At 42.1% G+C, this 461373-nt stretch carries 424 protein-coding genes and 3 tRNA genes (2 of these 427 only partly in view); 171 read left to right on the forward strand and 256 right to left on the reverse strand.

Annotated elements, in window-relative coordinates; translation table 11 throughout:
- Both dnaE and CRO16_RS02555 read right to left on the reverse strand, forming a co-directional pair.
- On the reverse strand, positions 1 to 1081 hold the 5' portion of the coding sequence (gene dnaE / locus CRO16_RS02550; RefSeq protein ID WP_097055751.1) for a DNA polymerase III subunit alpha. The gene continues 3302 nt to the left of window position 1, outside the view; the window shows 1081 of its 4383 coding nt (coding positions 1-1081); the start codon lies at positions 1079 to 1081; its stop codon lies off the left edge, out of view.
- Between the two features lie 202 nt (positions 1082 to 1283).
- Positions 1284 to 1733 carry a ferritin-like domain-containing protein gene (locus CRO16_RS02555; protein ID WP_097054770.1) on the reverse strand — a complete coding sequence of 150 codons (450 nt, stop codon included), beginning with the start codon at positions 1731 to 1733 and terminating at the stop codon, positions 1284 to 1286.
- A 252-nt stretch (positions 1734 to 1985) separates the two neighbouring features.
- Here CRO16_RS02555 and CRO16_RS02560 point away from each other — a divergent pair, with 252 nt between their 5' ends.
- The 7 genes from CRO16_RS02560 to CRO16_RS02590 all read left to right on the forward strand — a co-directional run bounded on the left by CRO16_RS02560 (position 1986) and on the right by CRO16_RS02590 (position 6762).
- Positions 1986 to 2555: a 30S ribosomal protein S16 gene (locus CRO16_RS02560; RefSeq protein ID WP_097054771.1), complete on the forward strand. Its 570-nt coding sequence runs from the start codon at positions 1986 to 1988 to the stop codon at positions 2553 to 2555.
- A 19-nt stretch (positions 2556 to 2574) separates the two neighbouring features.
- Positions 2575 to 3099, forward strand: a complete 525-nt coding sequence (rimM, locus tag CRO16_RS02565; protein ID WP_097054772.1) for a ribosome maturation factor RimM — start codon at positions 2575 to 2577, stop codon at positions 3097 to 3099.
- A 124-nt stretch (positions 3100 to 3223) separates the two neighbouring features.
- Positions 3224 to 3889 (forward strand): tRNA1(Val) (adenine(37)-N6)-methyltransferase, encoded by a 666-nt coding sequence (locus CRO16_RS02570; RefSeq protein WP_097054773.1) that lies wholly within the window; start codon positions 3224 to 3226, stop codon positions 3887 to 3889.
- Positions 3890 to 3980: 91 nt separating this feature from the next.
- Positions 3981 to 4226, forward strand: a complete 246-nt coding sequence (locus CRO16_RS02575) for a hypothetical protein (RefSeq protein WP_097054774.1) — start codon at positions 3981 to 3983, stop codon at positions 4224 to 4226.
- Entirely contained in the window at positions 4216 to 4485 is a 270-nt protein-coding gene (locus CRO16_RS02580; protein ID WP_179670473.1) for a type II toxin-antitoxin system RelE/ParE family toxin, read from the forward strand. The genes CRO16_RS02575 and CRO16_RS02580 overlap by 11 nt, the downstream gene beginning before the upstream one ends.
- Positions 4486 to 4654: 169 nt before the next feature.
- Positions 4655 to 5833: an acyl-CoA dehydrogenase family protein gene (locus tag CRO16_RS02585; RefSeq protein WP_097054776.1), complete on the forward strand. Its 1179-nt coding sequence runs from the start codon at positions 4655 to 4657 to the stop codon at positions 5831 to 5833.
- A gap of 23 nt (positions 5834 to 5856) precedes the next feature.
- A complete protein-coding gene (locus tag CRO16_RS02590) occupies positions 5857 to 6762 on the forward strand; it encodes a metallophosphoesterase family protein (RefSeq protein ID WP_097054777.1) in 906 nt (301 codons plus the stop codon).
- A 201-nt stretch (positions 6763 to 6963) separates the two neighbouring features.
- On the opposite strand, the gene CRO16_RS02595 is transcribed toward CRO16_RS02590, so the two are convergent.
- The 7 genes from CRO16_RS02595 to trmB form a co-directional block, all read right to left on the reverse strand.
- Positions 6964 to 7302 (reverse strand): 2Fe-2S iron-sulfur cluster-binding protein, encoded by a 339-nt coding sequence (locus CRO16_RS02595; protein ID WP_097054778.1) that lies wholly within the window; start codon positions 7300 to 7302, stop codon positions 6964 to 6966.
- Positions 7303 to 7361: 59 nt separating this feature from the next.
- Complete coding sequence (locus CRO16_RS02600; protein ID WP_097054779.1) at positions 7362 to 8423, reverse strand: NAD(P)/FAD-dependent oxidoreductase; 1062 nt, start codon at positions 8421 to 8423, stop codon at positions 7362 to 7364.
- 30 nt (positions 8424 to 8453) lie between these two features.
- Entirely contained in the window at positions 8454 to 8696 is a 243-nt protein-coding gene (locus CRO16_RS02605) for a NifU family protein (protein WP_097054780.1), read from the reverse strand.
- Between the two features lie 2 nt (positions 8697 to 8698).
- On the reverse strand, positions 8699 to 9826 hold the full coding sequence (locus CRO16_RS02610; protein WP_097054781.1) for an Mrp/NBP35 family ATP-binding protein: 1128 nt from the start codon (positions 9824 to 9826) through the stop codon (positions 8699 to 8701).
- 104 nt (positions 9827 to 9930) lie between these two features.
- A complete protein-coding gene (locus CRO16_RS02615; protein ID WP_097054782.1) occupies positions 9931 to 10266 on the reverse strand; it encodes an MGMT family protein in 336 nt (111 codons plus the stop codon).
- Positions 10259 to 10885: a LysE family translocator gene (locus tag CRO16_RS02620; RefSeq protein ID WP_097054783.1), complete on the reverse strand. Its 627-nt coding sequence runs from the start codon at positions 10883 to 10885 to the stop codon at positions 10259 to 10261. Before CRO16_RS02620 ends, CRO16_RS02615 begins: the two co-directional genes overlap by 8 nt.
- 6 nt (positions 10886 to 10891) lie before the next feature.
- The gene (gene trmB / locus CRO16_RS02625) at positions 10892 to 11566 is read right to left on the reverse strand and encodes a tRNA (guanosine(46)-N7)-methyltransferase TrmB (protein ID WP_097055752.1); all 675 of its coding nucleotides are present in this window, start codon (positions 11564 to 11566) and stop codon (positions 10892 to 10894) included.
- Positions 11567 to 11633: 67 nt separating this feature from the next.
- Here trmB and CRO16_RS02630 point away from each other — a divergent pair, with 67 nt between their 5' ends.
- On the forward strand, positions 11634 to 12692 hold the full coding sequence (locus tag CRO16_RS02630) for a glycosyltransferase (protein WP_097054784.1): 1059 nt from the start codon (positions 11634 to 11636) through the stop codon (positions 12690 to 12692).
- On the opposite strand, the gene CRO16_RS02635 is transcribed toward CRO16_RS02630, so the two are convergent.
- Together CRO16_RS02635 and CRO16_RS02640 are read right to left on the reverse strand one after the other, a co-directional pair.
- On the reverse strand, positions 12630 to 13706 hold the full coding sequence (locus tag CRO16_RS02635) for a sensor histidine kinase (protein ID WP_097054785.1): 1077 nt from the start codon (positions 13704 to 13706) through the stop codon (positions 12630 to 12632). The genes CRO16_RS02630 and CRO16_RS02635 overlap by 63 nt on opposite strands.
- Positions 13706 to 14392: a response regulator transcription factor gene (locus CRO16_RS02640; RefSeq protein ID WP_097054786.1), complete on the reverse strand. Its 687-nt coding sequence runs from the start codon at positions 14390 to 14392 to the stop codon at positions 13706 to 13708. The genes CRO16_RS02635 and CRO16_RS02640 overlap by 1 nt, the downstream gene beginning before the upstream one ends.
- A gap of 187 nt (positions 14393 to 14579) precedes the next feature.
- On the opposite strand from CRO16_RS02640, the gene CRO16_RS02645 reads away from it, so the two are divergent.
- From CRO16_RS02645 to CRO16_RS02660, 4 genes are all read left to right on the forward strand, one after another.
- On the forward strand, positions 14580 to 17369 hold the full coding sequence (locus CRO16_RS02645) for a TonB-dependent receptor (protein WP_097054787.1): 2790 nt from the start codon (positions 14580 to 14582) through the stop codon (positions 17367 to 17369).
- Between the two features lie 34 nt (positions 17370 to 17403).
- A complete protein-coding gene (locus CRO16_RS02650; RefSeq protein ID WP_097054788.1) occupies positions 17404 to 18450 on the forward strand; it encodes a hypothetical protein in 1047 nt (348 codons plus the stop codon).
- Positions 18451 to 18623: 173 nt separating this feature from the next.
- Complete coding sequence (locus CRO16_RS02655; RefSeq protein ID WP_097054789.1) at positions 18624 to 18962, forward strand: T9SS type A sorting domain-containing protein; 339 nt, start codon at positions 18624 to 18626, stop codon at positions 18960 to 18962.
- Positions 18963 to 19013: 51 nt separating this feature from the next.
- On the forward strand, positions 19014 to 19994 hold the full coding sequence (locus CRO16_RS02660) for a LuxE/PaaK family acyltransferase (protein ID WP_097054790.1): 981 nt from the start codon (positions 19014 to 19016) through the stop codon (positions 19992 to 19994).
- Between the two features lie 131 nt (positions 19995 to 20125).
- Here CRO16_RS02660 and tyrS read toward each other — a convergent pair whose 3' ends face one another.
- A complete protein-coding gene (tyrS, locus tag CRO16_RS02665; RefSeq protein ID WP_097054791.1) occupies positions 20126 to 21421 on the reverse strand; it encodes a tyrosine--tRNA ligase in 1296 nt (431 codons plus the stop codon).
- A gap of 82 nt (positions 21422 to 21503) precedes the next feature.
- Here tyrS and CRO16_RS02670 point away from each other — a divergent pair, with 82 nt between their 5' ends.
- Complete coding sequence (locus CRO16_RS02670; protein ID WP_097054792.1) at positions 21504 to 22523, forward strand: SDR family oxidoreductase; 1020 nt, start codon at positions 21504 to 21506, stop codon at positions 22521 to 22523.
- On the opposite strand, the gene CRO16_RS02675 is transcribed toward CRO16_RS02670, so the two are convergent.
- From CRO16_RS02675 to CRO16_RS02685, 3 genes are read right to left on the reverse strand one after another with little or no spacing between them, the layout of a single operon-like run.
- Positions 22516 to 23031 (reverse strand): DUF4296 domain-containing protein, encoded by a 516-nt coding sequence (locus CRO16_RS02675; RefSeq protein ID WP_097054793.1) that lies wholly within the window; start codon positions 23029 to 23031, stop codon positions 22516 to 22518. The genes CRO16_RS02670 and CRO16_RS02675 overlap by 8 nt on opposite strands.
- A gap of 1 nt (position 23032) precedes the next feature.
- The gene (locus CRO16_RS02680) at positions 23033 to 24373 is read right to left on the reverse strand and encodes a dihydroorotase (RefSeq protein WP_097054794.1); all 1341 of its coding nucleotides are present in this window, start codon (positions 24371 to 24373) and stop codon (positions 23033 to 23035) included.
- Complete coding sequence (locus tag CRO16_RS02685; RefSeq protein WP_097054795.1) at positions 24373 to 25104, reverse strand: polyprenol monophosphomannose synthase; 732 nt, start codon at positions 25102 to 25104, stop codon at positions 24373 to 24375. Before CRO16_RS02685 ends, CRO16_RS02680 begins: the two co-directional genes overlap by 1 nt.
- 101 nt (positions 25105 to 25205) lie before the next feature.
- On the opposite strand from CRO16_RS02685, the gene CRO16_RS02690 reads away from it, so the two are divergent.
- Positions 25206 to 25874, forward strand: coding sequence for a DUF4271 domain-containing protein (locus CRO16_RS02690; RefSeq protein WP_097054796.1), 669 nt, complete (start codon positions 25206 to 25208; stop codon positions 25872 to 25874).
- A 12-nt stretch (positions 25875 to 25886) separates the two neighbouring features.
- Entirely contained in the window at positions 25887 to 26639 is a 753-nt protein-coding gene (locus CRO16_RS02695) for a uroporphyrinogen-III synthase (RefSeq protein WP_097055753.1), read from the forward strand.
- A gap of 64 nt (positions 26640 to 26703) precedes the next feature.
- Here CRO16_RS02695 and pckA (CRO16_RS02700) read toward each other — a convergent pair whose 3' ends face one another.
- Positions 26704 to 28305 carry a phosphoenolpyruvate carboxykinase (ATP) gene (pckA, locus tag CRO16_RS02700; RefSeq protein WP_097054797.1) on the reverse strand — a complete coding sequence of 534 codons (1602 nt, stop codon included), beginning with the start codon at positions 28303 to 28305 and terminating at the stop codon, positions 26704 to 26706.
- Positions 28306 to 28385: 80 nt separating this feature from the next.
- On the reverse strand, positions 28386 to 28775 hold the full coding sequence (locus CRO16_RS02705) for a DUF423 domain-containing protein (RefSeq protein WP_097054798.1): 390 nt from the start codon (positions 28773 to 28775) through the stop codon (positions 28386 to 28388).
- Positions 28776 to 28853: 78 nt separating this feature from the next.
- Between CRO16_RS02705 and CRO16_RS02710 the strand changes: the two genes are divergently transcribed.
- The 3 genes from CRO16_RS02710 to CRO16_RS02720 all read left to right on the forward strand — a co-directional run bounded on the left by CRO16_RS02710 (position 28854) and on the right by CRO16_RS02720 (position 31241).
- Positions 28854 to 30227 carry a saccharopine dehydrogenase family protein gene (locus CRO16_RS02710; RefSeq protein ID WP_097054799.1) on the forward strand — a complete coding sequence of 458 codons (1374 nt, stop codon included), beginning with the start codon at positions 28854 to 28856 and terminating at the stop codon, positions 30225 to 30227.
- A gap of 99 nt (positions 30228 to 30326) precedes the next feature.
- Positions 30327 to 30638, forward strand: a complete 312-nt coding sequence (locus CRO16_RS02715) for a hypothetical protein (RefSeq protein ID WP_097054800.1) — start codon at positions 30327 to 30329, stop codon at positions 30636 to 30638.
- 87 nt (positions 30639 to 30725) lie between these two features.
- Positions 30726 to 31241, forward strand: coding sequence for a ferritin (locus tag CRO16_RS02720; protein WP_097054801.1), 516 nt, complete (start codon positions 30726 to 30728; stop codon positions 31239 to 31241).
- A gap of 66 nt (positions 31242 to 31307) precedes the next feature.
- On the opposite strand, the gene CRO16_RS02725 is transcribed toward CRO16_RS02720, so the two are convergent.
- The gene (locus CRO16_RS02725) at positions 31308 to 32000 is read right to left on the reverse strand and encodes a zinc metallopeptidase (protein ID WP_097054802.1); all 693 of its coding nucleotides are present in this window, start codon (positions 31998 to 32000) and stop codon (positions 31308 to 31310) included.
- A gap of 116 nt (positions 32001 to 32116) precedes the next feature.
- On the reverse strand, positions 32117 to 34933 hold the full coding sequence (leuS, locus tag CRO16_RS02730; protein ID WP_097054803.1) for a leucine--tRNA ligase: 2817 nt from the start codon (positions 34931 to 34933) through the stop codon (positions 32117 to 32119).
- Positions 34934 to 35084: 151 nt separating this feature from the next.
- On the opposite strand from leuS, the gene CRO16_RS02735 reads away from it, so the two are divergent.
- The 8 genes from CRO16_RS02735 (at position 35085) to CRO16_RS02770 (ending at position 40255) form a co-directional block, all read left to right on the forward strand.
- Complete coding sequence (locus CRO16_RS02735; RefSeq protein WP_097054804.1) at positions 35085 to 35963, forward strand: cell division protein FtsX; 879 nt, start codon at positions 35085 to 35087, stop codon at positions 35961 to 35963.
- Between the two features lie 41 nt (positions 35964 to 36004).
- Complete coding sequence (locus CRO16_RS02740) at positions 36005 to 36379, forward strand: GxxExxY protein (protein ID WP_097054805.1); 375 nt, start codon at positions 36005 to 36007, stop codon at positions 36377 to 36379.
- A gap of 100 nt (positions 36380 to 36479) precedes the next feature.
- Positions 36480 to 36734 (forward strand): DUF3098 domain-containing protein, encoded by a 255-nt coding sequence (locus CRO16_RS02745; RefSeq protein WP_097055754.1) that lies wholly within the window; start codon positions 36480 to 36482, stop codon positions 36732 to 36734.
- A gap of 3 nt (positions 36735 to 36737) precedes the next feature.
- Complete coding sequence (locus tag CRO16_RS02750; protein WP_097054806.1) at positions 36738 to 37535, forward strand: undecaprenyl-diphosphate phosphatase; 798 nt, start codon at positions 36738 to 36740, stop codon at positions 37533 to 37535.
- Between the two features lie 5 nt (positions 37536 to 37540).
- Positions 37541 to 38245: a tRNA pseudouridine(55) synthase TruB gene (gene truB / locus CRO16_RS02755; RefSeq protein ID WP_097054807.1), complete on the forward strand. Its 705-nt coding sequence runs from the start codon at positions 37541 to 37543 to the stop codon at positions 38243 to 38245.
- A 2-nt stretch (positions 38246 to 38247) separates the two neighbouring features.
- Positions 38248 to 38973 (forward strand): hypothetical protein, encoded by a 726-nt coding sequence (locus tag CRO16_RS02760; RefSeq protein ID WP_097054808.1) that lies wholly within the window; start codon positions 38248 to 38250, stop codon positions 38971 to 38973.
- Positions 38973 to 39554 carry a DNA-3-methyladenine glycosylase I gene (locus CRO16_RS02765; protein WP_097054809.1) on the forward strand — a complete coding sequence of 194 codons (582 nt, stop codon included), beginning with the start codon at positions 38973 to 38975 and terminating at the stop codon, positions 39552 to 39554. Before CRO16_RS02760 ends, CRO16_RS02765 begins: the two co-directional genes overlap by 1 nt.
- A gap of 11 nt (positions 39555 to 39565) precedes the next feature.
- Positions 39566 to 40255, forward strand: coding sequence for a DUF2490 domain-containing protein (locus CRO16_RS02770; protein ID WP_097054810.1), 690 nt, complete (start codon positions 39566 to 39568; stop codon positions 40253 to 40255).
- On the opposite strand, the gene aat is transcribed toward CRO16_RS02770, so the two are convergent.
- From aat to CRO16_RS02785, 3 genes are all read right to left on the reverse strand, one after another.
- A complete protein-coding gene (aat, locus tag CRO16_RS02775; RefSeq protein WP_097054811.1) occupies positions 40256 to 40894 on the reverse strand; it encodes a leucyl/phenylalanyl-tRNA--protein transferase in 639 nt (212 codons plus the stop codon).
- Between the two features lie 82 nt (positions 40895 to 40976).
- Positions 40977 to 41348 (reverse strand): DUF3127 domain-containing protein, encoded by a 372-nt coding sequence (locus tag CRO16_RS02780; RefSeq protein WP_097054812.1) that lies wholly within the window; start codon positions 41346 to 41348, stop codon positions 40977 to 40979.
- Between the two features lies 1 nt (position 41349).
- Positions 41350 to 42228 carry a flavin reductase family protein gene (locus CRO16_RS02785; protein ID WP_097054813.1) on the reverse strand — a complete coding sequence of 293 codons (879 nt, stop codon included), beginning with the start codon at positions 42226 to 42228 and terminating at the stop codon, positions 41350 to 41352.
- Between the two features lie 111 nt (positions 42229 to 42339).
- Between CRO16_RS02785 and CRO16_RS02790 the strand changes: the two genes are divergently transcribed.
- A complete protein-coding gene (locus CRO16_RS02790; protein ID WP_097054814.1) occupies positions 42340 to 43500 on the forward strand; it encodes a sensor histidine kinase in 1161 nt (386 codons plus the stop codon).
- Here the strand turns inward: CRO16_RS02790 and CRO16_RS02795 are convergent.
- The 3 genes from CRO16_RS02795 to greA form a co-directional block, all read right to left on the reverse strand.
- Positions 43484 to 43894, reverse strand: coding sequence for an acyl-CoA thioesterase (locus CRO16_RS02795; protein ID WP_097054815.1), 411 nt, complete (start codon positions 43892 to 43894; stop codon positions 43484 to 43486). The two genes, CRO16_RS02790 and CRO16_RS02795, sit on opposite strands and share 17 nt — an antisense overlap.
- Positions 43894 to 44283, reverse strand: a complete 390-nt coding sequence (locus tag CRO16_RS02800; RefSeq protein WP_097055755.1) for an HIT family protein — start codon at positions 44281 to 44283, stop codon at positions 43894 to 43896. Before CRO16_RS02800 ends, CRO16_RS02795 begins: the two co-directional genes overlap by 1 nt.
- Positions 44284 to 44385: 102 nt before the next feature.
- A complete protein-coding gene (gene greA, locus CRO16_RS02805; protein ID WP_097054816.1) occupies positions 44386 to 44862 on the reverse strand; it encodes a transcription elongation factor GreA in 477 nt (158 codons plus the stop codon).
- 114 nt (positions 44863 to 44976) lie between these two features.
- On the opposite strand from greA, the gene CRO16_RS02810 reads away from it, so the two are divergent.
- Positions 44977 to 45405 (forward strand): Rieske (2Fe-2S) protein, encoded by a 429-nt coding sequence (locus CRO16_RS02810; RefSeq protein ID WP_097054817.1) that lies wholly within the window; start codon positions 44977 to 44979, stop codon positions 45403 to 45405.
- 78 nt (positions 45406 to 45483) lie between these two features.
- Here the strand turns inward: CRO16_RS02810 and CRO16_RS02815 are convergent, their stop codons facing one another.
- Positions 45484 to 47841 (reverse strand): TonB-dependent receptor, encoded by a 2358-nt coding sequence (locus CRO16_RS02815; RefSeq protein WP_097054818.1) that lies wholly within the window; start codon positions 47839 to 47841, stop codon positions 45484 to 45486.
- Positions 47842 to 48137: 296 nt separating this feature from the next.
- Between CRO16_RS02815 and CRO16_RS02820 the strand changes: the two genes are divergently transcribed.
- Positions 48138 to 50552, forward strand: coding sequence for a response regulator (locus CRO16_RS02820; RefSeq protein WP_097054819.1), 2415 nt, complete (start codon positions 48138 to 48140; stop codon positions 50550 to 50552).
- Here CRO16_RS02820 and CRO16_RS02825 read toward each other — a convergent pair.
- From CRO16_RS02825 to CRO16_RS02870, 10 genes are all read right to left on the reverse strand, one after another.
- Entirely contained in the window at positions 50542 to 51885 is a 1344-nt protein-coding gene (locus tag CRO16_RS02825; RefSeq protein ID WP_097054820.1) for a sigma-54-dependent transcriptional regulator, read from the reverse strand. The two genes, CRO16_RS02820 and CRO16_RS02825, sit on opposite strands and share 11 nt — an antisense overlap.
- 275 nt (positions 51886 to 52160) lie before the next feature.
- A complete protein-coding gene (locus CRO16_RS02830) occupies positions 52161 to 52514 on the reverse strand; it encodes a hypothetical protein (RefSeq protein WP_097054821.1) in 354 nt (117 codons plus the stop codon).
- Between the two features lie 195 nt (positions 52515 to 52709).
- Positions 52710 to 53111, reverse strand: a complete 402-nt coding sequence (gene arfB / locus CRO16_RS02835; protein ID WP_097054822.1) for an alternative ribosome rescue aminoacyl-tRNA hydrolase ArfB — start codon at positions 53109 to 53111, stop codon at positions 52710 to 52712.
- A complete protein-coding gene (locus CRO16_RS02840; protein ID WP_097054823.1) occupies positions 53112 to 54662 on the reverse strand; it encodes a DUF4301 family protein in 1551 nt (516 codons plus the stop codon).
- Entirely contained in the window at positions 54652 to 55230 is a 579-nt protein-coding gene (locus CRO16_RS02845; protein WP_097054824.1) for an AAA family ATPase, read from the reverse strand. The genes CRO16_RS02840 and CRO16_RS02845 overlap by 11 nt, the downstream gene beginning before the upstream one ends.
- Entirely contained in the window at positions 55188 to 55823 is a 636-nt protein-coding gene (pnuC, locus tag CRO16_RS02850) for a nicotinamide riboside transporter PnuC (protein ID WP_097054825.1), read from the reverse strand. Before pnuC ends, CRO16_RS02845 begins: the two co-directional genes overlap by 43 nt.
- Positions 55807 to 56067, reverse strand: coding sequence for a YkoF family thiamine/hydroxymethylpyrimidine-binding protein (locus CRO16_RS02855; RefSeq protein ID WP_097054826.1), 261 nt, complete (start codon positions 56065 to 56067; stop codon positions 55807 to 55809). Before CRO16_RS02855 ends, pnuC begins: the two co-directional genes overlap by 17 nt.
- Before the next feature lie 155 nt (positions 56068 to 56222).
- Entirely contained in the window at positions 56223 to 56564 is a 342-nt protein-coding gene (locus CRO16_RS02860) for a hypothetical protein (protein WP_097054827.1), read from the reverse strand.
- Between the two features lie 177 nt (positions 56565 to 56741).
- Positions 56742 to 57446, reverse strand: a complete 705-nt coding sequence (locus tag CRO16_RS02865; protein ID WP_097054828.1) for a geranylgeranylglyceryl/heptaprenylglyceryl phosphate synthase — start codon at positions 57444 to 57446, stop codon at positions 56742 to 56744.
- A complete protein-coding gene (locus CRO16_RS02870) occupies positions 57446 to 58090 on the reverse strand; it encodes a 4'-phosphopantetheinyl transferase family protein (RefSeq protein WP_097054829.1) in 645 nt (214 codons plus the stop codon). The genes CRO16_RS02865 and CRO16_RS02870 overlap by 1 nt, the downstream gene beginning before the upstream one ends.
- Positions 58091 to 58152: 62 nt before the next feature.
- On the opposite strand from CRO16_RS02870, the gene ahcY reads away from it, so the two are divergent.
- The gene (ahcY, locus tag CRO16_RS02875) at positions 58153 to 59469 is read left to right on the forward strand and encodes an adenosylhomocysteinase (protein WP_097054830.1); all 1317 of its coding nucleotides are present in this window, start codon (positions 58153 to 58155) and stop codon (positions 59467 to 59469) included.
- Positions 59470 to 59578: 109 nt separating this feature from the next.
- On the opposite strand, the gene CRO16_RS02880 is transcribed toward ahcY, so the two are convergent.
- The 7 genes from CRO16_RS02880 to CRO16_RS02910 all read right to left on the reverse strand — a co-directional run bounded on the left by CRO16_RS02880 (position 59579) and on the right by CRO16_RS02910 (position 62690).
- Positions 59579 to 59794 (reverse strand): putative signal transducing protein, encoded by a 216-nt coding sequence (locus tag CRO16_RS02880; protein WP_097054831.1) that lies wholly within the window; start codon positions 59792 to 59794, stop codon positions 59579 to 59581.
- A gap of 112 nt (positions 59795 to 59906) precedes the next feature.
- Complete coding sequence (locus CRO16_RS02885; protein ID WP_097054832.1) at positions 59907 to 60485, reverse strand: DUF3332 domain-containing protein; 579 nt, start codon at positions 60483 to 60485, stop codon at positions 59907 to 59909.
- Between the two features lie 115 nt (positions 60486 to 60600).
- Positions 60601 to 60918: a putative signal transducing protein gene (locus tag CRO16_RS02890; RefSeq protein WP_097054833.1), complete on the reverse strand. Its 318-nt coding sequence runs from the start codon at positions 60916 to 60918 to the stop codon at positions 60601 to 60603.
- 28 nt (positions 60919 to 60946) lie between these two features.
- Positions 60947 to 61270 carry a putative signal transducing protein gene (locus CRO16_RS02895; protein WP_097054834.1) on the reverse strand — a complete coding sequence of 108 codons (324 nt, stop codon included), beginning with the start codon at positions 61268 to 61270 and terminating at the stop codon, positions 60947 to 60949.
- Positions 61271 to 61355: 85 nt separating this feature from the next.
- Positions 61356 to 61616: a 50S ribosomal protein L27 gene (gene rpmA, locus CRO16_RS02900; RefSeq protein WP_029033996.1), complete on the reverse strand. Its 261-nt coding sequence runs from the start codon at positions 61614 to 61616 to the stop codon at positions 61356 to 61358.
- Positions 61617 to 61643: 27 nt separating this feature from the next.
- Positions 61644 to 62132, reverse strand: a complete 489-nt coding sequence (gene rplU, locus CRO16_RS02905; protein WP_097054835.1) for a 50S ribosomal protein L21 — start codon at positions 62130 to 62132, stop codon at positions 61644 to 61646.
- A gap of 93 nt (positions 62133 to 62225) precedes the next feature.
- Complete coding sequence (locus tag CRO16_RS02910; RefSeq protein WP_097054836.1) at positions 62226 to 62690, reverse strand: DUF4199 domain-containing protein; 465 nt, start codon at positions 62688 to 62690, stop codon at positions 62226 to 62228.
- 171 nt (positions 62691 to 62861) lie between these two features.
- Here CRO16_RS02910 and CRO16_RS02915 point away from each other — a divergent pair, with 171 nt between their 5' ends.
- Positions 62862 to 64184, forward strand: coding sequence for a M16 family metallopeptidase (locus tag CRO16_RS02915; RefSeq protein ID WP_097054837.1), 1323 nt, complete (start codon positions 62862 to 62864; stop codon positions 64182 to 64184).
- Between the two features lie 13 nt (positions 64185 to 64197).
- On the forward strand, positions 64198 to 66264 hold the full coding sequence (locus CRO16_RS02920) for a M16 family metallopeptidase (protein ID WP_097054838.1): 2067 nt from the start codon (positions 64198 to 64200) through the stop codon (positions 66262 to 66264).
- A 124-nt stretch (positions 66265 to 66388) separates the two neighbouring features.
- On the opposite strand, the gene CRO16_RS16080 is transcribed toward CRO16_RS02920, so the two are convergent.
- The 6 genes from CRO16_RS16080 to mutY form a co-directional block, all read right to left on the reverse strand.
- Entirely contained in the window at positions 66389 to 66562 is a 174-nt protein-coding gene (locus CRO16_RS16080) for a hypothetical protein (protein ID WP_179670474.1), read from the reverse strand.
- 68 nt (positions 66563 to 66630) lie between these two features.
- Entirely contained in the window at positions 66631 to 67515 is an 885-nt protein-coding gene (locus CRO16_RS02925; protein ID WP_097054839.1) for a DMT family transporter, read from the reverse strand.
- Positions 67516 to 67555: 40 nt separating this feature from the next.
- Positions 67556 to 68122 carry a gliding motility lipoprotein GldD gene (gene gldD, locus CRO16_RS02930; RefSeq protein ID WP_097054840.1) on the reverse strand — a complete coding sequence of 189 codons (567 nt, stop codon included), beginning with the start codon at positions 68120 to 68122 and terminating at the stop codon, positions 67556 to 67558.
- Positions 68119 to 69438, reverse strand: coding sequence for a gliding motility-associated protein GldE (locus tag CRO16_RS02935; protein WP_097054841.1), 1320 nt, complete (start codon positions 69436 to 69438; stop codon positions 68119 to 68121). Before CRO16_RS02935 ends, gldD begins: the two co-directional genes overlap by 4 nt.
- Before the next feature lie 21 nt (positions 69439 to 69459).
- On the reverse strand, positions 69460 to 69951 hold the full coding sequence (locus CRO16_RS02940) for a single-stranded DNA-binding protein (RefSeq protein WP_097054842.1): 492 nt from the start codon (positions 69949 to 69951) through the stop codon (positions 69460 to 69462).
- A gap of 94 nt (positions 69952 to 70045) precedes the next feature.
- Entirely contained in the window at positions 70046 to 71086 is a 1041-nt protein-coding gene (gene mutY / locus CRO16_RS02945; protein WP_097054843.1) for an A/G-specific adenine glycosylase, read from the reverse strand.
- Between the two features lie 122 nt (positions 71087 to 71208).
- Between mutY and CRO16_RS02950 the strand changes: the two genes are divergently transcribed.
- From CRO16_RS02950 to CRO16_RS02960, 3 genes are all read left to right on the forward strand, one after another.
- A complete protein-coding gene (locus CRO16_RS02950; protein WP_262507439.1) occupies positions 71209 to 71514 on the forward strand; it encodes an HU family DNA-binding protein in 306 nt (101 codons plus the stop codon).
- Between the two features lie 294 nt (positions 71515 to 71808).
- Entirely contained in the window at positions 71809 to 73350 is a 1542-nt protein-coding gene (locus CRO16_RS02955; RefSeq protein WP_097054844.1) for an Rne/Rng family ribonuclease, read from the forward strand.
- Between the two features lie 155 nt (positions 73351 to 73505).
- Positions 73506 to 73985 carry a regulatory protein RecX gene (locus CRO16_RS02960; protein ID WP_245858857.1) on the forward strand — a complete coding sequence of 160 codons (480 nt, stop codon included), beginning with the start codon at positions 73506 to 73508 and terminating at the stop codon, positions 73983 to 73985.
- Here CRO16_RS02960 and CRO16_RS02965 read toward each other — a convergent pair.
- The 9 genes from CRO16_RS02965 to CRO16_RS03005 all read right to left on the reverse strand — a co-directional run bounded on the left by CRO16_RS02965 (position 73982) and on the right by CRO16_RS03005 (position 81898).
- Positions 73982 to 74407: an ester cyclase gene (locus tag CRO16_RS02965; protein WP_097055757.1), complete on the reverse strand. Its 426-nt coding sequence runs from the start codon at positions 74405 to 74407 to the stop codon at positions 73982 to 73984. The genes CRO16_RS02960 and CRO16_RS02965 overlap by 4 nt on opposite strands.
- Before the next feature lie 106 nt (positions 74408 to 74513).
- The gene (locus tag CRO16_RS02970) at positions 74514 to 75392 is read right to left on the reverse strand and encodes a cupin-like domain-containing protein (protein WP_097054845.1); all 879 of its coding nucleotides are present in this window, start codon (positions 75390 to 75392) and stop codon (positions 74514 to 74516) included.
- Between the two features lie 48 nt (positions 75393 to 75440).
- Positions 75441 to 76529, reverse strand: coding sequence for a biotin synthase BioB (gene bioB / locus CRO16_RS02975; RefSeq protein WP_097055758.1), 1089 nt, complete (start codon positions 76527 to 76529; stop codon positions 75441 to 75443).
- A gap of 61 nt (positions 76530 to 76590) precedes the next feature.
- Entirely contained in the window at positions 76591 to 77742 is a 1152-nt protein-coding gene (locus CRO16_RS02980) for a beta-ketoacyl synthase N-terminal-like domain-containing protein (RefSeq protein WP_097054846.1), read from the reverse strand.
- A gap of 57 nt (positions 77743 to 77799) precedes the next feature.
- Positions 77800 to 78387, reverse strand: a complete 588-nt coding sequence (locus tag CRO16_RS02985) for an SET domain-containing protein (protein WP_097054847.1) — start codon at positions 78385 to 78387, stop codon at positions 77800 to 77802.
- 66 nt (positions 78388 to 78453) lie between these two features.
- On the reverse strand, positions 78454 to 79734 hold the full coding sequence (bioA, locus tag CRO16_RS02990) for an adenosylmethionine--8-amino-7-oxononanoate transaminase (RefSeq protein ID WP_097054848.1): 1281 nt from the start codon (positions 79732 to 79734) through the stop codon (positions 78454 to 78456).
- Positions 79724 to 80353, reverse strand: coding sequence for a dethiobiotin synthase (bioD, locus tag CRO16_RS02995; RefSeq protein ID WP_097054849.1), 630 nt, complete (start codon positions 80351 to 80353; stop codon positions 79724 to 79726). The genes bioA and bioD overlap by 11 nt, the downstream gene beginning before the upstream one ends.
- Positions 80343 to 80762, reverse strand: coding sequence for a putative signal transducing protein (locus tag CRO16_RS03000; RefSeq protein WP_097054850.1), 420 nt, complete (start codon positions 80760 to 80762; stop codon positions 80343 to 80345). The genes bioD and CRO16_RS03000 overlap by 11 nt, the downstream gene beginning before the upstream one ends.
- The gene (locus CRO16_RS03005) at positions 80759 to 81898 is read right to left on the reverse strand and encodes an aminotransferase class I/II-fold pyridoxal phosphate-dependent enzyme (protein WP_097054851.1); all 1140 of its coding nucleotides are present in this window, start codon (positions 81896 to 81898) and stop codon (positions 80759 to 80761) included. Before CRO16_RS03005 ends, CRO16_RS03000 begins: the two co-directional genes overlap by 4 nt.
- 23 nt (positions 81899 to 81921) lie before the next feature.
- Between CRO16_RS03005 and CRO16_RS03010 the strand changes: the two genes are divergently transcribed.
- Positions 81922 to 82371: an MgtC/SapB family protein gene (locus CRO16_RS03010; RefSeq protein ID WP_097054852.1), complete on the forward strand. Its 450-nt coding sequence runs from the start codon at positions 81922 to 81924 to the stop codon at positions 82369 to 82371.
- Here the strand turns inward: CRO16_RS03010 and mnhG are convergent.
- From mnhG to CRO16_RS03045, 7 genes are read right to left on the reverse strand one after another with little or no spacing between them, the layout of a single operon-like run.
- Positions 82368 to 82754 carry a monovalent cation/H(+) antiporter subunit G gene (gene mnhG / locus CRO16_RS03015; protein WP_317042508.1) on the reverse strand — a complete coding sequence of 129 codons (387 nt, stop codon included), beginning with the start codon at positions 82752 to 82754 and terminating at the stop codon, positions 82368 to 82370. The genes CRO16_RS03010 and mnhG overlap by 4 nt on opposite strands.
- Complete coding sequence (locus CRO16_RS03020; protein WP_097054854.1) at positions 82751 to 83023, reverse strand: cation:proton antiporter; 273 nt, start codon at positions 83021 to 83023, stop codon at positions 82751 to 82753. Before CRO16_RS03020 ends, mnhG begins: the two co-directional genes overlap by 4 nt.
- Positions 83020 to 83496 (reverse strand): Na+/H+ antiporter subunit E, encoded by a 477-nt coding sequence (locus tag CRO16_RS03025; protein WP_097054855.1) that lies wholly within the window; start codon positions 83494 to 83496, stop codon positions 83020 to 83022. Before CRO16_RS03025 ends, CRO16_RS03020 begins: the two co-directional genes overlap by 4 nt.
- A gap of 6 nt (positions 83497 to 83502) precedes the next feature.
- Positions 83503 to 85011, reverse strand: a complete 1509-nt coding sequence (locus tag CRO16_RS03030) for a proton-conducting transporter transmembrane domain-containing protein (RefSeq protein ID WP_097054856.1) — start codon at positions 85009 to 85011, stop codon at positions 83503 to 83505.
- Positions 85008 to 85361, reverse strand: coding sequence for a Na+/H+ antiporter subunit C (locus CRO16_RS03035; protein WP_097054857.1), 354 nt, complete (start codon positions 85359 to 85361; stop codon positions 85008 to 85010). Before CRO16_RS03035 ends, CRO16_RS03030 begins: the two co-directional genes overlap by 4 nt.
- A 2-nt stretch (positions 85362 to 85363) precedes the next feature.
- The gene (locus CRO16_RS03040) at positions 85364 to 85777 is read right to left on the reverse strand and encodes a Na+/H+ antiporter subunit B (RefSeq protein WP_097054858.1); all 414 of its coding nucleotides are present in this window, start codon (positions 85775 to 85777) and stop codon (positions 85364 to 85366) included.
- 3 nt (positions 85778 to 85780) lie between these two features.
- The gene (locus tag CRO16_RS03045; protein ID WP_097054859.1) at positions 85781 to 88099 is read right to left on the reverse strand and encodes a putative monovalent cation/H+ antiporter subunit A; all 2319 of its coding nucleotides are present in this window, start codon (positions 88097 to 88099) and stop codon (positions 85781 to 85783) included.
- A 309-nt stretch (positions 88100 to 88408) separates the two neighbouring features.
- Between CRO16_RS03045 and CRO16_RS03050 the strand changes: the two genes are divergently transcribed.
- On the forward strand, positions 88409 to 90181 hold the full coding sequence (locus CRO16_RS03050) for a M61 family metallopeptidase (RefSeq protein WP_097054860.1): 1773 nt from the start codon (positions 88409 to 88411) through the stop codon (positions 90179 to 90181).
- A gap of 402 nt (positions 90182 to 90583) precedes the next feature.
- Here the strand turns inward: CRO16_RS03050 and CRO16_RS03055 are convergent, their stop codons facing one another.
- From CRO16_RS03055 to CRO16_RS03080, 5 genes are all read right to left on the reverse strand, one after another.
- A complete protein-coding gene (locus CRO16_RS03055) occupies positions 90584 to 90874 on the reverse strand; it encodes a FoF1 ATP synthase subunit delta/epsilon (RefSeq protein ID WP_097054861.1) in 291 nt (96 codons plus the stop codon).
- A gap of 85 nt (positions 90875 to 90959) precedes the next feature.
- Positions 90960 to 92471 (reverse strand): F0F1 ATP synthase subunit beta, encoded by a 1512-nt coding sequence (gene atpD / locus CRO16_RS03060; RefSeq protein WP_097054862.1) that lies wholly within the window; start codon positions 92469 to 92471, stop codon positions 90960 to 90962.
- A gap of 585 nt (positions 92472 to 93056) precedes the next feature.
- On the reverse strand, positions 93057 to 94904 hold the full coding sequence (glmS, locus tag CRO16_RS03070; protein ID WP_097054864.1) for a glutamine--fructose-6-phosphate transaminase (isomerizing): 1848 nt from the start codon (positions 94902 to 94904) through the stop codon (positions 93057 to 93059).
- A gap of 3 nt (positions 94905 to 94907) precedes the next feature.
- Positions 94908 to 96440, reverse strand: a complete 1533-nt coding sequence (locus tag CRO16_RS03075; protein WP_179670475.1) for a DUF4270 domain-containing protein — start codon at positions 96438 to 96440, stop codon at positions 94908 to 94910.
- A gap of 41 nt (positions 96441 to 96481) precedes the next feature.
- The gene (locus CRO16_RS03080; protein WP_097054866.1) at positions 96482 to 97291 is read right to left on the reverse strand and encodes a glycogen/starch synthase; all 810 of its coding nucleotides are present in this window, start codon (positions 97289 to 97291) and stop codon (positions 96482 to 96484) included.
- Positions 97292 to 97397: 106 nt separating this feature from the next.
- Between CRO16_RS03080 and panC the strand changes: the two genes are divergently transcribed.
- The 6 genes from panC to CRO16_RS03110 are packed head-to-tail and all read left to right on the forward strand — an operon-like array spanning position 97398 to position 102687.
- Positions 97398 to 98246 (forward strand): pantoate--beta-alanine ligase, encoded by an 849-nt coding sequence (panC, locus tag CRO16_RS03085; protein WP_097054867.1) that lies wholly within the window; start codon positions 97398 to 97400, stop codon positions 98244 to 98246.
- Positions 98247 to 98250: 4 nt separating this feature from the next.
- Positions 98251 to 98601 carry an aspartate 1-decarboxylase gene (gene panD, locus CRO16_RS03090; protein ID WP_097054868.1) on the forward strand — a complete coding sequence of 117 codons (351 nt, stop codon included), beginning with the start codon at positions 98251 to 98253 and terminating at the stop codon, positions 98599 to 98601.
- A gap of 3 nt (positions 98602 to 98604) precedes the next feature.
- Positions 98605 to 99570 carry a lysylphosphatidylglycerol synthase transmembrane domain-containing protein gene (locus CRO16_RS03095; RefSeq protein ID WP_097054869.1) on the forward strand — a complete coding sequence of 322 codons (966 nt, stop codon included), beginning with the start codon at positions 98605 to 98607 and terminating at the stop codon, positions 99568 to 99570.
- 34 nt (positions 99571 to 99604) lie between these two features.
- Positions 99605 to 100750 (forward strand): alpha/beta hydrolase, encoded by a 1146-nt coding sequence (locus CRO16_RS03100; protein ID WP_097054870.1) that lies wholly within the window; start codon positions 99605 to 99607, stop codon positions 100748 to 100750.
- 27 nt (positions 100751 to 100777) lie between these two features.
- Positions 100778 to 102142 carry a DNA repair protein RadA gene (gene radA / locus CRO16_RS03105; protein ID WP_097054871.1) on the forward strand — a complete coding sequence of 455 codons (1365 nt, stop codon included), beginning with the start codon at positions 100778 to 100780 and terminating at the stop codon, positions 102140 to 102142.
- A gap of 17 nt (positions 102143 to 102159) precedes the next feature.
- Positions 102160 to 102687 carry a GNAT family N-acetyltransferase gene (locus tag CRO16_RS03110; protein ID WP_097054872.1) on the forward strand — a complete coding sequence of 176 codons (528 nt, stop codon included), beginning with the start codon at positions 102160 to 102162 and terminating at the stop codon, positions 102685 to 102687.
- A gap of 99 nt (positions 102688 to 102786) precedes the next feature.
- On the opposite strand, the gene CRO16_RS03115 is transcribed toward CRO16_RS03110, so the two are convergent.
- Positions 102787 to 102990, reverse strand: coding sequence for a hypothetical protein (locus CRO16_RS03115; RefSeq protein WP_097054873.1), 204 nt, complete (start codon positions 102988 to 102990; stop codon positions 102787 to 102789).
- A 281-nt stretch (positions 102991 to 103271) separates the two neighbouring features.
- On the opposite strand from CRO16_RS03115, the gene CRO16_RS03120 reads away from it, so the two are divergent.
- Positions 103272 to 104336 carry a M23 family metallopeptidase gene (locus CRO16_RS03120; RefSeq protein WP_245858859.1) on the forward strand — a complete coding sequence of 355 codons (1065 nt, stop codon included), beginning with the start codon at positions 103272 to 103274 and terminating at the stop codon, positions 104334 to 104336.
- 10 nt (positions 104337 to 104346) lie between these two features.
- On the opposite strand, the gene CRO16_RS03125 is transcribed toward CRO16_RS03120, so the two are convergent.
- The 5 genes from CRO16_RS03125 to CRO16_RS03145 form a co-directional block, all read right to left on the reverse strand.
- Positions 104347 to 105312, reverse strand: coding sequence for an OmpA family protein (locus CRO16_RS03125; RefSeq protein WP_097054875.1), 966 nt, complete (start codon positions 105310 to 105312; stop codon positions 104347 to 104349).
- 27 nt (positions 105313 to 105339) lie between these two features.
- Positions 105340 to 106101: an exodeoxyribonuclease III gene (locus CRO16_RS03130; RefSeq protein ID WP_097054876.1), complete on the reverse strand. Its 762-nt coding sequence runs from the start codon at positions 106099 to 106101 to the stop codon at positions 105340 to 105342.
- Between the two features lie 79 nt (positions 106102 to 106180).
- On the reverse strand, positions 106181 to 109162 hold the full coding sequence (locus CRO16_RS03135; RefSeq protein ID WP_097054877.1) for a GEVED domain-containing protein: 2982 nt from the start codon (positions 109160 to 109162) through the stop codon (positions 106181 to 106183).
- 109 nt (positions 109163 to 109271) lie between these two features.
- The gene (locus CRO16_RS03140; RefSeq protein ID WP_097054878.1) at positions 109272 to 110810 is read right to left on the reverse strand and encodes a glycine--tRNA ligase; all 1539 of its coding nucleotides are present in this window, start codon (positions 110808 to 110810) and stop codon (positions 109272 to 109274) included.
- Positions 110811 to 110875: 65 nt separating this feature from the next.
- Positions 110876 to 111757: a hypothetical protein gene (locus tag CRO16_RS03145; RefSeq protein WP_097054879.1), complete on the reverse strand. Its 882-nt coding sequence runs from the start codon at positions 111755 to 111757 to the stop codon at positions 110876 to 110878.
- Positions 111758 to 111829: 72 nt separating this feature from the next.
- On the opposite strand from CRO16_RS03145, the gene CRO16_RS03150 reads away from it, so the two are divergent.
- A complete protein-coding gene (locus CRO16_RS03150; RefSeq protein ID WP_097054880.1) occupies positions 111830 to 112510 on the forward strand; it encodes a ComF family protein in 681 nt (226 codons plus the stop codon).
- Positions 112511 to 112562: 52 nt separating this feature from the next.
- Positions 112563 to 114197: an Ig-like domain-containing protein gene (locus CRO16_RS03155; protein WP_097054881.1), complete on the forward strand. Its 1635-nt coding sequence runs from the start codon at positions 112563 to 112565 to the stop codon at positions 114195 to 114197.
- Here CRO16_RS03155 and CRO16_RS03160 read toward each other — a convergent pair.
- On the reverse strand, positions 114178 to 114963 hold the full coding sequence (locus CRO16_RS03160; RefSeq protein ID WP_097055759.1) for an amidohydrolase: 786 nt from the start codon (positions 114961 to 114963) through the stop codon (positions 114178 to 114180). The two genes, CRO16_RS03155 and CRO16_RS03160, sit on opposite strands and share 20 nt — an antisense overlap.
- 101 nt (positions 114964 to 115064) lie before the next feature.
- On the opposite strand from CRO16_RS03160, the gene CRO16_RS03165 reads away from it, so the two are divergent.
- Positions 115065 to 115610: a DUF1440 domain-containing protein gene (locus CRO16_RS03165; RefSeq protein ID WP_097054882.1), complete on the forward strand. Its 546-nt coding sequence runs from the start codon at positions 115065 to 115067 to the stop codon at positions 115608 to 115610.
- Here CRO16_RS03165 and CRO16_RS03170 read toward each other — a convergent pair.
- The 4 genes from CRO16_RS03170 to CRO16_RS03185 form a co-directional block, all read right to left on the reverse strand.
- A complete protein-coding gene (locus tag CRO16_RS03170; RefSeq protein WP_097054883.1) occupies positions 115594 to 116751 on the reverse strand; it encodes a methionine aminotransferase in 1158 nt (385 codons plus the stop codon). The genes CRO16_RS03165 and CRO16_RS03170 overlap by 17 nt on opposite strands.
- Positions 116752 to 116828: 77 nt before the next feature.
- Positions 116829 to 117572, reverse strand: a complete 744-nt coding sequence (locus CRO16_RS03175; RefSeq protein ID WP_097054884.1) for a succinate dehydrogenase/fumarate reductase iron-sulfur subunit — start codon at positions 117570 to 117572, stop codon at positions 116829 to 116831.
- 76 nt (positions 117573 to 117648) lie between these two features.
- Entirely contained in the window at positions 117649 to 119652 is a 2004-nt protein-coding gene (locus CRO16_RS03180; RefSeq protein ID WP_097054885.1) for a fumarate reductase/succinate dehydrogenase flavoprotein subunit, read from the reverse strand.
- 12 nt (positions 119653 to 119664) lie between these two features.
- Entirely contained in the window at positions 119665 to 120327 is a 663-nt protein-coding gene (locus CRO16_RS03185) for a succinate dehydrogenase cytochrome b subunit (RefSeq protein WP_097054886.1), read from the reverse strand.
- Positions 120328 to 120577: 250 nt separating this feature from the next.
- Here CRO16_RS03185 and CRO16_RS03190 point away from each other — a divergent pair, with 250 nt between their 5' ends.
- From CRO16_RS03190 to CRO16_RS03200, 3 genes are all read left to right on the forward strand, one after another.
- Positions 120578 to 121870: an aminopeptidase P family protein gene (locus CRO16_RS03190; protein ID WP_097054887.1), complete on the forward strand. Its 1293-nt coding sequence runs from the start codon at positions 120578 to 120580 to the stop codon at positions 121868 to 121870.
- 80 nt (positions 121871 to 121950) lie between these two features.
- A complete protein-coding gene (locus CRO16_RS03195; RefSeq protein ID WP_097054888.1) occupies positions 121951 to 122724 on the forward strand; it encodes an alpha/beta fold hydrolase in 774 nt (257 codons plus the stop codon).
- 67 nt (positions 122725 to 122791) lie between these two features.
- Positions 122792 to 123061 carry a hypothetical protein gene (locus CRO16_RS03200; protein ID WP_097055760.1) on the forward strand — a complete coding sequence of 90 codons (270 nt, stop codon included), beginning with the start codon at positions 122792 to 122794 and terminating at the stop codon, positions 123059 to 123061.
- Positions 123062 to 123080: 19 nt separating this feature from the next.
- Here CRO16_RS03200 and thiL read toward each other — a convergent pair whose 3' ends face one another.
- A complete protein-coding gene (gene thiL, locus CRO16_RS03205; protein WP_097054889.1) occupies positions 123081 to 124142 on the reverse strand; it encodes a thiamine-phosphate kinase in 1062 nt (353 codons plus the stop codon).
- Positions 124143 to 124418: 276 nt separating this feature from the next.
- Between thiL and CRO16_RS03210 the strand changes: the two genes are divergently transcribed.
- The 16 genes from CRO16_RS03210 (at position 124419) to CRO16_RS03285 (ending at position 136715) form a co-directional block, all read left to right on the forward strand.
- Positions 124419 to 124748 carry a HesB/IscA family protein gene (locus CRO16_RS03210; protein ID WP_097054890.1) on the forward strand — a complete coding sequence of 110 codons (330 nt, stop codon included), beginning with the start codon at positions 124419 to 124421 and terminating at the stop codon, positions 124746 to 124748.
- 49 nt (positions 124749 to 124797) lie between these two features.
- Positions 124798 to 125187, forward strand: coding sequence for a four helix bundle protein (locus tag CRO16_RS03215; RefSeq protein WP_097054891.1), 390 nt, complete (start codon positions 124798 to 124800; stop codon positions 125185 to 125187).
- A gap of 37 nt (positions 125188 to 125224) precedes the next feature.
- Positions 125225 to 126670, forward strand: coding sequence for a Fe-S cluster assembly protein SufB (sufB, locus tag CRO16_RS03220; protein WP_097054892.1), 1446 nt, complete (start codon positions 125225 to 125227; stop codon positions 126668 to 126670).
- A gap of 5 nt (positions 126671 to 126675) precedes the next feature.
- Complete coding sequence (locus tag CRO16_RS03225) at positions 126676 to 127083, forward strand: hypothetical protein (protein ID WP_143544402.1); 408 nt, start codon at positions 126676 to 126678, stop codon at positions 127081 to 127083.
- Positions 127084 to 127105: 22 nt separating this feature from the next.
- On the forward strand, positions 127106 to 127858 hold the full coding sequence (gene sufC, locus CRO16_RS03230; RefSeq protein ID WP_097054894.1) for a Fe-S cluster assembly ATPase SufC: 753 nt from the start codon (positions 127106 to 127108) through the stop codon (positions 127856 to 127858).
- Positions 127859 to 127916: 58 nt separating this feature from the next.
- Positions 127917 to 129230 (forward strand): Fe-S cluster assembly protein SufD, encoded by a 1314-nt coding sequence (gene sufD, locus CRO16_RS03235; RefSeq protein ID WP_097054895.1) that lies wholly within the window; start codon positions 127917 to 127919, stop codon positions 129228 to 129230.
- A gap of 9 nt (positions 129231 to 129239) precedes the next feature.
- Positions 129240 to 130478 carry an aminotransferase class V-fold PLP-dependent enzyme gene (locus tag CRO16_RS03240; RefSeq protein WP_097054896.1) on the forward strand — a complete coding sequence of 413 codons (1239 nt, stop codon included), beginning with the start codon at positions 129240 to 129242 and terminating at the stop codon, positions 130476 to 130478.
- A gap of 2 nt (positions 130479 to 130480) precedes the next feature.
- Positions 130481 to 130885 carry an META domain-containing protein gene (locus CRO16_RS03245; protein WP_097054897.1) on the forward strand — a complete coding sequence of 135 codons (405 nt, stop codon included), beginning with the start codon at positions 130481 to 130483 and terminating at the stop codon, positions 130883 to 130885.
- Between the two features lie 49 nt (positions 130886 to 130934).
- A complete protein-coding gene (locus CRO16_RS03250; protein ID WP_097055761.1) occupies positions 130935 to 131312 on the forward strand; it encodes a SufE family protein in 378 nt (125 codons plus the stop codon).
- Between the two features lies 1 nt (position 131313).
- A complete protein-coding gene (locus CRO16_RS03255; RefSeq protein ID WP_097054898.1) occupies positions 131314 to 131637 on the forward strand; it encodes an SUF system Fe-S cluster assembly protein in 324 nt (107 codons plus the stop codon).
- Between the two features lie 27 nt (positions 131638 to 131664).
- Positions 131665 to 132168, forward strand: a complete 504-nt coding sequence (locus tag CRO16_RS03260) for a DUF2480 family protein (protein WP_097054899.1) — start codon at positions 131665 to 131667, stop codon at positions 132166 to 132168.
- A gap of 3 nt (positions 132169 to 132171) precedes the next feature.
- Positions 132172 to 133068 (forward strand): DUF3078 domain-containing protein, encoded by an 897-nt coding sequence (locus CRO16_RS03265; protein WP_097054900.1) that lies wholly within the window; start codon positions 132172 to 132174, stop codon positions 133066 to 133068.
- A gap of 124 nt (positions 133069 to 133192) precedes the next feature.
- Complete coding sequence (hflX, locus tag CRO16_RS03270; protein WP_097054901.1) at positions 133193 to 134419, forward strand: GTPase HflX; 1227 nt, start codon at positions 133193 to 133195, stop codon at positions 134417 to 134419.
- A 38-nt stretch (positions 134420 to 134457) separates the two neighbouring features.
- Positions 134458 to 135189 carry a hypothetical protein gene (locus CRO16_RS03275; RefSeq protein ID WP_097054902.1) on the forward strand — a complete coding sequence of 244 codons (732 nt, stop codon included), beginning with the start codon at positions 134458 to 134460 and terminating at the stop codon, positions 135187 to 135189.
- Positions 135190 to 135344: 155 nt separating this feature from the next.
- On the forward strand, positions 135345 to 135872 hold the full coding sequence (locus tag CRO16_RS03280) for a hypothetical protein (RefSeq protein WP_097054903.1): 528 nt from the start codon (positions 135345 to 135347) through the stop codon (positions 135870 to 135872).
- A gap of 315 nt (positions 135873 to 136187) precedes the next feature.
- Positions 136188 to 136715, forward strand: coding sequence for a hypothetical protein (locus tag CRO16_RS03285; RefSeq protein WP_143544404.1), 528 nt, complete (start codon positions 136188 to 136190; stop codon positions 136713 to 136715).
- Positions 136716 to 136746: 31 nt separating this feature from the next.
- On the opposite strand, the gene CRO16_RS03290 is transcribed toward CRO16_RS03285, so the two are convergent.
- Complete coding sequence (locus CRO16_RS03290; protein ID WP_097054905.1) at positions 136747 to 138300, reverse strand: NAD(P)/FAD-dependent oxidoreductase; 1554 nt, start codon at positions 138298 to 138300, stop codon at positions 136747 to 136749.
- A gap of 204 nt (positions 138301 to 138504) precedes the next feature.
- Here CRO16_RS03290 and CRO16_RS03295 point away from each other — a divergent pair, with 204 nt between their 5' ends.
- Positions 138505 to 140682 carry a S9 family peptidase gene (locus CRO16_RS03295; RefSeq protein ID WP_179670476.1) on the forward strand — a complete coding sequence of 726 codons (2178 nt, stop codon included), beginning with the start codon at positions 138505 to 138507 and terminating at the stop codon, positions 140680 to 140682.
- 23 nt (positions 140683 to 140705) lie between these two features.
- On the opposite strand, the gene CRO16_RS03300 is transcribed toward CRO16_RS03295, so the two are convergent.
- Positions 140706 to 142103, reverse strand: a complete 1398-nt coding sequence (locus CRO16_RS03300; RefSeq protein WP_097054907.1) for a DUF5689 domain-containing protein — start codon at positions 142101 to 142103, stop codon at positions 140706 to 140708.
- Positions 142104 to 142105: 2 nt separating this feature from the next.
- A complete protein-coding gene (locus tag CRO16_RS03305; protein WP_097054908.1) occupies positions 142106 to 144910 on the reverse strand; it encodes a carboxypeptidase-like regulatory domain-containing protein in 2805 nt (934 codons plus the stop codon).
- A 116-nt stretch (positions 144911 to 145026) separates the two neighbouring features.
- Between CRO16_RS03305 and CRO16_RS03310 the strand changes: the two genes are divergently transcribed.
- Positions 145027 to 146067 (forward strand): endonuclease/exonuclease/phosphatase family protein, encoded by a 1041-nt coding sequence (locus CRO16_RS03310; RefSeq protein WP_097055762.1) that lies wholly within the window; start codon positions 145027 to 145029, stop codon positions 146065 to 146067.
- On the opposite strand, the gene CRO16_RS03315 is transcribed toward CRO16_RS03310, so the two are convergent.
- From CRO16_RS03315 to uvrC, 11 genes are all read right to left on the reverse strand, one after another.
- A complete protein-coding gene (locus tag CRO16_RS03315; RefSeq protein ID WP_097054909.1) occupies positions 146064 to 146501 on the reverse strand; it encodes a hypothetical protein in 438 nt (145 codons plus the stop codon). The genes CRO16_RS03310 and CRO16_RS03315 overlap by 4 nt on opposite strands.
- A 91-nt stretch (positions 146502 to 146592) precedes the next feature.
- Positions 146593 to 147723, reverse strand: coding sequence for a hypothetical protein (locus tag CRO16_RS03320; RefSeq protein WP_143544406.1), 1131 nt, complete (start codon positions 147721 to 147723; stop codon positions 146593 to 146595).
- Positions 147724 to 147733: 10 nt separating this feature from the next.
- Positions 147734 to 150271, reverse strand: a complete 2538-nt coding sequence (locus CRO16_RS03325) for a TonB-dependent receptor (protein WP_097054911.1) — start codon at positions 150269 to 150271, stop codon at positions 147734 to 147736.
- Between the two features lie 185 nt (positions 150272 to 150456).
- A complete protein-coding gene (gene pgi, locus CRO16_RS03330) occupies positions 150457 to 152091 on the reverse strand; it encodes a glucose-6-phosphate isomerase (RefSeq protein ID WP_097054912.1) in 1635 nt (544 codons plus the stop codon).
- Positions 152092 to 152094: 3 nt separating this feature from the next.
- Positions 152095 to 153336 carry a M23 family metallopeptidase gene (locus tag CRO16_RS03335; protein ID WP_179670477.1) on the reverse strand — a complete coding sequence of 414 codons (1242 nt, stop codon included), beginning with the start codon at positions 153334 to 153336 and terminating at the stop codon, positions 152095 to 152097.
- Positions 153337 to 153348: 12 nt separating this feature from the next.
- Positions 153349 to 154305 carry a tryptophan 2,3-dioxygenase family protein gene (locus CRO16_RS03340; RefSeq protein WP_097054914.1) on the reverse strand — a complete coding sequence of 319 codons (957 nt, stop codon included), beginning with the start codon at positions 154303 to 154305 and terminating at the stop codon, positions 153349 to 153351.
- A 1-nt stretch (position 154306) separates the two neighbouring features.
- Positions 154307 to 155080, reverse strand: coding sequence for a DUF3108 domain-containing protein (locus tag CRO16_RS03345; RefSeq protein ID WP_097054915.1), 774 nt, complete (start codon positions 155078 to 155080; stop codon positions 154307 to 154309).
- 299 nt (positions 155081 to 155379) lie between these two features.
- Positions 155380 to 156516, reverse strand: a complete 1137-nt coding sequence (hppD, locus tag CRO16_RS03350; protein ID WP_097054916.1) for a 4-hydroxyphenylpyruvate dioxygenase — start codon at positions 156514 to 156516, stop codon at positions 155380 to 155382.
- An 84-nt stretch (positions 156517 to 156600) separates the two neighbouring features.
- Positions 156601 to 157761, reverse strand: a complete 1161-nt coding sequence (locus CRO16_RS03355) for a homogentisate 1,2-dioxygenase (RefSeq protein ID WP_097054917.1) — start codon at positions 157759 to 157761, stop codon at positions 156601 to 156603.
- Positions 157762 to 157860: 99 nt separating this feature from the next.
- Positions 157861 to 160086: a patatin-like phospholipase family protein gene (locus CRO16_RS03360; RefSeq protein WP_097054918.1), complete on the reverse strand. Its 2226-nt coding sequence runs from the start codon at positions 160084 to 160086 to the stop codon at positions 157861 to 157863.
- Complete coding sequence (gene uvrC, locus CRO16_RS03365) at positions 160079 to 161878, reverse strand: excinuclease ABC subunit UvrC (protein ID WP_097054919.1); 1800 nt, start codon at positions 161876 to 161878, stop codon at positions 160079 to 160081. The genes CRO16_RS03360 and uvrC overlap by 8 nt, the downstream gene beginning before the upstream one ends.
- A gap of 299 nt (positions 161879 to 162177) precedes the next feature.
- On the opposite strand from uvrC, the gene CRO16_RS03370 reads away from it, so the two are divergent.
- The 6 genes from CRO16_RS03370 to CRO16_RS03395 are packed head-to-tail and all read left to right on the forward strand — an operon-like array spanning position 162178 to position 166940.
- On the forward strand, positions 162178 to 162609 hold the full coding sequence (locus CRO16_RS03370) for an ATP-dependent zinc protease family protein (RefSeq protein WP_097054920.1): 432 nt from the start codon (positions 162178 to 162180) through the stop codon (positions 162607 to 162609).
- Positions 162599 to 163471, forward strand: a complete 873-nt coding sequence (rimK, locus tag CRO16_RS03375; protein ID WP_097054921.1) for a 30S ribosomal protein S6--L-glutamate ligase — start codon at positions 162599 to 162601, stop codon at positions 163469 to 163471. The genes CRO16_RS03370 and rimK overlap by 11 nt, the downstream gene beginning before the upstream one ends.
- 2 nt (positions 163472 to 163473) lie before the next feature.
- Positions 163474 to 164475, forward strand: coding sequence for a succinylglutamate desuccinylase/aspartoacylase family protein (locus tag CRO16_RS03380; RefSeq protein ID WP_097054922.1), 1002 nt, complete (start codon positions 163474 to 163476; stop codon positions 164473 to 164475).
- Complete coding sequence (locus tag CRO16_RS03385) at positions 164450 to 165022, forward strand: 5-formyltetrahydrofolate cyclo-ligase (protein ID WP_097054923.1); 573 nt, start codon at positions 164450 to 164452, stop codon at positions 165020 to 165022. The genes CRO16_RS03380 and CRO16_RS03385 overlap by 26 nt, the downstream gene beginning before the upstream one ends.
- A 47-nt stretch (positions 165023 to 165069) precedes the next feature.
- Positions 165070 to 166521, forward strand: coding sequence for a PAS domain-containing sensor histidine kinase (locus CRO16_RS03390; RefSeq protein WP_097054924.1), 1452 nt, complete (start codon positions 165070 to 165072; stop codon positions 166519 to 166521).
- Positions 166522 to 166526: 5 nt separating this feature from the next.
- A complete protein-coding gene (locus tag CRO16_RS03395) occupies positions 166527 to 166940 on the forward strand; it encodes a response regulator (protein ID WP_097054925.1) in 414 nt (137 codons plus the stop codon).
- Here the strand turns inward: CRO16_RS03395 and CRO16_RS03400 are convergent.
- The 7 genes from CRO16_RS03400 to gdhA form a co-directional block, all read right to left on the reverse strand.
- A complete protein-coding gene (locus CRO16_RS03400; RefSeq protein WP_097054926.1) occupies positions 166937 to 167572 on the reverse strand; it encodes a lipoprotein signal peptidase in 636 nt (211 codons plus the stop codon). The two genes, CRO16_RS03395 and CRO16_RS03400, sit on opposite strands and share 4 nt — an antisense overlap.
- Positions 167573 to 167606: 34 nt before the next feature.
- Positions 167607 to 168227 carry a hypothetical protein gene (locus CRO16_RS03405; protein WP_097054927.1) on the reverse strand — a complete coding sequence of 207 codons (621 nt, stop codon included), beginning with the start codon at positions 168225 to 168227 and terminating at the stop codon, positions 167607 to 167609.
- A 65-nt stretch (positions 168228 to 168292) separates the two neighbouring features.
- Positions 168293 to 168676, reverse strand: coding sequence for a TraR/DksA family transcriptional regulator (locus tag CRO16_RS03410; RefSeq protein ID WP_097054928.1), 384 nt, complete (start codon positions 168674 to 168676; stop codon positions 168293 to 168295).
- A gap of 5 nt (positions 168677 to 168681) precedes the next feature.
- Complete coding sequence (gene ileS, locus CRO16_RS03415; RefSeq protein ID WP_097055763.1) at positions 168682 to 172086, reverse strand: isoleucine--tRNA ligase; 3405 nt, start codon at positions 172084 to 172086, stop codon at positions 168682 to 168684.
- Positions 172087 to 172213: 127 nt separating this feature from the next.
- Positions 172214 to 174616, reverse strand: coding sequence for a TonB-dependent receptor (locus CRO16_RS03420; protein ID WP_097054929.1), 2403 nt, complete (start codon positions 174614 to 174616; stop codon positions 172214 to 172216).
- Positions 174616 to 175335: a DNA repair protein RecO gene (recO, locus tag CRO16_RS03425; RefSeq protein ID WP_097055764.1), complete on the reverse strand. Its 720-nt coding sequence runs from the start codon at positions 175333 to 175335 to the stop codon at positions 174616 to 174618. The genes CRO16_RS03420 and recO overlap by 1 nt, the downstream gene beginning before the upstream one ends.
- Positions 175336 to 175526: 191 nt before the next feature.
- On the reverse strand, positions 175527 to 176873 hold the full coding sequence (gene gdhA / locus CRO16_RS03430; RefSeq protein ID WP_097054930.1) for an NADP-specific glutamate dehydrogenase: 1347 nt from the start codon (positions 176871 to 176873) through the stop codon (positions 175527 to 175529).
- 184 nt (positions 176874 to 177057) lie between these two features.
- Here gdhA and CRO16_RS03435 point away from each other — a divergent pair, with 184 nt between their 5' ends.
- Positions 177058 to 177834 (forward strand): THC0290_0291 family protein, encoded by a 777-nt coding sequence (locus CRO16_RS03435; protein ID WP_097054931.1) that lies wholly within the window; start codon positions 177058 to 177060, stop codon positions 177832 to 177834.
- A gap of 88 nt (positions 177835 to 177922) precedes the next feature.
- Here the strand turns inward: CRO16_RS03435 and CRO16_RS03440 are convergent, their stop codons facing one another.
- Positions 177923 to 179065: a cystathionine gamma-synthase gene (locus CRO16_RS03440; protein WP_097054932.1), complete on the reverse strand. Its 1143-nt coding sequence runs from the start codon at positions 179063 to 179065 to the stop codon at positions 177923 to 177925.
- A gap of 95 nt (positions 179066 to 179160) precedes the next feature.
- Between CRO16_RS03440 and CRO16_RS03445 the strand changes: the two genes are divergently transcribed.
- The 3 genes from CRO16_RS03445 to CRO16_RS03455 are packed head-to-tail and all read left to right on the forward strand — an operon-like array spanning position 179161 to position 181177.
- Entirely contained in the window at positions 179161 to 179928 is a 768-nt protein-coding gene (locus CRO16_RS03445; RefSeq protein ID WP_097054933.1) for a DUF3298 and DUF4163 domain-containing protein, read from the forward strand.
- A 9-nt stretch (positions 179929 to 179937) separates the two neighbouring features.
- Positions 179938 to 180291, forward strand: coding sequence for an arsenate reductase family protein (locus CRO16_RS03450; RefSeq protein ID WP_097054934.1), 354 nt, complete (start codon positions 179938 to 179940; stop codon positions 180289 to 180291).
- The gene (locus tag CRO16_RS03455) at positions 180284 to 181177 is read left to right on the forward strand and encodes a DMT family transporter (protein ID WP_097054935.1); all 894 of its coding nucleotides are present in this window, start codon (positions 180284 to 180286) and stop codon (positions 181175 to 181177) included. The genes CRO16_RS03450 and CRO16_RS03455 overlap by 8 nt, the downstream gene beginning before the upstream one ends.
- Here CRO16_RS03455 and CRO16_RS03460 read toward each other — a convergent pair.
- Positions 181161 to 181655 (reverse strand): acyl-CoA thioesterase, encoded by a 495-nt coding sequence (locus CRO16_RS03460; protein WP_097054936.1) that lies wholly within the window; start codon positions 181653 to 181655, stop codon positions 181161 to 181163. The two genes, CRO16_RS03455 and CRO16_RS03460, sit on opposite strands and share 17 nt — an antisense overlap.
- Positions 181656 to 181741: 86 nt before the next feature.
- Here CRO16_RS03460 and CRO16_RS03465 point away from each other — a divergent pair, with 86 nt between their 5' ends.
- The 7 genes from CRO16_RS03465 to CRO16_RS03495 all read left to right on the forward strand — a co-directional run bounded on the left by CRO16_RS03465 (position 181742) and on the right by CRO16_RS03495 (position 187605).
- Positions 181742 to 182710, forward strand: a complete 969-nt coding sequence (locus CRO16_RS03465; protein ID WP_097054937.1) for a YheT family hydrolase — start codon at positions 181742 to 181744, stop codon at positions 182708 to 182710.
- A 78-nt stretch (positions 182711 to 182788) separates the two neighbouring features.
- Positions 182789 to 183616 carry a DUF1206 domain-containing protein gene (locus CRO16_RS03470; RefSeq protein ID WP_097054938.1) on the forward strand — a complete coding sequence of 276 codons (828 nt, stop codon included), beginning with the start codon at positions 182789 to 182791 and terminating at the stop codon, positions 183614 to 183616.
- Positions 183617 to 183724: 108 nt separating this feature from the next.
- A complete protein-coding gene (locus CRO16_RS03475; RefSeq protein ID WP_097054939.1) occupies positions 183725 to 184582 on the forward strand; it encodes a YicC/YloC family endoribonuclease in 858 nt (285 codons plus the stop codon).
- Positions 184582 to 185172 carry a guanylate kinase gene (gene gmk, locus CRO16_RS03480; RefSeq protein WP_097054940.1) on the forward strand — a complete coding sequence of 197 codons (591 nt, stop codon included), beginning with the start codon at positions 184582 to 184584 and terminating at the stop codon, positions 185170 to 185172. Before CRO16_RS03475 ends, gmk begins: the two co-directional genes overlap by 1 nt.
- Positions 185169 to 185753, forward strand: coding sequence for a nicotinate (nicotinamide) nucleotide adenylyltransferase (gene nadD / locus CRO16_RS03485; RefSeq protein ID WP_097054941.1), 585 nt, complete (start codon positions 185169 to 185171; stop codon positions 185751 to 185753). The genes gmk and nadD overlap by 4 nt, the downstream gene beginning before the upstream one ends.
- 251 nt (positions 185754 to 186004) lie before the next feature.
- Positions 186005 to 187000: an NAD(P)H-dependent glycerol-3-phosphate dehydrogenase gene (locus tag CRO16_RS03490; protein WP_097054942.1), complete on the forward strand. Its 996-nt coding sequence runs from the start codon at positions 186005 to 186007 to the stop codon at positions 186998 to 187000.
- 149 nt (positions 187001 to 187149) lie between these two features.
- The gene (locus tag CRO16_RS03495) at positions 187150 to 187605 is read left to right on the forward strand and encodes a DUF1801 domain-containing protein (RefSeq protein ID WP_097054943.1); all 456 of its coding nucleotides are present in this window, start codon (positions 187150 to 187152) and stop codon (positions 187603 to 187605) included.
- Between the two features lie 3 nt (positions 187606 to 187608).
- Here the strand turns inward: CRO16_RS03495 and CRO16_RS03500 are convergent, their stop codons facing one another.
- From CRO16_RS03500 to CRO16_RS03510, 4 genes are all read right to left on the reverse strand, one after another.
- Positions 187609 to 188004 (reverse strand): hypothetical protein, encoded by a 396-nt coding sequence (locus CRO16_RS03500; RefSeq protein WP_097054944.1) that lies wholly within the window; start codon positions 188002 to 188004, stop codon positions 187609 to 187611.
- Between the two features lie 2 nt (positions 188005 to 188006).
- Positions 188007 to 188171, reverse strand: a complete 165-nt coding sequence (locus CRO16_RS16085) for a hypothetical protein (protein ID WP_179670478.1) — start codon at positions 188169 to 188171, stop codon at positions 188007 to 188009.
- Positions 188168 to 189187, reverse strand: coding sequence for a phenylalanine--tRNA ligase subunit alpha (gene pheS, locus CRO16_RS03505; RefSeq protein WP_097054945.1), 1020 nt, complete (start codon positions 189185 to 189187; stop codon positions 188168 to 188170). Before pheS ends, CRO16_RS16085 begins: the two co-directional genes overlap by 4 nt.
- Positions 189188 to 189285: 98 nt before the next feature.
- On the reverse strand, positions 189286 to 189642 hold the full coding sequence (locus CRO16_RS03510; protein WP_097054946.1) for a hypothetical protein: 357 nt from the start codon (positions 189640 to 189642) through the stop codon (positions 189286 to 189288).
- Positions 189643 to 189689: 47 nt separating this feature from the next.
- Here CRO16_RS03510 and CRO16_RS03515 point away from each other — a divergent pair, with 47 nt between their 5' ends.
- Positions 189690 to 190235: a CvpA family protein gene (locus tag CRO16_RS03515; RefSeq protein ID WP_097054947.1), complete on the forward strand. Its 546-nt coding sequence runs from the start codon at positions 189690 to 189692 to the stop codon at positions 190233 to 190235.
- Here CRO16_RS03515 and can read toward each other — a convergent pair.
- From can to CRO16_RS03565, 10 genes are all read right to left on the reverse strand, one after another.
- Complete coding sequence (can, locus tag CRO16_RS03520) at positions 190232 to 190867, reverse strand: carbonate dehydratase (protein ID WP_097054948.1); 636 nt, start codon at positions 190865 to 190867, stop codon at positions 190232 to 190234. The genes CRO16_RS03515 and can overlap by 4 nt on opposite strands.
- A 24-nt stretch (positions 190868 to 190891) precedes the next feature.
- Entirely contained in the window at positions 190892 to 191641 is a 750-nt protein-coding gene (locus CRO16_RS03525) for an SH3 domain-containing protein (RefSeq protein ID WP_097054949.1), read from the reverse strand.
- Complete coding sequence (locus CRO16_RS03530; RefSeq protein WP_097054950.1) at positions 191638 to 193404, reverse strand: BatD family protein; 1767 nt, start codon at positions 193402 to 193404, stop codon at positions 191638 to 191640. The genes CRO16_RS03525 and CRO16_RS03530 overlap by 4 nt, the downstream gene beginning before the upstream one ends.
- Positions 193405 to 193410: 6 nt before the next feature.
- A complete protein-coding gene (locus CRO16_RS03535; RefSeq protein WP_245858861.1) occupies positions 193411 to 194295 on the reverse strand; it encodes a tetratricopeptide repeat protein in 885 nt (294 codons plus the stop codon).
- Entirely contained in the window at positions 194295 to 195335 is a 1041-nt protein-coding gene (locus tag CRO16_RS03540; protein ID WP_097054951.1) for a vWA domain-containing protein, read from the reverse strand. The genes CRO16_RS03535 and CRO16_RS03540 overlap by 1 nt, the downstream gene beginning before the upstream one ends.
- 12 nt (positions 195336 to 195347) lie before the next feature.
- On the reverse strand, positions 195348 to 196352 hold the full coding sequence (locus CRO16_RS03545) for a vWA domain-containing protein (RefSeq protein ID WP_097054952.1): 1005 nt from the start codon (positions 196350 to 196352) through the stop codon (positions 195348 to 195350).
- The gene (locus CRO16_RS03550; RefSeq protein WP_097054953.1) at positions 196352 to 197986 is read right to left on the reverse strand and encodes a BatD family protein; all 1635 of its coding nucleotides are present in this window, start codon (positions 197984 to 197986) and stop codon (positions 196352 to 196354) included. The genes CRO16_RS03545 and CRO16_RS03550 overlap by 1 nt, the downstream gene beginning before the upstream one ends.
- A gap of 10 nt (positions 197987 to 197996) precedes the next feature.
- Complete coding sequence (locus CRO16_RS03555; protein ID WP_097054954.1) at positions 197997 to 198860, reverse strand: DUF58 domain-containing protein; 864 nt, start codon at positions 198858 to 198860, stop codon at positions 197997 to 197999.
- Positions 198861 to 198949: 89 nt separating this feature from the next.
- The gene (locus tag CRO16_RS03560) at positions 198950 to 199954 is read right to left on the reverse strand and encodes an AAA family ATPase (RefSeq protein WP_097054955.1); all 1005 of its coding nucleotides are present in this window, start codon (positions 199952 to 199954) and stop codon (positions 198950 to 198952) included.
- 148 nt (positions 199955 to 200102) lie between these two features.
- On the reverse strand, positions 200103 to 200936 hold the full coding sequence (locus CRO16_RS03565) for a DUF4382 domain-containing protein (RefSeq protein WP_097054956.1): 834 nt from the start codon (positions 200934 to 200936) through the stop codon (positions 200103 to 200105).
- 149 nt (positions 200937 to 201085) lie between these two features.
- Here CRO16_RS03565 and CRO16_RS03570 point away from each other — a divergent pair, with 149 nt between their 5' ends.
- From CRO16_RS03570 to CRO16_RS03600, 7 genes are all read left to right on the forward strand, one after another.
- Entirely contained in the window at positions 201086 to 201853 is a 768-nt protein-coding gene (locus CRO16_RS03570; RefSeq protein WP_097054957.1) for an aldo-keto reductase family protein, read from the forward strand.
- A gap of 20 nt (positions 201854 to 201873) precedes the next feature.
- The gene (locus tag CRO16_RS03575) at positions 201874 to 202626 is read left to right on the forward strand and encodes an SDR family NAD(P)-dependent oxidoreductase (protein WP_097054958.1); all 753 of its coding nucleotides are present in this window, start codon (positions 201874 to 201876) and stop codon (positions 202624 to 202626) included.
- A 6-nt stretch (positions 202627 to 202632) separates the two neighbouring features.
- Complete coding sequence (locus CRO16_RS03580) at positions 202633 to 203769, forward strand: ATP-binding protein (protein ID WP_097054959.1); 1137 nt, start codon at positions 202633 to 202635, stop codon at positions 203767 to 203769.
- A 1-nt stretch (position 203770) separates the two neighbouring features.
- Entirely contained in the window at positions 203771 to 204499 is a 729-nt protein-coding gene (locus CRO16_RS03585; RefSeq protein WP_097054960.1) for a metallophosphoesterase family protein, read from the forward strand.
- 96 nt (positions 204500 to 204595) lie between these two features.
- Positions 204596 to 205600 (forward strand): acyl-ACP desaturase, encoded by a 1005-nt coding sequence (locus tag CRO16_RS03590; RefSeq protein ID WP_097054961.1) that lies wholly within the window; start codon positions 204596 to 204598, stop codon positions 205598 to 205600.
- 312 nt (positions 205601 to 205912) lie between these two features.
- On the forward strand, positions 205913 to 207031 hold the full coding sequence (locus tag CRO16_RS03595; RefSeq protein ID WP_097054962.1) for an alkene reductase: 1119 nt from the start codon (positions 205913 to 205915) through the stop codon (positions 207029 to 207031).
- Positions 207032 to 207179: 148 nt separating this feature from the next.
- A complete protein-coding gene (locus CRO16_RS03600) occupies positions 207180 to 208121 on the forward strand; it encodes an EamA family transporter (protein WP_097054963.1) in 942 nt (313 codons plus the stop codon).
- Between the two features lie 40 nt (positions 208122 to 208161).
- Here CRO16_RS03600 and CRO16_RS03605 read toward each other — a convergent pair whose 3' ends face one another.
- From CRO16_RS03605 to CRO16_RS03630, 6 genes are all read right to left on the reverse strand, one after another.
- The gene (locus tag CRO16_RS03605) at positions 208162 to 208506 is read right to left on the reverse strand and encodes a hypothetical protein (RefSeq protein WP_097054964.1); all 345 of its coding nucleotides are present in this window, start codon (positions 208504 to 208506) and stop codon (positions 208162 to 208164) included.
- A gap of 47 nt (positions 208507 to 208553) precedes the next feature.
- On the reverse strand, positions 208554 to 208625 hold the full coding sequence (locus CRO16_RS16440) for a hypothetical protein (protein ID WP_394341389.1): 72 nt from the start codon (positions 208623 to 208625) through the stop codon (positions 208554 to 208556).
- Positions 208626 to 208697: 72 nt separating this feature from the next.
- Positions 208698 to 209054 (reverse strand): T9SS type A sorting domain-containing protein, encoded by a 357-nt coding sequence (locus CRO16_RS03615; protein ID WP_143544408.1) that lies wholly within the window; start codon positions 209052 to 209054, stop codon positions 208698 to 208700.
- A gap of 151 nt (positions 209055 to 209205) precedes the next feature.
- Positions 209206 to 209781 carry a nuclear transport factor 2 family protein gene (locus CRO16_RS03620; protein ID WP_097054966.1) on the reverse strand — a complete coding sequence of 192 codons (576 nt, stop codon included), beginning with the start codon at positions 209779 to 209781 and terminating at the stop codon, positions 209206 to 209208.
- Positions 209782 to 210009: 228 nt separating this feature from the next.
- Positions 210010 to 211569, reverse strand: a complete 1560-nt coding sequence (gene amaB, locus CRO16_RS03625; protein ID WP_097055767.1) for an L-piperidine-6-carboxylate dehydrogenase — start codon at positions 211567 to 211569, stop codon at positions 210010 to 210012.
- Positions 211570 to 211646: 77 nt separating this feature from the next.
- Positions 211647 to 212168 carry a 3-hydroxyanthranilate 3,4-dioxygenase gene (locus CRO16_RS03630; RefSeq protein ID WP_097054967.1) on the reverse strand — a complete coding sequence of 174 codons (522 nt, stop codon included), beginning with the start codon at positions 212166 to 212168 and terminating at the stop codon, positions 211647 to 211649.
- 118 nt (positions 212169 to 212286) lie between these two features.
- On the opposite strand from CRO16_RS03630, the gene CRO16_RS03635 reads away from it, so the two are divergent.
- The 5 genes from CRO16_RS03635 (at position 212287) to CRO16_RS03655 (ending at position 219696) form a co-directional block, all read left to right on the forward strand.
- Positions 212287 to 213363, forward strand: coding sequence for an isoaspartyl peptidase/L-asparaginase family protein (locus CRO16_RS03635; protein WP_097054968.1), 1077 nt, complete (start codon positions 212287 to 212289; stop codon positions 213361 to 213363).
- A 141-nt stretch (positions 213364 to 213504) separates the two neighbouring features.
- The gene (locus tag CRO16_RS03640; RefSeq protein WP_097054969.1) at positions 213505 to 213999 is read left to right on the forward strand and encodes a GbsR/MarR family transcriptional regulator; all 495 of its coding nucleotides are present in this window, start codon (positions 213505 to 213507) and stop codon (positions 213997 to 213999) included.
- Between the two features lie 13 nt (positions 214000 to 214012).
- Entirely contained in the window at positions 214013 to 215131 is a 1119-nt protein-coding gene (locus tag CRO16_RS03645; RefSeq protein WP_097054970.1) for an efflux RND transporter periplasmic adaptor subunit, read from the forward strand.
- A 9-nt stretch (positions 215132 to 215140) separates the two neighbouring features.
- A complete protein-coding gene (locus CRO16_RS03650; RefSeq protein ID WP_097054971.1) occupies positions 215141 to 218284 on the forward strand; it encodes an efflux RND transporter permease subunit in 3144 nt (1047 codons plus the stop codon).
- An 11-nt stretch (positions 218285 to 218295) separates the two neighbouring features.
- Positions 218296 to 219696, forward strand: coding sequence for an efflux transporter outer membrane subunit (locus CRO16_RS03655; protein ID WP_097054972.1), 1401 nt, complete (start codon positions 218296 to 218298; stop codon positions 219694 to 219696).
- A gap of 58 nt (positions 219697 to 219754) precedes the next feature.
- On the opposite strand, the gene CRO16_RS03660 is transcribed toward CRO16_RS03655, so the two are convergent.
- The 3 genes from CRO16_RS03660 to CRO16_RS03670 are packed head-to-tail and all read right to left on the reverse strand — an operon-like array spanning position 219755 to position 221419.
- Positions 219755 to 220258 (reverse strand): YciI family protein, encoded by a 504-nt coding sequence (locus tag CRO16_RS03660; protein ID WP_097054973.1) that lies wholly within the window; start codon positions 220256 to 220258, stop codon positions 219755 to 219757.
- Complete coding sequence (locus tag CRO16_RS03665) at positions 220255 to 220740, reverse strand: CYTH domain-containing protein (protein ID WP_097054974.1); 486 nt, start codon at positions 220738 to 220740, stop codon at positions 220255 to 220257. Before CRO16_RS03665 ends, CRO16_RS03660 begins: the two co-directional genes overlap by 4 nt.
- Positions 220741 to 220756: 16 nt before the next feature.
- Entirely contained in the window at positions 220757 to 221419 is a 663-nt protein-coding gene (locus CRO16_RS03670) for an NAD(P)H-binding protein (protein ID WP_097054975.1), read from the reverse strand.
- A gap of 135 nt (positions 221420 to 221554) precedes the next feature.
- Between CRO16_RS03670 and dinB the strand changes: the two genes are divergently transcribed.
- Positions 221555 to 222652 (forward strand): DNA polymerase IV, encoded by a 1098-nt coding sequence (gene dinB, locus CRO16_RS03675; protein ID WP_097054976.1) that lies wholly within the window; start codon positions 221555 to 221557, stop codon positions 222650 to 222652.
- A gap of 175 nt (positions 222653 to 222827) precedes the next feature.
- On the opposite strand, the gene pyk is transcribed toward dinB, so the two are convergent.
- The 5 genes from pyk to CRO16_RS03700 all read right to left on the reverse strand — a co-directional run bounded on the left by pyk (position 222828) and on the right by CRO16_RS03700 (position 227108).
- Positions 222828 to 224258, reverse strand: a complete 1431-nt coding sequence (pyk, locus tag CRO16_RS03680) for a pyruvate kinase (protein ID WP_097054977.1) — start codon at positions 224256 to 224258, stop codon at positions 222828 to 222830.
- Entirely contained in the window at positions 224259 to 224747 is a 489-nt protein-coding gene (locus tag CRO16_RS03685; RefSeq protein ID WP_097054978.1) for an IPExxxVDY family protein, read from the reverse strand. It lies immediately after the preceding gene.
- A gap of 109 nt (positions 224748 to 224856) precedes the next feature.
- Positions 224857 to 225594: a ribonuclease III gene (gene rnc / locus CRO16_RS03690; protein WP_097054979.1), complete on the reverse strand. Its 738-nt coding sequence runs from the start codon at positions 225592 to 225594 to the stop codon at positions 224857 to 224859.
- 6 nt (positions 225595 to 225600) lie between these two features.
- Positions 225601 to 226854: a beta-ketoacyl-ACP synthase II gene (gene fabF / locus CRO16_RS03695; RefSeq protein WP_097054980.1), complete on the reverse strand. Its 1254-nt coding sequence runs from the start codon at positions 226852 to 226854 to the stop codon at positions 225601 to 225603.
- A 17-nt stretch (positions 226855 to 226871) separates the two neighbouring features.
- Positions 226872 to 227108, reverse strand: a complete 237-nt coding sequence (locus CRO16_RS03700; protein WP_013069791.1) for an acyl carrier protein — start codon at positions 227106 to 227108, stop codon at positions 226872 to 226874.
- Between the two features lie 147 nt (positions 227109 to 227255).
- Between CRO16_RS03700 and purN the strand changes: the two genes are divergently transcribed.
- The 4 genes from purN (at position 227256) to CRO16_RS03720 (ending at position 231276) form a co-directional block, all read left to right on the forward strand.
- Positions 227256 to 227858, forward strand: coding sequence for a phosphoribosylglycinamide formyltransferase (gene purN, locus CRO16_RS03705; protein ID WP_097054981.1), 603 nt, complete (start codon positions 227256 to 227258; stop codon positions 227856 to 227858).
- Positions 227851 to 228333, forward strand: coding sequence for a ribonuclease HI (gene rnhA, locus CRO16_RS03710; protein ID WP_097054982.1), 483 nt, complete (start codon positions 227851 to 227853; stop codon positions 228331 to 228333). The genes purN and rnhA overlap by 8 nt, the downstream gene beginning before the upstream one ends.
- A 57-nt stretch (positions 228334 to 228390) precedes the next feature.
- Positions 228391 to 229314, forward strand: a complete 924-nt coding sequence (locus tag CRO16_RS03715; protein ID WP_097054983.1) for a PfkB family carbohydrate kinase — start codon at positions 228391 to 228393, stop codon at positions 229312 to 229314.
- A gap of 63 nt (positions 229315 to 229377) precedes the next feature.
- The gene (locus tag CRO16_RS03720) at positions 229378 to 231276 is read left to right on the forward strand and encodes an amidophosphoribosyltransferase (RefSeq protein WP_097054984.1); all 1899 of its coding nucleotides are present in this window, start codon (positions 229378 to 229380) and stop codon (positions 231274 to 231276) included.
- A 293-nt stretch (positions 231277 to 231569) separates the two neighbouring features.
- Here the strand turns inward: CRO16_RS03720 and CRO16_RS03725 are convergent, their stop codons facing one another.
- From CRO16_RS03725 to CRO16_RS16090, 6 genes are all read right to left on the reverse strand, one after another.
- Positions 231570 to 232823 carry a sodium ion-translocating decarboxylase subunit beta gene (locus CRO16_RS03725; protein WP_097054985.1) on the reverse strand — a complete coding sequence of 418 codons (1254 nt, stop codon included), beginning with the start codon at positions 232821 to 232823 and terminating at the stop codon, positions 231570 to 231572.
- A gap of 29 nt (positions 232824 to 232852) precedes the next feature.
- Positions 232853 to 233281 carry a biotin/lipoyl-containing protein gene (locus CRO16_RS03730; protein WP_097054986.1) on the reverse strand — a complete coding sequence of 143 codons (429 nt, stop codon included), beginning with the start codon at positions 233279 to 233281 and terminating at the stop codon, positions 232853 to 232855.
- Positions 233282 to 233293: 12 nt separating this feature from the next.
- Positions 233294 to 233659 (reverse strand): OadG family transporter subunit, encoded by a 366-nt coding sequence (locus CRO16_RS03735; RefSeq protein WP_097054987.1) that lies wholly within the window; start codon positions 233657 to 233659, stop codon positions 233294 to 233296.
- Between the two features lie 9 nt (positions 233660 to 233668).
- The gene (locus CRO16_RS03740; RefSeq protein ID WP_097054988.1) at positions 233669 to 235228 is read right to left on the reverse strand and encodes an acyl-CoA carboxylase subunit beta; all 1560 of its coding nucleotides are present in this window, start codon (positions 235226 to 235228) and stop codon (positions 233669 to 233671) included.
- A 16-nt stretch (positions 235229 to 235244) separates the two neighbouring features.
- Entirely contained in the window at positions 235245 to 235655 is a 411-nt protein-coding gene (gene mce / locus CRO16_RS03745; RefSeq protein ID WP_097054989.1) for a methylmalonyl-CoA epimerase, read from the reverse strand.
- A gap of 61 nt (positions 235656 to 235716) precedes the next feature.
- The gene (locus tag CRO16_RS16090) at positions 235717 to 235884 is read right to left on the reverse strand and encodes a hypothetical protein (protein ID WP_179670479.1); all 168 of its coding nucleotides are present in this window, start codon (positions 235882 to 235884) and stop codon (positions 235717 to 235719) included.
- Positions 235885 to 236437: 553 nt separating this feature from the next.
- Between CRO16_RS16090 and CRO16_RS03750 the strand changes: the two genes are divergently transcribed.
- From CRO16_RS03750 to CRO16_RS03760, 3 genes are read left to right on the forward strand one after another with little or no spacing between them, the layout of a single operon-like run.
- On the forward strand, positions 236438 to 237823 hold the full coding sequence (locus CRO16_RS03750; RefSeq protein WP_097054990.1) for a methylmalonyl-CoA mutase subunit beta: 1386 nt from the start codon (positions 236438 to 236440) through the stop codon (positions 237821 to 237823).
- Positions 237824 to 237827: 4 nt separating this feature from the next.
- Positions 237828 to 239963 carry a methylmalonyl-CoA mutase gene (gene scpA, locus CRO16_RS03755; protein ID WP_097054991.1) on the forward strand — a complete coding sequence of 712 codons (2136 nt, stop codon included), beginning with the start codon at positions 237828 to 237830 and terminating at the stop codon, positions 239961 to 239963.
- 25 nt (positions 239964 to 239988) lie between these two features.
- Positions 239989 to 241266 carry an acetyl-CoA hydrolase/transferase family protein gene (locus tag CRO16_RS03760; RefSeq protein WP_097054992.1) on the forward strand — a complete coding sequence of 426 codons (1278 nt, stop codon included), beginning with the start codon at positions 239989 to 239991 and terminating at the stop codon, positions 241264 to 241266.
- A gap of 95 nt (positions 241267 to 241361) precedes the next feature.
- On the opposite strand, the gene pckA (CRO16_RS03765) is transcribed toward CRO16_RS03760, so the two are convergent.
- From pckA (CRO16_RS03765) to CRO16_RS03775, 3 genes are all read right to left on the reverse strand, one after another.
- Positions 241362 to 242996: a phosphoenolpyruvate carboxykinase (ATP) gene (pckA, locus tag CRO16_RS03765; RefSeq protein ID WP_097054993.1), complete on the reverse strand. Its 1635-nt coding sequence runs from the start codon at positions 242994 to 242996 to the stop codon at positions 241362 to 241364.
- A gap of 72 nt (positions 242997 to 243068) precedes the next feature.
- The gene (locus CRO16_RS03770; protein WP_097054994.1) at positions 243069 to 243848 is read right to left on the reverse strand and encodes a universal stress protein; all 780 of its coding nucleotides are present in this window, start codon (positions 243846 to 243848) and stop codon (positions 243069 to 243071) included.
- 287 nt (positions 243849 to 244135) lie between these two features.
- Entirely contained in the window at positions 244136 to 244888 is a 753-nt protein-coding gene (locus CRO16_RS03775; protein WP_097054995.1) for a UDP-2,3-diacylglucosamine diphosphatase, read from the reverse strand.
- A gap of 181 nt (positions 244889 to 245069) precedes the next feature.
- On the opposite strand from CRO16_RS03775, the gene CRO16_RS03780 reads away from it, so the two are divergent.
- Positions 245070 to 245711: an alpha/beta hydrolase gene (locus CRO16_RS03780; RefSeq protein ID WP_097055768.1), complete on the forward strand. Its 642-nt coding sequence runs from the start codon at positions 245070 to 245072 to the stop codon at positions 245709 to 245711.
- Between the two features lie 2 nt (positions 245712 to 245713).
- Here the strand turns inward: CRO16_RS03780 and CRO16_RS03785 are convergent, their stop codons facing one another.
- Entirely contained in the window at positions 245714 to 246166 is a 453-nt protein-coding gene (locus CRO16_RS03785) for a 6-pyruvoyl trahydropterin synthase family protein (protein WP_097055769.1), read from the reverse strand.
- A 141-nt stretch (positions 246167 to 246307) separates the two neighbouring features.
- Between CRO16_RS03785 and CRO16_RS03790 the strand changes: the two genes are divergently transcribed.
- A complete protein-coding gene (locus CRO16_RS03790; RefSeq protein WP_245858864.1) occupies positions 246308 to 246928 on the forward strand; it encodes a 2OG-Fe(II) oxygenase in 621 nt (206 codons plus the stop codon).
- Position 246929: 1 nt separating this feature from the next.
- Here CRO16_RS03790 and CRO16_RS16390 read toward each other — a convergent pair whose 3' ends face one another.
- The 6 genes from CRO16_RS16390 to CRO16_RS03810 are packed head-to-tail and all read right to left on the reverse strand — an operon-like array spanning position 246930 to position 250109.
- The gene (locus CRO16_RS16390; RefSeq protein WP_262507409.1) at positions 246930 to 247061 is read right to left on the reverse strand and encodes a hypothetical protein; all 132 of its coding nucleotides are present in this window, start codon (positions 247059 to 247061) and stop codon (positions 246930 to 246932) included.
- Complete coding sequence (locus CRO16_RS16095) at positions 247058 to 247234, reverse strand: hypothetical protein (RefSeq protein WP_179670480.1); 177 nt, start codon at positions 247232 to 247234, stop codon at positions 247058 to 247060. Before CRO16_RS16095 ends, CRO16_RS16390 begins: the two co-directional genes overlap by 4 nt.
- Before the next feature lie 35 nt (positions 247235 to 247269).
- Positions 247270 to 247455 carry a hypothetical protein gene (locus tag CRO16_RS03795; protein ID WP_143544410.1) on the reverse strand — a complete coding sequence of 62 codons (186 nt, stop codon included), beginning with the start codon at positions 247453 to 247455 and terminating at the stop codon, positions 247270 to 247272.
- 1 nt (position 247456) lies between these two features.
- Positions 247457 to 248227 carry an enoyl-CoA hydratase/isomerase family protein gene (locus CRO16_RS03800; protein WP_097054998.1) on the reverse strand — a complete coding sequence of 257 codons (771 nt, stop codon included), beginning with the start codon at positions 248225 to 248227 and terminating at the stop codon, positions 247457 to 247459.
- Between the two features lie 53 nt (positions 248228 to 248280).
- A complete protein-coding gene (locus tag CRO16_RS03805; RefSeq protein ID WP_097054999.1) occupies positions 248281 to 249606 on the reverse strand; it encodes an MATE family efflux transporter in 1326 nt (441 codons plus the stop codon).
- On the reverse strand, positions 249606 to 250109 hold the full coding sequence (locus CRO16_RS03810; protein ID WP_097055000.1) for a GNAT family N-acetyltransferase: 504 nt from the start codon (positions 250107 to 250109) through the stop codon (positions 249606 to 249608). Before CRO16_RS03810 ends, CRO16_RS03805 begins: the two co-directional genes overlap by 1 nt.
- Positions 250110 to 250216: 107 nt before the next feature.
- Here CRO16_RS03810 and CRO16_RS03815 point away from each other — a divergent pair.
- Positions 250217 to 250293: transfer RNA gene (locus CRO16_RS03815), tRNA-Ala, on the forward strand.
- Positions 250294 to 250958: 665 nt separating this feature from the next.
- Here CRO16_RS03815 and CRO16_RS03820 read toward each other — a convergent pair.
- The 5 genes from CRO16_RS03820 to CRO16_RS03840 all read right to left on the reverse strand — a co-directional run bounded on the left by CRO16_RS03820 (position 250959) and on the right by CRO16_RS03840 (position 260723).
- A complete protein-coding gene (locus CRO16_RS03820) occupies positions 250959 to 251810 on the reverse strand; it encodes an alpha/beta hydrolase family protein (protein ID WP_179670481.1) in 852 nt (283 codons plus the stop codon).
- On the reverse strand, positions 251804 to 254563 hold the full coding sequence (locus CRO16_RS03825; protein WP_097055001.1) for a PD-(D/E)XK nuclease family protein: 2760 nt from the start codon (positions 254561 to 254563) through the stop codon (positions 251804 to 251806). The genes CRO16_RS03820 and CRO16_RS03825 overlap by 7 nt, the downstream gene beginning before the upstream one ends.
- 64 nt (positions 254564 to 254627) lie before the next feature.
- The gene (locus tag CRO16_RS03830; RefSeq protein WP_097055002.1) at positions 254628 to 256046 is read right to left on the reverse strand and encodes an OmpA family protein; all 1419 of its coding nucleotides are present in this window, start codon (positions 256044 to 256046) and stop codon (positions 254628 to 254630) included.
- Positions 256047 to 256355: 309 nt separating this feature from the next.
- Positions 256356 to 257552: a glycine C-acetyltransferase gene (gene kbl / locus CRO16_RS03835; protein WP_097055003.1), complete on the reverse strand. Its 1197-nt coding sequence runs from the start codon at positions 257550 to 257552 to the stop codon at positions 256356 to 256358.
- A 30-nt stretch (positions 257553 to 257582) separates the two neighbouring features.
- The gene (locus CRO16_RS03840) at positions 257583 to 260723 is read right to left on the reverse strand and encodes a UvrD-helicase domain-containing protein (protein WP_097055004.1); all 3141 of its coding nucleotides are present in this window, start codon (positions 260721 to 260723) and stop codon (positions 257583 to 257585) included.
- A 230-nt stretch (positions 260724 to 260953) separates the two neighbouring features.
- On the opposite strand from CRO16_RS03840, the gene CRO16_RS03845 reads away from it, so the two are divergent.
- Positions 260954 to 261562 carry a superoxide dismutase gene (locus CRO16_RS03845; protein ID WP_097055005.1) on the forward strand — a complete coding sequence of 203 codons (609 nt, stop codon included), beginning with the start codon at positions 260954 to 260956 and terminating at the stop codon, positions 261560 to 261562.
- Between the two features lie 260 nt (positions 261563 to 261822).
- On the opposite strand, the gene recJ is transcribed toward CRO16_RS03845, so the two are convergent.
- From recJ to CRO16_RS03860, 3 genes are all read right to left on the reverse strand, one after another.
- Positions 261823 to 263526, reverse strand: coding sequence for a single-stranded-DNA-specific exonuclease RecJ (recJ, locus tag CRO16_RS03850; protein WP_097055006.1), 1704 nt, complete (start codon positions 263524 to 263526; stop codon positions 261823 to 261825).
- Between the two features lie 107 nt (positions 263527 to 263633).
- On the reverse strand, positions 263634 to 264308 hold the full coding sequence (gene rsmI, locus CRO16_RS03855; protein ID WP_097055007.1) for a 16S rRNA (cytidine(1402)-2'-O)-methyltransferase: 675 nt from the start codon (positions 264306 to 264308) through the stop codon (positions 263634 to 263636).
- Between the two features lie 8 nt (positions 264309 to 264316).
- A complete protein-coding gene (locus tag CRO16_RS03860) occupies positions 264317 to 265126 on the reverse strand; it encodes a hypothetical protein (protein ID WP_245858865.1) in 810 nt (269 codons plus the stop codon).
- Positions 265127 to 265216: 90 nt separating this feature from the next.
- Between CRO16_RS03860 and CRO16_RS03865 the strand changes: the two genes are divergently transcribed.
- From CRO16_RS03865 to CRO16_RS03895, 7 genes are all read left to right on the forward strand, one after another.
- Entirely contained in the window at positions 265217 to 265885 is a 669-nt protein-coding gene (locus CRO16_RS03865; RefSeq protein WP_097055008.1) for a thymidine kinase, read from the forward strand.
- Positions 265857 to 266966, forward strand: a complete 1110-nt coding sequence (gene alr, locus CRO16_RS03870; protein ID WP_097055009.1) for an alanine racemase — start codon at positions 265857 to 265859, stop codon at positions 266964 to 266966. Before CRO16_RS03865 ends, alr begins: the two co-directional genes overlap by 29 nt.
- A gap of 40 nt (positions 266967 to 267006) precedes the next feature.
- A complete protein-coding gene (mscL, locus tag CRO16_RS03875; RefSeq protein ID WP_097055010.1) occupies positions 267007 to 267444 on the forward strand; it encodes a large-conductance mechanosensitive channel protein MscL in 438 nt (145 codons plus the stop codon).
- Complete coding sequence (locus tag CRO16_RS03880) at positions 267445 to 267690, forward strand: hypothetical protein (protein WP_097055011.1); 246 nt, start codon at positions 267445 to 267447, stop codon at positions 267688 to 267690.
- A gap of 254 nt (positions 267691 to 267944) precedes the next feature.
- Positions 267945 to 268934 (forward strand): aspartate-semialdehyde dehydrogenase, encoded by a 990-nt coding sequence (locus tag CRO16_RS03885; protein WP_097055012.1) that lies wholly within the window; start codon positions 267945 to 267947, stop codon positions 268932 to 268934.
- 117 nt (positions 268935 to 269051) lie between these two features.
- A complete protein-coding gene (locus CRO16_RS03890) occupies positions 269052 to 271238 on the forward strand; it encodes a prolyl oligopeptidase family serine peptidase (RefSeq protein WP_097055772.1) in 2187 nt (728 codons plus the stop codon).
- A gap of 87 nt (positions 271239 to 271325) precedes the next feature.
- Entirely contained in the window at positions 271326 to 272294 is a 969-nt protein-coding gene (locus CRO16_RS03895; protein ID WP_097055013.1) for an ABC transporter ATP-binding protein, read from the forward strand.
- Here CRO16_RS03895 and CRO16_RS03900 read toward each other — a convergent pair whose 3' ends face one another.
- The 9 genes from CRO16_RS03900 to pdxA all read right to left on the reverse strand — a co-directional run bounded on the left by CRO16_RS03900 (position 272295) and on the right by pdxA (position 279684).
- Positions 272295 to 272750, reverse strand: coding sequence for a transcription elongation factor (locus tag CRO16_RS03900; RefSeq protein WP_097055014.1), 456 nt, complete (start codon positions 272748 to 272750; stop codon positions 272295 to 272297). It lies immediately after the preceding gene.
- Positions 272747 to 273418, reverse strand: a complete 672-nt coding sequence (gene mtgA, locus CRO16_RS03905) for a monofunctional biosynthetic peptidoglycan transglycosylase (protein WP_097055015.1) — start codon at positions 273416 to 273418, stop codon at positions 272747 to 272749. Before mtgA ends, CRO16_RS03900 begins: the two co-directional genes overlap by 4 nt.
- A complete protein-coding gene (locus tag CRO16_RS03910; RefSeq protein WP_097055773.1) occupies positions 273419 to 274537 on the reverse strand; it encodes an NAD(P)/FAD-dependent oxidoreductase in 1119 nt (372 codons plus the stop codon).
- Between the two features lie 177 nt (positions 274538 to 274714).
- Positions 274715 to 276061, reverse strand: coding sequence for an acetyl-CoA carboxylase biotin carboxylase subunit (gene accC, locus CRO16_RS03915; protein ID WP_097055016.1), 1347 nt, complete (start codon positions 276059 to 276061; stop codon positions 274715 to 274717).
- Positions 276062 to 276104: 43 nt separating this feature from the next.
- Entirely contained in the window at positions 276105 to 276611 is a 507-nt protein-coding gene (accB, locus tag CRO16_RS03920; protein WP_097055017.1) for an acetyl-CoA carboxylase biotin carboxyl carrier protein, read from the reverse strand.
- Between the two features lie 20 nt (positions 276612 to 276631).
- Entirely contained in the window at positions 276632 to 277627 is a 996-nt protein-coding gene (locus CRO16_RS03925; protein ID WP_097055018.1) for a beta-ketoacyl-ACP synthase III, read from the reverse strand.
- Positions 277628 to 277797: 170 nt separating this feature from the next.
- Complete coding sequence (gene rpmF, locus CRO16_RS03930) at positions 277798 to 277995, reverse strand: 50S ribosomal protein L32 (RefSeq protein WP_006988996.1); 198 nt, start codon at positions 277993 to 277995, stop codon at positions 277798 to 277800.
- A gap of 9 nt (positions 277996 to 278004) precedes the next feature.
- A complete protein-coding gene (locus CRO16_RS03935; RefSeq protein ID WP_097055019.1) occupies positions 278005 to 278541 on the reverse strand; it encodes a YceD family protein in 537 nt (178 codons plus the stop codon).
- A gap of 96 nt (positions 278542 to 278637) precedes the next feature.
- Complete coding sequence (pdxA, locus tag CRO16_RS03940) at positions 278638 to 279684, reverse strand: 4-hydroxythreonine-4-phosphate dehydrogenase PdxA (protein ID WP_097055020.1); 1047 nt, start codon at positions 279682 to 279684, stop codon at positions 278638 to 278640.
- A gap of 59 nt (positions 279685 to 279743) precedes the next feature.
- Here pdxA and CRO16_RS03945 point away from each other — a divergent pair, with 59 nt between their 5' ends.
- Positions 279744 to 280334 (forward strand): riboflavin synthase, encoded by a 591-nt coding sequence (locus tag CRO16_RS03945; RefSeq protein ID WP_097055021.1) that lies wholly within the window; start codon positions 279744 to 279746, stop codon positions 280332 to 280334.
- Positions 280335 to 280713: 379 nt separating this feature from the next.
- On the opposite strand, the gene CRO16_RS03955 is transcribed toward CRO16_RS03945, so the two are convergent.
- Positions 280714 to 281004, reverse strand: a complete 291-nt coding sequence (locus tag CRO16_RS03955) for a hypothetical protein (protein ID WP_097055023.1) — start codon at positions 281002 to 281004, stop codon at positions 280714 to 280716.
- Positions 281005 to 281290: 286 nt separating this feature from the next.
- Between CRO16_RS03955 and CRO16_RS03960 the strand changes: the two genes are divergently transcribed.
- A complete protein-coding gene (locus tag CRO16_RS03960) occupies positions 281291 to 284185 on the forward strand; it encodes a M16 family metallopeptidase (RefSeq protein WP_097055024.1) in 2895 nt (964 codons plus the stop codon).
- A 96-nt stretch (positions 284186 to 284281) separates the two neighbouring features.
- On the opposite strand, the gene CRO16_RS03965 is transcribed toward CRO16_RS03960, so the two are convergent.
- Entirely contained in the window at positions 284282 to 284683 is a 402-nt protein-coding gene (locus tag CRO16_RS03965; protein WP_097055025.1) for a ribosomal maturation YjgA family protein, read from the reverse strand.
- 112 nt (positions 284684 to 284795) lie between these two features.
- On the opposite strand from CRO16_RS03965, the gene CRO16_RS03970 reads away from it, so the two are divergent.
- Both CRO16_RS03970 and CRO16_RS03975 read left to right on the forward strand, forming a co-directional pair.
- The gene (locus CRO16_RS03970) at positions 284796 to 286181 is read left to right on the forward strand and encodes a sodium-dependent transporter (RefSeq protein WP_097055026.1); all 1386 of its coding nucleotides are present in this window, start codon (positions 284796 to 284798) and stop codon (positions 286179 to 286181) included.
- 279 nt (positions 286182 to 286460) lie between these two features.
- Positions 286461 to 287030 carry a DUF4256 domain-containing protein gene (locus CRO16_RS03975; protein ID WP_097055774.1) on the forward strand — a complete coding sequence of 190 codons (570 nt, stop codon included), beginning with the start codon at positions 286461 to 286463 and terminating at the stop codon, positions 287028 to 287030.
- Between the two features lie 131 nt (positions 287031 to 287161).
- Here the strand turns inward: CRO16_RS03975 and CRO16_RS03980 are convergent, their stop codons facing one another.
- On the reverse strand, positions 287162 to 288655 hold the full coding sequence (locus CRO16_RS03980; protein ID WP_097055027.1) for a hypothetical protein: 1494 nt from the start codon (positions 288653 to 288655) through the stop codon (positions 287162 to 287164).
- A gap of 681 nt (positions 288656 to 289336) precedes the next feature.
- Here CRO16_RS03980 and CRO16_RS03985 point away from each other — a divergent pair.
- From CRO16_RS03985 to CRO16_RS04000, 4 genes are all read left to right on the forward strand, one after another.
- On the forward strand, positions 289337 to 290317 hold the full coding sequence (locus tag CRO16_RS03985) for a rhodanese-like domain-containing protein (RefSeq protein WP_097055028.1): 981 nt from the start codon (positions 289337 to 289339) through the stop codon (positions 290315 to 290317).
- 19 nt (positions 290318 to 290336) lie between these two features.
- Positions 290337 to 291341, forward strand: a complete 1005-nt coding sequence (locus CRO16_RS03990) for a rhodanese-like domain-containing protein (protein WP_143544412.1) — start codon at positions 290337 to 290339, stop codon at positions 291339 to 291341.
- A 20-nt stretch (positions 291342 to 291361) separates the two neighbouring features.
- The gene (locus CRO16_RS03995) at positions 291362 to 292417 is read left to right on the forward strand and encodes a porin (protein WP_097055030.1); all 1056 of its coding nucleotides are present in this window, start codon (positions 291362 to 291364) and stop codon (positions 292415 to 292417) included.
- A gap of 82 nt (positions 292418 to 292499) precedes the next feature.
- Positions 292500 to 293165, forward strand: a complete 666-nt coding sequence (locus tag CRO16_RS04000) for a Crp/Fnr family transcriptional regulator (RefSeq protein ID WP_097055031.1) — start codon at positions 292500 to 292502, stop codon at positions 293163 to 293165.
- A gap of 886 nt (positions 293166 to 294051) precedes the next feature.
- Here CRO16_RS04000 and CRO16_RS04005 read toward each other — a convergent pair.
- Genes CRO16_RS04005 through CRO16_RS04035 form a run of 7 tightly spaced genes read right to left on the reverse strand, consistent with a single transcriptional unit; the run spans position 294052 to position 300267 of the window.
- Positions 294052 to 294666 carry a rhodanese-like domain-containing protein gene (locus CRO16_RS04005; protein WP_097055032.1) on the reverse strand — a complete coding sequence of 205 codons (615 nt, stop codon included), beginning with the start codon at positions 294664 to 294666 and terminating at the stop codon, positions 294052 to 294054.
- Between the two features lie 27 nt (positions 294667 to 294693).
- On the reverse strand, positions 294694 to 295359 hold the full coding sequence (locus CRO16_RS04010; RefSeq protein WP_097055033.1) for a rhodanese-like domain-containing protein: 666 nt from the start codon (positions 295357 to 295359) through the stop codon (positions 294694 to 294696).
- A 12-nt stretch (positions 295360 to 295371) separates the two neighbouring features.
- Positions 295372 to 295962 carry a YeeE/YedE thiosulfate transporter family protein gene (locus CRO16_RS04015; protein ID WP_097055775.1) on the reverse strand — a complete coding sequence of 197 codons (591 nt, stop codon included), beginning with the start codon at positions 295960 to 295962 and terminating at the stop codon, positions 295372 to 295374.
- Positions 295963 to 295978: 16 nt separating this feature from the next.
- Positions 295979 to 296509, reverse strand: coding sequence for a YeeE/YedE thiosulfate transporter family protein (locus CRO16_RS04020; RefSeq protein WP_097055034.1), 531 nt, complete (start codon positions 296507 to 296509; stop codon positions 295979 to 295981).
- Between the two features lie 12 nt (positions 296510 to 296521).
- Complete coding sequence (gene nrfD, locus CRO16_RS04025) at positions 296522 to 297481, reverse strand: NrfD/PsrC family molybdoenzyme membrane anchor subunit (protein WP_097055776.1); 960 nt, start codon at positions 297479 to 297481, stop codon at positions 296522 to 296524.
- A gap of 12 nt (positions 297482 to 297493) precedes the next feature.
- A complete protein-coding gene (locus CRO16_RS04030; protein WP_097055035.1) occupies positions 297494 to 298027 on the reverse strand; it encodes a 4Fe-4S dicluster domain-containing protein in 534 nt (177 codons plus the stop codon).
- Complete coding sequence (locus CRO16_RS04035) at positions 298024 to 300267, reverse strand: molybdopterin-containing oxidoreductase family protein (RefSeq protein WP_097055036.1); 2244 nt, start codon at positions 300265 to 300267, stop codon at positions 298024 to 298026. The genes CRO16_RS04030 and CRO16_RS04035 overlap by 4 nt, the downstream gene beginning before the upstream one ends.
- Positions 300268 to 300449: 182 nt before the next feature.
- Here CRO16_RS04035 and CRO16_RS04040 point away from each other — a divergent pair, with 182 nt between their 5' ends.
- Complete coding sequence (locus tag CRO16_RS04040) at positions 300450 to 302336, forward strand: hypothetical protein (RefSeq protein WP_097055037.1); 1887 nt, start codon at positions 300450 to 300452, stop codon at positions 302334 to 302336.
- Between the two features lies 1 nt (position 302337).
- Here CRO16_RS04040 and moaA read toward each other — a convergent pair whose 3' ends face one another.
- From moaA to CRO16_RS04130, 18 genes are all read right to left on the reverse strand, one after another.
- Positions 302338 to 303345, reverse strand: a complete 1008-nt coding sequence (moaA, locus tag CRO16_RS04045; protein ID WP_097055038.1) for a GTP 3',8-cyclase MoaA — start codon at positions 303343 to 303345, stop codon at positions 302338 to 302340.
- Positions 303346 to 304257, reverse strand: a complete 912-nt coding sequence (gene moaCB / locus CRO16_RS04050; RefSeq protein ID WP_097055039.1) for a bifunctional molybdenum cofactor biosynthesis protein MoaC/MoaB — start codon at positions 304255 to 304257, stop codon at positions 303346 to 303348. It lies immediately after the preceding gene.
- Positions 304258 to 304260: 3 nt separating this feature from the next.
- Positions 304261 to 304704: a molybdenum cofactor biosynthesis protein MoaE gene (locus tag CRO16_RS04055; RefSeq protein WP_179670482.1), complete on the reverse strand. Its 444-nt coding sequence runs from the start codon at positions 304702 to 304704 to the stop codon at positions 304261 to 304263.
- Entirely contained in the window at positions 304697 to 305791 is a 1095-nt protein-coding gene (moeB, locus tag CRO16_RS04060) for a HesA/MoeB/ThiF family protein (protein ID WP_097055040.1), read from the reverse strand. Before moeB ends, CRO16_RS04055 begins: the two co-directional genes overlap by 8 nt.
- A 6-nt stretch (positions 305792 to 305797) precedes the next feature.
- Positions 305798 to 306031 (reverse strand): MoaD/ThiS family protein, encoded by a 234-nt coding sequence (locus tag CRO16_RS04065; RefSeq protein WP_097055041.1) that lies wholly within the window; start codon positions 306029 to 306031, stop codon positions 305798 to 305800.
- Complete coding sequence (gene mobA, locus CRO16_RS04070; RefSeq protein ID WP_097055042.1) at positions 306015 to 306599, reverse strand: molybdenum cofactor guanylyltransferase; 585 nt, start codon at positions 306597 to 306599, stop codon at positions 306015 to 306017. Before mobA ends, CRO16_RS04065 begins: the two co-directional genes overlap by 17 nt.
- Before the next feature lies 1 nt (position 306600).
- Positions 306601 to 307344: a sulfite exporter TauE/SafE family protein gene (locus CRO16_RS04075; RefSeq protein ID WP_097055043.1), complete on the reverse strand. Its 744-nt coding sequence runs from the start codon at positions 307342 to 307344 to the stop codon at positions 306601 to 306603.
- Positions 307345 to 307683, reverse strand: a complete 339-nt coding sequence (locus CRO16_RS04080) for a winged helix-turn-helix domain-containing protein (RefSeq protein ID WP_097055044.1) — start codon at positions 307681 to 307683, stop codon at positions 307345 to 307347.
- A gap of 10 nt (positions 307684 to 307693) precedes the next feature.
- Positions 307694 to 308869 (reverse strand): molybdopterin molybdotransferase MoeA, encoded by a 1176-nt coding sequence (locus CRO16_RS04085; RefSeq protein ID WP_097055045.1) that lies wholly within the window; start codon positions 308867 to 308869, stop codon positions 307694 to 307696.
- A gap of 88 nt (positions 308870 to 308957) precedes the next feature.
- Positions 308958 to 310214, reverse strand: a complete 1257-nt coding sequence (locus tag CRO16_RS04090) for a tagaturonate epimerase family protein (protein ID WP_097055046.1) — start codon at positions 310212 to 310214, stop codon at positions 308958 to 308960.
- An 11-nt stretch (positions 310215 to 310225) separates the two neighbouring features.
- Positions 310226 to 311032, reverse strand: coding sequence for an SDR family oxidoreductase (locus tag CRO16_RS04095; protein WP_097055047.1), 807 nt, complete (start codon positions 311030 to 311032; stop codon positions 310226 to 310228).
- A gap of 12 nt (positions 311033 to 311044) precedes the next feature.
- Positions 311045 to 312235, reverse strand: coding sequence for a mannonate dehydratase (uxuA, locus tag CRO16_RS04100; RefSeq protein ID WP_097055048.1), 1191 nt, complete (start codon positions 312233 to 312235; stop codon positions 311045 to 311047).
- A gap of 102 nt (positions 312236 to 312337) precedes the next feature.
- The gene (locus tag CRO16_RS04105; protein ID WP_097055049.1) at positions 312338 to 313702 is read right to left on the reverse strand and encodes a glycoside hydrolase family 28 protein; all 1365 of its coding nucleotides are present in this window, start codon (positions 313700 to 313702) and stop codon (positions 312338 to 312340) included.
- A gap of 5 nt (positions 313703 to 313707) precedes the next feature.
- On the reverse strand, positions 313708 to 314046 hold the full coding sequence (locus tag CRO16_RS04110; protein WP_097055050.1) for a cupin domain-containing protein: 339 nt from the start codon (positions 314044 to 314046) through the stop codon (positions 313708 to 313710).
- Positions 314043 to 315857, reverse strand: a complete 1815-nt coding sequence (gene pelA / locus CRO16_RS16410; RefSeq protein ID WP_097055051.1) for a pectate lyase — start codon at positions 315855 to 315857, stop codon at positions 314043 to 314045. Before pelA ends, CRO16_RS04110 begins: the two co-directional genes overlap by 4 nt.
- Positions 315858 to 315910: 53 nt before the next feature.
- Positions 315911 to 317806: a pectinesterase family protein gene (locus CRO16_RS04120; RefSeq protein WP_097055052.1), complete on the reverse strand. Its 1896-nt coding sequence runs from the start codon at positions 317804 to 317806 to the stop codon at positions 315911 to 315913.
- Positions 317807 to 317845: 39 nt separating this feature from the next.
- On the reverse strand, positions 317846 to 318490 hold the full coding sequence (locus tag CRO16_RS04125) for a LamG-like jellyroll fold domain-containing protein (protein ID WP_097055053.1): 645 nt from the start codon (positions 318488 to 318490) through the stop codon (positions 317846 to 317848).
- A 20-nt stretch (positions 318491 to 318510) separates the two neighbouring features.
- Positions 318511 to 319953, reverse strand: coding sequence for a glycoside hydrolase family 28 protein (locus CRO16_RS04130; RefSeq protein WP_097055054.1), 1443 nt, complete (start codon positions 319951 to 319953; stop codon positions 318511 to 318513).
- A 252-nt stretch (positions 319954 to 320205) separates the two neighbouring features.
- Here CRO16_RS04130 and CRO16_RS04135 point away from each other — a divergent pair, with 252 nt between their 5' ends.
- The gene (locus CRO16_RS04135; protein WP_097055055.1) at positions 320206 to 321252 is read left to right on the forward strand and encodes a LacI family DNA-binding transcriptional regulator; all 1047 of its coding nucleotides are present in this window, start codon (positions 320206 to 320208) and stop codon (positions 321250 to 321252) included.
- Positions 321253 to 321275: 23 nt separating this feature from the next.
- Here CRO16_RS04135 and CRO16_RS04140 read toward each other — a convergent pair whose 3' ends face one another.
- The 22 genes from CRO16_RS04140 to CRO16_RS04240 form a co-directional block, all read right to left on the reverse strand.
- Positions 321276 to 322892 (reverse strand): UxaA family hydrolase, encoded by a 1617-nt coding sequence (locus tag CRO16_RS04140; RefSeq protein WP_097055056.1) that lies wholly within the window; start codon positions 322890 to 322892, stop codon positions 321276 to 321278.
- 5 nt (positions 322893 to 322897) lie between these two features.
- On the reverse strand, positions 322898 to 324355 hold the full coding sequence (locus tag CRO16_RS04145) for a tagaturonate reductase (protein ID WP_097055057.1): 1458 nt from the start codon (positions 324353 to 324355) through the stop codon (positions 322898 to 322900).
- Between the two features lie 24 nt (positions 324356 to 324379).
- A complete protein-coding gene (locus CRO16_RS04150) occupies positions 324380 to 325669 on the reverse strand; it encodes a TRAP transporter large permease (RefSeq protein ID WP_394341387.1) in 1290 nt (429 codons plus the stop codon).
- Positions 325666 to 326133, reverse strand: coding sequence for a TRAP transporter small permease (locus tag CRO16_RS04155; protein WP_097055059.1), 468 nt, complete (start codon positions 326131 to 326133; stop codon positions 325666 to 325668). The genes CRO16_RS04150 and CRO16_RS04155 overlap by 4 nt, the downstream gene beginning before the upstream one ends.
- A gap of 2 nt (positions 326134 to 326135) precedes the next feature.
- Positions 326136 to 327122 carry a TRAP transporter substrate-binding protein gene (locus CRO16_RS04160; RefSeq protein WP_097055060.1) on the reverse strand — a complete coding sequence of 329 codons (987 nt, stop codon included), beginning with the start codon at positions 327120 to 327122 and terminating at the stop codon, positions 326136 to 326138.
- 60 nt (positions 327123 to 327182) lie between these two features.
- The gene (locus tag CRO16_RS04165) at positions 327183 to 328235 is read right to left on the reverse strand and encodes a sugar kinase (protein WP_317042509.1); all 1053 of its coding nucleotides are present in this window, start codon (positions 328233 to 328235) and stop codon (positions 327183 to 327185) included.
- Positions 328236 to 328262: 27 nt separating this feature from the next.
- A complete protein-coding gene (locus CRO16_RS04170) occupies positions 328263 to 328931 on the reverse strand; it encodes a bifunctional 4-hydroxy-2-oxoglutarate aldolase/2-dehydro-3-deoxy-phosphogluconate aldolase (protein WP_097055062.1) in 669 nt (222 codons plus the stop codon).
- An 11-nt stretch (positions 328932 to 328942) separates the two neighbouring features.
- The gene (locus CRO16_RS04175) at positions 328943 to 329983 is read right to left on the reverse strand and encodes a sugar kinase (RefSeq protein WP_097055063.1); all 1041 of its coding nucleotides are present in this window, start codon (positions 329981 to 329983) and stop codon (positions 328943 to 328945) included.
- A 61-nt stretch (positions 329984 to 330044) separates the two neighbouring features.
- Positions 330045 to 331448 (reverse strand): glucuronate isomerase, encoded by a 1404-nt coding sequence (uxaC, locus tag CRO16_RS04180; protein WP_097055064.1) that lies wholly within the window; start codon positions 331446 to 331448, stop codon positions 330045 to 330047.
- Between the two features lie 29 nt (positions 331449 to 331477).
- Complete coding sequence (locus CRO16_RS04185; protein ID WP_097055065.1) at positions 331478 to 332239, reverse strand: SDR family NAD(P)-dependent oxidoreductase; 762 nt, start codon at positions 332237 to 332239, stop codon at positions 331478 to 331480.
- A 2-nt stretch (positions 332240 to 332241) separates the two neighbouring features.
- Entirely contained in the window at positions 332242 to 333078 is an 837-nt protein-coding gene (gene kduI / locus CRO16_RS04190; RefSeq protein ID WP_097055066.1) for a 5-dehydro-4-deoxy-D-glucuronate isomerase, read from the reverse strand.
- Between the two features lie 188 nt (positions 333079 to 333266).
- Positions 333267 to 334082, reverse strand: a complete 816-nt coding sequence (locus tag CRO16_RS04195) for a rhamnogalacturonan acetylesterase (protein ID WP_245858868.1) — start codon at positions 334080 to 334082, stop codon at positions 333267 to 333269.
- Between the two features lie 12 nt (positions 334083 to 334094).
- Positions 334095 to 335729 carry a glycoside hydrolase family 43 protein gene (locus CRO16_RS04200; RefSeq protein ID WP_097055068.1) on the reverse strand — a complete coding sequence of 545 codons (1635 nt, stop codon included), beginning with the start codon at positions 335727 to 335729 and terminating at the stop codon, positions 334095 to 334097.
- Between the two features lies 1 nt (position 335730).
- Complete coding sequence (locus CRO16_RS04205; protein ID WP_097055069.1) at positions 335731 to 336735, reverse strand: DUF4861 family protein; 1005 nt, start codon at positions 336733 to 336735, stop codon at positions 335731 to 335733.
- Between the two features lie 17 nt (positions 336736 to 336752).
- The gene (locus CRO16_RS04210; RefSeq protein ID WP_218839720.1) at positions 336753 to 337976 is read right to left on the reverse strand and encodes a glycoside hydrolase family 88/105 protein; all 1224 of its coding nucleotides are present in this window, start codon (positions 337974 to 337976) and stop codon (positions 336753 to 336755) included.
- 10 nt (positions 337977 to 337986) lie between these two features.
- On the reverse strand, positions 337987 to 340248 hold the full coding sequence (locus CRO16_RS04215) for a pectinesterase family protein (protein WP_097055070.1): 2262 nt from the start codon (positions 340246 to 340248) through the stop codon (positions 337987 to 337989).
- A 4-nt stretch (positions 340249 to 340252) separates the two neighbouring features.
- Complete coding sequence (locus CRO16_RS16100; protein WP_179670483.1) at positions 340253 to 340411, reverse strand: hypothetical protein; 159 nt, start codon at positions 340409 to 340411, stop codon at positions 340253 to 340255.
- A 152-nt stretch (positions 340412 to 340563) separates the two neighbouring features.
- The gene (locus CRO16_RS04220; protein WP_097055071.1) at positions 340564 to 342420 is read right to left on the reverse strand and encodes a right-handed parallel beta-helix repeat-containing protein; all 1857 of its coding nucleotides are present in this window, start codon (positions 342418 to 342420) and stop codon (positions 340564 to 340566) included.
- A complete protein-coding gene (locus CRO16_RS04225) occupies positions 342417 to 346625 on the reverse strand; it encodes a thrombospondin type 3 repeat-containing protein (RefSeq protein WP_143544414.1) in 4209 nt (1402 codons plus the stop codon). Before CRO16_RS04225 ends, CRO16_RS04220 begins: the two co-directional genes overlap by 4 nt.
- A 286-nt stretch (positions 346626 to 346911) precedes the next feature.
- Positions 346912 to 348468, reverse strand: coding sequence for a DUF5123 domain-containing protein (locus tag CRO16_RS04230; RefSeq protein WP_097055073.1), 1557 nt, complete (start codon positions 348466 to 348468; stop codon positions 346912 to 346914).
- A 27-nt stretch (positions 348469 to 348495) separates the two neighbouring features.
- The gene (locus CRO16_RS04235; RefSeq protein WP_097055779.1) at positions 348496 to 350274 is read right to left on the reverse strand and encodes a RagB/SusD family nutrient uptake outer membrane protein; all 1779 of its coding nucleotides are present in this window, start codon (positions 350272 to 350274) and stop codon (positions 348496 to 348498) included.
- 12 nt (positions 350275 to 350286) lie between these two features.
- Positions 350287 to 353508, reverse strand: a complete 3222-nt coding sequence (locus CRO16_RS04240; RefSeq protein WP_097055074.1) for a SusC/RagA family TonB-linked outer membrane protein — start codon at positions 353506 to 353508, stop codon at positions 350287 to 350289.
- An 892-nt stretch (positions 353509 to 354400) separates the two neighbouring features.
- Here CRO16_RS04240 and CRO16_RS04255 point away from each other — a divergent pair.
- On the forward strand, positions 354401 to 355693 hold the full coding sequence (locus CRO16_RS04255) for a site-specific integrase (protein ID WP_097055077.1): 1293 nt from the start codon (positions 354401 to 354403) through the stop codon (positions 355691 to 355693).
- Positions 355694 to 356126: 433 nt separating this feature from the next.
- On the opposite strand, the gene CRO16_RS04265 is transcribed toward CRO16_RS04255, so the two are convergent.
- From CRO16_RS04265 to CRO16_RS04285, 5 genes are all read right to left on the reverse strand, one after another.
- Positions 356127 to 356729: a TetR/AcrR family transcriptional regulator gene (locus tag CRO16_RS04265; protein ID WP_097055079.1), complete on the reverse strand. Its 603-nt coding sequence runs from the start codon at positions 356727 to 356729 to the stop codon at positions 356127 to 356129.
- Positions 356730 to 356817: 88 nt separating this feature from the next.
- Positions 356818 to 359979 (reverse strand): efflux RND transporter permease subunit, encoded by a 3162-nt coding sequence (locus CRO16_RS04270; RefSeq protein ID WP_097055080.1) that lies wholly within the window; start codon positions 359977 to 359979, stop codon positions 356818 to 356820.
- A gap of 6 nt (positions 359980 to 359985) precedes the next feature.
- Positions 359986 to 361041: an efflux RND transporter periplasmic adaptor subunit gene (locus CRO16_RS04275; RefSeq protein WP_097055081.1), complete on the reverse strand. Its 1056-nt coding sequence runs from the start codon at positions 361039 to 361041 to the stop codon at positions 359986 to 359988.
- 1 nt (position 361042) lies between these two features.
- Positions 361043 to 362383: a TolC family protein gene (locus CRO16_RS04280; protein ID WP_097055780.1), complete on the reverse strand. Its 1341-nt coding sequence runs from the start codon at positions 362381 to 362383 to the stop codon at positions 361043 to 361045.
- 823 nt (positions 362384 to 363206) lie between these two features.
- A complete protein-coding gene (locus tag CRO16_RS04285) occupies positions 363207 to 364031 on the reverse strand; it encodes a universal stress protein (RefSeq protein WP_097055082.1) in 825 nt (274 codons plus the stop codon).
- Between the two features lie 308 nt (positions 364032 to 364339).
- Between CRO16_RS04285 and CRO16_RS04290 the strand changes: the two genes are divergently transcribed.
- Positions 364340 to 365467, forward strand: a complete 1128-nt coding sequence (locus CRO16_RS04290; RefSeq protein WP_097055083.1) for an MBL fold metallo-hydrolase — start codon at positions 364340 to 364342, stop codon at positions 365465 to 365467.
- Positions 365468 to 365963: 496 nt separating this feature from the next.
- Here CRO16_RS04290 and CRO16_RS16445 read toward each other — a convergent pair whose 3' ends face one another.
- Entirely contained in the window at positions 365964 to 366140 is a 177-nt protein-coding gene (locus CRO16_RS16445) for a helix-turn-helix domain-containing protein (protein WP_097055084.1), read from the reverse strand.
- Positions 366107 to 366265: a hypothetical protein gene (locus CRO16_RS16105; RefSeq protein ID WP_179670484.1), complete on the reverse strand. Its 159-nt coding sequence runs from the start codon at positions 366263 to 366265 to the stop codon at positions 366107 to 366109. Before CRO16_RS16105 ends, CRO16_RS16445 begins: the two co-directional genes overlap by 34 nt.
- An 85-nt stretch (positions 366266 to 366350) precedes the next feature.
- Here CRO16_RS16105 and CRO16_RS04300 point away from each other — a divergent pair, with 85 nt between their 5' ends.
- The 16 genes from CRO16_RS04300 (at position 366351) to CRO16_RS04375 (ending at position 386395) form a co-directional block, all read left to right on the forward strand.
- Positions 366351 to 369614 carry a type ISP restriction/modification enzyme gene (locus CRO16_RS04300; protein WP_097055085.1) on the forward strand — a complete coding sequence of 1088 codons (3264 nt, stop codon included), beginning with the start codon at positions 366351 to 366353 and terminating at the stop codon, positions 369612 to 369614.
- 173 nt (positions 369615 to 369787) lie between these two features.
- A complete protein-coding gene (locus CRO16_RS04305) occupies positions 369788 to 370156 on the forward strand; it encodes an ArsR/SmtB family transcription factor (RefSeq protein WP_097055086.1) in 369 nt (122 codons plus the stop codon).
- A complete protein-coding gene (gene merTP / locus CRO16_RS04310) occupies positions 370153 to 370746 on the forward strand; it encodes a mercuric transport protein MerTP (protein ID WP_097055087.1) in 594 nt (197 codons plus the stop codon). Before CRO16_RS04305 ends, merTP begins: the two co-directional genes overlap by 4 nt.
- Positions 370746 to 372092 (forward strand): dihydrolipoyl dehydrogenase family protein, encoded by a 1347-nt coding sequence (locus CRO16_RS04315; RefSeq protein WP_097055781.1) that lies wholly within the window; start codon positions 370746 to 370748, stop codon positions 372090 to 372092. The genes merTP and CRO16_RS04315 overlap by 1 nt, the downstream gene beginning before the upstream one ends.
- Before the next feature lie 10 nt (positions 372093 to 372102).
- Positions 372103 to 372315, forward strand: a complete 213-nt coding sequence (locus CRO16_RS16295) for a GDCCVxC domain-containing (seleno)protein (RefSeq protein WP_097055088.1) — start codon at positions 372103 to 372105, stop codon at positions 372313 to 372315.
- A 61-nt stretch (positions 372316 to 372376) separates the two neighbouring features.
- Positions 372377 to 372697, forward strand: a complete 321-nt coding sequence (locus CRO16_RS04325) for a DUF6660 family protein (RefSeq protein ID WP_097055089.1) — start codon at positions 372377 to 372379, stop codon at positions 372695 to 372697.
- Positions 372698 to 372777: 80 nt separating this feature from the next.
- A complete protein-coding gene (locus CRO16_RS04330; protein ID WP_097055090.1) occupies positions 372778 to 377124 on the forward strand; it encodes a CusA/CzcA family heavy metal efflux RND transporter in 4347 nt (1448 codons plus the stop codon).
- Positions 377125 to 377128: 4 nt separating this feature from the next.
- Complete coding sequence (locus CRO16_RS04335; RefSeq protein WP_097055091.1) at positions 377129 to 378301, forward strand: efflux RND transporter periplasmic adaptor subunit; 1173 nt, start codon at positions 377129 to 377131, stop codon at positions 378299 to 378301.
- Between the two features lie 29 nt (positions 378302 to 378330).
- Entirely contained in the window at positions 378331 to 379218 is an 888-nt protein-coding gene (locus CRO16_RS04340) for a cation diffusion facilitator family transporter (protein ID WP_097055092.1), read from the forward strand.
- Between the two features lie 28 nt (positions 379219 to 379246).
- Positions 379247 to 380038, forward strand: a complete 792-nt coding sequence (locus tag CRO16_RS04345) for a cation transporter (RefSeq protein WP_097055093.1) — start codon at positions 379247 to 379249, stop codon at positions 380036 to 380038.
- Between the two features lie 101 nt (positions 380039 to 380139).
- Positions 380140 to 380877 carry a ZIP family metal transporter gene (locus CRO16_RS04350; protein WP_097055094.1) on the forward strand — a complete coding sequence of 246 codons (738 nt, stop codon included), beginning with the start codon at positions 380140 to 380142 and terminating at the stop codon, positions 380875 to 380877.
- A 12-nt stretch (positions 380878 to 380889) separates the two neighbouring features.
- Entirely contained in the window at positions 380890 to 381906 is a 1017-nt protein-coding gene (locus CRO16_RS04355; RefSeq protein ID WP_097055095.1) for a sodium:calcium antiporter, read from the forward strand.
- Positions 381907 to 382609: 703 nt separating this feature from the next.
- Positions 382610 to 383287: a hypothetical protein gene (locus tag CRO16_RS04360; RefSeq protein WP_143544416.1), complete on the forward strand. Its 678-nt coding sequence runs from the start codon at positions 382610 to 382612 to the stop codon at positions 383285 to 383287.
- A 97-nt stretch (positions 383288 to 383384) separates the two neighbouring features.
- Positions 383385 to 383666 carry a helix-turn-helix domain-containing protein gene (locus tag CRO16_RS04365; protein ID WP_097055097.1) on the forward strand — a complete coding sequence of 94 codons (282 nt, stop codon included), beginning with the start codon at positions 383385 to 383387 and terminating at the stop codon, positions 383664 to 383666.
- 4 nt (positions 383667 to 383670) lie between these two features.
- Positions 383671 to 385257 carry a DNA primase family protein gene (locus CRO16_RS04370; protein WP_218839722.1) on the forward strand — a complete coding sequence of 529 codons (1587 nt, stop codon included), beginning with the start codon at positions 383671 to 383673 and terminating at the stop codon, positions 385255 to 385257.
- Positions 385241 to 386395 carry a DUF6371 domain-containing protein gene (locus CRO16_RS04375; protein WP_143544418.1) on the forward strand — a complete coding sequence of 385 codons (1155 nt, stop codon included), beginning with the start codon at positions 385241 to 385243 and terminating at the stop codon, positions 386393 to 386395. The genes CRO16_RS04370 and CRO16_RS04375 overlap by 17 nt, the downstream gene beginning before the upstream one ends.
- Before the next feature lie 243 nt (positions 386396 to 386638).
- Here CRO16_RS04375 and CRO16_RS04380 read toward each other — a convergent pair whose 3' ends face one another.
- From CRO16_RS04380 to mce (CRO16_RS04390), 3 genes are all read right to left on the reverse strand, one after another.
- On the reverse strand, positions 386639 to 386968 hold the full coding sequence (locus CRO16_RS04380) for a YegP family protein (protein ID WP_097055099.1): 330 nt from the start codon (positions 386966 to 386968) through the stop codon (positions 386639 to 386641).
- Between the two features lie 298 nt (positions 386969 to 387266).
- Positions 387267 to 387340: transfer RNA gene (locus CRO16_RS04385), tRNA-Ile, on the reverse strand.
- Between the two features lie 127 nt (positions 387341 to 387467).
- Positions 387468 to 387917 (reverse strand): methylmalonyl-CoA epimerase, encoded by a 450-nt coding sequence (mce, locus tag CRO16_RS04390; RefSeq protein WP_097055100.1) that lies wholly within the window; start codon positions 387915 to 387917, stop codon positions 387468 to 387470.
- Between the two features lie 165 nt (positions 387918 to 388082).
- Here mce (CRO16_RS04390) and rbfA point away from each other — a divergent pair, with 165 nt between their 5' ends.
- The gene (gene rbfA, locus CRO16_RS04395) at positions 388083 to 388478 is read left to right on the forward strand and encodes a 30S ribosome-binding factor RbfA (RefSeq protein ID WP_097055101.1); all 396 of its coding nucleotides are present in this window, start codon (positions 388083 to 388085) and stop codon (positions 388476 to 388478) included.
- Between the two features lie 3 nt (positions 388479 to 388481).
- Positions 388482 to 389681: an ABC transporter permease gene (locus CRO16_RS04400; RefSeq protein ID WP_097055102.1), complete on the forward strand. Its 1200-nt coding sequence runs from the start codon at positions 388482 to 388484 to the stop codon at positions 389679 to 389681.
- A gap of 33 nt (positions 389682 to 389714) precedes the next feature.
- Here the strand turns inward: CRO16_RS04400 and CRO16_RS04405 are convergent, their stop codons facing one another.
- The 7 genes from CRO16_RS04405 to CRO16_RS04435 all read right to left on the reverse strand — a co-directional run bounded on the left by CRO16_RS04405 (position 389715) and on the right by CRO16_RS04435 (position 399821).
- Positions 389715 to 390287 (reverse strand): outer membrane beta-barrel protein, encoded by a 573-nt coding sequence (locus CRO16_RS04405; RefSeq protein WP_097055103.1) that lies wholly within the window; start codon positions 390285 to 390287, stop codon positions 389715 to 389717.
- Between the two features lie 201 nt (positions 390288 to 390488).
- The gene (gene dusB, locus CRO16_RS04410; protein WP_097055104.1) at positions 390489 to 391481 is read right to left on the reverse strand and encodes a tRNA dihydrouridine synthase DusB; all 993 of its coding nucleotides are present in this window, start codon (positions 391479 to 391481) and stop codon (positions 390489 to 390491) included.
- 522 nt (positions 391482 to 392003) lie between these two features.
- Positions 392004 to 394409 (reverse strand): outer membrane beta-barrel protein, encoded by a 2406-nt coding sequence (locus tag CRO16_RS04415; protein ID WP_097055105.1) that lies wholly within the window; start codon positions 394407 to 394409, stop codon positions 392004 to 392006.
- A 157-nt stretch (positions 394410 to 394566) separates the two neighbouring features.
- Entirely contained in the window at positions 394567 to 395256 is a 690-nt protein-coding gene (locus CRO16_RS04420; RefSeq protein ID WP_097055106.1) for an LrgB family protein, read from the reverse strand.
- Positions 395253 to 395630: a CidA/LrgA family protein gene (locus tag CRO16_RS04425; RefSeq protein WP_245858870.1), complete on the reverse strand. Its 378-nt coding sequence runs from the start codon at positions 395628 to 395630 to the stop codon at positions 395253 to 395255. Before CRO16_RS04425 ends, CRO16_RS04420 begins: the two co-directional genes overlap by 4 nt.
- Positions 395631 to 395669: 39 nt before the next feature.
- Positions 395670 to 398606, reverse strand: a complete 2937-nt coding sequence (locus CRO16_RS04430; RefSeq protein WP_097055107.1) for a glycoside hydrolase family 3 N-terminal domain-containing protein — start codon at positions 398604 to 398606, stop codon at positions 395670 to 395672.
- A gap of 42 nt (positions 398607 to 398648) precedes the next feature.
- Positions 398649 to 399821, reverse strand: a complete 1173-nt coding sequence (locus CRO16_RS04435; RefSeq protein WP_143544420.1) for an acyltransferase family protein — start codon at positions 399819 to 399821, stop codon at positions 398649 to 398651.
- Positions 399822 to 400017: 196 nt separating this feature from the next.
- Here CRO16_RS04435 and CRO16_RS04440 point away from each other — a divergent pair, with 196 nt between their 5' ends.
- From CRO16_RS04440 to CRO16_RS04465, 6 genes are read left to right on the forward strand one after another with little or no spacing between them, the layout of a single operon-like run.
- A complete protein-coding gene (locus CRO16_RS04440; RefSeq protein WP_097055109.1) occupies positions 400018 to 401274 on the forward strand; it encodes an ROK family protein in 1257 nt (418 codons plus the stop codon).
- 28 nt (positions 401275 to 401302) lie between these two features.
- The gene (nagB, locus tag CRO16_RS04445; protein ID WP_097055110.1) at positions 401303 to 403222 is read left to right on the forward strand and encodes a glucosamine-6-phosphate deaminase; all 1920 of its coding nucleotides are present in this window, start codon (positions 401303 to 401305) and stop codon (positions 403220 to 403222) included.
- A 4-nt stretch (positions 403223 to 403226) separates the two neighbouring features.
- On the forward strand, positions 403227 to 404147 hold the full coding sequence (locus CRO16_RS04450) for an N-acetylmuramoyl-L-alanine amidase (protein WP_097055111.1): 921 nt from the start codon (positions 403227 to 403229) through the stop codon (positions 404145 to 404147).
- 3 nt (positions 404148 to 404150) lie between these two features.
- The gene (locus CRO16_RS04455) at positions 404151 to 405938 is read left to right on the forward strand and encodes an exo-beta-N-acetylmuramidase NamZ domain-containing protein (RefSeq protein WP_097055112.1); all 1788 of its coding nucleotides are present in this window, start codon (positions 404151 to 404153) and stop codon (positions 405936 to 405938) included.
- A 20-nt stretch (positions 405939 to 405958) separates the two neighbouring features.
- Positions 405959 to 407797, forward strand: a complete 1839-nt coding sequence (locus CRO16_RS04460; protein WP_097055113.1) for an outer membrane protein assembly factor BamB family protein — start codon at positions 405959 to 405961, stop codon at positions 407795 to 407797.
- Positions 407797 to 408603 carry an endonuclease/exonuclease/phosphatase family protein gene (locus CRO16_RS04465; protein ID WP_245858872.1) on the forward strand — a complete coding sequence of 269 codons (807 nt, stop codon included), beginning with the start codon at positions 407797 to 407799 and terminating at the stop codon, positions 408601 to 408603. Before CRO16_RS04460 ends, CRO16_RS04465 begins: the two co-directional genes overlap by 1 nt.
- Positions 408604 to 408862: 259 nt before the next feature.
- Here CRO16_RS04465 and CRO16_RS04470 read toward each other — a convergent pair whose 3' ends face one another.
- From CRO16_RS04470 to CRO16_RS04535, 14 genes are all read right to left on the reverse strand, one after another.
- Positions 408863 to 409768 carry a serine hydrolase gene (locus tag CRO16_RS04470; protein WP_097055114.1) on the reverse strand — a complete coding sequence of 302 codons (906 nt, stop codon included), beginning with the start codon at positions 409766 to 409768 and terminating at the stop codon, positions 408863 to 408865.
- Positions 409769 to 409861: 93 nt separating this feature from the next.
- Positions 409862 to 411094, reverse strand: coding sequence for a C40 family peptidase (locus CRO16_RS04475; protein ID WP_097055115.1), 1233 nt, complete (start codon positions 411092 to 411094; stop codon positions 409862 to 409864).
- 53 nt (positions 411095 to 411147) lie between these two features.
- On the reverse strand, positions 411148 to 412128 hold the full coding sequence (locus CRO16_RS04480; RefSeq protein ID WP_097055116.1) for an aldo/keto reductase: 981 nt from the start codon (positions 412126 to 412128) through the stop codon (positions 411148 to 411150).
- Positions 412129 to 412131: 3 nt separating this feature from the next.
- Positions 412132 to 413157, reverse strand: coding sequence for a dipeptide epimerase (locus tag CRO16_RS04485; protein ID WP_097055117.1), 1026 nt, complete (start codon positions 413155 to 413157; stop codon positions 412132 to 412134).
- A gap of 3 nt (positions 413158 to 413160) precedes the next feature.
- Positions 413161 to 414969 (reverse strand): glycoside hydrolase family 9 protein, encoded by a 1809-nt coding sequence (locus CRO16_RS04490; protein ID WP_097055118.1) that lies wholly within the window; start codon positions 414967 to 414969, stop codon positions 413161 to 413163.
- 28 nt (positions 414970 to 414997) lie between these two features.
- Positions 414998 to 416437, reverse strand: coding sequence for a sodium:solute symporter (locus CRO16_RS04495; RefSeq protein ID WP_097055119.1), 1440 nt, complete (start codon positions 416435 to 416437; stop codon positions 414998 to 415000).
- Positions 416438 to 416454: 17 nt separating this feature from the next.
- The gene (locus CRO16_RS04500) at positions 416455 to 418104 is read right to left on the reverse strand and encodes a glycoside hydrolase family 10 protein (RefSeq protein ID WP_097055120.1); all 1650 of its coding nucleotides are present in this window, start codon (positions 418102 to 418104) and stop codon (positions 416455 to 416457) included.
- Between the two features lie 112 nt (positions 418105 to 418216).
- Positions 418217 to 419965 (reverse strand): RagB/SusD family nutrient uptake outer membrane protein, encoded by a 1749-nt coding sequence (locus tag CRO16_RS04505; protein ID WP_097055121.1) that lies wholly within the window; start codon positions 419963 to 419965, stop codon positions 418217 to 418219.
- Positions 419966 to 419984: 19 nt separating this feature from the next.
- Positions 419985 to 423206 carry a SusC/RagA family TonB-linked outer membrane protein gene (locus CRO16_RS04510; RefSeq protein WP_097055122.1) on the reverse strand — a complete coding sequence of 1074 codons (3222 nt, stop codon included), beginning with the start codon at positions 423204 to 423206 and terminating at the stop codon, positions 419985 to 419987.
- 165 nt (positions 423207 to 423371) lie between these two features.
- Complete coding sequence (gene murQ / locus CRO16_RS04515) at positions 423372 to 424190, reverse strand: N-acetylmuramic acid 6-phosphate etherase (protein WP_097055123.1); 819 nt, start codon at positions 424188 to 424190, stop codon at positions 423372 to 423374.
- Positions 424191 to 424201: 11 nt separating this feature from the next.
- The gene (locus CRO16_RS04520; RefSeq protein WP_097055124.1) at positions 424202 to 425803 is read right to left on the reverse strand and encodes a beta-N-acetylhexosaminidase; all 1602 of its coding nucleotides are present in this window, start codon (positions 425801 to 425803) and stop codon (positions 424202 to 424204) included.
- 40 nt (positions 425804 to 425843) lie between these two features.
- Complete coding sequence (locus CRO16_RS04525; RefSeq protein WP_097055125.1) at positions 425844 to 426608, reverse strand: creatininase family protein; 765 nt, start codon at positions 426606 to 426608, stop codon at positions 425844 to 425846.
- Positions 426605 to 427873, reverse strand: a complete 1269-nt coding sequence (locus CRO16_RS04530) for a sugar MFS transporter (RefSeq protein WP_097055126.1) — start codon at positions 427871 to 427873, stop codon at positions 426605 to 426607. Before CRO16_RS04530 ends, CRO16_RS04525 begins: the two co-directional genes overlap by 4 nt.
- 10 nt (positions 427874 to 427883) lie before the next feature.
- Entirely contained in the window at positions 427884 to 428744 is an 861-nt protein-coding gene (locus tag CRO16_RS04535) for an ROK family protein (protein ID WP_097055127.1), read from the reverse strand.
- A gap of 293 nt (positions 428745 to 429037) precedes the next feature.
- Between CRO16_RS04535 and lepA the strand changes: the two genes are divergently transcribed.
- Positions 429038 to 430834 carry a translation elongation factor 4 gene (gene lepA, locus CRO16_RS04540; RefSeq protein WP_097055128.1) on the forward strand — a complete coding sequence of 599 codons (1797 nt, stop codon included), beginning with the start codon at positions 429038 to 429040 and terminating at the stop codon, positions 430832 to 430834.
- 129 nt (positions 430835 to 430963) lie between these two features.
- Here lepA and CRO16_RS04545 read toward each other — a convergent pair whose 3' ends face one another.
- Positions 430964 to 432865: a cation:proton antiporter gene (locus CRO16_RS04545; protein WP_097055129.1), complete on the reverse strand. Its 1902-nt coding sequence runs from the start codon at positions 432863 to 432865 to the stop codon at positions 430964 to 430966.
- 110 nt (positions 432866 to 432975) lie between these two features.
- Positions 432976 to 435003 (reverse strand): cation:proton antiporter, encoded by a 2028-nt coding sequence (locus CRO16_RS04550; RefSeq protein WP_097055130.1) that lies wholly within the window; start codon positions 435001 to 435003, stop codon positions 432976 to 432978.
- A gap of 185 nt (positions 435004 to 435188) precedes the next feature.
- On the opposite strand from CRO16_RS04550, the gene CRO16_RS04555 reads away from it, so the two are divergent.
- The 6 genes from CRO16_RS04555 to CRO16_RS04580 all read left to right on the forward strand — a co-directional run bounded on the left by CRO16_RS04555 (position 435189) and on the right by CRO16_RS04580 (position 443575).
- Positions 435189 to 436973 (forward strand): cation:proton antiporter, encoded by a 1785-nt coding sequence (locus CRO16_RS04555; RefSeq protein WP_097055131.1) that lies wholly within the window; start codon positions 435189 to 435191, stop codon positions 436971 to 436973.
- 37 nt (positions 436974 to 437010) lie between these two features.
- Positions 437011 to 437871, forward strand: coding sequence for an MBL fold metallo-hydrolase (locus CRO16_RS04560; RefSeq protein ID WP_097055132.1), 861 nt, complete (start codon positions 437011 to 437013; stop codon positions 437869 to 437871).
- A 10-nt stretch (positions 437872 to 437881) separates the two neighbouring features.
- On the forward strand, positions 437882 to 439561 hold the full coding sequence (locus CRO16_RS04565; RefSeq protein ID WP_097055133.1) for a S8 family peptidase: 1680 nt from the start codon (positions 437882 to 437884) through the stop codon (positions 439559 to 439561).
- A gap of 1 nt (position 439562) precedes the next feature.
- Positions 439563 to 441395, forward strand: coding sequence for a M1 family metallopeptidase (locus CRO16_RS04570; RefSeq protein WP_097055134.1), 1833 nt, complete (start codon positions 439563 to 439565; stop codon positions 441393 to 441395).
- Positions 441396 to 441561: 166 nt separating this feature from the next.
- Complete coding sequence (locus CRO16_RS04575) at positions 441562 to 441960, forward strand: ribonuclease P protein component (RefSeq protein WP_097055135.1); 399 nt, start codon at positions 441562 to 441564, stop codon at positions 441958 to 441960.
- Complete coding sequence (locus CRO16_RS04580) at positions 441941 to 443575, forward strand: S41 family peptidase (RefSeq protein WP_097055136.1); 1635 nt, start codon at positions 441941 to 441943, stop codon at positions 443573 to 443575. The genes CRO16_RS04575 and CRO16_RS04580 overlap by 20 nt, the downstream gene beginning before the upstream one ends.
- On the opposite strand, the gene CRO16_RS04585 is transcribed toward CRO16_RS04580, so the two are convergent.
- The 3 genes from CRO16_RS04585 to CRO16_RS04595 all read right to left on the reverse strand — a co-directional run bounded on the left by CRO16_RS04585 (position 443572) and on the right by CRO16_RS04595 (position 445209).
- Positions 443572 to 444012, reverse strand: coding sequence for a GNAT family N-acetyltransferase (locus CRO16_RS04585; protein ID WP_097055137.1), 441 nt, complete (start codon positions 444010 to 444012; stop codon positions 443572 to 443574). The two genes, CRO16_RS04580 and CRO16_RS04585, sit on opposite strands and share 4 nt — an antisense overlap.
- Position 444013: 1 nt before the next feature.
- Positions 444014 to 444445: a ribose 5-phosphate isomerase B gene (gene rpiB, locus CRO16_RS04590; protein WP_097055138.1), complete on the reverse strand. Its 432-nt coding sequence runs from the start codon at positions 444443 to 444445 to the stop codon at positions 444014 to 444016.
- A 521-nt stretch (positions 444446 to 444966) separates the two neighbouring features.
- Positions 444967 to 445209, reverse strand: a complete 243-nt coding sequence (locus CRO16_RS04595; protein WP_097055139.1) for a putative signal transducing protein — start codon at positions 445207 to 445209, stop codon at positions 444967 to 444969.
- A 370-nt stretch (positions 445210 to 445579) separates the two neighbouring features.
- Between CRO16_RS04595 and rnr the strand changes: the two genes are divergently transcribed.
- Genes rnr through CRO16_RS04610 form a run of 3 tightly spaced genes read left to right on the forward strand, consistent with a single transcriptional unit; the run spans position 445580 to position 449202 of the window.
- On the forward strand, positions 445580 to 447781 hold the full coding sequence (rnr, locus tag CRO16_RS04600; RefSeq protein WP_097055140.1) for a ribonuclease R: 2202 nt from the start codon (positions 445580 to 445582) through the stop codon (positions 447779 to 447781).
- Positions 447765 to 448454, forward strand: a complete 690-nt coding sequence (locus CRO16_RS04605; RefSeq protein ID WP_097055141.1) for a head GIN domain-containing protein — start codon at positions 447765 to 447767, stop codon at positions 448452 to 448454. Before rnr ends, CRO16_RS04605 begins: the two co-directional genes overlap by 17 nt.
- Positions 448455 to 448494: 40 nt before the next feature.
- On the forward strand, positions 448495 to 449202 hold the full coding sequence (locus tag CRO16_RS04610; protein ID WP_097055142.1) for a LysE family translocator: 708 nt from the start codon (positions 448495 to 448497) through the stop codon (positions 449200 to 449202).
- A gap of 524 nt (positions 449203 to 449726) precedes the next feature.
- Here CRO16_RS04610 and CRO16_RS04620 read toward each other — a convergent pair.
- Together CRO16_RS04620 and folB are read right to left on the reverse strand one after the other, a co-directional pair.
- Positions 449727 to 449800 (reverse strand) — tRNA-Cys (locus CRO16_RS04620).
- Between the two features lie 82 nt (positions 449801 to 449882).
- Entirely contained in the window at positions 449883 to 450239 is a 357-nt protein-coding gene (folB, locus tag CRO16_RS04625) for a dihydroneopterin aldolase (RefSeq protein ID WP_097055144.1), read from the reverse strand.
- Between the two features lie 105 nt (positions 450240 to 450344).
- Between folB and CRO16_RS04630 the strand changes: the two genes are divergently transcribed.
- From CRO16_RS04630 to CRO16_RS04645, 4 genes are all read left to right on the forward strand, one after another.
- The gene (locus CRO16_RS04630; protein ID WP_097055145.1) at positions 450345 to 452021 is read left to right on the forward strand and encodes a glutamine--tRNA ligase/YqeY domain fusion protein; all 1677 of its coding nucleotides are present in this window, start codon (positions 450345 to 450347) and stop codon (positions 452019 to 452021) included.
- A 134-nt stretch (positions 452022 to 452155) separates the two neighbouring features.
- Positions 452156 to 452572, forward strand: coding sequence for a YtxH domain-containing protein (locus CRO16_RS04635; RefSeq protein WP_097055146.1), 417 nt, complete (start codon positions 452156 to 452158; stop codon positions 452570 to 452572).
- A gap of 7 nt (positions 452573 to 452579) precedes the next feature.
- Positions 452580 to 453059, forward strand: a complete 480-nt coding sequence (locus CRO16_RS04640; RefSeq protein WP_097055147.1) for a phage holin family protein — start codon at positions 452580 to 452582, stop codon at positions 453057 to 453059.
- Entirely contained in the window at positions 453046 to 453270 is a 225-nt protein-coding gene (locus CRO16_RS04645) for a DUF6327 family protein (RefSeq protein ID WP_097055148.1), read from the forward strand. Before CRO16_RS04640 ends, CRO16_RS04645 begins: the two co-directional genes overlap by 14 nt.
- On the opposite strand, the gene CRO16_RS04650 is transcribed toward CRO16_RS04645, so the two are convergent.
- Entirely contained in the window at positions 453271 to 454284 is a 1014-nt protein-coding gene (locus CRO16_RS04650) for an SPFH domain-containing protein (protein ID WP_097055149.1), read from the reverse strand.
- Positions 454285 to 454360: 76 nt separating this feature from the next.
- On the opposite strand from CRO16_RS04650, the gene CRO16_RS04655 reads away from it, so the two are divergent.
- Positions 454361 to 455041, forward strand: coding sequence for an outer membrane beta-barrel protein (locus CRO16_RS04655; protein WP_097055150.1), 681 nt, complete (start codon positions 454361 to 454363; stop codon positions 455039 to 455041).
- A 72-nt stretch (positions 455042 to 455113) separates the two neighbouring features.
- On the opposite strand, the gene gltX is transcribed toward CRO16_RS04655, so the two are convergent.
- Positions 455114 to 456637: a glutamate--tRNA ligase gene (gltX, locus tag CRO16_RS04660; RefSeq protein WP_097055785.1), complete on the reverse strand. Its 1524-nt coding sequence runs from the start codon at positions 456635 to 456637 to the stop codon at positions 455114 to 455116.
- Between the two features lie 127 nt (positions 456638 to 456764).
- Here gltX and CRO16_RS04665 point away from each other — a divergent pair, with 127 nt between their 5' ends.
- The 3 genes in view from CRO16_RS04665 to mnmG are tightly spaced (at most 10 nt apart) and all read left to right on the forward strand, a layout consistent with a single transcriptional unit that may run on beyond the window.
- Entirely contained in the window at positions 456765 to 460022 is a 3258-nt protein-coding gene (locus CRO16_RS04665) for a DUF4175 family protein (protein ID WP_097055787.1), read from the forward strand.
- On the forward strand, positions 460015 to 460434 hold the full coding sequence (gene ybeY / locus CRO16_RS04670; RefSeq protein ID WP_097055786.1) for an rRNA maturation RNase YbeY: 420 nt from the start codon (positions 460015 to 460017) through the stop codon (positions 460432 to 460434). The genes CRO16_RS04665 and ybeY overlap by 8 nt, the downstream gene beginning before the upstream one ends.
- Before the next feature lie 10 nt (positions 460435 to 460444).
- Positions 460445 to 461373 carry the 5' end (the start) of a tRNA uridine-5-carboxymethylaminomethyl(34) synthesis enzyme MnmG gene (gene mnmG, locus CRO16_RS04675; RefSeq protein WP_097055151.1) on the forward strand. 943 nt of this gene lie beyond the right edge of the window, so 929 of the gene's 1872 nt are visible here — the first part of the coding sequence; its start codon is at positions 460445 to 460447; its stop codon lies off the right edge, out of view.

The raw sequence follows: 461373 nt of genomic DNA on the forward strand, positions 1-461373 counted from the left end.
CGTTATCTTTTCTGGATTTATCTTTATGGTTTTCACACACAAAGAATTCACAGCCTATAATGGCTTTTAGCTCCCGCCCTTCAGCTTTTTCTCCGGCTGCGGCGGCTGCAGCGATCTTTGCCTTAATACCTTTATTATATGCCCCTACTTCTTTCACAAAATGGAAAGCTCCCATCATGTTCGCATGATCTGTAAGTGCAACCGCCGGCATATTTTGTTTTGCCGCCGCATTTACAAGGTCTTTGATACTTATGGTGGATTGCAATATAGAAAACTGGCTGTGGTTATGAAGGTGCGAAAAAGCTACTTCATCAAGTTTTTCCAGGTTCTCCTTAATTTCTGCGGAAGAAATTCCGGTATCTTCTTTCTTCTGAAGTCTCTTCCTTATTGCAGCCGAAGCCTCCTTAAGGTTAATGTGCTTAAGCCCGATCAACTTTACAGGCTGCGGATTTGCTTCTGAAAAATTTTCGAAATAACCGGGTTTTACGTCCAGCTCTTCCGAAGTGAAGACACGCTTCCTTATCAACTCCAGAAAACAACGGGTAGTCGCCTCCACATCTGCTGTTGCATTATGTGCTTCAGCAAAAGGTTCATGAAAAAGTATCTCGTGAAGTTCTGTAAGCGTAGGGAGTTTATATTTCCCGCCGCGACCCCCGGGAAGACAGCAAAGTTGTGCAGTGACTTCTGTACAGGTATCCAATACCGGAAGCCCCTGCAATTTATTTTCCATTTCGAGCCTGTGGAATTCAGCCCCCATGATATTTACATCAAAACCAACATTCTGGCCCACCACAAATTTTGAGCGGGAAAGGGCAATGTTGAACTTTTCAAGTACTTCCTGAAGAGTGATCCCTTCTTCCGAAGCCAGTTCCGTAGAAATCCCGTGGACCTTTTCGGCATCATAAGGAATATTAAAACCTTCGGGCCGCACCAGATAATCCTGATGCTCCACCAACCGACCCATATCATCATGCAACTGCCACGCGATCTGTATACATCGCGGCCAATTATCGCTATCTGTCAATGGTGCGTCCCAACGCTTGGGAAGTCCGGTGGTTTCAGTATCGAAGATCAGGTACATAAAATGTTGTTTTTCAGGGGTTTTTGAGCTGACCATAGCGCCAGCGCAAAGTTACAAAGCAATTCGAATGGGTAAAAATAAATATAAATTGAGGTTTGAGAGAGGAAAGTTTTAAGGAATTATCAACGAAAAAAAGGGTGCCAAAAATGATATTTCAGGCACCCTTTTATTTAAGAGTTCAGTATTCGGTTGTCAGTTATTCTTAGTCAAATGCTTCTTCAAGACCTTTGACCTCATTTAATGTACGTTCAATAGCATTGCGCTGTTTGATAAGAAGATTGGCTGTTGAAGGTGGCAGCTCGGCATTATTGATTACTTTATTATAATCCTCTACCGCAGCTTTTTCTCCTCTTATAGCTTCTTCCAGTACAGCCTCTTCCTTATCTGAAGTAAAGGCCGATTTAAGATCCATCCACGCCCGGTGAGCATCTCCCGTAAAACTGGAACCTTTGTCGGGAGTCTCTCCCAGGTTTTTGATCTCTGTTTTTAACTCATGGCCAAAATCGTAGCGCTGCTTCGCTTTTTGTTCAAAAAATGTCTTTAATCTTGGATTCTTTACATCTTCTGCGGCGTTTTTAAAACCTTTTTCGGAATCGTAATTTTTCTCCAGCAGTTCATTCAGTTTTTCTGCCATTTCCTTTGTCTTACTCATAACATTTGTTTTTTTGGTTACAATTTTTTTCTTTTTCAGATTAAATATAAGGTGGAAACGCTGATATAATTCAATGTTTAACAGGGTTTAGCACAGACTTAACGAAGTAAATAACCTTAAGAAGGAAAAGAATATCTGTTGGAAAATTGAGCCTGACAAAATTTTTATAACTACTTAATTTACAATAAAAAATAATAGTATCTTTGCCCCCTCATTAATAACCGGGGTCGGGAACCCCACAAATTAATTTTTATGCCTGTAAAGATCAGATTACAAAGACACGGTAAAAAAGGGAAGCCTTTTTTCTGGATCGTTGCTGCGGACTCCCGCGCAAAAAGAGATGGTAGATTCCTTGAAAAACTTGGAATTTACAATCCAACCACTAACCCTGCAACTATTGACATCAATGTTGACAAATCGGTTAAATGGTTACAAAATGGTGCACAGCCAACAGAAACTGCAAAGGCTATCCTGTCTTACAAAGGAGTACTTCTTAAGAATCACCTTGCAGGTGGTGTAAGAAAAGGCGCTTTGACTCAAGAACAAGCAGATGAGAAATTCAATGCATGGGTAGAGGAAAAAGAAGGAAGAGTTGACGCTAAAAAAGAGAATTTGAGCAAAGAGCAGGAGGCTGCTAAAGCTAAAGCTCTTGAGGCTGAAAAAGAAGTGAACGCAAAACGTGAGGCCGAAGCTGCTGCCGCTGCGCAACCTGAAGTTGAGGAAACTACCGAAGACCAGGAAGCTGCTGCTGCAAACGAAGTAGATGACGCTACGGCTGCTGAAGCAAACGCTGAAGAAAAACAAGATCAGTCAGGATCGTAAATTTTCATTCTAACGAGCAATGACAAAAGAAGAGTGTTTCTATCTTGGCAGGATCGTTAGTAAATTCAGTTTTAAGGGAGAGGTATTGATCAAACTCGATACCGATGAACCCGAAAGTTATTTAGAAATGGAATCAGTTTTTGTCGAATACGACAATAACCTGGTTCCATTTTTTATTGAAAGAAGCTCCCTTCAAAAAAGCAATTTGCTAAGAGTAAAGTTTGAAGAGGTAGATTCTGAAGAGGACGCCGAAGATCTAATGAAGTGCGACCTCTACCTTCCCCTAAACCTCCTACCCGAACTTAGTGAAGATCAATTCTATTTCCATGAGATCATTGGGTTTAAAGTAGAAGACGAACTCTACGGAACCGTAGGAACACTCACCGGTGTAAACGACACCACCACCCAGGCCCTTTTTGAAATAGAAAAAGACGGGAAACAGGTGCTTATCCCTATGAATGACCAGTTCCTTCTAAAAGTGGATAAAAAGAATAAGACCATTCACGTGAAGACACCTGAAGGATTGATCGATCTTTACCTTTAAGGATTCAAGGTTCAAAATTCAAGGTTCAAAATTCCTTTTTTAAGCCTTGCTCAATACTCACTACTAAATTCTCATTACTATTTTTCAGTTTAAACAATTCAACATTCAGCAGGACCGCACCGCCATGAAAGTAGGCACAGACGGAGTATTGCTTGGTGCCTGGACCTCACTTGAGCACCAGCCATTTTCTATTCTTGATATCGGAACAGGCACCGGCTTAATCGCTCTTATGCTGGCGCAACGAAGTCATGCTGAACTTATAGATGCTTTAGAGATCGATGAGGATGCTTATGAGCAGGCAGTGGAGAATTTCGAAAACAGCGCTTGGGGCGACAGACTGTTTTGCTATCATGCTGCCTTTGATGAATTTGTAGAGGAAATGCAGGATGAGGAGAAATACGAGCTTATTGTATCTAATCCGCCTTTCTATTCTGCCGACTATTCTTCGGGAGATGCGAAGCGTGATCAGGCACGGTTTGCAGAAGCACTTCCGTTTGAGGAACTTTTGGAAGGAGTGTCACTCCTGCTCTCAAAAAAGGGGAAATTCAGTGTTGTTATCCCGGCTTCAGAAGAAAAAAACTTCCTTGAACTGGCTGAAAGATTCAGTTTGTTTCCGCAGAGAATCACCCGTGTAAAAGGCACTCCGGAATCTCATGTAAAAAGAAGTCTGCTGGAATTGTCATTTTTGGAAGGGAAGCCAAAAATTGATGAGCTCGTGATCGAAACCGCCAGACATCAATACACTCCAGAATACATTGAGCTGGTGAAGGATTTTTATTTGAAGATGTAGATTATTTTAAAGAACTTTTTCAGGGAATGGAACCCTAAAAGGATTGTACAAATCCAAAAAAATCCTATATTTATATATATTATATATAACAATGGAGAAAGTCCGAAAATTGATTGACCTTGACAAAGAAACATTAGAAATTCTTAATGCCGAAGCGAAGAATCAGAATCGGTCATTAAAAAATCTACTGGAATCCACACTTCAAAATGAAGCTCAGAAATTAGCAACTCCCTCTCCAAAATATCAAAAAATGATGGACGAGATGCTGGAAAGAGTTTCAAAAGGAGATGTTGAGTTTACTCCTGTTTCTGAGATCAAAAAACAATATGGCTTATAAGGTCCTGATCTCAAAAGAAGCCGAAGTTGAATTAAGTGTAGCTGATTGCTACTTCCGCACCAAAGATCTGGAAAAGGCTTTTAGAGCCGATTTGCTAAAGCAATTAGAATTTCTTGAGGCAACGCCATTTTCCTTTCAAATGAGGTACAAAGAAGTACGAATAATTTTATTTAACCATTTCAATTATTCCATTCATTATATTATTAAAGATCAAACTGTATTGATCTTAAGAATCCTAAATCAAAGACAAAACTTTTAATTGTACTGTTCTCAAAATAGATTTTCCAATTTCTGAATTTGGGAGGCGTCTAAATTATTGGGACTCTTAATCCTTAAATTAAAGCCGTCTTTAATCTTCTTTTCCCGCTTGCCCCTAATTTCTGTTTGCTTAAATTTACTCTTCCAGACAAATACAAAAACACCAAATAATGAAAGCAGACCAATTTCAGGCTCCAGATTACTATAATCTTGATGATTTACTTAGTGACGAACACAAAATGGTACGTGAAGCTTCCCGGGAATGGGTGAAGCGTGAGGTATCTCCAATAATAGAAGAAGCGGCTCAAAAAGCTGAATTTCCGAAGCAATTGATCAACGGCCTTGCAGAAATTGGTGCCTTTGGTCCTTATATCCCTGAAGAATATGGTGGTGCCGGGCTCGACCAGATCTCCTATGGACTCATCATGCAGGAGATTGAAAGAGGCGACAGCGGAATCCGCTCCACAGCCTCAGTTCAGTCTTCCCTGGTCATGTATCCCATTTTCAAATACGGAACAGAGGAACAGAAGAAAAAATATCTTCCTAAGCTTGCCTCCGGTGAAATGATGGGTTGTTTTGGACTTACAGAACCCGATCATGGATCCAATCCCGGGGGCATGACTTCCAATTTTAAAGACAAAGGAGATCATTACCTGCTCAACGGGGCAAAATTGTGGATCTCTAATTCTCCATTTGCAGATATAGCAGTGGTGTGGGCAAAAAATGAAGAAGGAAGAATTCATGGCCTTATCGTGGAACGCGGAATGGAAGGTTTCTCAACACCCGAAACTCACAACAAATGGTCTCTACGTGCCAGCGCTACAGGAGAACTTGTCTTCAACAATATGAAAGTTCCAAAGGAAAACCTCCTGCCCGAAAAAAGCGGATTGGGAGCTCCTCTCGGATGTCTTGATTCTGCCCGCTACGGAATTGCCTGGGGAGCAATTGGTGCCGCTATGGATTGTTATGACACTGCGCTGCGTTATGCCAAAGAGAGGATTCAGTTTGGAAAACCTATTGCCGGCTTCCAGCTACAGCAAAAAAAGCTTGCCGAAATGATCACAGAGATCACTAAAGCTCAGCTGCTCGCATGGAGGTTGGGCGTTATGAGAAACGAAGGCACGGCAACTTCAGCCCAAATTTCTATGGCAAAGAGAAACAATGTAGCTATGGCTATCAATATCGCCAGGGAAGCAAGACAGATCCTGGGTGGAATGGGAATTACCGGCGAATATAGCATAATGCGCCACATGATGAATCTCGAAAGTGTAATCACGTATGAAGGAACTCACGATATTCACCTGTTGATCACGGGGGCAGACATTACGGGAATTCCTGCGTTTCAATAAGTCTCTAAAAAAGCAAGAATAGAATGGCATCCGGAAGCAGATTGACCAACGCATACCGAACTGCACTCCGGATTCCATTTGATGATGACTCAAAAATCATAATTTTTAGCGATTGCCACCGCGGCAATAATAGTTTTGCTGATGATTTTGCAAACAATCGCAACAGTTATTTTCATGCCCTCTCACATTATTACAGGAAAGGTTTTACCTACTGTGAACTGGGGGACGGAGATGAATTGTGGGAAAATCTAACTTTTGAATCCATTTTTGAAGCTCATAAAGATGTCTTCAAATTAATGCGCCTGTTCTTTACTGAAGGCCGACTCTATCGCATTGTGGGGAATCATGACATGGTTTACAGCAATCAGGATTATGTGGCAAAACACCTCTATAGCTATTGCGACACAGGCACCGAAAAGGAATTACCTCTTTTCCCGGGGATCACTTTCCCTGAAGCTCTAATTCTTGAGCATCAAAAAACCGGACAGGAAATTTTTATGGTTCACGGGCACCAGGCAGACTGGCTGCATTACTATATATGGAAGATCGACCGTTTCCTGGTGAGGGTTCTATGGAGGCAGTTACAGATATTCGGAATCGGCGATCCAACCAGCCCTGCAAAAAACAATATCGAGCTTAACAAGATCGAACGGAAAACGAAGAAATGGATCGTTGAGAACAATGACCAGTTCATGATCACCGGCCACACGCACAGGCCCAGATTTCCAAGGCCGGGGGAAATTCCTTATTTCAATGACGGCAGCTGTGTTCATCCCAGGTCCATCACAGGAATTGAAATCGAAGAAGGAGCTATCAGCCTTATAAAGTGGCAGGTAGCTATTAATGAAGAAGGTTTTCTAAAGGTAATAAGGATCGTACTTGAAGGACCTCAAAAACTTGAAGCTTACCAGAAGGCGAAAGCTACATAAGATCGAAACAGGGGCAACGTTTACATCGCTTTCCCTTCAAATACTTCTCACAGCACTCGCTTTTTAACTCCACAGGTTTTTTAGAGATAACCCCCTCAAACTTGAGGTAATCTTTAGATTTATTGGAGTAAAATACAATAACATTAAAGCTCATGCCTGTTGTTTTTCTTTCCTGCCAAAAAGGGCAAATATTAAGCCTTTTTAGTCAGCGTTATATGGAGATATCTTTACTTCCAGCCCCTCCAGTTCTTTTGTAATAGGGATTTGGCAACTCAAACGGCTGTTGTCCTGCACAAAGAATGCCTGGTCCAGCATATCTTCTTCCTCATAACCTTTTTCGGGCAGGAGGTGTTCCTTGTTCAGCATATAGCACTGGCAGGAAGCGCACATGGCCATTCCGCCGCAGATGCCAATAGTACCTTCGGGCGCCAGTTCATGAGAACGTATCACTTCCATGAGGTTCATGTTCATATCTGTAGGCGCATCTACTAAATGCGCTTCTCCCTCGCGGTCTATTATAGTGATCTTAATATCTGACATCTTTCAAAAATTAAACCTCACAGGTTTTCAAATCCTGTGAGGTTTGGATTAATTTGAAATTAATTTATACTTTTTACTACTTCTCTTTTCGCCTCTTTCTTGCTGCCGTCAAAACCGTTCACTCCACTTACGGTAGTATATTTCATGACGTACTTCTTATCGGGATAGATACGCTGGTATGCGCTTTGACACATGATAGCTGCTTCGTGAAATCCGCAAAGGATCAATTTTAATTTTCCCGGATAAGTGTTCACATCTCCAATTGCATAAATTCCGGGGATATTGGTCTGGTAATCATAACTGTTATCAACTTTGATCGCATTCTTCTCGATCTCCAGCCCCCAGTTTGCTATAGGTCCCAGCTTTGGCGATAATCCAAAAAGAGGAATAAAATGATCTGTTTCTTTGATCTCTTCTTCGGAAGCACTTCCGCCGTGGCGTATCACCACCGACTCCAATTTGTTGTCTCCCTTAAGGCCTACCACTTCAGCTTCGGTAATAAGGTTGATCTTTCCTATTTTAGAGAGTTCAGATACTTTTTCTACGGAATCCAAAGCTCCACGGAACTCATTTCTCCTGTGAACCAGGGAAACTTCCGAAGCAACTTCAGAAAGATAAATAGCCCAGTCTAAAGCCGAATCTCCTCCACCTGCTATTACCACCCGCTTATCCCTGAAGTCTTCAGGTTCGCGTATCATATAGGAAACTCCGTTATTTTCGTATTTTGCAATATTTGGAATAGGCGGCTTTCTTGGCTCAAAGCTACCAAGTCCGCCGGCGATTACCACCACCGGGGCCTGATGTTTTGTACCTTCACTGGTAGTCACTATAAAAGATCCGTCTTCCAGCTTCTCAATAGTTTCTGCGCGTTCCCCAAGGGTAAAACCGGGTTCAAACGGTTTGATCTGCTCCATAAGGTTATCTACCAGGTCCCCTGCCAGGATTTCCGGAAAAGCCGGAATATCATAAATAGGTTTTTTAGGGTAGATCTCTGAGCACTGGCCACCCGGCTGCGGTAAAGCATCGATAAGGTGGCATTTTAATTTTAATAATCCTGCTTCAAAAACGGCAAAAAGACCCGTAGGCCCAGCGCCGATAATCAACATATCTGTTTTAATCATTACGTCTTGTTTTGGAAAGTGCCGAAAAAGCTATTTTTCGATATTCAGCACCGTTTCGATTTGAGGCACATAACGCTTAATGGTCATCTCAACACCCGACTTTAACGTCATAGTGTTGACGCTGCATCCTACGCACGCCCCTTCGAGCTGCACCTTTACCAGCCGGTCATCTTCAATACTGATAAGGGAGATATCTCCCCCATCATTCCTCAAGAATGGCCTTATCTCTTCTAAGGCCCTCTCCACGTTAAACCTAACTTCTTCGCTTGTCATGACTATTTATTAACTGCACTACAGCCAGCCATAGTGGTGATTTTAATTGCTTCGGTAGGAGGCAGACTGGTGTTTCGTCTTACGGTCTCCTGTACCACATTCTGGGTAAGCACCTCAAAGGCTTCAGACAGTGGAGTTCCTTCCTGCAAGGCAGCAGGATGTCCTATATCTCCGGCCTCCCTGATACTTTGCACCAACGGAATTTGTCCAAGGAATGGCACCTGCAGGTCTTCAGCAAGTAACTTCGCGCCTTCCCTTCCAAAAATGTAATATTTATTATCGGGTAATTCTTCCGGCGTAAAGTAAGCCATATTCTCAATGATTCCCAGCACAGGAACATTAATGGTCTCCTGCTGGAACATTGCCACTCCCTTACGGGCATCGGCAAGAGCTACATTTTGAGGCGTACTCACCACAACAGCTCCCGTGATTGGCAGGGATTGCATAATTGATAAATGAATATCTCCAGTTCCCGGAGGAAGATCCACTAATAGGAAATCCAATTCTCCCCACGCGGCATCAAAGATCATTTGATTCAATGCCTTTGCTGCCATTGGCCCTCTCCAGATCACGGCCTGATTGGGTTGTGTAAAGAACCCAATTGAAAGGAGCTTTACCCCGTGATTTTCGACAGGCTTCATTTTCGATTTTCCGTCAACGTTGACAGAAAGCGGTTTTTCCGTGATCACATCAAACATCATGGGCATAGAAGGTCCGTAAATATCTGAATCCAGAAGACCCACCTTAAATCCCATTTTTGCGAGACTAACAGCAAGGTTCGCGGTAACGGTTGATTTACCAACCCCACCTTTTCCTGAAGCCACCGCGATAATATTTTTGATCCCCGGAATAGATTTTCCTTTGATCTCAGGTTTATCCGGCGCCTGCACTTTTATATTAACCTTGACCTTGGCTTTTTGATGCACGTGCTCATGAATGGCTTTCATTACATCCACTTCTGCCCTTTTTTTAATATGTAAGGCCGGGGTGGTAAGCAAAAGATCCACTACCACCTCATCTCCAAAGGTCATAATATTCTGGACCGCACCACTTTCAACCATATTTTTACCTTCTCCCGAAACTGAAATGGTCTCAAGAGCATTTAATATATCTTTCCGATTAAGTTTCATGCTGTAAAATTGAATTTAATGAACCTTATGTAGATTCATTCTAAATGCAAATATAAGTTGAAAAGCTAAGATAACGAAAGTATTACCCAATTTTGATTCGGACTTTATTCTTCGTGAAGTTCTGCGGAAGGATCCCAGAAATGCTGCTGAAAATTAATGATCTTATCTTCCTTTATTGCAATCCCTTCCTCCTCTAAAAGTTGTTCCATAAGTCGGGTTCCCGGAAAGTGATGCTTACCCGTAAGTAAACCGTTCCTGTTTACTACCCGATGTGCCGGAATATCTTCCATTTTTGAAGCATTGTTCATTGCCCAGCCCACCATTCTCGCACTGCCCGAAGCTCCCAGGAAATTGGCAATGGCCCCGTAGCTGGTCACCCTACCTTCAGGAATTTGTTTTACCACCTCATATACGCGGTCAAAAAATGAAATTTCAGCCATTGTTAAAGATCCTGATAAAGGTGATGATCACCAGCACCAACATGAGCCCGGCCATGAAGTAATTGGAGTATTTTGCAAAGAAATTACCTTCAGATTCGATCTTGGCAAAGAAAAGCGCATATAGATACAGCGTGGTAAAAGTTCCCAGGCCTGCTGCCAGTACAAAAACAGCATTATTAAGCAGGTGATATTGAACATTGCCATTCACATTTAAAGCTGCTCCTAAAGCCACAAAATAAGGGATAGGAAAGATATTGAGAGCCCCTATCATCATCCCTTTAAAGACACTGCGAATGCCCGAAGTTGGATGTACTTCGACTTCCTTGCGCTTATGTTGTGCCATCACCAGAAAATAAACCATCATGATCAAAAAGATCACAAAACCGGCTCTTAACAATATGCTGTTTACGTACTCATTATTGAAAATGTAGCGGGCAAGCTGAATAGCAATAGTAGCCTGGAGCAGCACGATGCCGGCAGCCCCTACAGCCATATACATCCCGTTCTGCTGTCCTCTTTGTAGAGAAGTTCTGGCAACGCTCATATTGACGAGCCCCGGAGGCACCACCCCCAGCAAAGCCGCGAAATAGGTAATAAGGAAAATTTTAGTTTCCTCCAAAAGGCATTATTTTATCCTAAACTGAATGTAAGTTATAGGTTTTCCCTGCTCAAGATACTGTTTTTCGTAAAAAGTCTGTATCCCGATAACCTCCTTAGGTGAATATTCATTTTTGTACACGTCGTGATTGGCCTGTATCACCTCATGACCTTCGCCATGCAACAGCCCTAGTGTATAACCGTGCATAAATTCACTATCGGTTTTTAGGTTCATGAGGCCCTGAGGTTTGAGTATTTTTTTATACTTCTGCAGGAATTCTGAATTGGTCATGCGGTGTTTGGTACGTTTATACTTGATCTGCGGATCGGGAAAAGTGATCCAGATCTCGTCAACCTCATTTTCAGCAAAAAGCAGGTCTACCAATTCTATCTGACTTCTCATAAACGCAACATTTTGCAAGCCTTCTTCCAAAGCAGTTTTAGCGCCTCTCCAAAACCGGGCACCTTTGATATCTATTCCAATGAAATTCTTTTCGGGATATGCCTGAGCAAGGCCAACGCTGTATTCTCCTTTTCCGCAACCTAATTCCAGAACGATAGGTTTATCATTTTTGAAGAAATCACTGCTCCAACTGCCTTTATACTGGAAATTTCCCTCCAGCACTTCTTCCCTGGTGGGCTGTATTACATTTGAAAATGTTTCGTTTTCTCTAAACCGTTTTAATTTATTCTTACTTCCCACCTGGATATTTAATATTTTGGTAAATTTAAATAAATTCCCCCACAGGCCTTTCAATTATATTTGTTTTATGCGAAGCAGAAGGATTCTTGTTGCGCCCATAAACTGGGGGTTGGGGCACGCCACCAGGTGCATCCCAATTATAAAAAAACTGGAAGAAAAAGGTTACACGCCTTTCCTCGCATCAGACGGGGCTGCGCTGGAATTGCTGAAAAAAGAATTTCCCCACCTGCGCAGTTTTGAATTACCTTCCTACAATATTACCTATACCAGCCGTGGAAGCCTGCTCAAGTGGAAACTCCTTCTGGACAGTCCGCACATCCTCAGGAACATTAAAAAAGAAAAACTGGCAACAAAGATCCTGGTGGAAAAGCTTAATCTCCACGGAATAATTTCCGACAGCAGGTTTGGAGTGATATATAAACATCTTCCGAATGTTTTTATTACCCATCAACTCAACGTACTTTCAGGAAATACTACATTTTTAAGCAGCAGACTGCATCAGCAATACATTAGAAAATATGACGAGTGCTGGGTACCCGATGCCCCCGGAAAACCAAACCTCAGCGGATTCCTCGGTCACTCAAGATCTACTTTAGAAGCTGTGAAATACATGGGAATCATTAGCAGGTTTAAAAAAAGGGAATTGCCCCAGATCTATGACTATATGGTGCTGCTCTCGGGGCCCGAACCTCAGCGCAGCCTGCTCGAAGATATCCTGTTCCGTGAGTTGAAACAAACAGAAAAGAGGGTCCTTTTTGTAAGAGGAAAAATAAGTGAGGAAGCCGCCGCATTTTCTTCTCCAAACATGACCATCAAAAATTACCTTTTTGGGAAGGATCTGGAGGAAGCTCTTAACAGCAGCAAGGTGATCATTTCCAGGTCTGGCTACACAACTTTGATGGATTTGGCGAAGCTTGGAAAAAAGGCTTTTTTCATCCCCACCCCCGGACAGTTTGAGCAGGAATATCTTGCAGAAAGAATGTCAAAACTTGGTTTTGCCCCTTCCTGTAAGCAGGAAGATTTTAATTTGGAAAAATTGAAGAAAGTAGAAACTTTTTCCGGGTTAAACGACCCCGGATTTGTCTGTGACTACAGCCGTCTTTTTAGCCTTTTTAAGCGTAAATGAAAATTCGCTGCCCATTCCAAAAGTGCTCGTTACAAAGATCCTTTCTTTATGTGCCTCCAGTAAATGTTTAACTATTGCTAAACCTAATCCCGACCCACCTTCTTTCCTGGAGCCGCTTTTATCCACACGATAGAACCTTTCAAACAGCCGTGGAATATGCTCTTTTTGGATCCCCTCTCCGTTATCGCTCACTTTGATAATAATTTTCTTTTTCGAATGTTCCTGTATGGAAACCTCTGTAGTCCCATCTTTCTTACCATATTTAATTGAATTTACCAGAAGATTGGTTACAACTTGCTGAATCCTCTCCTTATCGGCTTTAACCATCAAAGGGGCATATGGTGTTTCGAAAACCAGGCTTATATTCTTTTTGGCAGCTTTCATTTCTAAAAGATCGAATACATTCTGAATTAGTTCCACAATGTCAAAAGCTTCCTGTTTCAGGCGGAGATCTCCGGTTTCAAGTTTTGTGATCATATCCAGGTCACGCACGATGTACACCAGTCTCTCTACACCTTTTGCTGCTCTTTCCAGATATTGCTGTCGTACTTTTTTGTCATTCATCGCCCCGTCAAGGAGCGTCTCAATATAACCCTGCACTGTAAAAAGAGGAGTTTTTAGCTCGTGAGATATGTTTCCCATAAATTCCTTGCGGTAGCTGTCCCGTACTTTTAAAGCTTCTATTTCCAGTTTTTTACCTTCAGCAAATTTTTGAACCTCCTGGGAGAGGGTAGCCATATCTGTGGTTACATGATCTGGCTTGAGAGAAGAGGCATTAAGCATGCTAACATTTTCGTAGATCTTCTTGATCTTCTTATAGATAAAGAATTCCACTCTGTATTGGATCACCAGAAATGAAAAAAGGAAGCAGCAAATCGCGTAGATCAATAAGGCTGCTTCGGAATAGGTGTCGTTCACAATAAGAAAGACAGCTGAAATCAATGTCATAAAAATTGTGACATAGAGAGAGGTCTTAACTGCAAATTTGTATGATCGCCTGAAGCTTTTTCCCATTATTCTACGAATTTATAACCTACCCCCTTTATAGTTTGAATTTTGTCGTCTCCTATTTTCTCCCGTAGCTTTCGGATATGTACATCAATTGTTCTGCCTCCCACAACTACCTCGTTTCCCCAAACCCTTTCCAGGATCTCATCTCTCTGGAAAACCCTTCCGGGTTGTGAAGCCAAAAGATAAAGAAGTTCGAATTCTTTTCTTGGCAAGGGAATGATCTCTCCGGCTTTGGTGACCTTATATTCCTCCCTATTGATCTCCAGGTCTCCAAGGGTGATCAATTCTGCTTTTGTGGAGGAATCGGTATTAAGACGCCTTAGCAAAGCTTTCACCTTACTCACCAGCACCTTAGGTTTAATTGGTTTGGTAATATAGTCATCGGCCCCGGCATCAAAACCTGCCATGTGGGAGTAATCTTCTCCCCTGGCTGTCAAAAAAGTGATAATGGTATCTGCAAGCTCCGGCTCCTTTCTCATTTGGTAGCAGGTTTCAATACCGTCCATTTCGGGCATCATCACATCCAGGACTATTAAATGGGGCTTGTGCTTTTTAGCCTCTTTAAGGGCCTGTTTCCCATTTTCGGCTGTAATAACAGAGTAGCCTTCGGCAGCAAGATTGTACCTGATGATCTCGATGATATCGGGTTCATCATCAACCAATAAAATGCAGATATCGCTATTTTTCATAAGGTTTCATCTAATTCTTTGTAAAAGTAAAGATAAAAACTGTGCTCTGTTTCTCTGCATGTCATTGTTAACCTTGAGATAACCTTTGCTTCAAAAAGCCTTAACCTTAGGATAAACCAGCCTTAATAGCCGGGTAACTCTCCGGTTACATTGTGCCCCTTTCTTTGCGATATAATTAAAACACAAAATGAGAAGCATTTTAATATTTATTTTTTCTCTCCTTTTTCCCACTGTACTACTTGCTCAGGGACCTTCACCATCGGGAATGATTGCCGGAAAACTAACAGACAGGGAAATGAACGGCGAACCTTTACCTTTTGCCAATGTCATTATCAAAGGCAGCAGCTCAGGTGCCACTACAGACCTTAACGGACTTTTCAAAATAGAAGATGTGAAGCCGGGAGTGTACACACTAACCATAAGCTTTACTGGTTATGAAAGTCGGGAAATTAACAACGTGGAAGTCGCGGCAGGAAAAGTTACTGAAATCAATACAGAACTTGGTGCCAGCGCAGCCGCTTTAAATGAGGTCGTTATTACAACTGTATCCCGAAAGGATTCTAAAATTGCCTTGTTGCTGGAGCAAAAGTCGGCAGTAAATATTAAGGAAAGCATAGGAGCTCAGGAACTGGCAAAAATGGGAGTTTCGGATGTTGCCAAAGCTACCACCCGCATATCGGGAGTTTCGGGCAGTGAGGCCTCCGGTGATATTTTTGTAAGAGGCCTGGGAGACAGGTATCTCTACACCACCATGAATAATTTACCTATTCCTTCAGATGATGTGGAGCGCAAGAACATTGACCTGGGATTGTTCTCTACAGGCGTAATTCAGGATGTGGGGATCAGCAAAACATGGTCTTCTTTTAATTCCGCAGACCAGGCTTCGGGAACCATTGATATTTCTTCCCGCGCCCTTTCCGGAGCATCTGAGTTAGAGCTGGGAATAAAAGCAGGTATTAACACGAATGTGCTGGACCGGTATGAGAATTTTAAATTGAGTGCCAACCGCAGTGATGTCACCCTGGGATTCTATAACAGGGATATCCCGCTGCAAGATGCTCTGAATAACCAGGGTTGGGATCCTGTAAAAGATGAAATGCCCTTAAACAGAAGTTACTCCTTTACCGCAGGAAAAGGTTTTGGCGACCGGTTAAGATTGTTATTCACCGGATCACAATCAACCTCTTATGAGTATAATAAAGGACTTTTCAGAGAGTATGGATCGAATAATCTTTATGATTACTTCACTGATGCTGAAGAATTCAGCAGAACCGACAATACCACCGGATTACTGGATGCAAGTCTAAATCTGAATTCCAATCATCAGGTAAGATACGTAGGCTTATTCGTCAACAAACTGACAGATGAAGTTTATGAAAGCGGTCGTAATGCCGAAGGGGTGGTATTTGAGGAAACCAACACGGCTGAAGACCTGAATCAGTTCATCAGGGATCAGAACATTACCCAAACCCGTCTTTTTGTACACCAGTTTCATGGGAAACACAAGATCAACAGCAATAATCACCTTGAATGGGCAATGGGTTACAATACAGTAGATGCAGGGGAACCTAACCGCATTAGAAATGAACTCAACCTGGATGGGGAAGGATTTATACAATTGGGGCGTACGGGAGGTTTTCAGCAGAGAAAATCAACCCAGCAAATCGAAGATGCAGAGTTCAACGGCCTTATAAGGGACAAAATCACATTTTCTGATCCCGAAACTGCCAGGTTTCTTGAAGTAGGTGGAAATTTCAGAAACAAACAAAGAGATTTCTATTCCCGCTTTTTTGGTGTAACCGAAACTAGTTTGAACAGCGTGAATCCTCCCTCTCCGGATGATCTAAGCAGTATTTTTACTACCGCAAACTTTGAAAACGGAATTTTAAGGATCAACAGGCTTAATCCTGAGATCTATGAAGCCGAATTGCAATCTTACAGCGGTTTCGCAACCTTAAACTATGATATAGGCAAATGGAATTTCAACCTGGGGGCAAGGTATCAACGGGATGAACTGGACGTCGCCTGGGCAGTAAATAACTACCCATCTACTCTGCCTCAGTATGTAAACAAGAAGTACAACAATCTCTATCCCGCAGTCAATATAAAGTATTCCCCTTCTGAAAGGTCTAACCTCAGGTTTGCCGGAAGCCGCACTATTACTCTGCCGGAATTTAAGGAGGTGGCTCCCTTCGAATATGTTTCACAGACCGGGCAGGTCACCCGGGGTAATCCCGCTTTAGAAGCATCAAAGAACCTCAACCTGGATCTAAAATATGAGTTCTTCCCCAGCAACGGGCAATTAATTTCCTTTGCCGGATTCTATAAAAATATTCAGGATCCTATCAATAAAGTTCTGGATCGTGGGGCTGCGGGAAGGTTATCCTATTTCAATGCCGGAGATGAAGCTAATATATATGGCATCGAGCTGGAAACCCGTCTCAGCCTTATAGACAATGAAGACCCGGCAGATATTGATCTTGACCTGAGTCTTAATGCAACCAGGATGTGGCACAGCCAAACCCTTAAAGATGTTTATAACGAAAATGGAAGTTTTGTACGCACCTTTCGCTATAACAACAAAGAAGAAGTTGGCCTGCAGGGTGCATCAGATTGGATCTTTAACGGTTCCCTCAGCCTGTCTACAGCATCTGAAAGCCCATGGAATATAACCCTGGTGGGCAATTATGCATCTGATAAGATCTATGCTTTAGGCGCGCCTGAAATTCAAACTCAGCCCGATGTATTTTATAATGATGAGATCATTGAAAAAGGCTTTGTCACTTTAGATGCTGTCATTAGTAAAGGTTTCGGAGATCACTGGTCTTTTAAACTCAGCGGGGAAAATCTGCTAAACCCTGAAATTGAAAGGATACAGGCTATACGCCCCAGTTCGACAGGGATTGAAAAGGTGCAAAGCATTCGCTCCTATACCACCGGGGCAGTATTAAGTCTTGGAATAGGATATTCATTTTAAACATAAATCAAACTAAATCTAAAATTAAAACAACATGAAAAACGCAACTAAAACAATTTATGCAATGCTTTTCGCTCTATTGAGCTTAGGAGTGACCAGCTGTAGCGATGATGATTCAATGGATCCAATAGTACAACCCGGAGAGGAATCTATTGACCCTGCGAATTTTCAGGGAACCGTAAATAAAGATGTCCGCCTTAACCCTAATGAAACTTACAGGCTTAGCGGGATTCTTTCTGTGGAAGCCGGCACCACCCTTACCATTCCTGCAGGCACAAAGATAGTCGCCAATACAGATAGCGATGATAATCCCGCAACCGGAGTGTATATCGTAGTACAACAAGGAGCAAAAATAGATATCCAGGGAACAGCTGCTGCTCCGGTAGTGATGTCTTCTGCAAGTGGCGGGGCCGGAAGCTGGGGCGGACTGGTGATTGCCGGTAAAGCTAAATCTACAGCCGGGATCAATGCAATTGCCGAGGTAGGAAGCATCATCTACGGCGGCGATAATCCAGCCGATAATTCAGGTAAGATTAATTACCTGGTGATCAAAGATGCGGGTGCGCAAATTGATCCTGAATCTCAATACAACGGGCTTTCCCTGTACGGAGTGGGTTCAGGAACCAGCATCCAGAATGTGGCTATCATGAACGGAGCCGATGACGGAGTTGAATTCTTTGGAGGTTCGGTTGCTGTGACTAATCTTTATCTTGAAAATAACGAAGATGATGCTGTGGACTGGACCGAAGGATGGGATGGTACTGTTGAAAATGTTTATGTAAAACATTCCATTGAAAATTTTTCAACTGCAATTGAAGCCGATGGTGCGAATGCCAATCCTACGATCACCAACTTTACAGCTGTGTCCACTACAGGGGGTACTGCACTTCAATTCAAAAAACAATCGGGAGCTACAATTACGGGGCTTTACCTTTCAGGATATGACACAAATATAGATATCACTGAAGACGGAAGAACAGATCTGTCCGGAATACAGATAGAGGGAGAGGATGCAGACCTGCACGCTACTTACGATGCCGGTGTAATGGTAGATGTTGCTCAATTCAACTGGGCACAGTAAAAAAGTTTAATTAGCCACTAAACTGTAATGCTTTGATTCTGAATAAAAAGACTGCCCAACGGCAGTCTTTTTGTTTTTATTGTTTAAAATTATTAGTTTAACGTTTCGAAAAGTAATTTTTGGTGTGGTTTTTGAATTTTTTATTGTAATTTTGAATTGATACTTTGCTGAAAATGAAACAACTCTACTTGTACCCCCTCTTATTAATCGGCCTTTTGCTGTTTGCAAATCCTGCCGCTGCACAGGTATCTCAACCGGAACCTCCTGCAAAAGAAGTCCCTATTGAAGGTCTTTCTATCTTCCCAAATCCTGCTTCGGGACAAAAGGTTTATATCAACACCAAATCTGGCAAGGCTAAAAAAGTAGAGATCTACAATGTTTTAGGCAACAGCATTTTATCTGCCGAGTTGGTTGGAAATGAACTTAATATATCCTCGCTTGAGCCAGGGATTTACATTATGAAGATCCAGGAAGGCAAAAGCACTGCTACCAGAAAGCTTGTTGTAAGATAACATTCCATTCTTTTACTTTAATTAATCTGTACCTTTGTGCCACCACAAGTTATGCGCAAGCCAAAGGACATTTTTTCCATTTCAACTGCCGGGGAATTTGAAGAAAAATCTCTGCAGGTATTTGAATTTCAGTATTTCAACAATCCGGTTTACAAACATTTTTGTGATCTCCTGGGCCGTAGTCCGGCGCAGGTAGATAAGCTTGAAAAGATCCCTTTTCTTCCCATCGAATTCTTTAAATCCCATAGGATAACTTCTTCGGAAGATTCCGAAGAGATCATTTTTACCAGCAGCGGCACTACAGGACAGGTTAAAAGCAAGCATTTTGTTACTGATCTTGCAATTTATGAGGAAAGTTTCCGCAGGGCCTTCACAAATTTCTACGGAAGTGTGGAAAACTATGCGGTTCTTGCATTACTTCCCTCTTACTTGGAAAGGAAAGGCTCATCTCTCATTTACATGGTTGACGACCTCATCAAAAAAAGCAAAAATCCCGCCAGCGGATTCTATCTTCACGACCTTGAGGCCCTGGCCCAAAAACTTAATGAACTGGAGCAGAAGCAACAAAAAGTTTTACTCATAGGGGTTTCTTTTGCTTTACTGGACCTGGCAGAGAAGTTTTCCCTTAATCTAAAGCATACTGTTGTAATGGAAACCGGAGGCATGAAAGGCCGCAGAAAGGAGATGATAAGAGCAGAACTTCATGAGATCCTGAAGCAGGGATTGGGTGTGGAAAACATCCACAGTGAGTATGGAATGACCGAATTACTGTCCCAGGCATACGCTGTCAAAAATGGCATTTTTGAATGCCCTCCCTGGATGAAGCTTCTTATTCGGGATCCCGAAGATGCATTGACCCTGCTTCCCGATGGAAAATCGGGCGGAATAAATGTGATCGACCTGGCGAATTTTAATTCCTGTTCCTTTATTGCAACTCAGGATTTGGGTAAGAATTTGGGAGCCGGAAAAACCGAAATTTTAGGCCGTTTTGACAACAGCGACATCAGGGGATGCAACCTGATGGTTTTTTAACAAAAAAAATTTTATAAAGCTGTAAGGAATTGATTTTCTGTCGACTTACTGTACGGTTAGATTATGTTTTCATAATTGGTTGGTTAGTTAGATGCCCCCTTCGCCTCCAAAGCAAGGGGGTTATCTTTGTTTTACTCAACCCGTAAAATATAGGTGTTCCTTTTGCCTTTATTGATGATCACATATTTGTTATTTAAAAGGTCCTTTTTAGTGATCATATAGTCTTCAGAAACTTTCTCTTTATTTACAGAGATAGAATTTTCTTTCAGAGCTCTTCTGGCTTCCCCGTTGGAGTTAAGGAATTCAGTTTTTGCAGAAAGGGCTGCGATCATATCCAATCCATTCTCCACATCTTCCCTGTCGATCTTTGCCTGCGGAACCCCTTCGAATACATCCAAAAAGGTGTTTTCATTAAGATCCTTAAGATCTTGAGCAGTACTTTTTCCAAAAAGCACTTCAGAAGCTTTTACAGCATTATCATAATCTTCACGGGAGTGAACCATCACCGTGATCTCTTCGGCAAGCTTTCGCTGAAGCTGACGCAGATGCGGAGCTTCTTTATGAGTGCTAACAAGATCTTCAATTACATTTTTTGGGAGGAATGTAAAGATCTTGATAAACCTTTCGGCATCTTCATCGCTGGTGTTGAGCCAGTACTGGTAGAACTTGTATGGGGAAGTACGTTCAGGATCAAGCCAGATGTTTCCTGATTCTGTTTTTCCGAATTTTGTACCATCGGCTTTAGTGATCAATGGGCAGGTAAGTGCATAGCCTTTCCCGTCGCCAATCCTTCGGATGAGTTCTGTTCCCGTGGTAATGTTTCCCCACTGGTCGCTTCCACCCATTTGCAATGTGCAATCCAGCTCCCTGTACAAATGAAGAAAATCATATCCCTGCACAAGCTGATAAGTAAATTCTGTAAAGGACATCCCTTCCGAAGCATCTGAAGAAAGACGCTTTTTGACACTGTCTTTAGACATCATGTAATTCACAGTAATATGCTTACCAACATCCCGGATAAAATCGAGGAAACTGAATTCTTTCATCCAGTCATAGTTATTCACCATTAGTGCGGCATTCTCACCGTCACTTTCGAAGTCAAGAAACTTGGATAGTTGTTTTTTTAAAGCATGTTGATTTTGCAGCAACGTGGCCTCGTCCAGCAGGTTACGTTCGTTGGATTTTCCTGAAGGGTCTCCTATCATTCCTGTTGCTCCCCCAACAAGGGCCACAGGACGATGTCCCGCCTCCTGAAAATGTTTCAGCATCATCACCCCTACCAGGTGTCCAATATGTAAAGAATCGGCTGTGGGATCTATTCCAACATAAGCCGATCTAAGTCCTTCCATCAGATGCTCTTCAGTACCGGGCATTACGTCATGGATCATCCCTCTCCAGGTCAATTCTTCTACAAAATTCTTGTTCATGATTTATCTTTTGAAGTAAAAACAGCCGTAAAGATACCATAAACCAGCATTTTTCCTAAGTGGATTTGGCTATATTTACAGCATGATTCTAGTTACCGGAGGCACGGGTTTAGTGGGTTCTCATTTATTGCTTGACCTGGTAAAGAACGGGGAAAAGCCGCGGGCTATTTACCGCACCCAGGAAAGTCTTAAGGCTGTTAAAAATGTCTTTTCCTACACCAATTCTTCTCAAGAAACAGAACATCTGTTCAATCGCATTGAGTGGGTAAAAGCTGATATTACCGATATTCCTTCTCTCACAAAGGTTTTTGAGAATGTAGATTATGTATACCACTGCGCGGCATTAGTAAGCTTCGATACTTCTAAGGATGCAGAGCTAAGAAAGGTGAACATCGAGGGTACTGCTAATGTCGTCAACTTCTGCATCAAAAATGAGATCAATAAGCTCTGTTTCGTGAGTTCTATTGCCACATTTGATCTTAAACCGGGAGAAAAAGAAATTACAGAAGCTTCTTTCTGGAACAAGGAACTCAATCACAATATGTACGCAATTACTAAGTATGGGGCCGAGATGGAGGTGTGGCGGGCAAGCCAGGAGGGCGTCCCGGTGGTGATTGTGAATCCGGGTGTAATTATTGGCCCGGGATTCTGGAACAATGGCAGCGGCAAGATCTTCAAAAAAGTGGATTCGGGACTGGATCATTACTTCCCGAAGACCACGGGATTCGTGGGAGTGTGGGATGTTGTGAAGAGCATGCGGGAGCTAATGGCTTCTTCAGTAAAAAACGAACAGTATATCGTAATTTCAGAAAATCATTCTTTTAAAGAAATTTTTTCTTTGACTGCAAAAGCTCTCCAAAAACCTGCACCTGGAAAAAAACTGAAAAAATGGATGGTCCTAATGGGATGGGTTTGGCAGGAAGCTTCAGGAATATTTTCAGACAAGGAAAAGCAGCTGGACAGGAGGTCCCAAAAAAGCCTTTTTGAACATAGATTTTATTCCGCAGAAAAATTAAAAGCTGAACTTGATTTTCAGTTTGAACCTGTTTCTGAAGTTATTGAACGGACTGCAAAATCATACAGGAAAGACAAAACTACCTGATGCTCTTCTGCACTACAGAATCCTGAATTTTAAAAGAATTCAGCTTTCTGGAAATGGGTCCGGGAAGTCTTCGTTGTAAACTATCCTGTTGCAGGGAATCTATTGGAAGGTCCAGAGAATCTCTCTCCAGGGTCCTTAATGAATCCCTTTCCCTTTCCTCAATTTCCCTTAGAGAATCGTATTCCTTTAGCAGTAATTCAAGCCTTTGCTTTACCCTTTCATAAATATCGTTGTACTCCCGATAATTTTCGGCATAGTAATTATTGCTTTGCACCAATTGAGTACTATCGATCCCATATTTCTCCATGAGGTAAGGATAAGGCGCAATCCCTTTTTCTTGCAAAAGTTTCTTGTTATAGCTGCGGGCCCCGTGAAGCAGGGAAAGCTCTGTAAGCACCTCTACCATTTTATCCTGAGGAATGAGATCCTTTGGTCTCTCCATTCGCTCCACATCCTGACAAGAATTGAGGATCAAAGCAAGAAATATTGCCCAACTTAGCTTTTTCATTTTAACGGTCAAACTTAAGACGCTCTGCCTTTACAAATGGATTGAAATTAAAGTTTTTGTAAACCAGATTTCCATTTACAAAAGTGTGAGTAACGCGGGATTTGAAAGTTATGCCTTCAAAAGGGGACCATCCGCATTTATAGAGGGTATTACCCGGTTGCACCGCCCATGGTGCATTAAGATCAACAATAACCAAATCTGCTTTGTATCCTTCTCTTATAAAACCACGCTTTTCAATATCGAAGAGAATAGCCGGGTTATGGCACATCTTTTCCACGATCTTTTCTAAAGAGATCTTTCCCTGGTGATGCATTTGTAACATTGCAGGTAAAGCATGTTGTACTAAAGGACCTCCACTGGGGGCCTTGGTATATACATTTTTTTTCTCTTCCCTGGTATGCGGTGCATGATCTGTCGCGATCACATCAATCTTATCTTCTATAAGAGCTTTAAGCAGAGCATCCTGGTCTTCTTTGGTCTTAACGGCTGGATTCCATTTTATAAAGGTTCCCTTTTTCGCATAATCACTGTCATTAAACCAAAGGTGATGCACACAGACTTCTGCAGTGATCTTTTTATCCTTCAAAGGTTTCTTATTTTCAAAAAGCTTAAGCTCCTTTGCAGTTGATAAATGGAAGACATGCAGGCGTGCCCCCGTTTTTTTAGCTAAGGCTACAGCTTTTGAGGAGGATAAATAACAAGCCTCTTCACTCCTGATTTTTGGATGTAGTTCGATAGGAATATCATCTCCATATCTTTCCACACACTCCTGTAAATTCTTTTGAATTGTTTTCTCATCCTCACAATGTGCTGCGATAAGTACAGGAGATTCCTTAAATATCTTTTCGAGTACTTGCTCGTCGTCAACAAGCATGTTCCCTGTAGAAGAACCCAAAAAAAGCTTTAACGCCGGCACTTTTTTAGGATCAATCTTTTTGATCTCTTCAAGGTTATCATTGGTGCCTCCAAACATAAAGGCATAATTAGCATAGGAGGTATTGGCAGCGAGCTTATATTTCTCTTCCAGCAGGTCTATGGTAGTAGTTTGCGGCTGAGTATTTGGCATTTCAATGAAGGAAGTAATTCCCCCGGCAACTGCAGCTTTTGATCCCGTTGCTATAGTTTCTTTATGCGTGAGTCCCGGTTCTCTGAAATGGACCTGATCATCAATAACACCCGGCATCAGGTAATTCCCCTCGGCATCTATAATGCTAAGATTGGGAGATTTGGCACTTATACTCGATGCTATCTCTGTAATGATCCCCTCTTCAATAAAAACATCCCCTTCGAAGATTTCACCTTCATTGACAATTTTCGCATTCTTAATTAGCACCTTTTTCATTATATCGTCATCTTATTAAACAGACTGTTTATTTTCATTTTCACAACTCCAAAAACAGCTTCCCAAATTATAGATCCACTCATCTTAGAAGTACCCCGTGTTCTGTCAGTAAATATTACAGGGACCTCCACAATGTTGAATTTTGCCAAATAGGCTTTAAATTTCATTTCAATTTGAAAGGCGTAGCCAACAAATTTTATTTTATCCAGATGGATCCTTTCCAAAACTTCTCTTTTATAGCAAACGAACCCTGCTGTGGTATCTTCTACCGGCATAGCCGTGATTAACCTTACATATTTTGAGGCCATCCAGGAGAGCAGTACTCTGCTCATTGGCCAGTTCACCACATTTACCCCTGTTTTATACCGGGAACCTACAGCTACATCTGCCCCTCTCCTTTTGCACTCATTATAAAGACGGATGAGATCATTAGGATTGTGAGAAAAATCGGCATCCATCTGAAAGATGTATTTATACTCCCTATCGAGTACCCAATGAAAACCCTTTATATAAGCAGTTCCAAGACCCGACTTCCCTTTTCGTTTTATTAAAAAAAGCTGATCGTTAAAGGTTGGCTGCAGCGATTCTACAATTGCCGCCGTACCATCGGGAGAGTTATCATCCACCACCAAAATATGAAAATTGCGCTGAAGAGAAAACACGTTTCTTATTATCCGCTCAATATTTTCTTTTTCGTTATAGGTGGGTATTATAACAATCCCATCTGGCATAAAATTCTTTTGGACAAATGTAACTAATTTTAAAGTTTACAATTTAGTTTTAAGGCTTCTTTTCATCGCTTTAATTATACCTTTGTAGAAAATAATATTTATTGGAAGCTATAGAAAGATATGCAGTTTCTCAAGATTGGATCACCCTTCTACTGCTGCTGGTTTTAATTTTACTGGTAGTAGCAAAATATTCTTTTACACAGCGATTTGCTCATTTTGTAATGTTATTTGCCACCGATAAATATTTACTCTTAAAAGGAAAGAATGCTAATCTTTTTCATCCTTTCAACATTATTTTTTTCACCATAAATGCTATTTCGGCAGCATTGTTCATTTATTTGTTTTATCTCACTTTCAATGAAACCCCACCCGCCCGTCCGGGAGTGTTATTTCTTAGGATCATAACAGCCTATACTGCTTTCGTCCTTTTAAAATTCTCAATTGAAAAGATACTCGCCGATATTATTTCGGTTAACAAAAAGATCAACTATTACCTCTTTTACAAGCTAAGCTATAGAAATTTCATGGCCATGGTCATGCTCCCGGTAACGATATTGTTTATTTATGTGTGGGAACCAACTTCGCTGGCCCTCTATATCTTTCTGGGATTGATCCTACTAATGAATTTCATTACCCTTTTAAGTATTTTTGCCAAAAACCGGCAGTACATTTTGACCCATTCGTTTTATTTTATTTTGTATCTTTGCGCTCTTGAAATTGGGCCCTATTATATTTTATATAAGCTGGTTACCAAGTTGCAAGGTGTATAAAAGAAAATGTATATGAAAGTGAAAACAATTCTGGTTTCTCAGCCCGAACCTAAAGTTGAAAATTCCCCTTATTTTGACCTTGAAGAAAAGCAAAAAGTTAAAATTGATTTCATTCCTTTTATACATGTAGAGGGAGTTTCTTCCAAGGATGTTAGACAACAAAAGGTAGATTTATCACAATACACTGCAATTATTCTTACAAGTAGAAATTCTGTTGATCATTTCTTTAGGATTGCCGAAGAAATGAGATATAAGGTGCCCGATACCTTAAAGTATTTTTGCCAAAGCGAAGCTGTAGCCTATTACCTTCAAAAGTATGTGGTATACAGAAAACGGAAGATTTATGTAGGAAAAAGAACTTTTGCTGAATTATCTCCCCTTATCAAGAAATATAAAACCGAGAAATTCCTTCTTCCTTCTTCAGATATGCTGAAGCCGGACGTGCCCAAGACACTTAATAAATTGGGTGTAGATTGGAAGAAAGCTGTTTTTTACAAGACAGTAGTAAGTGATCTTTCTCACCTAAGAGAAGTTTTTTATGATATTCTGGTTTTCTTTAGCCCTAGCGGAATAAAATCCCTGTTTGAAAACTTTCCCGATTTTAAACAAAACGATACTAAAATTGCTGTTTTTGGAAATACTACGGTGAAAGCCGCAAAAGAACATGGGCTTGTAGTTAACATACAGGCGCCAACTCCTGAAACTCCGTCAATGACCATGGCGCTTGAAAAATATATTAAGGAACAAAATAAAAAGGCTCATTAAGCCTTTTCAATAGACGTAAAAAAACCGGCAGAAGCCGGTTTTTTTTATGTCTAAGCTGAAGCTTTTAAGAAGCCTTGGGAGCTCCCGATAAAATTTCGACGTTCGCCTGCTTCTCGAATTTTTCAAAGTTCTTTTGAAAAGAAGTTGCTAAAGTCTCAGCTTTTTTATCGTATGCTTCCTTATCCTTCCAGGTGTTTCTTGGGTTAAGAACTTCTGAAGGAACGTTTTCACATTCCACCGGCATCTTTAAACCAAAAATCGGATGTTCGGTAAATTCTACATTTTCAAGTTTGCCTTCTAAAGCCGAGGAGATCATCTCCCTTGTATACCGTAGTTTCATTCTTGATCCAACTCCATAAGGTCCGCCGGTCCATCCTGTGTTCACCAGCCATACATTTACATTGTTCTCCTTCATTTTTGCACTAAGCATTTCTGCATATTTAGTTGGATGCAGCGGCATGAATGGCGCTCCAAAGCAAGCAGAAAAACTTGGCACCGGCTCATCAACACCTGCTTCAGTTCCCGCAACCTTTGCGGTATAACCGCTTATAAAATGATAAGCAGCCTGGCCAGGAGTAAGTTTGCTAATAGGCGGCAATACTCCAAAAGCATCAGCCGTAAGGAAAAATATGTTCTTTGGGTTCTCGCCTATTGAAGGTTCCTGAATATTATCAATATGATAAATAGGATAACTCACCCGTGTGTTTTGCGTGATCGAAGTATCCTCAAAATCCACGTCCCCATCCTCTTCCAGAATCACATTTTCAAGAATTGCTCCGGGTTTAATTGCTCTGTAGATGTCGGGTTCGTTCTCTTCAGTAAGGTTGATCACCTTCGCATAACAACCTCCTTCAAAATTGAATACTCTGTTTTCTTTGGTCCAGCCGTGCTCATCATCTCCAATCAATTTTCTTTCGGGATCTGCAGATAAAGTTGTTTTGCCGGTACCTGACAATCCGAAGAAAATAGCAGTATCACCTTCCTCTCCCACATTGGCAGAACAGTGCATTGGTAATGTGTTTTTATCTACAGGGAGAATGAAATTAAGAGCAGAAAAAATTCCCTTTTTTATCTCTCCTGTGTATCCTGTCCCCCCAATTAGAGCAATTTTCCTCGTAAAGTTGAGAATTGCAAAGTTGTGTTGTCTTGTTCCATCAACTTCGGGATCTGCCATAAATCCGGGGGCGTTAACCACCAGCCAGTCCTCTTTAAAATCTTTAAGTTCGCTCTCTTCCGGGCGAAGGAACATGTTATAGGCAAAAAGATTTGACCATGGATATTCATTGATCACCCGAATATTTAACCTGTAATCATCATCTGCACACGCATAAGAATCCCGTGCAAAAATTTCTTTCCCGGAAAGATAGTCGGTTACTTTGTTGTAAAGAGCATCAAACTTTTCAGGATCAAAAGGGAGGTTGATATCCCCCCACCATACTTTGTCTTTAGTGATCTCATCCTTAACTATAAACCTGTCTTTTGGAGATCTTCCGGTAAATTCTCCGGTGTTCACAGCCAAAGCTCCAGAGGAAGCTTCTACTCCCTGTCCTTTTTCGATCGTGATCTCATGAAGTTCTTCCGGAGAAAGCTGGTAATGGATCTCTGCATTCTTAATACCATACTGTTCCAGCGCAATCGTTTTCGTAAATTGTTTTTTAGCCAACATAAAAAGTTTTGTCGTGTGATTGTTACTTAGGCGAACAAAAGTAGAAAATCTTAGAAAGATTCTGCGGCAGCGTTTTCCTTTTATTTCTTTTTTAACTTAAAAAAGTTGATCAATAGCATAATCCATGCAGCGATCATTAACGTTCCTCCTATTGGTGTAATGGGACCAAACAGCCTAAAATCAAATGATGTCATGGAATTGGTAGCTAAAAGATAAATTGATCCTGAAAAAAATATCACTCCGGTAATTGTTAAATAGAAGCATATCTTTTTAACTTTTTCTGAAGCAAGGGGCAATGACCCCAGGAGTAGCAGGAATAAAGCATGATACATTTGATATTTCACCCCGGTTTCAAATGTTTGCAGGCTTTCCACACTTAAATATGGTTTAAGTCCATGGGCGGCAAAAGCACCCAAAATAATCGCTATTACTCCTAGAAAACCTCCTGCAATTAATATACTTCTGCTCATACAATATTTTTAAAGCCGCTGCCAATTATTTACATTCGTTGTCCAAACAAATGACAAACATACTCAATTTTACTCCTTATGCGCAAAATACTCATTGTTGGTGCAGGTAAATCTACTTCTGTACTTATTGAATATCTACTTAAAAAATCTGATTCTGAAAACTTACAACTTCAAATAGCCGATCTGGTCCTGGAGAATGCCTCAAAACTGGCGGGAGACCATCCCCGGGCAAAAGCCATGGCTTTGGATATCTTTAAAAAAGAGGAAAGACAGGCCGCAGTTCAGGAGGCCGACCTGGTGATCTCTATGTTGCCCGCACGTTTTCATATAGAAGTGGCGAAAGACTGCCTTAACTACGGAAAGAATATGGTAACCGCTTCCTATGTGAGTGATGAAATGCAGGAGCTCGATGAGGAGGTGAAGAAAAAAGGCCTGGTCTTTATGAATGAAATTGGAGTGGATCCCGGGATCGACCACATGAGTGCCATGCAGGTGATCGACAGGATAAGGGCAAAAGGCGGAAAAATGCTGCTTTTTGAATCATTTACCGGCGGACTGGTAGCTCCCGAAAGTGATACAAACCTCTGGAACTATAAATTCACCTGGAACCCGAGAAATGTAGTAGTTGCAGGACAGGGAGGCGTAGCCAAATTTCTTCAGGAAGGAAAATTCAAATACATTCCGTATAACCGGCTTTTCAGAAGAACTGAATTTATCGAGGTGAAAGGCTATGGAAAATTTGAGGTTTACGCTAATCGAAACTCTCTTAAATACAAGAGCGTTTACGGATTGGATGATGTTCTCACCCTTTACCGCGGAACAATAAGACGTGTAGGATTTAGCCGGGCATGGAACATGTTTGTACAACTTGGAATGACCGATGACAGTTACATTATGGAGAATTCTGCGGATATGAGCTACCGGGATTTTACCAATTCTTTTCTTCCCTACTCTCCTACAGATTCAGTAGAGCTGAAATTCAGGCACAACCTTAAGATCGATCAGGATGACATCATGTGGGACAAACTCCTGGAGCTTGATATTTTTAATCCAAAGAAAAAGGTGGGTCTCAAAAATGTGACTCCGGCAGAGATCCTTCAGAAGATATTAATGGACAAATGGACGCTTTCAGAAGAGGATAAGGATATGATCGTTATGTATCATAAGTTTGGCTATGAACTGGATGGAGAAAAGAAGCAAATCGATGCTACTATGGTACATATCGGGCAGGATCAAATCCGCACCGCGATGGCTCGTACGGTAGGATTGCCTGTTGCCATTGCCGCTTTGAAGATCCTTAACGGAACCATTTCCACTCCGGGAGTGCAACTGCCTATTACAAAAGAGGTCTATGATCCTATTCTAAAAGAACTTGCCGGGAACGGGATTGTTTTTAAAGAAGAAGAGAAAGAATATTTAGGTTATAATCCCTTTGGAGAGGTAGGAAATTAAGCAATTCTAAATCCTGAAGATGATCCTCGTCATTCTTCAGGATTTTTTGCTGATTATTATTTGGAATAAGTCTCAATAAGAAATACTTTTGTCGGCAGCATGAACCTGCTTTACAAAACATATTATTATTCTTCTTACCAGTGCGACCAGGGCCGCTGTTTTTATGTGGATTTTGGACATAAACGGGTAAAACTGAGTTTTTGCCAGTTGCTCGCTTTGAGGCAAAAGGTGCACAACATAGATATCTCTTCTCACTTTGATAAGGATTTGAACTATAGCGGGATTGAGATTTTGACCCTATGCAACCGGGAGCACCTCTTTGTCTTTGATACTTTACAGATCATTGACCTCAAGCAGCTTCTTAAAGCCACTTTTGGCATCCTGGAATTAAATTCCCTGGTAGTTCCTTAAATCTCTTGGATTTAGATTAAGTATAAATTCCCTTACTTTCTGAGAAAGCAGCTTTCTTTTATGTAATTTTAGAAAAAGATTAAAATTATGAAAGATATAGTTCGGCAAAAAATAGGAATTAATGTAGATGTAATGGACCTTTTAAACGAGCAGATCGCTAAAGAGGCCCATTCCGCTGCAGCTTATCTCGCAATGGCTTCATGGTGCGACCATAACGGACTGGTTTATAGTGCAGATTTTTTCTATAAACAGTCAAATGAAGAACGCGAACACATGCTTAAGATCTTCAAGTTCATCAACGAGAACGGAGGTACTGCATATTCTCCTGAAGTAAGCAATATTAACCACGAGTTCAATTCTCTCCAGGAAATTTTTGAAACTGCATTAGACCAGGAGATTCAAATTTCAAAATCCATTCATAATATCGTCACCAAATGCCGTAAAGTGATGGACTATGGAACCGAAAATTTCCTACAATGGTTTATTCAGGAACAAATGGAGGAAGAAAATCAGTTTAGAAGGATCCTTGAAATGTTTGACCTTATGGGTACAGACGGGTTGGCTCTTAAACTGATTGACGAAAGGATAAAACACGGAGAATAAATAAAGACCTTATTTAATAAAAAAGGACGCCGGCGGCGTCCTTTTCTTGTTTTTAAAAGCCTTTTTTTAGTCTCTCCCCAGATAGATGCTAACAAAATATAGCAAAGTAGCCAGAGAACCTACAGCTGCCACTACATAAGTACGTGCTGCCCATTTTAGTGAATCCTCTGCGGCTTTATGTTCCTGGGTATTCAGCATATTTTCAGTCTCCAACCATACTAAAGCTCGCTTACTGGCATCGTATTCTACAGGAAGGGTGATAAAGCTGAACAGTGTACCCATTGCGTAAAGTATGATTCCCACCAATAGTACGGTTTGTCCCACGCCCACAGAAACCATAGTCATAAGGATCAAACCTCCAAAGATCGCCCACTGGGAAAATTGAGAAGCCACCTGCACCACCGGCACCAACTTGCTTCTCATCTGCAACCAGCTATAAGCTTTTGCATGCTGTATGGCGTGCCCACACTCATGAGCAGCAACAGCTGCTGCCGCAGCGTTCCTTTGAGTATAAACCGCCTCACTCAAGTTCACAGTTTTCTTGGAAGGGTTATAGTGGTCTGTCAATTGCCCGGGGGTAGAGATCACCTTTACATCATTGATCCCATTGTCACGCAACATTTTTTCTGCGATCTCACGGCCACTCATCCCGTTTTGCAGGTGCACCTTGGAATAGTGCTTGAATTTACTTTTAAGTTTATTACTAACATAAAGACTCACTATAAAAATGAGCCCGGCGATGATATAATATCCCATCATAGTTTCTAAAGTTGTTTTAGTTCAAGGTTCAATAACAAAAATCCAGCCAATTTACATTTTTACAGGGAACTGCAATTTTGTCTTATTCCACTGCTGCTGCGGCTTCACCGAAATTATTATCCTACGATATTTACAATTTTTCCCGGCACAATTATAACCTTTTTAGGGGTACGTCCCTGCAATTGTTGCTGTGTTTTTTCATGAGCCATCACCGTTTGTTCGATCTCCTGTGGCGTCATGTCCAGCGGCAGTTCCAGGGTGAATCTCATTTTTCCATTAAAGGAAATAGGATATTCCTTATTGCTTTCTACCAGATGTTTTTCTTCACAAACAGGGTAAACTGCCGTAGTGACTGAGGTGTCATGCCCCAGCTTCTGCCAAAGCTCTTCTGCAATATGAGGGGCATAAGGCGCGATAAGAACCACCAGAGGCTCTAATACCTCTCTAAAATTGCATTTTTGAGCAGAAAGTTCATTCACACAGATCATGAAGGTACTTACGGAGGTATTGAAGCTGAAATTCTCAATATCCTCTGTCACTTTTTTAATGGTCTTGTGCAGGGTTTTTAAAGATTCGGCTGATGCCTTTCCATCTTTAACTTCAAAGTTATTATGCTCGTCATGGTAGAGCTTCCATAGTTTTTTCAGGAAGTTATGAACTCCGGTAATCCCTGCAGTATTCCATGGTTTAGCCTGTTCAAGAGGACCGAGGAACATCTCATACATTCTCAAGGTATCGGCCCCATAATCCTCACAAATGTCATCGGGGTTAACCACGTTGTATTTGGATTTTGACATCTTCTCCACCTCTCTGCCCACGATGTATTTATTGGCTTCAGTTACAAATTCAGCATCGGCAAATTCCGGTCTCCATTTTTTAAATTCTTCAATATCCAGCTCATCTGAAGCATTTACCAATGAGACATCCGCATGAATGGGTTGTACACTTTGATCGCCGATAAGATGTTTTGAAACAAATTTATTTTCTCCCTCCAGCCTGTAAACAAATGCGCTAGTTCCCAGGATCATTCCCTGGTTGATCAACTTTTTAAAAGGTTCATCTACCGTAAGAAAGCCGCGGTCTTTCAAAAATTTTGTCCAGAATCTGGAGTATAAAAGATGTCCCGTAGCATGTTCGCTCCCCCCAATGTACAGGTCTACATTCTCCCAGTATTGCTGCGCGGCTTCAGAAACGAATTCCTCCTCATTGTGAGGATCCATGTACCGGAACAAATACCAGGAACTTCCTGCCCATCCGGGCATGGTGTTTAATTCCAGCGGAAACACAACATTATGGTCGATCAAATCTTTATGAACCACTTCATTTTTGGCAGTATTCCATGCCCATTCGATGGCATTTCCAAGGGGCGGTTCGCCGGTTTCTGTAGGAAGGTATTTTTCCACTTCGGGAAGTCTAAGCGGCAAATGCTCTTTTTCGATCATTTGAGGCAGGCCATTTACATAGTACACCGGAAATGGCTCCCCCCAGTATCTTTGCCTGCTAAAAACAGCGTCCCTCAACCTGTAATTTGTTTTTCCTTTTCCCTGCCCGATCTTTTCCAGTTCAGAAATGGCCTTTTTAAGCGCAGTCTTATATTCAAGGCCGTTAAGGAAGTCTGAGTTTGCTATTACGGTTCCTTCTTTCCCCGAAAAAGCCTCATCAGAAATATCGACATCTTTAAAAATGTTCTTAATTGGAATATCGAAATGTCCGGCAAAATCATAATCCCGTTGATCTCCGCACGGTACTGCCATTACAGCTCCCGTCCCGTAACCCGCTAAAACATAATCCCCAATCCAAATGGGAACCGGTTCTTTGGTAAATGGATGTTCTGCATAAGCCCCGGTGAAAACTCCGCTAATCGTCTTCACATCGGCCATGCGGTCGCGTTCACTTCTTTTAGCCGATGCTTCGACGTAAGCTTCAACTTGAGCTTTCTGCTCCGGCTTAGTGATCTTCTCCACCAAATCATGTTCGGGTGCCAGGGTCATAAAAGTCACTCCGAAAATGGTATCGGGTCTAGTGGTAAATACCGGAACCTTAAACCTTGAACCTTGAACTTTAAACTCCACAAGTGCCCCCACCGATTTTCCAATCCAGTTACGCTGACTCTCTTTTAAACTTTCGGTCCAGTCAATATCATTGAGCCCTTGCAGCAATCTTTCAGCGTAAGCTGAGATCCTCATACTCCATTGGGTCATTTTTTTTCTAACTACCGGATATCCTCCTCTTTCTGAAACTCCATTGACGATTTCGTCATTGGCCAGCACAGTTCCTAACTGAGGGCACCAGTTTACTTCAGTTTCAGCCAGGTAAGTAAGACGGTATTTTAGAAGAATTCTCTGTTTTTCTTCGGAAGAGAAATTATTCCAATCCGCAGCAGAAAAAGCTTCGGTATCCTCATCACAGGCAGCCTTTATATCCCGGTTTCCTTCCGAAGAAAATAAATCCTCTAATTCGGAGATTGGTCGGGCACGATCTGCGGAATAGTCATACCAGGATTTAAACAACAGAATAAATATCCACTGTGTCCATTTGTAGTACTGAGGATCACTGGTGCGCACTTCTCTGCTCCAGTCAAAGGAAAAACCAATCTGGTCCAGTTGCTCCCGGTACCTGTTGATGTTGGCTTCTGTAGTAAGTGCGGGATGTTGACCGGTTTGAATGGCATACTGCTCTGCAGGAAGACCAAAACTGTCATAACCCTGAGGATGGAGCACATTAAAACCTTTGTGCCTTTTAAATCGGGCATAGATATCACTGGCTATGTATCCCAGCGGGTGGCCTACGTGTAGTCCGGCGCCCGAGGGATACGGAAACATGTCAAGCACGTAATATTTTGGTTTATCAGAATTATCTTCGGCCTTGAAAGTCTGGTTTTTTGCCCAGTATTCCTGCCATTTTTTTTCAATTTGGTTGAAGTCGTACCTCATTTTACAGATTCAGCATCACGTTATTACAGCCCCTGAGATCTCAAGGGAAGCGCAAAAATACGTTTAATGTACGAAAGTGAAAAGTTTGGTCGTTTTAAAGAAAAGGATTCATTTACTTTATTACTTTTACACAAATTTACGCAGCCGCCCTATGAGTTCATCTTTTGAAAAGTATCAAAAAAGACGTCTTATTTCCTCTTATTTTTCGGTCGTTATCAGTATTGCGCTGGTGCTTTTTTTACTTGGATTGTTGGGCCTGCTGGTGCTCAACACTAAAAAGATCGCAGATCATTTTAAGGAACAGATCGCACTTACTATCTATCTAAAAGATACTGCCAAGGAAGTCGAGATCACACAGCTCAACAAAAGTCTGGCTTTAGCCGAATATACCAAATCCACCACCTATGTGACCAAAGAAGAGGCAGCCGAGGCACATAGTAAAGAAATTGGGGAGGATTTCATGGAGTTCCTGGGGTATAATCCGCTGCAGAATTCTATAGATGTCTATTTTAAAGCAGATTATATTACATCGGGAGAGATCGACCAGATCGCCGAAGAACTTACCGCCAAAAGTTTTGTAGATGAAGTGGTTTATGATAAGCCGCTGATCTCCCTTTTGAACGAGAACGTGACAAAAATAAGTTTTTGGATCCTGGTGATCAGCGCCATTTTCACTTTTATAGCAGTGTTGTTGATCAATAGCTCTATACGATTATCGGTTTATTCCAAGAGATTTACCATTAAGACCATGCAAATGGTGGGGGCTACAAAAAGGTTTATTAGAAGGCCTTTCGTGTGGCAAAGCGTTAAGCTGGGAATGATAGGAGCTGTACTGGCTTTATTTGGAATGGGTCTTGTGCTTCATTACATGAACAAAAGTTTCCCTGAACTGGAACTCCTCAATGATGTGACGCTTTTAGCCGCTCTTTTTATCGGAGTATTTTTAATGGGAATCATTATCACCTGGTTTAGCACATTTTTGGCCACTCAAAGATTCCTGAACCTTAAAACGGATGAGCTTTATTACTAGTAAGATCCTCAATCAATTTAGCCACAGATGCACTGATATTTATGGGAGAATTTCTTTATAAAGATCTAACCTATCAAATTATTGGTGTTCTTTTCGACGTTCACAATGAACTTGGAGGTGGTTTCCTTGAAGTAGTTTATTCTGATGCTGTAGAATATGAATTAAAAGCCAGAGAAATTCCTTATGAGAGAGAGAAAAAATACCAGGTTCATTATAAAGACTCCATTCTTCCTCATCATTTTTATGCAGATTTTGTAGTATTTGATAAAATAATTCTGGAATTGAAATCAGCTAGCCATCTTCATGATGCTCATATGGCGCAATGTCTGAATTATCTAAAAATCTCTAAATTGAAGCTTGCCATCCTGGCAAACTTTGAAGGAGATAAATTAATACACCACAGAATTATACTTTAATTATAAAATTGAGATCATTTGGAGGAAAAAAGTTTTATTGTCCCTAATTTTGGAGGCAAGATAAAAATACATCTGTGCATCTGTGGCTAAATCCTATTCTATGAACAAAAGCAAAAAACCTCTACACAAACAGGACCTCAATTTCGTTTTTGAGAAAAAGAATTATATAGTCATGGGTATTGGGCTGGCGGTGATTGCACTGGGTTTTATTCTAATGGCCGGCGGCGGTAGCGACGATCCGAATGTTTTTAATGAAGAGATCTACAATTTTAGAAGAATTAGACTGGCACCTGCGTTGGTATTAATTGGCTTTGCAATAGAAGTCTACGCCATTCTTCTTAACCCCCGAAAATAATAAATGGAAGTTATTGATGCTGTGTTCCTGGGGATCATCCAGGGACTAACCGAATTTTTACCTGTTTCGTCCAGTGGACACCTTGAAATTGGAAAAGCCCTTCTTGGGGACAACAGTATTCCCGAAGAATCCTTAATGGTCACTGTGGTGCTGCATTTCGCTACCGCATTAAGTACTATTGTTGTGTTTAGAAAAGATGTAGCCGAGATATTCCGGGGGCTGTTTTCCTTTAGATGGAATGAGGAAACTCAATTTTCTGTAAAGATTATCCTTTCTATGATCCCTGCGGTTATTATAGGGCTCATGTTTGAAGAAGAACTGGAAGCCTTATTTGGCGGAGATCTCACTTTTGTAGGTTTTATGCTGTTGATCACTTCCCTGTTGCTGTGGTTGGCCGATAAAGCAAAAAATACCGGAAAGCCCGTGAGTTACAAAGACAGTTTTGTTATAGGAGTGGCACAGGCCATAGCCATTCTCCCGGGGATTTCCCGTAGTGGAGCTACTATTTCTACTTCGGTTTTACTCGGAAATGACAAGGGAAAGGCTGCCCGTTTTTCATTTTTAATGGTTGTGCCTCTTATCTTCGGAAAGATCGCAAAAGACCTTCTTAGCGGGGAGATCACCAATAGCACCATAGAACCAATGCCGCTGATTGCCGGCTTTATAGCAGCCTTTGTTGCAGGGTTTGCTGCCTGTACCTGGATGATCACCCTTGTGAAAAAAAGCAAACTATCCTACTTCGCCATCTATTGTTTTATAGTAGGGGGGATTGCAATTGCCTATGAATATGCTTACGCTTAAAAGCTATGACTGAAGAAGATTTTAAAGCCGGACAAATTCTCCTATTCGACAAGCCGCCGGATTGGACCTCCTTCCAGCTGGTGAATAAGGTTAGATGGCTTATAAAAAGAAACTTCAGGATCAAAAAGATCAAGGTGGGCCATGCAGGCACTTTAGATCCGCTTGCTTCAGGTTTGCTCATCCTTTGTACCGGGAAGTCAACTAAACTTATTGAAAGCCTTCAGGGACAGGAAAAGGAGTACACCGGCACTTTCACACTTGGCGCCACAACCCCATCCTACGATATGGAAACCGAAGTTGACCGGGAATTCCCTGTAGATCATATCACTTCGGAAGATATTCATCACGCTACAAAGGCTTTTTCAGGAGATATTCAGCAGCAGCCACCTGTTTTTTCAGCATTAAAAAAAGACGGAAAAAGACTGTACGAATACGCCCGAAGCGGGGAAGAAGTGCACATCCCTACCCGAACGGTAAATATTTCAGAATTTGAGATCACCAAAGTAGAGCTTCCAAAAGTGCATTTTAGAGTGGTGTGCAGCAAAGGCACTTATATTCGCAGCCTGGCACATGACTTCGGAAAGGAATTAGGCAGCGGCGCATATCTATCGTCCCTGCGGCGCACCCGCATTGGAGAATACCGGATTGAAGATGCTTTAAGTATAGATTCTTTTGAAAATGAGTATCTTTCGCGGGAAGAAGAGACTTAAAAATGGACTTTTTTGACCGACATAAGGCGCTGATCATTACCGTTCTTATCTTTTCGATATTGATCCTGTCCATGTACAACATTAATATCTCTAACGAGTCAAAAAAGATTAGGGAAACGCTTATAGAACTCAACGACTTGCGTCCCGAACCTCTTCCGGAAGAGCAACCTCAACCAGAAGATCCCGAACCGCCGACCCCGCAACCTCCAAGGCCTGCTTTTGAAACCCACCAGGCTTACAACCAAAACCAACAGGAAAGTAAAAGCAATGTGGAATCGCGGTTGGAAGAGATCTTTGAAAAAAATGCTGCCCAACAGGAAGCTTCCGAAGAAGAGGCAAATAGAACCTCAGAAGGAAATGTGGTTGTAAACAGCAATAAAGAACAGCGTAAACAGAAAGCTTCCGAAGGAGATAACACAACTAAGGAAACATCGGTTAAAAAAGGCAGCATGCGGAATAGTTCCATTTCATTTTCTCTGACCGGCCGCACTGCTGTTGATATTCCCAATCCTATTTACACCTGTGACAGATCGGGAAAAGTAGTTATAAACATCACTGTGAATGCCTTGGGAAATGTTTTAAAAACATCTGTCAACAAAGCGGCATCAACTACCAGCAATGAATGTTTGACCGATATGGCACAGGAATATGCTATTAAAGCACGCTTTTCAAGGCAGCCCGGCAGAGATTCTCAACCCGGAACTATAACCTACAATTTTCAGAATTAATGGAGACAAAGATCCGATGTGGCTGGTGTGTGGGAGATAAGCTTTATGAAGCTTATCACGACCTGGAGTGGGGAGTACCTTTAAAAGATGATGCCGCTATTTTTGAATTTTTGACCCTGGAGACTTTTCAGGCGGGATTAAGCTGGATCACTGTGCTTCGGAAAAGGGAAAATTTCAGAAAGGCTTTTGACAATTTTGATTATCAAAAGATCGCTGAATATTCCGAAGAAAAAACAGAAGCCCTCATGCAGGACAGCGGGATTATAAGAAACCGGTTGAAGATCCTGGCTACCGTGTCCAATTCACAGGCATTTATGAAAGTGCAACAGGAATTTGGATCTTTTGCTCGGTACATTTGGGGTTTTGTGGATAACAATCCTTTGCAGAACAGTTGGAAGACCCTAAGTGAAGTACCGGCAACCACAGCAATTAGCGATGCTTTAAGCAAGGACCTCAAAAAAAGAGGATTTAAATTTGTTGGTTCTACGGTAATGTATGCACACATGCAGGCAACAGGAATGGTCAACGACCACGTTATCGGTTGCTTCAGGCATCTGGAAGTAAAACAAAAATCTCAATAAACTAAAATAAGATGGCCCAAAAATGGCTTTTTTCGACCTTCTTTTTAGCAGCTGCTTTTTTTGGCAGCGTGAATACCGCAACTGCACAATCCACCCCCAGATCCTTTTTATGGGAACCTGAATTTTCTGTAGATCTTCCTTCAGATAACAAATGGGGTTTTAGTTTTGGCATTGCTAACCGCTACCTTTTTGAGAGTCGGCTTGATGGCGAGCAGATCAATGAAAATGAGCAACAACATTTTGAAGTAAACCAATTTACTTCATATAAAACCGGTGAAAATTCTTCGGTAGCTCTTGGATTTCGGTACAGGTTTCGGGAGACATTTAATGACAGCCGGCATGATGAATTCAGGATGATTCAGCAATTTGGTTATAAACACAGAGGTACATTTTTAACCCCCGCACATCGGTTTAGATTTGAACAAAGATTCAGAGAGAATACCATTTTTAGGTTACGCTATCGAATTGGCATCTCACAACCACTGGGAGAAGACTTTGCAGCAGGCCTTTCCACCGAATTTCTTTATAGCATGATCAAAGACTTTAAACCTGAAGCCGATCAACGGTATACTATTAAATTTGAGAATTCTTCAATTAAGAATCTAGAGCTTAGTGCAGGAGTGGAATTGAGAAGAGAAGATTATGCCGGCGCTCCTACCAGTGAGATCTATATTCTCTCGGGTATAAATTTGCAGCTTTAATTATTTCAAAAATTTCAGGAATTCTGTCCGGGATATTTCTTCGGCACCAAGACTCTCCAGGTGCGGAGTATAGATCTGGCAGTCAATGATTCTAAGATCCTCCTCCTGCAGCTTTTGAACCAGGTGAATAAAACCATACTTAGAAGCATTGCTCACTTTGGCAAACATACTTTCGCCGCAAAAGATCTTCTTTTCCTTTAGATAAATTCCGTAGAGCCCTCCAACCAGCTCCTCTCCCTGCCATACTTCGACAGATCGTGCCACCCCCATTTCATGCAATTGCAGGTATGCCTGCTTCATTTCGTTGGTAATCCAGGTTCCGTTTTGCCCGTCTCTTTTAATGTTAGCACAATGATCAACCACTTCGGAAAAAGCTTTGTCAAAAGTGACCTTAAAAACCTCTTTTTTCAGAAGCTGTTTCATACTCCCGGAAATTTTCAGGTTTTCGGGGAACAGGACCATTCTGGGATCGGGGCTCCACCACAGCACAGGCTGGGAGCTGTCATACCAGGGAAAGATTCCGCGGGAATAGGCATCGAGCAAACGTTGAGGAGAAAGACCACCTCCAACGGCCAGCAAACCCTCTTCGGAAGCTTCTTCTATTGAAGGAAATGGATCATTGGGGCTTAAAAATTGCAAAACCTGATGCTTTGTTTGAAGTGTGAAAAATATAAAAAGCCCGACACTTTTAGCGACGGGCTTTCATTTTTAGTTTTGTTTTTTAGAATGGGAGATCGTCGTAATCTTCATCATTCAGGTCTTTTGCAGGCTCAAATTGATCTGCAGGAGGTACAGGTCCGCCACCCTGACTTTGAGCGGCAAGATTCTCGATTCTCCACCCTTGGATAGAGTTGAAATACTTTGTTTCTCCCTGTGGATTCACCCACTCTCTTCCGTGTAGATTCACCCCGATCTTCACCGGCTGCCCTACCGAAAAATTGTTCAAAAGATCACATTTGTCCTGAACAAATTCCACCATGATATGCTGAGGATATTGCTCCTCTGTGGTTACCACTACCTCTCTTTTTCTAAACCCATTGCTCCCAAAGGTCTGGGTATCTCCAATCATCTTAATCTTACCTTGTACTTCCATGCTATACGTTTTTTGCTAATAATATTTTCCAGGCAGTCCCCGGATCGTCGTTCTCTAAATATCTTTTTGCTTTCAGGTGGATCTTTTCTTCGTTATTCTCCCTGATCAAATCAGAAAGCTCTCCATTTCCATCTAAAAGTTTCTTTACTTCTTCTGCCGTTGGTAATTTTTCAACATTCCCAAGCCTGCCAAGGTCATTTCCCGTTAGGTACTTACTGTTCCTGATCTCTTCGGCAATAGAATCAATCCCAATTCCCAACGTCTGCAACGGTTTTGGCACCTCGAACATTCCTGGAGTAGCCCGGGTGTACCAGTTGCCTCCCATACGCGCTACGAGGTCGATTTTATGCTGATCAATATAACCATTTTCGTCTAAAATATCTTCGCGGATATGCATTTTTAGCACCTCACAAATCACTAAATTTCCGGCACCGCCTTCTTCCCCTAATTCCACTACTTCATTGATCCTGCATTCAAATTGTACCGGAGATTCTTTAACTCTGAAAGGCCTTACCACTTCAGACCGCAACATCGTAAAACCTGCTTTTTTGAATTCGTTCACTCCTTCGGCATATTCTGTACTGGAAAGCGAGACCTGCTGCACCATATCATAGTTCACCACGTTGATTACCACCTCCCCTGTTGCTTTCACATTGTTGTAGGTATGTTTCACGGTATTATCCCTTCCCCTTCTCGCAGGAGAAAAAATAAGAATAGGCGGATTCGCACTAAAAACATTAAAGAAACTAAATGGCGATAAATTTGGCCTGCCCTGCTCATCAAGAGTACTTGCAAAAGCAATAGGCCTTGGACCCACCGCACCTAAAAGGTACTGGTGCATCTGTGAAACAGGTATTTCTTTGGGATCTATGGTTAACATTCTGAAGATTTTGACAAAGGTAACGAAACAGGCAGGACATGAAAAATTCACTGCACAATAAAAATAGGACTAAAACGCTTATATTTATTCGCATTTAAAGCTTTGCCCCTAATGAGGTTTTCAGAAAAACGGAACTTTCGTCGTTGGTTTATCATAGTTTCCTCCCTCATCATTGTTTCCCTCATTATTTGGAATGCAATCGCTTTTTTTCAGCGGATCAAGGAGGAGGAAAGGATAAAGATGAACATCTGGGCCTCGGCACAGGTTTATCTTGACCAGGTCGATACAGACACCGGGCTTGATCTATATCTCGAGATCATCAACAGCAACTCCAGTATTCCTACCATTCTGGTCGATGAGAACGGAAATATTGTTGATGCCATGAATATTCCTGAAGAGATATTATCTGAAGAGCAAAAACTTCAGGAATACCTCAGCAGTCTTAAAAATACCAACGAACCCATAGAAATGGACCTGGGAGAAGGAAGGGTCAATAAGGTCTATTATGGAAATTCCCCCATGCTTACCAAACTAAAATATTACCCCCTTGCCCTCATCCTCATTATCATTCTTTTTATCGCGGTAGTTTATTTTTTCTATAAAACCACCCGCTCCAGCGAACAGAATAAATTATGGGCGGGAATGGCTAAAGAAACAGCCCATCAAATTGGAACTCCCCTTTCTTCATTAATTGGATGGACAGAAATTTTAAAAAGTGAAAATGTCAATCCTTCTTACATTCTGGAGATCCAGAAAGATGTTGACCGGCTAAAAACAATAACAGAACGATTTTCAAAAATAGGTTCTGCCCCTACTTTGGAGCCTGAAGATATCGTGGAAAAAACGCGGGAATCTTTTGATTACCTTAAAGCCAGGAGTTCCAAGCTGGTAAAATTTCACCTCGAATTGCCGGAGGATAAAATCCTTGTGAACATGAATGCGCAGTTGTACAGCTGGACCATTGAAAACCTGGTGAAGAACGCTATAGATGCCATGCGCGGTAAAGGAGAACTTAAGCTGAAATTGACCCAGGATGGCAAAAATATCCATCTTTTTGTCAGCGATACCGGAAAAGGAATTCCAAAAAGCAAGTATAAGCAGATCTTTGAACCGGGCTATACCACCAAAAAACGCGGGTGGGGCCTTGGTCTCTCCCTTGCCCGCAGGATCATAGAAAGATACCACAGCGGCAGGATCAGAGTGCTAAAAAGCGAGATCAACAAAGGAACTACCATCGAGATCCAGCTTCACAAGGCTAATACTGCTGCATAACCTCTTTAAGTTCCGGCGGAATAGGCAGGGCCTTATCTATACCGAAGTCGAAGAACACTGCAATATCCCTTCCTTCTGCACATACTTCTCCTTTTTCATTCAGAATAAGCTGATCCAGGCCAAAACTGCTGTTCTTAATGTAAGCCAGTTTGGTTTTTACGGTAGCTGTACCGGGATAAAAAAGCGATTTTTTGAAGTCGCAGTGGGTAGAAACTAAGATGGCGCCTTTATTAGATTCTGCGAACAATTTTGCCAGACCGGCGGCTTCCCAAAAGTTCACCCGTCCCGATTGTAGAAACCTGATAAAAGTGAGGTTGTTCACGTGACGGTACATATCCAGATCGCTAAAATCTATACGCAGGTCCAGTGAAAGCTTATATTCTGTAATATCCACTAAATATTTGCCTTTATGTCTTTGGCAATCTGTTCGAATTCTTCTTCAGAAAAAGGAACACTGTTCGCAAAGTTCATATCTCCCATATTATTCAGCGGAATAAGGTGAACATGCACGTGCGGCACTTCGAGCCCAACCACGGCCATTCCAACCCGCTTACAGGAAATCGCTTTTTCAAGACCTTTGGCCACTTTTCGGGAGAAGGCCATAAGACCGATATAAGTCTCTTCATCAAGGTCAAAGATCTTGTTTACCTCCTCCTTGGGAATACAAAGGGTGTGGCCTTTTGTGTTGGGGCGGATATCCAAAAAAGCTAAAAATCTATCGTCTTCAGCGACTTTATAGGCGGGAATCTCTCCGTTGATGATCTTTGTAAAAAGTGTTGGCATAGCATTGAATTTTTGAAGTAACAAGTTAAGATTTTCAGCTTAAAACCTAAGCAAAAAAAATCCCTTCCGAAGAAAGGATCTTTATAATGCATTTTTGAGTCTCTAGTCACGGGTGATCTCCAGGATCTCGAATTGAATGGTTCCTGAAGGCACCTGCACTTCAGCAATTTCCCCAACTTTCTTTCCTAAAAGGCCTTTGCCTATAGGACTATCTACAGATATTTTTCCCGATTTTAAATCGGCTTCACTTTGGGCAACAAGTTTGTATTTAACCTCAGCCTTATTAGTAAGGTTCTTGATCTTTACTGTTGAATGTACCAGTGCTTTTGATGTATCCAATTGAGTTTCATCAATAAGACGGGCATTAGCAAAAACTTCTTCCATTTTTGCAATTTTCATCTCAAGAAGGCCCTGCGCCTCTTTGGCTGCATCATATTCGGCATTCTCACTAAGGTCTCCTTTATCACGCGCTTCGGCAATAGCCTGGGAAGCTTTTGGCCGCTCCACGTCTCTCAGGTGGTTAAGTTCATCCCTGAGCTTTTTTAGACCATCGGCGGTATAATATGATACTTTACTCATAATTTAGTCGTTTATATAAATAGAAAAAATCCCATTCGTCGACGGGATTTACACAAATATAGTAAATTAAAATCTCCAGTACAATTATATCTCTTAGCTTTGAAAAAACCTTTTATGAAGCAATTTTTTGCCCTTTTTCTCCTGATTTTTACTTTTTTGGGATGTTCATCAGATGATGATCTTCGCCGCAACCCTTACCTGCCTCACCTCAACTTTTCAGTAAATTTTGATCTAAGCCTTCCTGAATATAATCAACTCAATTTCCCGGGAAATAAATTTGTTACCCGCAATTACGGCATCAATGGAATTGTGATCTTCAACCTCAACAATGACCAGTACATGGCTTTTGAACTCACAGACCCTAACCACGTTCCGCAGCCCTGCTCTACCCTTACTGTGGAAGGAACCGAAGCTGTTTGCTCCTGTGGGGATGGCAATAAGTACACTATTATTACAGGACAACAAATAGCCGGGGAAGGAGAATATTCTCTAAAACCTTACCGGGTGGAAAGGGTTGGCAATGTACTGCGGGTATCAAATTAAAGAGACAAGAATTTTACAGCATTAAAAAAGGCATTTTAGAGAGGTTTCTAAAATGCTTTTTTTAATGCTCTTATAATTTTAAAATTTAAGCGTCACACCCACCAGGAAATTGCGGGTTGCCTGCGGATAGTAGCCTGCACCTTCATAGGTTGTTCCATCCCAGTCATAGGTGTAGTAGTACCCGTTTGACACATATTCTTCACTAAAGATATTGTTGATCAATCCTGTGAAAACTACAGTTTCAAATAATGGTGCATTTCTCCAGGTGTATTGCACGTTAAGATCATGTACCCAGTAATCTTCGAGTAAAGCTGCTTCATTTTCAAGGTTGCTCATATACTGCTCCCCTACATATTTTGTAAGGAATTTAAGCTCCAGACCATCAACAGGTCTGTATTCCAGGATATTTCCGGCAACAATATCCGGCGAATAGGAAATATCGGTTTTTCCGAAGTTAATAAGCTCCCCGTCCCAAGGTGCAAACCACTCATCATTTTTGTTACGGCTGATGGCAATATTCGGTCGCCAGCTGAACTTGGGATGCAACATCACCACGGCATCCAGCTCCAACCCTAACCGGTAGCTGTTACCGCTGTTCCTCCTTATTGGAGATCCTACATCATTAAGTTCACCAGTGAGGACAAGTTGATTGCGGTAATCCATGTAATAAATATTGGAATTCAGCTGAAATTTTTCTGAAGCATATCTCCAGCCTAATTCATAGTCGTTCAATTCTTCGGGTTCGGGATTTCCAGCTTCGTAATCGGTTCTGTTCGGCTCCCGGTGTGCTCTGGCGAAGGAGAAGTAAAGGCGGCCGGCTTTAGAAAATCTATAAGTTAATCCGGCTTTTGGATTAAAAAAGGTGTGAGCATCATCAACAATAAAAGGCACATTTTCTTCCTCTACCCCATCCACTTCGTAGTGAATTCTTCTTAGTTGAAGATCTCCATAAAGGCTCAGTTTTTCGGAAACCTCCACGGTGGCTTTAGAAAAGACATTAAAATCGCTTTTTTGGGACTGGTTGTCATAGTAATGCTGCAGGGGCAAAGTGGGGGCAAAGCGCGCATGGATGATCTCCCCAAAATGATCTCCTTCATAATTATTCCAGGCACCTCCGGCTATTACTTCGAGACCCTCCTGTTGATATTGCACATTAAATGTTGTTCCATAAAAGTCGTTCACCAGCCATTTTTTGGTCACCAGGTCACTTTCTGTGATCTCTTCTCCATTTGCTGTAAAAGGTTCGATCCCGTACTCCAGGAGATCCTCTCCGGCACGATACGACTCATAGAAACCTCTGCCGTAAGTGTAATGAAGAGCAAGATTTGAAGACCATCCTTTGTCATACCGCTCATTCCACAGCAACTGGAAATGATCCTGCTTATAATCATCAACATGGTTATCGTAAAATGCTAAATTTCCATCCTCATCTTCATAAGCTCCCGCCGGATTGAACCTGCGATTCTCCTTTAATTGGTCTGCATCTATCCCATCCCAGGCCTGGTACGTGACTTCGCTCCCACCAAAGGTTAGCGCTTTGATGAGGCTGGTCTCCCCAACGTAGGACCCTTGAAAAAAATAGGATTTTAGATCGGTGGAGGCCCGGTCTATGTATCCGTCGCTTTTGATGACAGAAGCCCTTCCGGAAAACTCCCAGTGATCATCAAAGATCCCGGTACTGAATTTTACCGTATGCTTTCGGGTATTATAAGACCCAAAGCTGTTGGCAATCTCTGCGGAAGGTTCGTAACTATACCTGTCTGTAAGTATATTTAAACTGGCTCCAAAGGCACCGGCACCATTGGTTGAAGTACCTACTCCCCGCTGAAGCTGCAGATTCTCTACCGAAGATGCAAAATCTCCCAGGTTTACCCAAAAGGTACCCTGGCTTTCGGCGTCATTATAAGGCACCCCGTTGATCGTTACATTGATGCCCCGGGATTCGGTTCCCCGCACGCGAATGCTGCTGTAGCCAATACCGGCTCCGGCATCGCTGGTCATCACAACTCCGGGCAGGTATTGCATCAAAGCCGGAATATCCTGGCCAAGGTTACGATCTTCGATCTCCTCATTGCTCAGATTACTGAAGGTGATAGGAGAATCGGCAGTAACACGAACAGCCGAAAGGAATACCTCATTAAGCACCTCCTGCGCGTCACTCATGTCTACGTTTAAGATCATATCTTCAGAAAGATCAATGCTGATCCTTTTTTGATTTCCGAAGGAAAAGATTAGCTGGTACTCTCCTTCTTCAAGTTGAAGAGCGTATTTTCCCGCGGAATCTGTTTGGGTAAATTCTGAGCTTTTTTCTACCCTCACCAAAACTCCGGAAAGTGGCGAATTCCCATCTGTCACAATACCTGAAACCTGAAATTCCTGTGAAAAGCCGTTTAGGGCAAAAAAGAAAAAACTAAATAGTAAAAAGACATTTTTCATTCGTAATACATTGTTACGAATAAAAGGGGCGGTTATTCTGTAGTTTATAAAATAAAAAATCCTGAAAACCACAAGCGGTTAACAGGAGTACTATACTTAGTGGGTGCAAATTTTGCACCTTTCCCTTGGCAGCATTACCTGCCCAGGTTCCTTGGGTATGATCTCAGCTTTCTCCTGTTTTCACAGGCGTTAGCACCCCTTTGAGATGACGCAAAGTTAAATGCTTTTTTTCGATTTAACCTAAATTTTCACGGATTAGATTTTAAAGCATATATTTTTATAATTTCAATTCATCTATGGCTAAGAAAAGATCCTCCCTAACATTTACGGTTTTTGCCGGGTATCTGGTACTTGCGGCTTTAATGGGCTTAGCTGTTTGGTTCATTTATAACCAGGTGATCAATTACACCACCATGACCGAAAGGAATACCATGGGAAACCAAAAGCTATTGCTGGTGGGGGAAGCAGCAACAAAATTGTATGAGGCGGAAAGCCTGAGCCGGCAATTGATACAAACCGGAAATCTAGAAGGGCTTGAAGGCTATACGGCCAAAATTGATTCTATAAAAACCACTCTGGCTTCTTTACAGGATTACAGGACAGATAGTTCCCTTGACAGCGAGATTGACAGTATCAATGTCCTGTTATCCCAAAAATCCAGGAATCTAAAGGAACTCCTGGAGCTGCGGGCAAGAGGAGAAACAGATAGCTATTACGCGCGGGTTCTGGATGAATTAAAACGCGTAGACGAAAATTTTGAAACTCAGGATTACAACCGGCGTTTCCGGGATATGGCTCCGCACCAACGGCAGCTGCTAATCAAACTTTTAAATTACGCCAACGAACAAAATCCCGAACCGCCTGCTATCACTGTAGATTCGCTGGTGAATTCGGTAAAAACGGTTTTGGGCCAGCTGGAGACGCAGGAAAGAAGATATAGAATGGCATTAAAGGAACAGGAAGACCAGCTCCTGACCAATGAGATCCAGCTAAACAACAGACTGAGGGGGCTACTCTCAACCCTTGAAACCGAAGAAAGATTGAATTCAATTAATCAGGTGGAAGCCTGGCAGGATACTATTGAAGAAACATCAAAGATCATCATATTTCTTGGCGCAGCCAGCCTGCTGGTCATTCTCACCTTCGTTTTCCTGGTCACCCAGGATGTAATAAAAAGCCAGCGGTACAGATTAGAACTGGAGAGGGCAAAAAATTATGCCGAAAGTTTATTGAAGAGTCGCGAACAATTCATGAATACTGTTACTCATGATCTGCGATCTCCACTTAATTCTGTTATTGGTTACACGGGTCTGCTGGAAAAGAGCAATCTCAACAAATCCCAGAACCGCTACCTCGCCCAGTTAAAAAGATCTTCAGATTATCTCCTCCACCTGGTAAATGACCTCCTGGATCTGTCCCGTTTAGAGGCCGGAAAAATGACTGTAGAAGAACTGGCTTTTAATCCGAAGAATCTTATTGAAGAAACTGTTGAAAATGCAGTACCACCCGAAAAACCCAGAGAGGTAGAAGTGTTAGTCAATGTTTCTGACGACCTGGACACGAGGGTGATCACAGATCCATTTAGAATAAAACAAATCCTCACTAATCTGGTGAGCAACGCCTGTAAATTTACACCCAGGGGAAGTGTGGAAGTTAAAGCATGGCTAAGACAGGCAAAACACAACCCTGTACTCTGCATCGAGGTAAAAGATACCGGAATTGGAATATCTGAAGCCCAGAAGGAAAAAGTTTTTGAAGAATTTTCCCAGGAAGACAGCAGCATCGAAAAACGATATGGCGGAACAGGACTGGGGCTGGCAATCAGTAAAAAAATCACCGATTTACTCCAGGGGAGGATAAGCCTGGAAAGTGAGGTAGGACATGGCAGTACTTTTCTTCTGGAGATTCCTGTGGCTTACGCAGAAAATAACCATGCGCCGGCAGTAGAGCCCCGCCTTCAGTTAAAAGATGCCGCAGGTAAGAAGGTACTTATAGTTGATGATGAACCTGCACAATTAGGGCTGCTTAAGGAACTCATTAAAAGTACCGGAATGAACTACCAAACTGCTCACAATGGAAAAGCAGCTTTAAAAATAATTAAAAATCAACGCCCCGATCTCATTCTTACAGATATCCAGATGCCAAAAATGGATGGTTTTGAACTCCTGAGGACCATTAGAGAGGATCTAAAGCTAAAGGATCTACCTGTTATTGCCCTTTCTGGCCAGCCAGATGTTAGTGCTTCAGATTATCTTCAATCAGGTTTTAGCGGAAGCCTTCTAAAGCCGTATTCTTCTCAAAAACTATTACAGATCATTAGTGATTTGCTCCACTTGCAATTACAAAAAGAACCTGCATCCCAACCTGCAGCAATGGATCTTAACAAAGGCTATTCTTTAAGCGAGATCAAAAATTTTGCGGGTGAAGATCCAGAGGCCATGAATGCTATTTTAACAGCCTTTATTACCAGCACCCGAAGCAATTTAGAGGCTTTGGAACTCGCGAGTAAAAAAGGTGCAAAAAAGAAGGTTTCTGCCGTTGCTCACAAAATGCTTCCTATGTTCAGACAATTAAAGGTGCCCCATCTCATCCAAAAACTGGTGACCCTTGAAAATGCCAACGGAAAAGAAAAAGGAAAGGTGGATGTACAGGTCTTTGTTGCCGAAGTTGATGAACTTCTTAGAAAATTGGAACAGGAAATTACAGATTAATACCGTACTGTTTTAACTTGTTGTAAAGTGTCTTACGATCAATGGACAGCAATCTTGCAGCCTTACTTTTATTCCCATGAGTTTTTTCCAAAGCATCAAGAATCAACTCCTGTTCATTTTTGTTCTTAAAAAGGCTGTAATTTTCTTCAGGTTTTGATTCATGCCTTGCCGAAAGCACTTCTGAAGGCAGACAGGCTGAGGATATATATTCTCCTTCAGAAAGAAGTACTGCGCGCTTTACCACATTCTTTAGCTCCCGTAAGTTCCCTGGCCAATGGTAGGCTTTAAATGCCGCAATTGTTTTTTCTGAAAACCCCGAAAGGTCTTTTTCAAGCTCCTTATTCGCGCTATCCAGAAAATAATTGGCAAAGATCATTAAATCCTCCTCCCGGTCCTTTAGTGCAGGAACTTTAATGGAAAATTCATTTAACCGGTGATATAGATCTTCCCGGAATTCTCCTTTTTTGACAGCTTCAAAGAGGTCTTCATTTGTAGCGGCGATCACCCGAATGTTTACATGTATCTCCTCATTGCTGCCCACAGGTTTGATCTTGCGTTCCTGTAAAGCCCGAAGTAACTGAACCTGCAGTTCATAATTAAGATTCCCTATTTCATCCAAAAATAGAGTTCCTCCATTGGCAGCTTCAAAATGTCCGGTTTTATTGTTTACAGCTCCTGTAAAAGATCCTTTTACGTGCCCAAAAAATTCGCTGGAAGCCAGCTCCCTGGGAATTGCGCCGCAATCCACAGCGACAAACGGGGCTGCACTACGTTTGCTCTTATCGTGAATGCTTTTTGCTATCTGCTCCTTTCCGGTTCCGCTTTCACCCATAATAAGCACAGACATATTGGTAGGGGCGACAAGATCAATGTAATTATTGAGCTTGGCAGAAGCTTCACTGGCACCTTTGATATAGGTATCAGCAGTAGTTTTTTCAGCTTTTTTGGAAATCAAAGGTTTGGAAGGACTTTGTTCCTTTTTAAGGGCCTCATTTATTGCCTTCATGATCACTTCAGGATGGAAAGGCTTGGCGATATAATCCAAAGCGCCTTCTTTTATTGCATTTACAGCCATACTGATTTCCGCATAGCTGGTCATCATGATCACCCCCGTTCTCTCACCTTTCTTATTGACAGCCTGCAGGATCTCTAAACCTTCCTTATCGGGTAATCGAACATCAGAAATAACCACGTCATACCTGTTTTTCCCGACGAGGCTAAGAGCTTCTGTTGCAGTATAGACGGCATCCACTTCACACTCCTTTTTAAGGAGGAAAGTTTTAAGCATGGTGCAAAAAGCAACGTCATCTTCAACTAAAAGAATTTTAGCCATAGGTATTTCTTAAGTATTGACAAAATTAGAACTTTAAACAGCTTTACAAACAAAAAATAAGCATAAAAAAAGGGAGCTATAAATATTAGCTCCCTCTTTCAATTCACCATTACGGTGTAATTAAATTCCGTTTTTTCAGATCTCCTGGATTGCTCCCTGCTTTGAACCTTGTTAGGACTGGTTAAGCTTAGGAAAATACTACTCTCTAATAACACATGTTCCTATGAAGAGGTCTGCCACCGGGAGTCGGTATCTCCCATTAACGGTGGAAAGGATTACTGGTTTACTTCATCCTTTTTTTCTTTATCGATCCAGTTTCCCTGTGCATCTGCATGAAGCTCTTTTTCCTCTCCTTCGGCAGTTGTAACCTTAAGTTTGAATTCCTGCTCTCCTTCTGTTTCTTTTACATAAGCTTCAGCAATTGTAGCTCCCGCAAAATCCCGTTCAACGGCCTGTTGAACTTCTGCAGGTAATTCCTGAATTTCAATTTGAAGATAATCATCCTGCGCTCTTTGCTCAACAGTTTCTTCAACTTCTACCTGTGCCTGCGCAACTTCCTGGGCAGATAAAGTTTGGGCAGAAAATAACATCGCTGATGCGGCTACTACGGTAAGGCAAATCTTTTTCATAATTTAATTTTTAAGTGACTTGGTTTATTTTTTATTTGGTTCTATGTCTACTATAGAAAAAAATGCGCCAGACTGAACCAAAAAAAGAAAGGCCTTATTTTCAGGGCCTTTAAAGAAGTAGCAGAATTTTATTTTGTGGGATTTATGTAGTATTCCCCAATTTTTCTGTAGAATTTTTCCTCACAAAATGATATCCTATTTGAGCGGATCTTTCCTCGCAGCCTTTTTTTCGGAAAGCTGTTTCTTTTCCCTAAGCCTTTTAAATTTTGCGGCTTTGGGAGTTTTGGTTTTTTTTCGGGGTTTAGGTTTTACCAGGGAAGTTTTAATAAGATCTACAAACCGTTGAGTTACGAGCTCTTTATTTTTATGCTGACTGCGGGATTCATCGCACTGAAGGATCAATTCTCCTGAATTTGTAAGGCGGGAGCTGAGTTTCTTCAACGCCCGCTGCTTTTCCTCTTCGTTCAAGGCTTGAGATTCCTGAAGCTTAAAATGAAGTTCCACCTTTGAAGATACCTTGTTCACATTTTGTCCCCCGGCACCCGAACTTCTTACCGCTTTATATTCGGCTTCCTGTATGAGTTGTTTTTCATCCACCTATTTAACCTGGTGTGAAGGTTTGAGAAGATCTGCAACGGTTTTTACAGGATTAAAGGTTTCAACCGGAACTTCCACAAAAATGGTATTCCACCTGGCCATACCTCCGTTCCATAATCCGGGGAGCTCCAGGGCCTTTAGTTCCTTCCCGTCCCTGGTTTTGTTCGCAATGAAACTTGTCTCCTCATCCACATACTCGTGCAGATCGAATTTATTTCCGCGGAAGTCTTTAAACGAACAAACCACATCAACCGGATTAAAATGTGTTGCTTCCTGGGCGATCTTACTCTGCTGATAATTATCGTGATCAATTTGGGAGCTTTCTACGATCTGCAGGGAAACTTCACCATTCTTGTGAGTAACCCAAAAAGGTCCGCCTCCCGGTTCGCCTTCATTTTTTACCATTCCGCAGACGCGTAAAGGCCTGTTCAGTAATTTCTGTAGAGCCTCAATTTTCTCTTCTTTTTTAAGCTCTTCAAAATTGATATTTGATCCTGCGTTGAGATCTTTCTGAAGAAACTGTTCCATTTCCTGAAGTTCATCACTTCCCGCACCTTCTTCAAGTTTCTCTAAATAATTAAAGGTCTTCTCCTGCAACTGCAGTAGTTTGCCTCCCAACATCTTTTTATAGGTGGCGAGCAACTCCCTGTTTCGGGGAATGACAACATTATCTATATTCTTTATAAAAATTAAATCGGCTTCCTGTTTGTTCAAATTTTGGATTAGTGCTCCATGTCCTCCCGGCCTAAAAAAGATCTCTCCATTTTCATCTCTAAAGGGTTCATCCTCTAAAGTAACGGCAACAGTATCTGTTTTTGGATCCTGATAGGAATAACTGACTTCAAAAATGTTTTCCGTCTCCTTTTCCAGCCGGGGAATAACCTTTTCGGCTTCCTCTTCAAATTTTTCCCGGTGTTCTTCAGCAACTGTAAAATGCACCCTGACTTCTCCATTAACAGAAGCATAATCTACAGCTTCTACAAGATGTTCTTCAAAAGCAGTAGCAAGGTGATCTTCATATCTATGAAAAGGCACCAGCCCTTTTGGCTGATTTCCCAGATCCAGCCCATCCTCCTCCAGCATATATTTTACGAACAGGTAATCTTTCCTGTCCTGGGGTAGTTCATCAAATCCAGATGTGGCTTCTGTGGCTCTTTGCATTACTTCCTTATAGAACGGAAGATCTTTAAGCCGGCCAAAGAATCTTTCCAGGCTCTGGTCATTCTTTCGATCGATATAGTCTTCCAGAGATTCATTTTCGGGATCGAATTCATCCAGCAATTGATAAAAAGCTTTAAACATCCTTGTTGCAGCCCCCGAAGCCGGAACGAACTTTAGGATATCCACCTCATCCTGCCGGGCCTCAAAAAATTTGAGGAGTTCCTCCCTTTCCTCTTCAGAAATCGAAAGAATGCCGTTTCTTACTGTGGCTGCCTCTCTAATATTTACAAAGACGTTACCTTTTTTAAAGATCCCTATTTGCTGTTCTACTTTTTCGGGAGTAATTCCCTTATTCCGGATCTGAATGATATCCTTTTCGCTAAAGCTCAATTTTCTGAATTTTTAGTTCTTCGATAATTTTTACGGCCGTTTCAAAGCGTTGCTGCAAATTTCCCTGCAACAACCGGTACGGCAAATCATTTTTTTCAAGGGTAGATTTGAATCTGTCAAACATTTGATCCCTTTGCAGGGGCCGGTCACGCAGATCATCTTCCACCCAGGGAACGTCAATATACGTTAAAAAATAAAGATCATATTGTGCCTTTAACGCAGGTTTAAGAAGGCTGGGGTCAACAATTTCGTCATAGTAGGCACGGGAATAAACCACCAGTTCAAGAAGATTGGTGTCACAAAAAAGAAGTTCATCAGCCTTAGCAGCCATCTTGTTTTCGAGAGCCATTTGTCCTACTGCAATAGGTAAAAGATCATGAGGTTCACAGCTTTTTTGCTCTTTATCCCACTTTACCTGGAGATATTCGCGCATGTATTCGGGAACCCACCTTGTATTAAAGTGTTCCGCAAGCATTTGTGCCAGGGTGGTCTTGCCGGTAGATTCCGGTCCAAAAAGTACAATTTTCAGGAGGTTACGTGACCTCCGCTGCTCAAGCTTCGCTTCCATGTTTTATATCCGTAAACGGCTATTATTGTAAATAGCAGGTATTGCAGACTTGTAAAAGTAAGACCTTTATAAAAATAAAGTGGAACTGAGATCACATCCCCTATGATCCAATAGATCCAGTTCTCAAGTTTCTTCCGGGCCATGAGCCACATTCCTACGAAGAAAATTGCAGTGGTCACCGTATCAACATAAGCGGTCCAGCTATTCCATTTATCGAAATAATCATAGACACCAAATGTAAAAGCCATGGTAGCTATAAAAATTATGAAGCTCCAAAAATGCCCTTTCTGAGTGGTCTTTGTAATAGGGATAAAGTGCACGGCATCTACTTTTCTGGTCCAAACATACCAGCCGTAGATACTCATGGTAGAATAGTAAAAATTGATCATCATGTCTCCCAGTAATTCCCACTGCCAAAGTAAATAGACAAAAATGACAGTACTAATGATGCCCGTGGGATATACCAGGATATTTTCCTGTTTGGAATACCAAACGGAAAGGAATCCAAAGATCACCGCAATGATCTCGAGTATAATGTAAAGAGTAGGATAATCTGAATACTGCTGAAAAAAGAAATCAAAAATCGGCTGCATAGTCGCTTCGGTTTCCTTTCACCAGTTTTATGGTTAAGATCACATGATCTGTTGCCTGAAATGCCTCCTTTACCTCTTCGGTGAGAAACTCCATGATCTTGTCATAATCTCCATAGATCTGGGTACTCAAAGGATTTTCCATTACGGTTAATCCCGAACTTCTCAACTTTTTAATAAAAGCTTTAACAGGAGCTTCAAAATCATCCTGCAAGGGGGTAAGTGCAAGTTCTGCTGAAATCTGCATAAATTGTTTTTTTCAAAGGTAAAAGAATCAGCCGGAAACTTGCAGAAATATTAAAAACCGGAATTTTAAGCAAGAAAAAAGGCCTTCCAGTTTCCTGGAAGACCTTTCTAAACCCCTAAACCGGAAAACCCATCTTTAGAAGTTTGTTTAATTTGTTATTCCAGATCACTGTCAACTTTCTGTACCCAGTTCCCCTGAGCATCTGCAAAAAGGTCCTTCTCTTCTCCTTCCGGCGTACTTAGTACAAGTTTATAAGTTACTACCCCATCTTTTTCGGAAGAATAAACTTCAGAAAGTGTGGCCCCCTCGTAATCTTTTTTTAAGGCCTGACGCACTTCCTGTGGCAGATCCTGCTCTTTGATCTGAGTATATACTGTTTGTTGTTCTTCAACAAATGGAGTTTCACTTTCTGAATTTTCGTAGACCTGGGCGTTGGCAGTTCCTACTGTGCAAAACATCACTCCAGCAATTGCTGCGGTAAAAAATATTCTTTTCATGATCAATTATTTTAGTAATGGTTATAACAGAATAATTGAAATAATTGGACCGGATTGGATGAGAAAGCTTAAAAGCCTCACCACGTAAGGATTTAATTCAGAAACAACTGAAATTTTTTAAGGGTAAAAAATGAGATTTTCCCCAACTTCTGTGGAAACTTACCACAAAAAAGCCTGTTACAAAGTCAGACCTTGTTCAAACGCAGTCCCAATCACCACCAGATCTGCACCCGCGTTCCAGGCTGCCTCTAATTGTTGGGCATTTCTGATGCCGCCACCCACGATAAGCGAAATCTGTGTTGCCTCCTTTACTACTGAAATTATTTTGGGATCTACAGGATGAATAGCTCCGCTGCCGGCTTCGAGGTAAATGAGTTGCTTTCCTGAATACTTTCCTGCCAGGGCTGTATCCACGATATATTCGGGGTCTTGTTGACATAAAGGTGCAGTTGCACTCACCCGTTGCACCGCACATTCCCTTCCGCCATCGATGAGCAAATAACCGGTGGGAATGATTTCAAGACCGCTATTTTTCAGTAAAGCCACAGACCTCACCTGCTGACCAATGAGATATTCAGGATTTCTGCCCGAGAGCAGGCTGAGAAATAGTAGCGCATCTGCAGAATTGGATATCTGCTGATGATCTCCCGGAAACAGAACCAGAGGCAGGGAAGTTTCAGCTTTTATGGCTTTAACACAGCTCTCCATTTCGTTGGAAGTCACTGTGCTTCCTCCAATAAAAATATGTGTGGTAAAAGATGGTAGCTCCTGCAGAAAATCTTTAGCCGTCTCAGGATCAAATTTTTCAGGATCTATCAGTACAGCCAGTTGTTTTTTTCCGGCTTTTTCGGCTTCAAGTAGATTCCGCAGCACGTGCCTCATCAAGCAGGGGTTTCTACTTTTCTAAGGGTATAAACACAGGTGAAGCCTTCAAATTCCAGAAATTCAAACTCATACCAACTCGTGTGGCCGTTGAAAGTGATCTTACCTGTTGTTCTGTGATCGTCAAAATCAAAATCGGTGATATTAATGTGTTGCAAAAAGCTCACTTTTGGCTGGGCGTATAATTTGTAAACTGCTTCTTTGGCGCCCCAAACTATGGTTAGTTTTCTTATCAGGGCATCGTTATTAGCCAATGTCCTGTATTCTTCTATTGGAGTGAATTTATGAGCTATCAACAGGATCTTTTCGCGCTGCATTTCAATATCGATCCCAACCTCCCGATCACTGACGATAATGCCCGAAAAGCTAAAGGAATGCGTTATGGAAATATATTTTCCATCTCTAAGATGTGGTTTACCCAGATCATCGTAATAAAGATCACGGTCTGTATATCCCTCTTGTGCAAGCAGATGCCGCACACTCAGGAATCCCCTCCTGTGGATATCACTTTTCATCCCTACAACTCTTTCCCGGCAAACATCGGTAAGCTCTATCCCCTCATTAAGTTCGTCAAAAGACTCTTCTATCTTCCAAATGAGGACATTAGTCGCGGGATTTATTGTTATTCTTTTGTAAAGGGGCATATATAACTCTTAGATATTCTGTATTTTTGCATTCTTGAAAATGCAAAATCAAAGATAATAATATGTCAACGAAAACGGTACCCTATACAAAGTATAAAGTAAAAGATATTTCCCTTGCAGAATGGGGAAGAAAAGAAATAGAACTGGCCGAGGCCGAAATGCCCGGGCTAATGGCTTTACGTGAGGAATATGGAGCAGAACAGCCTTTAAAAGGCGCCCGCATAGCAGGATGTCTTCACATGACCATCCAAACTGCAGTACTTATTGAAACTCTGGTTGCTCTTGGCGCAGAAGTTACATGGAGCTCCTGTAATATTTTCTCTACTCAGGACCAGGCCGCTGCGGCGATCGCTGCTGCAGGTATTCCGGTTTATGCGTGGAAAGGAATGAATGCAGAAGAATTTGACTGGTGTATCGAGCAAACGCTTTTCTTTGGAGAAGATCGTAAGCCGCTTAATATGATCCTTGACGATGGAGGAGATCTTACCAATATGGTGCTGGACAAATATCCTGAACTTGCCGAAGGTATAAAAGGTCTTTCGGAAGAAACCACTACAGGTGTTCACAGGCTTTATGAGCGAATGAAAAACGGAACACTTCCAATGCCTGCCATTAACGTAAACGACTCTGTTACCAAATCTAAATTCGACAACAAGTACGGGTGTAGAGAAAGTGCTGTAGATGCGATTCGTCGTGCGACAGATGTGATGCTGGCCGGCAAAAGAGTTGTGGTTTGTGGATACGGAGACGTTGGTAAAGGTACCGCTGCATCCTTTAGAGGTGCGGGATCTATTGTAACCGTTACCGAGATCGATCCAATTTGTGCACTACAGGCTGCCATGGACGGATTTGAAGTGAAGAAACTTGAAACTGTGCTTCCAAAGGCAGACATCGTGATCACCACTACCGGAAATAAAGATATCGTACGCGGGGAGCACTTTAAAGCAATGAAGGATAAGACCATTGTTGCCAATATTGGTCACTTCGATAACGAGATCCAGGTTGCGTGGTTAAATGAGAACTACGGAAATACCAAGAATGAGATCAAACCTCAGGTAGATAAATATACCATCGACGGAAAAGACATCATCCTTCTTGCTGAAGGTAGATTAGTTAATCTTGGATGTGCTACAGGTCACCCAAGTTTTGTAATGAGTAACTCCTTTACAAACCAAACCTTAGCGCAGATAGAGCTTTGGAAGAATACAGATCAATACGAGAATAAGGTTTATATGCTACCAAAACATCTTGATGAAAAAGTAGCTGCCCTTCACCTTGAGAAAATTGGGGTAGAGCTTACAGAGCTTTCACAGGAACAAGCCAAATATATTGGCGTAACTGTTGAAGGCCCGTTTAAACCTGAATATTATAGATACTAGATGTGAGATATGAGATTTGAGATGTGAAATTCTCATTGATCCTTATCCATTAAATACTATACCATTAAAATTCCTCTTCGAAAATGACATTTTTGGAGGGGAATTTTTATTAGAATCCGTGGGCTTTGAGTACAGCGAGAGCCTGCTCCTGTTGATCTTCGGGAACCTGAATGCGCATGCCGGTAATGCCGAGTCCAGCCAGACCAGCGGCACTATCTGTCGCCATATCCGGTGCCATATATTGGATATCATGCTCTTCCAGGAGATTACGGATTATTGCAATCTCTGAAGAATGAGTAGTATTAAAAATGGTAACGAATTTCATTTTCAGGAGTTTTAACGGATTTGCTTTTCAAGTTATAAAATCTTTGTAAGCATTCGACATAAAAAAACCTCCGGAAATTCCGAAGGTTTTGAAAACAGGTATTCCTTTTGATTTATTTAGTACTGGCAAGCATACATTCTTCGTAAAGAGCAATTTTTCCATTAAGCACTGCCAAACCTTCTTCCTTGGAAACATCACTGTTGATCCTTACTTCTTCTCCATCGGGTAAGTAAACAATGTAGAAGCCTTCTTCATAAGAAGATAATTTGATCTTCTCCCCGTCTTTTACTGCATTCCAGGAGCTATCTGAAGGATCAAAGACCATTTTTAGCTCATTGCCTTCTCTCTCGCCCGATAAAACTTTAATTTTAATTTCATTCTTAGTGGCGATCATTTCATACTTCACTCCATCCTTTTCAATAAGTTGTTTTTCAACCTCTCCTTCGTTCATTGCAATAGGATTGGATCCGGACCAAAATTCAACGAGGTTGAAGATAAGAACATCTCCTGCATAAAACAGAGGATAGATAGGGATGATATTAAGACCCCAAAAAATGGCATTATTGACAAACTTATTGTCAGAAGCATTTTCGTTCCAATCTCTAAGCCCATTCCACGCATTGAACGATCCCAGACAGCTGGTGCTTAAAAATGCCAGAGACATAACAGAACATAAAAGTAATTTTCTCATATTTTTTAGTTTTAGGTTAGACCAATCAAGGTAATAAAAAAAGAAAAGCAGAATTTGAGATTCCCGTTAAAATAGAGACCCATAAGTCCTGTTTGCATTTAAACCCGGAAAGAGGTCATGGCTTCAAGAAAAAATTAATGAAAAAGGATGCTGTTATGATTGCTAGAAGCGCAATTACCAGCCATAGCCAAAATTTGGCCAGGGAAACAGAACTTTGAGAGTCTTCAGAATTAGAAAGAAATCCGTTTTCCTTAAGTAAAGCCAGCGCTACTGATTCGTCACTATTCTTTACCTGCACTTTCACTTCCGGAGGGAAGTCGGCCGGATTGGATTCCTCCAGAATTCGATAATTAAGGTTGTTCTGCTCAAGTATCCCTTTAATGAGAATGATCTGGTTTTGCCTGGAAGTGCGGTAAATAGTTGAATAGCTCATCTATTATCTAAATTAGTATTGAAGAAGGTTATTCTACATTCATGAACCAGGTAATTACTATTGCCACTATGACTAAAATGAGCAAAGCCAAAAAGATTAGAATTAATTTTTTAGATTTTAAGCGCCTGGTACGGGAGTGATGTGGAACGGCAAGAAATCCGGTTTGATCAAGCAAATCACGGGCTTTTTCTCTATTATCTTCTGCCACAAGGATCCTCTTTTGCAAGGGTTTGCCGGGATCACCCGCAGGCACAGTATGTACTTCATATTTCAATCCTTCCCTGCGAAAAAGATCTTCAAGGATGGAGATTTCATTATCATCTTGAGTGGAATAAATGCTAATGAACTCCATGGTATTGAATTTTAGGTTACTATAAAAATAAAAAAACCCTTCCGAATAAAATTCGAAAGGGTCAAATATCTAATAGAAAAATTTCTTAAGCCTGGAACGGTTCGATAGAAACGTAAGACTTGTTGTCCTTCTTTTTAGTGAATTTTACAATACCGTCTACTCTGGCATGTAAAGTATGGTCTTTTCCTGCATACACATTCTCACCTGGATTGTGAGCAGTACCTCTTTGTCTAACGATGATGTTCCCTGCAATGGCAGCCTGTCCTCCAAAGATCTTCACACCTAAGCGTTTTGATTCAGATTCTCTACCGTTCTTGGAACTACCAACTCCTTTTTTGTGAGCCATTTTGTTTTATTTTTAGCAGTTAAACTTCTAGCTTAAAGCAGCTATTAATTCGGCTTTTTTCATTGAAGAGTATCCTTCAAGACCTCTTTCTTTAGCCATTTCTCTTAGTTCAGCAACTGTGTTGTTGTTAAGATCATTGTTTGCAGCCTCTTCTTTCTTGTCAGATTTTGGCTCCTCTTTCTTAGCAGAAGTTGCTTTTTTACCGTTAACCGAAATTCCTTCAATAGAAATCTCTGTTAGTGCCTGGCGATGACCATTCTTAACACGGTAACCTTTTCTTCTCTTCTTTTTGAAAACAATTACTTTGTCTCCTTTAAGGTGCCTGGTGATCTTTGCGTCAACCAAAGCTCCTTCTATAGCGGGGGCGCCAAGAGTAATGTTGTCACCGTCACCTGTAAGAAGAACTTTATCGAAAGAAACACTGTCTCCTTCTTCTCCTGCAAGCCTGTGAACAAACACCTTCTGGTCTTTTGCAACTTTAAATTGCTGCCCTGCTATCTCTACAATTGCGTACATAGCGTCTTTAATTAAGGTTTTACGTTCTCGCCCCGAGTTTTTTCAAGGCGGGTGCAAATATACTCCTAATTAATTAATTTGCAAAGGCTTTATTTAATATGTGTGTTTTCTTCCTTCAGAGGTATTCCATGAAGGTTTATAGAGCTGCATGATGGTAAGAGTTACTACCAGGGAAGTGGCAAAACCCATAAGAGCTACAGTGAAAACGAGCATACCCATATTTACAAACCAATCGGTTTCCCACATGGTGATCACTTCTTCTTCAAAGCCGGGGTTGAGGACACTCGCATAAATAGCAAAAAAAGCCGTAAAAATAATAGTAGCTATAAAACCGGTAGTTAATCCCGCGATAAAACCTTTTTGATATTTGAATTTAGACTGCTTTTTATCCCTGTAAGCTTTAATGGCCATAAAGATTCCAATCCCTGTAATTACTAAATTGAAGACACTATAAACCGGATTTTTATGCAGGTCGAAAAGCGACAGCAGTAAAAAATACGCTATTAACGCAACGGCAATAAATATCCCATACATTAAGGGCACTGAGGATCTTTTCATGGAGTTGGTTTTAGTAATTTGTATAAATTTCCAAAAATTATGAGGAAATTACCCTTAATAGCTTGTTAATTTAGACTTAGAGGCCCTTCTATAAATATTTCCGGTGAAAATAGTGTAACGAAACCTGCCATTCCCACACTAATATTCTGTATTAAATAAAAACCTTTTAAAATGATCAACAAACTTAAATTAGCTGCCTTTGCTTTATTCCTTGGGGTTACCGGGACGGCACAGGAAGTTGAATTTGTCCAGTACACCCTGGATAACGGGCTAGATGTTATCCTGCACCAGGATAATACGGCACCCGTTGTAACTACATCTGTAATGTACCACGTAGGGGCAAAAGATGAAAATCCTGAAAGAACAGGATTTGCGCATTTTTTCGAACATCTTCTTTTTGAAGGAACTGAAAACATCGGAAAAGGAGAATGGTTTAAAATAGTTTCTTCCAATGGAGGATCAAATAATGCCAACACTTCTGATGACCGCACTTACTATTACGAAATTTTCCCTTCTAACCAATTGGAGCTGGGTCTTTGGATGGAATCTGAAAGAATGCTTCACCCCGTGATCGACCAACAGGGAGTTGACACTCAAAACGAAGTTGTAAAAGAGGAAAAAAGACTTCGTATTGATAACGCACCTTATGGAAACATTCTTACCGCAGTAAAGCAGAACCTTTTCACGAAGCACCCTTACAGATGGTCTCCTATTGGGTCTATGGAACATCTTGATGCAGCTACACTGGAAGAATTCCGTGCTTTTAATGAAAAATTCTATGTTCCTAATAATGCTACCCTTGTAGTTGCAGGAGACATTGAGATCGAAAAGACCAAAGAACTGATCGAAGCATATTTTAGCGATATTCCAAAAGGAGCTCCTGTTGAAAAAGAGAAATTTGTTGAGGAGCCAATTACTGAAACTCTTCATGCAACTTATCACGATCCAAACATCCAGATCCCGGCTATCGCCCTTGCCTGGAGAACACCTTCTATGAAAGAACGTGATGCTTATGTTTTAGATATGGTTTCCTCTGTACTTTCTGACGGAAAATCATCACGACTTTACAAGAAACTGGTTGACGACCAGAAGCAGGCTCTTCAAATTGGTGCTTTTAACCTGGCACAGGAAGATTATGGCCAGTACGTGATCTTTGGTTTGCCTTTAGGAGAAACCTCTCTTGATACTTTGGTTGCAGAAGTTGATGAAGAGATCACAAAACTTCAGACTGAATTAATCAGCCAGAGAGAATTTGAGAAGCTTCAGAATAAATTTGAGAACAGGTATGTGAATTCCAACAGCAGTGTTGCAGGAATTGCAAGTTCTCTTGCTACTTACCAGCAACTTTATGGCAATACAGATCTTATCAACGAAGAGATCGACATCTACAGATCTATTACCAGGGAAGAAATTCGTGACGTTGCAAAAAAATACCTGAATCCAAATCAGCGCCTGGAACTGGAATATCTTCCAAAGCAGGAAACTGAACAATAAAATTTAAATTAAGATGAAGAACAAAATAGTAGCCTTAGCAGTTTTATTCCTTGCAACTACAGGAATTCATGCTCAGCAAATAGACAGGAGCCAGCAGCCGGAAGCAGGCCCGGCTCCCGAGATCAACCTTGGAAAACCGGAAACCTTCACCCTAAAAAACGGTCTAAAGGTTCTGGTGGTTGAAAACCATAAATTACCAAGAGTGTCCATGACGCTTACCATGGACAATCCTCCTCATTTTGAAGGAGAAAAAGCAGGAGTATCCTCTTTAATGGGTTCAATGCTTGGAGAGGGAACAAAGGATATTCCTAAAGAAAAGTTCAACGAAGAGATCGATTATTTAGGAGCCAGCGTGAATTTCTTTTCCCGCGGAGCTTCAGCAAACACCCTCTCAAAGTACTTCCCAAGAGTTCTTGAATTGATGGCAAAAGGAACTTTGAACCCTGATTTTAATCAGGAGCAATTTGCTACAGAAAAGGAGCGTAGTCTTGAAAACCTTAAAAGTGGTGAAAAAGACGTGGCTTCAAATGCGCGTAGGATAAGCAGTGCATTGAGCTATGGAAAAAACCATCCTTATGGCGAATTCACTACTAAAGAAAGTGTAGAGAAATTATCTCTTGGAGATGTGCAGCAGTACTACCAGAATTTTTTCGTGCCTCAAAATGCATACTTAGTAGTTGTTGGAGATGTAAAGACACCCGAAGTTAAGAAACTTGTTGAGAAACATTTTAGCTCCTGGAAGAAAAGAGAGCTTCCAAAAACCAACCTTCCGGAAGTAAAAAATCCCGATCAAACCGTTGTTAACTTTGTTGATTTCCCGAATGCTGTCCAAAGTGAGGTACAGGTTACCAATACTATTCAGCTTACAAAAGGAGATCCGGATTATTTTCCTGTACTTATGGCCAACAAGATCCTTGGTGGAGGTGGAGAAGCCAGATTGTTCCTTAACCTTCGCGAAGACAAAGGATATACTTACGGAGCATACTCCAGCACAGGGGACGACAAATATGTTGCCCGCTTTGTAGCAAGCGCCAGCGTTCGTAACGCTGTGACTGATTCTGCTGTGGTTGCCTTCCTTGACGAATTACACAGGATTAGAAATGAGAAAGTTTCCCAGGAAGAATTGGCCAACGCCAAAGCTAAATACACGGGAGATTTCGTACTGGCTTTAGAGCGTCCTTCTACCATAGCTCAATATGCCTTAAATATCGAAACTGACGATCTTCCTGAAAATTTCTATCAAACCTATCTTCAAAAGATCAATGAGGTAACTGCCGAGGACATACAGAGAGTTGCTAAAAAATATTATTTGGCAGATAATGCCCGTATTGTGGTAGTAGGTAAAGGAAGTGAAGTAGCTCCTGCATTGGAAAAACTTAGCTACAACGGCAAGAAAATCCCTGTAAAGTACTTTGACAAAAATGCCAATCCTATTGATAAGCCAGACTACAATAAGTCTGTTGATCCAAACGTAACGGCATCAAAGGTATTCGAGGACTACATCAAAGCAATTGGTGGCAAGGAAGCTGTAGAAAAAGTAAATTCAGTTTATATGATCGCACAGGCCGATTTCCAGGGACAAAAAATGGATCTTGAGTCTAAAGTGACCACGTCAGGAAAATCTTCTACGGAAGTTGGAATGGGTGGAAATGTAATGCAAAGACAGATCTTTAATGGAGCCACTGGTTTTGTAGCTGCTCAGGGACAAAAGATCCCTTACACCGAAGAGCAAATTGTTGCGGCTAAAGCTGAAGCACATCCTTTTCCTGAAATGATTACAGAAAATGCTACTGTAACAGGAGTTGAAGATGTAGATGGTGAGGCTGCATATGCCGTAAAGATCAGTGACAACACTACCAACTACTATAGCAAAGAAACCGGCTTAAAAGTAAAGCAGGTAAAAACTATTCAGCAGGGACCACAAACCATGACGGTTCCTACTACTTTTAGTGATTACCGTGAAGTGAATGGCGTAAAATTCCCATTCAGCATCAACCAGAGCATGGGACCTATGGTAATTAATTTTGAAGTTTCAGAAATTAAAGTCAACGAAGGAGTTGCAGATGCAGATTTCGAATGACAGTTAGTTTTAGTAATAAAAAGACCGGCTTAGGCCGGTTTTTTTATTACTAAAAGAATAACAGCCAATTCAAAAAAGGCTGTTAATTTTAGAATTTTCTTAAGGAAGAGGAAATAACTTTTGTTCAGATGAACAAATTCTGCTCAGCACCTGCATCTGCTACTTCAACGTTATGCTTCTTAAGAGAAGGATTTACATTTTTCTGAAGATCAGCAAGTTCTGCTGCCGCAAATTGCCAGGCTACCATTAAAGCAAGTCCGACAAAAAAGGCAAAGCCAAAAAATAGTCTCTTTTTCATTGAAGTAGGGTTTTCAGATTAAAAAGTAGAGTGAAGTTAATATAAAGTTAAAAGTATACCAAATGGTTTTACTTAATTTTTTTTCTGCTATTCACTATTAACACTCCAACGATAATAATTACCCCCGACAATATTTGTATGAAAGTAAACTTCTCCCCATCAAGAAATCCCCAACTCAGGGCGACTATCGGCACCAGGTAAGTAACTGAAGTCGAAAAAACAGGATCAGAGATCTGTATCAATTTGTTGAAAACTATTAAGGCGGCCCCGGTTCCAATAACTCCTAAAATTGCGATATAAAATAGACTTAGGGGAACTTCGGGAGCTACCAAAACTTCAGTTGAAAAGAATCCGGTGGTGGCAAGTACAACTAGTGCAGGAATAGCAATAACCATAAAATTGCCGGTGGTAATGGCCAGTGCAGGTAAAGATTGCAGGTGCTTCTTGATCACATTTGCATTGAACCCATAAAAAAGGGAAGCCAGGATCACCAACAGGGAATACCAGTAATTTTGATCGGGATTTACAGAGGCTCCACTCCAAATAAGGGCAGTGGTTCCTGCTAATCCCACCATAACTCCAATAAACTTTTTCCTGACAAAGGCAGCCTCAAAAAGGGCAATTCCTACAAGCATGGATAGCAATGGAGTTGTTGAATTTAGGATAGAAACTATTGCGCTATCGATCTCGGTTTCTGCAAAGGAGAAAAGATAAGCCGGAAAGAAAGTCCCGAAGAAGCCGGAAAAGGCTATCCATTTCCACTGCTTGCCTTTGATATGTTTTAAAGATCTAAACCCTATCACAAGGAGAAAAAGTGCTGCAAAAACAGTTCGAAGGGATCCTACCTGTAAGGCGGTAAGACCAACGAGGCCTTTCTTTATTAAGATAAAGGAACTGCCCCATACGAGAGCAAGAAGACATAAGTAGATCCACTTAAGGTGTTGTTTGGGCATGGCAGCAAAATTAGGTCGCAAAAGTATAAAACCCCGCGCACTATTGCTGCTCCCTCCATTTTACTGTTTCCATAAGGTGCCGGATGTCCTTTTTTAGATAAGCTGCAGCCGGTAAAATGGAATCAAAATTGGGTTGAGTCTCAAAATAAACCGAGCCCGTTAGGAAATGATCCGTACTGTCGGTAAGGTAGAATTGTGCCTGGGAAGCGGCATCTCCCGTAACTTCATAAAACATTCCATAGGTGCGGTTTAGATCATTGGTATAACGGGAACCTTCAATGGCATCTGCCTTGATCGTATGCCGTAACGGAAGCTTCTGAGCATCGGCCAGCAGGGAGTCCAGGTTATTCTTCACCGGTTGGTAGGTGATAAAAATAGTGCCCTTTAGATCCTCATAATCAAGATTGATCCAACAGTTATTTCCACCTCTAAGGTTTTTTGCTACTGCATATTTATTTTTTTCAAAGCTGTAACCACAATCCCTGCTGAAGGATTCATATTCGGTTTCCGGATATTCAAGGGCGAGATAGGCATCAGGTTTTGGCTGCACCTCTTCTCCACAGGAAATGAGCGTAAAAAAAAGTGCAAAAAATATTAAATTTTTCATACTTCGTTGATGCTCACTTTTATTTGTTTGATCCGCTTTTTATCCACAGCTTCAATAGTGAAACTAAAAGCATCAAAAAGGATCACTTCATTCTTCCGCGGAAAACTTCCTGAGATCTCCAGAAGGAATCCTGCCAGAGTTTCGGCCTCTCCCCTGTTCTCTTCGAACAATACCGGATTTTCAAGTTTTAGAACCCTGTAAAAATCCTTTAAAGGCGTCTTCCCTTCAAAAACGTAATTATTGTCATCCAATTTTGAAAAAATAAGATCCTCATCGTCGAACTCATCGCTAATGTCACCTACAATTTCTTCAATAATATCTTCTAAAGAGATCAAACCGCTGGTCCCTCCATATTCATCCACTACTATCGCCAGGTGATTTTTCTTGTTTTTAAAATCATTGAGCAGGTCATCAAGTTTTTTGTTTTCGGGTACAAAGTAAGGTTCTCTTAATAGAGAGGTCCATTCATAATCTTCCTCTTCTAAAAATGGCAAAAGATCCTTCACATACAGGATCCCTGTCACATTATCTATGTTCTCCTTATAAACCGGGATTCGGGAATATCCATTCTCGATTATTTCCGGAATGATCTCGCTGTAGGGCTGATTCTCATTAAGAGCAAATATATCCATCCGCGGCTTCATCACCTGTTTAGTATCGGTATTCCCAAAGGAAACGATTCCCTTGAGAATCTTGTGTTCTTCTTTAGTGGTATCTGTCTGGCTGGTCAACTCAAGCGCCTGCGACAGCTGGTCAACACTTAAGCCGGCTTTTTGATTCCCTAATCTTTCGTGAATACTAATTGTAACCGCCCGCATCGGGATACTTAAAGGAGAAAATACCTTATCCAAAACGTTGAGAGGATAGGCCATAAAGTGAGAAAATTCCACCCTGTTACGACTTGCATATACCTTTGGCAGGATCTCGCCAAAAAGCAGGATAAGAAAAGTCACGACCACTACTTCCAGAAGGAATTGCAGGTCCACTCCCATTACAACAGTGTCTATACTTTCAAAGGCCTTATCTGTGAGATTGTCAAACAACAGGATGATGGCAATATTGATCATATTGTTGGCTACAAGAATGGTTGCCAACAGCTTCTTAGGCCTGTCGAGGAGGCTTATAACGATTTGTTCTTTTACTGTCCTTTTAGATTCTTCAGCTTCAAAATCGGCCGGAGTCAGTGAGAATAATGCCACTTCGGCACCGGAAACCATTGCAGAAGAAAAAAGCAATAATAGAGCCGCGACTATTCCAAAGAGTTGCGGGAGATTATCAGCAAAAAGGGAAATAAAACTGGCAGGATCAGGATCCAAATGTTGTGGTTTTAATTAAACTTAGAACGGCAGGTCATCATCATCCTCCTGCGTAAAGCTTTGGGATTGGTTTGACGCCGAATTTTGACGGGACTGGCCCGTAGCCTGGGGCTTGCTTTGAGATTGTTGCTGTTGCCCGTAACCGGAGCCGGAATTATCTCCTGCTCCCGATGCATCTTTAGGTGTCAAAAATGTGAAATCTGTGCAGTGAATTTCTGTAGAATATCTTTCTACACCTTTATCATCCTGCCATTTCCGGGTTTTGATCCTTCCCTCAATATAAACCTTATCACCTTTTTTGAGGTATTTCTCACAAATTTCCGCAGCTTTATTTCTTACCACCACGTTGTGCCATTCGGTGTTAGTTACGCGTTCCCCGCTGGTTTTATTGGTGTAGACTTCATTGGTGGCCAAAGGAAAACGTCCAATAGATCCTCCTCCTTCAAAATAGTGCATTTTCACATCATCTCCTGTATGGCCAATCAGCATTACTTTATTGAGAGTTCCGGTCATCTTTTGCAGTTTTAATTATCATTCTAAAATAGGAAAAATTTGTTCTCGAAATTCCTTCTGAAAAATTCAATTTTTGGCGAGCTTCCCCAAAAAGCTAAAAATCAAAGGTATCAATAAAATTTTCGATGAGAACCGGCACGGGAAATTTATTTGCTTCCTCAAAAGATATTCCCTTTTGGGGCAGTTCCCGGCAACTATAGATCCAGAATTTCGTAAAGATGTGCTGGTGAGTCAATTTATGGACTATGGGCGTGTCATTATATAATGAGAGACCATCTATTGTTTCTAAAGAATAATTTTGAAATTCTTCCTCCTGTACAAGATTTTCTACGGAAGCTTCAGCAGTTGTTTCTACTAAAGGGAATTGATACAGACCTTCCCAGATCCCTTTTCCCCTTCGCTGCTCCAGTACTGTTTCACCTTTTTCAGAAAGAAACACCAGGTAATTAAAATGCCTTTTTTGGACCTTTAGCTTCTTAAGCTTCACCGGAAGCTGTGAAATTCTGTTCTGGTTAAATGCAACACATTCCGAAGCAAAAGTACAGGTAGAACACAAAGGATTGCGTGGCTTGCATTGTTCGGACCCAAATTCAATAAGCGCCTGATTAAAGTTGGCGGGATCGTCCCGAGAAATAAGATTCTGCGCCAAATTCCGGAATTCTTTTATTCCTGCGGAAGAATTTGTGGGAGTTTCAATTCCATAAATACGAGCCAAAACCCTAAATACATTCCCGTCTACCGCAGCCTGGGCCTCATCAAAACATACTGAAGCAATGGCACTGGCAGTATAATCACCAACCCCTTTTAATTTGATCAGCTCCTTATGAGTTTGAGGAAACTCCCCTCCCAATTCAAAAGCTATATATTTTGCGGTGAAAAGGAGATTACGGGCACGGGAATAGTAGCCCAGGCCCTGCCATAGTTTTAGCACCTCCTCCTCGGAAGCATTTGCAAGCGAAAAAATATCGGGAAAGGCGTTAAGAAATTTAAAATAGTACGGTTTTCCCTGTTCTACACGGGTTTGTTGAAGAATAATTTCACTAAGCCAAATTTGATATGGGTCTTTTGTTGCTCTCCAGGGTAAATCTCGTTTGTTCTCTAAATACCAAAGGATCAATCTTTTAGCAAAAATCATTAAAGCATTTTCTTTGATGCAATAATAATTCTTTATTCTCTTACTATTTAATGGATTAGGATTAAATAATTGCCGATTTAATTCATATATTTGCCCCTCGAAAATTTACAAACCCCAATTTAATAAATTATACGAAAATGACGAAAGCAGATATCGTGGCAAAAATCTCCGAGAAATTAGGAATGGAAAAAGGAGATGTTCAGGCTACTGTGGAAACCTTTATGGAAGAGGTAAAAACTTCATTAGAGGCAGGTGATAATGTTTACCTAAGAGGATTTGGAAGCTTTATCATCAAAACAAGAGCTGAAAAGACAGGAAGGAATATTTCGAAGAATACGACTATTAAGATCCCCGCACATAACATCCCGGCTTTCAAACCGGCCAAAGTATTTGTTGAAGGTGTAAAATCCAACGTCGAGGTTAAATAGAACTACTGCCCGTGGGCAGATCCAATAAATTAATTAATTAAAAAGTCACACTATGCCAAGTGGTAAAAAGAGAAAAAGACATAAGGTAGCTACGCACAAGCGTAAAAAAAGAAGAAGAGCTAACCGTCACAAGAAAAAGTAGTTTTCATACTACTTTTTTTATTTAAATCGTTCTTTGAAATCGAGGTTTAAGTTCAGGTTTTTTTGAATTTAAATTTCTTCAGGATTATTAAAAACCCTGTGAATTTTATTGTTTAATCCATCCCGAAATCTCGGGATTAAAATCAATTTAGAGTGAACAAAGAGTTAATTATTAGAACCGGTTCCTCTGCTGTAGATTTTGCCTTATTAAAAGATGGAAAACTAATAGAACTCAACAAGGAAGAAGACGACAGTAATTTCGCCGTTGGGGATATTTTCCTCGCAAAAGTGCGAAAAACTGTTCCCGGCTTAAATGCCGGCTTTGTAAATGTAGGCTATACCAAAGATGCTTTTTTGCATTACCATGACCTTGGCCCGCAGGTGCTTTCCTTGCTTAAGTTCATAAAACGTGTAAGCACAGGTAAATTAAAGGATTACTCCCTCAAGGATTTTCCTTTAGAAAAAGATATTGATAAGGACGGAAGCATTGCCGATGTCCTTAAATCAAATCAATCGCTACTGGTACAGGTAGTAAAAGAGCCAATTTCCACCAAAGGCCCCCGAATAAGTTCAGAACTTTCCCTCCCGGGCCGTTATATCGTATTGGTACCTTTTTCCAACAGAGTTTCTGTTTCTCAAAAAATAGAAAGCAAAGAAGAAAAGGACCGCCTTAAACGACTGGTAAAAAGCATTAAACCCAAAGGCTTTGGAATTATCGTACGTACCGTAGCAGAAGGCAGAAAAGTAGCAGAACTGGACAACGACCTTCAGAATTTAATGAGCCGTTGGACAGGAATGTGTAAAAAGTTGTATAAAGCACCTCATCCCTCAAAAGTACTGGGAGAATTGAACCGTGCATCCTCTATTCTTAGAGATGTATTCAATGATTCCTTTACTTCTATTTGTGTAGACGATGAGACCTTATACACACAAATTAAAGATTATGTGAGCGAAATTGCTCCAAAGAAAGAATCCATTGTAAAATTGTACGACTCAAACATCCCCATCTTTGAAAAATTTGGGATCGAAAGACAAATTAAAACTACTTTTGGCCGCACCGTCTCCATGAATAAAGGAGCATACCTGGTTATAGAGCACACCGAAGCTATGCACGTTATTGACGTGAACAGCGGGAATCGCTCGAACAAATCCAAGAACCAGGAGGATACCGCACTTGAGGTTAACCTCATTAGTGCGACTGAAATTGCCCGACAACTGCGCCTTCGCGATATGGGAGGTATTATTGTAGTTGATTTCATAGACATGAACAAAGCCGAAAATAGAAAAGCTTTGTATGACCATCTTAAAGAAGAGATGAGTGACGACCGTGCAAAACATAAGATTTTGCCGCCAAGTAAGTTTGGTCTTGTACAAATTACGAGACAGCGAGTAAGGCCAGAGATGAATATCAAAACAAGGGAAGAAAATCCCAACAAGACGGGAGAAGAAATTGAAGCTCCTATTGTTTTGGTAAACAGGATCAACCAGGATCTGGAAAAACTCCTAAAAAAAGACTATAAAAAGATCACCCTGAGTGCACATCCTTTTATAGCAGCCTTTTTAACCAAAGGTTTTCCATCACCCCGCTCTAAATGGTTCTTTGACCATAAGCGCTGGGTAAAAATAGTACCTAGAGATGCTTACACGTATCTTGAATACCACTTTCACGACAACGACGGGGAAGAAATTCAATAACATTAAGAGACGCCTTTCATTAATTTGGGAGGCGTTTTTTTATTTATAGATTTGAGATTTCAGATATGAGATATGAGATATGAGAATTCAGTATTGAGATCTCCCTACCAAAAATCTAATTTTACATACTATTTTTGAACCTTGAATCCTGAATTTTGAATAAAGAATCCGGTAAATCATACACCGTTAAAGAAGCCACTTTAAAGCTAATGCAATACTGCGCCTACCGTGACAGGTCGCAAAAGGAGGTGGAAGATAAGCTGCTTGAAATGCGCATGATCCCTGAAGCCAGGGAACAGATTATTATTCAACTTATGCAGGAGGATTTTCTGAATGAAGAGCGTTTCGCTCGGAGCTTTGTAAGGGGGAAGTTCAGGATCAAAAAATGGGGACGCCAAAAGATAAAGCAGGAGTTAAAGTCAAAGGAGATCTCCTCCCCTATTATTAGGCTCGCAATGACAGAGATACCGGAAAGCGACTATAGAAGCACCTTGTATTTGTTGGCTGAAAAGAAGCTCACCCTCCTTTCTGAACCGGATAAATTCAAACTCAGAAAAAAATTGAGTGATTACCTGCTCAGAAAAGGGTATGAGGCTACTCTTGTTCATGGAATATCTGACGAATTGGTTTCCTAATGTTTCTTTATCTCAAAATCTGTTCCTAACTGTTTTAGGATTCCCAGCTCATCACTACTACCCCATCGTTCTACCATCTTGCCATCTTTAAAACGGCTTATTTGCATTCCCCTCACCTTAATTGGTGTGTTCGTTGCTTTTAATCCCATAAATTCTCCCTTGTGTGTACCTGTTAGGGTATAGGCAAAAGCCACATTGTCCTCATCTGCAACCATTTTCTCCACTTCTATATGCATATCGGGAAAAGCTTCTCTCATCATGCTGAAAAAATCTATATAACCTTGTGGACCGGGTCCCTGATTGGGTGCCGGGTCATGTTCCTTTACATCCTGAGCTACGAGATCATGGAGTTTTTCAAGATTTCCATTGTTTACTGCTTCACCAAATTTCTCCTGTACTTTTTTGTTCTCTTCTTTATTCATTTTCAATTTTTTTGATTCTCCTTAATATCACGATTATCAAAGCAACAAAAAACTAATTTTTGCCAATTAGGATAAGTTTAGATGAACTTCACAAAGGTTGGAGAGGTCAGGAGATATGATTTTTCCTGTTTGTTCTCTTAACAGCCTGCCTGTTTTTATAATCTATCCAGTCCTGGCCTTTCCATTTTCTCATAGCGTTATCAAAATGGCGCATAAAAAAAAGGTTGTAGAGTGCTTTACTCAGGTTGGGCAAGTGTCGAGGTGCTGCCCTAAGGCTCATCGAGAAGCCGGGAGTGAGGTAAGTCATTTGATGCCAGTAACCTTCTGGCATATAGAGTGTCTCCCCATGATTAAGTTCGGCAACATAGCCACTGGCATTCTTAAGGGCCGGGAATTTTTCATAGTCCGGATGTGAAAAGTCTATATCCTCCCGGGAAATAAGAGCGTGCGGCACCTTGTACAGATACTTCGTTTCTGAAGGCGGAAAAATGATACAGCGCTTTTTTCCGTGGAAATGAAAATGAAGGATATTGGCAAAATCGATATCATAGTGCATAAACACTTTTGATCCCTCACCTCCAAAGAACAGCATTGGGATCTGTTTCAGCAGGCGCAGACCTATATCGGGATAACTGAAGTCCTTTTGCAATGCAGGTACTTCTTTTAAAAGATGGTAAAGAAAAATGCGGTAAGAAGTTGGCCCTTTCTTTATAAGATCAATATAATTCCGCATCTTCATGTACTTATGCGGCTCATTGAATTTGTACTTCGAGGAGATCTTTTCATTGCTGTCAAACAACGGCACCGTCTTTTCTCCCGCTTTTTCCTGAATATATTCAAGTGACCATTTCTCATATGCCGGCCAGTCTTCTATGAGATGGTCAATGACCACCGGCTTTTGCGGCTTTACATACTGCTCAAAAAAATCCTCTTTTGAGATCCTCTCAATCCTGGGAACATCAGTTAATTGAAATCCTGCATTCATCACTCATCTGCTTTTAATCAATTTCCGGTGCTACTTTTGCCGATTTGCTCAGCTTTTTGCCCGGGCTTTCTGCGCCTCCAGGTTTCTTTCGATCACATGTCCCGGGCGTGACCATTTAGGCTTCTCTCCTAAATTCTGAAATTTAGAATCTTCTGCGGCCACGGTTTCAGGTTGTGACTTTTTCACGAATGGCTTCTGCGGATTTAATCCCAAAGCCCTGAACATCTCCATATCTTCATTTACATCGGGATTTGGAGTGGTTAGGAGTTTATCTCCTGCAAAAATGGAGTTAGCTCCAGCAAAGAAACACATCGCCTGTCCTTCCCTGCTCATTTGCGTTCTCCCTGCAGAAAGTCTTACCTGGGTCTCGGGCATAACAATTCGGGTAGTAGCTACCATTCTCACCATTTCCCAGATCGATACCTGCTCCTGATCTGCCAGTGGAGTGCCTTCTACCGGCACCAATGCATTAATGGGCACAGATTCCGGCTGTGGGTTTAATCTTGACAGCGCCACTAACATTCCCGCGCGGTCTTCTATGGTCTCTCCCATTCCAATGATTCCACCGCTGCAAACGGTAACATTGGTTTTTCGAACGTTGTCAATGGTCTTCAGGCGGTCTTCAAAACCACGGGTGGAGATCACTTCTTTGTAGTATTCTTCCGAAGAATCAAGGTTGTGATTATAAGCATATAATCCGGCTTCGGCTAAGCGCTGAGCCTGATTTTCAGTAAGCATTCCAAGGGTGCAGCATACTTCCATCTCCAATTTGTTGATCGTACGAACCATTTCCAGCACCTCATCGAATTCCTGTCCGTCCTTCACATTTCTCCAGGCAGCACCCATACACACTCTGGAGCTGCCTGCTTCTTTAGCGCGTAAAGCCTGGGCTTTCACCTGATTCACGCTCATCAGATCATTACCTTCCAGGTTGGTGTGGTATCGGGCAGCTTGAGGGCAGTACCCACAATCTTCGGGACAACCCCCGGTTTTAATGGACAATAAGGTCGAAACCTGAACAGTATTTGGGTCGTGATTTTCCCTGTGAACAGTCGCCGCTTCATAAAGCAGTTCCATAAAAGGTTTGTTGTAGATCTCCAGGATCTCTTCTTTCGTCCAGTCGTGTCTTATTGCCATTGAAAAATGTTTAGATTCAAAAATAATAAAATGTAGGTGTTTATTAGCCTCAATTAGGTTTTTATAAAGAACGCTCAATTAAAATACTCACTGCATTACCTCCAAACCCCACAGCATTGATCAGGATCTTCTCCAGTTTCTGCGGAAGTTTCTCTTCGGAAAGAAAAGGGACAGGAATAAATATTTGCTGCTGAAGCATTAATACTGCCAGTTCAAGACTTAAGGTGCCCGAAGCTCCAAAAGTGTGACCTACCTTCCATTTGTTGGTAGTTAGCGCCGGAAGTTCCTCTCCAAAAATGGCTTTTACAGCTGCCATTTCTGAAAGGTCTCCCTTTACAGTTCCGGGAGCATGCATCACCACCACATCAACTTCTTCCGGAGAAATATTACCCAATGCCATTCTCATTGCCTGCTGAAAGGCATTTCCGGAAGCCGAAATAGATGCAGGATGATCCAGCTCCTCAGTCGCATAACCAATCCCGATGATTTGCGCCAGCGCATCCCTTCTTTCTCCTGCCTCCAAACATACAACCGCAGCTCCCTCCCCTAAAACCATCGAATTTTGCCTTTTTTGAAGATCAAGTGCCCTGCAGGGATACGGTCTTTCCTTTGAAGCAATTACTTTCATAGCTGCCATCTGTGCCATTGTAAAAGGCGTGAGAGCCGCCTCGCTACCACCCGATATAAATTTCTTAGCCATGCCGGCAGAGAGCCAGGCAATCCCGTTTATTACCGCATGCAACGCCGTAGAACAGGTAACCGAATGTGAAATTTCTGGACCCCTGCTCTTGAGATCCTGCGCCACCCAGGAGGAAATATTTCCAAGAGTAGTATTGGGAGATGATAAGGTTTGTGCTTTTCCGGTTTTGAGATACTCGGTGAAATGCTCCTCAAACAAAGTAGTCGCACCCCTTGAACTTCCTATGTTGATGCCTATATCCTCTCCTCTTTCCCATCCTGCTCTCTCCATTGCCAATCTGGTAGCATATATCGCGTACAATACCGAATCATCTACTTTCCTGAATTGAGATCTCAGGTTATTGATCTCAGTTTTTATTTCCTGCGGAAGAAATCCTGCCCAGGCAGAAACCTTCCCAAAATCGCTTTTTTGAAGCAGGTGTGAGTTCTGCAAATATCTGCTCCATATCTCAGAATGATTTGAGCCCAATGCAGAAACTGAGCCTATGGAAATAATAGAAACCGAAGTTTTCAAAAGTGGAAGTTTGCGGCAAAAATAAGGGCTGGAACTTAAATACGAACAGGGTTTCTGTTATTTTTCGTGATAGTACAGATTAAGAATGGAATCCAGAGGTTCGTTTTTCTCCAGCTGCCCGGTGATCTTACTTATGATTTCTTTGGGCACCAGTTTGATAAGAGGTTGTTCTACCTTCTGAAAATCCTTAAAAGCATCATTTAACTGCCGGTCCCATTTTTCATGATATTTCAGCAGGTCATCGGGGTAAACAGTATCTCTTCCGGTGCCTTCATCTATAGCTTTAAAGGGTTCTGAAATGTTGAGATAGCCGTAATCGTCTGTAAGTTGTTCCCCGGGTTGAATATCCCTTACCGCCAGTTCAAAATCATGAGCTGAGGAAAGGCAATTCGCATTGAAACTGTGATTCACATATTTTGCCTGGTCCCAACATAGCACTAGATGCCCCTTATTGTTCCTGAAACAATATTTGTCTACCTGTTCCTGAACCTTTGGGTGCATTTTCTCCACCTCCTCTGCATGGATCACTCTGTCAAGCGCATCCTGCACCCAGGTAATGGTGCCTTTAGGGATAAATTTTTTTGCAACTACTCCGTAGCCTACCACTTCATTAATAAATTGAACCTCTGTATCGGGATGCATCATATCTTAGAGAATTTCTTCTAAAATAGGTAAATGACGCTCTCCTTTTTTGCAAAAAAAAGTTAAGGCTTAAAATTTTTCCAAAGCCTTCTCAATACTGGTGTATATCTTCTGAAGCTGATCATCACTGGTAATATAGGGAGCTGAAATGTAGATGGTATTCCCCAAAGGCCTCAAAAATACGCCCTCCTTCATAAAATGGGCAAAGAGCCTGTTCCGCAGATTGCCGTAACGCTCCATTTCCACATCCAGCTCAAAGGCGAGGATCACTCCCAGCTGCCGCATATTTTTCACTTTAGGATGCCGTTTTAGTTGCCCGGCAAAAATTTGATGAGAGGCAATGTTTCTTTCAATATGCCCTTGCATTTCTGCCGATGTCAGCAGTTCAATCCCCGCAAGAGCTGCAGTACAGGCAAGCGGATTAGCGGTATAGGTATGGCCGTGAAAAAGGCCTTTTGAGAGCTCTTCGGAATAAAAAGCATCATAGATCTTCCTGCTACAGGAAGTGACCGCCATTGGCAGGAGTCCGGCGGTGAGGGCTTTGGACATACAGATGATATCAGGCTGCACCTCAAGAAATTCTGAAGCGAAATTCTTTCCGGTTTTGCCGAAGCCGGTCATCACCTCATCGGCGATAGTGATGATGTGATTTTCCCTGCACAGCTTCAGGAGATCATTAAGACCTTCGGCATTATACATTTTCATTCCTGCGGCGCCCTGCACCATAGGTTCAAAAATGAAACCGGCAATTTGGTGTTCAGCAATAAGATTCCGGAGCTTCAGTAGAACATCAGCATTATTTTCTCCGGCAGGAATGGGCAGGCGCAGCACCTTCAAAAAATGATCTTCAAAAGCCCCGTTATAAACAGATAATCCTGAAACTGACATAGCACCAAAAGTGTCTCCATGAAAACCTTCTTCAAAAGCCAGCAGGACCTTACGGTCATTCCCCAAATTGTGATGGTACTGTAGGGCCATTTTTATTCCGACTTCGGTCGCGGTGGAGCCGTTATCACTAAAAAAAAGTTTTTCCTGGTTAGAAGGCAGGATCTGTATCAATGCTTCTGAAAGTGCAATTGCAGGTTCATGTGTAAATCCGCTGAATACCACCTGGTCCAGCTGTTGCATTTGGGCTGCAACTTTCGAGGTAATGAATTCGTTACAATGTCCATAAACCGCAGTATACCAACTGGATATTCCATCAACGTATTCTTTCCCGGACTCATCGTATAACAAAGCACCTTTTGCTCTAACTATCGCCAACATGTCTCCTGCAAGTTTGTGCTGGGTCAAAGGATGCCACAGGTGTTTTCTATCCCTCTGCGAAAGGGTCTGGGTCTCAGTCTTCATTTTCGGTTAATTTATTTCTGAATTTTTCAGCGTATTCTAAAATGACATTTCTGTCAAAATAAGGTTCCTGATCAATCCTTCCGAGTATTTCTACCCCTGACATTTCAGCAATGATCTTTTCTGAGGAAGGATGCTCCTCTCCGCTAAAAATGATTCCGAAGCAATTGAGATCTCTGGCTCTTAGCGCTTCAATAGTCAGGAGCGTATGATTGATGCTGCCCAGGTAATGCCTTGACACCAGGATCACCCGGTGATCACGTTGAATAAGATCGGCAATGGTTTCTACTTCGTTCAAAGGGACCAGCAATCCGCCGGCGCCTTCGATGACAAGATGATTTTTGGTTCCAGGTTCCTCAATTTCTGAAACCCTGATCTTTACATTGTCGATCACAGCCGCAGCATGAGGGCTCATAGGCGTTTTTAGCGCATAGGCATTTTCGTGAAAGACTGTCTTTTTATTCGAAATAAGGCTTTTGATCTTGTGAGTATCGGATTTTTCCAGGTCGCCCGCCTGTATTGGTTTCCAGTAATCTGCTTCTAGAGCTTCGGTCACAATAGCAGCGGCAATGGTTTTACCAACTTCGGTCCCTATGCCGGTGATAAAGTATTTAAGGTTCATCGTGTTTAAATTTATTGTTACAATTCGCGCATTGGTATTCCCGGTTTACAACAATAGGCAACGCATTCACTAAAAAAGAGATCCCAAAAAAGAATAAAGAGCCGGGGCTTTTGACATTGGTAAAAAGTTCGACTTTATCGCTGTTACATTCGGGACAGATGATCTGTTCTCCTTCATCGTTCACAGAATATTTACTTATTGCATCCAATACCTGCCTCGCCTTTTCTTCATCTTCCTTTTTCACTTTCAGCTTCACTCCGCCGATAGCATTACTCACCAAAGGATCTGTATCTATGGTGTGATTGTCAACCAAAAAGGAGTTTATCCCTTCAGATTCCAGTCGGCCTTTAATAATCTGTGCTTCTGCCGAGTATTGAAATACGGCAACCGTGGAAAAAATTTGTTTCATATTAGCATTTTTAAAGCCTTAAATAAATCCTCAATTTCTGTTTTGGAGTTGAAACTATGAAGGCAAATGCGCAACCTTTCCCTTCCTGCAGGTACGGTGGGAGAAAGAATAGGCCGCACATCAAACCCTGCAGCTGCCAAAGACTGTGAAGCTGCTTTTACCTCTTTATTCCCCGGAATTATAAAGCAATGTATTGCCGAGTCACTTTCCAAAAACTGCTCCCGGAATTCCTTTTTTGACACCTCAGCTTTGAAAAACCTGATATTTTCCCGGAGTTTTTCTATTTCAGAAATTCCTTCCCCCTTAAGGTTCTCGTATGCTGCGATGACAGCAGCCACCGAATGGGGGGCAAGGGCAGTGCTGTAGATGAAGCTTCGGGAAAAATTGATAAGATAGTCCCTTAAGTCCTTAGAACCTAACACAGCAGCCCCGTGTGTTCCCAATGCCTTGCCAAAAGTGACAATTCTGGCGAAGATCTTTTCCTGCAGTCCTTGTTCAGCAATTATTCCGGCTCTATAAATCCCTACAGCATGAGCTTCGTCAATGACCAGGTGAAAATTATTCTCTTCAGCATAAGTAGCAAGCAGCGTAAGGTTTGGTGAATCACCATCCATGGAAAAGATAGATTCGGTGACAATATAAACCTCTCCGGAAATGCCATTTTTGAGCCTCCTTATCTTTTCCTGAAGATCTCCCACGTCATTATGCCTGAACTTTATAGCTTTAGCCGCACTAAGGCCAATGCCGTCACGAATGGACGCATGAATTAGTTCATCGTAAAAAATGTAATCCCCCCGGCCGGGTACTGCCGAAAAAAAGCCCACATTGGCATCATAACCCGAATTGAAGATAAGTGCAGCTTCAGCTTTGTGATATGCTGCAATAAGATCTTCGCCCGGGGCAAACAATTGATGATTCCCTGTCAACAACCTGGAGCCTCCGGAGCCGTTCTTCAGCAGCGAATTTTGTTTAAGAATTTGATCGCTGCGTTCGAATATCCACTGATCTCCCGCGAAACCGAGATAGTCATTTGAAGAGAAATCCAACAAGCCTTCAGAAGATTTTAATACTCTAAAGGCCCCACCGGCTTTTCTGTTCTCAAGGCTTTTACCTATTTTTATTGGTAACTTTGACATCGAAGGCTAAATTAAGAATATAAATGGAGCTACTGGAATTCGGGTTTAGAATTGGCGCGGCCTTACTTGCCGGACTTTTTATTGGTATGGAGCGTGAAATCCATAATAAAAATGCAGGTCTTAAGACCAATGCCCTGGTTTCCCTGGGGGCCGCTGTATTCGTTCTTACTTCCCTGGCATTTGAAGGAGAAAAATATGTAGACACTACCAGGGTGATTGGACAGGTGGTAACCGGAATTGGATTTCTTGGCGCAGGAGTTATTCTTCATAAAGGCACCATTGTAAGAGGTCTTACTACAGCAGCTACCGTATGGTGTAGTGCCGGCGCCGGCTGTCTTGCGGCAATAGGCCAATACAAAGAACTTTTTCTTTTAGTAGCGATAATTGTATTCGTAAATGTGGTTTTTAACCCGGTGGACCGGTTTATAGCCAGACTTTTTGGCCACGATAAAGAAGATAAGATCGATGATTAAAGCTCGTCCCGGTGATGATCCATATTGCGGGGAGAACTAATATTTTTTCCCGTTTTTCTGTACTTTCCTTCCAGGTCATCCATTAAAGTCTTTTCCCACATCTTAACTCCGGTAATATAGGAAGCCTTCCCAATAAGATGAGCTCCTACAGGGGCAGTTAGCAGGATAAAGATTATTACTGCCAAAACCCTGGTGGTGGTGGAAAGATCGTTAAAATATACCGCCGCTGCGACCAGGATCAACCCTATTCCCAAAGTAGCTGCTTTTGTGGTCACTGCCATTCTAAGATAGGTATCGGGCATACGCAGAATACCCACTCCGGCAAGCAGCACAAACAGGGTACCGAGGGTGGCTATTATACCTATAATTGTATCTGTCATCATCTGTTCTTTCTTTTCTGAATATAATATGAGTAAGCCACCGTTGCCAAAAAGCCGATCAGCGCCAGAATTAAAGCAATATCAAGAAAGGTGGGTTGATGGGTAAGGATGCTGTAAATGGCAATAATTCCTATTCCTATCGTCACCAGCAAATCAACTGCAATCACCCGGTCTGAGATGGACGGACCTCTAAAAAACCTAAGGAATACCAACAGTATTGACAGCGATAGCACCGGCAGAATGATATAATATAAATAGTTATCTAAGGTCATGAAGATATCTCTAAAATGCGTTTTTCGAATCCGTTCTTTATATCCCTTATAAAATCTTCTTTGTTGGTGATGTACATGGAGTAAACGTACAGCACTTTTTTATCTTCAGAAACATCTAAACTCAGGGTTCCCGGAGTTAGCGTGATCATGTTGGCCAACATGGTGATCTGCCCGTCTGAGGTCACATCTAAAGGCACTCCAACAATTCCGGGCGTCATGTGATATTTTGGAGTTCCCACCTCCCATGCTACCTGCACATTGGCTTTTATCAATTGGTACAGAAAATAGAAAAAGAAGGAGATCAACTTGGGGACCAGTTTAAAATATCTTGCTTTGGAAGCTCCCCTGGTGATCACGAACAGCAGGAAGTAACTCAGGATAAATCCAAAGAGGATATTGGCAAAGGTGAAGCCTCCTGTAAGGGCGACCCAGATAAAGGTAAGCAGTAAATTTGCCAAAAATCTGTTTTTCATCTCCTTTTATTTTCGAAGCACTGCGTTAATATATTCCTGATTATCCATAAGCTCAAAAGCAATTCTTTCTGAAAGCGCCTGGATATTCTCTGCTCCAAATCCTAAGTAAAGACTCACGATGGACAAAAATATGATTGGAGCCATCATCTGAGTTTTCTTCATCTTTGTAAGCTTCTTAAAATACGGAAAATTCCGGGTTTCGGGTAATTTTTCACCTGTCTTCCAGAACACTTCCCCCCATAGTTTAACGATCACAAATAAGGTAACAAAGCTGGCGAAAATAATTCCGCCAATGACCATATAATTTTCTGTGGTCCATCCTGCACTAATCAGAGATAGCTTTGGCCAAAATCCCGAGAGTGGCGGAATTCCCACCAGTGAGAATAACGGAATGGCAAATAATAAGCTCATTTTTGGATAATCTGCATAGAAATCTCCCAGTTTTTTGATGTTATGGTTCGCCTTTATTTTATAAATCACCCCGCTCATCATAAACAGGTTTGTTTTTACTGTGATATCGTGAATCAAATAGAATACCGCCCCGGCTATTGCAATTTCGGTCATCATTCCCAATCCGGCGATCATGTATCCAATATGGCAGATCACCAGGTAGGAAAATATTTTTCGGATATTCTTCTGAACTATAGCCCCCACAGCCCCACTAAATAATGTTAGCACCGCCACAGCGAGCAGAACGTTCTCCAGGAAGGGATCAACATCGAAGATCAGGGTAAAAACCCTCATTAGCGCGTATACTCCCACCTTGGTAAGAAGTCCTCCAAAAATTGCCGATACTGCGGAAGGAGGTGTGTGATAAGAGGCCGGCAACCAGAAGTACAACGGAAACACTGCAGATTTAATTCCGAAGCCCACCAGGAATAACAGAGCATTCACCTGCACAAGCGTTCGGTTTTCGACAGCAGCCACTTTTGCTGCCAGGTCGGCCATATTCAGGCTTCCGGTTAGACCGTATAAAACTGCTATTGCAGTAAGGAAAATGATCGAAGCAAGAATATTTAGCGTAAAATATTTCACTGCCCCCTCCAGCTGTGCCTTTTCACCACCAATGGTTAATAGTACGAAAGAGGTGATAATAATGATCTCAAACCAAACATAGAGGTTAAAGATATCCCCTGTTAAAAAAGCTCCATTTAGTCCCAGCAGGAGAAAATGAAAAATGGGGAAAAATCCGAATTTCAGACGGGCAGGAATAACCGATCCTGCTGAAAAGCTGGAAACTGCAACCCCGGCAATAGCGGTTAGCAGGACCATGGTAGCTGCAAAGGTATCGGCGACAAAAGTAATTCCAAAAGGAGGTTGCCAATTTCCTGCCTGTACAGTATGTGATCCATGTTGCCATACAGAAGAGAAAAGCCATACAGCAATTCCCAGGTTTAAAATGCTCCCTACTATGCTAATGGTCCTTTGCCAGCTAATTTTGCTCCATACAAACATGAGCACAATGGCCAGAAGCATTTGAACAATAAGGGGATAAATGACTAGCTGTGGCATCATGAGTATTCGTCTGTTGCGTTCATTTCATCGAGATCGTCTGTCTTTACAACCTTATGTGCCCTTTTCACAAGCACTATTGCAAAAGATTGTAGACCAAAACTTATCACGATGGCGGTTAATATAAGTGCCTGCGGAAGCGGATCTGAATAAGCGTCCAAAAAGACTTTGGAATCTTCGGGAATTATCGGGGGCGCTCCTTTGGCGATGCGACCCAATAAAAATATGAGCAGGTTAGCACCATTACCAAGCAGGATGATCCCAATGATCAATTTTACAAGGCTACGCCGCAGGATCATGTAGATGCCCGATGCATATAAAGTACCTATGATTATGGCTAATAATATCTCCATTTTTAAGTGGATTCAGAAATGGTGAAAATAATAGTCAGGGTCACCCCCTGTACTACCAGATAAACTCCGATGTCAAAAAATAAGGCCGAGCCAAGGTTTCCCACTATGGGTAGATGCTCCGGATACCACAGTCCCGTCATGAAAGGCTCCCCGGTAAAAATTAGCGGTGAAACCCCGCTAAGAAAAGAGAGCGCCAGGCCAGTCGGCATCAAAAATCCCGGGTGAAAATGCAATAATTTTCGGGTGTCACCAAGGCCATTGGCAAAAGCATGCAATACGAATGCTATGGAAGCTATTAAACCACCCACAAATCCTCCTCCCGGTAAATAATGTCCGCGCAAAAGAATGAACACCGAAAATATCAATAGCAACGGCAACATATAATTAGAAGCGGTACGTAGTATTATTGTTTTCATCCTTTAATCTTTTAATTCCCTGTCATCTCTTCTTAACCTCAATTTCAGCAAGCTGAAAACCCCAATTGCGGCAATGGTCAATACCGAAATTTCCATTAAGGTATCAACCCCCCTGAAGTCTACCAGGATCACATTAACTACGTTCTTCCCTTTTGCCAGGACATAGGCATTTTCTGCATAGAAATCACTCACCTCTTTGTTTACAGGTTCTCCAAGAACTTCAAGAGCGATAAAAGTGATCAATACTCCAAATGAAATTGAAAGTATTCCATCTACAGCTTTCATCCTGTAATCTGAAATTGATAAATATTTCGGCAGACTTGATAACACCAGTACAAAAAGGATCACAGTAAGTGTATCAATTGAAAATTGGGTCATAGCAAGGTCGGGCGCACTATAGATCACGAACATTAAACAAATTGCATAACCCACTACTCCCATGGCAACAACCGCAGTCAATCTCGATCTCGCACCAACAACGAAAAGAATAGCCAGGAACATGATTCCCATAATGATCATTTCATAGTAGGTCATCCTCGAAAAGGAGGACAGGTCAATAGGAATTTCATTCTGGTCGGCAAAAAGGGAATACCCAACCAGGACCACAAGGAATAATATAATAGTGGATACATAATTGCGTAAAAAGCCATTTTGAAAGATCCTTGTCCACCAATTAGAAAAAGCTTTAAAGCCATGACCAAAGTTGGTAATAAGAGTAAGAGGCGCAATAAAATCCAGTCTGGCTATACCCCTTTCTTTCTTTGCTGAAGGCTTAAAGACTGCATATAACAGGATCCCTGTGGCAAGAGTGATGGCACTAAGGCCCAGGACAAGGTTAAATCCATGCCACAACTTGAGATGCACTGCACTGCCCTCCATCCCTACGGCATTTACAACCGGGGCAATAATACTGTCATTGATGATCCCGGGAAATATTCCCACTATGATTCCCAGCAAAGCCAGGATCACAGGCGGTATCCACATAAGTATACCGGGAAGATGTACTTTTTTGAAATCATTGGGAAGGGGGCCGGTGAAAGGTTTTATTCCAGCCACAAATCCCGCATAGAGCACCAAAATATTTGTTGCAATGGCGAGTACGGTTAAGAAAACAGCCCAATTTCCCATCTCAAGGGTAGATTCGTATACCAGGTCTTTTCCTATAAAGCCAACAAAGGGAGGCATTCCGGCGCTGGAAAGAGCAGCTAAAAGTCCGGCAACTGCTACCGGCATCATCACCTTGCGAAGACCGGAGAGCCGGGTGACATCTCTTGTACCTGTTTCATGATCTATAATCCCGGTGATAAGGAATAAAGTCGCCTTATAAAGCGCATGGACCACAATATAGACCGCAGCAGCCGTTAAGGCATATTGGGTTCCTAAACCTATTAGGAAGACGAGCAATCCCAGGACCGAAATTGTTGAGTACGCAAGTACTCCCTTAAGGTCTGTTCGAAACAAAGTGTGAACCGCTGCATAGAACATGGTGATCCCCCCCACCGTAATCAAAGTTGTATTCCAGATATCTTCTCCCCCCAGCACAGGTGTAAACCTTAAAAGCAGGTAAATACCTGCCTTGACCATTGTGGCAGAATGTAGGTAAGTAGACACCGGCGTGGGTGCTTTCATCGCACCCGGAAGCCAGAAGTGGAAAGGAAATTGTGCCGATTTTGTGAACGCAGCTCCAAAAAGGAGGATAACGATCCAGATGTAATAATCACTCGAAATAATATTAGAACTAAGCCCTACCATTTCGCTTATGTCATACGATCCTGCAACATTACCTAAAAGCAGTGCCCCGGCAAGCAAAAGGAATCCACCCGACCCGGTAATGGCAAGTGCCAAAACAGCAGATTTTCGCGAGGCCTCACTGGTATTATTGAAACCAATAAGAAAGAAGGAACTTATACTGGTAAGTTCCCAAAAAATGAACATGGAGAGCAAATTATCGCTCAGCACAAGGCCCAGCATAGCCCCCATGAACATCCCCAGATATCCGTAGAACCTGTCAAGGTAGTCGTGATTTTTAAGATATTCGGCCGTATAGGCGAAGACTAAAAACCCTATACCTGTGATTAATAAGGAAAACAGCAAAGACAGCCCGTCAAGTGAGAAATTGAGGTCCAGGCCGAGAGAAGGCACCCAGGCAATTTCCTGCCTTATCACTTCTCCTGCTGCTACCTGTGGAAGAAAAGAGAGGAAATAAACAAATAGGGCTAAAGGAACCAGAGCAGAAAGTACCGCAAGTTTTCCCTTTAAAAATTTCCCGGCAAAAACCAGGAAAATAGAAAAGACAAAACCTGAAAGTATGGCTGTTAGCATAGGGAACGTTCAAATTACTGGAAAAACAAATATAGCAGGAAAAAGTGAGCTTGTAAAGATGTTCAATCCTTTTTACCCATCAGAAATTCTGATCCCGAAATAAATTTTATAATTAAAGAATGAGCAAAATTTAACTGTTTGGGAAAAGGGAAAAACGTAAGCTACTGAAGCAGCAGAATTTATTATCTCATTTTCAGCAGGTTTAATGAAGAACAATTTCTCACACCGCTCCTACTACTCATCACAAATAGCAGCAATGGCAGGAGCGATTGTGAGATTTTTACTTATTTTACTTCAAAAAATATATCTATGCGTTTTTTGATTTTTTTACTGTTCTTCACTTCATTAGGCTTTGCCCAAACAAATTCCTATAATATTTCCTTCTCTAACGCCGAACATCATGAGGCAAAAATCATAGTCAATTTTCCTGAAATTGAACAGGACAGCCTAATTGTTCGTATGAGCCGAACTTCCCCCGGCAGGTATGCATTGCACGAATTCGCTAAAAATGTCTATGGAGTAAAAGCGACAAATTCTAAAGGTGAAGCCCTGGGGATTACCCGCCCCGATCCTTACTCATGGCTGATTAAGGGCCACGACGGCACAGTCAATCTGGAGTACACTCTCTTCGGAAATCGTGCCGATGGGACCTATTCACAGATCGATCAAAGCCACGCTCATTTGAATATTCCAGCCACTTTTATCTATGCCGAAGGTCATGAAGAGCGACCCGTAGAAGTCACTTTTGAAACTGAAGCCTTCCCGGACTGGAAAATTGCTACTCAGCTTAAGCACGAGAAAAATAACACCTACTCTGCACCAGGTCTTTATTATTTCATGGACAGCCCTACGGAATTGAGTGATCATGCCGTAAGGGAATTTGAACTCGATGGTCAAACAATCAAATTCGCCTTGCACGGTCCGGCCACGGAAGCTGAATTCAATCAATATTTTGAGCAGGTAAAAAAAATAGTGGAGCAGCAAAAAAGGGTTTTTGGGGAACTTCCAAAATTTGATTTTGGTGAGTATGTATTTATCGCCTGTTACCTGCCGCATGCCTCAGGAGATGGAATGGAACATCGTAACAGCACCATTCTTACCAGCACCCGGATTCTAGGCGAAGGCGGAATTAAGAGAAATATTGGTACCGTGGCTCATGAATTCTTTCATGCCTGGAATGTCGAGAGAATACGACCACAGGACCTGGAACCATTTGACTTTAGGGAAGCCGATATGAGCGGACTCCTTTGGTTTGCTGAAGGCTTTACCAGCTACTACACCCCCCTAACCCTCGTGCGTAGCGGAATTATCACTCCTGAAGAATACGCAGAGGGCCTAAACGGCTCTTTTAATTATGTCTGGAATTCCCCTGCCCGTGAATATTTTAATCCCGTAGAAATGAGCTATCAGGCGCCTTTTGTAGATGCTGCAACCTCTGTTGATCCCGTGAACCGGGAGAATACTTTTATCTCTTACTATTCCTACGGAAGCATGTTGGGACTGGCCCTGGATCTACAGCTGCGCCAAAAAGGGCAAAATCTTGATGAATTTATGGAGATCCTATGGGAGAAATATGGCAAACCTGGAAATCCTTACACCCTTCAAGATCTGGAAACCACACTGGCAGATTACGCCGGAAAGGATCTTGCTTCAGAATTTTTCAGCAAATACATCTACAACAGCAAAATGCCCGATTACGAAAATCTGTTCAAAACGGTGGGATTAAAAATAGAAAAGGCTTCTGAAAAGGCCTTTTTTGGAACCTCAATCCAAGCTGATAAAGATACCATTTACATAAGCGAAAATCCCCGCAAGAATACTCCCGCCTTCAAAGCAGGGCTTAACCTGGGGGATAGGATCATTTCTTTAAATGGAACAGAAATAAAATCCGAAGAAGCCTGGGAGGAAATGATTGAAAATTCCGAAGTGGGGGACAACTGGAACCTGGAGATAGAGCGGTTTGGCAATACAATACTGAAATCGGTTAAGCTGGAGCAGGATCCTACATATCAGATCTCAATTGATAAAAAGGCTTCCTCAAAAGCTGTGAAGGCGAGAGAAGACTGGTTGTCGGGGAAATAATTAATTAAGATTGAGCTTATCTTTTCACCTTTAGCAGGCAGGATTGGGCTAAAGCCCTTTTTCATATTTTATCTTGACCACGGGCTAAAGCCCGTGGCAATTTATAGGTAACCTTATCGAGAAATTCATTATGCCGCTCCTCCGGAGCTTTACTTTAATACAAGGCCTTTTATCTATAAATATATCGCCTCTCTGAAGCTCATTTTTTAAACAGGCTAAATCCATTAATTGCCCAGGGCTTTAGCCCAACATTTCAGGATAGCTCCAAAGGAGCGAAATGTTTATAGGTCATAACATTTCTCAGACCATAGAGCTCTGGAGGAGCGGCATAGACTCCCGCCTTTACAAAAACAAAAAACCCGTTGCTTTCGCAACGGGTTTTCAAAATATTTTGTCTTCAGCTTAATCTGCCAGAACTATAACTTTATTGTCTTTCATTTCCACTACTCCGCCTGCAACAGGAAGGATAAGGATCTTGCTGTCTCCTGCGTCCCTTGTGAAATTTTTAGAAAGATCTTCTGAACTCACAGGGTGTGAATGCGTAAAAACTTTGATCTCTCCTTTTGTAAGCACCGAAACTATGGGAGCGTGATTGTTCAACATCTGGAACTGCCCCTCCACACCCGGAACACTCAGAGAATCAACTTCTGCGCTTAGCAAAACGGCTTCAGGAGTAACTATTTCTAAGTACATATTTTTCTTTAGTATTGAGAATTGAGTATTGAGTAGTTAGAGATGAGACTTTATCTCAATACTAACTACTCATTACTCAATACTATTAAGCTTCAGCTAACATTTTCTCACCGGCTTCGATAGCTTCTTCAATGGTTCCTTTAAGGTTGAAGGCAGCTTCAGGCAGGTGATCCAGTTCTCCATCCATGATCATGTTGAAACCTTTGATGGTTTCTTTAATATCTACAAGTACTCCTTTAAGTCCTGTAAACTGCTCGGCTACGTGGAACGGCTGAGAAAGGAAACGCTGAACACGTCTTGCACGTGATACAGCAAGTTTATCTTCTTCAGAAAGTTCTTCCATACCAAGGATGGCGATGATATCCTGAAGTTCTTTATATCGCTGTAGTAATTCTTTTACTCTTTGAGCACAGTTATAGTGGTCTGCACCAAGAATTTCAGCAGTAAGAATTCTTGAAGTAGAATCCAAAGGATCTACCGCCGGGTAAATACCTAGCTCGGCAATCTTACGTGAAAGTACTGTGGTAGCATCCAGGTGGGCAAATGTTGTTGCCGGTGCCGGGTCAGTCAAGTCATCTGCAGGTACGTAAACCGCCTGAACAGATGTAATAGATCCATTTTTAGTAGAAGTAATACGCTCCTGCATCGCACCCATCTCTGTTGCAAGTGTAGGCTGGTAACCTACTGCAGAAGGCATACGTCCAAGAAGTGCAGACACCTCAGAACCTGCCTGTGTAAAACGGAAGATGTTATCTACGAAGAAAAGTACGTCTTTCCCCTGTCCTTCTCCTGCTCCATCACGGAAGTATTCAGCAATGGTAAGACCGGAAAGTGCAACACGTGCACGTGCTCCAGGTGGCTCGTTCATCTGTCCAAAAACGAAAGTTGCTTTTGAATCAAGTAAAGCTGTTTTATCAACTTTTTCAAGATCCCATCCGCCTTCTTCCATAGAATGCATAAAATCGTCTCCGTATTTAATAATTCCGGATTCAAGCATCTCTCTTAAAAGGTCATTTCCTTCACGAGTTCTTTCTCCTACTCCTGCGAATACGGAAAGACCCCCGTGACCTTTTGCAATGTTGTTGATCAATTCCTGGATCAATACAGTCTTACCAACCCCTGCACCTCCAAAAAGGCCAATTTTACCTCCTTTTGCATAAGGCTCAATAAGGTCAATAACTTTGATCCCTGTAAACAGAACTTCTGTAGAAACAGATAGGTCTTCAAATTTTGGAGCCTCTCTGTGAATTGGAAGTCCGCTTTCATTTGCCTTAGGCAGGTTTCCAAGACCATCAATAGCATCGCCAATCACATTGAACAAACGACCAAAAACCTCTTTTCCTATAGGCATCTGGATAGGAGCACCAGTTGCAACCACTTCTACACCACGGCTCAAACCATCGGTAGAGTCCATAGAAACTGTTCTTACTGTGTCTTCACCAATGTGAGATTGAACCTCAAGAACCAATATTGATCCATCTTTCCTGGTAATCTCAAGAGAATCAAAGATCCTTGGCAATTCAGCATTCTCTGCGTCAAACTTTACGTCAACAACAGGGCCGATAACTTGTGCAACTTTACCTGTAACTTTAGACATTATCTATTCCTTTATATTGTGTTTTTATAAATAACTAAAAAAGAACCTGTCAGCTTTTAAAAATGAATAAAAGCCAATCACTTTTTCAGGCTGCAAAGATAGTTTTTTTGTATAAAAGTCTATAAGAGAAATAATAACTTTTTTAGGAAAGTCTTCTTAGAAATGGTTCCTTCGGAAAAATGCCCTTTCAAAATATCATTTTTGGCACTTTTATAAGATTTTTAATTGGCTAATTGATTATTTTTAGAACCTGATACGGGATATTTAATCCGAAGATCCTCAGAAATGACAAAAACTGCAGAAACATATTTTTTTAAAGCGGTTCTGTTCCTCATAATATTCCTGAATATTTATGGGGCATTAGATTTTTTCGTACCCGGGATGAAAAAGAGTATTGCTTTTCTAATCTCTCTGCCAATATCTCAAATATTAGCTCCGAGCCTCAAATATATTCGATCGAGTGGTGTGAATAGTATCCAGCTCAAATGGATGTTCCTTAGAAAACCACTCATCTTTAATTGCTAAAAAAAATAAAAAAGCCGCTTTTAAAAAAGCGGCTTTTTTTAAAGGTTCTATATTTTAAAACTACTCGACAGTCACAGACTTTGCCAAATTCCTTGGTTGGTCCACATTTTTACCAAGCATTACTGCAATGTGGTATGAAAGCAACTGTAATGGAATGGTAGTTAACAGCGGAGTAAGAGATTCTATAGTGTCAGGAATTTCGATAACGTGATCTGCAAGGTCACGAACGCTGGTATCCCCTTCTGTTACAATTCCTATAATTTTCCCCTGTCTTGATTTAATCTCCTGAATGTTGCTCACCACCTTCTCATAGTGACCTTTTCGTGTAGCGATGACCACCACCGGCATCTCTTCATCAATTAGAGCAATAGGTCCGTGTTTCATTTCGGCTGCAGGATAACCTTCAGCATGAATATAAGATATCTCCTTCAGTTTAAGCGCTCCTTCCAATGCAACAGGGAAGTTAAATCCACGCCCAAGATATAAACAATTGCGGGCATCTTTATATTTGAAAGCCACTTCCTTTATGTGAGCATTTGATTCCAAAGCCACCTCTATCTTCTGCGGGATTGTTTCCAGTTCCTGTAGATGCATATGGAAATCTGTATTGGAGATACTTCCTTTTGCCTTGGCTAATTTTAAAGCAATAAGTGTAAGTACGGTGATCTGAGTGGTAAAGGCTTTTGTTGAAGCCACCCCAATTTCCGGGCCGGCGTGAGTATAGGCTCCTGCGTGAGTTTCTCTTGATATAGAAGAACCTACAACATTACACACTCCAAAAACAAAGGCTCCTTTTTCTTTAGCCAGCTTAATCGCCGCCATAGTATCGGCTGTTTCTCCACTTTGAGAAATAGCGATCACCACGTCATCAGAGTTTATGATTGGATTTCTGTAACGAAATTCCGATGCATACTCTACCTCTACAGGGATACGGGCCAGGTCTTCAAATATATATTCGGCGACCAAACCTGCATGCCACGAAGTCCCGCAGGCAACGATAAGTATCCTTTTAGCGTTAAGGAAACGCTCCAGGTTATCGTCTACTCCTGCCATTCTAATAATACCTTCATCGGCAAGTAATCTTCCGCGGTAGGTATCTGTGATAGCACTTGGCTGCTCATAGATCTCCTTCAGCATAAAATGATCGAAATTATTTTTTTCAATCTGCTCAAGGTTTAATTGGAGCTCCTGGATGTAAGGATCAACCAAAGAGTCATCTTTGATCTTTCTTACTTTCACACCCTTATCTCTTCTTACCACTGCCATCTCTCCGTCTTCCAGGTAGATAGCATTATTGGTGAATTCAATGAAAGGAGAAGCATCTGAAGCGATGAAAAACTCATCTTTTCCAACTCCAATCGCGAGCGGACTTCCCAGTCTCGCCACAACGATCTCATTAGGTTTCTTCTTGTCAAATACCGCAATAGCATAAGCTCCCACGGTTTGGGTAAGTGCAATTTGAACTGCCTTTCCAAGTTTTACTTTTTCTTTCTTGATTACGTCTTCAATCAGGTTTACCAAAACCTCAGTATCGGTATCTGAATGGAAAACGTAACCCCTTGCGGTTAATTCCTTTTTTAGGGTCTCATAATTCTCAATGATCCCGTTATGAATGATCACCAGGTTACCCGAGTTGGAAACATGCGGATGAGAATTCACATCATTAGGCACACCATGTGTAGCCCAACGGGTGTGGCCCATTCCCAGGGTGCCGGAAGTATCCACTTCCTGCTCCATTTTTGCCTTAAGATCGGCAACCTTACCTTTGGTTTTACTTACCTTTAATTCCTTATCATCATACAAGGCGATTCCTGCACTGTCATATCCTCTGTACTCCAGCCTTTGAAGGCCCTTTAAAACTATGGGGTATGCGTCTCTATACCCAATATATCCTACAATTCCGCACATAAATTAATTCTTAGGTTCTGTGTAATAAATATTCAATTTTAGCCTCTTTTCCACATCTTCGGCATTTGGCCCATATAAAACTGTAGCTTCAGGGGTAATTACAGATGCTGCAGGCACTCTTTTCACAACCTCATCTTGCTGCAACAAAGCTGAACTTGTTGTTAAACTTACGTTTTGAGAAACTGCCAATCCTAATCTCACATTGGCGGAATCTTTATTAACGATATTATTGATATGGTTTGTCAACCTTACTTTATAGCTAAGACCGTTCCCATTTTCATCTTGGGTCAATGGAGGCAGGTGCACCGAAATAGGTTTCACAGGATTAGATTCTTGCATAGCGTTGAGCTGATAATCATATAAAACCCTGTTGTTATCAAGATCATAGATGTAAACCCTTTCCGGTTCATCCAGGTCTTCTGCAAGATCTCTGTTCACATGAAAAATCAAATTGGCTTCGTTGATCAACCAATCCATCTCTCTTAGCGCCTCCAGTTGATCTGAAACTCCGTTTCCATCTGCATCGGGGCCGGAGAAAAGTTCAATGACAGCCATAGAGCCCTCTCCTCCCTTGAGGTAAAGGTCATCCTCCCCAGTAAAATCGGGCATTTCCTGCTGGAATGTATTGACTTTTGGCGTTCCGAAGTTCAATTTATAAGATCTTCTGGCCTCCACAAGCTCTTCCTCATCGCCATCATCATCGGTATCTCTTACATCGGGAAGGTTGGTGGTATAATAGAGCACAATCCCGGCATTTTCATGCAGCAAATTAAGCAGCATCATGGTTCCTTCGTTGTTTACCTGATCTGCATTGATATAGATCCCTCTAAAATAATCTTTAAAATTATTTTGATTAAGTAATTCTGAAGACCCGCCTTTATCAAGGATCTTAGTCTGGAAAAACTGTTTATTAAGATGCAGACGTATTGCAGGACCAAGGGACAAAGTGTCGGCCTCTCCCGCAGAATCCACAGAGTATTCAACAATAGGCTCATTAGAAGGGCTAAAGCTGCCAACTTCTAAAAGCACATTAGAAGTAAGATTACTTAAAATGCGTGGCTCCATGTTGGAATAATACTTCTGGGACTTTTCAAAATTGGTTTCCGGATCGAAATTATTCAGATAAAAATTTGATTCGGTTATGGTAAGTTTTATTGGTCCTTCCCCATAGATGGAATCCAATTTAAATTCTGTACTATCACCAACCGAAACTTCTCTGGAAAAAAATGGAATTGACAGCACCACGCTATCCAATACCGGCTCGTTTCCGAAGGAAGGATTGGAATTGGTGAGCATTAAACTGGTAAGCACACTGGCTTCCTGAGTTCCGAAAACAGGATCCTGATACACTCCTAGCAGGTTCAACTGTGTATTGTTGGTTTGAACAGGACCATACTTAAAGGTACTGGCAGTAATCTCTGCTTCATCATAAAGTTCGGCATTGAACCCTGGCTCGCCAATAACATCGCTGCCAATGGTTTCAAAATCGTCTTCACAAGCTATAAAAGAAAAAACAACAGCTGCTACTGTTGTCATTTTCAACATTCTATTCTTTAAATTCATTCAGTTATTTCTAATTATGACAGCACCTCTTTTGTGTAGAATTCCTGGTAAGCTGAGGCAAATTCCTCACGGTTCTTATATTCCAACACCGGCTTGGCAAGTTTACTTAAATATTTCTTTAGTTCATCAGGAATATTATCTCCTGCAATTATAGCAGCATCAGAATTATCCACTGCTGTTTTCATAAGATTAACGTAGTTTGGCTTTTTTAAGTGTTTTACCTGTTCACTTTCCAACCCGTCAAATAAAACCTTCTTGTACATGTTGCTATCTAACGTACCATCGAAGTCCTGATTGTACACAGAGGTAACAATTTTAGCTTTATTGAATAAAGGTTCATTCCCGTAATAATTCCTAAGATACAGAGGCAGCATGGAAGAAAGCCAGCCGTTCACGTGAATAATATTAGGAGACCAGTTTAGTTTTTTTACAGTTTCTATCACACCTTTAGCAAAGAAAATAGCTCTTTCATCGTTGTCAGGAAAAAGATTTCCTTCTTCATCTGTTAGAGTGGCTTTCCTTTTAAAATAATCCTCGTTATCAATGAAATACACCTGCATTCTTTCTTTTGGGATCGAGGCCACTTTTATGATAAGCGGCATATCGAGATCATTGATAACAAGATTCATTCCCGAAAGCCTTATCACTTCGTGCAATTGATGCCTACGCTCATTTATATTTCCAAAACGGGGCATAAAAATACGTATTTGACCTCCATGGTTGTTCACCATTCTGGGAGCTTCAAAAGACATAGATGAAATTTCGGTTTCGGGTAAATATGGAATAACTTCAGATGATACGTACAATATCCTCTTATCTTTCATAGGATCACTTTAATGCTGTTGTGAAATAAAAACACGCAAAAATACAAAATTTTATGCAGATTGCCAGTATTATATTAAGTTTGCACGCCGTAAATTTTAGAATAAGATGCAGATTTTAAAGGAGAAGGACGCGCTAAAAAAGCAGATTGCAGCTTTTAAAAAAGACAATCTGAGCATAGGTTTTGTTCCTACCATGGGAGCCCTTCATGCAGGTCATCTTTCTCTTATAAAACAAGCCCTTGCCACCTGTGATAAAGTGGTAGTGAGCATCTTTGTAAATCCTACCCAATTTGATAATCCTGACGATCTGGAGAAATATCCCCGGACTCTTGCACAGGACGTGGAACGAATATCCCAGTTAAGCGGAGAGGTGATCATTTTTTCTCCCCCGGCTTCAGAAATGTATGGAAATACGGTTTCTTCAGAAAAATTTTCCTTTGATGGACTAGAGCATCAGATGGAAGGAAAGTTTCGTACAGGTCATTTTGACGGTGTAGGCACCATTGTAAAAAAGCTGTTCGAGATGGTGGAACCTGACAAAGCTTTCTTTGGGGAAAAAGACTTTCAGCAGTTACAGATCGTAAAGAAAATGGTACAAAAGGAACAACTTAATGTTGAGGTAATTGGCTGCCCGATTGACAGGGAGATCAACGGACTCGCCCGCAGCTCCCGCAATGAAAGGTTAAGCCCCGAAGCACGACAAAATGCAGCCTTTATCTACCAGGTCCTTCAAAAGGTTAAGCAGGAATTTGGCACAAAAAGTGCATTAGAGATAAATAGCTGGGTTTCAGAAGAATTCAAAAAAAACAATGCACTGGAACTGGAATATTTTGAGATCGCCGATGAGGAGACTCTCATGACCATGCAAGAGAAAGAAGATAATCAGAAATACAGGGCATTTATCGCCGCTTATTCCGGCGACATCAGGTTAATAGATAATATAGCTTTAAATTAGCATTATGCAGATCCACGTTGTAAAGTCAAAAATCCATCGCGTCAAAGTCACCGGAGCCGATCTTAATTATATTGGCAGCATTACCATAGATGAAGATCTTATGGAGGCAGCAAATATAATTGAAGGAGAAAAGGTGCAGATCGTGAACAACAATAATGGAGAGCGTCTGGAAACCTATGCTATTCCCGGACCCCGCAACAGTGGCGAGATCACTCTTAATGGTGCCGCTGCCCGTAAGGTCGCAAAGGGAGATATTTTGATCCTCATCACCTATGCCATCATGGATATAGAAGAGGCAAAAAATTTTAAACCCGCATTGGTTTTCCCTAATGAAGAAACCAACCTCCTCAATTAGATCTTGAAGAAAAAGCTATTCAGGTTCACCAAAACTTTCCTTCCCCTTTTGCTGGGAGTTTTTTTGATCTGGTATTCCTTGAGCAGTGCCACTCCTCAAGAAAGGGAAGAACTTTGGAATAACATTAAACTGGCGGAACTTGAGTGGGTAATGCTCAGTGTTTTTTTCGGGATTCTTTCCCATCTTTCCCGGGCCTATCGCTGGAAATACCTTTTGGAACCCCTGGGTTTCCGCCCGCAGTTCGCCAACAGTTTTATGGCAGTGATGGGAGGCTATCTTGCCAATCTTGGCGTTCCCAGATCGGGGGAAGTTCTTAGGGCGGCAACAGTTTCTACCTATGAAGACATTCCGTTCGATAAAGCTTTCGGGACCATAGTTTCTGAAAGAATTGCAGACGTTATTATGCTGCTGCTTATTACCTTATTCGGATTCCTTATCCAAACCGAAAGACTTATTCTTTACTTCAGCGAAAACGAGATCAATCCTTTTATTTCTCTTGGGTTACTCCTGCTCCTTCTTGGCTTCGGAATTGCTTTCCTTAACCTAATTAGAAGATCGAACCATCCGTTTATGGTAAAAATCAGAGATTTTGCCATAGGTCTTTTGGAAGGCATGAGAAGTATCCTGAAGATGAAGCACAAAAAAGGTTTTTTAATACATACTTTTTTCATCTGGATTATGTACCTGCTCATGTTCTATGTGATCAAATATGCTTTGCCCGAAACTGAATCTCTAACAATTGCGGGATTCATGGCGGCCTTTATTGTTGGTTCATTTGCCATTTCTACTACCAATGGAGGTATCGGCGTCTATCCCATTGCCATGGGCGCAGTGCTGTTACTTTTTGGGATCAATCAACAGGCCGGGGAAGCTTTTGGCTGGATCATGTGGGGGTCTCAAACTTTGATGGTGATTATTCTGGGAGGTCTTTCGCTATTATTTTTGCCTCTTTACAATCAAAAGAAATAATTTTTATATTGCTCTAGGAAAAAACCTACTGCATATGAGGAAATTATACTTTCTAACTCTTATTCTTTTTACCTCACCCCTACTTTCTGCACAAACCATTTACAAGACCATAAAATCTTCCAGGATTGGTACAGAAAGGGAATTAAAGATACAGCTCCCGCGGAATTATGAGCAGAATACCGAAAAAACCTATCCGCTTATCATTGTATTGGACGGCGATTACCTGTTCGAACCCATGGCCGGTAATGTTGATTACTATTCCTACTGGGATGAGATCCCCGAAGCCATCGTAGTAGGTGTTAATCAAATCGACAGCCGTGATGAGGACAGTATGTACGATTCGCAGCGTTTCCTTCCGGAAAAAAGAGGCGCCTTATTTTTCGAATTTTTGGGAATGGAACTTTTGAAGTTCATGGACGAAAACTATCGCACCTCGAAATTTGTAGCTATTGCAGGTCATGATATCACTGCTAATTTCCTCAATTATTACCTCTTTAAGGATGATCCGCTCTTTCACGCTTATATCAACTTCAGCCCGGACCTGGCTCCGGAAATGGCTACGAGGCTAACCGAAAAATTTGCGGTTATCGAAAAACCCATATGGTATTACCTGGCTGTTGGCAGCAATGATATCCCAACCCTTCGAAAAGGCATAAACGATCTTGACACGCAACTGGCTTCGGTTACAAGTGATCATCTGAAATATAAATTTGAAGAAATTGATGCTGCCACTCATTACACCATAATAGGCCGGGCGCTACCAAGGGCGCTGGAGCACATTTTTGCGTCTTACAAACCTATCGGTCTCAAGGAATATGATGAGATCGTGATGATGGAAGGCTCGCCCTATGACTACCTTATCGATAAATATGACGTGATCAACAATAACTTCGGAATAAATAAAAAAGTCCGCATCAATGATTATCTGGCTGTAGGCAAAGCCATGGAATTCCTTCAAAAATGGGAAGAGCTGGAGAAGCTGGGGGAACTGGCCAGAAAGGAATATCCTACTTCGGCCCTGGGCACCTATTATCTCGCACGCGCTTATGAGGCAACCGGCCGATCGAAAAAAGCCATGCGCACCTACCAGAGTGCTTACGGGCAGGAAGAAGTTGCTTTTGTCACCGTAGATTTTATGCTTCAAAAAGCCGAATTAATTAAAGAAGATTTCGGTTATTAGCTGTTCATTTCTGAAGCTTTTATCTGAATGGCTAAATTAAAAACAACTTTTTATTGTCAGAACTGTGGCGCCCAGCACAGCAAATGGCAGGGGCAATGCAATTCATGCAAGGAATGGAACACCCTCGCTGAAGAAGTTCTCGAAAAAGCGGAAAAAACCACCTGGAAATCTCCGGCCTCTGCTGCTGTCAAAAAGGTTGCTAAGCCATTGCGCATTTCAGAGATCGAAGTGTCTAAAGAAGAGCGTCTTAATACAAATAATGCTGAACTGGACCGGGTCCTTGGCGGTGGAATTGTGCCCGGCTCTTTGACCCTGCTTGGCGGGGAACCCGGGATTGGAAAAAGCACCCTACTCCTGCAGATCTCTCTTAACCTGAAGTTTAAAACCCTTTATGTTTCCGGAGAGGAAAGTCAGCAGCAAATCAAGATGCGGGCACAAAGGATCAACCCCGACTCCAACAACTGTTATATCCTCACCGAAACCAAGACCCAGAACATCTTTAGCCAGATCGAAAAACTGGAGCCGGAAATTGTCATTATTGATTCTATCCAAACGCTGCACAGCGACTACATAGAAAGCGGCCCCGGAAGCATTTCACAAATAAGGGAATGTACTGCCGAACTTATAAAATACGCCAAAGAAACCGCCACTCCTGTGATCCTCATTGGTCATATTACAAAAGAAGGAAGTATTGCCGGGCCTAAGGTGCTCGAACATATGGTTGATACTGTGCTGCAGTTTGAGGGAGACCGCAACCACGTGTACCGTATCCTTAGAGCTCACAAGAACAGGTTTGGATCTACCAATGAACTCGGAATTTACGAGATGCTTGGCAATGGCCTGAGGGAAGTAAGCAACCCTTCTGAAATTCTTATTTCCAAGAATGAGGAAGACCTCAGCGGAACTGCTATTGCGGCTACCCTGGAAGGAATGCGCCCGCTAATGATCGAGATTCAGGCGCTGGTGAGTTCAGCAGTTTATGGTACGCCTCAGCGATCGGCTACAGGTTATAATGCAAAGCGACTGAATATGCTGCTGGCTGTCCTTGAAAAACGTGCCGGCTTCAGGCTTGGTGCGAAAGATGTCTTCCTGAATATCACCGGCGGAATTTCGGTCGATGATCCTGCTTTGGACCTTGCGGTAGTTGCGGCTATCTTGTCTTCGAATGAAGACATTGCGGTTCCAAAGGATATTTGTTTCGCTGCAGAAGTTGGTTTGGCAGGGGAAGTGCGCCCGGTAACACGCATAGAGCAACGGATCCAGGAAGCCGAGAAATTAGGATTCAGCAGCATCCTGGTTTCTGCACAAAGCAAGATCCCCAAGAACAACTTTGTCATTAAGATTCAAAAAGTTGCCAAGGTCGAGGATGTGGTGAGCTACCTGTTTGGATGAAATAAATTTGAAAAAAAATGTCTTCTCAAAATGTAATTTTCACAAAACTTTCTCCAGGCGATTTACAGGAGTTGACTGAAATTAGCAGAAGAACTTTTAATGAATCTTTTGGAGCAGACAATAATCCAAAGGATCTCGCGCTCTACCTGGATTCTGTGATGGGAGAAGAAAACTTACAAAGAGAACTTTCAAATCCTTTGTCAGAATTCTATTTTACAAAACTGGAAGGAAAAACAGTTGGTTACTTCAAGATCAATTTAGGAGATGCACAGACCGATTTGAGGGAAGAAGATGCCATGGAACTCGAGAGGCTTTATGTTTCTCCAAATTTTCAAAATAGAAAGATTGGCCAAAAAATGCTTGATACCGTTATAGAAATGGCCATACAACGCAAGATGCGATATTTATGGCTGGGGGTTTGGGAAAAGAATATCCGGGCTATGGAGTTTTATAAAAGAAATCATTTCGAATTTAGCGGCACCCATCCTTACATGGTGGGAAATGACCTGCAAACGGATATAATCATGAAACTTTTCCTGCAGTAGAAATCACCGTTCCTGTAGACCTCCGTTCCAGTTTAATTTCCCGGGGTACTTAAAAACGAAAAAGCCGCTCCTTTTTGAAGCGGCTTTTAGTGCATTTAATTACTGCCTGTGTTCTGCAGCAACTTCATCTGTATCTTTTCGATATTTAAGCATGGAGATTCCGGCGATAAAAAATACAAAGCCGAGAATGGCTAATGCCCATGGGCTAAACATTAAGGCAACACTGCCAAAAATGCCAAGCACACCCATAATTAGTGCAATTGCGCCTCCAATTAACATGATAACTGCTAACATCTTGATCATAACTTCAAGTTTTGGTTATTGAATAAAATTATTAATAAGCCAGTAGCAGCAATTATTTTTAACATTATTTAAAGTGAATTTTCAGTAAAAGGAGTGAAATTTTATCATTTCAAAATCTGATCCCCCTTATTTCTTTTAAAAAACTCCTTTTGCTGCAAAAGCTCTTGAAGGTTTGTTGGCACAGTTTCTGCCCATAATCAGGGGTGAACAAGAAAAAACCAATTTTCCACCTTTTTATTTTCATCCTTCTGGCTCTCATTTTTGCAACTTCCTGCTCTAAAATGACCAAAGTAAAAGATGTTTTTACTAATCCAACAGCCCGCGAAAAATACGTACGGGACCTTAAGCAGGACCCCATAGCCCTGGCGCAATGGAAAGAAGCATTTGACAATGCCCTTTTTGACAGTATAGCTATTGCTTTACCATATGCCGAGGCAGGTAAATTCTCTCCGGCCTACCGGGAGGTCTATTCCTATAACTTCTCACTAAACCCGGGAGAGCGGCTTCAGGTGGAAGTAGATGCCGATTCTCTAAATACTCTTGTTTTCCTGGATCTTTTCCGGCAGGAAGTAGATTCTGCAACTACTTATAAACATTTAACGGCGGCTGAATTTAACTCCAAACATCTGCGGCAGGAAATAGATGAACCTGGCATATATAAACTGCTTATTCAGCCTGAAATCTCTGCCAATTCCCCTTTCAGAATTAATATTTACAAAGAAGCAGTATATATGTTTCCTGTTGCGGGACGAGGAAATTCAGCAGTACAAAGTTTGTGGGGTGCGACCCGTGATGGCGGCAGGAGAAGTCATGAAGGAATTGACATTTTTGCCCCCAAAGGGACTCCCGTTATTGCTGCGACCAGTGGCCGCGTATCCAGAACCGGAAATCGTGGCCTGGGAGGAAAACAGGTGTGGTTGCGGGATGGCAAACGTGGAACCTCACTTTATTACGCCCATCTTGACAGCATTATTGCATCTCCGGGACAGCGGGTTTCACCCGGCGACACCCTGGGACTGGTAGGAAATACCGGAAACGCCCGCACCACTCCGCCACACCTTCACTTCGGAATTTATAAAGGATATCGCGGAGCCCAAAATCCGTTGCCTTACGTATACAGAACTCCTTCTCCTGAAGGGATAGCTCCTCCGGAAACTGCCTCAGATTATCTTTTGACAACCGGCACAGCCAATCTTAGAAAAGGTCCTTCCACAAAGGCTGAAATTGCTTCCCGAATTGAGGCGCAGGATACCTTGAACTATCTTGGAGAAACTACAGATTGGTACCACACCCGGCTCGGGAACGAAAACTTCTTCATTCACAAGAGCCTGGCGCGGCCTTTATAAAAATCTTCTTTTATTCTATTTCCTGAAGCAGTTTATTGATCTCATCCAGTTTTGGAGTAAGGATAACCTCGATCCTACGGTTTTTCGCCTTTCCCTCTGCTGTTTCGTTAGAAGCAACCGGTGCATGTTCTCCCCGGCCGGCAGCAGTAAGGTTCTGCGGATCAATATTAGCACTTGCCTGAAGCAACTGTACTATCGCAGTAGCTCTTTTCGTAGAAAGATCCCAGTTGTCGTTAAGCTGTCCGCTGCCGTTGTATGGCACATTATCTGTATGACCTTCAATAAGCACGGCGATATCAGGATTTTGAGCTAAGACCGTAGCCAGTTGCTGCACAGCCTTTTTACCTTCAGCTCCAACAGCCCAGCTTCCGGAGCTGAATAACAGTTTATTTTCCATGGAGACATAGACTTTGCCATCCCTTTGCTCCACGGTTAAACCTTTACCTTCAAAATTTACTAGAGCCTTAGAAATGGCATTTTTGAGAGCATTCATTTTTGCATCTTTTGCAGCGATCACACTTTCGAGCTCATCTACTCTTTTTGAACGGGCAGCCAGATCCTTTTCCAGTTTCTCAAGACGGGCTTTTTCAGCAGCAAGAGCTTTTTCTTTAGCATCGAGTTCTGCTAATAGTTCCCTATTCCTTTTTGAATTTTCAGCAAGGGCCGAAGAACTGTTAGCTTCGAGAGCATCATAGGATGACTTTAGCTTCTCATAGCTTTGGCTTGTAGCGTTATATTCCTGCTGAAGACGATCTCTTTCAGCCTTTGTTTTTTCGTATTCGGTTTGAAGGGCCGCAAGATCGGCTTCATTCTGTTGGTTTTTGGCTTGCAGGTCTCCGTAATTAGCCGATAACTCCCGGTTCTCCTCCTGAAGTTGTGCATGACGATCTTCCAGATCCTTATAGACCTTAGCGCTAACGCAGGAAGAAAGAAATACAGAACTCCCGATGACGGCCAAAATAAAATGCTTTTTCATAAATGAAAGGATGTTTATAATGTGGAACTATTCAATTTCTATAAAAACGGGGCAATGGTCACTATGTTGTGCATCGGGCAAGATCACGGCCCGTTTCACCCTCTCTCGTAAAGGTTCACTCACCAGGTGATAATCGATCCTCCAGCCTTTATTATTTCCGCGGGCACCGGCACGATAGCTCCACCAGGAATAATGTCCGGGATCAGTATTAAATTCCCGGAAGGAATCCACGAATCCGCTTTTCATGAAATTGCCGAGCCATTCCCGCTCTACCGGGAGGAATCCTGAAGTATTCTTAAGCCTTACAGGATCATGAATATCTATCTCCTCATGGCATATATTATAATCCCCGCAAATAATAAGATTTGGAAGCTCCTGTTTAAGCTCATCAACGTAAGTCTGAAAATCGGCCATGTACTGCAGCTTATGATCGAGTCTCTTGATGTTGGTTCCCGACGGCAGATACATGCTCATCACTGAAAAATCTTCGAAATCTGCACGAATGTTTCGGCCCTCAAAATCCATATAATCTATACCGGTTCCAAAGATCACATTTTTAGGCTCAATCTTACTAAGAATGGCGACGCCGCTATATCCTTTTTTTACTGCCGGAAACCAGGAATTGAATTTATACCCCAAATTCTCAAAAGGTTCCTGGTCAAATTGTTCGGGAGTTGCTTTGATCTCCTGCAGGCAAACAACATCGGCATTTGTGCTGTCAAGCCATTCGATAAATCCTTTTTTAATTGCTGCTCTTATTCCGTTGACGTTGTAAGAGATGATCTTCATTCCTTCTAATTTTAATGCTGCCCAAAAATAGCATTTTTGGTCCTGCTTTTAGAAGGAATGAAATAGGATTTATCCCGGATTAATGAACAATAATTCGTGCTACCCTACCTTCATCGCGGGTTCCGATTCGCACCAGGTAAACTCCGGTAGCAACATGAGACATATCCAGGGTATAGGTATAGCTGTTAAAATTTTTCCTGATTAGATTCTCCACCAGCTTTTGCCCCAGCATATCATGTACGGTTAGCCAAAGCGGACTCTGAAAAGCAGTTTCGAAAGTGATCTCGTAAATATCTTCTTCTGAAGAAGTGATGATCAATTCCCCCTGTTGAAGTTCAGACTCCTCCACACCATCAACAATGATGACTGTATAATCGTTGGTAGTTCCATATTCCATCACATCACAGGGATCATTAAGATCGCCGGCATAACTTACATCGCCTGCCCGGGCACGCAGTAAATGTTCACCAAGAGGCGCATCTTCCGGAATTTCAAATTCAAAGGCCGTTGTGACACTGGAGGAACTAAATGTTCCAGAGGTCACAAGCCTTTCTGAATCTTCGAAAACTGCGTTATCGTTGAAATCTATCCACATAGAAAATTCATTGCTGGTAGGCGCCTGCACTCCAACTCTATGGCTTTCAAGTTGCCTGTCAAGCCGGGTGGAAAATCCAATGAAGTTTAAATATCCATTAGTACAGTAGATATTCTCATTCACGATCTCCTCAAGGTAAAAGCTATTGATTCCGTCGTTAAAGGCACAGGATGAACCTTCAGGAATGCAATCAAGGTGTGCAATGAAGGTTTCGGTTTCATCATTCTCGGGATTTGAATCATCCTCAAGAAAAGTAGCTGCTGTGATCTGGTAACCTTGCTGCGTAGAAAAATCGGTCGTCCTGGAAAAAGTAAAGGCTTCAATTTCATCTACCTCCAGAGTACCCGAAAAAACCTCTCTCACCCATTCTTCCTGATTAAGCATATACCCTACCTCAAAGCCTGACTGCGGCTCCCCACCAAAATTTTCAAGGGCAACCACAATATTTTCCTGCCCCAGGGAGGTTGAGGACATTGGGTGAAGTATTTCTGTCACCCCAATGTCCCGAGGCGGCAGGTTGGTCACTTCTACGGAATGCAGATCATTTGAAGGTTCTAAATCTCCCTCCAGATCTGTTGCCGCAGAAATTTCATAAGTCTCTCCTTCCTGAGAAAGATCAACAGTTTCAGAAAAAGTAAATTCCACCTGAGCTGTAGACGGGATAGAGCCTGTAAAGACCTCAGTAACTCTGGGACCATTGCCGACCTGATACCATACTTCAAAATTGGATTGAGATTCACTTCCAAAATTTCGGACAGCAACAGTGATCTCTTCTTCCTCTCCTAACGTAGATGATTTAGGACTTACTATCGCTGCCACTCCCACATCTATAGAGAACTTAGGTGCTATTTTGAAAACTCCTACCCTGTTGAGACGGGAACCAGGACGAAAATACTCTCCGTTGAACCAGAAGGTTTCGTTGTCTACGGGGTCAATACTTGTATGGCTATAGTCTCCATACCTTGAACTATTGTCGGGAACTGTGCTTTCAACGATAGTCTCCTCCTCAAAAGTCATAATTCCCAAAGGGTCATTTGCATAACGTCCTGTATACCTCAAAGTAGGCAGGAGCAGGTCTTCAAAATTGTCATTCATGACTGTAAAACCTAATCCAATATTCCCGTGTTTGTCGATGCCAATACTTCCACACCATCTGTGATCTGTATCGGGTGCATAAGTTCCTTCCTGGTAAACACTCCAGGGACCTCCTGCAGGTGCCTGTCGCAACTCATACCAGCGAATTCCAGCGTGTTCTACTTGTGAAGGATCTACATCAACCACAAAGTTGAATACAACAGAATTATGTGTTTCAAACCTTCTGTAAGAGGTGGGCCACATTACTGCTCCCTGTAAGGCATCAACATCTGGTGCACTTCCTACCTGCGAAAGATTCATTACGCTTCCGCCGTCAAAAGTGCTATGAAAAGGGGTGACTCCCTGTGATGGATCCAGCTCCTGGGATTCGGTGATCACCGAATTCTGAGGATTATTCCAGTCAACATTCAGCAGCCATATTTTAAGATGATCCACATTTATTCCTGCCCAGGCATCATCCTGAAAATAAATTATTGGCATATTCCCCGGGGGCGGCATTTGATCTCCCACAGCATTTAGTGCCGCCGGACTATAAAAACCATTTATCCTTATCCCCGGAAGCGGAAATCCCAGATGCCTGGCCTCGGCTCCCTGTAACATCTTGTCTCGTTCCAACACGAAGACGACTTCTTCTACAGCGTCATCTTCGGGATCCTGATTTGTTGTCACATAGTATCCGTCGCTCCACACAAAGAATTTAGGATAATCGGGAAAAGTTCCGGTAGGAAATCTATAAGTATACCAGCCGTCATTAACAGGGTCCGGACCTTTAGAAATAGCCACCAGCAAGGCGTTAGTGGGATCAATTTTACTGGGACAACCACGGCCGGGTTCATAAGGGCAACCGGCAAATTGCGTAATTAAAAACCTGTCGGCGAATTGATCATAAATAACAATAGGATCTCCCCTTCTTTCTCCCACAAATTCTCCTCCCAGGGATTCGAGATCTGTATGCGGCAGTAAAAGATTTCCCTGTTTATCATGAACGGCAAAGCCCGCATTCCAGGCATTCACATAATGGTTAGGCCCCACAGCCCCGGTAGGATCTGTAGGTACGCGTGAGACATTTGTCACATCAAAGGATAGTTCCAGCGCCTTGCCCGGTATTTCTCCCATTTTCTGCTGCCATGCAGCATCCATGGTCTTTGGATATCCTTTCCCCGGCACCACTTTATTGGAAGTCCGCATTTTAGGATTTACTTCCTTGGGAGAAGTAGTCGCGGGAATTAAATCTTTTGAAGATAATGGTGCAGTTTGTATAGGTTTCGCTACTCCCTGTAAGATGGGACCGGCCTTTTCAGGATCGGTCTGACCATAAAGTCCTATGCTGAAGATCAACAAAAAAACAGGGAGCAAGTAATATTTTACCATGTAGGGAAAATTTAATCTATAAATTTAAGGATTTACAAAGAGTGGAAACAAAAAAAAGAACAATTCAAATAGAATTGCTCTTTTTTAACTCAATTTAAACAGAAAAAAGCTACTTCTTCATCCAGTGCTTAAAATCTGTTTCTTCAGAAATAACTTTAGAAAGTTCAGAAACCGGAACACGTTTTTGTTCCATGGTGTCGCGATATCTTACTGTAACCGTACGGTCTTCCAAAGAGTCATGATCTACGGTAATACACAAGGGTGTTCCCGCTGCATCCTGTCGACGATACCTGCGGCCAATGGCATCCTTTTCATCATACTGTACATTGAAATCCCATTTAAGCTCTTCAATAATCTCCTGAGCAAGCTCCGGAAGTCCATCCTTCTTCACTAACGGTAGCACAGCTGCCTTATAAGGAGCAAGAATAGCAGGTAATTTTAATACAGTTCTGCTGCTTCCATCCTCCAGCTCTTCTTCTTTTAAAGAGGCCGAAAGTACTGCAAGGAACATCCTGTCCAGTCCTATTGAAGTTTCTATTACGTAAGGCACGTAATTTTCCTGCAGTTCTGGATCATAGAACCTCAGCTTCCTTCCTGAATGTTCTTCATGGGCTTTTAGATCAAAATCTGTCCTGGAGTGAATACCTTCCAGTTCTTTAAATCCGAAAGGAAAATTGAACTCGATATCGGTCGCAGCATTTGCATAATGTGCGAGTTTTTCGTGATCATGGAAACGGTAATTCTCTTCACCCAATCCCAGCGAAAAATGCCATTTTTGACGCACCTCTTTCCAGTGCTCATACCACTTCAACTCTTCCCCGGGACGAACAAAATATTGCATTTCCATTTGCTCAAATTCCCGCATCCTGAAAATGAATTGTCGCGCCACAATTTCATTCCTGAAGGCTTTTCCTGTCTGCGCAATCCCAAAAGGAATTTTCATCCTTCCGGTTTTTTGCACGTTTGAAAAATTGACAAAGATCCCCTGTGCTGTTTCGGGCCTTAAATAGAGATTGGAGGCTGTTTCTGAAGACGCTCCCAATTTAGTCCCGAACATGAGGTTGAACTGGCGGACATCGGTCCAGTTTTTTGAACCGGTTTCAGGATCGGCGATCCCTAATTCCTCGATCAGGGCTTTTACATCCTTAAGATCTTCATTGGTAAGCGAGCGACCCAGCCGCTCAAGGATCTCTTTTCTTTCAGAAAGATAACGTTGTACCCGGTCATTGGTATTGACGAACTGCTCCTCGTCAAAAGCTTCTCCAAAACGCTTACGCGCTTTTTCGATCTCCTTTTGCGCTTTTTGCAGGATCTTTTCAGCATGATCTTCTACCAGAACATCTGCCCGATAACGCTTTTTTGAGTCCTTATTATCGATAAGGGGGTCATTAAAGGCATCTACGTGCCCTGAAGCTTTCCAGGTTGTTGGATGCATGAGGATCGCAGCGTCAATACCTACGATTTCCTGGTGCAGCTGCACCATGCTCTTCCACCAGTATTCCCTTATGTTTTTTTTGAGTTCTGCCCCGTTTTGCCCGTAGTCATAAACAGCACTTAAGCCGTCATAGATCTCGGAGGAAGCAAAGATGTACCCATACTCTTTGGCATGGGAAATAACATTTTTAAAAAGATCTTCTTGTTTTGCCATAGCGCAAAAATAAAAAAACCGCCCCGATTCAAGCCAGGGCGGTTGTAATAATTCAGAATTTAAATTTATCTAAGGCTAAAGCTGGTAGCACCAATCAAATTAGTACCCTCATATACCATCACTTTATAATTTCCTTCTATAAGTTTTTCGGAATTTGTGTTCGCCAGGATACACACATCCAGCTCTTCATTTTCGTAAAAAACCTGAGTGGAAGCACTATATACCATCACCCCACCGTCGTGCTGTACTGCTATTTGGTCCCCTACAAGTTCATTGTTAGGATTATACACCTGAACATAAAGATCTTTATCCCCGGCTTCGGCAAGCGCGTTTGGTGTTAATGAGAAGCAGGTTCTAATCTTGTCTACCCGTCGGGTACGATCATTTTCTACCAGTCGGCCACTGTTTCTTTCAATGACGCCTTCTCCCCTAAGGTTGCTGACTTTCAACTGAGCAGCGCGGTCGATCTTTGCGCCCATAGTTCGGGTTTGGGATTGCAGAGAATCAGAGATCCTGGTTCTTTCAAGAAGCACGTTGTTAGTACTGTCAATCTCTGTAATCAATCTTTGATTTTGATTGCTCAGACTGTCTACCACTCTGAATAATTGCTCTTTTTCGGCTTTTAGATTGTTCACCTCTTTCCTGTAACGGGCAATTACAGCCAGATTGGCTTCCATGTCCTGCACAGAATCCCGAAGCACTACGATTCTTTCGCGGGCAGCTACCAGGTCACGGTCCAGGCCTTCATTTTCGGCAATGGCCTCATCATATTTGACAATGAGGTCATTTAACTCTCCTTCTATTACAGCTTTTTCCTGCTGTAGCAGTTCTTTATTTTCCTTTTCCTCGTTATAAAATTTAATAGTATAAATACCTAATGCAACCAAAGCTACTGCCAGAACCCCGGTAAGGATCTTTAAGGCATTGTTACTTTTCTGGTCTGTCATAATAAAGGGTTTTTAACGGTTTACTTTGTAAATTTAGGAGTTTTAATCAGCCCACAACTAATTTGTTAACAAATGTTTCACGATTTCCTCGACTTGTTGTATCCAAGAATGTGTTACGGCTGCGAAAAGGCATTGACCAGCAACGAAAAAATCCTTTGCACCAATTGTTTACACGGATTGCCACTTGCAGATCATCATCTACAGACGGACAATCCTGTGGAAAAGATCTTCTACGGAAGAATTCCTGTTGAAAATGCCACTTCCCTCCTGCTTTTTGAGAAAAAAGGGGTGACACAAAAGCTCATCCATAACCTGAAATATCGCGGACACCAGGAAATAGGGAATTTCCTTGGCACCTGGCTGGGAGCTGAATTAAAAGAGTTGCCGGCATGGAAAGAGATCACAATGGTCATCCCTGTTCCCCTTCACAAGCAGAAACTTAAAAAAAGAGGATTCAACCAGGTGGCGCAATTTGGAATGGAAATAGCTAAAGCTCTGGAGATTCCTTATCGGGATGACGTGCTGCTAAAAATTTCGGCTTCACAAACGCAAACCCTAAAAAAAAGATTTGCCCGCTGGGGAACTTTTGAAGAAACCTTTATCCTGCAAAATGAAAAAGCCTTAAAGGACGCTCATGTGCTTTTGGTTGATGATCTCGTCACTACAGGTGCCACCCTGGAAGCCTGTGCACATAAAATTTTGACAGTGCCGGGAATAAAAATCAGCGTTGCCACAATGGCTGTAACCCATTAGCAGCTTCGGGATTAAAAGAATAAATTGTTTCTTTGCAGTAAATCTCGTTTTCATGAAAAGTACCGGGTTAAAAATCCTCTTTTTCCTGACTCTCATACTGGCTGTCTCCAGCTGCGCAAAAAGGGGAACCCCCGATGGCGGACCGCTGGACGAAATTCCGCCGGAATATATCAGGGCCAGACCCGAAAATTTTACCACCAATTTCGACTCAAGGGAAATCAGGATCTACTTTAATGAATACATAAAGCTTAATGACCCTCAACGTCAAATCATTATTTCCCCGCCCATGGATCCCCGCCCTGAGATCACACCTTTGGGAACTGCGAGTAAATCTATTCGTATAAGGATCAATGATACCCTGCAGCCCCGAACCACCTACACCATTAACTTTGGGAGCAGTATTACAGATAACAACGAAGGAAATCCTCTCAGCTTTTTCACCTATGCTTTCTCGACAGGACCTTATATAGACTCCCTTTCTATAAGAGGTAGGGTGCAGGATGCTCTTCTTGGGGCACCAGATCCTTATATAACCATTGCGCTTTATGAAGTGGATTCCACTTATAACGATTCCCTGATCTATAAGGAAGTGCCAAGGTATGTTACCAGCACTCTTGACAGCACAACGTTTCAGCTTAACAACCTCAAACAGGGAACTTACCAACTGGTGGGTTTACGCGACGTCAACAACAATTACACCTACGAACCCGAGACAGACAAGATCGCTTTTGCAGATGAGTATATCACCATTCCTACAGATGAAGAATTCGACCTTTCTATTTTCCAGGAATTACTTGCAGGTTCATTTGAAAGACCTTCTCAAAAAGCACAGCAACATCTCATTTTTGGCTACCGCGGACTCATAATCTCCGACAGTATTTCCATTGAACCACGAAATGTACCCGAAGAGTTTGAAGCCATGATCACTAAAGATCCTGCGAAGGACACTTTGCATTACTGGTACAAGCCGAACCTGGAAAGGGACACCTTTGGGTTTATTGCCCGCACTCCAAACCGGCAGGATACTTTGATGACGCGCTTAAAAACAATGAAAATGGATTCTTTGCAATTCACTTTTGAACCGGCTTCGAATCTTGGTTTTCACCAGGACATCAAAATTCTTCCAAACGTTCCGCTCGTTGCAATAAATGATTCTCTCGTAAAGATCACCGATAATGATACTTTACCGGTAAACTTCACTGCGGCCTATAATAACTGGACAAATGAGTATCAGATCTCTTTTAAGAAAGATGAGCGTCAAAATTACCGCCTCACTGCACTACCGGGGGCTTTTACAGATTTCTTCGGAAGAGAAAATGACACGATAAGATCATCCTTTAGAACGCCCGCTCTTTCCGATCTTGGAAATCTTATTGTCAACCTGCAGGGAGTGCAGAATTTCCCGGTGATCGTTCAATTAACCACTGAAAAAGGTGAAATAACGGCAGAACAGTACAGCACCGGCAACACAACTATTAACTTCCAAAACATTAAACCAGGAAAGTACAGGCTTAGGCTAATTTACGATAGAAATGGAAACAGGATCTGGGATACCGGTAGTTTCCTTGGCAGAAGACAACCTGAAACGGTCTTATATTTCCCGGGCATCCTTGATGTACGGGCTAACTGGGATGTTTCTGAAACTTTTGATGTCAATCTTTCGGCACCTAATCAATCTGTACCGTAAACTTGTCGCGATCCTGGAGAAATTTCAGCTGGGAACGTGTATCCTTTAAATACTGCTTGTCCAGTTCTACAACTTCAGTAAATTCAACGGGATCATGAGCTTCAGAAATCATTTTTCCGAGGCAGTCATAGGCGGCAGAATGTCCCACATATTCCAGATTATTTCCGTCTTTGCCCACCCGGTTCACGCCAATGCAGTAGCTCATATTTTCAATAGCCCTCGCCTTTAAAAGCGTATCCCAGGCAGCAACTCTTGCAGCAGGCCAGTTTGCGACATAAATCAACAGGTCATAATCCTCTGTATTTCGGGCCCAAACAGGGAATCGCAGATCATAACATACCAAAGGACAAATCCTCCAGCCTTTGTACTCAACAATTAGCCGCTGCTTGCCCGAGGCATATGTTTCATTTTCCCTGGCCAGGGTAAAAGTGTGGCGTTTATCGTATTTCTTGAAGGTACCATCGGGATAAACGAAATATAAACGATTATAAAAACTACCGTTTTCAGCAACAATTATACTTCCGGTCACAGCAGCATTTCTTTCTGCAGCTGTTTTTCGCATCCATTCAAAAGTTTGTCCCTTGACAGGTTCAGCAAGATTTTTAGCGTTCATTGAAAATCCGGTAGAAAACATTTCCGGAAGAATAATGAGATCCACCTCCTGCGGGAGCTCTTTTATTTTCTTCTCAAAAAGTTCAATATTTCTCTGAATATCCTCCCAGAAAAGGTCAACCTGAAGGAGGGCTGTTCTTAATTTTTGTGCCATATGTAAAGTTATGAAAAATCCTATTTCCCCTGCTAAATGCATGTTAAATGGTTGCATTGACGGGAGAAGTTAGATAGCTTTAATCGATAAAAAATAAAACTATGAGCTTAAATTCCTTTTTTGAAAAAGATTCATTTCCCTCGAATACATCCCGCGGAATTATATCCGGATTTATTGGCGGCCTCGCAGGAAGTGCCGTAAAATCTGTCGTTGAGAGATTTCTTGAAGTTAGAAAAATAGATAACCGCTCTGCACAGATCAAAGTGATGGACCAGTTTTCCACCAAACTTACCGGAACTCCTATTAAACTGGAGAATGAAGCCATTGTGGAGCAGCTGGTAAATATCCCTTTAGGTGCGACCGTAGGTGCAATCTATGGATATGGAAAAAGAGATAAAGGCGAAGTAAATTTGATTGATGGAGGAATTTTAGGAGCAACTACCTGGGCCTCTACTCATGAGACCAGTTTGCCTTTACTCGGTCTTGATAAAAGCCCTGCAAAAGTACCGGTGAAAACACAAATCCATGAACTGATAGCCCACGTGGTCTTTGGAGTGACTACAGAATTAGTGCGTGGCTACGTCAATGACAAGCTGAAGAAAAGAGACGAAGAAGCTGAAGAAACACAATTTACTTCACTTTCTTAAGGATCTCTGCCGCTTTTTCAAGAGTATCATCGGTCTTTGCAAAGCAGAACCTCAACTGCCGGTGATCCAGATTATCCTTATTAAATGCTGAAACAGGAATACTCGCTATTCCATATTCTTTAATGAGCCTGCGGGAAAATTCCACGTCGGGCTCATTTGTTATTTCAGAATAATCCAGCAACTGAAAATAAGTTCCTTTTGCCGGCTTAAATTTAAAAGCGGTGTTTTTTATAAGATCAAGAAACTTATCTCTCTTTTTCTGATAGAATTTACCAAGTTCCAGGTAATGCTTCGGAGTTCTAAGATATTCCGCAAAAGCCCGTTGAGTGGGATGATGCACACAAAAAACATTTACTTCCATCACTTTCCATATTTCCTTCATCAAAGCTTCGGGAGCTACACAATATCCCATTTTCCACCCGGTGTTGTGAAAAGTCTTTCCAAAAGAGGCACACACAATTGCCCTTTTTGAAAGCTCAGGAAATGCGGAGGCACTATAATGTTTCGCATCATCAAAAACAATATGTTCATACACCTCATCGCTAAGAAGGATTACATCTGTCCCTTCCAAAAGCTGCTCCAGTTGCTGCATTTCGGCTTTACTGAAGACATTTCCCCCGGGATTATGCGGCGTGTTGATAATGATCATCCTGGTCTTTGCATTGATCTTTTGTTTTATCTCCTCAAAATCCAGCTTATAATTTTTCCCCTTTAACTGTAACGCCACCGGCACTCCCCCATTCAATTCTATAGCCGGTTCATAGGAGTCGTAGGCAGGCTTTAGAACAATTACCTCATCTCCGGGATTCACAAAAGCTGTAATGGCAAGGAACAGCGCCTGCGTTGCACCGTCGGTTACTGTGATCTCTGCGTCCTTATCATATTTCTTCCCGTGCAGGCTTTCGATCTTGTTGACAATTTGCTCCCGTAAAGGAGCGATGCCCGCAAGAGGAGCGTATTGGTTATAGCCTTCATTCATAGCTTGCGTCACCAGATCCTTGAGCCGCTGATCTGTCTCAAAATTGGGGTAACCCTGAGAAAGGTTTACAGCATCGTGTTCAAATGCCATTTTTGACATCACAGAAAAGATGCTGGTTTTATGCTTCGGAAGTTTGGAAAAGATATGATTGACTGTCGCCATTGCTTTTTTTATTAAGGTGCAAAAAAGATCCCGGACTGCAAAGTCCGGGATCTTCAGAAATATAGGTGTCTAAAATGTTATTTAGTACTTGCTCTCAGATATTCCCTGTTCATCCTGGCGATGTTCTCCAGCGAAATACCTTTGGGACATTCGATCTCACAGGCTCCTGTATTGGTACAGTTTCCAAAACCTTCTTTGTCCATTTGTTCAACCATTGCAAGAACACGTCGGTCTGCCTCGACCTCTCCCTGCGGAAGCAAAGCCAGCTGACTCACTTTTGCAGAGGTGAACAACATTGCGCTTGCATTCTTACAGGCCGCTACACAAGCCCCACAACCAATGCAGGTTGCAGCATCAAAAGCAGTATCAGCTTTATCCTTAGGTACCAGAATAGCATTGGCATCCTGGGTGTTTCCTGAAGTATTTACAGAAACATAACCCCCTGCCTGCTGAATTCTTTCAAAAGAGGAACGGTCGACGATCAAATCCTTTATTACAGGGAAAGCTTTAGCTCTGAACGGCTCAATAACAATGGTATCGCCGTCCTTGAACATTCTCATGTGCAATTGACAGGTAGTGATAAGACGATCGGGACCATGAGGTTCTCCATTGATCTGAAGGCTACAGGTACCACAAATACCCTCCCGGCAATCATGATCAAAAACAACAGGTTCTTCTCCTTTGTCTATCAGATCCTGATTAAGAACATCCAGCATCTCCAGAAAAGACATATCGGGTTCCACGCCTCCTAACTGGTAAGTGACAATTCCTCCTTTGGCGTTGGCATCTTTTTGACGCCATATTTTAAGTGTAAGATTCATTTTGTTATAGTATTGAGTATTGAGTATGGAGTATTGAGAGGTGAAATTCTAATTTCTCAATACAAACTTCTCAATTCTATTTATAGCTACGCGTTTTAACTTCGATATACTCGTAATCCAGATTTTCCTTATGAAGAATGGCATCTGCAGGTTCTCCTGTGTATTCCCAGGCGGCCACATACATAAAGTTCTCGTCGTCCCTTAGTGCTTCTCCTTCTTCGGTTTGGTATTCTTCTCTAAAGTGACCTCCACAGGATTCTTCCCTGTGCAATGCATCCTTGGCGAACAACTCTCCTAATTCAAGGAAATCGGCCACCCTACCTGCTTTTTCAAGCTCGGTATTCATCCCATTCATCTCTCCGGGTATACGTACATCTTTCCAGAATTCTTCCCTTAATTGCTTGATCTCTCCAATTGCTTCTTTAAGATGAACGGCATTTCTGGACATTCCTACCTTATTCCACATGATCTTACCTAATCTCTTGTGAAAATGGTCGACAGATTTGGTGCCGTTAGTATTCATAAGTTTTTCAAGTTGCTCCCGCACCTTGTTTTCAGCTTCATCAAATTCAGGAGAATTTGTTGGAATAGCCCCGGTTCTAATATCCGCAGCCAGATAATCTCCCATGGTATATGGAAGCACAAAATAACCATCGGCAAGTCCCTGCATTAAGGCAGAAGCTCCAAGACGGTTGGCACCGTGATCGGAGAAGTTAGCCTCTCCTGCGGCGTAAAGGCCGGGAACGGTAGTTTGCAGGTTATAATCAACCCAAAGTCCTCCCATGGTATAGTGTACGGCCGGATAGATCTTCATTGGAGTTTCATATGGATTCTCATCGACGATCTTCTCATACATCTGGAAGAGGTTTCCATATTTTGCTTCTACAACTTTTTGCCCCAGTTCTTTTATCTGAGCTTCAGTCGCGTTTTCAATTTTTTGAGTGGCAACTGCCTCTTTTCCGTAGCGCATAAAAGCACTTCCGAAGTCAAGATATACAGCTTCTCCTGTTTTGTTCACTCCGTAACCGGCATCACATCGTTCTTTTGCAGCTCTGGAAGCCACATCCCGTGGTACCAGGTTACCAAAGGCAGGATATCTTCTTTCCAAATAATAATCCCTGTCTTCTTCAGCCAATTCTGTAGGTTTCAATCTGCCTTCGCGGATAGCTTTGGCATCTTCCAGTTTCTTCGGAACCCAGATGCGTCCGTCATTCCGAAGAGATTCAGACATCAAAGTAAGTTTAGACTGGTGCTCTCCCGAAACAGGAATACAGGTAGGATGAATTTGCGTAAAACATGGGTTGGCGAAAAATGCTCCTTTTTTGTGGACTTTCCACGCAGCGGTCGCATTACTTCCCATTGCGTTTGTAGAAAGGTAGAACACGTTCCCGTATCCACCTGAAGCGATTACCACGGCATGCGCACTGTGTCTTTCAATCTGTCCGGTCACAAGATCTCTTGCGATGATCCCGCGGGCTTTACCACCCACGATCACCACATCAAGCATTTCATGACGGGTATAGGACTGGATCTTCCCGCGGTTGATCTGCCTGTTCATAGCAGAATAAGCTCCTAAAAGCAATTGCTGACCTGTTTGTCCTTTTGCATAAAAAGTACGGGAAACCAACACACCTCCAAAGGAACGGTTATCAAGTTGTCCTCCATATTCACGTGCGAATGGAACTCCCTGGGCTACACATTGGTCGATAATATTGCCTGAAACTTCGGCCAAACGATAAACGTTGGCTTCACGGGCACGATAGTCACCTCCTTTTACGGTATCGTAAAAAAGCCGGTAATCTGAGTCTCCGTCACCCTGGTAATTCTTTGAAGCATTGATACCTCCCTGCGCGGCAATCGAGTGTGCACGACGCGGAGAATCCTGGTAACAAAAAGTTTTGACATTGTAACCAAGTTCGGCAAGAGTGGCCGCGGCACTACCGCCTGCCAAACCTGTACCCACAACAATAATATCGATGTTACGCTTATTGGCCGGGTTAACAAGGTTGATGGTGTTTTTGTAGTTGTTCCACTTATGTTCCAGTGGCCCTTCTGGTATTTTTGAATCTAAAACTGACATAATCCTTCCCTTTTAAACTTGGTTAAAGTAATGATAAACGGCAATAAAAATAAACCCTAACGGAATTAGAATTGAAAAGGCTACTGTTGCCCCTCTCATGCCTTTGTAAAATTTCTCGTGCCAACCCACAGACTGGAATGAAGACGAAAAACCGTGTAACAGGTGAAGACTCAGGAAGATGAAAGAAATAACATATAACAAAGTTCTCACCGGATCGGTAAATTTCGCTACTGTTTCTCCATAGTACCTGGTTGGATCTTCAGGATGCACCTGGATGTACTTGTGTATGATCTCCGGAAACCAGAAATCATAAAAATGCAGTACCAGGAAAGCGAGAACTACCAGCCCGGTCCAGATCATATTTCTGGACATCCAGGTTGAATTGGCGCTACCGTTAAAACGAACATATTTTTTTACCCTCGCTTTTCTGTTGTTGTACTCCAGCACAAAACCGAGAACAAAATGTATAATCACTCCCAGGATCAGGATGGGCTGTAACAGGAATTGAACAAAGAAATTGCTTCCCATAAAATGCGAGACCTCATTGAAGGTGGTCGCGCTGAAAACAGAAGTGAAATTGATTAGAAAATGCTGGAGTAAAAACAGGACCAAAAATAGTCCTGACAATGCCATAACAACTTTTCTTGCTATGGATGATTTGAGGATTCCACTCATTTGATAAGAATGTTTTTAATGAAGATTTAACACAAAAATACGCGCTTTCCAGTCATTACCAAAGATTAATACTTTTAATGCCTGTTATTTAGAATGGATTTAAAGAGTGTTTTTTCAACTGAAATGGATCACTCCTGACAGCTTAAAATATAACACCCGAATCCCTTTTGCTATGTGGAGAATTTAGGGAGTTTTTGAGAGCTCCTGCCCTTTAATTTTTTAAATTTGTGGCACACGCAAAAATTCATACATGAAATACCATCCTATAGACCAAAATCTTTTTATCAAAAACCGTAAAAATTTTGCTCAAAAAATGGAGCCGAAAAGCCTTGCGGTATTTAATTCCAACGATATCTATCCTATTGGTGCAGACAGCACCATGCCTTTTCAACAGGCAAGGGATCTCTTCTACCTTAGCGGAGTAGATCAGGATAAAAGTATCCTGGTGATTTTCCCCGATGCTCCTTCAGAAAAGCACAGAGAAATGCTTTTTCTAACCGAAACCAATGATCATATCGCCGTTTGGGAAGGAGAAAAGCTCACCAAAGAAAAAGCCTTTGAAACTTCAGGTATTAAAAATGTGTTTTGGCTAAAGGATTTTGAAAAGGTATTTTTTGAAGTCATGACCCAGTGCGGGACAGTATATTTCAACACAAATGAACACTACCGCGCCAATGTGGAAACCGAAACCCGCGAAGACCGTTTTATCAAATGGTGTAAAGAAAAATTTCCGGCACATAGAGTAGCCAAGAGCAACCCGATCCTTCAGCGGTTGCGTTCTGTTAAGGACCCCATCGAACTGGATTTGATGCAAACCGCATGTGATATCACAGAAAAAGCCTTCCGCAGGGTTCTAAAATTCGTTAAGCCCGGAGTTTGGGAATACGAGATTGAGGCCGAATATTACCACGAAATGATAAGGAACCGCTCAAAAGGTTTTGCCTACACCCCAATTATTGCCAGCGGAAGCAATGCCAACGTGCTCCACTACATTGAGAATAATCAGCAATGTAAAGAAGGAGAGCTTATCTTGCTTGACACCGGTGCAGAATATGCCAATTATGCCAGTGATCTTTCCCGTACCATTCCTGTTTCCGGAAGATACACTAAACGCCAAAAAGAGGTCTACAACGCTGTAAACAGGGTCAAAAATGATGCTACAAAGATGCTTGTACCCGGCGCAGATTGGGCTGAATATCATAAGGAAGTGGGGAAATTAATGACCTCGGAATTACTTGGTCTCGGACTTCTGGATAAAGCCGATGTTCAAAATGAAGATCCTGAATGGCCGGCATACAAGAAATATTTTATGCACGGTACCTCCCACAACATCGGGCTGGATACTCATGACTATGGACTGCTGTATGAGCCCATGCAGGCAAACATGGTTTTCACAGTAGAACCCGGAATTTATCTTCCTGCTGAAGGCTTCGGAATTAGGCTGGAAGACGATGTGGTAATTCAGGAAAAAGGCGAACCTTTTAACCTGATGCGTAATATCCCTATTGAGGCTGATGAAATTGAAGAAATAATGAATAGCTGATTTAGCTAATCGGAAATGGTTAATGGTTGTTGGTAAATTTCGCGAACACTAACAACCATTCACTTTAAACTGCAAATTCTATGACAATAAATTCTAGGGGTGCAGAGATATACTATTCTGTAGTCGGCGAAGGAGAGGCAACTTTGCTGTTGCACGGCTTCCTGGAATCGGCAAAGATCTGGGAAGAGTTCCTGCCGGAATTTTCGAGATACGGAAAAATTATTACTATGGATCTTCCGGGACATGGAAGGTCTGAAGTTATTTCTGAAGTGCACAGCATGGAATTAATGGCCGAAGCTGTACATGAAGTTCTCATGGCTACAGGTGTCAAAAAAGCGAATTTTATAGGCCATTCCATGGGCGGTTATGTGGGACTGGCTTTTTTGGAAAAGTATCCGCATTTGGTAAATGACTTCATGCTGCTCAATTCAACTCCGCAGGCAGATTCAGAAGAAAAGAAAGAGAATAGGGACAGATCTGCAGAGTTGGTGAAGAAGAACAAGCAGGCCTATGTAAGTATGGCCATTAAAAACCTGCTTTCCCCGGCAAATTCTGAAAGGTTCTCAAGTGAAGTGCAGGAGTTGATCGAAGAAGCTTCCCACTTTCCAACGAATGGAATTACGGCCGCTCTAAATGGAATGAAAATTCGTACAGACAGAACAGAGGTATTAAAAGGCTATAAAGGCAATAAATTTTTAATCGCCGGGAAAGAAGATCCATTAGTTAATCTCACTGATCTTAAAGATATTGCATCCCGGACTAACACTGCATTCATCAGCTTTTCAGGAGGCCATCTTTCCTACATTGAAAACAAATCTCAATTTATAAAATTGTGTATTTCGTCGAATAAATAATGATTTTTATCGATAATTGGCTAAGTTTTAATACTTTTCGCTTTGTAACCTACAAAATTCTTCTATGATGAAAAACAAAAAGCCCCTTTTGTTTTCTCCGGGAGCCTGGATCTGCGGGATTCTGGATCACCGGTTTGAAGTTTCGCAGAACATTACCGAACACATTAAAGAATACAAATGCACCCGCTGCGGAGTGGAGATGACCGATACCGCACAGGGATTTATGGCGAGACTGACGCCTAAATTTAAAGAAACCAATGAATTCCTGGCAAACTTCTACAGGCGCAGGTGTTCCAGGTTAAAATATGAGAAAGAAGCACTGTCAAAAGCTTCTTAATTCCCTCTTTTTGGAAGGTCTACTTCTTATCTTCCTTTTTATCCATGGCATTCCAGCCACGGGCGATCAATGGGATCTTTTGGTTCGCACGGGTCACTAAATGCATACCTTCAGCCTCTTCGGTCATGTGGCCAATCACTGTAAAATTGGGGTTACCTTTTATCTTATCATAATCTCCCTGATCTATAGTGAACAGCAACTCATAATCTTCCCCTCCGCTTAATGCGATGGTGGTGCTATCCAGCTGAAATTCCTCGCAAACCGAAATTACTGCAGGATCTAAAGGGATCTTTTCTTCAAAAAGATTTACTCCGGTTTTAGAATTTTTACACAGATGAATTACTTCCGAAGAAAGGCCGTCACTTATATCGATCATCGAGGTTGGTTTCACCTCAAGGGCTTTAAACAAAGGTGGAATATCCTTCCTGGCCTCCGGCTTAAGCTGGCGTTCTATAAGATAAGTATATGGATCCAGATCCGGTTGGTTCTTTGGATTCACCTTGAACACCTGCTTTTCCCGCTCCAAAACCTGCAGTCCCATATAGGCGGCTCCAAGATCTCCGGTAACCACCAGCAAGTCATTGGTTTTTGCACCACTTCTATAAACGACCTCCTCTTCTTTCGCCCCACCCAGGGCTGTAACACTTATGATCAATCCTGAAGTTGAAGATGAGGTATCTCCTCCCACAACATCTACTTTGTAGAGTTTTGAAGCAAGTTTAATTCCTGCATATAACTCCTCCAGGGCTTCAACGGGAAATCGGTTAGAAACTGCAATAGAAACAGTGATCTGACGGGGAGTAGCGTTCATGGCGTAAACATCAGAAAGATTTACCATGACAGCTTTGTAGCCCAGATGCTTCAGGGGCATATAAGAAAGGTCAAAATGCACTCCTTCGACCAAAAGGTCTGTAGTCACGATAACCTTTTCCTCTTTAAAATCGAGTACTGCGGCATCATCCCCAATTCCCTTCAGGGTAAATTCAGGAGTGATATTAAAACTTTTAGTGAGGTGATCTATTAATCCAAACTCTCCCAATTCTGAAAGATCTGTTTTGCTTTGGTCACTGTTTTCAAACATAATATGCAGCATAAATTTTTGCAAAATTAAGGCTTATAAGTTCATTTAGGGAAAGATGACTCGAAAATACCATTTTTGAGAGTTAAAGAATGTTGACAACTTTCGGCTAATTTCTGAAAACCAATTCTTTAGCCTCAAAAACCAGTGGCTATTAAAGGCTTGGAGCAGATAGCAGATCCTAATACTTGAATTCTTTTTTCTAATAGGATTTCCTATGCTAAACCTATTGTTTGTATTATATTTGCAGACACAATTTAGAATAAATCTTTATAAGGTATGATAAAGGTAAGTGAAAGCGCCAAAAAAAGAATTGCCGCCCTTATGCAGGAGGACGGTTACGATGCCATGCGCGACTTTGTACGGGTAGGGGTGAAGAGCGGCGGGTGCTCGGGCCTTTCGTACGAACTAAAGTTCGACCAATCCAGAACAGAAGGCGATAAGCTTTTTGAGGATAACGACGTGAAGATCGTGGTGGATAAAAAGAGCGTGCTTTATTTGGCAGGAACTATCCTTGAATATTCCGGAGGACTCAATGGCAAAGGATTTGTATTCAATAATCCAAACGCGCAAAGAACTTGTGGATGCGGGGAGTCTTTTTCGCTCTAACGAGCGAAAATGAATTCAGGATTCAAAATTCAGAATTCAAGATTAGTAAATGAGTAGTATTACAAAATTTGAAGATTTAGAAATTTGGAAACTGGCCAGAGAAATCTGTCAGGAGCTTTATCTTATAAGAGAAAAGAGTGGATTAAAAACTGATTACAGATTGTATGATCAAATCAATGGTTCTTCGGGCTCGATCATGGACAATATAGCTGAAGGCTTTGAAAGAAATGGAAATAAGGAATTTGCTCAGTTCTTATCCATTGCCAAAGCTTCTTGTGGGGAAACAAGATCACAATTATATCGTGTTTTGTACAGGAAGTATATTTCAAAAGAAGAATTTGACTTACAGTATGATAAACTTCAAATGCTGAGCAAACAAATTGGAGGCTTTAGAACCTACCTTCAACAAAGTGATTTTAAAGGGAGTAAATTCAAATAATTTTGAGTTTTGAACCTTAAATTTTGAATTAAGAAAGATGGCATATACAGAAGATGATTTAAAGAAAGAGCTGGACAGCAAGGAGTATAAGTATGGGTTTTATACCGATATTCAATCCGATACTTTTCCAGTTGGGCTTAATGAAGATATTGTTAGGGCAATTTCAAAAAAGAAGAATGAACCGGAGTGGATGACAAATTGGCGTCTTGAAGCTTTTAGAGCCTGGCTTGAAATGAAAGAGCCGGATTGGGCGAATGTTCATTATGAAAAACCAAATTTTCAGAACATTTCCTACTATTCTGCCCCTTCAAAAAAGCCAAAATACGATAGCCTTGATGAAGTAGATCCCGAATTGCTGGATACTTTTAAAAGACTTGGGATCTCTCTTGACGAACAGAAAAAACTTGCGGGAGTGGCCGTTGATGTGGTGATGGATTCAGTTTCTGTGACCACCACTTTTAAAAAGACACTGGCAGAAAAAGGCATTATCTTTTGCTCTATCAGCGAAGCGATACAGGAACACCCCGAGCTGGTTAAAAAATATCTGGGAACAGTAGTACCCCAAAAAGATAATTTTTACGCTGCTTTAAATTCGGCAGTATTTAGTGATGGTTCCTTCTGTTACATTCCGAAGGGAGTTCGTTGTCCAATGGAGCTTTCGACCTATTTTAGAATAAATCAGGCAGGAACCGGGCAGTTTGAGAGAACGCTTGTAGTGGCCGATGAAAGCAGCTATGTAAGTTATCTTGAAGGTTGTACTGCGCCATCCCGTGATGAGAATCAGTTACATGCCGCGGTGGTAGAGCTGATAGCACTTGACGGAGCAGAGATCAAATACTCTACTGTTCAAAACTGGTATCCGGGAGATAAGGAAGGAAAAGGAGGAGTTTATAACTTCGTAACAAAACGTGGAATTTGCGAGAAAAACGCAAAAATAAGCTGGACACAGGTAGAAACAGGATCGGCAGTGACGTGGAAATATCCAAGTTGTATCCTGAAAGGGGATAACTCGGTAGGGGAATTCTATTCTATTGCTGTGACGAATGATTACCAGCAGGCGGACACCGGAACCAAAATGATCCACATTGGAAAAAACACCAAAAGTACTATCATCTCTAAAGGTATTTCTGCCGGAAGAAGTCAGAACAGCTATAGGGGTCTTGTACAGATCAATGCTAAAGCAGAGAACGCGAGGAATTTCTCTCAGTGTGACTCCCTGTTAATGGGCAATAAATGTGGAGCACATACTTTCCCTTATATAGAAGCTAAAAACAAAACAGCCAGGGTAGAACACGAGGCAACTACCAGTAAGATCGGGGAAGACCAGATCTTCTACTGTAACCAGCGAGGGATCGATACAGAAAAAGCGATCGCCTTGATCGTGAATGGTTTTAGCAAGGAAGTACTAAATAAATTACCAATGGAATTTGCAGTAGAAGCACAAAAACTGCTGGAGATTTCGCTTGAAGGATCGGTAGGATAATGAGAATGAAAAAACAGTTATTTGCTGTATTGACAGGTCTGCTTTTATTGAGCGCCTGTGATGATAATAATTCTTCTGAAGAGGTGACAGCAACCCCTGTTGCTGTAAAAGACAGCCTCACCACCATTGAAGGAGAATTCATTTACCTGGCAGATGCTGCAGTGCTTAAGGGCCGAAATTTTATCTACGGAGTTGAGCTGGATTCGGTAAGCCTGAGGTTGGCCGACAGTATTGCTCCTTTAAAGAGAGATGAATTTCACATGATCCCGGTCAAAATAAGAGGAAAAGTTCTTCGGAATCCCGGAGGCAAAGGCTGGGAAGAGGTGGTGAAAATAAGTGAAATTTTGGAAATCACTGCAGATCCGGCTACTGAAGCCGCTCCTCAAGTTAATAAAGACTTAGACAAACCCTGAGAATTCAGGAAATATTGAAACTATGCTTAAAATAAAGAATTTACACGCCAAAGTAGAAGGCCTTAAAATATTAAAAGGCATCAATCTGGAAATAAATGCCGGGGAAGTGCATGCTATTATGGGACCTAACGGTTCCGGAAAAAGTACGCTTTCTTCGGTAATTGCAGGAAAGGAAGAATATGAAGTGACCCGCGGAGAGATCATTTTTGAAGGGGAAGAACTTACAGAATTTGATGCAGAAGAAAGAGCTCACAAAGGGGTTTTCCTCTCATTCCAGTACCCGGTAGAAATTCCCGGGGTAACCGTTACCAACTTTATGAGAACGGTGATCAATGCAAATCGTAAGGCCAAAGGTCTTGAAGATATGCCCGCTAACGAAATGCTGAAGAAAATCCGTGAAAAATCTGAACTTTTGGAGATCGACCGTAAATTCCTTTCGCGTTCCCTTAACGAAGGATTTTCGGGAGGAGAAAAGAAGAGAAATGAGATCTTCCAGATGGCCATGCTGGAGCCAAAACTTTCCATTCTTGACGAGACAGATTCTGGTTTGGATATCGATGCCCTGCGTATTGTTGCCAATGGTGTAAATAAACTTAAGCGCCCCGATAATGCTACTTTAGTGATCACTCACTATCAGCGATTACTGGATTATATTATCCCAGACTTTGTACATGTGATGCTTGACGGTAAGATCGTGAAGTCCGGAGGAAAAGAACTGGCTTACGAGCTGGAAGAAAAAGGTTACGACTGGATCAAAGAAGAAGTAGGCGCATAATTCCTGTTTTGGAGATGCCTGTGAAATTCCCCTTTTTGGGGAGCAAGAAAAAAGAACAATGGAATTAAAAGATAAATTATTATCCTCTTTTCTGGCTTTTGAAGAGAACGTGGACATGAATTCAGACATCCACGAGATTAGAAGCCAGGCAATAAAGGACTTTGAGGAAATGGGTTTCCCTACCAAAAAGCAGGAAGCCTGGAAATACACTTCCTTAAATAAAGTGTTGAAGCACGATTATACAGTATTCCCTAAAAAGGAAGACACTATAGAATACCGGGATGTAGAGAAATATTTCATCGATGATATCGACACTTACAAGATCGTTTTTATCGACGGGATCTATTCCTCACACCTTTCTGCCACAACCCATGAAAAGATCGATGCCTGTTTGATGTCTTCAGCTTTGAACAGTTCGAAGTATAAGCCTATCATCGATAATTATTTCAATACCGTTGCTCCAAAAGAAAGCCTTACCTCATTAAATACAGCTTTTTCAAGGGAAGGTGCCTTTATCAATATCCCAAAGAACACGATGGCAGATAAGCCGATACAGGTGATCAATTTTTCTACGGGAAATGAATCGGCATTGATGGTACAGCCAAGGAATCTGGTAGTCGTGGGAGAGAATTCCCATGTACAGATCATTGAAAGACATCAAAGCCTTACAGATCACCCGGTGTTGACTAATTCGGTAACTGAAATCTATGCAGATAAAAGAGCCATTGTGGATTACTACAAGATCCAAAATGACAACCATTCTGCTTCGTTGATCGATAATACTTTTATTGAGCAGCACAGGGAAAGTTTTTGCTCAGTACATACATTTTCTTTCGGCGGAAATCTCACCAGGAATAACCTTAATTTCTATCAAAAAGGAGAACGTATAGATTCTACTTTAAAAGGTATTACTGTTATCGGCGGAAAGCAGCATGTAGATCACAATACTTTGGTTCACCATATTGAACCTAATTGCGAGAGCCACCAGGATTATAAAGGAGTTTTTGCTGAAGCTTCTACAGGGGTCTTTAACGGAAAGATCATTGTAAATAAGGAAGCACAAAAGACCAATGCATTCCAGTCGAATAACAACATTTTACTGGATGATAAGGCTACTATTAACTCCAAACCACAGCTGGAGATCTTTGCAGATGATGTGAAATGTAGCCACGGGTGTACAATAGGGCAGCTGGACGATGATGCACTTTTCTATCTACGCTCCCGCGGAATTCCTTTAAAGGAGGCCAGAGCTTTATTGATGTATGCCTTTGCCAATAACGTTTTGGAAAGTGTGAAAATTCCTGAATTAAAAGCGAGGATCACTAAAATTATTGCTCAGAAACTGGGCGTAAATGTAGGCTACAGCCTGTAAATTTATCTCATGAAAGTTGCCTCCACAGAAACCGGATTTGATGTAGAAACCGTCAGGAAAGATTTCCCGATCCTTTCCCGAAAGGTTAATGGCTATCCCCTGGTATACTTTGATAACGCAGCTACCTCGCAGACTCCGCAGCAAGTGATTGACACCATTGTAGATTACTACAGCCGGTACAATGCCAATATTCACAGAGGAGTTCATAGCCTTTCCCAGGAAGCCACAGATGCTTATGAACAGGCAAGGCTGAAGATCCGGAAACATTTCAATGCGGCAAAGTCGCATGAGATCATTTTTACAGCCGGCACCACTCATGCGATCAATCTTGTAGCCAGCGGATTTTCGGCATTAATAAAAGAAGGAGAAGAAGTAATAGTTTCGGCTTTAGAACATCATTCCAACATCGTGCCCTGGCAAATGCTTTGCGAAAAGACAGGAGCGGTTCTAAAGGTCATTCCTATGAATGACAACGGAACACTTAATATGAATGAATTTCAAAACCTGCTTTCAGAAAAAACCAAACTGGTTTTCGTAAATCATGTTTCCAACGCTTTAGGTACTGTGAATCCAGTAAAGGAGATCATTGAAAAAGCACACGGGGTAGGTGCAGCTGTTCTTTTAGATGGCGCACAGGCAGCACCGCATATTAAAGCCGATGTTCAGGAGTTGGATGTGGATTTTTATACGGTTTCTGCTCACAAGATGTGCGGCCCGACAGGGGTTGGAGTACTATACGGAAAGGAAGAATGGTTAAAAAAACTTCCGCCTTACCAGGGAGGAGGAGAAATGATCTCCACCGTTACCTTTGAAAAAACCACCTATGCAGATCTTCCGCATAAATTTGAGGCAGGCACACCAAATATTTGTGGCGGAATTGCCTTTGGAGCTGCTTTAGACTACATGAACGGGATAGGTTTTGAGAAGATCGCAGCTTACGAACATGAGCTTCTCGATTATGCTACTGTAAAACTTCTGGAAATTGAAGGCTTAAGAATTTATGGAACTTCTGAAGAGAAGACCGCGGTAATTTCTTTCAATATTGGTGATCTTCATCCGTATGACATCGGGACCATAATCGATAAATTGGGAGTTGCCGTTCGCACGGGGCACCACTGCGCTCAACCTGTTATGGATTACTATAAAATTCCCGGTACAGTAAGAGCTTCTTTCGCATTTTACAATACGAAGGAGGAGATAGATATTTTTATTGAAGCAGTCAAAAGAGCCAAAAACATGTTATCCTGATTATGAGATCCCTTTTGATGGTCATAGCGGTGTGCTTTCTAATTTCCTGTGCAAATACAGTAGATGCTTATTCATATGATCCCCTCCAGGGGGAATATAAAATTATAGGCCTGCTGGGAAAAAGAATAACCGGCAATGAAATGATCTTTAACTTTGATCCTGTAGGCAACCGTGTTTCAGGAATTACCGGCTGCAACAATTTTTCTGCAAATTACCACCAGGAAGGACTTCAGCTTGATTTTTCTGTTCCTATGAACACCAGAAAATACTGCGAAGGGAAAATGGAGGCCGAGAAGCAAATACTTTCTTCCCTGGAAAATGCCTCCCGGGTCCAGTACAATGGAAGTGAAGTTTTGATCCTTGCAGATGGAGAAGAACCTCTTATCACTTTAACTAAAATGAAATAGTGTGAGTAACATTAAAGAAATACAGAATGAGATCGTAGATGAGTTTGAAATGTTTGACGACTGGATGCAGCGATATGAACATATGATCGAACTTGGAAAATCACTACCCCTCATCGAGGACAAATATAAGATCGAAGACAACCTCATCAAAGGCTGCCAAAGCAAAGTTTGGGTGCACGCCGAACTTCAGGGTGATAGACTTATTTTTACAGCAGACAGTGATGCGATAATTACAAAGGGAATCATCGCGATCCTCATCCGTGCCTACTCCAATCAGCACCCAAAAGATATCATTGATGCCGATACAGCTTTCATTGATGAAATTGGATTAAAGGAACATTTATCCCCTACCCGTGCCAATGGCCTGGTAAGCATGATAAAACAGCTAAAAATGTATGCAGTGGCATATCAAACACAACTGAATTAAAATGGAACACGCACAGAATTCTGAACATTTGGGAGAAAAGATTGTAACGGTCCTAAAGACCATTTATGATCCCGAAATTCCCGTTGATATATATGAATTAGGATTGATATATGACGTAATGGTCAATGAAGATAACGAGATAAGGATCCTAATGACGCTTACTACTCCAAACTGTCCCGTAGCAGAGTCACTGCCAATGGAGGTAGAGGAAAAAGTGAAATCTATGGATGAGGTGAAGGATTGCGAAGTAGAGATCACTTTTGACCCGCCATGGACCCAGGACCTAATGAGCGAAGAAGCCAAACTGGAGCTGGGAATGCTCTAATCTTAAAAAGGTACATCCAAGAAATCTATGGCCGAAGAGATCATCAACCGCGTAGCGAACAGCAAACTTGTCACCTTTAATCTGGAGGATCATTATCCACAGGGAGAGCGTGCGCTATTTGATATCAAAGACTGGTTGCTCGAAGGATTTGTGCTAAGGGAAAAGGATTTTAGAGAATCTGCTAAAAAACATGACTGGTCTCAATATGAGGGTAAATATATGGCTCTTACCTGCTCCAGTGATGCAGTTATTCCGGGGTGGGCCTATATGCTATTGAGTACCTACCTCGCTCCTGTTGCTAAAAAAGTAGTCGTGGGAGATCTGGAGATGCTGGAGACAATCCTTTATACTGAAATCTTACAGAATCTTGATGTTTCTCAATATGAAGGTCTACCGGTGATCATTAAAGGTTGCTCCCGCAGGCCGGTTCCTCAGAATGCCTATCTTCAGCTTATCAATAAATTACAACCCGTAGCTAAAAGCATCATGTACGGAGAGGCATGTTCCTCTGTACCTTTATTCAAAAAATAATTCATGAAGAAACTATTACTCTCAGCATTTTTATTATTTGGATTTATAGTTAACGCCCAGGAAGAACCGGCACAAACTCCTCCACCTGACGGTTGGAATTCTGAAGGTAAATTTCAGCTCCTTTTCAATCAATCTGCTTTCAACAAAGAATGGACCGGGGGTGGAACTTCCAGTATGGCTGCAAATTTAATCCTGGATTATAATCTTAACTACCGTAAAGGGAATTTCACCTGGGACAACAAATTCCTGGCTAATTACGGCCTCACAAAACTTAAGGGGGATGAATTTACCCGAAAGACCAGTGACCGTTTGGAAATCAATTCTATTGCCGGGAAGCAGTTAGAAAATTCAAATTGGTATTACTCGTTCTTTGCAAATTTCAGGACGCAATTCAGCAAAGGATATGTGTATTCTAAAGATGCTGTAACCGGTCTTGAGGTGCGTGAGGAAACCAGTCATTTTATTTCCCCCGCATATCTTCAATTCGGGCCCGGGATGATGTGGAAAAAAAGTGAAGATTTCTGGTTCAATCTCGCACCGGCAACTGCACGGTTTATCTTTGTGGATCCCGATTTCACTTCAGTACCCGGTTATGTGGACGGCGACTATTATGGTGTAGATCTCAATGAGAGTACAAGATTTGAACTTGGAGCATCTGTAAGTGCTTTTTTGAAATACGAGGTGATGACCAATGTTACAATGGAGCACAATCTAAGCCTGTATTCCAATTATCTGGACAAGCCCGGAAATGTAGATATCGATTACCTGCTCAACCTTGATATGGCGGTGAATAAATATCTTTCAGCTAATTTTATATTCCAGGCCATTTACGATGATAATACTGTAGGAGCTTTCCAGATACGGGAAGTGTTTGGAGCAGGATTGACCTATACTTTCTAAAAGGGTTTTTTCAGAAGAAATTTTTCCGTAGCCTTAAATTTAGGGAATGTTTAAGAGGCAGTTTTTTGACCTGCCCCTGCATGTCCTGCTTATTTATGTAACTTTGTTAGTATAGCCCACTTATATGTTAGAAAAAAACGATATTGAATACGAAAAAGCTGTGTTGATTGGAATCGTCACCCGGGAACAGAGCGAAGAGAAATTAGAGGAATACCTTGACGAACTTGAATTTTTGACCTACACTGCCGGCGGAGAGGTCATGAAAAGATTTACCCAGAAAATGGACGCCCCCAATCCCAAAACTTTTATTGGAACGGGGAAAATGGAAGATGTACGTGCGTTTGTTGAAGAACATGAAATTGGTGCGGCAATCTTTGATGATGAACTTTCACCTGCCCAGCAAAAGAATATTGAACGGATCCTGCATTGTAAAGTCCTTGACCGAACAGGGCTTATTCTTGACATTTTTGCCCAGCGTGCCACCACCAGCTATGCCCGCACCCAGGTAGAACTTGCCCAGTATGAATATTTGCTGCCACGCCTTGCAGGGATGTGGACTCACCTTGAGCGGCAGCGTGGAGGAATTGGAATGAGGGGACCGGGTGAAACCGAAATTGAGACAGACCGTAGGATCGTGCGGGACAAGATCGCACTTCTAAAAAAGAAGCTGGAGACCATTGACAGGCAAATGGAAGTGCAGCGTGGGAATCGCGGTCAATTAGTGAGAGTTGCGCTGGTAGGTTATACTAACGTGGGTAAATCTACTCTGATGAACGTGATTAGCAAAAGCGAAGTTTTTGCTGAAAATAAACTTTTTGCCACCCTTGATACAACGGTGAGAAAAGTGGTGATAAGAAACCTTCCATTTCTGCTTACAGATACTGTTGGATTTATTCGAAAGTTACCTACTCAACTTGTGGAATCTTTTAAATCCACCCTTGATGAAGTAAGGGAGGCCGATCTTTTGCTGCATGTGGTTGATATTTCTCACCCCCAGTTTGAAGATCACATTGCTTCGGTAAACCAGATCCTTGCTGAAATCAAAAGTGCCGAAAAACCAACTCTTATGGTATTCAACAAGATCGATGCCTATAAAGCTGAAAAAATTGAGGAAGATGACCTGATGACCGAAAAAACCAGCTCTCACAATACCCTGGCCGAATGGAAAAACACCTGGATGAACCGTTTGGGAGAGGATGTGCTTTTTATTTCTGCCCTTAACAAGGAGAATATGGAGGAATTTAAGAAGAAGGTATATGAAGCCGTGAGGCAGATCCACATCACAAGGTTTCCTTACAATAACTTTTTGTACCCGGAGTATGACACCTATACAGATGAAGAAGAAGAATAATCAAATTTCCTATTTTTAAAAGATCTAAATTCCTGACTATGAAAAAGCTGCTCCTTTTACCTCTGTTGTTCTTCTTCGGAATCCTGTCTGCGCAGGAACTGGATGGCTCCTGGAAACTAATCAAAGTTAATGGAGAACCTGTGACAAATGAGGAAACTATCCGCATCTATGAAGACGGTTACTTCGCCTACGGAAAGAAAGAAACAGGAACAAACAAATTTTTGGAAGCCGGGGGTGGAGAATATATTCTGCAAAACGGATACGTTGAGATCTATGATTTTAATACTTCCGATACGTCCATGGTAGGAAAAGAGGTCCAATACGCCATTTCTGAAGGAGAAGATATGTTTACCATTAAAACGAAAGATGGAAAATCCCAGACATGGGAAAGGGTTTCTTCAAGTACCAATGAGCTTTCCGGCAACTGGGTGATCACTGGAAGAAAACGCAACGATGAAATGAACAGGATGACACCGGGCGATCGGAGAACTATAAAGATCCTTGGTGGCGATCGTTTCCAATGGGTCGCATTTAATTCAGAAACCAAAGAATTCTCCGGCACAGGAGGCGGCACTTATTCTGCTGAAAATGGAAAGTATACAGAAAATATTGAATTCTTCTCCCGGGATGACAGCCGTGTAGGAGCCAGTCTGGATTTTGGCTATGAAGTTAAGGACGGCGAGTGGCACCATAGCGGAAAAAGCTCTAAAGGAGATCCCATTTATGAGATCTGGTCTCCCTATGCTGAAGCTTATAAGAAAGAAAAATAAAATTTATTTTTTCATAATTATTAAATACCTCCCGGACGATCGGGAGGTATTTTTTTATTCCCCTGTTGCGGTTTTTATATAATTTACTTATATTGAACCAGTTACCCTACACAAACTATCCCCCTTCATTTATAAACCTTTTAAAATACCTTATCATGAAGGCAAATTACTATTTTGTGTTGGCGGTAATTATTCTCGCAGTTTCTTGTCAGAAAGAAGAAGAAGTTAAAGAGGAACTTGAGGTTGAAGATGCTATCGTTTATGAAGAATTCTTTAAAGGCGAATTAGCAGGGAAAAAATTTGAAATTGAAAATCCGGAATATAAGGAAGCAAATCGCAGTGTAGGATTTGAATCCGGAATTCCTGCACTTTCCGTATGGGGATACGAAGAAGGTTGGGGAGAAATGGGAATCTATTTTTGTTTTTATGAAGGGAAAGGCAGCTACACTACCGGAAATAAGAAAGACGTAGGCTATTCTTATTTTTGGGACGCTGAGGACAATTACTGGGAAGATCTCCCTCAAATGAATAATCCCAGTGAAATTGAAATCACTTATGCAGATGAAAATATTGTAGAAGGAACCTTTAATGTTGTCGCCTATAACATAGATGACACAACAGATGTTATAGAATTTAAAGGCTCTTTTGGAGTTCTTATCGAAAAAGAGGGGGATGAAAATTAGTTTTAGGAATTGTATAAACTACTAGAATTCCTAGTTATAATAGCAGTAACGGAAGTTTTCTTCATCCTTTTGACTGCTGTAAAAGTTTAAAAGAAGATTTTATTTATAAAATCGTGTATCCCTTTTCTGAAGCATATTATAAAGAAAATTAGAATTCTTTTTTCATCATTATCAGGCACATCGCGGGTGACTTTTATATCCGGGAGGCTATTTTTCGTTTACCCATTGCTGCTTTGAGATAGTTTGCTTATATTGAACCAGTTACCCTACACAAACTATCCCCCTTCATTTATAAACCTTTTAAAATACCTTATCATGAAGGCAAATTTCTATTTTGTGTTGGCGGTAATTATTCTCGCCGTTTCTTGTCAAAAAGAAGAAGAAGTTAAAGAGGAACTTGAAGTTGAAGATGCTGTTGTTTATGAAGAATTTTTCATAGCTGATGTACAAGGCAAAGATTTTGAAGTTCTGGACCCTGAAGCAATGAGTGCCGGCAGAAGTGTGGGACGTGAGTCAGGAATTCCCGCTCTCGGTGTCTATGGATATGAGAAAGATTATGGATATATATTCATTTACTTTTGCTTTTATGAAGGGGAAGGAACATATACCACAGCCAATAAAAAGGATGTTGGCTATTCATATCTTTGGAAAGACAATGGTGAATTTTGGGAAGACATATCAAAAATGGACACTCCCAGTGAAATAATTATCACCTATGCCGATGAAAATGTAGTGGAAGGAACTTTCGAAATCATAGCTTATAATAATGATGACCTTTCCCAAAAAATAGAAATTACCGGCTCTTTTGGGTTACTCCTTGAGGAAGAGGATACGGAAAAATAAAATTTTTGGCAAATAAGTACATCCAACTAAATCATCCCATCGCCAAAACGGCTTTTTCAGCACATTTCTCACCGTCTATAGCTGCGGAAACTATTCCGCCGGCATAACCTGCACCTTCGCCACATGGATAAAGGCCTTTGATCTGTACGTGTTCAAGCGTAGCAGGATTCCTCGGAATTCTCACAGGAGATGAAGTTCTGGATTCGGTGGCATGCACTACAGCTTCATTGGTAAAATAGCCTTTCATGCTTTTACCAAATTCCCTGAAACCATTCTGTAGACTTTTATACACAAAGCCGGGCAACACTTCTGCCAACTCAACTGAAGCAATTCCGGGTTTATAGGAAGTTACCGGCAAAGTTGCGGAAACTTTCCCATTGCTGAAGTCTACCAGCCGCTGGGCCGGAGCTGTTTGGGTTTTTCCCCCTGCTCGCCAGGCTTTTTGTTCCACCTCCTGTTGAAACCGCAAGGCTGCCAACGGCGAGTCTCCAAAAATGGCAAAATCTGATGGTCTTATTTCCACCACAATTCCCGAATTCGCGGTAGCCTGGTCCCTCTTACTCGGAGACCAGCCGTTTGTTACAATCTCACCGGGCGAAGTAGCACAGGGCGCTATAATTCCGCCGGGGCACATACAAAAAGAATAGACCCCCCTGCCCTGGACCTGTTTTACAATACTGTAAGAAGAAGGAGGTAAAAATTCGCCGCGGTTTGGCGTGCAATATTGAATTTCGTCAATTAATTCCTGTGGATGCTCCACCCTTACCCCCAGCGCAAAAGCTTTGGCTTCTATATGGATGTTTTTAGAATACAGCAATTCAAAAATGTCCCGGGCCGAATGACCGGTGGCTAAAACGACTTTTTTGGCTCCTATTTTTCTACCGTCCAGTAGTGTCACCCCCCGAATTTCTTCATCTTTAACTGTAAAATCTGTTACCCGCGAATTGAACAAAACCTCCCCTCCATGCTCAATAATAGTTCTGGTCATTTCCTGAATAATGGCCGGTAATTTATTGGTCCCAATATGAGGATGTGCCTCCACCATAATCTGTTTTGTGGCACCAAAAGCAACAAACAATTCCAGGATACGCTGTACATCACCCCGTTTTTTGCTTCGGGTGTAGAGTTTCCCATCAGAATATGTTCCGGCACCGCCTTCTCCGAAACAATAATTTGAATCCTCATTGACAACGTGCTCAATGTTCAGCTTTTTGAGATCCCTGCGGCGGGCGCGAACATCCTTTCCTCTTTCTAGCACTATGGGTTTCTTCCCCAGCTCAATGCACCGCAGTGCAGCGAAAAGTCCGGCGGGACCGGCACCCACAATGATAATTTCTTCGGCATTGGAGACATTTTGATATTCCGGAGGAGTTATCTTTTCTTCTTTAAAATCTTCTTTCAGGAACACCTGTACCTTCAGGTTAACCTTGATATTCCGCTGCCGGGCATCAATGCTTCTTTTAAGGATCTCCACATGATTGATATCCTTAAATGGCAGGTCATATTGGCGGGACAGAAACTGCTTTAAAGCTTCAGCATTTGCGGCAGTTTCAGGTGGCACCTGGAAAGAAAATTCTTTTTGCATATTCTTCAGAATTACGGCAAAGATAATATTTTGAAAGCGTAAAATTCCGCAGTAAAGCTTACCCTTAATAGTACTATTAGAAGACGGGAAAGATTCAGTTTAAAACCCTTACAAACTGCAGGTCACAACCTAAACGTGTAGGAAATTGGAAAAAAATTTGCAAATTAGCAGTAGTAACCTCTCCTTATTCCAAATTCATTAAATATGAAAAGAATTCATTTATTATTTCTGAGTCTTTTTTTTGCCTTTCAGAGCATTAATGCCCAGGATGTTGTTCAAAGTGAAGTTTCGGCTTCCAATTATCCCCAACCTCCTGATGTCCTTCAAAAAGATTCGGTACTGGTTGCCCATGGCCACACCAGGAAAGATCCTTACTTCTGGATGCGACTAACGGATGAGCAAAAGCTGGAGACACCACCGGACGAACAAACCCAAAGAGTGCTGGATTATCTTAATGCTGAAAATGAATATACTCAAACAGTAATGGCAGACACAGAAGACCTGCAGGAAAAACTCTATAAGGAGATCGTTGGCCGCATCAAACAAACAGATGAATCTGTTCCCTATTTTAAAAATGGCTACTGGTACTACACCCGCTATGAGGAGGGCAAGGAATATCCCATATATGCCAGAAAAAAAGGGACCATGGATGCAAAGGAGGAGATCCTTATCAACGCCAATGAAAGAGCTGCAGGTCACGACTACTACAATGTTACGGGTCTGGAAGTAAGTCCCGATAACAAAATCCTCGCTTTTGGAGAGGATACTTTAAGCCGAAGAGTCTATCACATCCAGTTCCTTAACCTCGAAACAGGAGAACTTTTGGATGATAAGCTGGAGAATACTACCGGCGGCGGTGCATGGGCAAATGACAATAAAACATTTTTCTACACCACAAAGAACAAAGTTTCCCTTCTTTCAGAAAAGATCTACCGCCATACTCTTGGAGAAGATCATGCAGAAGATGAGCTGGTTTACCACGAAAAAGACCCATCGTTTTATATAGGCGTGGGAAAAAGTAAGTCTGATGAATACATCATGATTTTTACCGGGAGTACCCTTACCAGCGATTATCACATCTTAAAAGCCGATGATCCTAATGGTGATTTTAAACAATTTACTCCCCGGGAAGAAGGACTTGAATATAGCATCGATCATTACGAGGATAAATTTTATGTGGTCACTAACCTGGATGCCAAGAACTTCAGGTTAATGGAAACCCCGGAAGGCGCTACAGCAAAACAGAACTGGAAAGAGGTGATTCCCCATCGGGAAAATGTCTTGCTGCAGGGCATTGAAGTATTTGACAACTACCTGGTTGTGAATGAGCGAGGAAACGCACTCACCCATTTGCGCATCATTGACCAAAAAACGGGAGAGGAGCATTATCTTGAATTCGAAGAACCGGCATATGTAGCTTTCTTGTCTGTAAATCCGGAATTCAATACCAACAAACTTCGTTATATGTATTCTTCCTTTACCACGCCTATTTCCACCATAGAATACAATATGGAAACAGGTGAAAAAGATATATTAAAGGTGCAGGAAGTAGTTGGAGGCCATGATCCTTCAGATTACGTGACTGAACGCTTTTTCGCAGAAGCCAGGGATGGTGTAAAGGTTCCCGTGACGGTAGTTTATAAAAAGACGACAGAGAAAAGTGCAGATACACCATTGCTGTTATATGCTTACGGTTCTTATGGTTCTTCTACAGACCCCTATTTCAATTCGGCCAGGCTTAGTCTGCTTGACCGCGGATTTATCTTTGCCACGGCTCATGTGCGGGGTGGACAGGAAATGGGAAGAGAATGGTATGAAGAAGGGAAAATGTTCAAAAAGAAAAACACCTTTAATGACTTTATAGATGTTGCAGACCATCTTATAAAAAACAATTACACTTCTGCAGATCATCTTTATGCACAGGGAGGCAGCGCCGGAGGCTTACTCATGGGTGCAGTTGCCAACATGGCTCCTGAAAAATTTAACGGAATTATTGCCGGTGTACCTTTCGTAGATGTGATTTCAACCATGATGGACGAAACAATTCCGCTTACCACCAATGAATTTGATGAATGGGGCAATCCAAAGAACAAGGCCAGCTATGATTATATGCTGTCTTATTCCCCTTACGATAACGTCACCGAAAAGGAATATCCTCATATGCTGGTGACTACCGGCCTTTTCGATTCTCAGGTCCAGTATTGGGAACCGGCAAAATGGGTAGCAAAATTGAGAGACAAAAAAACGGGTGACAGCCTATTGCTTCTTGACACCAACATGGAAGCCGGCCATGGCGGAGCTTCCGGAAGGTTCGAAAGATTTAAAGAAGTAGCCCTTGAATATGCTTTCCTTCTAAAGCTGGAAGGCATGGTTGAAAACTAATTTTAGAGTGGTTTCTGCGGAAATTATTCTGCAGAAACCACTACATCATCCAGTTCATAAACCCCGTTGTAGTACGCCATATCACTTCCGGTGTACCTGAAGGCGATATATCCTTTGCCTTCAACGCAGGAAAGATCTATAAGGCCTGAAGAGATCCAGTCTCCAAAAAAGTCATTATTCTGCGCTATGTAGGCTGCGGAAAGGATTTGCCATTTTGCCTTTAGCAGGTTTTCTTCAGCACCATCCCAATCTGTGGAGATGAGAACTTCCATAAAACTTCCGTTAGCGAAACTGGTGGAGGACTTGAAGTTTAAAACTTCACCTGAATTTGTGTCGAAATTGAGTTTTGGCGTGATCAACCAGCTAATGCTTCTAACATCTCCAGATCCTCCCGGTCTCATTCTTACAGATTTCCCTAAGGAGGCATTTGCTCCTGTTGCCGAAAAGGCTTCCCAGGGTTTGGAACCTTCCTGCACTATATTTTTCCACCCGTTGCCGTCTACAGGTTTGTTGTTCTTTTGAGAAGAAAAATCGTCTTCAAAAAGAATTTTACTTCCGGTATCAACAGCCTTTCCGCAATTTACTTCTTCAGGATCACAGCGGTTACTATTGTCGAATTGCACGTCTTTGGGCGAATTGAGATAAATGGTATAAAAATCATCATAGTAATCCCGGGTGAGAATTCCCTGCAAACTGCCAGAGCCCTGTGGCAGTTTCAACATATTAAAATCTGCATAGGTGCTGGTGCTAAGAATGAATGGAAAATCTCCTGTACAACTCTCCACCAGCCTTTCCCCATCGAATTCATCATTGTCCTGGGAAGCATAGGTAAAAGGATTTGCGGGGTTAGTCAGCATTTTATTGAACTGTACATTCTTTATCCTTACATAAAGGTTCTCCAATTGGTCAGAAAAGTCGGCCGCCTGAATCAGCTTCGGCGTGATGTGAGCAACTTCGGAAGTTCTTGTAATGTGGTAAGATATTCTTGACTGCGGAATATTCTCGATATTTTTGCCATTAACCACTCCCAGTGCCGGAACTCCATGTGAAATCCCAAGGCTAAGTCCTTTCAGGTTGATATGCACTTTTCTTCCGAAGTTATAGAACTGGTAATAAGAGGTCATATTCAGTTTGATGGTGATTCCCGCCAGGGGCTCCTCTTTTTTATCCTGTACCACCAGCTCCTTATAAAAGTTTCCTGCCTCGTCGCTGGAAACAACATAAGCTTCCAGAATTAAGTCTTTTTCGAAGGTGATGGTCTCATCAGGGTTTTGATAGTAAAGCCCAAGAACAGCATTGAGATCTGTGTTAATCAAAGAGGAAAGATCATTTCCGGGATCTGATTGAGGGACCGCAAATTCTTCTTCGGGAGAACAGGCTGCAAGAAACAGCAGGCTCAAAAATGGTAAAATCTTCTTCATCTTCAGAATCTATAATAAATGTGAGCATAGTATGTAGTGCCGGGGCCAAACCAGTACTTGGGAGCAAAAAGAGTTTTCTCCCGTTCAAAATCTGTTTTTAACAGGGTGTAATTCACATTACGCGACTGTTCATAACCTCCGGTCTTATATTCGGAATTGAGGACATTGTTGAGGCTGGCAAAAACACCCACAAACCTGTTTTTAAGTCTCCAGGATTTTCCGCCAACCATGTTCACCAGCATATAGCTATCAAACTCTTCCTGCTGAAGCAGTTTTGCAGCAGTTGCTTCATCATACGCAAGCAGCGGAAATCCGTCCCTGTCTGTATAAAAATTCCTGGTGCGGGTGAGGGGAGCTATGTCTACAAAAGCTTTGGAAAAGAAATTAGCCGTTGCCGAAATCCACCAGTAAGCCGGATCCCTATATTCAAATCCAATCTGTGCCGCCTGCTGCGGACCACCCGGAAGTCTGTAGTCAATAATATTTGCAAGTCCCATCTCCCGCACTTCAGTAAAATCATCTGAAGTTAAATAAAGCCTGGGATTGGAACTGTAAATATATTCCCCCAAAGAGCCTGCTGATTTAAAGTTCAAAGTAGAAGTTATTGGCACCTCCAGGCCAAATTCCACTCCCATATGCCTCTTATCGATGCCGGTGAGCACTTCCTGAACAAAAGCAGTAGTTGCTTCCCTACCTGCGCCTGAAAGCCCGTCAGCATAGTAAAAGGAGATCTCGGTAACGTCTTCAAAAATGCCATAAAAACCGGTAATTCTTCCCCTTGCAAACGGCGTACGGATAACATAACCTGCATCTACTGTAAGAACCTGCTCATTGTTTAAATTCCTTACCACATCATTGTTCTGACGGGTATTCGAAAAAGAATTCCGCAGGCTGGGCGGCTTTGTAAGATGAGCCGCATTAAAGTTAAGTAAATGTCTCCCATTGATCTTATAGGTGAATCCTGATTTTATGCCGTAGTTCCCGAAAGTCAATTCCTTGCTTTCCCCCAAAGAATTTTCAGGAAAGTTTCCGTTTTGAAATAGTCCGTTTCTTTGATAAGAAGTTCCGGAAGCCTCGCCAGCAATATAACCATCCAATCGTTTGCTGCTGAATTCTGCCTGCAGGAATCCGCCGCCATTCGTAGCGAAAAGTTCATAATGGTATTTAAAAATGTCATTTTCGGCAACTAATCTGTTGGGCTGCCGCAGGTCATTCTGAGCGGAAGAACCGGTAGAAAAAGCATCTACATCCAGGAAATAAGGCGCACCAAAAAGGTCTAAAACCGAAGCGAAATTTTCACTTTTTAAATGTCTTAGGTGAACCGCACCATTGAGAGAGACCCGGCTGTTCCAATGGTACCTGAAAATTGTATTTCCTGAAATTTGTTGATCATCTGTCCGGTCTTCATAAAGAGCATAGATTGCATTCCCACCCGCGGCTTCAGATGTTTGGTTGGCAAGATAAAGATTCTCCCAGTCCAACTGCCCGTCCCGGATAAAATCCTGTTCTGCCAGATAGGCCGACTGATAATCGGGATTATCCTCAAACCTTAAAAAATAAGAAGGAAGTTTTTGGTAGTAAGCAGGATCCGGATTGCTACCCCCGCCAATAAATATTGTTTCCCCGTTGTTGTCTGTAAAAATTCTGCTTCCGCCATAATCGATCCTACTGTTCCCTGTCTTTCCAAATTGATAAGCCAGATTTGTATTAAGCTTTAATTTTTCGCTAATACGCCAGTAATGATTCAGCATTAAAACCGGCTCCTCCACTTCCCTCACTCTGGAATTTCTTATCTCCCCCTCCTGAAATCCCCAATAGGAATTGTAACTGTTACCACGCAATTCGTAGATCTCTTGTGTATTGGGAGAATTCTTGCCACGACGATTGGGAGCGTAAAATCCGGTGAAGTTGAGGCTATGGCTATCGCTGAATTTCCTTTCTACGGAAGCAAAAAAGGAATTTGCGTCATATAATGTTCCTTCGATAAAGCTTTCTTCGGCAAATCTTCTTGCAACCGAAACAGAATAAGCCCAGCCGGAAGGGAGGAGCCCGCTATGATAGCTGCCCATAGCCTTGCCTGTATAAGATCGGTTAGCAACGGCATAGGAAAATTTTCCGCCGTGAGGGTACTGTGAAGCTCTCATGATGATATTTGTTGTGCCGGCGGGGCCACCAAAGGAAACTTCTGAAGGAGTAGTGCCCATTGTAAAGACCTGGTTTCTCTGAACATCGTTAAGTCCGCCCCAATTGCTCCACAAGGGTCTGCCATTAAAGAATTTATTCATTTCAACCCCGTTGATGAGCACTTTGCTCCACTCACTGTCATAACCACGTGGCCGGAAAAAGGTGGAACTAAAATCGAAAGCGGCCGCATTAAGAAACACATCCTTTGACGCCTGCAGCAATCCGGCAACATTTGCAAAACTTCCGTCTTCCTCGTCCAGCTCATGATCTTCAAGGCTGATGATATTATTTTGCTGTTGCATTTCAGGCAGGTCTGGCTTTAGAAAGATCAAGCCGAGATCTATAGCTTCAGAAGCAAACCTTACAGGAAAATGTTTTTCAAAATAGGCATTTTTGGAAAGGGTAATTACGGCCTCGCCCTGAGGAAGTGCTTCAGAAATATGAAAAACACCTTCAGCGTCTGACAATCCCCGGGTGGTGGTTCCTGAAATAAGCACAACGACCCCCGGAACCGGTTTTCCTGAAAGCTCATCGACGACCTTTCCTGATACCGACTGCCCGAAAGCAGTGGCTGAGAAAAATAAAAAAACAGGAAATTTCCTCCCGAAAGAAATTATGCTCATAACAGTCTAGCGGGGAGGCATTTAAGCCGGCAATAATATAAAAATTATTCTATATTTAGGATGTGCAGCAGCATATTTAACTAAATAATATTCAGGTGATTATAAAAAGATATTTTTTGCTCCTTTCAGCCTTAATTCTCTGGAACTCTCCTTCGGTTTCATGTCAGGAAAAGCGGGAATATGAGGTGGTGAGCATTGCATTCTACAATCTGGAGAACCTTTTTGATACCTATGATGATCCTAATATTTTCGATGATGATCGCACTCCTGCCGGAAAGGATAAATGGACAGAAGAGCTGTATAGAAAAAAGCTGGAAAATATGGCTTTAGCAATCCACGAGATTGGCAGGGAACAAACCAATGCTCCTCCCGCTTTACTGGGAGTTTCTGAAGTCGAAAACAGGAAGGTTCTTGAAGACCTGATAGAAACACCACTTTTAGCACCCTACAATTATGGAATCATTCACTTCGATTCGCCCGATGAAAGAGGTATAGATGTCGGCTTACTCTATCAAAAGGCATTTTTCATCCCCTTACATTGGTCCAGTCACGAACTTGTACTGTATGAGCCGAAAACTCCTTCTAAAAGAGATTTTACAAGGGATCAGTTAATAGTCACCGGACTACTAAAAGGAGAAGAAATACATGTAATGGTAAACCATTGGCCTTCGCGAAGCGGGGGAGAAAAATTAAGCAGCCATAAGCGAGAAAATGCAGCCAGGTTGACCCGGAGGATTTCAGATTCACTTTTTAGGATCAATCCTTATTCCAGGATCATTGTTATGGGTGATTTTAATGACGATCCCATTAGTAAAAGTTTGTCCAAAGTTCTGGGGGCAAAATCCAAAAGGGATGATCTGGGATTGGACGAATTTTACAATCCTTATCATTCAATCTTCAGGAGCGGAGCAGGAAGTTCGGCATATCGGGATACATGGAACCTCTTTGACCAGATCCTCGTCTCAAAAACCCTCACACAAAAAAACCCTGAAAAATTCTCATTTTTCAGGGCCTATATTTTTGACGAGCCTTTTTTGATCACCCGGGAAGGGCAGTATAAAGGATATCCATTCCGCAGTTTTGGCAGCACCGGCTTTACCGGTGGCTACAGCGACCATTTTCCGGTATTTATTCTTCTAATCAAAGAAAAATTTTAAAACCAGGCACTCCAGGGGATTCTTGATAAAACGAAGATCAATGCCAGGCTGTAAAAAATCGAAAGGGTTTTAAATTTAGGGTGTGAGGTAAGCTTTTTCTTGTGTTTGGAATAACCTACAGTGATAAGGATCACCGAAATGATCATGATTAACGGGTGTTCAACAAGATAAAGACGTAGAGTAGAATCTTTCATAACGCCACCCATGCCTACTTCTCCCAGGGCCTGAAAATAAGGAGAAACAAAATACAAGACAATTCCTATGAGGAGCTGGATATGGCTTGTTATAAGAGTAAAAAGCGCTAATCTAAACTCTGTTGCCCCGTAATCCTTTTTACTGAAAAGTCCGACAAGAGAGAGGACAACGGTTATAAGTAACACCAGGAGGACCAGATATGCCCACCAGGAATGAATGAATTGAACTGTTTCGTACATGGTTATTGGTTTTAGGGTAAAGATATGTTTTTTGCATAAAAAAACCGCCCCGGTTCTCTGGGGCGGTTTCTAAATTTGTTAGAAGAAGGATTTAGTTAGCAACCCATTCTCCACCTTGCTTAATTACACTTACAGATCGGGTAGAATAAGAACCTGAATAAGTAGTAACATTAACAACATATTTTTGACCTTCCGGTGCATTTGGATCAATTCTGTCAAGAATAATACCTACCGCTTCCACAAACATTTCATCTGTCCAGGCTGTAGTATATCCTGTACGGACCTCGAAGCTGGAATAACGCTTCACGTTAGCTGCAGGCTCAGGATACACACTTAGAAGTGCATCACCAACCACAGCGTAATCACCAGGTGCAAAGTTGTATATGATCGTATTATCTGGCTCCCAGGTTGTACCGTTGTGTCCAAACTGGAGAGTTTGCTCTACAAGTGCTCCAGGGGCTGTCCATTTTGTTCCGTCAAAGGTGAAAGTCTCAAGATTTTTCACAGTCTTTCCACCACCAATGTGACGAGCATACATTACGGTTTTTGTATCACCTTCCTGTGCATAGGGAAACCTCAAACGAAGGAAATTAGAAAGATCTGCGATAGCATCTTCTCTGTTAGAAAAGTTTGGAAATCTCTCTCCCATTTCAGTGTAGTCTTCTTTTGTCAAAGTAACTACTTCCATCCAGGTCTCACCATTATATACATGAGTAGTTGTTCTTGTAGAGGTACTACCTGCATAGTATTCATAGGTAAGTTCTACAGCATCACCTTCGGCAGCATCAGGATATTTATAGTCAAGGAACTTAACCATATCATCTGCGCTGTCAAAGTTGCCGTATTTAAATCCAAGTTCTTTATATTCTTCTGAGGTAACTTCATATTCTGTGAAATTAGTAACCTCAAAGTTAGGATTTTCAATAACGACAGTGACATTAGCAATAGATCCCTCACCCAATACAGGAAAACGTTCATTTAAAAAAGCTGGAATAGCAGCATTAGCAGCATCTAAAGAGGCGAAAAATTCATCCTCCAATCCTAAACCGCCCTTTTCAACAGAAGTGGTGTAATCATCCTCTGTAAGGACATATTCAACCGTTCCAAAATTTGGTTCAGCATCAATGGCAGCATTCACTTCTTCCTGAATGTCTTCCATAGGTTCACAGCCGGACAATAGTACCGCTGCAATCGTCATTAAAAAATAAACTGACTTTTTCATTTTAATTTTTTTAGAAGTTAAGTTTTAGTCCAACAGTGAAACTTCTTCCCCATCCATAATACACTCTGGATTTTTGGTAAGTCCCTGTTCCTCCATCTCTTGCAAAAGATACATATTCAGTATCAAATACGTTGTTAAGGTTTGCAATTAATAGTGCATCAAAACCTGCAAGATCAAATCCATGGGTAGCTCCAAAATCTACAAGACCATAAGCAGGAATTTCCCAGGCAGGTACTATTACTTCGGAAGTTTTTGAGTTTGGATCAAAATCTGCATAAAGATTGTCATTGTAAGTCCAATCTACTCTAAGACCGGTATTTTCAAATACATCCCAGTCTGCTCCAAGAGCAAAAGTAGTTTGTGCAGAACCTCCAACTTTAAGGTCTTCGATATAAACATCAATGGTTCTTACAACTTCTTGTTGCTCATCTATAATGTCAACTCCTGTTACGTTGTTCATCCATCTCCAGTCACCAAAAGAAGCCATACCTGTCAAGGTTAGGTTCTCAAAAGGACGAAAATCAACATCCATTTCAACTCCCTGGTGAAGTGCATTAATTCCAAGAATGTTAACAAATCCTACAGTCCCATCAGGTTGCTCGAAGCTAATTGGAAGAGTTCTGTCATTCCACTGGGTACGGTAAGCATTAAGGTTAACTCTCAGGTTAGTGGATCTAAATCCATATCCAAGTTCCGCACTAAAGATCTTTTGGTTTTCTGCATCAGCATTGATATCATTCCTGAAGTTTAGGAATACAGCATCAAAATCTGGCGCCTTTTCAAAATAACCAATGTTAGCAAATACGTTGTGATTTCCGGTAAGGTTATAGTTAGCACCCCCTTTAGCACTGTATCCAAAGAAGTTTTGATAATCTGTCTCTCTTTCAGGATCTGAATCAAGGTAGCTGAAGTAATCAAGTCTCTTATAACCGGTGTTTGAAGCAGCCACAGAGATAAAGGCAGAAAGGTCGTTTCTTGAATATTCAGCCTGAGCAAAAAGACCCGCCCAGTTTACAAAACCTTCATCATAATAACTGATCTTGTCTCCAACTTCAGCCATATTTAATGGATTGTTTTCGTTACTCCTGTCTATGGCAAAACGTCCTCCAAGAAGGTCGGTAAGCTCAGTATAATGTTCCCCTACATAATAACGAAGATCGGCTCCTCCAGTAAAGGTGATATCTTCTGAAAGTTCTGTAGTTAAAGTAGAAAGCGCACCATACCATTGGTGATTATTTCTTGAGGCTCTTAAATAGGTTTCTGAACCAAGAGCTCCGCGTGCTTCATTCTCATCTACAATTCTGTCAAGATCAATAGGTCCAAGTTCCCCGATTCTGTAGTCAGAATCAAGTCCGAACTTGTTTACTCCTGCCCATCCGCCACCGCCTCCGGTACCAAATGAAGCATAAAGTGCAGTAGAAAGTGTTGTAGCATCACTAATGTTCCAGTAGTGGTTTAAGCTCATCTGTGGTTTGTGGTAGAAGTTATCTTCAATGTGCTTAACCTCTCCATTAAGATAGCCCCAGTCTCCATTGAATCTGTCTCCTCTTTCGCTTCTTTCATAAACTGAAATCTCATGGGCATTTTGACGTTGCCCGTGATATTGTGGAGCACCAAATACTGTAAATGATAGTTGGTGATCTTCATTAAATTGTTTTGCGATGTTAAGGAAATAAGAATAAGCTTCAAATTCTGTAGCATCTACGTAACCGTCACCTGTGGTTTTAGAAGCAGAAATTGTAGCTGCCCATCCATTATCCAGTAAACCTGTAGAGACTGTTGCTCCGATTTTCTGACGGTTATAGGTTCCCATTTCATAAAAAAGATTTCCACCTTCTTCTGAATCGGTACTTTTTGTAACGATGTTAATTGTACCCCCAATAGAAGGCACAGCAACCTTAGAAGCTCCAAGACCACGCTGAACCTGCATAGAACGGGTAACATCTGAAAGACCTGCCCAGTTTGACCAGTAAACACGTCCATTTTCCATGTCGTTTACTGGGATACCATTGATCATCACCGCAATATTCTCAGAGTTAAATCCTCTCAAACGGATTTCAGAATCTCCAAAACCACCACCACCTTTGTGAGCATAAACCCCCGGGGTAGATTTTAGAATTTCAGGAAACTCCTGGCTTCCAAGCTGAGTCTCAATCTCTTCGGCCCTAATTGTAGAAACTGCAACCGGAGTTTTACGATCAATAGCTAAAGAGTAAGCAGTGATCACAATCTCGTCAAGAGCATCTGCATCAGGAGTAAATTGAATTCTTCCAAGATCAACAGTCTGACCGTTGGCTACTTTAAATTCTACTCTTTTAGTTTCAAAACCTACGTAGCTAATTTCAATAGTGCCGCTTGCCTTCTCCACTTCAAGACTAAAAACCCCACCAAAATCGGTGATCGTTCCATTGTTGGTTCCCACTACCCTTACGTTAGCACCGGGTAAAGGGGCTTCCATGTCAGCATCTATCACCGTACCGGTTACGACGCCTTGTGCAAAAATTGTAGCCGACGTTAAAAAAAACGCTAATGCTAAAAATTTCCTCATTGTGTAATTTGTTAGTTTGTGTTTAAAAAGTTGGTGCAAAAGAACAACTTTCTTTAAAAATATCCTTTAACTTAAGGTTAAGAATTTTTCACAAAAAGGAAGACGTTTTCAACAGTCTGCAAAATGAAACAACCCCCTGTTCTTCAGGAGGTTGCTCGAAATCTTAATAAAAAGCTAACTTGCTGTTATTGTTGAAGATAAAACTTTAACAGTTGTGAAGTAGAAGAATCATGCTCTGCAACCTTCTTTTCCTCTATTTCTTTCAAAATATTTGTAGCCAATTGCTTACCCAATTCCACGCCCCATTGATCATAACTGTATATGTTCCAGATAATACCCTGCACGAAGATCTGATGCTCGTATAGTGCTATTAACTTTCCAAGGCTTTCCGGAGTTAATTGATCGATGAGAATAGTGGTGGTGGGATGATTGCCCTTGAAGACCTTAAAAGGTAAAAGTTTTTCCACTTCAGAAGCCGGTGTTTTTTTAGATTCCAGTTCCTTTCTTACCTCCGGGGAACTCTTCCCCTGCAACAGCGCTTCTGTCTGTGCAAAGAAATTGGCCATCAACTTATTGTGGTGATCCTGTTCATTATGCAAAGATCTCCTGAAGCCAATAAAATCTGCGGGGATCAACTTTGTCCCCTGGTGGATCAACTGGAAGAAGGCATGCTGGGAATTGGTCCCGGGCTCCCCCCAAACTATGTTTCCGGTTTGATAGGTTACCTCATCCCCATTGCGATCCACTCCCTTACCGTTGCTTTCCATAATTGCCTGTTGTAAATAGGCAGGAAACCTGTGAAGATATTGGGTATAAGGAATGATTGCCTGTGTTTCAGCTTTAAAGAAGTTGTTGTACCACACCGTAAGCAATGCCAGTTGCACAGGAAGATTATCTTTAAAATCAGTTTCTTTAAAATGCCTGTCCATTTTACGGGCACCTTCAAGCAAAGCTTCAAAATTATTATAACCTACCGCGAGAGCTATAGATAATCCTACCGCACTCCAAAGCGAAAAGCGACCGCCAACCCAATCCCACATGGGGAAAATATTTTCGGTTTCGATTCCAAAATCCTCCACAGCCTTTACATTGCTGGACACGGCAATAAAGTGCTTCGCAACTGCCTCTGTAGGAGCTTTTCTGGTAAACCACTTTCTAATAGTATTGGAATTAGTAAGGGTTTCCTGGGTGGAAAAAGATTTGGAAACTATTACAAAAAGAGTGGTTTCAGGATTGAGATCCTTGATCACTTCCTGCACGTGATCTCCATCAACATTAGAAACAAAATGTATTTTAAGATGATTCCTGTAATGTTCTAAAGCTTCGGCCACCATCACAGGTCCAAGATCTGAACCTCCGATTCCAATGTTAACAATATCGGTAAAAGCTTTTCCTGTATAGCCTTTTTTAGCACCGGTTATGACAGAATAGCAAAAATTTTTGATCTTCTCCTTTACCTCAAAAACTTCAGGTATTACATTTTCACCATCAACCTTAATTAATGCGTCCTGCTCATCCCTAAGAGCGGTATGAAGTACAGCACGACCTTCGGTCTTATTAATGGTCTCTCCTTCAAAAAGAGCATTTATAGCTTCTTTTAAACCTGCTTCTTCAGCAAGCTGCAACAGCAGATCTTTGGTTTCGGCAGTGATAAGATTTTTGCTGTAATCTACATATAGATCCTCCCAGTTAAGGGTAAAAGCTTCGGCCCGTGCAGGATCATTTTTAAACTCCTGCTTTAGATCAAGATCTTTTATTCGATTATAATGCTCCTGTAATTTTTTCCAGCTTTCAGTTTGGGTAGGGTTGGTATTGGTCATTTTTTATATGGATTCTTTAAATTCTATCTGCCCTAACTCATCCTTCAACGGTTCAATAGTAGCAAAATAGGAAGGGATGTATTTATCTTCAATAGGCTCCGCCGAAGGGAGGTTCTGCCGGAAAGGATCAACCTGTACCCCATTCTTCCAGAAGCGATAGCATACGTGTGGTCCTGTTGCCAGCCCGGTACTTCCCACGTACCCTATTACTTCCCCCTGCTTTACCCTTTCCCCCTGCCTAACTGCGCGTTTAGACATGTGAAGGTATTGGGTAGTATAGGTATCATTATGCTTGATCTTCACATAATTTCCATTACCTGCGGTGTAGGAAGACGCAATAACTACCCCGTTTGCGGTACTTTTTATAGGAGTCCCATGAGCTGCGGCATAATCGGTTCCTTTGTGAGCTTTCCAGCGTTTTTGCACCGGATGGAACCTGTTTGGACTAAAGCGGGAAGATATTCTGAAGAAATCTAAAGGAGCCTTCAAAAAGAAACTTTGTAAAGGTCGTGCTTTTTCATCATAGTAATCTCTGCTACCCGCTACAGAATCCACCATGAAATTAAAAGCATAATAAGGTTTGTCCTCATGATAAAAGACTGCTGCTTCTATATTTTCGATACCGGCATAGATAGTATCATTAATGTACTTCTCATTATAAACCAGCTTAAACCGGTCTCCTTTTTGAAGCCTGAAGAAATCTATACTCCATTGATAAATATTGCTCATTTCATGAGCCAAGAGATAATTAAGACCAGCATCCTCCATAGCTTCAGAAAGACTGGAGTTGATCATTCCCGCAACAGTTTTCTTGGTAATAGTTACAGGTTTTTTGGCGGTATAGGCATTAATACTGTCTCTGAGATCAACCACGGTATAATTCACCAGGTCATTTTCATAGATAAAGGCTTTTGGCGTTTGTGCAGAATCCCTTTCCTTTAAAATGACATAAGGTTTCCCCACTACAATTCTTCGCGGATTCAAAGTGTCACGTACTTTATTCACAATTTCGAAGATCTTATTTGGATCCACCCCATGAGTGCCAAGGATCACCCCAAAACTGTCGCCATTGCGTATGGTATCTCTTACCACTTCATAGTCATTCAGAATAAACCCGTACTCATTGATTATGGCAGGTTCAGGTTTTTCCGTTTTAATGTTATCGGCTATTTCGTCATTTTTCGGCTGGTCATTGCAGGCCGTTAAGGCCATCATCAACATTAGCAGGTAACTAAATTTCTTCACTCTTTATGTTTTTTAATGTGTTATCAATTCTTCAACCCATTGCTTTCCCCAATCCTTCATTTCTTGGGTACTCCAAAGTTCAGGAAAAAATGTAATTTTTTGAAAACCAGGAGGTAAAAAATCCTTCCAGTTAGTTCCACCGGTTGCTTTTACAGCACCTTTCTTTAGCATTAAATATCTTTGCGCCGCACCTATATGCACAAGCAACCAATTCACATTCACTGCTACATCCAGGTTACGCAACGCCTCAATTAAGTCTTTATTGTTTTTTTCTCCCTCAGGAAGAGAATTATACAGTTCCAGCAAGGTTTTCCCTTCTAATTTTTTTGCGAGCCGTAGGAAAATTTCATCATATTTTTCCTCGAACTGTCTTAAAGTGAGTGTTTTTTCTCCGGTATCTGTACTAATACCGCCTCTCTTCCAATAAATATTTTGATAAACTTCTTCTAAATTCTTATTGCTACGGAAGTTTTCTCTATCGCCATGATGTACCAGGTTGTGCAGGGGGGTTGAATAGATCTCGATCATTCTGAATTGCCCTGACTGGAATCCGCTCGCCGGAAGCAGGGCCATTCTAAACTTCAGAAACTGGTCCTTTTCCATGCCGCGGATCATCACATCAAAAGAATTGGTTTGAATGCGAAAGTACCTTATGATCCTGTTGAGTTTTTGTATAAAAAAATCGGCTGTAAGGGATTTTTCTTCTACCAGCTGCTTTTGCTCGTGGAGAATGAGCTTAAAATAAAGTTCGGTGATCTGGTGGTACCCTATAAAGATCTCTTCGTCGGGAAAATGGGTTTTGGTGTTCTGAAGACTTAACAATGTATCCAGACTGATGTAATCCCAATAAGTCAAATACTTGTCATACAGAAGGCCGTCGAGATAAGACCCCAGATCCTGACCGGAATTTCTAAATTTTTCTTCCAGCTGCCGGACCTTTTCGGCTATCTCGGGATGTATTCCTTCCATGTTAATCCATTATTATATTTAAGGGATGTTTTAAACCTTTAAAAGCATCAATATCTGCATCCAGAGATCCAACTGCTAAATTGGCTTTAATTTTTATTGGCATACGATTTTTGTCATCGCTTACCCACATAGTTAATCCCTCTTTCTTTTCAAATACCCGTCCTGCAAGAACATAAGGCTGAAATTTTAGTGCCGCAATATTACCTAATTTTGTTTTTACTACCTCCCTTCCAAGGAATTTTAACTGGAAATCATGAATTTCATCGTCTAAAAACATTTTTATGCTGTGCATTTCTCCTGCCTCCAGTTCCTTTACATCAAGATTATTCCTTAAATGATAAAAGGAAGAGATCATATCCTGAACATTAGCCGGAATTTTATAAGTATTGCGTTCATTATGCTTACGATTAAAAACATGTGCGGCACCATTTTCATGGTCAAAATCCACTAAAAGATCTCTGGTATGACCTCCTTCATCAATTTGCCTAATAAACCTGAGAGGCATTCCTGTTTCCTTGTGCATAAAAGATTCATAATTATCATCTACTTTAAAGAAAACATGCACCATCCCAGTAGAATTACCTTTTCCTACCACGTGATAAACCGGTTGGTTTTTAAAGGTAGTTTCTTTTACTTCAAGAGTTGCAAAACCCGCATTGACCATTCCATAGTGGACTCTGAATCTAAACCATTCCCCATCCTGGAAAGCCTGGTGAGATTGTGCAGAGACATTAAGGGCTATAAGAGAAATTATAACTGCGAATATTTTTTTCATGTTTAAGTAGGTTTAACTCTTTATAGGCTTACAATTACAATTTCTATTCCAAAGGTATTAAAACGAAAAAACCCCGTCAATACAATGACGGGGTTTTTAATCTTATTAACCAACTAAAACTTAAATTATGAAAAAAAAGTAATTTTTTTTCCAACTTTGGTAACCACTCCAAAATTGCGGTGCAAAAGTCTTATATAAATCCTGTTATAACAACAGAAAAATTAACTTTAACTAAACACAATTGGGAATAATTTATTTTTAAGTTTCAGTTTACGATTTTATTAATAAAATAATTAAAATTACAAGGTTCCCCGCAACGTTTGCTCTCTTTCAATTGCTTCAAAAAGAGCTTTAAAATTTCCTTTCCCAAAGGATTGTGCTCCTTTTCGCTGAATGATCTCAAAGAACATGGTTGGACGATCTAAAACAGGTTTGGTAAATATCTGTAAAAGATAACCCTCATCATCGCGGTCTATTAACACTCCCAATTCCTTAAGCGGCTCCAGTTCTTCATCGATCTCTCCCACCCTGTCAAGAACATCGTCATAATAAGCCTCGGGCACATAAAGAAATTCCACGCCGCGGTCGCGTAAAGCAGTCACAGTCTCTATAATATTATCTGTCGCTACTGCGATATGTTGAACGCCTGCCCCGTTGTAGAAATCAATATATTCTTCTATCTGAGATTTCTTCTTTCCTTCAGCAGGCTCATTAATAGGAAATTTGATCCTTCCGTTTCCATTGCTCATCACTTTACTCATCAGAGCTGTATAGTCTGTAGAAATGTCTTTATCATCAAAAGACACCAATTGAGCAAAGCCCATTACTTTAGCATAGAACTCACACCATTTGTTCATTTCGTTCCATCCAACGTTACCAACCATATGGTCGATATACTTCAATCCCACATCTTTAACTTTGAAATTGGGCTTGTATTCTTTATAACCGGGAAGAAAAGGACCAGAGTAATTCTTTCTTTCCACAAAAATATGCACTGTCTCACCATAGGTATGGATTCCGGATAGAACCACATGACCGTGCTCGTCGCTCAACTCTCTTGGCTCAAAATAAGATTTTGCTCCTCTCTTGGTAGTTTCTTCATAGCTCTTACGGGCATCGTCAACCCATAGGGCAACAACTTTTACCCCGTCACCATGTTTGTCGATATGTTCATTGACCTCTCCTCCGGGTTGTAAAGGACTGGTAAGGACCAATCGAATTTTTCCCTGTTGTAAAACATATGAAACCCTATCTTTACTTCCAGACTCCAGACCGGAATAAGCTACCGGCTGGAATCCCCAGGCTTGTTGGTAATAAAAAGCAGCTTGCTTTGCATTGCCAACATATAATTCAACGTAATCTGTTCCCAGAAGCGGAAGAAAATCTTCGGCCTGGGGTACAGTTTTCTTTATTTGTGTGGTGTTTTCTGTAGACATAATTTTATTTTTTAAAGTCGCACTGCGATCTGTTTCTATTTCAATTAAACGGAATCCAAAGTTAATCTTTTTGGAAAGTTTGGATTAATGCTCCAGCCAGGATTGGTAATAAGTGTCATCGGCAATATCCATGGCATCTTTGGTCACCATAAGCGGCTTAAAAGTATCGACCATAACGGCAAGCTCGTCTGTTTTGGTTTTTCCGATACTCCTTTCTGCTGCCCCGGGATGTGGACCGTGAGGAATACCCGCAGGGTGAAGGGAAATATGTCCTTCTTCAATATCATTACGGCTCATAAAATCACCATCCACATAATACAGGACCTCATCGCTGTCAATGTTGCTGTGATTATATGGTGCAGGAATACTTTCAGGATGGTAATCATACAACCTGGGCACAAAGGAACACACTACAAAAGCATCTGTTTCAAAAGTTTGATGCACCGGTGGCGGCTGATGAATACGCCCCGTAATAGGTTCAAAATCGTGAATCGAAAAAGCATAAGGGTAATTGTACCCGTCATAACCCACTACATCAAAAGGATGTGAAGCATAGACCATATCAAAGATCTTTCCCTGCTTTTTGATCTTAATTAGAAATTCGCCATTTTCGTTATTCGTCTCTAACTCATAAGGCCGCCGGATATCCCGCTCACAAAAAGGGGAATGTTCCAACAGCTGCCCAAAATAGTTACGATATCTTTTTGGAGTATAAATTGGTCGGCGGGACTCTACTATAAATAAGCGGTTATTCTCATCATTAAAATCGAGTTTATAGATGGTCCCTCGGGGGATCATCAGATAATCTCCATATTTAAAATCCAGATTTCCCAGATGGGTTCGCAGTTTTCCGCTTCCCTTATGGATGAACAAAAGTTCATCTGAATCTGCATTTTTGTAAAAATAATCTTCCGTGGATTTCTGAGGGGCCGCCAGGGTGATATCGACATCAGAATTTGTCAAAACCACTTTTCTGCTCTTCAGGTAATCGGCTTCAGGTTTGATCTGAAAGCCTTTAAGCCGATAGGACTGAATATTTTTTTCAGTAGCTATTTTAGGCCTTACATCATAGCTGTCTTTAATCTCTTTGACCTGCGTAGGCCGCTGTTCGTGGTATATGTTAGAATACATTCCGTCGAAACCAATGGTTCCAAAAAGCTGCTCATAATAGAGGCTTCCATCAGGTTTCCTGAAGATGGTGTGTCTTTTATGCGGAATTTTTCCGAGGGTGTGGTAAAAAGGCATCTTTTTATCTTTTAATGAAAACGTTTTCGTAATTCGCCCTTTTAAAAGGACTAAACACAAATATCACTATTTTTTACGGGAAAACCAGTTAAGAGAGCCCTAAAACCAGAAACCCAAACTAAAATACCACTGACTTTCCTTCAGTTCCGGAGAAATGGAATATTTTATTTCCACCGGGCCCAGAAAGGTTTCCAGCCCATAACCTATTGCATAACCGGAATAATCTGGCCAGGTAAACCAGTCTCCTGTGCTGTAAAGGTCATTTTCGACATTGGCAAAATTTGCGCTTAGCACAAGGTGATTCTTCCGAAGAAAACGATAATCCAGCTCCACCAGACCCTTGATAAAACTGTCTCCCGATAATGAGATGTAAGGATACCCATAGAAAGAGGTGAAATTATTTATAAAATCATTTCCATACCCACCAAGGAAGAAGTCGAAGATATTATTCTGCCGGCTGCCAATTCTAAAACCCGCTTCAGAAGATATTTTCATAGTTAGCTTTTGAACAGGTGAAAAATTATAACCCAACTCTCCTTTGGCTACAGAAAAAGGTTCAAAAACCCCATTAAAGTCCGATGACAACAGGTACCAGTGAAAATCTCCGTTAAAGTAGACTCCTTTGGTGGGAAAATATTTATAATCCCGGTTGTCCAGAGTGAGATTTCCGAAGCTGCCGTAATAAGAACTTTTATCAAACACTCCGGTTGCTGGCTGCTCTGGCGTTGGGGTGCCGATGGTTTCTGAAGTGATGTCAAGATACTTATGTTCCAGGCCTATTCCAAAGGAAAAAACCTGTTTAAAAAGGGTTTCAACGTATAACTGATTGGTAAAATCCTCATAATCTATTTCAAGCTGATTTATTCCTCCAATGTCAATTCCTGCATTTTCCCTGGCAAAATCGAATGCTACACCCTGACTGAAACTATTGAACCTGGACCTTATTCCAAAACTCCAGTAGAATCCTTTATCTATGTAGTAATTGAAGTTATACCTGAAGTTATCTCCCAGGGCAACATCAAGAGAGGTAACATCATTGGCGAATAATAATCTTTTATGGGTAAGGTTGACCAAAGCCGCACTTTGGTAAACATTATCGTAGTGAAGTCCTAACCTCAACAAGGTCTTGTTTGGATTTTCCTCCAGTTGTAACGCCAGTACATAACCTTCATTAAGAGGCACCAGCCTGTAATTTATTCTGTTAAAATTCTTAGTCGCCGAAAGGTTATTGATCCCAAGGCTAAGATCTTTGTAAGTAACTGTGGCAGGAAATTGCAGTTTTAATTTCCCCAACACGTAAGCCCGGGGATAAGAGTTATTACCCTCAATTCGCAAATTGGTAATGTACAGTGAGTCCACTCCGGGTTCCAGTCTCACCTGCCTGGAGCTTTTGGATTGCTTTGCAGCAATTTCCTTCAAGACTTCCATATGTGAACGCGCTGCCTGCTCCCCACTTTGAATAATTTCTGCACCTTTTTCAAAAGACATTACCGAAAAATCTGTAATGTCCGGTTTAATAAAGACATCTGTTTTTTCAATCTTTTCGGTCATATCTGCAATGGTACGAAAGTTACTCACCTGGGTAAGGATCTCAAAGACCGATCTTAGTTCTTCCCTTGCCATTAGCGTATCCTGCACATCAACTCCTATGATCAACTCTGCTCCCCGTTTGCGCAGTTCTTCTACAGGATAATTATTTACAACCCCACCATCTGTAAGAAGCCTGCCATCTATCAATACAGGATTAAACAAACTGGGGATAGCTGAACTGGCCGATATCGCCTGCGGGAGATGACCGCTGTCAAGAATTACCTCTTCTCCGGTTTCAACATCGGTTGCTACAGCAAAAAACGGAATAGGCATTTCACTGAAATCCTGTTGATCTTTAAGGTGCAGGGTCAATTTAGACATCAAATTATACACGTTTTGTCCACGTGAAAGCGCAGACGGAAACGAGACGTCAAAATTGTCAAAAGGCAAGGTGATGGCATATCTCTCAGAATCTCTTTTTTCATAGAAGGTCTTTGCTGCCCGGGGCAATTCATCCTGGATAAGAATATTGAAATTGGTCCTCTGGAATATGCTGTCGAGCTGGTGTGCGCTATATCCTGCGGAATAAAGGGAACCAATAATGGCGCCCATACTGGTCCCGCCTATATAGTCTATCCTTACCCCTGCTTCTTCCAGAACTTTAAGCACCCCTATATGAGCTAAACCCTTGGCGCCACCGCCACTTAGAACCAATCCCACCTTAGGATCCTCCTCCTGTGAAAGTCCCGGCAGGGTAATCAATAAGAGGAGAATAAGGAAGGTTTTTTTAAGCATTTTCGGGATGATAATAATTATAGATAATGGAAGCCTTTGATTTTCCTATGACCGAAGATAAGCTTTCCAGAGAAGCTTCTTTCACCCTTTTTAAAGACCTGAAATTTGTTAGCAGTTCCACCACCGTCTTTTCCCCTATTCCCGGAATTTCTTCCAACTCAGTATTCAAAGCAACACTACTTCGTTTTTGCCGGTGAAAGGTGATCCCAAACCGATGGGCTTCATTTCTTAGATGCTGTATGATCTTTAAAGTTTCAGATTTTTTGTCTAAATACAGCGGAATAGAATCCCCGGGATAAAATATCTCCTCCAGACGTTTAGCAATTCCGATTATAGCAATTTTCCCGCGAAGGCCCAGAGTTTCCAGCGCCTTCACTCCGGAAGATAACTGGCCTTTACCTCCATCCACTATGATCAACTGCGGCAAGGACTCCCCTTCCTCCAATAATCTTCGGTATCTTCTAAAGACCACTTCCTCCATAGAAGCAAAATCGTTTGGACCTTCCACAGTTTTAATATTGAACTTGCGGTAATCTTTTTTGCTGGGTTTTCCATCTTTAAAAACCACGCAAGCCGCCACAGGATTAGTGCCCTGTATATTCGAGTTGTCAAAACATTCTATATGCCGCGGTTCCTCGGGCAGCCGAAGATCCTGCTTCATTTGAGCCATTACCCTGTTCACATGCCTGTCCGGATCCACGATCTTCATCTGTTTAAACCGTTCCTGTCTAAAATATTTTGCGTTACGGGTGGAGAGGTCTACAATTTGCTTTTTGTCCCCCAACTTGGGCACCGTTACTTTAAGATCCTCCCCCACCTCAACTTTAAACGGAACATAGATCTCCCGGGTAATTGAATTAAAACGTTGCCTTATTTCGGTAATTCCCAGCTCCAGCAACTCCTTGTCACTTTCTCCCAACTTCTTCTTCATTTCAATAGTATGAGACCTTATGATCGCTCCGTGCGACAGCTGTAAAAAATTGACATAGCCGTAACCTTCATCGCTCACAATGGAAAAAACATCCACGTTATTGATCTTTGGGTTTACCACGGTCGACTTCGCCTGATAGTTCTCCAAAATGTCAATTTTTGTCTTGATCTTCTGGGCTTCTTCGAATTCCATTCTTTCCGCATGTTCCCTCATCTGCTGCCGAAACTGCTGTAAGGACTCTTTAAAATTACCTTTTACGATCTGTCTTATGGCTTCGATCTTTTTCTGATAGTCAGCTTCAGATTCATAAGCTTCACAAGGCCCCAGGCAATTGCCCAGATGGTATTCAAGACAGACCTTATATTTCCCATTCCTGATCTTTTCTTCAGAAAGGTCATAATTACAGGTACGTAAAGGATAAAGACCTTTAATAAGATCCATCAAAGTATGAATGGTCTTAAAACTGGTATAGGGGCCATAGTATTCACTACCGTCCTTTACCAGCTTTCGGGTAGGGAACACCCGGGGAAAACGTTCATTTTTGATACAGATCCAGGGATAGGTCTTATCATCTTTCAGCATCACATTAAAGCGGGGCTGATGCTTTTTGATGAGGTTGTTCTCCAGTAAAAGCGCATCGGTTTCCGAAGAAACCACGATATGTCTTATCTCCTGGATCTTTTTTACCATCACCCTTATGCGATGGCTGTCATTGTTCTTGTTGAAGTACGAAGCAACCCTTTTTTTCAGGTTTTTGGCCTTGCCCACGTAAAGGATCCTTCCGTTTTTATCAAAATATTGATAGACTCCCGGGTTCTCCGGAAGCGTTTTGATCTGCAGCTCCAGTTTGCTTTCCTCCATTGTTCCAAAGGTAAAATATAAAAAGCTGAAGGCAGAAACCTACATCTTCAAAAATGTTAAATTTTCACTAATTTCCGGAAGGGAAAAGTCAGAAAAAAATGATTTTAGGCTTTCAGAAAAATTCGGAATTCCTACAGAAAAAATGAAAGCACCTGCTCCTGAAGAGCACAGAAATTTTTCTAAAAGGCAAATCTGTGGGGAGATGAAAGGTGGTTTATGGAATAACCTCCTGATGTTGAGGAAATATATTTTCAGAAATACTTAAGATTTTAAAAATCTGCTTTTAGTACCTTGCAAATATGGAAAAAATTACCATTGGCCGTTTTGACAAGGCAGATTTCCCCGATCTGCACCTCGAAGACATTGCGGTTAAAGTCGATACCGGCGCCTACACTTCCTCCATCCACTGCGATCATATTGTTGAAGAAAAAGGAGTGCTAAAATGCACTTTTTTGGATGATGAACACCCGCTGTACAACGGGAGGACGTTCAAATTCACAGATTATGATATTGTTTTTGTCAAGAGCAGCAATGGGATTGTTCAAAAAAGATATCAGATCCAAACGACCATTACTATGTTTGGAAAAACAAGAAAAATTTCTCTCTCATTATCTGCGCGGCAGGAAATGAGATTTCCTGTACTTTTGGGCCGCAGGTTTATCACCCGCAAGTTCGTAGTTGATACCGAATATTACGATCTTTCTTATAAGAAAAAGAAGAATGAACATTAAGATCTTATCCAGGAATAGTAGCCTCTATTCCACCCAACGTCTCATTGAGGCAGCAAAAAAAAGGCATCATGAGGTAGAAGTCATTGATCCACTCAAATGTGACCTCATTATAGAAAAAAAACATCCCAGCATTTATTATAAGGGCCGGCATATTGAAGATGCCGATGCCGTGATCCCAAGGATTGGTGCTTCTGTCACCTTCTACGGAACTGCGGTAGTACGCCAGTTTGAAATGATGGGCGTTTTCTCCACAACCGAATCTCAATCGCTGGTGAGAAGCCGGGACAAATTAAGAAGTCTACAGGTGTTGTCAAGGGCAAGACTGGGTCTTCCAAAAACCGTTTTTACCAATTATTCGAAAGATGTAGGTGAAGTTATTGACCATGTTGGCGGGGCTCCTTTGATCATTAAACTTTTAGAAGGCACCCAGGGGCTTGGGGTTGTCCTTGCCGAAACCAAAAACGCTGCCGAATCTGTAATCGAAGCCTTTAACGGGTTGCAGGCGCGGGTGATCGTTCAGGAATTTATCAAAGAAGCCGGCGGAGCAGATATTCGGGCATTTATTGTTGACGGCCACGTCGTGGGCGCCATGAAAAGACAGGGAAAAGAAGGGGAATTCCGTTCCAATCTGCACAGAGGAGGATCGGCTTCGATCATCCAGCTTACAGATGAGGAAGAAAATGCCGCCATCAAAGCTGCCAAGGCCATGGGTCTTGGAGTAGCCGGGGTGGATATGTTACAAAGTTCCCGCGGACCCCTGATCCTGGAAGTAAATTCTTCCCCGGGACTTGAAGGCATTGAACATGCCACGGGAAAAGATATTGCTAAATCTATAATTCGTTATATTGAACGAAACGTTTAAGCATGGCATTTATAGATGAACACAATGTTCTCGAACTATTAGGCAAAAGGATACCTCCCGGAAAAAGCGCCACCCTCAATTTTAATATGGCAAAACTTTACACTACCACTCATGTGGAGGTGCCAATTATTATTGAACGTTCCAAAAAACCAGGACCTGTAGTTCTTATCACAGCAGGCATTCATGGAGATGAGATTAACGGGGTAGAGGTAGTAAGGCAGTTAATTGTAAAGGAGATCAATAAACCTTCCAAAGGTACTGTGATCTGCATTCCTATAATTAATGTTTTTGGCTTCCTCAATATGACCAGGGAATTTCCTGATGGCCGCGACCTGAACCGGGTCTTCCCGGGTTCCAAAAATGGATCTTTGGCGAGTCGTTTTGCATACCAGTTCGTACAGAAGATTCTTCCGGTAGCCGATTTTTGTATAGACTTTCACACCGGAGGTTCCAGTAGATTTAATGCCCCCCAAATAAGGATCAAAAAAGGGGAAGAAATGGCAATGCACTATGCCCGGATATTTAATGCTCCTTTCACAATAGTTTCCAGGACCATTTCGAAATCCTACAGAGAAACCTGTGCAAAACAGGGAAAACCGGTACTGCTTTTTGAAGGTGGAAAATCCAGGGATAGCAATAAGAGTATAGCTAAACACGGCGTGGAAGGAGTGATGAGGATCCTGGCACATTTTGAAATGCTCAAACCTAAATTCGAGATCCCTGATCCTATAGGGGAAACTATACTTATAGAGTACAGCAGTTGGATGCGCGCCAAATACAGCGGACTATTGCATGTAAAAATCCCTTGCGGCAAACATGTTGAAAAAGGAGAATATATCGCGACTATTACCGATCCCTACGGGAAACTGCGGCATAAGGTAAAAGCACCCAACACCGGCTATATCATCAATGTGAACGAATCTCCAATAGTATACCAGGGAGATGCAATCTTTCATCTTTCAGTTTCAAAGGAAACCTATGAACAAGAAGCAGCTGAGGATTAGATATAAGAAATTCAGGGAAGAACTTTCTCCTGAAGATGTGGAAGAAGGCAGTATGAAAATTGCCAATAATCTTATTGGCTTACCTATCTGGAGACATTCCTATTACCATATTTTTTTAAGTATTTCAGAAAAGCGAGAGGTAGATACACAGGCGATCCTGCACATACTTCAGGGAAAGGATAAGAACGTTGTGCTTTCAAAAGCCGACTTTAAAAGCGGAACGTTATCACACTTTTTACTTACAGATTCCACTGTGATCAAAGTAAATGATTGGGGAATTCCCGAACCTGTTGAAGGCATAGAAATTCCTGCAGAAAAAATTGATGTTGTTTTCGTTCCACTCCTCGTTTTTGATGAAAAAGGAAACCGAATAGGCTACGGAAAAGGCTTTTATGATCGTTTTCTATCCCAATGTGCCCCTAATGTTTTGAAGATAGGACTTTCCTTTTTTGAAGCCGAAAAAGAGATAGAGGATGTAAGTCCTCTTGATGTCCCCCTGGATTACTGTGTAACTCCGGAAAGAATATATGATTTTAAAAATTTGTAAACCATCAGGTTTTCAATTACTTTTAGTGCAATTAACGGAACCCTTTAATGCTAAACGACCTCCAGTTAAACAGTATTTTAGAAGATTTTGATGTTGCTTACTGGAAGATCAACCTCCTCACCAAAGAGATCTCCTGGTCTCAGCATTTTAACTACCTCATAGGAAATCCCGATCCCGGTCCCAATAAATTTGAGTTTTTCCTTGAAAATATTTTGCACAGGGACTATCGATATGACTTTAGAGAGCATTTTGAAGGCCTCACCACCCGTTTTAAACCTTTTACTGCCGAAGTACGCCTTAAACTGGAAAACGGCAAATATCGCTGGTTTGAGTGCCGCAACTTAAAAAGCAAGGACAAAGGATTTTCTGATGCTGCCGTACTTCTGTTTGTAAACATTCACCAGGCGAAAAGGGATCAATATACCATTGAAGAGAATTTCTTTTACTACCGGGAAACAGCAGAGATGACCTCAACCGGCGGCTGGTACCTTGATGTGAACACAAATGCCGTTTATTGGGACAATGTCACTAAAAAGATCCTGGATTGCCCAATGGATTATGAACCGAACCCAGAAGATAAAATGCGATTCTATGCAGCAGAGCATCATGGGAAGGTGGAGAACATGTTTAAGAAGTGTTCCAAATTCGGGATCCCTTTTAAGGTGGAGATCAAGATGCGAACCCTGCACAACAGGGAGTTTTGGGTAAGAGCAACGGGAAAACCGGTTTATAATAATGAGCAGGAGATCATTGGGATAAGGGGAGTTTACCAGGATATTGATGAACAAAAGACCAACGAACTCAATCTTCAGAATTCCCTGGACATTATTGCCTCCCAAAATTCAAGGCTTTTCAATTTTGCACATATTGTGTCACACCAGCTTCGGTCACACAGCAGTAACCTTAGCCTTATATCACAGTTACTGAGAGAAGCTAAAACTTCCGAAGATAAACTGGACCTGCTCATCAATGTAAATGACATTTCAGAAAATCTTGAAGAAGCAATAAAAGATCTCAATGAGGTGGTGACCCGGCAAAACAACCTAACAAAAGAAAAACAGCTCGTAAAATTCAAAGATGCTCTGGATGTGGTAATTGCGTCTACTTCTTCATTAATTAAACGGGAAAATGCGGAGATCATCGCCGAATTTGATGCCTTGAACGAAATAAACTACATTTCGGAGTATCTGGAGAGTATTTTATTAAATTTGATTACAAATGCCATAAAATATAAGTTCAAAGGCAGGAGACCCGTTATTTATATCCAAAGCTATAAGGAGCATGGAGAGAATTTCCTGGAGGTAAGTGACAATGGAATGGGGATCGACCTGGATGAGCATGGAGATAAAATGTTCGGAATGTATAAGACTTTTCACCGTCATCCCGAAGCCAATGGAATTGGTCTTTTTATCACAAAAAATCAGGTAGAGGCAATGGGTGGAAACATTTCTGTCACCAGCACGGTAAATATTGGCACGACCTTTAAAATCAAATTCTAAATATTATGGATCATCCAATAGAGCTTGCCTGCATCATTGATGATGACAAGATCTACGTCAACCTGGTTAAAAAGATCATCGAGATCAAGAAACTTTCCCAGAACCTTATCATCTTCAAAAATGGAAAAGAAGCCCTGGATTATTTTAAGGCAATTCTGGAAAATGTAAGTGAAGAGCGCCTGCCCGATATCATCTTTTTGGATCTTAATATGCCAGTAATGGACGGTTGGGAATTCCTGAGTGAATTTGTTAAAATCAAGAATAGCTTCAATAAGAAAATTACGCTCTATGTGGTGAGTTCGTCTATTGATCCCCGTGACCTGGAAAGGGCAAAATCCTTCAACATGGTCACAGATTACCTTATTAAACCTATTGAACTAAAACGGTTCGAGAAGATCTTTGAAAGAGATGTAGCTTAACTTTCCACTTTTGCGGAATGCTTCTTTTCCTTTTCCTCATGAGGAAATACCTTCTTGTTAAAGATGATCAATAGGAAGAAACCAACAGTTATAGCGGAATCTGCAATATTAAAGACAGGTTCAAAAAAGGTAAAATATTCTCCTCCCCAAAAAGGGATCCACTCCGGAAGATATCCGGACCACAGCGGGAAATACAACATATCCACAACATGCCCATATAACAAAGGGGCATAACCTCCACCTTCGGGCATAAATTCTGCCACCTGATTGTAACTGTGATCGAAGATCACACCGTAGAATACGGAATCTATGATATTACCCACGGCTCCTGCAAATATCAAAGCAATTGCAGTTATGAGAATTTTGGAACCATTCTTCCTGATGGAATCCCACAACCAGTAACCTATAAAAGGTACGGCAATAAGCCTGAAAGTTGTGAGCAGTAATTTTCCATATTCCCCGGGAATTTGTGCTCCCCACGCCATGCCCTTATTTTCAACAAACAAGATCCTGAACCATTCAAAAACCCTTATCTCATCCCCCAACATAAAATTGGTCTTGATATAGAATTTTGAGACCTGATCTATGATCAGGATAACAACAATAATGGCAGAGGCTTGTTTTAAGGACATTTAGAATTTTTTGAACGGGGCAAAAATACTAATATTATTTAGTTTCAGTAAGCTTTATATCCCCGTTGATGCTGGTTAATACCATTTTATGAATTCCATGGGAATTTTGGGGCACTTCAACCTGCCCATGACGGGAATTTGCTTCAGAAGTAAAATTACGGGCGCTGCCAAGAATATTTCCTTCGTAGGTGTTCACTACAGCCGCTCCTTCAAAATCTTCAAAGTAACAGGAGCCTGTTTTCAACTGGATCAACACACTTTCATAAGAGCCTGTAAGAAAAACAGAAGCCACATTGGAATTTACCTCCACCACAAGATTTTCGGGGATCTCCAGTTCAACTTCCATGGAAAACACTTTATGTGCGCTCAGCTTATCATAGCCGCTTTGCAGGATCTCCCTAAACCTGGATTTCAAAAACAGGGTTTGATTCCGCCTTTCCACATCAAGGTTAATATCATTATAGTATTCGCCTTCTGTATCTGTGACAATCCTTATCTCTGTACCCGGATGCGTGCTGATCTTGATACTATAGATCTCATCACTGGAGAGCACGATCTTATCAAGATCTCCTGCCTCGATCACATGAGTGGTATGCTTCTGAGCTGCAGCAGTAAAGCCCAGCAGTAGAATTAGTAGAGAAAAAAAGAATTTCATGTTTCTGTCAAAACAAAAAACGCTCCAAACCGATGGCAGGAGCGTTTTATAAGTATGTAGACTTGTTATCGCTGCATATTTTTTGCTTCAATGCTCAACGTAGCATGCGGTACCAGTTTAAGCCTTTCTTTGGCAATTAATTTCCCTGTTACCCTACAAATCCCATAAGTTTTGCTTTCAATACGCACAAGCGCATTTTTAAGATCACGAATAAATTTCTCCTGCCGAATAGCCAATTGAGAATTCGCCTCTTTACTCATCGTCTCGCTGCCTTCTTCAAAGGCCTTGAACGTAGGTGAGGTATCATCTGTACCATTGTTTCCGTCATTCATGTAGGCGCTCTTGTAAAGTTCCAGCTGTTCCTTCGCCTTTTCGATTTTGGCAAGGATCAATGTCCTGAATTCCGCCAGCTCTGCGTCGCTGTAGCGTTCTTTTACTTCTGTTGACATAGTTCTTAATGTTTTTTAATTAACAACCTTGTGGTCACTTCATCAAAAGAAACTTCCAGTCCGTTGTTCACTTCTTCTGCTAAGTCGAGATTTGCAGTGAGGGTTTCGGTTTTAATATATTCTATATTTTGTTCGACGGCCTCCTCGACAGTACCATCCTTTTGTAGGGTCACATCTATCTTATCGGTTACTTCAAATCCCGAATCCTTTCTAAAATTCTGAATTCTGTTCACCAATTCTCTTGCAATTCCTTCTCTCTTTAATTCTTCTGAAATAGTGATATCAAGAGCTACCGTAATATTTCCTGAATTCGCTACCAGCCATCCTTCAATATCCTGCGAAGTGATCTCCACATCGCCTGATTCTAATGTAAGCAATTTCCCATTAACGTCAACTTCAATTTTCCCTTCCCTCTCAATTATTTGAATGTCTGCGGAAGTGAAACTGTTGATCTTCGCAGCAATAAGCTTCATATCCTTTCCAAAGCGGGGTCCAAGGACTTTGAAGTTAGGTTTTATCTGTTTAACCAGGATGCCTGAAGCATCATCTATTAGCTCCAGCTCCTTGACATTTACTTCAGATTTTATAAGATCGGCTACGGCCTTTATCTCCTTTTTTTGCTGCTCATCGAGCACGGGGATCATAATTCTCTGCAAAGGTTGTCTTACCTTGATCATCTCCTTTTTCCTTAGGGAAAGTACCAGGGAGGAAATAGTTTGTGCCTTCTGCATTTGCCGCTCCAGTTCCTTGTCAACAAACTTAGAGTCCGGTTTAGGGAAATAGGCTAAATGCACCGATTCAAATTCCTCTTTTTGAGTGGCAACATTAAGATCTTTATACAACCTGTCCATAAAGAAAGGTGCAACCGGAGCTCCTAATTTGGCTACTGTCTCCAGACAGGTATAAAGGGTTTGATAAGCCGAGATCTTGTCTGGGCCATATTCTCCCTTCCAGAATCTTCTTCGGCACAATCTCACATACCAGTTGCTCAAATTCTCCTGAACGAATTCTGAAATTGCCCGCGTTGCCTTAGTGGGCTCATAATCTGCATAGAATTTATCAACATTTTCTATGAGCGTATGTAATTCAGACAGGATCCACCTGTCAATTTCAGGCCTTTCCTCAAGCGGCACATCGGCTTCAGCATAGCTAAAGTTGTCAATGTTTGCATATAACGAAAAGAATGAATAAGTGTTGTAAAGTGTTCCGAAGAATTTACGGCGCACTTCTGAAATACCTTCAATATCGAATTTCAAATTGTCCCAGGGGTTGGCATTGGAGATCATGTACCAGCGGGTAGCATCGGGACCGAATGCCGCCAGGGTTTCAAAGGGATCTACGGCATTGCCAAGGCGTTTGGACATTTTCTGTCCGTTCTTGTCGAGTACAAGTCCGTTAGAAACTACGTTTTTGTATGCTACATCGTCAAAGGTCATGGTAGCTATGGCGTGAAGCGTATAGAACCATCCTCTGGTCTGGTCAACGCCCTCGGCTATGAAATCGGCTTTACGCCAGGTTTTTTCTACCTTTTCGGCATTTTCGAAAGGATAATGCCACTGCGAATAAGGCATAGATCCCGAATCAAACCATACATCGATAAGATCGGCCTCACGCTTCATGGATTTTCCTGAAGCTGAAACCAAAACAATCTCATCAACCACATTTTTGTGCAGGTCTACCTTATCATAGTTCTCATCGCTGAAGTTCCCCGGCTGGAATTCTTCAAAAAGATCGGCTTTCATAAATCCTGCTTCCACAGATTTTTTCATTTCCTGCTTTAGTTCTTCAATGGAACCAATGATCTTTTCTTCTTTGCCGTCCTCACTTCTCCATATTGGCAGCGGAATTCCCCAATACCTGGATCTCGAAAGGTTCCAGTCATTTGCATTGGCCAGCCAGTTGCCAAATCTTCCTTCTCCTGTAGATTTAGGTTTCCAGTTGATCTGCTGGTTGAGCTCATACATACGATCTTTAACCTCGGTGATCTTGATGAACCAGGAATCCAGTGGATAATATAAAATAGGCTTATCTGTTCTCCAGCAGTTAGGATAACTGTGAACATACTTTTCAACTTTAAAAGCCCTGTTCTCTTCTTTTAATTTGATGGCGAGTTCAACATCCACCGACTTTTCAGGGGCTTTACCATCATCATAATATTCATTCTTGACATATTTACCCCCGAACTCTCCCAGCTCAGGCCTGAATTTTCCCTGCAGGTCTACCAGCGGAACAAGATTGTCATTTTCATCTTTCACCAATAGCGGTGGAACTTCAGGAGTAGCCTGCCTGGCTACCATGGCATCATCTGCACCAAAAGTAGGCGCCGTATGAACAATTCCGGTACCGTCTTCGGTGGTAACAAAATCCCCAAGAATAACTCTAAAGGCATTTTCGGGATGTTCATAAGGAAGAGCATAAGGCAGCAGCTGCTCGTATTTTACATTCTCCAGTTCCCTTCCGCGGAAAGACTTACCTATCAAAAATGGGATTTTTTTATCCCCTTCTTTGTAAGCTTGTAAAGCCTCTTCGGAATCCACTTTTTGGAACTTCTTATCGAATTGCTTTTCAGCAAGATCTTTGGCTACCACCACAGTGATAGGCTGGAAGGTATATTGATTATAGGTCTGTACAGTAACATACTCGATCTTTGGCCCTACGGTCAAGGCAGTATTTGAAGGCAAGGTCCATGGAGTTGTTGTCCACGCAATAAAAAAGATCTCTCCTTCTATTGCTGAAAGAAAATCGGGAAGTGTTTCTTTCTTAGCCTTAAACATTGCCGTTACCGTAGTATCGGTCACGTCCTGATAAGTCCCCGGTTGATTCAGCTCGTGCGAACTTAATCCGGTTCCTGCTTTTGGAGAATAAGGCTGAATGGTATAACCTTTATAAATAAGACCTTTTTTATAGATCTGGGAAAGCAGCCACCATACAGTTTCCATGTATTTAGACTTATAGGTGATGTAGGGATCATCCATATCCACCCAGTAACCCATTTTTTCGGTAAGGTCATTCCACACATCTGTGTAACGCATTACCGCATTTTTACAGGCCTCGTTATATTCCTCTACACTAATTTTCTTACCGATGTCCTCCTTGGTAATTCCAAGTTCCTTTTCAACACCCAGTTCAATTGGCAATCCATGGGTGTCCCAGCCAGCCTTTCGTTTGACCTGGAATCCCTTTTGAGTTTGATAGCGGCAAAAAATATCCTTAATGGCACGTGCCATTACGTGATGAATTCCCGGAAGTCCGTTTGCGGATGGCGGACCTTCAAAAAAGATGAATGGCTCCTTACCTTCCCGCGAACTAACGCTTTTTTCAAAAACATCATTTTCCTTCCAATACTGCAGAATTTCTTCTGCCACTTTTGGCAGGTCAAGTCCTTTATATTCAGGGAACTTTGCGCTCATCATTCGGGTCTTTCAAATAGTTGCGCGAAAATAACGAATTTTAATAAATTGAAAGGTTTAAAAAGGGAAAACCTGAAATCACCCTGATTTTTATCATTTCTAACCGGGTTATTTTCTGAAGCTTAGCCTAAAAGGAGTACTGCACCGCCAGGATAAGGTTACGGCCTGCAGCAGCAATCCCCGAAGAATAGGTGCGATAGCGTTGATCGGTAATATTTTCTAAAGTGGCAGTGAGCAACACCATTTTTGCCAACTGGTATTGTGAGCTAAAGTTAAGTGTATACCACTCGGGAGCATAGGGATCGCCATTTTCATTGATTGCGTACAGGTAGTCTTTATCTCTTTCTGAAGGCGCCAGTTCTTCTGCACTGATCTCCCCATTATACTCTGCAAAAAGATCAAATCTCAAATCCTTACTTTCCCATACCAGGTGGGCGTTCCCAAAGAAAGGCGCGGCATGCCGCAAGGCTGCAGTTGTACCGTCATCCTGCTCCTCTTTGCCTTCTGTAAGACTCACCTGCGAAGTCAGTTTTAACCTGTTTGAAAATCTGATTTTTGCCCCGGCTTCAAATCCATAGACGTATGCTTTTGCTGAGTTCTGAATCGCCTGCACCCGGCTTGGCTCCCCGTGATAATCTATCGTTGTTTCTCCATTTAGGTTGAAATCCCTACGCACGAGGGCATCCTGAAGCAGCGTGTAATAACCGGCAAGATCAAACTGCACCACACGATCAAAATTTAGTTTTAAACCAAGCTCGGCGTTGTATGCCTTTTCCGGTTCCAGATTTGGATTGGGAACAACCACCAGGCCGGGGGCTGAGTCAAAGATCTTCCCCACATCATCGATATTCGGTGCCCTAAATGCTGTGGAAAGGTTGAGCTGCCATCCTAAAATGTCATTTTGGAGCCAGGTTAATCCCGCGCTTCCGGTGAGAGCTCCCGTTTTTAAATCGGCGTCCAAAAATGGGAAATCATAGATGCTTTCGTCAAAAGAAGCCTTCAGCAGAATAAAATTATATCTCGCCCCGGTTTGCAGCGTCAGCTCCGGATTTAGTTCCCATTGTAGATTTCCATAGGCAGCAAGTGATTGCCATGTGGCATCATCGGGATACCTTGAGGTGCCGGGAAAGACATTTCCGGTTAGGATATTGGTCTCCTTACCCATAGAATTTACCCGGTTAAAAACATATTCTCCCCCATAATATAATTTGGTGCGGATAAAATCCTTTTCGAAGTCCAGATTAACTGAATAGGCGTCCACCTGTTCTTTGGTGTGATAAAGAATCTCATCCCCAAAATTCCGATCATTGCGGCTTTCCTCAAAAAACTGATAAGCCGCGGTAAGTTTGGATTCATTATAGAATTTTCCATTCCCCACCTTGTTGAGCTGAAAATTGGTTTGTAGCCATTCCTGTGGCCCGTAATACCATTCTGCAGCTCTTAGATTGCCATTTTTTTTCCTGTAAAGCCTGTCATATCTTGGAAAATCTGAAGTAGTTGAATAGATGATCCCAAGCGAAAAATCATATTCCTCAGTAGGCTTAAAGCGAATCTTTTGAAGTAGGTTGAGTTGTTCGTACCCCGTTGGTTTCTGCACTTTAGGATCTTCATTTTCCACTATGAGATCCTGCCCGTCCCTTCTCACCGCATATTCCGGTCGCAAATATTCAGAAGGGCCATGACTGCCCATTTGCATATCTCCAAAATCTGAGAATGTCACCCCGGAGAGAAATGCCCATTTTTTATTGCCGTAAGTCAGGCTCAAGTGTCCGGTCTTTTCTTCGTTGGCTGTGGCGTAGCGGGTATAGGCCTTTCCTGAAAAATTTCCGCCTTTGGCTACAGAAAACGCCGGAGTAAGGGTGTAAAAGTTCATCACCCCACCTATGGCATCACTTCCAAAAGTAATAGCACCCGGCCCTAATACCACTTCGGTTCTTTCTATTGTAAGGGGATCAATTGAAATAACATTTTGGAGATTCCCACCCCGAAAAATTGCCGTATTCATTCGCACCCCATCCACAGTGATCAACAGCCGGTTCGTAGAGAAACCCCGAATCATGGGACTGCCGCCACCCATCTGACTCTTCTGAACAAATACCTGCCCGGTGCTTTCCAACAGGTCCGCAGCAGTTTGAGGGCTGGATGCCAGGATCTCTTTTTGATTGATGCTTACCACCTTTTGGGGAACTTTTCTCCTGTTCTGTTCAAAACGGGAGACTGAAAGCACTACTTCCGTGAGTTCATTCCTGGAAGGCTCTAGGAATACTTTGTTTTGCTGTTGCAGGATCAGCCTTTTGGTGGCATGAAATTCTGTGTGGGAAACATGCCTGAAAAAGATGATCTCCCCGGCAGAAAACTGCGAGAGATCGGCTTCCCCGTCAAATCCGGTGAATAGATGTTTAGATTTATCTTTATTAAAAACAGCCACATTAAAAATGGGCTGTTTGGTCTCTTTATCAAGCACAACGATCTTCTGGGCAGAGGAATAAGAAAAGACAAGGAGCAAGGCTAGGCTTGTAAAAAGTCGCATTAACTGTAAATTTCATTTAGGACCGTTAAAGACTTTGGCTTATGAAAGCCCTGCAAATGGATCTCGTAATATCTCAACAGCATCAACAAAAAGCCAGAACGGCCGGCCTGGTTTAATTTTAATGCAGAAAGTTCATCAAAGTCTGTGCCCAACAGGCGCTGCAAAAGGCTTACATTCTCATCATTAATACAGTCGGGATTCGTTTCTACTTCCTGGAATGTACCCTCCACTAAATTAAAAACCGGTACATCTTTCTGGTAATCATCAGGATAAAATCCTAAATAGCGGGTGAGCTTTACCAAAAACAACAAATGAAAATTAACAGTTTTCTCATGCGAATCGAACCAGTCCAGGCTTTCTTCAAGAAAATCATACAAGGCGATATTTGCTTCTTCTTCCCTGACAGAATTCCGAAGCACCTCGGCAAGGAACATCACCACCGTAGATTTGATCACATTAGTGTGAAGGCTTTGGTAAGGGCTATGGATCTTTGCTTCTTTAATGTATTCCAGGGTGCCTTTGTCTTTATGACTCGCCACCAGTTCCAGTTGGGTTAAAGGCTGAAACAGGGATGCCTTCAGCTTTCCTTTTTTGGATTTGAGCACTCCCCGAAGCAGATAGGTCTTTAAGCCCGCTCTTTCAGTAAAGCATTTCACGATCAAATCGGCTTCTGCGTATTTGAGGGCGCTAAAAACAATTCCTTTGGTGGTGATCAACATGAATACCGGTGTAATTTTAGCTTCAGAAGCATTAGGATTTAATAACAAGGATCTTCAGCAGTAAAAACTTAAGAAACAATACCTCTCAAAAATGGCATTTTTAGCAGGTATTATTCCGAAGCAATAAATGTAAGTCAAAAAAAGAAAAAGCCGCAAAACTGCGGCTTCTTCAAAATTATATTCAGGAATAGTTAAACTACTCCCTGGGCTAACATGGCATCGGCAACCTTTACGAAACCGGCAATATTTGCTCCTCTTACGTAATCCACGTAATCACTTCCATCTTCAGTTCCATACTTCACACACTGCTCATGGATATCATTCATGATCTGCTTAAGCTTCGTATCCACTTCTTCGGCAGTCCAGTTGTATCTCATAGAGTTCTGAGACATTTCAAGACCTGAAGTCGCTACCCCACCTGCGTTTGAGGCTTTCCCAGGTGAGAATAGGATCTTATTCTCCTGGAATACTGCAATAGCTTCGGGAGTACAGGGCATGTTTGCACCTTCCCCAACAAGCTTACAACCATTTTTAACAAGAGCTCTTGCATCTTCCTCATGTAATTCATTTTGAGTAGCACAAGGAAGCGCGATATCACACTTCACATTCCATGGAGTTTCACCATCGAAATATTTAGCATCGGGATATTGATCTAAATAATCTTTGATCCTGCCACGCTTCACATTTTTGATCTCCATGATATGATCCAGTTTACCTGCATCAATTCCGGTTTCATCATAGATATATCCGGAAGAGTCACTCATGGTAACCACTTTTCCTCCAAGCTGGGTTGCTTTTTCAACAGCATATTGGGCTACGTTCCCTGATCCTGAAACCACAATAGTTTTACCTTTAATGGTATCACCTTTGGTTTTCAGCATGTTTTCTGCGAAATAGACATTCCCGTAGCCTGTAGCTTCTGGCCGAATAAGGGATCCGCCGTAAGCAAGACCTTTTCCGGTTAGGATTCCGGTGAATTCATTCTGAAGTCTTTTGTACTGACCAAACATAAATCCAACCTCTCTTGCTCCAACTCCAATGTCTCCCGCAGGAACATCTGTATTGGCACCGATATGACGGAAAAGTTCTGTCATAAAGCTCTGGCAGAATTTCATCACCTCGTTGTCTGACTTTCCTTTAGGATCAAAGTCAGATCCTCCTTTACCACCGCCCATAGGCAGGGTTGTAAGACTGTTCTTAAATACCTGCTCAAAAGCAAGGAATTTAAGGATGCTTAAGTTTACTGAAGGGTGAAAACGCAATCCCCCTTTGTACGGTCCAATTGCAGAATTCATCTGGATCCTGAAGCCGCGGTTCACCTGCACCTCGCCCTGATCATCGATCCATGGCACACGGAACATGATTACGCGCTCTGGCTCTACCATACGCTCCAGTAACTTTTTATTCTGGTATTTTTTATTTTTTTCAATGAATGGGATAACAGTTTCGGCTACCTCATGAACGGCTTGAAGAAATTCCGGTTCATTTGAGTTTCTTTTGGAAACGGTATCTAAGAAATCTTGAACATTTTTTTCCATGGTTTTGGCTAAAATTATATTAACGAAAACGTTTTTTACGATTCGCTGCAAATATACATTATCTTCAAAAATTAGCCTTAATTTATTTGTTATTCCTTTTATAATTAATCATTTTATGAAAGGCCCGTAATTCCCCTAATCTTTAGGATGTTTTTATATATTTGCTTAGACGCGAGTTTCTAATATGGCCCACATTTTCAAATTATTGCTGCCCCTTTGCCTGCTGTTTTTCATGGGGAAGGGCACCGCATTTTCACAAGTGGGAATGGTTGGCCAGGAGATAGGCATAGTGGCAGGTCCAGTAGCTTATTTCACGGATTACGGATTACGTTGGAATGCCGAAACCAACTCTTCAAATGTTGGTACAGGTGTCGGACTTGTCTACTACCTCAACTTTGCCTATAAGGCAGATTGTAATTGCTATGCCCGCTACACCTATTTTAACGATCATTTTAGAATTAGAGCAGAAATTGATTATCACGAGGGAGATCTGAATCATTTTGGGGAAATAGCCAAACGAAATTCTGAGGGCGGGAGGCAGTTAAGGGGTATGATTGGAGAAGTCAATGTCTTTGAAATTGGAGCTCACCTCGAATATTATCCTTTAAGCATTCGCGACTATACCGCCTTTGCCTATCCTATTTCTCCCTATATAAGCCTTGGTTTCACCTATGTGGGTTACGATCCTAACACCTATTCCACCCTGGGTCCTTTAGAGGATAATATTTTCCCCACCTTTAAAGGATACGTCCAACAGGAATCGGGTTCAACCTGGGGAGTGGTCGCAGGTGCAGGGATGCGGTATAAATTATCTGCTTCCAGTGATCTGGTGACGAACCTGCAGTGGAGATACTACAACACCGACTGGATTGACGGATTGGATCATGATAACCCCCAGAACAAATTTGATGATATGATGTTCTGGCTGAATTTTGGATATATCTATTATCTGAATTTCTAGTAAAATCAATAGCCTTAGTCGGTAGCGAAAATGACAAAAGCTTCAGAATTCCTTCCGAAGCCTCTCTAAAAATAGCATTTTAGACAATCTATTCCAAAGCCTGCTTAAGATCATTAATGAGATCTTCTTCATCTTCTATACCTACACTTAACCTGATCAATGAATCTACAATTCCTGTTTTTGCTCTTTCCTCCTTCGGAATTGAGGCATGAGTCATAGTGGCAGGATGTCCTGCAAGAGATTCAACACCCCCAAGAGATTCAGCAAGAGTGAAAATTTTCAGGTTCTCCAGGAAATTATGTGCACTTTCCAAAGTTCCTTCAGCAGTTGTAAAAGAGACCATTCCGCCGAAGCCCTTCATTTGCTTTTTGGCAATGGCGTGATTAGGATGATCTTCAAATCCCGGCCAGTAAACTTTGTCTACCCCGGGATGATCTTTTAAAAATCTCGCGACTGCTTCCCCATTCTCGCAATGTCTTTGCATACGCAGGTGTAGGGTTTTGATGCCTCTTAACACAAGAAAGCTGTCCTGTGGACCGCAAATGGCTCCACTTGCATTCTGGTTAAAATATAATTTCTCGGCCAGTTCCATATCGTTCACCACCAAACCTCCCAGCACCACATCACTGTGACCTCCCAAATATTTGGTTGCACTATGCATCACAATGTCTGCCCCTAGTTCAAGTGGCTGTTGCAGGTATGGCGTTGCAAAAGTGTTATCAACTGCCAGCAACAACTGATGTTCTTTGGCAATGCGTGCCATGGCTGCAATGTCAATAATATTCATCATGGGATTAGTTGGCGTCTCTACCCAGATCATCTTCGTATTTTCATTGATGTATTGTTCAATACCATCTGCATTTTCCATGCTCACAAAATGGAACCTGATGCCCATTTTTTCAAAGATCCTGGTAAACAGCCGGTATGAACCACCATACAGGTCATTTGTGGAAATGATCTCATCCCCGGACTTCAGCAGTTTTATTACAGCGTCAATTGCAGCAAGGCCGGAGCCAAAGGCAAGCCCGTATTTTCCATTTTCAATACTGGCCAAAGATCTTTCCAGGGCGGCGCGGGTAGGATTTCCGGTACGTGAATATTGAAAACCTTTATGTCCCCCGGGAGTGGATTGTTTATAGGTGCTGGTTTGATATATGGGAGGCATTACAGCCCCAAAAGTCGGATCTGTATCCTGCTGCCCCCCGTGAATGGTCCTGGTATTGAATTTCATAATTTTAAATATTATTTAAGATTCAAAGGTAGCATTTGCTTTGGGCTTTCTCAAAATAGCCCGTACCTTTCAGATCAGTTTAACAATAACCATTTATGCTCCGCAAATTTTTTCGTCTCCTGCTGCTTGTGCTGATATTTTCAGGCTGCAAAAGGGACAAAGAAGAGAAACAACCTATTCCGTTACGATTTGAAAAAGAAAGCCTGGTGAAAAAAGCCGGGGAAAATTGTGATACTGCCGATTATGATTGCTCCATCATTACATTAGACGTGGTAAGGGCAAAAGGAGCTTCAGAAATATCACAAAGGATCAACCGCAATCTCGATACTCATGTAATCCAGCTGATCTCTTCGGAAGAAGAAGCCGCTATTTCAAGCCTGGAAGAGCTTTCAGAAAAATTTTTAAGCGATTATCGTGACGCAGCCGAAAACTTTTCCGAAGAACCGCCATGGGAGGCCTACGTCAATGAAAATATCTACCTGCGCACAGATACCATTGTTTCTGTAGGAATAAGCATGGAGATCTTTAGCGGTGGTGCCCACGGTTATAAAAATCTCACCTTCCTGAACTTTGATCCCAGAACCGGAGAAAAACTTGCCTATAATGACATTTTTGAACCGGAATTTTCAGCCTTTGTTGAAGAGCGTTTCCGAAGAGAACAGAATATTCCGGAAGCTGATAATATCAACAGCACAGGTTTCTGGTTTGAGGATAATAATTTCCACCTGCCCGAAAATATAGGTTTTTCTGAAGATAAGGTGATCCTGGTATATAATGCCTACGAAATTGCAGCTTATGCAGCGGGAGAGATCCTCATGGAAATTCCCATTGAAGAGGTGCGGCCTTTCCTGAAGAATGAATAATTTTGCAGCATGAAAAAGATCTATCACCTTTCTACCTGTGATACCTGTAAAAAGATACTGAAGGAGCTGGATCCACCCTCTTCTTATGAGCTGCAGGACATCAAGGAATATCCGTTAACGGAAGAACAGCTTAAGGAGCTTAAACATCTTTCGGGAACTTATGAAGCCCTTTTCAGCAAAAGAGCCAGGCTTTACAAAGAGAGGGATCTTAAAAACAAACAGCTTTCTGAAGAAGACTATAAAATTCTCCTTTTAGAGCACTATACTTTCTTAAAGCGGCCGGTAATCGTGAACGGGCAAAAGATCTTTATTGGCAATTCCAAAAAGGAAGTGGCTGCAGCAAAAGCTTCTTTAAGTGAATAAGAGGCTGCTGGCCATACTTGCAGCCATTGGTGCGGGAACTATCTACGGAATTAATCACACCGTGGCCAAAGGATTAATGCCGGTCTACATTCAGCCTTTCGGGTTTATTTTATTAAGAGTAACAGGAGCTGCTATTTTGTTCTGGCTTATAAGCTTTTGGGGGCCTAAAGAAAAGATCGCCACCAGTGACTGGCCGCGGCTCTTTGGGTGCGCCGTTTTGGGAATGTGCATCAATATGCTACTTTTCTTTAAAGGCCTAAGCTGGACCACGCCAATTAACAGTTCGGTTATTACCACTATAACTCCGGTGCTGGTATTGATTCTTGCTGCGATCCTGATCAAAGAACGGGTAACCTTGAAAAAAGCTGCAGGAGTGATCATAGGTTTATCCGGAGCTTTGATGCTGGTATTTTTCAGTGCTCGCGGAGTAATCAATGCACCAAACATCCCGATGGGGAATTTATTGGTTCTGGGAAATGCAATTTCTTATGGGCTTTACCTCATCCTGGTCAAACCCCTTACTTCCAAGTACCATTCCTTCACCATTATGAAATGGCTTTTCCTGATGGCAGTAGTCATCAATTTTCCCATTACCATCAAAGAATTTTTAGAAGTTGAATGGACGATTCTGCCTAAGGATGCGATCCTGGGAATGGCATTCGTGATCTTTGGCACTACCTTTCTCACCTACCTGCTGAATGTTTTTGCGCTTAAAGAATTGAGTGCGGCAACCATAAGTGCTTTTGTTTATCTGCAACCCTTGATCGCTATTGCTTATGCAGTCTCTACAGGAGCCGATTCGCTAAGCCTGCTTAAAATTGTTGCCGCGTTACTGGTGTTTACAGGAGTTTACCTGGTAACCAGGAAACCTAAGCCTTCAACTTAGCAGGATCTATATCTTTTGGTGCTTTCCCAAACCTGCGGGTATCTTCTTTTGTAAGGACCTTGAAATCCTCGGTATGGTCCAGGTTATTGAGTTTATCGAACAGCTCTTTTGGAAGCCCGGTGAGTTTACGTTCCTTTAGATCGATCCATCCACCCATCATTTCACAGCTGGCAAAATTCCGCCCTTTATGATCATAAAAATCATGTACAAATTCGAAGTACATTCCATCTTCAGAAAGGCCGCTTAGTTTTAAAGTTACTGTTACAGGCTCTCCTGCAAAGACCTCTTTAAAATAATAAACGTGCTCATAAAATACCACAGGACCCAGGTTGTGCTGCGCCATTTCTTTCTGGCCAAAGCCGTTCTCCATTAAAAACCCCATTCTGGTATGGCTCATAAAATTGATATAAGCTGTATTGGCTAAATGTCGGTTGGCATCAATGTCACTCCATCTTATCTCAAACTTCTTCTTGTACATTTTCAAAATTTTGAGATAAAATTACAAATTAATATTATGCACGCATAGCGATTTTTAATTCCTTTACAAATCTTAAATGAGATGAAATGCCTCTTGTAAAAAGCACATATGATCCGCCGTTTATCTTCAGGAACTACCACGTTTCTACGGTATATTCGGCTACCCTTCGCAAAGCGCCGGTACCCCAGCAGCGGGAAAGGGTGACTTTGCAGGATGGAGATTTCATCGATCTTGACTGGAGCTTTTCAGAAAAAGAAACTGATAAGGTCCTGGTAGTGATTCACGGCCTTGAAGGGAGTGCAAGCCGCCCTTATGTCACCGGGCTGGCTAAATACTTTATTAAAAATGGCTGGGACGTTGCAGCCATGAACCTTCGCGGTTGCAGCGGAGAATTGAACAGGCGCTTCCGGTCCTATCATGCAGGTGCAACAGATGACCTGCAGGAGGTGATAGAATACATTTTGGATAAAGATAAATATAAGCACATCGCATTCAACGGCTTTAGCCTGGGTGGGAATCTCATGCTAAAATACCTGGGTGAAAAAAGGGAAATTCCTAAGCAAATAAAGGCAGCGGTCATGGTCTCTGTTCCCTGCGACCTTCATGGCTCCTTAAAACAACTTCAGAAGAAAGAGAATTATCTTTACTCAAAGCGTTTTTATTATAAACTCAGGGACCACCTGTTACTGCGGGCAGAACAGTTTCCGGAACAGTTAACCAAGGAAGAGATCGAGGCCTGCGATTCCCTGCTGGACATTGATGAACTCTACACCAGCCGTGCCCATGATTTTGCAAATGCTGTGGATTATTATGAGAAGAACAGCTCCCTGCAATTCCTGGAAAATATCACAGTTCCTACCCTGCTCATAAATGCCAAAAATGACGGCTTTCTTTCTGAAGCCTGTTACCCGATTAAAATTGCAGGAAAAAGTGAATTTCTTTTTCTGGAGATGCCTGAGTATGGGGGTCATGTGGGATTCATTCAGAAAAAACCTCAAACCTATACCGAAGAACGCGCACTCGAATTTTTTCAGGTTCATTTATCACCTCCATAAAGCTAAAGGAGGGTTAAAAAATAATTACAGCTGCTGCCAAAGAAGCTTTTTGATCTATATTAGTTTAAAAGGAAAAATATGACTAAAAATCCTGATGAGGGACATGTGGCAAAAGTGCGTTCTGCAGGCTTTTTTACCAAGGGTGTCGTTTATGTGATCATTGGCAGTCTCACCTTTTTGGCAGCTTTTGATCAGGGTGGAGATATAAGCAGTACAGATGGTGCGGTGCAGTTTCTAATCAGTTTACCCCTGGGGAATATCCTTGGTGCCTTGGTAGCTTTAGGACTTTTTGCCTACACCTTTTGGCGTATTTACCAGGCTTTCTTCCTTCCCGGAAATAATGGAAATAGTAAAGATCTTAAAAGTGGGTTTAAAAGATTCAGATATTTTTATTCTGCTGTTTTTTACGGAATCATCGCCTACTCCTTTGCCAAACCTTTTTTTAAGGATATTTCAGATTCTAATGAAAGCTCTGAAGGAGGGATGGAAGAAAAAGCCGCTCTTTGGGAGTTACTGTCCACAGATTGGGGTAAGATCCTGATCTGGATCCTCGCAATCGTAGTTGCAGGACAGGCTTTATGGCAATTCAGGATCGGCAGGAGTGGTAAATACATGAAGAAGATAGATAATTATCCCGATATTAAGCATGAATATGATTTTATTAGAAAGGCAGGGAAATTTGGATACTATGCCCGGGGGGTGGTTTTTGGAATTATTTCCTATTTCCTTTTTAAGGTGATCCTACAGCACAATGCCAGTATTTATAAAGGGACAGAAGGTGCGCTTCAATACTTGCTTTCCTTCTCCTATGGACCATTCCTGCTTGGTGCAACAGCCGTTGGACTTATCGGCTACGGGATTTTTAACATGATGGTGGCAAGACATGCCAATCTTACTACGCTTTAGAAAAAGGTGAATTATCTAAGGCTGATCTTTCTTGCCCTTATATAATCCCACCCCCTGCTTTGCACTGCTACATAAATCATTATCTTTGTGCATCTTTAAAATTACCCTATGATTCAGTCTATGACCGGCTTTGGTAAGAGCATTATACAGCTTCCATCCAAAAAGATCACCGTAGAGATCAAATCCCTTAACAGCAAAAGTCTCGATTTAAATGCACGCATTCCTTCTCAATACCGGGAAAAAGAACTGCAGTTGCGCAATAAGATCGCGCGGGAACTCAACCGCGGAAAAGTGGATTTTTCGGTCTTTGTGGAAGTGACGGGAGAAGAAACTACGGCGGCTGTAAATCCTGCAGTGGTCAAAAAATACATGAAGCAGCTTAGAGAGATCTCAGCTGGGGATGAAACTGAATTGCTGAAAATGGCAGTACGCATGCCCGATGCTCTGAAAACTGAAAGGGAGGAGATCGATGAAAACGAATTTCGCGCTATAGAAGAGGCTGTAGATGAAGCTTTACGTGAGATCAACGACTTTCGTTCTGCTGAAGGTAAGGCGCTGGAAGATGAACTGGAACAAAGAGCCGGAAACATTCTGGTCCTCCTGAAGCAGGTGATGGCTATGGATCCCGAACGCATTGCAGGTGTACGCGAGCGACTACAGAAAGGGGTTGCCGATCTAAAAGAGAATGTAGATCAAAACAGGTTTGAGCAGGAGCTCATCTTCTACATTGAAAAATTCGATATTACTGAAGAAAAGGTACGGTTGGAAAACCATATGGACTATTTTATAAAAACCCTGAATTCTGCCGACTCTAACGGAAAAAAGCTGGGTTTCATTTCCCAGGAGATGGGACGGGAGATCAATACTATTGGGAGCAAATCCAATTATGCACCTATGCAGCAACTCGTGGTGCAAATGAAGGATGAGCTGGAAAAGATCAAGGAACAACTATTAAACGTACTGTAATGGCAGACGGAAAATTGATCGTCTTTTCGGCTCCCTCAGGATCGGGAAAAACGACCATCGTAAAATACCTTTTAGCCCAGGAAGAACTCAACCTGGAATTCTCAATTTCAGCCACTTCCAGAGAACCAAGAGGAAGCGAAATCCACGGAAAGGATTATTACTTTCTAAGCTTAAAGGAGTTTAAGAGTAAAATCAAAAATGATGAATTCCTGGAATGGGAAGAAGTTTACCGCGACAACTTCTACGGAACCTTGAAAAGTGAAGTAGAACGCATCTGGTCCCATGGCAAAAATGTTATTTTTGACATCGATGTGGTTGGAGGCCTTGACATCAAGAACATCTATCCAGAAAAAACCCTTGCTGTTTTTGTTAAACCTCCAAGCATAGAGGAACTAAAGATTCGCCTTAAGAAGCGGGAGACAGAATCTATGGACAAGATCAATATGAGAGTGGCAAAAGCTTCTATTGAACTGGCCACTGCACCCCAGTTTGATTATATCATTGTAAACAACGATCTAAATACAGCTTTGGAAGAGGCATATACCCTGGTTTCCGATTTTGTGGGAGCCAATAAAGATCTCAAAAAGTGAAAAAAAGAGTAGGATTATTTTTTGGCACTTTTAATCCTGTACACATAGGTCACCTCATCCTTGCAAATCACCTGCTACAGTACTCAGACCTTACCGAGATCTGGATGGTGGTAACACCCCACAATCCGTTTAAAAAGAAGAGCAGCTTACTCAACAACCAATACCGCTATGATATGGTGTGGCAGTTGTGTGAGGAATATCCCGGAATAAGGCCAAGTGATATCGAATTTAACCTGCCGCAGCCTAACTATACAGTGACGACGCTTGCGCACCTGGAAGATAAATATCCGCAGTATGATTTTTCCCTCATTATGGGAGAAGATAACCTAAAGAGCTTTCCCAAATGGAAAAATTATGAGGTGATCCTGGAGCGGCATCATATTATTGTGTATCCCCGGCATTCTGAAGGGGAAACCCATCCAGATCTGCTCGACCACCCAAAGGTATCTCTGGTCGATGCGCCAAGAGTGGAGATCTCCTCCACGTTCATTAGAAAAGCCATTAAAGCAGGTAAGGATGTAAGACCGTTATTACCGCCCATGGTATGGAAATACATCGATGAGATGAATTTTTACCGCTAAAAAAAATTGCCTCAGGACTCTATACCGGAGGCAATTTCTTCACTAACTAACCAACCAAAAAAGATTAAACTCTTCGAAATTATAATCTTTCTTGTATTATAACGCAGCTTTATTTTCAATAGTACACAGAATATAAACTTCTAAATGTTAAAGTTTTAGACCTTCTTATACAGTTTTAAAATTTTCTTTGCTGAGGCTATTCTGTACAACCCTTTTATTTTCCTTATTTTTGGAGACAGAACTAACTAACTATGGAGAGATCACCTAAGTTCGCCGTAATAGGCGGAGGTAGCTGGGCTACAGCTAATGTGAAAATGCTATGTGAGAACCTTGATGAGGTCACCTGGTATATGCGCAGTGTTTATGCTATTGAGCATATCAAAAAGCAGGAGCATAACCCTAATTACCTTAGCTCTGTAGAGTTTGATATTACCCAATTATATCTCACCAATGACATTAATGAAGCAGTTAGAAGAGCAGATGTACTCATCTTCGCTATTCCTTCAGCTTTTTTAAAGCGGGAGCTGGACAACCTAACAGAATCCCTCGATGGCAAGATCATTTTTTCGGCTATTAAAGGTATAGTGCCCGAAACCAGTCTTATTGTAGGAGAACATTTCCACCAAACCTACAATATTCCCTATGAGAACATAGGGGTGATCACGGGGCCATGTCATGCAGAAGAGGTTGCACTGGAAAGGTTATCCTATCTCACCATCGCATGTTCAGATGAAGAAAAAGCAAAGCTGGTAGCAAAAAATCTGAGCAGTGACTATATCACCTGTAAGACCAGTGATGATATCGTAGGAACCGAATATGCCGCAATGCTTAAGAATATCTATGCCATTGCCGCCGGAATCGCCCACGGACTCGGCTACGGAGATAATTTCCAGAGCGTATTGATGAGCAACGCGATTAGAGAAATGAAGAAGTTCATCAAGAAGGTCCACAAGATGAAACGCAATATCAATGATTCTGCCTACCTCGGAGACCTTCTGGTTACCGGTTATTCCATCTTTAGCCGAAACAGGATGTTTGGAAACATGATTGGGAAAGGCTATACCGTAAAAAGTGCCCAGATGGAAATGAGCATGGTGGCCGAAGGATATTATGCCACCGAGAGTGCCTACAAAATAGTTCAGGAAACAGGGGCAAAAACTCCAATCATTAATGCCGTTTACGGTATACTTTACCAGGGAAAAGAGCCAAAAAAGGTCTTCAAGAAATTGGCTGAGAAACTGGATTAATACTGAGACCTGTGAGGTTTCCAAAACCTTCTAGGTCTTTTTAACCTGATTAGACCTACAAGGTCAGAAAAAAGACCTTGCAGGTCTTCCCAAAGTATTTGCCGATCTTCTCCTCTCCTTTGGAGAGGTTTTTTTATTAATTTAGATTTATGTCCAAACCTGCAAACACTCCTGAAGAATATATTGCCTCTCTTCCTGAAGAAAGGCAAGCACCTGTTTCAAAACTGCATAAGATCATATTAAAAAACCTTCCGGAGGGATTTGAAACCGGAATGACCTATGGCATGATTGGTTATTTTGTCCCGCATTCCATCTATCCGCAAGGATATCATGTTGATGCTAAGCAGCCGTTACCGTTCATCAACCTTGCTTCCCAAAAGAATTTTATCGCGTTGTATCACATGGGGATCTATGCGAACCCGAAGCTACTGGAATGGTTTCAGGAGGAATATCCAAAATATTCTTCAACTAAACTGGATATGGGGAAAAGCTGCATCAGGTTTAAAAATATTAAAAAGATACCCTTTGAGCTTATTGCACAGCTGGTGACAAAAATGACTGTTCAGGAATGGATCACTACCTATGAAGAGGTGGTAAAGAAATAATAATTACTTCAGCAGAACTCCCTTTTTCTGCATCACCGGCACTTCCCGCAGAGCCTTCTCATTGATGCTGTTCTTTTTAAAAACGAACTTTTTATGGAACATTTTACCTTCAGCAAAAAAGGAAACTGAGAATTCATTGTTCAGTTGTAGTACATCGTCCTGTAGGAATTCAACTTTAGCAAAAGATTGCGGCGGCAATTTTGCAATGCTGTGCCGCATCACTGAAGTTTCCCTTGTTCCATCATATCCCCTGGAAACGATTAATACACTTTCAAGAGTTTCAGCAAGATCATTTATAAGATAGGCGTTCCAGTCAAGGCTGCCGTATTCTTCATGCTCTTCGCGCACGGCTGCCACATAGACATCGGTAACTTCAGGAATGTCAATGTCTTTCTTCACCCTTAGTCGAACTTGCTTTTCACTTTACGCCACAACCACCAGATGATTCCAAGAGCGACCAGCAACAGAACTGCACCAACGGCAAGTTCAATGATCTCCACAACAATAAGCACAATGACGACAGCGACAATGATAAGACCAATAACTCCTACTCCTAATGTTTTCATATAGATGATTTAAACTGTTCCAAAAATCTCATGTCATTCTCATAGAACATCCGAATATCCCCAATTTGGTAAAGCAACATGGCAATTCTTTCGATTCCCATTCCAAAAGCAAAACCAGAATATTCTGCAGGATCTATGTTACAATTGCGAAGAACGTTAGGATCCACCATTCCGCAGCCCATGATCTCCAGCCATCCGGTACCTTTGGTAATACGGTAATCGGTTTCGGTTTCAAGGCCCCAGTAGATATCAACTTCTGCACTTGGCTCGGTAAACGGAAAATAAGATGGGCGTAACCTGATCTTGCTTTTCCCAAACAACTGCTTAGTAAAATACAATAAAGTTTGCTTCAAATCGGCGAAGGAAACATTTTTATCCACATACAGCCCTTCGACCTGATGAAAGATACAATGTGACCTTGCCGAAATCGCTTCATTTCTGAAAACTCTTCCCGGGGAGATCGTCCTTATTGGAGGTTTGTTGTTTTCCATATACCGCACCTGTACCGAAGAAGTATGGGTACGCAGCAGCACATCAGGATTCGTCTGAATAAAGAACGTATCCTGCATATCCCTTGCCGGGTGATATTCCGGAAGGTTTAAGGCAGTGAAGTTATGCCAGTCATCTTCCATTTCGGGACCTTCAGAAACATTGAATCCAATGCTTGAAAAGATCTCGATGATCTGGTTCTTTACGATAGAAATAGGGTGACGCGCGCCAATTTCGACAGGCTCTCCCGGGCGGGTAAGATCGCCGTAGATACCTTTCTCCTCCTCTTTGCCTTCCAGTTCTTCCTTTAACTGCTGCACTTTATTTGTAGCAGCATCCTTTAATTGGTTCACCGCCTGGCCAAAAGCTTTCTTCTCTTCATTGGGCACCGCCTTGAAATCGGCAAAATACTTGTTTAAAATACCTTTTTTGCCAAGGTATTTTATCCTGAAGTTCTCTACTTCTTCTTTGGTTTGGGCCGTGAAGGCTTCAATTTGAGAAATGTGTTCCTTTATGGTTTCTGTCATGGTCCCTTTTCTTTAGGAAGCGCAAATTTATGAAAATAAACCGGCACTTCTTCCGAAGTTGCCTGCCGGATAAAGCTAAATATCAGCTCTTAAAAATGTTATTTTATGTAATCTTTTTCCAGAAAGTATTGCACTATCGCTTCTTTCATAAGCACAGACTGTTCCCCTGCCTTTAAAGTGGGGAGTTGCTCAAGTACCTTGTAATGCGGCCAGCCTTCATCATCAAAATATTCGAATTCATAGTACCCGTAAGGTTCAAGCAAGCGGCAAATGGCAATATGCATAAGATCCAGCTTGTGATCTTTTTTAAATTTCCGGTGTAATTGCCCCAGTTCCTGAAGCCCTATGATATATATGATCGCATCAAGTTCCAGCTTTTCACCATCTGCAAATTGCCGGGAAAGCTTCTGCTCCACCTCGATCCAACGTTGTTTTAATTGTTCATCTCTAGACATGCCGCAAAGATAATTACTAAGAACGGGAAATTACTATCTTTGAAAGCATGAATGTTCTGGATCTGCTCCTAAGTGTTTTCCTCCTCATAGGTCTTGTAAGAGGGCTTTTTAAAGGCTTTTTTTCAGAACTTGCAGGATTGCTTTCTTTAATTGGCGGAATTTATGCCGCCATTCACTTTTCAGGCGCCACCTATACTTTTTTAAGAAGCTTCATTGACTGGGAACCACAGTATCTGGCTATCCTTTCCTTTGCAGTCACCTTTTTTATTGTCGCACTGGTCATCTCTCTTGCCGGAAATATTCTTACCAAAATGGTGCATATGGTTGCCCTGGGGTTTATCAACAGGCTTTTCGGCGGAATATTTGGGGTGCTGAAAATGGCATTTTTGGCAAGCATCATCATGATGTTCTTCGCAAACTTCGATGTTTTTAATACTGAAGAATCCACCAAAGAGGAATCAATCCTTTACGAACCCATTCGCGCCCTTGCTCCCGCCATTCTACCCGGGATTATTAAAGAAGTAAAGGAAGGAGATCTTTTTGACACTCCCGAAGCAGAAACTGAAGAATCAACCGAAGTAGAAGAAATCTAGAAGTTAAGCTGATAAACCTCATCCAGCTGAGATTCATTACTCACATTCACATTAAGATCCTTAACTATTCCTGAACCCACTCCATAGGCCCATCCATGCAGATGAAGCTTTTGGTCATTTTTCCAGGCTGCCTGTACTATCGAAGTTTTAGCAAGATCAAATACCTGCTCCACTACGTTAAGCTCCACGAACCTGTCAAACCTTTTATCTTCGTCTTCAATGGCATCCAACTCTTTTTTGTGCAGCCTGTAGATGTTTTTAATATGTCTTATCCAGTTATCGATAAGCCCGATGGAATTATTGGTCATTGCAGCCTTGATCCCTCCGCAGCCGTAATGGCCGCAAACGATGACATGCTCCACTTTAAGTACATTGACGGCATAATCCAGCACGCTTAGCATATTCATATCGCTATGGATCACCATGTTTGCTATATTCCTGTGTACAAATACCTCTCCCGGTTGTGCGCCGATGATCTGGTTCGCCGGAACGCGGCTGTCTGCACAACCAATCCAAAGTAAAGGAGGCTGTTGCCCTTCTGCCAGTCTGTTAAAATAATCAGGGTCCTCCTGAAGCATACCTTCGACCCATTTCTTGTTGTTCTCTAGAATCTTTTTATAAAAATCTGGCATAATTTTACTTTTTGAGAAGCTAATTTACAATCTTTTCAGATCATTTTCCTGCATCCAGCCCTGACTTCCGTTAGGCAATTCGATCTCTACCCATTCCTGGAAGTTTTCAGTGATCTTCACTTTTGCCCCTTCATGCAATAAAAAAGCCTCCCCGGCCCTTACTGAAGGTTCGCTTTTCACCTCTACCTCTTCAGAAAAAATTATCGCAAAATTACTTTCCTGCTGCAGGTCCTGTTTTAAGAAACCTATGATCACCGAAGAAATCGCGAGAACCAGAAAAAACATGCTGCCTATAAACGTCATTCTTTTGATCATGCTTCTTCTGCTGAAGTAGTACACCAAAAAGAATACAATGAAGACCATCATACAAATTATTGCTACCCAGGCCCATCCCCCAGCCGAAAATGCTGAAGTTGACCTGTCAAAAATGCCCCAAAATCCTTCCGACTCTTCTGTTCCCAAAGCATCAATTGCCATGGTCCTCGCAAAGGTGAGGTTATTTCGTGCATCTTCATTTCCGGGATCTAATTGCAGCGCCTTTTCAAAATGATAGATGCTGGGTGCGATCCGGCTGAGCTTATAATAAGAATTTCCCAGGTTGTAATGCAGTTCTGCCGAAGTTTCGCCGTTCTCCAGGATCTGCTCGTATTTAGCCACTGCCTCCTCATAATTTCCCTCTGCATATGCATTGTTGGCATCCTCAAAAAGTTGAGAATTTTGAGCAATTCCCGAAAGGCTAAAAAGTATCGCGAATAAAAAAATCAGCTTTTTCATACCTGCTTATCGATTTCAGAAATTACACCTACGGCCTTGTCATAATCCTGCTGCATGGCCACACTGGAAGCCGGTGTATACCGGGCAAATTCACAACTTTTAAGCAACTCATTGAATTGTATTACTGTAGTTGCATCCACTCCTTTGCTGGTTAACAATTCCTGGATACGCTCTTTGCTCATCTCACTGGTTTGGATATGCAATTTTGCTTTAAGATAATTATGCAGCGCCCGTTCCAAAGACTCATAGAATTTGGTCTGGTATCCCAGGTTTCGTTTGGCTTCTGAAAGATATTTTCGCGCCAGGCGATCGGCTTTTCTTATCCTGTTGCCACGTACATCTCCGGCAATGGCTTCCCGTCTTTTTCCGAAGAGGATGGCCAGCGGGATCAGTAACACGGGTCCCAGCAATAAGCTCCAGAACAAAACTGACCCCATAAATGGTGCTTCGCCAATAGCTTTTAGAGAAGTATTGAGCTTGATATATCTAAATTGATTTGCGGCCGAAGGAGTTTGTTGCTGTGCTGCAATAGGACCCGTACTTCCAGAGGGGCTCCTGGCTCCTGCGGGAGCTGCACCAACCTCGATCATAATTTCTTCGGAAGTGAGGGTTCTATAAGATCTTGTATTGAGATCAAAATAGCTGAAACTCATAGGCGGAATAGGATATTTACCCTGCGCCTGCGGGACCAGGGTGTAAGAGTTGGCAATGCTACCCTGCATTCCGTTCATATTGGTATTTACTCTTTCTGAATATTCAGGCTCGTACTGCTCCATAGAAGCGGGCACGGTCAATGGCGGCAGGTCAAAAAGCTTAAGGTTCCCCTGGCCGGACACCTCAACAGTGGCCTGTAGGGACTCGGTCGCGCGGAGTTCTTTTTTGCTGGTGTTTACTTCAAATTTCAGGTTCTTTCCAACTGCCCCTGTAAAATCTGCCGGTCTGCCTTCCTGCGGCAGGGGTTTTACATCTATAGTACGGTTCCCTGCGGCCACAACCTTGTCGACTGTTTCATAGAACCTGTTTCCGAAGATATCCCTTCGGTTTCCGGGAACTTCTACGGAAATATTCAGCGTTAAGGGTTCAATATTCAGCTTTCCGGTCTTTTGCGGATATAATACGGTTTTTCGAAGCACTACAAACCGGTAAGGTTCGCCGTTATAGGTGCCATTCTCCACCTCCAGCTGCCGAATGTCAATATTCTGACTCCAGAAATCGCTAAACTTAGGATTATCGATCTGTCTCCAGTCGCTCACATTGATCCGCGGACTCACATACAGTTTATAAACCACCGTAATGGCTTCATTCAAAAATGGGTTGGAATTAGAGACCTCGGCTACTAAATGAATACTTTCAGAAGCAATATATTCAGAATTCTCTCCATCTGTAGGTTGATCTACGGCAGCGGTCACTTCCACCTGCACAGGTGAAGTTTTATAAACAGTGCCTTCGATGGTGATCTCTGCCTGCCCGATAGTGAGATTTCCCCGTTTTTTAGGCGCAAGAAAATAGCTGTAGGTTTTTGAGAAGCTTCTTTTACCATTTAACCAACTTTGGCTTACCGACTGGTTTGGGCCTCCCACTACTGTAAAATCTGAAAATTGTGGCGGGTTAAAATTATCACCGTCTTCATTCATAACAAAATCCACCCGCAGCCGCTCATTCACCCCAAGCTTGTTCTTGCTCACATTCGCGGTGAACTGAACCTGCCCAATGGCAAGGCCGGACATCATTAGCATTATGAAAACTACCAGTTTCTGCTTCATTTTTTATTACCAGTCTTTATCGGTTTGAACAGGCATGCCTTTGGCTTTTTTAGCATTGATCTTCTCCTGTACTTTCTTTTCCTCGTTCCCCATTGCCTCCAGCAAGTTTTTTATCTGCTGGGGAGAAAGTTGCCCCGGCCGTTGTTGCGGCTGTTTTGGCTCTTCTCCTTCTTTTGGCTGCTCATTCTTTTGCTGCTCTTTATCATCGGGCTGGCCGGCATTGTCCTTTTTCTTTTCTCCTTCTTTATTCTCGTCCTCTTTCTGGTCACCACCTTCTTTATCTTCGGGCTTACCATCTTCACTCTGCTCCTTATCGCCTTCGCCGTCCTGCTGCTCCTTCTGGTCCTGCTTTTGCTTATCCTGCTCCTGTTTATCCTTTTCGTTCTTGTCACCGCCGCCGCCTTGTTTTTGCTCTTCTTCGAGCATTTTCTTGGCTAAAGCAAGATTATAACGGGTTTCATCATCATTTGGATTGTTCCGGAGAGACTGTTTATAAGCTTCCACGGCCTCACTGTACTTCTTTTGCTTCATATAAGCGTTCCCCTGATTATGAAAAGCATCATGTTTTAACGGTTTTTCTTCGGCAGTGGTAGCGGCAGCGCGATGTCTCTCCAGCGCCTGGCCGGTGATTTCCTTATTATAATAAAGGTTTCCGAGGTTGTACTTAGCTTCGGCATTTGCAGGATCTTTAGCAATAGCTTTGCGGTAGTAAGCTTCGGCAGTAGCCATGTCATTATCGGCTAAAGCGTCTTCTGCTTCCTGCATGTATTTTTTAGCTGTTTTGGCTGCAACTTTAGGATCTTCCTGGGCAAGTGCAACAAAAGGAATATAAAAGAAGAGTCCCAAAAACAGCATTTTTGGCAAGTAATGTCTCATTATCCTTTTCATCATCAGCTTCTTTTCTCGTTAAACAAATTTAATCTTTTTAACCAGGACGTTTGTCGTTCAAGCAGTAAGATATCCAGCAGAAGGAATAAAAGGCCTAATCCTAAGAACCATTGGAACTGGCTTTTGTAATCTGCGATCTGCTGCGATTCGAATTCCTTTTTATCCATATTCTGAAGGATCTCTGTCACTTCTTCCACTACTTCGGAAGTTACACGGCCATCGATATATCTTCCGTTTGCTTCCGAAGCAATTTCCTTAAGCGTTGCTTCATCAAGCCTTGTGATCACGGTCTCCCCGCTCCTGTCTTTCTTATAACTCTGAATGACGCCGTTCCTTTTCTCGGGAATTGGTCCCCCTGCAGCCGTCCCTACACCAATTGTGACGATCCTGATGCCTTCTTTTGCAGCTTCTGCAGCTATTTCTTCTATATTCCCTTCATGATCTTCCCCGTCACTGATAAGGAACAGGATCCTGTTGGTCTGTTCGTCATCATTGAAGTAGGTCTTTGCCATTTCAAGGGCCTCGCTTATGGCAGTTCCCTGTGAAGAAAGCATGTCTGTATTCATGTTTTGCAGGAACATCTTTGCCGCAGCATAATCTGTAGTGATTGGCAACTGCGGAAAAGCGCTGCCGGCATAGGCAATGATCCCCACCCTGTCACTTGCCAGGTTATTGATGATCTGGGTGACCAGCTGCTTCGATTTCTCCAGCCTGTTGGGAGCAATATCTTCGGCCAGCATACTTTTAGATACATCGACTGCGAAGACCACGTCAACACCTTCTCTTTTGACCGTTTCCAATTTTGTGCCAAACTGCGGATTCACTAACGCAATAACAAAACTGCTGATGGCAAGGCACAGCAGGATGATCTTCATGACCTGTTTCCCTGTAGACCGATTAGGACTTAGCTTGTCCAACAATTCTTTATCTGCGAATTTTCGCTGGGTACGTTTTTGCCAAAAGACCACCATGGCATACAGCAGCACAATGACCGGAATGCCTACCAGTAACCATAAATATGTCTTATCTTCTAACAGAAACATCTTCTAATATTTTTATACAAAACTCCTGAACACGGTGAACCTTAACAGCACTTCGAACAGCAGTAAAAAGCCTGCCAGTAGTACCAGCGGCCTGAACTTTTCTTCGTAATTATAAAACCGGAATTCTTCAATTTCAGTCTTTTCTAAAGTATCGATCTCCTGGTAAATTTCTTCCAGAGACCTGTTGTCTGTTGCACGGAAATATTTTCCGCCGGTAGCATCTGCAATATCTTTTAGCAAGGCCTCATCGATCTCCACCGGCACCCTTCCATACTGGAAATTTCCATTTGGTAAGATGCTAATAGGCGACAGGGCAGTACCATTACTCCCCACCCCTATGGTGTACGTCTTGATACCAAATTCGACAGCCAATTCACTAGCAATTTTTGGGTCGATAAATCCTGCATTATTCATTCCGTCGGTAAGCAAAATGATCACCTTACTTTCGGCCTGGCTGTCCTTTAATCTGTTTACGGCGGTTGCGAGCCCCATACCTATAGCAGTACCGTTCTCCAGGGCATTATTATATTCAATATTTTCCAGTGCTCCTAAAACAATGCTTTTGTCACTGGTGATTGGGGTTTGCGTAAAACTTTCCCCTGCATAGACCACCAGGCCTATCCTATCTCCGGGACGATTCTTTACAAAATCTGCAGCAACCTCTTTTGTCGCTTCCAACCGGTTGGGATCCAGGTCCCGCGCCAGCATACTGGCCGAAACATCTATAGCCATAACGATATCGATCCCAAAGTTGCTGCTGGTTCGGGAAGAGACATCTACACTACGCGGGCGGGCGAGGGCAGTGATCACCAAAGCCAGCACCATAAGCCGCAGCACAAAAAGTACCGGCCTGAATTTTCCCAACAATCCCGGTTTGGCTTCAAATCCTTTAATGCTCGAGATCCTTAACTTGGCCGTTTGCCGGTTCCGCTTCCAGACGTACCATGCCAGTGCCAGCGGCAAAAGCAGCAAGAGCCAGAAAAAATGCGGATCCTCAAAAATCAGGTTTTCGAACATTAATTTTCCATTTTTATTAGTTCAACAGAGGTGCTTACGCGCTGCGCGATCTCTTCGGCATATTTGTCTCCTTCGTTATAGATCATCACGATTTGCTGATAGCCTTCTCCCATTCCAAAATTGAGAATAGCATACTCCTTTTGAATGGGCTTGGATTTTTCGCTTTTTTGAAAGCTCATGGTCCCGAAGATCTTCATGCCTTTGGCTCCATTCAAAGTTTCAAACTCCTCCTGTTTGGTAATGATATTTTTTGCACCATTTGCTTCCAGATAGGAATATACTTCCTCTACTGCCCCTTCAAGGTTAAAATCTTCCCCGGCAGGACGGGTATTTACACTTAAAAATACAGAACTTTCCAGGCTGCCAAAGTTAAATGTCTCTTTCCCTGAAGCCACTGCGGTGGAATCTTTCAATTCCCTCACCAACACATCGGGCGAGGCGATGCTCACCGGCGGAGTCCCGTATTCACTTTCTATCCATTCTCCCTCAAGCATCTCTTTGCTGGTGTTGCCTAAATAAGTATCGGCAAAATAATCAAGGCCTTTTGTGGAAATGATGTAAGCAGTTGCTGCACTTATGAGAATTACCACTGCAAGGATGCCAAAAATGATCTTTTTGACCTTTCTTTTTCTTTCCAGCCGCTCCCGATATTCCTGGTCTGCCAGTAATTCCTCTTCTGTGGGTTGCGGAATAGAAGCCTTAGTATCTTTAATTACATTTTCAACGCTCGCGCGGTCTTCCTTAGCGGTCAAAACATCGGGTTTTGAATTAGCAAATTTTGCCAGGTCGGCACGCTCAAGAATGATCTTTAGTTTACTGATGGTGGTGTTCTCCAGTTTGAGCTTTCCTCTGTCCCTTTCAGCCTCCAGGTAAGCGATCAGCTCATTGGTGGTGCTTTCGAGGGCATGATCATAAACTTCTCCGTCCAGGTATCTTCTTACGGCTGCGGAAAGCTGAGAGTAATATTCCTTGATCTCACGTTGTTCCAAAAGATGAGAATTGTCAAGCTGCTTTAGTTCATAAAGCGCCTGCTCATACGGCGGAAGCTGTTTCGCTGCCTCTTTTCTTTTTTGCCTGCTTTTGTACAGCAAATATCCAACGATCCCTAGCAAAATGAGCCCTAACAGCCACCACAACCACTGCGGAATTCCAAATGCAGGAGGCACCTCCACGGCAGGTTTTATGGGATACATTTTTTGTTTGGTAGTGTCAACTACCACATCATTCACCACTACCGAAAAAGAATCGGTGCGGAATTCCCGATCATTGATCAATACCCTTTGCTGCGGAATTGTATATTGTCCGGAATCAAATTGAGTAAGTGCGTATTCCCGGATCAATCTTTGGCGATCTCCTATTTCACTGGTATCAATTGCATAAGCCTCGATCATTTCGAGTGGAGAGAAAGTCTGCCCCTCGGGAAAGACCACAGGAGATCCCCCGTCGCTTTCGACCGAAAGCCTGTAAGTGATCTGCTCCCCGATCTTTATGTTAGTGGTATCTACAGAAGCTGAAACTTCCTGCGCCAAAGCACTTACAGAAACAGCAGCAAGAAAAAATGTGAGCAGGCAGGAAACCAAAACTGCTTTCCATAAGGAGTCAAAAATGTGATTCTGCCGCAATCTTTTTTCCATCGATAATCTTTTATCTGGCTTTAAAATAACCCAGTAATTTTTTTACATAACTTTCATCCACCCGGGTGCTAAGACTGCCTGCACCGCTTTTTCTAAAGCTTTCTGAAAAGTAATCCACCCGTTCCCGGTAATATTTTGTGTAATTGTTCCTAACCGCTTTCGAGGAAGTATCCACCATGATCCTTTTTCCCGATTCTTCATCCTGCATGGCGACCATTCCAAGATTGGGGATGGTTTCCTCCCTCTCATCATAGACGCGAATGCCGGTAACATCGTGCCGGCCGCTGGTGATCTTAAGTGTACGTTGATAATCTTCGGCAATAAAATCTGAAAGCACAAAAACAATGGCTTTTTTCTTCATCACCTGAGAAAGAAATTTCAAGGCATTTTCAAGATTTGTTTTCCTGCTTTTGGGTTCGAATTCCAGTAACTCCCTGATGATCCTGAGAACATGGGAACGTCCTTTCTTCGGCGGAATGTACAGCTCAATAACATCTGAAAACAGTATCAACCCGATCTTATCGTTATTTTGGGTAGCCGAAAATGCCAGAGTGGCGGCAATTTCTGTAATGATATCCTGTTTAAAGCCATTGCGGGTTCCAAATAATCCTGAACCGGACACGTCTACCACAAGCATCATAGTAAGCTCCCGTTCTTCCTCAAAAACCTTTACAAAAGGTTCAGAATAACGGGCAGTAACATTCCAGTCAATATTTCTTACATCATCTCCAAACTGATATTGTCGCACCTCGCTAAAGGTCATCCCGCGACCTTTAAAAGTAGAATGATATTCCCCGCCAAAAATGTGATCACTCAGCCGGCGGGTCTTGATCTCTATTTTTCGTACTTTTTTGAGTAGCTCCTTAGTATCCATTTTTTCAATTAGCAATGAACAATTAACAATGATCAGTGTTGTGAATTATCAGATTCCTCTGATAATTGGTTATTGATAATTGGTAATTGTTACGGGACTTCGATCTCGTTTACGATCTTGTTGATGATATCTTCGGAAGTTACATTTTCGGCTTCGGCTTCATAGGTGATGCCTACCCTATGGCGCAATACATCATGTACTACAGCGCGAACATCTTCGGGCACTACATAACCGCGGCGTTTGATGAAGGCATAACATTTGGCAGCGGTGGCAAGATTGATACTTCCTCTTGGAGAAGCACCAAAACTTATAAGGGGCTTCAGGTTTTCCAACCTGTATTTTTCCGGAAAACGGGTAGCAAAAACTATATCCAGAATATATTTTTCGATCTTTTCATCCATGTAGACTTCCCGTACAGCCTGCTGTGCGCGGGCGATCTGTTCAAGGCTCACCACCGGATTCACTTTTTCAAAGCTGCCTTTTAGATTAGCACGAATGATCATTTGCTCATCGGCCATTTCGGGGTAATTGATCACCGTTTTCAGCATAAAACGGTCAACCTGGGCTTCAGGAAGCGGATAAGTCCCTTCCTGTTCCACCGGATTCTGGGTTGCCATTACCAGAAACGGCCTGTCAAGGATAAAAGTCTCTTCTCCAATCGTCACCTGCTTTTCCTGCATAGCTTCCAATAAAGCCGACTGCACTTTTGCAGGAGCACGGTTGATCTCATCTGCCAGTACAAAATTGGCGAAAATGGGACCTTTCTTTATGCTGAAGTCATTCAGTTTGATGTTGTAGATCATGGTGCCCACGACATCTGCCGGAAGCAAGTCTGGCGTAAATTGGATCCTGCTAAAGGTTCCATGTACTGCCTGGGAAAGGGTATTAATAGCCAGTGTTTTTGCAAGACCGGGAACTCCTTCAAGAAGGATGTGGCCCTGGCCTAACAATCCGATCAACAAGCGTTCAACCATATGTTTCTGGCCTACAATGACCTTTTTCATTTCTGAACTAAGAATATCAACAAAAGCGCTTTCGCGCTCGATCTTTTCGTTGATGCTCGCTATGTCTATCGAGGTGTTACTATCTAGCATGTATACAAAATTTTAATAATGTGAAGATACTTATCTAAGGTCAACGGCGCAACCTCAGCAAATATTCAACCAAAGTAACTTAAAATTTTGTTAAAAATAAAAGGCAGCGGGGTTACCGCTGCCTTAATTTACTTTAATCCTGAAGTATTTATTCTACTTCGGCGCTGCCGTCAAGAAAGATTCCTCCCTCAAGAGTTGTAACTTCTCCCTTGGTTACCGTCACATTATTTACTATAGTAACATTCAAGCCTAATCCTGCAGCAGGAGTAGCAGTGACTCTAAAGGTCCCCGCAGGCAATCCATGGATCTGGAAGTTTCCATTGGCATCTGTATAAGCAGATGCGTTCATCGTTCCACTCTCTGCCTTGATCAATACCTGCTCTGTAGTTGGATGTACGCTACCAACAATAGAACCTGTGTTTTCTTCAACTGCCATTCTTATTACCGGCTTTAGATTATAGGTTCCATTTCCAGTAACAACAACAGATTTGTCTACATCAAAATCAAGAATAAAGGTGTAGTCTTCATCTGCTTCCAATTCCTGCCCCACCATTACTTTTAATCCGGACTGTTCTGCACTTGGAGTTTTCAAAGCATATTCCTTGATTGTGCCATTCTCGTCCACTTTAATTGTGTTGTTGTCTCCCAATACCAGGCGAATCTGGTGCAGATAACCGGCTTCAAGTTCGGCATCCACAAGAAGTTCTGTAACCCCGCCGGTAAGGCTTAACAAATCGATCACGCCGGTATTCACCCCTTCCAGGCTTACCCAACCTTCTTCTTCGCTACCTTCGGCAGTAGTTTTGATCATCACATCTTCAACTTCTACCAAAACTTCCTCGTAATCTCCGGGAGCATCGGTCAATTTAATGGCAACTCTTGCTTTTCCATCATCAGATCCTGCAGAGTCATCATCTGAACTACAACTAACAAACCCTGCTGTAAGGGCAAAAAGGAAAAAAAATAAATGATACTTTTTCATAAATGTTTGTTTTTGATTTAGGTCTAATAACGGCCGATAAAAGGTTTTAATTTATCGATGAAGGAAGTTTAACTCTTTTTAACGCAAGTGTGGATTCCTTTAACAGCAGTGGTTTCGGGTAAATTCTCCAGTTTCATTACTTTTAAAAAATGAAGCAAAGAAATTCGTATTCCCGCATCGTTCAGGATCTTGAAGAGTGGAGTGAACTATCAAAAGGATCTAAAATCAGGCTTTTTCAGCACTGCATAGAAAAGGGTATTTCCAGTTTTCTAATTAACTTTTCAAAATCCCACAATTATGATCATGGCCTGGGCACTGCTTTTAGTGAAAGTGGTTTAAGCAGGGATGAAGTGCAGCTTATTGCCATACTTGATAAAGGAATTGCAAAAACAGAGGAGCTTATTGAGCAAGTGGAGAAAATTCTGAATCTTATGGACACAGATTACCTCGACCTCCTCATCCTTGACTTTGCGGGACCGCATGAAGAAATCATCGCGGCAATCGAACAGCTTAGGGCCCAGGAAAAGTTAGTGGAGATCGGGGTACTGGAAGAAAAACCGGGCGACAAAAGCGAATTTTTGAAGGAGTTCCCGGCAAGTGCAACACTTTCAGCTTTTAAGTTTACCCCGGCTGCAGTGAAAAGTCTTACTTTAGCTGAAGCAGCTTCCGAAGAAACCACACAAATGATCATTCCGGTGAGCGGAGACTGGGAGAATGAGAACGAATCGCTGAAAAAAACAGCAGAAAAGTACAACCTGCGGCCTAAAGAGCTGCTGTTTTCATGGTTACTGCATCACAGGGCTCATTTTCACCCGGTGATCAAAGGAGATTCTGAAGCTGTAATCGATTCGGCGGTAAATGCTTTTCATGCTACTATTATTGATGAGGACCTTGAGAAGCTTCCTGAAAGACTTTAAAAAATACATTTTTGACACCTATGAATAAAACAGCTTTAGTGACCGGCGCCAGCAGCGGGATTGGAAAAGCCACGGCCATTGCCCTGGCCGGTGCAGGATATAACCTTGTCATTTGCGGCCGAAGAAAAGAAGCGCTGCAGGATTTACAAAAACAACTTCAGGCAAACACAGCAGTTCACGTGCTTCAGTTCGATGTGCGCGACAAAAAGGAGGTGCATTCAGCAATTGTGAGCCTTCCGCAGGAATTCAGCCAGATCGATGTGCTGGTGAATAATGCGGGCAATGCTCACGGGCTGGATCCTATTCAGAAAGGCAACCTAGAAGACTGGGACGCAATGATAGACATTAACGTTAAAGGACTTCTTTATGTAAGCCGGGCGATCATTCCGCAGATGCTGGAACGAAGATCCGGATATATTGTAAACATCGGCTCCCTTGCCGGGAAGGAAGTTTATCCAAACGGCAATGTTTATAGCGCCAGTAAACATGCAGTTGACGCGATCAATAAGGGTATGCGCATCGATCTCAATGGCTCCGGAATTAGAGTAGGCGCCATCAATCCCGGACTCGTGGAAACAAATTTTAGTGATGTGCGGTTTAAAGGAGATTCAGAAAGGGCAAGATCTGTCTATGAAGGTTATGAGCCTTTAAAACCTGAAGATATTGCCGATCTTATTGTTTTCATGGTCACCCGACCACCTCATGTCAATATTGCCGACCTGCTGGTACTGCCCACAGCTCAAGCCAACTCTACCATAGTTCACAAGGAGTAAGCAGAAATGATCAATAAACGCCTTCTTATTAAGAACCTGCTCGCGCATAATAGTGAAAACAGTTTTTATGACAAAAAGCGGCAGATCAACCTTTCTGAAAAAGAAGGTAAGGCCAAATTCCTCAAACACATTTGTGCCCTGGCAAATTCAAATCCTGTGAACAATTCCTATATGGTCATTGGGGTGGAAGATGCAGATAATGAGATCAAAGGGGTGGATTTCTTTGATGACAGTAAAATACAGAACCTGGTGAACGCTTACCTGGAAAATCCGCCGCTTGTTGCTTATGAGAATATTCCTTTTCCGCATTTGCCAGATGATCTCGTAGTAGGGCTGGTGACCATTCAGCCCAACAAAGGTCGCACCTGTTCCCTCAAAAAAGGTATCTGGAAGTATCCTGCAGGCAGTATTTTTTTTAGGGAAGGCAGCATTAGTATAGCTTCAGAATATGGCCGGGCTGTACAGGGAGAGAATCATGAAGCAGTAGCTTCGATCGAAGCACATTCTCAAAACAACATAGGTTTGACGCTGGACGGAGTATTCGATTTCATGAAGAAACATGAAAATCTTAATCCAACCTACAAAGTGTTCAAGGAATATTTTGTGGTGTGCTGGAGCGGCAAAAAGAAAGAGACCAAAGAAAATGCCTTTTTTTCGAGGGTAGATATTGAGTTGATCAACGAACAGGTAAAGCTTTTTTATTCTGAACTTGATGAAGTGAGCATAGAAATTTCCGAAGATCTTTTTAGTATCCTGGAATATGTAAGACTGGGTGTGAATGACAGGTTCAGGTATTATCCATTGGAGGAAGTGAAGATCTTTTTTAAAGACAACGCTACTTATGAGATCAAGACCAATGTGCTTTTCGAGCCTCCTCAGTATGAGAAAAAGACGCTCTTCCACATCTATAATACCAATGAGGCACTCATAAACAAGCTAAAGAACGGACTGAAACTAACTCCCAGCGAAGAAAAAGATCTGTTCAATTTGCCGGCTACTTATCTCTTATGTTATTTCAATGGTTTTACTGAAGCTTTGGAAAAACTGGAGGAAGCTAAAGAGGAATTAAAAAAATATAATTCCAAAATTTACCAGCAGTACAAAGACAGTTTACGAATTTTGCGGAAAGTGAAATATAATTAAAATGGGAAGGAAGCTTGTTATAGGAGATATACATGGAGGGCTCAAAGCGCTGGTACAACTGCTGGAACGGGCTAAGGTAACGCCCGAAGATGAACTCATTTTCCTGGGAGATTACGTGGATGGATGGAGTGATTCGGCAAATGTGGTTTCCTATCTAATAGAATTCTCCAAACAGAATACTTGCATTTTTTTACGTGGAAACCACGACGATCTCACTCATCGCTGGTTAAAAGATGGCGAATTGAATGACCAGTGGCTACAGCATGGCGGGCAATCCAGTATTGATGCCTACCGCCAGTTTTCTGAAGAAGAAAAGCAGGCGCATATTAAATTTTTTGAACAGATGGTGAATTATTATATCGATAAGGAGAACCGCCTCTTTGTCCACGCCGGATTCACCAATCAACGGGGTCCTGAAAATGAATATACTCCCACTCCTTTCTATTGGGACCGTACACTATGGGAGATGGCAATGTCCCTGGACCCAAACCTAAAGCCGGGGGACACCAATTATCCCAAACGCCTGGAACTATTCAAAATGATATTTATAGGACACACTCCTGTTACCCGAATAGGAAAAGATAAACCCGTTAATTTTGCTAACGTCTATAACGTGGATACCGGTGCAGCTTTTATGGGGAAATTATCATTGATGGATGTTGATTCCCTTGAAATTATCCAGAGTGATCCTGTTCATGAACTATATCCAGAAGAATCGGGAAGAAATTAAGATTATTTTTAAATCCCACCGTAATTAACTTCTTATCTTTGTAGATTACCAAAGTCATAATGGTGCGGTAATTGCCCTTACAATTAAAATTAAGATATGGCCCTAGAGAATATTCGATTAGAAGTAATGAAGACGGTAGAGAAATCTATTGATGATTTCGTTGAGAAATACCTGATTCCTGTAGAAGACATTTGGCAGCCTACAGACCTTTTGCCTCATTCCCAGAATGAAAATTTCTTTGAAGAGGTCAGACAAATACGAGAGGAAGCCACAGAGCTGGGATATGATTTTTGGGTAGTTCTTGTTGCCGATATGGTTACCGAAGAAGCTTTACCTACCTATGAATCCTGGTTGATGGATATGGAAGGAGTTGAACAACACGGCGCTTCAAAAGGAAATCAAAACGGGTGGGCAAAATGGATACGTCACTGGACCGGGGAGGAAAACCGCCACGGGGACACCCTGAATAAATATCTTTATCTCTCTGGAAGGGTCAACATGAGGGAAATTGAAAAAACCACCCAGTATCTCATTAATGACGGTTTTGACATAGGTACCGGAAGAGATCCTTACCGTAATTTCGTCTATACCAGTTTCCAGGAACTGGCTACCAATATTTCTCATAAGAGAGTGGGGCAGCTTGCCCGTCAAAAAGGGAATAAAATGCTTGCAAAGATGTGTAACATTATTGCCGGAGATGAAATGCGTCACCACCTTGCTTACCGCGAATTTGTGAAAACCATTTTTGAATATGACCCAAGTGAGATGATGTTGGCTTTCGAGGACATGATGAAGAAGAAGATCGTCATGCCGGCTCAGTTCATCAGGGAATCAGGTCAGGGAATTGGTGAAGCTTTTGAAAACTTTTCAAATGCAGCTCAAAGGCTGGGAGTGTATACCACTCAGGATTACATAGATATTCTGCAAAAACTAAATGAATACTGGGAGATCGATAAGATGACCTCACTTACAGATAAAGCTGAAAAAGCAAGAGATTACCTTATGAAGCTTCCGGACAGAATGACCAGGATCGCTGAAAGAATTAAAGTGCCACAGGACCAGTACCAGTTCGCCTGGGTCAGCCCAAACGGAACTCTTTAAAATATTCATCCCCGCAATAGCGGGGATTTTTTTTACCGCCCTTGACGAAACTCAAAAATTTCATTTCTCCAATATATCCTTTCCTAAAACAAATAAAGGTCTGTAGAGTTATGACGGTCTTTTTTGACTCCTAAACAGAATCCCCGGATCCCACTTAACAACTTCTTAACGAGTTTATATAACATACATCAACTAACGCTCCAACCCCGATGGTGTAAATTTGTCATTCAATTCACAGATGATAATTAACATTCTTCGGGACCTTTTTGACGTATTTAAAAGACCTCCAAAGGAAAAATAAAAATAAATTTTATGAGCAAGAAACAAGCTTTACTACAAGCCTACAATATGAATGGCCTTGAATTGCCTAACAGGGTGGTTATGGCTCCCATGACCAGAAGCAGGGCCGATAATGCCGGTAACAAACCCACAGCAGATCTTCACGGAGAGTACTATAAGCAACGTGCAAGTGCGGGATTGATTATTGCTGAAGGTTCACAGATTTCAGAAAAAGCTGTAGGCTATATAAATACTCCTGGAATTTACACGGAAGAGCAAGTAAAAGGCTGGAAAGAAGTGACCCGCAAGGTACATGAAGCTAATGGCCGGATTTTTCTTCAGCTGTGGCATGTGGGCAGAATGTCTCATCCCGATTTCCATGACGGAGAACTGCCTTTGGCTCCCTCGGCCATTAATCCAAACGATAAATCCTTTACTCCCGAAGGTTTCAAAGAAACTGTTACTCCAAAAGAGATGAGTATAGGAGAGATCAAAGAAACTATTGAAGATTTTAAAAAAGCCGCAGAAAATGCAATGAAGGCAGGATTTGATGGGGTTGAGATCCATGCGTCCAACGGCTATTTGCTTCACCAGTTCTTTAATGGCACTTCCAATACCCGAAGTGATGAATATGGAGGCAGTATAGAAAAAAGAACCAGGATCCTCTTTGATGTTTTAGATGCCATAAAAGAGGTAGTGCCAGAGAATAAAATAGGAATTCGCCTTAACCCCTCTTTACATGACAGTTTTGGAATGACCCTTGACGAAGAAACCATCCCGGGCTTTGATCACATAGTTCAAAAATTAAATGACTACAATCTGGCATATTTACACCTTTCGGAACCTTTTACAGATGTATCTGAAGTACCTTATGCCGAAACTCAGATTGCCAAACGATATAGCCCAATGTATAACGGTACAATCATTATAAATGGCGGCTTTGACCGGGAAAGCGGAAATAAAGTAATAGAAGAAGGCAATGCTCATCTTGTTGCTTACGGAAGGCCATATATTTCCAATCCCGATCTTGTAGAGCGTTTTGAACAAAATGTTCCGTTAAGCGAATTCGACCAGGAAACCTTTTACTCTCCCGGTAAAGAAGGTTATCTAACTTATGAAGCAAAAACAACCAGGACGGAAGTGCTTCAATAAAATATGCCCCCTTATTTTGAGACCCGCCTCCCCCCAGGCGGGTTTTTTTATTAAAATAGTTTATGAGAGCTTTTGATTATTATTTTAAAATCGGGGGATTGGCAACAGCAGCCGGTTTTTGCCTAAGTTTGCACTGCAAATCTTCAGCATGAGTCAGCCTAAAAATCCGGTTTTTATTATTCTTGCCTTTTTCGCTATTTATGTGATCTGGGGATCTACATACCTGCTTAACAAGATCGCTGTTTCTGAACTTTCACCTTTTATGCTGGCTGCTATACGATTTACCATTGCTGGCCTGCTCATTTTTAGTATCAGCAAATCCATGGGTAGAAGTTTACGGCTTACCCGGGCCCAGTTTTTCAATACTATAATTGCAGGATTTCTTTTTCTGGCCTTCGGAAACGGAGTTGTGGTTTGGGCTTTAAGATTTGTAGACAGCGGCTTTGCAGCTTTAGTGATCTCTGCCCAGCCTCTGGTAGTGCTTTTGTTCATGCGGATATTTGAAGGCAAGAAGATCCTGCCCATGTCTATGGTGGGAGTTGGCCTGGGATTGATAGGAATTTATCTTCTGGTAAGCCAGAAGGAAGTTACCTCCCAGGAAAATTCCATCCTGGGGATCATAATGATCTTTGCCTGTCTTCTAAGCTGGTCTTACGGAAGCCTTTTCGTGGGGAAGGCGAATTTGCCCACTAATCATTTCGTCAACACCGGCTACCAAATGTTCACCGCCGGTATCATTTTAGGCGTGGCCAGTCTTGCCTTTGACGAACCCTGGCTTTATCCCACCGACTGGAGCACCCCCGTGCTGTGGTCTATGCTGCTATTGATCATTTTTGGAAGTATAGTAGCCTTTACTGCTTTTAATTATCTGCTGAAGATCGTTTCACCCGAAAAAGTGGCGACCTCTACTTATGTGAATCCCGTGATCGCCATGATCCTGGGATGGTATTTCCTGGAGGAACAGATCACTACTCAGTCCGCCATTGCAGCTGCAGTACTTTTAACGGGTGTTTACTTTATCAATACCAAAAAGAAACTGGTAGTGCTTTCCAGATTTACAAGCAGGGCGGCAGAGAAAGTTGAAGATTAGCTCCAGGTTTTAGGTTTTGTTTATCCCCCCGGAATTTTTCTCAGTTTAACCTTAAAAACTGCCACTTTAATTCCAGTAAAGGTTCTAATTCCAACGAGCCTTCAACTGACTTTTTCTCTTCAATGAATTTAAATAATCGGGTATTTTTTTCTGTGAATGATAGATTATAGGACTTGACGAAATTAAAGTTAATTAAGGATTTCGAAAAATTTCGATCGTCTACAAGGATGGTTTCCATATTTCTTTCTGAATCGGCAGAAATTCTTAAAAGAGGATGATTCTGAAGTTCGGTTTCAGATTGAAAGGTGTTTTTGGTTAAAGATCTTTCCTGACCAAAAGCTAAAACCGGCAGGAAGATTATCACAAAAAAGAATTTTTTTTTCATACCTATATAGGTTTTAGCATTCAGGTAGAAGTTACCGATTTCACTTTTTAGGATCTCCCCATCAACAAGTAAACTATGGAACCCATGATATTGAAAAATATCACCGGCACCCAGATCAATTTAATATTCCCGGGAAAATTCTAAAATACGAATTACCTGCCTCTTTGTAATATTTTTTTTTAAATGAGAGTTTAATCTACCACTGAAAAATTCTTCGAAAACTTATTTTTTCCTTTCACTATGGTAAAGGTGTAATCCCCCCGAACAAATCTCCTATCCAATGAAATGCTCAATTGCTCCCTTCCTTTCACCGGGATCATGAGGTACTTTTTTCCGCTCATATCGTGGATAATAAGCACTGCATCTGTTAAGGATTGATCCAAAAATTCCACATTCAACTCGGTTGTTGCAGGGTTGGGACTGAGAAAAAAGTTTTCATTGTTAACAGGTGAGCCTGCAGAATCGAGTTTAGAGGATTTCATTAGAGATTCTGAAGGATTGAAACCCCACGCGATAGTGACTAGCACCATCAAAAGAATAGTTTTCATATCATTCCTTTTAATTAAGGAGGTATGAAGTGCCGGGGGAAGTAGGTTTAGGGCAGGGGATTGAAATCTGCAATTAAATTCCGAAAGATGCTGAATATAAGCGATAGGGGAATTCCCTTAATTTATATTCGGAATCTATGTTTTATTTAAATTATTTTTTCGCTACGATCTCAAGCACGTTGGCATTTACGGTATTGAGGATAGGTGTTCTATCGTAGTATGTGTAATAGCGATCAATAAGGCTGTCCTCATTGAAGTGAGTTGCAAAATGCATTCGAACACTCACCGGTTGCCCGTTATAAACCATTTCATTGGAAAAGTAAGCCAGTACAAGTACTCCGGTCAAACCTGAATAATTGAGCTTTTTATTTGCTTTCACAGGAATCTGAACGGGATTGGTAAAGGTCATTTTCTCTATTCCCGATTCATTTTTCCAATTCTTCCACCAGTTCAAAACTTCCTCCTTACCAACCAGGATAGTTCGGGTATTTGCATCTCCATCAGGGAAAAAATACTGTACATCATCAGCCAGCATTTCTCCCCAGGCTTCATAATCCAGGGCCGCCATTTTATCCATCGCCTCCATATTGATTTCTGAAAACTTTTCAGAAGCCACTTCATAATTGGACAGGTCATCTGTAACAGGAACCTGTTTTGGTTCTTCTTGTCTGTCATTACAGGAAAAGATCAATAACATTCCTGCAATTAATGCGATTATCTTTTTCATGGTCAAAATATTTATTTTCCCGGCAGTGCCTTAAGTCCTATAAAGATAGTACAAATTACCCATAGTTAATGCTTCATTTCGCTGAAAATGAATGCATTGTGGATATCATTTTACAAAAATCCATGCTCTGTTCAGATAATTTTTTTGTTGCATTATTCATTCTGAAGCATAAAAAACCCGCTTCTCTCGAAGCGGGTTTTCTCAATTCTCCTTACTTACCACCTAAACCTACAGGTCAAATTTGATTCCCTGTGCCAGAGGCAATTCAGTAGTATAGTTGATAGTATTGGTTTGTCGGCGCATATAGATCTTCCAGGCATCTGATCCTGATTCTCTACCGCCACCGGTCTCTTTTTCACCTCCAAAGGCGCCACCAATTTCAGCTCCCGAAGTTCCAATGTTTACGTTTGCAATTCCGCAGTCTGATCCTTCCACAGAAAGGAATCTTTCGGCCTCTCGTAGATTATTAGTCATGATCGCAGAAGACAACCCTTGTTTCACCCCGTTTTGCAGAGCCAGAGCATTTTCAATATCACCACTGTATTTCATAAGGTAAAGCACCGGTGCAAAAGTTTCGTGTTGTACGATCTCATATTCATTCTGTGCTTCGGCAATCGCAGGTTTAACATAGCAGCCACTTTCATAGCCTTCACCTTCCAGCACTCCGCCTTCCACGATAACTTTTCCTCCTTCTTCTACAACTTTGTCTAAGGCAGCCTGATAGTTTTTCACGGCATCCTTATCGATTAGCGGACCAACATGATTGTTCTCATCCAACGGATTTCCAATTCGCAGTTGCTTATAAGCCGCTACAATAGCATCCTTCACCTTGTCATAAACATCTTCATGTACAATTAGTCTTCGCGTGGAAGTACAGCGTTGTCCGCAGGTTCCTACCGCTCCAAAAACGGCACCTATAACAGTATTTTTAATATTGGCATCGGGAGTCACAATAATTGCGTTGTTACCACCTAATTCAAGAAGGGATTTTCCAAGTCTTGCAGCTACTGCCTGTGCAACTATTTTTCCCATTCTTATGGAACCTGTAGCTGAAATCAATGGTACCCGCTCGTCCTTACTCAGCATTTCTCCCACTCTATAATCTCCGGTGATCAAACAAGAAATTCCTTCAGGTAGACCGGCATCGTTAAACACGCGGGCAGCAATATTCTGACAGGCAACAGAAGTTAATGGGGTCTTTTCTGAACCTTTCCATACACACACATCTCCGCACACCCAGGCCAGGGCTGTATTCCAGGACCATACGGCTACGGGAAAATTAAAGGCCGAGATAATTCCAACTATTCCAAGGGGATGGTATTGTTCGTACATCCTATGTCCCGGACGTTCAGAATGCATGGTAAGTCCATGCAGCTGCCGGCTCAATCCAACTGCAAAATCACAGATATCGATCATCTCCTGCACCTCGCCCAAACCTTCCTGGTAAGATTTTCCCATCTCATAGGAAACCAGTTTTCCCAGCGGTTCCTTTAACCTCCTAAGCTCTTCATTGAACTTGCGCACAATCTCACCTCTTTGTGGAGAAGGCATGGTTCTCCAGGTCTTGAAGGCTTTTGATGCGGTTTCTATCACCCGGTCGTAATCTTCTCTGGTGGTGGATTTCACTTTTCCAATTAAGGCTCCATCCACCGGCGAATATGATTCGATCACCTCTCCATTAGAAAACCATTCCTGGCCTGTAGAAGTTCCGTTATTTACCTGGTCAACATTGAGACCCAAATCTTGCAAAGCTTGATTTATTCCGAATTTTTCAGCTATTGAACTCATTCTTGTTGTTGTTTTATTTGTATTTGTTTGGATTCCTGCGAATATAAAAAAATTAAAACGGATAGGCTTCCGCAGACCTATTCCGGTTTTTCCATCACGGTGCCGCAATTGTTACAGGTGCGCAATTCTTCACTACTATAGAAATGATTAAAATGCTTGTGAAAATCATTTTCAATGTTGTTCAGCGGGAAATAAACTTCATAAAGTTTATTGTTGCAGTTTTCACAGAACCACAACAGGCCGTCTTTAGCATTAAGATCTGCCCTTTTTCGCTCCACAACAAGGCCTATTGAACCTGCAGTCCTTTCCGGAGAATGCGGCACTTTACCGGGATGCAGGTACATATCCCCGGGACCTAGCTCAAAAGTCCTTTTTTTGCCGTCTTCCTGGATGTGGACCTTGATATTTCCCTCCAATTGATAAAACAATTCTTCAGTTTCATTATAGTGATAGTCCTTTCTCGAATTCGGTCCGCCTACCACCATAACTATATAATCCTGGCCTTCAGGATAAATACTTTTATTGCTAACGGGCGGTTTTAGGCTCTCCCGGTTTTGAGCGATCCACTGGTTGAGATTAAAAGGTTTTGCTATTGACATTTTTGAAGTTTTAGAAGCTTAAAATTACGGATTCTTTTTCTGAAGGCAGTCGCTTCGGAAGCTACTTGCTGCTGAATGAAGGTTTTTCCTTAACTTTCCTGCTGAAAATTTACAACCCATGAAAAAAATCCTTCTCCTTTTAGCCTTTTTTGGCACCCTTGCTTGTAATAATGCTTCCGAAGAAAAGTCTGTAGATCCCGAAGCTCCTGAAACAACTTCAGAAGAAAAAGATACCGTTCCAAATTTCGGAATAGTGATCCACGGTGGCGCGGGGACTATTCTGAAAGAGAATATGAGCGACAGCCTTGAAAAAGAATACAGAGCAAAATTGGAGGAAGCTATTCGTACAGGGCACCAAATACTTGCCAATGGCGGTACTGCCCTTGAAGCTGTTCAACGAACCATTAATGTTATGGAAGATTCGCCACTTTTCAATGCAGGTAAAGGTGCGGTCTTTACCAATGAAGGGACGAATGAACTTGATGCTTCCATCATGGACGGCTCTAATCTTAATGCCGGGGCCGTAGCCGGTGTAACCACCATAAAAAACCCGATTAACCTTGCCTATGAGGTAATGGTAAATTCTGAACATGTGATGTTGGGTGGTAAAGGCGCCGAACAATTTGCAAAGGAACAGGGAATTGAGATCGTAGATCCTCAATATTTCTACACCGAAAACAGGTACCAGAGTTTACAGCGCATCAGAGAAAAGGAAAAGACCGAGTTAGATCACGATAGCCAAAAAACGGCTTTTGTTGATCCATTTATTAAAGATTCAAAATTTGGTACCGTAGGCTGTGCCGCTCTTGACAAGCATGGGAATCTTGCTGCGGGAACTTCGACCGGGGGCATGACCAACAAGAGATACAACAGGATTGGAGATGCTCCAATAATTGGAGCGGGTACATACGCAAATAATAGAACTGCTGCTATTTCCAGCACAGGCTGGGGAGAGTTCTTTATTCGCGGAATGGTAGCTTATGATATTTCGGCACTAATAGAATATAAAGGCCTTAGTCTTGAAGAAGCAGCAAAAGAAGTGATCCAGAAAAAAATTCCGGCACTGGGAGGTGACGGAGGTATTATCGCTATAGACCATAAAGGTAATGTTGCCATGGAATTCAACACTGCAGGAATGTACCGGGCAAAAATGAACAGAGAGGGAGAGCTGGAAATAGGAATCTATGGAGAATAATTCCTCAGAAAGATTTTTCAAAAACCGCCCTAAAAGGCGGTTTTTTTTATTCCCGCTATTAACAAAAATTTAAGGTTCTATTGGTTCGGAAAAATCAGAACTAAATGTATTTTTGCAGCTTCGTATTTCAGAAAAAAGAGAATGGATCTAGGGATTGAACGCAAGAATTTAATAGAAGAGCTGGGAGTGCACCTGGAGGGAGATCATTTAGCCCCTCTTGCTGCACGCATTTTAGCCACGTTGATCCTTTCAGGAAAAAAAGGGGTGACCTTTGAGGAACTGGTGAATGAATTAAATGCGGGTAAAAGTACAGTGTCTACTCATCTTGACCATCTTCAAAACACTAATCGGGTCACTTATTTCACCAAACCCGGGGAGCGAAAGAGATATTTTATAATTGATCCCAATCTCATTCTTAATGTGATGGAGGAAATGCTCAACAAATGGGAGAAGGAAAGAAAACTGCACATAAAGATAAGGAATTATAAAGAAGAATCTAACCTGCAGGCTGCAAAGACAGGTGATTTTCAGTTCGACCTGGAATTTCAGGAAGATTACCTCACTTTTTTAAATGAAACCTCTACTGCGGTCCAAAAATTAAAAACCAGGCTTCTGGCCAGATATAACGAAAATTAGATACTTGAACATAATGAAGAAAATAAGCTTTTCAGCAATTATATTAAGCAGCCTGTTATGGGTTTCCTGCCAGGATAATGAAGCGGGACAGGCACAGGCCGGAGGTGCTGCACCCTTTCCGGTGATCGAGATTCCCGAAAGAACGGTGACAGGCTTTACCTCCTATCCTGTGAGTATTGAAGGAACGGTATCAAGTGGAGTCAGGGCTAAAGTGTCCGGGTATATCACCGGGGTTTTAGTAGATGAAGGAGAAAAAGTGCGAAAAGGTCAGACCCTCTTTAGATTAGAGACTCAAACTTTAAACCAGGAGGCAGGCGCTGCAAAAGCCAATGTCAATGCTGCACAGGTGGAGGTTGACAAATTAAAACCCCTGGTGGAAAAAGGTATCATAAGCCCGGTGCAGCTGGAAACTGCAAAAGCCAGGTTGGAACAGGCCAAAGCCGGCTATAGTAGTATCGCTGCAAGTATAGATTATGCCAATATCAAAAGCCCGGTTGATGGATACGTGGGGGCAATAAATTTTAGGGAAGGTTCTTTGGTAAGCCCGGGAGATCCTACTCCGCTTACCACAGTTTCAGATATTGATGAGGTGTATGCTTTCTTTTCAATGAACGAAAGGGATTATCTCAATTTTATTCAAAATGCTGAAGGGGAGGATATTTCTCAAAAAATAGAAAATTTCCCTGCGGTACAGCTTGAGTTGGTGAATGGAGAGATCTATTCTGAAGAAGGAGAGATCCAGACCGTCACAGGCCAAATCGATCCTACCACAGGAACAGTAGGGTTTAGAGCTGTTTTCTCTAATCCTAACCGGATCCTGGCCAGCGGTAACAGCGGAAGGATCAGGATTCCCAGGACCTATGAGGATGTGCCGGTTATTCCTGAATCGGCTTCCTTTGAACAACAGGGGATCGTGTATGTTTATGGCGTGCAGGGGGATTCTATGGCGGTTTCAGTACCTATAAAAGTTCTTGACCGGGTTCAAAATCTGATTGTAGTGCGTGAGGGAGTGAAAAAAGGTGATAAGATCGTTGCGCAGGGCGTGGGGAAATTAAGGAACAATACCCCAATTACACCTCAACCCATACCATTCGATAGTATTGCAAGGTCAATAACCCCAATTTTTAAATAGTCAATAAAAATGCTTAAGACCTTTATAGAGAGACCTGTATTATCTACAGTAGTTTCCATTGTAATAGTTATCCTGGGAATTTTAGCCATCACCACCCTGCCGGTAACTCAATATCCTGATATCGCGCCACCAACGGTGCAGGTATCTGCAAATTATCCCGGTGCCAATGCTGCTACGGTTTTGGAAAGTGTGATCATTCCCATTGAAGAACAGATCAACGGGGTTGAAGGAATGGATTATATTACATCTACCGCCAGCAATAACGGAAGTGCAGGCATTCAGGTGTTTTTCAAACAGGGAGTAGATCCCGATATTGCCTCGGTGAACGTGCAGAATCGTGTTGCCCGTGCCACTCCATTGTTACCAAGGGAGGTAACTCAAAGTGGGGTAACTACTCAGAAACAGCAAACCAGTGCCCTAATGTTTTTCACTGTTGTTTCTGAAAATGAGGCCTATGATGCGACCTTCATTCAGAATTACCTCAACATTAATGTAATTCCTGAACTCAAAAGGGTAAATGGTGTGGGGGATGTAAACGTTTTTGGGGCCAAGACCTATGCTATGCGGGTGTGGTTACAACCCGAAAAAATGGCTGCATATAATCTTATTCCGGCAGATGTTATTGGAGCTATTAACGAACAAAGCCAGGAGGCTGCAGCAGGATCTCTCGGTCAAAACAATGCTGAAGCTTTTGAATATGTAATTCGGTATAGCGGTCGTTACAGTACAGAAGAAGAGTATAACAATATTGTCATCAAGGCCCTCGATAACGGAAGATTCTTAAGGCTGCAGGATGTTGCCCAGGTTGAACTCGATGCCCAGGGCTATAATGTAATTTCTTTCACCGATGGTAACCCGGGAGTAAGTATGGGGGTTTATCAGACTCCAGGCTCGAATGCACAGGAGATCATCGAGAATATCCATGAAAAACTGGACGAGCTGGAACAGAATTTCCCTACCGGACTCGAGGTGAAGGTGAATTTTGACTCTAATGAATTCCTGAATGCTTCGATTAATAAGGTGGTACTTACCATTTTAGAAGCTTTCCTGCTGGTATTCCTTGTAGTGTTCATCTTTCTCCAGGATTTCAAGTCTACTTTGATTCCGGCAATAGCAGTTCCTGTTTCTATTATCGGAACTTTCTTTTTCCTGAATCTGTTCGGTTACTCCATCAACCTGTTAACACTATTTGCGCTGGTGCTTGCCATTGGGATCGTTGTTGATGATGCCATTGTAGTGGTAGAAGCTGTTCACGCCAAGTTGGAAGAGGGTGCCGAAAATGCGAAACAGGCTACCCATACTGCCATGGAGGAAATTGCGGGGGCTATTGTTTCTATTACTTTGGTAATGGGGGCGGTGTTTATTCCGGTGACCTTTATTACAGGGCCAACAGGAGTTTTTTATGAGCAATTTGGAGTTACTCTCATGGTTGCCATCGCTATTTCTGCCATTAATGCTCTAACTTTAAGTCCGGCTCTTTGTGCACTGTTCCTGAAACCTCACCACGAGAAAGAAGGTAAAAGAAAAGGTTTTTTAAAAAGGTTCTTCTCTGCCTTTAATGTGGCTTTTGAAGCTACTACCAATAAATATATTAGATCGGTTTCTTTCCTGTACCGGCAAAAATGGATTACGGCAGTTATTATTCTTGCAGCCATTGGTGCGATTTTCTGGGCCTCTTCCACTACTCCAACGGGATTTGTCCCCGATGAAGACCGGGGAATGATCTTCGCCAATATTGAACTTCCTCCGGGAGCTTCCCTGGACAGGACAGCAGAAGTAACTGCGGAATTGAACAGACGTATTCAAGAGATTCCGGGAGTAGATGTGGTATCCCTGGTAAACGGGTTCAGCTTTTTGGGAGGTGCCGGAAGTAACTACGGGATAGGGTTTATACGCCTTGATGACTGGGATGAACGTACCGAAGAAGGGATGTCGGCAGAAGCCATAATCGGAAAGTTCTTTGGAGCTGCGGCCGGAATAAGCGATGCTAATATTCTCTTTTTTCAGCCCCCTAGTGTACCCGGATTTGGAGCCTCTTCGGGATTTGAGATGAAGGTGCTTGACCGCACAGGTGGCAGCTTTGAAGATCTTGACAGTGCTACCAAAAATTATCTGGCAGATCTTTCGGCTAGGCCGGAGATCCTTTATGCCCAAAGTTCTTTTAATACCAATTATCCTCAATACGAGATCGACCTTAATGTGCCTAAAGCGAAGGAAGCAGGAGTAGAAATAAGCACCATTTTCTCTACTCTTCAGTCTTACATAGGTTCTGTATATGCAGCAGATTTTGCCCGATTCGGAAAACAGTACCGGGTGTTCGTGCAGGCTTTGCCAGAAGACAGGGCTACAGTAGATGACCTGAATTCTATTTTTGTAAGAAATTCGAGAGGAGAAATGGCGCCAATTACTCAATTTGTCACTTTGAGCAGGGTTTACGGACCCCAATCTGTGACCAGGTTCAACCTTTTTAATTCAGCGAGTGTCAATGGGGCCGCGGCACCGGGATATTCTTCGGGAGATGCCATTGCTGCCGTGCAGGAAGTGGGAACCGGTTCCCTGCCTGAAGGCTTTGATATAGGATTTTCAGGATTAACAAGAGAGGAGATCTCTGCAGGAGATCAAACCACGTTCATCTTCCTGTTGAGTATTCTTTTTGTGTTCTTCATCCTCGCAGCACAATACGAAAGTTATTTGCTGCCGCTGGCGGTACTGCTTTCTTTACCTGTGGGAGTAATGGGGGCCTATGTTACCACTGCCCTTACAGGCCTGGAGAATAACATCTATTTCCAGATCGCGCTGATCATCCTGTTGGGATTACTTGCGAAAAATGCCATTTTGATCGTGGAATTTGCCATACAACGACGTAATGCAGGGAACTCCATAGTGGATTCGGCAATGGGAGCTGCAAGAGCCAGGTTACGACCAATCCTTATGACCTCCTTTGCCTTTATTGTAGGACTTCTTCCCCTGGTTTTTGCTTCGGGTACAGGGGCTGCAGGAAACCGTTCTATAGGTACCGGTGCCGTAGGTGGATTGCTAATTGGAACTATCCTTGGAATTTTTATTATTCCTATCCTGTTCATCCTGTTCCAGTGGCTTCAGGAGAAAGTAAGTGGAAAGCCTGAAGTTGTTTCTGGAGAACCGATCAATTAGAAAATTAGAAGATGAAAAGATTAAAAGTTTATAAATTCATCCTTGTTCCGGCAGTTCTACTTTCTTTGCAGTCCTGTTTTGTTGCCAAAGACTACCAAAGGCCACAGGTTATCGAAGATGAATTTTATCGTACAGACCGCCTTCCGCAGGACAGTTCCAATGTTAATGAGATCTCCTGGAGAGGAATGTTTACTGATCCCGTGCTTACTCAATACATTGAGGAAGGGCTGGAAAACAATATCGATATCCGCGTTGCCATTCAACAGATCGAAGCTGCACAGGCTTATGTGAAGCAGGGAAAAGCAGCATATTTCCCGACTCTTGGAGCGGGCGCAAATGTGACACACCAGGAACTCTCCGGCAACAGTCAGTTTGCGGCTCTTGGTAATACTTCAATCGACCAGTTTGACCTGACTGCAAACCTTTCCTGGGAAGCAGATATCTGGGGCAGAATAAGGAGTAACGACCTTGCAATGCAGGCGGCATACCTACAATCTGTAGCCGGGCATCAGGCTGTGAAGACAGAGCTTATCGCCAATATCGCATCGATATACTTCCGGTTGCTGGCTCTTGATGAGCAGCTTAGAATAACGGAGGAAACTATTGAGAACCGCGAAAGCAGCCTGGAAACTACGAGAGCTTTAAAAGAAGCCGGGGTCCTAACCGAAGTTGGGGTTCAGCAAACACAGGCGCAGCTTTACCGTGCACAGGCTGTACGGGTTGATTTGGTGAATAACATCAGGTTACTGGAAAATACCATGTCTATTCTTTTGGGAGATGCCCCACATGACATTCAAAGGACCAGCCTGGCAGAACAACAGATCACCACCGATCTAAAGATCGGGGTTCCAGCAGAACTGCTAAGGAACCGCCCCGATGTTATTGCCGCCGAGTATAATCTTGTCAATGCTTTTCAATACGTGAATGTCGCCCGCAGTAATTTTTATCCGTCCTTAAGATTGACTGCACAAGGAGGTTTTCAAAGTCTGGACCTTGCTGAGTTGCTTAATACAAATTCACTTTTTGCCAATATTGCCGGCTCTCTAACGCAGCCAATTTTTAACCAAAGACAAATTAGGACACAGTATGAGGTGGCGCAGGCACAGCAGGAGATCGCATTTCTTAACTTTAGAAGAGCTCTGATAACGGCTTCAAGAGAAGTCTCTGACGCGCTTTACAATTTCGAAGCTGCCGAAGAAACAATCCAACTTAAAACCCTGGAATTCGATTCTTACGATCTTGCTACCGATTATTCTGAAGAATTGCTTAACAATGGAATGGCAAATTACCTTGAAGTGTTGACTGCAAGAGAAAATGCTCTGAATGCAAGGCTTGAATTGATCAACGCAGAATTAAACCGACTTAACGCAATAGTCGATCTTTACCAGGCGCTTGGAGGCGGCCGGGAATAATTTCATGATTGGATTTTTAATTGTTGGACCGGCCCTGCCTTTTGGCGGGGCTGTTTTTTTATTCCAGTTTTCCCCCTTTTGCCGCCCACCATGGGTGGATCTCAACTTCCAACCTGCCGGCTTTAACCATCGGATCCATTTTCGCAAGGCTGTCGGCCACTTCTAAAGTTGGAGTATTATAAACGGCAATACCTCTAATCTCTCCGTCATTCCCCATAGGCCCGGCAAGGCTCATATAACCCTCGCTTGCCATACGGTTAAGATGCGCCATGTGTTGTTTCTGAAGTTCTGCCGCAGTAGCAGAATCCTGGCTCCTGTTTTTTCCGCTTTTTAGGAGAACAAGAAAATATTGTTGCATAAGGTGCTTTTCCCCGTCATCTTCATACACAAAAGTTTGATACCCCCGGTCCTTGAGATCTTCTGCCCTTTCCTCTATACTTGGAGGAACTGTATCGGGTTGCCGCACCTGCACTTCTTCAGGTGATTGTATCCCTCTAACGTCAGGATCTCCTTTGCAGGAAACAAGGACTGCTACAGCTGAAATGAGAATAATGCTTTTCATTTTATTCGATTTTGCCATTCTTTGAATGGAAATTTACTTAGGTATGAATTATAATATTTTTGGTTTCCGGTGACTTCGAGACCCACCCATTGGGGTTTCTCAAACATTTCATCTTCTTCAGAAAGTTCAACTTCAGCCAGTAAGAGCCCCTGGTTCTCTCCCAGAAATTCATCGGCTTCAAAAATGTGTTTTCCCACTCTTATTTCGTACCTGATCTTTTCAATAATCCCCGGCTCACACAACTTCAGTAAAGCTTCAGCCTCCTTCAATGCGATCTCCTTCTCCCATTCAAACCTGCTGAGCCCGTCGCTGCTGCTTTTGCCTTTAATGGTCAAAAACCCCTGTTCTCCCCTTATTCTTACCCTCACAGTACGCTCTGCTGCGGAATTTAAATAACCCTGGACGATCCTGGTTTTTCTGAAAGCATCCTTTCGAAAATCATAGTTCTCTAAAATGAGAAATTTTCTTTCTATTTCCTGCATCTTCAAAAATAGGATTTTACCTGAAGCTTTCTGCTATTTCCCGGATTTCCCCCGATTCAATTCGCACAGCAGCATATTTATGGTTTGCAACATAGATCATAGCATCGGCAATGGCAGCTGGATGAATGCTGCGATACTTTTTTAGCGGCCCTACAAGCAAATGGTTTCCAACCGACATTACCTTTTTCCATGCGGCTTCAAAAGGTCTTTTTTCTTCTCTTTTTCCGCCAATAAGCGATGGTTGCAAAATATAAGTATGTGGCACTTTTTGAGCAAGCACATCCCTTTCCATTTCTCCTTTAGTGCGATTGTAGAAGAATTTACTCTCAACATCGGCTCCCAGGGCAGAAATGACTATAAATGTCGGAATGTTATTCTTTTTAGCCAGTTTTGCAGCATTTACAGGAATTCCATAGTCGATTTTGTGATAAGTCTCCTCATTCGGCGTTTTTGCCTGAGTAGTCCCGATACAGCAAAAAACTTCATCGGCGATAAATTCTGCTTCATACTTTTCCAGTTCGAAAAGATCGATTAAATGTTCTTCAATTTTATCATTTTTGATACCTATAGGAGAACGGGAAAAGAGCTTGATCTTTGAATAGCGGCTATCTTCCAGCAGCTTTTCAAGAAGGATGCTTCCGGTAAGACCTGTAGCGCCAAGAATAATAGCTGTTTTCATAGAATAATTTTACCTGAAGGTACTGGATTTCAGCAGCAATTCAAAGAAAAAATATTTCTCCATAAAACTTCAGAAAAGCTTAATTCAGAAACATTCCCGGGGAAAAATAAGTCTGAAGTTCAGTATTTTTGCGAGGTGGAGAAGCTCAAACAGCGAAAGATCATACATGTAGACATGGACGCCTTTTATGCCTCGGTAGAACAGCTGGATAATCCCGAGTTGAGAGGCAAACCTATTGCTGTTGGAGGCAGTTCCCAACGTGGAGTTGTCGCAGCTGCCAGCTATGAAGCCCGTAAATTTGGGGTGAAGAGTGCCATGAGCAGCGTACTTGCCAAACGTAACTGCCCCGATCTCATTTTTGTCAAGCCAAGATTTGAGAGATACCGGGAAATTTCAAACCGTATTAGGGGGATCTTTTTTGAGTATACAGACCTGGTGGAGCCGCTTTCTTTGGATGAAGCTTACCTTGATGTAACCGAAAACAAAAAAGGAAATCCCAGTGCCACTCTAATTGCCCGGGAGATACGGGAGAAAATCAAGGAAAAGACAGGGCTAAATGCTTCCGCAGGGATATCTGTAAATAAATTCATCGCCAAAGTTGCCAGCGATATCAACAAACCTAACGGACAAAAGACCGTTAATCCTGAAGAAGTCGAAGTATTTTTAGAAAAGTTGGAGATAAGGAAATTCTACGGCGTGGGCAAAGTTACTGCCGATAAGATGTACCGCCTGGGCATTTTTACAGGGTATGACCTGAAGCAAAGGTCACTGGATTTTCTTAATGAACATTTTGGAAAGAGCGGCGAATACTATTACTGGGTGGTGCGCGGGATCCATAACAGCGAAGTAAAATCCTCCCGCATCAGGAAATCTTTAGGCGCAGAACACACTTTTGAAGAGAATATCTCTTCAGAGATCTTTATGCTGGAGCGGTTGGAAAATATTTCAGAAGAAATAGAAAGACGCCTGGCAAAGAGCAAAGTGGCGGGAAAGACCATAACTTTAAAGATAAAATACAGCGACTTTACCTTACAAACCCGCAGCAAAACCCTTTCATATTTTATCTCCTCAAAAGAACTCATTTTGGACACCACAAAAGAGCTGCTATACCAGGAAAAGATGAAGGAATCTGTAAGACTTCTTGGCATTTCCCTTTCAAATTTAAATACCGATAAAGAAGAGGAAAAGGAAGAAAAAAAGGAGATCGCGGTGCAGTTGAAGTTTGAGTTTTAATTTATTTGGACCTCTGCCCTACTAGAGTCAAGAATCAAGAATCAAGACTTAAAGTTGCGCGGTTCGGGTTGCAGTTCAAAATGTTGCAGGTTGCAAATTCAGAAATAGAAAAGCCACAAAGATCTTGTATCTGTGGCTTTATTCTATCTAAGATCTCAAGTCTAAGATCTAAAATCTATTCAATTTCCGAAATTCTCAGGGTATTCACCATTCCTTTGTTACTAATTGGCATGGCTGCAAGGTTGATAGCGAAATCTCCTTTTTCGACAAACCCATTTTCTCTGGCGATCCTGTTGATATCGTCAATAGTCTCATCTGTTGTTACCATCTTATCGTAATGAAAAGCGCGCACTCCCCAAAGCAGACTCAGCTGATTAAGGATTCTTTTATTGGAGGTAAAAACAAGGATATTGGATTCAGGTCTCCAGGCAGAGATCTGAAATGCAGTATATCCACTATTTGTAAGGGTACAGATAGCCTGAGCTTTGATCTCATTGGCCATATGCGCCGCATGATAACAAATTGATTTGGTAATATATCTTTTTGTACGTACATGTGGCGGCTCATGAGGCACTTTAATAAGCGGTGAATTCTCAACGCTCATAATGATCTGGCTCATTTTTTCGATCACCTGCACGGGATAATTCCCCACAGAAGTCTCTCCACTCAACATCACAGCATCTGCCCCATCCATTACAGAGTTAGCAACGTCATTAACCTCTGCACGTGTAGGCGTAAGGCTGGTGATCATAGTTTCCATCATTTGGGTAGCAATGATCACAGGAATTCGAGCCTTTTTAGCCTTTAACACCAGTTGCTTCTGAATAAGCGGAACTTCCTGCGCCGGAATTTCAACTCCCAGATCCCCTCGTGCTACCATGAGTCCGTCGCAATAGGCAACGATCTTGTCGATATTATCCACACCTTCAGGCTTTTCGATCTTCGCAATTATAGGGATCTTATGATCTGTATGTTCTTTAATTAAATTCTGAAGCTCCAGAAGGTCATCACTGTTCCTGACGAAAGAAAGGGCGATCCAGTCTACTTTCATTTTCACGGCGAAAATGGCATCTTCGATATCTTTTTCAGTAAGGGCAGGAAGCGAGATCTTGGTATTGGGAAGGTTTACACCTTTTTTGGATCTTAAAGGTCCTCCCTGCACTACTCTTGCTAAAACCTCATCCTTTTTGTTGGTTCTTACCACCTCAAAAATCAGTTTTCCGTCATCCAGCAGAATACGCTCCCCTGTCTGCACATCTTCGGGAAACTGGTCATAATTCATATAAACCCGGCTGGAGGTGCCTTCAAACTCTTCTCCTGTAGCGAAAGTGATCTCGTCGCCTTTGGAAACCACCACTTCCTCTTTCATTTTACCTACCCGTAGCTTTGGACCCTGCAGGTCGGCAAGAATAGCAGTAGTATATCCATGTTCCTCATTAAGCTCACGTATCATATCTATACGTTGCTTTACATCATCATAATTGGCATGAGAAAAATTGACCCTAAACACGTTTACACCTGCCTGCATCATCTCTCTCAGCACCTCTTTAGAACTTGTGGCGGGTCCAAGAGTGGCCACTATTTTTGTCTTTTTCGTATTCGGCATTTAGTCAAAAATTAAATTTTCTTTCGTTTTTATACGATCAAAATCAATTGCATAGGCAGTAGAAACCTGCTGAATTTCGAGAATTCGGGATATCACCAGTTTTTCTGACACAGCATCCAATTCATCCTCGATCTTCACCAAAAAATCTACCTGCTTAAACTCCGGTAATAAATAGGATTTTTTGACAGCCAAATGTTCTCCAAAAAGCAGAGAATCCTCACCCGAACCAGACATCGTTTCTCTCCTGGTAATATTGGATACCAGGTGATAACTGCAATATTTTTGTTGAACTTCATAAAAAAAATGAGCAAAAAGCACATGGTCATTCTCCATATGTAGATCAATGTCTTTTGGCGATCTGGCCAGCCTAAGGTTTAAATGCTTGTTTAACAGGTAAGCCAGCTTATAATCTTCTACCGAAGAATGTATAGCAATGAGCTTGTAGGGCTGTTCAAAAACTTCATCAAGAACCAGTTTATGCGCCGGCATATTGTATTTTCATCGAAGGTTAAAGATAAAGATTGTAAGGCAGATATGTAAATTTTAGAAACTAATTTTCCGAATTTATTACGAAATCGTTGTAGTTTCTGCTATTCTTTTAAGAAGGTGTAATTTTTGCCTGGAAAGCATAGTAAGCTCTTTTTGATGCCTTTTCTTCAGCTTTCTTTTTAGAAGTTGCACGGGCCTTGGCCACCACACGACCTTCAATTCGAAGTTTTACAGCAAAATGTTTTAATTCATCCTTTCCTGTATCTTCATAGATCTCAAAATTGAAATCCTTTTTCTCTTTTTGACACCATTCGATCAAAAGCCCTTTATAACTTATTACAGTTCCTTCAAGTTGTTCTATATCTACATAAGGCTCGATCACCCGCTCAAAAATGAATTTTTTGACGTAGCGATATCCGCGGTCGAGATAAATTGCCCCGATTAAAGCCTCAAAAAGGTTACCGTGAATATTTGTTCCAAATTGTTCGGTAGAAATATTGGTCTGGATGTGTTTAATCAGATCAAGATCTTTACCGAGTTCATTCAAATGTTTGCGGCTAACAATCTTTGAGCGCATTTTGGTAAGATAACCTTCATTTCCGCCGGGAACTTCATTAAAGAGATGGGAAGCTATTACTGCACTTAGCATGGCATCTCCCAGGAACTCCATACGTTCAAAATTTATAGCATTCCCTTCGGCGTCCTTCTGGTTGAGGGAACGATGTGTAAAAGCCTTTTTATAATAGGAAATATTGCGGGGTTTAAAACCCATGATCCGGGTTAATTCCACAAAAAAATTCCCGCCTCTGGAAGAGCGGGAATTTAATATGTTTCTTATAACACTCATGTAATCCTATTCATCAAGCTTCCTAAAAAGCACGCATGCATTATGCCCTCCAAAACCAAAGGTATTGCTCATCGCTACTTTCACCTCTCTCTTTTGTGCCTTATTCAGGGTAAGATTTAGTTCGGGATCGATATTCTCATCGGGAACCTCGTGGTTTATGGTTGGCGGCACCACTCCGTGTTGCATTGCTAAAATAGAGGCAATCGCTTCAACAGCTCCTGCAGCACCTAACAGGTGACCTGTCATGGACTTGGTGGAGTTGATATTGATGTTCTTTGCGTGCTCGCCGAAAACCTTTTTTATTGCCTTTAGTTCGGCCACATCCCCAAGCGGTGTAGATGTACCGTGGGTGTTGATATGGTCTACATCTTCAGGATTAAGTTCGGCATTTTTAAGACAGTTCTCCATCACAGCAACCACTCCTATTCCTTCAGGATGTGGGGCAGTCATGTGATAGGCATCAGATGATAATCCGCCTCCAACAACTTCAGCATAGATCTTTGCGCCTCTTGCTTTAGCATGCTCGTATTCTTCAAGAATCAGAGCGCCGGCACCTTCTCCTAACACGAAGCCATCCCGGGTCGCATCAAACGGTCTTGAGGCTGTTTCGGGGCTTTCATTCCTTGTAGACAGAGCATGCATGGCGTTAAAACCACCCATCCCTGCAGGAGCCACCGCAGCTTCACTCCCCCCGGTAACTATGACATCGCTATAGCCAAGTCTAATGGTATTCAAGGCATCGATAAGCGCATTGGCTGCCGAAGCACAGGCCGAAACTGTTGTATAGTTAGGCCCCATAAATCCATGTTTAATGGAAATATTTCCGGGTGCGATATCGGCGATCATCTTAGGAATAAAAAAAGGGTTGAAACGCGGAGTTCCATCGCCCTTTCCAAAAGCCAGTACTTCATCCTGAAATGTTTCCAGCCCACCAATCCCGGCTCCCCAGATCACTCCAACGCGGAGTTTATCAACGGTTTCGAGATCTAGACCCGAATCTTTAATAGCCTCATCTGAGGCTACTAAAGCATACTGGGCAAACTTATCAAGCTTTCTGGCTTCCTTGCGATCAAAATAATCTTCAACTTTGAAGTTCTTGATCTCACAAGCGAATTTAGTCTTGAATTTTTCGGTGTCAAAATAGGTAATTGGGGCAGACCCGCTTTTACCATTGACTAAACCTTCCCAGTACTCTTCAATATTATTTCCAATTGGGGTAAGGGCACCTAATCCAGTTACTACAACTCGCTTTAACTCCATAAGGATATGTTACTTTTTTATTTTTTTGCGTCTTCAATATAAGAGATGGCCTGACCAACAGTAGCGATATTCTCTGCCTGATCGTCTGGGATCTGGATATCAAATTCTTTTTCGAATTCCATGATCAACTCTACTGTGTCTAATGAATCAGCGCCCAAGTCGTTGGTGAAGCTAGCTTCGTTTACAACTTCATTTTCGTCAACGCCTAATTTGTCAACGATAATCGCTTTTACTCTTGATGCAATGTCTGACATAACTTGTGTTTTTAATTTTAATTAAGTGGCAAAAATAAAAAACTTTATTTTAAAACCTGTTTTTACTTTAAAAATGTGAATGTAAATTACATAATTTCCGCATAAAGCAATTATTTTTACCTGCTAATAATTGTTAAGACACCTCAATTGCCTACCGCTCAAAATCCTCCACAAAAGAAAATAGTGATCTTCGCCTCGGGCAATGGATCTAATGCAGAGAATATCATTAAATATTTCCATTCCAAAGGTACGGCCAGGGTGGTAGCGGTATTCTCGAATAACCGAACTGCAAAAGTTTTGCGACGGGCGCATGATCATGAGGTAAAGGCACTGCATTTTGACAGGGAGGCACTTTATGAAACCGATGAGGTACTGAATCTCCTGAAGGACATGAATCCCGATCTTATTGTGCTGGCGGGATTTTTGTGGATCTTTCCAACAAAGATACTTAAGCGTTTTCCTAACAAGGTGATCAATATTCACCCCGCCCTGCTTCCTAAATACGGCGGAAAAGGGATGTATGGCATGAATGTGCATAAGGCAATTCATGAACAGAAGGAAGTAGAGACCGGAATAAGCATCCATTACGTCAATGATAAGTACGACGAGGGAAAAATGATATTTCAGGCCACCACCTCCATAAAACCTCAGGATACTGTGGAAGATATTGCCGAAAAGATCCATCAGCTGGAGCAGGATCATTTTCCGGAGGTAATTGAAAAACTTTTATTCCCTTCAGAAAATGCATAATGCGCAGGTGCATATCTATACCGATGGGGCAGCAAGGGGAAATCCCGGCCCCGGCGGCTACGGAATTGTGATGGAATGGGTGGGAAAACCTTATCGCAAAGAATTCTCCAAGGGCTTTAAACATACCACCAATAATCGCATGGAACTGCTTGCGGTGATCGAAGCCCTAAAAAAACTGAAGAATACTGATACTACAGTTGTGGTCTTTACCGACTCCAAATATGTCGCCGATGCCGTAGAAAAAGGCTGGGTCTTCAACTGGGAGAAAAAAGGTTTTAAGGACCGGAAAAATGTAGACCTGTGGATAGATTTTTTGAAGGAGTACCGAAAGCACAAGGTTAAGTTCAAATGGATCAAAGGGCATAATGAACACCCACAAAATGAACGTTGTGACCAGCTGGCAGTTGAAGCTTCCAAAGGAAACAGGCTTACCATTGACACAGGATTTGAAGATGGTTCAAAAAGCCTTTTTTGAGTACTAAGGCTTGAAAAACAAAACCGTATATTTGCAGCCTAATTCTAAAAAACTATAATGAATAAGTTATTAATAGTGGGTACGGTCGCCTTTGATGCTATCGAAACCCCTTTTGGTAAAACAGATAAGATTCTTGGTGGAGCCGCCACTTATATAGGACTTTCGGCTGCACAATTCGATATAGAAAGCGCAATTGTTTCGGTTGTGGGAGATGATTTTCCGCAGGACTACCTTGACCTTTTGAAGAATAGAAATATTGACATCACAGGTACCGAAATCGTAAAAGGCGGAAAGACCTTTTTCTGGAGTGGGAAGTATCATAATGACCTTAACTCCCGTGACACCCTTGATACTCAGCTTAATGTACTGGCTGATTTTCAACCTGTAGTTCCCGAAGATTTTAAAACTCCGGATATTGTAATGTTGGGCAACCTGCATCCCCTGGTTCAGCTGAGTGTGCTCGAGCAGCTTAAGAGACCAAAGCTGGTCGTGCTGGACACCATGAATTTCTGGATGGATAATACGTGGGATGACCTCATGAAGGTAATTGAAAAGGTTGATGTGCTTACCATCAATGATGAGGAAGCCCGCCAGTTAACAGAAGAATATTCCCTTGTAAAAGCGGCAAGAAAGATTGCCAAAATGGGACCGAAATATGTGGTGATCAAAAAAGGAGAACATGGAGCTCTGTTGTTCCATAACAATCAGATCTTCTTTGCACCCGCCCTGCCTCTGGAAGAAGTTTTTGATCCAACCGGTGCGGGAGATACTTTTGCGGGAGGATTTACCGGATATCTTGCCCACACCGGCGATATATCTTTTAAAAATATGAAGAATGCAGTGATCTATGGATCTACTCTAGCCTCTTTTTGTGTGGAGAAATTCGGAACAGAAAGAATGCAGGACCTTAAAAAAGAGGAGGTGCATGAGCGTCTGGAAGATTTTAAATCTTTAACCCAGTTCCAGATCAAACTTACTTAATATCTACGCCCTGTAATTTCAGGGCTTTTTTTGTGACTAACGCAAAGTCTATAATACAAGTCTATGAGTGATGCTTTAAAACACGAATGCGGAATTGCCCAGTTACGGCTGTTAAAACCTCTTGAATACTACAAAGAGAAATACGGCACGGCCTTTTACGGGGTGAACAAGATGTACCTGATGATGGAAAAGCAGCATAACCGCGGGCAGGATGGCGCCGGGTTAGCAAGTATAAAACTTAACACGCAACCGGGAGACAGGTATATAAGCCGTATTAGGTCAAATGCCGCACAACCCATTCAGGATATTTTTGCACAGATCAATGAACGAATCAATGAAGAGATCAAACTACATCCCGAATATGCCGAAGATGTAGCGCTGCAAAAAAAGCATATCCCATACCTTGGGGAGTTATTTTTGGGTCACGTGCGATATGGCACCTTTGGAAAGAACAGTGTGGAGAGTGTTCACCCTTTTCTTAGGCAGAACAACTGGATGCACAGAAATCTTATCGTTGCCGGAAACTTTAACATGACCAATGTTCACCAGTTATTCAATAACCTGGTGGAGCTGGGGCAGCATCCAAAAGAAAAGGCAGATACAGTGACTGTGATGGAAAAGATCGGGCATTTTCTGGACGATGAAGTAAGAAAACTATATAAAAAATTAAAAAACGAAGGCTATACTAAGGTGGAAGCCTCCCCACTAATTGCTGAACAACTCAAAATTGCAAAGATCCTTAGAAAATCAGCCAAGAACTGGGATGGAGGATATGCTATGGCCGGACTTTTAGGTCATGGAGATTCTTTTGTCCTCAGGGATCCTGCAGGAATTCGTCCGGCTTATTATTACAAAGACGACGAGGTGGTGGTCGTGGCTTCAGAAAGACCTGTGATCCAGACCGTGTTCAATGTGGAGTTTGACAAGGTGGAGGAATTACCTCCGGGACATGCTATTATCACCAAGAAGAACGGGGAAGTAAGGATCAAGCAAATCCTTGAACCTTTAGAGAGAAAGGCTTGCTCCTTCGAACGTATCTATTTCTCCCGCGGAAGTGACGCCGAGATCTACCGCGAACGGAAAATGCTCGGAAAGCTCCTGATGCCCGAAGTTCTAAAGGCTATTAACCACGATACGATCAATACCGTGTTCTCCTTCATTCCCAATACCGCCGAAACCTCATTCTACGGAATGGTGGAAGCTGCACAGGATGAACTCAATAAGCAAAAGAACGATACTATTCTTGCTGAAAAAGAAACTCTTACCGATGCCCGTTTGCAGGAGATCCTAGCCCACAGGTTAAGGACCGAAAAGATTGCCATTAAAGATGCCAAGCTGCGGACTTTCATAACCGAAGACAGCAGCAGGGATGATCTCGTAGCTCACGTTTATGATGTAACATACGGGGTGGTAAAGCCCGAAGATAACCTGGTGATCATTGATGACAGTATTGTGAGGGGTACTACGCTAAAGAAAAGTATCCTGAAGATGATGGATCGCACCAATCCAAAAAAGATCATCGTAGTGTCTTCTGCCCCACAAATACGTTATCCCGATTGTTACGGAATTGACATGGCAAGGCTGGAAAATCTTGTGGCATTCCAGGCGACACTGGAATTGCTTAAGGAAAACGATCTCTATCACAAGGTGGAAGAGGTGTATCAAAAATGTAAGCAGCAGGTAGAACTGGAGGATAGTGAAGTACAGAATTTTGTAAAGGAGATCTATGAACCTTTTACAGATGAACAAATTTCTGATAAAATCGCCGAGCTGCTTAGCCATGAGAGCATTAAAGCTGAGGTAAAGATCATCTTTCAAAAAGTTGAAAATTTGCATAAAGCCTGTCCAAAGAACCTGGGAGACTGGTATTTTACGGGGGATTACCCCACCTTTGGAGGAAACAGAGTGGTGAACAGAGCTTTTATTAATTTTTATGAAGGCAGCACAGAAAGGGCCTATTAAAAATAATATTTCCTACAGGTGTTTCAGCTATTGTGTAGTTCATCTAATAAGTGAGTCGTTTATCTAAAAACATATTATTGAGAAATAATAATATCTACTTTTACAGAGCCATAACATAAGTAGGTTAAGTTCATGGTAGATTTGGGGCAAAAAAGGTGGAGCTTTCCACCTTTTTTATTTGGTAAAAACTCATCTTTTATTTCCGGACCGTTCTCCTTCCGCAATACCCCCCGGTTCAATATTTTCTGCTTCAGGTAAAAATTATTTTTTTACGATTCTGTCCCTCCGGGATTCTACATTAAGAAGCTTATCATAATACCTGCGGCTACAGCCGAACCAATTACTCCGCTTACATTGGGGGCCATAGCATGCATAAGCAAATGATTGGAGGGATCACTTTTTATCCCTTCCTGCTGCACTACCCTGGCGCTATCCGGTACTGCAGAAACTCCGGCGGCACCAATTAAAGGATTGATCTTGTTCTTTTGACTGAGGAACAAATTCATCACTTTGGCAAAAATGAGCCCTCCGGCAGTGGCGATAATAAAAGAAACTGCACCCAATGCAAAGATCTTAATGGAATTCGCAGTAAGAAAGACACTTGCCTGAGTAGAAGCTCCCACGGTTACCCCCAGTAAAATAGTAACTATGTCGATCATTTTTGTGCGGGCGGTATCGGCCAAACGATCTGTCACGCCACTTTCTTTTAAAATGTTTCCGAAGAAAAGCATCCCGAGCAGAGGAATTGCAGAAGGAGAAATAAAAGTGGTGAGCAGCAAACCTACAATGGGAAAAAGTATCTTTTCCGTCCTTGAGACGGCACGTGGCGGTTTCATTCTTATGAGGCGTTCCTTTTTAGATACCAGGAGCTTCATTATTGGAGGTTGTATTACCGGCACCAGAGCCATATAGGAATAAGCAGCAATTGCAATACTCCCGATGAGATGAGGCGCAAGTTTTGCCGATGCAAAGATAGCAGTGGGCCCATCTGCCCCTCCAATGATGGAAATAGCTCCTGCTTCGTGGATCTCAAAACCTAAAGCTACAGCACCAATAAAGGTCCCAAAAACCCCCACCTGGGCAGCAGCTCCTAATAACATCAACCGCGGATTGGAAATAAGGGAAGAAAAATCGGTCATTGCGCCTATTCCCAGAAAGATCAATGGAGGATAGATACCCTGTGTCACCCCAAAATACAGGTAATTAAGCACTGAGCCCGATTCGTAGATACCCACGCCGGCACCTGCCGGGAACGGAATATTCCCCAGGAGAATTCCGGTCCCTATTGGGATAAGCAACAAAGGCTCATAGTGAAACCTTATGGCAAGGTAAATGAAAAACAAGCCCACGGCGATCATTATAAAGTTACCAAGGCTGGCATTTGCAAATCCGGTATATTCCCAAAATTGCCTTAGTCCTTCTGTAAGACTTCCCGATTCTTCAGAAATTTTTAGGGTAAGGCTTTGGGCCATTAGTTCCTGCCCCATTAGTAAGGGAATAAGGTAAAGTATACCCAGAATTACAATAACAGTAAGTAATTTTTTCACGATAAGAGTTTTAAGTATGGAAACCTTTACTAGCCTATTACCAGGAGCAGGTCATTTTGCAGCACTGCATCTCCCTCTTTTACTTTTATTTCCTTGATCACTCCCGCCTGGTCTGCCAGAACATCATTTTCCATCTTCATGGCTTCAAGGATGAGCAGAGAATCTCCTTTTACGACAGTATCTCCTACCTTGACCTTAAGCTTAAAAATACTGCCGGGTAAAGGTGCCTCCACCGGGAAGCCACCCGTAGAGGCTTTCTTTGTGATATTGCCTTCTCCAGGTTGCCGCACTACGCTCTCCCGAACCAATTTGGGCGTCTTGGCAGGCTTTTTCTTCTCCTGATGGATCTCAACCAGATATTCTGTACCATTTACCTGAATAGTTGCCTGTTCATCTTCAAACTCTTTAATATCGACGGAATATTTATTGCCATTTATGGTGAATTCAAACTTCTTCATGTCTCTACTGTTTTACCGCGGGTTATTATTGACTCCGTAGATCTTGGAGCTCCAGGGAGAATATGTGCGGGCAACTCTTTTTATGGTGATCACGCCGCTTTCTTCATCGTGCTGTTCCTTGAAATAAAGGGTGAGCGCCATCCCAATGGCTGCGCTTATTTCGCCCGATAAGTACTGATCTTCCTCATTTCCATTATCGGCCTTCATCTTCTTTATCAACACCTTCACCTTTTTCCCTGTGACCACGTCAAGAATTAAAGGCATTTTATTAAACAGGAACATGAGCAGGAGAAGAGCCAGGAACACCACGGTATATCCCACTCCTGTGATGATCCATATTTGCGCCCAGTCAGTGGCCGTTGTTGCAGTTTCTTGCATAACAATTAATTATAAAGGTATGTTACAGTGCTTTTTTGGCGGATTAGTAAGCTTTTTTGTCTGAAGCGTCTGCAAACCTCTTATCACTCTAAACCTTGTATTTCTCGGTTCGATCACGTCATCAATATAACCGTAAGCTGCAGCCTCATATGGATTGGCGAATTTTTCCTTGTATTCTTTCTCTTTTTCGGCCTTGAACTTTTCCCTTTCTTCAGGATCTTCTATTGCGTTCATAGCTCTTCCTTCAAGTACTTCAATCGCTCCCGAAGCTCCCATCACAGCAATTTCCGCGGAAGGCCAGGCATAATTAAGATCTCCCCGAAGCTGTTTACAGCTCATCACGTCATGTGCTCCCCCATATGATTTTCTAAGAGTGATTGTGATCTTGGGAACTGTAGCCTCTCCATATGCAAACATTAGTTTTGCACCGTGAATGATGATCCCGGCATATTCCTGTCCGCTTCCGGGTAAAAATCCCGGCACATCCACCAGGGTAAGGACGGGAATATTAAAGGCATCGCAGAAACGCACAAATCGGGCAGCTTTTCGGGAGGCATCACTATCCAGAACTCCGGCCAAAAAGTTTGGTTGATTAGCCACGATCCCTATAGATTGGCCATCCATTCTTCCAAAGCCAACAATAATATTCTTGGCGTAATTTCTATGGACTTCCAAAAATTCTCCTTCATCGATAATACTGTAGATCACCTCCTGCATGTCATATGGCTGGTTGGGATTATCGGGAATAATATTATTTAGAAAGTCATCCCTCCTATCAATAGGATCGTTATTGCTGACAAGAGGAGCCTCTTCCAGGTTGTTCTGCGGAAGGTAGGACAGCAACTTTCTTATGAGCAACAAACCGTTCTCTTCACTGGAAACCTTAAAGTGGGATACTCCCGATTTGGAAGCATGAACATTTGCCCCACCCAGGTTGTTGACCGAAATCTCCTCTCCTGTGACGGTTTTGACCACTTTAGGGCCGGTGACGAACATATAGCTGTTCTCTTCGGTCATCATCACGAAATCGGTTAGGGCGGGAGAATAGACCGCACCCCCTGCACAGGGTCCAAAAATGGCAGAAATTTGGGGTATTACTCCCGATGCTAAAATATTGCGCTCAAAGATCTCTGCATAACCTGCAAGAGACGTCACCCCTTCCTGAATACGGGCACCTCCGCTATCGTTGATCCCAATAACCGGTGCTCCCGCTTTCATAGCCATATCCATGATCTTACAGATCTTTTGGGCAAAGGTTTCAGATAGAGAACCCCCAAAGACCGTGAAATCCTGTGAGAAAACATAAACCACACGACCATCTATGGTACCATGACCTGTAACCACTCCGTCACCCAGCACCTTATTCTTTTCCATGTCGAAATTAGTACACCTGTGAGTGACAAACATGTCGAATTCCTCGAAGCTGCCTTCATCCAGAAGAATATCTATCCTTTCACGTGCCGTTAATTTTCCTTTTTCATGCTGGGCGTCTATACGTTTTTGGCCGCCTCCCAAACGGGCTATTTCCCGTTTCTTGATCAATTCGTTAACCTTATCCTGACCTGACATCTATTCGGGGATTTAATTATTGTTTCGGTTGTTCGCAGAGTTCTGTCAACACCCCAAAGGTGGATTTGGGGTGTAAAAAGGCGATATTAAGCCCTTCTGCTCCTTTTCGTGGGGTGGTGTCTATAAGTTTTACATCTTTTTGATCTAATTCGTTCAGACGTTCCTGTAGACCTTCTACGGCAAAAGCAATATGATGTAAGCCCTGACCCTTTTTTTCAAGGAACTTTCCAATAGGTCCTTCGGGATCTGTTGACTCCAGCAGTTCAATTTTAGTTTGTCCCACTTTAAAAAAGGCGGTTCTCACTTTTTGATCCTTTACCTCTTCTATAGAATAACACTTTAGTCCAAAGGCTGTCTCATAAAAAGGAATGGCCTGTTCAAGGCTTTCCACTGCAATACCTATATGTTCTATATGCGTTGGTACCATGTTGTTTCGATTTTTTATTTGAATTAAGAGCAAAAAAAATCGCCAATAAGGCGATTTTCGTTTATTCTAAAGTTGCTAAACAGTTTTCTTCAATTTCTTCTTCAGCATCGGCAGGACCATTGATGAACAACCCGAAGGTGATCAACAAAATGTACAGTGAATTTTTTACTTTTTGAAGGATAAAAAACAACTGGAAACGAGTCAAAATTTGCCTCTCCAACAGGTTCATTTTAGTGTTAATTTTTCTATAATAAAGATAGTGAAGATTCGATTAAAAAGACTTTAAAATTTGTTGAATTTTTTAGAGAAATAACGCAATCGTTGTAGTAATAGCAAGGCCTACCAAAGGGTCCGAATTAAAACTTATGCGGGTAAATATCAACAAAAATTCCTTCTTAAAGAATGATAAAAATCATCCTTATTTTGAACCTTTTTAAAACCCATATGGTTAAATTTACAGGAGAGTTTTTTATGGGATTTTTTCTGAAGAAAATCAGGAGAAAAAAACGGATTTCTTGCCCGGGCTTTTCCTGAATTTTTCCGGAAAATCAATTTAAAGCCTCTCCTAAATTCAGATGGTGAACTTCGTTTTACAACATTCAAAAAAGCTGAAGCCCGCTACCCCCCGTTGCAGCCAAACATGCTTTTTGTCTCAGATCTTGCAAGCAACCCAAATAACATCTTCAAAACTCCACCTTTTAAAGGATCATGTAAGCTATCCCTGTTTCAGCATGCAGGGAACTGGTCCATAATTAATCATGCAGTAATGCAACTTTAGAATCATGAAGGAATTATTATTTCAAAAATTTCCGCAGGTGACAGCAAACCAATGGAAACAGCAGATCGAAGCCGACCTTAAAGGTGCCGATTATGATGAGAAATTAATTTTTAACTCCCTGGACGGGATTTCAGTAAAACCCTTCTATACTTCCGAAGATCTTACCGGAAGAATTCAACTCCCGCCACCAAAGCCCTGGAATATCTGTGAAAAGATCGCAGTTGAAGATGCAGGGCAGGGCAATAAAAAAGCCAGACAGGTATTGGAAAAAGGTGCAGAAAGCCTGTGGTTCCTTATTCCTTCTGAAACTATTGATCTGGAGTTACTTTTTGATGGACTTGACCTCTCTACGATTCCCATATACCTGGAACTGCAGTTTCTGTCTTCGGAATACGTCCAAAAACTTGGTAAATTTTTGGCAGAAAAGAATGCCGAAGTGTATTTGCAGACTGATATCCTGGGGCATCTATCCCGCACAGGAAATTGGTTTTTTGACCGGGAAAAAGATTTTCAAATTTTAAAGTCGATAGCTGCCGCTTCTAACTTTAGCTCTGTTTTTGCTATTGATCTTTCGCACTTTCAGAATGCCGGCGCCAATATTCCGCAGCAACTGGGATTGGCAATGGCGATCCTAAAGGAGTACCTGAATATAATCTTTCAAAAAAGGAATTTATCGAAAGGTTTCTCCCCGCAGTTCCTTGTCGCAGTTGGCAGCAATTACTTCTTCGAAATAGCCAAGATTCGAGCCCTTCGCAGACTTTATAGACTCATGGCTAAGGAAAACGACCTACCGGAAAAATGCGTAATTCTCGCACAACCCTCTTTTCGGGATAAAACCTTATACGATAACAATGTCAATCTCCTTCGTACTACAACTCAAAGTATGAGTGCAATCCTGGGAGGAGCAGATGCAGTCTATAATACCCCGTATGACGCCATTTTTAGGAGAAACGGGGAATTCGGAGAGCGAATTGCCCGCAACCAATTGCTCATCATGAAGCATGAGGCTTATTTTAAAAGAGTCGCCAATCCCGCAGATGGTGCCTACTATATTGAAAGTCTCACCTCTCAGTTTACTGAAGCTGCTTTGAAAGTTTATCATGATATCGAAAGGGAAGGTGGATTTTTAAAGCTTTTACTGAACGAAAAAATTCAGACGCAGGTGGCGGAAAGTGCAGCAAAGGAGCAGGAACTTTTTGACAAGGGAGAATTGATCCTCGTAGGTACCAACAAATTTTCAAATCCGCAGGATCTCATGCAAAAAGAACTGGAACTGAACCCTTTTAGGCAGGAAGCTTCAGGAGAAACCATTATCAGGCCTATACTTCCGAAGAGACTGAGTGAAAAACAGGAGCAGGAAAGGCTTCAAAAAGAACAACTTGATAGCTAAGATCATGAAAAATAAATTTCAGCAAAATATGTCATTTTTGGATCCTGAAAAAGCAGGAGATACTGCCGTGGCTCAAGATACCACCGGAGAAAAAGGAGCGGGAGGAGACGCTAAAATATACTCCGGGAAGGATCTGCAAGACCTGGAACATCTTGGGTTTGCCGCAGGAATTCCTCCCTATTTACGAGGTCCCTACAGCACCATGTATGTCATTAGGCCATGGACCATACGCCAGTACGCAGGATTCTCTACTGCCGAAGAAAGCAACGCCTTTTACCGCCGCAACCTTGCAGCAGGTCAAAAAGGACTTTCCGTAGCCTTTGATCTGCCCACCCACCGCGGGTACGACAGTGACCATGAAAGAGTCGTAGGCGACGTGGGAAAAGCCGGGGTGGCCATCGATTCTGTGGAAGATATGAAGATCCTTTTCGACCAGATCCCGCTGGACCAAATGTCGGTTTCCATGACCATGAACGGTGCAGTATTACCTATTCTCGCATTTTACATTGTGGCAGCCGAAGAGCAGGGAGTAAACCCCGAACTGCTTTCGGGAACCATTCAAAATGACATTCTAAAGGAGTTTATGGTGAGGAACACCTATATCTATCCTCCCACACCTTCTATGAAGATCATTTCAGACATTTTTGAGTACACCTCCCGCCATATGCCCAGATTCAACAGCATAAGTATTTCCGGATACCATATGCAGGAGGCAGGTGCAACCAGTGAGATCGAACTCGCCTACACCCTGGCAGATGGTTTAGAATATATTCGCAAAGGCCTCGGGGCAGGAATGGATATTGACAGTTTTGCCCCACGTTTATCCTTCTTTTGGGCAATTGGACTCGATCATTTTACTGAGATCGCAAAAATGCGTGCCGCAAGGATGCTTTGGGCAAAGCTGGTAAAACAGTTCAATCCAAAAAATGAAAAATCCCTGGTCTTAAGGACCCACAGCCAAACCAGCGGCTGGAGTTTGACAGAGCAGGATCCATTCAACAACGTTGCCCGAACCTGTATAGAGGCAGCAGCAGCGGCATTTGGCGGCACTCAAAGTTTGCATACCAATGCTTTGGATGAAGCCATTGCTCTACCCACAGATTTCTCTGCCAGGATAGCCAGGAATACGCAGCTGCACCTGCAGTACGAAACGCAGATCACCCGAACCGTTGACCCCTGGGCAGGTAGTTACTATGTGGAAAGCCTTACCAAAGAGATAGCTGAAAAAGCCTGGGCACTCATCCGGGAAGTTGAGGAACTCGGCGGAATGACAAAAGCTATCGAAGCAGGAATTCCGAAGATGCGAATAGAGGAAGCTGCTGCAAAAAAGCAGGCGAGAATAGATAGTGCGCAAGACATTATCGTGGGCGTGAATAAATTCCGAAGAGAAACTGAAGATCCCATAGTCACTCTCGAAGTTGACAACCAAACGGTAAGAAAACAGCAGATCGAGCGTCTTGAAAAAATTAAAGCTGAAAGAAATTCTGAAAAAGTAAAAGCTGCCCTGCAAAACCTTACTGAAGCTGCACGTACCAATGATAAGAATCTGCTGGCGCTGGCTATAGAAGCCGCCCGCGATAGGGCAACATTAGGTGAAATAAGCGATGCTTTGGAATCCGTTTTTGGAAGATATAAGGCACAAATCCAATCTTTTAGCGGTGTGTATTCAAAAGAGATGAAACAGGATCCTACTTTTATAAAAGCGCGTGAAATGGCAAATCTTTTTGCTGAACAGGAAGGTCGCAGGCCACGCATCATGATCGCAAAAATGGGACAGGACGGCCATGACAGAGGCGCCAAGGTTGTTGCCACAGGATACGCTGATGTTGGTTTTGACGTGGATATTGGGCCTCTGTTCCAAACTCCTGCCGAAGCTGCCAGGCAAGCGATGGAAAACGACGTTCACATTCTTGGAGTATCTTCTCTTGCCGCCGGGCATAAAACCCTGGTGCCACAGGTGATAGAAGAACTTAAGAAACACGGCCGGGAAGTTATCATGGTAATCGTAGGAGGGGTAATTCCCTCTCAGGACTATCAATTTCTTTTTGATGCCGGTGCAGTTGCTGTTTTTGGCCCGGGCACCAGAATAAGTGAAACTGCAATTCAGCTTCTGGAGATCCTAATCGACGAAGAAAAATAAAGGTTTAATTATTAAAAACTCAACCATGAAAAATGCTTTAAACATAGTAACTCCCCATGAAGCTGTTTCTCACGTAAAATCGGGCGATCGTGTTTTTCTGCACGGGGCGGCGATGACTCCCAATATTTTAATCAATGCGCTTACAGAACGTTACCGGGAACTAAGAGAAGTAGAGTTGATCCATATCCATACCGAAGGCCCGGCTCCCTATACGGCTCCTCCCTATAACGAATCCTTCATGACCAACAGCTGTTTTGTTGCCGGAAATGTAAGACAGGCAGTGAACTCCAGGATTGGAGCTTATATCCCCATCTTCCTGAGTGAGATCCACCTGCTTTTCCGAAGAAATTTTCTTCCTATTGATGTGGCTTTGATCCAGGTTTCTCCCCCGGACGAACACGGCTATTGCTCCCTGGGAGTTTCGGTTGACATCACTCTTCCCGCAGTGCAAACTGCTAAAAAAGTAATCGCACAGGTGAATCCGCAGGTCCCCAGGACTCATGGGGACGGGATCATACATGTAAGTCGAATTCATGCAGCTATAGAAGTTGACGTACCAATACACTCTCCTAAAATTTCTATCCCTTCAGAAACAGAACAGAAAATAGGAGAATATGTCGCCGGCCTTGTGGAAGACGGAGCCACTCTACAAATGGGCATTGGAGGAATTCCTAACGTGGTCCTTTCAAAACTTATGAACCACAAAAGGCTTGGGATCCATACCGAACTATTCTCAGATGGGGTCCTGCCTCTCATTGAAAATGGGGTCATAACAGGAGAAGAAAAGAAGATCAAGACCGGCAAGATCGTCACCTGTTTTGCAGCGGGCACTCCGCAGCTTTACGATTTCATCAATGACAATCCTGTAGTGCATTTTAAGGAGGCCGCTTACACTAATGACTCGGCCATAATCCGGCAGAATCCAAAGGTGACCGCTATAAATTCGGCCATTGAGATCGATCTTACGGGGCAGGTTTGTGCAGACACCATCGGGAAATACCACTACTCCGGCGTGGGCGGACAAATGGATTTCATTCGTGGCGCCTCTCTTTCTGAAGGCGGAAAAGCCATTTTCGCAATGCCTTCTGTTACTGCTAAAGGAGTTTCGAAGATAGTACCTTTCCTCAAAGAAGGTGCGGGTGTTACAACCACCAGGGCACATGTGCATTATGTAGCTACGGAATTCGGAGTGGTAAATCTCTTCGGAAAAAACCTGAAACAAAGAGCCAAAGCGATGATCTCCATTGCACACCCCGAACACCGGGAAGCTTTGGAAGAAGCTTACTTTGAAATGGCCTACTAAAATTCATTGGTTTTACCGGTCGAGGAATCCGAAAGCTTTTAAATCAAAACCGCCCCGGGCAATCCCGGGGCGGTTTTTTGGTTAGCTGATCAGGGTTAGAATTCTGCTTCCATGTGATGATGTTCATCGATGAGCGGTCCTCCTGCAATGATCTGCCTGGACGCTTCTGCAGAGAATTTCTCGAAATTGAGGTGGAAGGAATGCGCCAGCTGAATTGACTTCTGGATATATGCTCCTTTTTGCAACCAGGTATTCATCGGGTTTAGGATCTCAGTCGGGATTCCCGGACAATATTTGGGCATGAACAATCCGAAGATAGGATGCATTTCTAATTCCACATTTTCAAGCTCTCCTTTGAGTATGGAAGTGATCATGGACCGTGTATATTTCAATTTGATCCTGGAACCTACGCCGTAAGGGCCTCCACTCCATCCGGTATTTAATAACCACACATTTACATTGTTCTCTTTCATTTTTGCGCTCAGCATTTCAGCATACACAGTTGGGTGAAGCGGCATAAAAGGGGCTCCAAAACATGCTGAAAAAGATGGAACCGGTTCATTAATTCCTGCCTCGGTACCGGCTACTTTTGCAGTATATCCGGAAATAAAATGGTAAGCAGCCTGTCCCGGAGTGAGTTTGGATACCGGAGGCAGCACTCCAAAGGCATCACAGGTGAGGAAGAAAATGTTTTTAGGATTTCCTGCGTAAGAAGGCACCTGAATATTATCAATATGCTCAATAGGATAACTTACCCTGGTGTTTTGAGTAATGGAAGCATCTTCAAAATCCACCTCTTTTGTTCCCGGCTTAATCACCACGTTTTCCAGAAGAGCTCCCGGTTTTATAGCTCTGAATATATCCGGTTCGGTTTCTTCTGTTAATCCAATCACTTTGGCGTAACAACCCCCTTCAAAATTGAAAACTATATTCTCCCGGGTCCAGCCATGTTCATCGTCGCCGATCAATTTTCTTTGAGGATCTGCAGAAAGAGTGGTTTTTCCGGTGCCTGAAAGTCCGAAGAAAATAGCAGTATCCCCCTCTTCCCCCACATTAGCAGAACAGTGCATTGGCAGCACATCTTTTTCGACCGGAAGGATGAGGTTTAGTGCAGAGAAAATGCCTTTTTTCATCTCTCCTGTGTAAGCAGAGCCTCCCACTAAAGCTACTTTCCTGGTGAAATCGAGAATGCTGAAGTTCCCCTGACGCAAACCTACTTTTTCGGGTTCCTTTTCTTCATATCCGGGTGCGCAGAGTACCAGCCACTCTTCTTCGAATCCCTGAAGCTCTTCCTCGTTCAACCGAAGAAACATGTTCTTCACGAAGAAATTTGACCAGGGATATTCGGTTATAGTACGCACGTTCATGCGGTATTCGGGCTGAGCACAGACATATCCATCATGTACGTAAACTTCTTTTTCAGAAAGGTATTGGACCATTCGATCGTACAGGATCCCGAAGTTTTCAGAAGAAACCGGTTTATTGATGTTCCCCCACCAAACTTTATCTTTTGTGTAGTCATCTTTAACCAGGAATCGGTCCTGGGGAGATCTTCCGGTAAATTTTCCGGTATTTACTGCCAGGGTTCCATTTTTGGTCTCTGTACCCATTCCTTTACGCACAGTGATCTCCTGGAGTTCTTCCCCCGACAGATTCCAGTAGGTCTTACAATTTTTCAAACCGTATTTTGACAGGTCGCCGGTTGCGGGTTTTTCTAAAACATTTTTCATAATCTTAGTTGTTGGTGATATTTCCCCCGGCCTTTTAAAGGTTCCGGGGGGATTTGGTTAAGGGTTTCAGGATTAATCAAGTACCAGTAAAGGCACGTTGGAGTGCAGGGTAAGTAATCGGGTAAGACGACCTTCAGATGCCTCACTACCGGGAAGATGTGTACGCGGCATAATGGCCAGCATGTCCATATCGTGTTTTTCAATGTAATTGAGAATTCCTTTTTCTATGTCCTCATTTTCTTCAAAGCTGTGATGAGAATAGAACATTTCAAGGAAGTAATTAAGTGTAGCTTCATTGCTTTCATCATCTTCGGTATAACCCATCGCCATTTCATGGTGCTGAATGGTCAACACGTGCACCTGGGCTTTATGTTTTCGGGATACATCCAGGAGGGTGTAAAGTGGAGTTCTGTCTGTGATCTTTTCATTGCCAAGAGAGAGAATAATAGTGCTTAACCTGAATTTCCTGTAGGTACCGGGAATGACGAGAACGGGAAGATCTGCCTCCTGTACCAGGCGGGAGGTTGTGGTGGCAATATTTTCTTCTCCTGTTTGTGCGCCACGGGTTCCCATAATGATCAGGTCAATTTTAAGCTCTTTTTGAAGCTGAATAATCGATGGTGCAAATTCTCCTTCGCGCACCAGAGTATGAATCTCAGGAAATTGTGGCTTTTGGTATTTTTTAATGATTTTCTTGAAATCTTCTTCAATTTTTCCGGTTTTACAATTTCCGTCGGTAATGTTCAGCAGAAAAAGAGTGATCGCCGGATCATGATCTGCAAATCTTACGGCATATTCCAAAGCATTTTTTGATACTTCAGAAAAATCGAAAGGGATTAGGATATTTTTCATTGCTTAAAGGATTACGGAAATTGCTGCACATATTTCCTGATTATTATCACCTTAAAGATACCTCCGTAAAAGGCCGGGATTCATGACAAATATCATTTGCAGATCGAAAGAAATCAACAATTTAGCCCCGAAAACGTTTGCATTTTTTAAGCAGGTGGAGCAGCAGAATAATATCTATTAAAAAAGACATTTTTTAAAAAGTTCCCTGCCTTTTAAGAAGGAGGAATCAGGAAAGAAAATTTTGATTAAGTCCCGCCGGCTGTCTCTTAAATCTTGTATTTAAAAAATCACCATTCTTTAAGCTGAAGCTCTTTCCCGTCAAAGACCCCGTAAGTGTAGAAGTTGATCCAGTCTCCCAGGTTCAGGTATTTTGAATTCTCCTGCAGTTGAATATCCAGCGGCAGGTGCCGGTGGCCAAAGATAAAGTAGTCGTAATGCTGGGTTTTAAGCTTATGGCGGCAGTATTGAATTAGCCATTCTTTATCCTCCCCCATGAATTTCACATCCTCCTCTCCCGAAATAGCTTTGTTTTTAACCGAAAAATATTGAGCCAATGGCATCCCAATATCGGGGTGCAGCCAACGATAAAGCCATTTAGCCAAGGGATTGGTAAAGACCTTTTTCATCCTCTTAAAGCCTTTGTCGCCGGGCCCTAGTCCATCGCCGTGGCCAATGAGGAATTTTTTGTCGTTGAAGTTGAATTCCTTTGGCTTATGAAAAACAGGAATATCCAGTTCTTTTTCAAAATAATCATTCATCCAAAGGTCATGGTTGCCTACAAAGAAGTAGATAGGGATTCCGCGGTCTCTTAGCTGAGCCAGTTTTCCCAGAACCCGCACAAAACCCTTGGGCACAACATGTTTATATTCAAACCAAAAGTCAAAAAGATCCCCTAACAGGAAGATAGCTGCGGCATCCCCGCTTACTTCATCGAGCCATGCAACAAACTTCTCCTCTCGCGGGCGGCTTTCTTCAGCCGTAGGAGCTCCCAGGTGATTATCGCTGGAGAAGTAGATCTTTTTACCCTCGGGTATCTGCATGCTTAGGATTTGTGGGTAAATATAGTTTTTAAATTTCCGAAGTTAAAATCTTCAGAAAAAATCACTCCTCCCGCTTCCTGCCTTGGGCAATTCTTGAAATAAGGTTATCTTTAAAAGCACCCCAAAAATGGCAGTTTTGGAACCTGAGAAAGCGTCAGAATTAATCTGCAAAAATTTAGAGATGTTACATCAAAAAGATTTTAAATACAACGGAACTCCAATAGAAAAAGCCAAAAAAGCTTTGATCATGGTACACGGACGCGGTGGTTTTGCTGAAGACATTTTATCTGTAGCCGATCATCTTAAAGTGGAGGATTTCGCCCTGGTGGCTCCACAGGCATACAACAACAGCTGGTATCCACTTTCTTTTATGGCTCCCGTAGAACAGAACCAACCCTGGCTGGATTCGGCTATCGAGGTGCTGCAGCTACTGGAAAAAGAGCTTAATGAAAAGGGGATAGCTTCAAAGGATATCTATTTCTTTGGATTTTCGCAAGGTGCCTGCCTTACACTCGAATATGTAACCCGGAATGCCAAAAAATATGGAGGGGTGGTCGCCATCATTGGCGGACTTATTGGAAAGCAGATCAACACCGGAAATTATATTACAGATTTTGAAGGAACAAAGATCTATATAGGCACGAGTGATCCCGATGCCCATGTGCCGGTTGAGCGTGTGGAACAAACTGCTGCGATACTTAAAAATAAAAATGCACAGGTGGAATTACAGATCCACAAGGATGGCGGCCATGCGATCCTTCCCGCAGAACTTGGAAAGGCTAATCATTTTATTTTCGGTTATTCGGGAGAGATCGATGAGTAGCCTTAGGAGTTGTCTGAGGCGTACCATTCGGCGTAAGAAGTTTCAGTTTCCTGAAGCCTCAGAGAATATAATTCTATATGCTGCGGAAGGCGGCTTTTGATCCTTTCAGCAAAATCCTGGATCATATTTTCACTGGTAGGCTGATAATCTACAAGAATTACGTTATGTCCTCTGGTCTGAAGTTCTTCGGCCAGTTCAACGTGCGGAGTATTTTTATTGAAGACCGTGGCATGATCAAACTTATCAACGATCTCCTGTTTCACTATTTTTTTAAGATCCCCAAAATCTATGACCATTCCCAATTTTACATGGTCTTCATCGCTGATAGGTTCCCCAATTACTGTCACCGCCAGCTTATAGCTATGACCATGTACATTCTTGCATTTGCCGTCATACCCGAATAAAGCGTGGCCGGTCTCAAAAGAAAATTGTTTGGTGATTCGAATTAATGCCATGGGAACAAATTTTGTGCAAAGATAAAGGTTTTTAACTCCCTGCATTTTAACTTCGTTACAGGAAATTTTATAATTCCCGGCTTTTTATTCTTTTAGAAAATTGCCATTTTCAAGATACATTTACAACCTAAAACGAAGCTTTTGGAGATTATTGAAAATCAGGTTTATGAGAAGATCATTTCAGATCTTTTAGAGCAACAGTATTCTGTTGTTGAAGATTTCTTCAGCCTTGAACAGGTAGAAGAGCTACGGAATTCCCTGCTGACCAAATATGAAGAAGATAATTTTAAAAAAGCAGCCATAGGGAACCGCACAAATGAAGTGATTGCCAAATCCATTCGGGGAGATTTTATCCTTTGGCTCAATGAAGCTGAAGCTGCTCCTGCAGAAAAAGCATTCTTCAGCAAGATCAATGATTTTGTAAATTACCTCAACCGCACCTGTTTTATGGGAATTCTTCACAAGGAGTTCCATTATGCATTATATCCTGAAGGGACTTTTTACAGGAGACACCTGGATACCTTTCAAAATGACGACCGCAGGAAACTATCTATGGTGTGTTATCTCAACGAGCAGGACTGGCAACCGGAATATGGAGGAGAACTGGTGATTTACAGGAATGAAAATGGAAAAGAGGTACCTAAAAGTATATATCCCTTTCCGGGACGTATGGTCATTTTTGAAAGCCAGATCCTGGAACATGAGGTAAAACCCGTAAAGACCGAAAGGCTGAGTATTACCGGATGGTTAAAAACCCGTTGATCTATTTCCTGAATTTTTTAAATGCTACTACCACGATCAACAGGATCGCGATAAGCAACCAAAATCCATAACCGCTTAAGAAACGCATGATGTCAAAGGCATCTTCGCTTACCGGAACTTCGTCTTGCATCATCTTTTATTTCTTTTATCCCAGGCGTGGCGTGCATAAAAGAACAATGCTACCAAAACAATGATAGCCAGGATATAGATCCACTGGTCTTCCAGGAAATCCATCAGGGAAAATCCATATTCCTGCCGCTCTGTGGCCGGCCTGTCTTTTGGTAAATGTTCCTGCTGAAAACTCATAATGGCTGATTACAGGGCTGTCAAAAATGACATTTTTAGCCCCAGTTATTTTTCCTCTTTCTTCTAAAGAAAGCAAAATAAAGTATTGCGGCGAGAAGTACTACCGCAACGGTAATAATAGTCCAAAGATTTGATCCTACAAAATAGCCAAGGTGGTACGCCATTTTTCCGATCTTATTCTCTTCGGCTTCCTGGGCGGCAAGGATAAAAAGTGAATGCATATTAACTATTTTTAATTTTGGATAAAGCATTTCTGGTAAAATCTGAAAGCACCAATTCTCCCGAGATTGCCGCACGTTCCTGCAAAAGGCTTCCCCACTTCTCGGTTCCTTCCCAAAGCACCTTCTTCATTTCATAAAGAGCCGCAGGATTATAGGAAGCCAGTTTTTCTGAAAAGAACTGAAGTTCCTTGTCCATTTCGCCTATAGATTCAAAAACCCGGGCGTAAAGCCCCTTTTCTTTGGCCCAGTAGGCGTTCTTCCAGTCTTGTGCTGCCAAAGTAAGTTCTGCAAGTGCCGCAACTCCCATTTTACGCTCTATAGCAGGAGCAATAACAAAAGGCCCTATACCTATGCTGAGTTCAGAAAGTTTGATGGCAGCTTGTTCAGTTGCAAAGCAGTAGTCACAAGCTGCTGCCAGGCCTACTCCGCCGCCAACGGTTTTCCCCTGAATGCGGCCAATGATCAGTTTTTTGCAGCTGCGCATTGCGTTGATCACATTGGCAAATCCTGAAAAAAAGACCTTTCCCTGCTGCATATTTTCCACCGCCAGCAGCTCATCAAAAGAGGCCCCGGCACAAAAGGCACGATCTCCTTCAGATCTTAAAATAATAACCTTTACTTCTTCGTCTTCAGAAAGTTTTTCCAACTCCTTTTCCAGACGCTCCAGCAATACTGCGGGAAAGGAATTGCTGGCAGGGTGGCCAAACTCCAGGGTGGCAATTCCGTTGATAACTTTGGTATAGAGACTTCCGTTTTCTCTGGTGGTGGTCATATCTAGATTGGCTTTCCTGTAAAGTTACATTTTATTTTCACTTTTTCTGAAGGTCAGGCTTCGCGGTGTAAATATTTCCTCCGGAATTTTATCACCAGGGCACTACTCCTTATCAGCATCCAAACAAAGAAGGCAATCCAGATGGCGTAAAGATCCCATCCTAAATAGTCCCCTATTAAAAGTACGGGAGTAAAGCCCAGAAAGGTCGCTGCCAGCAGCACATTCCGAAGGAATTTCGCTTCCCCCAGGCCTTTAAAGATCCCGTCAAACATAAAAGCAATGGCATTGACCGGCTGCATGAACAGCACCATCCAGAAAACCGAAGAAAACAGCAGCAGGACCGGAGCTTCCTTGCTAAATATCATCCCAATTTCATTATAGAAGAGGCTGCAGAGGCCAATCAGAATTATTGCAATCATCACTGAATATTTGCTGATCTTCTTGCTGAGCAACCAAAGACCTTTATAATCTTTAGCGCCTAAAAGTCGGCCGCCCATTGCATTCCCCGCGTTTGCATACCCGTCAATAAAGAAACTGAAGAACAGCCAGATGTTCATAAGGATACTTTGGGCAGCGATATAATTTTTCCCATAGTCCGTAGCATAAGCGTTGGCGAGATAGATAGCAAAATTCAAAGCCGCGGTACGCACGAAGAGATTTCCGCTCATCAACAGCAGGTAACGCATCTGCGGATTTATCCTGCGGCTTAATCCCAGGTGGAATGGTGTTTTTTTAAAGAAAAAATATAGGGCCATTATCAGCATTACTGTTTGCGCGATCACACTCGCCCAGGCGGCTCCTTCCAGATGCATTGCAGGGATCCAGCCTTCGATGCCGTAGACCAGAAGAAAATCCAGCCCCACATTAAGAAAAGCTCCCGTAAGGCTGCATTTCATGGCCCATAAAGTGTTCTGCAGCCCTCTGAAGACTCCAAAAAGGGCAAAAGTCACCAGGGTGAGCGGGTATCCAATAGCACGGATCTGGTAATAATTAGCTGCATAACTGAGCACTTTGCCTTCGGCATTATAGGCACTAAAAATTGCCGAAGCAAAATAGGCGGTAATGGCATAAATGACCAGACTGAGTAGAAAATTGAAAAATATCGCCTGGGGAACCAATGTTTTAACGGCATGAATCCGGTTGGCACCCAAATGTTGGGAGACCAGTGCCGAAATTGCTGTTTTGGTCTGGGCTACAATCCAGATGATCGCAGAAAGAAAGGATCCTACAATTCCTGCTGCCGCAAGAGCTTCGACAGGATCCTGTTCCACATTTCCTATAATGGCAATATCTGTAAGGGAGATGAGTGGTTCGGCAATACCGGCAAAAATAGCCGGAATCGCAAGTTTGTTGATATTTTTAAAATTGACTACTGCCATTACTGCAGCACTTTTTCATAGCAGTAGAATGGATGCTCGCTTTGCTTCGGAAAATAGATATTCCCAAGTCTTTTATAGCCCCGGGTCTCATAAAACCTTTGATTTCGCTCGTTCTTGCTGAAGGTATCCAGCCTCACTGAAACATAGCCCTGTTCTTTAGCAAAGGCTTCGGCGAAATCCATGAGTTTCCTGCCATTGCCGCTGCCCCACTCCTGCGGATTAGTGGCGAGGCGATGTACATATAAATTACTGCTACTTTGGGTGAGCCATTCGACGGGAATATACTCTTTATCCATGCAAGGAGTAAGTACCACGATGCCTTCGATGACATTGTTTTCCTCAAGTACGAAAAGCTCCTCCTTTGTAATATCCTCCTGCAGTCTTTCCAAAGAAGGATAAAGTTCATTCCACTGAAAAATGCCTTTTTCCTGCATGCCTTTTGCACATGCTTCGGTGAGTTCTTTGATGGCTGTTAAGTCTGACGCGGTGGCTTTCCTGATCATAAAGAGGATGTTCGATCACAAAAATAAATTTAATAGAAAGAAATAAAGGCTTTACACATTGAATTATATTTTATAAATTTGCCACGTTGAAATTGTTTCAGCCTATTGGGGGATTAGCTCAGCTGGCTAGAGCGTTTGGCTGGCAGCCAAAAGGTCATCGGTTCGACTCCGATATTCTCCACCAAAAACCACTGCGAAAGCGGTGGTTTTTTTGTTTCCTTTAGATTTTTCAGAAGGTCATTGGTTCCCCCGAAGCATCGGGGCGATATTCTCCACCAAAAACCACTGCGAAAGCGGTGGTTTTTTTGTTTCCTTTAGATTTATCAGAAGGTCATTGGTTCCCCCGAAGCATCGGGGCGATATTCTCCACCAAAAACCACTGCGAAAGCGGTGGTTTTTTTGTTTCCTTTAAATTTTTGAGAAGGTCATCGGTTCCCCCGAAGCATCGGGGCGATATTCTCCACCAAAAACCACTGCGAAAGCGGTGGTTTTTTTGTTTCCTTTAAATTTTTGAGAAGGTCATCGGTTCCCCCGAAGCATCGGGGCGATATTCTCCACCAAAAACCACTGCGGAAGCGGTGGTTTTTTTGTTTCCTTTAAATTTTTGAGAAGGTCATTGGTTCCCCCGAAGCATCGGGGCGATATTCTCCACCAAAAACCACTGCGGAAGCGGTGGTTTTTTTGTTTCATTTAAATTTTTCAGACGGTCATCGGTTCCCCCGAAGCATCGGGGCGATATTCTCCACCAAAAACCACTGCGGAAGCGGTGGTTTTTTTGTTTATAGCCCAAGGCTTTACCGATACTGTTTTTGAACCCCTGACAGGGTTGTACAACATTGAATGATTGATTTATTTCCTTATAAATTCTGTAGTTTTTTCAATGATGTTTTTCATCGCCGGGGTAAGATCTTTACTTTCCCAGGGATGAGAAACTTCAAATACGTGATCACTGTTCTTAAGCAGGAAGAGTTCAGAATTCTTAATCCATTCATGCAGGTCATGTGCATTATCGACCGAAACCGTTTCATCACCGGTCCCATGAATGATGAGGGCAGGAATTTTTAATTTTTCTGCCGATCTGGAAATGGTGAGCCTTTCCTCATTGTTTTTAAAGTCCTCATAGAAATCAAAAAGATGAGGCATTTGTTGTTTTGTGCGGGTGTTTTCTATATAAGCGATACCTTTTTGTCGCCATGCTTCCAATTCTTCTCCTTTGGGAAACCGGTCTCCAAAGTCACTAACAGCGGCAAGGGTGATTAATTTTTGCACCCGTTCATCTTCAGCAGCTTTTACGACTACAATTCCGCCGCCACGGGAGTGCCCCATTAAGCTAAAGCGGGAAAGATCCACCATATCGGTATACGGAAAATCTTCACTAAAAATCCAGTTGATTAGCACGTGCAGGTCATCGAGTTCCTTGGTATAGGTGTTCTCCCCAAAAGCATCAAGATCGGGAAAATCGATGGGTTCTTCCAGGGTGCCCCCATTAAAGGCGAAATTGAACTTTATGAACAAAAAGCCATTTTTTGCATACTCCCGGGCCATCAAATTCCAGGCACCCCAATCCTTAAATCCCTTATAGCCGTGGCAAAACAACACAACCGGTTTTTTTTCTTCAACTTCAGAATAAAAAACATCGGTAGGTATGGGCCGGCCATGCAGCCCGGATAGACTTAAATTCTTCTTTTGATTAATTACCATGCGTTTTGTTTTATTTCCTTTTCCACAAAAGGAGTTTCAGGATCACAGATCTCTAAAATAAGATTTTTCAATTGTTCTTTAAAGGCCTCCAGAGTTTCTGAAGTAATATCATTTTCTTTTTTAGCACCGTAGCCCTTTTTATCCTTTTTACAGAACTTCAGAAAACCTCCCTGCAGATTTTTAAAAGAAATGATCCCGGCCTCAAATTCAGGAGGCAGGGGATCTGCAACATCCATCATTAGGGCATAGGTGAGGATCTGAAAAGGTTTGCTGTACTTATCATAATCAGAATTGATCTCCTCCCATTCCACCACTTCAACTTTAGATTGCTCTACCTTCCCGGTTTTGTAATCTATAATCCTTATTTTGCCGTTAAATTCATCAACCCTGTCTACGGTTCCTTTCAGAAAAACAGGAAAATCAAGTTCCTCCACCGGAAACTGCGCGTGCAGCTTTTCTTCCACCTTCAGGATCTTTAGGTCATTTCCCTCCTCCAGATTTTTTATCTCCCATTTCAGGAAATTTACCACATACCGTCGTGCAACTTCATAGATGAGTAGATTTTTCCCGCTGTCTAAAGGCGCCTGGGTATAATGATTCCTGAATTGTTTTTGTATTTCATCATTTGTCCTTTCCATGGCCCGCTCCAGCATTTGGATCGTCACATCACTTTGCAGCCATGGCTCATAAAAAGTCTCCAGGGTGTCGTGCACCACATTTCCCAGCGTATTATAGGCCACGGTTTCCTCTACCTCTTCCCTTTCCTTGAGGTCCAGCACGTATTGCTTGTAAAAATCCAGCGGATTCCTGATATAAGTGGTCAAGGCCGAAGGTGAAAATCCTGCTGCCGCCCTCGCTTTGATCTTCTCAAGGATTTCCGGAGTCTTCTCGATGGTCTTTAAATGTACAGGCACCGGAGGTACTACAGGAGTTACTTTAAAGTTTTTTATTTGATGCTGTGACTGTGCTTCCATCTCAAGCTGCAGCAAAAAACGGCTTTTTTCACCTGCATTAAGTCCATCACTCTCTGTATTGTAAAGCAAATGTACCTGCTCTGCACGTTGCAGGAGGTGATAAAAGTGATAGGTATAAACCGCATCCTTTTCTTTATAAGTGGGTAAATTATATTTACACTTTAAGTCAAAAGGAATAAAAGAATTGCTGCTCTTTCCAGCCGGAAGCACCCCTTCGTTTACCGAAGTAAGAATTACATTTTTAAAATCCAACACCCGCGACTCCAGCATTCCCATCAATTGCAAGCCCGAAAAAGGTTTTCCGCGGAAATCGACAGTTCTTGATGCAAGTAAGTCCTTAAAAAGAGAGAACAGGATCTTTAAGGAATTGATATAGGGATACTTTTGATACAGGTTGGTTAGCTGGTTAACCACCAAATGCAACTGATATAAAAATTCCAGGGTTAGCCTGTCCTGATCTGTATCCAGTCTATTCTTAAAAATCATGAGCAGTTCCTGAAGCGCCTGTAAAGCATAACCGGGATCATTCTTCCAATCCAAAAAGCAAATTTCAAAAAGCTTTTGAACGTTCCCGGGCACACCTTCCATGATCTCGTCGCGGGTAACATATACCAGGTTCTCCTTTCTTAATTTCTCCATTAATTTTTGAGAATGGCCGCCGGTAACCTTCTGAAAAAGCGGATGACTTAAGATCAACATGAGATCTTTGTAGTACCGGGTATCGTTACCGGGAGTGGAATGCATTTTCAACAAATGTTCAAAAAGAGAACTCACGGGTGCGTTCTTAAGAGCAAATCCCATGGTTATATTCACCTCCCCCACGTTTGGCGGCAGGGAATTCAGCACCGGCAATAAAAGGCTTTCATCTCCCAACACTACTGCAGTTTGCTGTAAATCTTCCGGAGAAAGTTTGGAGAGCAGTTCCCCCACATACTTTGCCTGCCCAATATTCTTGGGTACCCCAATCATGTTGATATTTTTTGAACTGCTGTAAGAGTTTGAAACGATATTTAACCGGTTCTCCTGGTAGTACGGCCATGATTTAAGGTACTGTCTTAAGAATAAGGAAACATCATGTTGATCATCCTTCAGGAAAATCTCATCTATATCCCAAAAGACTTCAGCTTTACCTGCAGCTAAAAGAGTTTGGAGGATATTCTGTTCAGCATTGTTAAGTGCGTTAAATCCAATAAAGACAAATGAAACTGAAGCAGCTTCAGCAAATTGCCTAATATTTTCTGAAGCGCGGCGGTAAACCATCCCCTGGTATGCCTGGTTACGTTTTTCCAGCTGTTTCTGAAGCTCTTCGTAATATTCCGGCAGCTTATTCCAAAACAACAGATAATTCTCCATTAGCGGCGTCTTCTCCTCCTGAAGATACCAATGGTTCATTTCCTGAATATTTCCCAGATAACCAAAAAAGGACTTATAATCAATGAGGTAACGGTCAATTTCGTTAAAATCGTGAAGCAGGGTTTGAGCCCAGGTGGCAAAAGTGTCAAAATCTTCAGCTTTTTCTTTAGGCGTACAGGTGAGGTATGCAGCATAAAATTCAAAAAGAGCGGTAATGTTATCCACAGAACTCAATCCGGCCACTTCTTCGGCAAAATCTTCTATACTTAGCACCCGGGGTGCAAAAATGGGATTTTTGGTATGCTTTGATAGTTTGTTGATGAGAAAAGATCCTGCACGTTTGCTGGGTAAGATGAAAGTAGTAGCAGAAATATTAACTTTCCTGGAGAGCAATTCCAGAAGCACTTGTTCTATAAATGATGTCATGCCTTAAAAATAAAAAACGCCCCGGTTATACCGGGGCGTTTTTAAATTTATATTCTAAAGAGGATTACATTCCACCCTGATTGGTAGTATCCTGCTCCTGAGTAGCATTTTCTTTCATTTCTCTTTCTTTATCAAGAGAGATTTCTACCCTTCTGTTTTCCTGTCTTCCTTTCGCTGTATTATTAGAAGCGATTGGTTGAGATTCTCCGTAACCTTCAGAAGTCAATCTGTTTTCAGGAATTCCTGCATTTACAAGGAATTCTCTTACAGAAGCTGCTCTTTCTCTGGATAGCTTCTCATTATAAGATTCGCTACCTGTGCTGTCTGTATGACCTTCAATGTGGAAGATCGTGTTAGAGTATTCCTTCATGATATCTGCAATAGCCTGAAGAGTTTCTTCAGATTCAGAACGGATTGTTGCTTTATCAAGGTCGAAAAGGATAGTTCTTGAATATTCATTCAATTCTTCGATAACCTCAACGGTAGGCTCAGGACATCCGTTGTTTGCGGCAGTACCGGCTACTTCGGGACATTCGTCGTCTTTGTCAAGAACACCGTCATTGTCCTGGTCTTCCCATGGACATCCGTTGTTTTCTTTCGGACCTGCCTCGTTAGGACATTCATCATCGCTATCTTTAATTCCGTCGCCATCTGCATCAGGACATCCGTTCATCTCAGCAAGACCGGCTACAGTTGGACATTCGTCCTTATTGTCTGGAACTCCGTCACCGTCGGTATCAGGACATCCGTTATACTGCGCTAAACCTGCTTCGTTAGGACATTCATCCTGTCTGTCTTCAATTCCGTCACCATCAGAGTCAGGACAACCATTGAATTGTTCAAGACCGGCTACTTCAGGACACTCGTCATCTTTATCATAGATTCCATCCCCGTCTGTATCTTTTCCACCCATAGCGAATTTAATTCCTGCTACGTGCTGGAAATGAGAGTCAAAATCATCGTCAAATGCGTGCTTATAAATAGTTTGCACAGTAAGTGCAAAATGATCTGTGAACCAGAAGTTGATTCCCACGGTACCGTCTACAGTACCAAAGCCATTTTCGTCGATCCAGGTATAACCCCCACCGGCACCAATTACAGGATCAAACCATCCTGCATTCGCATCATTGCGGAAGCTATAGTTAAAGGTACCATCCAGACCATAGTAAGAAAGATTATCCCATCCTTCATCTCCATACTTATCAATTTGATTAACAGAACCTGCTGCTTCAAAATAGAAACCGGCTCCAATATTACGGGCTAATGAAATTCTGGAAACTCCGGGAAGAATATTCCAGTGATCTCCCGTATTAAAAAATTCGTCAAAATAACCACCCAAAGGTGCGTCTTCTCCGGTAGGAAAAAAGTCTACCGCATTAATTCCTAAACCTAATGCCCAGGGATTATCATCATCCTGCGCCTGCATAGTGCTAAAGCTCAGAATGCATAGGGAAGCCAATAAAAATTTGTTTAGATGTTTCATATTGAAGAGTTTAATTTTATTAGTTAGCAGAAACAAAAGTAGACTGATATTCCCTACAAACAAAGCTTAATATAATAAAGTTTTCTTAATAAACGCCTGTTCATAGGGGGTTTCAGGGGGTTTTCAAGGGTATTTTTTTGAGGAAAACATAATATTTTAATAAAACAAAGGCTTCGAAAATACATCCGTTTGAGCTGTAAAATAAGGATTTACAGGATTGAAAAGTCCTCTTTAGAATAAGATGTTAAAAAAGGTAAAATAGAAAGCCTTTCCCACAAAAGGGAAAGGCTTTGATATAGGAAGATGTAATTATTTAATGACGTTCAATTCTTTTCCTACCTTAATAAAGGCAGCAATCGCCCGGTCCAGATGTTCCCTGGTGTGAGCGGCAGAAAGTTGCACTCTAATCCTGGCTTTTCCTTTTGGAACAACAGGATAAAAGAACCCAATGACATAGATGCCTTCTTCCAGTAACCTGTCTGCCATTTCCTGGGAAAGTTTGGCATCATAAAGCATTACCGGAACAATGGCTGCCTCGCCATCTATAATTTCAAAGCCCGCTTCTTTAATACCTTTTTTAAAGTATTTGGTGTTCTCCTTTACTTTATTTCTAAGAGTATCATCTTTAGCAAGCATGTCAAAAACCTTAATGGAAGCACCAACTATGGCAGGAGCAAGAGAATTCGAGAAGAGATATGGTCTTGATCTCTGGCGAAGGAGTTCTATAATTTCTTTTTTGGCAACAGTGTAACCACCCATTGCCCCTCCCAGTGCTTTTCCAAGAGTTCCTGTAATAATATCAATTCGGCCGAGAACACCTTTTTCTTCAAGGGTTCCAATCCCGTTTTGCCCAATAAATCCTGTGGCATGACATTCGTCGACCATTACCATAGCGTCATACTTATCGGCCAGATCACAGATTTCATCTAAGGGTGCGACCAAACCGTCCATAGAAAATACACCATCGGTAACTATGATCTTAAAACGAGCCCCTTTCTCATTTGCAGCTTGAAGTTGCTCCTCCAGGTCTTCCATATTTCCGTTCTCATAGCGGTACCGGGCAGACTTACAAAGTCTCACCCCGTCTATGATCGATGCATGGTTGAGCGAATCTGAAATGATCGCATCTTCCGCAGAAAGCAAGGGTTCAAAAACTCCACCATTTGCATCAAAAGCAGCTGCATAAAGAATGGTATCTTCCATTCCGTAGAAGTCGGCGATCTTACGTTCCAACTCTTTATGAATATCCTGTGTTCCGCATATAAAACGCACGCTTGACATTCCGAAGCCGTGTGAATCAAGAGTATCTTTTGCCGCCTGTATTACTTCGGGATGTGAAGAAAGCCCCAGGTAATTGTTTGCGCAAAAGTTCAACACTTTTTTACCGCCTTCCAGGGTGATCTCTGCTCCCTGGGGCGAGGTGATGATACGTTCTTTCTTATATAAACCTTCTTCTTTTATTTGTTCTATTTCGTTCTTTAAATATTCTTTAATTGATCCGTACATAATGATGGTTTTTTACAAAATTACATTTCTTTACACAATTCTTACCGTGATGTTTTCATTTATATAGACCAGCAATTTCCTTTCAATGCTAAAGTTCATTCCCCCGAGCACATCTGCATAAGCCTGGATCTGCTCCCGGTGTTTAGGGTTTTCGGCTCCGGTTTTGTAATCTATTATGCTTACGGTGTTTCCTGAAAAGTTTAGCCGGTCGGGGCGAAGGAGGAGTCCCTCTTCGGAAATCATATCGCGTTCATTTAGATTTTTGGCCCCTTCAGAATAATAGATTTTTAATTCCGGATGATCGATGACCTCAAAAATGCTTTTTTGAAGGTTATCTTTTTCTTCGGAAGCAAATAGCCCCTCGTTTATGGCATTTTCCAATACCGGGTTCACATCATCTCTTGTATTGATCTGTGCAAAAAGATCGTGAATGAGCTGCCCTTTTTCAATAGCCTCTTTTTGCCTGGAGTTCCACATCAATCCCGAGCGGGTAATGATAGATACATTTTTTTGAGTTGCCGAAGAATAGAATTTTTCCTGCTGAAGGGAATTTGTGGAAGATGATTCCTCTTCAGGTATTTCATCAGGATTCCCGAAATGATATTCATAGCCGCCATTCCACCTTCCTATGCTTCTTAGGTATGAAATCAATAAACCGGAAAACCTGTTGGTGTTTTCGTTCCCCTTTTTGTCCAGGTCCATTTTTGAGATCACAAAAAGCTGTTGTTCGGGCCGGGTCATGGCCACATATAAGACATTGAGCGCATCAAGCTGGCTGTTACAGGTAAGTTCATGATAGAGTTGGGGGGCTTCTCCTTCCCAGTCTTTCATTTTTTCGGCAGCTCTCAAATATGCCACCTCAACATTCGCACTAAGTGCTTCGGGTAAATTGATCCAAAAGTTTTCTCTTGAGGTATCACTTACCTGTCCATTTACAAAAGGATAAATGACAACGGGAAATTCCAGGCCTTTTGCTTTATGGATAGTCATGATCTGTACCGCGTTTTCCCCTTGCGGCACTACGATACTGAGTTCCTCTTTTTTTCGATCCCACTGCTCCAGAAACCCATAGATCCCTGCACCTTCAGAATTGGAATTCTCATAAACAAAATCCAGATAAAACTGAAGATAAGCATCTGATGTTGCCTCCATTCTAAAACTTCTGATGATGTATTCCACTGCCTCGTAAATGGAGACTGACGTTGCTGTTTCCAGCGAGAATTCAAATCCAAAAGCCCTTAGTTCCTCAAAAAATTGCTGCCCCTCCGGTTGTAGGTGATCATGAAGGAACCGGAATTCATTTTCAACATCCAGTTCATGGTTGAGGAGGTAATCAAGAATCTCAAACTTTAGCCCTTTATCTGCCGCATCAATACAATATTGTAAAACAGCATTAATAAACGTCACTTTTGGCGACCGACTCACCAGCAGGCTTTCCGCAGAGATCACCGGAATTCCGTTTTCGCTAAGGAAATTGGCTACGGCCATACTTTCTTTCCTGGTTCGGGTAAGGATACAAATATTGAATAGGGAACAGCCTTTTGCCTTTTGTGCTTCAATGATCTCCAGCACCCTAACCGGGTAGGCTTCCATTTCTTCGGAAGCATTTTCGGCTTCGATAAAAGAAATATTCACATAGCCCTCCTTTTTACTCACAGCACCTTGCCCGCTGTTAAGGAACAAGTTGCGATGTGTTTCATTCAAAAAACAATCGGCCGCAAACCTGAAAAAATCATTATTAAAATCCACAATGGTTTTGGCACTTCGAAAGTTATTTGGGAGCACCACCAGTTGAGGTTCTTCAATGCTAAAAGGATGCTTTTTTTGGCATAGCTGCATGAATTGCTCTGCTTTTCCCCCACGCCACCTGTAGATGGATTGTTTTGCATCTCCTACCAGGGTGAGGCTTCCATGTTCCCCCTGCGGATGTTCGATAGAGAGCGTATTGTCCACCAACGGAATCAGGTTTTCCCATTGCAGCTGTGAGGTATCCTGGAATTCGTCAATGAAATAATGCCTGTACCGATCCCCAAGTCTTTCATAAATGAAAGGAGCCGGCTGATCCTTTACTGCTTTGCCAATCGTAGCATTAAATTCGGATATGAGGACCATCGAATTCTCCTTTTTGATCTCCTCGATCTGATCCTGAATGGCGCTCAACAGCGATAAAGGCACCAGGTTCTTCTCTATAGCCTCTAAGAACTGTAAGGTGGTGATCCTGCGTTTAGCCTCAGAATAATAATCGACAATTTGCTGCTGTAACCTGTCTAAAACAGCTTTTTTATCGGCTGCTATTTTTGAGGGGTATAAAGCTTTTTCGGCAAGGTTGAGCTGCCAGCCTGCAGAAAACCCTACGTTAAAATCCCCTTTTTGAAGCTTCAGGAAAAACTTGGGGCAATAACCACCGCTAAAGCAATCGGTGTCAACTCCGTTTTCTTTCAGCAGCTCAAAAAAATTATCGGCATGTTCTTTAATGCTCTCTTCCAAGTCCTTTTGTTGTTTCTGCACTTCTTTCCGAAGCACCTGGAAATCCTTAAGACTTTTGTTTTTTAGCAGATCTAAAAAGGCCCGGTTGGTTTCCTGGGTTAGCAACCTGGCGATAGCAAAAAGATCGCGGGCGATATCCCAGCTTTTATCCTCATCGGTCTTTGAAAGTACAAAATTGACCAGGACGCCGGTAATCGCTTTGTCTTTTCCTGCTTTGCTAATAAGGCGATCCACTGCTTCATTAAGCACATCATCTGTACGTAATTCCACTTCAAAATTGAGAGGCAATCCAAGATCTTTAGCAAAGGTGCGCAGTACCCGGTGTGTAAAGCCATCGATAGTAGAGACTTCAAAAGCAGCATAATTATGGATTATATGCTTGAGGATATCACGGCTTCTCTTCTGAATTTCTCCTGTTGAAATTCCTGAAGATTCTGAGATGTCCGTTAGAAAATTTTGATCCCCGGCAGAAGGTTTTGTTTCGGCCAGCGCATGAAGCCCCTGAATGATGCGGGATTTCATTTCGGCTACAGCCTTATTGGTGAAAGTAATTGCGAGGATATTTTTATAGCTGTCAGTTCTCGGGGAGGAAAGTAACAGAATTAGATAATCTTTAACAAGAGTATAGGTTTTTCCGGAGCCTGCAGACGCATCGTAGATTTTAAAGGTATTGGGGTGCCTCAAAGTATTTTTTTACTAATGTAGCAAATGCATTTTAAAGTCCCGGCTCATCTGAATTTTTGATCAAAATTTTGAGCAATTATCATCGAGTTTAATAATACCTGTATTATATTTCAAAATTTCTTCCAAATCTACTGTAGGTTTAAGAATTTTATAACATTTTATAATTTTGATTAGAAGGCTTTATCCTTAAATTTGAGGTTGACACATTTATTAACGTAAACTATAAAAATATGGCTTTCGAGTTACCACCATTAAAATATGCATCAGATGCACTTGAACCTCACATTGACGCAAGAACAATGGAGATTCACCACGATAAACACCACGCAGGTTATACCAGCAAATTAAACGATGCCATTGAAGGCACCGATATGGAAGGGAAGAATATTGAAAACATCCTGACCAACCTTGATATGGAGAATAAGGCCGTTCGTAATAACGGCGGCGGATATTTCAATCACAACCTTTACTGGGAGATCATGGGTCCTAACGGTGGCGGAAAACCTGAAGGAGAACTGGCTACTGCAATAGACAAACATTTTGGTTCTTTTGAAGCATTTAAAGATGAGTTTTCTAAAGCGGGAGCTACTCAATTTGGATCAGGATGGGCATGGCTTTGTGTGCAGGAAGGCGGAAAACTGGAAGTATGTTCTTCTCCTAACCAGGATAATCCATTAATGCCCGGCGTAGGATGTGGCGGATATCCAATTCTGGGGATGGATGTATGGGAGCATGCATATTATTTAAAATACCAAAATCAACGTCCTGCCTATATCGAAGCTTTCTTCAATGTGATCAACTGGGAAGAAGTTGCAAAAAGATACGCTCAACACAAATAATAACCAACGCATAGGTTTTTGATTTGTTTAGCTGCCGGGAATTTTTCCGGCAGTTTTTTTTGCTGAAAATGTAGCGCATAAAAAAAGGTGGAAAGCTCCACCTTTTTTTGCCCCAAATCTACCATGAACTTAACCTACTTATGTTATGGCTCTGCTAATGTATGTAAACATCTGACTATCAGAAAGTTTTTTAGATGAAGTGCCGGGAAAATTGTTGAATGGTTTCCTTAAGAATCTTTGTGTAAGAAATGGCCAACAGATCAAAAAGAATCAACCTCTACATCCTTTAGTTTAAGCTGCAAACTAACATTTCCCTGAAACTCATTCTCTTCTATACAGTAAACCGCTTTTACTTTTTTGCCATCTGCCAGTAGATCGCATTTTTTTCCGAGATCGAAACCTATAGCATCTATACTCCTGCCATTAAGTTTTTGAAACAGGCGAGCTTTGAGGTGCTTATCTTCACCCCCCACACAACGGGCGTAGCCGGTATCCTTTAAATGACGACTCATAAAAACAGGAGACATATTACCTGGACCAAAGGGTGCAAATTGTTTGATGATGCGATGAAACTTTTCTGTGATCTCCCCGAGGTCGATTTCGGCATCGATCTGGATTTCGGGAATCAACAGTTTGCGGTCTATGCTTGCAGAAACCACTTCTTCGAATTTTCTTTTAAAATTCTCATACTGTTCAGTCTGCAAAGTTAGTCCCGCGGCATACTTATGACCCCCGAATTGTTCAATGTATTCGCTGCAGCCCTCCAGGGCATCATAGACATCAAATCCATGCACAGACCGGGCAGAAGCCGCAAGTTTTTCTCCACTGCGGGTAAAGACGAGGGTAGGACGATAATAGGTCTCGGTTAAGCGGGAAGCTACAATCCCAATTACCCCTTTATGCCAGCTATCTCTATACACTACCGTGGTCAATCTTTCCTGCTCCTTGAGCTCCACGATCTGCGCGAGAGCTTCCTCGGTTATGGTTTTATCCTTGTCCCGGCGATCTTTATTGTACTCTTCAATTTCGGCAGCAAATATCATTGCTTGCTGAGGGTCTTCTTCAATTAAAAGATTAACCGCGTGTAACCCGTGTTTCATTCTTCCGGCAGCATTAATACGCGGTGCAATGATAAAAACAACATCGGTAAGAGTAAGATGATCTTTCTTCACCTGCTTTAGAATAGCACTAAAGCCCGCACGTGGCGCAGCATTGATCATTTGCAGGCCGTGATAAGCCAGGATTCTATTCTCCCCGGTCACGGGAACAATATCTGCCCCAATGGCAGTAGCCACCAGGTCAAGGTAGGGAATAAGCAACTCGAATGATTCCCCTCGTTTTTCATTAAGGGCCTGAAGAAGTTTAAAACCCACCCCGCAACCGCACAACTCTTTATAAGGATAGTCACAATCCAATCTTTTAGGATCCAGTACGGCAACGGCGTCCGGAATTCCTGCCCCGGGACGATGATGGTCACAAATAATAAATTCCACTCCTTTTTGGGTGGCATAAGCCACCTTTTCAATGGCTTTTATACCACAATCCAATGCAATGATTAAACTGATCTCATTATCGGCAGCGAAATCTATTCCTTTATAAGAAACACCGTAACCTTCATCATACCTGTCGGGAATGTAGGTGGCAACGTTTGGATAAATTTTCTTAAGATAAGAAGACACCAGGGCTACACTGGTAGTGCCGTCAACATCATAGTCTCCATAGACCATGATGTTTTCCCCATTTTGAAAAGCCAGTTCGATTCGTGCCACGGCCTTATCCATGTCTTTCATCAGGAAAGGATCGTGAAGATCGGACAGGCTGGGCCTGAAGAATTTTTTAGCCTCCTCAAAGCTGCTTATTCCTCTTTGAGCAAGGAGAGATGCAATGGACCTATCCACTCCGAGTACTTCACAGAGATGTTCAACGGTTTGAGGATCGGGCTTAGGTTTCAGGGTCCAGCGCATGAATAATTTTTTTCAAAAATAGGAAATAATTGCGGCTATCCCTTACCACTTACATGAGCTGAAATGGTAAGAACTGAAGAAATTTCTTATTTCTGAATGTAGAGGTCTTAGTCTTTTTTACCGGCAACAATAAGCACGATCTCCCCTTTAGGAGGTTTTGCTTCGTAATGAGCCAATACTTCAGCCGCAGTTCCCCTCACGGTTTCTTCATGAAGTTTGGAAATTTCCCGGGAAACCGATACCTGCCGGTCTTCCCCCATGAATTCTTTGATCTGGGCGAGTGTCTTTAGCAGTTTATGAGGAGATTCATAAAGGATCATGGTACGCGATTCGAGGGCAAGAAATTCAAGCCGGGTCTGTCGACCTTTTTTCACCGGAAGAAAGCCTTCGAAGACAAATTTATCATTGGGTAATCCGCTGTTTACCAGTGCGGGAACAAATGCAGTTGCACCGGGCAGACAATCCACCTCAACTCCCGCTTCCACACAGGCACGCGTTAGTAAAAACCCCGGATCACTGATAGCAGGAGTGCCGGCATCGCTTATTAAAGCCACTGTTTTACCATTCTGGATTTGTCTCACCACGTTCTCCACCGTTTTATGCTCGTTGTGCATATGATGGCTCTGCATGGGAGTATTAATCTCAAAATGCTTCAGGAGTTTTCCACTGTTGCGGGTATCCTCGGCCAGGATAAGATCAGCTTCCTTCAGGACTTTAATCGCCCTCAAAGTAATGTCTTCCAGATTGCCAATAGGAGTAGGAACTAAAAAGAGTTTTGACATGGATCCTCCTACTCGAATTTCTTTTCAATAATAGACAGAAACCTGCTTTCATAGTCTTCTTTGCCTTCCCAGTTGTTATAGTCGGGTTTAACCATATTGGCCACGAAGTTGAAGGCTTCCTCCTTATTCTTGATGGTATTTAGTTGGGAGAGGACCCTGTTGTAATCTGAAGTGCTTCCGTCAAAAAGATGCTTCACAAAAGCCAGCCTGTCATTAAGACCAATGTTTATTCCCTTTTTTAGCCGGTCATTGAGGGACCTGGGCCTGTCTGTAGCACCTTCACCCCGTATTACAGGTTCGAATTGAGGCAGGTGGTCATAATGTACTCCCCCAATATCCTCCATATCATTCTTTTGGTATTTTGAGGACTCTACATGTGCAAAGAGGTCATCCACCTGCTGAGTTTCGGGTGGAAAATTGGCAACAATATCCTTGATTTTTTCTGTATTGGGTTCGGTGATATCTTCAGAATTATATTCCAGTCCGCTCGGACTATGCTCATCATAATCGGTCGCAATGCTTTCCTGATTTACCGGTGCAGGCTCTTTGGCGGCAACTTTTGATTCCTCTTTCTTTACTTCAGCTTTAGCCGCAGGAGCTTCTACTTTTTGTGCTGTTTTCACCACTTCCTGTTTTCTTATTTCAGCAGCAGTGTATAGGTGAGATTCGGTGAAATTATAGACTGTAAGTTTTTCGTACAACCTTTTGGCCAGCTCTTTTAACTCCCCTGTCGACACCTGTTCCTGGTCCTTTAAAAGGGTAATCTTTTCGGCTAAAGCTACTAATTCCTCTTTCAATTGCTTTTTCATAACTTTCATGCTTGCAAATTAAATGCGGTTGTATTTTTAATAAATTTGTGTCACCTTTATCAAAAGCGACATTCGCTTTTTGGTCTTGAAAAATACAAAATGTTTCTCGAAAATACAGTTAATCATAAGGAGCAATTTGGGTGGATTGAAGTTATATGCGGTTCGATGTTCTCGGGAAAGACCGAAGAGCTTATACGCCGGCTTAAACGCGCTCAGTTTGCAAAGCAAAAGGTCGAGATCTTCAAACCTGCTATAGATACCCGTTACAACGAAGAAATGGTGGTATCCCATGACTCCAATGAAATAAGATCTACCCCTGTACCGGCTGCAGCCAACATTAGATTGCTGGCAGACGATTGTGATGTGGTGGGCATAGATGAGGCCCAGTTTTTTGATCAGGAGATCGTATCGGTCTGCAATGACCTTGCAAACAGAGGCGTAAGAGTGATAGTGGCAGGATTGGATATGGATTTCAAAGGCAATCCTTTTGGTCCCATGCCTAATCTTATGGCTACTGCCGAATATGTTACCAAGGTGCATGCTGTTTGTACCCGCACAGGAAATCTCGCCCAATACAGCTACAGAAAAACTTCCAATGAAGACCTGGTGATGCTTGGCGAGACAGAGGAATACGAACCTCTTAGCCGGGGAGCCTACTACAAAGCCCGCCTGCGCGAAAAACTAAAAAATTTCGAGGTAAAAGATCCTGAAGAATTAAAAGACACCAAAAGAAGCGAACATGCCGAAAGCCAGGGAGACCGTACTTGAAATTGATCTTGATGCGTTAGCACACAATTATAATTATTTAAGATCGAAGCTGCATGAGGATGTGATGTTTATGGCCGTGGTCAAAGCTAATGGCTACGGAAGTGAAGTAGTAGATATCGCCAGGAAGCTTGTGGATCTCGGAGCCGATTATTTCGCGGTAGCCTATGCTTCTGAAGGCATTGCTCTCCGAAAAGCCGGAATTGAAACTCCAATTCTTGTACTGCACCCACAGTCGGTGAATTTTGAAGCCATTATAGAGAATTGCCTGGAACCCAGTCTTTACAGCAAATTCGTAGTGGAGGAATTTATTAAAATTGCTGAAGGGCTGAAGCAGAAAAATTACCCGGTCCACCTGAAGTTCAATACCGGACTCAACAGGTTGGGATTTTCAGAAAAAGAGACTGCTTTGGTACGGGACCTCCTTCAAGGCACAGAGGCAGTTAAAGCAAAGTCTTTCTTTTCACACCTGGCGGCAAGTGAAGATTGGAGAGAGCGGGAATTTACGTTGATGCAGATCCACACTTTAAGGAAGCTCGCGATTAAACTATATGATGAGCTGGGCTACCGGCCACTGCTGCATATTTGCAATACCTCCGGAATTAATAACTATCCTAAAGCCCATTTTGATATGGTGAGATCGGGTATTGGGCTTTATGGCTTCGGAAATGATAAAACTGAAGATCAAAAGCTGAAGCCTATTGGCACCTTAAAAACAATAATTTCCCAGATCCATCATTTGGAAAAAGGTCAGTCCCTCGGATATAATCGTGCCTTTATTGCTGAGAAGCCTACAAAGACAGCCACTTTGCCCATTGGCCATGCAGATGGGATCAACAGGCAGTATGGAAATGGTCATGCCGGAGTTATTGTGAACGGAAAGTATGCTCCTATAATTGGAAATGTATGCATGGATATGATCATGATAAACATTACAGGCATTGAGTGCGAAGAAGGGGATGAAGTGATCATCTTTGGAGGACCACAACATGCGACAGAGTTTGCATCAAAAGGAAAGACCATCTCCTATGAATTGATCACCGGCATTGCACCCCGGGTAAAAAGGGAGATCATCAACAATTAATTATTTATTTTTACTTTCTAACCAATAAACCTCCACAATTATGGCTTTTTTTAAGGATTTCAAGACCTTTTTAATGAAAGGCGATATTATTGCTCTTGCCACTGCAGTAGTAGTAGGTGCAGCATTTAATAAGATAGTATCTTCTGTAGTGGAGGATATTATCATGCCTCTTATAGGGGTCATTACGGGCGGCGTAGATTTCTCCAACCAGTTTATTTCGCTTGATGGCACAGAATATGAAACCCTGGATGCCGCCAGAGAAGCTGAGGCGGCTGTAATCACTTATGGAAATGTTATTCAGGCTATTATCTATTTTATTATTGTTGCCTTTTTCATTTTTCTTGTTTTGAGAGCATATGAACGCACCAAAACCAAAAAAGAAGCCCCTGCTGTAACAGCCCCTAAAGGCCCAAGCCAGGAAGAATTACTTACCGAGATCAGAGATGAATTGAAAAGACAAAACACTGGAAGAGCTTAAATGAAAAACATTTTTGCCTATTACTTAAGCTTACTTGTTCCTTTGTTTCTCCTTATCTACTTTTGGGAGCATTTGCAGCCGGGACTGGCGCTGATATTGCTGGGAGTTTATATTTTTCTCTATCGTACCTGGCTGGATGGAAACAGGCTCTGCCAAAAAGGTCTTATTGAAAAAAAGGAGATCTGGAAGGTGTCATTTAACGGCTCCCGCATAAATTATTTTAAAGCTTTATATTTGCAGAAATAACTTTGAACGCACGTAGTAACCGCTACGCTACATATCCTAACTCAAACCCCCGTAAACGACGGGGGTCTTTTTTTACTACTCTCGAAATATAACAATTTGTTTAAAGTGGTTATAAAATTTGATATCCAGAGGAATTTCGTTCTTTGGGTTCTTTTAATTACTTCCCGTACAATACCTTTGCAGCGTTAGAAAAGTAAAATGGAAGACCTCAAAAGTCTCGAAATCTTTAAGGTCTAAATAAATATAAATCATTTATGAAAATAGCAGTAGTTGGCGCCACCGGAATGGTGGGACAGGTGATGTTGAAAGTACTTGCAGAAAGAAAATTCCCGGTGACAGAATTATTACCGGTAGCTTCAGAAAGATCTGTGGGAAGCAAGATCAGCTTCAACGATAGAGAATATGAAGTTATAGGTTTGGAAGAGGCTGTAAAGCAAAAGCCGGACATTGCTCTTTTTTCAGCAGGCGGGGAAACTTCTTTAGAATGGGCCCCTAAATTTGCCGCAGTCGGAACAACAGTTATTGACAATTCCTCTGCCTGGAGAATGCAGCCCGACAAGAAACTTGTCGTGCCCGAGATCAATGCATCAGATCTTTCTGCTGAAGACAAAATTATTGCCAATCCCAATTGTTCTACTATCCAGATGGTAATGGCTTTAGCACCCCTTCATAAAAAATACGGAATTTCGAGGGTTGTGGTATCCACCTATCAGTCAATAACCGGAACCGGAGTAAAAGCTGTGCAACAGCTGGAGAATGAATATAAAGGTGAAAAAGGAGAAATGGCTTATCCATATCCTATTCACCGCAACGCAATTCCGCAGTGCGATGTCTTCGAGGAAAACGGTTACACAAAGGAAGAGATGAAACTTACCAATGAAACTAAAAAGATCCTGAAAGATGACAGCGTACATGTAACTGCGACCGCCATTAGAATTCCCGTAGTGGGAGGCCACAGTGAATCGGTCAATATTACCTTTAAGAATGATTTTGAGCTCGGCGAAATTCGCAGGATCTTAAAGGAGTTTCCGGGGATTACCCTGCAGGACAATACCGATGTTAACACCTATCCCATGCCCATTTATGCTGAAGGCAAGGATGATGTCTTTATTGGACGTATTAGAAGGGATCTGTCTCAGCCAAATTCTTTAAATATGTGGATCGTGGCCGATAACCTAAGAAAAGGTGCTGCTACCAATGCGGTACAAATCGCCGAATATCTGGTGGACAATAAACTCGTTTAACATCTTTCCCAAAGAGTATTCTTGAAATATGATTAAAGGCTGTCCATAGTGGCAGCCTTTGTGCATAAATTAGAGGGAATTTCTTTACTTTTAGAAACTTTCTTTAAAATTCAGAAAATGAAAAAACCTATAATTACTGTACTGGCTGCCGCAGCCCTGGTTTCCTGCGGAAGCTCCCAACAGCAACCTCAATCACAGGAACAACCGGTACAAACAACTCAAACCCCTTCTATTATTTTGGAATACCCTCAAACCAGAAAAGGAAACACTGTTGATACTTATTTTGGAAATAACGTAGAAGACCCGTACAGATGGCTGGAAGATGACCGGAGTGCCGAGACCGAAGCCTGGGTAAAAGTCCAGAATGAAGTCACTTTTGACTACCTGGAGCAGATCCCTTTTAGAGAAGAACTCAAAAAGCGACTTACAGAACTCTGGAATTATGAAAAGATCTCGGCGCCTTCCAAGGAAGGGGATTGGATTTATTTCAGCAAAAATGACGGGCTGCAGAACCAGAGTGTGATCTACCGCAAAAAGTCCGAAGATGCACCGGCAGAAGTTTTCCTGGATCCTAACAAATTTAGTGAAGACGGCACTACCTCACTTGGCGGATTGAGTTTTTCTGAAGACGGAAAGACCCTTGCCTATAGCATTTCTGAAGGTGGAAGCGATTGGAGAAAGATCATTATCATGGATGCTGAAACGCGCGAGATCAAAGAAGATACTTTGATCGATGTAAAATTCGGTGGAATCTCCTGGAGGGGAAATGAAGGACTTTATTATTCAAGCTATGATAAGCCCGAAGGAAGTGAACTTTCTGCAAAGACAGATCAGCATAAGTTATATTACCATAAGCTGGGAACTCCACAAAGCCAGGACCAACTGATTTTTGGTGGAACTCCCGAACAAAAGCACAGGTATGTGGGCGGCAGTGTTTCTGATGACAATCGTTACCTGTTCATTTCGGCCAACACCTCAACTTCAGGAGGCAAACTGTTCATGATGGATCTCTCTAAAGCAAATCCAACTATTGATACCATAGTGGGACATGAAAAAAATGAAAGCTATGTTCTCGATAACCGCGGAAGCAAACTTTTCATTGTAACAGATCTTAATGCGCCAAACAGAAGAATAGTTACTGTAGACGCTGCCAATCCCTCTCCCGAAAACTGGAAAGACCTTATTCCTGAAACCGAAAATGTGCTTAGCCCTGCAACAGGAGGAGAGTACATTTTTGCAGAGTACATGGAAGACGCTGTTTCCAAAGTAAAACAGTATGATTATGAAGGAAAGCTGATAAGAGAAGTAGAACTTCCCGGCATTGGAACCGTTGGAGGATTAGGTGGTGAAAAAGAAGAAAAAGAACTTTACTATGTCTTCACAAATTATGTCACTCCCGGCAGCATCTATAAGTATAATGTTGAATCAGGAGTTTCAGAATTATACAATACCCCTCAGGTGGATTTCAATCCCGGTGATTTTACCAGCGAGCAGGTGTTCTACACTTCAAAAGACGGGACTAAAGTACCTATGATCATCACCTATAAAAAAGGGATCGAGAGGAACGGAAAGAACCCAACCATCCTTTATGGTTACGGCGGATTCAACATTAGCCTTACTCCTTCCTTCAGTATTGCAAATGCGGTTTGGATGGAACAGGGTGGTATCTACGCAGTGCCCAACCTTCGTGGTGGAGGAGAATATGGCAAAGACTGGCATGATGCTGGTACAAAATTGCAAAAACAGAATGTTTTTGATGATTTTATCGCAGCTGCAGAATACCTGATCGAAAATGACTACACCTCATCGGATTATCTTGCTATAAGAGGGGGTTCCAACGGCGGACTTTTAGTCGGTGCAACCATGACCCAGCGGCCGGACCTTATGCAGGTTGCCTTACCGGCTGTTGGTGTTCTTGATATGTTGCGTTACCACACTTTTACCGCCGGTGCAGGATGGGCTTATGATTATGGCACTGCTGAGGAAAGTGAAGCCATGTTCAATTATTTAAAAGGCTATTCTCCTGTTCATAACGTAAAAGCAGGAGTTGAATATCCGGCCACTTTGATCACCACAGGAGATCATGATGACAGGGTGGTACCGGCACATTCCTTTAAGTTTGCTGCAGAGCTGCAGGACAAACAGGCAGGAGATGCTCCCGTATTGATCCGAATCGAGACCAATGCAGGTCACGGTGCCGGTACCCCGGTGAGCAAGACGATTGAGCAGTATGCCGATATCTTTGGATTTACGCTATACAATATGGGATTTGAAAGCCTGCCGAACAAAAACGGGCAGCAGTAAATATTTTCTTTCAATACCTCTTCAAAAGGCCTTCTTCGGAAGGCTTTTTGCTTTTAAAGCCGTAATTTTACTATAAAAATTACTGCCATGCTCAGGGTTAAAAATCTCACTTTTGGATATGGAGACAGGCCGGTTTTAAAGAACCTTAGCTTTACCATTGAAAAAGGGGAAAATGTTTCTATTATTGGTGCCAGTGGCTGCGGAAAAAGTACGCTGCTACAATCCATCTATGGACTACATCATGTAGACGGAAAGATCTTTTGGGGGCAGGAGCAGCTATTAGGTCCAAATTTCAACATCGTTCCGGGGGAATCCTTCATGAAATATCTTACCCAGGACTTTGACCTCATGCCGCCCCTTAGTGTGGCCGAAAATGTAGGGAAATATCTTTCTAATGCCTATCCGCGGAAAAAGCAGCAGCGGGTAAATGAGCTGTTGGAACTGGTGGAGATGCGGGAGCTGGCAAGGGTAAAAGCCAAATTTCTAAGCGGAGGCCAGCAGCAGCGGGTGGCATTGGCAAGAGTGCTGGCAAAACCGCCTGAAGTTTTACTGCTGGATGAGCCCTTTAGCCATATTGACCACTTTCGAAAGAACAAGCTTCGCAGAAATCTTTTTTCCCACCTCAAAAAAGCAGGAGTCACTGTTTTGGTTGCCACTCATGACAGTACCGATGCCCTTTCCTATGCCGATAAGACAATTGCAATGAAAGCCGGGAGGATTATTGAAACTGGAGCTCCGCGGGAGCTGTATAACAATCCAAAAAATGCTTATATAGCTTCTCTTTTTGGAGAGGTAAACGAATTGCCCGCTTCGCTGTTTTTTAAAAAACAGCCCCCCCGAAAAAAGGTGATCCTTTATCCACATGAGATCCATCTCACTGATGGAGGAAGCTATAAAGCGGTAGTTAAAAATTCCTTTTTCAAGGGCAGTAATTTTTTAACGCAGGCAGAAATTGAGGGGGAAGAAATATTTTTTGAAGTCCCTGCCGAACTCCAAAAAGGAAAAATCATTCATCTTTCCATTAAGGGAGAACTTCTTGAAAAACGCATAAGATGATCAGATCACTTCTTTTATAAGAATTTCCCTGCCGTTGAATTCCAGTTTTTCCCCGGCAGCCTTACCGGACAATGCTTGTGCGATAGGAGAAGAAGCACCTACAGCGTAGAATTTCTCATCCCCTGCTTTTACTTCTCCCGCCGGGATCGCAATAAAATAATTAGCTACTGAAGTTTTTACTGCACTTCCAAAAGTTATTTGTTCGTCTTTTCTTCCCACGGGAATGATCCTGATCGTTTTTCGCAGCTTCCGGAATTCTTCATGCTGTCCTGCCAGCTTCTCGAACTCGAGGTGCAGCATGGCACGTCCGGTTTCATATTTGTCACCCATAGAGCATTTGGTCTCCAGTTTCAATGCTGCCTCCAGGTCGTCAATTGCCCGCTGCACCGTGTTTAGTTTTCTTTCCACATAGGCAGCACAGGCTTCTACTAATTGTTCTTTGGTTATGGAATTCATTTTTCAAGCTGAATTGCCCCCAGATTCCTCATTTGCCTTACGATCCACGCCTGCCTCCCTGCAATATAATTGCTGGCAGGTTGAGCTCTGTATTCCCTGGGATTTGGTAAAATTGCAGCTATTGCCGCCGCCTCATAGGCGGTAAGGTTAGCGGCCGATTTTCCAAACCAGGCCTGGGCTGCAGCCTCGGCGCCATAGATCCCTTTTCCCATTTCTATGCTGTTAAGATAAACTTCCAGGATCCTCTCCTTGCTCCAAAACAGTTCTATCAAAAAGGTAAAATAGACTTCCAGGCCTTTTCTAAACCAGCTGCGTTGTGGCCACAAAAAGACATTTTTGGCAGTTTGTTGCGAGATCGTACTGGCGCCTCTTACCCGCTTGCCTTTCTTGTTATCTTCCATGGCTTTTTGAATAGCCTCGTAATCAAAGCCGTTATGGTTTGGGAAATTTTGATCTTCGCTGGCGATTACTGCCAACTTTAGATTGTTTGAAATCTCTTCGGAAGGAACCCAATTATGGCGGATATCTTCTTCCGGATTTTCAAAATACCTAATGAGCATCAGATTTGTAAATGGCACCGGGACCCACTTGTAAACTACTACAAGGAGGATACTGAAAAGGAACAACCCTAACAGCAACTTAAAAATAAACCTGAAAAATCTTTTCATCTATTCTTCGATTAAGTCCGCCAGTTCTTTTCCTATCAGGCTGCCAATTGCGATTCCCATTCCTCCAAGCCTCACGCCGCAAAACACATTTTTTGATACCTGTTTGACCACCGGTTTCTTTTGTTCCCCCATTCCCATAATTCCGCTCCAGCGTCTTTCGATCCTGAAGGGAGTCTCTGGTAAAATAACATTTTTAAGCAAGACTTCCAGCTTTTGCTGAATAAGAGCGGTAAGGGCAAGTTCTGTGGTCTCTTCTCCTTTGAGATTAAGATTTCTTCCCCCGCCAAACAGGATCCTGTTATTGATGTTTCTGAAGTAGTAGAACCCCTCCTCAATATGAAAAGTGCCTTTGATGTGCAGGTTTGGAATTGGGGCGGTGATCAACACCTGCGCCCGGGCAGGTTTTACCTCCGGAATACCTAATTGCGAAGCAAAACCGTTGGTAGCAATCAATACTTTCCTGGTGTAAAAACTAAAATGTTCTGTCTCCACCTCTACGGAATCATTTGCTTCCGCAAAACCATTGACGGTTACAGAATTGAGGATCTTTACCCCCGCTGCCTGTACCTTTTGCAGCAAAGCACTCATCATTTTCCCTGTATCGAGTTGTCCCTCGAATTTGTTGAAGATCACTTCTTCCCGGATCCTTCCGAAGTTGAATTTATTGGTCGTGATACTAAAAACATCCTCTCCAAAAATGGGTTTTAAGAGGCTGTTTATTTTTCCCATTTTTGATACACAGGTTTCATACAGCTTCCGGTCATTGGCAGTGAAGATTTCATACCCACCATTTACCTGCAGGTCAATATTCTTATCTCCTAGATTCTTCCGAAGCAATTGCAGGCCTTTCACGCGCTTTTCTACAAGCTGCAACACTTCGTCTTCAGAATGCTTGTTTAAATCATCAATAATCTCGCTAAGACTTCCAAAACAAGCAAATCCGGCATTCTTGGTGCTGGCTCCATTGGGAAGGAGTCCGCGCTCGAGCACCAGGACTTTAGCTTCCGGAAAACGGGTTTTTAACTGCAGGGCACAATTTAAGCCTGTGATCCCGCTGCCTATAACAGTATAATCAATATTTGAAAACCAGGAATCATGTTCCCAGAAGGATAAACTCATAAATATCTTTTTTGAGATCCACGGAAGCTGTGGCTTCCGAAGCATCTAAAGGTATAAAAAAAGACCGCTGCGCTCCAAGAACCAGAAATCAAGACGCGCTGAAAAAAAGGACCCCACCGATTTTGAAATCCAGTGGGGTCTGAAAATATTATAATAAAAGTTCTCCAGATAGGAGTCTTACTCTATAGGTTTCATTTTGAAGGTCTCCATGAACTTTGTGGTATAATTCCCGGCTACATAATCGGGTTCATCCATCAATTGTCTATGGAAAGGAATGGTTGTTTTGACCCCTTCGATCACAAATTCGTCTAAGGCACGTCTCATTTTGCTGATCGCTTCTTCCCTGGTTTGTGCAGTTGTGATCAACTTGGCGATCATAGAATCGTAGTTTGGCGGAATCACATAACCACTGTATACGTGAGTATCTATCCTCACCCCATGACCTCCCGGGGCGTGCAGATTGGTGATCTTACCTGGTGACGGCCTAAAGTCGTTATAAGGATCTTCGGCATTGATTCGGCACTCAATAGAGTGTAGCTGTGGCGTGTAATTCTTTCCGGAAATAGGCACTCCCGCAGCAACAAGAATTTGCTCCCTTATGAGGTCGTAATCGATCACCTGTTCGGTAATAGGGTGTTCAACCTGGATACGGGTATTCATTTCCATGAAGTAGAAATTTCTGTGTTTGTCAACAAGGAATTCTACGGTACCTGCACCTTCGTATTTAATATATTCAGCTGCTTTTACAGCAGCATCTCCCATTTGCTTCCTAAGTTTATCGGTCATAAAGGGAGAAGGGGTTTCTTCAGTTAATTTCTGGTGACGACGTTGTACAGAACAATCTCTTTCAGAAAGATGACAGGCTTTACCGGAGCTGTCTCCCACCACCTGGATCTCAATGTGACGGGGCTCTTCGATAAGCTTTTCCATATACATCCCGTCGTTACCAAAGGCTGCACCGGCTTCTTGTCGGGCAGAATCCCAGGCTTTGCGCAGGTCTTCTTTCTTCCATACCGCACGCATTCCTTTTCCACCACCGCCGGCAGTAGCTTTAAGCATTACGGGGAACCCCATGCCCTCGGCTATTTTTTCGGCCTCTTCATAAGATTCCAGAATTCCTTCAGAACCGGGAACACAAGGCACTCCGGCTGCTCTCATGGTAGCTTTGGCCGTAGCCTTGTCTCCCATTTTGTCGATCATTTCGGGGCTGGCACCAATGAACTTAATATCATGTTCTGCACAGATCTTGGAAAATTTGGCATTTTCTGCAAGAAATCCGTAACCGGGATGAATAGCATCTGCATTTGTGATCTCGGCAGCTGCTATAATATTAGAAATTTTTAAGTAGGAAAGCTGGCTGGGAGGAGGGCCAATACACACGGCTTCATCGGCAAACCTAACATGCAGACTCTCGGCATCGGCCGTAGAATAGACTGCAACGGTCTTAATGCCCATCTCCTTACAGGTGCGAATAACGCGTAATGCGATCTCTCCCCTGTTGGCAATCAATATTTTTTTAAACATACCTGTTTAGTTTTGGCTGTAGGGTAAAATTTTCGAACACCTGTTATGATGGATCGACAAGGAAAAGTGGCTGATCAAATTCTACGGGAGATGAATCATCTACCAATACTTTTACGATTTTTCCTGACACTTCACTTTCTATCTCGTTGAATAACTTCATGGCTTCAATCACACAAAGCACGTCTCCCTCCTTAATGGAATCGCCAACTTCTACAAAAGCATCTTTATCTGGCGATGGTTTCCTGTAGAATGTACCAATAATAGGGGATTTGATGGTGATATAACCTTTATCCTGTGAGGCCGCGGCTTCGCCTCCTCCTTTGGATTGGCTCTCCTGTTGCTGAGGTGCCTGTGATGTTTGCTGCTGTTGCACCGGTTGGTGCATTTGTGGGGCTGCCTGCATGGGAACCTGTTGCAGGATGGTAGTCTCCCTGTTCTCATCAGATCCCGTTTTGATGGTGATCTTCACATCATCCATTTCCAGCTTCACTTCACTGGCTCCGGATTTAGCCACAAATTTGATCAGATTCTGAATTTCTTTTAAATCCATAATATTTAGTGTTGGGTGTTTTAAGAATTATAAGCCCATTTTAGATAGACAGAGCCCCAGGTGAACCCTCCTCCAAATGAAGCAAATATAAGATTATCTCCTTTTTTAAATTGTTTTTCAAAGTCATTCAATAGCAGCGGCAAGGTAGCGGAAGTAGTGTTCCCGTAACGCTGAATGTTCATAAGTACTTTGGAATCTTCCAGACCCATTCGGCTGGAAGTAGCATCAATGATGCGGCGGTTAGCCTGGTGAGGCACCAGCCAATCGACATCTTCATTGGTTAAATTGTTGCGTTCCATGATCTTAGCACTCACATCGGCCATATTGGTAACGGCAAACTTAAAGACGGTCTTCCCGTCCTGGAAAACATAATGCTGTTTGTTAGCTACTGTTTCGGCTGTAGGCGGAAATAAAGAACCACCGGCCGTAATCTTTAAAAATTCTCTTCCCGTACCATCGCTTCTAAGAATTTCATCCTGCAATCCCAAACCTTCTTCATTAGGCTCAAATAAAGCCGCACCGGCACCATCTCCAAAAATGATACAGGTAGTCCTGTCTGTATAATCAATGATTGATGACATTTTATCGGCTCCAATGACCAGGACTTTCTTGTATCTACCAGACTCTATATAGGCTGCTGCAGTAGACATTCCGTAAAGAAAACTGGAGCAGGCTGCCTGCAGGTCATAGGCGAAAGCATTAACTGCACCTATTTGTGTAGCTACATAAACTCCTGTAGCCGCAACGGGAAGATCCGGTGTGGCCGTAGCCATGATCAAAAGGTCAATTTCTGCGGGATCTATTCCGGATTTTTTGATAAGATCTTCGGCAGCCTTAATGGCCAGGTAGGAAGTTCCTTTATCAGCATCTTTGAGGATACGGCGCTCTTTGATCCCTGTTCTGGAAGTGATCCATTCATCATTAGTATCCACCATGGTTTCGAGGATCTTGTTGGACAATACAAATTCGGGTACATATGCGCCTACAGCTGTAATCGCTGCTGTTGTTTTATTCATAAATATGCAATTTATGCCTCTGTATAAAGGATAGCGTGCTGAAAAACAGTAAATTACTAAATCTTCAAAATACAGCGGTGCAAATTAAGGTGTTTTTAGCACTTTATCAACTTAAAACAAAAAACTCTCACAATGTGAGAGTTTTGTATGGTAGTCAAAGCTCTTTATGATTAAGCTTCTACTTCTTCGGTGTTATCGATCAATACCTGGCCACGGTAGTAAAGTTTACCTTCATGCCAGTGAGCCCTGTGGTACAAATGTGCTTCTCCTGTTGTAGGATCTGTAGCTATTTGCGGAACAGAAGCTTTGTAATGCGTTCTTCTTTTATCTCTCCTCGTTTTTGAGGTCTTTCTCTTTGGATGTGCCATGGCTGCGTATTAATTATCGTTTAATAAATTTTTTAACTTCTCCCAGCGGGGATCTATATCCTCCTCTGCTTTGATCTCTTTTTCCCGCGGACTTAACTCGTCCAGCTTTTCAAGTACTTCAGACTTTAGGGTGCCGTCAAGCACTCCCGGATGAACTCTTTTTGACGGAACTGCCAATACTATAAGCTCGTAAATGTACTGTTGAATGTTAACTTCATATTCCCCGTGCGGAAGAATAAGGAGATCTTCATTCTCATCATTGTACTCCTGTCCAAATTTAACCACCAAAAACAACTCGCTGTCAATGGGTTGATCATATGGTTCATTGGTTAGGTCGCAATAAACATTTACCGTTCCCGATGCTCTAAAAGCAAGTTCCAACATAGTAGGTTTTTTCTCCAATTCGAGATCCACCTTTACATTGGCGCTATTAAAATCATCATATTCAAAATGCTCAAAGAACTTATTGTCTATCTCGTACTCGAACTGGTGTTTTCCTTGTTTCAGACCCACAAAAGGGATCGTGAACTCCTTTAGTTTCCTCATTTCATCATCAGTTTCAAGTGCCTATCCCTTAGGATAAGGCGGGTGCAAAGATATAAAAATTAATGAATTGCCTATTCTTTATAAACAAATTTTTGTTTATATCTTTTTGCTCTGCTTTTTCAGAACATTTGAAGTCAATTCGGTGTACTCCTGCCGGTTTCTAAAAATATCAATGGCTTTAAAAACCGCTTCTTTGAAGGAGTGGTGATCGGCTTTATTTTTTCCGGCAATCTCGTATGCAGTACCGTGATCTGGAGATGTTCTAACTTTACTCAACCCGGCTGTGAAATTGACTCCGCTTCCGAAGGAAAGCGTCTTAAAAGGAATTAATCCCTGGTCATGATAGGCAGCTACAACTGCATCAAAATTTTTGTAGTTGCCACTTCCGAAGAAACTGTCAGCAGAATAGGGGCCAAAAACAAGCTTTCCGGAACTTCTTATTTTTTCCAGTGTTGGTTTGGTTACTTCATCATCTTCATTCCCTATCACCCCATTATCCCCGCTATGCGGATTTATCCCCAGCACCGCCACCTTCGGCTTCTGAATTTTAAAATCCTGCTGCAGGGACTTGTAAATAATCCTGATCTTTTTCTCAATAAGTTCGGGAGTAATGGCCGAAGCCACATCTTTAACAGCAACATGATCTGTTAACAATCCTACTCTTAACGTATCAGTGATCATGAACATCAAACTCTCCCCTTCCAATTCTTTGGCAAGATAATCTGTGTGTCCCGGAAATTTAAAGTCTTCGCTTTGGATGTTGTGTTTATTAATTGGAGCCGTGACCAGCACATCTATCTCCTCTTTTTTTAAGGCCTCGGTAGCTGCTCTTAGCGATTCAAAAGCATACTTACCACCTTCGGCAGTTTCTTCCCCAAAGTTGATATTGACATTTTCCTTCCATACGTTCACTACGTTGAATTTATTATCAATAGCCTGGGAAGCATCTTCTATTCCCTGAAAAGTGATGTCGTAATCCAGCTTTTTCTTTATAAAAGTTATTGTTTTGGCAGAAGCAAAAACTACAGGAGTACACAGTTCCAGCATGCGGGCATCTTCAAAAGTCTTCAGCACGATCTCACTCCCTATCCCGTTGAGATCCCCAATACTTATTCCCACTTTTATTTTGTCGGCTGATTTCATAAAGGTTCCCTGTATTTATTCTAATTTTATAGGCGCAAAGGTAAATAATAAATAAGGAAATGTTTACAGGGATAATTGAAGAACTGGGAGTGGTTACTGCCCTGGAGAAAAATGGCGGAAATCTAAATATTACGGTAAAAGCAGGGATGACGAAGGAGCTGAAAATTGATCAAAGCGTGGCCCACAATGGAATATGTCTTACTGTTGTAGATATTAAAGATGATGAATATACCGTCACAGCTATTGATGAAACCCTCAATAAGACCAATCTGGGAAATTTAAAAGTGGGAGACAGTGTTAACCTGGAAAGAGGAATGAAGGTGGGAGCAAGATTAGACGGCCATATCGTCCAGGGACATGTAGATCAAACCGCTACCTGCACCAGGATTGACAACAAGGAAGGCAGTAGGGAATTTACCTTTGAATACGATCCTGAATTTCAAAATGTGACTATTGAAAAAGGCTCAATAACAATTAATGGGGTGAGCCTTACCGTGGTCAACTCCCAAAAAAGCCATTTTAGCGTGGCTATTATTCCCTATACTCTCGCACACACCACTTTTGGTTCTTTACAAAAAGGTGACAGGGTTAATCTTGAGTTTGACGTGATTGGAAAATATGTGCAGCGCCTTATGAATTCCAACTCTTAGTCCTCTCCTTAAAATAATAGAGGCTAAAGACTCCTAATCCTATTCCTGAAATAAACAGAGGAAAAATATAATCATTTATAGGCAGGCAAAGACCCACAGGAGGAGAAATACCTCCGGGATTGCCTCCATCGCCCTGTCCACATGGACCGCTTGTAGTATCCTGCGCAGCCATTATTGGCTCGGGTGGATATTGAGCGGAGATTTGCCCGTAGGTTAAAGCTGAAATTGCAAAAAATATTGCTAGCAGAACTGTAATTCGCCACTTTTTCTTCACTGCGGAAAAGTAAAGCGATATATTTTAATTTCAATGTTAAAAATGCACTTTGTCGATTTTTTAACACCTTTTATCGATTATCAGGATTTTGAGAAAGGAACTTGACTAAGATTTCTCCATTCTCCAGATCATAATACTGCCTAATAAAATTCCGCTAAGCAACAGTGGCAAAAGGTAATCATTTATAGGAAGACAAAGTCCTACCGGGGGCGGAATGCCGGGACCATTGCCACGATCGGGAAGATCCGGAAGTTTACCACACGGGCCTCTTCCATTTCCCTGGCTGGCCGCAGTAGTCGGTTGTGGAGGACCCTGTGCGGGGCTCTGGCTATAGGCCGCAAGAGTAAAGCCTGCAATTGCAAACGCTAAAATCCACAATTTGAAACTTTTACCCATGACTAACAACAGCCTATTTATTTAAAGTATTCATATTTTAAAAAAGGTGTAGCTGACATTGGAACCCTACTTCCCTAACACTCAAAAATATGAAATTAAATGAGGTTTTCTAAAAAAGGAGCTATAATTTAAGAAATTACCTACAAAATAAATGGCGGTTTTTAGATGGATGAACTGCAGAACCGGAAGAAGAGGGCCAAATATTCTGCAAAAGCTAAAAACAACACTAACAGTCTATTGCAAATTATTTCTATATTGAGCAGTATTTTAACTCAAACTTTGATATATGAAAAGCATAAGATTAATTCTTCTTCTGGTATTTATTTCGCTCTCCTCCACTTCTTTTGTGGCCGCTGAGCAGCTAAGGGGAAATGAAACTGTACCGAAAAAGGATCAGGACCAGGAACAGGGACTGTCCATAGAATTTGAAAAATATGAGCTGGAGAATGGACTTAATGTGGTCCTGCATCAGGATGAATCCGATCCAATTGTTTCCGTAGCTATTCAATATGGAGTAGGCTCAAACAGGGAGAAGAAAGGCCGCACAGGTTTTGCCCACCTGTTTGAGCACATGTTGTTCCAGGAATCTGAAAATGTGGAACAAGACCAGTTTTTCAAGAAAATTCAGGACGTCGGCGGAACCCTTAACGGAGGTACCTGGGTTGACGGCACTATCTACTACGAGGTGGTCCCTAAAAATGCTCTTGAAATGGTCATGTGGCTGGAGTCCGACCGAATGGGATATTTTATCAATACTGTAACCGAATCTGCCTTTGCGAATCAGCAGGAAGTGGTACAGAACGAAAAACGCCAGCGGGTGGACAACAATCCTTATGGCCACACCAACTGGGTGATCGACAAAAATCTTTTTCCAGACGGACATCCTTACAGCTGGCAGGTGATTGGTGAACTGGAGGACCTTAAAAGCGCAACTGTTGAAGATGTAAAGGAATTCTATGATAGATTTTACGGGCCAAACAATGCCACCCTTGTGATCGCAGGAGATTTTAACAAAGAAGAAACCAAAAAGCTGGTTGAAAAATACTTTGGAGAGATCAAAAGACGTAAAGAAGTTGCCCCGCTTGAAGTACAGAACGTAAAACTGAAGGAGACAAAAAGACTTTATCATGAGGATAATTTTGCCACAGCTCCCCAGTTAAATATGGTATGGCCGGCAGTGGAACAGTATACAGAAGATGCGTATGCACTTGATTTCCTTGCCCAAATCCTTTCCGACGGAAAAGAAGCACCTCTCTACGAAGTGCTGGTAAAAGAGAAAGAACTTACCTCTCAACCGAGAGCGTTCAATGGCGCTGATCAAATTGCGGGTAAATTCCGGATTATGGTTACAGCTAATGCAGGAGTAGACCTTGATAAAGTGGAAGCAGGAATCAATGAAGCCTTTGATCGGTTTGAAAAAGAAGGGGTAACTCAAAAGGATATCGAACGCATCAAAGCCGGCCTGGAAACAGATTTTTATAACGGCATAAGCAGCGTGCTTGGAAAATCCTTTCAGCTCGCACAGTATGATGTATTCACCGGAGATCCCGGATATATCGAGCAGGATATTGAGAATATCAAGGCGGTGACCAAAGAAGATGTGATGAGGGTTTACGAGAAATATATCAAGGAAAAGCCTTACGTTTTGACCAGCTTTGTTCCGAAAGGTCAGCTTGAGCTAATTGCAGAAAATTCTGAAAAAGCTAAAGTTGTAGAGGAAGAAATTACTGAAAATGTTGAAACCACAGTAGCTGAAGCCTCCGAAGAAAAGGAGATCGAAAAAACTCCTTCTAAGATCAACCGTTCCACTCCTCCTGCAGTTGGACAAACACCCTCTCTAAATGTTCCTGAATCCTGGAATGTAGAACTGGAAAACCAGCTTGAAGTGTATGGTATTGAGCAAACTGAACTGCCTTTGGTGAACTTTAGCCTTGTGATCGAAGGTGGCCATATGCTTGACGATCTCACCAAAAAGAATGGGGTAGCCAATCTGATGACCGATATCCTGATGGAAGGTACTGCCAATAAAACCCCGGCAGAACTTGAAGAAGCCATTGATATGTTGGGTGCAAACATCAATATGTATACAACCAACGAATCTATTGTAATTCGGGGAAATACCCTAAAACGAAATTTTGAAGAAACTATGGAGCTGGTAGAGGAAATTCTACTGGAACCAAGATGGGATGAGGAAGAGTTTGGCCGGATAAAGACCAGCACGATCAACAGCATCAAGAGGAATCAGGCTAATCCAAACTATATCGCCAATCAGGTTTATAACGAACTGCTGTATGGAGCAAACCATCCTTTTGCCCATCCTACTTCAGGGACTGTAGCGTCTGTAGAGGCCATTACTATGCAGGACCTCAAGGATTTCTATAACAATTATTTTTCTCCTTCAGTAAGTCGGTTCCACGTGGTCGGGGACATTTCCCGGACCGAGGCACTTGACGCCATTGAAGACCTTGAGGAAGAATGGGAAGCCAAAGAAGTAAATATTCCGGAATATGAGGTAGTGACCAACAGGGATAAGGCATCCCTATATTTCGTTGATGTCCCCGGCGCAAAACAATCTGTGATCAATATTGGATACATCGCGCTGCCACGCACCAGTAAGGATTTCTTTCCTGCAGAAGTGATGAATTATAAACTCGGAGGTTCTTTCTCCGGAAACGTGAACCTGATCTTAAGAGAAGAAAAAGGCTACACCTACGGTGCCCGCTCAGGTTTTAGCGGATCCAAGATCCCCGGGACCTTTACTGCCTCTTCCAGCGTCCGTACCAATGCCACAGGGGAATCTGTTGGAATTTTCAGGGATGAGATAGCGAAATACAGAGAAGGCATTAAGCCCGAAGATCTTGAGTTCACCAAAAATGCCCTCATTAAATCTAATGCGCTGCGGTTTGAAACCCAGGGTTCTTTGTTAGGTATGCTTCAGGAAATGAGTGCATACGATTTGCCTGCAAACTATATTGAGCAGGAGGAGAACATCATCAGAAATATGACTTTGGAGCAGCATAAGGAACTGGCTCAAAAATATCTTGATGAATCTAAAATGGCATATTTAGTTGTAGGTGATGCCGAAACTCAATTTGAACAGTTCAAAGATATGGGGTTTGATGAAGTAAAACTGCTGAACAAAGAAGGGGAAGAAGTAAAACTTGAGGAATTAAAACAATAAACCTCTTTAATTTGTAATTAAAACCCTCGCTGAAAAGTGAGGGTTTTGTTTTTCTATAACCGGGATTCCAATCTTTTTTCAGGAGTTTTAATTGTTTTAGGTCCCTGAACCCTCTCCTGTTCTTAAATTTCTCATTCTACCCAGCTCCATCACGTACACCAGTAAAGCTCCTAAAGCGTAAAACAGAATGTCAAGCCATTCAAAATAGCTGCCCAAAATTATTGTCGCAATATTATTTCCCTCCAGTCCCAGCAGGTTCACAATTCTCAGATACTGTAGCGCCTCAATAGCAATGGCAAAAAGGAACACTCCAAAAATGGCATTTTTGACAGGTATTCTAAAAAAGCTCTTCAGCAGGCAATAGAGAAAGACCACCACCAGCAGATCACCGCCATAAGGCCTGATAACCGAGTCTCTCACAAAAACTGCGATAAAGACCAGCAGCAGGAAAAGAAAAATAGCAGCGAAAAAATATTTTTTATGGAAGTGGATCATCATTTAAAAGTAATGAAATACAACAAAAATATGTTTCAGAATTTTTCCGGGCATTTACTTTTCCAAAACAGCTTTTTCCTGATCCTAATTCTGCGGAAAGATATATTTTTGCCGGATGGCAGCAAGAGGCGGTTTTTCGAGCAGAATTGGTTTTATAGCAGCCGCGGCAGGATCGGCGGTTGGATTGGGAAACATATGGCAATTCCCATATGTGGCGGGACAAAATGGTGGTGCCGCCTTTTTATTGATCTACGTCTTCTGGATCTTTCTCATTGGTTTTCCCATCATGTTGGGAGAGATCACCCTTGGAAGAAGCGCACAGGCAAACCCTTATGGTGCCTATAAAAAATACGGCGGAAAAGTTTGGGGACTGGTGGGACTCTTCGGAATATTATCGGGAGTAATGATCCTTTCTTTTTATAACGTAGTCTCTGGATGGGCCTTTGGATATTTTCTTGAGACTGCCTTTGGAAATTTACTGGAGGAGGAGAATTTTTCTACATTTTTTGGAGACTACGTAGCCGACTTTTCAGATAATCTGTGGTTTAGCTTTGGCTTTATGGCGATCACCGCAGTAATTGTACTGCAGGGGGTAAAAAAAGGGATTGAAGGCTCTGCTAAAATCCTTATGCCCGCACTTTTTGTCATTTTAATAGGGATTATCATTTACGGCCTCATGCTTCCCGGGGCAATGGAAGGTGTAAAATTCTATCTCCTGCCCGACTTCAGCCTTATCAATGGCGCTACCATCTATTCGGCTTTGGGTCAGGCGTTCTTTTCCTTAAGTCTTGGGATGGGTGGCTTGATCACCTATGGTTCGTACCTCAGCAAAAAAGAAAATATTGTTAGCTCTGCCACTCTGGTGGCAATTGCAGATACTCTAGTGGCATTTTTGGCAGGACTGATGATCTTTCCGCTGGTATTTTCGCAGGGACAATCCCCTTCTGAAGGTCCGGGGTTAGTTTTTGTCGCTTTACCGGGAATCTTCCAGGCCATGGGCCCAATTCTTGGAAAAGTAATAGGCAGCAGTTTTTTCCTGTTATTATGTTTCGCCGCACTTACCTCAACAATTTCACTGCTTGAGGTTGCGGTAGCCTACTTTATTGATGAACGTAAATGGCCCCGAAGAAAGGCTGTTTTGGTAATGGCTTTTCTCATTTTCCTGATTGGAATTCCAAGTATGTTGGGTTATGGCGCGGTGCAAAGTTTGACAAGTTTCACTTTTTACGAAGGCACTCCAAAAAGTTTTATGGACCTTATCCAGGATTTATTCTCGGTGGTTGCGTTACCTCTTGGTGGCTTCCTGCTGAGCCTTTTTATTGCCACGCGCTGGACCACCGCAAAATTTTCTGAAGAAATTAGCCATGGAACCACAAATTACAAAGGTTCATTTTTGGAAGGTTTCCTTAACATTATGATCAAATTTGTTTGCCCGGTGGTATTGGGGTTCATGTTTGTGCTTACGGTGCTTCAGAAGTTCTTAAATGTGGAACTGTTTTAATATTGCTTCGGAAGCAAAACAAAATTCAATTTACTTCCGAAGCCTATAAAATCTGAGGTTCTCAAAATGTCATTTTTGAGAGGATTATTTTCCTGAAGCTTTTTTAGCCTCCTCCAATTATCCGCTTGCTCAGCCATAGACATTAAATCTATCTTAGGATGTTCTATGTCAGGAAAATCTATTCCTGAGGCAGTTATATTTTTTCTAAATTTATTTAAACGAAAATCACACCTCTCCCTAAGGCAATTAAATAGTGAGCAGGATAGAAAAAAGGAAGAGATGTCAGCAAAAAGATCTAAAGGACTAAAGTCAAAAGAGCAGGAAGAAATTTTGAGGATTCTCAAAAAAAGGTTTGAAAAACATACCTTCAGGCATGAAGACCTGGACTGGGAAAATATTAAAATCAAACTGGAAGCTAATCCTGAAAAGCTTTGGTCCCTGCGGCAAATGGAAGAAACCGGCGGCGAACCGGATGTGGTAGGAAAGGATAAAAACTCAGGAGAGTTAATTTTCTTTGACTGTGCTGCGGAAAGCCCTAAAGAAAGAAGAAGTTTATGCTACGATCGTGAAGCTCTGGAAGCAAGAAAACAGAACAAACCGAAAAACAACGCTCTTGATATGGCGGCCGAAATGGGAGTTGAGCTTCTAAACGAAGAACAATACAGGGAGTTGCAAAAGCTGGGGGAATTCGATCTAAAAACTTCCAGCTGGATCAAAACTCCGGAGAGCATAAGAAAAGCCGGAGGAGCTCTTTTTTGTGACCGCCGCTACGGTCATGTCTTTGTCTATCATAATGGTGCACAATCCTATTATGCCGCCAGAGGTTTTAGAGGAATGTTAAGGGTATAGAGAAAAGTCCATTCCGGATTATAAAATAAAAAGGTGGAGCTGTATCAGCACCACCTTTTTTTATAGACTACCTGAAAACAAAAACCGCCCCGGTTTCCCGGAGCGGTTTTTTTTAAATGTATTCAGATTATTTAATCTTCATCTGTTCCACAAACTTCTGCATGTACTACGATGTAAAGAGGTCCATCACCAACAGTAAAGGTATCTGTTCCAAGATCAAACTGTCCCGGTGCACGATCCTCCGGCCAGTCTGTACCTACATAGATATGAGATTCGTTTATGGTTACTCCCTCATAAAGATCAAACTCTACTTCAAGGGTGTTTCCGGTTTTAGTGATCACTATGAAACCAGCTTCCCAACCTTTAGAGGTATCATTTTGTCCGGCTCCAGCATGGAATGGTACTCTCCATACTCCTTCACCTACTTTATACTGGTCATCAAATGAATCTTCGTCAAGAACAAGACCCCAGCCCCAGCTATTACCATTATAGATACCCAACTCATTTAGCTCGTTGTCTCCAACCATATAAGCTGTATCACAACCTGCAGCTACACCGTTGTCATCTCCGTCACCGTTGTCATCACCATCAGTATCACCGTTATCGTCACCATCACCGGTTCCGTTATCGTCTCCGTCACCGTTGTCAGCACCATTATCGTCACCATCTGTATTCCCATTGTCATCGCCACCAGTGTTGTCTCCTTCACATCCAAATCTTAGGTGCTCATAATTTACATTATTGTCACCATCAAAGTTGGCCATAATCTCATTTCTGCTAAGGCTTCCTGTGATCACCATATTTTCAGGAGCGTCATAAACGCCATCCCAGTCAAGTAGGGTAACAGTATAATCAATGTACTCTTCACCATCTGCATAAGCTGCAAGATCTGGAAGTGCAAAACAAATAGGATCTGCATAATTGTCTCCGGCGTTGTTCACACCTACATTGTTAATGTTTTCTCCTGCTTCGTAGATCACTGTACCATCGATAGAAAATTCTACTGAATATCTTGCAGGGAAATGTCTTCCTTCTGGAGTACAGTAGTTTGAGAAGAAACAAAATTCAAAAGCTTTTGTAGTATTAAATTCGAAGAATTGGTATCCATATTCATTTACGTCTCTGTCGTCATAACATAACACAGACACGTCAACATATTTTTTTACCCCGGCACCTAAATCAATAGATAAAGGAAGGGATACATCTACAAATTCTTCAAGAACTCCGCCTTTAGGTGCGATCCAGGTAAGATTCCCGGCGGCATCATACACAGCGAAATGCTCAAGAGTATATTGTCCAGGTTCAAGTTCCAGAGAAGCATCTTCTTCAGTGAAAACCTGACCTGCCGCAAGATCGACTCTATAAGGAGCGTCTGCACCGATAACGTACCCATCTCCCTGCATTAAAACGATTTCAACATAGGAAGGAGCGGCATCTGAACATTGTGGCAAATCGCTAACAGAGGACTGTTTGTTAGTTGAATTGGCCAGGTCTGCAACAATAGCTCCAAAAGATAGGGTAGCTTTTTCTGTGGTGGCATCCACCCCGGATTCATCCTTACTGCAGGATGTAAAGATCATTGCGAAAACCGCAAGGAATGTAAAGTAATTTTTGATGTTTTTCATAAGGTAAGAATTTGATTAAATATTTAGAATGGTTAAGTAAATGTTGTGCCCTGCGTTTGGCAGATACACCCGATTTACAATGGTAAAGATAAGGGCGCTTGTCTATAAGGAATCCTAATTTTCTGTCATATTTATCTGACTTTTAAAAAGTTAACTACCAATAATTCCTACATTTTTGGCTCATATTAACATAAAAAAGGGTGCATTCACCTCATTTGAGGAAATTTTTGACAGAAAAAGTTTATGATTTGAAGTAGTGTTTATGCTTAAAATACGTGGTAGTGGCAAATGCGGTAAATTGAAGGGTAAAAACGTTAGAAAGGATAATAAAATGAACATTAGCCCAAACAACTCTTACTAATGTTTCAAGCTCTCCCTAATACTAACCACTGGTTTTATTGAAGTATACCACAGACTCATCTTTTCTATATACCAGCCACTCTTCCCAGCAAATCAAATTAAAAAAGAACAAGACATTTTTCCTCCTCCACCCTAAGCTGAGCAGATCAAAAATCGGGCTTCAGTTACAAAATAAATCTGTTAATGAAATGTAACAATTGTTACACAATTAACTGATTATGTATTAGATAAACATGACGAAAGTCATCAAAAGTGAAATTTTTCCGGGTGTAACTTTGTATTGTAATAACAATATTAATCGAACAATTAAAATTATTTATCATGAAACAGTTGAAATATTTTTTGATGCTTGTTTTTGTGTCAATCGGAACCCTTGGTAGTATTTATAGTAATAATACCAAACCCAATTTAGATCCGCCCGATGAGTTTAAAACTCTTGTAGAGTTTCTTGAAGGAAGAGTGGATTTTGTCAAAGGAAACTTCCCCATTATCCCTGCAGAAGAGGTTAAAAAAAATTTGAAAAATGAGTCATACCATATTATTGATATCAGGACAGATAGCTGGTTTGAATATGGCCATATAAAAGATGCCGTGAATGTTCCTGCTGAAGAGCTACTCAGTTATTTCAAGGCTACCATTAATCCCGCAGATTATGAAAAAATTATCCTCGTGTGCTATTCAGGCCAATCTGCTTCATACTATTCTGCTTTATTGAGAATGGCTGGATACGACAACGTGTACAGTATGAAATGGGGTATGGGTTCGTGGAGAGAAGATTTCGCTGACACCTGGTTAAAAAATGCAAAGAGTTCTTTTGAAGATAAATTGGAGACTACCTTAAATTCAAAACCTTCTTCCGGTACTTCTCCGGTATTAACAACAGGAAAATTAGAGGGTAAAGAAATTCTTGACCAAAGATTAGAAAGCCTTTTTGCAATTCCTTATAGCGACTTCATCATTAAATCTGAAGATGTTTTTGAGAAACCGGAAGAGTTTTTCATCGTTAACTATGCAAAAACAAGTGATTACAGCCTTGGCCACATTCCGGGAGCCGTTCTTTATGAAGACACTTCTCTTTTGTCCAACACCGATCTTTTGACCCTTCCAAAAGATAAAAAAGTGGCTGTTTATACTACTACCGGCCAGGAAGCCGCCTATTTAGTGGCATATCTTAATGTACTTGGATATGATGCAGGCAATATTGCCTATGGGGAGAATGCTTTTATGAATAATCTTCTTAAAAAGAATGGCCGGGACGCTTTCAGCTCAAAGGAAATTAACATGTTTCCTGTAATTGAATAAATCAACCAATATTTCCATCATGAAAAAAATATCAGTATTTCTTATCGGCTTCCTTTTACTTCCAACTCTTTTTCTCACCTCGTGTGACAGAGGTGACGAGTTGGAGGACAGTCAGGTGGTCACCACCCCTGCATTTGAACTTATGAAAAATTACATGGTTCAAAACAATCGTGACATCAATCAAATTATAACCAACCCCGATGGCCAATCATTTGTGGTAGGAGCACCTGCTGAAGGTGACCTGGCTGCCTTCCTGAACACCTACTATATCATGGATATAAGGAGCAGTGCCGACTTCTTAACATCTCACATTAGTGGAGCAAACAACGTGGCTTTTAAAGACATACTAACGGTAGCTGCCACGACTACCAAACCTATCCTTGTGGTTTGTTATACGGGACAAACCGCCTGCTATGCAACAGCCTTATTACGGCTCTACGGATACCCTAAGACAAGAGCCTTAAAGTGGGGAATGTCTGGCTGGAATTCCGCGAATGCAGGACCCTGGAATAGTAGCATTAGTGATATAGCAAAGAACAGTACCAATTGGTCCTACGGCAGTGCTCCCGCAAATATTAGTTTCGATGACCCTGTTATTACATCCACTCTTACCGATGGTGAAGCTATTCTAAAGCAGCGTGTGGAAGCTGTAGTGGCAGAAGGTTTCAAAGGGGTTAATGGAGGCGATGTTCTAAACAATCCGGGAGGATATTTTATCAATAACTATTTCAGCGAGGCCGACTATACAGGATTCGGACATATCACTTCCGCATACAGGATCTTGCCATTTACTTTGGCAGATGGCACCTATAAAGCTCTGGACCCCGAAGCTAATACGCTGGTAACCTACTGTTACACAGGCCAAACCTCAGCTGTAATTAGCGCGACTCTCAGAGTCCTTGGATACAATGCGGCCAGCCTCAAGTTCGGAATAAATGGACTTTACAATTCGAATCCTGCATTTAAATCGAATCAATGGCTAGGAGACTCACATCCAAAAAATCTCCCGGTAGTTAGTAACTAATGAATTAATAAATCATCAAAATGAAAAGCAAGATAAATATATTGCTGGTTTTAACTATTGTCTTATGTTGGGGTTCAATGTTCTCCCAGGGATGTGAAGTCGACGACCCGGGGTCGTCAAAAGATTCCCTAAGCGGACCTACAATCAACGTTTTTGGATATCTTCAACCACAATACGACTACTTTTTTACAGGAGGAGATCAGGAAAACACCTTTCGATTTAAAAGAGCACGCATTGGCGTGAGGGGTAAAGTATTCGAAGATTTTTCCTATTATTTTATGCTGGAAACCAGTCCCTTTATTGGAAGCACCGGAGATGCCTATCTTATGGATGCCTTTGTTACTTATGAAGCCAACAACTGGGCGAGAATTTCTTTGGGTTCCTTTAAACAACCTTTTAGTTTAGACGTTTCAACTCCCTGTAACAGCTTACCAACTATTGAGAGATCCATTGTTGCCGACCAGTTGGTAGCACCTCAACGTGATTTTGGTTTAGCAATTTTTGGAGGAAATAAGTTTAACAGGCTTAATTATGCTGTTGCACTTATGAATGGACGCGGGCTGGGGGTAAAAGACGATAACGTGAAAAAGGATGTGATGGGTAGGGCCTCTTATAAGATTTTCAGGAGTTTTACTGTTGGTGCCAGTTTTAGATATGGGTATCCCATTCCAAACAATAATGAAGACGACAGAACCTCTTACGGGGGCGATTTTATGTTTGAACTTGGTAATTTTTATCTTCAGGGAGAATATATCTATGACGAAGGAGCCTATTTTGCAGGTGCAGGAGGTGGTTGTGGTGCAACTCCAGTAGCCCTTGGCGAGGAAAGAGATGGTGCTTACCTTCTCGCAGCCTATAGTGTCACCCAAAAGTTCCAGCCCGTATTTAAATATGAATTTTTCGATCCGGATATAAACATCAAGGATAACCTCGGATATACAGAGAGAATGACGGTTGGCTTTAACTATTTTGTCAATGATAATGTCCGTTTCCAGGTCAACTATCTGGCTAATATTGAGACTGTTGTTAACGTAGATAATGATGCATTACTCACCCAGGTTCAGATTCGTTTTTAATTAGATTTTTTTAAAGCAATGAACCCTTCTGTATTCTACGGAAGGGTTTATTCATTAAATTTGTATAACAACGCCCGCTAAAATGGATAAAAGCCTCATTTTAAAAAGAAAACTTTATCATCAATATTCCGAAATTTTTGAAGATGCCTTACTTCAGGAAATTCTTGAAGTCGGGTTCATGAAAAAGATAAAAAGCGGAGACCTCCTGATAGATATAGGTGACGAATTGACTCACATACCATTGATACTGAATGGAGTAGTAAAGATTATTAGACAGGACAAAGAGGGTTATGAACTGACCTTATTCTACTTAGAACCCGGTCACACCTGCGCTATTTCTTTTGCGAACTGTATCAATAAGAAAAAAAGCATTTTTAGAGGAACTACAGAATCTGATGTTGAAGCCGTTTTTATTCCGGTTAATTCTGTTGATGAATGGTTGGTCAAATATAAATCCTGGCGCCATTTTATTATTGATAGTTACCATTTTAGGCTCCTTGAAATGGTCGATTCCATAGATTCACTCGCCTTCCTTACTTTGAGCAACCGCATTTGGAAATATCTGACAGACAAAGTCAAGATAGCAAAGGATATCGATTTAGGCATCACACATCAAAACATCGCTTCAGACCTCAATTCTTCCCGGGTTGTGGTCACCAGGATTCTTCAGAAACTACATGACGAGGGAAAAATATATTCCACCAGGAACAAAGTTAAGGTATTGGAACTATTTGATAAGGCTCTGTAACTTCAAAGGAAAAAGATTGCAAAATACAGATCAGGCTCCCCGAATTTTCCTTCCATTCTAAATCCTTTTACAAGGCCGCCGTTCTCCCCGATTCCGATTTTATTCATATCCGGCCTTACAGAGACCTGGTTTTAAATAAAAAAAACCGGATGTATGATCACCCGGTTCCTATCAACTATCAATGCCCCTTATTTAAATGGATGTATTATGTTTAGAAGAATTCCTGATTCTTCAGAAGCAAGTAGTCCATTAAAATTAATCAGGCCATTTCCTTTATATAAATTTTCCCATTTTCCTCTACCCTCTCTTCAATTACACCTTACTAATACTCTTACCGTGCTAGGTTGGATAGTATCTCATTGGAAGCTCCAATGCCTATATTTTACATTGAAAGGTAGGTAAAATGCAGGCATTCAAATGCAACCAAAGTCACACATAAAGGAAAATTACTGGTCATTTTTCAAAGAATTTTCATTTGACCTTTAAGTATCTCATATAAAAAAATCAGAGGAATTGCCTCCAAACTTATTCTCTCTAAAAATCGAGAATCTCCCGATTTTTCAATATTAACGGTTCCTTAAAGGACTTTCCGTCAAACAGAGAACTTAATCTATTTTTCTTAATCAGGTTTTCGACCTCTACCTATACAAACATTACAGTTCCTGTTTTTTACCTGGCGGGTCGCACTGTTCATAATCTTATTAAATATTCCCTCACAGCTACTCCAGAGCCCTTTTCTGCACCTCAAGTTTTAATGAAGACAGACTGCCGGTATAGAAAACAAAAAAGCCGGTTCTGAAGAGAACCGGCGATAGAAAGCAACAGTATTTACAATTAGAAAAAAGGATTAATTAGTGATTAATTGCCTGGAGGTGAAAAGTAGGGTCTAACAGCCTCCTTCTACAGGTAACTTCTTTTTCTTTTTGACAGGGATAACTTTTTTCGGAATCACTGCCGGTTTTTTAACTTCTTCTTTTTTAGTTGCATTCCTGACCGATTCATCTATAAATGCCCGAATATTTGCTACAGGTTTTTCAACATCGGCTGATTCCGTAATAAGGCTGTTGTGCAAATACTTGTTATTTACACTCAGCAATTTGACATTATCATAACCTAACTGGTAGAGCAAAAGAAAAGGTATGTTCGCTTCTTCTATTTTGTTTCCGTACAGCACTGCCAGTTTATTTGAGTCTTTTAATTTCCGGAAAATTTTTTTGTTTTCTTCTCTTAAAATTTCTGCAGCGGGAATATTAATTGCATTTTCTAAATGCCCCTGTTCAAAATCATATGGTCTTCTAATATCCACCAAAACAACATCTGGACTGTCTAACTTATCCATAGGTATGATGTAATTGAGACGGGTGAGGTCTTCAAGAGTACTCTTTGTATTCCTGGCATACATATTTTCCGGGCGTTCATACGCCAAAACACCCACCAGAACCGCCAAAATGAACAGAGTTGAGGAAATGGATATACGTTTAACTTTTTCTAATTCTTTCATGATGAATTTTTTGAAATAATATTTGAATTAGCACCCTCCTTCCACAGGTCTTTTCTTTTTCTTTTTGACCGGAACTACCTTTCGTGCAGCAGGTTTTTCTATAACAGGCTCTTCAACCCTGTTTTGTTCCGGATACATTACTCCAAAAAACATACTCGCTGCTTTTCTGGTAGAATAGAGTTCAAAATCTTCAGCAGCAAGTTGTTCGTTAGGAACTGTGGGATTAATAATGCTGTTGTACCACTCATTTATGCCTCCCTTCAGGACCCGAAGATTTTGATATCCCAGTCGGTTCCCCAGTACCCAGGCCTGATCGGCATAAAAATTATCATTTGAGTAAAATATAACATCATACTGGGTTTGATTTATATAAGCTTCGTATTCTTCATCCAGTAAGTTCCTGAGAGGAATATTGACTGCATTGGGGAGTGAATACTCATTAAAGCTTTGGGGATCCCTCACGTCAACTAAAATGAAAGATGGGTCCTGACTAATTATTTTATCGGAAAGTTCATCTGTTGAAACATATCTTTCAGTGCTAATAGCTTTATTCAGTAGTTGCTCAGCATGGATCCCTTCCTGCTTTTCCACCTTTGGCAACATCACTAGTCCTCCAGCCAGGATAAGTAAGATCAATGCCAAAAGCACATATCTAAAAGATAAAAATCTTGCCAGTTTCTTTTTAACCATCATAATGTTCTTAGTTTAGTAAAATACTTTTTTGACTCGTTTCCTTACTACATCAGCAAGGGCAAAAGCAACAACAGCTATTATTGAGAATATAAAAATGACCCAGTAAGGATTCCAGTCAAAGGAATCCATCAATGTTATATTTCCAAGGAAATAACCATCATAAATAGGTTCGATGAAGGTGAAAAATTCAGAAAAAAGTAGCACCCCCACCATAATTCCCAGAACATACACCCACGCATCAAGTTTACCAATTGCTACGGCACACAGGCTGGTTCCCGGACAGAATCCTCCGGCAACAAATCCCACTCCCATGATTACTCCACCAATGATTGCTCCCCATAAAAAGGTGGGGTGCACATATAGCTGGCGGATATCTAGATACCCGAGGTAATCCATATAGTAAATCCCTATCACTGATACCACTGCAGCTGTAAAGAAAACTTTCAGCACGGCAAAGTCATAACCGTAAAAGACGCCGGCTAGCTTTCTTGAGGAGGAAAATCCTGAAGATTCCAGAACAAATCCAAAACAAATTCCAATAAAAATTGCAATAATGCTATCCCATTCGATAGGAATCAAACCATTAGGAATTATTGGTCCCATAATTTCATTTTTAAAGTTAAATCCAATTCTTTCTAAAGAAGTAGGCCACGGCATAAGCAGAACCGAAAATGGCTAACATGGTTATGAAGCCCCCAACAGATAATACTGCCATACCGCTAAGAGCGGCACCGCTGGTACATCCACGGGCTATTTGAGCGCCAAGACCGAATAATATTCCACCACCGAGAGCAAAACCAAGTCTACGCCTACTTGTAATTTTAGGGGAATGCTGAACGCGCCATCTAATTCGACCTGCTAACCCACCTGATATAAAGGCACCTATCAAAATTCCCAAAGCTTCAAAGACTAACCAGGTATTTAATGGCGTGTCCTCATCGCTTAGGAAAAGACTGTAATATGCATTAGTTCGAGCATGTGTGGGGGCTACTCCATCTACCAGCGCCACAACACTGCTTTTCATGGCACCACTTGCCCCTAATCCCCTTCCTGTGAGATAGAAGGTGAAAATGATTATAAGCCCCAGTAAGAATCCGCCGAAATAAGGATTCCAGTAGACGTGTCTGTTGCTATTTTTATTTGTATTCATAATCGAAGATTTTTAGTAGAGATATCGGGTTAACTGGCCCGCTTCTATCATTACAAACCTGAAAACAAGTCCGCCGATAATCACAAGAATTGCGGGCACTATAACAGGTACCCTATACCCTACAAGTTCTATTAATTCTAATGTTGCCGGAACCAGCAAACCCAGCAGTACAACAAAACCAAAGAACATTAAGGTAAATTCCCCTCCTACCAGTAGTTGAACAGCCTCGAGCTGCACCTGCGAACCGGCGTAATAACCCATGATCATGTGCGCAATTAGGGCAAGTTCAATAATGATCAACCCCAAATCTATCTTCCCGAAAAGATGTTTTTCTTTTACATTTTTTGATAAGAGAATGATTGCAGCGGCTCCTGTTGAAAGTCCTGAAGTCAAAAATAAGGGTCCCAGTATCGCATTGTTCCAAAGGGGTCGTGCATTAAAAGCTGATAGTAAAATACCGGTATACACTCCCAATACTAAAGCCAACGGAATCAATACATAAGCAATATTCCTCCGGTTTGCTATTACAAACCTCTCCAGGTTATTAAGAAATCTTAACCGCTTAAACAGCTTTAGTTTAGACTCTACCCCGGCATACGCTTCTCTGTAATAACCAAACAACCAGAGGAAAGAAAGAGGCGTTACAATCATAAGGACCCACGCGCCCCAGGACATAGGGGATTCAATTCTGAACGAAGTGTACAACTGCCATGTATAAAGCGGATGAGTCAAATCGTACACAAGAGCCAATAATCCTATTGACAAAGCTATTGGGGGAATAATAGAGGCCTTTTTAACAGCTGCAGGATACTCTTTATCCTTACCCAACACGTAAAACAAGGCCGCAAAAAACAGGATACCTGCAGCTAATCCACCCAGAAATAAATAGAGGGCAATGGGCCAATGCCATACTTCTAAAGAAGGATCTATGTTTGGAATATTCCGACCACTTGTAAATAATTCTTCTTGCATAACTTTAACCATTTAGATTAGGTAGAAAACGTGAGGATTAGTTCCTGCCTCAGGCGCCAGGGTTTTGTACTTTCTATTCTTTAGTAGGTTTGAAACCTCGCTGTTTGGATTATCCACATCTCCAAAATACATGCATTTTGTAGGACACACCGAAACACAGGCAGGCAGCTGGCCCTTTTCCAATCTATGATGGCAAAAGGTACATTTGTCCACATGTCCATCCGGATGTTGATATCGGGCATCATAGGGACAGGATTGAATACAGGCTCCACAACCAATACACTCATCAGCTGTTACGAGTACAATACCTCCCTCAACTACGTGACTTGCTCCGGTTGGACAACATCGAACACATGGAGCAGTATCACAATGATTACATCTTTCTGATCTTAATTCTAACTCTAAATTTGGATATGTTCCACTTACAGCTTCTGTAATCCAGTCCCTGCAAAATCCATGTGGTACATTATTTTCCGTTTGACAGGCCACAACACAATCGCTACACCCAACACATTTTAGAGTGTCTATTACCATAGCATATCTCATATTTCTGCTTTTTTATGTGGATTTTCAGTTAAAATAGAAACGAAATTGCCTCTAAGCCCTGTTCCCCCCATTAATGGATCAACGGCTGTTTGTGAAATCATTTCTGTATCACTTACACCTTTCCCGAAGGCTCTGGAGAGTTTTTTCTCATTATGTCCAAAACCGTGGTACATATAAACCGAATCCCACCTGATTCTTTCGGTTATTCTTACCTTTATCGGGAAAGTAGAGGCAATGCCATCCTGGTTCTTTAACCAAACTTCCTGGTCTTTTTTTAACTTTAATATTCTGGCTGCTTTAGGATTTACCCAAAGTGTATTTTCAGCTTTCAGGTCACTTAGATGCGGGTTATTTATTGTTCTACTAAAGGTGTGCATTGGTGACCTTCCGTAATTCAATCTGTAAAAGCCCTGAGGCGGTTCCGGATGTTTTGTATATACAGGAATAGGATCGAAGCCCTTATTAGCTAATTGCTGTGAATAGAATTCTATTTTGCCACTGGGAGTAAAAAAATGATAATCCTGATCTTCTTGCAGATACAGAGGCCCTGAAGTTCGATCGAAATTCTTTACTCCTATTTTTTTCATTTCCTCTAAAGATGTTCCCAGTTTATTTAATTGCCATTCAATCACTTCTTCATAATCATCGTAGTTGAAAAATTCACCTAAACCAAGGCGCTCCCCTATCTGTTTACTTATCCACCACGCAGGTTTAGAATCGTATTTAGGCTTTACAGCAGGAATTCTAACAGCAATTGAGGGGGTCCTGTTTGTAGCAGATCGTATTCCGTCGTAGCGTTCCAGGTAGGTGCATTCCGGCAGAACCACATCGGCATAGCCGGTGATTTCCATTGGCATTGTATCCATTACCACGAGAAAGTCGAGAGCATTAATAGCATCAATGGTCTTATCTCTTTGCGGCAGCGTTTGGATAAGATTTGTTCCCGCGACCATCCAGGCTTTCACCGGATGCTCATTGCCTTCACTTTCTATGGTCGCCTTCACTACTTCAGAAGTTATTCCCATTTGAGCGAAAGGATATTTTTCTCCAATTTCTTCCCAACCCCATCTTGGCTTGGGATATTCCGGATGAGGGTAAGAAGGAACTTTGAGGCTTTCTTTAAAGTAAAAACCTCCTCTGTTCCCCCAGCTTCCCAGAAGTCCATTTAGGATTGCTACAGCACGGCCTCTTTGGGAATCATCTCCATACCATGTTACATGTCTTCCCGGATGAACAATAACGGCAGGGGCAGCAGCTGCCATTATACGTGCTGTTTTTCTGATTTCTTCCGGCTTTATTCCTGTAATCCCATAGGCCCACTCTGGAGTGTTAGTTCTTACGTGAGCCTTTAACTGATCAAAGCCTGTAGTGTATTTCTCAACGTATTTCTTATTGTACAGGCCTTCTTCGATCAACACATGCATCCATGACAGTAATAGAGCCATGTCTGTTGCAGGCTTAATAGCTAACCAGTGGTCAGATTTACTGGCAGCAGTAGAGAACCTTGGATCTACTGTAATAATTTTTGCTCCCTTATCAATGGCATCAGACATTTCCTGAACCTGGGAATTGTGCATATTCTCTCCAATATGGGAACCTATCAGCACCAGGCATTTAGTGTCTCTAATATCTGTGGGTTCGGGAGATCCCACCCAGGATCCAAAAGTTAATCCAAATCCTGTTTCTCTCGGGCCTCTACACTGGGCATACGCAGGTTCGGCAATGGTGTCAGACCCATAAGCCTTGAACAGATGTTCTAAATGACTTCCCGGAGATCCGTGTTTAAGAAGTGCAAAAGATTCGGGCCCATACTGTTCTTTGATTGTTTGAAACTTTGAGGCAACCAGATCAAGAGCTTCCTCCCAACTTGCTTCTCTAAAAGTTTCTTCTCCATTAATAGTTGTTCTTATTAAAGGAGTTTTAAGGCGATCCTCATCGGTATACATTCCCACACCACCAGTTCCTCTTGGACAGAGTCTGCCGTTGCAGTGTGTATCATCATCATTCCCGATAATTTTTGTGATTTCACCTTCTTCATCTGTATATACCCACCCTGCACATTTCCAAAAACATACTTCACAATAAGTAGCAGATCTAACGAATTTTCTGGCTATACTTTCCTTTACGGTTTTCTCAAAAAAAGGATTCATCCCAAACAGGTTAAACGCACCCGAAGTGGTTGCCAAACCTCCTAAACCTAAGGCAGAAATTTTTATGAATTTTCGTCTTGAAGTGGTCATAAGTCTAAATCTTTAGAAAGGATAAACTTATTTTGAATTTGAGGTGTATAGCATGACAAAGATCATGTTTACAGTATTTTATATGTGACTATTGTTACATATAAAATGTTAAAACCATTATCCCGATCCTTTGTTTCCATGGACATTTTAAAATGTCGTAATTTTGATTAAGTGGTTAAAAAATGAAAAAGAAATACTTCGAGGTTGGAGTCCTTTCTACCGGACTTTTGCTAATTGTGATACTATTTTTTATAAGAAATTATGATTTCTCCAATACCTCTACTCCGACCGAAATTCAATACTCAAAAATAGAAGTTGGTAACACAGAATCCTGTTTGCAATGCCATCAGAATACAACCGGATATTCCAGTTATCACAATCCACAACTTATAGGGTGCTCAAGTTGTCATTTAGGAGACATTTCTTCTTTAGATAAAACCAAAGCTCATAAAGGCATGATCTTAATTCCCGGAAACCTGGCCGATGCTGAGATGACCTGTGGAAAATGCCATTCTGAAGAATTGAAAAAAATTAATAACTCTTTAATGACCACCAATAGCGGGTTGGTTGCTGTTGACAAGTTTGTATTTGGGGAAGCAGACAGCCCCAACTATCACTATCATATCAAGGATATACAATATTCTGCTGCAGATAAACACATTCGGGATCTATGTGCAAACTGTCATTTAGGGGCAGAAAAAGCAGAATACGGGGAAATAAACCAGCTAAGCAGAGGTGGAGGTTGTATCGCCTGTCATCTGAATTATTCTGATGAAGCAAAATCTGATTTGGAAAAATATCTCGCATCGGGCAAAAAGGAATTACCCGGGTTTCATCCTTCAACAGACATATTTGTTAATGACACCCATTGCTTTGGTTGCCATAGCCGTTCCAGCAGGATCTCTACCAATTATATAGGTCTTCAGGAAACCTTGCTGGATGAGAAAGAAATTGGAAATAAAAAAGAGTATTCGGTATTACAGGACAAACGTGTGTACAAACATTTAGAAGAAGATGTACATCATACAAAAGGCCTGCTGTGTATTGACTGTCACTCCTCACATGAGGTGATGGGTACAGGTGTAAAGTATTTACATCAGGAAGATGCTGTCACCCTGAATTGCAGCGATTGCCACTTTAAAGAAAAACCGAATACCATACCCTATGATTCGTTGGATAGGGAAAGCCTTTTGGTCTTTTTACATCGCGATTATAAACATTCAGATAAAAAAATTATAGCAGTCAAAGAAGATGGACATCCATTAGTAAACACCTATGTGGACTCAACCGGAAACGCCTATTTAATTAGTAAGAACAATAGGAAAGTCCATCCCTTAAAGCCACAGGCAGCAGAGTGCTCAAGAGAGAGCCATAAGAACGTAAGCTGTAGTTCCTGCCATTCTTCCTGGACCTCCCGGTGTATTGGCTGTCACAACGAATTTGACAAAGACAAACCAAAGGCCTTCGACCTGCTCGACAAGAAATATGTGACTGGACAATGGGAAGAATATGTGGCAGAATTCTCATCCTCACAGTCCGCCCTCGGAGTTCGGGAACATGGGGGCAAAAATGTTATTGAACCTGCCATTCCCGGAATGATCTTAACCATAGATAAAGGAAGTTATAAGGGCAGACCCGGGGAAGATATTTCTTTTCACAGGCTTTACGCGCCTAATTCCCCTCACACCACAACCAAGGAAGTGAGAGATTGTAAATCCTGCCACTCCAATTCGGCCACCCTGGGATATGGCATGGGATCCCTGGAATACAAAATTAAAAGTAATAAAGGCTCCTGGATTTTTATTCCGGAATACGCTCTTAACAGCAATGACAATTTACCTGAAGATGCGTGGATTCCATTTTTAAAAGATGTTGAAAAGGGTGTGGTGAACTCTACCCGGACTAATTTCAGGCCCTTTAATGTAGAAGAACAGAAAAGGATGCTGTTCATTGGTGCCTGTCTTCAATGTCATAAGGATAATTCCAAAGTAATGAAACAAACTCTGGAACTGGGATTACAACCGGTGTTGAAAAAGATATCCGACGCCTGCATTTTGCCTGAAGGATAAATTATCCCCCAATGGTGGTCATACTCCTGTTCTGGTTATGCAATTTCGGTTCCTGCAGTTTCTCCAGCGTATCCATTCCTCCACGGATTCTGAATTTACTCTGAACCGCCCTTTGAATGATAGGCTCAATTGGACCGCCTTTACGAAGTGTGCTTAATAAATTGGATTCAGTAGTAGAAAACAGGCAGTTTTTCAAGTAACCGTTGGCGGTGAGTCGTAACCTGTTACAGGAATCGCAAAAAGGATTGGTTACCGAGCTTATTACAGCAAAACTGCCTTTATATCCTCTTATCCTGAAATTCCTTGCCGTATCATTCGGCGCATCCTGTAATCTTTCGATCTCATCCTCTGTAAAAGCGATTTTTACCTTGTCCATTACTTCTTTAAGAGAAACCATTTGGTCCATTTTCCATTTATTGCCATCAAAAGGCATGAACTCTATAAAACGGACAGAAACCGGTAAGTCTTTGGTGAGATTAATGAAATCAAGAATTTCATCGTCATTCACTCCCCGCATCAGCACAGCATTTAACTTCACGTTGAAACCTTTTTGTATCAGGAGCAGTATGTTTTCATAAACAGTATCAAACTGGTCTCGCAGCGTTATTTTATGAAATTTCTCTCTCTGCAGTGAATCCAAACTTACGTTGATGTTGTTAACCCTGTGTAATTTAAGAGTATCAACAAACTTATCAATGATCACGGCATTGGTGGTTATAGATAATTCCACAGGTAATGAGGCCAGTTTCTCCAGAACAGAGGAAAAATCCTTTCTTATCAATGGTTCTCCCCCCGTTAGCCTGATTTTGGTAACACCATGATCTACAAAAATCTTCGCTATTTGAAAGATCTCCTCATAGGTCATTATATCACTTTTGGGAGTGAGCGGTATGCCTTCTGCAGGCATACAATAAAAACATCGCAAGTTGCAGCGTTCCACCAGGGAAATGCGCAGATAGCGATGCTCTCTGCCGTGGGGATCCTGTAGGATATGATCGTGATTTATCATTTAATCGTGTCTTGCACCCTTTAATATTCTGAAAATATGTAACACCGACGGGAAAATAGCTTCCATAGATTCTTTAGCTCCGTTGGTTGAACCCGGCAATCCCAGGACTAATGTGTTCTTAATAGTACCGGCAATACTCCTTGAAAGCATGGAAAAAGGAGTTCTGTCTTGCCCGTAACTGCGAATAGCCTCTTCTATGCCCGGTATACGACGATCTAATAAAGGTTCAAGCGCTTCGGGTGTTACGTCGCGTTTTGATAAGCCGGTCCCTCCGGTATAGATGATCAGATCCATTCCCTGTTCCTGGAAAATCCTCGCTTTTTCCCGGATCATGTCTTTCTCATCCGGGATGATGATATAATGAACCACATTGACATTGCAGTCCTGTAGTATTCCTTTAATTGCCTTCCCTGCCCTGTCCTCTTTTTCTCCTGCGGAAATACTATCTGAGCAAACGATCACAGCGGCGGAAAGATCTTTCCTGAAGCGGTCCGTAAAATCAGATTTCCCGCCTTTCTTCTCAAGCAACTTTATCTGAAGGATTTCTATTCCCTTGTCAATTGGTTTCAGCATATCGTACATATTGAGCGCCACCACACTTGCTCCATGCATTGCCTCTACTTCTACACCTGTTTTATAAATGGTCTTCACCGTAAACAATACAGAAATTTCCAATCCGTTGATGTCATATTCCACACTTGTAAATTCAATGGGAATGGGATGACAATCGGGCAGAATGTCGGGGGTCCTTTTGACTCCTAACAAGCCTGCTGCTTTACTCATTGCAAACACATTCCCCTTGGGAACGGTATCATTCTTAATAGCTGCTATAGTTTCCTCCTTGCTCACTTTTACAATGGCCTGTGCAACTGCTGTTCTCAAGGTTGTACTTTTATGTGTGATATCAACCATTTCTTAAGTATTTACTTTCCACTGATGGGTACTGTCTTCAAAAATTTCCTTTCCAAAAACGGGCACCTTTGCTTTAATTTCTTCCACAACAAATTCCAGCGCCTCAAATATGGTTTTGCGCCGTGGTGACGACACAAATACGAACAGGCAGATCTCTCCTGCTTTCACCAGCCCCAGACTGTGATAAATATGCATGCAGGTAAGATCAAACTTTTCAAAAGCTGCTTCCCTAATTTCATGGAACTTCCGGTTGGCCATCTCTTGATAGGCCGTGTATTCTATTGCTTTGACGGTTTTCTCATCCACAACGTCTGCCCTTACCTGCCCTAAAAAGATATTATGGGCACCGATCTGATTTTTACTCTGATGTTTGACAATAGACCGAGCTATGAATTCAGCTGAAATCGCTCCCTGTACAAACACATTTTTAATCTCCCTGTCACTCATTTGTTACCCGATTAAATGATTCTTTTATGACCCTGTTTATTTCTGAAGCGCCTTCCTTTAAACTGAAGCAGTTGTTTACCTGAAGGTTGTGTAATACAGAAACCGCCTGTTTGCTTCTAATACCTGACTGGCAGAAGATTGCTTTTATCTTGCGATCACTTATCTCATCAAGATGTTGTTCTATCCGGCTTAATGGAATTCTTAGGACCCGGTGATCATCGACTTTTGGCTGCTCATGAAGCTCCCTTACATCAATAAGCTGAAGGTCTTGTTTTTCCATAACCTCTTTAAGAGAGACCTCTGTAAAATCAACTTTACGTGTGGTTCCTAAAATGCGTTTCTGGAATATCTTTTTATCCTGAAGCACCTTCTGAATTTTAACTTCCTTCCTCTTTACATTTATGGTGGTAACCTGGCTTGAAAGGGCATCATAACAAAGAAGTTTCCCTGAAAGTACCTTTCCAAGGCCAAGAATGACCTTGAGCACTTCATTTGCCAGCAGGGTTCCAATGATTCCCGGTAGAACTCCTAAAACCCCAACTTCAGAACAATTAGGAACACTATGTTTACCAGGTTTATTGGGAAAAACACACCTGTAGGTGGGGCCATTATTATAATTAAATACCGACACCTGCCCCTGGAACTTGTGGATAGCGCCAAAAACAACCGGTTTATTGCTCAAAACAGAGGCATCATTAATCAAATAACGCGCTTCAAAATTATCGGTCCCATCGACTATTATATCATATTCTCTGAACAATTCCATCGCATTATGAAACGTCAGTTTCTCCGGATATGCGTTTATCTGAATCGTGTTGTTGAGATCGTTTAACCGATCTTTGGCCGCCACAGCTTTATTTTGTCCCAGCGAAGCCGAACCAAATAGAATTTGACGCTGAAGATTCGATTCTTCTACCACATCATTGTCAATTATACCAATAGTACCTACCCCGGCAGCCGCCAAATATTGCAGCACAGGACACCCCAATCCGCCGGCGCCAACAACCAGCACCCTTGCAGCAGCAAGTTTCTCCTGACCTTTCGGGCCGATTTCAGACAGTATAATATGTCGGTTGTATCTATCCATTTTTTTTTAACCTCCGGCGAAAGGAGGTAGCAACACTATATTGGTATTGGTAATTTTATCTTCAGGAGACACCAATTCCATATTCTGGGCTACCTGAAAGTCTTTATCCTTTAATCCGGAATAGCTCGTGTAAAGCGTTTCCAGCAATTCTGAAATAGAATTCCCTGAGAAAAAGATGCTTTCTTCCTCACATCCGGTCACTTCTGCGAGCAGTCCGAAATATTTAATTTTTAATTCCATGGGCAATAGACTTTAATTCTCCCGGAGTATTAATATTTGAGGTGAAAACATCCTTTTCAGGATCCAACTCCACATTTTTTACCCTGCAATGATCGAGAGCCACATGTAGTCGCCGTTCATCAGTTTTTAGAAGTTCATGAAAAATCAGTTTACACCGTTTGTGGTATAAGGCAATCAGGGGCATACTTCTTCCATTGCTTACGAGCTGAACCACATCAAAAGTACCGTCCTGGGCATAGATCAATAGTTCAAGAACTTTGGTTTTGATCAATGGTACATCACAACTCAGCACCAGATTATAAACGGTTTTAGACCTGCTTAATCCGGTGAGAATTCCGGCCAAAGGACCTGCATTTGGAATGATATCTTCAAATCTTCCCAACTTTAGGACATCATAAGCGGGATTACCGGAGATAATGAAAGTTTCAGTAACCAGGGGTTCAACTGCAGAAATACTGTATTGAACGAACAGCCTTCCGTTGAGATTGATCAGGCCTTTGTCCGTTCCCATGCGGGAACTTTTTCCTCCGGCCAGAATGATACCCGTTATGTCCTTCTTTTCGATCATATTACGTAGTAAACAATTTTACCGAGGCAATGACAAGTACTACCGCCAGGATATAGCTCAGCCGCCGGTTATTGAATTTTTTACTTCCAAAATAGGCCCCCAGAAAACCTCCTATGAGTGCAATACCGACTAACATCAAAGATTCTCTGCTTAAAGTAACTCCTGTAGTCCACTGTCCGATCAAACCTGAAGCGGAATTCACCCAGATAAATAAAGCTGAAACCGCAGCTGCTTCTTTCATTTTTCCCCAGTGCAACAATAGAATAATAGGTGTCAAAACTATACCCCCGCCAATACCTATGAGCCCGGAAAAAAAGCCTATGATCCCACCAACCACCAGGCCCTGCCACAATTTTACCTTTTTAATGACCTCAACTTCTTTCCCAAAAACATTCAGCAGTTTCAGGACGGCAAACACCAATAAAAGCGCCAGCACTTTTTTGTACACAGAAGCGTCGACCTCTATTGTCCCTCCCAAAAAAGCGAGTGGGATAGAGGTGATCGCAAATGAGATAAATAATTTCCGGTTAAAGTAACCTTCCTTATAGTAATAGAAAAAAGCAATGCCCGCCACAAATAAGTTAAGCAAAAGGGCAGTTGGCTTCATGGTTTCGGGAGCAAAAGAAAACAATGCCATCAAGGCCAGATACCCACTGGCACCTCCATGACCTACACTGGAATACATGAAAGAAACCACGGGTAGTGCCAGCAGAAATAGATATATGTTCTCTGGTTGTAACATCATTTACAAACTCTTGATTTTTTCAAGCTGGATGTCCAAAAAATTCCAGCATTTTCTATTCATGTCATCAAAAACACCCACCAAGGATTTACCATAGGCAGTAAGTTCTGTTCCTCCGCCACCCTTGCCGCCAATGCTGTTGATGGTGACAGGTTTTGGAGTGGTCTTGTTAACCGCATCAATGAGATTCCATGCCTTTTTATAGGAAATATCCAGCGATCTGGCTGCTTTTGACAAGGAGCCGGTCTCATCAATGGCTTTCAATAACCGGATCTTTCCTTCTCCTAAAAATTCCCTGCCATCCAGTTCAATCCAAATCCTGCTTTTGATTTTATATTTCATTTACCTCCATTTAAAAGGGTAGCAATATCACCTCAACAATATCGCCCACTCTTATCTCTGTCCATTCTCCCGGCATCTTGATGAGGGCATTTGCCACGGCAAAAGTTTGTAGCATGGCCGAGCTTTGCCCTTCTAAAATAGAAACACCTCCATCCTTGTATAGTGCTTTTAAAAACTGAGGCCGATCACCATTTTTAATAAAATAAGACTTCGACTCGGCCATTACTTTCATCAGGGCTTTATCCTGTCCTGTCATTTTTTGCAGGGAGGCATATACATAGATGTAAAAGCAGGTCAAAGCGGCCGCAGGGTTCCCCGGAAGTGCAAACAGCAGTGTGTTCTCATTTTTTCCGAAGAAAAGAGGCTTTCCGGGTTTTTGATTTACTTTATAAAAGATTTGCTCAATATCCAATTCCCTGAGTGTCTTCCCAACAAAGTCATAATCTCCAACAGATATTCCGCCGCTGATTATTACCACCCCATTTTCAGCAATAATATTTTTTAAGCTGTTATAGGTCTCATTAAAATTGTCCTGAATTTTATAAACCCTAACATCCCTGAAGCCAAGATCGAGCAGTGCACTTTTGAGCATAACAGAGTTGCTCTCATAAATCTTTCCGAAGGTTAGGGATTTTCCGGCTTCGATAAGCTCATTGCCTGTTGTTACTATTGCAACCGAAGGTTTTTTATTAACAGCAACTTCCGTAATTCCCAAAGAGCTTAAGTAACCTATAGCGGCAGGGGTTAATTTAGTGCCTCTCTTAAGAGCTACCTCTCCTTTTTTAACCTGCTCTCCTATTGGCCGGATATTTTCTCCCGGAACAGCTTCGTTTTCGACGATAATCACCTCGTCCTGTACCTTGACTTTTTCCTGCATCACCACCACATTGGCCGAATTAGGAACGGGAGCGCCCGTGAAAATACGAAGAGCTTCTCCCTTGCTCAAAACGGGCTGATGATGATCTCCGGCCTTTACTTCAGCTATCAGGGAATATGACTCGTCTTCACATAGGTTGAGAGCATAACCGTCCATGGCCGCCTGCCTGAAGGGAGGCATATTAATTGGAGAAAGAACATCCCGGAACAAAATTTCATTTTGCGAATTTTCAACAGGCAAAGTAACCTCCCTTGAAAGTTCTCTGCTGTTTTCAATGACTGACTTTAAAGCCTCTTCAATGCTGACCATGTCAATTCCGTTATGTCATAACAAACATAGCGAAAGGCCTCAGCTCTATATATGATAATTGTCAGGGAAAGAAAAATTCAATATGACCTCAAGAAATGAATTGGAACCGGGAATAGAGTGGCTTCAAATGTTTTCTATACAAGTTATCTGTCACATTCTCCTCAATCTTTTCTCTGTACCTCTCTAAAAGTGGGAAAAACTCACCTTCTTTTTCTGCTGCTATTTTATATGCAGTATGAAGCAGTTGTCTAAAGTGAGGGTTATAATCACCTGAAGCGGAATCATGACGTAGGGCAGCTGCAAACTCCCTTCCGGAGGAGAAATCTTCCGGAGCCGGCAGTTTTGTTTTATCTATCGCTAGAACTGACTTGTAACCTTTCGTCAGTTCCTCATAGCGGTCCAATGCCTCTCTATATAAGTCTATACTGAAGTCAAAACCTTCTCCTTCACTTTCCGCCAGACCTATCAGTTCTTCTAACCAGGTGGTGCCGGCGGTTTTGAGGTGCAAACCAGAATTGTGTTTTTTTATAAGCTTGTTGATCACCCGATAAATGGAAAATTTATCGCTGCCGGTATGAACACTTATTTTAAGATTCTTCGGAAGATCAAATTGCGCAACAGCAAATCTCAGCACCAACAGATCTTCCTCAAATTCCTTTTCAAATTGAGAAATATCGCCAACGTAATCCACTCCTTTGTTGAAGCTTCCGGTGAATTTTGGTGCAATGGTGTTTACAGGTACTCCATAATGAGATAGAGCGGCAAGAATGAAGAAAAGTTCCACGGGAGACTGAGGATGTTCTACCTCATCTATCGAAACTTCAATATGTATATTTTCCTTTTTTTTGCCGGCGATATAGGAGTAAACCTCTCCGGCATTCTTAGCTGCCAGCAGAAAGTTATCCAGCATTTCCCAAAGATGGGTTTTTGAAATTTGCATCTTATGGTCTATACCCGGAATTTTCAATTCCCCTGAATATTCTCTGAAATAGGTTAGAAAATTCTCCTCTTCAGAGGCAGGTGCCTTCTTTCCAATGAATTCGGCCACATCTATCGTAAAAAAATTACTCACCTCCAGAAAAGGATCTACCGTGTTGAAATTGATATGATCGGCATCAACAAAATAAGCTCCCTGAAAACCCACAGTCTTCACTGCTCTATCGGCTTCTTTTCTGAGACTCTCCGGGCTGGTCCCAACGGTTTTATGCTCCCGGTGTGACTTATTCCACACCGGCGTCACCTCCACTCCCTCCTGTCTAAGTTTTAAGATAGCTTTCAACTGTGCCGTGCCTTCTTTTCCAAACCTGTCTCCCACTCCAAAAGAATACTTTCCTAGTCTGCCCATTTTTTCCCTTTTTATACTCCGCTAAAAGCTCCAAAACCTCCATCAACCGCTATAACAGTGCCGGTAACGAAAGATGAAGCATCTCCCGCCAGCCAGTTTGCCGCTCCCTGAAGTTCTTCGGGCTTGCCAAAGCGATTCATAGGAGTTTGCTTTACAATCGTTTCACCACGAGAGGTTAGACTGCCATCTTCATTTAATAAAAGATCCCGGTTTTGCTCTCCAATAAAAAATCCGGGGGCAATGGCATTTACCCGAATCCTGTCGCCATATTTTTGTGCCATTTCTACGGCCAGCCATTTCGTAAAATTGTCTACTGCAGCCTTTGCGGCCGAATATCCCATTACCCGTGTAAGTGCTCTTGTGGCCGCAAGTGAAGAAATATTAATGATACTACCCTTCTTTTGTTCAACCATACTTTTAGAAAATATCAGGGTAGGCAGCACAGTCCCCTTGAAATTGAGCTGATTCACCATGTCAAAATCGTTAATATTAAGATCAAAGATACTTTGATCTGGACTGATGGTAGCACCTTTCATATTCCCACCAGCAGCATTCACCAAGATGTCTACCTTTCCGAATTTTTTTTCCATTGCTTCTCTGGCTGTCTCTAATTTTAGCTTGTCAAGGACATCTGCAACCAAACCCACAGCTTTTCCGCCGGCCCTCTCTATTTCCTCTACTCTGATCTGTACAGTTTCCTCACTGCGCCCCAGGATGCCCACTTTCACTCCTTCGGTGGCCAGTCCCATTGCAATTGCACCTCCCAGCACGCCATTTCCTCCGGTTATAACTGCTACTTTATCTTTTAAATTATTCATTTTAGTCTTATTTTAATTTCCGAGAGAGCTAATAATTCCCATCTCCAGTCCACGCAGTTCTGCGAGGCCACGCAACCTTCCAATGGCCGAATAACCCGGATAGGTGGTTTTCTCCAGATCGTCAAGCATTTGGTGCCCGTGATCTGGTCTCATGGGAAGAGGCCGATTTTTTTGCCCTTTTTGACACTCATAGAAAGTGCGCACCAGCTTGTACATCTCTGCATTCCCCTCCAGGTGGTTCGCTTCATAGAATCTGGAGTTTCCTTCCCGTTGTACTGATCGTAAGTGGACAAAATGAATACGGTCAAAAAAGGTTCGAATAATTTCTGGAAGGTCATTGTTTTCTGAAGCTCCAAAACTACCACTGCAAAAGGTGAGTCCATTGGCTATGGACGGCACCTGCCTGAAAATATAATCCAAATCACCTATATTACTTACCACTCGGGGCAATCCCAATACCGGCCATGGTGGATCATCAGGATGAATGGCCATATTAACACCTGCTTCATCGGCCACGGGAATTATTTCCTCGAGAAAATTCACCAGATTCTCCCGGAGCTGTTCTGCTGAAATTCCCTTATAATCCTCCAGCCCCTTCCGAAGCTTATCCAGAGTAAAACCTTTTTGATCTCCCGGGAGCGCCATTAACAAGCTCTCCTTAAGCCTCGCAAGTTCTTCTTCGGCCATTTGCGGATACCTGCTCTTTGCTTTTTCTACCATAGCAGGATCATAGTCGGCTTCGGCATTCTCTCTTTTAAGTATAAAAAGATCAAATATGATAAGGTCTTCCAAATCGTGCAACAAAGCGGTACCGCCGTCTTCCAGTTCATAGCGCACATTCGTCCGTAACCAATCAAGAACCGGCATAAAATTGTAGCATACCCTGGTGATGCCGCTCCTGCCAAGATTTCGCAGACTCTGCTTATAATTCTCTATAAATGCAGTTTTATCCTTCTTGCCTTGTTTTATGTGTTCATGCACCGGGAGACTCTCTACCACATTCCAGTGCAGAGGAAAGGCATTTTCTTTATTGCTTTGGACAAGTAGAGCTTTTCTCTTCTCGATCTCTTCCACACTCCACACCTCCCCCACCGGGATATGGTGTAAAGCTGTGACCACTCCGTTGGCACCTGCCTGTTTAATAGCCTGTAAATTTACAGGATCATGTGGCCCGTACCACCTCCAGCTTTGTTCAAAGACCATAGCTTATTATTTGTTTCTTCTAAAGTTAAAACCATTTCCCTCCCTTTCAAAACTAAACCGCAATGAATTCTTATGACAGAAGAAATAGCGCAAAAAAGATCTCTACTGCTTCCCAGAAACCGAAGTAGGAACTGTAGCTTCTTTTCCAATAATTACCTCGTCTAAAATGACATTTTTGGTGTTCGTTATTGAAGTAGCATTTTGGGTCTTGTTTACTTTGATGTTGGTGAGTTTTACATTCTCTACCTTACTCTCTTCAAATCCCTGGATAACCACTGCAGTCCCCGTGGCTTCCTCGCAAGTCACATTGGTGATAAAAACATCTGAAATCCTGGAATTAAATCCTTCTCCTTCCCCGTGATAGTTGGCAGTAATGTAAAAGCAATCTTCAACTTTCTGAAGTTCTATATCGTTAATGTATATATTCCTGATATAACCTCCCCGGTCCGGATTAGTTTTGAAGTAGATCCCTCTTTTTAAATAGCCCCAGGCTTTGTTGTTCTCTACGTAGATGTTCTGTACCCCGGCAGACATTTCACTGCCTATCACCACTCCGTGGAGACCTTTTAGAAGATTATTTCTAATCACAATATTTTCTGAAGGTGTAGCTGAATTGGACCGCCCCTCATGATCCCTCCCGGCTTTGATAGCGATATTGTCATCTCCGTTGTCAAATTTCACTTCTTCAATTAAAATATCACTCGCATATTCGGCGTCGAAACCATCGTTATTGAAGTTATGCGCATCAAATTTTAATCCCCGCAGCGTCGCACTTTTCGACTTAAGCAGGTGGACGCACCAAAAAGGGGAATCTTCTATAGTGATATCTTCAAGAAGTATATTTTTTGAATTCACAAACTGGATCAACTGCGGGCGCAGGTAATGCCCTTTGCCAAAGATTCTTTGCTCCACAGGAACTCCTGTATGATTCATTTTCCGGCTTAGTTGTTTATCCTTATCCTCAAGCTTCTTCCAGGCTGCCCAGGCTCCTCCCCCTTCTCCATCAATAGTACCTTTCCCCGTAATAGCAATGTTTTCAAGTTCGTTCCCATAGATAAGCGGACTGTAATTGTAAAGCATTGTCCCTTCCCAACTGCTAAGGACCAGAGGATAATCTTTAGGATTATCCCCGAACCTTATCTTTGCACCTTCCTCAAGATGTAGGTTCACATTGTTCACAAAATGAATTGGACCATTAACAGTATACACTCCCTTCGGAACTATAAGCGTTCCTCCCTTTCTTTTCTTCAGGTGGCTCATAGCCCGGTCAAAAGCTCGTTTATTGTTTGAAACCGAATCTCCCTTAGCTCCAAATTTTATTATGGAAACCGTGTATTCGGGTATCACCGGAAGCTGGATCCTCTCCACGATCTCTTCAGTGGCTGCCTTTCTTTCCGGCTCAGATAATTGCGCCTGGGCATTCACCCCGACCAAGAGAACTACCCACAACAGAATAATTTTTTTCATATCTCTTATTTTAGGAAATCCTCACGCACGGGACTGAAAACGTCAATTAACATGCCTGCCTCAAGGCATACGGCGCCGTGTTTAGCATTAGGCGGAACGAAGAATCCGTCGCCGGTTTCAAGAATTACAGTTTTGCCATCAATGCTGATCTTAAACTTTCCTGAAGCCACGATAGTGCCCTGGGAATGGAAATGCTCGTGCTCATAACCCACTGCGCCTTTTTCGAATTTCACCTTCACCATCATCAGCTGTGTATTATAGCCTGTGATTTGCCGGGTGATTCCGTCTCCGGCGGATTCCCATTTGGCTTCAGCTTCTTTAAAAAATGTCTTTCCGTTTATCATTTTTGAGAGGTATGTTTTTGCTGCCATTTGGGATAATCTTCTTTTATGAGATCTTCAGCGTAATTATCAATGTAGCTGTAGTTGGTGCGCCGTTCATGCTCTATTTCATCAAGATTGTATTTCACCACTCCGTCACGTCCTATGAACATGATTTTATTAGTCCCAATTTCGGTAAAGCGTCCCCAGAGCGGACCACCCTCAGGATCTTCAACCACGATCCTATCACGACCTTCAGGTAATTCCGGGCCCTTGATCCACTCCACTCTTTTTCCCATGACCTTGGCATCTTCAAACCACTGCATGGCGCTTCGGATGGATCTCTTTACTTCTTCCGAAGGGTTTTCTATTTCCATTAAATACCTCACTATTTCGGCACTTTCCTTACCACTTAAAGAGGCTAATTCATAGGCTCTTGCTTTCGCCGGTTCAAGAGTTTTTTTATCGTGCTGCGCACCCCACACCGTGAGTTTACCATCAACTTTCACCTGGGTAGCAAGAATTATTTCCAAACCTTTGTTTACAGCTCTGCGGGCTTTTCTCTTCCTTTCGGAGTCCACGAAAGTGTAGGGTTCTTCATTTTTTGCTACGTCACGCAACAACCTAAGCACTCCTACCATCGCTCCATCGTTGTAAGTAATGTGCTCGTAATATCCTTTTTTAATCGGATAGAACTGAGGCCAACCTCCATTGGGATACTGCGCCTCCAACAGAAAATCAATACCCTTAAAAAATGCCTTTTTATACTCCTCTTTTCCGGTAGCCTTGAAAACTTTGGCCAGGTACCGCAGCTGCGTATGGGTGGCTCCATTGTCTATTGTAGTACCGGCATCTTCTACACTTAATTTCCTAAGCTTTTCTTTCTCCTGGGGAGTAAGCTCATTGGACATGTCAATGTTCTTGTACCAACCTCCATTGTTATGCTGATAAAGCAACACATTGTCTGCGATCCTTTGAGCCTCTTTACTTCCATACCACTGCTCATCCTGTCTCAACGCTTTTCTCCAGGGAATTTTCTCTGAATATTCCACCGCACCAACCGATGGTTCACCCAGGATCTTCTGAAATATAACCGCTTTCTTTATATATTTTTTCAATTCCAGATCCTGCCTTGCAGTCTCCTGAAGTGCCAGGGTGGCAACTATTGTCGCACCTGTTTTAGAAAGATGAGTATCATCGGTTACTCCCCTGGGCTCGTATGGATCTTCCCCCGGCTCGAGGTGTAAATGCAACTGTTTTGAATCCTGGGGACCGTACATGATCTCCAGCCGTTCTGTCAATAACTGCATATCAATAAAAGGTACATTCATATCATTTGCAACCATTCTCACCACCAGGGGATACTGCCCATGAGTATCTATTAAAACTTCATTTTCATTGAAATTCCGCCGCACGATAGAGCTGAAAAGAACGGGTGTTGCTCCTTTCTCTCTCGTTTCTCTCACAAACTTCTCAAGATTGCTCCGGTATTGTGTAAAAGGATTGGTATATCTGGCGGGATCGTTTACTTTTTGATCATTGTGACCAAACTGTATAAAAACAAAATCCCCTGGCTTCAGTTGCTCTTTTACCTTTTCCCAGCGGCCTTCAGCAATAAAACTCCTGGTACTGCGACCGTTCACAGCGTGATTCTCAATATTTATGTCAGAAGTCATCAACTCCGGAAGCATCTGTCCCCAACCGTGCTCCGGATTTTTATCGGGATCCTTTTTATCGGACATTGTGGAGTCACCAATCAGAAAAAGCGTTGGCTTCTCCTGCGCGCCAACTTTCAATGAACAAAGGATCATAAAAAACAGAATTAAATTTTTCATTTTTTGAGAAGTTAAATCAATAGTTTTAAGGTATCCTTTTTTAAAGCAGGATCTTATTTATTCATGGCTTTTGCAGCCCAGTACCAGTCACTGTTAGTGCTAAAAACGTTTTTTAGAGTGTATATAGCAGCCTCTTCTGAAGTGAGCTGATGAGTCCATTCAGCTCTTGTGGAAGCTGAAGCACCTGGACCTGTACTGTTGTATTCGGCATAGTAAGCAGTTCTTTCTTTATTCGGAAACATTTTATCCCCCGGCCAGTGATCCCAGCCTGCCGGAAGTATATGGTCTCCTAGATGAGAATTTATAAATACGGTTTTTGCGTAAGGTCTCCATGGCCTACCGAGGTAAACCTCGTTAACACCTTCGGCAGCAATCAGTTTACAGTCAATGAACACATAGCCGAATTCCTGATTTTGTGGAGTCGCCGCTGCAGTCACAAAAGAATCTTTTAGACTTTTAATAGTACAGTCTTTAAAAACCGCTGTGGCTTCGCCGAAAATAAAATCTGTTGTTCCTTCGATGTAACAGTTAAGATACAACTGCCGGCTTCCTTCTGTGGCCGCGTAAAGCGTATCCTGGCAGCCGGTAATATCTGAATCTTTCATTACAAACCGGTCGCCTTCCACATGTAATGCCACTGCCTGACCTTCTCCACAGGAAGTATTTTGGATGGTAAGATTCTCCATCTTTATATCATTCCCTCTAACCAAAACTGTATAGGAAGTAAAGGTTGAATGCTCTTTTCCAGTCTCCGGATCGATCTTTCCTGAAAAATCATCGTTGGTAATGATGGTTTTCTCCCGATCTTCTCCAATGAGCGTCAGTTGCCGTTTCCAGGAAGGAATCTCCAGTTTTTCATTGTAAGTGCCGGATTTGATCCTGATCACCACTTCCCCCGGACCAAGATCCCGGGTAGAGTTGATGGCTTCCTGAATGCTGCTGAAATCTGCACTCCCGTCTTTTGAAACTGTGATCTCCCGGTATTTGTCTCTTGCTGAAGACGAATTTTTGAAGATCCTATCGAGGAAATTGGTCGTTAATTTTACAGTTTCATCAAACCAGGGATGAACCAGCCAAAAAGCATGAGGCGTTTTGTCTATGGTAAGTACTTCGTTGTAGATCATGTTTTCGTCAAGTATCTGCAGCATGTCATCCCGGCCGGCATGAAATCTTGGGTAAGAACTGTTGATGACCAAAGTAGGAGGAGTTTCTCCATTTACATATTCCAGAGGCGAGGCTTCTTTCCAGGTTTCGAATTTGTCGGCTTTAGAACCGTCGAGCCATGTTGCTGCCATCCAGCCTTCTTCGGCGTCGGGATGAATGAAGGAAACAATTCCGTCGATATTGACAATAGCCTGAACTTCATCTGAAAACGAGGATTTTCCGGAGTTGTATTTTTCAGAATTAGGAGTTACACCAACGAGTGTTGCCAATTGCGCTCCTGCCGAAGCCCCTAAAACAGCAATCTCATCAGTATTTATCTGAAATTGATCTGCATTCGCTTTCATCCATTTTAGGGCATCTTTGAGATCAATTACCCCTGCAGGATAAACTGCTTCCGTTCCAAGCCGGTAAGAGGTAGTGACAGCTACATAACCTTCAGCAGCAAGTTTTTGTGCGAATGGCCGCAGATTCTCTTTAGTTCCGGTAAGCCAGCCCCCGCCATGAACCAACAGAACTGCAGGGAATTTTTCCCCTTTTTCAGCCTTAGGAAGGTAAACATCTGCAGTCAGATTCTTTTCCGCAGTTTCCTTATAAACTAGATTTTCCCGGGCTTCTATACGGTCTGACATCTGTGACTCAACCGGAGAAATGAAAGGATATTCTTTTTTAAGCTTCTCGTAGGTGGTGCTAATGGTATATGGCCTCACCTCATTCTTCTGCGCAATCGTTTCAGGGCAAAGGCAGAAAAAAAAGAGGATCGAAAAAAGGCATTTTTGGAGTCTCATCTTTTTAATTCTTTTATTTTCTAATCAGATTGTGGTTTCTCAAAAATCTGCTTCCGGAGTGAATCTCACTTCGCTGATCCCACCTTTGAACCAGGACCTTTTGTCCATACGAGTGCCAAGGGAAGTTTTAGCATTTTCCCCTATTGGCAGGTATTGAAAATTGCCGGAAACTTCTTCTTTACCGTTCACATAGCCCCGAATATTTCCGTTGCTATACACCATACTAATGGTAAACCATTGGTTTAGCGGGTGTGTATGAGTGGAATCGATCAGAGTAAGGCTTTCATTTTCAGATTTTATAAACCAGTCGCCATACCACTCATTCTGATCGGTCAGCCTGAGTTCAATCAAGATCCGTCGGTTTTCATTCTCCGGATCCTGAATGTGCAAAAATCTCTGTTCCCTATTTTCCGGAAATCCGGGATAGGGTTTAAAATCTACTTCTATGGTAAATTCTTCCATTGCGGAAATGGGATTGGCATATATCAACAAACCATCTTTTTTACCATTAAATTCTACATAATTTGTACCCTCTCCCTCCACAAATTTTGGTTCCCCGTGAACAGTAACAGTATTTCCTCCTATTTCACGGATATTGTCGATTTTCCAAACGACCTCTTCCTGATCGGGCCCTTCGCAGGAGGCGATGAATAGAACTAAAAGAAAAAGAGAAATTCCTCTCATGCGCTTACCGATCAGGAGATCTAATATTCTTTGCCGTTGATGGTGGTGTTCACGAATTGAATGTCCTCAGCATGCTCTATTTTTAGTGGCACCTCCACATTCTTAATAGTCACATTTTTCAATTTCACATTCTTTACAGGGGATTCTTCCCTTCCAATGATCAATACTCCGTACTCTCCGCCATTTTCTACTTCCACATTCTCAAGAAGTATATTTCTTATTACAGGCATAAACTCCCCTTCCTGATTAGCATAGATCGCATACCTGGTATTTATTTTCAACACGGCTTCCTTTACCTGTCCTACTTCCAGATCTTTCACAAAAATGTTCTCAATGGTACCACCTCTTCTTGTATTGGTCTTGATCCTTATCGCACGATCAAGATTCGGGCTGTTCATGGTATTATTGCGGATATAAACATTTCTCACTCCACCGGAAATTTCACTTCCCATAACAACTCCGCCGTGCCCATCTTTCATGGTGCAGTTCTCTACTACGATATTTTCACTGGTGATCCCTACGCGTCTTCCGTCATTATCTCTACCCGATTTTATGGCAATACAGTCATCCCCTGTATCAAAAAGGCAGCCTGTAATGTGTACATTTTTACTGTATTCGGGATTACAACCGTCATTGTTCGGTCCGTGGCTGATTACACTCACATCCTTCACTCTTACGTTGTTTGATTTTATTGGATGCATTACCCAAAATGGTGCATTTACAAAGGTGACTCCTTGGATAAGTACATTTTCACATTCGAAGGGCTCAAAAAAAGTAGGACGAAACTGATGTCCTTCCCCAAAAACACGCTCTTCCACAGGAGTGCCCTTTTCCACCATATCACTTAGACGAGGCAGATTATGAGCGTCATGCTGCTTTACATCCCCGTCTTTATACCCGTATACATCTTTCCCACTCCACGGCCACCAGTTGTCATTGTCCGCCTGGCCATTGAAAGTTCCTTTACCTGTAACGGCTATGTTCTTCTGCTTGTAGGCATAGATCAAAGGGGAATAGTTCATGAATTCCATTCCTTCATAAGAAGTATGAACCACCGGCAGGTAATCTTTTTGATCTGTAGAGAATTTTACTTCTGCACCTTCCTCAAGGTGAAGGTTTACGTTGCTTTTTAGATGAATTGGTCCTGTAAGATAAACTCCGGCGGGAACGAGAACTTTTCCTCCACCGGCATTAGCACAGGCTTCAATAGCTTTTTTAAAGGCTTCATCACTGCTCTTGCTTCCATCAGCCGTTGCTCCATAATCCATGATGTTGAAAACTTCATCGCGAAATTCAGGTACTTTAATATTCTTTACGATCTCGTCTGCCTGCTTCCATGGATCATCAAAATTAACTTCTGCTGAAGTTTCCGTATCGGAAGCTACAGGTTCATTTTGATTCTTGCAAGATATGATCACGAGACCAAGTAAAAGTCCGAGTACTAATTTTAAAATGTCTTTCATTTGAATAATTTGAAGGTTTATCTCAAGAATATTTCGCTGTAATCGATTGCACTAAAATAAAGAAATTTTTATGCTTTAAGGGGCCCTAACCCAGGAAATTTTATGTAAGAAATAAGAGATCGATCAATATTTCATTACGAAAATCAAACTTTTCATGAGAAAAGTCATTTTTCGGCAAAATCTCTCCCTTGAAAATGACAATTTTTGATATCTTTGTTATGCAATTTGTTGCATAGTCAGGATTCGCTTCTCATGAAAGAAAACGGTAAGGTCACCATTTACGACATTTCTAAAAAATTAAATATAAGTGCTGCCACAGTGTCCAGAGCGCTGAACAATAATCCGAAAATCAGCAAAAAAACCAGAGACCTTGTCTTTGCAGCAGCCAAGGAAATGAACTACAAGCAAAACCGGCTTGCACAGGCATTGAAAAGTGGGAAAAGCAAAAATGTCGGAATTATTGTGCCTTACATCAATCGCAACTTTTTCTCTTCTATCATTAGAGGTATTGAAGAAGAGCTGGGACCGCATGGTTATCATGTGATCATTTGCCAGACACATGAGCAAATGGAAACCGAGGTGGAACAGATAAATACGCTGCTTAATACCCAGGTAGACGGCATCTTCATGTCGATCTCGAAATCCACCACTAAAACAGATCATTTTAAAAAGGTACTGGACGAAGGAAAGTCCCTTATCTTCTTTGATAGGAAACTTGATGTGCCTGGAGTGAGCTCTGTAGTTATTGATGACTTCAAGGCCGGATACCTGGCCACAGAACACCTTATATCCCAGGGGTGCAAAAATATTGCACATTTTGCGGGAGATCTTAATCTTGAGATCTATAAGAATCGTTATGAAGGCTATATTAAAGCTCTTAAGGACCACGGATTTCAACCAAATCCCGATTACGTGGTTACCACTCTTAGTAGTGTAGAATCTGGAGCGGCTGCGGTGAGCAAGATCTGGGAATTAAATGAAAAACCTGATGCAATTTTTTCAGCAAGTGATTACACAGCACTGGGAGCTATTCAGGAACTTAAGAGAATCGGAATTAGAATTCCGGAAGACTTTTGTATCTCAGGATTCAGTAATGAACCCTTCACAAAGTATATGGAAATGCCCATAACATCTGTTGATCAAACTCCATTACGTATGGGTAAGATTGCCGCACAGGTGTTTTTAGAGCAGGTTGACAGTCCTCAAAAACTTACTATTGAGAAGAAAGTGGTGCTTGCTCCTGAACTTATGGTGAGAAATTCTTCAGACAGAAGTCTGCACAAGTTGGCTATCCATTAATTTAGAAAAAACAAAAGGGCGTCTTATAAAGACACCCCTCTTTTCCATGGAATAAAATCATCCTGGTTTAGCTCATCTGCCTTAGTAGAGACTTCACCGCTTGCTACTTTTACAATAAATTCGAGGATCTCCTCCCCCATTTCCTCAATGGTTTTCTCGGCTTTTATCACTCCTCCCGCATCAATATCAATAATATCGGGCATTCTGCGTGCAAGGGTAGTATTGGAAGAAACCTTCACCACCGGTGCTACAGGATTGCCTGTAGGCGTACCGAGACCTGTGGTAAAAACCACCACATTAGCACCCGCTCCAACCATAGCAGTTGTGCTCTCCACGTCGTTCCCCGGAGTACACAACAGGTTTAGGCCCGGTTTGGTAACGTAATCTCCATAATCCAGAACATCCTGTATCGGTGACGTCCCGCCTTTCTTAGCTGCTCCAGCCGACTTCATGGCATCAGTAATAAGTCCGTCCTTGATATTTCCCGGGGATGGATTCATATCAAAGCCCGATCCTGCATCAATTGCCGATTTTTCAAAAGCCCTGGTGAGTTCTAAAAATCTTTCTGCCAGCTCATCATTAACACAGCGGTTGATCAATTCCTGCTCAATTCCGCAGAGTTCCGGGAATTCAGAAAGTATAGGCGAGCCTCCCAATGCCGAAAGCAAATCTGAAGCATAGCCGAGAGCCGGGTTTGCTGATATTCCGGAGAATCCGTCAGAACCACCACATTCCAAACCTAACTTCAGCTTTGAAAGTGGTGCAGGTCTTCTCGGGATCTCATTCGCTTCCTTAATAGCAGCGTAAGACTCCCTGATGATCTTACTCATCATTTCATCAATGGTGCCCTCTTGCTGCTGTTCAAAAATTAATACGGATTTTTCACTATTAAAGTTTATTCTATCAAGCGCTCTTTTAAAGATATCTATCTGAAGGTTTTGACAGCCTAAGCTAAGTACAGTTGCTCCCGCAACATTTGGATTATTTACATAACCAGCCAGCAATCTTGCCAGTGAAGCCGAATCCTGTCTTATTCCTCCACAACCTCCCTGGTGGGTGATGAATTTAACTTCAATATTGTCAAAGATCTCGCTCTCTTCCTCTTCTACCTCAACAGCTTCGGAAGCATCCTCTCCCTGAATCAGCCGTCGTAACAACAGCCGCTCCCGGGATGGCTTTCTAAAGGAAAGCTCCTTCTCAAAAACCTCTTTTAGAAGCTCAATATTTCTGTTCTCACAAAATACGAGTGGAAAAAACAGCCATACATTTTTCGTCCCCACCTGTCCGTCGGCGCGGTGATAACCATTAAAGGTCACGTCCTTCCACTTTGAAACATCAGGTGCGTTCCAGCCAGTAGTTTCAGTCTTCTTATGAGCCTGTGCAGCCTGATGCTTCACATTGTCGACAGTAAGAACTTCACCTTTTTTTATGGCAACAGTAGCTGTTCCCACCAGGACACCATACATATAGATCTTATCTCCTTCCCCGAGGTCTACCAAACTAATTTTGTGTTTGGCAGCAACATCGGTGAGAACATCAATTTTATTATTCCCAAGGCTCAATACCTCCCCTTTCCAGAGATCTGCAAGGGCTACCGCGACATTATCTTCGGGATGAACTTTAATTATTTTCGTCTCCATAATTCTTAGCTTTTCACTTTTGTCTTCTCTCGAAAGGATCGAAAGCCTTCTTCCACTCCTTTTTCCTCCAGCTCTTTGATCGCCACTTTGATCTGTTCTTTTAACTCCGGAACAATCGTAAGGTCTTGCCCCCAGTAATCTTCTTTTTTAAGCACCTCTTGGGTCAATTCCTCCAGATCATCTTTCTTCCAAACCCTGCTAAAGAAATCCTTTATCTGTTGATCATCCTGAACAGGCAGCGTTTCTCCTTTCCACTCGCCTTTGTAGAACCTTATCAAACAGGCAAAGGCAAAAGTGAGTCGCACCGGCAAAGTAGATTTCCTCTTCTGATATTCAAGCAGACTGGGCAACACCCTCACTTTAAACTTTGAAATTGAGTTAAGGGCGATACTTGCCAGTTGATGTTTAATAAAAGGATTTCTGAAACGGTCAAGTACTTCTGAAGCAAAGGAATTTAGTTCTTCTTCCGCAAGATCGAGTGTCGGATTTATCTCCTCAAAAATGGCATTTTTGACGAACTTTCCGGTGAATTCATCATCAACCGTCTCTTTTACAGTCTCCTTTCCGCTGAGAATTGCGAATGGCACCATCGTGGTGTGAGCACCGTTTAAAATTCTAACTTTGCGTGTGCGGTACGGCTGAATATCCTTCACAATAAGCACATTCTCATCTATTTTATCAAAGGGGATTTTTGATTTAAAAGCTTCCCCTCCTTCGATCACCCACAGTAGAAATACTTCGGCTGTGACAATAAGCTTGTCCTCAAATTCCAGCTGACTTTGATATTCTTCTATTTCGGCTCTTGGATAACCGGGAACAATTCTGTCGACAAGAGTATTGTGAAAAGTATTGTGCTGCTCTATCCAGTTTTTAAAATTACCATCCAGTTTCCAAAGCTCCACATACTCCAAGATGATCTCTTTAAGATTGTCTGCATTGTAGTTGATAAGCTCGCAAGGAACTATAGTCAATCCTTTATCGGCAGCTCCGTTGAAATGCTGATATCTCTTATAAAGAAGGGCTGTCACCTTCGCCGGAAAACTATTGTGAGGAACATTTTCAAGCGCATCAGATCCATTAAAAGCAATACCTGCTTCCGTGGTGTTGGAAATGAGAAATTGCAGTTCTTCTTCAGTAGCCAGGTCCAGATAAGCTGAATAGTCCTGATAAGGATTCAAAGATCTCTGAATACAGCTGATCGTCCTCTTCTCCTGAATTTCCTTTCCGCCCTTAACACCTCTCATAAACAGGTTGTAAAGCCCATCCTGCTCATTGAGCATTTCCACGAGGCCGGCATCAATAGGTTGCACAACGGCAACCCCGGCATTAAAATCTGCTTCTTTATTTAATTTATCGATAAGATAGTCAACGAATGCCCGCAAGAAATTCCCTTCTCCAAACTGAACAACTTTTATTGGAAGGTCTGAAGTAATTCCTGCGGTTTTTCTATTTAATCTTTCCATACTATTTTTCTTAGTCTTAAAATTCTATTCAAACAACTTCGGCAGCCACAGGGAGATCTCGGGTATGAATGTCACCAGCAACAATACAATGAACATGGCGACGTACAGGGGCATCAAAGGTTTTATCACTTTCTGAATACTAGTTTTTGCAACACTCACTCCTATGAACAACACAGAGCCCACCGGCGGAGTACAAAGTCCGACGCAGAGGTTCATTACCATCATAATTCCAAAATGAACCGGATCCACTCCAAGTGCTGTCACCACGGGTAAAAAGATTGGCGTAAAGATCAAAACCGCAGGAGTCATATCCATAAAAGTTCCCACAAACAGCAGCAGGAGATTTATGATAAGAAGAATAACGAAAATATTATCACTCAAACTCAGCAAGGCATCACTTACGGCCTGCGGAATGTTCTCATAAGACATTACCCAGGACATACTCATGGATGTAGCAATAAGCAGCATCACTATGGCTGTGGTTCCCACCGAACTCAGGAAGACCCCATGAAGATCACTCACTTTTAGTTCCCGGTTTATAAAGGACAGAATGAGACAGTACAGAACCGCAATTCCCGAAGCCTCGGTGGCTGTAAAGATTCCCGAGACAATACCACCAATGACCACGACCAACAGCAGTAAACTGGGAAGGGCATGTAAGAAGGTAACAGCAATGTTCTTTAGGTTGGCAGGTTCCCCGGCAGGATATTTCTTCTTTTTGATCCAGATCGCTGCCACAAGCATAAGAGCAAGCCCCATCAAGATCCCCGGAAGATATCCCGCAAGGAAGAGAGAAGCAATAGAGACTCCGCCACTGGCGAGGGAGTAAACAATGAGGACATTAGACGGCGGGATTATCAGACCTGTTGTAGACGAGGTAATATTCACTGCCGCTCCAAATTGTTTGGAATATCCTTCCTTTTCCATTGCCGGACCCAGAATCCCGCCCATAGCCGAAGTCGCTGCCACTGCAGATCCCGCTATAGCCCCAAACAACATTGCGGCAACTACGTTAACATAGATCAATCCTCCCGGCAGTGCGCCCATGAGCGCTTTGGCAAAGGCAATGAGCCGGTTGGCAATCCCTCCCTGATTCATTATTTGACCTGCCAAAATAAACAGGGGAATGGCTAAGAGTGAAAAACTATCCAGGCCTGTGGCCATACGTTGCGCTACTGTTGTAAAAGAAGCAAGCGTGTCAATTGATGCCAGTATTGTGAGTACACATGAGATCCCTATTGACCAGGCAACAGGAACTCCTATCGCCAGCAGGATCACAAAGGACAGCACCAATATTAAAACCTCTGACATCATACTAAATACGTTTTTGAATGAATGATTTCGTGTACTTTATAATATATCACCAATAAACCGCTCACCGGGACTATGCTGTAGATCCATGAGAGAGGTACTCCCAAAGCTGCTGAAGACTGACCAAGCAAATCGTTTACATATACCAGGTTGCCACCTCCAATGACCAACACCGTTAAACTGAACAGAATGATAAGAACATTAATAAAGATGCGCAGTCTTATCCTGTTGGCAGAATTTAATTTAGGAGGTAAAATATCTATTGACAGGTGCGTTTGTTGCCCCGAAGCATAAGCCGCCCCTAATATCCCTATCCAGATAAAAAGGAATCTCGCCAGCTCTTCGGTAAAGGAGCTGGGGGAATTCAAAACGTACCTTGAAAAGATCTGCCACAGGACAGATAACACCATTAGAGTGAGGAGTACCACCAGGAAGTTTCCTAAGATCTTGTCTATTTTTCTTCTCATAATTATTTGATTTCCTGGATCTCCTCGATTAATTTTTTCATCTCAGGATCTTGAGAAAATTCCTCATACATAGGCTCTACCTTTTGCCGAAAAAGCTCTTTTTCAGGATAAATCACTTGCACCCCGGCCTTTTGGATCTCCTCCATGGCTTCCAGTTCTGCTGCTCTCCAGATCGTTTTTTGATACTCTGAGGATTCCATAGCAGCTTCTTTTAACCATTTTTGCTGTTGCGGGGAAAGGTCATTCCATATAAGGGTACTTATCAATAATTCATCGGGAAGTGCAGTATGTTCATCTACAACAAAGTATTTACACACTTCATAATGACGGGAAAGATAGAAGCTGGGCAAATTATTTTCGGCCCCGTCAACGATTCCCTGCTGCAGGGCTGTATACAGTTCTCCCCAGGCAATGGGTGTAGGGGACCCGCCCAGGTGCTTCACCATATTAATGGCAGTATTACTTTCCATAACCCGCAGTTTCAAACCTTTCAGGTCTTCAGGTTTCTCTACCGGTACCTTACTGTAAAAGCTGCGGCTTCCTGCATCGTAAAAAGTGAGGCCTTTTAACCTTTTGTCAATACTCTTATTCAGGAATTCTTCTCCTATTTCACCTTCCAGAACTGCAAAGCGATGTTCCCTGTCCCTGAAAAGGAATGGCAGTCCAAAAAGTTGCAGACTGGGAACAAAGTTTTCAAGAACTCCGGTGGAGACCTTTGTCATTCCTAAACTTCCTATTTGAAGTAGTTCAAGGGTTTCCCTTTCTGATCCTAATTGCTGGTTTGGGTAAATATCAATGGTCATTGTCCCTCCCGATTTCTCGTACAGACGCTCGGACATATAGACCATTGCTTTATGTACAGGGTGAGAGGTATCAAGGCCATGGCCCAGTTTGATTTTTTTTACTTTGTTTTGTTCATCACAACCCGCTACCGCAAATAGCAGCACAAGGATAAATACAAAATATGTTTTATTTTTTAAGATCTTCATCATCTATTATTGATAATCTAATAATACCCTCCAGCCTTCAGACTTCCTGCCGATAAGACATTATCTTTTAATTCTTCCATCAGTTTTTCCATTCGCCACTTCCAGGACTTCCTCTACACTAACAAGGTTTACATCTCCTACATGTGTATGTTTTAAAGCACAGGCTGCATTGGCAAAATCTAATGCTTCCTGATCTTCAAAATGCTGTAAACCATATAAAAGTCCGGCCGCAAAAGCATCGCCGGTCCCAATGCGATCCACAACATTTGTGATCTCCAGTTCGCTGGTGGTAAGATATTCCTTACCGGTCCACGCTCTTCCATAAATTTTCTGCCAGGAGGCATTTACACTTGTCCTCACCTTATCAAAGACCTTTGTGACTGACGGGTACTCAGCTATCAGAGCTTTTGCGGCAGCAATGAAACCTTCCTCATCAGAGGAATATTCAGAATCCAGGATCTCATTGATCTCGCTAACTCCACCAATGAAAATATTGGAAAGAGAAATTAGCTCTTTCAGGACTTCTTTACTGTTTCTCCCATATTTCCACAAGTTGCTTCTATAAGCAGGGTCGGAGGTTACAAGCACTCCTTTTTGGGAAGCCATTTCGAGACCTGCCTTAAGGGTCTGGTAGGCTCCTTCTGATATAGCAGGCGAAATTCCACTCCAATGTAAAAATGCAGACTTACTGAGAATGGCTTCCCAGTCTACCTGCTCCGGACTTATATTAGCGAAGGAACTATTACGCCGGTTATAAGCCACCTGGCTTGACCGCATTGAAGAACCTACTTCCAGAAAATACAGACCTAAAGGAAAGTCCACCTTGTTAACCGCAGAGATTCCTATTCCATACTTCCTCAAAGTCGAAATTGCAGCTTCACCAACAATGTCATTGGAGACATTGGTAACATGCTGTACTTCTACTCCCAGGTGAGCCAGGGAGGCAGCAACGTTCATTTCGGTGCCTCCAAAGAAAAAGTCCAGATGATTAGCCTGCAGGAGCTTGCGGTTATCTGATGGCGATAGACGCATCAAAACCTCACCAAAGGTGACGGTTTTTCTCTTTTCTGAAGCTTCTTCCTGCATGTAACACATATAAAAAACTACAGGCAAAAGCACCTGTAGTTTTCTGTTCTTAATCTATTTTCTGAGCCTTTTAATAAGGTCCAATGTCTCTCTTACTGTTTTTTCAAGCCCTGCATAATCTTTGTTGGCAATAACCTCCTTGGAAATAAGGTTAGATCCCATTCCCACGCAGGTTACACCGGCGTCAAACCAGCCTTTCAAGTTGTCTTCTGTAGGAGAAACTCCTCCTGTAGGCATAATACTGGTCCAGGGTTGAGGTCCTTTTATTCCTTTTACAAAGCCGGGACCATAGGTCCCACCAGGAAAAAGTTTTACTATTTCGCAACCCAGTTCCTCGGCACGGGCAATTTCGGTAAGAGAACCACAACCGGGAGACCATAATACTTTACGCCGGTTACAAACCACCGCTATATCTTCTCTCAGAACCGGAGTAACGATAAAGTTCGCTCCCAACTGCATGTAGAGAGATGCAGCGGCCGCATCGGTTACAGATCCTACTCCCATGATCATTCCCGGAAGTTCCTTTGTTGCGTATTTGTTAAGTTCTCCAAAAACTTCAAAAGCGAAATCTCCACGGCTGGTGAATTCCAATAGCCGTCCACCACCATCATAACAGGCTTTAAGTAATTTTTTCCCCAGTTCAACATCAGAATGAAAAAACAAGGGAACCATCCCTTGCTCTTTCATTACCGATGCTACTTCTATTCTTGAATATTGAGCCATAGCTTTATATTTTATCGGGCCACACGGCCAGAGGCATCACCGCCCATTAATTTTTTAACCTCATCTATAGTCACCAGGTTCGCATCACCTTTGATGGTGTGTTTTAATGCAGATGCAGCTACGGCAAAGTTCAGTGCGTTTTGATCATCTTCAGGATATTTTAAAAGTCCGTAGATCAATCCGGCCATGAAGGAATCTCCTCCTCCAACTCTATCCACAATGTGGGTGATGTTGTATTCAGGAGATTTGAACATGGTTTCTCCATCGTAAAGCACTCCCGCCCAGGTATTGTGGGAAGCAGAAAGTGATCCTCTTAGCGTGGTAATCACCTTCTTGGCATTTGGGAACTTCTCCATCATTTGCTGACAAACAGAAAGGAATGCTTCAGCTTTTACGTGTTCTCCCTGGGTTGTAATATCAAGTCCTTCAGGCTTGATTCCGAAGTGCTTTTCTGCATCTTCTTCATTTCCAAGAATGATATCACAGTACGAAGTCAATTCGGTCATGATCGCTTCCGGCTCTACTCCGTATTTCCAAAGCTTCGCGCGGTAGTTAAGATCTGTAGAAATGGTTATACCTTTTGCACTTGCAGCCTTAACAGCTTCAAGGCAGGCATCGGCTGCTCCCTGGGAAATAGCGGGCGTTATCCCCGTCCAATGGAACCATCCTGCGCCGTCAAAAACCTCATCCCAATCTACCATTCCTTTTTCTATCTCAGACATGGCGGAATGTGCCCGGTCATAAACCACTTTACTACCACGGCTAACAGCACCGGTCTCTAAAAAGTAAATTCCGAGGCGGTCTCCTCCAAAGATGATCTTATCTGTCCCCACGTTTCTCTTGCGCATTTCCATCAGGGCACATTCCCCGATGTCGTTTTTAGGTAAGCGGGTAACGAAATCTACCGGCACCCCATAATTAGCCAGAGACACCGCCACATTAGATTCTCCTCCTCCATATACTACATCAAAACTGTTCGCCTGAGAAAACCGAAGATGTTCCTGCGGCGCCAGACGTAACATTATTTCACCAAAAGTCACTACTTTTTTCATAATCTGTGTTTAGTTAAATCAATATTTCAGCTTTAAAATCCTCATATAGATCTAAGCTGCTTTAAAAGTTAAAATATTCCTTTGCGTTTTTGTAGCTGATATTCGCTACTGTTTTGCCAACAAGCTCCATATCATCTGGTAATTCTCCTTTTGCCATCTCTTCCCCAAACAAATTACATAAAACTCTGCGGAAGTACTCGTGACGCGGAAAAGACAGAAAGCTTCTGGAGTCGGTCAACATCCCAATGAAAACACTTACCAGCCCCATGTTTGAAAGGGCATCAAGTTGATCTATGATTCCCTGCTTTTGATCAAGGAACCACCAGCCCGATCCAAACTGTACTTTTCCTTTTATGCTTCCGTCATTAAAATTACCTATCATACTGGCAAAAACAGCATTATCGGCAGGATTTAGGTTGTACAGAATTGTTTTGGTGAGCTTGTTCTTACCATCAAGGTGGTTGAGGTATTCAGATATTTTCTCGGCCTGGGGATAATCTCCAATAGAATCCCATCCGGTATCAGGACCCAACTTCTCAAGCATACGCTTATTGTTGTTCCTTAGAGCGCCAAGGTGAAATTGCTGCACCCATCCAAACTCATGGTAGGTCTCGCTTAGGAACAACAGAATTGAGGTCGTGAATTTCCTTACCTCCAATTCAGAAATTTCTTCTCCCTTTCTCTTTTTTGAGAAGATAGATTCTATTTCGGCTTCAGTAAACTCTTCAAAGGAAATTGAATTCAGTCCATGATCACACAATCTGCAGCCATTCTCGTGGAAAAATTCGACCCTCTTTCGCAACGCATTCTGAAGGTCCTTATAAGAATTAATCGATGCTCCCGCAACTTCTGCAAGTCGATCCACATAGGAATTAAAGGAAGGAGAATCTATAAGAACAGCTTTATCTGGACGAAATGCGGTGCTCACTTTAATTTCGAAGTCACTTTCTGCCAATTGCCTGTGGTATTCCAAGGTATCGAGGGGATCTTCGGTAGTACAAAGCGCTTCCACTCCCATTTTTTTCAGAAGTCCGCGACAGGAATATTCCGGTTGTCTTAGTTTTTCGTTGACAGCATCATAGATCCTTTCGGCTGATTCTTCATTCAGGAGTTCATCAATTCCGAAGTATCGCTGAAGCTCCAGGTGGGTCCAGTGGTACAGCGGATTACGAAGGGTATGAGGCACCGTTTTGGCCCAAGCCAGGAATTTCTCCCTGTCTGAAGCGTCACCTGTAATATATTTTTCATCGACGCCCATGGTTCGCATTGCACGCCATTTGTAGTGGTCGCCGGCGATCCATACCTGAGTAATATTATCGAACTGCCTGTCTTCTGCGATCTCTTTGGGAGAAAGGTGGTTGTGGTAATCAATGATAGGCTGCTCTTTGGCAAAGTTGTTATACAGATCTTTCGCCTGTTGGCTGTAAAGCAAAAAATCGTCTGTAATAAATTTTTTGGATTTCATTTTTAACTGTTTATTCAAAATTTATGGAGTTAGCGGCCCATCCAGCCACCATCTACCAAAACAATGGAGCCGTTCATGTAATCACTTGCTTTGGAAGCAAGGAAGACAACAGGCCCTTTAAAATCTTCGGGTTCTCCCCATCTACCTGCAGGAATTCTCGCAAGGATAGAAGTGCTCCTATCCTCATCTTCCCGCAAGGCTGCTGTATTATCTGTAGCTATATAGCCGGGAGCAATGGCATTGATCTGCACCCCTTTTGAAGCCCACTCATTGGAGAAGGCTTTTACAAGTTGCCCCACGGCACCTTTAGAAGCTGCGTATCCGGGAACTGTGATTCCACCCTGGAAAGTGAGAAGGGAGGCTGTAAAAATAATTTTCCCACTTCCTCTCCTGATCATTTCTTTCCCGATCTCCCGGGTCAAAATGAACTGAGAATTCTGATTCACCTCGATCACCTTATCCCAATATTCATCGGGATGTTCGGCGGCAGGTTTTCTCATGATGGTTCCGGCGTTATTCACGAGGATATCAATGATCGAATTATCAGATTTAACTTTTTCAATAAAGGCGTATAGGCTCTTCCTGTCTGAAAAATCACATTGATAGGCTGAGAATTTTCTTCCGGCAGCTTTCACTGCTTTTTCAATTTCTGAACCTTCTGCCTTTAAGCTTGTAGAAACACCGATGATGTCTGCGCCCGCTTCTGCAAGACCCTGGGCCATGGCGAAGCCAATTCCGCGGTTACATCCTGTAACCAAAGCTGTTTTTCCGGTTAGATCAAATAACTTCATAATTACTGGAGGTTACCGGGATCAACTTTATCCATATCTCCGTAATCGAGGTTTTCACCTGCCATTCCCCAAATAAAAGTATAATTTGAAGTTCCGGCTCCGGCGTGGATAGACCATTCCGGAGATAACACTGCCTGATGGTTCTTCATAAAGATGTGTCTTGTTTCATCCGGCTGCCCCATGAAGTGGCTAATGGTTTGCCCCTCTTCCAAATCGAAATAGAAGTAGGCTTCCATTCTACGGGCATGTGTATGTGGAGGCATGGTGTTCCACACGTTTCCTTCAACCAGCTCGGTCATTCCCATTTGTAACTGACAGGTCTCAACTATACTGTTCACGATAAGTTTGTTCAGGATCCTTTTGTTGGCGTATTTTTCATCCCCCAGGTGAACTACTTCAGCATCCTCTTTTCCGACTTTCTTAGTGGGATATTCTTTATGCGCAGGAGCAGAATTGAGATAAAAAACAGGTTGATCTCCGCCTGACTTCTTAAAAACGACATTTTTAGTTCCCTTTCCTACATAAAGCGCTTCTTTGTGCGCCAACTGAAATTCCTTTCCATCAACCTCAACAACTCCGGTTCCGCCAACGTTGATCACCCCGAGTTCTCTGCGGTCCAGAAAATTTTCGGCTTTTAGATCATCAATGGTTTCAAGTTTCAAATCCTTACTTACAGGAAAAGCCCCACCTACAATGAACCGGTCATACATGGAATATGTGAGATTGATCTCGTCATTACTGAAGAGATTCTGAATCAAAAAGTGTTCTCTTAACTCCTGGGTAGTATATCTTTTGACATCATTTGGATGATGTGCGTAACGTAATTCTGATTTTGTCATTTCGAAGTGTTTTTGCTATTCTACTTTGTTTTACTCTAAAGTGCAGAAGGTAGGACTTCCTGCCGCACCCCCTGTGGGATTCCAATTTATGCAATCGATTACACAAATATAGAATTTTTTCAGCGAAAAGGTTTTCTTTAGCGTTAAAATCCTACAGAACAGGGAAAAAATATGAAGTCTCAAAAATGTCATTTTTGAGACTGCTTTTTTTGCTTTTGATCCCTAAGATCTACTAGTCCCTCGTATACCAGTTTCGCAACTGCCTTAGCTCCTTCAGGTTGAAAATGCGTATTGTCGCTGCTACCTTCGGGATAAGCTTCATAAATACCGGGGCCAAAATTCATGAAGTAATTTTCGGTTACGTAATCCTTACCTTTTTCGGTAAAATGATCCATCGATCTTTGTGTAAGATCAATGAGATACACATTCAGTTCATTTGCCACCTCAACAGCAGCTGTGTAATAGTCTCCATGTACATTCTGCAGTTTACCGTCTTCCCAGGGGTAATTGCGGTTCACAGGAGTTAAAATCACCGGAATTCCACCTTTTTGACGGGTCTGGTTTACGTAAAGCCGCAGGTACTCCTTGTAACCTTCTACCGTAACATACCGCTCATGCTTATTTTCGGCGGCATCATTGTGCCCAAATTGCATCAACACCAGATCTCCTTTTTGAAGACTCTCATAAACCGAAGACCATCTCCCTTCCTCAAAAAAAGTGCGGGTGCTACGGCCACCACGAGCTCTGTTATCAATTACTACAGAATCTCTTTTTATTATATGTGACAAAGGTTTCAGGTTCTTTTTAATCATTGTTTCCTGAAACACCTGCCCCCATCCCATCAAAGGATATCGTGTTTTCATGTAGTCCTTCCCGGGATCATAATCGCCGCTGTAATCGGCCATGGTAGAGTCACCTATAAGGTACACCTTTACCACCTCCTCCTGCTGAAACATGAGAAAAGGAACTAAAATGACTATTAAAAAGAAAGGTTTAAAACTCATAACATTCATTTTTTACTTACTAAACCTGAACCAGTCAAAATCGGCGTAACCTGAGTCGTTGGTCTTGTTTTCTTTAGTGGCAAATATCCCGACTTTTGCACCAACCCACTTTCCTTCTCTTGCTGTGAAATCTTCATTTATTTTGGTGAATTTCCTTCTGTCTTCACTGTAACTGAAGGTACACTTCGCATTTTTGTCCACTTCTACCCTGAAGTAAACTTCCTTTCCTAATAGCTTTTTCAGCTGTTTCTTTTGTTCCGGATTTCCTTCATCTGCTTTTTCGGCTTCAGCAAAAACCACATAGATCCCATCCTTTTTGCTTTCCAGAGCCACATAGGCGTAGGATCTTCCCATCACAATGAGTCCGGCTTTTTCATTCTCCAGATCCTTGTTTGGATGGAAAGTCAATTTGGTTGTAGTGGTAAATTCCTGTGCAGGAAACTTCTGCAGTAAGAGGCTTGGCGCATCCCAAAGGTTCTTTGCTCCTGCCGGCAGTAATTGAGTGTATAGTCGCAACTGTCCTTTCGCCGGATTGGCAAAGGCCCAGGTAGCGTTGGGATTTGCCTGCCACTGCCACTGGAGCCCTATATTATTTTCGCTAAATTCATCAGAATCTTTTGGAGTTTGTACAGGATAGGTTTTTCCTACATTGGGCTTACGGAAAGACATTACCGGCTGCCCGGTTCCATCCCCGTCTTTATCCTCTCCCATTGTTGGCCAGCCATTCTTCCAGGTCATCGGCTGCATGTGAACTATACGCCCGTAAGCTTCCTTGTCCTGAAAATGAATGAACCAGTCCTCTCCATTTTCCAGTTCGATCCAGGCACCCTGGTGTGGTCCATTGATATCTGTGCTGCCCTGTGCCAGAGAAACGTGCTCCTCGTAAGGACCGTAAGGATTCTTTGAACGCAGGATCAATTGCCATCCGGTGGAAACTCCGCCTGCAGGGGCAAAAATGTAATAATAGCCGTCCTTTTTGTAAAACTTGGTGCCTTCTACTGTAGGATGATCTTCATGACCGTCAAAAACGATCTTTCCGGCACCGGTAGTTTTGGTGCCTTCCCAATTCATAGGTTTCACAACCAAAATACTCTTTATTCCTGCACGGCTTCCCGCAAAGGCATGAGACAAATAGGCTTTCCCGTCCTCGTCCCACAGCGGCGCGGGATCAATAAGCCCTTTTCCAGATTCCACCAGTACAGGCTCTTCCCATTCTCCCGCAGGATCTTGGGTCTTCACCATATAGATCCCAAAATCGGGATCTCCCCAGTAAATGTAATATTCCCCTTCGTGAAAACGAAAAGCCGGTGCCCAAACCCCATTTCCATGTTGGGGGGAGCTGAAATGTTCGTCGGGCACCTGGCGATCCAAAGCATGACCTATTAACTTCCAATTTACCAGGTCTTTAGAGTGCAAGATCGGTAAGGCAGGGGCCGAATTAAAGGAAGAGGAAGTCATATAAAAGTCATCCCCAACTCTCACCACATCGGGATCTGAATAATCTGCATGTAGAACAGGATTTTTATAAGTGCCATCTCCCTGATCGGCCACCCATACGTTCGACTTAAAATTTTCCTGAGCATTTGTTATTTCTCCTCCAAAAGCTGAAAGAATGAATATTGCCGCTAAATTTTTAAGCCTGTTCATCTTATTCTAATTTTCCGGATTCCTGAAGTCGGTTTAAATGCTCATCAAGTTCGGTGATGAACGCCTCTTTGGTAGTGATCCCTCCCGGCTCCTGTTCCCAGGCGGCAAGGAAATAATAGGTTATTGGTTCTGCCGTTTCGTTGAAGATCACCAGGTGGTCATGCGGACCTTCCTTAACTTCTTTCACATCGGCAGTTTTGTAAAACAGCGCCATACCAAGTTTGTCCTGATCGTTGACTAAAGTCTGATTGCCGTAAGTAGCGATGTATGCCCACTCTCCAGCTTCACTTTGCTTCTGAAGCAGGTCGATATTTTCAAACTTTACGATCCCTGTTGTAAGTCCTTCAAGAGGTTCAGAAAGGTCTAATGTGGCTTTGGTAAAACGACCTTCCGGAAAAATGCTGAGGGTTGAAGTAAGATCCACAGTATCTGCACCTGTTACCCAATCGGAGTACTCGATCCTGACTTCTGAAGAGGCATCTGAATTTGAGACGTGCGCACGGGTATTACCTACATTCCTGAAGTGGGCTACAGTGTCATTCATGAACCTGCCGTAGCTCCCAATTCCCAATGATTTTCCGGCCTTTAGGATATCCATGCCCCAGGCAGCTTCCTCGTGGTAAGAATCAAAACCGTCCTGCCCCACCTGCGGAAGGACCAGAGTATCTGTTTTCTTTCCGAAGACATCTATGGCATTTCGCCAGTCGAGGTACAGTCGGTATCCCACCTGTGGATTCTCCCACCCCGGGCCTTCATACCTTATGTAGTAGGAATGATCTGTATGCTCCGGTGGCAGCGTTAGTTCCTCTACATTCTCAAAAGTGCCGCCTTTGTATTCCCGGCCTTCCCATTGGCCTCCTTTCTTCACCGAGATCTCGGCATAGGTTTGTGGTTGAGCAGTCGCGCTGTTTTCCGGAATCAGACGTTCCTCTTTATTTCCATTTTCTTTACAGCCGAAGGCGGCTATTAGTAGAGAAAAAGCTAAATATTTCGATATTGATTTCATTGTATTGTTTCTGATCGTTATTTCTGAAGGTCTTCATATTGCAGAGAGGCAAGAATAAATGGCCCTACTCCTTTTGGATCGTTATCTCTGATGATCTCATTGATGTAATATTCGTAAGAGCCATCGCGGTAAGGATCACCTCCCAGTCCTGCAACTCCGTTTACATCGGTAAGGCTAATGGTTCCATCCTCGTTTTCTTCAATGAACTGTTCCAGGATCCCTTCGTAAGCTTGAATACCATGTTCTCTAAATTTTGGATCGAGATAACCTTTATCAACTCCTTTAAGTAGAAAATATGCGAACATGCTTGATGCAGAAGCCTCAAGATAATTTCCTTCCCTGTCTCCCTGATCCATCACCTGATACCACACGCCTGTTTCATCCTGATATCTTACAATGCCTTCGGCAAGTTTTTGCGCTATATCGACAATTTCGTCGCGTCTTGGATGATCCTCAGGTAGGAAATCCAGCACATCGACAACAGCCATAGCAAACCAGCCAATACTTCTTCCCCAATAATTCGAGGAAAGTCCTGTTTCAGGATCTGCCCAGCGCTGCTCTCTACTCTCGTCCCACGCGTGGTGGTAAAGACCCGACTCTTCACTGTAGTGGTACTTATCTACCAGTGCAAACTGTTTGGCCACATCATCAAAAAGTTCCGGTTCGTCAAAGGTTGCAGCATAGCGGGCTAAGAAGGGACAACCCATGTACAGGCCATCCAACCACATTTGAGAAGGATAGATCTTCTTGTGCCAGAAACCACCTTCAGAAGTTCTGGGGTGTTCCCTCATTTGATCTCTTAGCGTCTCCACAGCCTTGCGATATCTCTCTTCTCCTGTTTCTTCATAAAGACCTATGAGAAATCTGCCTCCCTGCACGCGATCAATATTGTAATCTGATTGTTTATAGGTCTTGATCACGCCTTCTTCATTGATCATGAATTCAGCAAAGTTCTTGATGTAATCGAGATACTTCTCATCTCCGGTAGCCTCGTAAAGCTTCTCCATGGAGGTCATGATAAGACCATGAGTGTACTCCCACTTTGGCTTTTCATTAAAGTCCAGGGTCCAGCCCTTGGGATTCCTTTTAATTTCTGAATCGGCCATCCAGGTGGAGTATCTTTGCTCCTCTTGTGCCGGTATTGCTTCTACAGTGGCCGTTTCTTTTTCAGTTCCTTTACATCCGGTAAAGGCGATAAACAAAAGGAATAAATAAATGTTCGGTTTTAGGGAATAGTGCATCGAATTCAATTTATAAGTTTTCAATATCGTTAGGGTTCCAGTTGTCTGTTCCCCCCAAAATGTCTTTTGCAGTATATTTTTTTGCAGCCTCCGGTGTGAGGATCACTGCCCAGTCCACACGTTTTTCGGGCGTCCAGCCGGGACCCGAATTCTCAAATTCTGCATAACACACAGTGCCTTCGGCATGAGGTTTGTTCCAGTTGTGCCAGCCTTCTTTCTTAATATGAGCTCCCATTTTGGTATAGATAAAAACAGTTTGGGCAAAAGGTCTCCATGGTCTTCCCAGATAAACGCTTTCTTTCGGCGCATCTCCTGTAAGGGTGCAGTTGAAAAAAACGAAACCATGCTTGGCGCCCTCCTCTGTGGAAGCTGCGGTGATATAGTGCCCCCCATCTTTTGAATAGATCTCACAGTTTTCAAATACAGCAGTAGACCAGCCAAAAATGAAATCTGTTGTACCTTCTATGTAGCAATTGCGGTAATATTGTCTGCTGTTCCTGCCGTGAGGATAAAGTGTATCCTGAAAGCCAAGAAACCTGCAGTTGTCAAAAATGACCTTATCTCCGTCTACTCTCACTGCCACAGCCTGACCTACAGGGCCTGCACTGTTTTCAAAAGTGATATTTTTAGCGTGAAACCCTTCTGCAAATACAAAAAAGGAGGTGGAGCCGGTAGTACCGATCTCTTCTCCAAAGGAATTTAGCTTTTGTGCAAAATCGTCATAAGTGAGAATGGTGGAATCTCTGTCTTCTCCTATAAAAGTGACATTGGTTTTGGAAGCCGGCAGTACCAGCTTCTCTTTATAGGCACCGGATTTAAGGAAAATTCTGGTTCTTTTTTTCCTGAAATCGGGCACAGCATTGATCGCCTCCTGTACGGTTACAAAATCTCCGGAACCATCGGCAGAAACTACATAGTCATACCCAGAAGAACCGACAGCTGCAGTTTTTGAATCGTTTTCAACCAGCTCATTTAAATAAACTTCCAGATTTGTATAACCTTTATCAAGCTCGTGTCCATTTGCATTTGCTTCAGCCGGATCCAAACCTTTTGCTTTTTCCCATGCATCGGGCATACCATCTTCGTCTGTATCTTTGGGTGCTGTCCCGCTTTTCAGCTTTGGCCAACCTCCTACCTGCTCCTGAGAGTCAATGATCCCATTGCCGTAGGTGGCTTTTCCGCTTCTGGTCTCGTTGATAATCCGAATATCCACCGCATCCCGTTTTAAACTGGCACCGGCTTTTTTCAGTACCAGGTCCATGGCAGTGCGCGCATCCTGGGTGTCAACATTGTTGTTAATGTCAAAAGGATCATCAACACGTGCAGCCGCAGGATCATCTCCCTGCACACCTCCGTTCCAGTTGTTTTCAGTTACTTTTTTTGAACCTTCCACGAAGTTCCCATGAACGTAGAACTTTCCGTAGGGATCATATGGCTCAACAATTCTCTCCTCATCTTCGGTTGCAGGACCCGGTTTGAAATAGTTCTTGACGATATTATAACGGCCGTTTTCACCTCCGTAAATACTATTATCTTCCCAGTTATATATTACATTGTTTCGGAAGTCTACAAACTCACCTTCAAGGTTTTCTGTAGTCTTGGATCCGCTGAATCGCGGATTCCTGCTATGATTACTCGCAATTAAATTATGGTGAAAAGTCACATTTTCACCACCCCATATTCCGCCGTAACCGTGATCTCCTTTGGAATGTACGGAACTATTCAGAGCTTCGGCGATAATGCACCACTGCATGGTGAAATCTTTATTCTGATAAAAAGACGCATTTTCATCTGTAGCCCAGCTCACGGAACAGTGATCTAAAATGACATTTTTGACACCTCTTCCTTTAAAGGAATCATCGGCAGTGCCTTTAATATCTCCCATCCTGAAGCGCATGTACCTGATGATCACATTGTCATCCTTTACCGCAACCGGATAACCTTTAATGGTGATCCCATCTCCCGGTGCAGTTTGTCCCGCAATAGTGAGATCTCCCTTATTGATGTCCAGCGGTCTCTCGAGTTCTATGGTTCCTGAAACGGCAAAAATAATGGTGCGGGGACCATCCTTTAAAATGCCTTTTCTGAGACTGCCTTCTCCATCATCATTTAAGTTGGTAACGGTGTAGACTATTCCGTCACGGCCTCCTGTCGCATAGCGGCCAAAACCTTCGGCTGAAGGAAAAGCCAGCTGTTGCGCCTGCGTCGGGAGAGCGGTCACTACCACACTTATAATTAAAAATTTTAGTTTTTTTAAAAAAATGCTCTTCATAGATTCAATTCCTTTCCATTTCGTGAGCCAAAAAAGGCTTCACTTTTTCGCCTTTTTGACGCTTCAATCCTGTCTTTTTTTCGAAATCCAGACTTCTGTCCAGTTTCGCAAGAGATCCCATTTCTGAAAAGGTCCTCCAGACATCTGGTATCATTTCTTCCAAGCAGAACCAACACCTGTTTTTGTTTAGGGACCTTTAATAAAATCTAACAGGCACTAATCCCGTCCTTCACAGTTGGATAGAAGTGCCTATTAGATCCATTAGCTAACAAACGTTTTGGTATTCAGAAAATTTCTCTTCTGAATTCCTTCAGCTTAAAATTCAAACGCGCCAAGATCTGGTGCAGAACCGTTATAAGGCAAGCCTACATCTACTCCCGCGTCTATCATATCACTATCTGGTTCCAGGTGGAAAAAAGTAACATCAGGAAGACTTCCATCAGGTTTTCTGGGGCCGGTTAGTTGAGAATAATCTATACTAACAAAATCATCCACAGTAGACTCAACTCCCTCCATCCAGCTGTTGTGGGTAACATCAAGAGTAGTTGCATTTATACTTCCAACCGGTCCAAGAACATTACTGTTTTTAATAGTCAGCTTTTCAAGAGGATTTGTACTTCCAAAGCCATAGTTGGTTCCATTATCATATGCAGAGCAGTTGTAAAGCGTCACCTCTCCCCTGTTGCTATTGTGATCAAATCCATCAAACCTGTTACCTACAGCAATCGATCTTATATACAGTGCATTGTGCTTCAGATCCTTGTTGTCGCTTCCACCGGTCTTGAATCCGTTTCCGTCTCCACCGCTCACAGAGCCATCCTTTAGGTAACCGTTTTGTATTGACCAGCAATCTTCATGGATCGTGGTAACATTATCGGCATTCCTAAGGTAACCATCCCACCCGTCGTCAAGATTTTGCCATGCCCTGCACCCAACGAACTTATTTCCGGTACCAACATCTAACTTACTTGCAAAACCATCAGCATTTTCTAAGGTAGAGTCGGCGTTAAAAAAGGAATCACAATTTAATATCAGGTTATTAGAAGCACCACTACCTAATTGCAGCCCGGTATCTGAGCACTCAGAAAAAGTACAGAACTCAATAAGGTTATCATGACCTCTTATCAACATTCCATTATCCCCTGCTTTATAGACATCAATACCTTTGATGTGCCAATAACTGGCCTCCAATTCGATCCCCCGGTTAGAAGAATCCTCGGTCATTGATGAAAAATTAAACCGTGGACGGGTTTCGTTCTCAGGATGTGCTATTAAAGAGATTATATTATTCGCACTCCCAGAAGTAGTTATTTTTATAGTAGAGTCAAAAGTATATTCCCCACCACGTATGTAGATATTTACACCTGGAATAGCCGCTGCTATGGCATCGAGAATTTCCTGTGATGTAGATACTATGGTTCCATTGACAGATGAAACATTATCACCCGTCCTAAAGGTGTAGGTGTTGCTAATCGCGGTATTCCTGCCATCGCTAGTTTCCACATGCCAGTAGTATAGACTGTTTGGCTCTACTTCTATCTCCATTGAATTAACAGTGAGGCCTTTCCATTCTTCAGGAGGTTCCTGATTGCCATCAACCTTGTCGGCAAACAAAGTAAATACCAGAGGATCTCCATCTGTGTCGGTAGGAGCAGCATCCCACTCAAGGGTTACCATACCGTCCACCGGTGTTACTTTAACTCCGGAGGCCGGTGAGCTAAGTGATGCCGGAAAAGGCACATTGTTGGAACCCGGTTCTCCAGCAACATAGAATTTATTGGAGGCGGACTCTGTAACATCCTCACCCGAATTTTTGGAAATGATTTTCCAGGAATAGGCAAAACCTCTCTCCAGCCTTACCATTAAATCTGTAGTTTCAAGGTTGGGCCTTTGCTTAACTTCCTGGGTAGCCAAATTGGTGATCACCAGGTCGTATCTTTCGGCATCGGTGGCTTCCTCCCATTCAAAGAAAACTTCGGCCATATTAGCTACAACCTCTCCTACTTCGCATTGGGTATTATCCTGTGGAAGAACCAGACTGGCCTCCCCGGGAACTGTAGTATTTACATCTAATTCGTCATCATCACTGGAACATGACACCGCCAGAGCAACCAGGAAAAGTAGCAGGAGTCGTTGCATATTGCCGGAAGGTATATCTATATAATTTTTCATGATTTAATAACTTTTAGAGTTTTATTGACCGTAGTAGATTTCAACATTAGAAAATAAACTCCCTCTCTAAAATCTTTAAGGTCGAGTTCAATAATCCTGTTTGAAGGAACTACCATTTCTTTTGAAAGGTACTGCTGTCCACGAATATCAATTAATGAAACATTGATGGTACTGTCTATTCCGTTGATGTATGCCCTTAAGTCTCCCATGGTTGGGTTAGGGTAAAGCACCACTTCTTCAGAAAGGAAGATTTCTTCATAGAAAGTTCCCTGACAGTCGGAATCAGTACTAACTGAAAACTTATTCATACCTGTTTTAAGGTCCAGTACAACTTTGGATTGTGACGTGATAGTAACCTGTCCATTAAGCTCTATCCTGTATTGTTCCGCTCCATCAAGAGTAAGACTCATAGTATTATTTGCATAATTCACAGCAGAATATGCTGCAAGTGGAGTTGGTCCATCTATGGTCACTCTAAAACACTGCTCATAATTATCCTGCTCATCAATAGTTACACAAACATCATAGGTTCCCGCCTGAAGATTACTAAAGCTGGTTGCAAAATTGTTTGAAGAGGATAAAACTGCAGAGTCTGCATCTGCACCTGCATTTACCACAGTAATATTATAGGTATAGCTGGTATCAGCGGCACTTATAGTTATCTCACCGTCACCGTTTCCATTACAGCTCACCTCCTGAGCAGATATTGAGAAGTTATTTGCCGGAAGACTGAAAACCTCACAACCAAATACGTCTACAACAGCACCTTCAGGAGTATCGGCACAATTATCTTCATAATTGATTATCCCGTCACCATCATCATCTTCACAAACATCTCCAATTCCATTTTCATTAAGGTCAGCCTGGTCGGCATTGGGAGTGGTAGGACAATTATCTTCAGCGTTTAATATTCCATCCTCATCAAGGTCTCCGTAAGGTCCATCCGGTACCGGTTCAAAAACAATGTCGGTGGTACTTTCACCTGTAATTTCCACTGTATTTTCCGGTATGAAGTAGCCTTCCACCCCTTCACCTACAACGGTATATAAAGTATTTGGCTCAAGCCTTACGGTGTACGTGCTTGCATCGGTATCAATTATTGGTTGCGGCACATAAAGAGCATCAGCAGCAGGGGGCGGATTAAAGGCCAAAGCTAAATTGGAGATCTTTTCGCCCAGGCCAACTATAGAACCTGTAACAGTATAAAGCTCCACTTTTTCAATCCTGATATCAAAAGTGGCCGTTGTTTCACTAATGTTCAGCGATGTGCCACTTGAGATAACATATTCATCAGCTCCTTCCAGGTATACAGTATATTCAAAATTCATTGGAAGATCAAGTTGGTAGGAATCACCGGTTGGATCAATGCTCCAGGTTTTTCCTTCTTCAATAGAAAATACTATGGCATAATCATCAGGAATTCCCGGGGCTTCAGAAAGATCTATGTTACCGGATACACTTGCATAAGTAGCAGGTTCTCTAACAATTCTGAAATAACTTGGCTTATCGGCAGTGTCATAAATATGATAGGTTCCGGTAGCCTTTGCCACAAAACTTACTTCCTGAAGTTCACCACCAACATTTACCACGTCATTTTGTAATTCAGGATTCCCAATATTTTCAAAGTGAATTTCCCCATTTCCATCCTGGCCGAGCACCCAAAGAGTCACTTTATCATCCTCATTTAATTCCAGACTCATATACCGGTTAGCAGCTCCTCTGGAATTTATATAAACCCTCCCTTTAAAGTCTTCATAATCATCGATATTTTCATCATAACGGGTAAGATCGAGATTTACGGTTCTCAAACGGTCACTTCCACCTCCGGTGAAGCTAAGATCACCAGCTGTAAAATCTGGCAGCGTGTTTCCAGCACTCCCCGGAGTTATGGATTCGTCGTACCAACTGTTAATCCTTGCTTCATTTAGCATGTTGTTATACTGAGATTCATCCAGTTGTGTAGCACCAAAATCCCATACATCGGAAAGACCTTCGACATAAATCAAATCCTTAGAAATATTGATATTAAAGGGAGTGGTACTCTCCGTCACTTCCACGCTTGCCGCACTGCTTACCGAGTAACCATCTGCACCTTCCAAAGAAACCTCATATTTGTAACCAACAGGAAGTATTACGCTGAAGGAACCTCCATTGTTAACAGGAATACTCCACGATTTTCCCAGTTCATTTGTAAATATTAGGCTGTAGTCAGAGGGTATGCCATCAGCTTCAGTTTCATTAATATTTCCTGTTATCGTAGTGTAGGTAGCACTTTCGCGCACTATTCTGAAATAACTGGGTTTATCTGTATCATCATAGATCTTAAAGGTACCTGAGGTTTTTGCCATAAATTTTAGCTCTGTAAGATCACCACCCACGGCAACTACTTCGTTTTGTATACCTGGATCTGGAACATATTCAAAATGTATATTACCATTTCCATTTTGAGTAAGAGCATAGATAATAACCTCATCATTTTCCTGTAGTTCCAAACTGAAATATCTTCCTGTAGCGCCAGAGGAGTTGATATAAACTCTCCCCTTAAAATCCTCATACTCATCAATATTCTCATCATAACGGGTCAGTGCTGTATTAGTGGTTCTTAAACGATCACTTCCGCCACCGGTAAAGCTTAGATCTCCTACAGTAAAATCGGGTAGTGTATTACCAGAACTACCGGGAGTTATAGAAGCATCATACCAAGAGTTGATAACCTCCACCGATAATTGATTGTCAAACTGGGTTTCATCCAGTTGTGTAGCTCCAAAATCCCAGACATCGACCAAACCGTCTCCTGCTGAAGCTCCATCCTCCTGGATTATAAGGTTTAGCGAAGTATTTTCAGTCACTTCCAGGCTGGTGCTTCCGGGTATGGAATACCCGTCGGCTCCTTCTAAGGTAATATCGTAAGTATATCCGGCAGGGATATCTAAAAAAAAAGTTCCGGCAGAGACGGAAGCATTCCATGAATCACCATTCTCATTGGTGAAAACGATGGTGTAATCGGCAGGGATTCCAGCTGCCGCAGTAATATCTACGCTACCACTTACAGTAGAAAAAGTTGCGGTCTTGCGAACAATCCTGAAATAACTCGGCTTATCTGTGTCATCATAAATTTTATAAGTGCCTGCGGCTTTCGCAGTAAAATTCAGTTCGGTGAGTTCTCCCCCTACTGTAACTATATCATTTTGCAGCGCTGGATCTGCAGCATTCTCAAAATGAATATTCCCTGTTCCATTTTGCGTGAGCGCCCAAATTGTTACCTCATCATAGGCCTCAAGAACCAGACTGAAGTATCTTCCTGTAGCTCCGGAGGAGTTGATATAGACCCTTCCTTTGAAATCTTCATAATCATCAATATTTTCATCATAGCGGGTTAATGCTATATTGGTGGTCCTTAGGCGATCACTTCCACCCCCGATAAAGCTAAGGTCACCCACGGTAAAATCCGGTAGTGTATTACCAGAACTACCGGGGGTAATAGATGCGTCATACCAGGAGTTAATTACCTCTACCGACAACTGATTATTATACTGGGTTTCATCCAATTGTGTAGCTCCAAAATCCCAGACATCCTCGCCATTAATTATTCCTGCAGAAGCGCTATCGCTTTCCCGCATTATTCTGAAGTAGCTTGGCTTATCGGTATCATCATAAATGCGATAGGTCCCTGCGGTTTGAGCAACAAAAGTGAGTTCCGTAAGTTCTTCCCCTACAGCAGTTACTTCGTTCTGCAGGGAAGGATCTGCTACATTTTCAAAATGGATGTTCCCCGTACCATTCTGAGTAAGCGCCCAAATAGTGACTTTATCATTTTCTTCTAATTCCAGACTGAAATATCTCCCGGTAGCACCGGAAGAATTGATGTATACTCTACCCTTAAAATCTTCATATTCATCAATATTTTCATCATAGCGGGTCAAGGCAGTATTTGTTGTCCTTAGCCGGTCACTACCTCCGCCTGTAAAGCTAAGGTCCCCAACTGTAAAATCTGGTAGTGTTTGCCCTGCAGTACCCGGAGTAATTGATTCGTCATACCAGGAGTTAATAATTTCAACAGATAACTGATTGTTGAACTGAGACTCGTCCAGCTGCGAAGCACCAAAATCCCAGACATCTGGCAGAGCCGGAGATCCGTCCTGGGAGTACCCCGAAAAAATCCCCGTTAAGAGACAGAGGTAGAAAAAGAGTAGTCGTTTCATCATTCCATTTAAGTTTAAAAGTTAATATGTACCATCTTTAGATGGCGGGATTTTACTGCTCTCACAAAAAGCAGGCATTGGTCTAATTTTTACTTACTCCACTCGCCTTGCACAAAACCCTCGAGATATGACAAATTTTTCCCTGGATTTCTTTCCAACCTCCTATATATCTTTACATTTTCACTTCTCACGCCAATTCGTTTCCACCGCGGCTAGCTTCTGTAAATACAAAAAGGGTGTGCATCTTTCGATGCATACCCTTTTTACTATTTACAAAGATCCTTGCATTTTATCTCCAACGGGGGTCTCCCACCTGGTTATCGATTAAAGTTTGGTTCGTAACTGTAAAATCTCCTGTTGACGGATCTACAAAACCTGGATCAAGAGTTGTGTAGTTACTATCATCAAAAATATACTGTGCTGTATCGTAGAATCCGGGAGCATTGAAGTAGTTGTTGTTACCAAAAGTTGGTGACTCATCTATTCCTTCTCTATCTGCATATCCTTCTGACGCTGTATTTACTATGAGGGTATTTCTTACAATCACATCATTCGATACAAACCGTACATATAACAATCTTCTACCGTCATCATCAGAAGCGGCATAGATCGTATTGCTATCGATAAGAATATTGGAAGTTAAACCAGTATCATTCGAAGTACCACTGGCATCCATTCTAATAAAGTCTCTATCTGGAGCAACATTATAGAAAGTGTTGCTTAGCAGATTAATATTAAGTACATCAGCATTCCGGAAATCTATAAAGTCTCCTCCTGAAGTAAAGATGTCGTGAATAATGCTGTTTTCTACAGTCAAAGTCTGCAATATCGCTCCTGTCTCATTGCCTGCAATGAAGGAACGTGCGTAATCATAAACGTTACTACCACTAATCAATAGAGAGTTGTAATTTCCGGGGGCGGTATATCTGACAACATCCTGAAGTTCTGAAGATCCTGCACCTAATCCCTGTAAGTTGAGATCGATCAATGCGACATCCTCAGCTCCGGCAATCAATTCAAAGTTTAGCTGGAGTAGCGGCTTATCAAAACTTCTCAAGCCTCTGATAGTTAAAGATTTATCCAAAGTTACAGTACCTGTTTGCGCTGTATAGTCCCCAGGTTCCAGGACAAGAATATCTCCTGAGCTGGCATCTGCAATCATTTGTAATAAATCGTCTTCAGGAGTGACAAGTATTCCATCACCAATATCTATTCCAGTAGTAAAGGTCTTTACCCCTCTAATTCTACTACCGTTGTATAAAATAGCAGTATATTCAGTTTCCGAGGTAAGACCGGTTATAGTCGCTACTCCGGCAGCTCTTTCCTCTGGCGAGATTGTGTAGGTTATATCACCCGGACTCAGAACTATTTCGGTTACCTCACTACCCGGAACCCATCTCAAAGTAGCTTCCTTAGCCATAATGTCACCATCCTCGCCTTCAATATAGATCTGCTCGGTCAAGGTCCTAAAGGTGGTTGCTGTCCAGGAGGAATCGTCGAGTCCCCTGTCACTTATGGTTTTTACTCTAACGGAGTATAAGGTTTCACTTTCCAAAGGCACCAGGACTGGAAGTTCCTCTGGCTTCACCTCAATTGTTTTCACAATATTGTCGAATTGCAATGAATCATTAGCAAACTCTACTATATAACTATTAGCGTTTTCGTCTACTGTCCAATTCAGCTCTACATTTACCTGATTCCTTACGAAGGTTCTTAAATTAACCGGCGCGAATTCCCGGCTTACCGGAAGCTCTTCGATAAGTTCCTTGTCATAATCGCAGGCCATAACAGTAACTGCAACCAGCATAGCTATTAATAAACTTTTAAAAATATCTTTTACTTTCATACCTTATATATTAATTCTGTTTAGGTTCTAGTAGCCGTAGTCATTTACTAGTTGACCGTTACTTGCATCGATGAAAACCTGCCATATAGGCCAAAACTGTCTATTATCCGGATCTACTCCCGGTTTAACCAGGGTGTTCTGGATTTCATCTAGAGGCTGATCCCATGGAAATGCAGAATATTCAGGTCCGGGGTTACCGGTTTCTCCTCTATTAAGTCCGTAGACAATTAGAGTATATCCATCATCTGCATACTTATAATATAAAGTAGTTGGAACATTTGCATAGTCTCCGGTTCTATTCTCCAGATTCTCCAGCTCCTGTTTCTCTTCTTCAAGTTTCTCACTTAAAAGATTCCATCGGATTAGGTCCATTTTTCTATCCATTTCCCCTGTAAATTCATACTTGTATTCCTCTACGATGGCATCGAACATTTCCTCTTTTGAACCAAGAGCATCTACATATGCATCTACCTTTTCTGCATGAAGCCCTGAAGGGAAGGCCCTGCGGCGAATTTCCTTAAGATAGGGCGCAGCAGCTCCGGGACCTTCAAGTTCATTGGCCGCTTCGGCAGCAGTTAAAAGCACTTCAGCATATCTCATATAAATTAGGTTCACTCCGTCATCATTTGTAGAAGTCACATAGCGATCCATCCACTCATAACGGTATTTTCCGAAGTACCACATGTCAATACCTGTAAGTTCCTGTTGAGCAATTCCATCTACAGCAGTACCCCACTGGAATGGTACAGCAGTAACATCCCTACGGGTGTCATCTTCATCAAAATCGTAAAAAACTGTTGGTGTAGGTCCTGCAGTACCACCTCTTGGCTGACCTGTAAACTGGTCTACACTACGGTGACGTACGGCAAAGGAGAACAGCACCCGGCCACGTCCATCGGCAAAAGGAATTTCCCAAAGGGATTCTCCACCTGCATTGGTATTTTCAGTATTGTACTTCCTCCAAAAGCCTTCAAAGGAAGGTTCTAAATGTGCTCTTCCACTATTTATTACAGAACGGGCTTCCTCAAGGGCCAGGCTATACATCTTCTCAACAGAGAGATCTGGATCATTGCTTCTTCTCACTCCGTCGGGATACTGTTGGTAGCCGGCAGCTACCATAGCAAGCCGGGCTCTAAACCCTTTTACAAATGCTTTGTTAATACGCTCTACAGAAGTGGTTGCGGCAGTTTCATTTGGCCAGGCAACTAAGGTAGCCGCTTCCCCAAGATCGGCAATTAGTTTTTTGTAAATGCTGTCACGGCTGGTCTTTGGCAGGTAAAGTGTTTCTGAGGTTATTGGCTCAAAACGCGCAGGCACATCTCCCCAGGCCTTCATAAGGTCTGCATAGTAAACAGCTCTATAAGTAAGCGCCGCTCCCAGGAGTTGTCCGAATTCGTTACCCGGTTCAGGATTACCGAAATTTCTAATACCTCTAATCACAATGTTAGCACGCTCAATGCCCTGATACATCATAGCCCAGGCATTGTTATCGGTATTCATCCGGGAATTGTTCGGTTTTGCGTCATAGTACACAAGATCTGCATCAGAACCTTCATCCCCGGCGCTATAATTGTACTCTACATCTGTATTAAATCCATAATAAGGAATAAAACGACCCCTGTAGGAGTTTGTTTGTCCCATTGGTTCCAGAATTCCATCCACAGCTCCCTTTGCCAAATCAACAGTAGAAAATATAGTAGATTCATCAAGGGTAGATTTAGCCGGAGCATCTAAAAATTCTTCCTCACAGGATACCAGGAGGCTTGTGAAGAAAAGCACGGTACAGACTTTTATAATATTTTTCATTTTCATTTAATTTTAGAAATTAAGATTTAGTCCAAACACAATTTGTTTACTTCTTGGGAACGGAGAGTAATCAACTCCCGGTGTGAGCGGACTTCTTCTCCTTGTAGAAACTTCAGGATCAAGACCAGAATAATCAGTAAGAATAAACACGTTGTTTGCAGTAGCGTAGAATCTTAGTTTTGTAAGATTAGCTCTGGAAGCAAGTGCATTAGGCACGGTGTAACCCAAAGTAAGAGTATTAAGCCTTAGGAAAGAACCATCTTCAACCGCCCAATCACTAAACACATACCTGCCCATATATGGAGACCACATAGAAGTGTTTGCATTTGCAGCTGCCAATGCTTCGGGATCTGTGATTAACTGACCTGTTTCAGGATTAAGATTTGTCCACCTTATTCCATCTGCCATTTCAGAACTTAGGTTACGATACTGTCCATTTTCATTGGCAGTAGTGAACTGAACTTTGTTGGCATTATAAACATCATTTCCAACGCTAAAGTTAAAGGCTGCAGAGAAATCGAAACCATATACATAGGCATCAATTACAAATCCACCTGTGAAATCCGGGTTCGCATCTCCTATTATGGAGTTATCATTGATGTCAACTATTCCATCACCTGTGATGTCTTCCAGCTTTATAGAACCAGGTCTTACTTCACCAATAATACTGCTGTTATCTACTACGCCCTCTCTTAGAGTGTAGGTGTTGGTTTCAGGATCAAAATTAAAGTCTGCAACCTCATAACGTCCCGCATTTCTATAACCATACATTGCCCCAACAGGCTGACCAACCCATACGGCATAATCACTTCCTATTTCTGAAGACGCCCAACCCGAATAATCTTGGTAGTTCTCAAGAGAACCTAAAGAGTTAATCCTGTTCTTGTTGGCAGATACGTTTAAGGCAAGACTAAGTCTGTAGTCATCCTTCATGATAGGATTGTAATTTATCGATCCTTCAACACCTGTGTTCTGGATCTCCCCAAGATTACGGTATTGATATTCATATCCTGATCCTGGCGTTCTAAAGGCCAGAAGAAGATCTGTTGTCACGTTTTTATAAGCTTCAAGACTACCTCTCAACACGCCTTGCATAACTTCAAAATCAAGACCTACGTTTTGAGTCACAGTAGTCTCCCATTTAAGATCTGGATTGGCAAGAACCCTGGAAGCAGACCAGTAAGTTGGAATCCCGTTAAGATAAGTTGTAGTGTTGGACTGAAAACTTTGTACGGTTTGACCGGCAGGAATGTTATTATTCCCCGCCTCACCATAACTCAATCTCAACTTAAGTACATCCAGCCATTCTGCATCCTGAAGGAAATCCTCTTCATTAATTTTCCATGCAACCGCAGCAGAAGGGAAGTACCCCCATCTATTGTCTCCTAAGAATTTACTTGATCCATCTGCTCTAAAAGTTCCTGTAAGCAGATATTTATTTCTAAAGTCGTAGTTAACACGGCCAAAGAAAGACAATAATTTATCATCTGGCCTATAGAAGTTATCTACACTTTGAGGAGTTCCCTGTGTGGTAAGCTTTCTTGTAGTCTCAAAATTAAAATCTTTAGGGAAACCCTGTATTTCAGAAGTTTCCTCATTATCCTCTGTAATGATAACCTCCTGTCCAAGAAGCACTCTTAAATTGTGATCTTCTCCAAGATAATCCTCAAAATCGTAGTTAAGAGTATTGGCATTCCTGAAGCTTTCACGTTTACGATCGCTATAAACTAAAGAAGGTAAACCCTGGTTATCGGCAGAGGGTCTGTTTCTTGAATAATAGGTAGACCTTCCATAATAACGGTAATCCTGCTCAATGCGGTAATCAAGACCAAAGTCTGACTGAAACCTGAGATTGTCTACTATATCCCAGCCAAAGCTTCCCAACATATTGTAGTTTCTTCTCAGCTGTTGCCTGTCGTTATCGGCAGTCGCAACAAAAGGGTTTACCAAATACCCTGTAAGAGCCTCATCTGTATTGGTGGTAGTAAGACCTGAAATAGGTATTGGAGAGTACTGTACACTATATTTAAGCCTTGAATCTGCAGAGGAAACTTCATTTTGCTCATTTGTTCCTCCTCCATCAATTTCAGTTTCTGAATATCTTACAGTAAAAGACAGATCTACCTTCTCTCCTGCTTCGCTTTTAAGTGCCAATGCCAAATTATCTCTTGTATAAGCTGACCCCAACATGATTGTATTTACATCATAATGAGCATAATTGAAATTATAGCTGGCTTTTTCAGATCCGCCTCTAATTGAAATATCATGACTTTGCACCTCTCCCATGTTTCCATAGATCTGCTTTTGCCAGTTGTTTCCCTCCTGACCCACATACAGATCGTAATCTTGCCACAATCCGAAAAAACGCTCGTAAGAGTCAAGATTTTCGGGATCGTCAAGCAACGCATACTCGTATTGCCACTTCACAAAGTCTTCCGGACTTAGCACATCAATGGTCTCGGCGATCTTCTGAAATCCGTAAAAGCCATTTACGCTAACACTGATCTTTCCACTGATTCCATCTTTTGTAGTGATAATAATAACCCCGTTAGCACCTCTGGATCCATAGATGGCTGTTGATGAAGCATCTTTTAATACGGAAATGCTCGCGATATCTGTAGGGCTTATATCTCCCATACTGGCTACCGGAAATCCATCAACAATAATTAAAGGAGAGCTATCCTGGGTTAGGGATCCATTACCGCGGATCCTGATGTTGATCTCGGCATCGGGAGAACCTTCAGTGGAGAGAACCTGTACTCCAGGAAGCCTTCCGGTAAGGGTCTCTGCTACACTTGCTCTCGCCTGTTCGTCCAGCTTATCTCCCGAAATGGATACAACAGATCCGGTAAGATCCGATTTTCTTGCAGTTCCATACCCCACAACTACAACTTCATCAAGAGCATTTTGATCTAATTGCATTTCGACTCTTATATTATTTCTGCCGTTTACGTTTACTTCCTGGGTGCGAAATCCCACAAAGCTATAGACCAACACAGAATTAGGTCCGGAAACTTCAATGGAATACTCTCCGTCAAAGTTGGTCATCGTTCCGTTAGAAGTGCCCTTTTCAAGTATGTTCACTCCCGGCAAAGGCTCCTGTGTTTGTGAGTCCAGTACCGTACCGCTAACAGTAATACTCTCTTGGGCCAATGCCTCTGATCCAAGCAAAAGGAAAAAACCAAGCAAGAACAAATATACCCGTGAAGACAGCTCGTTTAGTTTAAAATTCATAGTACAAGATAATTTGGTTTAGTTTTAATCTTAGGAGGGCTCTACTCCCCCTTTTTTAACTCAAACGTTTTCGCTTTAACATTGATAAATTCACCTGTAGGTATCTTATCAAATGTTAAATAGAAACAAATAGAGTAAACAAAGGAAATTGACAGATTGGCGCCTTTACAGTAATGTTATTGTTAACGTGAAAATTTATCAGGAGTTCCGCTGTCAATTTAATAATGTAATCGATTACACAAACCTAAATAATTATATCAAGAAAACAAATTTTCTTATAGATAAAATTAATAACCTCTTAACATTTAGGCTTTTTCCAATAGAATTCCTATCCAAAGCACGAATTATTAAAAAGCTTTTCGGTAGAATTGAAAAGATACTTCCTCACTTCTATGGCTCCCAGTATAAGGAGTTGGCACTTTGGGAAATCAGTATAAAGAATGTCATGAATGGTCCCAACGGAACTAACATCAATCACGATGCATATTGCTCGAAAGTATTGTCACACAAAAAGTGACACCTCTAGATAAAAAAACCGCAACACCTTGTATTTAAGATGATCGCGGTTTACATCTGTGGTCCTCCCCAGGGCTTCCTCGACTTCGCCTAAAAAGGCAAAGCTCGGGACAGGCTTCTCGCCCAGGTGAGCAAAAACAAAAAAACCTGCTTTAAAGCAGGTTTTTAGATGTGGTCCCACCTGAACCACACAACCACAAAAATGAAAATCTAAAAAAATCCCCAAACACGGCTATAAAATCAGTAAAAACGCGGTATAACAGCATTTCTGCCTAATGTCATTTTCGATTTAGATTGAGGCCGTTTGCATTTATTTGCGCCTAACCGTACAACTATCGTACAAATTATCTACATTTGACTGTACAAAATATCTGACATGGCAAGCGTAAATTTCCTCTACCGTTCTACTAAACCTAAAGCTTTTCTAAACCTGAGATTACTCTACCGAATTACTGATGAAAAATTTCCTAAGGGTTATAATGATTTTTCCCTTGGAGGAAAAACAAAGCTGGAGATATCGAGGCAATATTGGGAAAAAGAACATCTGCAAATACGATTCAAAAGGACCAATGATATTGATGAACTAAACAGGATCCAGGAGCTCAAGGAAAAACAGAATTCTATTAACCAGGAGCTGACTAAAATTGAAGCTCATATTTTGCAATCCTTTAATTCTACCGATCCTGAAAAGATCTCTAAAGAATGGCTTCAGAAAACAATTAATGATTACTATAATCCAAAAAAAGTAAAGGAGAAGCCAGATGACCTTATCTCTTACGTGGAAGTCTATATTGAGGAAAGAAAAGAGCATGTGAGCCCGGCTACTGTAAAAAAGTCAAACGTAATTAAGCAAATGCTGGTAAAATTCCAGGATAGCTTAAACCACCCTATTCTACTGAAGGATATCAATCTTGATTTCAAAAGGGATTTTGAAAATTTTATGCTTGAAAAAGGCTATGCTTACAATACCATTGCAAGAGCCATTAAGTTTACTAAAACAGTAGCAAGACACGCCTATAGCCAAGGTTTGGAAACAAGTCGGCAATTAGACAGCATCAAAACAAAAACTAAGGAATCAGAGAAAATATTCCTCACTCTTGAGGAGTTGGAAAAAATTAAGAAGAAGAGCTTTACGAAAGAGCACCTGGAGACTGCCAGGGACTGGTTAATAATTTCGTGCTTTACCGGGCAAAGAATTTCCGACTTTATGCGGTTTAATAAAGATATGATTAGGAAGAAAGATGATAAGTTTTTGCTCGAATTCACTCAGAAGAAAACGGGTAAAATTATGACCATCCCTTTGCTCAAACAGGTCAGGGAGATCCTCGATAAAAGGAATGGGGAATTTCCCAAACCTCTTCCTGATCCAAAGTATAACGAATATATTAAAGTGGTATGTAAGAAAGCGGGGTTAAAGGAAGAAGTTTGGGGGAGCAAAAAAATAGAAGTTGCCGAAAAACAGTTTAGGAAGAAATCAGATTTTTATGAAAAGTGGAAGCTGGTGACAAGTCATATCGGCAGAAGGAGCTTTGCAACCAACTATTACGGAGAAGTTCCATTATCACACTTAAAAACTATTACCGGCCACCACACAGAGAGAAATTTCATGGCCTACTTAGGGAAAGGAGATGAAGAAAAGGCTATTGATGCTTTAAAATACTTCGACTGATTCACTCGTTCTAAGATCATTATATATTCTATTAATTAAAAGATCCCCATGGAAAGAGGTAATTAAAAGATTACCAGAAGATCCGGACAAAGCTCGATATCATCTTTTTCTTCAATGGTGCGGGTTATAAGTTTTTGCTGGTTTTTTTATGCAAAGCATTTAAGTGCGATTCGATTCTTTCTATAAACTCCTTAGAGGTAATGTCCAAATTTAAATTCTGTTCTTTAATATAGACATCGTAAATAGATTCAAGGGTATTAAGGAACAAATTAATTTCCGGTTTTGTAATATTAAGTTCTTGAAGTGTCATGAATTTCATAAAAGGGAGATCAAGGTTAATATTTAGTTCCTTTTCCAACAGATCGTAAAACTTTTCTTTTTCAAAATCACTGTTTACCATGTCACTTAAATATTAATCTTTTTGAAAAGAATTTTATGAGTGTTTTAATAAGTCTTTCATATACCTCTTACCTTCTTCTGTAGTTATGGCATTCATATAAAAAAGCAGTAATTCCTGCTGATATTCAGAGCGGCACAATTGAGAAGTATCCAGAAAAGGAGAATTATCATAGCTCATGGTCATTTGAAAAAACAACTTTGAATATAGTTGTGCATCAAAATCTTCACGGTAAAGTCCTTGTGTTCTTCCTCTTTCAATATTATGAATAAGTAATTCGGAAAATTTTTCAGAAAAGAACAGCATATGCTTTTTGAAAATTTGGGGATAGTACTTAACGAGTTGTCTTAGCATAATTGAATCATTAGTCCTAGATGCTTTTTCTATATCTTCATCTCTTTTAAACATCCGTTCTACTGCATTATCTACATTTTCATCAAGGTGTTGCATCTTAAAAAGAACCTTTTCGATGTTAAATTCCAAAATTTCCTCTAGAAGATTTTCCTTGCTCTCGTACACTTTGTAAAGTGTCTTCTTAGAAACCCTCAACTCTTTTGCTATGTCATCCATCGTCAAACTTTTGGCTCCGTTTTGGAGAAATAGCTCTGAAACCTTTTTTAAAAAAATATCCTTTTCCATTTTATATATCTTTTTCACATTCTAAAAGTTTTTATTCTTTTTTGAATTAGTTTTTAAACCTGGCCAGCTGAACTAGCCAGGCTTTTTTTTAATCAAATTCTACTTCCATTTCAGGATGAATGTGGTCATATTCAGCCACCATTAATTCTTCATAGTTGTTCTTTTCCTTTTTGGTAAATTTTTCTTCAAGACGTACAAAGATCATAAACACAACCGGCACGATGACTAATGTAAGGAACAGGGAAGACAATAGTCCACCAATGATAACAATAGCAAGGCCATTACTCATTTCGGCAGCTGCTCCCGAGGCCAGTGCAATTGGCAACATTCCAAACACCATAGCAATAGTGGTCATAAGGATAGGGCGCAAACGCGCATGGTTTGCCTGAATCAAGGCATCCCGGATCTTCTCCCCATGTGCGAGCCTGTGGTTGGCAAAATCTACCAGTAAAATGGCATTTTTGGCTACCAGTCCAATAAGCATAATGACCCCCAGAATAGTGAAGATGTTCAAACTGTTATTTGTAAGTGCCAGTGCCCAAAGCGCTCCGATAAACGAAAGCGGAATGGAGAACAGCACAATAAACGGTTTCACAAAATCATCGTACAGCACCACCATGATCATGTACACAAGCATAATAGCCGCTAATAGTGCTATCCCGAGGGTTCCAAAACCTTCGCTCTGGTTCTCCATGTTTCCACCCCAGGTCCATGCTACGCCTTTTGGCTTCTCAACATTCTCTAACTTTTCTTCCCACTCCTGAGCTACAGCACCTGTTGTCCTACCTACAGTTTGCGCCATGATGGTCACAGAAGGAGAACGGTCAAAACGCTCGAGCAAAGAAGGACCGGATTCATAGCTGATATCGGCAAATTGAGCCAGATTAATACGCTCTCCCCGGTTATTCATGAACTGTATATTCCTTACATCCTCAATGTTGTTCCTGGAAGCTTCATCAAAAATGATATTGATATCATATTCTGTGCTTCCGGTACGGAATTTATTGTCGTTATTTCCACTGAAGGCAGTACGTAAAGTTTGTCCTACCAAAGCAACATTAAGCCCTAAAGAAGCCATTTTGTCGCGGTCCACATTGATCGAAATTTCCGGGTTCCCTTCTTCAACACTCAGGTCGATCTCGGTAGCTCCATCGATGTCTCTCAAAATGCTTTCAGCAGTTTCGGCATAAGCCAGTGCATCTTCAAAGCTGTCGCCAATTACGGTCATTTGTAACGGTGCCTGCTCTGCACCAATAATTCCTACGGGTACAGTGGTTACTTTAGCACCTACCAATTCCTGCTCCAGGTCGCGCTTAAGTTTAGCTGCAAAAACATTCGTCTTTTCATCTCTTTCAGATTTATCTACAAGGGTGACACTGATCTCAGACTTATTATTTGTAGCCTGTGCGCCTCCAAATCCTCCACTACTGGACTGGCCTACAGTGGTTATCATACGCTCCACTTCGGGTAGCTGAGAAAGGTAATTTTCAGTTTGCTGGGTGATGAAGTTGGTCTCCTCAATAGAAGCATCTTTATCTATTTCAAGTTGCACCAGGAATTCTCCCCTATCGGTTCTTGGGAAGAAATCAGATCCTATATAGCCCATAGCTACAAGCGCGATGGAACTTGCAAAGAGGACAAAAACCACAAGAAAAGTTTTCACCTTGTTGTCCAATGACCAATTAAGGATCTTTGTAACTTCTACAGTAAACCAGTTAAGCCCGGCTTCAAATTTATGGATGATCTTTCCGAAGAAAGAGTCCTCCCTAATCAATTCCAGCTTTCCGTATCTTGAGAAAAGCCACGGCACCACAGTAAAGGAAACCAGTAATGACAATAAGGTTGCAATGATCACGGTCACACAGAACTGGGCGATAATATTGGCCACAAGTCCTGTACTCAAGGCGATAGGAAGGAATACCACCACGATCACCAGGGTGATTGCGGTAACAGTAAATCCAATTTCACTCGCACCGTCATAAGCAGCACGCACTTTGTTTTTCCCCATCTCCATGTGCCGGTGGATGTTCTCAATCACCACAATAGCATCATCCACTAGAATACCAACCACTAATGAAAGTGCCAGTAAGCTCATTAGGTTCAAACTGTAACCAAGTAGCAACATTCCAATAAAAGTAGCGATAAGCGAGGTAGGAATGGCCACCATCACGATAAGGGCGTTTCTATAACTATGCAGGAAGAAAAGCATCACAAAGGCCACGAGCCCTACCGCGATTAGAAGATCTTTGATCACAGAATCTGCCGCAGCAAGGGTAAAGGTCGAGGTGTCATTAGCCATTGTAAGCTCCACGCCCTGCTCCGCATACCGCTCTTCTATTTCGGCCATTTTTTCCTGAACAAGCTCACTCACAGTTACCGCATTCGCATCGGTTTGTTTCTGAACCTGGAGTAAAATGGTGCTTTGACGGTCAATTCTTGCAATCTTTTCGGTCTCCTTTTGAGTATCCTGAACTTCAGCAACATCGGTTAAACGAATGTTTTGACCATCCTGGGAAGCGATTACCAGGTTCCTTAGCTCATCAACCGACTGGAGCTTTCCAGAAAGTCGAATAAGCGTGGTATTTTCCCTTGTAGTAAGGTTTCCTGTTGGAAAGTCGAGATTAGAAGCACTAACGATCTGCTGCACCATTGGCACAGTTAGTCCGTAACCTTCTAATTTATTGGGGTCTAGGTTTACCCTTATTTCCCTTTCCTGTCCACCCACCAGGGTTACCTGGGCTACTCCCGAAAGTCGCGAGAACTCAGGTTGAATCTTTTGATCGATAAGGTCGTAAAGTTCATTTTCTGAAAGATTGGCAGTCACCCCTAAACTTACCACAGGTAAATCTGAAAGGGAGAACTGGGAGAGCGATGGCTCTTCGATATCTTCAGGTAAGTCTGAACGAATGGAGTTGATCTTACGCTGGGCTTCGTTCAACAGGAAATCAACATCTGCGTCACTAGTGAACTCTATAGTCACTACAGATAAGCTCTCGAAAGATTTGGTCTGGATCTTCTTGATATTTTCCAGGGAAGAAACGGCATCCTCCACCTTACGGGAGACGGTGTTCTCTACCTCGGCAGGTGATGCCCCGGGATAAATGGTCATTATGGTCACTACCTTAATTTCCATTTTTGGTATAAGCTCATAATTGAGCTGACTATAGCTGAAAAGTCCCCCGATGATCAATAATGCAAGCATTACGATCACGACGCTGGGCCTCTTAATTGATATTTCTGCTAATTTCATTTTTTCTTACTTTAGAATTTTTACCGCAGTATTGTCGGTAAGGTTAATCTGTCCACTACTCACGACTATATCACCCTCATTTAGCCCTGCAGTTACTTCTACTTTATTACCGTAGTTAATCCCTGTCTGAATCTCTTTTAACTTCGCTATTCCGTTTTCTAAAACGAACACACGATTGTCACTTACACTACCCACAAAAGCTTCTCTGGGGATAGTTAGAACATTATCCAATCCCGATTCATTGAACACAGCAGTTGCATACATTCCGGCTCTTCTGGTTCTTTCAGAATTCTCTACAATGATCTCCACCGGGAATTTTAATGCTCCGTTAGAGGCTGGAGCTATAAAAGTTATTTTTCCGCTAATGGTATCTTTGGTGACGCTGGGCACTACCTGAACAGTGTCCCCTACCCGAATGCGACTTACCACTGCCTCATCTACTTCAACCCTCAACTTTAGAGAGGAGATATCCACAACTTCAATAATAGGTGTACCAGGGCCTACAACCATTCCCAGTTCCACCATTTTTTCGTTCACAATGCCGCTTACTTTTGAACGCACATTGGTATCACCCGAACTAAGATTGGCAGAGTCAAATTGAGCTCTGGCATTTTGAACCTGCAAGCGAGCCTGGTCGAGCTGTACAGCGGTAACACCTCCGGTTTTAAAAGCTGCTTCATACCTTTCAAGAGTAGAAATTGCGTTGTCAAGATTTGCTTTTGCATTATTTAAATTCACATTTATTTTATCTCCTGAGAGTTTCGCAATCACCTGGCCGGCTTTTACTTCATCACCTTCTTGCACGTAAATCCCCACTACCTGACCACCCATTTCTGCTGAAATATTTGCACGGGTTTCGGGTTGAAAGGTTCCGTTAACCGTAAATTTACCACTGATGCTTTCTCTTTGGGCAGAAGCTGTCCTTACGGAGACTTCTGTATTCTCTTGAGCCACAATGCTAAGTTCTGCTTCGTTGTTGCTTTTGTTATTCTGAAGGATCAGAAAAAAGATAGCAGCAACAGCTATTAAAGCAACGATTGTTATTATAGATTTCTTTTTCATTTTATAATGTATTATTAGTAAGCGTTTCTAATTTTCCCTGTGACCTTAAGAGTTGCACTTCGGCAAGTTTATAGTCAAGTTGGGCGTTGGTAAGGTTGTTCATTGCTGCGGAAAGGTCCCGCTCTGCGTCCAGTAAATCGTTGAGGCTTGCAAGTCCAAGTCCATAGTTGTTCTGGGTGTCTTCCAGCACTTCTCTGGCCAATGCCACGTTTTCCTGTTGGGCCTGGATGGTTAGCAAATTATTTTCAAGCTGTGCAACCGCGTTGGCATAAGCCAGGTCCAGTGCCAGCTGAGTTTCCTGAAGGTCCTGCTGAGCTTTTTCGATATCGATCTGGTTTTGCTGCACCCTGGCTTGGGTGGCCCCTCCGTTAAAAATGGGAATATTTATGTTCACACCTACCGCTGCAAGATCAGACCAGTAAACACCTTTATCTTCTCCATTACCTACCGGAAAAGTATCTCCCTGACCAAGCCAGCCGTAGTTGGCAAAAAGTGAAAGGGAAGGGTAATATTCAGCTTGGGTAGCTTTTTTCTGCCAGTTTAGCAGCTCTATCTGCTTGTTCAACAGCTGCAATTCTGTTCTTTCATCTGAACCAATATTGGTTTCAGGTAAAATAGTAGGTGCAAAAGTTTGCTCCGGAAGCCTTATTTCCTGAACTATAGGCATTCCAATCATGAACTTGAGTGCATTTTCGCTAAGCTCAACCGTATTGACCACCTGCTGCCTGTTAGCTCGTAAATTATTAAGTACTACAGTGCTGCGGTCATAGTCGATCTTCTTGGCAAGGCCGTTGTCAAATAGCCCTTTCACGATGTTTACCGTTTGTTCGGTAAGTTCCAGATTGGATTGGATATTCTCCAACATTTCCTGTGCCTGGTACACCTGGTAATAAGCAGTAGCTACTCTTTCAATGATCTCTTCATTGGTGAGTTGAGCGTTAAGCTGATAAAACTCCCTGGTGGATTTTGCAGCTTTAAGTCCGGTGAACACCTGTTGATTAAACACGGCCTGGGTTAATTGGGCATTCGCACTAGAAGTCCACTCCTGCCCAAAAGCCACAGATATATCCTGCCCCGGTAATCCAAAAATTTCGCCAGGCAAAACATTCTCCTGTAAAAGAGGATTATATGTTGTGTTTGCACTTCCTGAAAGGTTAGGCAACGCTCTCGCCCTTATTTCGGCGATCTGTGCATCTGCTTTCCTGATGTCTAACCGAGCTTTTTCGGCTTCTGCTTTATGCTCCAGCGCATAAGCCACCGCCTCATTTAGATCCAGCTCCACGGGATCCTGGGCAAAGGCAAAGCTGGTAGTAAAAAGCAAACCTATTAATAACTTTTTCATTTCACTTATTTTTTTTAATGCGGATGCAAAGATAAGGCCAAAAAACACTAAAAGACAAATAAAGTTTCCAAGTTTTTCAAAGAAAATTTCAAGGGGATCCATCTTTAAGATTTCACTGCGAATTAGCTAGAGGTAGCGTCATTTTTGATGAATATTGAATATGAGGAGAAGTATGTTTGGGAATAACAGAGGGTGTAGACTTAACTCTGTTTGAATTGTTGCTTTACTGATTAAAAGCGGGATTTTGACTCATAGTGGATAAAAGAAAGACATATTTGGACTGGATATAGTATAATTTTACTCAAGAATGTGCAGCTAATACAAACTTCGACCTTGATTGAAATCCTGGATGAATTACCGGTTCATGCTGAATGGTTCTATCCTCTAAATTAAACTTATTAAATTAGAGAGTTCACGTGTTGAATATGTTGTGTGCATTTAATGAGAGTAATTATCCACCTCTCCCTGCGGGTTTACAAACACCCTCGCAATGAGATTATCGATCTATAATAGTTCAACTCCTGCTTTAAATTTGCCCAATTGCTAAAATACAGCAGGATCATTTCTATTAAAAATCGAGGGTTTAAAAAGAAATTGCTAAGGGGGGTGAATGGAGACTTCCGGAATTGGAAAAATACTCCTCCGGATCAAAAACCCTCCCATATTTATTGCAGGTACACCAGAAATGGTACAGCAACAGTTAGAGACCTTTGCAAAGATTTCTCACTCGAAGAAATCATGATTAAGTTAGGATGACAGACCCTATCGCAAGATTACGTTCTTATGAATTAAGGGCTAAATTTATTTCCTGATTTAGGTATAGCTATACGTTCTCTTTTAACTGGGGAATGGTCAATAACGGAATTGAAAGCCCCGACGCCATTACCCTGGTTTTGCTTCTGTGGATCACCGATTCCCAAAAACCATAGCGCCGTGGGACCATTATAAGAAGTTTTGCATCCAGATGCTCTATTTCTTTTTTAATGGCCCTAATTACATTTTCTGAATTCAGGTTCTTAACCGAGTAATTCACATCCTCGAGTTCAGGAATTTCCTCCAGCACAGCTTTACCTCCTTCCTCCCCAGGGTTATCCTCAACATGGAATACCTCCAGTCTTGCCTCCATGAGCCGGTTCAGGTACTTTATTTTTTCAATAATTCCCTTCTCAACCTTTTGTATATCGTCACAGGCAAAGAGAATATTGTCCATCTTTCCAAAAGAAGCAGAAGCAGGCACGGCAAGAACAGGGTACTTCAATTTAAAAATGGCAGAGGTAGTTGTATTGCCAAAAATATCCTGTTCTACAGATTTCGGGGCCATTCCCATGACGACCAGTGCAGCCTTATTTTTCACAAAAAGGTTTTCCAGCTTATCTTCAACTTCTGAAAGAAAATCTGTTTCAATTGCTACTTCCACCCCGTATCGATCATTAAGTATTTCTGCTTTTTGTTTTAGCAACCTGCGGTTGCCTTCCTCCAGCTTGAGGATCCCTGTGGCAGGAAGCAGAGAATTAGCAGTATGAAGTGGAAGTCTGAAGGAGTTGAATAAAACAAGCTTCATCCCGGTCTTCTGTGCCAACGCACCGGCATATTCCATAGCATTTTCTGCTTCCTTAGAAAAATCTGTAGATACTATGATTGATTCCATATTAAGGGAGTTTAGACATTGATATATAACATGCACTATAAAAATAAGGATTATCTCCTTAAAAAAGCTGATCACCATGGTTCACTATTTATTCCTTACCGTTTTCGCCCCTTCCGTTCAGAGTTGCACAACTTTAATCTAAGGAACCGGCTGGCTGCTTATTTCAGGATTTTAAAATAACGCAGATTAAACCTGAACTGAAAGGAATCGGGACGGGGGTAATTTGCCTACTCCAAAAGGTGTAGAATACCTAACTTTGCCCGTCAAAAAATTAGTCTGTTTTGTTTTTACGGAAAAAGAAGATATTAATGAAAAAAGCCTTAAAACTGTTTAGCCGTGTTATGATCGCACTCTTATCTATTGTAGTTGTCCTTGCATTAATCGTAGGACTATATATGCAGCATCCTAAGTTTGGAGCAACGCCCACAGGAAAAAGGCTTGAAATGATAAAAAAATCTCCTAATTATAAAGATGGTTCTTTTAAGAACCGTTCTTATACACCATCACTTACAGAAGGCCATTCAATGGGTAAAGTAATGTTTGATTTTCTTTTTAGAAAGAGTTCCAAATCCACACCTAAAAGCACTATACCTTCTGTCCAAACAAATCTCAAAAATCTTCCTAATGGCGACTGGCTGGTTTGGTTCGGGCATTCATCTTACTTCATTCAAACTGATGGCATAAAAATTTTGGTAGATCCCGTGTTTAGTGCAAATGCTTCACCTATTCCGGGTTCCACGAAAGCATTCAAGGGAACAAATGTTTACACTGCGGAAGACCTTCCGGAAATCGATTATCTTTTCATTAGCCATGATCATTACGACCATCTGGATTACGAAACCATGAAAAAGCTGAAGGGCAGAGTCAAATATGTAATTTGTGGTCTGGGTGTAGGAGCTCACTTAGAGAAATGGGGATACGAGCCGGAGAAAATAATGGAGATGGATTGGGATACTAAACTTGAACCGCAGAAAGGAATACAAATCTACGGACTCACGGCCCGGCATTTTTCCGGAAGGGGATTTAAGAGGGATGCCTCTCTTTGGATGTCTTACTTGCTCGAAACCCCAACCCATAAAATTTTCATTGGTGGGGATGGTGGTTACGACAAACATTTTGAAGAAATTGGAAAGTTACATGGCCCTATAGATCTGGCAATTTTAGAAAACGGGCAGTACAATGAAGCCTGGCAAGAAATCCATTTTCTTCCCGGGGAAAACCTGCAGGCAGCCCTGGATCTAAAAGCCCAAAGATTGATGCCCGTTCATTCATCAAAATTTGATCTGGCGCTGCACGATTGGGATGAGCCCTTAAATGAAATGTCCAGGCTTAATCAAAGCATAGGAATACCATTGGTAACACCGGTGATAGGTGAACTTGTTAATCTTAACGATAGTAACCAGAAATTTACGGAGTGGTGGAAAGAATTAAAATAAACACCAAAAATGAAGTAGTAATTGCAGGAAGTAGTTGGATTGTTGGTGATTTAGTTTTAGATAACTGCCTTAAGTCTTATGTGATAAAAGGAATAATCACATTTCTGTGGAAGCCTTCTTCGGAAAGTAAAAAATAAAGTAAAAGAATTTGTTATTGCAGCTTTTGAAGATTTTTATACTCTGTACTCAATTCACAATATAGATATAGCTTTATTCTGTATAGGGATTTACGGGCAGGTTTCAGGTTGTAGACTATTCACAGCTGCACCTCAAGATTCGTTCGAAAATCCAAAGCCTATAAGTGTTCTGCAAAACTGAAAATAAAATTACCCACTGCCACCTTAAATATGTCTCAGCCCTCCGGCACGCCAAGTGTGCATCAAGAAGTTGTGGCAATTTAGGAAATTTGTCTCTATTTATTCCCGTCCTGAAAAAAATATCAAACTTTTATAAACCTGCATTTCCTGCATTTCTTGCATACTCTGATCTTTAGAGACTATTTACTATCCCGGGCAGATCTATTCGAGTTCAATAGTGTTTCTTCAATATCCGATTGCCTGTATCGCACCCTGGTTCCGATCTTGTAAGGCTTCAAAACCCCCAACTTTCCCCATTGATAAAGAGTTACTAGGGAAATCCCTAAAAGCTCCGATACATCTTTCGGCTTAACCATACTTCAGGCTCTTTAGGGGTACACTTTTTTGAAAATTCTACAAGAAGCTTCTCTACCCCTTCCAGAATTTCTTTTTTAAATTCCTCCGGGTCTACTTCATAGAATTGAATGGCTTGTTTTTTCATTTTTTAGCATCCAATTTACGGTTTCCCGTCCTTCTCTTTAACAGAATATTAATAGATTTACAGTTAAGACCAAACCAACTCCAGAATGACCATAGCCGAATACCTCTCCCACCTCAATAGACTTTACATTACCGGCCACGCAAGAGAACACTCCTACCGCGGAGATCTTCAAACCTTGTTATCTACTCTTTTACCAGGTATCCTTGTGACAAATGAACCAGCCAGGGTGAGTTGTGGTGCTCCAGATTATATGCTTTCACGCAAAGGTGTGCCTGTAGGTTATGTTGAAGCAAAGGATATAGGGGTGGATTTAGATTCTAAAGGTCTAAAGGAGCAATTCGAAAGGTACAAAGCAGGTCTTACCAATCTTATAATTACCGACTATCTCAACTTCAGGTTTTACAGGGAAGGTGAATTTGTAACTGAAATATCCCTTGGCAGTTTGGAAGCTGGTGAGATAAAACCTTTACCGGGTAATTTCGAGCATTTTACGCACCTCATTTCCGATTTTGCTTTAGTTGTTAGTCAAAGCATTAAGTCCCCTACCCGTCTTGCTAAAATGATGGCTGGAAAAGCGAGATTAATGGCCGATGTCATTGAAAAGTCTTTAGATAATGATGATGAGAAGGAAAAAAGGTCAAATCTAAAGTCCCAAATGATCTCCTTCAAGCAAATGCTTATTCACGATATCACCAACAGGTCCTTTGCCGATATCTATTCGCAAACCATTGCCTACGGAATGTTTGCAGCGCGGTACCACGATCCTACTCTGCCAACTTTTTCACGCATGGAAGCAGCACAGCTTATACCCAAGAGTAACCCGTTCCTCCGGAAACTATTCCAGGACATTGCCGGTTTTGACCTGGATGATAGACTTGTGTGGATTGTAGAGGAGTTGGTAAGCATTTTTCTTGCTTCAGATGTCTCAAAGATCATGAAGAACTTCGGAAAAAGCACTAAGCAAGATGATCCGGTAGTCCATTTCTACGAAACTTTTTTAGGTGAATACAATCCTGCCCTTAGAAAAACCCGAGGAGTGTGGTATACACCACAACCGGTGGTAAACTTCATTGTGCGAGCAGTTGATGATATTCTAAAAGACGAATTCAATCTCCCTCAAGGTTTAGCAGATACCAGTAAAACAAAGATCACCGTTAAAGTTCCCACTCATGACAAGCGGTATGCCGGCGGAATGCGTGATTATGAGCAGGAAGTCCATAAAGTGCAGATACTCGATCCCGCCACCGGAACCGGAACTTTCCTGGCTGAAGTTGTACGGCAGATCCACAAGAAATTTGAAGGCCAACAAGGCATCTGGACGCGTTATGCTACGGAACATTTGATTCCCCGCCTAAACGGCTTTGAATTGCTGATGGCAAGTTACGCTATGGCCCATCTCAAAATGGATATGTTGCTGACTGAAACCGGCTACAAACCCACAGATGATCAACGCTTCAGGATCTTTCTGACTAATTCCCTTGAAGAAGCGCACCCGGACACGGGAACCCTTTTCAGCTCCTGGCTTTCCGATGAAGCTGATCAGGCTAATGCAATCAAAAGAGACACTCCAGTGATGTGCGTCATTGGAAATCCACCCTATAGTGGTGAAAGCTCAAATCAAGGGGAATGGATTTTAGATTTAATGGAGGATTATAAAAAAGAGCCAGGAGGAAAAGAACGACTAAAAGAAAAAAATTCTAAATGGATTAATGATGATTACGTAAAGTTTCTTCGTTTCGGTCAATACTTTATAGAACGGAATGGTGAAGGAGTATTAGCTTTTATTAATCCTCATGGATATTTAGACAACCCCACCTTTCGTGGAATGCGGTACAACCTTTTAAGGACGTACGATCAGCTATATGTAATCGATCTCCATGGAAACTCCAAGAAAAAAGAAACAGCTCCTGACGGTTCTGTTGATGAAAACATTTTTGATATTATGCAGGGTGTTTCCATCAACATATTTGTGAAAACAGGAAAAAAAGAAAATGACACTTTAGGTCAAGTTTATCATTACGATTTATACGGAAAACGTGAGTTTAAGTACGATTTTCTACTTAAAGAAGATTTGGGTTCAATTCCATTCGTAGACCTCGTAAATAAATCTCCAATGTATTTCATGATGCAGAAGGATTTTAAAACTGAGGAAGAATATGTAAGCGGTTTCTCAATGAATGAAATTTTCACCCTGAGCGGAAATGGCATAGTCAGTAAAAGAGATGCTATGGCCTTTCAGCCGACTAAAGAAGATATACAGCACGTGATAAACGATGTCTACACCCTCGACAACAAAGAAATCGTGAGCAAATACAACAATGTGAGCTGGAAAAGTCGTGATGGAAAGGTGGAGTTCGTAAAACAGAATGTACTTGAATTTGGGCTTGACGATCAACACTTCGTACAATGTGAATATCGGCCATTTGATAAGAGGTGGACCTATTTTACTGGTAAGTCTAAGGGGTTCATCGGGTGGCCTGTTAATCAAATAATGAGACATTTTTTAAAAGGAAAACAAAATTATGGTCTTGTAATAGGTCGTCAGGGCCAAGCTGTAGGTTCAATGCCGTGGAACTTATCATTTGTAACAAACTCAATAACCGACTTTAATCTGTATTATAGAGGTGGAGGAATGCTCTTTCCATTATACCTCTATTCAGAAACTTCTAATCAACAAACAATAGACGACAAACAGGAAAATCGGGTTCCCAATCTTAATGAGGAAATTATTGGAAAAGTAGCTGAACGAATAAATCATGCTTTCCTTCCAGAGGAAAACCTTGTCTGCGATTTAGAAGCTGGTTTGGATGGTACTTTTTCCCCTATAGATATTCTTGATTACATATATGCAGTTCTACATTCCCCGGAATACCGGGAGAAATACAAGGAGTTTCTAAAAATAGATTTTCCGAGGGTCCCTTATCCAAAGGATGCTGATCAATTCTGGAAGCTTGTAGAGTTGGGAGGGCAAATACGTGAGCTGCATTTGTTGGAAAGTCCGCTTTTGGAGAAGCGAATTACCGGTTATCCTGAAGATGGTGATAATATCATCACCCGTAAGATCACCAAAAACAGCCCCGGCTACGAACCGGATTCGGAAACACATGGAAAAGTTTGGATCAATGACCAGCAATATTTTGACAATGTGCCCCTGATTGCCTGGGAATTCTACATCGGCGGCTACCAACCGGCACAAAAGTGGTTAAAAGATCGCAAAGGCCGGGAATTAAGCTTTGAAGATATCCTGCACTATCAGAAAATGATCGTTGCGCTAACCGAGACTGATAGGCTGATGAAGGAGATTGATGAAGTTGGAGTGATTGTCGAAGAAATGAGTGTGGAACAATAGGTAAATCATAGAGATAGGTAAACGGCAGTATTACTTTTAACATAGATGCTGCCACGGCATATCATGCATCTGAGAGGATGTCTTTTCAACCTGACCTAATTTCCGGTTCGTTTTGATCTTCAATTTTGGAGCTTATTTAAGAACTTGCTTAAATAATTTATTACTTTTGTGAAATGAAAGATATCAACTGCATACGTAAAGAAGCCGATTTTGACCAGATCAAACGTTGTCAGGAGCAACTTTCCGAAGCCGAAGAGGCTGTGAGTGCCCTAACAGATAAGCTTTCCCTGGTGAGTAACAGTGTAAGGCTAAAGATTCTTTATGTCCTGCAAACAGAAGAAAGATTATGTGTGTGTGATCTAAGTGACATCCTGAACATGACCATTCCGGCAGTTTCGCAACACTTGCGAAAATTGAAGGATAGGGATTTTGTAAAAGCGGAAAAAGAAGGTCAGACCATATTTTATTCTCTTCGGAATGACCATCGGGAACTCCTTGCTCCCTTTTTCAATTTAATAACACATCAACCTGAAGCTATATGAAGACAAAAAACGGCTTTATTGGAGTAGGTATTTTAACTGGTATTGCCAGTTCTCTTTGTTGTATTGCTCCCATACTTGCTATAGCAGCAGGAACAGGAAGCATGGCAGGTGCTTTTGCATGGCTGGAGCCTTTTAGATGGCCACTTGTAGCAATTTCAATAGTTGCTTTGGGATTCGCCTGGTATTTGAACCTGAAGTCTACAGACGATGACTGCGGCTGTGAAAGCAATTCCCGATCTTCCTTTTTCCAGTCCCGTAAATTCTTGACTGGAGTGACTGTTTTTGTTATTCTGAGCCTGGCTTTTCCTTATTATGCTGAAGCTTTTTATCCTTCTGATGAAAAAGAAGTGGTTTTTGTTCAGGAAAAAAATATTCAAACGGTAGAATTCTCTGTGAGTGGTATGACCTGCACAGGCTGTGAGGGTCATGTAAAATCTGAAGTTAACAAGCTAAACGGGATTGTCACCTGCAAAGTTTCTTACGAAGAAAGTAATACGGTTGTTGAATTCGATAGTTCACTCACGAACGTTGAAGAAGTAAAAGCAGCTATTGAACGAACTGGAGACAAAGTCACAAAAATAGAAAGATGATGAAGCAATATGATGTAATAGTAATAGGTTCGGGCATGTCGGGTATGACAGTTGCCAATAAATGTGCATCCAAAGGTTTAAAAGTCGCTGTAACTGATGAACTACCCTATGGAGGAACTTGTGCGCTTCGAGGATGTGACCCAAAAAAAATAATCATTGGTGCTACCGAAGTGAGAGACTTCGCTCAACGATTGGCGGGAAAAGGTATTGATACTGTTCCTGAAGTTAACTGGAAAGACGTCATGGCTTTTAAGCAGGAATTCGTAAATGCCATGCCCGGGAAAATCGAAAAAGGATACAAACACAATGATATAGACACCTATCACGGTGCTGCTCGCTTTTTAAGCAATGATTCAGTTGAAATTGAATCGCAAGTTTTAAAAGGAGATAAAATTGTTATTGCCACAGGAGCCAGATCACGTACACTAACTTTTGAAGGCGGTAACTACGCTTTGACCAGTACAGATTTTCTCAACCTGAAGGAGCTGCCAAAGTCCATGATATTTATAGGCGGCGGTTATATTGCCTTTGAATTTGCACATATCGCCAGGCGATGTGGGGCCGAAGTTACCATAGTACACCGGGGACCACGACCTCTGGAAAATTTTGATAGGGATATAGTTCAGCATTTGTCTGAAGCAACACAGAAGATGGGCATAAAATTAGTGCTTGAAACAAACGTTACCGGAATCAAAAAAGAAACAAAAGGTTTTACTGTTGTTGGTGAAAAAAATGGTTCTGAAGTAGAATTTATGGCTGAAGCAGTTTTTAACAGTGCAGGAAGAGTGCCTCATATCAATGACCTAGATCTTAAGGCTGGATCTGTTGCTTCAAACAAAAGGGGGATTGAGGTCAATGAGTTTTTACAGAGCACTGCAAATCCCAACGTGTATGCTGCCGGAGACGCTGCCGACAGCAATGGACTACCGTTAACACCAGTAGCCGTTTATGAAGGTCATATTATTGCTTCCAATATTATAAAAGGAAATAGCAGAAAGGCAGAGTATCCACCCATGCCCTCAGTGGTCTTTACCCTACCGCCAATGGCTTCAGTAGGTTTAACAGAAGAGGAAGCCAAAAAGGCCGGAATTAATGTAAAAGTAAATAGCAAAGCGGTCCCGGAATGGTTTAATGCGAAGCGATTAAACACCGAAGAATATGCCTTCAAGACCATCATAGACACCGAGAGTGGAACTTTAGTAGGTGCACATTTAATTGGTCCGGGAGTTGAGGAAACAATTAATTTTTTCTCTCTTGCTATTTACAAATCGATACCAGTACAAGATTTAAAGAAAATGATTTATGCGTACCCCACAATGGGTTCGGATATCACATCAATGTTATAAAAAATCCGATATGGAGACAATTTTAAAGTCTATTCTCACTTGCCCGAACTGCAATGTATCCAAGGAAGAAACCATGCCTACAGATGCATGCCAATTCTTTCACGAATGCGCCAGCTGTGGAACCGTAGTAAAGCCATTGGAAGGTGATTGCTGTGTTTTTTGCAGTTACGGTTCTGTACAATGTCCACCAATCCAGGAGTCTCGTTCTTGTTGTAGCAAATGAAACTTAATCAATTAAGAATTTTATAAGCTTTGCTTCTAAGTTCTTTTTTTACCTTTGCATTGTGAAATTTATCGCAGTCATACTATCTGTTTATTTCCTGGGGCTAAACTTTATACCCTGTGATGACACAGCTGTATCCGAAAGTCAGGATACTATCTTCGTGAGTTTGGAAGTAGACCAGGATCAGCAAGGCGACCAGCATGGTACTTCAGATGACTGTCCTCCTTTTTGCCAATGTCACTGCTGCCATGTGCATGTGGTGAGATTCGAAACAAGTAGCTTCGAAGTATTTGAGCCAAAAATGCCCTTTTTGACACCCTTGTTTGGAGAGAGTGCAGGCAAGGAAATTGCCTTTTCTCACTTCCAGCCTCCCCGTATTTAATTCAGTTTTAGGATAGCTATATCCTTTTGTCACTGGCCCCGGCCAGAGAATTTATTACAAACTGAATTAAATTATCATGTATGATTAATAAGATCATTGATTTTTCGATCAATAATAAATTTATTATTGGTCTACTCACAGTGGTGTTAATTGGTGCAGGGATCTGGAGCGTTTTCCAGGTTCCCGTAGATGCCCAACCAGACATCACAAATAATCAGGTGCAGGTGATTACCCAGGCACCCAATTTAGGAACTGAAGACATCGAGCAGTTCGTCACCTACCCCGTTGAAATTGCCATGAGTAATTTGCCGGGTGTAACAGAGATTCGCTCAGTTTCCAGGTTCGGACTCTCCGTTGTAACCATTGTCTTTGAAGACGACATGGGCACTTATCTCCCCAGGCAATTAGTAGGTGAAAAACTGAATGCCGTAAAAGATGAAATTCCCGAAGGTTTTGGACAACCTTCCATGGGACCTATTTCTACGGGACTTGGTGAAATTTACCAATATACCCTGGAAGTAGAAGAAGAATTCAAGGATGACTACTCCCCCACTGAGCTGAGAACAATTCAGGATTGGATTGTACGCCGACAAATGGCTATGGTGCCGGGAGTTGTAGAAGTGAACGGTGTTGGCGGAATGATAAAGCAATATGAAGTTGCTGTAGATCCGGACGAACTAAAAGCTATTGGACTTTCCATTTCTGATGTTTTTACCGCCCTTGAAAATAACAATCAGAATACCGGTGGGGCTTATATCGAAAAGAACCATCAGGCAAACTTCATACGGGGCGAAGGACTTGCACGAAGTGTGGAGGATCTGGAAAAGATTGTCGTCACCACTTCCGGAGGAGTACCTATAACAGTTGCAGATGTTGCTGATGTTCGAATAGGAAGTGCCGTACGTTATGGAGCACTAACAAAAAATGGACAGGGAGAAGCCGTTGGTGGAATGGTCATGATGCTGAAAGGAGCCAATTCCAATGAAGTAATCGACAATGTAAAAGACAGGATCGAACAGATTCAGAAATCCCTTCCTGAAGGTGTTTCCATAAAGCCATTTTTGGATAGAAGTGAACTTATTAGTGACACCACTTCCACAGTTACAAAAAACCTGCTCGAAGGAGGATTAATCGTCATTTTTGTTCTGGTGCTGCTCCTGGGGAACTGGCGGGGAGGTTTAATAGTTGCCTCAACAATTCCCCTCTCCCTCCTGTTTGCTTTCATTCTTATGAACCTTTTCGACGTCTGGGCAAACCTGATGAGTCTGGGGGCAATAGACTTTGGGATTATAGTTGATGGAGCGGTGATCATTGTAGAAAGTACTGTTTTTACAATTCATCAGCGCATGAAGAAACGAGGCGAATTAAACAAGGCTGAGAGAAATAATATAGCCGCATCTTCAGCCAAAAAGATGATGAATTCTGCCTTTTTTGGGCAGCTTATTATTCTCATCGTTTTTCTTCCCATTCTTGCTCTGGAAGGGGTTGAAGGCAAGATGTTCAAGCCAATGGCACTTACCTTTATTTTCGCCATGCTGGGCGCCATGATCTTGTGTTTGACATACGTTCCAATGATCTCTGCTCTCTTTCTCAAGGAAAGTAAAAAACGGAAGAGATCCTATGGCGATAAATTTGTAGGTTGGGTTCAGAATAAATATGAGCCTTTATTAAACAAATCTTTAAAAAGAGGGAAAATTGTACTCGGCTCCGCTATAACTCTATTCGCTTTGGCAGCGTTCATGTTCACCAAAATGGGAGGGGAATTTATTCCGCAGCTCGATGAAGGGGACATCGCTTTCCACATTATCCTTAAACCGGGAAGTTCTCTTGACGAAGGAATCGCGACCTCCACAAGAATTGAACAGCTTCTTCTGGACGAGTTTCCGGAAATAGAACAGATCGTCACTCGTTTTGGAGTTTCTGATGTCCCAACAGATCCTATGCCTATGGATATTGGAGACAGCTTTATCATTCTAAAGGATAAAGATGAATGGACTTCTGCCGATTCTAAGGATGAACTTATTGCAAAGATCAAAGAAACCATCGGTATTATTCCCGGCGTTAGCTATGAATTTACCCAGCCAGTAGAAATGCGGTTCAACGAACTTCTTACCGGGGTGAGGGAAGATGTTGCAGTCAAACTTTATGGTGAAGATCTGGAGGTTCTGGCAAGTAAGGCGCAGGAGATGGGCAACATTATTTCTACTGTAGAAGGAGTTGCCGATATGAAAGTAGAGGCCACGGCCGGATTACCGCAGATCACGGTCAACTATAACAGGAATAAAACTGCGCAATACGGTTTACAGATCAAGGAGTTAAATTCCCTTATCCAATCGGCTTTTGCAGGCGGAGATGCGGGAGTTATTTTTGAAGGAGAAAGACGATTTGACCTGGTAGTGCGATTACAGGAAGAAGAAAGAACAAGTATTGAGAATATCAGGAATTTGTATGTAACCTTACCTTCAGGTAGTCAGATACCACTGAAAGAAGTGGCTGAAATAAGTTATCAGCCCGGCCCGATGCAGATTAGTAGGGATAATACCAACCGCCGTACATACGTGGGAGTAAATATCAGGAATCGTGATGTGAAGTCTGTGGTGGAAGATATACAGACCAAACTGGACGCTGAGTTTGAACTACCGCCCGGCTATTACATTCGCTACGGTGGGGCTTTTGAAAATTTTGAAAGAGCAAGCAAGAGACTGCAAATTGTAGTTCCCATCGCCCTGCTCCTCATCTTCATCCTGATCTTTTTTGCTCTCAAATCCTTTAAGCAAACCACCATGATCTACATAGCCATTCCACTTGCAGCTATTGGCGGGATATTCTCCTTATGGCTGCGGGACATGCCCTTTAGCATTTCTGCCGGGGTTGGCTTTATTGTATTGTTTGGAGTGGCGGTTTTAAACGGCCTTGTACTTATTAGCAGTTTCAATGAATTAAAAGAAGAAGGTGTGAAAAATCTAAATGAAAGGATCAGTCTTGGAACAAGAAGCAGAATCCGTCCCATTTTGCTAACAGCTCTTACCGATGTGCTTGGGTTCCTGCCTATGGCCATTTCGAGCTCGGCAGGAGCAGAAGTGCAACGGCCACTGGCAACTGTGGTTATAGGAGGTTTAATTACCTCTACCCTGCTCACTTTATTCATTTTGCCTATTCTTTATAGATGGGTTGAATCAAGGTCTGGCAAATTAAAATTTAAACCTTCAATGGGTGGATCTTTTGCTTTAATTCTTGTCCTGTTCCTTTTACCTGCTGGTTTAAGCGGTCAAACAATGGAATTGTCTCAAGAGATTACTCAGGAGCAAGCAGTATCGTTAGCCCTCCGGAATTATCCACTTCTGAAAAATGAGAAGTCCCAAATTGACCAGGAGCAAGCTCTGAAAAAATCTGCCTGGGATTTTGGGGAAACTGAAGTATTTACGGGTGGAGAAGAGCTTGGAGATGCCGGTGGAATATATACGACTATTGGCGTTCAACAGAAAGGGATTGATTTATTAGGGATACCTTCTAAAACTAAGCTTTACAACAAAAGAATTGCCCTTGCCGAAGAAGCCTATGAACTGTCTCAACTTCAGGTGGCACAGGAGGTGAAAATAGCCTGGAGTCGTACCTTTTCGGCAAAACAACAGTATCTGTTATTTCAGGAACTGGATTCCCTGTACCAAAAATTAGAACAGGCCGTAAATCTTCGGTACGATGTAGAGGCCATCTCAAGATTAGAAATGCTGACAGCCAAAAATAAAGTCAGCCAAATTTCGGTTGATTTGCAACAGGCCGAAATGGACTACCTAACAGCCTTGCAAAAGCTCAATCTATGGTTGGGAGATGAAGAAGTCTTTGATGTCCCGGATGATTTTCAAGGTATTTTGGACGATGAAATTTTCCTTTACGGAGATCTACCTGAGGATCACCCTCTTCTGGAAGTTTCAGAAAAGAAGGTTGCGGTGGCAGAAGCTGCTTATGCTGCAGAAAAGGCTAATTTTCTACCTGATTTCAGTGTTCAGTACGGACTTCAAAAAGTAAATGGAGCAACCGGTTTTTATAACTATCAGGCCGGAATATCTATTCCAATCCTTTCAGGAGCTGCACACGGGGAAGTTAAAACGGCAAAAATAGAAAAGGAAATTGCACAAAGAGCTGCCGGTTTTAAGAAAGACCAGATAAAATCTGATTTTGAAATTGCCTTGAGAAACTATAAGCGATGGAAATCTTCCTGGTTGTTTTACAGGGATGAAGTCCTTCCCTTGCTGAAGGAACAACGGGAGGGATCATTACTCGCCTTTAATGAAGGTGCCATTGAATATGTGGCTTTTATTCAGAATTTAGACAATGCAATGGAGTCAGAAATTAAGGCGCTCAAAGCTTTTGAAAATTATCAAATAGCCCTTGCAGAATTACAATTTTACCTAACAGGAAAAAACTAAAAAAATGAGATTTCAAACAATATATATACTTCCGTTTCTCCTCCTACTGTCTTGCGGGGAAAATACTGAAAAAGAGGTGACACAGAAAAAAGAAGCTGAACCTGCAAAAACAGAAACGGTCAAGGAAGCTATGCTGTCACAACAGCAGTTCGATGTGCTTGACATGAAGATTGACAGCCTTACAACCAGGTTAATGAGCGGATATGTACAGGCAAATGGAGAGCTGGAAGTCCCTCCTCAAAGCCAGGCTGCAGTCACTCCAGTTATTGGAGGTAATGTATCATCAATAACAGTGATCGAAGGAGATGAAGTTCAGCGTGGAGATGTATTAGCCTATATCGAGCACCCGGAGATCATCGAGATACAAACGCAATTTTTGAATGCCTTAAACAGTCTGAATTATCAGGAAAAAGAGTTCCAAAGGCAAAAGAAATTGTACGAAGCCGGAGTGGGTTCAGGGCAAATCTTTCAGCGTGCCGAGGCAGAACTGGAAAGCCTAAAGGGACAGGTGGCAGGGCTTAAGGCTCAGTTGCAACAATTGAACATCAATCCTGAAACTATCCAAAATGGAAATATCCAGCAGAGGATTGCGGTTAGAAGCCCTATAGATGGAGCTGTTCAATCGGTTAACATTAAAACAGGCCAATTTGTACAGGCGCAGTCTGAAATGTTTGAGCTTATCAATACGAAAGATGTTCATGTAGACTTTATGGTCTTTGAAAAAGATGTGGCAAAAGTGGAGAAAGGACAGAAAGTATTTTTCACTATCGAATCATTACCAGGAACTGAATTGACCGCGGAAATAATTTCTGTAAGCAAGAACTTTGAGCAGGATCCCAAAGCAGTTCATGTTCATGCGGAAATCATCGACAGGCCTGAAAATCTTGTTCCGGGAATGTATGTAAGAGGGCGAATTGCGGTTGACAATCAACAAACAACAGCCTTACCCGAATCTGCCATAGTTAGAGAAGGTGGTAAATTTTATGCTTTTACTGCAGAAGAGGAAGGAGATGCGTGGAGCTTTCGACCTGTGGAAGTTATTACCGGGACTGATGAAGGTGAATGGGTTGAAGTAAAGCTAATAAAAGATCTTCCAGAGAACATGAGATTTGCCTATAACAATGCCTACTATCTTATGGCGGAGATGCAAAAGGGAGAAGGTGGACACAGCCATTAATTTTAAGTAATTTAGAAAAAACAACAGATATGGGTCACGATCATTCTCACGAAAGTTCTGGAAAGAATCTTAAGCTGGCATTTTTCATAAATGTTGGGTTTACCATTATCGAGATCATTGGAGGATTTCTTACCAATAGCGTCGCAATCATTTCTGATGCCTTGCATGACCTGGGAGATAGTTTGTCACTCGGGCTTGCGTGGTATATAGAGGGTAAGGCTAATAAAAAGGGGGCTACAGACGAATTTAGCTTCGGGTATGCCCGCTTCAGGCTTTTGGGTGCTTTAATTAATTCTGTTGTTCTTGTAGCGGGTTCTATTTATATTATTTACGAAGCAATTTCCCGACTCCAGAATCCGGAGGCTGTTGACTCAAAGTACATGATCGGTTTCGCTATCCTCGGAGTGTTGGCAAACGGTTATGCTGCCTGGAAGGTAAGTGGAGGAAAATCTTTAAATGACAAGGTTGTAAGCTGGCACCTCCTGGAAGATGTATTGGGATGGGTCGCTGTTCTTATTGTGGCTATTATTCTGCAGTTTAAAGACTGGTACATTCTGGACCCAATCCTCTCGCTGGGTATTACGCTTTACATCTTATGGGGTGTCGGCAGAAGACTTAAAGACACCCTTCATCTGCTTCTGCAGGGGGTTCCGGAAGGATTGGATATGCAGGAAGTCAAAAAGCAGCTACAGCAGGTTGATCACGTCAATTCTATTCATCACATGCATGTTTGGTCCCTGGATGGGGAACACCATGTGCTAACCGCTCACCTGGTCCTGGAAAAGATCAGCCACTTCGATCAAATAGATGACGTGCGGCAGAAGGCTATAGAGTCTGTGGAAGAGTGGGATTTTAGCCATCATACGTTTCAGTTAGAACTCGATAAGGAAAAATGCCCGATGCTGAAGAGTCACTAAAACTAATTTACTAAAGCTTGACGTAAGTATGAATAAAAGCATTTTCACTATCCAAAAGATGGACTGTCCTTCCGAGGAACAGATGATAAGAATGAAACTTGAACCGGTTGACCAGGTAAAGCATCTGGAATTCGATATTAATCGGAGAAAACTCGAAGTATATCATACAGGGAATGGGAATGAAATCCACCGCGCCATTAGCCAGTTGGGTTTAAATGACAGACTTGAGGAAACAACTGAAGCTGTCTTGCCTTTGCCCTCAGATGATTCCCATCAAAAGAAAATTTTGTGGTGGGTACTCGGAATCAACTTCGGGTTCTTTCTTCTGGAAATGACCACCGGATTAATTTCAAACTCAATGGGTCTTATTGCCGATTCTCTGGACATGCTTGCAGACGCCTTTGTTTATGCGCTAAGTCTGTTCGCTGTGGGAACATCTATAGGAAGAAAAAAGAGAATAGCAGGAATAAGTGGTTATCTACAAATGGGACTGGCTTTGGTGGGATTTGCAGAGGTCTTGAGAAGATTTTTTTCAAGTACCGATATGCCTCTGTTCGAGTGGATGATATTTGTTTCCATTTTTGCCCTCGCCGGAAATCTGATCTCTCTTTGGCTCATTAACAAAGCTAAAAGCGATGAGGCTCACATGCAAGCCAGTGCTATTTTCACTTCCAACGATATCATTGTAAACGGTGGAGTAATACTGGCCGGAGTTCTCGTGTATTTCCTCGACAGTAAGTGGCCCGATTTAATTATTGGAGGCATTGTTTTTTCATTTGTCATGCGAGGCGCTCTTCGAATTTTGAAATTATCAAAGTAGAGCGGGTTGACTTGGAAAGCCGCGACTTTATAACAGAAGTTTAAGAAGGAGCAGGATGTAAATGGTTAATTTAGAGTACAAAACCCTCTTTTTTACCGGAAATGAGCGAATTCTTAATGGTTTTATTACTTGCCGCTATGCCTGCCGTGGGGAATTTTTCAGGCGGTTTGCTGGCAGAGTGGATCAATGTTTCCGAAAAAACCTTGAATTTGGCGCTTCACTTCGCTGCAGGTATAATACTCGCTGTTGTAGGTTTAGAATTAATGCCTACTGCACTTGAAGTAGAGCAACCATGGATTCCCATTGCAGCTTTTATGGGAGGAGGCTTCACTTTTCTTCTTCTGGAAAAAGCGGTTCATTTCATTAAAGACCGGTTCGGAGGTGAAGGCAAGGCAACGGGATCTGCCTGGGGGATCTATTTGGGAGTTGCCATTGATCTTTTTAGCGATGGCATCATGATAGGTACAGGATCTACTGTATCAGTGTCTCTGGGGCTCCTTCTCGCCCTGGGGCAGGTACCTGCAGATATCCCGGAAGGTTTTGCCACAATTGCCACTTTCAAGAGCAAGGGAGTACCTAAGAAAATGCGCTACTTACTTGCAGCCGGTTTTACAATTCCTATTCTCCTCGGCGCTACAATTGGTTTTTGGACAATGCGCAACAGTGGTGATTTAGTTAAATTCAGTCTGCTGGCATTTACTGCCGGTATCCTGCTCAGCGTCGCCATCGAAGAAATTTTAACAGAAGCTCATGGTAAACCCGATCCTGTCTATGCTTCTGTTCTTTTGACTTCAGGTTTTTCCCTGTTCGCATTGCTAACGGTTTATTTAGAAGGCTAAAAAAAATAGACTATGAATATCTGGTTATGGGCTTTAGTTCTGATTGCAGCTGTCTGGGCAGCGCACTGGGGTGCGGAGCACTTGTCAAAACCTTTGAAAAAGTTAAGAAAACAATGGGGCTTTTCGGTAGCTGCCGGCGGGGCCTTAATTGGTTTGGCAGCAGCAAGTCCTGAAATAGGAATTAATATCACCAGTGCAGTAACCGGCGTGGGAGATATTGGTCTGGGGACCATGTTTGGCTCTAATGTTATTGCTATTCCTTTAATGGTCATAACCGCTTACATTGCGACCAGGCATCTAAAAAATAAGAACAAAGATGAAGGACACCAGGAGCACAAGAAGGAGCACCTCCTAAAAGTAGATCCCACGGCCGTAACAGTCCAGGCTTTACCATACTTGGTAATTGTAGCAGTAGTAGCTATACTAACTGTTCCTTCTGCCTGGAGAGGATTACAGCCCGTGGATGGCTGGATAATGTTGGGAATGTATATCGCTTTTCTTGCTCAGGCTCTCCTTAGAGGAAAAAAAGAAAGGGAAAAAGTGGAATGGAAGAAAAAGGAGATCTGGTTAGCGGTAGCAGGCCTGGTTGCTTTAGGTTTAGGCGCCTTTTTCACAGTTCGTGCTACAGAAAACCTGGTTTCCTCCTTTGGATTAGCACAAATAGTGGGTGGTTTATTTATTACAGCTCCAATGGCTGCATTGCCCGAAGTTTTTGCTACCTGGAGTGTAGCTAAAAGTGGTCAGATAACTTCGGGTGTCACCAGCGTCATAGGAGATCATGCCGTTACGCTTACCGTAGCCTTTTTTCCTCTGGCCTTGGTGGGCCTGCCGGTAAGCAACTTTACCTTATTTGTGACGGTTTTGAGCTTTGTAGGATTAGTAGGTATTCTTTATGCCGCTTTTATTCATATGGGCAGCAAGAAAAGCGGACATGGTTTTAAACGGTGGCAGGTCGTTACCCTTGGAGGTGTGTTGCTCGTTTACATAGCAGTTGTTCTTTTTGGGGTACTAAATATCATGAATAATTGATCATGTATGCAATACACACATCATGAACCGTCACTTTAATACCGGATCCTGAATTCGAGTTCCGAAGGAATATAGGTAGTTGGACATGGTTCTGTTCCTGGCATTCTATAGTTGTTTAGGATCCAATATAAACTTACCCTTAGGAAGCGTTTTCGCGATCTATGTATTTATTTCACTTCCTTTTTCCCTCCTGTTTAAAAAAGACCTTCGATTTTAAGGAAAAAAGCAGTTTTAATCAAACAACGCTTGCAACGGTAATGAAAAAAGATACAACTGTTGATTTTCAGTACTTTATAAAAACATAGCTCCGCCGAATCACCCGTAGCAACCGTAAATTCAACCGTAAATCAACCGTGACATTGGTAGCGGTTGCAACCGTGAGTCAACCGCACCGGTTGCAGCGGTTGCAACGGCAGGTATTTATCTGAAAATTCAGAAACTGAATGAGGAAAAGCAATCATGTGAAAGGCTTTTTGAATATAATCTTACCAGGCTGCTTTTTTCCGCAGAATATCTATTTTTGCCAAAGAGTAGCAACTGTTATAGCAACGGCTTAACCAGCACTAATCTTGCTAATAATGAACTGTTTCGTTTGCTAATTACTTCAGGATAATTTTTTTTGCAACGGCGAAGCAACTGCAGTAGCATCTGCGAGTATATCAAAAAGGACCATACATCCGCAACAGTAAATAAAACCACTACTATGAGTTTAAAACTTAATATCCCAAATGGTATAATTTTTCACTCCTATTTTTTATTCTGGAAAGATATCAATCACGTAGAGGAATTTTTTACTCGAAGATTTGAGAATTACCTTTACAATTATAGTCATGAGCGAAGCAAAATAGAGGATTCTTCAGGGAGCAGTAAATTATATTATTCGGGAGTGACCAAAGACGGAATAGAAATCACAGAAATTGATTTTATTAACCAGGAAATTTATAAGTTAAATAGAATTCCTTTAGAAACTGTAGACTTTGACGGAAGGAAGAGAGTGGAATTCTACCGGCAGTACCTTCAAAAAAGATTAATGAACATCTTAATGGGAGAAACAAAGCCTTTGCCAAAACCAGAGATCGATTTAGATGAAAAAATTACCCGTACCACCTGGTTTAAAATAGGGATAACTTTTGCCACTGGTCAAGCTCAGGAACTTTATGAAAAATACAAGCAGGAGAAAGGTCACTTCACGAAAATGGCTATAAAATTAGGTTTTAAAGAAACTGATCGTCCTTATTTTTCCGAGACCATCAATAACAGTACTATTGGTAATAAGAACCTCTACTCCAGCCCGGATAAGCTTAAAACCATATACGCCTATTGTCAGGTAAAGAATATTGAAGTATGTCATGATTTTATAGCTCAAATCGAATCCATTTAAATCCCTTTCAATAAACCGTACTGAAACCGTACTGGTACGGCAATGAGTACCAAACTTACTGCAGCACATTTGGCTTATCAATTAAATCAAAAGTCAAATGGAAAACATTTTTTTACAGGGCACCACTACAGATAAGTTGGTGGACCTTATTTCTCAAGATGTAAAGCGCCAACTTGAAGCGTTTAAAAAGGAATTAACTAACGAGCAGGCAAATGATGAGCTTCTTACCCGGGAGGAAGCATGTCAATTCCTAAAAATCAACTCTTCGACGCTGTGGGCGTGGACCAACAAAGGCAAAGTAAAAGCCTATGGCATTGCTAACCGCCGGTACTACAAAAGGAGTGAATTGATGGAATGTTTAACCGTACTTAAAAAGTAAGGCTATGAATTCATCAACAATCCAAAATCTCGTAACAGCTGATCTTGATTATCAAATCAGCAAAATGGTTATTCCTCAGTCTACTCCAGATGAAATCTTAGACAACCTCATTGAGCATATCAAAAAAATAGATTTTTGGGTGCTGGCATTTCCCAAAATAGTTGAATTAAGAGAAGAAATAAAAAGACTGGAGGCAGAAGTCTATATCGATGGCATCTTAAATGAAGATAAAAAACAGGAGGAAAAGGAGTATCGAAAGCTTTTAAAAGAGCTGAAAGCCCTAAAACTTACCAAGAACCACTACCTAATCTTGTGCATAGAGCAACTCCTTAAAATAGCGAAAAAAAATAATTGGGGGTTGTGCAAAAAACACGGTTTTATTTATTTGTACAATGGTTGTTTCTGGACGGAAATTGAAAAGGAGCGTTTTGAATCCTTTTTAGGGGATGTTGCACTAAAACTGGGAGTGGAAAAATTTAGGGGTAAGATACACACCTTCAAAGAAGAGCTTTTCAAACAATTCATGTCAGACGCGTATCTACCTACTCCACAAGCTAAAAGTGGCAAGGTTCTGATTAATCTGCAAAATGGCACCTTTGAAATAAGCCCTAAGAGCAGGAAATTGAGAGATTTTGACCCTAAAGATTTCTTAACGCATCAATTGCCATTTGAATATATACCACAAGCTACAGCACCTCTTTTTGAGAACTACCTAAATGAGGTAATACCCGATCCAGATAAGCAGAAGGTATTAGCTGAATATATAGGGTATCTGTTTGTAAAACCATCTATACTTAAATTAGAAAAAATGCTGATTCTGTTCGGAACCGGCGCGAACGGAAAAAGTGTATTTTTTGAAATAATCAGTGCTCTTTTAGGACCCGAGAATGTCTGCAACTATTCTCTCCAGAGCCTGACCAATGAAAACGGATACTATAGGGCCAAGATAGGAGACAAGCTGGTAAATTACGCCAGTGAAATCAACGGCAGACTCGAATCTGCCACATTTAAGCAAATGGCTTCTGGTGAACCTTTAGAAGCTCGATTACCACACAGAGATCCTTTCACTTTGCACGAGTATGCAAAGCTTATTTTTAACTGTAATGAACTTCCTAAAGATGTAGAGCATACTGCGGCCTTCTTCAGAAGGTTTTTAATTATAGAATTTGATGTTACCATACCAGAAGAAAAACAAGATAAGGAACTCTCAACCAGAATAATCCAAAATGAACTGTCCGGGGTCTTTAATTGGATTCTGAAGGGCTTAGATCGCTTACTGAGTCAGAAAAGATTTACTAGTTGTAAAGCAATAGAAGAAGCTATACATACATATAAAAATGAAAGTGACAGTGCTAAACTATTTATGGACGAAATGGGCTATGAGCGAAGTGCTGAAACCTACACTCTAATCAAAAATCTATATCAACAGTACGTTTCTTTCTGTATTGATGAAGGAGCCCAGCCCCTGAAAAAATTGAATTTCAGAAAAAGATTAAGCCACCACGGCTTTTACGTAAAAAAGGCTACTGAAGGGTACATAGTTTATGCTGACATCAAATCAAATACAGAGGAAGATGATCTCGAATTCTAAGTATTCACTCGATAATAGCAGCAAAAAATATCCTTGCCCTGCTTGTAATAAAAAAACATTTGTGAAATATGTTGATATTGAAACCGGATATTATTTGAAGGACAGTTTTGGGCGTTGTGACAGGGAGAGCAAATGTGGCTATTACCATGCTCCTCCAAAAGAGAATAAATACTATTTGATAACATTTCTATTCGTAGAAAGTATATCGGATAAAGCGTACCGAGCAACCGAAAGCAACGGCCACTTGCACTTTATTCCGACCTCTCAAGTTCTCGACAAAAATGGTAATAGTTTCTGGATAACAGAATGGTGGCTAAAGACTAATGGTATTGCTTATCTGGGGCATCAGAGCAAGAATATTGTATCTAATAAAGTAGGTGGTAGTGCGGTTGCAACGATAGCAACCGCATCACCCGTTGCCGCGGGTGCAACTGCATTAAGTGAACCAGATAAGGCCAGTTTTCATAGCTTGAAACTATTGGACCAGTTGTATAACGAAGAACCAGTAACGGAAAACTTAGAGGTTTATTTGAACACCCTATTTACAGAAAAGCAGGTTTTCAAAGCTAAGCAGAACTATCTCTTAACCGGCACTACCATGTTTTGGAATAAAGCCACTATTTTTTGGCAGATAGATCAGAACGAAAAAGTACATGCAGGAAAAATAATGCTATACGATTCTTCTACCGGCAAGAGAATTAAGAAATCATACAATCACATCAATTGGGTTCATAAAGCCCTAAAAGAACCGGATTTCAACCTAAATCAATGCCTGTTTGGGCTACACAGGATCAAAGAAGACTACAGTAAATCAATAGCCATTGTAGAAAGCGAAAAAACAGCTATAATCATGAGCATTATTGTTCCCGATGTTCTTTGGTTGGCAACCGGAAGCAAGCAAAATCTGAAGACTCGACTACTGGAGCCATTGGCTGGTCGAAAAATAGTACTATATCCAGACAAGGGTGAATATGAGAATTGGAGAAGCAAAGCTGAAGTAATAAAGAAAAACGGATTAAAGGTCGAAGTCAGCGATTTTCTTGAGGAATTGCCATTAAAACCGGGTGCGGATCTGGTGGATTATTATATATCCAGCTTACGGGAAAATGCAGGAAATGCAGGAAATGCACATTCTTAATATAAATTATTTGTGATAAAGGAATTGCAATTTTACAATGGCAATGAAGTATCTGTATCTCCCAGTATTTCTCAACGACTACCTTTATATTTCTTCTTTTTTCTTGTTGTAGTAATTCTTCTTTATCTGGCGTATCAAATATTCTTTATAGATTCGAAATGGGATGGTTTAAGTTTTCTGGTAGGATTTTAATAAAAAAAGGAGACATTATGTCTCCTTTTCCACATCAGTAACAACCAAAAACTAATCACTTAAATCATCTATGGTAGCATCTGGAGAATTCTTCTTCACAGAAGCAATACCTTTTTCTAATGCAGCTTTAGAAGAGTAAGTCTCACTTGAACCTACTACTTGTCCATTGGTCGATTTTAAATTGAACCTGTGACCAGAAGGAACTTCTTTAATTTCGAATCTCTCATTAACCTGAGAATTCTTTTGAACAGAAGCAATACCATTTAAACATGAAGCTTTGGTCTTGTATGCTTCACTACTTAAAATAATTTGACCATTACGTGCTTTAAGATTAAATCTGAACTGACCAGACTTATCTTTTTTAATTTCAAATTTTGCCATTGTATTAGAATTTGTTTCTTTAAATGTAAGAAAATTGTAGGAAAGGAGGAAAAGTAGATAAACTTCTCTATTCAGTTGTAATAGGTAATCCTAAAAGCAATGAGGAGTTTTTCAAAGCTAAAAAGTTCATTTCGCAAAACCTATTAGATATAGTCATCCGTTTTTCTTTGGAAAAAAAATGCAGATTTAAGCCTACTACAAGTCCTTTAGAATATATTTACCATACAATTATCGTACAATACAGGCAACAAAAAAACCGTAAACTACTAATTATCAGCAGCATTACGGTTTCTTTCTGTGGTCCCACCTGGGCTCGAACCAGGGACCACCTGATTATGAGTCAGGTGCTCTAACCAACTGAGCTATAGGACCATTTGGTGCTCTAACTTCCCGACGGTTCGGGAGAGCTATAGTACCGGCTCAATGAGCTTAAGAGGGCGCAAATTTAAAACTTTGCCCCTTACATAACAAGTGTTTCAAAAATTATATTTTTAAGGGGCTATAAATCTTCCCATACTTCATCCCCAATAGGAATAGCGTTCTCATCTTCCAGGATTTCCTGGCACAGCTCCACCAAAACTCCATTTGCCGATTTTGGATGTAGAAAAGCGACCAGTTTATTGTCGGCTCCTTTTTTTGGACGTTTGGAGATCAATTCAAAGCCCTCTTCCTTTAAGCGTTTCATTTCTGCTCTTATATCCTCCACTTCAAAAGCAATATGGTGAATTCCCTCCCCGCGCTTCTCGATAAATTTCGCGATAGGGCTATCCTCAGAAGTTGCGGCCAGTAATTCGATCTTATTCAGCCCCACCTTGAAGAAGGAAGTTTCCACGCCTTCACTCCTTACTTTTTCAGATTTATAACTTTCTGTGCATAACAGTTTCGAATAAACTTCATTAGCCGCCTCAAGATCTTTTACCGCAATGCCTATATGTTCTATATTTTTCATTTTCAGGGATTCTGTGTTTTTAAAATTTTAAATCTGCTTTTCCTGCCCTGCAGGATAAAGCTTTTTGAGAATAAAGATAAAAAGTCAGGTGAGTTTCCAGTCAAAACCAAAAGCTATTAACGCTTATTTTAAGATTTTAAGCCGTAAATGTTCTACTTTTGTAGCATGGAAGAAACAAATAGACAGAAAAAAATAGGAGGAGTAATACAGCGGGATTTGGCCGAAATTCTTCAGGCTCATTTGCGTGATGCGGGTAAAACGGGAATTTTGATCTCTGTTTCTAAAGTGAAGGTCACTACAGATCTTTCACAGGCAAAAGCCTATATCAGTATTTTTCCGGCTAAAAATTCCGGAGATATTTTGAAGGAGCTTAATGAAGTAAAGCCAAAGATCAAGCATGAGGTAGCCCTTCGCACAAAAAATCAATTGCGCAGAATGCCAAATTTGGAATTTTTTATTGATGATTCCCTGGATTACATTGAAAACATCGAAAAATCAATAAAAGGTGAGGATAATCCTATTGAACAGCCCGACCTGCTTTCAAGACGGAAAAAATCATAAGCCTTGAATTTCCCCTTTTACATAGCCCGAAGGTACCTGTTCTCTAAAAGCAGCAGCAATGCCATCAATATCATTACCATTATCGCGGCTATCGGGGTTTTTGCAGGGGCTTTTGCACTGTTTATTGTTCTCTCCGGCTTTAGCGGACTCAAAGACTTTAGCCTGTCTTTTTCCAACCAGTATGATCCCGATCTTAAAGTTTTGCCCGCCAGTGGTAAGACCTTTAATTTTTCTGAAGAGGAAAAAGAGCAACTCAAGAATATCGCCGGAATTTCCACTTTTTCAGAAGTCATAGAAGAGCGGGTCTTTCTGGATTTCAGGTCAAAGAACAAGACGGCTTATATTAAAGGAGTAGATGAAAATTTCCTGAAGGTGAATCACCTGGACAGTGCACTAATCCGGGGAGTCTGGTTTCATCCTACCGAATCCCAGGTGGTTATTGGGAATAACATATCCCGTGAGCTTAACCTGGGGGTGTTCGATTACATGAGCTTATTGAAGGTGCTGGTACCGCGACCCGGAACAGGACAGGTGCTGGATCCTACCCGGGCCTTTAATTCTCAAAATGTGGTGGTCTCCGGAATTTACAGCATCAACGAGGAGCTGGACGATAAGTATGTTTATTCTTCTCTGGATTTTGCCCGGGAACTTCTAAGCCTTAAACCTACTGAAATTACAGGACTGGAGCTAAAATTAAAACCCGGAGCAGATCCCGAAACTGTGGTTACTGAAGTTCAGGCTGCGATAGAAGACGGGATAGAGATCAAGAACAGGGCACAGCTTAATGATGCCCTTTATAAAATGCTCAATACAGAAAATCTTGCCGTGTACCTCATTTTTACACTGGTATTGATCATTGCGCTTTTCAATGTTGTGGGTTCCATCATTATGGTGATCCTGGATAAAAGGGAAAATATCAAAACCTTGCATAGCCTGGGGGCGACGCCTCGTCAAATAAAGAATATCTTCTTTACCCAGGGTGTGTTTTTAACTCTTTTGGGAGGAAGCCTGGGACTGATCTTTTCACTGATCCTTGTTTTCATGCAACTCGAATATGATCTTGTAATGATCACTCCCAGCCTGCCTTATCCCGTATCGATCACCTGGCAAAACATAGTTTTAGTCATGGTAACAATCACTTCCCTGGGAATGCTGGCTTCCTGGATCGCCGCTAACAGAAGCAAGAAGGCTCTAAATGCCTGATTTTCCTGCGGAAATATCTTTTAAAAAGGCTTTTTAGAATCGCTTTGCAACTCCAAGGCCTATACTTAAGTACTGGAGATCGAAGTCGGAGTCAAAAGTAGCCAGTTTCAATTCAGTAGCAAGAGACCGGTAAATTACCTGTGGTCTCAGTTCAAAGCCACTGCCAAAACTATATACAACCCCCGCCTGTACTTCCCAGCCCAGTTCATGACCTGTATCGGCTGTGATGTCTCCGGAAGAATCTTCTGCTTCAAAATGTTTATAGATTCCGCCGGCACCCAAAAGGTATGAAAGAGAGGGAGTAAAAGGATGAATAAATTGTAAGCCGAAGGAGTATCCGGTTTCTTCAAATTCTAAACCATCTATTCCCAGATCCTCTTCTACCTGGAAATTATTCCATCCCCAGCCGGCATATACCCCCAGATGTGGCATAAATTTGTATGATACCATAGCCTCAAATCCAAAGCCGGTTTTAAGGTCAAAAGCGTCTTCTTGTTGAGTGGGAAAATTAACCTGTGGCCGCAGTTCCACCGCCCATCTCTCCTGTGCATTCACTTGAAACGAAAGCAGAATTAGGAGCATTCCTAAGAGTAAGTGCCTTTTCATAATATGAGGTTTTTAAAGAGAAAGAATAGTAAAGGAGAAACCTCTTTTATACTCCTCTTTGTTTGAATATTGTAACAAATTTACAATACTAAAACCCTCTTATCGTGACATTTATCAGGAAGTGTAAAAGATAATATCGGGGAATAAAGATTCAGGCCTGCTAAGAAAATCCTTGTGTAGAAGCTTTAAAAAAATTAGCTTTTAAACGAACTCGTATCCCGAGAATTCCTTTTCTACCTCATCAAAAGCGGCAAAAACATCTGCAGCGTCATCGCTGGTCACCATTTTTTGACGATATTCCTTGAAGTGGGGAATACCCTTAAAATAGTTGGTATAATGCCTGCGGGTTTCAAAAACCCCTAATTTTTCACCTTTCCAGTCAATGGCCATTTGCAGATGCCTGCGTGCGGCGTCCAGGCGTTCCTCCATAGTGGGTGGCGGAAGATGTTCTCCGGTCCTAAAATAATGTTTCACCTCTTTGAAAAACCAGGGATAACCTATACTTGCCCTGCCTATCATTGCCCCGTCGAGCCCAAATTTATCCCGCATCTCCATGGCTCTTTCAGGGGTATCCACATCGCCGTTCCCAAAGATTGGAATATGCATTCTTGGATTGTTCTTAACCTCGGCAATGGGTGCCCAATTGGCATCACCCTTATACATTTGCACTCTTGTACGGCCGTGGATGGATATTGCGCTCGCGCCTACATCCTGTAGCCTTTCGGCCACCTCAACAATTTTTATGGAATCCTGATCCCACCCTAACCTGGTTTTAACGGTAATGGGTAATTTCGTATGCTTCACCATGGCTTCGGTAAGGGAAACCATTAGGGGGATATCTTTCAGGATACCCGCCCCGGCACCTTTGGAGACCACTTTTTTCACAGGACAACCAAAGTTGATATCTATAATATCAGGGCCCGATTTCTCCACGATCTCCACCGACTGCAGCATAGATTCCAGGTTGGCTCCAAAAATCTGGATTCCAACGGGTCTTTCTTTTTCGTAAATATCCAGCTTCATGACGCTCTTTGCGGCATCACGAATAAGCCCTTCTGAAGAAATAAATTCGGTATATACCACATCTGCCCCCTGCTCCTTGCACAATGCACGAAACGGCGGATCACTCACATCTTCCATTGGTGCTAACAACAATGGAAATCCCCCTACATCTATGTTCCCTATTTTCGCCAAAACAACTGTTTTTCAGGCTGCAAAAATAATGAAATTAATTCAGTTCGAAAGATGTAGAATTTTTAGCCACTAATTCACGAATAATTTTGGGCTGGTAAAGTGGTGTAAGGTAATTTATTCCCTTTCCGGCGGAAGCTTAATGAGCTAAACTAATCAAATTGCAAATATTTAAAATCGTCATGGCAAACTTATTTCACGCAAAATCCGCAAAGAAGGCGCAAAGAGCGCAGAACTGCCAGTGGTATTAAATTGTATTAATCCTCAAACTTTTAAAAATTTCCCGCAGATCCCGCAGATCTACGCAGATTTATTAACGTACTTCTTCCTTATGATGAACTTTGGAATTTGGAAGTTGGTTCTCTTCCACTAAAGCTTCAGAGAATAAATTGCTTGGAATTTGGTGCTTGGAATTTGGTATTTCCAAATTGGTCCACAAAAATTCCTGATCACTAATCACTAATCACAGATCCCTGAACACTTTAATTGCCAACTGCCAACTGCCCACTTTGCACTGCCTACTAATTAAAGTCTATCTCTTTCAGCCGCATCTATAGCCCGCTGATTATCGCTAAGCCTGAAGTTTCCGAAGTTATACTTAAACCCTACCCGCACGTACTGGGATTCAGGTTGGGCGAAATAGCCGTTATCCTGATTTAAATATTGAGATCTTAACCAGGTATTTGTTTCATCAAGGATATCTTCAAAATTGAGGCTAATCTCGGCGCGGTTGTTCCAAAGTGTCTTTCTAAACCCTAAAGAAAGGGTGGTAAAAGGTTCCATGATATAAGAACCACTTAAAAATTTAGAAACATAGGTAAGGCTTAATTCGCCGGTAAATGTGCCGTCTTTCGAGATGATAAAGTTATTATAGAGACTTCCGTAAAAGCCATCGATCTCGATAGTCGCGGGAACATTTCCGCTTTCCAGGGCAAGAAAAGTCCTTTCTTCATTAAAAGCGTTAAAATAAATATAGGCATACCACCAGTTTTTCACCGATCTGCCATGGCTAAACTGAATTCCATAGCTGGTACTTTCCAAAAGGTTGGCACTTACTCTTCTTATGATGCGGTTTTCATTATCCTGAAAACTGAGGGTTTCCGGAGTGTTCCCGCTGTCGGTGTAGAAAAGATCAAAGAAATAGGCATTTTTGAGCGCATAGCTCAGGGAATAGCTGTTGATAATGGCCGCTTTTAAATTTGGGTTTCCGGCATTGTAATCGAACTCGTTGAGATAGTACCTAAAGGGATTAAGACTTTCATACCGTGGCCGTTGAATTCTACGGCTGTAGTCGAAAGTAAGGCTGTTATTGTCATTAAAATTGTGCTGCAGGTAAAAAGTGGGAAATACCTCAAAATATTCCCGGTCATTAACCTGCTCCATAGAACGGGAATCCCCCATACGATCTGTATATTCCCCTCTCAAACCAGCCTTGGCGCTCCATTTGGTCCAATCTTTTGCCACACTAACATATCCGGCATAGATCGTTTCATCATACAAAAATTCATCCCATTGTAAGGCTCCTTCTTCAACATCGGGATATGCCCCCAAATAATCAATGCGGCTTTGAGATTCTATCACAGAAGTTTTAATTCCGCTTTCAAAGCTGGTACTCCCAATTGGGGTGATATAATCTAATTGGGCCGTATAAATATCGATGGCCTGGTCTGCATCTGTGTAGAAGCTGTTATCTACAGGAGGACCAGGCACTTCCTGAAAGGTGGTAAAAATGGCCTGTTTCCTGTTCTGGTCAAAACGGGTATAATGCATTTTTGCAGATAACTCTGCCCCTGCTTTATCTAAAAAATGTTTGTACTCCAAATCAAGAGCAACATTGGAAAGATCATCATCAAGCGTGCTCTCTGTTAGCAGGCTTTTTTCTTCACTTCCCTCTTCCCGTATCCTGGAAATAACTTCATTGTCAAAGGTTTTGTCCGGAGAATAGCTAAGACTGGAAGTGAAATTCAAAATGTTCTTATCGTCAAAATTGTAGTCCAGCATAAGATTGGCACTGTGGCCCCGGGATCTTGTGGTGCGCTCAAATTCGGTATCCCAGCGGCTAATAGAATTTCCCATATCATCCATAAAATTGATATAGCTTACATCCTCCTTAAATTCCTTGCGTGGAGAATAGGTGTAGTTCCCAAAAACATTCAATTTCTCTGTTTTATAGTAGTGACTGGTTCCTAACTGGTACTTCGGAAAAATTGCCTGGGTCCAGGCAGCATTGACATTTCCCTTATATCCCGGTGCAATGCTTTTGGAGGTAATAATATTAAGAATTGCACCCCCTTCGGCATCATATCGTGCCGGGGGTGTAGTGATCACTTCAATGGATTTGATATTTTCTGCGGAATAATTCTCGAGCAGCGTTTGTAATTCGGAAGCTGTTAGTTGTACCTTCCTGTCATTGATATATACCTGCACTCCCTGGTTTCTCACCGTAAGATTTTCTCCTGAAAGTATCACCCCCGGAGTCTTTTTAAGTATATCCCAGGAACTGCCATGGGAAAGCGTGGTATTCTCCACCTGAAATACCAGCCGGTCCACCTCTCTTTTTACTGAAGGATTTTTGTAGTTAATGGAGACTTCAGCCAGAGCAGCAGTATCCTCCTGCAACACAAGAGCTCCTAAATTTTCATTTTTTGATACCTCTATCTGTTTCAGGTTATCACGAAAACCAACGAAACTTACCTTTAACAGGTAAACGTCAGGTTCGATATCGGTAAAATTGAATTTTCCGTTTTCCGAAGAAACGGCACCTTTATAAACCGTGGTCGAATCCTGTGCGTTAAGTAAAATGAGATTGGCAAATGCTACGGGATCCCTGTTGCTGTCAACAACTTTTCCTTCTACGGAATGCTGGCTAAAACCTGAAAAAGAACACAAAAAAAGGAACAGGAACAGTGGGGAGCTGTATTTTATGAACATGCAAAAATGGTTGGTTAGTGCTTGATAATTGTAACAAAATCAAACAAATATAGCATTTTTGATCACACATCAGAAATTCAACTGTATTTCTGAAAAAAAATTGGGAAATCGGTTGTGATACCGAAAATAGGCTTGAAAGAAGGCTGAAATATCTATTTTAGAGCAGCAGCTGCAGGATGAGCGGGGTGAGAATGGCAGTTATAATTCCGTTTAGGCACATAGCGATTCCGCTGTAAACTCCCGGAATTTTTCCTTCCTCAATAGCGCGGGCAGTACCTATACCGTGAGCTGCCGTTCCGAGGGCTGCCCCAATTGCTTTTTTGCTGTTGATCCCCATTTTTTTCAGAAAATATAATCCGAACACATTTCCAAAAACGCCTACCGCAATGACAATTCCTGCCGTGATATCGGGAATTCCTCCAACGGTTTTTGTTATTTCTACGGCAATAGGTGTGGTGACCGATTTTGATGCAAGTGACCGGATCAAAAAGTCAGGCAGGTCCAATATAAGCAGGAAAGCAACTACACTTAAAACCCCACAGATCCCTCCAATAATTACTGCAATAGAAAGCAATTTTAGATCCTTGCGCAGCTCTTCATATTTTTCATAAAAAAATGCTCCCAGGGCTACTACGGCCGGTCCCAACAGGTAGGTAAGGAATTTTCCACCCCGGTTATAGGTCTCGAAAGAGATGTCAGCCAGCTTCAAAAAAAGGATTATTCCCAGGATGGCCAGCAGCACAGGATTCAAAAATGCGATTTTTAGACGGCCTCCCCGGCGGGCCAGCGCATAAAAAAGCAGCGTAAGTCCTATTCCAAAAATGGGCAGCAGGAAAGAAAAGCTCATTTTTCGAATTTTTGGAGAATTAGCGCGGTGACATAGAGCGTCAACAAAGTGCTGGCAATGATGGCAATGGTAAGGGGCAGCCAGTAAGCCTTCACAAGGTCGAAATACACCATTAATCCTACCCCATAGGGAATAAAAAAGAGTACCAGGAATTCCAGAAGTTTATCTGATGCCGGTTTAACCGCGCTGAGAGGGATCCAGCGAAATTTTAAAGCGAAAAACAGGAAAATCATCCCGAGAATATTTCCGGCCACGGGAAGATTAAAAAAATAGGTTACCAGTTCTCCTGCAATCAGAAAAAGCAAAATAAAGAAGAAGGCCAAAAGCCTTCTTCGGGAAAAAAGATCTGTAAGGTATTTTAGGACTTGCTTCAAGCTTTCATTTTTAAAAATGCTGCCGTTTCCCAGGTGGATTTATTCCTGTTTGATGGCATCATACAGCACCTGGTGAATTTCTGTACGGGTATTGAGGCTGTACAATCTGTGGTTGTCTCTGGTGGGGTTAACCCTGTTGGAAAGGAAAATATACAGCAGGTCTGTTTCGGGATCCATCCATACCATGATCCCGGTGAACCCGGTATGACCAAAGCTTGCTGCAGAAGCATCCTGAGCAGTATTCCTGCTCTCCCCTTTGTCATTGTAGTAAGGCTTGTCAAAACCTAAAGCTCTGTGATTTTCTGAATCGGGAAAGGTGGTTTTAGTGAATTTTTCCAGGGTTTCCTGCTCCAGATATTCTCTGCCCCCATACTCCCCGCCGTTGAGATACATTTGAAGTAGCTTCGCCAGATCATTGGCATTGGCAAACAAACCCGCATGCCCCGAAACTCCGCCCAGCATTATAGCCCCTTCATCATGCACCGTCCCATGAATAGGCTGCTGCCGGAATAAAAAATCATGTTCGGTAGGGACAATCTTGTATAGCGGCAACTGCGGATTAAATCCTACCGAAGTCGCGCCCAAAGGATCATAGAAATTCTCCTGAAGAAACTCGGGAAATTCCAGATTGGTTCGGCTTTCCACCACCCGTGGCGCGAGGATAAAGAAGAAATCTGAATAAACATATTCCTTTTTTTCCCTTAAAGGAGAATCCCGGATAGCTTTTACGATCTTGTCAGGGTAATCCTTGTGCAGATACATCCCTTCTTTGATTTTGATGGGATAATTTTCGGAAGCTGTTTCCTTAAAGGTTTTCCTTTTGTAACTACCATCTTTTTTGAAGGTGTCTTTCCAAAATGGGATCCAGGGCTGGAATCTCGCCTGGTGAGTAAGGATGTCGTAGAATGGAATATTTGCCTTGTTCGATTTTCGGAAAGATGGAAGATGATCTGCGAGGGTCCCGTCCAGGTTAAATTTTCCCTGTTCATACAGCTTCATTAAAGCAGCCATGGAAGTCGAGATCTTGGTAACCGAAGCCAGGTCGTAAATATCATCTTTCTTCACCGTGATGGTGTCAAAATAGGAATGTGTCCCATAGGCTTTGTGAAATATCACTTTTTGATCTCTTGCCACAAGGATCTGTGCCCCCGGTGTCGCTTTCATTTCCATAGCGAGGTTCATCAGGGAATCGATACGGGTATGCAGGATTTCTGAATCCATTCCTGCTGCTTCTGGAACAGTATAACTAAACCTGATGCCGCCTTTAACTTCCAGCCCGTCGCCGGCTTTAAATTTCTCACCCACACTTACCGGAAGTTTTCCGTTAGCTCCAATTCCGCCGAAGATCAACTGGGCTGCCACCTCCTGAGTTTCAGGACTGTCCTGGTAGGCCACCAGCAAACCTGCCGAATCTTCAATTCCGTCGATCTTGTTCAGTACATACGGGTTCTTAAAAAAGGCAAATATGGAGTTCTCTTTAGAAGCAAGATCTTTTATCAGCTGCAATACATCTTCATTTAGCCTTAAGGTGTTCCGCGGAAATTTGCTAAAGTCGTGGATCCCGGAGATCACCAGGTCATAATTCTGCAACTGGTCCTGCAGGGTTTTCACCATAATTTCCGAAGCATTTACAGGCAGGTTGAAATGTGTAATTCCCGCATATAATTCCAGGGTCTCCTGAAATGCTGTTTTTTTCATGGTCCCGAAAGAAACGGAAGCGATCCTCAGAGAATCCAGTCCCTGCACTGGAATGGTATTGTTATCATTTTTGAGAACGGTCAAGGATGCTTCTGCCAGCCTTCGATTCAAATAAATAGCTTCAGGAGTGTTCAACTCCCGCATAATTTCTTTGGTCTCTATTGGCTTATAATTATTCAGCCCCACCCACTGCTTTACTGCAAGGATCTTTCTTACCCGGGCATCGATTTCCTTTTGAGAAATCAGTCTCTGATTAATGGCTTTTCGAATTTCAGAAATCGCCTTTGGCACTTCGACAGTGAATTCCAGAAGATCATTTCCTGCCAGGATAGCATCTTTATCTACAACTCCGGGTTCGTTACCTTCGGTTACGCCTTTCATGTTCATGGCATCGGTAACAATAAGGCCTTCAAAGCCAAGCTCCTCTTTCAAAAGGCCTGTAATGATAGGTTTTGATAAAGTGGAAGGCACCCCGGTAGAATCCAGAGCAGGAATATTAAGGTGTGCGACCATTACTCCTCCAATTCCTGCTTTCAGGATCTCCTTAAAAGGATAAAGTTCGAGAGAATCCAGCCTTACAACCGGGTGGTTGATCTGTGGCAGGGCGTAATGTGAATCTGTATCGGTATCACCATGGCCGGGAAAGTGTTTTGCAGTTGTGAGCAATTGCCCATCCTGCATCCCACGCATATAAGCCGTGGCTTTTCTGGCTACATTATATTTATCCTCTCCAAAAGAGCGGTAATTGATCACGGGGTTATTCGGATTATTGTTAACATCCACCACGGGTGCAAAATTGAGATGTAATCCTGTCCTCCTGATCTGCCTGGCAACTTCGGTTCCCAATTCATAAAGAAGATCTTCATCCTGAATAGCGCCCAAAGCCATTTGAAAGGGATAGCTAATGGTGTTGTCAAGCCTCATTCCCAGCCCCCACTCTGCATCAATAGCTCCCAAAAGTGGCACTTTTGATGCCTCCTGATATTCGTTCATCAATTTCACCTGACTCTCAGGATCCCCCTGAAAAAAGATAAGTCCGCCGATCTTTTGTTCATTGATGAGCTTCAGGATCTCCTGCCTGTGCTCTTCACCGCGGTTTGAATAAGCTGCCACCATAATAAGCTGGGCAATTCTCTCATCGGGTGTAAGGGTCTTCATTACAGAATCCACCCATTTGCTGTTTGTATATTTCAGGAATGGAGGTTCGGTATTTTGGGCCTGCATTGGCAGGTTGATCATCATTGCGAAAAGCAGTAAAAAGATGGGGGATTTTGACATTTTTGAGGGTATATTTTTTTAAAAAAAAATTGAGGCGCAGATCTACACCTTGATATAAATTCGTTTTTTATCCATCCAGTAGCCCATAAGCCACATAAGGAGCATATAGGTAACGGCAAAAAGTAAGGAGGCATTATACGGCTCCAGCCAACTTAGAAAAAAATTGTCATAAATCCAGCCTTTCATGGAGCCGCCATTTATCCAGATCACGTTCATTAGCATCACAAAAATACCCGACATTACGAAGATGAATAAAGGATTCTTTCCAAAAACTTCAAAAAAGTATGTCCAGGATCTTAGCCTTACCACCTCAATGATCCAAATAAGAGCTCCTATGAGTACGAGACTCCAGCCTATAGTCAAAACCACGTATGAGCTGGTCCAAAGAGGCTTATTGATTGGGAAAAATACGTTCCAGATTTCTCCGGCTATAACGAAAGCCAGCCCGACCAGGACCAGTTTCCAAACCGTTGTAAAGTTATTTCCGGATCTCTGAATAAAAATTCCTGCCACATAACCTGCGATAACATTCACAATAGCGGGTAAAGTGCTTAAAAGACCTTCGGGATCAAAAGGAAAGCCGAAACCTCGCCAGAGATTTTCGGCCGGAAAGACTAAAAGATCAAATTTTAAGGCAGCATTCCCTTCCATAGAATAAGGGTCGGCGGCATCTCCAAAGTAGTACATAATTCCCCAGTATACCATGAGAATTACTGCACTTAATATTATAGATCCCTTCAGTTTAAGATTTTTTACAATGAGGGAGGCAAAAAAATAGCATAAAGCAATACGCTGTAACACCCCCATAATTCTCATGTCGGTAAGATCTTTAAACACGAGTTCTCCGCCAGAGCGGTACACAAATGGGAATGCACTTAAAAAAAGGCCTATGAAAAAAATTTTAAAAGTTCTCCTGATGACCTTTTTCAAAAATACTGAATCGGGTTGTGCATCAAACTTGCGCATACTAAAGCTCATGGCGTTTCCCACCACGAAGAGGAAACTTGGAAAGACGAGATCTGTAATAGTAAATCCGTGCCACGCAGCATGTTTAAAAGGAGCGTAAATAGTACTCCAGCTCCCGGGGGTATTGACCAGCACCATTAGGGCTATGGTCAGACCTCTTAACACATCAAGAGCCAAAAATCTTTCCCCTTTTTTGACCGGGAAAACTTTATTTTCCTCCATGGTCCCTGCTGCTGTAGTAGTACTCATAAATGGTTTTTTAGCTTCTGTTCCGGTGGGTGCAGAAGTTTTCTAAATATTCAAGAATTAAACTCAGGATAAAAATATAAATTTTTATTAAAGAAAACATCTTTTATAAAAATTTCATTAAAGTTCTTGGTGGGCAACTCTTTTTACTCTATTTTTAATTTTCAATCATTCTGCCTGTGGCAGCTCTAAAATTCTGATGAATATCCAGGAACTTCTAATTAAGACCGAACAGCTTAGCGCCAGTAACGTTGAGCGAAAAAAGCATCTCCAAAAGATAAAGATCATTCAAAACCTTTATTTCCAGGGACCAAAGACCAATACTGAAATTTGTGAGCAATTCAATATTAGCTCCCCTACTTCGATAAGACTTCTCAATCAACTCATAGATGAGGGGTGGGTAAAGAAGAATGGTCGGGGTAAATCTGCAGGTGGTCGTAAGCCCGACCTCTACAGGCTGGAAGGTAATAGTTTTTACGTGATGGGGATCCAGCTTGAACGTTCCAGGATCAAAATGGCCATTTTTGACAATCACAATAAAAAGGTGGCGCAGTTCGAAGATCTCTTTCAGATTGAAAGCGACAACGGCCTGGTAGATCATATTTATGCCGAAGCTACCAAACTGATGAAGGATTCCGGAATTAACCTGGATAAATTGTTGGGAATTGGGGTAAGTATGCCCGGTCTTGTATCTTCGGAAGAAGGTAAAAACTTCACCTACTTTATTAAAGAGGAAGAATCAGAATCCCTCGAAGAGATCCTCAAACGGAAATTCAATAAACCCATCTTTATTCTAAATGATGCAAAAAGTGCATGTTTAGCCGAATCAAATTTTGGACTGGCCAACAACCGGCAGAATGTGTTGGTGATCTCCATGGACTGGGGAATAGGCTTGGGTGTGATCATCGACGGAAAAGTGTATCAGGGATCTTCGGGATTTGCCGGGGAATTCGGGCATATTCCGTTAGTGGATGACGGACTGCTTTGCCACTGCGGAAAAAGAGGTTGTTTGGAAACCGTAGCATCGGGTCTGGCCTTGACCAGAATGGCACAGGAGGGAATCCTGGCCGGAGAAAGCACGAGCCTTAGCCAGTTATCTAAGAAAGAACTTGAAAACCTGCAGCCCGGGAAGATCATCGAGGCGGCAAATATGGGAGATCAATTTTCGATTAATATCCTTTCAAAAGTCGGGATCAATCTGGGAAAGGGCCTGGCTATCCTCATCCAGCTGTTTAACCCGGAACTGATCATCCTTGAGGGAAAGTTTGCCAAAGCACAGCAATTCATAACTATCCCTATTCAGCAATCAATTAATACTTACTGTATGGCTCAGCTAAGGGAAAAAACAAAGATCTCTCTTTCCAACCTGGGAGAAGATTCTGTTCTCCTGGGATCTGTGGCCACGGTAATGGAAAATATTTTCGGAAATCAGATCGCTATGATCAACAAGAGTTAAAAATTAAAAATTTTCTATTTAAGACATTATGGCAAGATTAAATCTTCTTGAAGAAACCCGCTTTGAAAAAGTACCCGTTACAGTTTATGAGAATGCACATATTGCGTCCTTAAGGGTAGCTGCACGCATTACCAATTTAATAAAGAGAAAGCAGGACAGGGGAGAAAAGGCAGTGTTAGGACTTGCCACAGGGGCCACCCCGGTGCAGGTCTATGAAGAACTTGTTCGCAGGCACAAAGAAGAAGGATTGAGCTTTAGCAATGTCATCACCTTTAATCTGGACGAATATTATCCAATGGATCCTTCTTCCAGGCAGAGTTATGTGACCTTCATGAATGAAAATCTGTTCGACCATATTGATATAAAAAGGGAGAACATTCATATTCCTGACGGTACTTTACCCAAAGAGGAAATAGCCGCTTACTGTATCGCGTATGAAAATATGATCGAAGCTTTGGGTGGTCTTGATCTGCAAATCCTCGGAATTGGTAGAACCGGGCACATTGGTTTCAATGAACCTGGATCTGCACCAAATTCAGGAACTCGTCTTGTAACCCTCGATGACCTTACAAGAAGAGATGCATCCAGGGATTTTGGAGGAAAAGAGAATGTGCCTACCAAAGCCATTACCATGGGTATTGGTACTATCTTCAAAGCGAGAGAGATCATTCTGATGGCCTGGAACCGGAAGAAAGCTTCTATTATTAAGAAAGCAGTGGAAGGTGAGATCTCAGGAGAGGTGCCGGCAACTTACCTTCAGCTTTCAGAAAATACGGAATTTGTACTCGACGAGGATGCAGCTGCAGAACTCACCCGCTTTAATACACCATGGCTGGTGAAGGATTGCACATGGAATGATGACCTCATCAAAAAAGCGGTGATCTGGCTGTCGAACGAAGTGAACAAACCCATCCTCAAACTTACAGATGAGGATTATAATAACCATGGAATGGCGCAGCTGGCTACCGAAAAAGGTCCTGCTTACAATATCAACATTCACGTTTTCAATCAGCTGCAACATACCATCACCGGATGGCCAGGCGGAAAACCTAATGCTGATGATTCCCAAAGGCCCGAAAGAGCTGAACCGGCTCAAAAACGTTCGCTTATTTTCTCCCCGCATCCCGATGATGATGTGATCTCTATGGGAGGAACATTCTTAAGACTGGTGGATCAGGGGCATGATGTGCATGTTGCCTATCAAACCTCCGGAAATACCGCCGTGTGGGATACAGATGTACTTCGCTACGTGGAATTTGCAATAGATTTTAATAAAAGTATTGGAGAGGACAGCAGCAAACTGGAGCAGATCTATGACGAAATGCGGGAATTCATCAAAACCAAACAACCCAACCAGATCGACTTGCCGGAAATTCGTGATGTAAAAGGATTTATTCGCAAAACCGAAGCTATTGCAGGGGCCCGTTATGCCGGGCTTAGTGATAAAAAGATCCATTTTATGGCGCTGCCGTTCTATGAGACAGGAAAGACGGTGAAAAATCCACCTACAGACAGGGATGTGGAATTAACCATGGACCTGCTGCAGGAGATCAAACCTCATCAGGTTTTCGCAGCCGGCGATTTTGCCGATCCCCACGGAACCCATCTTGTGTGCTTCAATATTGTAGTGGAAGCAATGAACAGACTACGGGAGACCGAAGATTGGGCGCAGGATACCTGGTTATGGATGTACCGCGGGGCGTGGCACGAATTTGAGACACATGAGATCCAAATGGCCGTACCGCTTTCTCCACAGGAAGTCCAACGCAAGCGTAACGCCATCTTCCAGCACCAGTCCCAAAAGGACAGACCGGTATTCCCAGGGGACGATGAAAGGGAGTTCTGGCAACGCGCCGAAGACCGTAACCGGGAAACTGCACGGGCGTATCACAAACTTGGGCTGGCCAATTATGAAGCTATGGAAGCTTTTGTAAAGTGGAAATTCTAAATTTATGAAAAGATCTTTTGTTTGGGTTGGCGCGCTCCTGTTATCCCTACTAATAGGCTGCAGTGCCAATCCTTACTCAAAGACCAACCGGGCGCACAAAAAACAGGCCCGGGAATATGCGCGGGAATTAAAAACCTTTCCGCAGGAACATACCGATGATGCATTGCTTAATTATGGCCCCTACCCTGTTGGAACCACAAATTTCAGCCTGCGGAAGCCTAATTATGTGATCATTCATCACACTGCACAAAATTCTGTTGACCACACCCTCAAGACTTTTACCCTGCGCCGTACTTCCGTAAGCTCTCATTACGTGATAGGCAAGGATGGAGAGATCTATCAAATGTTGAATGACTATTACCGCGGCTGGCACGCCGGCGCCGGCAAATGGGGCAACAGCACCGACCTCAATTCCTCCTCGATAGGGATTGAACTGGACAATAACGGCTATGAACCTTTTGCCGAAGCCCAGATCGAAAGTCTTTTGGAATTACTTGAAGTACTTAAGGAAAGACATGGCATACCTACTGCCAATTTTATAGGCCATGCCGATATTGCACCGGGTAGAAAAGTGGATCCCAATCCTAATTTTCCATGGGAAACGCTTGCAGAAGAAGGTTTTGGCCATTGGTATGATGAAATTGAAGTATCCCCTAAAGTAGTGGGAGATAGCCTGATTTCTTCAAAGGAAATTCGGGAAATTGAACTTGTTGAAAATGAAATTTTAGAGGAGGGCAAAGCAGCAGATTCTCTGCACCTCACTATAGATCCTATGCTGGCCCTGCGGGTCATTGGTTATGATGTAAGCGACCTGGAAGCAGCCATCAGGTCCTTTAAAATTCATTTTATTCAGAAAGATATCAATTCTGAACTATCCGATGAAGATCTTAAGATCCTCTACAATCTTTACCAGAAATACCTTTAAAAAATGCGGTTTTCAGCTCCTCTTTTTGTCTTGTTTGTTCACTTGTACCTTTCCCAGATTGCAACTGCTCAAATCGAGGTGGATGGCCTGGATATGATCACCCGGAAAGAATGGAATGCAGAGCCTCCAAAAATGACACAAATGCAATGGCACATTCCCAGGTATATCACTATTCACCACACGGGCACTAACCAGAATTTTGAAAGATCTACCGAAGAAAAACTTCAGGGGCTGCAAAAATTTTCGTGGACCGAAGGAAGGCTGGGAGACGGAGTCACTCCTAAGAAGCCCTGGGGTGACGTGCCATACCACTTTTACATCGCTGTTGATGGAAGTGTTGCCGAAGGCAGGGAGCTGCAGTACCGCGGAGATTCCAACACCAACTATGATCTGGACGGGCATGCATTAGTAGTGGTTGAAGGAAATTTCAACAAGGAAAAGATAAACGACAAACAGCTGGAGAACCTCGAAAAACTTGTTCTTGCTTTAGCTGAAAAATATAAGGTACCTGCAGAAGCTGTTTCCGGACATAAAGATCAGGCAGAGACTACCTGCCCCGGAACAGACCTTTACCGGCTGCTGCCGCAACTTCGGAAGAAAGTCGAAAACCTTCATAACCCACGGGTAAAGATTGGAGCAGAACAATTACTATCCCCGGCCTTTGCACACCTGGTAAAAGGAAAAAGAGTGGGACTGGTGACAAATCATACCGGAGTGTTACCTGATGGGACTCACCTCATCGACCTTTTAAATGATCATCCCGATGTGGATCTAAAACTGTTGTTTGGTCCCGAACATGGATTAAGAGGGGAAGAAGATACTCATGTAGCCGATGGTACAGATAAAAAAACCGGTCTTCCAATAATTTCCCTTTATGGAAAAACCCGCAAACCCACTCCCGAAATGCTGGAGCAGGTGGATGTGCTGGTTTTCGATATTCAGGATATTGGCGCCCGCTACTACACTTATATTAAAACCATGCTCCTGGTGCAGGAAGCAGCTGCCGAAAATGAACTTCCTTTTGTTGTGCTGGATCGCCCCAATGCCATTTCTGCCAATTATGTAGACGGCCCCGTGGGAAAGGCCCTGGAACCAGAAAAAGGTATTGGCGTCATTCCCGTGACTCATGGCATGACCGTGGGAGAACTGGCAGGGATGTACAATGGCGAAAGAGAAGAAAAGGGTTTGAAAAAGGCAGATTGGACAGTTATTTCCCTTCAGAACTATCAAAGGGATCAATGGTATGATGAAACAGGTTTGCCCTGGATCAAACCCTCTCCCAATATGCTCACGCTGCAAACAGCAGTGGTTTATCCCGCAACCTGCCTGCTCGAAGGCACAAATTACTCAGAAGCCCGGGGAACAGAAGTTCCTTTTGAGCGGTTTGGAGCCCCCTGGGTAAAAGGCCGCGAACTGGCCGATCAACTGAACAGCTATAAATTAAAGGGCGTTGAATTTCGGCCTGTGATCTTCATGCCCGACAGTATTGTAGACGGAATAAAGATCTATCCCCCAAAATTCCTCGGAGAACAGGTGAACGGAGTTGAAATGATCATCACAGATCGCGATGCTTTCAAATCTGCTGAAGCCGGAATTTACATTCTGCACGCTCTGAAAACTTTGAATCCTGACAAATTTGAATGGCGACAGGCACGCATCGACGGACTTCTTGGAACCCCGGAAGTGAGAGAAATGCTGGAAGCAGGCAAAAATCCTGGAGAGATCATAGAATCCTGGAAAAAGGAGCTCGAAAGCTTCAGGCAAAAAAGAGAAAAGTATTTACTTTATTAAAACAGTTAAACTTCAGAAAGATGAAAAAACTCTTAATAGGCATTCTGTTTATTTTCAGCTTCGTCACGCAGGCGCAGGAATTTAAATTCGCTTTTGTGACAGATACCCACATTGGTTCTCCCAATGGAGTGGCCGAAGAAGACCTTCAAAGAACCATTGAAGATATCAACAGTCTTGAAGACGTGGATTTCGTTTTGCTCACGGGAGATATCACCGAAATGGGCACCGATGAAGAAATAGAACTGGCAAAAAGCATTATTGAACAGCTGGAAATTCCGTATTACATCGTCCCGGGAAATCACGACACCGGCTGGTCAGAATCCGGGGGAGTTAGTTTCATCCGGGAATTTGGAAGTGATAAATTTGTCTTTGAACACGAGGGTTATAAGATCATTGGTTGCGCATCGGGACCTTACGTGCGCATGTCTGACGGGCATATTCCACGGGATGCCATTGTTTGGCTGGATCAGGTACTTGCTGAAACTCCCGAAGATCAACCTATCATCTTTGTCAACCACTATCCTTTAGATAACAGCCTGGACAACTGGTATGAAGCCACAGACCGGCTGAAGAATTACAACACGCAATTCGCCATTTGCGGCCATGGTCACAGAAATAAAGCCATGGATTTTGAAGGTATTCCGGGAACAATGGGACGTTCAAACTTACGTGCAAGACAAGAAGTTGGCGGATACAATATCGTGGAAATAACTCCCGAAAATGCCATTTTTAGAGAGCGTACCCCGGGGGGAACAACTGCAGATGCATGGCGGGAAATTCCGCTGGGGGAAAGGCAATACGAGAGCGACAGCATTTATGAAAGACCTACCTATGCAGTGAATGACTCCTTTTCGCAGGTGCAGAAGAAATGGGAATTCCATTCAGATGCCAATGTAATTTCCACTCCGGCTTATGTTGACGGGAAGGTGATCTTCGGAAACAGTACCGGTAAAGTTCAGGGACTTTCAGCAGAAACAGGAAAAGTCATCTGGAGCTATGATACTGAAGGCGGAATATTTTCATCGCCTGCAGTCTCAGGAAAATCGGTGGTCTTCGGCTCGGGGGACGGAAATATTTATTCCCTTGAGGCAGCTACCGGAAAGCTCAACTGGAAAGCTAAAACCGGCCACTCGGTATTGGGTTCTCCGCTGGTAAAGAATGGCGTAGTATATATTGGAGGCAGCGACGGAAAGTTTCGTGCGTTAAATGCTGAAACAGGGTCTGAAAAATGGGTTTTTGAAGGCCTTACCGGGCCGGTGGTTTCCACCCCGTTGTTTTACGAGGGACAGGTGATCTTTGGCGCCTGGGACAGGCATTTGTATGCCCTGGATAAAAACACCGGAGCCCTTAACTGGAAATGGAATAATGATTCACCCAACCGGATGTTTTCTCCCGCCATGGTCATCCCTGTAGCTCATGAAGATGTAGTGTATATTGTAGCGCCAGACAGGTATCTTACTGCAATAGATGCAAAGAGCGGTGAAACCTTATGGCGTACCAATGAAGCCACTGTGAGGGAATCTCTGGGAATTTCCAAGGACGGAAAAAAGCTTTTCGGAAAGACCATGAATGATGAGGTGGTGATCTTTGAAGCCAACCGGGAGGAGCCAAAAATGCTGAAAAGGATCAACACTAAATTTGGATATGATCACGTACCTTCGATGCTTTTTGAGCAGAACGGACAGGTAGTTTTCGGCACCCGTAACGGGGTGGTCTACAGCATTGATCCCGAAACAGAAAAAATCAACTGGAAGTTTAAAATTGATCATTCCATGGTCAACACCATCAGGATTATTGACAAAGGAAAATTAATTGCTTCCACAATGGATGGGAAAGTGGTATTGCTAAACTGGAAGTAGTGAGAACTGCTGTGCGCATCATCTTTCTTTTTCTTTGTTATCTTTTTAGCCTTAGCGGCAATAGCCAGGAAGAGGCAAAGGAGAAAACTGTTCTAAGAGTACTGACCTATAATATTCTGCATGGGGCAACTACCAACAGGGACAATGATCTCGATGTAGTTGCGAATGTGATCAATCAGCTAAAGCCGGATATCGTGGCGCTCCAGGAAATGGATTACAGGACCAACAGGGTACAAAAGCGGGATATCAATACGGAGCTGGCTTTAAAAACTCAAATGTCTTCTATATTCGCCAAGGCGGTCGATCTTGATGGCGGCGAATACGGCCAATCGATATTTTACCGTGGAAGCTTCCTGGAAACCGGCAAAATTGATCTTCCCGGTGCTCCCGACAAAGAACCCCGGATTGCTGTTACGGCAAAAATTATTCTTCCTGCCGGAGATACAATTCAGTTCATAGGAACTCATCTTGATCATGTCGTTAACAGCCCCGACAGACTAAAACAGGCAACCAAGATCAATGCTCTTCTTGAAAATGTCAAAATCCCCACCATCCTGGCGGGAGATCTCAATGATGTTCCGGGGAGTGAGACTATTAGCATTTTTGAATCAGCATGGACTTCGACTTATGACAAAGAAGATCCTGAACCTACTTTCCCTTCACATGCTCCTGCAAAGAAGATCGATTATGTCATGTTCTCCCCTTCCCATCGCTGGAAGGTACTGGAGACAAAGGTGATCTGTCATACCATAGCTTCAGATCATTGTGCTTACCTGGTGGTACTGGAGTTATTGCCGGGGGAATAGAGAGAATCAAGTATTAAGTGTCAAGAACCAAGATTTTGACTAGTCGCAAACTAATTGGGCTAAAGCCCTACTAATTCAATTTTTTATCCTCCGGCTAAAGCCGGAGGCAATTCATGAAAAACCCTGGCAGGGTTGAGCTTTCGATTTTGAATATAAAATTTGAATTGCCCCAGCCTTTAGGCTGGGGAGAAAAAGAAAATCATTCCAGGGGCTTTAGCCCAATAATTTATGAGCCTGCTTATTGATCATTGTTCGCTGATCATTGATCCACATAGGTACCATATTCACTGGCGCTGCCAATCCTCCAGAAATAATTAAAAAGAATTTCTGACACCTCTTCCATTACCCTTTCCGCTTCCCCGGGAAGCTTATTACTTTCCATCAGGGCTACTGCATAAGGCCGCTGCTCCAGGAGAACAATTGTCCATTCTGTGGAAACCCCGCTTATAAATCCGGGTTTGAAGGCAATTGGGACATTTTCAGGAATTCCGGCAGCGAGGCGGCTATCTTCCCTGTCGGTCATTTTCAGGATGTCCAGGATCTCGTTAGAAACTTCAGGACTTACAAATTCACCTTTGTACAAAAGCTGCAGGATCTTTGCGGCATCTGCCGGGGTTGCCAGGTTCTCCTCTCCTCTCGCAGAAGCCTCAGAATTCATCATTTTTCGCTGCAGAAGGGTGTTAGTCATTCCCAGACTTTTCAGCGTGCTATTCACCTCAGACATGCCTACAAGATCGATTAGCGCATTGGTTGCCGAATTATCGCTTAAAGCGATCATCAGGATGCCCAGATTTTTAATGCTCAATGCCGCGGGATCTTCAAGGTGCTTTAGAATTCCCGTACCACCCACAGTATTTTCGGAGGTAAGAGGCAAAGGATCTGACAGTGAAAATTTGCCTTCATGAGCCTGTTTAAAAACCTCCATAAGAACAGGGATTTTTATGGAACTGGCTTGCGGAAACTGCACCTCGCTGTTCCAGCCGATCTTCTCTCCCGAAGTAAGGTCTACGGCAACAAGCCCGGTAATCGCCGGGGAAGTGTTGAAAATTTCCTGAAGCCGCTGTTCGGTCTTTTGCTTCAGCATTTCCTGATTACTTTTCTGAGCAAAAAGTGAGTTCCCGTAAAGAAGCGAAATTATTACGAAGAGATATCCGATGCTTTTCATACAGCATGTTTTTAAGATTAATATTCGTTCTAAAAATGGTTAATCTTCCCATTGATACAAAGAGAAAAGCGGCCCAAAAGCCGCTTTTAAAACCTATTTTTTGAAGTCTGTACTGTCATTGGTAAAAAGATCGCTCTGGGTGAGGTATATGATATTCTCGTCGTTGGTTCCCAGCACTCTTTTGGTCCTTAAATACCTTCCGTAGTTGTACTCATCAAAATCGGCAGCGGTGGTGTCAAAATTGCTGATATGCACCTCTCCCATGGAATGAATGAATTTTTGGTCGCCAATCCACATGCCTACATGAATGATGCGTTCTGAAGTAGTATCTGTAGCCTTTCTTCCGAAATATAACAGATCTCCCGGCTGCAGGTTTTCAAAATTTTTCACCGAATCGATCTCCTTTCCTGCCGCAATTTGCTGAGAAGCATCACGCGGCAAAACCATTCCGTTAAGGAAGAAAATGGTTTTGGTATAGCCGCTACAATCAACTCCTTTAGGAGAAGTGCCTCCCCACAAATAAGGTACGCCCATCATTTCTCTTGCTGTTGCAATTAAATTCTCACCTGTAGGCTCCAGTGATGCCAACCACTCTTTATAAGGTTGCGCCTCCTCCTTCTTTACAAAGGCTGTCTTATCATTCGGATATTTTACCTCGTAAAAACCTCCTCTTTGACCAACAAGTTCCAGAACATTCCCGGCCACAAGATCGGAGACCACCTGGGAATCTTCGCTGGCTTGTTCATAGGAGGATCCGGCGGTATGCAGGTAGATTAATTTTTCAGTGGATTTCCACTCCTGTAATTCTTCAGGGGTCATTGGAGTAATTCCGCCGTAATCCACCCAGGCCAGGTAGCCTTCGGGGGTTTGGATATAGTACCAGCCACCATCTTTTTTGTAGACTTTCACCGGCATACCCATGGTCGCCTGCGTAACCAGTTCGGCCGAATGAGTTGGATTAGATCGAAGGTTGGCTACAGAGATCTTGACCACCCCCTCGGTTTTTCCTTCCAGTTCGGCTGAAGGTAACAGCGCAATACTGTCTGTGAAAGCTATTTTTTGAGCCTCCAGTTTTTGTTTTAATGAAGAAACTGCTTCAGGCATGTTAGATTCCCCTTTCAGAACATAAACTTCTCCCTCCTCATTGGCCTTTACATCAAAAAGGGCCACCCGGGAGTCGGGTGCAAATTCATCTTTAACCTCGGCTATGGCTAGATCTGCTTCATTTACTTCGGAAGTAGAAGCCTCTTTCTCCTCATCATTACAGGAAACAAGTAATGCCATAAGCAGAAGTGCCAAAAAGGTGAAATTTTTAATTGGTTTCATAGGTCTCTATTTTATTCTTTAACAATGTAATTATTATATGCTGATTCTTTCTTCTAACCCTGCTGAATGATCTTTTCCATCAGGAAATCCAAATCGGCTTTTTTAATCATCTGCAGATCCTCTTCCTGAAGCTTAATGATGCCCCCGGTGTTCTTTTTTGCCTGTGCTGCTGTCCTTATTCCGGGGATCACTGTAGAGACTTCGGAATGGCTTAAAATAAAGCTCATAGCCAGTTCCGTCTTGCTAAGATTATACTTATCACAAAGCGTCCAAACTTCATCCATGCTTTCGTTGTAGGCATCAACTACTTCTGTGGTGAGCCTTTTACTTCTGTGGTCATTTTCCGGAAATTCTGCCCCCTTGTCAAACTTCCCCGTAAGAAGGCCGAATTGCAAAGGCATACGTGCAATGATCCCGTAACCTGCGTCTGCTGCTCTTGGCAGCAGGGGTAAGGCTTTTTGGTTGATCATATTCAGGACGAGCTGAAAACCATGCCCAAGTTCCTTTTCCAACATATATTCTGCTTCCGGATAAGGTTCGTAGGTATTTAAGGATAAGCCCCAGTACCTGATCTTTCCCTGTTGCCGGAGCAGCTGCATGGCTTCAATACATTCTCCGTTTTGCAGGTGGGTGAGCCGTGCGGTATGCAATTGATAATAATCTATGGTCTCTCGTTTAAGCCTTTTTAAGCTGGCTTCACAGGCCTCTAAAATGTGTTCCCGGGAATAATTTGTTCCGAATTTTCCATCCCGGGCAACATTCCCTGCTTTTGAAGCAATAATCACATCTGGCCGGTCTTTCAGGGTTTCCCCCAGCAATTCTTCAGAATGACCCAGTCCGTAAATATCGGCTGTATCGAAAAAATTAATCCCCCTGTCAAGGGCTTCAAAAATGGCTTTTTTGGAAGTCTGGTCATCTGCCTCTCCCCAACCAATGGCTGTTTCCCCAACCATGGCGCCACCGCCTATTGCCCAGGCTCCAAAACCAACTTCACTAACAAGAAGATCTGTATTTCCAAATTGACGCAGTTTCATAATCTATTTATTTAAATTTTCATAGAGCTCCACCCCTGTTCCATTTCTGTCTGGAAAATGAGTTTTACCGTCGTAGACTTTTACGCCGTCGGCTATGTCATTTTTAATAAGCATACCTCCATCCATATCAACGTAGTCCAGTAAAGGTAATAAATGTCCAATTGCAGAAATGCCCACGGTGGATTCTGTCATACAACCTACCATGATCTTTAATCCCAGTTCTCTTCCGCGGGAAATCATCCTGCGGGCCGGGGTGAGTCCGCCGCACTTGGTGAGTTTGATGTTAATTCCATGGAAATAGCGGGCACATTTATCTACATCGGCTTCAGTAATACAGCTTTCATCGGCAATGACCGGTAAAACTGAATTTTTGTAAACTTCAGCCATTCCCTCCTCATCTTTGACGGCTAAAGGCTGCTCCAGGAACTCCACGTTCAGGTCTTTTAATAAAACTGAATTCTCTATAGTCTGTTGCGCAGTCCAGGCTGCATTGGCATCTACTCTAAAAACAGCATCTGTATGCTTCCGCAGCTCTTTTACCAGCTCCACATCATGATCTGTCCCGAGTTTGATCTTGTACAGAGGCCATGGAAATTCTTCGATCTTCTGCACCATTTTTTCCGCAGTATCGATCCCTATGGTATAATTGGAAAGAGGAATATTCTCCAGGGAAAGGCCCCACATCTTGTAAAGCGGCAAATTATTCCTTTTGCCGTGCAGGTCGTGCATCGCGATATCCAGCGCACATTGTGCAAAGGAATTGTCCTGTAGGTAAGGTGCAGTGATCTCCCAAAGCTCCTCAGGCGTTTTATGTAAGTGCTCTAAAATGACATTTTCAAGAGACATTATTTTTTCGGCCATTCCTTCTACCGTTACTCCGTAGTAGGAAGTTGCCGCAGCCTCTCCATAACCTGTAAAGTGACCGTCACTGAGCTCAACTATTAGCGTTGGCTGAAAATCCCTCGAGGTATGACTTATCCTGAAGGTGTTCTTTAACTCCAGATTGTAAGTGTGAGTTTTTAAGTGCATTCTTTACTGCTTTTGTGTCTCTCCAAAGTAAGCCATCATAAATATTGCGCCTGCAGTGCCATCCATGGTGGGTTCATTGGTGGAATAATCTCCAAAATCATCATGGTAAACTACAAAATCATTTTGAAACCGGCTGAATTCATCGGGTTCTGCAAGGTGTAGACCTTTGAGGCTATTGTAAACCGAAGCATAGACCGGCCCGTCTACCAATCCACCCGGAACTTCCTTTTTAGTAAGATACCAAACACTGGTGTGCACATCTTCGGGATATTCTCCATTTCGGGGAATATTCATAAACATCGAGGTGCCCCAGGGATTTCTGCCCAAAAGCCAATCGCGTTGCGCCAGCATAAAATCATGGTATTGGGTATCTCCTGTCATCTTTTCGTAAAGGATCATCTGCGTGGTGAGTGCCACCGCCAGATTATTGGAGCACCAGATAAAAGGCACCCCTATCTGAAAGGCATTTTTAGCACCTCTTTCCAGCGCGTGTTCTATCCCGGTGCGGTAGTATCCTGCCAGTTCTTTTTTGGTTTCCTCATCTGCGTGTTCATAAAGTGCAAAATGCCCAAGGTTGATAAAGGGATAATAGCGGTAATGCTCTGCATCTTCCTTATCTGTCCAGGAAACCGTATTAGCCAGCTTTGCGTAGCGTTTGGCATCCTCTAAATATTGTTGTTCTCCCGTATTTTTAAACAATTCGGCCGCACCCCATTCCATGTCGTCTGCCCAGGTATCCTCATTGTAGCGATAAGGTGAACCGTAAGAATTCCCCTGTTGATAACCTTCCTGCTTTTTTCCCATGGCGTATAATTCCAAAGCGGCTTTTTCACATTTTTCGGCAAAAACAGGGTCGTTAAGTTCATCTCTCCAGATCCTGGCGGCAATAGCCATGGCAGCAGCCGATCTACCGGCAAGATTAGCTATGCCTGTGGCTTTGCTTTTATACTCCCGCAGCCCCTGAGGTTCTCCCGTGGCAAAATAGGCAACACGATAGCTGTTAGGGCCCCAGCCATAATCTGAAGAATCTTTGTCGGGCCACTTCATGCCCAGATGATCCCGGTCATCTGCCACCTGGTGGAAAAGCATATCGGGGCCGTAGTGCATTTTGTGGATCCAGTCAAGCCCCCATTTGGCTTCATCAAGCACATCGGGAATTCCGTTTGGCTGCTCCTGCCCCAGATCGTTTACCTTGTCTCCGAATTTATCGGGGGCCAGTTCATAAGCTTTCAGCATTCTTGCGGTGGCATTGCTGGAGGTGATGAGATATTTTAGCTGATCTCCTGCGTCATGCCAGCCACCACTTACATCAATAAAGGTAGAATCGGGCATAGGGCCATACATGCTCCTGCCGTCTCTTTGGTGACAAACCATATCCAAAAAAGGATTGTAGCCGCACCTTTGTTGCCTCATAAATCCAATAAGATCTTCCTGGTAATCTTTATAAGCGTGCTCCCGCCCTATCCCGAAAGTTCCGGAACGGCTGTCTTTTAACCTGATAAAGTAAGTTCCGGGAGTTTTTACTTCGGAAAAATCCAGGTGATAATAATGGGAAAAATTCCCCCAGGCTTTTACTTCTGAAGGCTCTATTTTTCCGTGGAAAACTCTTTTTCCGGTTTCAGCATTGTGGACAGTGAAATTTCCTCTTACTGAAGCTTCAGAAAAAGCAATGGCTATTTTGGTATCATCTTCCAAATAACCCGCCTGGTTTATTCGGAGAAATATGCTGTCCTTGATGCCTTCCGAAGCAATCGATCCTGAAGAAATTAAAAACAGCAGGCTAAAAAATGTCAAAAACCTATTCGATTTCATTTGTTAGCATTTTAGAAATAAGGTGTATTTACGTGCGCCTCCTAAGCAGGAATAATCCCAAACAGGTAATGGCGGCATTTACCAATAATATTTCAAAACCGAATTTGTAGCCGTTAAACCAAACGGTAGAATTGATATCCAGGATCACCGAAATGATGGGAGATGCAATACACACCAGCGGCACGAATTTGTCTTTAACACGTGTTTTGAAAAGCAAGCCAAATGCAAATAGGCCTAAAAGAGGCCCGTATGTAAATCCTGCCACTTTGAATACGGAATTTACTACACTGCTGTCATTGATCTCATTAAAAGCCACGATAACGCAGAACATGAGCAGCGTGAAACCTATGTGCACCAAAAGTCTTGTTTTCTTCTGACTTTCCTGCTTTCGTTTAGGGATGTTGAGAATATCCACACAAAAGGAAGTCGTGAGAGCTGTCAAAGCGGAATCTGCACTGGAAAAAGCAGCCGCGATAATTCCGAGTAGAAAGACTATTCCCGCCATGACGCCAAAATGATTTAGGGCCAGCATAGGGTACAGATCATCTGTACTTTCAGGAATTTCAATTCCCTGATCCAGGGCAAATTTGTAAAGCAAAACTCCTAGTGCAAGGAAAAGAACAGTGGAAAAGAAAAAGGTCAAAGAGAACCAAAAAATGTTCTTTTGAGCATCTGAAGTCTTCTCGATGGTAAGGTTCTTTTGCATTACGTTTTGGTCAAGCCCATTCATAGCGATGGTGATAAAGATCCCTGCCAGAAAGGTCTTAAAGAAATTACGGTCAGACCGCCAGTTCCAGTCAAAGATGGTGGAAAGGTCACTATTGGAAATCACGTTGATAACTTCAGGAGCTTTGAGGTTCATTTGGTCTGTGATCATATAGATACTTATCAAAACTGCCAGCAATAAAAAAGTGGTCTGTAAAGTGTCTGTCCAGACAATAGTTTTGATTCCGCCTCTAAAAGTATACAGCCAAATGAGGGCAATGGTAACAAATACGGTCACATAAAACGGAATTCCAAAGGCGTCAAAAAAAGCAATTTGAAGTACCAGTGCCGCCAGGAACAACCTGAAAGAAGCACCAATAGTTTGGGAGACCAAAAAGAAACCCGAACCCGTGAGATAGGAATTTTGCCCAAACCTGTCTTGCAGATACTGGTAAATGGAAACCAGCTTTAATCTATAGAACAGCGGAATCAACACGAGCGCGATTATGGCATATCCCACCATATTCCCCATTACGAACTGCAAGTAGGTCCAACCGGAATTTCCAACTTCTCCCGGGACAGATATAAAAGTAACCCCGGAAAGAGTTGCTCCCACCATACCAAATGCGACCAGGAACCACGGGGATTTCCGGTTGGCGGTAAAGAAGGTTGAATTATCGGCTTTTCGGGAGGTGAAGTGACTTATAGCCATCAACAACAGGAAATAACCTGCTATAATGCTAAAGACCAGTAATGGAGTCATAGGTTTAAATTCAAAAATTACAATTTACTATCTATAATGATTTCTTGAAAAGTGCTTTCATTACCAGTACGGTCAACACTTGTTACAGCAACAGCCTTTAAATAAACCTTCTCACCATTCTTCCTCTCAACGAACCGGCTGAAACTGGTTTCTATGGTTTTTCTATCGAAGACCTTGTAGCTCCAGGTTTCCCCGTAGCGGAAATAAACGACATATCTAAATCCGTCCCCGGCATTTACCGGAGCAACCCAGGTCAATTTTACTGACTGACCTTCAATGGAAGGCACAACAACAGGACTTTCGGGTGCTGAATTATCCAGCCATGGACTTGCGGGTACTAAAGCGGGCTTTTTATACGGACCTTCAAAAATACTTTTTAGAAGCTCCGGATGTTTAACAAGAGGTCCAATGCTCCAATGAACTACCCCGGGACTCTTTGGCATCATCCCCCTGGAGATCATGATCTGGTTAATGGTTTCATCGATATTCTTCTCGTCTCCTCCCAAACCTACACTGATGCCGGGCCACAGGTGACGTTTTTTAAAGTTTTGTGAACTCCACCAACCTAATAACACGGGAAAGCTCTGTCCTTCGGCGTTGATCTTCCAGTACAGCTGAGGAGTGTAGTAATCTATCCAGCCTTCATTAAGCCATAATTTTGCGTCTGCATAAAGCTTGTCATATTGATCATATCCGGTAACAGATTTTGGGTATCCCGGTCTCCAGATCCCAAAGGGGCTTAATCCGAATTTTACCGCCGGTTTTTCAGCTTTTATTTTTTTATAAAGATTCTCAATAAAATCGTTTACATGATATCTACGCCAGTCTGCCCTTGCCAATTTTCCGCCGGAGGTTTTATATGCTGTCCAACTCTTGTCATCGGGAAAATCTTCTCCGTTGTTATAGGAATCATACGGATAGAAGTAGTCATCAAAATGAATTCCGTCAAGATCATATCTTTTGATAAGGTCCATAACAACCGCTGTTGAACGTTCTTTTGTGCCTTCTTGTGCAGGATCCATCCACCACATACCGTTCTTTAGCTTTACAACAAGCTCAGGATTGGTTTTGATAACCGATCGTTCGCTGATCTCTTTGGAAGAATGGTGTGCACGATAAGGATTCAACCACGCGTGCAATTCCAGGCCACGATCATGAGCAGCCTCTATCCAGAAGTGCAAAGGATCATAAAAAGGCTCCGGCGCCTGTCCCTGTTTTCCTGTAAGATAATAGGACCAGGGTTCCAATTCACTTTCATAAAGCGCATCGGCTTGAGGACGCACCTGGAAGATTACCGCATTAAAATTATTCTTTTTGAGCATATCCAGGAGAGCAATAGCTTCTCTTTGCTGTTCCGGAACACTTAAACCGGGCTTACTTGGCCAGTTGATATTGGCCACTGTTGCGACCCACGCTGCACGGAACTCCCTATCGGCCTGCGGAAAATTTACAGGTTCTTCAATGATCTCCTCTACAACGGCAATTGTATCTGCAGTGGGAACAGGTGCAGGAACTTCCTGCGGTTTTACAGGCTCCTCCGGTTGCGGTACTTCGGCAACTTCTGAAGGTTCTTTGGTAGGAGTTGTGGTAGGTTTTGGGGTTTTACAAGCCTGCAACAACAAAAGGAAGCTGCAGCATAAAAGAAAAGAGATACGAAATACTTTCATTTTTGAGGGGGTGTAAGGGATAAGGGATAGGCAACGCAAAAAATTTATAAAAAATTGCCCCCCAGGCTTTCACCTAAGGGGGCTAATTTATTCTTAAAACCGGCAGGTTTTTTTACCAGCCCGGATTTTGTTCCAAATTCACCCCTTGATCTGCATATAGCTTAATTTGATCTAGTGGTAAAGGACTTAAATACACCCTTGGGTCATCGAAAATTCTCTGAACTTCGGGAGAAGATGCAGGAACTATATATCCCTGAGTTGCGGTTGCAGGCAACCTGTTTCCTTCGGCATCGGCTAAATGTATTGCTGTAAGATTCGCATCAGGATACTGCGCCTGAAGAACTTCTTTATCTATCCAGGCTCCCATATTAATCGGATAGTTTTCAATGGTATCAACGTAGTGGTACTTACCCCAACGTCTTAGATCATCATTTCTGAAGCCTTCCATCATTAATTCCACACGACGCTCTCTTCGAATTTCCCAGATAATTGCAGGAACATCCGGATCTCTGTCTGGATCGTCATAGGTCTGTCCGTTAACCGCTGGCATATCCCCCACAACCTGAAGGTCCGGTAGGTCTACTTCTGGTCTTGAACGTAGAACATTGATTGATTTATCAAGATCGGCCTGGGTGAAAGCAGGACCTCCAAGAGTGGCTAATTCGGCCGCAGCTTCAGCATAATTGATGAGTACTTCTCCGTAACGAATGATCGGCGCATCTGTAGGGTTAAGGTTTGAACTACCAATTGGATCATCGGCAATCTCCTCGTTTAGGAATTTATGTACTGCAACACCCGAAGTTGAATATCTGGAACTGGTTTGGTTCACTCTTAACTCATAAGGAACAAAGGTTTCAGACATTCTTCCGTCTCTGTTAGCGAATAACTCTTCCACCCCGTGATCTCCTTCATATAATGGTGAAAGTTCAATAGGTAGACCGTCTTCAGCTAAATAAACATCAAGAGCATCTTTTGAAGGTCCTGTTTGAGGCTCCTTGTTGTTGTAACTGTTAAGCGCGTGAGTTAATACTCCTTCTTCATACTCTCTGTAAAGAATAACTTCAGGATTTCCCGCAAGGCTTAAAGAGTTGAAAACTGAACGATAATCTCCCAGAGAGAACTGTCCGCTTTCGATCACTTCATTTGCAGCCCATTTTGCAGCTTCTAAATATTTAGCAGCTCTTTGGGTGTCTCCTTCGTTGTACTTTTGCCAGGTGCCTTCGAAGAGGAAGATTCGTGACATGAAAGCAAGAACAACACTGCGGTCAACCATTTGTTGCTCATTCTCAACATTTTCTCTCACATGCTCGGCAGCATACTGCATATCCTCCAATACCTTGTCCATAACGAAACCGCGGGGATCACGTGGGCGATACAGGTTATCTATATCGTCCTCGGCGATTTCCTCACCATACCATGGCACATCTCCAAAACGGCTTACAAGATCATGGTATTCAAGGGCCCTAAAGAACCTTCCTATACCTGTCCAATGAGCGGTAGCTTCCTCATCCATATCAACAAGATCGATCCTGTCAATAAAGATGTTAGCTTTCCTTACCCATGCAAAACTCCAACCTCCACCTGATGCCGGGGCAACTTTTGGGAACTGAGCTGGCGCCGATGGGGCAAAATCATCGTTTAATACTTCCCCTGAAAAATAATCTCCCCAGGTATAGCTGGATCCATAGCCCACAAAATATGCAGGGTAGAAGCCGTAAGCAAAAGTCTCAACATTTTCTTCTGAAGTCCAGTAACCCGGATCTTCAAACTGGTTTGTGGGCGGCACATCCAGGAAGTCTTTTTCACAGCCTATAATTCCAAGGGCCAGAAAAAGCATTAAATATAATTTCGTAGTCTTCATACTTCTTTTAATTTTTTATTTACAACGACACTTGAACTCCAAAAGAAAGGTTTCTACGGAATGGGTACACCCGTCCAAAAGTGTTTGGATCATTTAGACCGGCAGTGGTATAATCCACTTCAGGATCTAACGGCATGTCTAAATTATCCCATTCAAATAGGTTTTCTCCACTAAAGTAAACTCTAAACTGGTTGATCCCGAAGCTCTCTGTAATACTACCCGGTAGAGAGTAACCTACAGTAAGGTTCTTCATTCTAAGATATGACATATCCTGAAGGTAACGGGTTTGCGGCATAAAGTTTCTGATAGTGTTAGACTGTGACTGGTCAGTCGGTCTTGGATAGAAGGCATCTGTATTTTCAGGTGTCCAGTAGTCAAGTTGATGATCATACCATCCTTCATTATAACGGTATCCAGGGATTACCACTGGTCCGTTTGCCCACATATCTCTTTTTCCAACTCCCTGCATGAATACGCTCATGTCAAAACCTTTCCAGTCTGCAGCAATTCTGAAGCCATACTGCCAACGCGGAGTGGTGTTTCCTATCACTTTCATGTCTCCGGAATCTCCAACAGTTTCTGTTCCATAGTTGATCACTCCATCCCCATTTAGATCACGGTATTTCACATCCCCGGGACCATACTGGAACCAGCTGTTCTCATAAAGTTCCTGAGAAGGGATTCCTGCTACAGGAGTGCCATCGGCATTGAAGTCGCTTTCCTGGAATAACCTGTCGGTTTCATAACCCCAGATCTCACCAAGTTTCTTTCCTTCATAGTATCCATAGATCCTCATTGTAGTATTGGCAAATTTGGTGATCTCTTCCTCGTAATCAGTTAGAGTTGCAGTGGCACTAATGTTTAATCCATTATCGAAAGAATGTTTAAAATCGGCTGCAATTTCAAAACCGGTAGTAGTCAACTCTCCAAAGTTTCTTTTTGGAGCTCCTGTTCCAAATGAACTTGGAAGAGTTACACCTTCACTGTGCATATCGCTAACCACTCTTTCATACCAGTCAAAGCTAATACCAAGCCTGTTCTCAAAGAATCTTGCATCAACTCCAAGGTCAAGGGTGGTAACAGTTTCCCATGTTAAACTGGCGGGTTGTGCAGGAGGAGTTCCTACAGTAACCTGGTTGGTACCATCTATTACCCATCCTGAGTTGTAAGGATTCATGATCCTGTAAATATTTCCGAGTCCGGCGTTAGGATTCCCCAATTCACCCCAGGATCCTCTAATCTTTAAGAAAGAAAGGTATGGATCAGCAAAATCCATGTAATCCTCTTCAGTAAGTATATAACCGGCAGAGAATGATGGGAAGAAAGCCCATTTTTCATCTGCAGACAAGCGGGAAGCTCCGTCATAACGGCCGTTTAGCTCAAGAAGGAATTTGTTCTGGAAAGCGTAGTTAATTCTTCCGAAGAAACCAAAATTTCTCCATTTGTTACGGTCTCCGTCCACGTATTGATCTCCGGTTGCCAAATCTAATTCCCCCATATTAGGATCAATAAGATTTCTTCTTTGGGAAGAGTGGAACCAATATTCATATTCCTCATAGTCACCCCCGGCAATTACTTTGAAGTCATGATCTTCACCTAAGAGTTTATTGTAGGTAGCAAAGGCCTTAGCAGTGTTACGGTTGCTCCAGTTCGAGTTGTACTGAACTCTGTTATAAGCAGAGCTGCTATAAGGCTCGTAAACAAGATTTGCACCTGTAGCCCAGAAGTTATAAGCGGAAAGTACTCCTCCCACCATATAATCATGTCCCTCATTGCGGTCATGAGTATAATCAAAATCAACAGAAAGATCTTCAATAGGAGTTAATGTTCCTCCTAAAGTAATTCTGGTCATATTATCTGTATACTCATTCATTTTCGCCTGTTCTACTTCAGAAATATGGTTTCTGAAAGGATGTCCTTCATAAGTTCCATATGGATAGGATGCAGGCCACCTGGTCACATAGTACCATGGGTCATAAGTGGCGCTTGAGAAATAGAAAGGCTGGGTGGTCAAAGAGCTATTGTACTGAATATTTGCTCTCGTTGAGAACCAGTCTGTAATAGAAGAGTTAACGCTAAGGTTTACGTTATACCTGTTGTATTCATCAGGATTTGTTTTTAAAACCCCAACCTGGTCAAGGTATCCTAACCCAAGATAGTAGTTTGTATTTTCACTACCACCGGAAACTGAAAGGTCATGTTTTTGTTGAGGAGTCCATTCCTTTACGAACAGGTCCATTGCATCCCAGGAGCGGTAGAAGAATAAACGACCATCCCTGATCTCGAAGTCACGTCCAAGCACCATTTCGGGTCCAAGATCCTGACCTCCATATTGCTGCTCCCACTCTCTCATTTTTTGAACTGCAAGATCATCAAAGTACATTCCCACTGTACCAAAAGAAGGAAGATCGGGGATCCTTCTTCTTACCGCTGCAAGAGCCATTTCTGCACCTTCGGCTGCAGGCGCAATTTTGGGCATAGTGGTAGGAGTCTGCCAGCTAAAGTTATTGGAATATGAAACTGTAGGTGCAGTATTTCTTTTACCTTTTTTGGTAGTAATAAGAATTACCCCCCAGGTTCCACGGGCTCCATATATAGAGGTGGAAGCTGCATCCTTAAGTACAGATATATTCTCAATGTCCTGTGGGTTGATCATATTAAGGTTTGGCACCTCTACGTTGTCTACAAGAATTAGAGGTTCAGCTCCCCCTGCAGTTCCCAATGTTCCTACGTTACCACGGAGTTTAATGATAGGATTATCTCCAATTTGACCACTCGGTGCAGTAATGGTAAGACCCGGTGTTGTTCCCTGTAAACCACGGGCAACATCGGTAATTGGTCTGGCTTCAAGAACTTCGGTATCCACTGTGGATACAGCACCGGTAAGATTTGCCCTTTTTTGAACCCCATATCCAACAACAACGACCTCATCAAGATCCTGTACGTCATTTTCCATGGTTACCTGGATAGTACTTCTTCCATTGACAGGAATTTCCTGGGTCCGGAATCCAACATATGAAAATACTAATACAGGATTTGTTCCGGAAACATTTAAAGTGTATTCCCCTTCAAAATCTGTAATAGTACCCACTGTAGTGTCTTTCTGATAAACAGACACCCCCGGAATTGGCATTCCAGATTCGTCGAGAACTTGTCCTGAAACCTCTATCCCCTGCGCAAACGATTTCGAAAATGCGCCTAAAATAAAGAAAACAAGAAGCAGATGTAATTTTCTTCTCATGATTAAATTTTGATTAAATGGTCAATTTTTGGTGTAATTATTAAAAGTGTGAGCAAGATAAAGGAATTTATTCTAAGAATAAAAATCTTTGTTAAAATAAATGTGTGATCTCTACATGACTTAAATGAAATTTTTATAAAAGTTTAAGGTAAGTAACATTTAAAGCTAATCTCTGCCACCCATGAATCTTAAAACTTTCCGAACACTCTTATGCTCCTCCAAAAGAGTTGAAGCTTCTTTTTCGCTGACATTCAGTTCTTCCATGATCATTTTTATGCCGCGGTTCACAAGTTTTTTGTTCGATAGTTGCATGTCTACCATTTTATTTCCTTTTACCCGCCCCATTTTGATCATACTGCTTGTAGAGATCATATTGAGCACCAATTTTTGTGCGGTGCCAGACTTCATCCTGGTACTTCCCGTTACAAATTCCGGCCCCACCACAACTTCAATTGGAAATTCTACTTCTGCACCAAGGGTACTGCCGGCGTTACAGGTAACACAGCCCGTAGCTATTCCTTCCTTCCTGGCTCTTTTTACTCCTCCAATGACATAAGGAGTGGTGCCCGAAGCCGCAATACCCACCAATACATCTTTTTTACTGATGTGGAACTTTTCAAGATCTTTCCATGCCTGTTCAGGGTCATCTTCAGCATTTTCTACCGCGTGTCTAAGAGCGTGATCTCCGCCGGCTATTAAGCCGATTACCCAATCTTCTGAAACTCCGAAAGTCGGAGGGCACTCCGAAGCATCAAGAACCCCAAGTCTGCCGCTTGTACCGGCACCAATATAGAACAGTCTGCCGCCTTCCTGCATCCTGGATACAATAACATCAACCAGTTTTTCAATAGCAGGCAACTGCTTTTCTACTGCCAGAGGAACAGATTTATCTTCGGTGTTAATATTCTCAAGTAATTCCCGGGTGCTCATTTTCTCAAGATGATCATAGTTCGATGATCTCTCGGTTGTTGGTTTATTTTCCATAGCTCTTTATTTTATTCTGAAAGTGGATATATATTAGAAAAGACTCCGGGGATCCCTTTTTCGGCACCCCACTCTATATCTGGTGTTCTGTAGAAGTTAATGTCCAAAGCCCGCAGTCTTTCTCCATGCTTCCCAAGTCTCCTTGCAAATTCATTAAAATTTCTTCGTTCTCCGGGGGTCCACCCTACTTCTGCGGCAGCAATAGCCCGGGGCCAGAAACGATTATCCATCATTTCGTCGGTAAGCACAAATTCACTCCAAACCGCTGCCTCTACTCCTATGAGATTAGGATTATCATTGTCAAAATTATAGGTGTTTTCAAGGCTTACCCCGTCTTTCTTACACCAGTTGTTAGTATTCTCCTGGCCGGGTACATTAGCATGGTCCAGGTATAACCCGGTGCAAAGAGAGTGAATTACCTTTACATCTTTCACTACACTCTCAACTTTTCCATGCCATTGCTGACTTATAAGACCTGAACTGACCTGAGCTTTGGTAACCTCTTCCCAGCCAATTGTAGTTTTTCCATATGACTGGACAATTGAATCTGCTTTAATCACAAACTCTTCGTACCGTGGGTCTTCAATCTCATCTCCTCCAATATGGAGCCAGGGGCCTTTGGTGATCTCTGCCATTTCCCCAATTACATCATTTACAAATTCATAGATCTCCGGTTTATCCAGGCAGAATTTGCTCCAGCCCACATTGTAATCCTGAAATATTGCCGGCGGAATTGCACGTTGGGGAGTAAGATTAGAGTATTCTTCACAATTCAATTCCGGGTAAGCCATCAGTGCAGCATAGATATGACCGGGCATATCGATCTCAGGAATTATAATGATATTCCTCTGCAGGGCGTAATCCTGAAGCTCCTTATACTCCTCTTGTGTTAGGAATCCTGATCTTCCTCTTCTTACGGAACTTTTTCCTCCAACCTCTGCCAGTTTTGGCCAGCTTTTAATTTCAATCCTCCAACCCTGATCATCTGTGAGGTGCAGGTGAAGGCGGTTCATTTTATACAGGGTCATCCTGTCTACGTGCCGTTTCAAATAATCCAGATCGAAAAAACTTCTGGCGACATCTACCATGGTACCTCTCCAGGAAAATTCAGGTTGGTCTTCAATAAATACTTGTCTTAGTACAACCTCTGCGTTTAATCCCCCACTTTCAATTTCAGCAGGAAACATTTGCCGAAGCGTCTGAATTCCATAGAATAGACCGGCATTTGAAGCAGCTTTTAACAGCACCCCGTCATCTGAAATATCCAGCTGATAACCTTCTTCTCCTAAAGTTTCTTTTAAAGTTGCATCCTGAATGAGCTTCCAATTTCCGCAGTCGCCGGATGGCTGTGTAGAAACAGCAAATCCGGCCTTTGAAATTAAGGTTTTGAGCCATTCGGAGGCTTCCTTAGCTTCTCCGGTATAGCAAATATTGTTTTTAAGAGGAATTACATAAACCTTGTTTTCCCAATTCACCTGTGCCGGAAGCGGGATCAAGGCGGGTTCATCCGGTATGGCTGTAGTCTCCTTAGTTTCCACATGCCCTGTTCCACCACAGGATAAAATTATGGTAGCAAGAAGTAAGAAACAAAAGCTTCTAAAAAAGTAATTCATGATAATGATTTTTAAAGATTTTAGGATCAACTAAATATTCCTAATTCTCGTACCGATCCTCATTCTTAATTTTATCCATCTCAATTAAAAGGTTTGCTACCTGCTGAGTAACGGCGCGGAAAAATTTTTCTCCTTTTTCTTCTGAAGCTTTTTTTGGATTTCCAATACCGGTATCGTCAGAAACCAAATGCCATTTTCTTTCACTCCAGGCCCAGCCTTCTTTTATTGCGGTCAACCTGGATCTTTTCTCCTCCCCTGTTCCGGCTTCTTCCAACGGAAGCACCAGGTCTGGCCTTAAGTGCAGCATGAGACTGGTTTCCATTTCATCTGCATGATCTCCGGTTTCTTCAAAAAACTGCTTCCGGTCTACCGTTTGGAAGAAATTAGTTGTCACAAGTAACATTTTTGGATACCTGGCCCCTACCTCTCTTAAAAGACCTTTGAAATTATTTCCGCCGTGCCCGTTCAGCAATAAAAGTTTATGGATCCCCATTCGGTTTAGTACCTCCACTACATCATTAAGGATAGCAAGTTGGGTTGTGGGGTAAAGATTTATGCAAAGCTCTACCTCCGTCTGGCCGGTATTCACTCCAAAGGGAATGTTTGGCAATACCAGCACTTTTGCTCCGGCGTTCCAGGCTTTTTTAGCAGCTTCGGCGGTAATTGCTTCTATTTGGAAATTATCTGTAGCGTAGGGTAAATGAAAATTATGAGCTTCCGTAGCACCCCATGTGAGCACAGCTACTTCAGTGTTCTGTTCTTTTATACTTTTCCAGTTGGATTCTGCCAGAATATAAGGTCTCATGCCTTTCTGATTTTATGTCCTGCTATAGCGTAATAAAGAATAAATAAATAGAGAGGTACAGCCACCCAATAGGCAGCCTGTTTGTCCATGACTTCAGCTAATCCTCCGTAAGCGAGCGGGATTATAGCACCCCCGGCAATTCCCATGACCAGCAAAGAGGAAACAGCTTTGGTAAGCTTTCCAACATCTGCCAAAGCTAATGGCCAGATTGCAGGCCACATGAGCGAATTTGCCAATCCCAAAAGAGCGATAAATGCAACAGACATAAAGCCGGAAGTAAAAATGGCTCCCACTGTAAAAATCACCCCAAGAATAGCACATACTTTTAATGCGTTTTCCTGTTTGATAAACTTTGGAATGGCTACAATTCCCAGTAAATATCCTACGATCATTGCTCCCATTGTTCCTGTTGTAAAACCTTTAGCGGTTTCAAAATCGAACCCCTGGAAAATACCGTAATCAATAATGGTATCAACAGCAATTACCTCCACTCCCACATATATAAAAAGAGTAACAACGCCTAAAATGGCATGTGGATAATCTGTTATCTTCTTCGTTCCTTTTTTAACGGCTCCTGCATCCTCTTCGTCTTCGGCTTCTACTTCAGGAAGACCCGATTTATAAACCCAAAGAGCCAATAGAAGCAGTACAACAATGATCCCAATGTAGGGCGGAATTACCCGAAGCGCCATCTCATCTAAAGCAGCCTCATCTGTGGTTCCTGCCAAAACTTCAGCTTTGTCCAGCTGCAGGAATAAACCGATTAATATCGGAGCCACGGCACCAGCCAGTTTATTGCAAATTCCCATGATGCTTATGCGTTTTGCAGCACTTTCTGCAGGACCTACTATGGTAACATAAGGATTAACTGCTGTCTGCAGAATTGCCAATCCACCTCCCATTATAAACAGTCCCATGAGGAAAATAAGATATGTCCTGGACATTGCCGCCGGAATGAAAAGCAAGGCTCCCACAGCCATTACCCCAAGAGCAACAGACATTCCCTTTTTAAATCCAAAATAAGTAAGGGTTCTGGTGGAAACAGGCGCCATCACCACATAAGCGATATAAAAGGCAAAGGTTACGAAGTAGGATTGAAAGGTGGTGAGTTGGCACGCAATTTTGAGGTAAGGGATCAAAAGTGCATTAAGCCAGGTAACAAATCCGAAGATAAAGAATAACGCTCCTATTATTATTATAGACCGGGTGGCGCTACCCTGATCTTTAGTGGCTGAAGACTTAGAAGTTGCAGTAGTTGAGGACATAGTATTGTTATTAGTAGCTAATTGATTCAGGTGCCTCAGCTAAAATTAAAGCTGCGGCCCCTAAAAGGGCAATATTCGGTGTATTTGATGGCTTTATCACCAGTTGATCTTTAACCTTTTTAAATGGAAAGTCTTCCATGGCCTTTTTTAAAGAGGCTTCAAAGAAAGGAAAAGCTTCGCTTATTGATCCGCCCAATAGGATGGCCTGGGGAGAGAGTATATTTAAAATCAGTTTTAGTGCATTACCTAAATGTGACCCATACTCCTTAAAAAGAGCCAAAGCGTTTTCTTCCCCGTTTCGGGCTTTTTCAAAAGCTTCGGTTCCTGTGAGACCATGTTGCAGGAAAAATTTTCCGCTACAGTAATCCTCAATGGTCTTGTCCAGGTAACTAATATTACCAAATTCCCCTGCACTCGAAAAAGCACCGGAATATAGTTTATGGTGCACAATAATACCGCATCCAAAACCGGTTCCTAAAGTCACACCAACAAGATTCTTATAAAGTTTTCCTTCGCCAAACATCTTTTCTCCAACAGCGAAAACGTTTGCATCATTGGTTATGCGAACAGGTTTATTAAAATGTCGCTCTAAATGATCCTTCAGGTGCACTTCTTTAAGAGATGGAATGTTCAGCAGATCGAAAAGGATTCCATTCTCTTCATCGATAAGTCCGGGAACGCCTATTCCAATTCCATAGAAATCACTACCTGCAATTTCTTCTATCCCGGTGGTAAGTTCATCTAAGATCTGCTGTTTTGAAGCTGTAGAAGAAGTTGGAAAATCGGCTTCTTTAATTATTTTGGTGTCCTGAACGATCCCGATCCGGGTTTTTGTCGCTCCTATATCAACACCTACAATTTTGTTGTTCATAAAAGTAAGTTAGAGGTCTTATGACCTTGATCCATCCTTCGCCCAAAATCCCTTAAAACAATTTTCCCGAATATTGAAGGGAAGGTACACAAAGAAGCTTTTTATTTTTAAAATACGCAAATACTTTTATAAAAAATTTATAAAAGTTATGCACAGCAAATCCCGTTTTTGGATTGGTGTTTAAGACCTGCAGGAAGCATTATAATTTTTCTTTTCAGCCTTTTAAAAAAACTATATTTGTATCTTTTAAACCCACAGGTTTTCTGAGAAGAAAACTTACCTGAAAATGACACATGAAGAACATTCGGAATTTTTGCATTATTGCCCATATTGATCACGGAAAAAGCACCCTGGCCGACCGGCTTCTGGACGCTACAGGATCTGTGACCGATCGTGAGAAGCAGGAACAGCTTCTGGATAGTATGGATTTGGAGCGGGAAAGAGGTATTACCATTAAGAGTCATGCGATACAAATGGACTATACCTATAAAGGAGAGCAATATATTCTGAACCTTATCGACACTCCCGGCCACGTAGATTTCTCCTATGAAGTCTCACGGTCTATTGCTGCCTGTGAAGGAGCCTTGCTGGTAGTAGATGCTGCGCAAAGCATTCAGGCGCAAACTATTTCCAACCTTTACCTTGCACTTGAAAACGACCTGGAGATCATTCCTGTACTGAATAAGGTGGACCTGCCAAGTGCTAATCCTGAAGAAGTTACCGATGATATCGTAGATCTTCTGGGATGTGACGCATCAGATGTTATTCCGGCCAGTGCCAAGACCGGATTGGGAATTGATGAGATCCTCGCTGCAATTATTGAAAGAATTCCGCCGCCAACAGGAAAAGTTGATGCACCGCTCAGAGCATTGATTTTTGACTCGGTTTATAATCCTTTTCGCGGGGTGGAGACCTATTTCCGCGTGATCAATGGTTCTATCAAAAAAGGGCAGCATATTAAATTTGTTGCGACCGATAAAAATTATTTTGCTGATGAAGTGGGGACTTTAAGGCTGAAACAATTCCCAAGACAGGAGATAAAGACCGGAGACGTAGGCTACCTTATCACCGGAATTAAAGAAGCCAAAGAAGTTAAAGTGGGTGATACCATTACTGATGCAAAGCATCCCACCACTGAAGCTGTACCCGGATTCGAGGACGTAAAACCTATGGTTTTCGCCGGAATCTATCCCGTTGATACAGAAGATTATGAAGACTTGCGGGCGTCGATGGAGAAACTTCAGCTTAATGATGCTTCCCTGGTATTTACTCCTGAAAGTTCTGCAGCTCTTGGTTTTGGTTTTCGATGTGGATTCCTTGGGATGCTGCACCTGGAGATCATCCAGGAGCGCCTGGAGAGAGAATTCGATATGACTGTGATCACCACAGTTCCTAACGTATCTTATCACGCTTACACTCATAAAAACAGGGATCAGGTGATCCTGGTGAACAACCCTACAGATCTACCTGAACCTTCCAGCCTTGACCGGGTGGAGGAACCTTTTATTAAAGCCACCATTATCACCAAGGCAGATTTTGTTGGACCAGTGATGTCTCTTTGTATTGAAAAAAGGGGACAGATCACCAACCAGACCTATCTTACCACAGACCGTGTGGAGCTGTCTTTTGACATGCCGCTGGCAGAGATCGTTTTTGATTTCTATGACCGCTTAAAAACAGTTTCCAAAGGTTATGCTTCTTTTGACTACTCTCCAATCGGAATGAGGGCTTCAAAACTCGTAAAAGTGGACGTGCTTCTCAACGGAAATGTAGTCGACGCACTTTCGGCCCTGCTACACGTGGACAATGCTTACGAAATAGGGAAAAAAATGTGTGAAAAGCTGAAGGAGTTGATCCCGAGACAACAATTTGACATTCCTATTCAGGCTGCTATTGGTGCGAAGATCATCGCCCGTGAAACTGTAAAAGCCCTTCGGAAGGATGTTACAGCAAAATGTTACGGCGGGGATATTTCCCGAAAGAGAAAGCTTCTGGAGAAACAGAAAAAAGGTAAGAAAAGAATGCGACAGGTTGGAAATGTAGAGATTCCGCAGGAAGCATTCATGGCGGTACTAAAATTAAATGATTAATTCCCTTAGTATCAGGAGCCAGGAGTAAATACTTTTGATTTACATAAAGAAACACCTCTCAAAAATGCATTTTTGAGAGGTGTTTCTTTTTAAGAACTTCCCGGTAAATACCCTCCGGTATTCCTGGTTTTAATGGTTCTGATCCTCCTTTTCGGGTTCCAGATCTTCTACCGCCTCATCGAAATTTTCCCTGGTTTCTTCCTTATTAAGCTCTTTGGAAATCTTTTTTCCAAGATAAACGAGTTTGGAACCCTCTGCTATTTCCATTTCGGCGCTATGGGAGGGAATGATCCTAAGATTTCCATCTGGCGTTTTGACAAAAAGAGGAATGATCTCAGGATCTGTTTTGGAGATCTCCAGTAAGCCCTGGTAATGTTCTTTACTATTGAGTTTAGATTCATGGATCTCGGCATACTTTCGGGCAACTTCAGTCAGTTTTATATAATCATCGGTATGGGAAAATAAACCTTCTTCGGGATTGACTTCAGGATCGTTCATCTCATCTGAAGAAATTAACCTAAAAGCCCCCTTCTCCCCAAACTGGCTTTGGAATTTGGTGATGGCCGTTTTGTTGATATCGCTGTTTCCGGTCATTGCCATGAGGTAACCTACATCGTTTAGTTCGATATTGTTCATAAGATCGTCCTGGTAAACACTACCTTCAATGGCTTCCAATCCTAAATCCTTTGCTTTCTGAATGTTATCGGCATTGTTATCTACCAGCACTACATGTCTTCCATTTTCGTGGAGGTATTTTCCAATAAGTCGGGAACAGGAGGACGCCCCGATAATAAGAATTCCTTCAGCATTTTTAATGAAAACCCCTACCAACCTGGCAAACATTCGTGCAGTGGTAGCATTTAGCAGCACCGAAAAGAGCACGATCATAAATACCAGGGGAGTGATAAATTCGGCGCCATCCACTCCTTCCCGCACCAGCTTTAATCCGAAGAGAGACGCGATACCGGCAGCCACAATACCTCTTGGCCCAACCCAGCTAATGAATATCTTTTCATTCCATTTCAACCCCGAATTAATGGAACTTAAAAATACCCCCAGCGGTCTAACGATCAACATCACTACTCCAAACAACAAGAGGGCTTTCCAATTATAGATCAGCATCAATTCGCTGTACTCAATATTTGCGGCAAGCAGGATGAATAGGATGGAGATCAAAAGAACACTCAGGGATTCTTTGAAGTACAACAACTCCTTGATATTTGGAAGCTTTTGATTTCCCATGACCATTCCCATTACCACCACTGCAAGTAAGCCGCTTTCATGGGCGAAAATATCTGCCAGAACAAACACTCCCAACACGGTTGCAAGCGTAAAAACATTCAGCAAATAGTGGGGAATAATATTTCTCTTGATGAGCTGTGCCAGGATATGGGCGAAGGTAAATCCAAAGGTAAATCCGAAAAGCAGGATCTTTCCAAATTCTGTAAGAGCAGTACGGGTGAAATCCTGACCGCCCTCTACCATTATGAATTCATACATTAAAACCGCGATGAGGGCACCAATGGGGTCGATAAGGATCCCCTCCCATTTAAGGATTGAGGAAACGTGTTTTTTCAGGGGGATATTCCTTAGAATAGGCGATATTACTGTGGGACCTGTAACAATAATGAGGGAAGAAAAGAGAAAAGAAATTTGCCAGGAAAAGCCATAGATAAAATGAGCTGCAAGCCCTGCTCCAAAAAAAGTGACCACTACCCCAACGCTTATAAGCTTCACAATAACGGGCCCTATATTTCCAACTTCGCTTTTCCGCAGAGTGAGGCCTCCTTCAAAAAGAATGATGGCAATGGCCAGAGAGACAAAATAGAAAAGACTTTCCCCGGGAAAAATACCCACTTCCCCATTCCAGATGGGCTCCAACCACTTACTCCCATCATCTGTGAGCAAGGTGGAAATAGGTCCCACCATCAGCCCTATCAATATAAGGGGTAAAATGGCCGGGGTTTTTGTTTTCCACGCTACCCATTGGGCTAAAATTCCCAGAATCACCAGTCCGGCTAATTCAACCATATTTTTTATTTTACACTGTTAAAGACAAAATTGAGACTGTAGCTTCTCCTACTGCTCAAGTCGCTTAAAATAGTAAAAACCTGTGTAAAGTGGGAAGTAAATTTACTTTTTCAGGGGTAAATGATGATCCTGCTTTTATTAAAAAAGTATTTTTCGAGTTTTGCCGGAATAGAGGAAAGTACATTTTGATATGATCTGGAACCTTTTCTGGCCGATACCAGAATGATTATATCTTCTTCCTGCATATCTCTTCCAAGGATCAGGAAATCATTCCAGTCAGAAAAAAGCTGATAAGTTACAGGAGTATCTATCTTTAATTTTTTTAGTTCCTGCTGAATGGCTTTTTTAGTCGTTTCATTACAGTTTATGAAAACCGGGACACTTAATTCTTTTGCCAGGATATCGATTTTTTTCAGCCAAAGAATAAATCCGGGCTCTAATTCAGCAAGGGAAGGTACTATTGCAAAAATGCGCTTATGAGTCGCCAAAGGCTGACCAAAATGAGTAATAAATGAAGTCTTGTCATTAGCCGCAATAATGCGCTCCATCTTTTTGCCTATCAATTTATCCATCAATCCTTTTTCTGAAGGCCATCCAAAAATGATAAGATCGGCAATGATTTCTTTGGATTTACGGGCTATTCCCTGAGCCACATTTTGATCTATGGTTGCATGAATTGTAACCTCTGCTTCGGCTGCTGAAGCCTGACTCACAAAATCCTCCAGTTTATTTGTAGCCCTGGCAATGTTTACTTCAGCTTCGGCATTGTTCGGAACTACCGAAAGAATGGAAATTGGATTAGGAGAAACTTTATCTTTTATAAGAATGGCGAATTCCAGCAACTTATCAAAATTGAGAATATTGGCGATAGGCAGAAGGATGGTTTCATTTTTAAATGAATCGGTTTTTTGAACTTCCGCAGAAAGATCCCTTTCAACCTCGGCCTTTAATTTTGTTGCAGCCCGCTGGGTGGCCAGGGTTGCGACAATAGAAGTGATCAAAATAAGAATAACTGTACCGTTAAGAATGTTTTCATCAATGATCCCTGAGTTATATCCCACAATGATCACAGCAAGTGTGGCCGCCGCGTGGCCGCTGCTTAGTCCAAAGATCACTTTTCTCTGCGCTGCGGAATATTTAAAGGTTAGCTGTGTAAAAAAGGAAGCGAGCCATTTTCCTAAAACAGCCACCAAACTTAAGGTTCCTGCTACTATTAAAGCCGTAGGGCCGCTAAAGATGACTGTTATATCCACCAGCATTCCCACGCTTATCAGGAAAAACGGAATGAACAGGGCATTTCCTATGAATTCAATCCTGTTCATTAAGGCGGAAGAATGGGGGATAAGCCTGTTCAATGCAAGACCGGCAAGGAAAGCCCCGATTATAGGTTCTACTCCTGCCAGTTCTGCCAGAAAAGCCGCTATAAAAACTACTGTGAGCACAAAGATGTAATGGGAATGTTTTTCATTTTCCATGCTGGTGAAAAACCACTTTGCAATTCGGGGGACAAGAAAGAAAAGGATGGCCGAAAATATGGCAAGAGAAATTCCCAGTCTCTGCCAAAAGGCTGCATCCAGCGTCCCTTCATGGTTCCCCATGATCACCGCCAACACTATAAGTACTGCGGTATCTGTAAGTATGGTACCTCCAACAGTGATTGCTACCGCTTCATTTTTAGAGACCTTTAGTTTACTAACAATAGGATAGGTTAGCAGAGTGTGAGTGGCAAACATACTAGCCGTTAAAAAACTGGCATTAAAATCATAGTTAAGCAGGTAATAGCACACTGGAAATCCTATACCTAACGGAATTATAAATGTAAAGAAACCAAAGAGGAAACTCTTGTTTCGGTTGGCCTTGAACTGGTTCATATCCAGTTCCAAACCGGCTATGAACATGATGTACAGCAATCCAATAGTGGAAAATAAGTCAATTGCCGAATTTTGCTCCAGCAACCCCGCGCCAAAGGGACCTATGATAATTCCCGAGACTATGAGAATAATAATTCCGGGGATATTGAGTCGCCTTAGAACAATTGGAGAAATAAGGATAATGAGCAAAATAAGGGAAAATACCAGCACAGGATTAGTGAGCGGTAACTCAAATTCGTGCTCCAGGATCTTCAGGAATTCGTTCATTTATTTTCTTAATTAAAAGTCTAAAAATAGAAGATTAGCCGTGCTTTAAATGAAATCTCTTCTAAATAATATTATTTTTAAGGGATTTTTATGAATTTCAACTAAAACTAAAGCCGATCTTTTGTCAATCTTAGGCCAACTTTTATGGATCCCTGCTTTGCCAGCCGGAAATTAAAAAGGAACTTATGGAAGAATTCAACATTTTCAACCTTCTAATTATCCTTACCGGCGCCTGGGTGGGTGGGGCTGCAGCAAAAAGGTTGGGCTATCCTGCTATTTTAGGAGAACTGGTCATTGGGATCATTCTTGGTCCGGCTATTTTAGGTTTACTTGAAACTTCGGAAATGATCAGTGTCCTGGCCGAAGTGGGGATCATCCTGCTTATGGTCTACATTGGGATGGAAATAAATTTCAGGGATCTCGGAAAAGCTTCCTGGCCCGGATTACTCGCAGCAATAGGAGGTTTCGTAGTGCCTTTTGGCCTTGGGTATTATACTATAATCTACTTTGGCGGCACCCAAATGGCAGCCATGTTTGTTGCTATTGCGGTTGGTGTCACCTCCCTGGCTACTAAAAGCCGTATCCTCGTAGATCTGAAACTGCTCAATACCCGTATTGCCTATGTTCTTATGGCCGGGGCTCTGATCTCGGATACTTTAGCGCTTATTATTTTTGCAGGCCTTATAAGCTTCGTTGATGCAGGGAATATCGATACGCTGGGCATTATGTGGGTGGCAGGAAAAGCAATTCTGTTCTTTGTTTTAACAGCGGTAGCCGGAATTTACCTGCTTCCGCTGCTGGGAAAATTCCTTACAAGAGCAAAAATAAAAGACAGAACCTTACATTTTACACTGATCCTCATCATAGTATTTGGATTTGCAGAACTGGCTGAACTGGCCGGACTTCATAGTATTCTTGGCGCTTTTATGGCGGGGCTTTTTATAAGGGACGGTGTATTTAACCGGCAGATCTCCAAAGAAATCAACGATATTTTCCATGATGTATCCATAGGGTTTTTGGCACCAATTTTCTTTGTTTCAGCAGGATTTAATGTCACACTGGATATTTTCCAGACAAACCTGCTCATGCTTATTGCAGTTACCCTCGTGGCAATGATAGGTAAGATCGGCGGTACAGCTCTTTTCTACCTTCCCAGCGGATATGGTTGGCGGGAAGGAATCACAGTAGGTACAGGAATGAATGGAAGGGGAGCGGTAGAGATCATTATTGCGGGGATTGGACTGGAAATGGGAATTATTTCTGCAGAAATTTTTTCCGTTCTGGTGTTCATGGCCATCTTTACTACTTTGACCGTACCTGTTTTTCTTACCTGGACCACAAAATGGCTCAAAAAAAGAGGAGAACTGGTGCACCAGGAATCACGGAAAGGTTTTCTTATCCTGGGGGCAAACCCGCTTGGAATTTATCTTGCAAAACATTTGGATAAAGAAGATTTTGTTACCGTGGTAGATTCAAATCGTGAGATGGTGGAGCTTGCAAAAAAAGAGGGTCTTAATGCAGTAGCAGGGAACATTCTGAAAGAAGAAACAATGGAGCAGGCTAATGCAATAGAGAAAGGAACTTTTATTGCCCTAACTGCAAACAGCGAGATCAATTTGCTTGCTGCACAACTGGCTAATGATTCTTTCTATATCCCCAGAAAAATTGTGCTTATGGACCCTAAAGAATCGGGGGCAGGAGTTGATATGCTTGACAGGATCAATGCTTCTTCCATGTTTGCATCCAAAATCAAGCTTGATCCATGGATCTATAAATTAACTTCGGGCGGAGCGCAGGAAATGGAAGTTGAAATCAAGGAGGAAATGACCACCAGGGATTGGATAAAAAAACAGAAGCAGGGAAAAGATGAAATTCTTCCCCTTGTAATCGTAAATACAGAAGGCCGAAAACGTCCCTTCCATTTCCACGACACTATAAGCCCCGGTGAAAAAATAATATATTTACGCTAAATTAAACTACAAACCCATTTTTACCATCTAAACCTACATGAAGATATATCCAATAGAAGCCGGAAATTTTAAACTGGATGGAGGTGCTATGTTTGGTGTAGTACCAAAATCTATCTGGAATAAGACCAACCCTGCAGATGATAATAACATGATCGATATTGCCGCCACCTGTTTGCTTGTGGAAGACGGCGACAGGCTCATTCTAATTGATACCGGGATGGGAGACAAGCAAAACGACAAATTCTTTGGTTACTACTACCGTTGGGGAGATGACAATATTGACAAATCTCTCGGGAAGCATGGATTCCACCGGGATGATATCACAGACGTCTTTATGACACACCTGCATTTTGACCACTGCGGCGGAAGCATCCAGTGGAACAAAGACAGGACAGGTTATGAACCGGCCTTTAAAAACGCCACCTTCTGGAGTAATAAGGAGCACTGGGAATGGGCTACAAATCCAAATGCCAGGGAAAAAGCCTCTTTTTTGAAGGAAAATATCCTCCCGATGCAGGAAAGTGGACAGCTTAAATTTATCCAGAGACAGGGAAAAGCCTTTCAAAGTTCTTCGGAACTTGGCTTTGGAATCCTTTTTGTTGATGGTCATACAGATAAGCAAATGATTCCCCATCTCAAATATCAAGGAAAGATCTTAGTCTTTATGGCCGATCTTTTGCCAACAGCGGGCCACGTTCCGCTTCCCTTTGTGATGGGATACGACACTAGGCCTTTGCTTACCCTTCCGGAAAAGCAAATTTTTTTGGAAACGGCAGCAAAAGAAGATTTCCTGTTATTCCTGGAACATGATGCGCACAACGAGATCATTTCTGTGAAGGAAACCGAAAAAGGAGTAAGAATGAATGAAGTATATACCTTTAATGAACTTTTTAACTAGATAAAAAACCATGAGAATTCCAATTTACAGACCTCTGCTGGTGGCCGGAATGGCCGCTGTAATGGCAGGTTGTGGCAGTACTGCCCCTACTATTGTTTCTACACCCATTGAAAATATAGATGAGATCCCGTTAAAGGTTTCAGAACTTACCGAAGTTCAGCTGCAGGGCTGGGGGGGAGCAGATCTTGTAAACGATACCATTCCTGGAATGAGTGTTCAAAAAGCATATAGCGAGATCATCAAAAACAATAAAGGAAATAAAGTAATTGTTGCTGTTATTGACAGCGGTGTGGACATAGAACACGAAGATCTTGACGGAGTGATCTGGACCAACACAGATGAAAGACCGGGCAACAACAGGGATGATGATAACAATGGGTATGTTGATGACATCCATGGATGGAATTTCCTGGGAGATGCAATTGAAGAAAATCTTGAATATACCAGAATCCTTAAAAAACTTCAGCCTAAGTACAAGGGAGTGCCCGTAGGAGCGGTAAAGCCTGAAGATCGTGAAGAATTTGAGCTCTACCAGCGTGCAAAAGCCGAATATGACAAAGAATACAATGAGGCTCTTGGGATCAAGAATCAATATGAAGGAATTGTGCAGCAGCTACAGGTATCCCATGAGGCCGTTTCTGCGCAATTGGGGAAGGAAGATTACACCCTTCAGGAGTTACGCGAAATGCAGGCCACCACAGAAGAATTGCAGCAGTATAAAGCTTTCCTGTCTCAGGTGATGAGCAACCTTGAAGGAACAATTCCGGAGGCTATTACTCAACTTAAAGAAGCTATTGACTATTTCGACGGAAGATTATCTACTCATTTCAACCTCGACCTTGACGGAAGAGCAGTAGTTGGTGATGATGTAGATGATATTAATGATACAAACTACGGAAATGCCGATGTAACAGGGCCATCACAGGATAAAGAGGATCTAAAGCATGGAACTCATGTTGCAGGGATCATTGCTGCTGAAAGAAATAACAACCTTGGGATCAACGGAGTTGCAAATAACGTTGAGATCATGGTGCTTAGAGCAGTGCCCGATGGAGATGAGTATGATAAGGATATCGCCCTTGCCATTCGTTACGCGGTTGACAATGGTGCCAGCATTATCAACACCAGCTTCGGAAAATATTTTTCAACACATCCGGAGTGGGTGAGAGAAGCCATTCAATATGCAGATGAAAATGATGTTTTAATTGTAAATGCTGCCGGAAACGAAGCTTTAGATTTGGACACAAACGAAGTTTTTCCGAACGATCAAAACCCGAAAAATGTTCAGGAGATCTCTGATAACTTTTTGACTGTTGGTGCTCTTAACTTCAAATATGGTTCGGGCCTAGTGGCCGGGTTTTCCAATTATGGAAAAACAAATGTCGATGTATTCGCTCCTGGTACAAAGATCTGGTCAACCACCCCAAACAACGGGTATGAATATTTACAGGGAACCTCTATGGCAGCTCCCGCGGTAGCAGGATTAGCAGCAGTAATTCGTTCCCACTATCCTAAATTGAAAGATCACCAGGTAAAACAGATAATCATGGATAGTGGATTGTCTTCAAACGCTATGGTGATCATTGGCGGAGACCCATCAAATACAAAAAAATTTACCGAACTATCTACTTCAGGAAAAATGGCCAACCTGTACAATGCATTAATTATGGCCGATAAAATTTCAAAATAATATGAAGAAAGGAATCATAGCATTGGCATTATTAATATGCCTTGGGGCAACTGCCCAGAATAATACAGCTTACTGGCAACAGGAAGCCAACTATAAGATGAACGTGGATATGAACGTGGAGAATTTCCAGTACACCGGGGAACAGGAACTGGAATACACGAACAATTCGCCTGATACTTTAAAAAGGGTATTTTTCCACCTGTTTTATAACGCTTTTCAACCGGGAAGTGAAATGGATGTACGTTCCAGAACGATCGCAGATCCAGATTCAAGGGTAGGAGACAGGATCTCCAAATTGACCCCTGCACAACAAGGATTTTTAAAGGTAAATACACTATCAAAGGACGGAAAAACCCTGCAATTTGAAGAAGTAGGAACTGTTCTGGAAGTAACTCTTGATGAACCTGTTTTACCGGGCCAAAAGGTGAATTTTTCCATGAAATTTGCCGGCCAGGTACCAGAGCAGATACGCAGGGCGGGAAGGAACAACAGCGAAGGTGTTGCCTTATCCATGACCCAGTGGTTCCCTAAGATGGCAGAATATGATTTTGAAGGATGGCATGCAGACCCATACATTGGCCGTGAGTGGCATGGCGTATGGGGGGATTATGATGTCAAAATAAATATTGATAAAGATTACATTTTAGGAGCTTCAGGAATTCTTCAGAATGCAAATGAAATAGGTTACGGATATGAAGAGGAAGGAGTAAAAGTAAAGAGGAAAAAAGGAGAGAAACTTACCTGGCATTTTGTTGCTGAAGATGTGATTGACTTTGCCTGGGCCGCAGATCCTGAATATATACATGACAAGCGCACGGCAAAAGACGGCACAGTTTTACACTTTTTATACAAGAACAATCCTGAAATTAAAGAGAATTGGACCAATCTTCAGCAAAAGACAGAAGACCTGTTGATATATTTTAATGAACACATAGGTCCTTATCCATGGCCGCAGTATTCTGTGATCCAGGGAGGTGACGGCGGTATGGAATATGCCATGCTGACCTTAATTACCGGCGAAAGAAGTTTTGGAAGCCTGGTAGGGGTGACTGCACATGAATTGGCACATGCCTGGTTTCAGCATCTATTGGCGACTAACGAAAGTAAGCACGAATGGATGGATGAAGGTTTCACCAGTTACATATCAGATATGGCCATGAATGAGGTGATGGAAATGAACAGGGAAAATCCGCATCAGGGTTCTTATAGAAGCTATTTAAGATTAGCAAACTCAGGCGTGGAACAACCTTTAAGTACTCATGCAGACAGATATACCTTTAATGCAGCCTACGGAGCTTCAGCTTATTCTAAAGGAGCAGTTTTCCTTTCGCAACTGGGTTATGTCATTGGCGAAGAAAACCTTCAAAAAACCCTGAAGAGATACTATGATGAATGGAAATTTAAACATCCAACTCCTAATGATTTCATTAGAGTAGCTGAAAAAGTAACCGGCGCCGAGCTGGATTGGTATCTTACAGATTGGACCAGAACTACGAATACTGTAGATTATGGAATCAAAGCGGTAGAAGAAGAAGGAGATGAAACTCGTGTGATCCTGGAAAGAATTGGTGTAATGCCCATGCCTGTTGATGTTAGAGTGACCTATGCAGATGGTACTTCCGAAAATATTTATATTCCTTTACAAATGATGCGCTGGGAAAAACCGGGATTTGAAGAAAAAGAAATTAAGGAAGATTGGGCCTGGGCTTATCCTACCTATTCTTTTACCCTTGAAAAGCCGAAATCTAAGGTGGTTTCTGTAGAGATCGATCCTTCCGAAATGATGGCAGATGTGAACAGGGAAAACAATTCCTATTCTCAGGAGCAACAATAATTTGTTTTAAGAATAACATTTTTAAGCCCCTTCACTTGAAGGGGCTTCTTATTTTCAATCGGGAAAATTGAATCATCCATTGCTGTGGATATTATCCCTGTTCCGCCGTGGGAGCTCTTTCAACACTTTCCGCAGAAAGTAATTTTTAAATCAATATTTTTACCAGATGGAAGAAAGCTTCGGAAAGAAAGAAAAGCTCAAGAGCAAGGTGATCATAGACCGGTTATTTGCAGAAGGCAAATCGGTTAAAAAATATCCCTTGCGGCTGGTTTATCTTCCCCTGGAAAAGTCTTCTGAAAAGAAAAATAAAGTGGCAGTTTCAGTTCCCAAGAGAAGCTTTAAACGTGCAGTGGACAGGATCAAATTAAAGCGGCTCATGCGCGAGGTATATAGAAAAAATAAGTATCTTGTTTCCAATAATTTAGCCGGTAGTTACGCGTTGATGTTGATCTATACCGGACGGGAGATCACCGGGTATTCTGAACTTCTTCGCGATGGGGAAGAACTTCTGAAAAGATTTGTACAGCAAGAAAAACCGAAGGAACATGAAAAAGACATTCTCTAAAATAGCATTTTTTGCAAGCATTCCGGTGCTGTTTTTTACCACGGTAAGCTATAAATCAGATTTTTTTGAGATCGCCAAACAACTGGAGATCTTTACTACGCTTTTTAAGGAACTCAACATGAATTATGTTGATGAGACCAATCCTGCAGATCTTATGGATACTGCCATTAATGCAATGCTCGAAGATCTGGATCCCTATACTCACTACTGGAATGAACAGGAAGTACAGGCGGCAAGGATAGACAATGCCGGGGAATATACCGGGATTGGGGCTACAGTGGGCATAAAGGCCGATAAAATTGTCATTTTAGAACCTTATAAAGATTATCCTGCAGATAAAGCCGGTCTAAAGGCCGGAGACGAGATCATTAAGATTGGGAATATCAATGTAGCCGATTTTAATGAAGATGCGGGAGAGCTGCTAAAAGGCGCTCCTAACACGAGTATTGATCTCACCTTTAAACGGCGTGGGGAAATTAAAACGACCAGCCTGACCCGTGGTGCTGTAGAAATAAAAGCAGTACCATACTATAAGTTGTTGGAAGATAATACTGCATATATCGTGTTATCTCAGTTCAACAGGAATGCTTCTGCGGAAACTATTAAAGCTCTCAAAGAACTTAAAGATCAGGGTGCAGATAAGGTTATCCTGGATCTCCGCGGAAATCCCGGAGGACTTCTTTCTGAAGCTATTAATGTTGCAAACATTTTTGTGCCTGAAGGACAATTGATCACCAGCACAAAATCGGCAGTTGAAAAGTATAACCAAAGCTTTTCAACAACCCGAAAGCCTATAGATACTGAAATTCCCGTAGTAGTGTTAATAAATGGAAGAAGTGCATCTGCCAGTGAGATCGTGGCCGGCTCTTTACAGGATCTTGACCGGGCAGTGGTTATTGGTGCCCGCAGCTTTGGAAAGGGGCTCGTCCAGCGTCCAAAAGAACTTACCTATGGTACACAGCTAAAAGTAACGATTTCCCGGTATTACACCCCAAGTGGTCGTTGTATACAGGCGCTGGATTATACCAGAAGAGATACTGAAGGAAATGCAGTGAGGCTTACGTCTAAAGATTACAACGAGTTCAAGACCCGAAATGGTCGTAAAGTCTATGACGGTGGAGGTATTGCACCTGATATTAAACTGGAAACTTCAGAATTTAGCGACATCACTAATGCGATCCTTCAGGAAAATGCCATTTTTGACTATGCTACCAACTACTATTATCAACATGAGTTGAAAACTCCTGAAGCCTTTGAATTCACCGATAAAGATTACAGCGATTTCCTGAAATACCTTGAAACCACCGACTTTAATTTCACTACAGCTACAGAAAAGGAATTAGAAGAGGTGATGGCTGCTGCCGAAAAAGAAGGTTATCAACAGGAAATTTCTGCAGATATTAAGGAGATCCTCGGCAGTATTTCTTCTTCAAAAGAACAGGCACTTACTTCTAAAAAAGCTGAGATAAAAAGCCTGCTGTCTGAAGAGATCATCAAAAGATATTTTTATAAGGAAGGATTATATGATTATTACGTTAAGGAAAATCCAGAGATCCTTAAGGCTAAGGAAGTTCTAAAAGACCAGGCCCAATATAAAAACATCCTTAAGGGCTAAGCTTTTATCATGGCTATGTGGGGAATACCATCCTCAAGATAACCTTCACCAATTTGTTGAAAACCATGGTTTTCATAGAAGCTGGTAAGATAAGTTTGTGCAGATAATTTGATCCTGCCGGTGTGAAATCTTTCTTCAATAGCTTTAACTGAAGCCTTTAAGATTTCATGCCCATAGCTGTTTTTCCTGTATTTTTCCTTAACCACAACCCTTCCTATGGCTGCTTCTTCAAAATAAAATCCGGGTGGAAAAATTCTGGTGTAAGCAACCAGCTCATCTTTTTCTAATCCCAGAACATGTAAGGCTTTTTGATCCTTCCCGTCAATATCCTGGTAAACACAGTCCTGTTCTACTACAAATACTTCAGCTCGAAGCTGAAGGAGGTTATAAAGCTCCTGAAGGCTTAGCTCTTCAAATGTTACAATTTTGATCTGCATTTTAGCTACAGGCTATCTTTTCAACACGACGGCTATGGCGGCCCCCGGCAAATTCTGTTTCAAGAAAAACCTTTACCATTTCTACTGCCTGCTCTTTTGAAGTGTAACGCGCAGGAATGCTTAATACGTTGGCATCATTATGTTCCCTGGCTAAAGCAGCGATTTCTTTGGTCCAGCATAGCGCAGAACGCACCGCCTGATGTTTATTGGCGGTCATGTTTGCGCCATTTCCGCTACCGCAGATAATGATCCCAAAATCTACTTTTTTATCCTCCACATCCTGTGCTACAGGGTGAACAAAATCGGGATAATCAACACTTTCTTCAGAATCTGTTCCATGGTTGATTACTTCAATATTTTTAGATTTCAGAAATTCAGTAACGGCATTTTTATATCCGGTTCCTGCGTGGTCATTTCCTATGGAAATTTTCATGATCTTGAGATTTAATGAGGTACAAAGGTAAAACTTTGGCTTATCAACTTCTATTTTAGCGATTGTTAATTAAATGTTACAATAGCTTTATTTTAAAGCTATTACAAAAGTTGAAAATTTGTTCATAAATGCAAGCTAAAAAAACAAAATGAAATTTGGATAACTCACGGGAAATAGCAATACCAAAGAATTTGTGAGATAATAAAATTATAAGTCCACATTTTTCGGAGAAGTTTTCAGCATCAAATTTTGGCTTCTAAACATTAAGAAAGTGTTAAGTTATTAAAATTTGATTTTCACATTTCATTATGAACAGTTGTTAAGAAAATTAAAACTTCTTTTAGAAATCAGGGCTTTAAAAGATGCTACTGCTGTTCATAACCTGTGGCCGGAATAATAGGTTCTAACTTTCCAAAAAAACTTCGAAAAAGTTATGCTACATATCAACAGACTATAATACATCAACATTTTAATTTTTTTAAAAAGAAAGAAAAAGAAGTATATATAATAACTGTTGACAACTAAACGATCTTTAAAGGAGGAAATTCATTTTGAAAATTGTCGAGGATCTCTCTTGCCTTTTCAAAATCCCGATGATGGACCTTTAATCTAATACCGCCAAGGGCATTTGAGTAGAAAGGGAAAAACCCTACCATAGTTTCATTTTGGAAGAAATGTTGTACCTCTTCCCGATCCAGCAAAAGTTTTAGAACCGAATATTCATGTGGATAAGTGAAAACGCAAAGAGTAATATAATCTCTCATAGCATAAGACTTGCTATTAAAGATAAGGGTTTTCTATGAAAGAGGTAAGGTAGATGGACCTGGATAAGGTTGCGATACCGGGGTGTTCAATGTTTGATTAATAGAAGTAACAAAAATTAGAACACCTATTACAAATATCACGACGAAGATAAGTGAGATTTTTGTTGATTTAGTCATATTTTTCTTGATGCCTTGAATGGAATTCTTAAACAAATTTAATATAAATTTAAGAATTAATGATTCAAATGTTAAAAATATTATGTTACCATAAGTTTGCATTTTAGCTAATAAATGGGGAAATAACCGGAATTTGAAGTAAATTCAGGTGCAAGTAAATAATAAGGCTTAATTTTAGGGCTTAATAATACCAATGAGTAAAAAGAATAGAAAAGGAAGTAAATCGGCCAATCTCGAAAGTATAACCCAGAATATCCTGGGAATAATGCGTAAAGAGTCGGGAAAAGATTTTAATTATAAGCAGATCGCTGCAAAAATGGGTGTTGACGACCCCACCAACAGGAATAAGATCATTCGTACCCTCTCCCAGCTTGCCGCTAAAAAGAAAATAGAAGAAGTTGACCGTGGCAGGTATCGCATTAAAGCCGGAGTAGACTATTATCAGGGAATTCTTGACATGACTGCAAAAGGGAGTGGTTATGTAGTGGTTGAAGAACTGGATGAGGACGTATTCATTCCTTCCGGAAACATCAATAAAGCTTTGGACGGTGACCAAGTGGAGATTTATATCTACAAACGCCGGCGCAATAAAAAATCTGAAGGGGAGATCACTAAGATCCTTCAGCGTAAAAAGACCCGATTTGTAGGGGTTCTTCAGCTGCAGGAAAATTTTGGTTTTGTAGCCATTCAGGATGGAAAGATGTACACCGATATTTTTGTTCAGAAGAACAAAATAGGAGAAGCTAAAGATGGAGATAAAGTAGTGGTTGAAATGGAAGAATGGCCGGAAAAAGCTGATTCTCCATTTGGACATATTGTACAGGTGCTGGGAAGGCCAGGCGAACATCAAACAGAAATCCATTCCATTTTAGCTCAATATGGACTTCCACACGAATTTCCGGAAGAAGTTGAAGCCTTTGCACAGAAGCTGGACACCAGTATTCAGGAAGAGGAAATTAAAAACCGCAGAGATATGCGGGAGGTGCTAACTTTCACCATTGACCCTAAAGATGCAAAGGATTTCGATGATGCCTTAAGTTTTAGAGAACTTGAAAACGGAAACTTTGAAATTGGAATTCATATTGCCGATGTTTCTCACTATGTGAAGCCGGGAACCATTTTGGATGAAGAAGCCTTTAACAGGGCAACTTCAGTTTATCTGGTTGACAGGGTGGTGCCAATGTTACCGGAAGTCTTATCTAACAATGCCTGTTCATTAAGGCCTAATGAGGAAAAATATACTTTTTCTGCAGTTTTTGAAATGACCTCAAAAGGGGAAGTGAAAGAGCAATGGTTTGGAAGAACCGTCACCTATTCCGATGCCCGTTTTGCATATGAAGAAGCCCAATACATCATAGAAACCACGGGAGGAGATATTCCGGAAGATCTTTCTTTAACCGGAAAAGCTTACAGGGTAGAGGATCCTATTGTCACTGCAGTTCTAAAAATGAACCAGATCGCCGAAGTGATGCGGAAAAAGAGAATGGGTGAGGGAGCAATTTCTTTTGACAAAGTTGAAGTAAAATTTGAACTTGATGAGAAGAATGAACCGGTTGGAGTGTTCTTTAAAACTTCAAAAGAAGCAAATAAACTTATCGAGGAATTTATGCTACTGGCCAACAAAAAAGTGGCTGAGTTTATAGGAAAACAAAAACCTAAGAAAACCTTCGTTTACAGGTGCCATGATGAACCCGATGATGATAAGCTATTTGCTTTAAAATCTCTGGTGAGCAAATTCGGGCATAAACTTGACCTTCGGGATCAAAAACAAATTAGTAAATCTCTGAACAGCCTCCTGGAAAATGTACAGGGGAAGAAAGAGCAAAATCTTATCGATACCCTTGCTATCAGGACCATGAGCAAGGCCTATTACAGCACAGAAAACATAGGGCATTACGGTCTTGCCTTTAGTTATTATTCACATTTTACCTCCCCTATTCGAAGATATCCCGATGTAATGGCCCACCGCCTTTTGCAGCATTACCTCGATAATGGAAAATCTGCTGCCGAAGAGGAGTATGAAGCTAAATGTCAGCACAGCAGTAACATGGAAAGTCTGGCCACAAGTGCCGAAAGGGATTCTATAAAGTTCATGCAAATTAAATTTATGCAGGACCACAATGATGAGGAGTTTCTTGGCGTTATTTCCGGGGTGACTGAGTGGGGTATTTATGTCGAGATCATCGCCAACAAATGTGAGGGCATGGTAAGACTTAGGGATATTCGGGAAGATCATTTCGATTTTGATCCCGAACAATATGCCATCATCGGCAGAAAGACCGGTAAGGTCTATCAGCTTGGAGATGAAGTATATGTATCAGTAAAAAATGCCGATCTCGTAAAAAGGCACCTGGACTTTAATTTAATTGGATCTAAAGATGAAGTTGAAAATTGATCTTAAGTTTTTAGGAGTAGTAGCTGTATTTCTGTTTTACGGCCTTACTTCCATAGCTCAACACAGGGATGTAAGTGAAAGCTTAAAGGATTTTAAAGAATTAAAAACCTTCAATGGGATAGAGGTGCAGGTGATTCCTTCTAAAGAAAACCGTATTGAAATTACCGGGCATAGTAAACATGAAGTAAAATTTGAGGTTGTTGAAAATCGGCTGGAGGTAAAATTGTCTCTTAATAATCTTTGGTCAAAAGATGACACCCGAATCAAAGTTTATGGGAAGAGTGTTGAGATCATAGATGCCAATCAAGGTTCTTTAGTGGAGGTTTCAGGGCAATTAAAAGGCGAGGAACTAACTTTTAGAGCACAGGAAGGTGCGAATATAAGAGCCGAGGTAAACGCATCTAAGATCGTTTCTAAAGCCGTTACTGGTGGAAAGATTTACCTGGAAGGAAAAGCTGAGTCCCAGCAAGTGGATCTAAACACCGGCGGCTATTACTACGGAAAAGATCTTCGCACTAAAGAAACCATTGCAAAAGCAGGTACTGCTGCAAAAGGAGAGATCTATGCGACGCAATATGTGAGAGCTACCGCCACTCTTGGTGGAACCATTGAGATCTTTGGAAGACCTGAAGAAGTAGAGCAAAAGACAAGCCTGGGAGGAAGAATTTTATAATTTAAGTAAAATTCTATATTTGTGAATCTAAAAAAACCGGATGTTTCAGGATATACTGGCTGCCATACCTTTAGGATTTTTTCTTGCTTTTCTGTTGGGGCCCGTATTCTTTGTACTTCTTGAAACCGCCGCTATAAAAGGGTTTAGGGCTGCTATTTCCTTTGACATTGGAGTACTTTTTGCCGATATCATCTTTCTGCTAATCGCCTATTTAAGTACCACAAAATTACTGAACCGGATCAAGGACGATCCGGCTCTTTTTATTTTTGGAGGAGGTATCCTGGTGACCTACGGGATCATTCAGTTCATCCAGAACAAGCGGGTTTTGCAGCACGAGGAAGTACCCGAGATTCAAAAACTAAACAAAAGAGATTATCTTGGTCTTGCTGCCAAAGGTTTCCTTCTGAATTTTATCAATATTGGCGTGCTGGGTTTCTGGCTGGGACTTATTATTGTTTTTGGGCCCCAAATGGAAATGGAAACCTCCCGCATGAGCCTTTTCTTCGGAACTGTTTTAGGAACTTATTTTGTAATTGACATTTTTAAGATCCTTGCAGCCAAAAAACTGAACCGGAAGCTTACTCCAAACCGAATCTACAACGTAAAGAAAGTAATAAGCGTAATTCTGGTGATCTTCGGACTCTTTTTGATTGGGCAGGGCCTTGTTCCTCAGGAAATGAATCAGATCCAGGACCAGATCGACAACATTACCCCCGAATCTGGAGCTTATATTCAGTACTTTGAATAGGGATAATAATTTCAAAATTTCAAGCACCAAATTCCAATTTGTAACCAAATTAAGGCTACATAAAAATGTATTTGTTGAGAAGGGATACTCTACAGCCTATAAACTTCTGTCTACCCTCCGGATGTTTTGAAGTATCACTATACCAATTTAATTACCTTTTTACCCCTTTTGGAATTTGGAATTTGAATAATTGGAAATTAAAAAAGCTCCTTGAAAAGGGAGCTTTTTTAGAGGCATCGAGCGTCCCGATGCATCGGGAGAACCGCTGTACCAGGTTTTTTTCGGTTATGAATAATTACCTAAAAATTCTTTTTAATACCTCAGAATATTTAAAATCCTGAATAAAAAAAGCTCCTTGAGAAGGAGCTTTTTTGGAGGCATCGAGCGTCCCGACGCATCGGGAGAACCGCTGTACAATTTATTCAAAACGACAAGATGTAGTTTGAACTTCCTTTATTTCCCCTTTTGGAATTTGGAATTTGAATAATTGGAAATTAAAAAAGCTCCTTGAGAAGGAGCTTTTTTGGAGGCATCGAGCGGATTCGAACCGCTGTACAAGGTTTTGCAGACCTCTGCCTAGCCACTCGGCCACGATGCCATTCTTATAATGGAAGGCAAATGTAATAAATTTTCTCTTTTTGAGACCAGTCTTTTGGCCGGGCTGTAGAATTAACAAAAATTTACCTGCTTTTGCTCCGTCTAACGGTGACCATTGCAACATTTCCGCCTATAGGTGGATTGATTTTGGAAACATCCACGGTCACTTTCTGTACGATCAAAAGTTCTTCCAGAACCCGGTTCAATATCCTTTCGGCTACAGTTTCCAACAATTTGGATCTGATAGCCATTTCCTCCTTCACGATCTTGTTAAGATGTACATAGTCTATGGTGTCCTTGAGGGCATCAGATTTTGCCGAAAGGGAGAGATCTCCTTTTACTTTTAGATCCACCCGGTAATCACTTCCTATCTGTCCTTCTTCCTCAAGGCAGCCATGATAAGCGAATACTTTGATATTTCTAAGTTTAATACTTCCCAAAACTTATTTTTTGCGAAGATAAGAACATTTCCGAAGGGGAAGATGCAGGCATTTGATTGATGTATATTTTCTGTAAATTTGCAGCCTTAAAGATGAACCAGAATTATGGCTGAAGAAAAAAGATCCCTCAATTTTATTGAGCAAATCATAGAAGAAGATCTAAAGAACGATTATAAAAAAGAGGACCTGCAGTTCAGATTTCCACCGGAACCTAACGGATATCTGCATATTGGTCATGCTTCCTCCATTTGTTTAAATTTTGGATTGGGAGAAAAATACAATGCTCCCGTTAATCTCAGGTTTGATGATACCAATCCTATTAAAGAAGAGCAGGAGTATGTGGACGCTATTAAAAGTGATGTGGTTTGGCTGGGCTTTAAGTGGGCTAGGGAGTGCTATGCTTCAGATTATTTTCAGCAGCTGTACGACTGGGCGGTAATGATGATCAAAAATGGAGATGCTTACGTAGATAGTCAGCCTTCCGCAGCAATTGCAGCACAAAAGGGAACCCCAACTCAACCGGGAACCAACAGTCCTTATCGGGACAGGTCCGTAGATGAGAATCTTGAGCTTTTTGAGAAGATGAAGAATGGGGAGACTAAAGAAGGGGAACATGTGCTTAGGGCAAAGATAGACATGGCCGCAAAGAACATGTTGATGCGTGACCCCGTGATGTACAGAACCCTGCACCGCAAGCATCACCGCACCGGGAATGACTGGATGATCTATCCGCTCTACGACTGGGCTCATGGGCAAAGTGATTATATAGAATCTGTTTCTCATTCGTTTTGTACGCTGGAATTTTTACCTCACCGTGAATTGTACAACTGGTTCCTCGAAAAGGTAAGTTCTGCGGAAGATTTCAGGCCTAAACAACGGGAGTTTGCCCGCCGTAACTTAAGTCATACCATCGTGAGTAAGCGAAAGCTGCTTCATTTGGTAGAAAAGGGAATTGTGAAATCCTGGGATGATCCCCGTATGCCCACAATCTCCGGTTTAAGAAGGAGAGGTTATACGCCCCAGTCTATCCGAAAATTTGCTGAAATTATAGGTATTGCAAAAAGGGAAAATATTGTTGATGTTTCCCTGCTCGAATTCTGTATAAGGGAAGACCTCAATAAAACTGCACCCCGTGTAATGGCAGTGCTCGATCCTGTGAAGCTGGTGATTACTAATTACCCAGAGGATAAGGAAGAGTGGTTGGAAGCCGAAAATAACCCTGAAGATGAAAATGCAGGATCAAGGGAATTACCATTTTCAAAAGAGCTTTACATTGAACAGGAAGATTTTAAAGAGGAGGCAAACCGCAAGTTTTTTAGATTGACCTTAGGAAAAGAAGTGAGGCTCAAGAACGCTTATATCATCAAGGGAGAAAGCGTGATAAAGAACGATGCCGGAGAAATAGTGGAGATTCACTGTACTTATGATCCCAAAAGCCGGAGTGGAAGTGGAACCGAAGAATCAATGCGTAAGGTAAAAGGAACCTTGCACTGGGTATCGGCCAAACATGCCATACAGGCTGAAGTCCGCCTTTATGACCGTTTGTTTAGCGTAGAATCTCCGGATGCCGATAAGGAAAAGGATTTTCTCGACTTTTTAAACCCGGAATCTCTTAAAGTAGTGACTGCTTATCTTGAACCCGGACTCAAAAATGTTGAACCGGGAGATAAATTTCAATTTCAGAGGTTAGGTTATTTTAACGTTGATAAAGAAAGCACACAGGACCACCTGGTTTTCAATAGGACCGTTACCCTTAGGGATTCCTGGGGAGGAAAGGAGTAGGATAGCAGTTCAGACCGGTCAATTAAGAATACTTTAGCATTGGGTTTTTTCGATATTAACCGGTTATTAACAGCAGTACAGTGTGCTATGGTTTATATTTGGTTGTAGTATTAATCTTAATAACCAACAAAATCATGGCAAAATCAGGAAGTACATTTTTAGCATTGCTTACAGGAGCTGCGATAGGAGCAGGTCTTGGAATGTTATATGCACCTGAGAGTGGAGAGGAAACCAGAAGAAAACTGGGAGAAAACGCAAGAAGAACTCAGGATGATCTAAACAAGCGTTATCGCGAAACCTCTTCAAACCTAAGTACAAGAGCTAAAAAAGCAAAATCAGATTTTGAACTAAGACTGGAAGAAACACTTTCTTCTGCAAGTTATAAAGCCGATGAGATCCTTAGCAGCCTTGAATCTAAACTGGAGGAACTTAGAAAACAAAACTCTAAATTCCAGAAGGACCGTAGTGAAGGAAATGGGTCAAAGTCTACTGCTTCCAGCGGTAAAAGCAAAAAAGGTGTTGCAGACAGTGCAGATAATGCGGTAGGATAAAACGCTTATGGCATTCGAAAAAATATCTGAAAATTTACATCAGTTAAACGAAAACATTAAATCCTTTGCGCAAAGCAGTGCAGAGTATTATAAACTGGATTTGTTTAACAAAAGCATGAAAGGGGCTACTGCCGCCATAAAAGGTGCGGCAATAGCTTTTTTTATGTTGTTTGCCCTCATCTTTATTTCTGTTGCTGTAGCTATTCTCTTGAGTGACCTCTTGGATTCCCCAAGCAGCGGATTCTTCATAGTCGCTGGATTTTACCTGCTAATAGGCCTTTTCTTTGTCTTCTTTGGAAGCAAAGTAATAACAAATGCCTTATTACCTCCGGCTTCTAAAAAGTTCTTTAGTGAGCCTGAAAATAAGCCAAAGGAAACTCATCCGGAATTTACGGAACAAACCGACTTTAGAACCGATGAGGTGATCATAAAGGAGGAAGTGGTAGCCAAGGATGAAGTTATAATCAAAGACAATGAGAGAATATAAGAACTTCGAGGATATAGAAAGAGACCTTAAACTTCTTCAACTCCAAAAGGAGATCGATAAGGAGAAGGTTATATTAAGCTATAACATCACCAAAGAGAGTCTTGCTCCCAAGAGATTGCTTAAAAACGCTGCCGGAAGCATCTTTAAAAACGCACTTATATTAAAAGGAGCCACCTCGGTACTTGGCTTTATTGGCGAAAAATTTAAATAGTTATTCCTCTCTGTTATTCTCCTCATCTTCTGTAGGCAGATCTGGAGGGAGTTGTCTCTTCTTTTTTTCCTGTTTTTCCTTTCTTTTTTGTTCCCTTAGAGCGTTTCCTTTCTTCATTGCTTCCCCGATTTGATTGGAAGCAGTAAATGATGCGATCATGTTGTTCAACATGTCGCTTCCTGTTTGGGGAGAATTAGGGAGTAGTATCAGGTTACTCTGTGTTTCTTCTCCAAGTGACTGCAGAGTATCGTAATGCTGAGTTACAACGATAAGGGCAGAAGCCTCCTGGGAATTGATCCCTACATTGTTTAGCACATCCACACTTTCTTCAAGTCCGCGGGCGATCTCCCGGCGCTGGTCGGCAATACCCTGTCCCTGCAGGCGCTTACTTTCAGCTTCCGCACGGGCCTTGGCAACGATCTTGATACGTTCGGCTTCAGCTTCATATTCGGCAGCTACTTTTTCTCTTTCCGAAGCATTAATTCGGTTCATGGCGGCTTTTACCTGTACATCGGGATCAATATCAGTAACTAAGGTTTTAATAATGTCATAACCATATTCCTCCATAGCTTCATTCAGCTCCCTTTTTACAGCAATAGCAATATCATCTTTTCTTTCAAAAACGTCATCCAGTTTCATTTTTGGCACCTCTGCACGTACTACGTCAAAAACGTAAGAAGTGATCTGGTCATGGGAATTTTCAAGTTTATAGAAGGCGTCATAAACCCTTGTCTGGATCACCTGGAACTGCACAGAGATCTTTAGTTTTACGAATACGTCATCTTTGGTTTTAGTCTCTACCAACACGTCCAGCTGCTGAACTTTTAAATTGATCCTTCCGGCGATCTGATCAATAACCGGTACTTTAAAATGAAGTCCGCTATTGCTTATGCGTTGAAACTTTCCAAATCGTTCAAGAATAGCAGCAGTTTGTTGTTTTACCGTAAAGATTCCGGAGAAAAGGATGATGAGTCCGAAGACAACGATTACGGCAGTTAAAATGGTGGATATCATTGGTTGTGGTTTAATTTTAACGAAAGATATGAAAATAAACAGCTACATTTAGCCCTTTCAAAAATTTCAAAAAAATATGGATTTAAAGAGAATTCTTCTTCTTGGGATTGTTTTAATATTTTCATTTTCTGCCCAGGCACAACGCCGACTTTGGGATGGCGAATATAACAGGTTAGGCTTGCAGGCAGGGGCGAACTATTTCAATATTGTGACCAATGACTTAGAGGTGCAGCCAAAGGTAAGCTGGACAGCAGGATTCACTACCAGGGCTTCTTTTTATGAGAATTGGCAATTTGTTTATGGAATCAATTTCTACGATTTTAAACTGGATATTGACGGGAGGGAAAAAGTAGAACTTACTTCTCCTATTGAGGCTATTGAGTACAACATGATAGGGGTACAGGGAAATTTCTTTGCCAGTTATAAACTTATTGATCATTATTTGAGCGTAGAAGCCGGTCCTGTACTGCAGGTAAACGGAAAACTGGATGCGCGCCAGGACAAGGAATTGTGGTTTGTAGGAAATACTAATGTGAATGCAATAGATATCGAAAAAATATCTCCTTTTAATGTCAATTTAGCATTAGGGTTGAGTGGCGGAATGGAAACAGTAAAATTCTGGGCTCAATACCAATATGGACTTAATAACATGCTCAAAGGGCTTGAGGATGAAGGTTTAGAGGAAAAGGATGCAGGTATGTCAAATTTAGAAGGTCATATGAGCATGATCGCGGCAGGAATAACAATGTTCCTGTAATGGTAATAAGTAGAAATAAAAAAAGCCATTTTTGAGAAGTATCAAAAATGGCTTTTTTTATGGGTATTATTTTTAAAGGCTTTGCTGCGCCTTCTTTAACCTTGAAAGGGTTTCTTCCTTTCCAATTGTAGCTGCGATCTCAAAAACATCCGGTCCCTGCATCGCCCCCACAAGAGAAAGGCGGAATGGTTGCATGACCTTACCAAAGCCAATTCCTTCGGAAGTGATCCAACCTTTTACTTTCTCCTGGAGATTTGCTACTGAAAAATCCTCCTCTTTTTCTAATAGGTCTATAACCTGATCTATAATATCTGAAGTATCTTCCTTCCAGACCTTTTTAGCTGCCTTCTCATCGTAGTTTTCAGGCGCGGTGAAGAAGTAGCTTCCAATTTCCCAGAAATCGCTTAAAAACGTCGCTCTTTCTTTCAGCATGGCAATTACCTTTGAAATATATTCCTGAGAGAAATCCAGATCCTTTTCCTGCAGTAGTTTTCCAAAATCTGCAGCTAAAACCTCATTTTCTGCCTCCTGCATGTAGTGATGCTGGAACCATTTTGTTTTTTCGGGATCAAATTTGGAACCTCCTTTTGAGACGTGCTCGAAAGAAAAGGCTTTAGTAAGCTCTTCAAGGCTGTAGATCTCTTTCTCACTTCCGCCGCCGGCATTCCATCCTAAAAGCGCCAGCATGTTAATAACAGCTTCCGGAAAATATCCTTCTTCACGGTAGCCCATAGAAACATCTCCGCTCTTTGGATCCTTCCATTCCAGCGGAAATACCGGGAATCCCATTTTATCTCCGTCACGCTTGCTTAATTTTCCTTTTCCCTGGGGTTTTAAAATAAGCGGGAGGTGAGCAAATTTTGGAGCTGTCCAATCAAAGGCTCTGTACAAAAGTACATGCAGTGCCAGGGATGGTAACCATTCTTCCCCTCTAATCACGTGGGTGATCTTCATGAGATGGTCATCTACAATATTGGCAAGGTGATAGGTGGGCATACCATCGCTCTTAAAAAGCACCTTATCATCCAGGATCTTTGTTTCAATATGCATTTCTCCGCGAATCTCATCCTTTAGCTGCAGGGTTTCATCTTCGGGCGTTTTAAACCTGATCACATATGCTTCTCCCGATTCGATCTTCTGTTTTACTTCGGCTACGGGAAGAGAAAGGGAATTCTTCAGTTTTTGACGGTTGTGCCAGTTGTAGATGAACGTCTTTCCTTTTTCTTCATGGTCCTGGCGATGTGCATCCAGCTCTTCGGTAGTGTCAAAAGCGTAGTAAGCATTCCCCGAAGCGATAAGCATTTCGGCATATTCACGGTAGAGATGCTTTCGCTCACTCTGGCGGTAAGGACCTGCATCTTTTTCCTTTCCGGGACCCTCATCAAATGGAATGTTGCACCAGTTAAGAGAATCAATAATATATTGTTCTGCACCTTCCACGTAACGGGCCTGGTCTGTATCTTCAATTCTCAGGATGAAATCTCCGCCATTTTTCTTTGCGAACAGGTAGTTAAAAAGTGCAGTTCTAACTCCTCCAATATGTAGTGGCCCTGTAGGGCTAGGTGCAAATCGCACCCTTACTTTTTCCGTTGACATAAATGCTGGTTTTGGCGCAAAGATAAAGGTTTCTTTAGGTTCACGAAACAGCATTGAAAATGTGGAGGTTGAAGTACTTATTGGAAATAAATTGTATTTTTAGGAGATGCATAAATGGGGAGGAGGCATGAATAATTTTGAGATTTTACGCAACAAACTGGAAGCTTTTATCAGGAAGTTTTATTTGAACGAACTTTTAAAGGGTTTTATCCTGTTTATAGCTATTGGCCTGTTGTATTTTCTTATTACCCTGTTTATAGAATATCTCCTTTGGCTTAATTCTACCGGGAGAAGCATCTTGTTCTGGAGTTTTATTGCTGTGGAATTATTTCTCTTCGGAAGATTTATCGTTTATCCGCTACTGAAACTATTCAAGATCTCCCGCGGAATTGATTACGCTGAAGCATCTAAGATCATTGGCAGGCATTTTCCTGAAGTAAGTGACAAACTCCTCAATCTTTTACAACTTAACAGGAATGATCAAAGAACCGAGCTTCTCCTGGCATCGATAGATCAAAAGTCAGAAGAATTACGGCCGGTTCCTTTTACCATGGCTATAGATCTCAGGAAGAATATTCCTTATTTGAAATATGCCGCTATCCCGGTGTTCATCATTTTGCTGATAGTGGTTTCCGGAAGAACAGAGGTTTTTTCCGGAAGTTATGAGCGGGTAGTGAATTATAAAACAGCTTATGAACCGCCCGCACCTTTTGCTTTTCAGGTGCATAATGAGCAATTAAAGGTTCAGGAGAATGAAGCCTTGACCATACAGGTGAGTACGCAGGGGAGGATTGTGCCTCAGGACGCCTCGGTTCACTATAACAGACAAACTTATTTTATGAATAGGGTTTCCCCCGGAACCTTTGAATATACTTTTGAGCCTGCACGAAATTCTTTTGAGTTTAGTCTTTCCGGAAATAAAGTGAGGTCGCGGGATTATTCTGTAGAGGTTATTCAGGTGCCAAAAATGAGAAATCTGAAGATGCTTCTGGAATATCCGCCACATACAGGTTTGGGGGAGGAGGCTATATCCGGTACAGGAAATGCAACAGTTCCCGAAGGAACAATCGTAAACTGGGAACTTGAAACCTTAGCAACCGGGGAAGTTGAAATGCGGCTGCCCGACACTCTTCAAAAATTTGAGAAACAGGATGAATTTTTCCGGCTTAAAAAACAGGTAAAAAACTCTCTCGATTATAGCATAAGCACCTCGAATGAGAAGGTAAAGAATTTTGAAAATCTCAACTACGGCATCAGGACGGTAAAGGACGAGTATCCTGAACTTATTCTGGAGCGTCAAATAGATTCCCTGGATGAGGATTTCCAGTATTTCTATGGAAAAGTTTCTGATGATTACGGAATTGCTTCCGTCAGGATGGTGATTCAACCCACGGAAGCCCCTGAAAATCAAAAAGTAATAAGACTTCCGTTTGGAAAAGGTAATGTAGGAGAGTTCGTGAGCAGTTTTCCTGATACCCTGAACCTGGAACCGGGAAAAGCCTATCAATTCTATTTTGAAGTGGTTGATAATGATGTACTTAATGGCTATAAAAAGGTAAAAAGTCAGGTTTTTACCTACCGAAAGAAGACGGATTCCGAAGAAAAGCAGCAAAGGCTTGAGGAGCAACGGGAGGTGATCGGAGGCATCGACGGATCTTTGGAAAAGATGAAAAATTCAGATAAAGAACTGCAGGAACTTTCCCGACTTCAGAATGAAAAGAAGGAACTGAATTATAACGACCGTAAGAAGCTGGAGAATTTTCTTGAACGCCAGAAGCAGCAGAATGAGCTGATGGAAAACTTCACTGAAAAACTTCAACGCAATTTGGAAGAAGAAAGGTCACCTCAAAATCAAGAACTAAAAAAGGAACTTGAAGAAAGACTGTCAAATCGTAAGGAGGACCTTGAAGAGAATGAAAAACTTCTTGAGGAACTGGAAAAATATTCCGAGAAGATTGAGGAAGAGGGACTTCAGGAAAAGCTTGAGGAGCTTTCTAAAAATAACCGGAACCAGGAGCGAAGTCTGGAACAGCTGCTTGAGCTTACCAAGAAATATTATGTTCAGGAGAAGATTTCAAAGATTGCACAGGAGTTAGAGGAACTTGGAGAGGAACAATCTGAATTGGCAAAGGAGGAAGAGCAGAATACAAGGGCCGCCCAGGATTCTCTTTCAAAAGATACTGAGGAACTTTTTCAGGAAATGGAAGAACTTCAAAAGGAGAATCAGGACCTCAAAAAACCGGTGGACTTTGAAGAAGACAAAGAGGGGCAGGAGGATGTAAAAGAAATGCAGGAAAAGGCGGGTGAAAACCTGCAGCAGGGAAAAAAGGAGGGTGCTAAAGAGGAACAGAAAAAGGCAGGTGAGAAACTAAAGGAGATGAGCAGGAAAATGCAACAGCAAATGCAACAGGCGGGGATGCAGCAAATGCAGGAAGATGTTACCATGTTGCGGCAGATTCTGGATAATCTTGTCACCTTTTCTTTTGGACAGGAAGACCTGATGGAGGAATTCAAACAATTTGGAAATGACCAAACAAGCTTACCCGGGAAATTAAGAAGACAGGATCAACTGAGGGAGAACTTCAGGCATATTGATGATAGTTTATATTCCCTTGCTTTGCGGAATGAAATGATTAGCGAAAGGATCACAGAGCGATTAATAGATGTAGATTATAACCTTGAGCAGAGCCTGGAACGACTGGGTCAAAATGATATTAGAATGGGGGTGGGAAGTCAGCAATATGTGATCACCGGGGCCAATGACCTTGCTTTTCTTCTCAGCGATATTCTGGGCAATATGGAGGAGATGCTAAGTTCGTCCACTTCTTCTGGAAGTGGCGAGGGAAAACAACTTCAGGATATCATTAAGAAGCAGGGGGAACTCAATGAGGAAATGCAAAAGGGAATGCAGAAAGGAAAACAAAAAGGTGAAGATAAGCCCGGAAAAGGTGAGGAGGGAAATTCAGGAGAAGAGGAGAGTGGAGAGCTCTTCAGGATATTTCAGGAACAGCAAATGTTGCGTCGCGCTTTAGAAGAACGGCTTGAACAGGAAGGAAGAAATGCCTCGGGAGAGGTAATTAAAAAGGAAATGGAGCAGATAGAAAAACAACTGCTCGAAAAAGGATTCGATCACGCCACTCACAGAAAGATGCTGCAACTGGAGCATAGACTTTTGGAGCTGGAAGAAGCTTTAAAACAACAGGGTCAAAAACCTGAAAGAGAATCCACCACCGGTAAAGATGAGTTCGTTAATGAGACTAAGCCTGCAATTGATCGGGCTAAAGAATATTTTAATACGACTGAAATTTTAAACAGACAAAGCTTACCTTTGCGCCCCGTTTATAAGCTTAAAGTAAAGGAATATTTTGAACGAAGAGATAATTAATTTTTATTCTGAAAATGTTTTTGAACTGGAACATTCTTCGCAGTTTGAAACCTGGATTAAAGAGGTGATTGCTTCTGAAGGTAAAAAGGTCGGAGAAATAAGTTTTATTTTTTGCGATGACGAATACCTGCTTGAGATCAATCAGCAATACCTCGATCACGATACCTATACAGATATAATCAGTTTCGACAACTCGGTGGGAAATATTCTAAATGGTGATATTTTCATCAGCACCGAAAGGGTAGCCGAGAATGCTTCTGAATATGGAGTGACTTTTGAAGAAGAGATAAAAAGAGTGATTGTTCACGGGGTGCTGCACTTTTGCGGATATAAAGATAAATCTAAAGAAGAAGCACAGCTTATGAGAACAAAAGAAGAGGAAAAAATGAAAATGTTCCACGTGGAACAATAGAAGGAGATTTATGTTTCAAGATCAATATGATGTTATAGTTGTAGGAGCCGGTCACGCCGGAAGTGAAGCCGCTGCGGCGGCAGCTAATATGGGCTGCAGTACGCTTTTGGTAACCATGAACCTGCAGAATATTGCACAGATGAGCTGTAATCCTGCCATGGGAGGAATTGCAAAAGGACAGATAGTTCGGGAGATCGATGCTCTTGGCGGTTATAGTGGATTGGTTAGTGACACCAGTGCTATACAGTTCAAGATGCTCAATAAATCCAAAGGTCCTGCGATGTGGAGTCCAAGGGTGCAGAGTGACAGAATGATGTTTGCAGAACACTGGCGTTTGCGTCTTGAGGCTACTCCTAATCTTGATTTTTACCAGGAAATGGTGGCAGGGTTATTAGTGGAAGGCAACAAAGTTGTGGGTGTCAAAACATCAATGGGAATTGAAATTAAAGGCAAGGCTGTTATCCTTACCAATGGAACTTTTTTAAATGGTTTGATCCATATTGGAGACAAACAATTTGGAGGTGGTAGGGCAGGGGAGAGAGCTTCAACAGGAATAACAGAAGATCTAGTTCAGTTAGGTTTTGAAGCCGGAAGAATGAAGACGGGAACCCCGCCAAGAGTTGATGGTCGTTCTTTGAATTATTCCAAAATGATCGAACAACCTGGTGATGATGTGCCTGCCAAATTCTCCTATCTTTACGAAACAAAGCCGCTCACAAAACAAAGATCCTGTTACATGTCTTACACTTCTCCCGAGGTGCATGAATTGCTTAAAGAAGGCTTTGACAGGTCGCCAATGTTCAACGGTAGGATAAAAAGTATTGGACCTCGTTATTGCCCGTCTATTGAAGATAAGATCAATCGTTTTGCTGATAAAGACAGGCATCAGTTATTCATAGAACCTGAAGGCTGGAATACGGTAGAAATGTATATTAACGG

Origin of the sequence: Salinimicrobium sediminis (assembly GCF_900215295.1) — a bacterium.
Lineage (GTDB): Bacteria > Bacteroidota > Bacteroidia > Flavobacteriales > Flavobacteriaceae > Salinimicrobium > Salinimicrobium sediminis.

Coding starts and splice junctions, on each gene's coding strand:
- CRO16_RS02555 (WP_097054770.1), bottom strand. CDS start 1,733: ATGAGTAAGACAAAGGAAATGGCAGAAAAACTGAATGAACTGCTGGAG.
- CRO16_RS02560 (WP_097054771.1), top strand. CDS start 1,986: ATGCCTGTAAAGATCAGATTACAAAGACACGGTAAAAAAGGGAAGCCT.
- rimM (WP_097054772.1), top strand. CDS start 2,575: ATGACAAAAGAAGAGTGTTTCTATCTTGGCAGGATCGTTAGTAAATTC.
- CRO16_RS02570 (WP_097054773.1), top strand. CDS start 3,224: ATGAAAGTAGGCACAGACGGAGTATTGCTTGGTGCCTGGACCTCACTT.
- CRO16_RS02575 (WP_097054774.1), top strand. CDS start 3,981: ATGGAGAAAGTCCGAAAATTGATTGACCTTGACAAAGAAACATTAGAA.
- CRO16_RS02580 (WP_179670473.1), top strand. CDS start 4,216: ATGGCTTATAAGGTCCTGATCTCAAAAGAAGCCGAAGTTGAATTAAGT.
- CRO16_RS02585 (WP_097054776.1), top strand. CDS start 4,655: ATGAAAGCAGACCAATTTCAGGCTCCAGATTACTATAATCTTGATGAT.
- CRO16_RS02590 (WP_097054777.1), top strand. CDS start 5,857: ATGGCATCCGGAAGCAGATTGACCAACGCATACCGAACTGCACTCCGG.
- CRO16_RS02595 (WP_097054778.1), bottom strand. CDS start 7,302: ATGTCAGATATTAAGATCACTATAATAGACCGCGAGGGAGAAGCGCAT.
- CRO16_RS02600 (WP_097054779.1), bottom strand. CDS start 8,423: ATGATTAAAACAGATATGTTGATTATCGGCGCTGGGCCTACGGGTCTT.
- CRO16_RS02605 (WP_097054780.1), bottom strand. CDS start 8,696: ATGACAAGCGAAGAAGTTAGGTTTAACGTGGAGAGGGCCTTAGAAGAG.
- CRO16_RS02610 (WP_097054781.1), bottom strand. CDS start 9,826: ATGAAACTTAATCGGAAAGATATATTAAATGCTCTTGAGACCATTTCA.
- CRO16_RS02615 (WP_097054782.1), bottom strand. CDS start 10,266: ATGGCTGAAATTTCATTTTTTGACCGCGTATATGAGGTGGTAAAACAA.
- CRO16_RS02630 (WP_097054784.1), top strand. CDS start 11,634: ATGCGAAGCAGAAGGATTCTTGTTGCGCCCATAAACTGGGGGTTGGGG.
- CRO16_RS02635 (WP_097054785.1), bottom strand. CDS start 13,706: ATGGGAAAAAGCTTCAGGCGATCATACAAATTTGCAGTTAAGACCTCT.
- CRO16_RS02640 (WP_097054786.1), bottom strand. CDS start 14,392: ATGAAAAATAGCGATATCTGCATTTTATTGGTTGATGATGAACCCGAT.
- CRO16_RS02645 (WP_097054787.1), top strand. CDS start 14,580: ATGAGAAGCATTTTAATATTTATTTTTTCTCTCCTTTTTCCCACTGTA.
- CRO16_RS02650 (WP_097054788.1), top strand. CDS start 17,404: ATGAAAAACGCAACTAAAACAATTTATGCAATGCTTTTCGCTCTATTG.
- CRO16_RS02655 (WP_097054789.1), top strand. CDS start 18,624: ATGAAACAACTCTACTTGTACCCCCTCTTATTAATCGGCCTTTTGCTG.
- CRO16_RS02660 (WP_097054790.1), top strand. CDS start 19,014: ATGCGCAAGCCAAAGGACATTTTTTCCATTTCAACTGCCGGGGAATTT.
- tyrS (WP_097054791.1), bottom strand. CDS start 21,421: ATGAACAAGAATTTTGTAGAAGAATTGACCTGGAGAGGGATGATCCAT.
- CRO16_RS02670 (WP_097054792.1), top strand. CDS start 21,504: ATGATTCTAGTTACCGGAGGCACGGGTTTAGTGGGTTCTCATTTATTG.
- CRO16_RS02675 (WP_097054793.1), bottom strand. CDS start 23,031: ATGAAAAAGCTAAGTTGGGCAATATTTCTTGCTTTGATCCTCAATTCT.
- CRO16_RS02680 (WP_097054794.1), bottom strand. CDS start 24,373: ATGAAAAAGGTGCTAATTAAGAATGCGAAAATTGTCAATGAAGGTGAA.
- CRO16_RS02685 (WP_097054795.1), bottom strand. CDS start 25,104: ATGCCAGATGGGATTGTTATAATACCCACCTATAACGAAAAAGAAAAT.
- CRO16_RS02695 (WP_097055753.1), top strand. CDS start 25,887: ATGAAAGTGAAAACAATTCTGGTTTCTCAGCCCGAACCTAAAGTTGAA.
- pckA (WP_097054797.1), bottom strand. CDS start 28,305: ATGTTGGCTAAAAAACAATTTACGAAAACGATTGCGCTGGAACAGTAT.
- CRO16_RS02705 (WP_097054798.1), bottom strand. CDS start 28,775: ATGAGCAGAAGTATATTAATTGCAGGAGGTTTTCTAGGAGTAATAGCG.
- CRO16_RS02710 (WP_097054799.1), top strand. CDS start 28,854: ATGCGCAAAATACTCATTGTTGGTGCAGGTAAATCTACTTCTGTACTT.
- CRO16_RS02715 (WP_097054800.1), top strand. CDS start 30,327: ATGAACCTGCTTTACAAAACATATTATTATTCTTCTTACCAGTGCGAC.
- CRO16_RS02720 (WP_097054801.1), top strand. CDS start 30,726: ATGAAAGATATAGTTCGGCAAAAAATAGGAATTAATGTAGATGTAATG.
- CRO16_RS02725 (WP_097054802.1), bottom strand. CDS start 32,000: ATGATGGGATATTATATCATCGCCGGGCTCATTTTTATAGTGAGTCTT.
- leuS (WP_097054803.1), bottom strand. CDS start 34,933: ATGAGGTACGACTTCAACCAAATTGAAAAAAAATGGCAGGAATACTGG.
- CRO16_RS02735 (WP_097054804.1), top strand. CDS start 35,085: ATGAGTTCATCTTTTGAAAAGTATCAAAAAAGACGTCTTATTTCCTCT.
- CRO16_RS02740 (WP_097054805.1), top strand. CDS start 36,005: ATGGGAGAATTTCTTTATAAAGATCTAACCTATCAAATTATTGGTGTT.
- CRO16_RS02745 (WP_097055754.1), top strand. CDS start 36,480: ATGAACAAAAGCAAAAAACCTCTACACAAACAGGACCTCAATTTCGTT.
- CRO16_RS02750 (WP_097054806.1), top strand. CDS start 36,738: ATGGAAGTTATTGATGCTGTGTTCCTGGGGATCATCCAGGGACTAACC.
- truB (WP_097054807.1), top strand. CDS start 37,541: ATGACTGAAGAAGATTTTAAAGCCGGACAAATTCTCCTATTCGACAAG.
- CRO16_RS02760 (WP_097054808.1), top strand. CDS start 38,248: ATGGACTTTTTTGACCGACATAAGGCGCTGATCATTACCGTTCTTATC.
- CRO16_RS02765 (WP_097054809.1), top strand. CDS start 38,973: ATGGAGACAAAGATCCGATGTGGCTGGTGTGTGGGAGATAAGCTTTAT.
- CRO16_RS02770 (WP_097054810.1), top strand. CDS start 39,566: ATGGCCCAAAAATGGCTTTTTTCGACCTTCTTTTTAGCAGCTGCTTTT.
- CRO16_RS02780 (WP_097054812.1), bottom strand. CDS start 41,348: ATGGAAGTACAAGGTAAGATTAAGATGATTGGAGATACCCAGACCTTT.
- CRO16_RS02785 (WP_097054813.1), bottom strand. CDS start 42,228: ATGTTAACCATAGATCCCAAAGAAATACCTGTTTCACAGATGCACCAG.
- CRO16_RS02790 (WP_097054814.1), top strand. CDS start 42,340: ATGAGGTTTTCAGAAAAACGGAACTTTCGTCGTTGGTTTATCATAGTT.
- CRO16_RS02800 (WP_097055755.1), bottom strand. CDS start 44,283: ATGCCAACACTTTTTACAAAGATCATCAACGGAGAGATTCCCGCCTAT.
- greA (WP_097054816.1), bottom strand. CDS start 44,862: ATGAGTAAAGTATCATATTATACCGCCGATGGTCTAAAAAAGCTCAGG.
- CRO16_RS02810 (WP_097054817.1), top strand. CDS start 44,977: ATGAAGCAATTTTTTGCCCTTTTTCTCCTGATTTTTACTTTTTTGGGA.
- CRO16_RS02815 (WP_097054818.1), bottom strand. CDS start 47,841: ATGAAAAATGTCTTTTTACTATTTAGTTTTTTCTTTTTTGCCCTAAAC.
- CRO16_RS02820 (WP_097054819.1), top strand. CDS start 48,138: ATGGCTAAGAAAAGATCCTCCCTAACATTTACGGTTTTTGCCGGGTAT.
- CRO16_RS02825 (WP_097054820.1), bottom strand. CDS start 51,885: ATGGCTAAAATTCTTTTAGTTGAAGATGACGTTGCTTTTTGCACCATG.
- CRO16_RS02830 (WP_097054821.1), bottom strand. CDS start 52,514: ATGAAAAAGATTTGCCTTACCGTAGTAGCCGCATCAGCGATGTTATTT.
- CRO16_RS02845 (WP_097054824.1), bottom strand. CDS start 55,230: ATGGAAGCGAAGCTTGAGCAGCGGAGGTCACGTAACCTCCTGAAAATT.
- pnuC (WP_097054825.1), bottom strand. CDS start 55,823: ATGCAGCCGATTTTTGATTTCTTTTTTCAGCAGTATTCAGATTATCCT.
- CRO16_RS02855 (WP_097054826.1), bottom strand. CDS start 56,067: ATGCAGATTTCAGCAGAACTTGCACTTACCCCCTTGCAGGATGATTTT.
- CRO16_RS02860 (WP_097054827.1), bottom strand. CDS start 56,564: ATGAAAAGAATATTTTTTACCGCAGCAATTGCTGGAGTGATGTTTTGC.
- CRO16_RS02865 (WP_097054828.1), bottom strand. CDS start 57,446: ATGAGGCACGTGCTGCGGAATCTACTTGAAGCCGAAAAAGCCGGAAAA.
- CRO16_RS02870 (WP_097054829.1), bottom strand. CDS start 58,090: ATGCCCCTTTACAAAAGAATAACAATAAATCCCGCGACTAATGTCCTC.
- ahcY (WP_097054830.1), top strand. CDS start 58,153: ATGTCAACGAAAACGGTACCCTATACAAAGTATAAAGTAAAAGATATT.
- CRO16_RS02880 (WP_097054831.1), bottom strand. CDS start 59,794: ATGAAATTCGTTACCATTTTTAATACTACTCATTCTTCAGAGATTGCA.
- CRO16_RS02885 (WP_097054832.1), bottom strand. CDS start 60,485: ATGAGAAAATTACTTTTATGTTCTGTTATGTCTCTGGCATTTTTAAGC.
- CRO16_RS02890 (WP_097054833.1), bottom strand. CDS start 60,918: ATGAGCTATTCAACTATTTACCGCACTTCCAGGCAAAACCAGATCATT.
- CRO16_RS02895 (WP_097054834.1), bottom strand. CDS start 61,270: ATGGAGTTCATTAGCATTTATTCCACTCAAGATGATAATGAAATCTCC.
- rpmA (WP_029033996.1), bottom strand. CDS start 61,616: ATGGCTCACAAAAAAGGAGTTGGTAGTTCCAAGAACGGTAGAGAATCT.
- rplU (WP_097054835.1), bottom strand. CDS start 62,132: ATGTACGCAATTGTAGAGATAGCAGGGCAGCAATTTAAAGTTGCAAAA.
- CRO16_RS02910 (WP_097054836.1), bottom strand. CDS start 62,690: ATGAAAAGATCCTCAGTGCCCTTAATGTATGGGATATTTATTGCCGTT.
- CRO16_RS02915 (WP_097054837.1), top strand. CDS start 62,862: ATGATCAACAAACTTAAATTAGCTGCCTTTGCTTTATTCCTTGGGGTT.
- CRO16_RS02920 (WP_097054838.1), top strand. CDS start 64,198: ATGAAGAACAAAATAGTAGCCTTAGCAGTTTTATTCCTTGCAACTACA.
- CRO16_RS16080 (WP_179670474.1), bottom strand. CDS start 66,562: ATGAAAAAGAGACTATTTTTTGGCTTTGCCTTTTTTGTCGGACTTGCT.
- CRO16_RS02925 (WP_097054839.1), bottom strand. CDS start 67,515: ATGCCCAAACAACACCTTAAGTGGATCTACTTATGTCTTCTTGCTCTC.
- gldD (WP_097054840.1), bottom strand. CDS start 68,122: ATGAAAAATTTAATATTTTTTGCACTTTTTTTTACGCTCATTTCCTGT.
- CRO16_RS02940 (WP_097054842.1), bottom strand. CDS start 69,951: ATGACCGGAACTCTCAATAAAGTAATGCTGATTGGCCATACAGGAGAT.
- mutY (WP_097054843.1), bottom strand. CDS start 71,086: ATGATTTTTGCTAAAAGATTGATCCTTTGGTATTTAGAGAACAAACGA.
- CRO16_RS02965 (WP_097055757.1), bottom strand. CDS start 74,407: ATGAATAAAGAAGAGAACAAAAAAGTACAGGAGAAATTTGGTGAAGCA.
- CRO16_RS02970 (WP_097054845.1), bottom strand. CDS start 75,392: ATGAATGCAGGATTTCAATTAACTGATGTTCCCAGGATTGAGAGGATC.
- bioB (WP_097055758.1), bottom strand. CDS start 76,529: ATGGCAATAAGACACGACTGGACGAAAGAAGAGATCCTGGAGATCTAC.
- CRO16_RS02985 (WP_097054847.1), bottom strand. CDS start 78,387: ATGATGCATCCCGATACAGAGGTTCAATTTATTAATGAAGTGGTAGGC.
- bioA (WP_097054848.1), bottom strand. CDS start 79,734: ATGAAGACTGAGACCCAGACCCTTTCGCAGAGGGATAGAAAACACCTG.
- bioD (WP_097054849.1), bottom strand. CDS start 80,353: ATGAACCTTAAATACTTTATCACCGGCATAGGGACCGAAGTTGGTAAA.
- CRO16_RS03000 (WP_097054850.1), bottom strand. CDS start 80,762: ATGAAACAAATTTTTTCCACGGTTGCCGTATTTCAATACTCGGCAGAA.
- CRO16_RS03005 (WP_097054851.1), bottom strand. CDS start 81,898: ATGTCAAAGTTACCAATAAAAATAGGTAAAAGCCTTGAGAACAGAAAA.
- CRO16_RS03010 (WP_097054852.1), top strand. CDS start 81,922: ATGGAGCTACTGGAATTCGGGTTTAGAATTGGCGCGGCCTTACTTGCC.
- mnhG (WP_317042508.1), bottom strand. CDS start 82,754: ATGATGACAGATACAATTATAGGTATAATAGCCACCCTCGGTACCCTG.
- CRO16_RS03020 (WP_097054854.1), bottom strand. CDS start 83,023: ATGACCTTAGATAACTATTTATATTATATCATTCTGCCGGTGCTATCG.
- CRO16_RS03025 (WP_097054855.1), bottom strand. CDS start 83,496: ATGAAAAACAGATTTTTGGCAAATTTACTGCTTACCTTTATCTGGGTC.
- CRO16_RS03030 (WP_097054856.1), bottom strand. CDS start 85,011: ATGATGCCACAGCTAGTCATTTATCCCCTTATTGTTCAAATGCTTCTG.
- CRO16_RS03035 (WP_097054857.1), bottom strand. CDS start 85,361: ATGGAGATATTATTAGCCATAATCATAGGTACTTTATATGCATCGGGC.
- CRO16_RS03040 (WP_097054858.1), bottom strand. CDS start 85,777: ATGAAAACAATAATACTACGTACCGCTTCTAATTATATGTTGCCGTTG.
- CRO16_RS03045 (WP_097054859.1), bottom strand. CDS start 88,099: ATGCTAACAGCCATACTTTCAGGTTTTGTCTTTTCTATTTTCCTGGTT.
- CRO16_RS03050 (WP_097054860.1), top strand. CDS start 88,409: ATGCGTTTTTTGATTTTTTTACTGTTCTTCACTTCATTAGGCTTTGCC.
- CRO16_RS03055 (WP_097054861.1), bottom strand. CDS start 90,874: ATGTACTTAGAAATAGTTACTCCTGAAGCCGTTTTGCTAAGCGCAGAA.
- atpD (WP_097054862.1), bottom strand. CDS start 92,471: ATGTCTAAAGTTACAGGTAAAGTTGCACAAGTTATCGGCCCTGTTGTT.
- glmS (WP_097054864.1), bottom strand. CDS start 94,904: ATGTGCGGAATTGTAGGATATATTGGGTATAGAGACGCATACCCCATA.
- CRO16_RS03075 (WP_179670475.1), bottom strand. CDS start 96,440: ATGACAACAGTAGCAGCTGTTGTTTTTTCTTTTATAGCTTGTGAAGAC.
- CRO16_RS03080 (WP_097054866.1), bottom strand. CDS start 97,291: ATGAAAGATAAGAGGATATTGTACGTATCATCTGAAGTTATTCCATAT.
- panC (WP_097054867.1), top strand. CDS start 97,398: ATGCAGATTTTAAAGGAGAAGGACGCGCTAAAAAAGCAGATTGCAGCT.
- panD (WP_097054868.1), top strand. CDS start 98,251: ATGCAGATCCACGTTGTAAAGTCAAAAATCCATCGCGTCAAAGTCACC.
- CRO16_RS03100 (WP_097054870.1), top strand. CDS start 99,605: ATGAGGAAATTATACTTTCTAACTCTTATTCTTTTTACCTCACCCCTA.
- radA (WP_097054871.1), top strand. CDS start 100,778: ATGGCTAAATTAAAAACAACTTTTTATTGTCAGAACTGTGGCGCCCAG.
- CRO16_RS03110 (WP_097054872.1), top strand. CDS start 102,160: ATGTCTTCTCAAAATGTAATTTTCACAAAACTTTCTCCAGGCGATTTA.
- CRO16_RS03115 (WP_097054873.1), bottom strand. CDS start 102,990: ATGATCAAGATGTTAGCAGTTATCATGTTAATTGGAGGCGCAATTGCA.
- CRO16_RS03120 (WP_245858859.1), top strand. CDS start 103,272: ATGACCAAAGTAAAAGATGTTTTTACTAATCCAACAGCCCGCGAAAAA.
- CRO16_RS03125 (WP_097054875.1), bottom strand. CDS start 105,312: ATGAAAAAGCATTTTATTTTGGCCGTCATCGGGAGTTCTGTATTTCTT.
- CRO16_RS03130 (WP_097054876.1), bottom strand. CDS start 106,101: ATGAAGATCATCTCTTACAACGTCAACGGAATAAGAGCAGCAATTAAA.
- CRO16_RS03135 (WP_097054877.1), bottom strand. CDS start 109,162: ATGGTAAAATATTACTTGCTCCCTGTTTTTTTGTTGATCTTCAGCATA.
- CRO16_RS03140 (WP_097054878.1), bottom strand. CDS start 110,810: ATGGCAAAACAAGAAGATCTTTTTAAAAATGTTATTTCCCATGCCAAA.
- CRO16_RS03145 (WP_097054879.1), bottom strand. CDS start 111,757: ATGACAGACCAGAAAAGTAACAATGCCTTAAAGATCCTTACCGGGGTT.
- CRO16_RS03150 (WP_097054880.1), top strand. CDS start 111,830: ATGTTTCACGATTTCCTCGACTTGTTGTATCCAAGAATGTGTTACGGC.
- CRO16_RS03155 (WP_097054881.1), top strand. CDS start 112,563: ATGAAAAGTACCGGGTTAAAAATCCTCTTTTTCCTGACTCTCATACTG.
- CRO16_RS03160 (WP_097055759.1), bottom strand. CDS start 114,963: ATGGCACAAAAATTAAGAACAGCCCTCCTTCAGGTTGACCTTTTCTGG.
- CRO16_RS03165 (WP_097054882.1), top strand. CDS start 115,065: ATGAGCTTAAATTCCTTTTTTGAAAAAGATTCATTTCCCTCGAATACA.
- CRO16_RS03170 (WP_097054883.1), bottom strand. CDS start 116,751: ATGGCGACAGTCAATCATATCTTTTCCAAACTTCCGAAGCATAAAACC.
- CRO16_RS03175 (WP_097054884.1), bottom strand. CDS start 117,572: ATGAATCTTACACTTAAAATATGGCGTCAAAAAGATGCCAACGCCAAA.
- CRO16_RS03180 (WP_097054885.1), bottom strand. CDS start 119,652: ATGTCAGTTTTAGATTCAAAAATACCAGAAGGGCCACTGGAACATAAG.
- CRO16_RS03185 (WP_097054886.1), bottom strand. CDS start 120,327: ATGAGTGGAATCCTCAAATCATCCATAGCAAGAAAAGTTGTTATGGCA.
- CRO16_RS03190 (WP_097054887.1), top strand. CDS start 120,578: ATGAAATACCATCCTATAGACCAAAATCTTTTTATCAAAAACCGTAAA.
- CRO16_RS03195 (WP_097054888.1), top strand. CDS start 121,951: ATGACAATAAATTCTAGGGGTGCAGAGATATACTATTCTGTAGTCGGC.
- CRO16_RS03200 (WP_097055760.1), top strand. CDS start 122,792: ATGAAAAACAAAAAGCCCCTTTTGTTTTCTCCGGGAGCCTGGATCTGC.
- thiL (WP_097054889.1), bottom strand. CDS start 124,142: ATGTTTGAAAACAGTGACCAAAGCAAAACAGATCTTTCAGAATTGGGA.
- CRO16_RS03210 (WP_097054890.1), top strand. CDS start 124,419: ATGATAAAGGTAAGTGAAAGCGCCAAAAAAAGAATTGCCGCCCTTATG.
- CRO16_RS03215 (WP_097054891.1), top strand. CDS start 124,798: ATGAGTAGTATTACAAAATTTGAAGATTTAGAAATTTGGAAACTGGCC.
- sufB (WP_097054892.1), top strand. CDS start 125,225: ATGGCATATACAGAAGATGATTTAAAGAAAGAGCTGGACAGCAAGGAG.
- CRO16_RS03225 (WP_143544402.1), top strand. CDS start 126,676: ATGAAAAAACAGTTATTTGCTGTATTGACAGGTCTGCTTTTATTGAGC.
- sufC (WP_097054894.1), top strand. CDS start 127,106: ATGCTTAAAATAAAGAATTTACACGCCAAAGTAGAAGGCCTTAAAATA.
- sufD (WP_097054895.1), top strand. CDS start 127,917: ATGGAATTAAAAGATAAATTATTATCCTCTTTTCTGGCTTTTGAAGAG.
- CRO16_RS03240 (WP_097054896.1), top strand. CDS start 129,240: ATGAAAGTTGCCTCCACAGAAACCGGATTTGATGTAGAAACCGTCAGG.
- CRO16_RS03245 (WP_097054897.1), top strand. CDS start 130,481: ATGAGATCCCTTTTGATGGTCATAGCGGTGTGCTTTCTAATTTCCTGT.
- CRO16_RS03250 (WP_097055761.1), top strand. CDS start 130,935: ATGTTTGACGACTGGATGCAGCGATATGAACATATGATCGAACTTGGA.
- CRO16_RS03255 (WP_097054898.1), top strand. CDS start 131,314: ATGGAACACGCACAGAATTCTGAACATTTGGGAGAAAAGATTGTAACG.
- CRO16_RS03260 (WP_097054899.1), top strand. CDS start 131,665: ATGGCCGAAGAGATCATCAACCGCGTAGCGAACAGCAAACTTGTCACC.
- CRO16_RS03265 (WP_097054900.1), top strand. CDS start 132,172: ATGAAGAAACTATTACTCTCAGCATTTTTATTATTTGGATTTATAGTT.
- hflX (WP_097054901.1), top strand. CDS start 133,193: ATGTTAGAAAAAAACGATATTGAATACGAAAAAGCTGTGTTGATTGGA.
- CRO16_RS03275 (WP_097054902.1), top strand. CDS start 134,458: ATGAAAAAGCTGCTCCTTTTACCTCTGTTGTTCTTCTTCGGAATCCTG.
- CRO16_RS03280 (WP_097054903.1), top strand. CDS start 135,345: ATGAAGGCAAATTACTATTTTGTGTTGGCGGTAATTATTCTCGCAGTT.
- CRO16_RS03285 (WP_143544404.1), top strand. CDS start 136,188: ATGAAGGCAAATTTCTATTTTGTGTTGGCGGTAATTATTCTCGCCGTT.
- CRO16_RS03290 (WP_097054905.1), bottom strand. CDS start 138,300: ATGCAAAAAGAATTTTCTTTCCAGGTGCCACCTGAAACTGCCGCAAAT.
- CRO16_RS03295 (WP_179670476.1), top strand. CDS start 138,505: ATGAAAAGAATTCATTTATTATTTCTGAGTCTTTTTTTTGCCTTTCAG.
- CRO16_RS03300 (WP_097054907.1), bottom strand. CDS start 142,103: ATGAAGAAGATTTTACCATTTTTGAGCCTGCTGTTTCTTGCAGCCTGT.
- CRO16_RS03305 (WP_097054908.1), bottom strand. CDS start 144,910: ATGAGCATAATTTCTTTCGGGAGGAAATTTCCTGTTTTTTTATTTTTC.
- CRO16_RS03315 (WP_097054909.1), bottom strand. CDS start 146,501: ATGTACGAAACAGTTCAATTCATTCATTCCTGGTGGGCATATCTGGTC.
- CRO16_RS03320 (WP_143544406.1), bottom strand. CDS start 147,723: ATGAAAAAGTCAGTTTATTTTTTAATGACGATTGCAGCGGTACTATTG.
- CRO16_RS03325 (WP_097054911.1), bottom strand. CDS start 150,271: ATGAGGAAATTTTTAGCATTAGCGTTTTTTTTAACGTCGGCTACAATT.
- pgi (WP_097054912.1), bottom strand. CDS start 152,091: ATGACCAATACCAACCCTACCCAAACTGAAAGCTGGAAAAAATTACAG.
- CRO16_RS03340 (WP_097054914.1), bottom strand. CDS start 154,305: ATGGAAGGAATACATCCCGAGATAGCCGAAAAGGTCCGGCAGCTGGAA.
- CRO16_RS03345 (WP_097054915.1), bottom strand. CDS start 155,080: ATGAAAAAAATATTCGCAGTTATAATTTCTCTTATAGCCCTTAATGTC.
- hppD (WP_097054916.1), bottom strand. CDS start 156,516: ATGTCTACAGAAAACACCACACAAATAAAGAAAACTGTACCCCAGGCC.
- CRO16_RS03355 (WP_097054917.1), bottom strand. CDS start 157,761: ATGCCTTTTTACCACACCCTCGGAAAAATTCCGCATAAAAGACACACC.
- CRO16_RS03360 (WP_097054918.1), bottom strand. CDS start 160,086: ATGCTTAAAAAAACCTTCCTTATTCTCCTCTTATTGATTACCCTGCCG.
- uvrC (WP_097054919.1), bottom strand. CDS start 161,878: ATGGAGGAAAGCAAACTGGAGCTGCAGATCAAAACGCTTCCGGAGAAC.
- CRO16_RS03370 (WP_097054920.1), top strand. CDS start 162,178: ATGGAAAAAATTACCATTGGCCGTTTTGACAAGGCAGATTTCCCCGAT.
- rimK (WP_097054921.1), top strand. CDS start 162,599: ATGAACATTAAGATCTTATCCAGGAATAGTAGCCTCTATTCCACCCAA.
- CRO16_RS03380 (WP_097054922.1), top strand. CDS start 163,474: ATGGCATTTATAGATGAACACAATGTTCTCGAACTATTAGGCAAAAGG.
- CRO16_RS03385 (WP_097054923.1), top strand. CDS start 164,450: ATGAACAAGAAGCAGCTGAGGATTAGATATAAGAAATTCAGGGAAGAA.
- CRO16_RS03390 (WP_097054924.1), top strand. CDS start 165,070: ATGCTAAACGACCTCCAGTTAAACAGTATTTTAGAAGATTTTGATGTT.
- CRO16_RS03395 (WP_097054925.1), top strand. CDS start 166,527: ATGGATCATCCAATAGAGCTTGCCTGCATCATTGATGATGACAAGATC.
- CRO16_RS03400 (WP_097054926.1), bottom strand. CDS start 167,572: ATGTCCTTAAAACAAGCCTCTGCCATTATTGTTGTTATCCTGATCATA.
- CRO16_RS03405 (WP_097054927.1), bottom strand. CDS start 168,227: ATGAAATTCTTTTTTTCTCTACTAATTCTACTGCTGGGCTTTACTGCT.
- CRO16_RS03410 (WP_097054928.1), bottom strand. CDS start 168,676: ATGTCAACAGAAGTAAAAGAACGCTACAGCGACGCAGAGCTGGCGGAA.
- ileS (WP_097055763.1), bottom strand. CDS start 172,086: ATGAGCGCAAAGTTCCCTGAATATAAAGGACTTGACCTGCCAAAAGTG.
- CRO16_RS03420 (WP_097054929.1), bottom strand. CDS start 174,616: ATGCGACTTTTTACAAGCCTAGCCTTGCTCCTTGTCTTTTCTTATTCC.
- recO (WP_097055764.1), bottom strand. CDS start 175,335: ATGTTGATCACCACCAAAGGAATTGTTTTTAGCGCCCTCAAATACGCA.
- gdhA (WP_097054930.1), bottom strand. CDS start 176,873: ATGGAAAAAAATGTTCAAGATTTCTTAGATACCGTTTCCAAAAGAAAC.
- CRO16_RS03435 (WP_097054931.1), top strand. CDS start 177,058: ATGGCCCACATTTTCAAATTATTGCTGCCCCTTTGCCTGCTGTTTTTC.
- CRO16_RS03440 (WP_097054932.1), bottom strand. CDS start 179,065: ATGAAATTCAATACCAGGACCATTCACGGGGGGCAGCAGGATACAGAT.
- CRO16_RS03445 (WP_097054933.1), top strand. CDS start 179,161: ATGCTCCGCAAATTTTTTCGTCTCCTGCTGCTTGTGCTGATATTTTCA.
- CRO16_RS03450 (WP_097054934.1), top strand. CDS start 179,938: ATGAAAAAGATCTATCACCTTTCTACCTGTGATACCTGTAAAAAGATA.
- CRO16_RS03460 (WP_097054936.1), bottom strand. CDS start 181,655: ATGTACAAGAAGAAGTTTGAGATAAGATGGAGTGACATTGATGCCAAC.
- CRO16_RS03465 (WP_097054937.1), top strand. CDS start 181,742: ATGCCTCTTGTAAAAAGCACATATGATCCGCCGTTTATCTTCAGGAAC.
- CRO16_RS03470 (WP_097054938.1), top strand. CDS start 182,789: ATGACTAAAAATCCTGATGAGGGACATGTGGCAAAAGTGCGTTCTGCA.
- CRO16_RS03475 (WP_097054939.1), top strand. CDS start 183,725: ATGATTCAGTCTATGACCGGCTTTGGTAAGAGCATTATACAGCTTCCA.
- gmk (WP_097054940.1), top strand. CDS start 184,582: ATGGCAGACGGAAAATTGATCGTCTTTTCGGCTCCCTCAGGATCGGGA.
- CRO16_RS03490 (WP_097054942.1), top strand. CDS start 186,005: ATGGAGAGATCACCTAAGTTCGCCGTAATAGGCGGAGGTAGCTGGGCT.
- CRO16_RS03495 (WP_097054943.1), top strand. CDS start 187,150: ATGTCCAAACCTGCAAACACTCCTGAAGAATATATTGCCTCTCTTCCT.
- CRO16_RS16085 (WP_179670478.1), bottom strand. CDS start 188,171: ATGAAAACATTAGGAGTAGGAGTTATTGGTCTTATCATTGTCGCTGTC.
- pheS (WP_097054945.1), bottom strand. CDS start 189,187: ATGACAGAAACCATAAAGGAACACATTTCTCAAATTGAAGCCTTCACG.
- CRO16_RS03510 (WP_097054946.1), bottom strand. CDS start 189,642: ATGTCTAGAGATGAACAATTAAAACAACGTTGGATCGAGGTGGAGCAG.
- CRO16_RS03515 (WP_097054947.1), top strand. CDS start 189,690: ATGAATGTTCTGGATCTGCTCCTAAGTGTTTTCCTCCTCATAGGTCTT.
- can (WP_097054948.1), bottom strand. CDS start 190,867: ATGCCAGATTTTTATAAAAAGATTCTAGAGAACAACAAGAAATGGGTC.
- CRO16_RS03525 (WP_097054949.1), bottom strand. CDS start 191,641: ATGAAAAAGCTGATTTTTTTATTCGCGATACTTTTTAGCCTTTCGGGA.
- CRO16_RS03530 (WP_097054950.1), bottom strand. CDS start 193,404: ATGAAGCAGAAACTGGTAGTTTTCATAATGCTAATGATGTCCGGCCTT.
- CRO16_RS03535 (WP_245858861.1), bottom strand. CDS start 194,295: ATGATGAAAAGGATAATGAGACATTACTTGCCAAAAATGCTGTTTTTG.
- CRO16_RS03540 (WP_097054951.1), bottom strand. CDS start 195,335: ATGTTTCTGTTAGAAGATAAGACATATTTATGGTTACTGGTAGGCATT.
- CRO16_RS03545 (WP_097054952.1), bottom strand. CDS start 196,352: ATGTTCGAAAACCTGATTTTTGAGGATCCGCATTTTTTCTGGCTCTTG.
- CRO16_RS03550 (WP_097054953.1), bottom strand. CDS start 197,986: ATGGAAAAAAGATTGCGGCAGAATCACATTTTTGACTCCTTATGGAAA.
- CRO16_RS03555 (WP_097054954.1), bottom strand. CDS start 198,860: ATGGATACTAAGGAGCTACTCAAAAAAGTACGAAAAATAGAGATCAAG.
- CRO16_RS03560 (WP_097054955.1), bottom strand. CDS start 199,954: ATGCTAGATAGTAACACCTCGATAGACATAGCGAGCATCAACGAAAAG.
- CRO16_RS03565 (WP_097054956.1), bottom strand. CDS start 200,936: ATGAAAAAGTATCATTTATTTTTTTTCCTTTTTGCCCTTACAGCAGGG.
- CRO16_RS03570 (WP_097054957.1), top strand. CDS start 201,086: ATGAAGCAAAGAAATTCGTATTCCCGCATCGTTCAGGATCTTGAAGAG.
- CRO16_RS03575 (WP_097054958.1), top strand. CDS start 201,874: ATGAATAAAACAGCTTTAGTGACCGGCGCCAGCAGCGGGATTGGAAAA.
- CRO16_RS03580 (WP_097054959.1), top strand. CDS start 202,633: ATGATCAATAAACGCCTTCTTATTAAGAACCTGCTCGCGCATAATAGT.
- CRO16_RS03585 (WP_097054960.1), top strand. CDS start 203,771: ATGGGAAGGAAGCTTGTTATAGGAGATATACATGGAGGGCTCAAAGCG.
- CRO16_RS03590 (WP_097054961.1), top strand. CDS start 204,596: ATGGCCCTAGAGAATATTCGATTAGAAGTAATGAAGACGGTAGAGAAA.
- CRO16_RS03595 (WP_097054962.1), top strand. CDS start 205,913: ATGAGCAAGAAACAAGCTTTACTACAAGCCTACAATATGAATGGCCTT.
- CRO16_RS03600 (WP_097054963.1), top strand. CDS start 207,180: ATGAGTCAGCCTAAAAATCCGGTTTTTATTATTCTTGCCTTTTTCGCT.
- CRO16_RS03605 (WP_097054964.1), bottom strand. CDS start 208,506: ATGAAAAAAAAATTCTTTTTTGTGATAATCTTCCTGCCGGTTTTAGCT.
- CRO16_RS03615 (WP_143544408.1), bottom strand. CDS start 209,054: ATGAAAACTATTCTTTTGATGGTGCTAGTCACTATCGCGTGGGGTTTC.
- CRO16_RS03620 (WP_097054966.1), bottom strand. CDS start 209,781: ATGAAAAAGATAATCGCATTAATTGCAGGAATGTTATTGATCTTTTCC.
- amaB (WP_097055767.1), bottom strand. CDS start 211,569: ATGAGTTCAATAGCTGAAAAATTCGGAATAAATCAAGCTTTGCAAGAT.
- CRO16_RS03630 (WP_097054967.1), bottom strand. CDS start 212,168: ATGTCAATAGCAAAACCTTTTAATCTCAACCAGTGGATCGCTCAAAAC.
- CRO16_RS03635 (WP_097054968.1), top strand. CDS start 212,287: ATGAAAAAAATCCTTCTCCTTTTAGCCTTTTTTGGCACCCTTGCTTGT.
- CRO16_RS03640 (WP_097054969.1), top strand. CDS start 213,505: ATGGATCTAGGGATTGAACGCAAGAATTTAATAGAAGAGCTGGGAGTG.
- CRO16_RS03645 (WP_097054970.1), top strand. CDS start 214,013: ATGAAGAAAATAAGCTTTTCAGCAATTATATTAAGCAGCCTGTTATGG.
- CRO16_RS03650 (WP_097054971.1), top strand. CDS start 215,141: ATGCTTAAGACCTTTATAGAGAGACCTGTATTATCTACAGTAGTTTCC.
- CRO16_RS03655 (WP_097054972.1), top strand. CDS start 218,296: ATGAAAAGATTAAAAGTTTATAAATTCATCCTTGTTCCGGCAGTTCTA.
- CRO16_RS03660 (WP_097054973.1), bottom strand. CDS start 220,258: ATGAAAAGCATTATTCTCATTTCAGCTGTAGCAGTCCTTGTTTCCTGC.
- CRO16_RS03665 (WP_097054974.1), bottom strand. CDS start 220,740: ATGCAGGAAATAGAAAGAAAATTTCTCATTTTAGAGAACTATGATTTT.
- CRO16_RS03670 (WP_097054975.1), bottom strand. CDS start 221,419: ATGAAAACAGCTATTATTCTTGGCGCTACAGGTCTTACCGGAAGCATC.
- pyk (WP_097054977.1), bottom strand. CDS start 224,258: ATGCCGAATACGAAAAAGACAAAAATAGTGGCCACTCTTGGACCCGCC.
- CRO16_RS03685 (WP_097054978.1), bottom strand. CDS start 224,747: ATGCCGGCGCATAAACTGGTTCTTGATGAAGTTTTTGAACAGCCCTAC.
- rnc (WP_097054979.1), bottom strand. CDS start 225,594: ATGAGTGTTATAAGAAACATATTAAATTCCCGCTCTTCCAGAGGCGGG.
- fabF (WP_097054980.1), bottom strand. CDS start 226,854: ATGGAGTTAAAGCGAGTTGTAGTAACTGGATTAGGTGCCCTTACCCCA.
- CRO16_RS03700 (WP_013069791.1), bottom strand. CDS start 227,108: ATGTCAGACATTGCATCAAGAGTAAAAGCGATTATCGTTGACAAATTA.
- rnhA (WP_097054982.1), top strand. CDS start 227,851: ATGCATAATGCGCAGGTGCATATCTATACCGATGGGGCAGCAAGGGGA.
- CRO16_RS03715 (WP_097054983.1), top strand. CDS start 228,391: ATGAATAAGTTATTAATAGTGGGTACGGTCGCCTTTGATGCTATCGAA.
- CRO16_RS03720 (WP_097054984.1), top strand. CDS start 229,378: ATGAGTGATGCTTTAAAACACGAATGCGGAATTGCCCAGTTACGGCTG.
- CRO16_RS03730 (WP_097054986.1), bottom strand. CDS start 233,281: ATGAAGAAGTTTGAATTCACCATAAATGGCAATAAATATTCCGTCGAT.
- CRO16_RS03735 (WP_097054987.1), bottom strand. CDS start 233,659: ATGCAAGAAACTGCAACAACGGCCACTGACTGGGCGCAAATATGGATC.
- CRO16_RS03740 (WP_097054988.1), bottom strand. CDS start 235,228: ATGTCAGGTCAGGATAAGGTTAACGAATTGATCAAGAAACGGGAAATA.
- mce (WP_097054989.1), bottom strand. CDS start 235,655: ATGGTACCAACGCATATAGAACATATAGGTATTGCAGTGGAAAGCCTT.
- CRO16_RS16090 (WP_179670479.1), bottom strand. CDS start 235,884: ATGAACCTGTTGGAGAGGCAAATTTTGACTCGTTTCCAGTTGTTTTTT.
- CRO16_RS03750 (WP_097054990.1), top strand. CDS start 236,438: ATGAAGGAATTATTATTTCAAAAATTTCCGCAGGTGACAGCAAACCAA.
- scpA (WP_097054991.1), top strand. CDS start 237,828: ATGAAAAATAAATTTCAGCAAAATATGTCATTTTTGGATCCTGAAAAA.
- CRO16_RS03760 (WP_097054992.1), top strand. CDS start 239,989: ATGAAAAATGCTTTAAACATAGTAACTCCCCATGAAGCTGTTTCTCAC.
- pckA (WP_097054993.1), bottom strand. CDS start 242,996: ATGAAAAATGTTTTAGAAAAACCCGCAACCGGCGACCTGTCAAAATAC.
- CRO16_RS03770 (WP_097054994.1), bottom strand. CDS start 243,848: ATGAAAAATATCCTAATCCCTTTCGATTTTTCTGAAGTATCAAAAAAT.
- CRO16_RS03775 (WP_097054995.1), bottom strand. CDS start 244,888: ATGCAGATACCCGAGGGTAAAAAGATCTACTTCTCCAGCGATAATCAC.
- CRO16_RS03780 (WP_097055768.1), top strand. CDS start 245,070: ATGTTACATCAAAAAGATTTTAAATACAACGGAACTCCAATAGAAAAA.
- CRO16_RS03785 (WP_097055769.1), bottom strand. CDS start 246,166: ATGGCATTAATTCGAATCACCAAACAATTTTCTTTTGAGACCGGCCAC.
- CRO16_RS16390 (WP_262507409.1), bottom strand. CDS start 247,061: ATGATGCAAGACGAAGTTCCGGTAAGCGAAGATGCCTTTGACATCATG.
- CRO16_RS16095 (WP_179670480.1), bottom strand. CDS start 247,234: ATGAGTTTTCAGCAGGAACATTTACCAAAAGACAGGCCGGCCACAGAG.
- CRO16_RS03795 (WP_143544410.1), bottom strand. CDS start 247,455: ATGCATTCACTTTTTATCCTTGCCGCCCAGGAAGCCGAAGAGAATAAG.
- CRO16_RS03800 (WP_097054998.1), bottom strand. CDS start 248,227: ATGACCACCACCAGAGAAAACGGAAGTCTCTATACCAAAGTTATCAAC.
- CRO16_RS03805 (WP_097054999.1), bottom strand. CDS start 249,606: ATGGCAGTAGTCAATTTTAAAAATATCAACAAACTTGCGATTCCGGCT.
- CRO16_RS03810 (WP_097055000.1), bottom strand. CDS start 250,109: ATGATCAGGAAAGCCACCGCGTCAGACTTAACAGCCATCAAAGAACTC.
- CRO16_RS03820 (WP_179670481.1), bottom strand. CDS start 251,810: ATGGTAATTAATCAAAAGAAGAATTTAAGTCTATCCGGGCTGCATGGC.
- CRO16_RS03825 (WP_097055001.1), bottom strand. CDS start 254,563: ATGACATCATTTATAGAACAAGTGCTTCTGGAATTGCTCTCCAGGAAA.
- CRO16_RS03830 (WP_097055002.1), bottom strand. CDS start 256,046: ATGAAACATCTAAACAAATTTTTATTGGCTTCCCTATGCATTCTGAGC.
- kbl (WP_097055003.1), bottom strand. CDS start 257,552: ATGTACGGATCAATTAAAGAATATTTAAAGAACGAAATAGAACAAATA.
- CRO16_RS03845 (WP_097055005.1), top strand. CDS start 260,954: ATGGCTTTCGAGTTACCACCATTAAAATATGCATCAGATGCACTTGAA.
- recJ (WP_097055006.1), bottom strand. CDS start 263,526: ATGCGCTGGACCCTGAAACCTAAGCCCGATCCTCAAACCGTTGAACAT.
- rsmI (WP_097055007.1), bottom strand. CDS start 264,308: ATGTCAAAACTCTTTTTAGTTCCTACTCCTATTGGCAATCTGGAAGAC.
- CRO16_RS03860 (WP_245858865.1), bottom strand. CDS start 265,126: ATGAAAGTTATGAAAAAGCAATTGAAAGAGGAATTAGTAGCTTTAGCC.
- CRO16_RS03865 (WP_097055008.1), top strand. CDS start 265,217: ATGTTTCTCGAAAATACAGTTAATCATAAGGAGCAATTTGGGTGGATT.
- alr (WP_097055009.1), top strand. CDS start 265,857: ATGCCGAAAGCCAGGGAGACCGTACTTGAAATTGATCTTGATGCGTTA.
- mscL (WP_097055010.1), top strand. CDS start 267,007: ATGGCTTTTTTTAAGGATTTCAAGACCTTTTTAATGAAAGGCGATATT.
- CRO16_RS03880 (WP_097055011.1), top strand. CDS start 267,445: ATGAAAAACATTTTTGCCTATTACTTAAGCTTACTTGTTCCTTTGTTT.
- CRO16_RS03885 (WP_097055012.1), top strand. CDS start 267,945: ATGAAAATAGCAGTAGTTGGCGCCACCGGAATGGTGGGACAGGTGATG.
- CRO16_RS03890 (WP_097055772.1), top strand. CDS start 269,052: ATGAAAAAACCTATAATTACTGTACTGGCTGCCGCAGCCCTGGTTTCC.
- CRO16_RS03895 (WP_097055013.1), top strand. CDS start 271,326: ATGCTCAGGGTTAAAAATCTCACTTTTGGATATGGAGACAGGCCGGTT.
- CRO16_RS03900 (WP_097055014.1), bottom strand. CDS start 272,750: ATGAATTCCATAACCAAAGAACAATTAGTAGAAGCCTGTGCTGCCTAT.
- mtgA (WP_097055015.1), bottom strand. CDS start 273,418: ATGAAAAGATTTTTCAGGTTTATTTTTAAGTTGCTGTTAGGGTTGTTC.
- CRO16_RS03910 (WP_097055773.1), bottom strand. CDS start 274,537: ATGAGTTTATCCTTCTGGGAACATGATTCCTGGTTTTCAAATATTGAT.
- accC (WP_097055016.1), bottom strand. CDS start 276,061: ATGTTTAAAAAAATATTGATTGCCAACAGGGGAGAGATCGCATTACGC.
- accB (WP_097055017.1), bottom strand. CDS start 276,611: ATGGATTTAAAAGAAATTCAGAATCTGATCAAATTTGTGGCTAAATCC.
- CRO16_RS03925 (WP_097055018.1), bottom strand. CDS start 277,627: ATGAATAAAACAACAGCAGCGATTACAGCTGTAGGCGCATATGTACCC.
- rpmF (WP_006988996.1), bottom strand. CDS start 277,995: ATGGCACATCCAAAGAGAAAGACCTCAAAAACGAGGAGAGATAAAAGA.
- CRO16_RS03935 (WP_097055019.1), bottom strand. CDS start 278,541: ATGAGGAAACTAAAGGAGTTCACGATCCCTTTTGTGGGTCTGAAACAA.
- pdxA (WP_097055020.1), bottom strand. CDS start 279,684: ATGAAATCAGCCGACAAAATAAAAGTGGGAATAAGTATTGGGGATCTC.
- CRO16_RS03945 (WP_097055021.1), top strand. CDS start 279,744: ATGTTTACAGGGATAATTGAAGAACTGGGAGTGGTTACTGCCCTGGAG.
- CRO16_RS03955 (WP_097055023.1), bottom strand. CDS start 281,004: ATGGGTAAAAGTTTCAAATTGTGGATTTTAGCGTTTGCAATTGCAGGC.
- CRO16_RS03960 (WP_097055024.1), top strand. CDS start 281,291: ATGAAAAGCATAAGATTAATTCTTCTTCTGGTATTTATTTCGCTCTCC.
- CRO16_RS03965 (WP_097055025.1), bottom strand. CDS start 284,683: ATGATGATCCACTTCCATAAAAAATATTTTTTCGCTGCTATTTTTCTT.
- CRO16_RS03970 (WP_097055026.1), top strand. CDS start 284,796: ATGGCAGCAAGAGGCGGTTTTTCGAGCAGAATTGGTTTTATAGCAGCC.
- CRO16_RS03975 (WP_097055774.1), top strand. CDS start 286,461: ATGTCAGCAAAAAGATCTAAAGGACTAAAGTCAAAAGAGCAGGAAGAA.
- CRO16_RS03980 (WP_097055027.1), bottom strand. CDS start 288,655: ATGAAAAACATCAAAAATTACTTTACATTCCTTGCGGTTTTCGCAATG.
- CRO16_RS03985 (WP_097055028.1), top strand. CDS start 289,337: ATGAAACAGTTGAAATATTTTTTGATGCTTGTTTTTGTGTCAATCGGA.
- CRO16_RS03990 (WP_143544412.1), top strand. CDS start 290,337: ATGAAAAAAATATCAGTATTTCTTATCGGCTTCCTTTTACTTCCAACT.
- CRO16_RS03995 (WP_097055030.1), top strand. CDS start 291,362: ATGAAAAGCAAGATAAATATATTGCTGGTTTTAACTATTGTCTTATGT.
- CRO16_RS04000 (WP_097055031.1), top strand. CDS start 292,500: ATGGATAAAAGCCTCATTTTAAAAAGAAAACTTTATCATCAATATTCC.
- CRO16_RS04005 (WP_097055032.1), bottom strand. CDS start 294,666: ATGAAAGAATTAGAAAAAGTTAAACGTATATCCATTTCCTCAACTCTG.
- CRO16_RS04010 (WP_097055033.1), bottom strand. CDS start 295,359: ATGATGGTTAAAAAGAAACTGGCAAGATTTTTATCTTTTAGATATGTG.
- CRO16_RS04015 (WP_097055775.1), bottom strand. CDS start 295,962: ATGGGACCAATAATTCCTAATGGTTTGATTCCTATCGAATGGGATAGC.
- CRO16_RS04020 (WP_097055034.1), bottom strand. CDS start 296,509: ATGAATACAAATAAAAATAGCAACAGACACGTCTACTGGAATCCTTAT.
- nrfD (WP_097055776.1), bottom strand. CDS start 297,481: ATGCAAGAAGAATTATTTACAAGTGGTCGGAATATTCCAAACATAGAT.
- CRO16_RS04030 (WP_097055035.1), bottom strand. CDS start 298,027: ATGAGATATGCTATGGTAATAGACACTCTAAAATGTGTTGGGTGTAGC.
- CRO16_RS04035 (WP_097055036.1), bottom strand. CDS start 300,267: ATGACCACTTCAAGACGAAAATTCATAAAAATTTCTGCCTTAGGTTTA.
- CRO16_RS04040 (WP_097055037.1), top strand. CDS start 300,450: ATGAAAAAGAAATACTTCGAGGTTGGAGTCCTTTCTACCGGACTTTTG.
- moaA (WP_097055038.1), bottom strand. CDS start 303,345: ATGATAAATCACGATCATATCCTACAGGATCCCCACGGCAGAGAGCAT.
- moaCB (WP_097055039.1), bottom strand. CDS start 304,257: ATGGTTGATATCACACATAAAAGTACAACCTTGAGAACAGCAGTTGCA.
- CRO16_RS04055 (WP_179670482.1), bottom strand. CDS start 304,704: ATGAGTGACAGGGAGATTAAAAATGTGTTTGTACAGGGAGCGATTTCA.
- moeB (WP_097055040.1), bottom strand. CDS start 305,791: ATGGATAGATACAACCGACATATTATACTGTCTGAAATCGGCCCGAAA.
- CRO16_RS04065 (WP_097055041.1), bottom strand. CDS start 306,031: ATGGAATTAAAAATTAAATATTTCGGACTGCTCGCAGAAGTGACCGGA.
- mobA (WP_097055042.1), bottom strand. CDS start 306,599: ATGATCGAAAAGAAGGACATAACGGGTATCATTCTGGCCGGAGGAAAA.
- CRO16_RS04075 (WP_097055043.1), bottom strand. CDS start 307,344: ATGATGTTACAACCAGAGAACATATATCTATTTCTGCTGGCACTACCC.
- CRO16_RS04080 (WP_097055044.1), bottom strand. CDS start 307,683: ATGAAATATAAAATCAAAAGCAGGATTTGGATTGAACTGGATGGCAGG.
- CRO16_RS04085 (WP_097055045.1), bottom strand. CDS start 308,869: ATGGTCAGCATTGAAGAGGCTTTAAAGTCAGTCATTGAAAACAGCAGA.
- CRO16_RS04090 (WP_097055046.1), bottom strand. CDS start 310,214: ATGGGCAGACTAGGAAAGTATTCTTTTGGAGTGGGAGACAGGTTTGGA.
- CRO16_RS04095 (WP_097055047.1), bottom strand. CDS start 311,032: ATGAATAATTTAAAAGATAAAGTAGCAGTTATAACCGGAGGAAATGGC.
- uxuA (WP_097055048.1), bottom strand. CDS start 312,235: ATGGTCTTTGAACAAAGCTGGAGGTGGTACGGGCCACATGATCCTGTA.
- CRO16_RS04105 (WP_097055049.1), bottom strand. CDS start 313,702: ATGAAAAAAATTATTCTGTTGTGGGTAGTTCTCTTGGTCGGGGTGAAT.
- CRO16_RS04110 (WP_097055050.1), bottom strand. CDS start 314,046: ATGATAAACGGAAAGACATTTTTTAAAGAAGCTGAAGCCAAATGGGAA.
- pelA (WP_097055051.1), bottom strand. CDS start 315,857: ATGAAAAATTTAATTCTGTTTTTTATGATCCTTTGTTCATTGAAAGTT.
- CRO16_RS04120 (WP_097055052.1), bottom strand. CDS start 317,806: ATGAGACTCCAAAAATGCCTTTTTTCGATCCTCTTTTTTTTCTGCCTT.
- CRO16_RS04125 (WP_097055053.1), bottom strand. CDS start 318,490: ATGAGAGGAATTTCTCTTTTTCTTTTAGTTCTATTCATCGCCTCCTGC.
- CRO16_RS04130 (WP_097055054.1), bottom strand. CDS start 319,953: ATGAAAGACATTTTAAAATTAGTACTCGGACTTTTACTTGGTCTCGTG.
- CRO16_RS04135 (WP_097055055.1), top strand. CDS start 320,206: ATGAAAGAAAACGGTAAGGTCACCATTTACGACATTTCTAAAAAATTA.
- CRO16_RS04140 (WP_097055056.1), bottom strand. CDS start 322,892: ATGGAGACGAAAATAATTAAAGTTCATCCCGAAGATAATGTCGCGGTA.
- CRO16_RS04145 (WP_097055057.1), bottom strand. CDS start 324,355: ATGGAAAGATTAAATAGAAAAACCGCAGGAATTACTTCAGACCTTCCA.
- CRO16_RS04150 (WP_394341387.1), bottom strand. CDS start 325,669: ATGATGTCAGAGGTTTTAATATTGGTGCTGTCCTTTGTGATCCTGCTG.
- CRO16_RS04155 (WP_097055059.1), bottom strand. CDS start 326,133: ATGAGAAGAAAAATAGACAAGATCTTAGGAAACTTCCTGGTGGTACTC.
- CRO16_RS04160 (WP_097055060.1), bottom strand. CDS start 327,122: ATGAAGATCTTAAAAAATAAAACATATTTTGTATTTATCCTTGTGCTG.
- CRO16_RS04170 (WP_097055062.1), bottom strand. CDS start 328,931: ATGGCTCAATATTCAAGAATAGAAGTAGCATCGGTAATGAAAGAGCAA.
- CRO16_RS04175 (WP_097055063.1), bottom strand. CDS start 329,983: ATGAAAAAAGTAGTGACTTTTGGTGAAATAATGTTACGTCTGGCGCCG.
- uxaC (WP_097055064.1), bottom strand. CDS start 331,448: ATGAAATCCAAAAAATTTATTACAGACGATTTTTTGCTTTACAGCCAA.
- CRO16_RS04185 (WP_097055065.1), bottom strand. CDS start 332,239: ATGAAGTTATTTGATCTAACCGGAAAAACAGCTTTGGTTACAGGATGT.
- kduI (WP_097055066.1), bottom strand. CDS start 333,078: ATGACAAAATCAGAATTACGTTACGCACATCATCCAAATGATGTCAAA.
- CRO16_RS04195 (WP_245858868.1), bottom strand. CDS start 334,082: ATGAGTTTTAAACCTTTCTTTTTAATAGTCATTTTAGTTCCTTTTCTC.
- CRO16_RS04200 (WP_097055068.1), bottom strand. CDS start 335,729: ATGAACAGGCTTAAAAATTTAGCGGCAATATTCATTCTTTCAGCTTTT.
- CRO16_RS04205 (WP_097055069.1), bottom strand. CDS start 336,735: ATGAAATCAATATCGAAATATTTAGCTTTTTCTCTACTAATAGCCGCC.
- CRO16_RS04210 (WP_218839720.1), bottom strand. CDS start 337,976: ATGCACTATTCCCTAAAACCGAACATTTATTTATTCCTTTTGTTTATC.
- CRO16_RS04215 (WP_097055070.1), bottom strand. CDS start 340,248: ATGAAGAGCATTTTTTTAAAAAAACTAAAATTTTTAATTATAAGTGTG.
- CRO16_RS04220 (WP_097055071.1), bottom strand. CDS start 342,420: ATGAAAAATTATATAGATATACCTTCCGGCAATATGCAACGACTCCTG.
- CRO16_RS04225 (WP_143544414.1), bottom strand. CDS start 346,625: ATGATGAAACGACTACTCTTTTTCTACCTCTGTCTCTTAACGGGGATT.
- CRO16_RS04230 (WP_097055073.1), bottom strand. CDS start 348,468: ATGAAAGTAAAAGATATTTTTAAAAGTTTATTAATAGCTATGCTGGTT.
- CRO16_RS04235 (WP_097055779.1), bottom strand. CDS start 350,274: ATGAAAAATATTATAAAAGTCTGTACCGTGCTTTTCTTCACAAGCCTC.
- CRO16_RS04240 (WP_097055074.1), bottom strand. CDS start 353,508: ATGAATTTTAAACTAAACGAGCTGTCTTCACGGGTATATTTGTTCTTG.
- CRO16_RS04255 (WP_097055077.1), top strand. CDS start 354,401: ATGGCAAGCGTAAATTTCCTCTACCGTTCTACTAAACCTAAAGCTTTT.
- CRO16_RS04265 (WP_097055079.1), bottom strand. CDS start 356,729: ATGGAAAAGGATATTTTTTTAAAAAAGGTTTCAGAGCTATTTCTCCAA.
- CRO16_RS04270 (WP_097055080.1), bottom strand. CDS start 359,979: ATGAAATTAGCAGAAATATCAATTAAGAGGCCCAGCGTCGTGATCGTA.
- CRO16_RS04275 (WP_097055081.1), bottom strand. CDS start 361,041: ATGAAAAAGAAATCTATAATAACAATCGTTGCTTTAATAGCTGTTGCT.
- CRO16_RS04280 (WP_097055780.1), bottom strand. CDS start 362,383: ATGAAAAAGTTATTAATAGGTTTGCTTTTTACTACCAGCTTTGCCTTT.
- CRO16_RS04285 (WP_097055082.1), bottom strand. CDS start 364,031: ATGGAATCAATCATAGTATCTACAGATTTTTCTAAGGAAGCAGAAAAT.
- CRO16_RS04290 (WP_097055083.1), top strand. CDS start 364,340: ATGAAAAAAGCCTTAAAACTGTTTAGCCGTGTTATGATCGCACTCTTA.
- CRO16_RS16445 (WP_097055084.1), bottom strand. CDS start 366,140: ATGGTTAAGCCGAAAGATGTATCGGAGCTTTTAGGGATTTCCCTAGTA.
- CRO16_RS16105 (WP_179670484.1), bottom strand. CDS start 366,265: ATGAAAAAACAAGCCATTCAATTCTATGAAGTAGACCCGGAGGAATTT.
- CRO16_RS04300 (WP_097055085.1), top strand. CDS start 366,351: ATGACCATAGCCGAATACCTCTCCCACCTCAATAGACTTTACATTACC.
- CRO16_RS04305 (WP_097055086.1), top strand. CDS start 369,788: ATGAAAGATATCAACTGCATACGTAAAGAAGCCGATTTTGACCAGATC.
- merTP (WP_097055087.1), top strand. CDS start 370,153: ATGAAGACAAAAAACGGCTTTATTGGAGTAGGTATTTTAACTGGTATT.
- CRO16_RS04315 (WP_097055781.1), top strand. CDS start 370,746: ATGAAGCAATATGATGTAATAGTAATAGGTTCGGGCATGTCGGGTATG.
- CRO16_RS16295 (WP_097055088.1), top strand. CDS start 372,103: ATGGAGACAATTTTAAAGTCTATTCTCACTTGCCCGAACTGCAATGTA.
- CRO16_RS04330 (WP_097055090.1), top strand. CDS start 372,778: ATGATTAATAAGATCATTGATTTTTCGATCAATAATAAATTTATTATT.
- CRO16_RS04335 (WP_097055091.1), top strand. CDS start 377,129: ATGAGATTTCAAACAATATATATACTTCCGTTTCTCCTCCTACTGTCT.
- CRO16_RS04340 (WP_097055092.1), top strand. CDS start 378,331: ATGGGTCACGATCATTCTCACGAAAGTTCTGGAAAGAATCTTAAGCTG.
- CRO16_RS04345 (WP_097055093.1), top strand. CDS start 379,247: ATGAATAAAAGCATTTTCACTATCCAAAAGATGGACTGTCCTTCCGAG.
- CRO16_RS04350 (WP_097055094.1), top strand. CDS start 380,140: ATGAGCGAATTCTTAATGGTTTTATTACTTGCCGCTATGCCTGCCGTG.
- CRO16_RS04355 (WP_097055095.1), top strand. CDS start 380,890: ATGAATATCTGGTTATGGGCTTTAGTTCTGATTGCAGCTGTCTGGGCA.
- CRO16_RS04360 (WP_143544416.1), top strand. CDS start 382,610: ATGAGTTTAAAACTTAATATCCCAAATGGTATAATTTTTCACTCCTAT.
- CRO16_RS04365 (WP_097055097.1), top strand. CDS start 383,385: ATGGAAAACATTTTTTTACAGGGCACCACTACAGATAAGTTGGTGGAC.
- CRO16_RS04370 (WP_218839722.1), top strand. CDS start 383,671: ATGAATTCATCAACAATCCAAAATCTCGTAACAGCTGATCTTGATTAT.
- CRO16_RS04375 (WP_143544418.1), top strand. CDS start 385,241: ATGATCTCGAATTCTAAGTATTCACTCGATAATAGCAGCAAAAAATAT.
- CRO16_RS04380 (WP_097055099.1), bottom strand. CDS start 386,968: ATGGCAAAATTTGAAATTAAAAAAGATAAGTCTGGTCAGTTCAGATTT.
- mce (WP_097055100.1), bottom strand. CDS start 387,917: ATGAAAAATATAGAACATATAGGCATTGCGGTAAAAGATCTTGAGGCG.
- rbfA (WP_097055101.1), top strand. CDS start 388,083: ATGGAAGAAACAAATAGACAGAAAAAAATAGGAGGAGTAATACAGCGG.
- CRO16_RS04405 (WP_097055103.1), bottom strand. CDS start 390,287: ATGAAAAGGCACTTACTCTTAGGAATGCTCCTAATTCTGCTTTCGTTT.
- CRO16_RS04415 (WP_097055105.1), bottom strand. CDS start 394,409: ATGTTCATAAAATACAGCTCCCCACTGTTCCTGTTCCTTTTTTTGTGT.
- CRO16_RS04420 (WP_097055106.1), bottom strand. CDS start 395,256: ATGAGCTTTTCTTTCCTGCTGCCCATTTTTGGAATAGGACTTACGCTG.
- CRO16_RS04430 (WP_097055107.1), bottom strand. CDS start 398,606: ATGTCAAAATCCCCCATCTTTTTACTGCTTTTCGCAATGATGATCAAC.
- CRO16_RS04435 (WP_143544420.1), bottom strand. CDS start 399,821: ATGAGTACTACTACAGCAGCAGGGACCATGGAGGAAAATAAAGTTTTC.
- CRO16_RS04440 (WP_097055109.1), top strand. CDS start 400,018: ATGAATATCCAGGAACTTCTAATTAAGACCGAACAGCTTAGCGCCAGT.
- nagB (WP_097055110.1), top strand. CDS start 401,303: ATGGCAAGATTAAATCTTCTTGAAGAAACCCGCTTTGAAAAAGTACCC.
- CRO16_RS04450 (WP_097055111.1), top strand. CDS start 403,227: ATGAAAAGATCTTTTGTTTGGGTTGGCGCGCTCCTGTTATCCCTACTA.
- CRO16_RS04455 (WP_097055112.1), top strand. CDS start 404,151: ATGCGGTTTTCAGCTCCTCTTTTTGTCTTGTTTGTTCACTTGTACCTT.
- CRO16_RS04460 (WP_097055113.1), top strand. CDS start 405,959: ATGAAAAAACTCTTAATAGGCATTCTGTTTATTTTCAGCTTCGTCACG.
- CRO16_RS04470 (WP_097055114.1), bottom strand. CDS start 409,768: ATGAAAAGCATCGGATATCTCTTCGTAATAATTTCGCTTCTTTACGGG.
- CRO16_RS04475 (WP_097055115.1), bottom strand. CDS start 411,094: ATGAAACCAATTAAAAATTTCACCTTTTTGGCACTTCTGCTTATGGCA.
- CRO16_RS04480 (WP_097055116.1), bottom strand. CDS start 412,128: ATGAAACTGCGTCAATTTGGAAATACAGATCTTCTTGTTAGTGAAGTT.
- CRO16_RS04485 (WP_097055117.1), bottom strand. CDS start 413,157: ATGCACTTAAAAACTCACACTTACAATCTGGAGTTAAAGAACACCTTC.
- CRO16_RS04490 (WP_097055118.1), bottom strand. CDS start 414,969: ATGAAATCGAATAGGTTTTTGACATTTTTTAGCCTGCTGTTTTTAATT.
- CRO16_RS04495 (WP_097055119.1), bottom strand. CDS start 416,437: ATGACTCCATTACTGGTCTTTAGCATTATAGCAGGTTATTTCCTGTTG.
- CRO16_RS04500 (WP_097055120.1), bottom strand. CDS start 418,104: ATGAAAGTATTTCGTATCTCTTTTCTTTTATGCTGCAGCTTCCTTTTG.
- CRO16_RS04505 (WP_097055121.1), bottom strand. CDS start 419,965: ATGAAGACTACGAAATTATATTTAATGCTTTTTCTGGCCCTTGGAATT.
- CRO16_RS04510 (WP_097055122.1), bottom strand. CDS start 423,206: ATGAGAAGAAAATTACATCTGCTTCTTGTTTTCTTTATTTTAGGCGCA.
- murQ (WP_097055123.1), bottom strand. CDS start 424,190: ATGGAAAATAAACCAACAACCGAGAGATCATCGAACTATGATCATCTT.
- CRO16_RS04520 (WP_097055124.1), bottom strand. CDS start 425,803: ATGAATTACTTTTTTAGAAGCTTTTGTTTCTTACTTCTTGCTACCATA.
- CRO16_RS04525 (WP_097055125.1), bottom strand. CDS start 426,608: ATGAGACCTTATATTCTGGCAGAATCCAACTGGAAAAGTATAAAAGAA.
- CRO16_RS04530 (WP_097055126.1), bottom strand. CDS start 427,873: ATGTCCTCAACTACTGCAACTTCTAAGTCTTCAGCCACTAAAGATCAG.
- CRO16_RS04535 (WP_097055127.1), bottom strand. CDS start 428,744: ATGAACAACAAAATTGTAGGTGTTGATATAGGAGCGACAAAAACCCGG.
- lepA (WP_097055128.1), top strand. CDS start 429,038: ATGAAGAACATTCGGAATTTTTGCATTATTGCCCATATTGATCACGGA.
- CRO16_RS04545 (WP_097055129.1), bottom strand. CDS start 432,865: ATGGTTGAATTAGCCGGACTGGTGATTCTGGGAATTTTAGCCCAATGG.
- CRO16_RS04550 (WP_097055130.1), bottom strand. CDS start 435,003: ATGAACGAATTCCTGAAGATCCTGGAGCACGAATTTGAGTTACCGCTC.
- CRO16_RS04555 (WP_097055131.1), top strand. CDS start 435,189: ATGGAAGAATTCAACATTTTCAACCTTCTAATTATCCTTACCGGCGCC.
- CRO16_RS04560 (WP_097055132.1), top strand. CDS start 437,011: ATGAAGATATATCCAATAGAAGCCGGAAATTTTAAACTGGATGGAGGT.
- CRO16_RS04565 (WP_097055133.1), top strand. CDS start 437,882: ATGAGAATTCCAATTTACAGACCTCTGCTGGTGGCCGGAATGGCCGCT.
- CRO16_RS04570 (WP_097055134.1), top strand. CDS start 439,563: ATGAAGAAAGGAATCATAGCATTGGCATTATTAATATGCCTTGGGGCA.
- CRO16_RS04575 (WP_097055135.1), top strand. CDS start 441,562: ATGGAAGAAAGCTTCGGAAAGAAAGAAAAGCTCAAGAGCAAGGTGATC.
- CRO16_RS04580 (WP_097055136.1), top strand. CDS start 441,941: ATGAAAAAGACATTCTCTAAAATAGCATTTTTTGCAAGCATTCCGGTG.
- CRO16_RS04585 (WP_097055137.1), bottom strand. CDS start 444,012: ATGCAGATCAAAATTGTAACATTTGAAGAGCTAAGCCTTCAGGAGCTT.
- rpiB (WP_097055138.1), bottom strand. CDS start 444,445: ATGAAAATTTCCATAGGAAATGACCACGCAGGAACCGGATATAAAAAT.
- CRO16_RS04595 (WP_097055139.1), bottom strand. CDS start 445,209: ATGAGAGATTATATTACTCTTTGCGTTTTCACTTATCCACATGAATAT.
- rnr (WP_097055140.1), top strand. CDS start 445,580: ATGAGTAAAAAGAATAGAAAAGGAAGTAAATCGGCCAATCTCGAAAGT.
- CRO16_RS04605 (WP_097055141.1), top strand. CDS start 447,765: ATGAAGTTGAAAATTGATCTTAAGTTTTTAGGAGTAGTAGCTGTATTT.
- CRO16_RS04610 (WP_097055142.1), top strand. CDS start 448,495: ATGTTTCAGGATATACTGGCTGCCATACCTTTAGGATTTTTTCTTGCT.
- CRO16_RS04630 (WP_097055145.1), top strand. CDS start 450,345: ATGGCTGAAGAAAAAAGATCCCTCAATTTTATTGAGCAAATCATAGAA.
- CRO16_RS04635 (WP_097055146.1), top strand. CDS start 452,156: ATGGCAAAATCAGGAAGTACATTTTTAGCATTGCTTACAGGAGCTGCG.
- CRO16_RS04640 (WP_097055147.1), top strand. CDS start 452,580: ATGGCATTCGAAAAAATATCTGAAAATTTACATCAGTTAAACGAAAAC.
- CRO16_RS04645 (WP_097055148.1), top strand. CDS start 453,046: ATGAGAGAATATAAGAACTTCGAGGATATAGAAAGAGACCTTAAACTT.
- CRO16_RS04650 (WP_097055149.1), bottom strand. CDS start 454,284: ATGATATCCACCATTTTAACTGCCGTAATCGTTGTCTTCGGACTCATC.
- CRO16_RS04655 (WP_097055150.1), top strand. CDS start 454,361: ATGGATTTAAAGAGAATTCTTCTTCTTGGGATTGTTTTAATATTTTCA.
- gltX (WP_097055785.1), bottom strand. CDS start 456,637: ATGTCAACGGAAAAAGTAAGGGTGCGATTTGCACCTAGCCCTACAGGG.
- CRO16_RS04665 (WP_097055787.1), top strand. CDS start 456,765: ATGAATAATTTTGAGATTTTACGCAACAAACTGGAAGCTTTTATCAGG.